The organism is Rhodopirellula sp. SH410, assembly GCF_055811895.1.
Genome location: NZ_CM147949.1, coordinates 7,105,927 through 7,567,299 on the forward strand (window position 1 = coordinate 7,105,927; position 461,373 = coordinate 7,567,299).

352 protein-coding genes and 1 pseudogene (2 of these 353 cut by a window edge) are annotated in these 461,373 nt (G+C 57.7%); 194 read left to right on the top strand and 159 right to left on the bottom strand.

The features are described 5' to 3' along the window. The 5 genes from SH410x_RS25960 to tnpA all read right to left on the bottom strand — a co-directional run. On the bottom strand, positions 1-77 hold the 5' end (the start) of the coding sequence (locus SH410x_RS25960; protein ID WP_473672146.1) for a recombinase family protein. The gene continues 1,990 nt to the left of window position 1, outside the view; 77 of the gene's 2,067 nt are visible here — the first part of the coding sequence; the start codon lies at positions 75-77; the stop codon falls past the left edge of the window. 336 nt (positions 78-413) lie between these two features. Further along, complete coding sequence (locus SH410x_RS25965; RefSeq protein ID WP_473677402.1) at positions 414-677, bottom strand: DUF5372 family protein; 264 nt, start codon at positions 675-677, stop codon at positions 414-416. 1,255 nt (positions 678-1,932) lie between these two features. After that, positions 1,933-3,546: an IS1182 family transposase gene (locus SH410x_RS25970; protein WP_473672148.1), complete on the bottom strand. Its 1,614-nt coding sequence runs from the start codon at positions 3,544-3,546 to the stop codon at positions 1,933-1,935. A gap of 205 nt (positions 3,547-3,751) precedes the next feature. After that, the gene (tnpB, locus tag SH410x_RS25975; RefSeq protein WP_473672150.1) at positions 3,752-4,099 is read right to left on the bottom strand and encodes an IS66 family insertion sequence element accessory protein TnpB; all 348 of its coding nucleotides are present in this window, start codon (positions 4,097-4,099) and stop codon (positions 3,752-3,754) included. Then, complete coding sequence (tnpA, locus tag SH410x_RS25980; RefSeq protein ID WP_473672152.1) at positions 4,096-4,452, bottom strand: IS66 family insertion sequence element accessory protein TnpA; 357 nt, start codon at positions 4,450-4,452, stop codon at positions 4,096-4,098. The genes tnpB and tnpA overlap by 4 nt, the downstream gene beginning before the upstream one ends. Before the next feature lie 296 nt (positions 4,453-4,748). On the opposite strand from tnpA, the gene SH410x_RS25985 reads away from it, so the two are divergent. From SH410x_RS25985 to SH410x_RS25995, 3 genes are read left to right on the top strand one after another with little or no spacing between them, the layout of a single operon-like run. Next, the gene (locus SH410x_RS25985) at positions 4,749-4,994 is read left to right on the top strand and encodes an HTH domain-containing protein (protein WP_473672154.1); all 246 of its coding nucleotides are present in this window, start codon (positions 4,749-4,751) and stop codon (positions 4,992-4,994) included. Next, on the top strand, positions 4,991-8,077 hold the full coding sequence (locus SH410x_RS25990) for an HsdM family class I SAM-dependent methyltransferase (protein ID WP_473672156.1): 3,087 nt from the start codon (positions 4,991-4,993) through the stop codon (positions 8,075-8,077). The genes SH410x_RS25985 and SH410x_RS25990 overlap by 4 nt, the downstream gene beginning before the upstream one ends. Then, complete coding sequence (locus SH410x_RS25995; protein WP_473672158.1) at positions 8,077-8,745, top strand: hypothetical protein; 669 nt, start codon at positions 8,077-8,079, stop codon at positions 8,743-8,745. Before SH410x_RS25990 ends, SH410x_RS25995 begins: the two co-directional genes overlap by 1 nt. Positions 8,746-9,080: 335 nt before the next feature. On the opposite strand, the gene SH410x_RS26000 is transcribed toward SH410x_RS25995, so the two are convergent. The 13 genes from SH410x_RS26000 to SH410x_RS26060 all read right to left on the bottom strand — a co-directional run bounded on the left by SH410x_RS26000 (position 9,081) and on the right by SH410x_RS26060 (position 19,009). Next, positions 9,081-9,749: a ThiF family adenylyltransferase gene (locus SH410x_RS26000; RefSeq protein WP_473672160.1), complete on the bottom strand. Its 669-nt coding sequence runs from the start codon at positions 9,747-9,749 to the stop codon at positions 9,081-9,083. Beyond that, on the bottom strand, positions 9,746-10,384 hold the full coding sequence (locus SH410x_RS26005) for a Mov34/MPN/PAD-1 family protein (RefSeq protein ID WP_473672162.1): 639 nt from the start codon (positions 10,382-10,384) through the stop codon (positions 9,746-9,748). Before SH410x_RS26005 ends, SH410x_RS26000 begins: the two co-directional genes overlap by 4 nt. Further along, positions 10,308-11,327 (bottom strand): hypothetical protein, encoded by a 1,020-nt coding sequence (locus SH410x_RS26010; RefSeq protein WP_473672164.1) that lies wholly within the window; start codon positions 11,325-11,327, stop codon positions 10,308-10,310. Before SH410x_RS26010 ends, SH410x_RS26005 begins: the two co-directional genes overlap by 77 nt. Before the next feature lie 47 nt (positions 11,328-11,374). Continuing rightward, positions 11,375-11,596, bottom strand: coding sequence for a MoaD/ThiS family protein (locus tag SH410x_RS26015; RefSeq protein ID WP_473672166.1), 222 nt, complete (start codon positions 11,594-11,596; stop codon positions 11,375-11,377). A 137-nt stretch (positions 11,597-11,733) separates the two neighbouring features. Then, positions 11,734-11,952 carry a hypothetical protein gene (locus SH410x_RS26020; RefSeq protein ID WP_146405639.1) on the bottom strand — a complete coding sequence of 73 codons (219 nt, stop codon included), beginning with the start codon at positions 11,950-11,952 and terminating at the stop codon, positions 11,734-11,736. A gap of 101 nt (positions 11,953-12,053) precedes the next feature. Continuing rightward, positions 12,054-12,266: a hypothetical protein gene (locus SH410x_RS26025; RefSeq protein ID WP_473677403.1), complete on the bottom strand. Its 213-nt coding sequence runs from the start codon at positions 12,264-12,266 to the stop codon at positions 12,054-12,056. A gap of 41 nt (positions 12,267-12,307) precedes the next feature. Continuing rightward, on the bottom strand, positions 12,308-13,252 hold the full coding sequence (locus tag SH410x_RS26030) for a hypothetical protein (protein ID WP_473672168.1): 945 nt from the start codon (positions 13,250-13,252) through the stop codon (positions 12,308-12,310). Positions 13,253-13,301: 49 nt separating this feature from the next. Beyond that, positions 13,302-14,795, bottom strand: coding sequence for an AAA family ATPase (locus SH410x_RS26035; protein WP_473672170.1), 1,494 nt, complete (start codon positions 14,793-14,795; stop codon positions 13,302-13,304). Positions 14,796-14,821: 26 nt separating this feature from the next. Continuing rightward, entirely contained in the window at positions 14,822-15,391 is a 570-nt protein-coding gene (locus SH410x_RS26040; RefSeq protein ID WP_473672172.1) for an ATP-dependent endonuclease, read from the bottom strand. A gap of 80 nt (positions 15,392-15,471) precedes the next feature. After that, positions 15,472-15,666: a DUF2997 domain-containing protein gene (locus tag SH410x_RS26045; protein ID WP_473672174.1), complete on the bottom strand. Its 195-nt coding sequence runs from the start codon at positions 15,664-15,666 to the stop codon at positions 15,472-15,474. Next, on the bottom strand, positions 15,663-16,031 hold the full coding sequence (locus tag SH410x_RS26050; protein ID WP_473672176.1) for a DUF1257 domain-containing protein: 369 nt from the start codon (positions 16,029-16,031) through the stop codon (positions 15,663-15,665). The genes SH410x_RS26045 and SH410x_RS26050 overlap by 4 nt, the downstream gene beginning before the upstream one ends. Before the next feature lie 30 nt (positions 16,032-16,061). Continuing rightward, complete coding sequence (locus SH410x_RS26055) at positions 16,062-16,475, bottom strand: hypothetical protein (protein WP_473672178.1); 414 nt, start codon at positions 16,473-16,475, stop codon at positions 16,062-16,064. A 581-nt stretch (positions 16,476-17,056) separates the two neighbouring features. Continuing rightward, positions 17,057-19,009, bottom strand: a complete 1,953-nt coding sequence (locus SH410x_RS26060; RefSeq protein ID WP_473672179.1) for a recombinase family protein — start codon at positions 19,007-19,009, stop codon at positions 17,057-17,059. Positions 19,010-19,209: 200 nt separating this feature from the next. Here SH410x_RS26060 and SH410x_RS26065 point away from each other — a divergent pair, with 200 nt between their 5' ends. From SH410x_RS26065 to SH410x_RS26125, 13 genes are all read left to right on the top strand, one after another. Beyond that, positions 19,210-19,584, top strand: a complete 375-nt coding sequence (locus SH410x_RS26065) for an SUKH-4 family immunity protein (RefSeq protein ID WP_473672181.1) — start codon at positions 19,210-19,212, stop codon at positions 19,582-19,584. Positions 19,585-19,828: 244 nt separating this feature from the next. Beyond that, the gene (locus tag SH410x_RS26070; protein WP_473672183.1) at positions 19,829-20,512 is read left to right on the top strand and encodes a hypothetical protein; all 684 of its coding nucleotides are present in this window, start codon (positions 19,829-19,831) and stop codon (positions 20,510-20,512) included. Positions 20,513-20,681: 169 nt separating this feature from the next. Next, positions 20,682-21,023: a hypothetical protein gene (locus SH410x_RS26075; protein WP_473672185.1), complete on the top strand. Its 342-nt coding sequence runs from the start codon at positions 20,682-20,684 to the stop codon at positions 21,021-21,023. 268 nt (positions 21,024-21,291) lie between these two features. Then, a complete protein-coding gene (locus SH410x_RS26080; RefSeq protein WP_473672187.1) occupies positions 21,292-21,633 on the top strand; it encodes a DUF7674 family protein in 342 nt (113 codons plus the stop codon). Positions 21,634-21,784: 151 nt separating this feature from the next. Next, entirely contained in the window at positions 21,785-22,123 is a 339-nt protein-coding gene (locus SH410x_RS26085) for a hypothetical protein (protein ID WP_473672189.1), read from the top strand. Positions 22,124-22,355: 232 nt separating this feature from the next. After that, on the top strand, positions 22,356-22,694 hold the full coding sequence (locus SH410x_RS26090) for a hypothetical protein (RefSeq protein ID WP_473672189.1): 339 nt from the start codon (positions 22,356-22,358) through the stop codon (positions 22,692-22,694). Between the two features lie 857 nt (positions 22,695-23,551). Next, positions 23,552-23,866: a hypothetical protein gene (locus SH410x_RS26095; protein WP_473672191.1), complete on the top strand. Its 315-nt coding sequence runs from the start codon at positions 23,552-23,554 to the stop codon at positions 23,864-23,866. A 162-nt stretch (positions 23,867-24,028) separates the two neighbouring features. Then, a complete protein-coding gene (locus SH410x_RS26100) occupies positions 24,029-24,343 on the top strand; it encodes a hypothetical protein (protein ID WP_473672193.1) in 315 nt (104 codons plus the stop codon). 205 nt (positions 24,344-24,548) lie between these two features. Beyond that, on the top strand, positions 24,549-24,758 hold the full coding sequence (locus SH410x_RS26105; RefSeq protein WP_473672194.1) for a hypothetical protein: 210 nt from the start codon (positions 24,549-24,551) through the stop codon (positions 24,756-24,758). Between the two features lie 149 nt (positions 24,759-24,907). Beyond that, positions 24,908-25,549: an SMI1/KNR4 family protein gene (locus SH410x_RS26110; protein ID WP_473672196.1), complete on the top strand. Its 642-nt coding sequence runs from the start codon at positions 24,908-24,910 to the stop codon at positions 25,547-25,549. A 162-nt stretch (positions 25,550-25,711) separates the two neighbouring features. Then, complete coding sequence (locus SH410x_RS26115) at positions 25,712-26,110, top strand: hypothetical protein (RefSeq protein ID WP_473672197.1); 399 nt, start codon at positions 25,712-25,714, stop codon at positions 26,108-26,110. A 175-nt stretch (positions 26,111-26,285) separates the two neighbouring features. Continuing rightward, positions 26,286-26,501: a type II toxin-antitoxin system HicB family antitoxin gene (locus SH410x_RS26120; RefSeq protein WP_473672199.1), complete on the top strand. Its 216-nt coding sequence runs from the start codon at positions 26,286-26,288 to the stop codon at positions 26,499-26,501. Beyond that, entirely contained in the window at positions 26,498-26,683 is a 186-nt protein-coding gene (locus tag SH410x_RS26125; protein WP_473672201.1) for a type II toxin-antitoxin system HicA family toxin, read from the top strand. Before SH410x_RS26120 ends, SH410x_RS26125 begins: the two co-directional genes overlap by 4 nt. Positions 26,684-26,827: 144 nt before the next feature. Here the strand turns inward: SH410x_RS26125 and SH410x_RS26130 are convergent, their stop codons facing one another. Together SH410x_RS26130 and SH410x_RS26135 are read right to left on the bottom strand one after the other, a co-directional pair. After that, a complete protein-coding gene (locus tag SH410x_RS26130) occupies positions 26,828-27,112 on the bottom strand; it encodes a type II toxin-antitoxin system RelE/ParE family toxin (RefSeq protein WP_473672203.1) in 285 nt (94 codons plus the stop codon). Between the two features lie 4 nt (positions 27,113-27,116). Further along, positions 27,117-27,365, bottom strand: a complete 249-nt coding sequence (locus SH410x_RS26135) for a ribbon-helix-helix domain-containing protein (RefSeq protein ID WP_473672204.1) — start codon at positions 27,363-27,365, stop codon at positions 27,117-27,119. A 299-nt stretch (positions 27,366-27,664) separates the two neighbouring features. Here SH410x_RS26135 and SH410x_RS26140 point away from each other — a divergent pair, with 299 nt between their 5' ends. Together SH410x_RS26140 and SH410x_RS26145 are read left to right on the top strand one after the other, a co-directional pair. Continuing rightward, positions 27,665-27,931, top strand: coding sequence for a hypothetical protein (locus SH410x_RS26140; RefSeq protein WP_473672206.1), 267 nt, complete (start codon positions 27,665-27,667; stop codon positions 27,929-27,931). 1,182 nt (positions 27,932-29,113) lie between these two features. Further along, positions 29,114-29,347 (top strand): addiction module protein, encoded by a 234-nt coding sequence (locus tag SH410x_RS26145; protein ID WP_473672207.1) that lies wholly within the window; start codon positions 29,114-29,116, stop codon positions 29,345-29,347. 168 nt (positions 29,348-29,515) lie between these two features. Here SH410x_RS26145 and SH410x_RS26150 read toward each other — a convergent pair whose 3' ends face one another. Continuing rightward, positions 29,516-29,764, bottom strand: a complete 249-nt coding sequence (locus tag SH410x_RS26150) for a tyrosine-type recombinase/integrase (RefSeq protein WP_473672209.1) — start codon at positions 29,762-29,764, stop codon at positions 29,516-29,518. Positions 29,765-30,306: 542 nt separating this feature from the next. Here SH410x_RS26150 and pckA point away from each other — a divergent pair. Then, the gene (pckA, locus tag SH410x_RS26155; RefSeq protein ID WP_473672211.1) at positions 30,307-31,890 is read left to right on the top strand and encodes a phosphoenolpyruvate carboxykinase (ATP); all 1,584 of its coding nucleotides are present in this window, start codon (positions 30,307-30,309) and stop codon (positions 31,888-31,890) included. A 313-nt stretch (positions 31,891-32,203) separates the two neighbouring features. On the opposite strand, the gene SH410x_RS26160 is transcribed toward pckA, so the two are convergent. Together SH410x_RS26160 and SH410x_RS26165 are read right to left on the bottom strand one after the other, a co-directional pair. Then, entirely contained in the window at positions 32,204-33,238 is a 1,035-nt protein-coding gene (locus tag SH410x_RS26160) for an NAD-dependent epimerase/dehydratase family protein (RefSeq protein WP_473672213.1), read from the bottom strand. Further along, positions 33,123-33,773, bottom strand: a complete 651-nt coding sequence (locus tag SH410x_RS26165; protein ID WP_473672215.1) for a chemotaxis protein CheB — start codon at positions 33,771-33,773, stop codon at positions 33,123-33,125. Before SH410x_RS26165 ends, SH410x_RS26160 begins: the two co-directional genes overlap by 116 nt. A 199-nt stretch (positions 33,774-33,972) precedes the next feature. Between SH410x_RS26165 and SH410x_RS26170 the strand changes: the two genes are divergently transcribed. The 4 genes from SH410x_RS26170 to SH410x_RS26185 all read left to right on the top strand — a co-directional run bounded on the left by SH410x_RS26170 (position 33,973) and on the right by SH410x_RS26185 (position 37,650). Then, entirely contained in the window at positions 33,973-35,604 is a 1,632-nt protein-coding gene (locus SH410x_RS26170; protein WP_473672216.1) for an AMP-binding protein, read from the top strand. 583 nt (positions 35,605-36,187) lie between these two features. Further along, the gene (locus tag SH410x_RS26175; RefSeq protein WP_473672218.1) at positions 36,188-36,613 is read left to right on the top strand and encodes an Hsp20/alpha crystallin family protein; all 426 of its coding nucleotides are present in this window, start codon (positions 36,188-36,190) and stop codon (positions 36,611-36,613) included. A gap of 76 nt (positions 36,614-36,689) precedes the next feature. Next, positions 36,690-37,082 (top strand): Hsp20/alpha crystallin family protein, encoded by a 393-nt coding sequence (locus SH410x_RS26180; protein WP_473672220.1) that lies wholly within the window; start codon positions 36,690-36,692, stop codon positions 37,080-37,082. 97 nt (positions 37,083-37,179) lie between these two features. After that, positions 37,180-37,650 carry an Hsp20/alpha crystallin family protein gene (locus SH410x_RS26185; RefSeq protein ID WP_473672222.1) on the top strand — a complete coding sequence of 157 codons (471 nt, stop codon included), beginning with the start codon at positions 37,180-37,182 and terminating at the stop codon, positions 37,648-37,650. A gap of 146 nt (positions 37,651-37,796) precedes the next feature. On the opposite strand, the gene SH410x_RS26190 is transcribed toward SH410x_RS26185, so the two are convergent. Next, the gene (locus tag SH410x_RS26190) at positions 37,797-38,723 is read right to left on the bottom strand and encodes a PAC2 family protein (protein WP_473672224.1); all 927 of its coding nucleotides are present in this window, start codon (positions 38,721-38,723) and stop codon (positions 37,797-37,799) included. Positions 38,724-39,089: 366 nt separating this feature from the next. After that, on the bottom strand, positions 39,090-39,959 hold the full coding sequence (locus SH410x_RS26195; RefSeq protein ID WP_473672225.1) for an oxidoreductase: 870 nt from the start codon (positions 39,957-39,959) through the stop codon (positions 39,090-39,092). 428 nt (positions 39,960-40,387) lie between these two features. Between SH410x_RS26195 and SH410x_RS26200 the strand changes: the two genes are divergently transcribed. From SH410x_RS26200 to SH410x_RS26215, 4 genes are all read left to right on the top strand, one after another. Next, positions 40,388-40,552: a hypothetical protein gene (locus SH410x_RS26200; protein WP_473672226.1), complete on the top strand. Its 165-nt coding sequence runs from the start codon at positions 40,388-40,390 to the stop codon at positions 40,550-40,552. 36 nt (positions 40,553-40,588) lie between these two features. Further along, positions 40,589-41,188 (top strand): sigma-70 family RNA polymerase sigma factor, encoded by a 600-nt coding sequence (locus SH410x_RS26205; RefSeq protein WP_473672228.1) that lies wholly within the window; start codon positions 40,589-40,591, stop codon positions 41,186-41,188. A gap of 15 nt (positions 41,189-41,203) precedes the next feature. Next, on the top strand, positions 41,204-41,461 hold the full coding sequence (locus SH410x_RS26210; protein ID WP_473672230.1) for an anti-sigma factor family protein: 258 nt from the start codon (positions 41,204-41,206) through the stop codon (positions 41,459-41,461). A gap of 186 nt (positions 41,462-41,647) precedes the next feature. Continuing rightward, complete coding sequence (locus SH410x_RS26215) at positions 41,648-42,355, top strand: Crp/Fnr family transcriptional regulator (protein ID WP_473672232.1); 708 nt, start codon at positions 41,648-41,650, stop codon at positions 42,353-42,355. Positions 42,356-42,477: 122 nt separating this feature from the next. On the opposite strand, the gene SH410x_RS26220 is transcribed toward SH410x_RS26215, so the two are convergent. After that, a complete protein-coding gene (locus SH410x_RS26220) occupies positions 42,478-43,230 on the bottom strand; it encodes a glycosyltransferase family 2 protein (protein WP_473672234.1) in 753 nt (250 codons plus the stop codon). A gap of 139 nt (positions 43,231-43,369) precedes the next feature. Continuing rightward, positions 43,370-45,073, bottom strand: a complete 1,704-nt coding sequence (locus tag SH410x_RS26225; RefSeq protein WP_473672236.1) for a hypothetical protein — start codon at positions 45,071-45,073, stop codon at positions 43,370-43,372. A gap of 193 nt (positions 45,074-45,266) precedes the next feature. Between SH410x_RS26225 and SH410x_RS26230 the strand changes: the two genes are divergently transcribed. The 10 genes and pseudogenes from SH410x_RS26230 to SH410x_RS26275 all read left to right on the top strand — a co-directional run bounded on the left by SH410x_RS26230 (position 45,267) and on the right by SH410x_RS26275 (position 53,785). Continuing rightward, a complete protein-coding gene (locus SH410x_RS26230) occupies positions 45,267-45,557 on the top strand; it encodes a vWA domain-containing protein (RefSeq protein WP_473672238.1) in 291 nt (96 codons plus the stop codon). 717 nt (positions 45,558-46,274) lie between these two features. Continuing rightward, on the top strand, positions 46,275-46,553 hold the full coding sequence (locus SH410x_RS26235) for a hypothetical protein (protein ID WP_473672240.1): 279 nt from the start codon (positions 46,275-46,277) through the stop codon (positions 46,551-46,553). 473 nt (positions 46,554-47,026) lie between these two features. Further along, positions 47,027-47,689 carry an ECF-type sigma factor gene (locus SH410x_RS26240; RefSeq protein ID WP_473672242.1) on the top strand — a complete coding sequence of 221 codons (663 nt, stop codon included), beginning with the start codon at positions 47,027-47,029 and terminating at the stop codon, positions 47,687-47,689. Further along, entirely contained in the window at positions 47,640-49,409 is a 1,770-nt protein-coding gene (locus SH410x_RS26245) for a serine/threonine-protein kinase (RefSeq protein WP_473672244.1), read from the top strand. Before SH410x_RS26240 ends, SH410x_RS26245 begins: the two co-directional genes overlap by 50 nt. Then, the gene (locus SH410x_RS26250; RefSeq protein ID WP_473672246.1) at positions 49,387-49,572 is read left to right on the top strand and encodes a transposase; all 186 of its coding nucleotides are present in this window, start codon (positions 49,387-49,389) and stop codon (positions 49,570-49,572) included. Before SH410x_RS26245 ends, SH410x_RS26250 begins: the two co-directional genes overlap by 23 nt. A 541-nt stretch (positions 49,573-50,113) precedes the next feature. Then, positions 50,114-50,350, top strand: a pseudogene (locus tag SH410x_RS26255) (DUF3641 domain-containing protein). Next, positions 50,350-51,192, top strand: a complete 843-nt coding sequence (locus tag SH410x_RS26260) for a phosphate ABC transporter substrate-binding protein (RefSeq protein WP_473672248.1) — start codon at positions 50,350-50,352, stop codon at positions 51,190-51,192. The pseudogene SH410x_RS26255 and the gene SH410x_RS26260 overlap by 1 nt, the downstream one beginning before the upstream one ends. Next, the gene (gene pstC / locus SH410x_RS26265; RefSeq protein WP_473672250.1) at positions 51,173-52,039 is read left to right on the top strand and encodes a phosphate ABC transporter permease subunit PstC; all 867 of its coding nucleotides are present in this window, start codon (positions 51,173-51,175) and stop codon (positions 52,037-52,039) included. Before SH410x_RS26260 ends, pstC begins: the two co-directional genes overlap by 20 nt. After that, positions 52,032-52,910 carry a phosphate ABC transporter permease PstA gene (pstA, locus tag SH410x_RS26270; RefSeq protein ID WP_473672252.1) on the top strand — a complete coding sequence of 293 codons (879 nt, stop codon included), beginning with the start codon at positions 52,032-52,034 and terminating at the stop codon, positions 52,908-52,910. The genes pstC and pstA overlap by 8 nt, the downstream gene beginning before the upstream one ends. After that, positions 52,907-53,785, top strand: a complete 879-nt coding sequence (locus SH410x_RS26275) for a phosphate ABC transporter ATP-binding protein (protein ID WP_473672254.1) — start codon at positions 52,907-52,909, stop codon at positions 53,783-53,785. The genes pstA and SH410x_RS26275 overlap by 4 nt, the downstream gene beginning before the upstream one ends. Before the next feature lie 116 nt (positions 53,786-53,901). Here the strand turns inward: SH410x_RS26275 and SH410x_RS26280 are convergent, their stop codons facing one another. From SH410x_RS26280 to SH410x_RS26290, 3 genes are all read right to left on the bottom strand, one after another. Beyond that, positions 53,902-54,207, bottom strand: coding sequence for a VF530 family protein (locus tag SH410x_RS26280; protein ID WP_473672256.1), 306 nt, complete (start codon positions 54,205-54,207; stop codon positions 53,902-53,904). Positions 54,208-54,405: 198 nt separating this feature from the next. Continuing rightward, entirely contained in the window at positions 54,406-55,890 is a 1,485-nt protein-coding gene (locus SH410x_RS26285) for a FecR domain-containing protein (RefSeq protein ID WP_473672258.1), read from the bottom strand. Further along, positions 55,887-56,444: a sigma-70 family RNA polymerase sigma factor gene (locus tag SH410x_RS26290; RefSeq protein ID WP_473672260.1), complete on the bottom strand. Its 558-nt coding sequence runs from the start codon at positions 56,442-56,444 to the stop codon at positions 55,887-55,889. The genes SH410x_RS26285 and SH410x_RS26290 overlap by 4 nt, the downstream gene beginning before the upstream one ends. A gap of 185 nt (positions 56,445-56,629) precedes the next feature. On the opposite strand from SH410x_RS26290, the gene SH410x_RS26295 reads away from it, so the two are divergent. The 3 genes from SH410x_RS26295 to SH410x_RS26305 all read left to right on the top strand — a co-directional run bounded on the left by SH410x_RS26295 (position 56,630) and on the right by SH410x_RS26305 (position 63,765). Further along, positions 56,630-59,236: a hypothetical protein gene (locus tag SH410x_RS26295; protein ID WP_473672262.1), complete on the top strand. Its 2,607-nt coding sequence runs from the start codon at positions 56,630-56,632 to the stop codon at positions 59,234-59,236. 70 nt (positions 59,237-59,306) lie between these two features. After that, positions 59,307-62,366, top strand: coding sequence for a DUF4838 domain-containing protein (locus SH410x_RS26300; RefSeq protein WP_473672264.1), 3,060 nt, complete (start codon positions 59,307-59,309; stop codon positions 62,364-62,366). A gap of 430 nt (positions 62,367-62,796) precedes the next feature. After that, complete coding sequence (locus SH410x_RS26305) at positions 62,797-63,765, top strand: hypothetical protein (RefSeq protein ID WP_473672265.1); 969 nt, start codon at positions 62,797-62,799, stop codon at positions 63,763-63,765. A gap of 141 nt (positions 63,766-63,906) precedes the next feature. On the opposite strand, the gene SH410x_RS26310 is transcribed toward SH410x_RS26305, so the two are convergent. Then, complete coding sequence (locus tag SH410x_RS26310) at positions 63,907-64,782, bottom strand: AraC family transcriptional regulator (RefSeq protein WP_473672266.1); 876 nt, start codon at positions 64,780-64,782, stop codon at positions 63,907-63,909. A gap of 103 nt (positions 64,783-64,885) precedes the next feature. On the opposite strand from SH410x_RS26310, the gene SH410x_RS26315 reads away from it, so the two are divergent. Continuing rightward, entirely contained in the window at positions 64,886-66,133 is a 1,248-nt protein-coding gene (locus SH410x_RS26315; RefSeq protein WP_473672268.1) for a tagaturonate epimerase family protein, read from the top strand. 72 nt (positions 66,134-66,205) lie between these two features. Next, on the top strand, positions 66,206-67,804 hold the full coding sequence (locus tag SH410x_RS26320) for an alpha-L-fucosidase (RefSeq protein WP_473672270.1): 1,599 nt from the start codon (positions 66,206-66,208) through the stop codon (positions 67,802-67,804). Between the two features lie 139 nt (positions 67,805-67,943). Here SH410x_RS26320 and SH410x_RS26325 read toward each other — a convergent pair whose 3' ends face one another. The 4 genes from SH410x_RS26325 to SH410x_RS26340 form a co-directional block, all read right to left on the bottom strand. Continuing rightward, a complete protein-coding gene (locus tag SH410x_RS26325; protein ID WP_473672271.1) occupies positions 67,944-69,353 on the bottom strand; it encodes a DUF1501 domain-containing protein in 1,410 nt (469 codons plus the stop codon). Beyond that, positions 69,343-73,365, bottom strand: a complete 4,023-nt coding sequence (locus SH410x_RS26330; RefSeq protein WP_473672273.1) for a DUF1553 domain-containing protein — start codon at positions 73,363-73,365, stop codon at positions 69,343-69,345. Before SH410x_RS26330 ends, SH410x_RS26325 begins: the two co-directional genes overlap by 11 nt. Positions 73,366-73,431: 66 nt before the next feature. Beyond that, complete coding sequence (locus tag SH410x_RS26335; protein WP_473672275.1) at positions 73,432-74,961, bottom strand: sulfatase family protein; 1,530 nt, start codon at positions 74,959-74,961, stop codon at positions 73,432-73,434. A gap of 185 nt (positions 74,962-75,146) precedes the next feature. Further along, positions 75,147-76,124: a 3-keto-disaccharide hydrolase gene (locus SH410x_RS26340; RefSeq protein ID WP_473672277.1), complete on the bottom strand. Its 978-nt coding sequence runs from the start codon at positions 76,122-76,124 to the stop codon at positions 75,147-75,149. A gap of 455 nt (positions 76,125-76,579) precedes the next feature. Between SH410x_RS26340 and SH410x_RS26345 the strand changes: the two genes are divergently transcribed. From SH410x_RS26345 to cydB, 9 genes are all read left to right on the top strand, one after another. Beyond that, positions 76,580-76,918: an ArsR/SmtB family transcription factor gene (locus tag SH410x_RS26345; RefSeq protein ID WP_473672279.1), complete on the top strand. Its 339-nt coding sequence runs from the start codon at positions 76,580-76,582 to the stop codon at positions 76,916-76,918. 179 nt (positions 76,919-77,097) lie between these two features. Further along, positions 77,098-78,747 carry an FAD-dependent oxidoreductase gene (locus SH410x_RS26350; protein ID WP_473672281.1) on the top strand — a complete coding sequence of 550 codons (1,650 nt, stop codon included), beginning with the start codon at positions 77,098-77,100 and terminating at the stop codon, positions 78,745-78,747. Positions 78,748-78,810: 63 nt separating this feature from the next. Beyond that, the gene (locus tag SH410x_RS26355; RefSeq protein WP_473672283.1) at positions 78,811-79,341 is read left to right on the top strand and encodes a rhodanese-like domain-containing protein; all 531 of its coding nucleotides are present in this window, start codon (positions 78,811-78,813) and stop codon (positions 79,339-79,341) included. Further along, entirely contained in the window at positions 79,341-80,516 is a 1,176-nt protein-coding gene (locus SH410x_RS26360; protein ID WP_473672285.1) for an FAD-dependent oxidoreductase, read from the top strand. The genes SH410x_RS26355 and SH410x_RS26360 overlap by 1 nt, the downstream gene beginning before the upstream one ends. Next, entirely contained in the window at positions 80,509-81,702 is a 1,194-nt protein-coding gene (locus SH410x_RS26365) for an efflux RND transporter periplasmic adaptor subunit (protein ID WP_473672287.1), read from the top strand. The genes SH410x_RS26360 and SH410x_RS26365 overlap by 8 nt, the downstream gene beginning before the upstream one ends. Beyond that, positions 81,699-82,910 (top strand): ABC transporter permease, encoded by a 1,212-nt coding sequence (locus SH410x_RS26370; protein WP_473672289.1) that lies wholly within the window; start codon positions 81,699-81,701, stop codon positions 82,908-82,910. The genes SH410x_RS26365 and SH410x_RS26370 overlap by 4 nt, the downstream gene beginning before the upstream one ends. Beyond that, the gene (locus tag SH410x_RS26375) at positions 82,907-83,629 is read left to right on the top strand and encodes an ABC transporter ATP-binding protein (protein WP_473672291.1); all 723 of its coding nucleotides are present in this window, start codon (positions 82,907-82,909) and stop codon (positions 83,627-83,629) included. Before SH410x_RS26370 ends, SH410x_RS26375 begins: the two co-directional genes overlap by 4 nt. Before the next feature lie 147 nt (positions 83,630-83,776). Continuing rightward, on the top strand, positions 83,777-85,252 hold the full coding sequence (locus tag SH410x_RS26380; RefSeq protein WP_473677404.1) for a cytochrome ubiquinol oxidase subunit I: 1,476 nt from the start codon (positions 83,777-83,779) through the stop codon (positions 85,250-85,252). Further along, a complete protein-coding gene (gene cydB / locus SH410x_RS26385) occupies positions 85,249-86,277 on the top strand; it encodes a cytochrome d ubiquinol oxidase subunit II (RefSeq protein ID WP_473672293.1) in 1,029 nt (342 codons plus the stop codon). Before SH410x_RS26380 ends, cydB begins: the two co-directional genes overlap by 4 nt. Positions 86,278-86,374: 97 nt before the next feature. Here the strand turns inward: cydB and SH410x_RS26390 are convergent, their stop codons facing one another. Both SH410x_RS26390 and SH410x_RS26395 read right to left on the bottom strand, forming a co-directional pair. Next, a complete protein-coding gene (locus SH410x_RS26390; RefSeq protein WP_473677405.1) occupies positions 86,375-87,760 on the bottom strand; it encodes a DUF1501 domain-containing protein in 1,386 nt (461 codons plus the stop codon). 63 nt (positions 87,761-87,823) lie between these two features. Then, complete coding sequence (locus tag SH410x_RS26395; protein WP_473672294.1) at positions 87,824-90,835, bottom strand: PSD1 and planctomycete cytochrome C domain-containing protein; 3,012 nt, start codon at positions 90,833-90,835, stop codon at positions 87,824-87,826. A gap of 160 nt (positions 90,836-90,995) precedes the next feature. On the opposite strand from SH410x_RS26395, the gene SH410x_RS26400 reads away from it, so the two are divergent. Next, positions 90,996-92,156, top strand: coding sequence for an AraC family transcriptional regulator (locus SH410x_RS26400; protein WP_473672296.1), 1,161 nt, complete (start codon positions 90,996-90,998; stop codon positions 92,154-92,156). A 78-nt stretch (positions 92,157-92,234) separates the two neighbouring features. Here the strand turns inward: SH410x_RS26400 and SH410x_RS26405 are convergent, their stop codons facing one another. Beyond that, a complete protein-coding gene (locus SH410x_RS26405; protein WP_473672298.1) occupies positions 92,235-93,227 on the bottom strand; it encodes an NAD-dependent epimerase/dehydratase family protein in 993 nt (330 codons plus the stop codon). Positions 93,228-93,892: 665 nt separating this feature from the next. Between SH410x_RS26405 and SH410x_RS26410 the strand changes: the two genes are divergently transcribed. The 3 genes from SH410x_RS26410 to SH410x_RS26420 all read left to right on the top strand — a co-directional run bounded on the left by SH410x_RS26410 (position 93,893) and on the right by SH410x_RS26420 (position 98,612). Then, the gene (locus tag SH410x_RS26410; RefSeq protein WP_473672300.1) at positions 93,893-94,489 is read left to right on the top strand and encodes a molybdenum cofactor guanylyltransferase; all 597 of its coding nucleotides are present in this window, start codon (positions 93,893-93,895) and stop codon (positions 94,487-94,489) included. After that, on the top strand, positions 94,486-95,748 hold the full coding sequence (locus SH410x_RS26415) for a molybdopterin molybdotransferase MoeA (RefSeq protein WP_473672301.1): 1,263 nt from the start codon (positions 94,486-94,488) through the stop codon (positions 95,746-95,748). The genes SH410x_RS26410 and SH410x_RS26415 overlap by 4 nt, the downstream gene beginning before the upstream one ends. A 338-nt stretch (positions 95,749-96,086) precedes the next feature. Then, positions 96,087-98,612 carry a YidC/Oxa1 family insertase periplasmic-domain containing protein gene (locus tag SH410x_RS26420; RefSeq protein ID WP_473672302.1) on the top strand — a complete coding sequence of 842 codons (2,526 nt, stop codon included), beginning with the start codon at positions 96,087-96,089 and terminating at the stop codon, positions 98,610-98,612. Between the two features lie 292 nt (positions 98,613-98,904). Here the strand turns inward: SH410x_RS26420 and SH410x_RS26425 are convergent, their stop codons facing one another. The 5 genes from SH410x_RS26425 to SH410x_RS26445 form a co-directional block, all read right to left on the bottom strand. After that, a complete protein-coding gene (locus SH410x_RS26425) occupies positions 98,905-100,431 on the bottom strand; it encodes an Nramp family divalent metal transporter (protein WP_473672304.1) in 1,527 nt (508 codons plus the stop codon). Further along, on the bottom strand, positions 100,424-100,843 hold the full coding sequence (locus SH410x_RS26430) for a hypothetical protein (RefSeq protein ID WP_473672306.1): 420 nt from the start codon (positions 100,841-100,843) through the stop codon (positions 100,424-100,426). The genes SH410x_RS26425 and SH410x_RS26430 overlap by 8 nt, the downstream gene beginning before the upstream one ends. Next, positions 100,840-101,325, bottom strand: coding sequence for a hypothetical protein (locus tag SH410x_RS26435; RefSeq protein ID WP_473672308.1), 486 nt, complete (start codon positions 101,323-101,325; stop codon positions 100,840-100,842). The genes SH410x_RS26430 and SH410x_RS26435 overlap by 4 nt, the downstream gene beginning before the upstream one ends. A 78-nt stretch (positions 101,326-101,403) precedes the next feature. Beyond that, positions 101,404-101,775, bottom strand: a complete 372-nt coding sequence (gene hemP, locus SH410x_RS26440; protein ID WP_473672309.1) for a hemin uptake protein HemP — start codon at positions 101,773-101,775, stop codon at positions 101,404-101,406. Positions 101,776-101,937: 162 nt separating this feature from the next. Then, the gene (locus SH410x_RS26445; protein ID WP_473672311.1) at positions 101,938-103,062 is read right to left on the bottom strand and encodes a sulfotransferase family protein; all 1,125 of its coding nucleotides are present in this window, start codon (positions 103,060-103,062) and stop codon (positions 101,938-101,940) included. 375 nt (positions 103,063-103,437) lie between these two features. On the opposite strand from SH410x_RS26445, the gene SH410x_RS26450 reads away from it, so the two are divergent. The 4 genes from SH410x_RS26450 to SH410x_RS26465 all read left to right on the top strand — a co-directional run bounded on the left by SH410x_RS26450 (position 103,438) and on the right by SH410x_RS26465 (position 111,380). Further along, positions 103,438-103,758 carry a MazG nucleotide pyrophosphohydrolase domain-containing protein gene (locus SH410x_RS26450; RefSeq protein ID WP_473672313.1) on the top strand — a complete coding sequence of 107 codons (321 nt, stop codon included), beginning with the start codon at positions 103,438-103,440 and terminating at the stop codon, positions 103,756-103,758. Next, on the top strand, positions 103,755-106,127 hold the full coding sequence (locus tag SH410x_RS26455) for a hypothetical protein (RefSeq protein WP_473672314.1): 2,373 nt from the start codon (positions 103,755-103,757) through the stop codon (positions 106,125-106,127). Before SH410x_RS26450 ends, SH410x_RS26455 begins: the two co-directional genes overlap by 4 nt. 90 nt (positions 106,128-106,217) lie before the next feature. Beyond that, positions 106,218-107,156, top strand: coding sequence for an ABC transporter ATP-binding protein (locus SH410x_RS26460; RefSeq protein ID WP_473672316.1), 939 nt, complete (start codon positions 106,218-106,220; stop codon positions 107,154-107,156). 234 nt (positions 107,157-107,390) lie between these two features. Then, a complete protein-coding gene (locus SH410x_RS26465; protein WP_473672318.1) occupies positions 107,391-111,380 on the top strand; it encodes a PVC-type heme-binding CxxCH protein in 3,990 nt (1,329 codons plus the stop codon). Positions 111,381-111,450: 70 nt separating this feature from the next. On the opposite strand, the gene SH410x_RS26470 is transcribed toward SH410x_RS26465, so the two are convergent. Continuing rightward, the gene (locus tag SH410x_RS26470) at positions 111,451-111,915 is read right to left on the bottom strand and encodes a transposase (RefSeq protein ID WP_473672320.1); all 465 of its coding nucleotides are present in this window, start codon (positions 111,913-111,915) and stop codon (positions 111,451-111,453) included. Positions 111,916-112,147: 232 nt separating this feature from the next. Next, a complete protein-coding gene (locus SH410x_RS26475; RefSeq protein ID WP_473672322.1) occupies positions 112,148-112,597 on the bottom strand; it encodes a transposase in 450 nt (149 codons plus the stop codon). A 153-nt stretch (positions 112,598-112,750) separates the two neighbouring features. Here SH410x_RS26475 and SH410x_RS26480 point away from each other — a divergent pair, with 153 nt between their 5' ends. Beyond that, a complete protein-coding gene (locus SH410x_RS26480; RefSeq protein WP_473668332.1) occupies positions 112,751-114,367 on the top strand; it encodes a transposase in 1,617 nt (538 codons plus the stop codon). Between the two features lie 63 nt (positions 114,368-114,430). Here SH410x_RS26480 and SH410x_RS26485 read toward each other — a convergent pair whose 3' ends face one another. After that, the gene (locus SH410x_RS26485) at positions 114,431-115,066 is read right to left on the bottom strand and encodes a hypothetical protein (protein ID WP_473672324.1); all 636 of its coding nucleotides are present in this window, start codon (positions 115,064-115,066) and stop codon (positions 114,431-114,433) included. Positions 115,067-115,330: 264 nt separating this feature from the next. Between SH410x_RS26485 and SH410x_RS26490 the strand changes: the two genes are divergently transcribed. After that, on the top strand, positions 115,331-116,158 hold the full coding sequence (locus tag SH410x_RS26490; protein WP_473672326.1) for a 3-keto-disaccharide hydrolase: 828 nt from the start codon (positions 115,331-115,333) through the stop codon (positions 116,156-116,158). Between the two features lie 5 nt (positions 116,159-116,163). On the opposite strand, the gene SH410x_RS26495 is transcribed toward SH410x_RS26490, so the two are convergent. Then, positions 116,164-117,513 (bottom strand): 3-keto-disaccharide hydrolase, encoded by a 1,350-nt coding sequence (locus SH410x_RS26495; protein ID WP_473672327.1) that lies wholly within the window; start codon positions 117,511-117,513, stop codon positions 116,164-116,166. Positions 117,514-117,690: 177 nt separating this feature from the next. On the opposite strand from SH410x_RS26495, the gene SH410x_RS26500 reads away from it, so the two are divergent. Together SH410x_RS26500 and SH410x_RS26505 are read left to right on the top strand one after the other, a co-directional pair. After that, positions 117,691-118,101 (top strand): hypothetical protein, encoded by a 411-nt coding sequence (locus SH410x_RS26500; protein ID WP_473672329.1) that lies wholly within the window; start codon positions 117,691-117,693, stop codon positions 118,099-118,101. Positions 118,102-118,281: 180 nt separating this feature from the next. After that, the gene (locus SH410x_RS26505) at positions 118,282-118,965 is read left to right on the top strand and encodes an SGNH/GDSL hydrolase family protein (RefSeq protein WP_473672331.1); all 684 of its coding nucleotides are present in this window, start codon (positions 118,282-118,284) and stop codon (positions 118,963-118,965) included. Between the two features lie 259 nt (positions 118,966-119,224). Here SH410x_RS26505 and SH410x_RS26510 read toward each other — a convergent pair whose 3' ends face one another. The 3 genes from SH410x_RS26510 to acnA all read right to left on the bottom strand — a co-directional run bounded on the left by SH410x_RS26510 (position 119,225) and on the right by acnA (position 124,717). Beyond that, positions 119,225-120,265, bottom strand: coding sequence for a hypothetical protein (locus SH410x_RS26510; protein ID WP_473672333.1), 1,041 nt, complete (start codon positions 120,263-120,265; stop codon positions 119,225-119,227). Between the two features lie 74 nt (positions 120,266-120,339). Beyond that, entirely contained in the window at positions 120,340-121,764 is a 1,425-nt protein-coding gene (locus tag SH410x_RS26515; protein ID WP_473672335.1) for a DUF2254 domain-containing protein, read from the bottom strand. Between the two features lie 247 nt (positions 121,765-122,011). Then, the gene (gene acnA / locus SH410x_RS26520) at positions 122,012-124,717 is read right to left on the bottom strand and encodes an aconitate hydratase AcnA (protein ID WP_473672337.1); all 2,706 of its coding nucleotides are present in this window, start codon (positions 124,715-124,717) and stop codon (positions 122,012-122,014) included. Between the two features lie 122 nt (positions 124,718-124,839). Between acnA and SH410x_RS26525 the strand changes: the two genes are divergently transcribed. Then, positions 124,840-126,402: an aldehyde dehydrogenase (NADP(+)) gene (locus tag SH410x_RS26525; protein ID WP_473672339.1), complete on the top strand. Its 1,563-nt coding sequence runs from the start codon at positions 124,840-124,842 to the stop codon at positions 126,400-126,402. Between the two features lie 23 nt (positions 126,403-126,425). Here the strand turns inward: SH410x_RS26525 and SH410x_RS26530 are convergent, their stop codons facing one another. Next, the gene (locus tag SH410x_RS26530; protein ID WP_473672341.1) at positions 126,426-127,778 is read right to left on the bottom strand and encodes a S1C family serine protease; all 1,353 of its coding nucleotides are present in this window, start codon (positions 127,776-127,778) and stop codon (positions 126,426-126,428) included. A 217-nt stretch (positions 127,779-127,995) separates the two neighbouring features. Between SH410x_RS26530 and SH410x_RS26535 the strand changes: the two genes are divergently transcribed. Then, on the top strand, positions 127,996-128,457 hold the full coding sequence (locus tag SH410x_RS26535; protein WP_473672343.1) for a cytidine deaminase: 462 nt from the start codon (positions 127,996-127,998) through the stop codon (positions 128,455-128,457). On the opposite strand, the gene SH410x_RS26540 is transcribed toward SH410x_RS26535, so the two are convergent. Next, complete coding sequence (locus SH410x_RS26540) at positions 128,454-129,923, bottom strand: hypothetical protein (protein WP_473672345.1); 1,470 nt, start codon at positions 129,921-129,923, stop codon at positions 128,454-128,456. The two genes, SH410x_RS26535 and SH410x_RS26540, sit on opposite strands and share 4 nt — an antisense overlap. Before the next feature lie 314 nt (positions 129,924-130,237). Between SH410x_RS26540 and SH410x_RS26545 the strand changes: the two genes are divergently transcribed. Then, positions 130,238-131,122, top strand: a complete 885-nt coding sequence (locus SH410x_RS26545; protein WP_473672347.1) for a YybH family protein — start codon at positions 130,238-130,240, stop codon at positions 131,120-131,122. 74 nt (positions 131,123-131,196) lie between these two features. Beyond that, a complete protein-coding gene (locus SH410x_RS26550; RefSeq protein WP_473672349.1) occupies positions 131,197-133,107 on the top strand; it encodes a mu-protocadherin- cell-suface protein in 1,911 nt (636 codons plus the stop codon). A gap of 36 nt (positions 133,108-133,143) precedes the next feature. Here SH410x_RS26550 and SH410x_RS26555 read toward each other — a convergent pair whose 3' ends face one another. Then, entirely contained in the window at positions 133,144-134,100 is a 957-nt protein-coding gene (locus SH410x_RS26555) for a hypothetical protein (protein WP_473672350.1), read from the bottom strand. A 217-nt stretch (positions 134,101-134,317) separates the two neighbouring features. Here SH410x_RS26555 and SH410x_RS26560 point away from each other — a divergent pair, with 217 nt between their 5' ends. Continuing rightward, positions 134,318-137,338, top strand: a complete 3,021-nt coding sequence (locus tag SH410x_RS26560; RefSeq protein ID WP_473672352.1) for an AsmA family protein — start codon at positions 134,318-134,320, stop codon at positions 137,336-137,338. Positions 137,339-137,409: 71 nt separating this feature from the next. On the opposite strand, the gene SH410x_RS26565 is transcribed toward SH410x_RS26560, so the two are convergent. Further along, complete coding sequence (locus SH410x_RS26565) at positions 137,410-140,670, bottom strand: hybrid sensor histidine kinase/response regulator (RefSeq protein ID WP_473672354.1); 3,261 nt, start codon at positions 140,668-140,670, stop codon at positions 137,410-137,412. A 14-nt stretch (positions 140,671-140,684) separates the two neighbouring features. After that, on the bottom strand, positions 140,685-143,711 hold the full coding sequence (locus SH410x_RS26570) for a RecQ family ATP-dependent DNA helicase (protein ID WP_473677406.1): 3,027 nt from the start codon (positions 143,709-143,711) through the stop codon (positions 140,685-140,687). A gap of 261 nt (positions 143,712-143,972) precedes the next feature. On the opposite strand from SH410x_RS26570, the gene SH410x_RS26575 reads away from it, so the two are divergent. Genes SH410x_RS26575 through SH410x_RS26585 form a run of 3 tightly spaced genes read left to right on the top strand, consistent with a single transcriptional unit; the run spans position 143,973 to position 149,331 of the window. Beyond that, positions 143,973-146,540 (top strand): DUF1592 domain-containing protein, encoded by a 2,568-nt coding sequence (locus tag SH410x_RS26575; protein WP_473672356.1) that lies wholly within the window; start codon positions 143,973-143,975, stop codon positions 146,538-146,540. A 5-nt stretch (positions 146,541-146,545) separates the two neighbouring features. Continuing rightward, entirely contained in the window at positions 146,546-147,883 is a 1,338-nt protein-coding gene (locus tag SH410x_RS26580) for a DUF1552 domain-containing protein (RefSeq protein ID WP_473672358.1), read from the top strand. 2 nt (positions 147,884-147,885) lie between these two features. Next, complete coding sequence (locus SH410x_RS26585) at positions 147,886-149,331, top strand: ankyrin repeat domain-containing protein (protein ID WP_473672359.1); 1,446 nt, start codon at positions 147,886-147,888, stop codon at positions 149,329-149,331. Positions 149,332-149,585: 254 nt separating this feature from the next. Here SH410x_RS26585 and SH410x_RS26590 read toward each other — a convergent pair whose 3' ends face one another. Continuing rightward, the gene (locus SH410x_RS26590) at positions 149,586-151,064 is read right to left on the bottom strand and encodes a trypsin-like peptidase domain-containing protein (RefSeq protein ID WP_473672361.1); all 1,479 of its coding nucleotides are present in this window, start codon (positions 151,062-151,064) and stop codon (positions 149,586-149,588) included. Positions 151,065-151,484: 420 nt separating this feature from the next. Between SH410x_RS26590 and SH410x_RS26595 the strand changes: the two genes are divergently transcribed. The 4 genes from SH410x_RS26595 (at position 151,485) to SH410x_RS26610 (ending at position 158,770) form a co-directional block, all read left to right on the top strand. Then, the gene (locus tag SH410x_RS26595; protein ID WP_473672363.1) at positions 151,485-152,027 is read left to right on the top strand and encodes a hypothetical protein; all 543 of its coding nucleotides are present in this window, start codon (positions 151,485-151,487) and stop codon (positions 152,025-152,027) included. A 20-nt stretch (positions 152,028-152,047) separates the two neighbouring features. Further along, positions 152,048-153,646, top strand: coding sequence for a citramalate synthase (gene cimA / locus SH410x_RS26600; RefSeq protein ID WP_473672365.1), 1,599 nt, complete (start codon positions 152,048-152,050; stop codon positions 153,644-153,646). A 120-nt stretch (positions 153,647-153,766) separates the two neighbouring features. Further along, entirely contained in the window at positions 153,767-156,856 is a 3,090-nt protein-coding gene (locus SH410x_RS26605; RefSeq protein ID WP_473672367.1) for a valine--tRNA ligase, read from the top strand. 459 nt (positions 156,857-157,315) lie between these two features. After that, the gene (locus SH410x_RS26610; RefSeq protein ID WP_473669018.1) at positions 157,316-158,770 is read left to right on the top strand and encodes an IS701 family transposase; all 1,455 of its coding nucleotides are present in this window, start codon (positions 157,316-157,318) and stop codon (positions 158,768-158,770) included. Between the two features lie 201 nt (positions 158,771-158,971). Here SH410x_RS26610 and SH410x_RS26615 read toward each other — a convergent pair whose 3' ends face one another. The 9 genes from SH410x_RS26615 to SH410x_RS26655 all read right to left on the bottom strand — a co-directional run bounded on the left by SH410x_RS26615 (position 158,972) and on the right by SH410x_RS26655 (position 170,105). Next, positions 158,972-159,982: an SGNH/GDSL hydrolase family protein gene (locus SH410x_RS26615; RefSeq protein ID WP_473672369.1), complete on the bottom strand. Its 1,011-nt coding sequence runs from the start codon at positions 159,980-159,982 to the stop codon at positions 158,972-158,974. A gap of 38 nt (positions 159,983-160,020) precedes the next feature. Then, the gene (fliJ, locus tag SH410x_RS26620; RefSeq protein WP_473672371.1) at positions 160,021-160,485 is read right to left on the bottom strand and encodes a flagellar export protein FliJ; all 465 of its coding nucleotides are present in this window, start codon (positions 160,483-160,485) and stop codon (positions 160,021-160,023) included. 190 nt (positions 160,486-160,675) lie between these two features. Then, a complete protein-coding gene (locus SH410x_RS26625) occupies positions 160,676-162,022 on the bottom strand; it encodes a FliI/YscN family ATPase (protein ID WP_473672373.1) in 1,347 nt (448 codons plus the stop codon). Then, positions 162,019-162,768 (bottom strand): FliH/SctL family protein, encoded by a 750-nt coding sequence (locus SH410x_RS26630; RefSeq protein ID WP_473672375.1) that lies wholly within the window; start codon positions 162,766-162,768, stop codon positions 162,019-162,021. The genes SH410x_RS26625 and SH410x_RS26630 overlap by 4 nt, the downstream gene beginning before the upstream one ends. A gap of 38 nt (positions 162,769-162,806) precedes the next feature. After that, on the bottom strand, positions 162,807-163,922 hold the full coding sequence (locus SH410x_RS26635; RefSeq protein WP_473672377.1) for a FliG C-terminal domain-containing protein: 1,116 nt from the start codon (positions 163,920-163,922) through the stop codon (positions 162,807-162,809). Positions 163,923-164,122: 200 nt separating this feature from the next. Beyond that, positions 164,123-165,421, bottom strand: a complete 1,299-nt coding sequence (locus tag SH410x_RS26640) for a DUF1552 domain-containing protein (RefSeq protein ID WP_473672378.1) — start codon at positions 165,419-165,421, stop codon at positions 164,123-164,125. Positions 165,422-165,437: 16 nt separating this feature from the next. Beyond that, complete coding sequence (locus tag SH410x_RS26645) at positions 165,438-167,918, bottom strand: DUF1592 domain-containing protein (protein WP_473672380.1); 2,481 nt, start codon at positions 167,916-167,918, stop codon at positions 165,438-165,440. A gap of 20 nt (positions 167,919-167,938) precedes the next feature. Continuing rightward, positions 167,939-169,555, bottom strand: coding sequence for an anti-sigma factor (locus SH410x_RS26650; protein ID WP_473672381.1), 1,617 nt, complete (start codon positions 169,553-169,555; stop codon positions 167,939-167,941). Positions 169,556-169,559: 4 nt separating this feature from the next. Beyond that, positions 169,560-170,105, bottom strand: coding sequence for a sigma-70 family RNA polymerase sigma factor (locus tag SH410x_RS26655; protein ID WP_473672383.1), 546 nt, complete (start codon positions 170,103-170,105; stop codon positions 169,560-169,562). Between the two features lie 240 nt (positions 170,106-170,345). On the opposite strand from SH410x_RS26655, the gene SH410x_RS26660 reads away from it, so the two are divergent. The 5 genes from SH410x_RS26660 (at position 170,346) to SH410x_RS26680 (ending at position 177,821) form a co-directional block, all read left to right on the top strand. Then, on the top strand, positions 170,346-171,998 hold the full coding sequence (locus SH410x_RS26660) for a sulfatase-like hydrolase/transferase (protein ID WP_473672385.1): 1,653 nt from the start codon (positions 170,346-170,348) through the stop codon (positions 171,996-171,998). A gap of 58 nt (positions 171,999-172,056) precedes the next feature. Next, the gene (locus tag SH410x_RS26665) at positions 172,057-173,427 is read left to right on the top strand and encodes a Gfo/Idh/MocA family protein (protein WP_473672387.1); all 1,371 of its coding nucleotides are present in this window, start codon (positions 172,057-172,059) and stop codon (positions 173,425-173,427) included. 72 nt (positions 173,428-173,499) lie between these two features. Further along, on the top strand, positions 173,500-174,504 hold the full coding sequence (locus tag SH410x_RS26670; RefSeq protein ID WP_473672389.1) for a 3-keto-disaccharide hydrolase: 1,005 nt from the start codon (positions 173,500-173,502) through the stop codon (positions 174,502-174,504). A 235-nt stretch (positions 174,505-174,739) separates the two neighbouring features. Beyond that, a complete protein-coding gene (locus SH410x_RS26675; RefSeq protein ID WP_473672390.1) occupies positions 174,740-176,203 on the top strand; it encodes a sulfatase family protein in 1,464 nt (487 codons plus the stop codon). 253 nt (positions 176,204-176,456) lie between these two features. Beyond that, positions 176,457-177,821, top strand: coding sequence for a sulfatase family protein (locus tag SH410x_RS26680; RefSeq protein ID WP_473672392.1), 1,365 nt, complete (start codon positions 176,457-176,459; stop codon positions 177,819-177,821). A 151-nt stretch (positions 177,822-177,972) separates the two neighbouring features. On the opposite strand, the gene SH410x_RS26685 is transcribed toward SH410x_RS26680, so the two are convergent. Further along, complete coding sequence (locus SH410x_RS26685) at positions 177,973-181,413, bottom strand: aminotransferase class I/II-fold pyridoxal phosphate-dependent enzyme (RefSeq protein WP_473677407.1); 3,441 nt, start codon at positions 181,411-181,413, stop codon at positions 177,973-177,975. A 323-nt stretch (positions 181,414-181,736) separates the two neighbouring features. Next, positions 181,737-182,507, bottom strand: a complete 771-nt coding sequence (locus SH410x_RS26690; protein WP_473672394.1) for a hypothetical protein — start codon at positions 182,505-182,507, stop codon at positions 181,737-181,739. Between the two features lie 141 nt (positions 182,508-182,648). On the opposite strand from SH410x_RS26690, the gene SH410x_RS26695 reads away from it, so the two are divergent. After that, positions 182,649-182,915: a Trm112 family protein gene (locus SH410x_RS26695; protein WP_473672396.1), complete on the top strand. Its 267-nt coding sequence runs from the start codon at positions 182,649-182,651 to the stop codon at positions 182,913-182,915. A 67-nt stretch (positions 182,916-182,982) separates the two neighbouring features. On the opposite strand, the gene SH410x_RS26700 is transcribed toward SH410x_RS26695, so the two are convergent. After that, a complete protein-coding gene (locus SH410x_RS26700; RefSeq protein ID WP_473672398.1) occupies positions 182,983-183,378 on the bottom strand; it encodes a hypothetical protein in 396 nt (131 codons plus the stop codon). A 148-nt stretch (positions 183,379-183,526) separates the two neighbouring features. Between SH410x_RS26700 and SH410x_RS26705 the strand changes: the two genes are divergently transcribed. Genes SH410x_RS26705 through SH410x_RS26715 form a run of 3 tightly spaced genes read left to right on the top strand, consistent with a single transcriptional unit; the run spans position 183,527 to position 186,703 of the window. Next, a complete protein-coding gene (locus SH410x_RS26705) occupies positions 183,527-186,175 on the top strand; it encodes a ComEC/Rec2 family competence protein (RefSeq protein ID WP_473672400.1) in 2,649 nt (882 codons plus the stop codon). Between the two features lie 23 nt (positions 186,176-186,198). Further along, complete coding sequence (locus SH410x_RS26710) at positions 186,199-186,450, top strand: hypothetical protein (protein ID WP_473672401.1); 252 nt, start codon at positions 186,199-186,201, stop codon at positions 186,448-186,450. Positions 186,451-186,481: 31 nt separating this feature from the next. Continuing rightward, complete coding sequence (locus tag SH410x_RS26715; RefSeq protein ID WP_473672402.1) at positions 186,482-186,703, top strand: hypothetical protein; 222 nt, start codon at positions 186,482-186,484, stop codon at positions 186,701-186,703. A 144-nt stretch (positions 186,704-186,847) separates the two neighbouring features. Here SH410x_RS26715 and SH410x_RS26720 read toward each other — a convergent pair whose 3' ends face one another. After that, on the bottom strand, positions 186,848-187,429 hold the full coding sequence (locus SH410x_RS26720; RefSeq protein WP_473672404.1) for a hypothetical protein: 582 nt from the start codon (positions 187,427-187,429) through the stop codon (positions 186,848-186,850). Positions 187,430-187,554: 125 nt separating this feature from the next. On the opposite strand from SH410x_RS26720, the gene SH410x_RS26725 reads away from it, so the two are divergent. After that, positions 187,555-189,126, top strand: a complete 1,572-nt coding sequence (locus SH410x_RS26725; RefSeq protein ID WP_473672406.1) for an AAA family ATPase — start codon at positions 187,555-187,557, stop codon at positions 189,124-189,126. 177 nt (positions 189,127-189,303) lie between these two features. On the opposite strand, the gene SH410x_RS26730 is transcribed toward SH410x_RS26725, so the two are convergent. Then, positions 189,304-189,669: a hypothetical protein gene (locus SH410x_RS26730; RefSeq protein ID WP_473672408.1), complete on the bottom strand. Its 366-nt coding sequence runs from the start codon at positions 189,667-189,669 to the stop codon at positions 189,304-189,306. 124 nt (positions 189,670-189,793) lie between these two features. Between SH410x_RS26730 and SH410x_RS26735 the strand changes: the two genes are divergently transcribed. The 10 genes from SH410x_RS26735 to SH410x_RS26780 all read left to right on the top strand — a co-directional run bounded on the left by SH410x_RS26735 (position 189,794) and on the right by SH410x_RS26780 (position 201,828). Further along, positions 189,794-190,027, top strand: a complete 234-nt coding sequence (locus tag SH410x_RS26735; protein WP_473672410.1) for a hypothetical protein — start codon at positions 189,794-189,796, stop codon at positions 190,025-190,027. Beyond that, on the top strand, positions 190,017-190,751 hold the full coding sequence (locus tag SH410x_RS26740; RefSeq protein ID WP_473672412.1) for a hypothetical protein: 735 nt from the start codon (positions 190,017-190,019) through the stop codon (positions 190,749-190,751). The genes SH410x_RS26735 and SH410x_RS26740 overlap by 11 nt, the downstream gene beginning before the upstream one ends. Beyond that, positions 190,729-191,436: a hypothetical protein gene (locus SH410x_RS26745; protein ID WP_473672414.1), complete on the top strand. Its 708-nt coding sequence runs from the start codon at positions 190,729-190,731 to the stop codon at positions 191,434-191,436. The genes SH410x_RS26740 and SH410x_RS26745 overlap by 23 nt, the downstream gene beginning before the upstream one ends. Before the next feature lie 114 nt (positions 191,437-191,550). Then, entirely contained in the window at positions 191,551-191,811 is a 261-nt protein-coding gene (locus tag SH410x_RS26750; protein ID WP_473672416.1) for a helix-turn-helix domain-containing protein, read from the top strand. A gap of 9 nt (positions 191,812-191,820) precedes the next feature. Further along, a complete protein-coding gene (locus tag SH410x_RS26755; RefSeq protein ID WP_473672418.1) occupies positions 191,821-193,326 on the top strand; it encodes a type I restriction-modification system subunit M in 1,506 nt (501 codons plus the stop codon). A gap of 219 nt (positions 193,327-193,545) precedes the next feature. Beyond that, the gene (locus tag SH410x_RS26760; protein ID WP_473672420.1) at positions 193,546-195,090 is read left to right on the top strand and encodes a type I restriction-modification system subunit M; all 1,545 of its coding nucleotides are present in this window, start codon (positions 193,546-193,548) and stop codon (positions 195,088-195,090) included. Beyond that, positions 195,083-196,306: a restriction endonuclease subunit S gene (locus SH410x_RS26765; RefSeq protein ID WP_473672422.1), complete on the top strand. Its 1,224-nt coding sequence runs from the start codon at positions 195,083-195,085 to the stop codon at positions 196,304-196,306. The genes SH410x_RS26760 and SH410x_RS26765 overlap by 8 nt, the downstream gene beginning before the upstream one ends. Next, positions 196,303-199,278 (top strand): type I restriction endonuclease subunit R, encoded by a 2,976-nt coding sequence (locus tag SH410x_RS26770; RefSeq protein ID WP_473672424.1) that lies wholly within the window; start codon positions 196,303-196,305, stop codon positions 199,276-199,278. The genes SH410x_RS26765 and SH410x_RS26770 overlap by 4 nt, the downstream gene beginning before the upstream one ends. A 9-nt stretch (positions 199,279-199,287) precedes the next feature. After that, on the top strand, positions 199,288-201,018 hold the full coding sequence (locus SH410x_RS26775; RefSeq protein ID WP_473672426.1) for an ATP-dependent nuclease: 1,731 nt from the start codon (positions 199,288-199,290) through the stop codon (positions 201,016-201,018). A 282-nt stretch (positions 201,019-201,300) separates the two neighbouring features. Continuing rightward, on the top strand, positions 201,301-201,828 hold the full coding sequence (locus tag SH410x_RS26780) for a hypothetical protein (protein WP_473672428.1): 528 nt from the start codon (positions 201,301-201,303) through the stop codon (positions 201,826-201,828). A gap of 170 nt (positions 201,829-201,998) precedes the next feature. Here SH410x_RS26780 and SH410x_RS26785 read toward each other — a convergent pair whose 3' ends face one another. Both SH410x_RS26785 and SH410x_RS26790 read right to left on the bottom strand, forming a co-directional pair. Then, on the bottom strand, positions 201,999-204,737 hold the full coding sequence (locus SH410x_RS26785) for a protein-disulfide reductase DsbD family protein (RefSeq protein ID WP_473672430.1): 2,739 nt from the start codon (positions 204,735-204,737) through the stop codon (positions 201,999-202,001). Positions 204,738-204,857: 120 nt separating this feature from the next. After that, positions 204,858-206,060 (bottom strand): phosphotransferase, encoded by a 1,203-nt coding sequence (locus tag SH410x_RS26790; RefSeq protein WP_473677408.1) that lies wholly within the window; start codon positions 206,058-206,060, stop codon positions 204,858-204,860. A gap of 550 nt (positions 206,061-206,610) precedes the next feature. Between SH410x_RS26790 and SH410x_RS26795 the strand changes: the two genes are divergently transcribed. The 3 genes from SH410x_RS26795 (at position 206,611) to SH410x_RS26805 (ending at position 210,849) form a co-directional block, all read left to right on the top strand. Beyond that, a complete protein-coding gene (locus tag SH410x_RS26795) occupies positions 206,611-206,811 on the top strand; it encodes a cold-shock protein (protein WP_146391139.1) in 201 nt (66 codons plus the stop codon). 340 nt (positions 206,812-207,151) lie between these two features. Continuing rightward, positions 207,152-210,574, top strand: coding sequence for a PVC-type heme-binding CxxCH protein (locus SH410x_RS26800; protein WP_473672432.1), 3,423 nt, complete (start codon positions 207,152-207,154; stop codon positions 210,572-210,574). 119 nt (positions 210,575-210,693) lie between these two features. Next, positions 210,694-210,849, top strand: coding sequence for a hypothetical protein (locus tag SH410x_RS26805; protein WP_473672434.1), 156 nt, complete (start codon positions 210,694-210,696; stop codon positions 210,847-210,849). Positions 210,850-211,050: 201 nt separating this feature from the next. Here SH410x_RS26805 and groL read toward each other — a convergent pair whose 3' ends face one another. After that, on the bottom strand, positions 211,051-212,670 hold the full coding sequence (groL, locus tag SH410x_RS26810; RefSeq protein WP_473672436.1) for a chaperonin GroEL: 1,620 nt from the start codon (positions 212,668-212,670) through the stop codon (positions 211,051-211,053). A 113-nt stretch (positions 212,671-212,783) separates the two neighbouring features. Next, complete coding sequence (locus tag SH410x_RS26815; RefSeq protein ID WP_146408105.1) at positions 212,784-213,101, bottom strand: co-chaperone GroES; 318 nt, start codon at positions 213,099-213,101, stop codon at positions 212,784-212,786. Positions 213,102-213,871: 770 nt separating this feature from the next. Here SH410x_RS26815 and SH410x_RS26820 point away from each other — a divergent pair. Genes SH410x_RS26820 through SH410x_RS26865 form a run of 10 tightly spaced genes read left to right on the top strand, consistent with a single transcriptional unit; the run spans position 213,872 to position 221,593 of the window. Next, a complete protein-coding gene (locus SH410x_RS26820) occupies positions 213,872-214,429 on the top strand; it encodes a Na+/H+ antiporter subunit E (protein ID WP_473672438.1) in 558 nt (185 codons plus the stop codon). Next, positions 214,419-214,742 (top strand): MrpF/PhaF family protein, encoded by a 324-nt coding sequence (locus SH410x_RS26825; RefSeq protein WP_473672440.1) that lies wholly within the window; start codon positions 214,419-214,421, stop codon positions 214,740-214,742. The genes SH410x_RS26820 and SH410x_RS26825 overlap by 11 nt, the downstream gene beginning before the upstream one ends. Next, a complete protein-coding gene (gene mnhG / locus SH410x_RS26830; RefSeq protein ID WP_473672442.1) occupies positions 214,739-215,086 on the top strand; it encodes a monovalent cation/H(+) antiporter subunit G in 348 nt (115 codons plus the stop codon). The genes SH410x_RS26825 and mnhG overlap by 4 nt, the downstream gene beginning before the upstream one ends. After that, positions 215,083-215,649 (top strand): DUF4040 domain-containing protein, encoded by a 567-nt coding sequence (locus tag SH410x_RS26835; RefSeq protein ID WP_473672444.1) that lies wholly within the window; start codon positions 215,083-215,085, stop codon positions 215,647-215,649. The genes mnhG and SH410x_RS26835 overlap by 4 nt, the downstream gene beginning before the upstream one ends. Next, on the top strand, positions 215,646-216,092 hold the full coding sequence (locus tag SH410x_RS26840; RefSeq protein WP_473672446.1) for a Na(+)/H(+) antiporter subunit B: 447 nt from the start codon (positions 215,646-215,648) through the stop codon (positions 216,090-216,092). Before SH410x_RS26835 ends, SH410x_RS26840 begins: the two co-directional genes overlap by 4 nt. Continuing rightward, positions 216,082-216,555, top strand: coding sequence for a sodium:proton antiporter (locus SH410x_RS26845; RefSeq protein ID WP_473672448.1), 474 nt, complete (start codon positions 216,082-216,084; stop codon positions 216,553-216,555). The genes SH410x_RS26840 and SH410x_RS26845 overlap by 11 nt, the downstream gene beginning before the upstream one ends. Before the next feature lie 25 nt (positions 216,556-216,580). Continuing rightward, entirely contained in the window at positions 216,581-218,071 is a 1,491-nt protein-coding gene (locus SH410x_RS26850) for a monovalent cation/H+ antiporter subunit D family protein (protein ID WP_473672450.1), read from the top strand. Next, positions 218,072-219,625: a proton-conducting transporter transmembrane domain-containing protein gene (locus SH410x_RS26855; RefSeq protein WP_473672452.1), complete on the top strand. Its 1,554-nt coding sequence runs from the start codon at positions 218,072-218,074 to the stop codon at positions 219,623-219,625. Then, complete coding sequence (locus tag SH410x_RS26860) at positions 219,622-219,900, top strand: hypothetical protein (RefSeq protein WP_473672453.1); 279 nt, start codon at positions 219,622-219,624, stop codon at positions 219,898-219,900. Before SH410x_RS26855 ends, SH410x_RS26860 begins: the two co-directional genes overlap by 4 nt. Continuing rightward, a complete protein-coding gene (locus SH410x_RS26865; protein ID WP_473672455.1) occupies positions 219,884-221,593 on the top strand; it encodes a Na(+)/H(+) antiporter subunit D in 1,710 nt (569 codons plus the stop codon). The genes SH410x_RS26860 and SH410x_RS26865 overlap by 17 nt, the downstream gene beginning before the upstream one ends. A 194-nt stretch (positions 221,594-221,787) precedes the next feature. Here SH410x_RS26865 and SH410x_RS26870 read toward each other — a convergent pair whose 3' ends face one another. The 9 genes from SH410x_RS26870 to SH410x_RS26910 form a co-directional block, all read right to left on the bottom strand. Further along, entirely contained in the window at positions 221,788-222,483 is a 696-nt protein-coding gene (locus SH410x_RS26870; RefSeq protein ID WP_473672457.1) for a GntR family transcriptional regulator, read from the bottom strand. Positions 222,484-222,959: 476 nt separating this feature from the next. Next, a complete protein-coding gene (locus tag SH410x_RS26875) occupies positions 222,960-225,917 on the bottom strand; it encodes an exo-alpha-sialidase (RefSeq protein ID WP_473672459.1) in 2,958 nt (985 codons plus the stop codon). Positions 225,918-226,169: 252 nt separating this feature from the next. After that, complete coding sequence (locus tag SH410x_RS26880; protein ID WP_473672461.1) at positions 226,170-227,366, bottom strand: sialidase family protein; 1,197 nt, start codon at positions 227,364-227,366, stop codon at positions 226,170-226,172. A 250-nt stretch (positions 227,367-227,616) separates the two neighbouring features. Beyond that, complete coding sequence (locus SH410x_RS26885; protein ID WP_473672463.1) at positions 227,617-228,993, bottom strand: sulfatase family protein; 1,377 nt, start codon at positions 228,991-228,993, stop codon at positions 227,617-227,619. Between the two features lie 148 nt (positions 228,994-229,141). Further along, positions 229,142-230,569 (bottom strand): sulfatase, encoded by a 1,428-nt coding sequence (locus tag SH410x_RS26890; RefSeq protein ID WP_473672465.1) that lies wholly within the window; start codon positions 230,567-230,569, stop codon positions 229,142-229,144. A gap of 67 nt (positions 230,570-230,636) precedes the next feature. Next, positions 230,637-232,166 carry a sulfatase gene (locus tag SH410x_RS26895; protein WP_473672467.1) on the bottom strand — a complete coding sequence of 510 codons (1,530 nt, stop codon included), beginning with the start codon at positions 232,164-232,166 and terminating at the stop codon, positions 230,637-230,639. Positions 232,167-232,181: 15 nt separating this feature from the next. Further along, positions 232,182-233,711, bottom strand: coding sequence for a sulfatase family protein (locus SH410x_RS26900; protein WP_473677409.1), 1,530 nt, complete (start codon positions 233,709-233,711; stop codon positions 232,182-232,184). 373 nt (positions 233,712-234,084) lie between these two features. After that, on the bottom strand, positions 234,085-235,581 hold the full coding sequence (locus SH410x_RS26905) for a mannitol dehydrogenase family protein (RefSeq protein ID WP_473672469.1): 1,497 nt from the start codon (positions 235,579-235,581) through the stop codon (positions 234,085-234,087). Between the two features lie 63 nt (positions 235,582-235,644). Next, positions 235,645-237,363 (bottom strand): purine-cytosine permease family protein, encoded by a 1,719-nt coding sequence (locus SH410x_RS26910; protein ID WP_473672471.1) that lies wholly within the window; start codon positions 237,361-237,363, stop codon positions 235,645-235,647. A 391-nt stretch (positions 237,364-237,754) separates the two neighbouring features. Between SH410x_RS26910 and SH410x_RS26915 the strand changes: the two genes are divergently transcribed. Next, on the top strand, positions 237,755-238,495 hold the full coding sequence (locus SH410x_RS26915; RefSeq protein WP_473672473.1) for a peroxiredoxin-like family protein: 741 nt from the start codon (positions 237,755-237,757) through the stop codon (positions 238,493-238,495). Between the two features lie 60 nt (positions 238,496-238,555). Here the strand turns inward: SH410x_RS26915 and SH410x_RS26920 are convergent, their stop codons facing one another. The 6 genes from SH410x_RS26920 to SH410x_RS26945 all read right to left on the bottom strand — a co-directional run bounded on the left by SH410x_RS26920 (position 238,556) and on the right by SH410x_RS26945 (position 245,656). Then, positions 238,556-239,242, bottom strand: coding sequence for a hypothetical protein (locus tag SH410x_RS26920; protein ID WP_473672475.1), 687 nt, complete (start codon positions 239,240-239,242; stop codon positions 238,556-238,558). A 335-nt stretch (positions 239,243-239,577) separates the two neighbouring features. Further along, the gene (gene arsS / locus SH410x_RS26925) at positions 239,578-240,648 is read right to left on the bottom strand and encodes an arsenosugar biosynthesis radical SAM (seleno)protein ArsS (protein WP_473672477.1); all 1,071 of its coding nucleotides are present in this window, start codon (positions 240,646-240,648) and stop codon (positions 239,578-239,580) included. A gap of 228 nt (positions 240,649-240,876) precedes the next feature. Then, complete coding sequence (locus SH410x_RS26930; protein WP_473672479.1) at positions 240,877-242,052, bottom strand: methyltransferase domain-containing protein; 1,176 nt, start codon at positions 242,050-242,052, stop codon at positions 240,877-240,879. A gap of 102 nt (positions 242,053-242,154) precedes the next feature. Beyond that, a complete protein-coding gene (locus SH410x_RS26935; RefSeq protein WP_473672481.1) occupies positions 242,155-243,720 on the bottom strand; it encodes a mercuric reductase in 1,566 nt (521 codons plus the stop codon). 60 nt (positions 243,721-243,780) lie between these two features. Continuing rightward, entirely contained in the window at positions 243,781-244,563 is a 783-nt protein-coding gene (locus tag SH410x_RS26940) for a TVP38/TMEM64 family protein (RefSeq protein ID WP_473672483.1), read from the bottom strand. A gap of 148 nt (positions 244,564-244,711) precedes the next feature. Further along, on the bottom strand, positions 244,712-245,656 hold the full coding sequence (locus tag SH410x_RS26945) for a DUF547 domain-containing protein (RefSeq protein ID WP_473672485.1): 945 nt from the start codon (positions 245,654-245,656) through the stop codon (positions 244,712-244,714). 283 nt (positions 245,657-245,939) lie between these two features. Here SH410x_RS26945 and SH410x_RS26950 point away from each other — a divergent pair, with 283 nt between their 5' ends. Further along, positions 245,940-246,782, top strand: a complete 843-nt coding sequence (locus tag SH410x_RS26950) for a DUF547 domain-containing protein (protein ID WP_473672487.1) — start codon at positions 245,940-245,942, stop codon at positions 246,780-246,782. Between the two features lie 44 nt (positions 246,783-246,826). On the opposite strand, the gene SH410x_RS26955 is transcribed toward SH410x_RS26950, so the two are convergent. Next, positions 246,827-247,561, bottom strand: coding sequence for a PAS domain-containing protein (locus SH410x_RS26955; protein WP_473672489.1), 735 nt, complete (start codon positions 247,559-247,561; stop codon positions 246,827-246,829). A 135-nt stretch (positions 247,562-247,696) separates the two neighbouring features. Here SH410x_RS26955 and SH410x_RS26960 point away from each other — a divergent pair, with 135 nt between their 5' ends. Both SH410x_RS26960 and SH410x_RS26965 read left to right on the top strand, forming a co-directional pair. Then, positions 247,697-250,879: a DUF1553 domain-containing protein gene (locus SH410x_RS26960; RefSeq protein WP_473672491.1), complete on the top strand. Its 3,183-nt coding sequence runs from the start codon at positions 247,697-247,699 to the stop codon at positions 250,877-250,879. A gap of 159 nt (positions 250,880-251,038) precedes the next feature. Then, positions 251,039-252,427, top strand: coding sequence for a DUF1501 domain-containing protein (locus SH410x_RS26965; RefSeq protein WP_473672493.1), 1,389 nt, complete (start codon positions 251,039-251,041; stop codon positions 252,425-252,427). Positions 252,428-252,552: 125 nt separating this feature from the next. On the opposite strand, the gene SH410x_RS26970 is transcribed toward SH410x_RS26965, so the two are convergent. Next, positions 252,553-253,305, bottom strand: a complete 753-nt coding sequence (locus tag SH410x_RS26970) for an LON peptidase substrate-binding domain-containing protein (RefSeq protein ID WP_473672494.1) — start codon at positions 253,303-253,305, stop codon at positions 252,553-252,555. A 201-nt stretch (positions 253,306-253,506) separates the two neighbouring features. Here SH410x_RS26970 and SH410x_RS26975 point away from each other — a divergent pair, with 201 nt between their 5' ends. Next, positions 253,507-254,091 (top strand): dCTP deaminase, encoded by a 585-nt coding sequence (locus SH410x_RS26975; protein WP_473672496.1) that lies wholly within the window; start codon positions 253,507-253,509, stop codon positions 254,089-254,091. Between the two features lie 2 nt (positions 254,092-254,093). Here SH410x_RS26975 and sdhB read toward each other — a convergent pair whose 3' ends face one another. The 4 genes from sdhB to SH410x_RS26995 form a co-directional block, all read right to left on the bottom strand. Next, positions 254,094-254,948 (bottom strand): succinate dehydrogenase iron-sulfur subunit, encoded by an 855-nt coding sequence (sdhB, locus tag SH410x_RS26980; RefSeq protein WP_473672498.1) that lies wholly within the window; start codon positions 254,946-254,948, stop codon positions 254,094-254,096. 76 nt (positions 254,949-255,024) lie between these two features. After that, positions 255,025-257,016 carry a succinate dehydrogenase flavoprotein subunit gene (gene sdhA, locus SH410x_RS26985; RefSeq protein ID WP_473672500.1) on the bottom strand — a complete coding sequence of 664 codons (1,992 nt, stop codon included), beginning with the start codon at positions 257,014-257,016 and terminating at the stop codon, positions 255,025-255,027. Between the two features lie 63 nt (positions 257,017-257,079). Then, complete coding sequence (locus tag SH410x_RS26990) at positions 257,080-257,964, bottom strand: succinate dehydrogenase cytochrome b558 subunit (RefSeq protein WP_473672502.1); 885 nt, start codon at positions 257,962-257,964, stop codon at positions 257,080-257,082. A gap of 217 nt (positions 257,965-258,181) precedes the next feature. Next, positions 258,182-258,943 (bottom strand): response regulator transcription factor, encoded by a 762-nt coding sequence (locus SH410x_RS26995; RefSeq protein WP_473672504.1) that lies wholly within the window; start codon positions 258,941-258,943, stop codon positions 258,182-258,184. Between the two features lie 379 nt (positions 258,944-259,322). On the opposite strand from SH410x_RS26995, the gene SH410x_RS27000 reads away from it, so the two are divergent. Then, positions 259,323-260,639, top strand: a complete 1,317-nt coding sequence (locus SH410x_RS27000) for a citrate synthase (RefSeq protein ID WP_473672505.1) — start codon at positions 259,323-259,325, stop codon at positions 260,637-260,639. Between the two features lie 189 nt (positions 260,640-260,828). Here the strand turns inward: SH410x_RS27000 and SH410x_RS27005 are convergent, their stop codons facing one another. From SH410x_RS27005 to fliP, 4 genes are read right to left on the bottom strand one after another with little or no spacing between them, the layout of a single operon-like run. Continuing rightward, positions 260,829-261,911: an EscU/YscU/HrcU family type III secretion system export apparatus switch protein gene (locus SH410x_RS27005; protein ID WP_473672507.1), complete on the bottom strand. Its 1,083-nt coding sequence runs from the start codon at positions 261,909-261,911 to the stop codon at positions 260,829-260,831. A 3-nt stretch (positions 261,912-261,914) separates the two neighbouring features. After that, a complete protein-coding gene (locus tag SH410x_RS27010; RefSeq protein WP_473672509.1) occupies positions 261,915-262,706 on the bottom strand; it encodes a flagellar biosynthetic protein FliR in 792 nt (263 codons plus the stop codon). A gap of 2 nt (positions 262,707-262,708) precedes the next feature. Then, complete coding sequence (locus SH410x_RS27015) at positions 262,709-262,975, bottom strand: flagellar biosynthetic protein FliQ (RefSeq protein WP_473672511.1); 267 nt, start codon at positions 262,973-262,975, stop codon at positions 262,709-262,711. A 44-nt stretch (positions 262,976-263,019) separates the two neighbouring features. Next, positions 263,020-264,006: a flagellar type III secretion system pore protein FliP gene (gene fliP, locus SH410x_RS27020; RefSeq protein ID WP_473672513.1), complete on the bottom strand. Its 987-nt coding sequence runs from the start codon at positions 264,004-264,006 to the stop codon at positions 263,020-263,022. Positions 264,007-264,194: 188 nt separating this feature from the next. On the opposite strand from fliP, the gene SH410x_RS27025 reads away from it, so the two are divergent. The 4 genes from SH410x_RS27025 to SH410x_RS27040 all read left to right on the top strand — a co-directional run bounded on the left by SH410x_RS27025 (position 264,195) and on the right by SH410x_RS27040 (position 271,495). Next, entirely contained in the window at positions 264,195-265,484 is a 1,290-nt protein-coding gene (locus SH410x_RS27025) for an MFS transporter (protein WP_473672515.1), read from the top strand. A gap of 322 nt (positions 265,485-265,806) precedes the next feature. Beyond that, entirely contained in the window at positions 265,807-269,373 is a 3,567-nt protein-coding gene (gene ileS, locus SH410x_RS27030; RefSeq protein WP_473672517.1) for an isoleucine--tRNA ligase, read from the top strand. Next, positions 269,373-269,972 (top strand): phosphoribosylglycinamide formyltransferase, encoded by a 600-nt coding sequence (purN, locus tag SH410x_RS27035; protein WP_473672519.1) that lies wholly within the window; start codon positions 269,373-269,375, stop codon positions 269,970-269,972. Before ileS ends, purN begins: the two co-directional genes overlap by 1 nt. Positions 269,973-270,268: 296 nt before the next feature. Next, the gene (locus SH410x_RS27040) at positions 270,269-271,495 is read left to right on the top strand and encodes a hypothetical protein (protein WP_473672521.1); all 1,227 of its coding nucleotides are present in this window, start codon (positions 270,269-270,271) and stop codon (positions 271,493-271,495) included. 127 nt (positions 271,496-271,622) lie between these two features. On the opposite strand, the gene SH410x_RS27045 is transcribed toward SH410x_RS27040, so the two are convergent. The 8 genes from SH410x_RS27045 to SH410x_RS27080 form a co-directional block, all read right to left on the bottom strand. Beyond that, on the bottom strand, positions 271,623-273,455 hold the full coding sequence (locus SH410x_RS27045; protein ID WP_473672523.1) for a hypothetical protein: 1,833 nt from the start codon (positions 273,453-273,455) through the stop codon (positions 271,623-271,625). Next, complete coding sequence (locus tag SH410x_RS27050) at positions 273,452-277,195, bottom strand: DUF5682 family protein (protein ID WP_473672525.1); 3,744 nt, start codon at positions 277,193-277,195, stop codon at positions 273,452-273,454. The genes SH410x_RS27045 and SH410x_RS27050 overlap by 4 nt, the downstream gene beginning before the upstream one ends. After that, positions 277,195-278,373: an ATP-binding protein gene (locus SH410x_RS27055; protein ID WP_473672527.1), complete on the bottom strand. Its 1,179-nt coding sequence runs from the start codon at positions 278,371-278,373 to the stop codon at positions 277,195-277,197. Before SH410x_RS27055 ends, SH410x_RS27050 begins: the two co-directional genes overlap by 1 nt. Before the next feature lie 95 nt (positions 278,374-278,468). After that, the gene (locus SH410x_RS27060) at positions 278,469-283,646 is read right to left on the bottom strand and encodes a DNA-binding protein (RefSeq protein ID WP_473672529.1); all 5,178 of its coding nucleotides are present in this window, start codon (positions 283,644-283,646) and stop codon (positions 278,469-278,471) included. Then, positions 283,643-284,536, bottom strand: a complete 894-nt coding sequence (locus SH410x_RS27065; protein WP_473672530.1) for a DUF4132 domain-containing protein — start codon at positions 284,534-284,536, stop codon at positions 283,643-283,645. The genes SH410x_RS27060 and SH410x_RS27065 overlap by 4 nt, the downstream gene beginning before the upstream one ends. 184 nt (positions 284,537-284,720) lie before the next feature. Further along, complete coding sequence (locus tag SH410x_RS27070; protein WP_473672532.1) at positions 284,721-286,316, bottom strand: tetratricopeptide repeat protein; 1,596 nt, start codon at positions 286,314-286,316, stop codon at positions 284,721-284,723. Further along, positions 286,313-288,115 (bottom strand): exosortase U, encoded by a 1,803-nt coding sequence (gene xrtU, locus SH410x_RS27075; protein WP_473672534.1) that lies wholly within the window; start codon positions 288,113-288,115, stop codon positions 286,313-286,315. The genes SH410x_RS27070 and xrtU overlap by 4 nt, the downstream gene beginning before the upstream one ends. 43 nt (positions 288,116-288,158) lie before the next feature. Then, on the bottom strand, positions 288,159-290,684 hold the full coding sequence (locus tag SH410x_RS27080; protein ID WP_473672536.1) for a polysaccharide biosynthesis tyrosine autokinase: 2,526 nt from the start codon (positions 290,682-290,684) through the stop codon (positions 288,159-288,161). A 319-nt stretch (positions 290,685-291,003) separates the two neighbouring features. Between SH410x_RS27080 and pyrH the strand changes: the two genes are divergently transcribed. From pyrH to SH410x_RS27115, 7 genes are all read left to right on the top strand, one after another. Beyond that, on the top strand, positions 291,004-291,756 hold the full coding sequence (gene pyrH, locus SH410x_RS27085; RefSeq protein WP_473672537.1) for a UMP kinase: 753 nt from the start codon (positions 291,004-291,006) through the stop codon (positions 291,754-291,756). Positions 291,757-291,789: 33 nt separating this feature from the next. Next, complete coding sequence (gene frr, locus SH410x_RS27090) at positions 291,790-292,350, top strand: ribosome recycling factor (RefSeq protein ID WP_473672538.1); 561 nt, start codon at positions 291,790-291,792, stop codon at positions 292,348-292,350. A 5-nt stretch (positions 292,351-292,355) separates the two neighbouring features. Beyond that, the gene (locus tag SH410x_RS27095; protein WP_473672540.1) at positions 292,356-293,813 is read left to right on the top strand and encodes a zinc ribbon domain-containing protein; all 1,458 of its coding nucleotides are present in this window, start codon (positions 292,356-292,358) and stop codon (positions 293,811-293,813) included. A gap of 356 nt (positions 293,814-294,169) precedes the next feature. Then, positions 294,170-294,793 (top strand): superoxide dismutase, encoded by a 624-nt coding sequence (locus SH410x_RS27100; RefSeq protein WP_473672542.1) that lies wholly within the window; start codon positions 294,170-294,172, stop codon positions 294,791-294,793. 140 nt (positions 294,794-294,933) lie between these two features. Next, positions 294,934-295,995, top strand: a complete 1,062-nt coding sequence (locus tag SH410x_RS27105) for a peptidase M42 (RefSeq protein WP_473672544.1) — start codon at positions 294,934-294,936, stop codon at positions 295,993-295,995. A gap of 114 nt (positions 295,996-296,109) precedes the next feature. After that, positions 296,110-297,522: a sulfatase family protein gene (locus SH410x_RS27110; protein WP_473672546.1), complete on the top strand. Its 1,413-nt coding sequence runs from the start codon at positions 296,110-296,112 to the stop codon at positions 297,520-297,522. Positions 297,523-297,692: 170 nt separating this feature from the next. Then, the gene (locus tag SH410x_RS27115) at positions 297,693-298,316 is read left to right on the top strand and encodes an HdeD family acid-resistance protein (RefSeq protein ID WP_473672548.1); all 624 of its coding nucleotides are present in this window, start codon (positions 297,693-297,695) and stop codon (positions 298,314-298,316) included. Between the two features lie 388 nt (positions 298,317-298,704). On the opposite strand, the gene SH410x_RS27120 is transcribed toward SH410x_RS27115, so the two are convergent. The 4 genes from SH410x_RS27120 to SH410x_RS27135 all read right to left on the bottom strand — a co-directional run bounded on the left by SH410x_RS27120 (position 298,705) and on the right by SH410x_RS27135 (position 304,553). Beyond that, positions 298,705-299,466, bottom strand: coding sequence for a hypothetical protein (locus SH410x_RS27120; RefSeq protein WP_473672550.1), 762 nt, complete (start codon positions 299,464-299,466; stop codon positions 298,705-298,707). Between the two features lie 408 nt (positions 299,467-299,874). Then, positions 299,875-301,083: a ribosome small subunit-dependent GTPase A gene (gene rsgA / locus SH410x_RS27125; protein ID WP_473672552.1), complete on the bottom strand. Its 1,209-nt coding sequence runs from the start codon at positions 301,081-301,083 to the stop codon at positions 299,875-299,877. Positions 301,084-301,087: 4 nt separating this feature from the next. Beyond that, positions 301,088-303,112, bottom strand: coding sequence for an ATP-dependent zinc metalloprotease FtsH (gene ftsH, locus SH410x_RS27130; RefSeq protein WP_473672554.1), 2,025 nt, complete (start codon positions 303,110-303,112; stop codon positions 301,088-301,090). Positions 303,113-303,236: 124 nt separating this feature from the next. Beyond that, positions 303,237-304,553, bottom strand: coding sequence for an outer membrane protein assembly factor BamB family protein (locus tag SH410x_RS27135; protein ID WP_473672555.1), 1,317 nt, complete (start codon positions 304,551-304,553; stop codon positions 303,237-303,239). 408 nt (positions 304,554-304,961) lie between these two features. Between SH410x_RS27135 and SH410x_RS27140 the strand changes: the two genes are divergently transcribed. Continuing rightward, positions 304,962-306,197, top strand: a complete 1,236-nt coding sequence (locus SH410x_RS27140) for a M24 family metallopeptidase (protein ID WP_473672557.1) — start codon at positions 304,962-304,964, stop codon at positions 306,195-306,197. Positions 306,198-306,314: 117 nt separating this feature from the next. Here the strand turns inward: SH410x_RS27140 and SH410x_RS27145 are convergent, their stop codons facing one another. Both SH410x_RS27145 and ispH read right to left on the bottom strand, forming a co-directional pair. Further along, on the bottom strand, positions 306,315-307,826 hold the full coding sequence (locus tag SH410x_RS27145) for a leucyl aminopeptidase (protein ID WP_473672559.1): 1,512 nt from the start codon (positions 307,824-307,826) through the stop codon (positions 306,315-306,317). A gap of 56 nt (positions 307,827-307,882) precedes the next feature. Next, a complete protein-coding gene (gene ispH, locus SH410x_RS27150; RefSeq protein WP_473672560.1) occupies positions 307,883-308,833 on the bottom strand; it encodes a 4-hydroxy-3-methylbut-2-enyl diphosphate reductase in 951 nt (316 codons plus the stop codon). 380 nt (positions 308,834-309,213) lie between these two features. Here ispH and hpnC point away from each other — a divergent pair, with 380 nt between their 5' ends. The 9 genes from hpnC to SH410x_RS27195 all read left to right on the top strand — a co-directional run bounded on the left by hpnC (position 309,214) and on the right by SH410x_RS27195 (position 322,146). Then, a complete protein-coding gene (hpnC, locus tag SH410x_RS27155; RefSeq protein ID WP_473672562.1) occupies positions 309,214-310,176 on the top strand; it encodes a squalene synthase HpnC in 963 nt (320 codons plus the stop codon). Further along, complete coding sequence (locus tag SH410x_RS27160; RefSeq protein ID WP_473672564.1) at positions 310,176-311,183, top strand: phytoene/squalene synthase family protein; 1,008 nt, start codon at positions 310,176-310,178, stop codon at positions 311,181-311,183. Before hpnC ends, SH410x_RS27160 begins: the two co-directional genes overlap by 1 nt. Next, positions 311,180-312,706: a hydroxysqualene dehydroxylase HpnE gene (gene hpnE / locus SH410x_RS27165; protein WP_473672566.1), complete on the top strand. Its 1,527-nt coding sequence runs from the start codon at positions 311,180-311,182 to the stop codon at positions 312,704-312,706. The genes SH410x_RS27160 and hpnE overlap by 4 nt, the downstream gene beginning before the upstream one ends. A 345-nt stretch (positions 312,707-313,051) precedes the next feature. Beyond that, entirely contained in the window at positions 313,052-316,186 is a 3,135-nt protein-coding gene (locus SH410x_RS27170; RefSeq protein ID WP_473672568.1) for a PSD1 and planctomycete cytochrome C domain-containing protein, read from the top strand. Continuing rightward, positions 316,179-317,603 (top strand): DUF1501 domain-containing protein, encoded by a 1,425-nt coding sequence (locus SH410x_RS27175; RefSeq protein ID WP_473672570.1) that lies wholly within the window; start codon positions 316,179-316,181, stop codon positions 317,601-317,603. The genes SH410x_RS27170 and SH410x_RS27175 overlap by 8 nt, the downstream gene beginning before the upstream one ends. 59 nt (positions 317,604-317,662) lie before the next feature. Beyond that, positions 317,663-318,658 carry a hypothetical protein gene (locus SH410x_RS27180; protein WP_473672572.1) on the top strand — a complete coding sequence of 332 codons (996 nt, stop codon included), beginning with the start codon at positions 317,663-317,665 and terminating at the stop codon, positions 318,656-318,658. 5 nt (positions 318,659-318,663) lie between these two features. Then, positions 318,664-319,920, top strand: a complete 1,257-nt coding sequence (locus tag SH410x_RS27185) for a purple acid phosphatase family protein (RefSeq protein WP_473672574.1) — start codon at positions 318,664-318,666, stop codon at positions 319,918-319,920. A gap of 514 nt (positions 319,921-320,434) precedes the next feature. After that, entirely contained in the window at positions 320,435-321,730 is a 1,296-nt protein-coding gene (locus SH410x_RS27190; RefSeq protein ID WP_473672576.1) for a diaminopimelate decarboxylase, read from the top strand. Between the two features lie 53 nt (positions 321,731-321,783). Next, positions 321,784-322,146 carry a 2Fe-2S iron-sulfur cluster-binding protein gene (locus SH410x_RS27195; protein ID WP_473672578.1) on the top strand — a complete coding sequence of 121 codons (363 nt, stop codon included), beginning with the start codon at positions 321,784-321,786 and terminating at the stop codon, positions 322,144-322,146. Between the two features lie 217 nt (positions 322,147-322,363). On the opposite strand, the gene SH410x_RS27200 is transcribed toward SH410x_RS27195, so the two are convergent. The 4 genes from SH410x_RS27200 to SH410x_RS27215 all read right to left on the bottom strand — a co-directional run bounded on the left by SH410x_RS27200 (position 322,364) and on the right by SH410x_RS27215 (position 327,732). Continuing rightward, on the bottom strand, positions 322,364-323,170 hold the full coding sequence (locus SH410x_RS27200; protein ID WP_473672580.1) for a dienelactone hydrolase family protein: 807 nt from the start codon (positions 323,168-323,170) through the stop codon (positions 322,364-322,366). 201 nt (positions 323,171-323,371) lie between these two features. After that, positions 323,372-325,396 (bottom strand): MutS family DNA mismatch repair protein, encoded by a 2,025-nt coding sequence (locus SH410x_RS27205; protein ID WP_473672581.1) that lies wholly within the window; start codon positions 325,394-325,396, stop codon positions 323,372-323,374. A gap of 5 nt (positions 325,397-325,401) precedes the next feature. Beyond that, positions 325,402-326,883, bottom strand: a complete 1,482-nt coding sequence (locus SH410x_RS27210) for a hypothetical protein (protein ID WP_473672583.1) — start codon at positions 326,881-326,883, stop codon at positions 325,402-325,404. 138 nt (positions 326,884-327,021) lie between these two features. Then, entirely contained in the window at positions 327,022-327,732 is a 711-nt protein-coding gene (locus SH410x_RS27215) for a DUF502 domain-containing protein (protein WP_473672584.1), read from the bottom strand. A gap of 174 nt (positions 327,733-327,906) precedes the next feature. On the opposite strand from SH410x_RS27215, the gene SH410x_RS27220 reads away from it, so the two are divergent. Beyond that, a complete protein-coding gene (locus SH410x_RS27220; RefSeq protein WP_473672586.1) occupies positions 327,907-328,896 on the top strand; it encodes a phosphatase PAP2 family protein in 990 nt (329 codons plus the stop codon). After that, positions 328,896-331,775, top strand: a complete 2,880-nt coding sequence (locus SH410x_RS27225) for a mechanosensitive ion channel domain-containing protein (protein ID WP_473677410.1) — start codon at positions 328,896-328,898, stop codon at positions 331,773-331,775. Before SH410x_RS27220 ends, SH410x_RS27225 begins: the two co-directional genes overlap by 1 nt. Before the next feature lie 338 nt (positions 331,776-332,113). Here the strand turns inward: SH410x_RS27225 and SH410x_RS27230 are convergent, their stop codons facing one another. The 12 genes from SH410x_RS27230 to SH410x_RS27285 all read right to left on the bottom strand — a co-directional run bounded on the left by SH410x_RS27230 (position 332,114) and on the right by SH410x_RS27285 (position 348,428). Beyond that, positions 332,114-332,641 carry a hypothetical protein gene (locus SH410x_RS27230; protein ID WP_473672587.1) on the bottom strand — a complete coding sequence of 176 codons (528 nt, stop codon included), beginning with the start codon at positions 332,639-332,641 and terminating at the stop codon, positions 332,114-332,116. Next, positions 332,634-333,194, bottom strand: coding sequence for a response regulator (locus SH410x_RS27235; protein WP_473672589.1), 561 nt, complete (start codon positions 333,192-333,194; stop codon positions 332,634-332,636). Before SH410x_RS27235 ends, SH410x_RS27230 begins: the two co-directional genes overlap by 8 nt. A 112-nt stretch (positions 333,195-333,306) precedes the next feature. Further along, on the bottom strand, positions 333,307-334,545 hold the full coding sequence (locus SH410x_RS27240) for a sensor histidine kinase (RefSeq protein WP_473672591.1): 1,239 nt from the start codon (positions 334,543-334,545) through the stop codon (positions 333,307-333,309). A 10-nt stretch (positions 334,546-334,555) separates the two neighbouring features. Next, positions 334,556-335,275, bottom strand: a complete 720-nt coding sequence (locus SH410x_RS27245) for a hypothetical protein (protein WP_473672593.1) — start codon at positions 335,273-335,275, stop codon at positions 334,556-334,558. Positions 335,276-335,388: 113 nt separating this feature from the next. Then, positions 335,389-340,359: a DUF7133 domain-containing protein gene (locus SH410x_RS27250; RefSeq protein WP_473672594.1), complete on the bottom strand. Its 4,971-nt coding sequence runs from the start codon at positions 340,357-340,359 to the stop codon at positions 335,389-335,391. Between the two features lie 305 nt (positions 340,360-340,664). Beyond that, positions 340,665-341,552 (bottom strand): RAD55 family ATPase, encoded by an 888-nt coding sequence (locus SH410x_RS27255; protein ID WP_473672596.1) that lies wholly within the window; start codon positions 341,550-341,552, stop codon positions 340,665-340,667. Between the two features lie 16 nt (positions 341,553-341,568). Further along, complete coding sequence (locus SH410x_RS27260) at positions 341,569-342,162, bottom strand: peroxiredoxin (RefSeq protein WP_473672598.1); 594 nt, start codon at positions 342,160-342,162, stop codon at positions 341,569-341,571. A 354-nt stretch (positions 342,163-342,516) separates the two neighbouring features. After that, positions 342,517-342,831, bottom strand: coding sequence for a Dabb family protein (locus SH410x_RS27265; protein WP_473672600.1), 315 nt, complete (start codon positions 342,829-342,831; stop codon positions 342,517-342,519). 260 nt (positions 342,832-343,091) lie between these two features. Further along, on the bottom strand, positions 343,092-344,141 hold the full coding sequence (locus tag SH410x_RS27270) for a ferrochelatase (RefSeq protein ID WP_473672602.1): 1,050 nt from the start codon (positions 344,139-344,141) through the stop codon (positions 343,092-343,094). Continuing rightward, positions 344,141-344,656, bottom strand: a complete 516-nt coding sequence (locus tag SH410x_RS27275; RefSeq protein ID WP_473677411.1) for an acetolactate synthase — start codon at positions 344,654-344,656, stop codon at positions 344,141-344,143. The genes SH410x_RS27270 and SH410x_RS27275 overlap by 1 nt, the downstream gene beginning before the upstream one ends. Before the next feature lie 359 nt (positions 344,657-345,015). Then, the gene (locus SH410x_RS27280; protein ID WP_473672604.1) at positions 345,016-346,950 is read right to left on the bottom strand and encodes a sulfatase-like hydrolase/transferase; all 1,935 of its coding nucleotides are present in this window, start codon (positions 346,948-346,950) and stop codon (positions 345,016-345,018) included. Positions 346,951-347,024: 74 nt separating this feature from the next. Further along, a complete protein-coding gene (locus tag SH410x_RS27285) occupies positions 347,025-348,428 on the bottom strand; it encodes a dipeptidase (RefSeq protein ID WP_473672606.1) in 1,404 nt (467 codons plus the stop codon). A 171-nt stretch (positions 348,429-348,599) separates the two neighbouring features. Here SH410x_RS27285 and SH410x_RS27290 point away from each other — a divergent pair, with 171 nt between their 5' ends. Genes SH410x_RS27290 through SH410x_RS27300 form a run of 3 tightly spaced genes read left to right on the top strand, consistent with a single transcriptional unit; the run spans position 348,600 to position 350,086 of the window. Continuing rightward, positions 348,600-348,962 (top strand): ATP-dependent Clp protease adaptor ClpS, encoded by a 363-nt coding sequence (locus SH410x_RS27290; protein WP_473672608.1) that lies wholly within the window; start codon positions 348,600-348,602, stop codon positions 348,960-348,962. 4 nt (positions 348,963-348,966) lie between these two features. Beyond that, a complete protein-coding gene (locus SH410x_RS27295; RefSeq protein ID WP_473672609.1) occupies positions 348,967-349,272 on the top strand; it encodes a hypothetical protein in 306 nt (101 codons plus the stop codon). 4 nt (positions 349,273-349,276) lie between these two features. After that, positions 349,277-350,086, top strand: a complete 810-nt coding sequence (locus tag SH410x_RS27300; protein WP_473672611.1) for a TatD family hydrolase — start codon at positions 349,277-349,279, stop codon at positions 350,084-350,086. 11 nt (positions 350,087-350,097) lie between these two features. On the opposite strand, the gene SH410x_RS27305 is transcribed toward SH410x_RS27300, so the two are convergent. From SH410x_RS27305 to rpsM, 5 genes are all read right to left on the bottom strand, one after another. After that, positions 350,098-353,541 carry a hybrid sensor histidine kinase/response regulator gene (locus SH410x_RS27305; protein WP_473672612.1) on the bottom strand — a complete coding sequence of 1,148 codons (3,444 nt, stop codon included), beginning with the start codon at positions 353,539-353,541 and terminating at the stop codon, positions 350,098-350,100. Positions 353,542-353,871: 330 nt separating this feature from the next. Beyond that, on the bottom strand, positions 353,872-354,495 hold the full coding sequence (locus tag SH410x_RS27310) for a bL17 family ribosomal protein (protein ID WP_473672614.1): 624 nt from the start codon (positions 354,493-354,495) through the stop codon (positions 353,872-353,874). A 103-nt stretch (positions 354,496-354,598) separates the two neighbouring features. Next, a complete protein-coding gene (locus SH410x_RS27315; RefSeq protein ID WP_473672616.1) occupies positions 354,599-355,594 on the bottom strand; it encodes a DNA-directed RNA polymerase subunit alpha in 996 nt (331 codons plus the stop codon). 120 nt (positions 355,595-355,714) lie between these two features. Further along, positions 355,715-356,098, bottom strand: a complete 384-nt coding sequence (gene rpsK / locus SH410x_RS27320) for a 30S ribosomal protein S11 (protein WP_473672617.1) — start codon at positions 356,096-356,098, stop codon at positions 355,715-355,717. A gap of 59 nt (positions 356,099-356,157) precedes the next feature. After that, positions 356,158-356,529, bottom strand: a complete 372-nt coding sequence (gene rpsM / locus SH410x_RS27325; protein WP_146408762.1) for a 30S ribosomal protein S13 — start codon at positions 356,527-356,529, stop codon at positions 356,158-356,160. A 361-nt stretch (positions 356,530-356,890) separates the two neighbouring features. Between rpsM and rpmF the strand changes: the two genes are divergently transcribed. The 5 genes from rpmF to fabF all read left to right on the top strand — a co-directional run bounded on the left by rpmF (position 356,891) and on the right by fabF (position 360,667). Then, positions 356,891-357,073, top strand: coding sequence for a 50S ribosomal protein L32 (gene rpmF, locus SH410x_RS27330; protein WP_473672619.1), 183 nt, complete (start codon positions 356,891-356,893; stop codon positions 357,071-357,073). Position 357,074: 1 nt separating this feature from the next. After that, a complete protein-coding gene (fabD, locus tag SH410x_RS27335; protein WP_473672621.1) occupies positions 357,075-358,004 on the top strand; it encodes an ACP S-malonyltransferase in 930 nt (309 codons plus the stop codon). Between the two features lie 42 nt (positions 358,005-358,046). Further along, positions 358,047-358,805: a 3-oxoacyl-[acyl-carrier-protein] reductase gene (gene fabG / locus SH410x_RS27340; protein WP_473672623.1), complete on the top strand. Its 759-nt coding sequence runs from the start codon at positions 358,047-358,049 to the stop codon at positions 358,803-358,805. A 220-nt stretch (positions 358,806-359,025) separates the two neighbouring features. Further along, positions 359,026-359,271 (top strand): acyl carrier protein, encoded by a 246-nt coding sequence (locus tag SH410x_RS27345; RefSeq protein ID WP_146391619.1) that lies wholly within the window; start codon positions 359,026-359,028, stop codon positions 359,269-359,271. A gap of 115 nt (positions 359,272-359,386) precedes the next feature. Beyond that, positions 359,387-360,667, top strand: a complete 1,281-nt coding sequence (fabF, locus tag SH410x_RS27350; protein ID WP_473672625.1) for a beta-ketoacyl-ACP synthase II — start codon at positions 359,387-359,389, stop codon at positions 360,665-360,667. A 205-nt stretch (positions 360,668-360,872) separates the two neighbouring features. On the opposite strand, the gene argH is transcribed toward fabF, so the two are convergent. Then, on the bottom strand, positions 360,873-362,249 hold the full coding sequence (gene argH, locus SH410x_RS27355) for an argininosuccinate lyase (protein WP_473672627.1): 1,377 nt from the start codon (positions 362,247-362,249) through the stop codon (positions 360,873-360,875). Between the two features lie 166 nt (positions 362,250-362,415). Here argH and SH410x_RS27360 point away from each other — a divergent pair, with 166 nt between their 5' ends. Then, positions 362,416-365,253: a hypothetical protein gene (locus SH410x_RS27360; RefSeq protein WP_473672629.1), complete on the top strand. Its 2,838-nt coding sequence runs from the start codon at positions 362,416-362,418 to the stop codon at positions 365,251-365,253. A gap of 96 nt (positions 365,254-365,349) precedes the next feature. Here the strand turns inward: SH410x_RS27360 and tadA are convergent, their stop codons facing one another. Continuing rightward, complete coding sequence (gene tadA, locus SH410x_RS27365; protein WP_473677412.1) at positions 365,350-365,832, bottom strand: tRNA adenosine(34) deaminase TadA; 483 nt, start codon at positions 365,830-365,832, stop codon at positions 365,350-365,352. Positions 365,833-365,861: 29 nt separating this feature from the next. Continuing rightward, positions 365,862-366,665 carry a LamG domain-containing protein gene (locus SH410x_RS27370; protein ID WP_473672631.1) on the bottom strand — a complete coding sequence of 268 codons (804 nt, stop codon included), beginning with the start codon at positions 366,663-366,665 and terminating at the stop codon, positions 365,862-365,864. Between the two features lie 98 nt (positions 366,666-366,763). Between SH410x_RS27370 and SH410x_RS27375 the strand changes: the two genes are divergently transcribed. Beyond that, positions 366,764-367,240: a VanZ family protein gene (locus SH410x_RS27375; protein WP_473672633.1), complete on the top strand. Its 477-nt coding sequence runs from the start codon at positions 366,764-366,766 to the stop codon at positions 367,238-367,240. Here the strand turns inward: SH410x_RS27375 and SH410x_RS27380 are convergent. After that, positions 367,230-367,715 carry a hypothetical protein gene (locus SH410x_RS27380; protein WP_473672635.1) on the bottom strand — a complete coding sequence of 162 codons (486 nt, stop codon included), beginning with the start codon at positions 367,713-367,715 and terminating at the stop codon, positions 367,230-367,232. The genes SH410x_RS27375 and SH410x_RS27380 overlap by 11 nt on opposite strands. Before the next feature lie 149 nt (positions 367,716-367,864). On the opposite strand from SH410x_RS27380, the gene SH410x_RS27385 reads away from it, so the two are divergent. Then, on the top strand, positions 367,865-368,635 hold the full coding sequence (locus SH410x_RS27385) for a rhomboid family intramembrane serine protease (protein ID WP_473672637.1): 771 nt from the start codon (positions 367,865-367,867) through the stop codon (positions 368,633-368,635). A 121-nt stretch (positions 368,636-368,756) separates the two neighbouring features. Beyond that, positions 368,757-369,602 carry a histidinol-phosphatase gene (gene hisN, locus SH410x_RS27390; RefSeq protein ID WP_473672639.1) on the top strand — a complete coding sequence of 282 codons (846 nt, stop codon included), beginning with the start codon at positions 368,757-368,759 and terminating at the stop codon, positions 369,600-369,602. Positions 369,603-369,787: 185 nt separating this feature from the next. Here the strand turns inward: hisN and SH410x_RS27395 are convergent, their stop codons facing one another. The 5 genes from SH410x_RS27395 to SH410x_RS27415 form a co-directional block, all read right to left on the bottom strand. Then, on the bottom strand, positions 369,788-371,482 hold the full coding sequence (locus tag SH410x_RS27395) for a hypothetical protein (RefSeq protein WP_473672641.1): 1,695 nt from the start codon (positions 371,480-371,482) through the stop codon (positions 369,788-369,790). Next, positions 371,479-372,672 (bottom strand): hypothetical protein, encoded by a 1,194-nt coding sequence (locus SH410x_RS27400; RefSeq protein ID WP_473672643.1) that lies wholly within the window; start codon positions 372,670-372,672, stop codon positions 371,479-371,481. The genes SH410x_RS27395 and SH410x_RS27400 overlap by 4 nt, the downstream gene beginning before the upstream one ends. Next, on the bottom strand, positions 372,669-374,444 hold the full coding sequence (locus SH410x_RS27405; protein ID WP_473672644.1) for an Hsp70 family protein: 1,776 nt from the start codon (positions 374,442-374,444) through the stop codon (positions 372,669-372,671). Before SH410x_RS27405 ends, SH410x_RS27400 begins: the two co-directional genes overlap by 4 nt. A 106-nt stretch (positions 374,445-374,550) precedes the next feature. Continuing rightward, the gene (locus SH410x_RS27410) at positions 374,551-375,987 is read right to left on the bottom strand and encodes a UDP-glucose 6-dehydrogenase (RefSeq protein ID WP_473672646.1); all 1,437 of its coding nucleotides are present in this window, start codon (positions 375,985-375,987) and stop codon (positions 374,551-374,553) included. Between the two features lie 120 nt (positions 375,988-376,107). Next, positions 376,108-380,187 carry an FtsK/SpoIIIE domain-containing protein gene (locus SH410x_RS27415; protein ID WP_473672648.1) on the bottom strand — a complete coding sequence of 1,360 codons (4,080 nt, stop codon included), beginning with the start codon at positions 380,185-380,187 and terminating at the stop codon, positions 376,108-376,110. Positions 380,188-380,308: 121 nt separating this feature from the next. Between SH410x_RS27415 and SH410x_RS27420 the strand changes: the two genes are divergently transcribed. From SH410x_RS27420 to SH410x_RS27435, 4 genes are all read left to right on the top strand, one after another. Further along, positions 380,309-381,076: a DUF6677 family protein gene (locus tag SH410x_RS27420; protein WP_473672650.1), complete on the top strand. Its 768-nt coding sequence runs from the start codon at positions 380,309-380,311 to the stop codon at positions 381,074-381,076. Positions 381,077-381,206: 130 nt separating this feature from the next. After that, positions 381,207-382,076: a hypothetical protein gene (locus SH410x_RS27425; protein ID WP_473672652.1), complete on the top strand. Its 870-nt coding sequence runs from the start codon at positions 381,207-381,209 to the stop codon at positions 382,074-382,076. 540 nt (positions 382,077-382,616) lie between these two features. After that, positions 382,617-382,937 carry a P-II family nitrogen regulator gene (locus SH410x_RS27430; protein WP_473672654.1) on the top strand — a complete coding sequence of 107 codons (321 nt, stop codon included), beginning with the start codon at positions 382,617-382,619 and terminating at the stop codon, positions 382,935-382,937. A gap of 164 nt (positions 382,938-383,101) precedes the next feature. After that, a complete protein-coding gene (locus SH410x_RS27435; RefSeq protein ID WP_473672657.1) occupies positions 383,102-383,590 on the top strand; it encodes a DUF1269 domain-containing protein in 489 nt (162 codons plus the stop codon). Between the two features lie 239 nt (positions 383,591-383,829). On the opposite strand, the gene SH410x_RS27440 is transcribed toward SH410x_RS27435, so the two are convergent. Next, complete coding sequence (locus SH410x_RS27440; protein WP_473672659.1) at positions 383,830-385,389, bottom strand: arylsulfatase; 1,560 nt, start codon at positions 385,387-385,389, stop codon at positions 383,830-383,832. Between the two features lie 210 nt (positions 385,390-385,599). Then, positions 385,600-387,006, bottom strand: a complete 1,407-nt coding sequence (locus SH410x_RS27445) for a tetratricopeptide repeat protein (protein ID WP_473672661.1) — start codon at positions 387,004-387,006, stop codon at positions 385,600-385,602. Positions 387,007-387,172: 166 nt separating this feature from the next. On the opposite strand from SH410x_RS27445, the gene SH410x_RS27450 reads away from it, so the two are divergent. The 10 genes from SH410x_RS27450 (at position 387,173) to SH410x_RS27495 (ending at position 397,633) form a co-directional block, all read left to right on the top strand. Next, entirely contained in the window at positions 387,173-388,318 is a 1,146-nt protein-coding gene (locus SH410x_RS27450) for a multiheme c-type cytochrome (RefSeq protein ID WP_473672662.1), read from the top strand. A gap of 200 nt (positions 388,319-388,518) precedes the next feature. Continuing rightward, on the top strand, positions 388,519-388,812 hold the full coding sequence (locus tag SH410x_RS27455) for a hypothetical protein (protein WP_473672664.1): 294 nt from the start codon (positions 388,519-388,521) through the stop codon (positions 388,810-388,812). Between the two features lie 21 nt (positions 388,813-388,833). Then, on the top strand, positions 388,834-389,844 hold the full coding sequence (locus tag SH410x_RS27460) for a hypothetical protein (RefSeq protein ID WP_473672665.1): 1,011 nt from the start codon (positions 388,834-388,836) through the stop codon (positions 389,842-389,844). Positions 389,845-390,108: 264 nt separating this feature from the next. Further along, on the top strand, positions 390,109-391,473 hold the full coding sequence (locus tag SH410x_RS27465) for a Na(+)-translocating NADH-quinone reductase subunit A (RefSeq protein WP_473672667.1): 1,365 nt from the start codon (positions 390,109-390,111) through the stop codon (positions 391,471-391,473). A gap of 2 nt (positions 391,474-391,475) precedes the next feature. Then, complete coding sequence (locus SH410x_RS27470) at positions 391,476-392,732, top strand: NADH:ubiquinone reductase (Na(+)-transporting) subunit B (RefSeq protein WP_473672668.1); 1,257 nt, start codon at positions 391,476-391,478, stop codon at positions 392,730-392,732. Then, positions 392,722-393,588 carry a Na(+)-translocating NADH-quinone reductase subunit C gene (locus tag SH410x_RS27475; protein ID WP_473672670.1) on the top strand — a complete coding sequence of 289 codons (867 nt, stop codon included), beginning with the start codon at positions 392,722-392,724 and terminating at the stop codon, positions 393,586-393,588. Before SH410x_RS27470 ends, SH410x_RS27475 begins: the two co-directional genes overlap by 11 nt. 3 nt (positions 393,589-393,591) lie before the next feature. After that, a complete protein-coding gene (locus SH410x_RS27480) occupies positions 393,592-394,215 on the top strand; it encodes an NADH:ubiquinone reductase (Na(+)-transporting) subunit D (RefSeq protein ID WP_473672672.1) in 624 nt (207 codons plus the stop codon). A gap of 13 nt (positions 394,216-394,228) precedes the next feature. Next, positions 394,229-394,867 (top strand): NADH:ubiquinone reductase (Na(+)-transporting) subunit E, encoded by a 639-nt coding sequence (gene nqrE, locus SH410x_RS27485; RefSeq protein ID WP_473677413.1) that lies wholly within the window; start codon positions 394,229-394,231, stop codon positions 394,865-394,867. A 66-nt stretch (positions 394,868-394,933) separates the two neighbouring features. Further along, entirely contained in the window at positions 394,934-396,193 is a 1,260-nt protein-coding gene (nqrF, locus tag SH410x_RS27490) for an NADH:ubiquinone reductase (Na(+)-transporting) subunit F (protein ID WP_473672673.1), read from the top strand. Positions 396,194-396,208: 15 nt separating this feature from the next. Then, positions 396,209-397,633 (top strand): FAD:protein FMN transferase, encoded by a 1,425-nt coding sequence (locus SH410x_RS27495; protein WP_473672675.1) that lies wholly within the window; start codon positions 396,209-396,211, stop codon positions 397,631-397,633. A 116-nt stretch (positions 397,634-397,749) separates the two neighbouring features. Here the strand turns inward: SH410x_RS27495 and SH410x_RS27500 are convergent, their stop codons facing one another. The 4 genes from SH410x_RS27500 to SH410x_RS27515 all read right to left on the bottom strand — a co-directional run bounded on the left by SH410x_RS27500 (position 397,750) and on the right by SH410x_RS27515 (position 412,592). After that, a complete protein-coding gene (locus SH410x_RS27500) occupies positions 397,750-398,202 on the bottom strand; it encodes a DUF420 domain-containing protein (protein WP_473672677.1) in 453 nt (150 codons plus the stop codon). Between the two features lie 244 nt (positions 398,203-398,446). After that, the gene (locus SH410x_RS27505) at positions 398,447-399,616 is read right to left on the bottom strand and encodes an aminotransferase class V-fold PLP-dependent enzyme (protein WP_473672679.1); all 1,170 of its coding nucleotides are present in this window, start codon (positions 399,614-399,616) and stop codon (positions 398,447-398,449) included. Beyond that, the gene (locus SH410x_RS27510) at positions 399,613-408,039 is read right to left on the bottom strand and encodes a hypothetical protein (protein ID WP_473672681.1); all 8,427 of its coding nucleotides are present in this window, start codon (positions 408,037-408,039) and stop codon (positions 399,613-399,615) included. Before SH410x_RS27510 ends, SH410x_RS27505 begins: the two co-directional genes overlap by 4 nt. Positions 408,040-408,152: 113 nt before the next feature. Beyond that, on the bottom strand, positions 408,153-412,592 hold the full coding sequence (locus SH410x_RS27515) for a hypothetical protein (protein WP_473672683.1): 4,440 nt from the start codon (positions 412,590-412,592) through the stop codon (positions 408,153-408,155). Between the two features lie 491 nt (positions 412,593-413,083). On the opposite strand from SH410x_RS27515, the gene SH410x_RS27520 reads away from it, so the two are divergent. From SH410x_RS27520 to SH410x_RS27545, 6 genes are all read left to right on the top strand, one after another. Beyond that, complete coding sequence (locus SH410x_RS27520) at positions 413,084-414,457, top strand: Gfo/Idh/MocA family protein (protein ID WP_473672684.1); 1,374 nt, start codon at positions 413,084-413,086, stop codon at positions 414,455-414,457. Positions 414,458-414,732: 275 nt separating this feature from the next. Next, positions 414,733-415,506 (top strand): hydroxypyruvate isomerase family protein, encoded by a 774-nt coding sequence (locus SH410x_RS27525; RefSeq protein ID WP_473672686.1) that lies wholly within the window; start codon positions 414,733-414,735, stop codon positions 415,504-415,506. Positions 415,507-415,658: 152 nt separating this feature from the next. Beyond that, complete coding sequence (locus tag SH410x_RS27530; protein WP_473672687.1) at positions 415,659-417,104, top strand: sulfatase family protein; 1,446 nt, start codon at positions 415,659-415,661, stop codon at positions 417,102-417,104. A gap of 196 nt (positions 417,105-417,300) precedes the next feature. Next, positions 417,301-417,696, top strand: coding sequence for a CsbD family protein (locus tag SH410x_RS27535; RefSeq protein WP_473672689.1), 396 nt, complete (start codon positions 417,301-417,303; stop codon positions 417,694-417,696). A gap of 57 nt (positions 417,697-417,753) precedes the next feature. Next, positions 417,754-417,993: a hypothetical protein gene (locus SH410x_RS27540; RefSeq protein ID WP_473672691.1), complete on the top strand. Its 240-nt coding sequence runs from the start codon at positions 417,754-417,756 to the stop codon at positions 417,991-417,993. A 100-nt stretch (positions 417,994-418,093) separates the two neighbouring features. Continuing rightward, entirely contained in the window at positions 418,094-419,056 is a 963-nt protein-coding gene (locus SH410x_RS27545) for a deoxyhypusine synthase family protein (RefSeq protein ID WP_473672693.1), read from the top strand. 103 nt (positions 419,057-419,159) lie between these two features. Here the strand turns inward: SH410x_RS27545 and SH410x_RS27550 are convergent, their stop codons facing one another. Beyond that, on the bottom strand, positions 419,160-419,777 hold the full coding sequence (locus SH410x_RS27550) for a class I SAM-dependent methyltransferase (protein ID WP_473672695.1): 618 nt from the start codon (positions 419,775-419,777) through the stop codon (positions 419,160-419,162). A 287-nt stretch (positions 419,778-420,064) separates the two neighbouring features. On the opposite strand from SH410x_RS27550, the gene SH410x_RS27555 reads away from it, so the two are divergent. The 9 genes from SH410x_RS27555 to SH410x_RS27595 all read left to right on the top strand — a co-directional run bounded on the left by SH410x_RS27555 (position 420,065) and on the right by SH410x_RS27595 (position 429,850). Beyond that, on the top strand, positions 420,065-420,496 hold the full coding sequence (locus SH410x_RS27555) for a CsbD family protein (protein WP_473672697.1): 432 nt from the start codon (positions 420,065-420,067) through the stop codon (positions 420,494-420,496). Between the two features lie 2 nt (positions 420,497-420,498). After that, positions 420,499-420,921, top strand: a complete 423-nt coding sequence (locus SH410x_RS27560; protein WP_473672699.1) for a hypothetical protein — start codon at positions 420,499-420,501, stop codon at positions 420,919-420,921. Continuing rightward, on the top strand, positions 420,918-421,115 hold the full coding sequence (locus SH410x_RS27565; protein WP_473672700.1) for a hypothetical protein: 198 nt from the start codon (positions 420,918-420,920) through the stop codon (positions 421,113-421,115). Before SH410x_RS27560 ends, SH410x_RS27565 begins: the two co-directional genes overlap by 4 nt. Then, positions 421,115-421,633 (top strand): phage holin family protein, encoded by a 519-nt coding sequence (locus SH410x_RS27570; protein WP_473672702.1) that lies wholly within the window; start codon positions 421,115-421,117, stop codon positions 421,631-421,633. The genes SH410x_RS27565 and SH410x_RS27570 overlap by 1 nt, the downstream gene beginning before the upstream one ends. A 6-nt stretch (positions 421,634-421,639) precedes the next feature. Further along, the gene (locus tag SH410x_RS27575) at positions 421,640-421,885 is read left to right on the top strand and encodes a hypothetical protein (RefSeq protein ID WP_473672704.1); all 246 of its coding nucleotides are present in this window, start codon (positions 421,640-421,642) and stop codon (positions 421,883-421,885) included. Between the two features lie 278 nt (positions 421,886-422,163). After that, the gene (locus SH410x_RS27580; RefSeq protein WP_473677414.1) at positions 422,164-423,621 is read left to right on the top strand and encodes a sigma 54-interacting transcriptional regulator; all 1,458 of its coding nucleotides are present in this window, start codon (positions 422,164-422,166) and stop codon (positions 423,619-423,621) included. 14 nt (positions 423,622-423,635) lie between these two features. After that, complete coding sequence (locus tag SH410x_RS27585) at positions 423,636-423,986, top strand: hypothetical protein (protein ID WP_473672706.1); 351 nt, start codon at positions 423,636-423,638, stop codon at positions 423,984-423,986. 1,506 nt (positions 423,987-425,492) lie between these two features. Then, positions 425,493-427,532 carry a redoxin domain-containing protein gene (locus SH410x_RS27590; protein ID WP_473672708.1) on the top strand — a complete coding sequence of 680 codons (2,040 nt, stop codon included), beginning with the start codon at positions 425,493-425,495 and terminating at the stop codon, positions 427,530-427,532. Beyond that, positions 427,529-429,850, top strand: a complete 2,322-nt coding sequence (locus SH410x_RS27595) for an efflux RND transporter permease subunit (RefSeq protein WP_473672709.1) — start codon at positions 427,529-427,531, stop codon at positions 429,848-429,850. The genes SH410x_RS27590 and SH410x_RS27595 overlap by 4 nt, the downstream gene beginning before the upstream one ends. A gap of 75 nt (positions 429,851-429,925) precedes the next feature. Here SH410x_RS27595 and SH410x_RS27600 read toward each other — a convergent pair whose 3' ends face one another. The 3 genes from SH410x_RS27600 to SH410x_RS27610 form a co-directional block, all read right to left on the bottom strand. Continuing rightward, entirely contained in the window at positions 429,926-430,270 is a 345-nt protein-coding gene (locus SH410x_RS27600; protein ID WP_473672710.1) for a hypothetical protein, read from the bottom strand. A 302-nt stretch (positions 430,271-430,572) separates the two neighbouring features. Continuing rightward, a complete protein-coding gene (locus tag SH410x_RS27605; RefSeq protein ID WP_473672712.1) occupies positions 430,573-431,241 on the bottom strand; it encodes an SCO family protein in 669 nt (222 codons plus the stop codon). Positions 431,242-431,286: 45 nt separating this feature from the next. Then, positions 431,287-432,150 (bottom strand): ABC transporter permease, encoded by an 864-nt coding sequence (locus SH410x_RS27610; protein ID WP_473672714.1) that lies wholly within the window; start codon positions 432,148-432,150, stop codon positions 431,287-431,289. A gap of 682 nt (positions 432,151-432,832) precedes the next feature. On the opposite strand from SH410x_RS27610, the gene SH410x_RS27615 reads away from it, so the two are divergent. The 4 genes from SH410x_RS27615 (at position 432,833) to SH410x_RS27630 (ending at position 439,569) form a co-directional block, all read left to right on the top strand. After that, a complete protein-coding gene (locus tag SH410x_RS27615; RefSeq protein ID WP_473672716.1) occupies positions 432,833-433,267 on the top strand; it encodes a hypothetical protein in 435 nt (144 codons plus the stop codon). Between the two features lie 341 nt (positions 433,268-433,608). Next, complete coding sequence (gene bufB / locus SH410x_RS27620) at positions 433,609-434,559, top strand: MNIO family bufferin maturase (RefSeq protein ID WP_473672718.1); 951 nt, start codon at positions 433,609-433,611, stop codon at positions 434,557-434,559. 1 nt (position 434,560) lies between these two features. Further along, positions 434,561-435,487: an HvfC/BufC family peptide modification chaperone gene (locus SH410x_RS27625; protein ID WP_473672720.1), complete on the top strand. Its 927-nt coding sequence runs from the start codon at positions 434,561-434,563 to the stop codon at positions 435,485-435,487. A gap of 266 nt (positions 435,488-435,753) precedes the next feature. Further along, positions 435,754-439,569 (top strand): PVC-type heme-binding CxxCH protein, encoded by a 3,816-nt coding sequence (locus SH410x_RS27630; protein WP_473672722.1) that lies wholly within the window; start codon positions 435,754-435,756, stop codon positions 439,567-439,569. Positions 439,570-439,898: 329 nt separating this feature from the next. Here SH410x_RS27630 and SH410x_RS27635 read toward each other — a convergent pair whose 3' ends face one another. From SH410x_RS27635 to SH410x_RS27645, 3 genes are all read right to left on the bottom strand, one after another. After that, positions 439,899-440,699, bottom strand: a complete 801-nt coding sequence (locus SH410x_RS27635; protein WP_473672723.1) for a class I SAM-dependent methyltransferase — start codon at positions 440,697-440,699, stop codon at positions 439,899-439,901. Then, the gene (locus tag SH410x_RS27640) at positions 440,696-441,733 is read right to left on the bottom strand and encodes a glycosyltransferase family 2 protein (RefSeq protein WP_473672725.1); all 1,038 of its coding nucleotides are present in this window, start codon (positions 441,731-441,733) and stop codon (positions 440,696-440,698) included. Before SH410x_RS27640 ends, SH410x_RS27635 begins: the two co-directional genes overlap by 4 nt. 87 nt (positions 441,734-441,820) lie before the next feature. Further along, a complete protein-coding gene (locus SH410x_RS27645; protein WP_473672727.1) occupies positions 441,821-442,429 on the bottom strand; it encodes a class I SAM-dependent methyltransferase in 609 nt (202 codons plus the stop codon). A 105-nt stretch (positions 442,430-442,534) separates the two neighbouring features. On the opposite strand from SH410x_RS27645, the gene SH410x_RS27650 reads away from it, so the two are divergent. From SH410x_RS27650 to SH410x_RS27665, 4 genes are all read left to right on the top strand, one after another. Further along, a complete protein-coding gene (locus tag SH410x_RS27650) occupies positions 442,535-443,800 on the top strand; it encodes an ABC transporter ATP-binding protein (protein ID WP_473672729.1) in 1,266 nt (421 codons plus the stop codon). After that, entirely contained in the window at positions 443,800-445,182 is a 1,383-nt protein-coding gene (locus SH410x_RS27655; RefSeq protein ID WP_473672730.1) for a class I SAM-dependent methyltransferase, read from the top strand. The genes SH410x_RS27650 and SH410x_RS27655 overlap by 1 nt, the downstream gene beginning before the upstream one ends. 80 nt (positions 445,183-445,262) lie before the next feature. Next, the gene (locus tag SH410x_RS27660) at positions 445,263-447,059 is read left to right on the top strand and encodes a hypothetical protein (RefSeq protein WP_473672731.1); all 1,797 of its coding nucleotides are present in this window, start codon (positions 445,263-445,265) and stop codon (positions 447,057-447,059) included. A 43-nt stretch (positions 447,060-447,102) separates the two neighbouring features. After that, positions 447,103-447,756: a P-loop NTPase family protein gene (locus tag SH410x_RS27665; RefSeq protein ID WP_473672733.1), complete on the top strand. Its 654-nt coding sequence runs from the start codon at positions 447,103-447,105 to the stop codon at positions 447,754-447,756. Between the two features lie 33 nt (positions 447,757-447,789). Here SH410x_RS27665 and SH410x_RS27670 read toward each other — a convergent pair whose 3' ends face one another. Beyond that, on the bottom strand, positions 447,790-449,109 hold the full coding sequence (locus SH410x_RS27670) for a hypothetical protein (RefSeq protein WP_473672735.1): 1,320 nt from the start codon (positions 449,107-449,109) through the stop codon (positions 447,790-447,792). Between the two features lie 117 nt (positions 449,110-449,226). Here SH410x_RS27670 and SH410x_RS27675 point away from each other — a divergent pair, with 117 nt between their 5' ends. The 5 genes from SH410x_RS27675 (at position 449,227) to SH410x_RS27695 (ending at position 453,719) form a co-directional block, all read left to right on the top strand. Then, positions 449,227-449,871: a hypothetical protein gene (locus tag SH410x_RS27675; RefSeq protein WP_473672737.1), complete on the top strand. Its 645-nt coding sequence runs from the start codon at positions 449,227-449,229 to the stop codon at positions 449,869-449,871. A gap of 69 nt (positions 449,872-449,940) precedes the next feature. Continuing rightward, positions 449,941-450,717: a hypothetical protein gene (locus SH410x_RS27680; RefSeq protein WP_473672738.1), complete on the top strand. Its 777-nt coding sequence runs from the start codon at positions 449,941-449,943 to the stop codon at positions 450,715-450,717. A 113-nt stretch (positions 450,718-450,830) separates the two neighbouring features. Further along, the gene (locus tag SH410x_RS27685; RefSeq protein ID WP_473672739.1) at positions 450,831-451,307 is read left to right on the top strand and encodes a DUF6960 family protein; all 477 of its coding nucleotides are present in this window, start codon (positions 450,831-450,833) and stop codon (positions 451,305-451,307) included. A gap of 583 nt (positions 451,308-451,890) precedes the next feature. Continuing rightward, a complete protein-coding gene (locus tag SH410x_RS27690) occupies positions 451,891-452,550 on the top strand; it encodes a SixA phosphatase family protein (RefSeq protein ID WP_473672741.1) in 660 nt (219 codons plus the stop codon). Continuing rightward, positions 452,547-453,719: a metallophosphoesterase gene (locus SH410x_RS27695; RefSeq protein WP_473672743.1), complete on the top strand. Its 1,173-nt coding sequence runs from the start codon at positions 452,547-452,549 to the stop codon at positions 453,717-453,719. Before SH410x_RS27690 ends, SH410x_RS27695 begins: the two co-directional genes overlap by 4 nt. A 47-nt stretch (positions 453,720-453,766) precedes the next feature. On the opposite strand, the gene SH410x_RS27700 is transcribed toward SH410x_RS27695, so the two are convergent. Then, the gene (locus SH410x_RS27700; RefSeq protein ID WP_473672744.1) at positions 453,767-454,750 is read right to left on the bottom strand and encodes a pyruvate kinase; all 984 of its coding nucleotides are present in this window, start codon (positions 454,748-454,750) and stop codon (positions 453,767-453,769) included. 83 nt (positions 454,751-454,833) lie between these two features. Beyond that, a complete protein-coding gene (locus SH410x_RS27705; RefSeq protein ID WP_473672746.1) occupies positions 454,834-456,504 on the bottom strand; it encodes a DUF4153 domain-containing protein in 1,671 nt (556 codons plus the stop codon). Positions 456,505-456,970: 466 nt separating this feature from the next. Here SH410x_RS27705 and yajC point away from each other — a divergent pair, with 466 nt between their 5' ends. The 3 genes in view from yajC to SH410x_RS27720 are tightly spaced (at most 42 nt apart) and all read left to right on the top strand, a layout consistent with a single transcriptional unit that may run on beyond the window. Then, positions 456,971-457,537 carry a preprotein translocase subunit YajC gene (gene yajC, locus SH410x_RS27710; protein WP_473672748.1) on the top strand — a complete coding sequence of 189 codons (567 nt, stop codon included), beginning with the start codon at positions 456,971-456,973 and terminating at the stop codon, positions 457,535-457,537. Between the two features lie 42 nt (positions 457,538-457,579). Then, on the top strand, positions 457,580-460,990 hold the full coding sequence (gene secD, locus SH410x_RS27715; protein WP_473672750.1) for a protein translocase subunit SecD: 3,411 nt from the start codon (positions 457,580-457,582) through the stop codon (positions 460,988-460,990). After that, a protein-coding gene (locus tag SH410x_RS27720; RefSeq protein WP_473672752.1) for an oxidoreductase crosses the window boundary here: on the top strand, positions 460,987-461,373 show its start. The gene runs 1,044 nt beyond the window's last position; 387 of the gene's 1,431 nt are visible here — the first part of the coding sequence; the start codon lies at positions 460,987-460,989; the stop codon falls past the right edge of the window. Before secD ends, SH410x_RS27720 begins: the two co-directional genes overlap by 4 nt.

Genomic DNA, 461,373 nt, shown 5'->3' on the forward strand with positions numbered 1-461,373 from the left:
TGCCGCAGGTACACGTAGGCAGTCTTCTGAAGGTGACTTTCGGTGATCTTGGTCGAACGTTGGTCCGTGGTGTTCATGACAATCATCCTTGACTGAGCGGCTATGAAGAGTGGAACGATCGCTTGAAGTCGCGTCGTCGTCGGGCGTTGACTCGGGCTGTGCCCGATCGTTCATGTGAGTTTCGATCAAGTTTGCAATCAGCATTGCGAGTTGATTCTTACAATCACGCGATAGAGTTGGTCGCGGTGAATGAGCTTGGACTGGTGACTGCTGTTGGGTCGCCGCCATGGCTTTGACTCCTAGTCAAGCGATGGCCCTCCTTTGTCGCCGGACGAATTGGCTTGCCATCTCGAAGAAGAAATTGGATTCGGCTAGAGCGCACACCCAGCCGTATCCAATAGACCGTAACGGGGCTAATTTTCAGAGGCTGATTCGCCAAGTGTCTTGAGGAGTGCAGCCATCTCAATCAACCGCTCCAACCGGAGGATTGTCGGAGGAACTTCACCATCCTCGTAGCAATCCATGGCGCGAATCGAAGTCCACTGTCGAGGAACCGAAAAAGTTCCCGATTCCGATCCCTTGAGGATCACGCACTCCACGCCGGAGACGGTTCGAGTTTTGAGAATGGGAAACTGTTGTCCAAGCAATGGATGGAAAGGATGGGTAATTTCGGCGATACCCGAAGGCTGACTGCACGAGTGTGCTTTTAGCTGGTTGTGTCGCTATTCCGATTGGTCGCTGTTGACCGTCCGGCTTGGGGATATAGATCCTCTTCGATGGTCTCGCCCTATAGGCTCCGCGGTGAATACGACCGTGGAGGTCCGCAATCCGATCCTCCAGGCCGATTTCGTAGTCCTGCCATGTGACCTCATCGACGCCCACAGCGGATTTCTTCTTCAGAGCGAAGAAGGCTTCCATTAGGGTTTGTTCGTCGACATGGTGTAACAAGGACGTGAATCGAAACTCGGGGTGTGCCCGAGCCTTGATACGCACGCCCGTCAGTCCGAGGGACCTTCGATTTATCCGCTTCAGAGGGCGGTCGAGGTCAGACTGCTGGGCGTTCCTTTTGGCTAAGTCCCTTTCCTCGACGGAGTCCGCTACTGGTTCAGCTCCAGCATTGTTCCCCCGCGTCGACGGTACTACGGACTTATCTGCCATCCCATCCGCGTTCATACCAGAATTTCCCTCGGAGAGGTTCGCTGGCCGCCCTGGTCGTGTGTCATCGCGACATGACCCCAGGGGCAAATGGGACTTCCCGGTTCTCGCGTTTGGAATTTTCCACGCATGCACAGGTTCTTCGACTCCGCCATGCCCAAGCTATCCTCACCTTGACGGTATAGTTGGTGTTGCCTTCCCGACGCACATGACACGGTCGGCACATGGAAGACCTGATTTCGGAGCTCAATTAGCTGGCCTACGCTTCCCCCTGCACGGACGCTCAGTGCGATGTTGTTGCCTTCATCGCTCCTCCGCCGGAGGCCGAAGTAGTTGGTTAGACCTTCCTCGTAAGAAACTTTCATTCTCTATTCCAAACCGGTTTTATCCCGGCACTCCATGGCTCTAGTATCCAATAATCTTGCAAAGATGCGTCCCTGACGAACGAATGTTCGCCAGGGACCGGCAACACCATTGGCGTACCATCGACCGGGATATCCCTTGCCTAGTTGCACCTCTGCAGAGCTCGGCTCCGTTTCTCCCGGCAGCTCCAGTCTAACATTCACTATCACATCCGACAAATCAATCATTGGATACTGGAGCCATGCCTCCAAAACCTCCAGCGCACGCTTCCAGCTTGTCGATTTAGTGAATGTGGATTGAGACTAAAAAATTTCTGAGTTGATGTGCAGTTCTTCGATGCGTCTTGCCCCTGTAACTGTGTGGCCTGAGCCCGCTGGCAACGGGTGACAGGGCCACCTATTTACCCCGAACTCTCTAGTGTATCGCTGCCGTACTGCGTTCCGCGTCACCTGCGCGAAGCGCGGCCATGATCGACATTAATTTCTTCAGGTTGTGTGCCGAACACGCCCACAGCCATTCCACCCCCACCCCCTCGATACCCCGCAGCAAGAAGTGACGCAGGTCCATTGCCGCTTTGATCACCGCGAAAGGACGCTCGGCGACCGACTTGCGTTTCTTGTATCGCTCCTCAACATCGGGTTTTCGCATTCGCGAACGCTGACGACGGCGGGCCGCATCGTGAACATCATGAATGATCCGCCGCCCCCCGCGAGCCTCAGGATTCTTGCGGCAACTTGGTGCCAGTGGGCAGCCCCGGCAATCGCCGCACATGTAGACCGATTGCAAAACCACATGGCCACCGCTGAGACGTTTGTTTTGGGTTCCATTCTTCCGCAGTAGTTTGCCGGCCGGACAGTAGTAACAGTCGGCCGCCTCGTCATACACAAACGCCGATTTGTCAAACTTCTTGGTCGTCGGATTATTGGGTAGGTCAACAACAAGCTCCGGGGCAACGGGCCGTGTCGGGTCATCACGATCCGCTGGGTTCGATTCGCACTTCACATCGGCCAGCGGAGCGAGGATCTCGATGCCGGCCGCTTCAGCACCGCTGAGGTTTTCGCCCGTCGAATAAGCCGTGTCGCCCATCACTGTGTCGACTTCGCAATCAAAAACCGAAATAATTTCCTGTACCATCGGCAGCAACTGATCGTGTTCGACGTTGCCGATCGCGACATCGGCTCCGACAATGAAGCCGCTTTCGGTTTCAGTCACCGCCATCGGCGTGTAGTTAGGTGCGTAACCGCCTTCCTTGTTAAGCAATGTGCGAGCGTCGGGATCGGTTTTGGGAATCTGAGCCGGGTTGGTCTTGGGGTCTTTGCCGCACTTCTTTCGTTGGGCGTCCATCGTGTTGAGCTTGCCGAGAATCTCGTCGAGCTTCTCGCGGCGCACTTTTAAGTCGGCGATCTCCGCGGGAAGTTGGTCGTCGGCAATGTCTTGGCCGATCAGATCTTCGACGCTGTCGGCCGTTTCGATTTTCGCCATTGCGTCGGCAAGTTGCTCGTCCAGAGCCGCAATTACTTTGCCGACCCGCTCGGCGGTCCAAGTCCGATAACGGTTCGCGTTGGCGAGCACGCGGGTGCCGTCGATGCACAGTTCGCCGAGCTTGGCGACTTTCATGTCGATGGCGATGCGAATCATCTGGCGGTAGATGTCTTTGAGCTGGTCGGTGTGATTGCGACGAAACACGCTGATCGTGGCATGGTCGATCGTACGTCCGGAAACCAGCCACATGAAGTCGATCGAGTGACGGATTTGATACTCGATGTTTCGGCTGCTGCGGACACGTCGAATCATGGCGAAGAGCAATACCGACGCCATGATGCGTGGGTGAATGGGTGGTTGTCCGAAGCTACCGTGGTACTTCGCTTCCCAGGAGGTCCAGTCGAGGGAGCCGAGAATTTCATCGAGCAAGCGAACGGGATGATCCTCAGGAATTCTCGACTCCAGGGACTCGGTAAACAGCACCAGCTGGTCGCGTGGTGCCGGCGCATCCTGCCAGTAGGCGTTTTTGGGTGTGCGCTGACTCATCACAGCTTCCTCGGTGGGCGCCCGGGTAAATCTCAAAACCAAAGCATAGCGTGATCGGGCAGCACAACTACCGCCCATTATGCGGATACACTAAATCGACAAGCTGCTTCCGCCGGATGAGCCAAAAAGAGCAAGTTTTCTCAGGCCGGATCAGGACCCTTTGAAAACTTGCTCTTCGCGTGTAACCGTTGGTAGCGGTGTCGTTCTAAGCGGCCTTGTATCGTTTTCGTCGCTTGGCATTCTCGATCGAGATGCCGCCGAGCAACATGGCCAGTTCGGCTGCGTCGATCTGAACGGTCGCCTTGCCTTGATCGGTGATCCGTTCAAAGGTTCCTGATTCGAGTCGCTTGTACCACAGTGCCAAGCCGTCGCGGTCCCAGTAGAGTGCTTTGAGCTTGTCTTTGTTTCGGTTGATGAACAAGAACAGGCTGCCGTCGTTGGGCTCGCGCTGGAGCGAATCGCGGACCAGGCCGGCCAGTCCGCAAAAGCTCTTTCGCATGTCGGTGGGCTGGGAGAAGAGGAAAATGTCCGTGTTGGTTGGCAATGCGATCACGAGGCGTGCTCCTGGTGAGAACGCGAGTGCGGATCGCTTGTCTGAATTTTCTCGATGACGGCCAGCAGCACGTCGGTTCGCTGGGGCGGAATTTCGATGACAGCACCGTCGGTCAATCGAACTCGCAAGGGCACGTCGTCGTGGATTGACTCGGCCGCGAGAATTTCGACGGGCAAGAAGGCCTGTCGCTGTTGGTCGCCCGTTTGCGAGAGTTCTCGCCGCCATTTGTAAAACGATGCGGTCGAGATTTCTTGTGTTTCGCAGAATCGAGCGATGCTCAGTCCCGAGAGTGGTTGCCGCGAGATCAGTTCTCGCCAAGTCTGCCGCAGGGCAGGGTCCGGTAGTCGCGCCATGGTGGTCTCCGTATGGGCGGGTCAAAACCCGCCAAACTAAACCGCCCGTCAAGATGGAACCCACGTGCGCTTACCCGCCGCCGACAGACGACCATTGTAGCGACACCGATCTACTTTGCCGCCTCCCCCCAAGAATCACGCAATCACGCAATCACGAATCACGCAATCGCGGGAGTCGCATTGCGACAGGCAAACAATTTGATCCAGTACCACTTAAAGAACCTTTCGCTTGGATCGAAGTATCTGCCCTTGCCATGTCTATCACGATGAGGTAGACATGGTATCGGGGAAAACACATGCGATACGATCAACTTTCTGAAATCCAAAGCCGACACAGTCGCCTCATTGAACTGGTTCGCGAAGGCGAGCACTCGACGCCCTACATCTCTTCTAGCCTGGGCGTTTCGGAGCAAACCATCTACCGCGATATCGACTACCTCAGGAAATCTGGCGTGGCGATAAAAGCGGTACGAGTCGAGCGCAATTGGGCGTACCGGATCGAGGAAGACGGCACAGCCAGCGACAAAGGAAAGGAGTCATGAGCGCATCCAATCAGAGTTGGCAAGTCGATTTTGGTGTCGACAAAAGATTGCCGCCAAACTTTTTCGTAAGCACGGATCAAGTCACTGCAACGACGCCTCAGTCGCATCTGTTGCGGCGCGCATTTGATTTGTTGGAAGTCGATGGTGTCCTGTACGCGCAAAATAGCCCGCTGGTCTACTTCAGAGTGTTGGACCGAGACCAGCCCGAAAAGTTGGCGCAACTTCACCGGCAATTTTGGAATCATGGAGGAGCCGCTGTTCTCGTCGTTGTGACGCCGACGGTCGCGCATATCTATTCAGGAATGGTCCGCCCAGAGTTCGACGACGAGGGCGGTGATGCAAGCCTTGTTGCTACGCTCTCGCGAGTTTCTGCGGAATTAAAGCAGTTTGTTACGTCGGTTGAGTCAGGAGCCTTCTTTCACCAACATCGCAAGTCGTTTGACCCATCGCAGCGGGTTGATCGAGATTTGCTGGGGAGTCTCAAGAACGCCCGTGAGCGGCTTGGCGAGATATCAAAGAAACGAGTGTCTTCAGATGCCCTCGATGCCTTGCTTTGCAGACTGGTATTCACCAGTTACCTCTTTGATCGAGGCGTCATTGGTCAAGATTATCTTGCAGCACTGGGACTCAGTGAATCCGCGAATTTGAGAGACGTGCTGAGTCTGCAGCCGGGAAGCCGAGCGAAAGATGCGTTGTATCAACTGTTTGACCAACTCCGTTTGGATTTCAATGGCGATTTGTTCAACGATGATTTGATTGCTGAAAAAGGACTCATTGGAGTCGAGCATGTTCGAGTCATTCGTGACTTTTTTAACGGGACCGATCCAAAGACAGGTCAACAATCGTTCTGGCCGTACGATTTCGGTATCATTCCTATCGAAACGATTAGTGCGATCTACGAAAGATTTTTGAAGCCGGACGACAAAGCGAAAGGGGCTTTTTATACACCTCGTTTTTTGGCCGAGGTGGTCATTGACGCTGCACTGATGGGCCAAACAGAGATTCTTGGAAGAACCTTTCTTGATCCCGCGTGTGGGTCAGGAATTTTTCTTGTTGGGCTATTCAACCGCTTGGCGGAGGAATGGACACAGGCCAATCCTCGGGCGAGGAACGATCGACGTTCGCGTGAATTGATGCGACTGCTTCAGGATAGCTTGTTCGGTGTTGACACAAGTCGGACGGCATGTCGCATTGCCGCGTTTAGCTTGTACCTGGCGTACCTCGATCAATTGACGCCTCCCGACATTCGCGAGTTACAAGCGAAAGGGCACGCTCTTCCACGATTGGTTGGCCAATCAGGTTCACCGTCGGAATCAGCCAACATTTGGAATGTCGATTTCTTCCAAACCGAGATCGACCTTCCAACCAATGTCGGTTGCATGATCGGGAATCCGCCATGGGGCAGCTTAGCTCAGTCGGAAACACAAGCGGGGCAATGGTGTCGGACCAACGGCAAGGAGATTCCCGACAACCAAATCGCCGCCGCCTTCGTCTGGAAAGCGGCGGAGCACGTTTCCGACGATGGCGTAGTGTGCTTTGTTTTACCGCATGGAACACTGTTCAATCATGGATCCAAAGCAATTCAGTTTCAGCGTGATTGGGTGACCCAGCACCGCGTCGATCGTGTGATCAATTTGGCGGATCTCCGTCTCTTGCTCTTTGAGGACGCGATCCACCCGGCGTTGATCGTAAGCTACGCAAAACATCCGCCGTCAGCCAGCCATTCGATTGACTATTGGTGTCCCAAGGCAGATTGGACGGTAACGCAAGCGGAGGTGCTGACGGTTTCTACATTGGATCGTGGAAAGGTGAGGCAAGCTGATTTAGTTCGCAATCTCAATTCCAAAGATGCCCCTCAAATATGGAAACATCGGTTTTGGGGAACAGAGCGAGACGTCAGACTAATCGACCGACTGGCAACGATGACAAGATTGCGTGATACAGTAAGGCAAATTCGCGAGCGAGACAGCAATAAGCGTTGGATGATTGCTGAGGGTTTTCAACCGATTGGAAAAAATGATGATGTCAATTTGGCTGTGACGCTGCAACTGCCGTCAAATAGATTTATTCGTGCAACACATCGAAACATTGATTTGGTTGTTGTGGAAAATGACTGTGAAGAAAGAGAAACTCCAGACGTTCAAGTTCGAGGCCGTTCAAATAAAAACACGTTTGCGTTTAACGCACCACATGTGCTCGTCTCCAAGGGTTTTGGAAAAGTCGCGTTTGCTGACTTTGACGTTTCGTTTCAACACGCACTGCGAGGGATATCTGGTCCTAAAGAGGATTCGTCTCTGCTAGCTTTTCTCGCTGGCTACTTGTCGAGTTCCGTCGCTCGATATTTCCTTTTTCACACCTCCTCGAATTGGGGTATCTACCGACCCGAAGTCCACGTTGAGGAATTGCTTAGCGTGCCGTTTGTGTTGCCTGAGCAGCATCCCAACCCTGAGCGAGCGAAGGAAATCGTAGAGACGGTTGCCAAAAGGATGAAGGCAGCCAAGGCCGTGATCAAGCAAAATATGCTCGCGCGGAAATCGGAAATTGATACGGCGACTGCGGAGATCGAATTGCTCGTTCGCGAATACTTCGATGTACTGCCAAAAGAGGCAGTTTTGATCGACGACACAATGAACACTATTGTGCCGAGCATCCAGCCAAGCTATCGAAAGATGCCGGTCCCAACTGTTTCCTCGGCAAAACAGAACACCCTGACCAAATACCGCGTGACTGTCTGTAACCAACTGAACGAGTGGGGGAAGCGTAGTGGCCGCATCGTTTCAGGAAGAATGCTTTCATCTGTCAGTGCTGGTATTGCCGTAGCAAAGTTCTGTCTTGCGAGTTCAGACTTGGGCGCGGATAGCGACGACGGCTCTCAACTGGTCACGGTCCTCAACGATTTACGAGGACTATTAGCCATCAAGAGCTCTAGCCTCGAACTCAGTCGTGGGTTGCTGGTCTTTGACAAGGGTTGTTTGTTCGTAGTAAAGCCGCTTGGAAATCGCTACTGGACTGAAACCGCAGCATTGAATGATGCCGATGAAATTGCCGCTACCATCTTGATGGACGAACTACCGGGCCAGTGATGGAAAAATTCGGATCAACCTCTCATTGGCAAGGCTTTGTTGTAACACAAGTGCCCGATATTCTTTCGATGGTTCTTTCGACGTGGGAGAAATTCCCAAGTCCGTTTTCGGATGAGCTTGAAGATCCCGTTACGAACCGATTTTGCGTAGCACTGAAACGCGCACGCGACCGCTGTGACTTGCCATTCCGCATTGACGTGCAGCTTGTCGAGCTTGATCTCGATGCAGGCGAAGAGCAAGGTCGCATGGACATTGTTTTTTCACCGCCTGCCCCGCGAGAGGATATTTACTTCTGTCTGGAGTGCAAGCGTGTCAACGTGGTCACAGCGAAAGGTCGGCGTGCGTGCTATTCTGAATATGTCGTTCATGGAATGCTGCGATTCGTTCAGGGCCAGTACGCGCAGAAGGTTCAGAACGGAGCGATGGTGGCTTACGTGCTCGACGGCGATTGTCAAAGGGCAATTGCCGGAATCGAAGGTAATCTTACGATCAACGCGACCGCTTTGCGGATGGCAGGGTCGCCTGTATTTGCGACTTCAATCCTGTTTCCATCTGACCATCGCGTTAAAGAAACTTTGCACAACCGAACATTTGGCACAGAGCAGTTCAAAATACATCATCTGTTCCTCGCGGTAAGTCCGACGTTCAAGTTTCGCGACGTGAGCTAGATTTTTGGAAGTCGAGTTCTTGCGAGCCAATTGAGTCAGTGGACCAGATATTCGAGCCATCGAGAATTAGCTCGACTGATAGCTAAAAAAAAGAACGCCGTGACCGCCCCGAAGGGCGGCCACGATGTTCCGGTTGTTAGCGGCGTTGTTTCAATTTCTGCGGCTGCGTCCGATAATGTAGCCTTTACGGCTGCCGGTGCGTTTGCCGAATTTGTAAAACCACCATGGCAATGCGACAATGATGATGGATCAGGCTAGCCTCACCATTTGAACTCTTGGGGAAAAACGTGTTGGAGCTGGATGCCTTGATGAATGCACATGCCCTGAACGTTTTCTTACGGAGTGTCTCCGACGGTCCAATCGCCGGAAAGCAGATTGACGCAGGTGTCGGCGTCCGTCGGTATGTTTCGGAGCCAGCGTGTGAACTGGTGAACCATCAATCCCGCCGCGATGCTTGCCGCGTAGATCGTGCTGCGTGACGTGCAGGTTCCTTGCTGAGCTTCCGAGGCGGCGAACAAGGTTGTCGCGTAGTGCTGTGATGACGGTGCGTCATCGGCAGTCAGCGCGCGAATCACCTCGCCCAGCATTCGGCCATCCGCCCAGAAGGCTGCTCGGCCTTCCACTGATTTCCAAATCGCTGACCGCGCCGTGATCGAATCGACACAACAGAAAACTGCGTTGCCGATGGTTTGCCTGGGACGGAAGCGATCCTCGATTCGAGTGACCTCGATCGTTGAATCGAGTTCACTGATCGCTTCGCCGCATGCAAACGGTTTACTCCAGCCGATTTCGTGCTTTCGATAGCCCTGCGTCGTTGTGTTCGACAAGTCGACTTGATCGAAGTCGATCAACTGGATCCGGTGCGTGCCGATGGCGGCTAGTTGCAATGCTACTTGGCGACCGATCGCGCCGACGCCGATCACCGTCGCGGTGACCTGAGCGAGGCGGTCCATCGGGACCAAGTCGCTCTGGCGGCCGAACCTGTTGGATGGTGTAGTGGTCATCGGCCAACCTCAAGCAAGCGATCGCTCCACAGATCGGCTGCCGTGGGTGGTTGCTGCCACCAGTCGGTATCGTCGTAGCGATCGGTGAGCGAACGTCGCGATGCGAATGGGTCGTCGATCGTGACGTTGTCGCAGTATTCTTCGAACCATTGATCGTGGTCGGTTCCCGGGAACTCGCAATCGAGAATCGTTCGGCAGCGCAGTCGCCGATCCGTTCCAGGGCCCACATTGAAGCGGGCTCGGGTATAGGTGTTCCCCTCCTCCGCCAGAATGTGCATGACGCACCAATCGACGCCGCCGAAACAGCGACTGAACGTTTCCTCATCGGTTTGACTCGGTGAGGGTGAGGCGCCGGGGTGCGTGTGGACCCAGACTCGCGCGAATTGCTCTGGTTGGCGCCCGGCATCGACTTGGCTGTCAAAGAAGTCGGCAACGCTGGCGTCGTCGAACTCGACGGAGGTGACCGAGCAGGTTTGTCGGACCAACTGAATGTCTTCGATCAGCAACAGGTCATCGGCATTGGAAATTCCAAAACCGCCGATTTCGGTGGGCCCGATGTCACGCAGGTACACTAGCTTTGCCAACGCAAACGGGCTGAACCGCAGGACACGGTTGCTCCGGTTCGTCTTTTGCATTTTCTGCATTTTCGTTGTTGAGGCAATCATCACAGGTTCCTTCAGAGAGGCAGGAGGGACAGAAACTTTCGCCGCAGTCGTCGCACGACTTCAGGCACATTTTGCACGCATCGTCGCCGCAGCTTTCGCAGGACGAGGCGCATTCTTCGCAGTACCGTTCGCAGCATGAATCGCAGCACGTGCTGCATTCCATGCACAGTTCGGTTTCGCAGTTGGAACAAGCGAGTGCTTGGTCGGAATCGACGGTGTCGCCGCAGGATCGGCAGTTGACTCCATTCCAATCATCCAGTTGAACGTAGGCAGAACCCGAGTTGTAAGTCCGCAGAATCTGATCGACGATGCAGAAGAAGTCATACAAACGACCTTCATCCAGGGCGCGACGAATCGCGTCGGATCCCTCACCCTCGCAAAGCGAATCGCTTTGGACGTGGGGATGCGTCACACCCTCGCCGCTGGCCGGCTCGTTAGGCTCGAGCGCGATCACATCGAACGGAGACGATTCTTTGATATACTTCCAATTCAAGCGAATTTCGAAGCTTCCCAGCAGGACGCCTTCAAGGACAATGCTCGACGTCGTCACTGTTAGTTGCTGTTTCGAACGGTCGATCGTCACCGCTTCGAACTCCCCACGCAACGCTTGAATCTCTTGAAAGATCAACGTTGCGGTGGGTTCGATGTGAGATCGAGATTGCCGTTTTAGGTTGTCGATGGAATGAGTCGCCCGCATTCGAAGGATGTCGAGCGCGCCATGAAGTCGATCACGAGCGTCTCTTGCCGCGGTGGGCCAGTTTCGCTGGGTCGCCATTTCGAGTCGTCGCTGCCAACGTTTGCATTGCTCGATCGAGTCGTCGAAATGCGACATCGATGTTACGTCACGTATGTCGAGCAGAGACTGCAGTATTTCAACGGCCGCTCGATAGTCTTGTTTGATTTCGTTTTTCATTGCATTCCTCGGTGGAAACACTCAGTTGGGGCGAATGAAAACAGAAATCAGGCAGCACCTTCGATTTTCTGTGGTGTGAACGAGACCCGGTCGCCGTCTCGCAGCAGTTGATCGGCCGCCGCGGGTTGGCGATTGACGCGGATGAGATAGCTGTCGGCGTGAAATGCGCCGACATGCCGCTCGAACATTTGCTGAACGGTCGTGCTGTCGGGGGCTTCGACGTGATGGGCGTATCCACCGGCGTCATTGGAAATGAGAAGAACTTTCATGCTTGGTGCTCTTGGGTTTGGAGTGTCGAGTAAACGTTTTGCGTTTGGGAAAGCGAAGCCGCCGCTGTCCACGAATGCGGCAGCGGCGGCATTTCGCTATGAAGAGTGGGGGCTGATAGCGATGAGGCTTCATCGCATCAGCCGATTGCGGCTTCCAAAGTGAAGCTATTTTCATCGGGCTCATCTTGAAGGAACTCGAAATCGTCCCAGTCGATGACTCGACCGCCGTGCACGGGATCGGTCGGGTCGTCAATCAGGTCACTGGGGTTAGCGATCATGAAGCCGAGTCGTTTGACTGCGGAGATGGTTTCGCCAGTGGCATGGGCCACGGCACGATTAAGATCGTTCTGGTTCATCGGAAAAGTTCCTTACCGAAGGGGGGAAACGAAAAAAGCCCCGCTCACTTGACTTGCGTCAGACGAACGGGGCTTTGGTAAAGGGAGATGTGAAAGAACGGTTATTCCGGCGAGCGGACTAACCAGTTCCGGTGCAGCCAAGCCACTTCTGCCGCCAGGGCTTCGCTGCGTTTGTCGAATGGTCCGAGTGTCGGCCCCGTGACTGGTGAGAGATCGGCGGTCCATTGACCGCCGGATGTTGGCTCAACATGCGAGCCACGCTGGATGGAGATGCAACCTACCGAGCGAAGGTCAACGCGGTCGTCGAAGACCATTCGAGTAACGCCGTTGGAGGTCACGACCAGTTCGATGGCACTCACCGCGGGCCCCGAATGATGTTTCGGCGTGGGCGATCCGTCATGAGTTCATCGAGACTCGTTTCGACATCCGTCAGCGATCGTGCCATTCGATCACGCAACGACGCGCGATCACGCAAGTCTCGTGGGTCGACACCGCTGACGACTTGTCGTGCATTTTCAACCAGTTGATCGAGGTCTTCATTGCTGCCAATGCTGAGATGCTGGAAACGCTCGAAAAACTCGTTCAAATTGGAAATCGCGGAATCGCGAAAGACTTTCGGTTTGCCGTCCACCGAACCCGACAATCGCTCGGCTAGATGGCCGACCAACTGTGACAGTTCCTCGGCAAAGGTTTGCTCGGCCAGTTCAACCGCTTCCGCGAACTTTGCCTGCACGCGTTGGCATTCCTGCTCGTACAGCTCAGGATTCACCGTTCGCAGATACGCCGGCGGTGTGACGGATGGGAAATCCCAAGCAATCGCGAACAGATCCGAAACGGAAACGGGATAGTCAGCCGAATCGAACAAGTTTCCAAGTTGTGTGCGGGCCTGATCGACGAGCTCGGTGAAACAGCGGTCAAGGTCGTCAACGGCTTCGCCCAGATCCGCTTGGATGATGATCATGCGATCGTCGAACTCCGAAACGTCACCGCGGCGCAACAACCGGACTCCCGGCTCGATGTACGGCAACGTCATGCCCTTCCACAACGCACCCGCCTTCGTTTTGATCGCCGAGACGGCACGGAACGACGGATGCGATGTGTCGAAGAGACGCTTCGCTGCTGAGAGTGTGCGGCTATCTGCGTCGAATGCGCCGGCAGCTTGTTGTTTTTGGTCGCGACTGAGACTCTTGCGAGTGCCCGGCCAGCGGATGTGCAATCGCACGGCAGTCGTTTCGGCTTGCAGCCGCGTTCCGTGCGATGACTGATTCTGGGTCACAGGATCTTCGAGCATGGTGCTCATGGATTCTCCTTGGTTAGAGTAGGTTTTTCAGTGAGCGCGTCCCATCGCTTCAATTCTGAGACGGACTGGAACGTGACACCCGCCGTCGTGATTGAGGCTTGGCCTCGTGCTGGTAGATCCCAGACTTCTCCGCATCCAAGCAACGACCGCTCGCCCATTGACGCAAACGGTCCACCGATTCGGTGGCCGTGACTGCGACAGGAACAACGTTCAGCCCGGCTTGCGAGAGTGGAATGTCAAGCAGTGCAGACAACCGACAACAAGCACGGATTTCCGCGCCGGTCCATTTTTCGTCGACCGGACGCTTTTGCTCCGTTTCAAGCCCGAACATGGCGGTGTATTGGCTCCAGATGCGGTCTTTCTGGTCACGCTGCGGCAGATCCAGGAACACGATTCCGTCAAACCGTTCGGCGCGAGATAGCTCCGGGGGCATCCGCGTGATATCGTTGCAGGTCGCGATCAGGTAGACGTTCGAAGTGTGATCATTCATCCAGCTGAGCAACGTCCCCAGCATGCGAGACGACACACCCGAATCATTTTGCCCCGAACCCGCCGCCCCGCTCAGAGCCTTTTCGATCTCGTCGATGAACAGAATGCAGGGAGCCATGGCGTCCGCGATTTGCAGCGCACGCCGAACGTTTTGCTCTGTCTGCCCCACAAGACTGCCCATCAATGCCCCGACGTCGAGTATCAACGTGGGACGTCCGGTCTCTTTGCCAAGTGCTTTGGCGAATGCCGACTTGCCTGTGCCGGGAACCCCCAGCAGAAGCACGCCGCGAGGCCGCTTCAAAGGATTGTCACGCCCGTGTTGCAGCAATGACCGTTTGCAGAACGCCTTCAAACTGTCCAGCCCTCCAAGCGATGTGAAGTCGTCGCTGCTCTTGTAGAGTTGCAGCAGGCCCGACTTTTTGAGCATGCTTGCCTTCAGTTCCCAGACCGATTCCGGCAGGATCACCGAGTCGCGAACCAGACTCAATCCAAAGGCGTTCTCGGCCTCCAATCGCGTCAGTCCCATGGCCGCATCGAGCACGGTTTCAAGTCGTTCGGCGCCGGGGAGTTCACCCTCTTCGGTGGCGATGCCTTCGGCAATTTCCTTGAGTTGTTCCCGGGTCGGCAACGGATGGTCGATGACGATGAATAGCTTTTCAAGCTCGACCGGGATTTGCACGAGCGGCGACAGGATTACGAAGATCGTTCGAGTTGACTTGCCGTCAACGATCTGACGCGCCAACGCCTGCATGATTTCAGCGGAACTGAGGAAGCGATGGAAGTTCGTCAATACGACGATCGACGGCGAGTCATCGCCAGCGAATGAACGCATCGAGCGAATTGCGGACAAAGGATCATTTGACCCATCATCATCACCGAGCGGACTTCCGCTCATTCGCAAACCCTGATCGATGTCCCAGTTCACGAGTCGCCACTCGTGCTCACGACAAAGCTGGCTGATTTCGAGCAATGCATCGTCATGCTCGTGACTTTCGATCCAGATGCCGGTGAAACAGGCTTTCACCAATTCCGCCAAACGATCGGATAGTTTCATAGATTCTCCTTGTTTTAGAGTGAAATTCAGGATGCCAGCAGGTCATTGATCGCCAGCATCCAAGACGTGATTTCTCTGTCTGGGTCACGCTCGGCCAGCAAGCTGGGCGTCATGTGTTCAACGGCAACTGTGTTGAGCCAACGTTTCGCCATTCGGCTTTGCGAACGTTTGGCCTGCAGTAGCCATGCGGTCTCGCCAGGACGCTGGCGGTAGAGTTCGCGGGCAGTCAGTTCCGCAACGCGATCGAAGTCGTCAAATTGCACGGTGATCTGTCCTGCCGCAAATATCGCTCGAGGATGCAGGTAGTTTTCGAGACACCGTTTCCGGGTGATGACCGCCTTGCATCCTTCACGATCATTGACCGACTCTGCAGCTTGCCTGCGGAGATCGGTCTCGGGAGGCAACTCGTGATCGTAAAGATGGAACTCGGGACGACCGAGCGGGGCAAAACGATTAATCCATGCTCGAACGTGACCGCCCCCGAATGGAACGAAGATGAGTTCACCCCGCTGTTCCATCTCCGCCAAATTCGGTAGCTGATCATCGGTGGCATGAAGCATCAAGCTGATGCGACGCAAAAATTCGATGTCATTCATGCCCTCGACGACCAACAGCAGACCAACGCGATCTGCTGGTTGGATTCTTGCATCGTTTAAGCTTTCGCTAGATATGTCGATTATCTCTCCTTTTGTGTTTCCGTGTTGGCGCTGGACTGAGTCGAATAGAATTCGGTTGTGAGTCTTTCGGACTGTCGTTTGCCCAGCGCGGTTTCGAGGAATTGAGTGGCTTCGCGGCATTCACCGCCAGAAAAGCCAATCGTTTCGATCTTGGTCGCACCGGTCGGAGAGATGACAATGTTGAACGTTTTCAACTGGCACCTCCAACTTGGACGGTGAGCTTGATCGATCCGTCAGCCAGTGATTGTTCAGTCACGGAGTGCCCCTGCTTGCGAGCTTCCAAAACCGATTTTTCAACCGCATACCGCTGGATCAGCTTGTCCAGTTGAGCCTGTTCACCCCAATGACCTCCGTAGTTGTCGTAGTGAACAGTGCCGCTGTCGGTATCGCAGACGACGGGGTATCGCCAGCGTGGAAGCTGGACACAGTGTCCGGTCGCTTCCGCGGAAAATAGTTTGATGGTCTGATGAATGGGATCATCAAGACCAAGCTTGCGACACGAAGTTCGCAGTGCGTTTGGATCACGAATCTCGGTCGTGATCGTGACGATGTGTGACAATGTGGTCTCCTGTTGGTAGTGCTAAGTGGATCAGGTAGGTTCGTCATCCGGTGACGATGCAACGCGGATGCGTGGCGAGTTTGATGATGCTTTCGGCCTTTGGGAAAGCAATCGCGGCTTGTCCGCGACCAAATCTTCCAACATCACATCGATGATCGCCTGGTCGTCGGCGGAAGATTGCGGTTGGCGAAGTACGAGCCACGCAATCACGAGAGGCAACAGGCAGGCGAGCCAAAGTCCAATATTGACAACGGCTGCCGCAGTGAGCGAATCGAAGCGGCGCTCCGATGCGACTGAGCGGCGATCCACTTCGAGTAGGTCTCGCTGCTGTCCGATAGCGGTGCGTTCAGCTTGTACCTCACGCTGCATGGCAGTCACCTCTCGGTGAAGCTGGTTGGCCTGTTGGGTTTGCTCGGCTTGCCGGAGTTCGTGTCGCTCCGACATGTCAACGAGACGAGTGTCATTACTTTCTTGGCACCCGGCTATCGAAAGCGTCACGATCATCATCGTGAATGGGAGCAAAATCTGATTCAGGTTCATCCGACCTCCATCGTTGAACGAGACTTTTAAGGATTTGCTGCAGTGCCATTCGCAGCCGACGCTCTTTGGCGAACGCGATAGCGAGCAGTAGTACGGCAACAGACATGAGCGTGAGAATGATGTGTGCCAGCGGGCACCTCCTTTGAGTTGAGTGGGTGGATTGAGTGGGCACGGAGGGCTAAGACAACCCTTGATGTAACGTGCCCCATTTTTTGCTCGGATTTAGATTTGTTCCGAGCGTTAGGGCGTATTTCTGCTTGCATCGCGTGGGCAACCGCATTTAACGTTTGTCGGTGACGGTTCGTCGAGAGCACGTTCTTCGGAGAGTGCCAACACGATCCGTTTCGCGAGGATCCGAATCAGTCTTTCCATGACGGACGGTTTGCTGGGATTGATTGTCATAGGTTCCTTCTAGGCATGAAAAAACCTCCGGATGTCGAAGCACTCGGAGGCTCTTGAAAATGAGAGTCGTCGAGCTTGCGAGACTACGTGCTAGGAAACTTGCACAGGAATTCTGGTAAGGGATTGAATCGATACCGGTCGTTGAGAATCCGTTTGTAACAATCTGCTGCGTCCTGCTCCTGGCAAACTGGTACCCAAGGATCGGTCAAACCAAGTCGGTTCATCTCACGGTCCAAGCTTGCCGCACGTTGCGCCGCCGCGTGCGTGATCGAAAGTCGCGTTGCCACTTCCCGTTCGGTCATTCCAGTCGCCCGCAATTGACAAACCCGTTCACGAAAGACCACGCGTTGCGGCGATCGCGTCAGATCGACCATTGCTGGAATACTTGTTGTCCCCAAACCATCTGGTAGCTCTACTCCACGAAGGGCAGCTAAGTTTAAAGTGAAGACACAACGTGGAGAGATCAGCCCGCCGTCGATGAGTCGGTACGGCAAGACGAAAAAATCCGTCACGATTTCACGCATGATGTGGCCAAATTCGAGATCTTCAACTGCCAACCCCAGAAAGGTTTCATTCGCGATTTTACGAATTTCATCGGCCTTCGGAATCACGATCGCCTTCGGTGCGTTTTTATTCGCGTCGGCAATTGCATCCGACATGGATTGCAATTCTTGCTCGGTCGCGGTCAGCCGAGCCAGAATCGTCGGGCTCGCTAGGCCACCCGCAATCACGTTGGCAAAGTTATCAAGCTCGAGTTTTAATCGAGCGGATTCCTCGTGAAGCTTCTTTAGGCCGCTGTCCTGTTGCACCCGCCATTGCTCGGCTTCCGCGTGAATCTGTGCGTTCAACTCGGTATCAAAGTCTGGCAGGGACTCGATTTCGTGAAGGACTCTCGCGGCAACTGCCTGCGCCAGTTCACTCTGGTCCACCGTCATGGCATTCCAGCAGTCGTAGCTTCGAACGCCGTCGCACATCATGCGTTCCTTTCGACCATGCCCACCCAGAACAAACTTTCGTCCACAAATACCGCAGCGAACATGCTGGCTCGGCCAGCGAGCGTCGTTGCGGGTTCCCTGCTGCCGCCCACGGCTACCATTCGCTTTGGCGATTCCTTTGGCGAACCTTTCGTTTCGCCGTTTGAGCATCCGATTAACGCGGTCGAAGCGTTCGGGTTCAATGAATGCGAGACGGGGACATTCGCGTTGCATTAGCAATGTCGGGGCCGCGGCGACAGATTTGCGCCGACCAGTGCTATTCACTCGAACGGCGGTCCGACGATTATGCTCACGGATGCCTTTGAGGATCGGGTTTCTAACTGTCTGACCAACCAAGGTTCCATCCCATTGGGTTTTCCTCGCAGACATTCCCAACGGAAATTCAATCGTGTTAAACCAAGTCGCAATTTCGGCGAATGACTCGCCACGTTCGAGTCGGTCGAAGCACTCGTCGTAGACTTCCTCGGCGCCAGGAGCCTTGTGACAATCCGCCTCGCTCGCGCCTGCATGCGGCTTGACGTAACCGGCGGGCAATTGCCGCACCATGTCTCCGTTGGCAAACCGATTCCGATGCGACCGCTTGATTCGGTTTGACGTATCTCGATTGTAACTTTCATGCCGCATCGTAGCGAAAAACGCATTTTGCCGCCAACTTTCGGATTCTAGCGTGTCGACGCGATCGTTAATCGCGATGATCCTGGTCGCCGAATCCTCAGCCTCTTCACACAAAATCATAACGTGAACCCGTCGCGCAATCCGACCAAGGTCCTCCGCAATGATGAAATCGTACTCACCGGACGCGATCTTCTCGGAAAGCTCAACAAACTCTACTCGGTCAAGGATCTCTCCGCTTCCCTGAGTCGCCATCGTCTCGAGGTCGTAGTCACCTTCGAGGTAGTCGGGAAGCCGCTCACTGTACAGGGCTGCCTGGTCATCCAAGCTCATCTCGTTCTGCTTGTCAGTGCTGATCCGGCACACTGCCACACCACGGTAACGCCGCCCATTCTTTGGCGGCGGCACTTCAATTCTTCCAAAAGTCATAACGTCACTCCAGTCCGGAACGACGACCCGCTAGCGTTGGCACAGTGTGACAAAAACAGTGACTAAGGCTGACCGAGCATGACGAACGCTGAACGCACCTGAATACCAGTAAGTCCTTGCACCAAAGGGGGTTATTGCCGTAAACTGGCATTCCGTAAGAACTTACGAAAGGCCGAAAACGGTTTCGTAAAAACCTTCCGTTGTGTGACCCTAGCGTGCTGATCCCTGACGACTACGCACCGTTGAACCTGACCTTTCACGAGGCCCAATTTGTCGATGGTGCATTCGTTGTCGGCAGTGATGGTGGTGGACGACTTGAACTCGCCAAGACACAAATCCACTCCCGCGATCCTCAAGGTCAACTGCCAACCAGATTCGTCAACTCGTCGATCTCGCAGCTTCAATCGTGCATTAATGCGCATCTCGCGTATGCTGCATCTGTCACGTGCGATGATGACGGCGCGGCTGCTGGTGCATTTGCTCACGCCATCCGCAAAATTGACGCTAAATGCCTTGCCAACCCAGAGAACTGGTGGGCTGTCGTGGTTGAGCAAACTCGTGATGGCCTGCTTTAACGGCGATTCACCGGGTCACACAACATGGTTTTTACGCAAGGTCGCGGCTGTCGTCGTTCGAGAGTTTTTCGGTCGGCAAAAGTCAATCGCTTTGGTTGTGTTCCCTCTACTACAAGCCCGCGATCGCCTTCGCTGTTTGGCGACGGGCGTTGGCGTTGGTAGAATCTCTCGTAGTTCAATGTCGTTCTCTTCGGTGGAGAACGGCGACGTAAAAACCTTCCGTTGGGCGACTCAAGCAACGCAGATGGCAACCTTCAACGATTCTCGCGAGCTTGCCGACTTCCTTCTTCGTGATGCCACCAAACGACTCGCGGACGCTGCACCCAAAGTAAACTACTATTCGTTGTGGTCAGTCGGCGGTGCTTCTGCACTACTTGGCTTCGACTCTTACGCCCAGTCCTGCGAATCTGTACTGCGTTCCCTACCTGATCGCAACTTCTCTGATGGCATAATCTCGAACTTCCCCCTGCCCAAGAAACCCGCTCCGGCACTACGGCAAATCGCCCCGCTAGAACGCTTGGCATCAGACCATCCGCCGCTGACGAACGAATCAATCGCCGAGTACATTCGCAAGAACGGTGACTCTCAGCAACACTTGCGGCTTGCCAGCGATGGCCTATATTCTGATGCTTTCGCCGCTTGTAAATCGGAACTGGACACCGAAGAAACTGCCACCGCACAAGCAGTGCTGGGCGATATTGATGCGGCACTCGTTTCCGCCGAATCGGTTGTCACACCAGACTTCCGTGCTGACAACGTTCGATTCATTTGCACGATTGAACTGTTCCGCCGCGAACGATGGGACAACGCCAATACACTGTTCAACCTGATCTTCCCTAAACAGATTGGCCCTGACGCCGCTGCTCAAATGGCTCTTGGCGCAAACCATCGCTTACCGTGGTTGGGGTATCCGTTTCCTGACTGGTAGCATCGCTCGTCGATCAGAGTCGCCCAACATGGTTTTTACGCTGAGGCCCTTCGGGCACACCTTGGCTCTTTGGCAACGGGCCTTAGCCTTGGTACAATTTTCGTAGTTCAGGCATCGCTCGCTTCGTTTAGGGCGGTGTCGTAAAAACCTTCCGCTGGGCGGCTCAAGAATGGTCGAATCCGAAGAGCACGAAAGTCCCGACGGGTTGCTGATCCTCGCGGTGGAGGCGTTGCCGGATGGGGACACGTCAATTGGGTTTCGCGGATTTTCATGGCATACGCACGCCGACATTCTCGCGTCAATCTCGGGCCTCCCGGAGTCGGACGCGGTTCGCTCGTTCGTGGATGAAATACTTGCCGATCGGGCAACTATTGTTCTGTTAACGATTGACGGTCGAATCCACGACGCATGGATAACGGACGATCCGGCAGGGGATCGCAAGTACCAACAACCAAACGAACAGCTTGCTTTCCGATTATGGTCGGGGCGTCATCTGGCTGACGCGAATTGACGCCGCAGAGCCGCCCAACATGGTTTTGCCACAAGGCCGCGGCTTCGTCGGTGGAGAATCGTTCGGCTGGTTACGGTCAATCGCTTCGGTAACGCACTCTGGTCGATCACGCCGCGGACGCCTCGTTTGGCGATTCACCTTTACCAGCGTATTATTAGCTGTTCGAAATTCAACGTCGTTCGCTTCGGTCACCACCGGCGTCGGCGAAACCTCCCGTTGGGCGTCAAATCCATTCGCAATGAGACCACGAGACCTACTGCACAAACTTGTGTCTCTTGCTCCGGCATTCACGGAGCAATGGGAATCTGACCGCAACTACTTCCGCGCGGACAATGGATCGTATTCACTTCACGGCGTCTGCTTGGGGTTTAGCGAATTCTTTCGCGATCACTATACAACGCTCGACACCGACACCGTCATCGAGCTGTTTGATTACATTGAATGGAACCTTGTCGAACCCGGATCGGTTGCGTCTTTGGTCGACAATGCACTCTGTACCTGTTTCCTCGAAAACATTTCTTCGGAACCTTGTGGGCAATTCGCGATTGGTTTCATGGGCCGCAAATCGCGAGCATTCTTCGATCGCTGTCATGTTGGCCCGCCGTATTGACGCCCAACATGGTTTTTACGCTAGGCCTTCGGCACACCGCTGTCGTTTGTTCAAGCCTCCTTCCGGTGGTAGAATCTCTCGTTGTTCAAACTTGAATGGCATCGCAACGGCGGTGTCGTAAAAACCTTCCGTTGGCCGCTCGAGATCACCCATGACATGGACGCCGTTTGACTCAGGATCGTCGATCGGCACTGAAGGTTCCGAGTCTGGCGCGATCGTTGCCGACTACGAACACGATCTTGGTGCGCGTATCACGATCGAACGCGATACCAGCATTGCGCCCTTTGCCATCACTTGCGGCGTTTACGGTTGGTTCTTCCACACGCGGTACTTCTCATCGCGCACGGAAGCTGACACTGAATGTGCCGCCATGCAATCGGCGATGGTCGCGATACTGGATTCGATCCCGCTGACGAATGACCCTGACTGCGACGCCAAATCTGCTGCGGTGTCCGCCGCAATCTCAGACTTCGTGGACACATATCCGTAGCGCATCGGCGGCCAACATGGTTTTTACGCAAAGTCGCGGCTGTCGTCATTGGAGAGTCTTTTGGTGGGCAACGATCAATCGCTTCGGTCGCGTTCCCTCTGGTGCAAGCCCGCGAACGCCTACGATCTTTGGCAACGTGCGTTCTGTTGGTACAATGTTTGGTGTGCGACGTTTTCCGCTTCGATCAGAACCGGCGTCGTAAAAACCTTCCGTTGGCCGCTCGAGATCACCCATGACATGGACGCCGTTTGACTCAGGATCGTCGATCGGCACTGAAGGTTCCGAGTCTGGCGCGATCGTTGCCGACTACGAACACGATCTTGGTGCGCGTATCACGATCGAACGCGATACCAGCATTGCGCCCTTTGCCATCACTTGCGGCGTTTACGGTTGGTTCTTCCACACGCGGTACTTCTCATCGCGCACGGAAGCTGACACTGAATGTGCCGCCATGCAATCGGCGATGGTCGCGATACTGGATTCGATCCCGCTGACGAATGACCCTGACTGCGACGCCAAATCTGCTGCGGTGTCCGCCGCAATCTCAGACTTCGTGGACACATATCCGTAGCGCATCGGCGGCCAACATGGTTTTTACGCAAAGTCGCGGCTGTCGTCATTGGAGAGTCTTTTGGTGGGCAACGATCAATCGCTTCGGTCGCGTTCCCTCTGGTGCAAGCCCGCGAACGCCTACGATCTTTGGCAACGTGCGTTCTGTTGGTACAATGTTTGGTGTGCGACGTTTTCCGCTTCGATCAGAACCGGCGTCGTAAAAACCTTCCGTTGTGTGACGCAGTTTAATGTTCTCCGAGGCCGATTTCCAAACCGCTGCCCAAGGCATTTGCCCCGGCCCTGACCTTGAGTGGTTCGCGGTTGACGAACGCGGCAACGTCGGTGCGTTCTGTAATGCCGGTTTTGCTGCCGTGCCTTCTGCCGTCTTCGCATCGTTCAGGCTCTACGCGCGCACACTTGACGAGGTTGACTCACTGCCAACGACCGGCGACGTTATTTGGTATCGCTCGGCCCCGCCAATCCACGACACGTGGGACGTCTGGTCCCAACGCGGACTGTTCGGCTTTGACTGGAACCATTGCGTCGGCCAACCCGATCCTTCGTTGCCATATCGACTTATGACACGTCCTTCGGTGCCCATTACGCTTTCGTCTTTCTCTGATGATGTAGCAAACTATCTCTCTTCAAACCGTCTTCTGGTCGCTGACTTTTTTGCTGCGTCTGAAATCTTGGTTTGAGCTTTTCCCCGCTTCAAGCGTCACACAACATGGTTTTTACGCTAGGCCTCGGCACACCTTCGCTCTTTGGCAACCGGCGTTGGCTTTGGTAGAATCCTTCGTAGTTCAGACTCGCTCGCTTCGTTAAGGGCGGTGTCGTAAAAACCTTCCGTTGTGCGGTCCAGATCGAATGGACGATGTGACGATACACCCCATTATTCAATCGCCGCATCTTTACGACGTTGTTGGCTTTAACTACCAACGCCCGGAAAACGTCGAACCATACGTTGACGTAACCCTGCGCCTCGGTGACACCGAACGCCGGCTCCGGTTTTCCAACCCGTCCGAAATCGAACTTGAGGCCGGATTCCCAATGTGCTCTGGCCTGCAGATCACCGACGTCAGCGACCGTCAACTTTCTGGCATACGCGTCCGTGTTGATTGCTTTGAACCGATAACGGGCGCAATGCGGTTTTGGGCACGTGATGTGGTTGACCTCGACGTGGAGGCCTAGGGCCGCATAACATGGTTTTTACGCTAGGCCTTCGGCACACCTTGGCTCTTTGGCAACGGGCCTTGGCATTGGTACAATTTCAACTAATTCAGACGTCGTTCGCTTCGTTCAGGGCGGTGTCGTAAAAACCTTCCGTTGTGCGGCCCAGATCGAATGGACGATGTGACAGTTCACCCCATTATCGAATCGCCGCATCTCTACGATGTCGTTGGGTTCAACTACCAACGTCCGGAAAACGTCGAACCATACGTTGACGTAACCCTGCGCCTCGGTGACACCGAACGCCGGCTCCGGTTTTCCAACCCGTCCGAAATCGAACTTGAGGCCGGATTCCCAATGTGCTCTGGCCTGCAGATCACCGACGTCAGCGACCGTCAACTTTCTGGCATACGCGTCCGTGTTGATTGCTTTGAACCGATAACGGGCGCAATGCGGTTTTGGGCACGTGATGTGGTTGACCTCGACGTGGAGGCCTAGGGCCGCACAACATGGTTTTTACGCTAGGCCTTCGGCACACCTTGGCTCTTTGGCAACGGGCCATGGCCTTGGTACAATCCCTCATAGTTCATGCATCGCTCGCTTCGTTTAGGGCGGTGTCGTAAAAACCTTCCGTTGGGCGTCCCAAGATTTTCGTAACTGCCGCGAACACCCTGCTGTCAAACCTCTCCTATTGGAACGCTCAATGAAAAACGCAATCTACGAATACAAGCTCCACTACCTCGCCCTCGAAGCTGGGCGAGGCAATGACGAACAACTTCTTGAAGCGCTAAACAACTTTGGAAAGGACGGCTGGCGACTAAACCGCCTGTACGGTGAAGTCAGTTTGCGTTCAATTACGTCGTGGAAAGGCGGACTAAACCTATTGCTCGAGCGTGAGACTTCTCCGCAGTAGCGGGACGCCCAACATGGCTTTTACGCTAGGCACTTCGTGATCACCTTCGCTCTTTGGCTACGTGCGTTCGCATTAGTACAATCTCTCGTAACTCAAAGTCATTCGCTTCGTTCACGGCGGTGACGTAAAAACCTTTCGTTGTCGGACAAATGCAGAAGACACTCGATCGCGTAGCGAAACACCTCGCCGATGCAGGCATAGCCCTAAACGTCGAGCTCAATCCACCCGCCACAACCCGTGACGTCGATGCGGCCCAATCGCGGATTGGGCTTGCTCTCCCACCCGCGTACGTTGATTTCGTCACGCGATTTGCGAACGGCTTATCTCTCTCATGGACAACCGATGACGGCCCTTTCGGTTCGTTTGAGCTTGAACCCGTTGCCAACTCTGTTGGTGGCGCTTTGGAGATGCGTGACTGGCGATTCTACGATGATGATGCGGCCCGCAATTACGGCTTCCCATACACGGACGATCCTGACTTGGCACTTGTCACCAACAAGCTGATGCACAACTGGATTCCGCTCCATGCCGAAGGCAACGGCGACAACTTTTCACTCAATCTGAATCCCGAGGGCTTCGGCAACATCGTATTCGACCATCACAGTTGGCTCGACGGCGGCACCGGTGCCAACGGCTTCCTAATGGCAAACGATATCGCGAGCTTCTTCGAGGCGTGGTCAACGGTTTGCTTCGCGCAACCGAAGAGTCTTTGGTGGAAATCCGTACTAACCGATGACGGCGTTGATTGGGCGTCTGACCAATTTGACGACCGTTTCCGATTGACGCCGTAATTGTCCGACAACATGGTTTTTACGCTGAGGCCTCCGGCACACCTTGGCTCTTTGGCAACGGGCCATAGCATTGGTACAATCTTTCGTAGTTCAGGCATCGCTCGCTTCGTTTAGGGCGGTGTCGTAAAAACCTCCCGTTGTGCGACCTACCGAGATGAACTGATGGCAGACCTCGATGGCGATGCGATCATCACGAAGTATTGCGGCTTTCTCGGGGATCGCGTCCGCTACGACGCCGATCTGTCCACGACGGTGCTTGCCGACCTGCGTTGCGCCGTCGTTGTCGTCAACGCCTTCTGGTCTGGCCCATCCATGCAAACCCTGATTCGGGTCGCCAAACTACTCGACGACGTTGACTCTCACGGCTGCGCTCAACTGATCGTTTGCGACACTGACCACATTCCTGACCTTGCAGCTGAACCGTGGCTTCTCGATACTCACGGCGGCATGGGCGAAATCGCGTGGGTTCTCAACGGTCGTATCGTTGCTCGCCGTGACCCGGGTCGCAATCCCGATTTGCGAGTGACGACTTGGAGCCTTATACCTAAATGCCCTGCCTGAATGGCGAATCACCGGTCGTGCAACATGGTTTTTACGCTATGCCTTCGGCACACCTTCCATGTTTGGCAACGCGGGCTGGCATTGGTAGAATCTTTGGTAGTTCATACATCGTTCGCTTCGTTCAGGGCGCCGTCGGCCAAACCTTCCGTTGTGCGGCCTACTCTAAGGAATACCCATGCTTACCCCCAACTATAACGCTGTGATCCGCCAAGATGGCGAATGGTGGATCGGCTGGATTGAGGAGGTTCCCGGCGTTAACTCGCAAGGTGCAACCCGCGACGAACTGCTCAACAACCTCCGCGAGGCGCTTGCGGAGGCCATTGAAATGAACCGCGAGGATGCCCGCAATGCTGCTGGCGCAGCCTACGAAGAAGTGGCTATCCAGCCGTGAAACGCCGTGACCTCATCCGGCATCTGATCGACTGTAGCTGCGTTTTGGTGCGTGAGGGTGGCAACCATTCTTGGTGGGGCAATCCAGCTATTGGTGCGCGGTCTGCGGTGCCGCGTCATCGCGAGGTTTCTGATTACTTGGCGCGTAAAATCTGCCGTGATCTTGGAATCCCAGAACCGTAGGCCGCACAACATGGTTTTTACGCTAGGCCTTCGGCACACCTTCGCCCTTTGGCAACGCTCGCTGGCTTTGGTAGAATCACTCGTAATTCAGACGTCGCTCGCTTCGTTCATGGCGGCGTCGTAAAAACCTTCCGTCGTGTGCCACTAGAGAAACGGGAACTCAAGATCCCCGGAAACGACACGAACGATTTCCAGCGTACTGTCTTGCTCGCGAAAGTAGATGATGTAGCGTCCGACGTAGGTTGATCGAATACCCTCGCCAAGATCGCTTCGGTCGTCGCCGATATCTGGGTGCTTTGCAGCCAATCGACACTTCTCGCGAAGTTTCGCTACCCATTGTCTTGCGGCATCGGGCTTGTCTTTTGCGATAAAACGAGCAATCTCTTTCAGGTCCTCTTTGGAAGCCGCAGAATACCGAAGCCTTGGCATCAACCTATCCTTGATTCTCTGATGACTCGATGCGGGCAATCTCAGCTTCGATTTCGTCGAAGACGGATTTCTCATCAAACGAATCGCCACGATCCAATTGGTCGGTGCTTGTCGCGATCTTCGCGCGCAATTCTTCTCGCCCCTTCAGTAATCGGATGCCATCGACGACTGCTGCTTCTTCAGACTGGTACTTGCCTTGGGCTACAAGGCTTTTTACAAAATCGTTCGCATCAACGGGAAGATTCAAATTCATAGCCTGTCTCCACTGCTACCGGGGCACACAACATGGTTTTGCCGCTAAGCCGCGGGTTCCACATTGGAAAATTCCTTATTCATTATAGCTCCAACGCTTCGGTCACGTCTATTGGCAATTCAAGCCCGCGGCCCCCTGTTTCGGTTGTTCAAGCATCACTCGATTGGTAAAATCGCTCGACTTGCCACGTTTTCTCGCTTCGGTCACGAACGGCATCGGCAAAACCTCCCGTTGGCCGACGCCTAGTGACCAAAAGCATCGAACCAATTCGTCGTCGCGCCTTGCGTTTTGCTGAGACGATGGACTTTGACGATCCCATTGTTTTGGACGTGCGAGATGCTGACGAAACAGTCGTGCTTGAACGAGGCTCAGGGGACATGTCGCAATATCGAACTGTGCGGATTGAACTGCAGTTATCCGCTGGTCGTCGTCAGAGCATGATCGAACTTGCAGGCCCTGATGATACCAACGAACTCAAACGTGCCCTGGAATTTCCGTACATTTATGATGTCACGTGCAGCGCAACGGACATAATCCTTGTGGACATTCCGTCATTTGTTGGTTGAATCAAGCGTTACGCATCATGCTGGGGCGTCGGCCAACATGGTGTTTACGCAAATCCGCGGCTGTCGTCATTGGAGAATCGTTTGGTGGTCTGTCGTCAATCGCTTCGGCGACGAGCCCTCTGGTGCAAGCCCGCGATCGCCTTCGCTGTTTGGCAACGTACGTTGGTGTTGGTAGAATCTTTCGTAGTTCAATGTCGTTCTCATCGGTGGGGAACGGCGACGTAAAAACCTTCCGTTAGGTGCCAGAGATCAAAACACTATTGAGGCCGCTCATTTCTCTGCTGCTCATCTGCGCTGGCGTGGGGTTGGCTCACAATGCTTGGGGCAGCGCCTCCAAACTCACCCTCTGGGCAACACGGAATCCGGCCACAATTGCCTTGACGACTTTCGCCAACGAACGCTTTCCTGAGAACCTATTCCGATTTGAACAAGACTGCTTGGCCCATCTTCCCCTTGCACCGTATTTCTTCGTGGTCGGGATGATAGCTGGTATCGCAATACCAACGCGGTACACCTCCTTGGGTGCTTTACTCACGCTGTCGTACGCGATCTGGTTAAGCATGCAACTTTTCCAAATGGCATCTCAATTTGATCTTAATTGGACCGACTTTCTTCCGAATCTAGTATGGAGCCTCTCCCTAACGCCCATTTACTTGCTGGCGACACTTATCGGTCGGTCTATCCGTCTACGCGTTCCGCCGAACTGGCGGATTCGCGACCTGCTAGTCTTGACGGTGATTTTTGCTGCCTTGATGACGTTCATTGTCACGCGAATCTACCTTACGATTCCTGTCGGAATCTTAGTGCTTACTTGTTTCGTCACGTGGGTTCTTTGGACCTCACTTCCAGCCAACCACGAAATGAAGCCATCACCGCAGTCCACTGGCACCTAACATGGTTTTTACGCTAGGCCTGCGGCACACCTTCGCTCTTTGGCAACGAGCGCTGGCCTTGGGAACGCGGGATCAATAACTGGCGCAGTGGATCTTGTTAAAGATCCATCCAGAACAGGATCTTTAACAAGATCCACTACAGTAAACCCGCCACTTATTGTTCATGGCATCCTTGGTACAATTCTTGGCAATTCAGGCATCGCTCGCTTCGTTTAGGGCGGTGTCGTAAAAACCTTCCGTTGGCGGTCATAAGTATGGATCAGCGACTCCGAGACGCTACAATGGAGGCATGAACACACAATCACAACAACTGCTCGATACGGCGCTTGGTATGCCTGAGTCTGACCGTGCGACTTTGGCTGTGTCACTCCTAAGGAGTCTTGGCCCTGCAGATGATCCGCAGGCTGACGCCGCTTGGGCGGCTGAAATCCAACGCCGCGTTGAGTCCATCGACAATGGCACAGCTGAATTGCGGCCCTGGGATGACGTGATTCTGGAAATGCGGCAACGCCGAAATGGGTGATCTTCCGTTTTGGTTTCACCCCGACGCCAACGCTGAAGTGCTCGCCGCTCATGATCGGTATTTCGAGGTGCGTCACCTTCTTCTGCTGAGCCGTCATCGACTCACCGCAGCGATCCAAGTACTGCTGGCCGTCGCGTTTCAAAACGCGACTGACGGTCCAGTCGCTCATCAGGAATCGCTCAGACCTTGTTGTGGCGTGTGTTGTTGTGGCCCATTGAAATGTTCTTCCACGATTCGCCGAGCCTGCTCATCGCCATGACGAGTCAAGTGCAGATAGATCTCGGTGGCCTGCAGATTCTTGTGGCCGAGATAAACCTGCAAGACCTTCAAGTTAACACCGTGCTCCAGCATCACGGTGGCATAAGAATGGCGCAACGTGTGAGGGACGAGCCCATTGGGATTCCACCGGAGACTCAAGACGACTTTCTCGAACCCACGCTGGATCGTGCGGGAACTGACGTGTTGATGGGTGGTGGCATGATCTCGGGCATTGGTTTAACCACGAATGACACGAATGACACGAATGATCCAGTGCTGACGGTATGTGCGATTCGTGTCATTCGTGTGATTCGTGGTTCAAACCTCACGCTGACTCCTTCGTCAGCTTGCATATCTCTTGGGCTGAAGCGTTCCTGAAAAGATGCGAAGAGCGTTGGGCGGCGAGTGCCGAAGATCGCATGACAGCGATCGTCCCGCTCTGCGCAATGTCGCACAGGGGATGTGCGCATTTGCGCGGGGGTAGGGACGCAGGCCTGTCACGCAACTTGAATCCGAGTCGTTGAGAACAAGGCGAGTCAGACGCAAGAACGTTCGTTCGGCCGGAAGAGGACACTAAGGGGCCTGCAGACGTCCAAATTTCATGCGACGTGGTGCTGGGCCCGCACCCTGAACCGATCCCGGCACGCGGCTTGCGTCGCGTTGCGAACATCTACTGTATTTTCGCCCCTCGGAATTGGCTCATGACCACGATCGATCTTTCACAATACGAATTGCACGTCGAAAATATCCAACACAACCCGGCCCCCGCGACGATCTATCAGGATGCGTTGCGACGTGAGCCGGACTCGGCTCTTTCCGATTCGGGAGCACTGATTGCCTACTCTGGTTCCAAGACGGGACGATCGCCCAAAGACAAACGCATCGTTCGTAGTGCGGAATCGGAAAAAGAGGTTTGGTGGGGTCCGGTAAATACGGAGATTGATCGTGAGACGTTTGAAACCAACCGCGAACGAGCGGTCGACTATCTCAACACACGCGAGATCCTGTACTGCATCGATGCCTTTGCCGGTTGGGATAAAAAGTTTCGCTTGAAGGTGCGTGTGATTTGTGCGCGGGCTTATCACGCGCTCTTCATGCACACGATGTTGATTCGTCCGACCGCCGCCGAGCTCGCGGATTTCGGCGAGCCAGACGTGGTCATCTTCAACGCCGGCCAATTCCCCGCCAATCGCCACACCCATGGAATGACATCCAAAACGAGTGTCGCGGTCGACCTGGAGGCCAAACAAATGGTGATTCTGGGCACCGAATACGCCGGTGAAATGAAAAAGGGCGTCTTCACCATGGCGAACTACCTGGGGCCAAAGAATGGCGTGCTGTCGATGCACTGCTCGGCAACGGCCGACAAAGTCACCGGCGCTTCGGACGTCATGTTTGGACTATCGGGTACTGGCAAAACGACCCTGTCTGCGGACCCCAAACGCGCGTTGATCGGTGACGACGAGCACTGCTGGTCTGACGACGGCATCTACAACATCGAAGGTGGATGTTATGCAAAAGCGATCGACTTGACGCCTGAATCCGAACCCGACATTTTCCAAGCACTTCGGTTCGGTGCAGTGCTCGAAAACGTGATCTACGACGAATCACAACATCATGTTGACTTTCACGATACCACCATCACGCAGAATACTCGCGGCGCTTATCCGATCGAATACATTGGCAACGCCAAGATCCCCTGTATCGCCGGCCATCCGACTGACGTCATTTTTTTGACGTGCGACGCATTCGGCGTGTTGCCGCCGGTCAGTAAACTGACCCCCGAGCAGGCAATGTTCCACTTCATCAGCGGTTACACGGCAAAAGTAGCTGGTACAGAAGTGGGTGTGACGGAGCCTCAAGCCACCTTCTCTCCATGCTTCGGAGGGCCCTTCCTGGTGTGGCATCCTGCCAAGTACGCCGAACTCCTTGCCGAGAAGATCCAGAAACACAATGCAAACGTGTGGCTGGTGAATACCGGCTGGAGTGGCGGTCCGTACGGTGTCGGCTCTCGGATCAAGCTCGCGTATACCCGGGCAATCATTGATTCGATCCATGCCGGCGAACTGGTCGACGCGCCGACCGAAACGGAACCCGTGTTTGGACTGAATATGGTGACGCAATGCCCGAACGTTCCGTCGGAAATTCTCGTGCCGAGTCGTTGTTGGTCTGATCCGCAGGCTTATCAACAGACCAACCAAAAGTTAGCGACTCTGTTCCGTGAAAATTTCTCCCAGTTTGAAAGTGGTGTCGGAACAGCGATCAAAACGGCTTGCCCGGCCTAGGTCCATACGTCGTCCCGCGGCAGATGCAAGATGCGGTCTGGTTCATTAATTCATGCGGGCGTAGCAGCTCGACACATGAGGCCGGCTGACGGCACCATGCCGACCAATGGCTTTCGTTCCGTTTGTCGAGCGCAGCTTGGATGGTGTCGGATTTCAGCAACGTGACAACATGCCGCTGCATCACACCGCCAACCCAAATTGGTGGTGGGGGTGGCCATGCTTGCTCGCTTGGTGAAGGAGTGAGTTGCTGCGGACGAGGTAACGAGTCCTTCAGCACGGGACTTGTTACCTCGTCCGCCATTTGAAAAGCGTCTCAGTGGACCAGTTCCGGTTCGCCGACCGGTTTGAGCCAACCTTGTTGGTAGTACCAATGCACCGTTTGCGCCACTCGCTGCCTTAGTGAACACCCAGGCAAGAACCCCGTATCGCGTTGCAGAGCGCGGCCGTCGCAGGCCCACGAACCGGCAGTGGCTTCACGAGCTTTGTCGATGCCTAAAATATGAGGCCGCCCGAGAATCTGGCTGGCAACTTCATTGATCGCGGCAATCGCCCACACCGCTGGCTTTGGGTTGCGGATGACATGAACGTGGTCCCGGCCGACCGCTTCACCGATCATCTGGCCCAGTTCCGCATAGGTGGGCGTTTCGTCAGACGTCGCGAAATAGATTCCCGTGACCGAATCACCGGCTTGGACTCGTTTTCCGTTGGCCGCCGCGAGAACCAATGCCTCGGCCAAGTCATCACCGTGGATTACGGAGAACAATTCGTCGGACATGCCGGGCACGAAGTGCAAATTCCAACGTGCGATGCTGTCAAACATGGTCAACCCGTCGCGATCGGCTTCGCCCAGCACGATTGGTGGGCGAATGATGGTCATGGGAACCCGGTCGGCGAACCTCATCGCCTCGTATTCGCCCGCCAGTTTGCTATGCCCGTAATTAGAAACCGGCGTCGGCTCGTCGGACTCAATTCGCAGTCGATTGTTAGCCGTCGGTCCGGCAGCGGCGAGCGAAGAAACCAATATCAAGGTGGGCGGGTTCGCACGCTCGGCACAACCGCGAGCGATATGACGCACCCCGTCGACGTTGGCGCATTCAAGATCGCGGCTACGCAAGTATTTCGTCGCCCCTGCCAAATGGTAGACGACATCGACCGAGTCCACCGCCCGCTTGATCGACTCAGGATCCGTCACATCGCCGACGACAAATTCGGGGTCGAAGCGTTCCAAGTGGCTACGATCGGATGTCGGACGCACAAGGCAAGTGATTCGAGTGCCGTTTTCGCGCAGCTGCCGAACTAAGTGTCCGCCGATGAATCCGCTTGCGCCCGTGACCAGGGCATGTGTCATGTTGAAGGTTCCCGCGAGTGACTGGACGAACGTCGAAGTGGGGCAGCAGTAGCAAAATACGTGCCGTAGAGAACCTGTGGCGATGAGATCGCCCGCACGAGTTAGCAAGCACGAAAATCGGGCAGAAACGCCCCAGGGTACTGCGTTCCAGCAAGATCCCTACCGGTCCCTCACGGACCTGTGCATGGGTCGCCGCGACGACGGGCATCTTGGTCTGGCGCGAGAGCAGTTCGGGCAGTCGGTTGGTATGAATGGGATGTTGATACGTGACCACGACGAATGCCATGCCGGTGTCCGACGGCAGGTGACTCGGGAATTCATCAAGTGCCTCGAACCCTCCCGCCGAGGCACCGACCGGAAAAACAATCGGTCGGTGGTTTGCCCTTGGCCAAAATTGCCGTCCTCGGAAAAGTCGTCGCGTGTATGGAAGGGACCCCAAACCCTTTCCGATCGCAACTCCCAGGGGGCGATGTTTCGCAGTCCCATGATATTGAACACCGACGGAATGCCGTTTGCTTCCAACCGCTAGCACCACACAAAGTCAAACCCTCGTAGTGCTTTTCAAAACGAACAACTAGGCAACGAAGTGATGCACTTGAAATGCGTAGTAACGACGCATGTGAGAGGAATTCCAGCTCAACAAAGCATGCGAGAGACTGCCGAGGTGATGACTCGAAGGGGCATTCGTTCGCTGGCGGTGCGTCGCAACAGTCAACCGGGTAATAGGATAGGCCATGTTCCCTCTGCAAAACTTCATTCGCACCTGCCGATCGCGACTGTTTCGACGTCAGGCGGCTGATTCGACGGGAATGGACTTGTCAGGGGGACGTCTATTAACCGCGGCGTTAGTCACGCGGCGGTTGCTGATGCGATCGGGTGTGGTCAACGACAAGGCTGCGATGATCGGCGTGCTCTTACCTCCGTCGGTAGGCGCAGTGCTAGCGAATGTCGGTATCGGTTTGTCGAACAAGGCCGTGGTGAACCTGAACTACACGTCTAGCAGCGAGTGCGTCGAAACGTGCCTCCGTGCGTGCGAGATTTCGCACGTCTTGACCAGTCGATCATTTCTAAGGCGGCGACCCTTTGAGCTTTCGGTGGAATTGATTTGCATCGAAGAGTTGTCTTTGCAGGCAACTTGGTGGGACAAATTGGTATGCGGGCTTGCCGCCTATGGGCTGCCGAGTTGTTTACTCGATCGATTGCTAGGTCTTCAACGCACGAAAAAAGATGACTTGCTGACGGTGTTATTTACCTCGGGCACCACCGCTGATCCCAAGGGCGTGATGCTATCGCACGGCAATCTCGCGGCGAGCATCGCTGCGATTCGTCAGCTCTATCGCGTTCGCGAGGACGACGTCGTGTTGGGGATTTTGCCGTTGTTTCACGCTTTCGGCTATTCCGCGGCGTTGTGGTTGCCCTTCGGATTGAACATGACCGTGGTGTACCACTTCGATCCGTTCGCAACGAAAGCGATTGGTGAGATGGCTAAGAAGTATCGCGTGACCGTTCTATTTGCGACGCCGACTTTCCTGAAACTGTATATGCGAAGATGTCGACCGGACCATTTTACGGCGTTAGACCTGGCGATCATCGGCGCCGAACGTCTCGAAGCCAGTCTGGCGAAATCATTTTACGAAAAGTTCGGCGTCACGCCCGTGGAAGGTTATGGAACGACCGAGTTGTCGCCGTGGGCGTCGGTGAACGTTCCGGCCCATCGTACGCTCTCACCTCGACAAGGCCACGACAAGCCAGGATCCGTCGGGCGGCCCGCGCCGGGTGTGCAAATCCGGGTCGTTGATCCCGAATCTCGCGCCGAGGTGGGCATGGGTGAGCAGGGGTTACTGCTCGTACGCGGTGCGAACGTGATGTTGGGCTATTTGAATTCACCTGACAAGACTGCTGAAGTGATTCGTGATGGTTGGTATGACACCGGCGACTTTGCGAAACTCGACGCCGATGGATTCATCACGATCACCGGACGCAGAAAACGCTTTTCTAAGATCGGGGGCGAAATGGTGCCTCATGCAGCCCTGGAAGACGCGATCGAAACTTTGCTGGCCGCGGATTCAACGGGTGAGCGACGGCATGTTGCCGTGACCGCGATTTCCGATGCACACAAGGGGGAGCGATTGGTTGTGATCCACCTACCTTGGGTGGACACTTCGACAACAGACATCGTTCGAAAACTTTCTGATGCCTGTGGCTTCCCGGCGATCTGGATTCCGAAGCCAGTGGACTTCATCGAAGTCGACGAGATTCCGATGACCCGGTTGGGAAAGCTCGATCTTGGTGCATTGAGCCGTATTGCCTCGCAACGCAAAGCTGACGCCATTCCAGCGCACAATCGTGCCCCCGAAAAAACCTAACATCGAGGCCAGGTTGTATGCGACCGGGCCCTGTTTTTCAGCCGCCTATATTTGGGGGGCATTTGTCTCGCTCATATTGCGGAATTCACCAAGAGCTTCCCACTACGAGAGGGCATGCCGAAAGTCAGGACAACTTCCGCGCCCCTCCTTCTCTCATCCCACCGAAAGATACCGATGCATCAAAGCCAAATCTTCTTCAATCAAGAGTGTCCTGCATGTGATCGAAGAATGCGCGTTCACATCAAATTGCTCGGTAAAGAAATTGTTTGTGGACATTGCAGGTCTGTCATAGTGGCAGGTGACAACACAGCATGCAGTAAAAACCTGGTTCCTACTACAAAGGCACACGGTCGATCACAGAGCTCAACGCGACGCCGAAAAGCGTTTTATAGAGCATTTTCGCCGAGCGATGAGGCAGGTCGCAATCGTTGACATCTGCCGCGGAAGCAACCATGTGATGAATGGCATTTGGTACGAAAATTGCGAATTGTTTGCACGAGTGTGACGCACCGCCAAATGTGTCACGTCTCCGCTGAAAGTCGTGGTGACTTTCGCTCCGAAACCACTTCCATAGGAGAATCAAATGGCGTTTCAATTCACTTGGCCGCGTGAACTCAACCGGCTACAAAGCGAAATGGATGAACTGTTTGGTCGTGGCAACGGCTCGCTTGCCCGCCCACTCGCGTATCCGGCGATCAACCTGCTCGAAGACGATGACAACTTGTACATCGAGTCGGAAATTCCTGGCATGGAATTGGACGAGTTCGAGTTGTTTGTCAACGAAGAGAGTCAGTTGACGCTGCAAGGTGAACGCAAGCCTCCAAACGGTGGCACGACGACTCGGCATCGGCAGGAGCGCGCCTTCGGTCGGTTTTCGCGAATGGTCGCATTGCCCGCACTCGTCGATGGCGATGCAACAACGGCGGAATACGTCAATGGCGTGCTAAAGATCACGTTGCCAAAGAAACCCGAGGCGAAGCCGCGGCGAATCCAGGTCGCTGCGGGCTAGCAAAAACTGCAATGGGATTGGAATCAAATCGATTCACTCCGTTTCACCAACATTCACAAGATCAAGGAGCAAAATCATGGTAGAAACCACCCTTACCCAACCTGCTGCCGCGCAAGGCTCGTCGGAACCAACTCGCCAAACACCGTTGTTCCAGCCTCGGTTTGACATCACCGAGAACGAGAACGAACTGACACTCTATGGCGACTTGCCTGGTGTCAAGCAAGACGACTTAGACATTCGTTACGAGAACGATCAGCTCATCATCGCTGGCCGAGTGGCGGCGCGCAATGAGAACATGCAAGTGCTACGTCAGGAGTACGTTGTCGGTGATTTTCGACGTGTGTTCACGATCGGCGAATCGATTGACGCCGACGCGATCAATGCCGAAGTTCATAACGGTGTTTTGGTCGTGCATTTGCCCAAGGCCGAAGCTGCCAAGCCTAAGCGAATCGCCGTCAAGGTGGTTTAGTTCAAGTCGTCCTGTCGCTGCGAGACAGGTAGGTTGAGCCGGCGGCGGTAACCCGCCGGCTCACTCACTGAATCCTTCAAACTTAGGAATCCAAACGATGTTCAAGAACCTAATCCCCAGGAAACAACAAGGTGACTCCGAACTGATGGAGGTCGACCCCAAGAGCGAACTTGTGCAGTTCCGCGCCAACTTCGACCGCATGCTCGGCAAAATGTGGAGTGGCGATTGGGACGATGCTTGGAATAGCGGCTGGAGCTGCGATGTGCTGGATGCAGAAAACGAAATGATTGTCCGCGCTGAAGCGCCCGGTTTTGAGCCGGACGAGATCGATGTGCGGCTTTCAGCCGGTCGTCTGGTTATGCAGGCCGAACACAAGACCGAGCAAGAGACGACCGGGAACCATAATGGTCACTTCAGCAGCTATGGCAAGTTCTACCGAGCGATGAGTGTGCCGGCGGGAATTGAAGCGGACAAGATCGAAGCCAGCTATAAGAACGGGGTCCTCGAAGTCCATTTGCCAAAAGGCGAAGAGGCTAAGTCAAAACGGATTGCCGTGCGAGCGAAGTAGCGGCAGACCGCACGAATCAGTTCATTCGGATCACACCCCGCTCGGACTGAATGAATACCAACCCGATGCGTATGCGAGGACCTCTCACTCATGCGTTCCTTGCCTACGCTTCGGGTTCGCTGCCCCATTTCGCTGCCCCTGGTCAGCTACGGTGTCTTGAACAAATCCAGAAACCGGTCTTCATATTTATCGAATACGCCCAATCGGTCGAGTTCACTCTTCAGCTCAAAAGCTCGACTCCGATCTCCGCTGGCGATCTCGAACAACGATTCGATGCGTTCTTCGTTTTCGGGTGAAAGCTGCGTCGTCAGCTGCCAGTCTTCTCCCGTCGCTTCTTCAGCCTCGTCCGGCTCCGGTTCCAGACGCCGTCGCATCTCGGCCACGATCTGGCTCAACCGATGTTCGGTCTGTTCCGAGTGCTGCGCGAGTTCTGCCAAATCCAAGTCAATTTTTGCCATCTGCAAAAAGGCGCGCAGCACCGCCAAGGACGCTTTCGGGTACAGCAACTGAACGAAGATATGTGGCATCTCGCCGAGCAAACAAACGCCCGGCATGCCCTTTTCCGCAGCCGCGGCCAATAGCACCCCATTGAGCCCGCCGACACGACCATCGTCGAGAATTTGCACATCGAAAGGGCCCATCGCATCGAGCAGTGTTTGCTGCGTCGCGGCAGCAAACACGCGGGCCTCCGTCCCCGGTTGCATCTCGGTTGCCATCGCCGCGAACGTGAACATTCGCTCGACGCCCTGGTCGCGAGCGAAGTCGATCAATTGTTCACAGAACGCCAGTTTGCCGAGTTGAGGCTGCGATTCACCGATGAATACGATTACATCGCGACCGCCCGGCGGTGCCTTCCACGCGAATAGCCGACTGCGTGGTCGATGTGGCTTTTGAATCAAACCGGCTTTCACGATTGCCTCATCGGCGTCAAACAGTTCGCCCGCCGTCAGTTCGGCGAATTGGCTCATGCCCAGTTTCGACATCAAATAATAACCAGCACTCAAGGCGACGTGCCCCATGCCGGGCCACACGGCGATTAACCATGGGCGATCAAGTTGTAGTGAGTCTGTCATTATGAATCCTCCGCACGATCAGCTGTGCAAACCTTGCGCCCACGCATGGCAATCGCGAATCGTAAAGGTCCGCGGATTGGATTCTCAGCCCTATCGTTCTCATCACGTTTACGGAGAATCCAACCACTACTACGTCTAACGCCATCGCCCAGTTTAGGAACGAGCGGAAAACTCCTGTCTGAAATTGGGGTCGAACGCTCCGCTGGAAGCAGTGCTGGAAGAGCGGGTCGGCGGGCTCGAGGACGAGAAGGATGTTTCGTTGTCGAAGGAAGCATCCATCGAGTTCGGATCCGCCTCGCTGATTGCGAGCATGATCCGATCTGAACCTAAGCATCAGGCCGTCATTTCAATCCATGGACGACTCGTCTAATGACTCGACGTTTCCTGCGGCACATCGACGCTACGGGAAATCGATTCCCACTGCTGAAACTCCTTACGAAGGTCGTCCAATTTCGAGATTGCTCCGTCGTAGGCATCATTCCCCAACAACAACCGATGTGGTGGATGTGCGCACTCGACGGCCTTGACGATCGCTTCGGCCGCACGATCGGGGTCACCCGGTTGATGCCCCGAACTGTTTCGAATGTGCTGCTGCGTCTTTCTCGCAGTGGCCGCGTAATCATCGATCGGATTTTGAGTCTCGTTGGCCGAGCGACCAGCCCAATCAGTGCGAAATCCGCTCGGTTCGACCAGCATGACTTTGATCCCCAGCGGTTCGACTTCTTGCCACAACGCTTCGGAGAAGCCTTCTACGGCAAACTTTGTAGCGTTGTAATAGCCGATCGACGGAAACGACCTTAAACCACCGATCGACGAAACATTCACGATCGTCCCGCTGCGGCGTTTTCGCATCCCGGGCAATGCAATGTGTGTCATACGACACAGGCCAAAGAAGTTGACGTCAAACATCTTGCGAATCTGTTGTTCTTCGCTCTCTTCGATCGCCCCGAAGTAGCCGATCCCAGCGTTGTTCATCAGCACGTCAATGCATCCAAAATGATGCTCGGCCTCACGAATCGCCGATTCCGCTTGCGTTCGGTCGGTCACATCGAGTCGCTGCACGAAGGCGTTGCCCAGCCGAGCGAGATCCTGGACATCGTCTGGGTTTCGAGCAGTCACAACGACTCGGTAACCATGCTGCAAAAGGTATTTTGCGATGGAGTGTCCGAATCCAGTCGAACAGCCTGTCACAAACCAAACGGGCTTGTCAAACGTTTCAGTGATTGGCGTGGTCATGGTCAATTTCCCTGTGAGTTGGTGGCTGGTCATCGGTTTGTTGGAATCGTTAAGACCCATCCGGCGACTGCCACAGCAAGAGCAACTTCGATGCCAGAGACACGAACAATCGGGAATATGTTCAATCGCCTTTGCATCGCTGGTGAGTCTGAGCGAAAACATGGATCATCCGACGGAAGCGTGCGTCGGAGGTTTTGGAGTACTGTCTCAAGTATCCAATGATCTATTTGTGGGATTGGATTGACAGCGTTGGACTGCTTGCCGGGAAATGAGACTGGGCCTGCCAGGAAAAACGGAGCGAAGCTCTGCAGAGGTGCGGGCTTGGCAAGGGATATCCCGGTCAAGGGTACGCAAATGGTGTCGCCAGTCCCTGCCAAAGATTCGTTCGGCAGGAACGCTTCTTTGAAAACAGATGGGATACTGGCGCGATGCCTTTAAAAAACATTCCACTGTATTGCCGCGCACCCTTCGGTCGGATGAGCCGAAACCATAAGCATGCGTCACACCGCATGCGTCACACCGTCGACTCGCCGGGCGAGTTGATTGAAATCTCCGGTGTCCCCTTCCATTGGGCAAACTGGGATTTCTGCTAGACTTGTCCGGAGATGCTTACGTGAGCCTGAGACCGCATGGAAGACCCCGAATTGACTGAAGCCAACCTGAATCGCGATCCGGCGGCCTGGGTTAACGAGTATGGTGACGCCCTTTTTCGCTATGCCCTTTCGAGACTACGGAATCCGGAATCTGCCGAGGAAGTGGTGCAGCAGACATTTTTAGCCGGATTGCAGCACCAGCATCAGTTTTCGGGTGCTGGCTCGCAGCAAGGCTGGCTGATGGGGATTCTGAAGCGGAAGATCATCGACTTTGTCCGACAACGCGATCGGGCAGCTCAGTCAGAGGGGCACGCGGACGCCTCGGAGACTCGCGATCTCTTGGGTTCGTTTTTCGACCGTACCGGAAAGTGGAAACCCAACGTACGCGAAACGCTGCTTGAGCCACTCGATTCAGTTGACCGGCAGGAGTTTTGGCCCGTATTTGGAGCGTGTTTGAAATCGCTGCCGGAGCGACAGTCCAGCGCGTTCATGCTTCGAGAGATGGAAGGTCTTGAAACGGAAGAAATTTGTAAGGAATTGGATATTAGTGCGTCTAATTTATGGGTGTTGCTGCATCGCGCACGCCTTCGTCTCGCCAACTGCATTAAATTGCGTTGGCTTCAAGAAAAGGCATAACCGGAATACGCCGTCATGTTGTCGTGCAAAGAAGTTTCCAAACTCGTTTCTGAATCGCTCGATCATCCCTTGCCCCTCAGCAAGCGGATTTCGGTTTGGATGCATCTGCGAATGTGTCGGCTTTGCGCGGCGTTTCGCCGTGATCAGATTGTTCTCCGAGAGCGACTTGCCCATCAGGCAGAGCGTGCATCCAGTGAAGAGATGTCCGAATCGGTCAAGTTATCCGCCGCCGCGAAGCAAAGAATTGTGAAAGCAATGAACTCACAGGGCTAACACACGGGTGTTCCCATCGCCTCCCGCCCGATCGGCGAACCGCCACCGTGAAACGCCGAGCGTTCTCGATCCACTTTTCCTGTGTAAGGAAACGCTCGCTCGGACGTCTACCGAGGATCTTTGTGAGGATCGGGGCACAGCGTGTGACTCGGATGAGCGAATCAACTCGGTGGAGAGGGAAGCAGTGTGCCTCAGCAAATCTGGCATCTAAAGAATAACGAGCTGTTCCTAAAGCTGAAGCCGGACCAGCTAGAACAGCTCGCATCACGCTGCCGTTCCCGATCCTGTGCCGCGCACAGCCCGATTTATCTGCCAAGTCAGTCGGCTGATAGTGTGTTCCTACTTGCCAGCGGTCTTGTCAAGGTCTGCAACCTGACGAGCGATGGCAAGCAATCGATCTTGGCGTTTGTGGAACCGGGAGAGCTCTTTGGTGAGTTGGCCCTTTTCGAATCCGAACAGCGGGATGAATACGTCGAAGCGATCGAAAAATCGACGGTCGTGATCATTCCCGCGTGCGTGATCCAGGAGTTGATGGCGGCGAATCACGACGTTTCCATTGCACTCAACAAAATAATTGGACTGCGGCGACATCGCGTCGAGCGGCGATTGAAGAATCTGCTGTTCCTTTCCAATCGGGCCCGACTGGTCCATTTGCTGCTCGACCTCGCCGAACAGTTTGGTATTCGTGAATCCGAAGGGATCCGTCTGCGAATCAAACTGGCCCATCAAGAGATCGCAAACCTGATGGGAAGTACCCGCGAAACCGTGACCATCCTGCTCGGCCAGCTCAAGTCCGAAGGACTGGTCGATCTTGGTCGACGACGCATCACCTTGGTTCACGCCGAGCAATTAGCGATATCGGTGCACCGCAAAACGCCAAGCCTTATCGACTAGTTCCAGACACGCGTGGCGAGTTCCGGGCACGGTGACGTCTACGCCGCTTGGAAGTGCCCCCTGGATGCATGCGAAAACCGTGGCGAACGGCCAGACGGACCGAAACCATTTCCCAGCCCTGCTCAACAGGAGCAATGGAGGTGGCTCGAACGCGGGGCCAGACCATATTTTGCGATCGTCAAGAGAATTTTGTAGCCTGCTTTGAAAGATCCGCTGACCGTGCCACTGATTTTACTGGTGCCAACGCGTACTCGATAAGGCACGGGAATTTCAAGGAAACGCAGCCCCAGCCTTGACGCCTTAATTTGCATTTCGATCGTCCACCCAAAGTTCTCGTCTTGCATCTGCAGATCGCAAAGTCGACGGTAGTCGATCGCTCGAAAGGGTCCAAGATCAGTGTAGCGAACGCCAAAGAACAATCGCATTAGAAAACACGCGAGCATATTCCCGAAGACACTTTGGGGAGGCATTGCGCCGGCCTCACGCTCGCCGAGCAAGCGTGAGCCGAGAACGAAATCGGCCTCGCCGGATACCAGCGGCCTGACCAAGTCGGGCAATCGATCCGAGTGATCGCTGTAGTCGGCGTCGACAAAGGCGACCACTTTAGGTGCCGCTTTCCCTTCACTGACTAACTCACGAAGTTTTGCCAACCCCCGCAGGCACGCCGCCCCATATCCGCGTTGCAGTTCCGTTACCACGATCGCGCCGGCCTGCTCCGCAACGAGGGCCGAGCGATCGGTGGAGCCGTTGTCAACGACGATCACTCCAGCAACGCAGGGCAGATCACGCAGGACGAGTCCGATGGATTCTTCTTCATTGAGTGCCGGGATGACGACCCAGACGGATTCTCGAAGATAGCCGTCGATGTCGGTCATCGTCTCAACTTGGGTAAATGAGTGGCTTCTGTTTCATGATAGATAGCTTCATCCTCGCATGATGGCAGCTTGGCTTCTGTGAGGTTGCTCACACTCGCGAAGCGAATGACGAACGTCAGAAAATCGAATGGCAAGTAGGTCATCCATCGCAACTCACTCTCCCTTGCCACCGTCGCATGAGGAAGCCAACGACAAGCACGGCGAACCACGGGGCGAACTCGATCCAGGTAACGATGAAGTCATAGAATGCCGCGCCCGTGTAGGGCGTTCCCAGCACGGCTGTCGTCGGGAAATGATAGTCTAGCCAGAATCGCAAATAGTAGATGAGCACCAGACCGCTGACGGCAAGCCACACACGGCTTCTCGCAAACGGCAACAGCGGCAACGCCCACGTCCAGTACCACGGGTTCAGCGTGGGGCAGAGCAGCCAAAACCACGCAATGGTCAGGAATGCGGCTTCACAGAAACTGGCCGGATCCGTCGCATCAGCCCGCCAAGCAAGGGTGATTGCGACGATCAAGAAAATCGCCGCAGTGATCGCGCGGGCGATCATGAAAGGGGCTTCGGCAGGCGCGATGCTCAATCGCATGCTGACCGAATCCACCACCGTTTCGCGAAACGATTCGGGCATCACGGTGAACCACGCGGTTTCATGTGGCCCCCGCTGCGCCGTCGGCTTTAGGTTTTCGACAACGATCAGAAATAGAAAATCATTCATTTCCCAACGTCGGAGAAACGTCACGACACCGAGACTGGGATCATGAATCTGTTCTTGATTCTCGGCCCTCCGTTCGCCGGGAATGATCGCCGAAATGAGAGCCAACGTCGTGACAACAAACACCACCGCAGGAGCAAGGGTAAAACGCCAACCCAGTCTTTTCACAAGCGAAAAAAGGACGAGGGGAGTCAGGATGATGGGATACAGTTTCGCACCGACCGCCAACGCGAGCACAACACCAGCCAGCACGGCGTAGCCCAACCGTCCAGCCGGGGTCGTGCAGTGATCGGATTCAGCATCCGCTGGGAACCTCAGACATCGGACAACCATGTACACGCTGAGTGTTGTCAAAAACACGGCGATGGCGTCCAAATGCCCACTGTTGGCAACCTCTTTCATGAGCAGCGGACACCATGCATAGATCACGCACAGTCCGACGGGTTTCGCACATTGACGAAGCAGAGCGATCACGACAAACATTGTCGCGACATCGAACCCGATGAACCAAGCCTTCATGATGAACAATCGCGTCAGCAGTGAAGACGAGGACGGCGTGGTGAAGTTGGCCGCGGCAAACACCGCTTGACTGGTGGGCGGGTAGATCGTCGGCAGTTCAGGGAAATGCACCCGGTGCAAAATTTCCGCGAGTGCCGGATCGCCGTCGCGCATCTTGGCCAGTCGTTGCAGATCGTCATCTTCGTTCAAGGTGAGCCCCGCGAAACTGACTTGCTCGGGACTGTATCGAAACGGACTGACTCCGGTGGTGCTGACAGCGCCATCCCAAAGGTAGCGATAGATATCGACTTCCTGGATGGGCAGCGAGAACAGCATCACGACCCGGAATAGGACCGCCGATCCGATCACCAGTCTCAGTAGCCTCGCACTTTGGTTGGCCCGCCAGGCAATCCGAATCGCACCCAGGTAGCATGCAAACCCGACGACGAACAGGCAAAGCACTGCAACGATCGGCCGATCCGTCGACACACTGTCAAAGCCGAACCGCCAACTCGATTGGGCGACGACTCCGTAGACACTGATCGACAATCCAGCGAGGAACGCGAGCCATCCAATGCCCGTGTTCTCATTGGGATCCCTCTCGCCCGGTTGTGTCGATTCGCCCGCCACATGCGTGCCCTGCGTTAGTACGTTGAGAAATGTTTGCAGGGTAGCAAGACACGTTCAAATTGTCTGTAAGCGATCTCACAGGAGCGGCTGGGTGGAGCGGTGAGAAATGGGTGAAACCCATGAAACATGGATCATCATTTTCCCAGTCTGACTCTGAAATTTCCACCACCCGGATCGCGCGCACGATGAGCTGGTGACCGCCATCTCGACTCTTCCCGACGAAGCGCATTTCAACATCATTGTTTTCAATGGTGAAGTCGTGCGGTGGCAGCGCAGCCTCGTGGCGGCGACTGCGGACAAGAAGATATCGGCGGTGCGATTTGTCATCAACGCGGTCGCGAGCGGGGAGACCGCGTCGTTCGATGCTGTGGAGGATGCGTTTTCGTTGGACTCGAACTTGGAAACGGTTTATTTCCTTTCCGATGGCGTGCCGACGGTCGGTCGCATCGTGTTCAGCCCGGCTACCTCGCGACCAAGCGACTGAAGGACAGTGAGCTCGTCTTGGGGATCACTCTCAACGGCCAATCGCGCGCCTACCACGAAAATTGGTCTGCATTCCATCCCGCGTCAAGCTTTTTTCAACGAGTGAATCGAGTCTGCTTGTTGCGCCTCTGCCATCCTCATTTGATCGCAAGAATGGATCAGAGCGAGTGTTTTCGCGTCACCATTTTTGGTTTCATTTGTTGCCGATCGCCAAGAACGTGAGCAGGCTCACAGAATGGAGCCAATCCATTTGCATAGTTTTGGCCCCTCTGTGCGTCGGCTCACACTGCAAACGGACTTTCAAAGCCGATAGGAACCAGACAGGAAGTCTCGTTCCAAGCTAACCATCGCTCAATTTCCGTAAGGATGTCCCCCCAATGTCTCGTAAATTACTCGCCAGTGCATCAGTAGTCGGCTTTGCTGCGTTTGGATGTCTGCTGCTTGCCGGATGCCGCCAGGCTGGAGGCTGTCAGAACGGTAGCTGCTCCGCTCCTTCGGCCGGATACAGTTCACCCGGCTATCCTGCGTCGCCTTCGTATTCGCAACCAAGCTATCAGGGATCGGGTTCGACGAACTCAGTGCCCTCGTCTTCCTATTCCGCCCCAACGCAAAGCGATACCACGCCGCCCCAGAGTTACTCAGCTCCGGGCGGGTCTGGAACACGCACTGCGCCATCGGGCGGATCGGGCACACGCTAATTCATTCAGAAAGGAACAACATGAAACGATTGAAAAGCCGTCGGCGTGTCTGGCCAATCGGTGTGGTGGCATTTGTGGCCATTTTGGTAGGTGGTTTTGCCGTGCAATCGCTGCTTCTGCCCCGAACGGCGGACGCGACGGCAGAACCCTCCCTGACGACTGCGAATACAAACCCAATCGACAGCCATCAAGAACCAGTCGGCTGGGTGTTCGGTCGCGTGGTCGGATTTGAAGGAGCGGACAAACCCATGCTTCCGCGACGCTCGTTTCCGACAATGAATGGACGAAACTCTCTGTGACGTCGCCCAGATGTTCTGCGTTTCGGAGACCACACCGCCAGCACGAACAACGATCCCATCGGGCCGATGGTTGCATTGACCGAGGCGAATTCGACGCGCCAGTCAATCGCATCGGTGTCAAACACCTAACGCACCAAGCAGACTCTGAAACCAGCATCGGTTTGTCCAGCCGACGGAGATTCGTGGTCTGCATTTGCGCAGCACGTGTCTCCGCCGACGTCGTGTTGTGGGGGCGTTTTATGTTAAGACGGCAGGAACATCATCCACGCATTGAGTTTCTGCTGAGTTTCTGCCAGGCAGGTGAGTTTCTGCCAGGCAGGCATCGGACCTTGAAGAAAAAGGTCCTCTTGGGCGGACCGTTTTCAACTCCATCAGACTGAGCAGCATCCGAGTTGGACGCCCATGTAGGATGTGGTACCATTGAGTTCGCGAAATCTGTCCACCATCCAAGTTGCATCTGCCGGCCTTCCCGCATGTCGAAAAGCGAGAATGTCAGCCATTGGATTGATTTAGCGAAGGCCGGTGATTCGGCTGCCGCGAATCGCATTTGGCAGCACTACTTCGATCGTCTCGTGCGTTCAGTTCGAGCCCGGATGAATGGGCAAAATCGAGCCGTTTCGGACGAGGAAGATATCGTGCTGAGTGTTTTCGACAGCTTCTACACGGCGGCCAAAAATGGGCGGTTTCCGGACTTAGCCGATCGTGACGATCTTTGGCGGCTGTTAATTCGAATGGCGGCACGGAAAGTGGTCGACAAGCGAAGACACGATCTGCGGCAGAGACGTGGCGGTAACGTACGACTCCATTCTTTGGACCACGCTGGCGACGATGCCGCGGTTGGCGATGGCAGGGTCATGGAAGCCATCGGCGACGAACCGTCTCCGGAAATGGTGCTGATGATGCAGGAATCTGTGGAACAGCTTTTTTCTCATTTAGGTGTCGGGCAGCTCAGAGATTTAGCGGGTGCCAAGTTAGAAGGGTATACAAACGCGGAACTCGCACAGCGTTTTGGCTGCTCTGAACGGACGATAGAACGTCGTCTGAACTTGATTCGAGAAAAATTTCAGCAGGAATTGGTCGACCGCAATGAGCATCCGCCAGAGAAAACTACCGATCGCAGCCCTGGAACGCATTGATGATCTTTGTGCCGATTTTGAACGCAGGTGGCAATCCAACGAGCCACCGACGATCGAATCGGTCCTTTCCGGAGAGGTCTCTCCCATAGAGCGAGACGCGTTGCTGGCGGAACTCATCGCTCTAGAAGTTGACTATCGACGACGTCGCGGTGAAACGCCGACGAAGCTGGAATACCTCGATCGATTTCCGGAAAGTCCCAGAGCGATCAACGACGCGTTGAACGAAGGCGACAAACGGACGGGCGTGTTTGAACCGCCGACCGTAGGCCGTCTGGCTGAGCTCTTCCCGGCACTGGAAATCATCGAGCTGATTGGCGCAGGCGGTATGGGCGCCGTTTACAAGGCACGCCAACCTGGGCTCGACCGTGTTGTCGCACTGAAGATCCTGCCGGAAGAATTTGGTCATGACGTCAAATTTGCACTGCGTTTCACGCGGGAAGCGCGGACGCTGGCAAAACTAAGTCACCCCAATATCGTGTCCGTCTTTGAATTCGGACATATCGAAGACACCCATTACTTCCTCATGGAATTCGTTGACGGTTCCACCATTCGAGACGTTCTCAAGGCAGGTCAACTATCGCCCCAACACGCGTTGGCCATTGTGCCGCACCTCTGCGATGCACTTCAGTACGCACACGACAAGGGCATTGTCCATCGCGACATCAAACCGGAAAACATCCTGATTGCCGTGGACGGCACGGTGAAGATCGCTGATTTTGGTCTCTCGCGAATACTAGTAAACGAGAGCCAACAGGAGATACTCACTGGCACCCATCAGGTCATGGGCACGCCGCGATACATGGCTCCCGAACAACTGGAAGGTTCGCACGGCATTGATCACCGCGCGGACATCTATTCGCTAGGTGTGGTCTTTTACGAAATGCTGACCGGCGAGCTCCCGATCGGCCGATTCGCAGCGCCTTCGAAGAAAGTCGAAATCGATGTACGGCTCGATGAGGTGGTACTGCGTACGCTTGAGAAAGAACCACAGCGCCGCTACCAGCATGCAAGCCAGATCAAGGATGACATGCAATCAATTACTTCGACCAATGATCCGGCGCTGGCGCCTACGGTTTTCAGCGATACGAAACCTCAGGACGAAAAAGACCCCGCAACAGCGAGTCTGGCACAGCAGGAACTGGCCGGACGGATGTTGCTGACACGTCGCCAGTTGATGGATCGCGTCGAGCAATCACTGCGACCGCTCTTCCGATGGCAGTTGCTGCAAATACTCTTTGGCGTTGCACTGATCCTGCTAGGAGTACAGTGCTGGGCTCGAAATACCCAGGTTCCGCATCGCGTTGTCAGCGGAGTCATCTTGCACGTGTACGGCGTAATCGTAATATCTCAAGGGTTGCTCGTCTGCACTAGAATCAAAAGGATCGACTACTCGAAATCCGTTGTCGACATCCGCAGCAAACTCGACAGCCTGCGATCCGGCTACCTGCGTGCTGGCGTCATCATCGGGTTTGTGTGGTGGCTGATGTGGATTCCCGTTTGCGTTGCCGCGGGCTTCGACGCGGTGGTGGTGTACCCGAACTCGCGGTATGTGTCTCTGGGTGTCGGGGTGCTCGGATTTGTTGTCTCGGTGGGGCTCTACGGACGCGTTCTGAGATCAGGCAACTCCTCCAGCGAATCGTGGAGAAGAGAACTCTCTGGCAACAGCATCGCCGCCGCTTATCTCGCACTCGACGAAATTGAATACGCACAAATCCGCTGACGCACCGGCGAAAGAACGGAAAAATACGGCTGGTGATCGCGAAAAGCTCGATCAGCTCTACCACGGCGTAGGAAGTGATGCCTACGACCCGATCGTCTTGCTCAAAATGGTGCTCTATCAGTACCTCAAAGGAAGACATTCTCCGCAGAGAAAACAAATGTGACGAGAGAAAACAAATGTGACGGGGGTCGTTTCCAGGGACTGAGGTAGTATTTCGGTTTTAGCGAGGTTGTTGGCAAACCAACGCGGCGCGCTCCGGCGGGACGGGAGCGAGTTAAACGGTTTTGCTCGTTGCTCGAGCCACGAGCTTCATCAGGGTGCAACTGTCGCGTTTGGTCGTCACGCGAGGTTTTGGATTGCCAGACAACGGATGTCACTGCAAAGTGAAAGATTGTTCCAATCCGCTGTAAGGATTTGAGCTCACTGGCGTCTTCTCTTGCAGACAGCCCCCTCGCTTCGTTGTGTGCTTGCTCAGGCTCACATCCAAAAGGACGTACGGATACGATGAAATCCTCCACCCTTGACGAATCACTACCGGCGGAAGCCTCCGCCTACGCAAAGGTGGACTTTCGTCACGGACTGATTCAGGATTTGGCTCTCGATCTGGATGCACTTGCGGTAGAATTGTCAGTTCACCCCGCACACGACCCGGCTGGCTTTATGGAACTGCGTTACACCGAGGAACGATTACGCCGCGAACAGCCATGTGTCGCTCGCTGGTCTCGGTCGATTGGCACGGAAAATTTTTCGATTGCGAGTTCATTTAGATGCTGCACATGGGGTTGGCTGTGAACGTCCCGCAGCACCTTTCCGACTTTGATCCCGCGAGCCTTGGCGACCGAATGATTCAGACCGATCGACATTGCTTCGGCTGCACCGCTGGATGCGGTTCGGGATGTCAGGTAGCCGTGGTGAAGACAGCGTCGAAGGAGGCACCATGATGCAACATCCACACCGAACGAGGTCCGTCTTCCTGTGGACCCTGGGGCTGCTACCCATCGCGTTCCTCGGTTGCTCTTCGAACGATGCCGATCGGAACGACAGACAGATTGTCCTGTCGGGATCGAGTACGATTGCGCCATTGGTGGGTGAGATTGCTAAGCAATTTGAAGCCCTGCATCCTGGAGTACGTGTCGATGTGCAAAGCGGCGGTTCTTCGCGTGGCGTTGCCGATGCGCGGCGTGGCTTGGCTGACGTGGGCATGATTTCGCGTGATCTCAAAACCGGCGAACAGGACCTCACGGCGACGACGATCGCTCGAGACGGCATCTGTGTCATCATCCATCGGGACAATCCGGTTATCTCGCTTTCCGACGAGCAGATTATTGCGATCTATACCGACCGAATTAACAACTGGAACGAGGTTGGTGGCCCAGATGCGCCGATCACCGTGGTCAATAAATCCGAAGGTCGATCGACGCTGGAACTATTCGTTAGCCACTTCCATTTGAACAACACGCAAATCAAAGCCGACACGGTAATCGGAGACAACGAACAGGGGATCAAGACGGTTACCGGAAACCCGCACGCGATCGGCTACGTTTCGATTGGAACCGCCCAATACGGTGCCGCTCACGATGTCGCGATCAAACTGCTGCCCCTGGCGGGCATTGACGCATCCATCGAAAACGTTCGATCGGGCGTCTACCCCTTATCGCGCCCCTTGAATTTGGTCGTGCAGGGCCAGCCATCGGAAATCACGGCAAAGTTCATCGCGTTCGCTCGCTCAGACGATGTGCAGCCCCTTGTTTTGGAGCAGTACTTTGTCCCGCTGGCGGAGTGATTCGATTCTCGTTTGGCTGCTCCGCGGCTGCGGTTTGCTGACGGGAGCGATCACGCTACTGATTGTGGGCTTTCTGTTTAGGGAAGCACTTCCCGCACTTCAGGAGGTCGGTGTTGGGCGATTCGCTTCCGACCCCTCCTGGCATCCTGCTGCTGGACCGGCAGAGGGGCAGTTCAATCTTGTGCCCATGGTCGTGGCGACCTCTCTGGCAAGTTTGGGAGCCCTTCTATTGGCGGGACCACTCGGCATCGGCTCAGCGGTGTTCGCACACTTCTATGCACCTCACCGATTGAGGCGTCTCTACGGAAAAATGATTGAATTGCTCGCCGGGATTCCTTCGGTGGTGTACGGGCTGTGGGGCCTCGTGGTGCTGGTTCCGCTGATTGCCCGCTGGCAACCGCCGGGCACCAGCCTGCTATCGGCGATCATTGTTTTGACGATCATGATCATTCCGACCATCGCGTTGCTCGCCGGTGCGGCATTCGACAATCTGCCGAGCGAGTACATGAGCGCGTCCGCGGCTCTCGGGCTGTCTCGCGGGCGAACCATTTTCAGTGTCGTATTGCCGGCGTGTCGATCGGGACTCTTCACGGCGATGTTGTTGGGAACCGGTCGAGCCATCGGCGAGACCATGGCGGTGCTGATGGTCGCGGGCAATGTCGTTCAAACCCCGTCCAGTATCTTTCAACCTGTGCGTACGATCACGGCGAACATTGCGTTGGAGATGGCGTACGCGATGGATGGTCATCGCTCCGCACTGTTTGTGGGTGGACTACTCTTGATGGCAATGGTGATGGTGCTGGTCGGCGTCGCGGAATGGGCTAGCCAGGGACGCATCCATGGGTAACGCAACGACAACGAACTCCAAGCGAAGGTCCTACGCGCTGTTCGATTCACTAGCGACGGGCCTCGCGTGGTCCATCGCCATGATCGTGAGCAGCATTTTTGTTTGGATTTTGGCAGACATCGTCATTGCAGGACTGCCCTCCGTTTCCTGGAGTTTTTTAACCGAGGCTCCTCGCAACGCGGGACGTGATGGCGGAATCTTTCCCATCATTATCTCAACGCTACTCATTCTGGCCGTGGCGATGGTCGTGTCGGTGCCTCTCGGAGTCGGAACGGCGATCCTACTCAGCGAACTGACGCAGGCAGAAAGTTTGTTTGCAACGCTCGTGCGACGCAGCCTGGATGTACTCGCAGGCGTGCCCTCGATCGTCTTCGGGCTGTTTGGGAACGCCTTCTTCTGCATCTACCTCGGATTGGGATTCTCCATTTTGTCGGGGGGGCTCACGCTCTCGTGCATGGTCTTGCCAATCCTGATCCGGGCGACCGAAGAGGGATTTCGATCCGTTCCCAATGAGTATCGCACGGGGGCTGCGGCATTGGGGTTGTCTCGCACCGCCACCCTCGTCCAACTGCTTTTGCCCGCCGCCGTGCCAGGGATTGTTGTCGGTTTGGTACTCGGCATCGGGCGTGCTCTGGCCGAGACTGCGGCGTTGATTTTCACCAGCGGATACGTCGACCGCACCCCCAGTTCGCTGTTCGATTCCGGGCGTGCGTTATCCGTTCATATTTTTGACCTGTCGATGAATGTTGCGGGCGGGGATCGACATGCGTATGCCTCGGCTCTCGTTCTCATTACGATGTTGTTAGTCATCAACGCGAGTGCCGGATGGACTGCCAATCGATGGTTGCGAAAAAGGATCGTAGTGACATGAAATCCGAAAACAGAAAATCGCCCGACCGCAATGGCTGCGAACAAACGCCCTGCATTCAGAGCAACGGGTTCACCCTGAGCCCGCTGGCCACCGGGCCTCCATGCTGCATCCCCGAACCGCTCATTCAAGTTGACGACCTTGCCATTCACTACGGAAGTGCTCGGGTCCTCGACGGAATTTCACTGACGATCAACCGAGGATGTGTGACAGCGTTGATCGGGCCATCGGGATGCGGCAAGACGAGTTTCTTGAGCAGTTTGAATCGCATGACGGACCTGATTCCTGGCTGCCGAGTGGACGGAAACATTTCGATTGGCGGGCTCGATGTTCGAGCGACAAAGGACGTGATCTCGCTCCGCCGTCGCGTCGGAATGATCTTTCAGAAACCGAATCCGTTCCCGCTTTCGATACGCAAGAACATCGAAATGCCTCTGAAGGAGCACGGCATCCGACACCGAGTTGAACGAGCAGAAATCATCGAGAATGTTCTCGAAGATGTTGGCCTGTGGGCTGAGGTCAAGGATCGACTTGATTCGTCCGCATTGTTACTTTCGGGTGGCCAGCAACAACGGCTCTGCATCGCGCGGGCTCTGGCCTTGCGCCCCGAAGTTCTTCTGATGGATGAGCCTTGCAGCGCTCTGGATCCGTTGGCCAGTAGTGTGGTGGAAGAGTTGCTGCTTAGGTTCCGATCGAGCTACACAGTGGTCATCGTGACCCACAATTTACAGCAAGCCCGGCGGGTCGCTGACTACGCCGCGTTCTTTTGGGCAACCGACGGCACGGGCACGTTGGTTGAACACGGGACGGGAACGAGCATCTTTGACACACCACGACAACCGTTGACCGTGGCGTACGTCAACGGCAAGGCGGGCTGAGACGAGGTGATCAAGCAGAGCGAGGCAAACAACGGGCATGTCCGCGGACGTCGGATTTCAAGGCACCGCAGCAACAGACCACGTTGAACGGGCCGACGGGCCCGGGGTTGGTCTCGCTACTCAGGGCGTGCTCGGTCCCAAACACTGCCCGTTTCGCTTGAAATCTCTTTGCCGTCCGTCTTGTTCTTGGCATGCCGCTCATCGTAACTGATCGAGTTCACATACAGCCGTTCTACTTTTGCTCGAGCCCAGTCCGTTTTTCGCAGGAATTTCAAACTGCTGTTGATACTCGGCTCGTAGGTAAAGCACTGGATGCTGATGCGGTCCCCTAGCTCCTCCCAACCATACTCAGCAACCAAGTACTCGAGGATCGCTTTCAACGTGATGCCGTGCAGCGGGTTTTTGGGCTGTGGTTGATTCATAGATCTTGGCGGATGGATGGGTCTCAGAGAAACAAATTGTCCGGGCGGAACGGATGTAGCCACCGTCGCCCGACGGTGGAATCCGCGTTCTGGCGAACGTAGCGAATCGGGTTATTCATTCGCGGTCGCTAAGCGAGTGCGAGACCACCAACCCCGTCGAGGCCAAGCCAATGACCGTCGTCGACAGTGATTCCCCCATCACCACCGGCCGCTTTCGGACTCACCTCGAATCAGCAGCGTGGGCGGTGCAGCGGTGGCATTGTAACGGCCGGCAAAACCATGGACGAGCCCGTCTGCCTGTAACTCTTTCGTATCACGGACAACGATCAAGGTAACGGTGTTGTTCGTATCCGAATTGAGGAAATCGACCAGATTCTGTCCTTCGACGGTAACTTGCCCGTACTGCTGTCCGCGCGCCACAACGAAGCGGCCGAGCATCTGAACCTGGTTCGCGTCCAGTTCCGTGACGCCGGACCGATTGGCGGGGGCGGTTGCCCAATCGACGTGCTCTGCGGACCAGTCGTCGCGGGCCTCATGGGTCAATCCGTAGACCGTAAACGTGCAATCGGGAACCCGGCTGGCGAAGCCAAGACCGCTGGGCTGCAGGGTCAAAACAAATCTCGCGGCAGCAATCTGCTCGTCTGAGACACTGCTCAGGTCGAAGGAGAAATAGCCGATGCGGCCGTAGCGTTCGAAACCCGCATAGGGGTTTTTGACCAGAACCAATTCATCATGTTGATGCCCCGCCACCGGACCTTGACTGACCGTGACATCGCGTCCGTGGCCCATGGCTGTCGTAACCCGTTGAAACTGAAATTCGCGGGGCGCCTCGCGAGCGGTTGTCGCGGATTCCCAATCCGCTGGGGACAGCGTCGTGTCCTCAAACGCATCTTCGGTCGCTATCAGCCGCTGGTTTTTGAACAGACGTCGAGACACGTCGGTTTCGTTGTGCCGCACTTCGACCTCGCCGTCGACGACTTCGATGGAGGAAACGTTCCGAGGAGCATCGACGATGACGGTGAACGCGGTTCCGTGGTCGACGGCTTCTGCCGTCGGTGTGGCGATCGTAAATCCATGCGCCGACTCGGGAACTTCGACGATGGCAATCCCAGCGAGCAATGTTCCTCGCATTGCGGTTTCAAGTTGCAGTTCAGCAGGAGACTCCAAAATCACCTCGGCTCCGGACTTGAACCGGATCGTGACCAACCCACGATTAATCTTCAAACGCCCCTCCGTCAATTGCGATCCGACTGCGGTGGGTAGTGTGGATTCGGCCCACTCAGCGTCCGAGGAAGCCACAATCTCAGCGATGATCGGCACATTCTCCTCGCCAAGCGGCTTCGCCCACCACACGAACAGGAACGGATAAATGGCAGCAACAACAGCCAACATCGCGATCAACCGCTTTGTCGAGCAGCTCGCTCGATGACGATTGGCAGGCAGTGCATCCCCCTCAGCTGCTGCCGTTTCAATAACGCGTCGCCCCGCAGGTCGGGATGTCGCAATCGGAACCCCGTCAAGCTGCAGGCGTGCATCGAGATACCTCAACTGTAGGTAGAGATCTTGTGCATCGGAGTCATCGGTAATCGCTTGCTCAAGCTGCTCAAACTCTGCCGCGGAAATCTGGTCATCGAGTAGCAGCTCAACCCAGTATGCAATCTGTTGTCTGTCATTATCGTTCATTGAATGGGTTCGGATTGCGGCCGTACGTCTCCAGGGATATCGAGGATGCAGTCACGCAAAGCCAATCGAATTCGGCTCAGTACGCGATAGGTAGCCGTAACGGATCGGCTCACGCTCTCAGCGATTTCGTCGACGGACTTGCAATCGTTGTAACGCAGCGACACGATCTGCCGGTGCTCCCAGCGCAGCTTGGCGACGCAATCCCCTAGCCGCTCCACCCTCGCATCGATCTGTTCCTCTCGGAGCTCAAACGCCACGGCAAGATTTTCAATACAAGCGTCAGAAAACATCAGGTGTTGACTCTCTCGTCCTTTTCGTCTGCGAAAGTCCAAGATCCGATTGAAAGCGACTTGCCGCGCCCATGCGCCGAAATTCGTCCCAACCTCAAATTGATCGAATGACCGCCACATGCCCAACTTTGTGTCCTGCAGAATGTCATCCGCGTCAGCGGCGCGGGGCACGAACACCATCACGTAGGCGGTCAACCGACGCTCATACTCAGCGAGCAACCTGATAAAGGTCTCACTTCGCTCGTCGTCGTTGAATTCTTTCACCAAGCCATTCCTCTTCGCTGAGACTTCCGATCGATGCAACAGTATGAGTGCCCGACGCCGACATTTTGGACGGCAGGCCCATCGAATTTTGAGAAAGCATTTTGGTAACGTGTCCAAGATGGCTCGGAGCGGCACTTAAGACAGCGTAGTACCACCTTACCATTCATGCACTCGCGACTTTCCCTATGTCGAAACACACTGTAACACGTCAAATCACGCGATTCCGGTTACCTGATTTTCGCTGGGGGGTTTTCCTGGCCGTCAGCCTAACGAGCATGAATCTGCTTCCGAGCACCGCCACGGCGAGGGACCCCGCAACGGGTGGCGAGGCGGCGACCGCAAGCGAAGAGGTTCCACGTACCGACATTCATATCAGCGGCGTCTATCCACACCTGACGACCTACGGTGTCTATAGCCAGGGGGGTGCTCACAATCTCCCGCATCATCAGGAATGCGGTATCGGTGCGATCGTACCGTGGGCGGGGAAACTGTTCATGGTCAACTATGCGCCTCACCGACCATCGGGTAGCGAGCATAAACTCTACTCGGTTAGCGAGGATCTGGAACAGCCCTTGAAGATCCATCCCGAAAGCGTCGGCGGAACGCCAGCGGGACGAATGATCCACCAAGAGTCCCGCCAGCTCCTCATCGGGCACTATCTGATCGGCCAGAACGGCGAGGTTCGTGTGATCTCGCCAGCGGATATGCCCATGCGAGTCACCGCGATCACTCGCCATCTGACCGATCCAGAAAACATGGTTTACTACATCGATATGGAAGGCGCGATCTGGGAAGCCAACGTTCACACGCTCGCGGTGACAAAACGATTCAAAAAGCCTGTCCCGGGCTGGCACAGCAAAGGCGGATACGTATCGCAAGGACGCCTTGTCATCTCAAACAACGGAGAGTTAGCCGCGGGGAACTATGACCACCTGTTGATCGGCGGCAAGGCAAAAAATGCGGAAGAGCGAGGTGTGCTGGCTGAGTTCGATGGCAAAGACTGGAGCATTGTCGAGCGACGTCAGTACACCGAAGTCACGGGTCCGGCAGGAATTTCAGGCGGCAGCGATGGCGAGGATCCCATCTGGGCCGTCGGTTGGGATCGCCGCAGTCTGCGTCTGAAAGTATTGGATGACGGCAAGTGGCACACGTACTTGTTGCCCAAAGCAGCGTACTGCAACGATGCCAGCCACGGCTGGTACACGGAATGGCCCCGCATTCGAGAGATCACCGATGGCCGATGGATGATGGACATGCATGGAATGTTCTTCGACTTTCCCAAAACATTTTCATCCACGAATTCGGCAGGCATCCAGCCGATCGGGAGCCACTTGCGTTATGTCCCCGACTTCTGTGGCTGGAATGGGAAATTGGTGCTGGCGACCGATGAGACCAGCATCCAAGGCAACCACCTCGCCGGCCAGCCCCAGAGCAATTTGTGGTTGGGAGACTACAACGACTTGAAGGGCTGGGGGCCTGCCAACGCCTATGGCGGTCCCTGGATCGATGACTCCGTCAAAGCAAACACGCCCTGCGATCCGTTTCTCGTCGCGGGATTCGACCAGAGACTCATTCACTTCGTCGCCGATGCCAATGACGTCGATGACGTCGATGACGTCGATGGCGTCAATGGCGTCAATGGCGTCAATGCTGTCGCCAATGTCGATGCAGGTGCGCCCGCCAAGGGCACCGTAAAATTCACGCTCGAAATCGACACCAAGGGCGATGGTTCCTGGACAGATGCGGGGGCTGTCGACGTTCCGCTAGGCGGCGCGGTGGCTCATCATCTGCCCGCGGACTTGGATGCCGTCTGGATTCGTTTCAAGGTCGATCAGGACTGCATCGCGACGGCGTTCTTGCACCAAACAACCGCACGGTTCATCGATGGCGGTGCGGACGAGAACAGAGCCCTATTCGCTGGTCTGGCGGACGTCGGACAACAGGAAGTGCATGGCGGAGTCGTTTACCCTGCAAAGCGAAACCGCAACCTGCGAGTGATCACCGACAACGATCGGTATTTCGATTTCACCAAGACGCAGTTTGAGTTCCAGCCGGATGCACCGGATGCTGAGCTGCACAAACTGCTGCAGGTTCAGCCGGAGTTCACCGTGGACAGTGCATCGGTGGTAGTGCGGTACAACGGCGAGACGTTGCGATTGCCCAAGGGGAACGCTGCATTTGACAAGCCATCCGCATCCGGCTGGCCAAGGGCGCTGCGGGAAGTCGAGTCAGAACGAAATCTGGCAAATATTCACGGCACGTTCTACGAAATCCCTTTGATCACCAATAACGAGCCACCGCGTTGGAACCGTATGCGTCCCATCGCGAGCCACTCCAAACAGATTATGGATTTCTGTTCGTGGAATGGACTGTTGGTCATGACCGGCGTGCGACGTCGTCCCGCCGAAGATGGGCACGTTTTTGTGAGCGAAAACAAGGACGCCGCACTCTGGCTGGGCGCCATCGATGACCTCTGGAAACTCGGTAAACCCATCGGTCATGGCGGACCTTGGCTCAACAGCCCGGTGCAAGCGGCACGCCCATCGGACCCGTATTTGATGACCGGCTACGACAAGAAATCAGCCGTGATGTCGCATGCGTCACAGGAGCCGGTCACTTTCACACTCCAGGTCGACATTGATGGGACCGGTTTCTGGGTCGACTATCAGTCCTTTGACGTTGAGCCGAACGAGTCAGCGACACACGTCTTCCCCACCGGATTTTCAGCATGCTGGATGCGCGCGAAATGCGATCACGACACGACGGCGACGCTCCAACTCACCTACCAATAACGACGTTCTGAGACTCGACTCCGTAGACTCTATCAACCTGTCCAAGAACGAAATATCAAAGCCTGACACCATGATGACTCTCCTGCCTTCCGCTCCGATCGCCTGTCGGCTCGGCGTCTTCGTTTCGCTGCTGCTATTGCCGACGACCATGGCGAAAGCGGATGAGATTATTGTCGCGAGGCTGCCGGTCGAATCGGACACGTGCTACCGGCTGGAATTCAAGGCGCAGGACGTCAACGATCAGGCGAATTGGCTACTGCGGACGATTGATGAGCGTGGCGAAATCCCGCATGCGGGCTGCTACGAAGCCGAATGGCAGGAGATTGTTCCCAACAAGTCTTCGTACACGCACGCGTTTCGCACGCCGCCGGACGCCAAGACGCTCGAGTTCGCCGTCCGGTGCGATGGCCAGCAACCCCAGGTCAGCGACGCGAAGCTCCATCGGATTGCTCCGGACGGGTTGCTGGTGAACGGTGATTTCAGCGAAGGCGCCGGCAACTATTCGGGCTGGTCCGAGCACAACAACACCGCCTTCGAGCAGGTCGATGGCAAGACGGTGTTGATCGTCCAGCACAACGGGTATGTGCTGACCGACCGGCTACCCATCCAAGGCGGCGCGACCTACCAATTCGCTCGTGGCTCAACCACCCCGGCCTATGTGCTGGCATACAACTCCGACATGCACCTGGTTGCCCCCATCCGTCAAAAGGGGCTCCGAGAATTCAGCACACCGGCGACGGCCCGCTACCTACGACTGCTCTATCAGACCAGCTTCGATCACATTCCGGCGTACCGCACCAAAACGATTCACTCGGTCGGACTGCATCGTGTTGACGACGAGACGCCCGAAGCGGCGGGGCAAACAGCCAATACCACGTCCAGTACCATGGCCGAGCGGCAGCGATTTCCAGGTGAGATCATTCTGAGCGGGCGGTGTGACCCCCGAGAAGAATACGCCGCCCGAGAACTACAGCACTGGATCGCACAGATCACCGGCCAGCAAATTGCGGTGCTGGCGCAGCCCTCCACCAGCGACAACACAAAAATTCTTCTGGGTGCCGAATGGGCGACAGCCTACACCGACGACTTGGAGTATTTAGCTGATTCGGACGGCTACGCGATTCGCCGTGATGGTGACAACATTTATGTGTTCGGAACCCATCCACGCGGCACAATGTTTGGAGCCTACGCACTGTTGGAAAAAAACACCGACATCATCTGGCCGCGTCCGCATCCAGACTTCGTCGCGATTTTCTCCAAACAAGCCGACATCCACTTCAACAATACCGATGTCCGGTCTCGCCCCGCCTTCGAAGTCCGGCAGCAGAATTTCTATGGCAGTGATCCGAATCCCGCGTTGAGCCAGGAATGGATCGGGCGCAACGGCGGAAACTCACCGATCACGTTGGGCAAAGGCTTCCCCTGGCTACAGTGGCGAGCGGGAGCGACCATCGGCGCCGGCGGTGGATACATCTGGTCATTCTTGGGACTGGAACAGGAAGACGAAACGCTGTATCCGCTCGTCGGGGGCAACCGCTTGCGCAACATGTGGCGTCAGCCCTGTTACACCCATCCCGGCGTCCCCCGAATCATGGCCGACGCCGCTCGTGAGATGCTCGCAAGCGTGCCCGGCATGTCCATCGAACACCTCATTTCTCGCGTTGGGGACAACTGGGAAGTGTGCAACTGCGACCAATGCATGCAGCCCATTGAATTAGCCGACGGCACTCAACTGGCCGCCACGTCGACCAACAGCATTCAAGATCAACTGTTTTTCTCGACTCGCAACTACATGATGCTGAACAAGATGGCGGAGAACCTAGTCAAAGATCACCCGACCGTGAAACTTCACACGCACGCCTACATTTTCGCATCCGAGCCGCCGAAAGTGAAGCTACATCCGGCGATCGTGCCCCACTTTGCGGCGTATCCAACGAAAGACGAACGCTATCCGATCCTTGAACAGAAAAGCGAACGAGGATCCGTCTGGAAGCGGCGCATGCAGCAATGGAGCGACGAACAGGATGTGAAGTTCGGCTACTTTGGGTATTACTACGCCAGTGGATTCAATGCGATGGCCGATACCGCTGGCCCCGATTACCAGGCGCTCGCCGAAATGGGCGGAATCCATACCCACAACGAAGGCTATCCCAGCGACACCGACGCCCCCAACGCCTGGGATGTCGACGGCGTCGAAAAGTGGGTCATCGCCAAACTGCAGTGGGACCCCACTCAAGATCCGGCGGCCCTGCGACAGGAATACATCCAACGCACCTACCGGGATGCGGCACCGCCGATGCGAGCGTTCTACCAGTTGATCAATGATTCCTGGCACGATCCAGCGAACCCAACCCCGGTCAACTGCCACACCGCATCGAAGGAACTGTTTCAGAAATTCATCGTCGATCCGGGCGTCGAAAAACAGGCCCGAGGTTTGCTCGAAGATGCAGTCGCCATCGCGTCCGATTCGAAATCTCGTGCGATGATCCAACGCACGCTCGCGATGTTCGATCGGTTCGCCGAAGAACAGAATCGACTGCCCATTCCGTTCGTTCCCGAATCGACTCAACAATGGAATCAGTACGAGTCGCCTCACTGGTACAAGGCGCACGAAGCCAGTGAGTTCACTCCCATCGCAAACTGGCAACCTATCCCGGAAGCCCAATCACTCGTTCATCAAACGACCGTCGCCATGATGCGAGACGAGAACAACCTGTACTTCAAATTCGACGCCTTCAACGACGATCTGAAGGCGACCGAACCACCAGTGAGAAACAATCAATTCCCCACCGATGACCGCGTGGAAATGGTCCTGCGTTCGGGCTCAGACACATACTACTTTGCACTGGGGGCAAACGGAGGCACGTACCTACTCAAAAATTGGAATACCAATCGCGACTGGTCCAACGAGACCCAAGCACACTATCTCCGTGACAACGGCCGGTGGTCTGTTCTGCTCGCCGTGCCACTGAGCGATCTCGGTGTGGATTCCAATGCCGCGGATCTCGACGGCAAGTTCTGCCGCGTCGTCAACCCGAATACCTCGCAGCGTGAGGAGAGCACCTTCGGTGGCCGAAGCATCTTCAACGATCACATTTTACTGCGCCGCCCAATGACCATCGGTGAGTAAATGCCCGCAGCGGTTTTTTAGGATCATCCGCCGGAAGCGTGCACCGGAGATTCTGGAGGCATGTCTCCAGTATCCAATGATTTGTTTGTAGGATTGGCTTGACCGCGTTAGACTGGACCTGCCGGGAAATTAGCCTGGGCCTGCCAGGAAATTAGACTGGGCCTGCCGGGAAATTAGACTGGGCCTGCCGGGAAAAACGGAGCGAAGCTCTGCAGAGGTGCGGGCTTGGCAAGGGATATCCCGGTCGATGATACGCCAATGGTGTTGCCAGCCCCTGCCGAATATTCGTTCGGCAGGGACGCTTCTTTGAAAACAGATTGGATACTGGAGTGATGCCTTCAAAAAACCTTCCACTGTACTCCCGCGCACCCTTCCGTCGGATGAGCCGTTTTTCACGCCTCCCTTCCAATATCTTCCCGAGAATTCCCCTATGACGTCGATCAATCTTTTCGCCGGAATGTCATTGCTACTCGCAATGGCAACCGCTGACGCCCAAGGCGTGTTGGACATCACGTTCGACAACCACGACACGGCCGAACTCTTTGAGCAAACGGCAGATGGAGTGGCATGGGGTACCCTTGGCAATCAAAGCTGTCTGATCGTCAATAGCGAGGTCGCAACCCAGACACTCAAGCCCGTCCCGGTGCAACCGCTGAAGAAATACATACTGACCATCCGTGCGGCTGTCGACGACACCGACACCATCGAAACGAACGACCGTATCGCTGAAATTGCGTCCAAGACCCGGGGTCGCAGCTTTGCCGAATGTGAGTTGGATTTTTTCGATAGCTCCGGAACGGAAACGACCTTTCTGCGCAACGGAACCAATCCGATCCCAACTTCGGGCATCAATATCGTGTCCCGAAACTTCCATGACTACGTTCTCGTGTTCTACTCACCACCCAAAGCGAATACGCTGCGACTAAGCCTGTCGCCACGAATGCGAAAACTGTTTGTCAGAAGCATTCGGCTCGAGCCGGAAACCGCTGAAGGAACCATCAACTGCAACCCGGACTTCCGCTACGGTCCATTCAATGCAAGTGGGTGGTACCCCGATTCCGAAGGGCGCATTTTCCAGACTCCCGACCAGCGTACGGTCATGAAGTGTGGCAGCCAGTCCCGAAGTTCATTTTTTGCCGTCGATGACGCATCCAGATATTCGTTCCGATGCCAAGGCATCGGTTACGAATCCCAATCCGGGAAAGTGATTGTGAAGTTCTACGACGAGGTCGGTCGTGAACTGGGATATACCCATTTGTTCTGGGATCGGGACATGGAGAACGGAGCGACCAAGGAGGGCATCCAACCGATCCCCGGCTCGAAAATCGCCATGCTCCAGCCCTCCCGAGTCATCCTGACCAAAGTCATGGTCACCCAAGACGCGCCGCCGACCCCCTGAGGGCAGCAGCCCGACCGCCTCAATTAGGCTGTTGATGTGGTCGAAGTTCGAGCGGCAATCGTGAACCGAATGCTGTCAGGGACCGGGGAACGCGATCCACCAGGCCGCTCGCGCGGCTCGGTTCATGAAATCAACGCGTCCCTAGCCGCCCTTCCGCTCAGTCCCTGCGGCAAGGGTACTCGGAGGCACTCCGTACACTCGTTTGAAAGCGCGTGAGAACTGAAAGGCGTCGGCGTAATGAAGCCGTTTCGCGACCGCTCGAACCTTCAGCCCGTGCTCCAGTAACAACTCGGCTGCATAATTCATTCGCAGTCGAAGTAGAAAACGATAGGCGCCCGATCCGGCAAACCGAGTGAACAATCGCGATAGATAAACCGGCGAGACGCCGCTTGCTGCGGCGACCTCCTCCACCGTTTTAAACTCCAGGAAGCGTTCCTCCATGAGCTGCCGGATCAATTCAAACGTATGAAACGCCTCGGTGAAGTTGCCACCACTCGATGAAACGATTCGCTGCCGTATCTTCTGCAACAAGACCCGCGCGAGCGATTCGCAAATTTCGGCGGACTGACCTCCAACATCTCTGGCCTCGCGATCGATCAAATTCCAGAGTTCGACGAGTTCGTACGGACGACCGACCGTGACCGGTCGGCGCGCGAGCAGTCCCAATCCCTCCAGCGTTGCCCCCGCTTCGGCACCCGCGATGTCGATGTAGTACTTGCGCATATTGCCCGGAGCGCGGTTACGAATGCGATGCGCGATACCAGGACCGTAGGCGAACAGAGCGCCCGTGGACAACTCGAACTCCTTGCCACCCATCGTCAACAGGCCGTTGCCCTCGCTGACCCATTCAATCGCGAAATAGGGAAAGTCAGACCGCTCGACGACGTAATCGTGTTCCATCCGTTCGACCCCGCCGCACACGACCGTCATCGGCTGGTCGCTCGACGGATCGAGATCGAGGTAGAATCGCCGCGCATCGAACGTCTGACGAGAAACGAAATCGGGATCGTCGGTCATCGCACCAGGTTAAGAATTGGTATGGCGAGGTCGATATCGGCTATGGAAACAACAGCATCCGATGCAACAATCGTACCACAATCTCAACCAAAAGGTAATATCTGTGAAACTTGAAAAACTATCCTTCGGTGTCGGCGACCGTTTCGCCCACCAAGCCGCTGCGCAATTACGCGCATTCCAGCAGGCCGCAGAGCTGGGAATCGACGTGACTCCTGTTTGGAATAAATCCAATCGCGAGCACGGGTTCGTGGGGTCGACTCCCCCGAGCGTGAAAGCGGCTGCCGAGGCAGCGGTCGAGAAACTCGGTTGGACCGGAGGCTGGCACGTCGATGCCGACCACATCCAGCTCGCCACGGTGGGCCCATTCTTGGACTGCAGTGACTTTTTCACGATCGATGTCGCCGACTTCATCGGCACGTCGGTTTCCGACCAAGAGATTACCGAATTCGTCGACGCACATGGCGAATTGATTGGCGACCTCCACCTGCCTGGCATGGAGTCGAGCTATTCTGTCGATCGTGATTTCGTGGCCCGCGTCGCTCGCCAATATCTCGCTGCATGCAAAGCAGCAGGTGAAATCTATCGGCATATTGCCAACGAGAAAGGCGAGGATAACTTCATCGCCGAAGTCTCGATGGATGAAACAGACGCCCCCCAAACGCCACCTGAGCTGTTGGTAATTCTCGCGGCGTTGGCAGACCAAAAGATTCGTCTGCAAACGATCGCCCCCAAGTTCACCGGCCGATTCAACAAAGGCGTTGACTACGTTGGTGATGTCGCTCAGTTCCGCCAAGAATTCAATGAAGATCTCTCCGTGATTGCGGAAGCGGTTGATCGTTATGGATTGCCATCAAACCTCAAACTCAGCGTCCACAGCGGCAGTGACAAGTTCAGTATCTACCCTGCAATCCGCGAAGCGATTCAAACCCGAGGCGTCGGCGTCCATGTGAAGACGGCCGGAACGACTTGGCTCGAGGAGTTGATTGGACTCTCCGAGGCAGGTGGTGACGGGCTGGAACTCGCGAAAGAGATTTATGGCTATTCGCTCGAGCACATCGACGAACTGTGCACGCCGTACGCCAGCGTGATCAACATCGACAAGGCGGGGCTCCCGTCGGCCGCCGATGTCGCCGCAATGAACGGCGAGACGCTCGCAGCCACTCTTCGCCACGTGCCAAGTGACCCTCGTTTCAACGCCAACGTGCGACAGTTGCTCCACGTCGCGTTCAAGGTCGCCGCCAATGCAGGACCACGGTACCTCGATCTGCTTGTCGCCAACGAAGCTATTGTCGGTGAGCAAGTCACACGTAACCTGGTCGATCGTCATATGAAACCACTGTTTCTCGGTTAAATCACCCCGATGAAAGAAGTGGATCGGTCCCTATTCTGATTTGGCAATACTATCATCACACAGCCTTCTCCCATGAAATACTTGGCACGAATCGCACTTCTATTGGCGGTTACCGGAACAAGTTGGATGCCATCATCGCGAGCAATCGGCGACGATCCCACGGCACCCCATCCCAACGTCGCGTCAGCCCTGAAGCGAATCGACCGAGTCATCGCTGACGGACCGTTTGCGCCGACCTGGGAATCATTGGAGAAGTATGAAATTCCGCAGTGGTACAAAGATGCCAAGTTTGGAATCTTTGTTCACTGGGGAGCCTACAGCGTGCCTGCGTTTGGCAGTGAATGGTACCCACGTCAGATGTACATCGACCAAGACCGCCGCGGAGACAACTTCCTCCAGCATCACATCGACACGTACGGCCCACAATCGGAATTCGGTTACAAAGATTTCATTCCGATGTTCAAGGCGGAGAAATTTGATCCTGACGCATGGGCCGATCTTTTTTCTCGCTCAGGAGCGAAGTATGTCGTACCTGTTGCGGAACACCACGATGGCTTCCCGATGTACGCCAGCGACTTTACCGAGTGGGATGCATCCGAAATGGGCCCGCATCGCGACATCGTCGCTGAACTAGGCCAATCGATCCGTGAGCATGGGATGAAACTTGGCCTCAGCAGCCACCGCGCGTTCAACTGGAAGTACTTTGTTCGTCGCCCCGATTTCGATAACGCAGATCCAAAGTTTGCTCGCCTATACGGTCGCCCAATGCCTTTTCTGTTCGAAAAGGATGCTGCTGACTACAAGGCGAGATTCGAACCCCAGGACAAACAGTTCAAAGAAGACTGGCTGGCGCGGACATGCGAAATTGTCGACAAGTATCACCCCGACCTAATCTGGTTCGATTTCGGCATCACGAACAGCCAAGAAACCGATTACTCCGAGAACCACTATTCGCCCTACCTGCAACGTTTTGCTGCGTACTACTACAACGTCAGTTCCAAACAGTCACCGGCGATCGGAATCATCAACTACAAGTGGCATGCATTTCCCGAAAAAGCCGCTGTCCTCGATCTTGAGCGTTCGAAGATGGACTCGATTCGCGAGCCCTTTTGGCAAACGGACACTGCGATCAGCAGCAGTTCATGGGGATACACCGAAAACCAAAAATACAAGTCTGCCGGCCGACTCGTCGATGACCTTATTGATATCGTTTCCAAAAACGGTTGCTTGCTGCTCAATGTAGGACCTCGCGCCGATGGAACCATTCCTGAAAAGGATCGTGAGATCCTGCTAAGCATCGGGGATTGGTTGCGTCTCAATGGCGAGGCCATCTACGGCACGACCCACTGGAAAGTCTATGGCGAAGGGCCGACCACCACCACGACCGGCCACCTGGCGGAGAACAAAGACAAGCCCTTCACCGCAAACGATATCCGGTTCACGACCCAAGGCAAAACGCTCTACGCGATCCTGCTGGACTGGCCCAAGTCCAATCGTGTGACGATCAAAACCTTGGCCGCGGGCGAGGGAGCTGACCCACGCACCATCGAGTCAATCGAACTGCTTGGAAGCGACGAAGAAATTCACTGGACCCGTGACGACCAGGGCCTGCATATCACACTCCCTGGCACGAAACCCTGTGAGTTCGCATACGCACTGAAGATTCAGTAGCGGGTAAGCCGCCTGTACCCCTTGCTTCTACGCGACCGCGAACAAATCACTTGAGTAGCGACGTTCGCCAGAACGCAGATCTCACCGTCTGGCGACGGTCGCGACATTGGATTGGACGCGTTCGATTGTCTCGCTGCCGCTAGGCAAGGATTTCTCTCAGTACGTTCCCATGGACATCAGTCAACCGAAAGTCACGACCGCCCGAGCGGAACGTGAGTCGTTCGTGATCGATGCCGAGTTGGTAGAGCACGGTCGCCCAGAGGTCAAAGAATGTGCTGGGCTTCTCGATCGCACGGTACCCGAATTCATCGGTCGCGCCATAGACCGTCCCACCCTTAATCCCTCCGCCGGCCAACCAGTAGCTGAATCCAAACGGGTTGTGGTCTCGACCGTTGGATCCCTGTGAGAAGGGAGTGCGTCCGAATTCGCCGGTGAACACGATCACGGTCTCGTCGAGCAGCCCACGCGAGTCCAGATCTTTGATCAGCGCGGCAATCGGCTGGTCCACTTGAGTGGCCATGACGCGATGCCCTCTTTCCAAGTCTCCGTGTTGATCCCAAGGGTTGGCGGCGCCTCCGGCACCGATGTTGCTGGTGATACAGGACAACTCCACGAAACGGACGCCTCGTTCGACCAACCGGCGAGCCAAGAGTGCCTGCCGGGCGTACGCCGCTTTGTTTTTGTCGGCGTCATCGACCCCATAGAGCCGTCGTGTCGCCTCCGTTTCACCGGAGATATCACATAGCTGAGGAACGGCGGCCTGCATGCGGAACGCTGTTTCGTAGTTTTTAATCGACGCATCAACATGGGCATCATCAATCGCTTGGGAGAACTGCTTGTCAATGTCTGCGACAAAGTCCAAACGCCGTCGCTGCGAACTTGGATTCTGACTTGATTGGACATTGGCGACAGCTTCCTTGGCATCCGCAGTTAAGAGCGAGGCTCCGTGCTGGGCGGGGAGGAAACCGCTGCTGAACAGTCCGACGCCACCATGCGGGGCAACCGCGCCGCCACTTTGCAGAACAATGTAGCTGGGCAGGTTCTCGTTGGCAGATCCGAGTCCATAGCTCGCCCATGCCCCCGCGCTGGGATGCCCCAGAAACGGGAAGCCGGTATGAGCCATGAAGTTTCCTTGCGCGTGTTCATTGACCGACGACGTCGCCGAGCGTACGACCGCCAGGTGATCGGCACAGGTCGCGATCTCCGGAAAGAGATCACTGATCGGCAAACCGCTCTCACCATGCTGAGCGAACTTAAACGGGCTGCCAAAGATCTGCCCGTTGTTATTGAACTGGGTACGCTCGAGTTGCATGGGCATCGGCTGACCATGCAACTGGGTCAACCGTGGCTTGGGGTCGAAGGAGTCCACGTGGGAAAACCCGCCGGACATGTAGCACAGGATGACATTCTTGGCTTTGCCGCCTGAAACATCCCAAGACGCTGCGTTGGATTGGCGGGCGTGCAGCGCCGAGAGCGCCGCCAGCCCAAATCCGCTGCTACATTGACTGAGCCATTGTCGACGCGAACGAGGCTGATGATTACCGAACATAGATGAATTCCTTCATATTGAACAAGGAATGTGCCAGATCGACCCAGTGTTGATTGGGTGCGACGTTCTCCGACGATGCGTTCAGCTTCGACCGGAGCATTTCAATTTGCGTTTGCAGTTGGTCTCGCCGCTCGCGTTCGCTCACGGTCATCATGGCCTCGATTTCCTGTTTCGAGATCCACAGGGGCATCCCCGAGGCGAGTGCGGCCACCTCTTCTTCGGTGAGGGCCCGGTTGAAGAGCCGAGCATGATGGATGCGACCCTGCAGCATTCGGTTCCCACTGGGCTGTTTGCCGTGTCGCATTCCAAACACGACCTCAAATGCATCGGCATGAAATGACTGAGTGCTCGTTTCATACGGTTTCCCGTACGGGCGGCCGTCGCGATAGCAGGTGATCGTTCCCGACCCATCGTAAGTGATCGCCAAATGCACGGGTCGATCAACCGCCTCGGTTTCGGGCTCGGAATCGAAGGGTTTTGTACGACGACCGTTGTCGCTCCCCGCCATCCATTGATCGTTCTTGCGTTCGTTAAAGACAACCGAATCGAACACGATTCCTGATAGATCTTGAACCGTCATCACTCCACCACCGGCTTGTTGCAACGTTGATAGCTGGACGGTCACCTCGAGAGTCTTCTCCAACAGATTCGCGGCGACGGGGGGAGTGGTTGCAAATCCAGCACCATCGAGCACCAACGCACCTTGCTTGAGCGACGCGGTGCCATGGAGCTGCAAGTCCAATTCACCAACGGAATCTTCTGCCGAGTCGTCGAAGGACCACTCCGCGATCGGATTCAGATCGGCGGGCACCTCCTTGTCTGGCGGCTGGTCGACTCGCTGCATTGCCAACTCGTTGATTGAATGGAGTTCGGCCGTGTGTTCTTCCATGGCAGTTTGCTGGCGCCGTCGGGCTTCGCGTTCCCGCTGGTAATTCTGTGACGCCGCCTCCAAGTACGCGATCGCTGACTGAAGCTCCGATTGGCTCGGTTGCCGCCCGAGAGCCTCGTGCCACATCCACGCGACTCGCTGGCGATCGCCCTCGAGGGTGTCCTGGTGCAAGGCACGATCAGCAAACTCCGTCGCCGAACGGATCACAAAGCGACTGTTCATCATCAACAAAGATTGTGCGGGGACATTGGTAACATCCCGGCGCCCCGTGCTCGAGAAAGGAACGGGAGCATCAAACGTTGCCAGGAAGGGATCCATGGCATTGCGAATCACCTTCACGTAGACGCTGCGGCGTGCCGAAGCACCCGGCGAGGCGAGTCCGTACATCGTTGGATCGAGCTGCCCCGACGCCGAGAGAACGGCATCCCGGATGGCCTCCGCTTCCAATCGCGTGATGGACCAATGAGAGTAGAGCCGATTCTGAGGATCCATCTCTTTTGCCTTCTCAGACGCCTGGTGATCCTGACGCCACGTGTCACTGGTCACGATACGGCGAATCATCGTCTTGATCGACCAGGCATCAGAAGTCTGAAATTCATCCGCGAGATAGTCGAGTAGCTCTGGATGTGTGGGCAACTGTCCGAGCCGCCCAAAGTTATCGTTCGTCCCGACAATCCCTCGACCAAACAGATGGTGCCAAATTCGATTTGTGATCACGCGAGCGGTCAGCGGGTTGTCTTCGCTCAAGACATCGTCCGCCAGCTCGCTGCGTCCACTGAGCGTTGTTTGGTAGGGCGTGTCGTCAAACGCTTCGAGAAACCGTCGCGGGACGGCGTCATCGGGCCGCTTGTGATCGCCACGAATGTATAGCGCCTGGTCCGCCCCGGCCCATTCGGCGAGTGCGGGCGCCCGCCGAGGAACAGGCACCTCCTGCTCAAGTTGGCGATATCGATCGATCAACGCCTGTGCTCGCGTGAACTCACTAACGGAGTTGGCGAGCCGTCGCTCACTCAGGCATTGATTCAATAACAATGCCTGGGCATCGGAGAGCTCGTCTTGCCGCCACGCCATCACCGCATTCTCGATGGCTTGCCGAAACACCTCGGCAAACTGTGAGAAAGACTCCGGGGGATCCGATCCGGCCTCTTGCACAATGGGTTGCATCCAGGCCTGGTCGTCACCTCCCTGGTGAAACGCCGTGCCCTTGGGGACCACGATCGCATCACGGATTCCGAACCAGGAGCGATCCTGGTTCTGCACCAAAACAGCCGAGTCATTGGCAGTCGCTAACTCGATATGAACGTCGTCGCCTTTCCAATAGCTCAAGTCATATTTGATCCAACGCCAACGGGACTGTTCTCCGTTCAACCTCGTGAACGGATACACCGTGCCGCTGCGGGGATAGTCTTGCACGACGTAACGTGTAATCGCAGAACCGCCGCCGTTGACCCTTAGCCACAAGTCATACTCGCCATCGAGGTGGAACGAGGGCGACGTCGTGACAGCGGCATGTTTGTCACTGAGTAAATGCGAATAAACACCCGACGGATAAATACCGCGAACAACCGCGTCACCGGAGTTGTTGATTGCAAAGGCGCCAGCCGGACTGACTCGATCGGCCGTGCCGTTGCCGTAGGCAAACCAATCCTTGCGATCGCTCGGCTCGGACAAGTCCCAGTGCGGCAACCGATCGGCCGTGTGATCGGCAGCCCCAGACTCGGCGGAGTCGCTGGTCGCGGCGTTCTTCGCAGAACCACTCCAGATCGCCTGAAAGTCATCGGCCTGGCGCAGCGACTGAAGTAGCGCTGCGATGGGGCCGGATTCGTTGTCGGCTGTTGCTAACAATGCATCAGGGGTCGCCAGGGCATCGATCCAGTCTTGGGCAATCGCGTCTCGAATCTTTGATTTCAGGGATGACAGGGATTCGCGGTTCCTGTTCAAGCGTTCCGGGGAGTCGATCGCGGCTCGTCCCGGTCGGGTCGAACCGACAATTCCAAAGAGAGCGTAGTAGTCGGCTTGGCTAATCGCATCGAACTTGTGATCGTGACAACGCGCGCACGAAACGGTGAGCCCCAAGAATGCCTTGCTGAAGACATTGATTGCGTCGTCGGTAAATCGCACCTTCTCTTCCAACGCATCGGTAGGACCGAAGCCATGAAAGACCATCCGCCAGTGAGCCGTCGCGACCTGGGATTCATTGATCCCCAGCTCCTGATTGATACGCGGTGTTTCCAGTAAGTCGCCTGCAATGTGTTCGCGAACGAGACGATCGTAAGGCACGTCGGCGTTGAGCGATCGAATGAGGTAATCGCGGTAGTGGTGTGCTCCGACAATGGCTGGGTCCCCTTCGCTGCCGTGCGATTCGGCATAGCGAATCCAATCCATCCAGTGCCGCGCCCATCGCTCACCAAAATGCTCCGACTGCAACAATCGGTCGACGTACTGCTCGTAAGCGTCCTGGGAGGGGTCGCTGACAAACCGACTCACTTCGTCAGGCGTGGGGGGCAAGCCGATGATCGCAAACGAGAGACGCCGCGCCAATGCGATCCGGTCAGCCTGTTGTGCCGGTGCCAGACCGGCCGCCTCCTGTTCGGCATGAATGAACCGATCGATGGGATGATTTGAGCTGCCGGGAACACGGGCCTTGGGCAGCTCGGGCCGAACGAGCGGCTGAAAGCTCCACCACTGTACTCGTTTTTCACGGATCGCGTCCCACGAGGTCGATGCGAGCAGTTCCTCGGGCGGTGGTGGCTCGTCCCTTGGGTCGGCCGCGCCCAGGGACAACCATTTTGCAAAGTCGGCGATCACCTCATCGTCAAGCTTCGCGCCCCCTTCAGGCATTTCGATGCCTTCGACTTCATGCCGGAGGACTTTCAACAGGAGGCTGTCGGATGGATTGCCGGCAATCAGAGGTCCCGATTCACCACCTTTGCGGAGGGCATCGCGATAATCCAATGCAAGCTCGCCCTCGGAGGTCTCGGCCGTGTTGTGGCACTCATAGCACTGCTCGACCAAGACCGGTCGAATTCTTTGTTCAAAGAACTCGATCTGGTCTGGCGGTGGTTCAGCGGCATGTGTCGTCGCGACCCATACGAGCGTCGCCAGAATCGATAGGACTTTCAACTTTTGCGAGATCCTTGCATCAAAGAAATGAATCCTCGCAATTGTAACCGATCGACGACGAGCGTTTCACTTTTGCTGCGGCTTCTTCGTGAACGGGATCACCGGACGTTTCAGGGAGCTGGTTGGTTCTCGGAATACCCAGGGTTCCCACATCGTCTTGACGCGTTGCCATTCTTCAAGGGTTCGCGTTGGATACCAGCCGGGGACGCCGTATTTCTGAAAATCATATTGGTCCGCGTTCTCTTGGACCCACTGGCCAACGGCGGGCAGGGGATTGGTCGCTGGAAAAACGCCCACAGCGCGAAAGTCATCCGAAACTCCCTCGTCTTCAATGACCTCGGTTCGCCACCGATTCAATTCGGCGAGCAACTCCGCTTTCACACCTGCGTACTCCGCATCGTCGGCAACGTTATGGATTTCGTGCGGGTCGCGGCGGAGGTCGAATAATTCAACCTCTGGTTTCTGGGGTGCCATGAACGCGGCTTGCTCGGGAGTCAGCTTCCCCTGCAAATTCAAAACGTTCATCTCCGCCAGTGGTGGGTAAGCGCTCTCTTTGTAGAAACTGAACTGGCAGTAGGCCCGCTCCGGCATCAGGTTCAGGATCAACTTGTGGTCCTTCGAGCGGATCGATCGCATGGCATCGTGCGTCGTATCCATTTTATCACGGGCGGCGAAGGTGTATTTTCGCTGCTTAACGTCATCGCTGAACAAACTCTTACCATGCAGCGGAACGGGCGGCGTGATGCCCGCGGCCTCCAGAATCGTTGCATCGATGTCAATCGACATGACCATGTCACCATTCACCTGTCCCGGTTTGACTTTCCCAGGCCATCGCAAGAGCATTGGAATCCGCGTGCCTTCGTCGTAGAGGAATTGCTTCCCGCGAATGTGACAGCGGCCATGGTCCCCGATGAAGAACACGATCGTGTTCTGAGAAAGACCTTCGTCGTCGAGCCGTTTCAACAGGGCGCCCACTTCGCGATCGACGAGCTGCATCTGTTCCAGGCCATTGGCCCAGTCGCGGCGAATGAATGGCGTGTCGGCATAGTACGGCGGCAACTCCACATCGTCGATGTCGATGGGCCGCTGTGGGTCTCGTTTCCAAGCTCGGTGCGTCCCGCCAAAGGTGATGCGGGCAAAGAAGGGCTGATCGGGCTTGCGATCCTTCCAATCATCGCCCATGAACAGTTCTTCCTTCGTGTCGGGCAAGAAGTTGCAATCGGTTTTCCAACTCATCAGGCAAGTGAAGTACCCCGCGTCGGCGAACAGGTGCGGGATCGGACGAATCCCGTAAGGCAGAGGCTTTTTGTCTTCGGTACGGTGCTGATGTGCCCCAATGTAGTTCTGATGAAAACCCGTCATCATCGCGGAACGCGACGTCGAACAAACCGGCGACGTCGTGAATGCCCGCTCGTAACGGATCCCTTCAGCAGCAAGCTGATCGACATGCGGAGTATGGATCCCCTGGGTGCCATAGCAAGATAGGTCGGGCGACCAGTCTTCAATCGTGATCCACAGGATATTCGGACGTTCGTCGGCGAACGCGGGAGCATGCGTGAAGCATACCCATAGAAGGAGACAGGTGATTCGAAACATTAATTTCCCCTCGCAGAAAGTTGCAGTGTTAGGTTGGAGACAGGGACGCTGGACGCCAGATTATTTTTCAGAAACTCGCGAAGCCGCTCTCCCCAAAAGGTGGCGTCCGATAGCCTTGATCGGCAACCAATTGGGGGAGCATGCGTTTGCAGAAACCGGCCAAGCAAACGCAACGAGTCACATCCTCATTGACCGGCGGGACCATTTGCGGTGAGGACCTTCAGGTTGTCAAAGTCAACGGTTGCTCCGTTAACGGTGAAGCCGAACTTTGTCTTGGTGGGATGGGCGAATCCAGGCGAACGCAGACTCGTTGCCCGTTTGCCATCGAGGAAGGCTGTCATGGTATCACCTTCCATTCGGACTCGCAGCGTATGCCACTCTCCTGGTTGAAGGTTGACGGGCACGTCGGACTGAGTGCGCGACAGGATCTCCTGAAGCCTCTTCGAGTCCTCGGGCGATCGGTCGCTGTCTTGTCGCATCTTGCGGACTTCGAGATTCATGCCGCCGGTCTTGTCATCACTGATGCTCAACCGTTTGGGCGAAATGGAAACGCGACAAATGTGTCCCGCGTGTACTGACTTTTCGCCCTTGTCGTCGATCACGAAATTGAATCGGGTGCCTCCACTGAACCGAAAATCAAACTGAATATCAACATCGTCGAAATCAATTGCCGTGCGAATCACTGCCCCGTGATCGCTTTTCGTCTGTTTGCCGACCAAGACCCCGTCGACGACCGCCCAGGCGTCCTCATGGCCTCGGGACGTCGCATAGTCCTTCCCAATCTCCGAGCGACCTTCGTAGTGATCCTCAAACGCTAGCCCCCAAGGGAGACCGCGGGTTGATGCCTCGTTTGAGACCGGCTGCTGGTCTGAATTCTTGTTTGATTTTGAGGCTCCGGATGGGGGAGGCTGCTTTGTGGCTGGAGCATCCGACTCGGTGGTAACGAATTCGAACGCTGGCAACACCGCTGCGGACTGGTCGCATGCTGCTCGATGGCCGATGGGGCCGGAGATTCCACCGAGCACACCGTCGGCTTTCGTCTCATCGCCCCGGAACTCACCCACGCGAATATCATCGCCGTCGGCCAGGGGAATGTTGGGCTGCGCGGCTTCTAAATGCCCCGCCAGCAGACAGGTCAGGAACAGGAACGTCCAGAATCTCATCCGCGTCTCTCCTCAGTTACGGAACGAACGGAAAGTAAGTGGCCCAACGCTCCGCGGTCGGAATGGTCGACCGCGGAGCGTTCGACCCCAATTTCAGACAGTGATTTCCCGCTCGTTCCTAAGTAATGCGTCGCAGACCGCCATGCGTGAATTTGCCGCCCCGTCGCGATCATGAAGGGTAATCGCGGCAGCGGCAAGAAATTGGAGTTTTTTCTGACAAAAACCTGCAAGTCACCTGCTGCGGGAGGGCGTTTCCGGTCGCGGTCAGTGCCGGAACCCCCGGTCGCTGCGGTTTGAATGGTAACCCGATGCGTCAGCGAGCAATTCAATCGAATCCCTCCGTTCACCCGTCGGGTTCGAAAATCAACAGTCCACCCACCGCATCGCCGGAACAATGACCTTGACACCTCGCGACCTTACGACACAATATAATTCACTCAACCATGGAGATCGCGATGGCGAAGAAACCCAGCACAACCGAGCCGACGACGGTGAAAGCGTCCAAACCTGCGGGCACGGTGCATGATTTTGCAGCCGCCGCAGAGTGCCTGAAAGTACTCGCTCATCCTGTGCGTTTACGAATCGTTCAGCTGCTTTTGCACGGTCGTTTCACCGTGGGCGAGTTGGCCGAAGACTGTGAAATCCCCGACAACGTCGGTTCGGAACACCTGCGTCTGTTACAGCGTTGCGGGTTCTTGGAGAGCCAACGTGAGGGCCGGCGCGTCTACTACACCGTCGCCGAACCGCACCTCGAACAACTGATGGCGTGCATCGAAGGCAGGTTCCTGCCCTAGTCGCACTGGAACGTGCCCAAAACCACGGTCCAGCCATCTCCGCACGCCCATCGATCGGCCTCTTGCGACGTGTCGGCGCCCCGAGACATTAAACTGATTTCAGCAAAACAAATTCTGTTCACGAACCGGCTCTGCACTAGCACACTCCCCCCCAACATTGAATTAGGAACACATCGAAAATGAAGATCGTTATCATCGGAGGAGTCGCTGGCGGCGCGTCGACCGCAGCGCGGGCGAGACGGTTGAGCGAAGACGCAGAGATTGTTGTTCTTGAGCGTGGGCACGATCCCTCGTTCGCAAACTGCGGGCTGCCGTACTACGTCGGCGGGGAAATCGAGTCGCGGGGCAAGTTACTGGTCGCCCCCATCGAAATGCTGCGCCAGCGTCATCGGCTGGACGTTCGCGTTCGCAGTGAGGTCACACGCATTGATGTTGAAAACCAAACGGTTGACGTCAAGAATCTCGATTCCGGTCAATGCTACACCGAACCCTACGACAGGTTAGTCATCGCGACGGGGGCTTCCCCGTTTCGTCCGCCCATCCCTGGCATCGACTCATCGCGAGTTCTGGAGCTGCGTGATCTTCCGGATGCCGACCGGATGCACGACGCGGCGACCTCGGGTGCCCAGCACGCAGTGATCGTCGGCGCGGGATTTATCGGCATCGAAGTCGCTGAGAATCTCGCCCAGCGACAGATCAAAGTCACCATGGTCGAACGCGATACCCAGATCCTGCCACCATGGGACAGCGAGATGATTCGGCCGATCGAGTCGCACCTTCGCGATTCAGGCGTCGACCTTCGCTTGGGCAATTCAACGACAGCATTTGAAGAAACCTCGAACGGTTTGGCGATTCAGCTGGAATCCGGTGAGACGCTCGACGCTGACTTTGCTGTCGTCTGCATCGGCGTCCGTCCCGAAAGCAAACTCGCCGCCGATGCTGGCATCGAGTGCGGCGCTCGCGGCGGCATTGTCGTCAACGATTCGATGCAAACAAGTGCCCCGAATGTGTACGCGGTCGGCGATGTGACACAGGTGAATTGCTTTGTGTCAAAGACGCCGGTTCAAATTCCGCTGGCCGGGCCTGCCAATCGGCAAGGCAGAATCGCTGCCGATCATATCTTCGGACGCACCTCAACGTATCGCGGCACCCAAGGCACCGCGGTCGTGGGCGTGTTCGGGAAGACCGCGGCGATGACGGGACTGAGCGAGAAATTGCTGGTTCGGAATGGCACCCCTTTCGAAAAGGTTTACATCCATCCTTTGGATCACGCTGGCTACTATCCCGGTGCGAGCCAGATGACGCTGAAGCTGCTTTTCGATCCAACGACGGGCATCATTCTGGGCGCGCAGTGCGTTGGAACCAACGGGATCGACAAGCGGATCGACGTCCTGGCCGTCGCGATTCAGGCAGGCATGACGGTATACGACCTGGAAGAAGTCGAATTGTGTTACGCACCGCAGTACGGACACGCCAAAGACCCGATCAACATGGCTGGTTTTGTCGCGTCAGGTGTGATCCGCGGCGATCAACCGATCCTGCACTTGGCGTCACTGGCCGCTGACGACGCCGCGTTCCTGTTGGACGTTCGCTCGGAATCCGAATTCGCGGCCGGGCATATTCCCGGTGCGATCAATATTCCGCTGGAGCAACTTCGCGAGCGAACGGACGAATTGCCCAAGGACCGTCCAATCGCAGCGTACTGCATGGTCGGTCAGCGCGGTTACATGGCGACCCGATTGCTGAACCAGCGAGGGTTTGACGCAGCTAACCTTAGTGGCGGATATCGGCTGTGGTCGAGTGTTCCCCAACCCGCCGACAACCAATAGATCGAAACGGAAAACTCATTAATGAAATCAACTCAACAACCATTCATTGAAAGGATGATCGGCATGACCTTTAGAACATGGATGGGACTGATTGCGTTCGCGATACTCAGTACCATCACAACACAAACGCATGCTCAGTTCGGTGGCTTTTTTGGTGGCCCGACATTGGAGACCATCGGAACCAACGAACTCCACACACTATTAGAACGACAACGCAAGCTGGAAACCCAAGCCGAGAAGGCGAATGCAAAGGCTCCCGCAGCCGATTTTGTGGTTGTCGACGTGCGTACGGACAAAGAGGTCAACGTCTCGGTCATTCCCGGTGCGATCACGAAGGCTCAGTTTGAAAAAGACGCGGCCAAGTATCAGGGTAAGACCGTGATTGCCTACTGCACCGTCGGCGGTCGCAGCGCCGCGTACGCCAAACAACTCGCCGGCAAGGGCATGAAGGTCAAAAACTACAAAGGCAGTATCCTCAAATGGGTCGACGCCGGCTTGCCGGTGGTCACGCTCAAAGGCGAACCGACGAACCGCGTTCACACCTACAGTGACCGCTACCGTATTCCAGCCAAATACGAACAGGTGACCGACTAGTGCTGACCAAGAACGTTGTTCTGCTAGGCATCGGTCACACGAATGCCCACATCGTCCATCAATGGGCACGCAATCCCATTGAAGGTTGCGCTCTGACATGCATTAGCAAGTTTCCCACGGCGACCTATTCGGGAATGTTACCGGGCACGCTGGGGTGCCAATTCCGCGACGACGAGATGCGAATCGACTTGGAGCGGTTGTGCGATCGGGCGGGAGCGAAATTGATTTTGGCGGACACCCTGGGGTTGGACTTGCCAACCGGAACACTGTCCTTCGCCGATAACGAAAGCATCGCGTTTGATGCCTTGTCGATCGGTGTCGGCTCGATGCCCGCCGGGTGGGACGCACATGCTGGGGCGGCCTCGATGGTCCCGATTAAGCCGATGCAAACGTTTCTGGGCCGCCTACAGCAGCGCGTCGACAGCCGATTGGATCTGGCGAAAGGCCCCACCGCGATTCGTGCCGCCATTGTCGGTGGCGGCGTGGCAAGTGTCGAGATTGCGCTGTGTTTGCAACAGCATTTCCGAAAGCGAAATCGGAAGCGTGAGTTCTCGATCGCGATTTACACCAGCAGCGACCGAGTCGCCGAGGGGATGAAACCACGCAGCATTCGCAAAATCGAACAGCTCCTAGAATCCCGAAGCATTCGCATCACGCCCGGACACCGCGTTACCGAAGTCGGCGACGACTTCATCGCGACCGAGGACGGCAGTCGATACGGAGCCGACATCGTTATCTGGGCTACTGGCGCGGCGGCACCGCCGGTACTCGGCAACCTGAATCTACAGACGGATGAGCGTGGCTTCATCGCGACCACACCGACATTGCAATCGTTGTCCGATCCTCGCATTTTCGCCGTGGGTGACTCAGGGACGGTCGTCGAATCGCCTTCCCCGAAAGCTGGAGTGTATGCGGTTCGCCAGTGCCCGATCCTGTGGCATAACCTTCGCGTGCTACTGCAGGGCGGCTCGATGAAAACATTCGAGCCACAATCGGATTTTCTAAAGCTGCTCAACACTGGAGATGGAAAAGCCCTGCTCGAATATGGGCCAGTGACACTGCACGCCCGTTGGTGCTGGCGTCTCAAAACCTGGATCGACAAACGGTTCATCTCCGAGTTTCAATCTGACAGCCGAATCCCCCCACCAATTCACAAGAGTTCAATCAATGGCTGACAAGGAACGAGCAGGAAGTCACTCTTCGAATCAGTTGGCGATCACTCTACTCAAAGTGGTTTTCGTCGCGACTGTGATCGGAGTCGGCGTTTATTGGTTCTGGTTCAAACCGCTAGCCGTGCATGGCCACGAGGTAAACCGTGGCACAGTCGTGGTGGAAGTCATGGGCACGGGAACGCTGGAAGCTCGCGTGGAAACGACGATTAGTGCAAAGATCGCCGGCCGTGTTGTCGCTTTGCTTGTCGATCAAGGCGAGCGGGTGTCACGGGGCGATTTGCTGGTGCAACTCGATGATGCGGAACTTCAACAGCAAGTCGCGATCGCCACTGCCAACGTCGATGCATCATCGGCAGCCATCGAGCGACTCAAGACCGACAAAGAGCGCGCCATCGCCGTATACGATCAGGCCCGCAAGAATCATGACCGAGTGCAGTCGTTGGTGAGCAAGGATGCGGCCAGTCGGGGCGATGCCGATAAGGCGACCGAATCCCTGGCTGTCGCAGAGTCCGGCCTGTCGCGAGCCGAAGCTGCCATTGCCGAGGGACAGAAGGAGCTCGTTGCCTCGCAAAAAACCGCTCAATACCACTCCGCTCGCCTGCAAGACACCGAGATTCACGCCCCCTTCGATGGACTGGTGGTTAAACGCAGCCGCGAACCAGGCGACGTGGTCGTTCCCGGCAGCTCCATCATGACGCTGATTTCGACCGACGAGCTGTGGATCAGTGCATGGGTCGACGAGACCGAAATGGCAAAGCTGGAACCGAATCAACCGGCTCGTGTCGTCTTTCGTAGCGAGCCGACACATCCCTACACGGGCAAAGTGGCGCGTTTGGGGAAGGAAGCTGATCGCGAAACACGCGAGTTCATTGTCGATGTTCAGGTGTTGGAATTGCCGACGAATTGGGCCGTCGGACAGCGGGCAGAAACCTTTATCAACGTCGCGAACCGAGACGACGCATTGGTTCTGCCCCCACAATTGCTAAGCAACCGGAATGGGCGTACGGGTGTTTTCGTGGACCAAGATCAAAGGGCCATTTGGCGTGACGTCAAAATCGGTGTCCGCAGCCGTGATGCCGTGGAGATCCTTGATGGACTCAGCCAAGGCGATGTCGTCATTACCCCGATCAAGCCCAAACCTGGACTGACCCAGGGTCGCCGCATTCATATCAGCGAGCCCGAAGCATGAACCTGGCCACCAAAGACATTCGACACAACCTCGGGCGTTTCGCCCTCACCACGGTCGGCATCGGTATGTTGTTGATGGTCGTGATGGGAATGGGGGGGATCTATCGCGGTGTCGTCGAAGACGCAACGCTGCTGATCGACCGTGTCGGAACGGACCTTTGGATCGTCCAGCGAAATACACGCGGCCCGTTCGCCGAACTCTCCCGCGTGCCCTCCAATTTGGTGTACCGCGCCGCCGCGGTTCCGGGGGTCGCTTACTCCCGCGAGTTCGTTTACCACACGATCCAACGAGAACGCGATGGGAAGCCATTACGGATTGCGGTTTTAGGATTGAGCTGGCCGACAGACAAAGGCGAGTGGATTCCCCTCACGTCCGGTCGCCCCTTGGGGCAAGCTCACTACGAGATGATCGCCAACGAAACGCTGGGACTGCCCCTCGGCCAGCAAATCAAACTCGGCAAGGAAACCTATACCATTGTCGGCACGACCAACAATATGATCAGCTCCAGCGGCGATGGCCTGGCGTTCGTGACGATTGCGGACTCGCTGGCGATCCAGTTCGACACGCCTGGCGAAGCGGTTCGGTTAGAACGTGCCGCACGCGAGGCTCGCGGGGAACGATTCGAACAAGTGATTCAGAATCCGTTGATGTTGGCCAATTCCCAAAGACCGTCGTTGCAGTTGCCTGGGATTGCCCGGCCGCAGATCAGTGCGGTGATGGTCACGCTCCTGCCCGGTGCGAACGTTCAGCAAGTCGCAGAGATTATTTCCGGTTGGGGCGACGTATCGGTTTTTACCGCCGATGGCGAGCGAGAACTATTGCTCAAGGGCAGCGTCGAAAAAGTGCGTCGACAAATCGGACTATTCCGCGTGCTGCTGACCGTGATCGCAGCCATCATCATGGCGTTGATCCTCTACACGTTGACGCTTGATAAAATCCATTCGATTGCATTGTTGAAACTGATCGGTGCGCCCAACACCGTGATCCTGGGGCTGATCTTGCAGCAAGCATTGCTGTTAGGCGTGGTGGGTTTTGCAATTGCCTATCTCGTCGGCCAGCAACTGTTTCCGCTGTTCCCTCGTCGCGTGATTTTGGCCGACTCCGACCTGATGCAATTGGCAGGGATCGTGTTGGTCATTTCGGTTCTATCGAGCCTGCTGGGGATCTGGAAAGCAATGAAAGTCTCCCCCAACGAGGCCTTGGCATGAGTGAAACGCTGGCAATTGAAGCGATTGAGCTGACCAAAATCTACGGAAGTGGAAACACGGAAGTGGTCGCGATGCGGGACGCCTCGATGGAGGTTGCCAAGAGTGAAGTCGTTGCATTGCTCGGCCCCAGTGGCAGCGGAAAGTCGACGTTCCTGACCGCTGTTGGGCTCATCAATCCGCCGACCTCCGGCCGTATCACGATCGGCGGCAAACTGGTCCTGGACGGCCAGACGCCCCACACTAATTTGCGTTCGTTCCGGCGTCGCCATCTCGGGTTCATCTTCCAGAAGTCCAACCTTATCCCGTTCCTCTCTGCGATCGAGAACATTCAAATAGCGATGCAGCTCAACGGTGAATCGAAGCGTGCGTCACGCCTCCGCGCTATGGAACTGCTCGATTATCTTGGAGTCGCCGATCGAGCCAACAGTTTTCCTGCGATGCTGTCGGGCGGCCAACAACAGCGGGTTGCTGTCGCCCGCGCGCTGGCCAATCGGCCCAGCGTGATTCTGGCCGATGAACCCACCGCCGCGCTCGATGGACATCGCGGTCGGCAAGTGATGGAACTGTTCGCCAAGGTCGCTCACGAGCAAGGCACTGGCGTGATCGTCGTCACGCACGACCATCGCGCACTCGATGTCTTCGACACAATCTATGAAATGGAAGATGGAAAAATGGAAAAGTCAACTCTCCCTCAACCGCAAACGGTATCCCACGAGTGACGTCCGCGATTCAGACCGATCGTGCAATCACCGCACGATTCTCGGCCGCAGGTATTGTCAAAGATCCAGTACCGAAAATTGAATGCTCATCAACGGACATAGCCATGTCCACTACGCTAACGGACGTGTCGCCACGTCCACTACAAAATAATGGACGTTGAAATACTCAGTCGGCTGCAGTTTGCGGGCACGATTATGTTCCACTATCTGTTCCCGCCGCTCTCGATTGGTCTGGGGCTGCAGTTGTTCTTGTGCGAACTGGCCTACTTCCGCACCCGGAAACCGGAGTGGGAGGCTGCGGCCCGATTCTGGACACGCGTGTTTGCGGTCAATTTTGCCATGGGCGTGGCCACGGGCATCGTGATGGAATTCGAGTTCGGAACGAATTGGGCAGCGTATTCTCGATTCGTTGGCGATGTCTTTGGCTCTGCTCTGGCTGCGGAAGGGATCTTTGCGTTCTTCCTAGAAAGCGGGTTTCTTGCCGTGCTCGTTTTCGGGTGGGACCGTGTCGGGCCGAAGATGCACTTGTTTAGCACATTGATGGTATCGCTCGGTTCGATGTTCAGCGCGGTGTGGATCGTCGTCGCCAACAGTTGGCAACAAACGCCCGCTGGCTACCACATCGTGTGGCAAGACGTGCAGGGTGAGATGATGCCAAGGGCCGAAGTGACAGACTTTTGGGCGATGGTCTTCAATCCCTCGTCTGTCGACCGACTGACGCATACCTTGATCGGTGCGTTCGTGCTCGGCGCGTTCTTTGTGGCTTCGGTTTGCTCATACTATTTACTGAAGAATAGGCATCAAGAGGTTGCCCGCCGGTGTTTGTCGATCGCTCTTCCATCGGCGCTACTGTTCACGATCCTGGCAGCCGCCACGGGACATGACTCGGCACAGAAGTTAGTCGAGACACAACCCGCGAAACTGGCCGCCATGGAAGCACACTTCGAGTCGAGCGATCAGCCCACGGGCCTGAACCTGTTCGGTTGGCCAGATGCGGAAAACAAGACCGTTCATTTCAGCGTCAAAATACCCTACTTGCTCAGCCTGATGGTCTACAACGATCCGACAAAACCCGTTCCGGGAATGGATCAAATCCCCGCTGACGAGCAACCGCCGGTGTGGTTGCCGTTCCAAACTTTTCACCTGATGGTCGGATTGGGCACTTTGATGATCGGTATTGCGGGGCTGGCGTGTTGGTTCTGGTATCGAGATTCGCTCGAACAGAAACGCTGGCTACTTTGGGCGATCGTCATCATGCCATTTGCCGCGATGACGGCCAATCAAGCAGGCTGGGTCACTGCCGAAGTGGGCCGGCAACCCTGGATCGTTTATCCATCGGTCCAGAACGGAGTGGAAATGATGGGGTTAAAAACGGCTGATGGGCTGAGCGAATCCGTCACGGCGCAGCAAGTACTCAGCTCAATCATTCTGTTCAGCATCATCTACTCGTTGCTGTTCGCGGTGTGGGTGTTCGTCCTGAACAACAAAATCCAACATGGGCCGGAGAGCACTGAGGAGCTGATGGAGCACAAACGCCAACTGCAGGCAGGGTCGATGTCAGAGAAATTTGGGCAAAGCAGTGGGTCCGCCGGTGGCGACATGATGGAGGAGGAAGTCCGATGAGCTACGAACTACTCACGATGATTTGGTTTGTCCTATTGGGCGTGCTGCTGGTTGGCTACACGATCCTCGATGGATTCGACTTGGGTGTCGGAATCCTGCACCCTTTCATCGCGAAAGATGATCGCGAACGTCGACTCGTGATGAATTCGATCGGTCCGCTATGGGATGGGAACGAAGTCTGGCTGGTCACGTTTGGCGGCGCGTTGTTCGCTGCTTTCCCGGTGGCCTACGCGACCGTATTCAGCAGTTTCTACACCGCGTTCTTCCTACTGCTGACCTGCTTGATCGGTCGAGCAGTCAGCTTGGAATTCCGGTCCAAGGTTCACTCACCATCCTGGCGAAAGCTCTGGGACCTGTGCTTCTTCCTGTCCTCGCTCACCGCCGCATTCTTACTGGGCGTAGCCGCTGGGAACGTGATGGCGGGAATGGAACTCGGCCCGAAGTATTACTACGAAGGGAATCTACTGAGCCAGATCTACTGGTATCCATTGCTGGTTGGCTGCCTGACTGTTTCCCTATTCGCCTTGCACGGCGCCATCTACCTGTATTTGAAAACGGAATATGAACTGCAAGCACGGGTACGTCGCGCGATCACGCCTCTGTTCTATGCGTTTGTCGGACTATACGTCCTGGTCACCGTTGCCACGTTATGGCATGTTCCGCATGCAACCGAAAATATTGTAGCCTATCCAATCCTTTGGAGCGTGCCGATACTCAATGCGTTGGCGATTCTCAATATTCCGAGAGCGATGCACCTCGGCAAACCTGGCTATGCGTTCTTCACCTCGTCGATGGTGATCATGGCGTTCGCTTCGCTGTTCAGCGTCGCGATCTTTCCCAACTTCATGCTATCGACGATCGACCCAGCATACAGTGTCACGTTGGAGAACGCCCGAAGCAGCGCCGGCACGCTGAAGACGATGCTCATCATCGCTGTGATCGGGATGCCCTGCGTGCTCAGCTACACGGTCATCATCTACTGGATTTTCCGAGGCAAGGTCACGTTGGACAAGAACAGCTATTGAGTGAACGCGACCGACCTTCCGCCTCGTGATTTCCTACGCCGGCGCAGTCCTCAACCACTTCCTGATCGCTCGTCACTCCAAACCGTTTTTGAAACGATTATGCAATCACGTCGTGGATCACGTGCCCTTTGACATCCGTTAATCGCATGTCACGCCCGCCGAAACGAAAGGTACTGCGGGTATGGTCAACGCCCATCAGGTGCAGCATTGTGGCATGCAGGTCGTGCATCTCGACGCGGTTCTCGACCGCTTTATAGCCCCATTCGTCGGTTGCCCCAAACACCGTTCCCGGCTTTGCCCCGCCGCCCGCCATCCAGACCGTGAATCCAAATTGATTGTGATCACGACCATCCTTGCCCTGAGCAAAGGGGGTGCGTCCGAACTCACCCGCCCAAACCACGAGCGTGTCTTTGAGCAGGTCACGCTGTTTCAAGTCTTTCAAAAGACCCGCGATCGGTTGGTCGACCGCGCGAGCGTTGTTCTCGTGGCCTTGCTTCAGTTTCGAGTGTTGATCCCAACGGTCGCCGCCGGTGTCGGGACAGGTCAACTCAATGAAACGCACGCCGCTTTCGACCATCCGCCGAGCAATCAGACACTGAGCCGCATAGGTGCGTGTCTGCGCATAGTCAGAATCGAGACCGTACATCTTCTTGATGTGGGCGGGTTCTTGGCTGAGCGACATCACCTCTGGAACCGCCATCTGCATCGAATACGCAAGTTCGTAGTTACGAATTGCTGACTCGATGCTGTCATGTTTGCCAAAACGGGATTCGGCAAAACCATCCAACTCGCGAACCAAGTCTAGTTTGGATCGTTGTTGCTGATCGGTTGGCTCGGTTCGCTGGATGTTCGCAACACCGGTGCCCGATGGCAGAAAAGTGGACCCCTGGTAGCTTGCAGGAAGGAATCCGCTGCCAAAGCAATCCAGCCCCCCCGGCGGCACCAAACCACCGTTGAGAACGACGAACCCCGGTAGATTGTTACATTCGCTGCCTAGCCCGTAGTTAACCCAAGCACCCATGCTGGGTCGTCCTTGAAGCCCGCTGCCCGTGTGCAGGAAGTAGTTCGCAAAAGTGTGCTCTGGGAACTCCGACGTCAGCGACCGAATCACCGCGAGGTCATCTGCACAGGACGCAACGTGCGGGAACAGGCTGCTCACGGGCAGCCCCGACTCACCGTATTGCTGGAACTTCCAAGGGCTGGCCAATACCTTGCCATTGTTGTTGAACTGAGTGGGCTCAACCTTAAACAAGCTCCCGGGATCTTTCCCGTCAAACCTCTCCAGCAACGGCTTGGGGTCGAAGGTGTCGACCTGGGAGGGGCCGCCGTCCATGTACAGAAAGATGACGTTCTTCGCAGTGACCTTATGGTGGGGGCCATGCAGTGCTTTGCCGAGATCAGCTGTCCCCGACGAATACGCTCGGTCCAGACCGAGTGCGGAAAGCGCCAACGCACCAAACCCACTCGCCGAACGCGCGAGCATTTCGCGACGGGACACTGGCTGGGGCCGATAACGTTGACAGGGAAATGAATGGTTCATTCGGGGTTACCTCAAAAAGATGAACTCTTTGGTGTTGATCAATGCGTGGGCATACGCGGCCCAGCGATCAAGGCCAGTGTCACCGTCCACAAACTCGAACGCAAAATCCAACTCGGACGGGGTGGGGTTTCGAGAAAACGCTGCCAGGTACATCCACTCGATGCGCTCGGCGGCGCTATCGCCATGCTGCAATGCGAGCGCAGCCCAATCGCGTGCCTGTTCGACGACGAAGGGGTCATTCATCAATATCAATGCCTGCGCGGGGACATTAGATACGTTCCGGCGCCCCATCGTGCTGAACGGGACAGGCGTGTCGAACGTTAGCATAAAGGGCGATAGAAAGTTTCGGCGAATCGAGATATAGATGGAACGTCGGCCGTTACCATCGGCCGGACCACTCTCTGTTGGACGACCACGCCCCGTCATGAAACTGGTCAGGTGAACGGGTACCGACGGACCAAATAACTGGTCGTCAAGGTTCCCTGCGACAGCCAACAACGAATCGCGGATCACTTCCCCCTCCATTCGCTTTGGCGGCCGGTGATGCCACAGTCGATTATTCGGATCGACTGCCGCCGCGGTCGCATCGACCTGGCTGGACATCTGATAAGTGCGGGAGAGAACGATGTGCCGAATCATTCGCTTGATACTGCGACCCTCGGCAACAAATTGAGTGGCGAGATGGTCGAGTAGCTCTGGATGGGTAGGACGCTGGCCGAGCACTCCAAAGTCGTCGGTCGTCGGCACAATGCCTCGTCCCATCAGATAATGCCAAATGCGGTTGACGATGACACGGGCCGTCAGCGGGTTGGCCGGATCATTGATTTGCGAGGCGAGCTCCAACCTCCCGCTACCACGTTGGATCTCCATGGGAGCATCACCGGAAATTGCGGTTAGAAAGTGACGCGGCTCCCGGTTCCCTGGCTGTGACGAATTCCCGCGAATGTAAATCGATGCATCTTCGCCCGTGCCATCGAACATCGCCATTGCGGTACGAGAGCGTTTAACCATTCGCGAGGCAATCTCGTCGCGTGACCTAGCCCAATTCACTGCCAACTCGTGTAACTGGCCGCCGATCTTGTGTTTCACTGCAGCGTCAAACTTGTCCCATTCAGCGGTGGACACGTCGGCATAGGCCTCGATCGCTTGCGTGGTCTGGTCCTTGGTCCCCTGGAAAACGAAAGCGATCTCCAAGCGAGCATTTTTGGCGGGCGTGAACTCCAAGTGAATGCGGTGGCCTTGGTACCGAGACAGGTTCATTTCAACAAAAGGGACCCCCTGCTTGATTTCTTGCACCGTTTCGCGATGCAGCGGCCCGGCGATATGCCGATGCGAATCGACACAAGCGACAACATGCCCTTGGCCCCGCACCGAACATGCGACATACCCATCGGTTACCTCAAAGGTTGGAGTCCTCAAGGTGCGACCGCTTCGCGGCAAACGCGACAGTTGACTGCGGTCACGAAAGCCTTTCTGAGCAATCGACTCCAATCCGTCCCAAGCCGGGTCATTGGCCACATAGTCATGCGATGCCCACACGACCCTCGGAGTCTCACCGCTGGTCTCGAGCAATGGGTCGCCAGCATGATGGGGTTGATCGCCAAAGATAAAACCGTCCTGCATGAATTGCTCAGGCGTCAGTTTCCCCAGATCAAAAACCAAGCCGTCACGGACCGCTTGGGGTAGCGGTGGGGCGCTCGGCCGGCGGACTGAATGTTTGGCCAACAACGCTTGGACTTGCTGCCGATAGTCAGCGTCTGCATGGGCGAGTTGCTTCGCAACTTCGCGATTTTGCAGGATGGAATCGAAACGAACCTGCCGATAGTCGCTGCTTTGCAGAAAGCCCGTCAAAGAGTAATAGTCGGCCGTGGAAATGGCATCGAATTTATGATCGTGGCACCGAGCGCAAGACACCGTGACCCCCAGAAACGCCTTCGACATCACGTCGATCATGTTATCAAAACGATCCGACTCATCCTTCAAAATATCGACCGGCGAGTGCACCCATTCTCCGAGGAACCAGAACCCGGTCCCCAAGATGGATTCGTCGAACCCCAGTTCGGGATTGAGACGCGGGTTTTCCAGTAAGTCGCCGGCGATGTGTTCTCGAACCAACTGGTCGTAGGGCACGTCGGCATTGAACGCGCGAATGACATAGTCGCGATACTGATATGCGTTGACGGCGTCATCGTCAAATTCATGGCCACGCGACTCTGCGTAGCGAACGAGGTCGAGCCAATGACGGCCCCAACGTTCGCCAAAGTGCGGTGAGTCCAGCAACGTGTCGACCAAGCGTTCGATCGCATCGGGCAGGACGTCTTCGCGAAAGCGAAGTGTTTCCTCGGTTGTCGGCGGCAGGCCAATGATGTCCAGGTACAGCCGTCTCATCAGGGCCATGCGATCCGCGTCGGCCGATGGAGCTAACTCATTCTCTTCCAGCTTGGCGAGAATGAATCGATCCAAGCCGACCCTGGGCCAACTTTCCTGCTTAACGTCCGGCTCAGCGGGATCTTGGATCGGCTGCCAAACCCAATGCTCCTCCGTCCGCTGGTCCAATGCAAACGACGGGCGATCGACACGCGACTGTGGTGCATCTTCTTCCGGCCAGGGGGCCCCCATGCGGACCCACTTGGCGAACGTTTCAACGTCCGCTTCAGGCAACATTCCCTGGGGCGGCATTTCATAGGATTCCCACCGCACGGCTTCCATGAACAAACTGCCCTCTGGATCTCCTGGCACAATCGCCTCACCGCTGTCCCCGCCGTCGATCAACGCCGCTCGACTGTCGACCGACAATCCCGCTTGCAGGTCCTCCGAACTGGCACTGTGACATCGATAGCAGTGTTCGCTAAGCAATGGCCGCACCTCCTTCTCGAAGAACTCCAAGGCGTCTGCGGAGAATCCAGGCGTCTCTGCGCGGGTGACCCCAGGCATCCATCCCGAGGTTGCGATGAGCAAGCCTAGAAAGATCGCACGATGAAACGGCAGAGATTTGAACAAGACAGGGAAACGAAGCACGGCTCAAGTCCTCAGGGACGATTTGCGACGTCAGCAATACGGGTGGGCGTCAGGCGGAATATGATATTATGCACTGTCGCAGCCCATTGTCGAGGATCATCTGCGTCGCCCAACTGACGATTTGCGTCACCTCCGCCAGCCACCTTTCCCCTGCGACTCGATGAAAAAGACAGAACGCCGACGAGTGGCCCTGGTCGTGGAGTCATCCCGCTCCTATGGACGAAGCGTGCTGCGTGGCATCGCCCAATATTCCCAGACACGCGGAAATTGGTCTTTGCTGCACGAAGAAATGACGATTGACGCGTCGCTGCCCGACTGGCTCGCTGCCGCAGGATTAAGCGGGGTGATCGCTCGCGTGGACACCCACACTCTATCGCCGCTTCGGCAATTGGGCGTGCCGATCGTCGATGTTCGCTGTCGAAACTCGCACGCCGGAATCCCTCAGGTCGAGACCGATGACTGCGCCGTCGCTGAACTGGCGTTCAATCACCTGTGCGAACGCGGCTTTCGAAAATTTGCGTTCTGCGGATTTCGCGATGCCCATTTTTCCGATATTCGACTGCGACACTTTCGCGAATCCTGTGCGACGGCAGGCTACCCACTATCGGTCTACGAAACCGACTGCGAAACGAAAGCGATTACGAGTATCGAACGGGCGGGCGTGATCGATGGCAGGTCACTCTCTCGATGGCTCGCGTCACTTGAGCCCGCCACGGGACTGTTTGTGTGCAACGATATTCGAGGCCAACAAGTCCTCAATGCATGCCGTAATTCTGGCATCCTCGTCCCCGACGAAATTGGAGTCGTGGGTGTCGACGATGATGATGCGATCTGCCCACTTTGCGATCCGACGCTTTCAAGCGTCCGCCCGAATGCTGAGCGTGTGGGCTACCGGGCCGCTGAGGTGCTCGACGAGCTAATGCGAGGACGCCGTGAACACGTTGCCGTCGAGTTGATACAGCCGATCGCAGTGACGCAAAGAATGTCAACCCAAGTATCCGCGGTAGAAGATCGTGAGTTAGCCCGCGTGTGCCGATTCATTCGTGAACACGCGAGCGAGGGAATCGACGTCAAAGACGTCGTCGAATTCTCCACGCTTTCACGCCGAGCATTGGAGCGGCGGTTTCGGCAAGAGCTCGATCGAACCCCCCACCAAGAATTGATGTCCGTTCAGATCGCAAGGGTGAAGCAATTGCTCGACGAGACCTCGTTCAAGCTGGAGGAAATTGCGAGCATGACGGGATACAGCCATCCCGAACGCCTGGGTGTCGTTTTCAAGCGAGAAACGGGCATGACGCCAGGCGAATATCGACGCCGATAAAGAGGGCAGACCGCGTGAGCGTGCCGAATCGAAAGCTCCGACCGCGGAGCGTTCAGCGACCTCTTTCCCGCTCATTCCCTAGAGACGCTCAAGGTGCTTTCGATAAAATTCGATCGACTCCAGGACCGCTTGCCGCAGCGGAGTCGTTCGTGCCTTTGGAAATGCATTCAAGAACGGTTGTGAGTCGACCTCACAAATGAAGGGGACGGTTTCAGCGCCGACGGTGATCTGGAATGCATCGCGAATCCCTAGCTCAATCGCAGCAGCTCTCATCTCGTCGACAAACTGCTGTGTTGCCAAACAGTGCCCCGGAAGCGTGAATACCGCGTTGCCAGAAAACGGTTCCCAAACCGCGTTACCGAATGCTGCGCCCACGTCTGGGACATACTGATAATCCTGCTTGCTGCTAAACGGAATCTCATAAGACGTCCCGCTCGCGATATGCTTCATTGCCGTTGTCGGAGTGGCGGTGAGCCCTGCATCGCGTCCAGGCCCGAATAACGCTCCGGGACGCAACGAGATCGTGTCGATGCCAGTTTCGGTATGGAGCAATCGAGTCAAATGTTCGCCAGCTTGCTTCCACGTGCCGTACACATTGACCGGCTGCGGCGGCGAATCCATCGCAACGATGCCAGGCGGATAGAGACTGCGAGGCCCGTAGACTGCCATGGAACTGGCGAAGATGAATCGCTTCAATTTGGGAGCGACGGCCTTGATCGCTTCGATTAAATTCTGCGTTCCTGCTAGATTCACCTGCAGACCAAGATCGCGATTTTTATTGCAGTCGGGCGTTTGCAACCCTGCCAGATGCACCACTCGCGTGATGCCTTGCTCACTCAAGATCGTCTGCACCCGATCCTGGTCGCGCACATCGACTTGCACGAAGGTCATCCGAGCGGAATCAATCTGGCCAAACACATCCCGTGACCGGTCAGGATCATTGTGACGTCCACCGACAACCAAATGGCAGCGTGACTTCGTCAGCAACCATCTTGCGGTGGCCGCACCGATGCAGCCGTGCCCGCCCGTTATCAGGACGCGTTCCTCTCCCGCCTTGTCATCGCATCCCAAGGGTCAACACTCGCTCGGTTCGTTGTGTAAAACATCCGGCTCGACCATCAAGCGGTCGCAGCGCCAGCGGCCGCGATTCGGCGAATGTCGCCATCGACCTGTCTCCCGCGAGCGTCATCATGCTGGATGATTTCCCCCTGAGGTCCTTAGCCGGCAGACCTTCTTCCCAACCAAGTCTCACCGGACGAACGGTGTGCGTCAACCGCGGACGCAATCATTCCTAAGATCACTTATCGAGCACGGATGAAGCATTTCAATGACACCGCTTTCGCCTGGTAATTTCTTGGATGGCCAAGCGGTGGGAACGAAGCACCGTTGCCAACGGCTGACGGACAGCCTCGTCTCGTTCCTGTACAATGAGACGAGGAGAAAATGAGACGAGGGAAAAACGAGACGAGCCGAAAAACGCGGCGCCGCGATGCGATCACCACGCTCCCTGCCGGGTTCGCGACGAACCGCGTTCGCTTTCGTTATTCATTGCGTACCGTTTCTTCGTTTGGTGGCGTCCCCTTCGCTCGTGCGTCGGCTAACGGCCGAAACGCCTTCGCCGTCAACGCATTCAAGTCTCCCGGACAGCCCGACGAAGTGAACCAGATGATTTCCCGGAACTTGGTCCCTTGTGATTTTCGCTGCCGCACCTCGATCCACCAGCAACCCCAGTATTCATGCCCCGCACCTCGTTACTCGGCACCGTACTCGCTGGTGGACGTTCGACTCGGATGGGGCGATGCAAAGCCGGGTTGCCGCATGCCTCCGGCAGCACATTCCTCGATCACGCGACCAGTCAGCTTCTGAGTTGCTGCGCCCATGTCGCCTGCTCCGTTGCTGTCGATGGCGAGACGGTGATGCCCACGTTACCCCAAGGCGTCCACACGCTCTTCGACGCAGTTGCTGATCGCGGGCCCGCCGAGGGAGTCTGCCGCGCCATGGACCTGGCCAAAACACTACGTTGCACCGGAGTCTTAGTCATCCCCGTTGACTTGCCCGGGCTCCATGCCAAGCATCTCCAGCAGCTGATCACGGTATCAGACGCAGCCCCCGACCGCGTCGTCGTGGCGATCTCCGATGACGCTGCGGCGACCAAAAGGGTACAACCGCTCGTGGCAATTTATCCGGTTTCGTTGCAGTTCGACCTCAAAACGCTCGCGGGCTCGAAACATCGCAGCCTGTATCGTTTCCTCGAAAGCATCGACTGCCTCACCGTCGAGCTTCCGGCTGCTGTTTTGCACAACGTCAATTCTCCTCACGATTTACTCCCATGACTCCCTACCAATTCGACCGGCTCGATGATGCCATCGCCGCGCTCGCTGCCCCGCTCGTGCCCGTTGAGATCGATTCACAGTGTCGCGATTTTCTCGGACGCGTCCTGGCGGAACCGATCCTCGCGGACCGCGACCATCCCGCCGCCGATGTGTCGGCCATGGACGGATACGCAGTGGCACACCGAGAGCTGGGCACGGCCAGGGATCTCGACAGCAATGACGAGATACCGGTCACGGCGGAGAGCATCCCCGGATCACCGCCACCTCAATTTTCGACTCACGGTGTGATCCGTATATTCACAGGCGGCATCGTCCCGGTTGGTTGTGACCGTGTGATTCAGCGTGAGCATACGATTGAGAACGCCCCCTCATCCTCCCTGCCGCTCGGTTCGATTCAGTGGCTCGCCGAGGCCGCGAAAAACCCAACGGGCGCGAACATTCGCCGCCAAGGAGAGAACTTAAACGCTGGCTCGCAAGCCTTGCCGGCGGGCGTGGTGATCGGTGCACCACAGAGGGCGGCCATGGTGAGTTTCGGCGTCTCATCGACTGCGGTGTACCGGATGGTCCGTGTCGCCATCATCACGACGGGTGATGAACTCAGCGGTGGCGCGGACGAGGAGAGCCAACCGCTCCCTGCCTGGAAGATTCGCAATAGCAACTCGCCCGCTCTCGCCGCTTTGCTGGCGAGTCGTCCGTATGTCGCCTCCCCCACGCTGCTGCACGCCGTCGACGATCCCGATCAACTGCAACAAACACTCGCCGCCGCGATCAGCGATCACGACATCGTGCTTTTGACGGGCGGTGTTTCGATGGGGGACCACGACTACGTGCCGCAGGTCGTCTCGCAGATCGGCGCCGAAACGATATTCCATAAACTACCGCTGCGGCCCGGCAAACCCATTCTCGGTGCGATTCACACCGGATCCTCGCAATCCACCGCGAAACCGATCATTGGCTTGCCCGGCAATCCGGTCAGCGCGACGATGGGCGCGGTCCGATTTGCTCTGCCGCTGATCGACAAACTCGCCGGCCGGACGCGTTGGCAGTCCACGCCCGCCAGTGTCGTGCTGGAGGACGTCGGGCAAAAAACGCTACCGCTGATCTGGCTCCGCGCCGTCCGCATGACGCAACCGGGGCGGGCCGAACTGGCGATCGGAAAAGGGTCGGGAGACCTTGTTTCGTTGGCCGCGAGTGATGGATTCATTGAAATGCCGCCCCACGCGAACCACCCCGGCCCCTGGCCCTTCTTTGCTTGGTGAGGCGACCGCAAGCCAGAAAGATCGTTCCATCCATGGTTGCGGAGTGCCGCCGGAGGGTGGAATCCACGCCCTGACGACCGTAGCGGCTCGGTTCATTCACTGCCGCTCGGTTCATTCATTCGCAGTCGCTGACGGCCCCAAAACAGGATTTTGGCGAGGGATGCTCTGAAAAAGGGCACAGTGGGGACCTGTTGACGGCCTGATTGGCGGCATTCTGGCGTTCTTGGCTCGGTTTGGCTTTTCAAAAATCGCCCCAGCGGCAAGAATGCCGGTTTCGCCAGCAACCATTTTGGGCTGTTGGACGTTTGCCCCGCCTATCTCTATCGGCCAATAATTTCGTGGATCGCCGCTTTTCCTCCTTCCTACTCGCTTCGACCGCCTTCTTCCTCGTCTATATGTCGTTGCGGACAATGTTCGTACCGCCGGTCCAACCGGTTGTCCAGGACGATACGCCCGCCGAGGTCGCCGAGTCCGAAGTCAACGCCACCATCGAGCCATCCAATCCCGATGGTCCGACGGATGCGGCCGATGAGCCCGCCGGTGCGGACGTCGACGAGATTCCCCAACGCCCCGAGATGCCGGAGTGGCGGACCCTCGGGTCGATGGCTCCCACGAGCGGACATGTCATGCTCGTCACGCTCAATAGTCGCGGCGGTGGAATCGAGCGAATCGAGCTGACTGAGCGAAAGGAAAATGGGCGTCTCAAGTATCGCCGAGTTGACGTCCGCAGCGGATACCTCGGTTACCTAGCAGCCGACCCCATCGCCACGATCGAGGGCGTCGGTGTCAACGTCGTCGGTCCGGGAACGCCGGCAGCGATCGCGATTGCCAAGACCGCTGGCGTGCCCAACGGATTGCGACCGGGCGACCGCATCATCGCGATCAATGGGGACACGATCAGCAATACGGTCATGCTCGGCAACTGGCTCAACGGCACCGAACCCGGTGACGAAGTCGTGCTCGATGTGATCCGGGATAACGACAAAACGATCCAGTTCACGGCGAAACTCACCGAGCACCCACTCGATCTGGTCCGCTTGGCAGATAAGGGTGGCGAGAATCAAGTCAAAGGCAACCTGACACGCCTGTCGTCACTGCTCACGGTGGGCAAGGTCGGCCGCCACGAGATCGCGCCGGGCGAGCGAGCACTCCCCTCACTGCGTGATCCGGGCGATCTGATCTGGAATATCAAACAAGACGCCAGTCCCCGAAACGCCCAACAAGACGGCGGCGCGGCGGATGCCGACCTCGAAACGGTATCGTTTGAGCTACAACTCAGCGAACAAGAAATGCGGGCAGCGGGCGGCCATGCCGTGGGACTGCAGCGATCTTATTCGCTGCGTCCGGGCAGCTTTGTACTCGACATGGACGTACAAATTGACAACCGCTACGACGAACCGCAGCAGCTCGCCTACCGGCTCGAAGGCGTCAATGGAATCACGCTCGAAGGATGGTGGTACAGCAATAAAATCAGCCCGAACTGGGGTGGCTCAGCCGCTCGCGACCTCGTGTACAACACGACCGCCGGAGGCCATGAACTCGTTTCGGGCTACGGCCTGCTCAAACGCGCTCGCAAGGAAACGGTCCCCAATGACCAAACCTTGTTCTCTCCCAATTCGGAAGCCGCTGCGAAAGACATGCAATACATCGGCGTCGATGCCCAGTATTTCACGGTCGCCTACCTCCCCCCCTCCGAAGAAGCCAGCCTCACGAATTTCCGCCGCGCGATTGGGACCCTTGCCTCTGATCCCGAGGAAATCCCCAAGAACCAAGAGCGGGCGGTTAACACGACCTTCTATCTCGACAGTACGGTTGCCGACGTGCCCCCCGGTTCGAGCTTGAAACAAAGCCTGCGTTTGTTCGCGGGGCCGAAACAACCTGAACTCTTCGATCAATACGGCTTGCAGGCCTGCATTTACTACGGTTGGTTCTCGTGGCCGGCCAAGGTGCTCGGCAATCTACTGCATGTGCTCTCGGGGGTCGGCAACTATGCCGTGGCCATCTTCTTACTAACGATTATCGTTCGTGGGGCAATGTTCCCGCTGTCCCGTAAAGCCGCCGTGAACGCCCAGCGGATGCAGGAACTCGCGCCCGAACTGAAGAAGATCACCGAACAGTACAAAGACGACATGGAAGGCCGCGTCAAAGCCCAGCGTGAGTTGCAGCAGCGGGTTGGTTTCAATCCACTTTCAGGTTGCTTACCGATGTTCTTGCAGTTGCCCATTTTCATGGGGCTGTACCGATCACTGTCGGTCGATATCGAACTGCGCCAGGCCGCCTTCGCCTCCTGGACAACCTGGGCGTCCAATCTCGCCGCCCCCGACATGCTGTACTACTGGGGCGACTGGATGTGGGATTACCTGGCCGGTCGCGGCACGGGTTGGCTGGGACCCTACTTCAACATCCTGCCCGTTATCGTGATGGTGCTGTTCTTGGCCCAGCAGAAAATGTTCATGCCGCCTGCGACGGATGAACAAACCGCGATGACGCAAAAGATGATGAGCTACATGACGCTCATCATGGGCCTGTTCTTCTTCCGTGTGCCCGCTGGATTATGTATCTACTTCATCACCAGCAGCCTATGGGGAATCGGCGAGCGGATCCTGGTCAAGAAAACCTTGCCGAAAACGCCGCACTTTGACAAGGCTGTCCTGGAAGGCAAAGTAAACCACCGCGGGGGAGACAGCACCACGGACTCCTCAACCAAACGCTTACCCGGCCCCAATCGCCCCGGTGGCCCGTCCGCCGGCGAGAAGTCCGAACCAACCTGGGCTGATCGCCTGCGTCAGCGGATGAACCCCGAAGTGCCGGCTGCACCCTTACCACGTGATCGTAAACGGCCGAAGTCAAACAAGAAACGCTGATAAGATCCTGTCCGTCCGTTCGCAGCGACGCTCGCCAGAGCATCGCTGCATTTTGCTGAGCGCCTGCGGCACCCCCTCGTGAGTGGCCTCGGCAACCTCTACATGCTTCGGCAGCACGCCCGCATGGGAGCCCGTCAGACCGGCAACACATCGCCAGGGACGTCAGTGCCCGGCGATCGAGGCACCCGCGATATCTTCGAGTAACGCGATATCATCACGTGTAACGCTGCTAAACCGCGTGCCCAGCGGGCCGCCGTATCCGCAGTGGAAGTTCGCCAGCGAGCGAACTCCGTCAGAATTGTGACACCACTGTCCATACCCCCGTCACCAGCATGGCGGCAGCGGAGAGCCATAGCATTGCGTCCCACAGGCGTCCCGGACGCAGCGCTTCGCTGACAAATTGATAGCGGAAATACAATGCTGCTCCGGCCAGCATCGGCAACATCACGCCCTGAGCGACACCGCTGATCAAGACCAACTGCGCCGGGGCGGGGAAGGCGACGTAGATAATCCAGCACAGGATTGGAAAGAATCCGCCCAGCCAGCGAACCCACTTCGCACGGGTCACTTCGTCAGCGTCGATCAAACCAACAATTCGCATGGCGTCAGAAAAGACTCGCGCATGCGCTGCCAACGCCACAAAAAATGTGCTGTACAGAACGGCGAACGCGCCAGCGAGAAAGATCATCGCGGCAGCGTTTCCGAACACCGGCTGATACATCACCGACAGCGTGCGAACCAACGTATCCTTTTCGGGGTTCAGCCCGATGCGATGCAACACGCCCACACCGAGCAGATAAAACGCGACGGTCGCGAATGTATACAAGACCATCGCGCCCCACGAATCCAGATGCATCACCCGCATCCATCCGGCGGCGCGAGCATTCCAGGACGGTGTCCCATCGTCGGGGCCTGTGAAACGGGCGTAGCCTTTTTCCAAACACCAATACGGATAAACCACCAGTTCCCCCGCCCCAACCCCGATGATGCCGAACGCGGCCAACGCCGTGGCGACCGGGCGGGCCGTTGAGGAGGCATCCCCCAATGAAACATCGGGTAGCTGAGGCCACAATCCCGCTGCGACCTCCATCCAAGGGATGCCCCAGAACGGATCGCTCTGCAGCCACACGGTATTGAGGACGGTTAGAATCGTGAACAAAATCACCAGCGCCGTCGAAAGCGACTGGATCAACCCGTACCTGCCCACGGTCAACATCACGCTCGTAACGATCGCCATCACAGCGGCCCACAACACAGCGTCGTACGACTTCGCCGGTGGCGTGATTGACGCGGGCACGACGGACGCCTCGAGTGCCGCGTCGGCTTCCTCGGCCAAGGTTGTTCGGGTGGCTGCATCGAATACCCTCCGCTGCTCCCGATCGGCGTGATCATTGTAGACGCGCCCCGACGATGTCAGCGGGACGCTGATCGCCAACGCTTGGCCGACCCCACCGACGATGCCGCCGAGCTGGCTGATACTGGCGACCCACATCACGATCCAGAACCACACCAACCAATTGCCCCGCCCCGCGACACGCGGTCCGGGGACCAAGTCCAATGCGGCAAGCGTCGTCTTGCCGCTGATCAGCGTGTACCGGCCCAGTTCGATCTGAGTGAAGACCTTGATCACGCAGCCCAGCAGGATCAGCCATAGCAGTGACATCCCCGCCTCGGCACCGGCTTTCGTCGTCGCGATCAACTCGCCGCTACCAACAATCGATCCCGCAACGATCAATCCTGGCCCGACACAGCGGAGCATGTGGACCAGTCGCTTCGGCGGATCGACTGTGGTCGTGGTCGAACAGGGGGCTTCACTCATCGCGAGATCCGAGGCATTGGCTGTATCGAGTCAATCGGCGAATGCAAATGAATGCTGGTATGCCGAGTATGGGAAGAAAAAGCGCTCCCGCAATGACACCAATCCAGCGTGCCTTTTTGTAATGCTGTGGGAATTCTTCGGGTGCAACATACCCGATGCGGGTCATGGCTGCGAATAACCACGCCATAAACAAACACCAGAGGACCGGAACGACAGCATCGACCACGCGAAACCATCCGTGGTAGAGCTGGTCAACGAACGCCGCAATCGAGACCATGACGAGGTAGACCAACATGCCCGCACCCATCCAACGATAGTATTTCTGGACGCGAGCGAGATACCATGCCGCATCCCGGGGCTCGACTTCCGCGGCGAGCGACTCAGTCGGCGGCGCGTAGGGGCTCGGTGTCACGCAGGGACGGCTTGATCCGCATGCAGTGTGAGGGCGATCACCTCGCCATCGTTCGAGAGAATCCGCGACCGCGCGTCACGGGCGGCAGTCGACAACCGACGAACTTTTCGCGGTGCTGCGACCGGGGCGCGCACGCCGCTGGTCGGCACAAGCGTCGCCCGCATCACGCTCCACTGATCGAGCGTCAATTCCATCTCACTTTGAACGAACCATCCGACAGCCGGGCTGAAGGATTCTTGGCGCAGAACGATCGGGCGATCCCGGATCGCTTGGATCTGTTCACAGAACGGCCGTGAGATCTGCCGCACGGGATCCGCGTGACACGCCTCGCGTGTGCTGTCCGAGGTATCTTCGGGATGGTGCAAGCGGACGGGACCCACGCGGAGTGTGTCCCGCGTCTCGAGGACGCGATGCACAATCACTAACCGCTGCTGTTCCGTTGCACCGGCGACGACCGACAGAATGTTTTCGTTGTGAGTCACGTTGAACTGGAAGCCTTGTTTACGGGGGGCGTCAACAAATCGATTGGGGCAATTGTAACGCTTGCATCGGGGCAGCGATTACTTGGTGAGAATCAGCTTGCCTTGGCGGGTTTTTCGCAAGCGGTAGAGCTGGCCGTCGTTTTCGATCCAAATTTCGTCACCGCAGCGGGCGAGACTTTCGAACCGAACGACCTTCAGGGTGTGAGCTGCATCACAGCCACAAGCGAGCGAATTCTCACCCGGCAGCGAGCCCATCACCCGCGTTTCAATCAAGGCGGATTCGATCTCGGGGGACTCGATCGCAGGGGCAACGGCGCCACCCACATCAGCTGGGGCGTTCGTCGCCTTGGCTGCGTCGGTCGATTGGGAAGTCGGCGGCGTCGAATCCATCGGAATGTCGCTGATCTTAATCGTGAAATCGGTGGGAGGCCCACGAACAACTGCTCGCAAGGCGTGAGGCTGGTTCCCAATCTAAGTGGTGGGCGGCAGGCAAACAAGCCTTATTGCGAATCATTAGCAATAAAAAGAGCGAGCAACCGAATCTCTCCCAGACGCCCGGTGCTCGCGTTTTTCGGCGGAATTGAGCTACGAGCCTCGCAGTCTCACGCCTACTCAGTAGCCGTAGCGAGCGAAATACTCGCCCCATCGCTCCTGCAGTCGCTTTTCATCCGCTGCCGACAACTGGTGTTTATTGGGCTGATAGGAGCGATGTTCGTTGTCCGTCCACGTCTGAATTTCGTCGCGAACCGTTTCGAAATCCGCCAGCCGCAGCGAATCGTAGATATTCTCGAGAGTTGCGACGGGATCGGCGATGAGGTCCTCATACCGGATCTCGATCAAGTGATGCTCGTCGATTTTGTGGCGTTGTTCATCGAACGCGGCATACATCCGTGCAAAACAGTCCAGCACATATTCTTCGATGCCGTCGTCGGAGGTATCCGCTGGCGGGGCCTGAAATGCCTGGACTTCGTCGAGGCTGCGCCACAGCCTGCAGGTGCTTGGAAACAGATCACGGGGATCGCGGGTGATGTGAATGAACCGGGCATTGGGGAATGCGTCGGCGAGATATCCAATCCGACCGGTGTGCGTCGGGCTTTTAATCACCAGGGGCCGCGTCGTGGCAACACTGACCCGGTACAAAAATGACTTGAGCGCCCCCAGCCAACGCTGGCGTGCTTCCTCGTCGACACCTTGAAAATCCAGGTAATCCATATCAACGGGGCCGCGGCGTGGAAAGGCAATCCGGCGGTAGGGTGACGGCAGCCCCAAGTTGACCAACGCGAATTCATCCTCCTGGGGGTGGTCCCAGCCCGTGGCCATGTTGTCCATCGGTCGCTTGCCTGGCAGCAGCCAAGCCGCAAAGGTACGGAAAAACCACTGCGTCAAGAGAAAATGCGACGGTGCAAAGCACTGATAGGTCGACGGGCTGCTCCAGCGTTCATCGCGGACCATCAATTCATGCAGCAATGTCGTACCACTGCGCCAGTGCCCAATGATGAACACCGGGGGGCCGTGCATTTCAGCATCGCGGAGCCGGCGGCGAAAAACCAGGTTTTGCAGGCCCATCAGCAACGTATTGAAGGGGGTCGCGATACTCACCGAGATCGCGAGACCGATGCGTGAAGGGCTGATCGAAAACTCGCCCTGACGCAGCAGACGCCACCACGTCAAGGGCCGCATGCCATGCCAAAATCGCGGACTGTAGAACGGATAGCGATTCACGGATGATTGGGACATGGAGTGAGAGGTGCCTGCGAAAAGAGTTGTGTTGCTGGATCGTTCCGTCGATCCAAGCGGGCGTTGATCAGGATCGGGCGACGAATGGAACGCTGCGGGCGAGTGGGGAAGGATCAGTGGGGCCCGGCAACGATTCGTACTGACGAACAAAACGAGTCGTGCGTCCGTCTGGCGACTGGCTGGGAATTTGAAGCAGCCTCCCCCCGCAAGTGACGACCTTAGATTAGGCTCTATGGGAAAAAGGTTAAAGCGTCCGCTTTGTGACGGCCAACCCTGGTCGCACTCACGGCACGGATTTTATAGATTTTCCGGCAGTCACGGGTTCCCGCTGATCCCAAAACGCCTGTTTTTATCGACTTTGTATTAATTATCATTATGGGCACCCCCCCGAACGATCTCTCGATCGCGGATTTACAGCAACACATCCGCCGCATGTATTTCGACAAAGACGTCGCGCGAGGCGTCGACGGCACATTCATGTGGCTAATGGAAGAGGTCGGCGAGCTGGCCTCTGCCCTGCGCGGCGACGACCGCGAGAATCTCCAAGAGGAGTTTGCCGATGTGATTGCATGGCTATTCACGATCGCCAACGTCGCCGATGTCGATCTCGCGGCGGCACTGTCGGCGAAATATGGCCAGGGTTGCCCGGGGTGCAGGCACTTCGTCTGTCAGTGCAGTTTGGATGAAAAGCCATGAAGGACGGTGCATTCCTATTGGGGGCCCAGGCCCAGCGGTTGATTTTGACCGCTGTGGGCCTAGTCATTGCCTCCGGACTATTTTCGCTCACGACCGCAGCGGCGCAAGAGCCCGTTGCGGTCGCGGCTACGGAGTCCCCTTTGATCGGAATCAATGGGCACTATCGGGCCGGGCACTGGACCGCCGTACGACTACCACCGGATCTGAACTCCTCCGTTCAGCTGGAGACAACCGACGGCGACGGGGTGGCCGTGGTGTACGAGCAGGATTTTCTCTCAGCATCGTCCGGGAGCAGTGGAGATCCAGTCTTCGCCTATGGCATTCCGGGGACGGAGGCGGCGCCGCTGATCATTCGCCATGATGGGCAGCCGGCCCATGCGGCCGCGGACGACTCACCGCGTGGGGACTCCGACCTCAGTGTGGTTGTGAAGACTCGCTTCCCCGAGGTCGGTGTGCCTGCCGAGGAACCCTCCATGATTCCCGTCGGGATGCCATGGGTGGTGGTTTTGGGCGACCCGCTGGGGATCGACACGATTGGTGTCAACGAACTGCTCAATCGCGATGCGTCCGTTGCTGTCACGCGCATCGACCGTGCCGATGCGGTCCCCGATCACGTGCTGGGATTTTCCGGCGTCGACCTGATCGTCGTCACAGGGGGCGCCACCGAGCTGCTGCGTCAATTGTCGCCCGCTCAGGGTGAGGCCATTGGAAGTTGGGTACGTGGTGGTGGCCGATTGTTCGTGACCCTGGGTGCCAGTGCGCAAACGCTGCTGCCCGCGGCGCCTTGGCTGTCCGAATTATTGCCCGCTGAAATTGCCAACTCCTCGGCGGTGACAATGGATCCCTCTGGATTCGAAACGTTCACCAACAGCCAGACCCGCTTGAGTGAGTTTGAAGCTTGGCGATTCCCCAAGGTCATTGGCGCCGGCGGGACGACGCTGTCGCGTGTCGGTGAGGTGCTGATTGCCGGCCGAACGTCGCGGCGGATTGGATTGCCGCTGGCGATCCGCTACACCGCGGGGATGGGAAAAATCACCCTGGTCGCTGCGGACCTTGATGCGGCACCGTTTGTGGATTGGCCTGAGCGTCTCGCGCTGGTGACGAAACTGACGGGGGATCTGTTGAGTGAGAAACGCAGCGAGGTGGGCAGCAGCTTCCGAATCAGCGGCTACTCGGACTTGTCTGGCCAAGTGCGGCGGAGTTTGGACCATTTCCCGATCAAACGCAGTATTAGTTTTTCGATCGTTGCACTGATTATCGCGGCGTTGATCGCCTTGGTCGCACCGTTGGATTACCTGCTCGTGCGGCGTGTGTTTGGCAACCCACTGCTGGGATGGGTGACGTTTCCCATCATTGCGGTGCTCTTGTCGGTTGCGTTAGTCATGGCGGCGGCGCCCCGTCGCAGTGCACCGGAGACGTCGGCCGCATCCACCGCAGCGGGAGAGGACTCTCTGCTACGATCTCGCGGAATTGAGATTCTCGATGTGGATAGCTCCACCCGCACGACGCGATTGTTCCGATGGTCGTACCTGTATTCACATCCCGCCCAAGTCGTCGGTGTTGCAGCGGAACCCAGTGAGGTGCTTGCCGCGATCACCGACGCGACGACCTATCAGGTCCTGCATCCGTTCGGTGCTCCCGGCCGTGAGATGGGAGGCATCCAGATCGATGCCTGGAGCATACCGATTCATGTTCCGATCACGGAGATCGATTCCAATGCAGCCGCCAAAGTGGGGCAGCAGGAACAAAGTCTCACCAGTCGCATCGACTCACTCGAAATGGCACCGCGAAGCAGCAAGTCGCTAGCGTTACAGATGCAGCTGAGCACGAACATCGAGGCATCTCCGGTGCAGCGACGACGTGGTTCCGAGCTTCTCCAGGGAGAACTTTCCAATCCGTTTGACGTTGATCTACTCGACGCCATGTTGATCTATCAGAACTGGGTTTACCTGTTGCCAACTCGTTTCCCAGCCGCGGTAACCGTTCCCGACGTCGACCGCCTGCGTCAGAAAAACTTCCGTTGGCAGTTGTCACGGCAGCGGGCATTGAAGAGTTCGTCACAGACCGAGGCGTGGGATGTGACCCAGATTGACCAACCCGTCCGACTGGCTGAGATGCTGATGTTTCACGATGTCGTCGGCGGGACTCGCTACACAGGGTTGCAAAACGAAATTCTAGGGCAGCTCGACTGGACCGATTTGCTCAACGAAGATCGCTGCATCCTGATCGCGCGGTGCCGCGAACCCTGGACCACCCTGAGCGTTGAAACCGACACAGGCACGATCGTACCCGCGGGAGAGACGGACAGCTGGGTTCGCGTCGTCCTGCCGGTAGTGGAAGAGCCTCACCAGCAAACGCAAGATCAATAGCTCCGACGTTGTCCGCAGCGTAGGAGCCTTCGCGAGATCCCATCCCCTCATCTTTTCAATTCATCATCTCTCTGCCCGGCTAGAATCGTCGTGATCAAAACTGTTGACTTGACCAAGAAATACGGCGACGCGTTCGCCATCCGCGCCATCGACTTGGACCTCGAAGCGGGCGATCTGTTTGGCTTCATCGGCCCGAACGGGGCTGGCAAGACCACGACGATGCGAATCATCGCGACACTGCTCGAACCGAGTTGGGGCGAAGCCTATGTGTGTGGCCACAGCGTCCACACGCAGCCCAAAGAGATTCGCCGCTTGGTCGGGTACATGCCCGACTTCTTCGGCGTTTACGACGACATGACCGTCGTCGAGTATCTCGAATTCTTTGCCGCCGCCTACCGGATCAACGGCCTCGATCGCCGTAAACGCGTCAACGAAATGCTCGACATTGTCGATCTCGATTTCAAACGAGATGCGTTTGCCAACACGCTCTCCCGCGGGCAAACCCAGCGGCTCGGTCTCGCGCGAACGCTGCTACATGACCCGCAAGTCCTCTTGCTGGACGAGCCCTTGTCCGGCCTTGACCCTCGCGCCCGGATCGAGATGCGGAACCTGTTGCGACGACTCGGTGAGATGGGCAAAACCGTGATCGTCAGCAGCCATATTTTGCCCGAGCTGGCGGACGTTTGTAACAAAGTTGGGATCATCGACCGCGGCGAGTTGAAACAGAACGCCAAGGTAACCGAAGTCATCCGGATGGTCCGTGAACATACCGTGTTGATTATCCAGCCGAGTCAACGCGACCAAATGCAGCGGATCGGTGAACTATTCGAAAATCATCCGCTCGTGCGGTCCACCCAGCCTGGCGATGACGCCGTGCGGGTGATCTTGAACAGCCACACTGATGACTATAGCGAGCTACCCAAACTACTGATCGAGAACGGTATCGGCCTACGTCGGTTCTCCGAAGAGGAACTCGATCTCGAATCCGCCTTCATGGCCCTGACCCAGGGCACGAGCACGCGCATGTGAGCCTCCCTTGAGCGACCACCCTCGGGCATGCCCCCCGAATCGAACGGCATCAGAATACCTGACAAACCTGCTCACCTCGCTCATTGGATGGGGTTGGATTGGGCAACAATGGATGAGATGTTCTGGGAGCCTGAATCTGCCCAAAGTGTTCTCAGTCGTGATGGGAAGCTTTCTCAGACGCTTCCGCCGTCGCCAAGCCCAAGGGCCCAGCCCCTCCTACCTTAAATGACTCGCATGTCTACGATTCGCCCTTGCTTGCGCTATGCGATTAGCGACCGTGCCGCCTCGTTTTCAATTCCCGTCGCAGCTGCATTGGCGTTCATCGCCTGTGCCCAGGCCGCGGTTATGTTCGGTGACCTGAGGGCCGCTGAACCGCCTGCGACGACGCCTAGCAGCGCCGAAGTTGGCAACCCCAACACGAGCCCTGACGATTCAATCCGGCTGGATGGAACCGCATTTCGCGAGAACGAATCGAACGCATCGCCGCCAAGCCGAACCAACGGGATTCCTTCGGCATCACCAGCGGAGGCCTTGCAGAAATTTAAGACACACGCGGGACTGGAAGTTCAGTTGGTCGCCAGTGAGCCGCAGATCGCTGACCCCGTGGCGATCGACTTCGGCCCCGATGGGACTCTCTGGGTTGTGCAAATGTCTGACTATGGACATGGGATCGAAGAGGAGTTTGCCCCCACGGGAGAAGTGCGGGTCCTGAAGGATGGTGACGGCGATGGATTCTACGAATCTTCGACCGTGTTTCTAGACGGGCTTCGATACCCAACGGATGTAAAAGTTTGGCAAGACGGCGCGCTGATCTGCGATGCGCCCAACATCCTCTTTGCACGCGACCGAGATGGAGACGGACGAGCGGAAACCAGCGAAGTGCTGTTCAGAGGATTTGCAACACACAATGGCCAGGCACGTGTCAACAGCCTGCGTTGGGGACTCGATAATTGGCTGTATGGCTCAGGCGGGTTGTTTGGTGGATCGATTTCAAACCAACAAGGTATCGTCGTGGATGTTTCCGGAAGAGACTTCCGAATCAAGCCCGATGCAGGAGTGATCGAACCGGTGACGGGGCGTAGCCAACAAGGCAGAACCCGCGATGATTTTGGCAACTGGTTTGGCTGTGACAACAGCAACCTGATCCGTCACTACCCGGTTGTCGATCGTTACCTGCAACGCAACCCATTCGTAGCGCCCCCGGCGACCTCGCTGAGTGTCCCTGCCGGAGAAAACGCGAACAAGCTATTTCCCGCGAGCGACTTGGTTCTGTTTCGACTGTCCGGGGCACCGGGGCGTGCGACGGCGGCCTGCGGGATCGGGATTTATCGCGACAACTATCTCGGGCTGGACTACAGCAACAATTCATTCACCTGCGAGCCGGTGAATCAATTGGTCTATCGACAGATCCTCCAGCAACAGGGGGCAACGTTTCGAGGGCATCGTGCAGCCGACGAACAAGACACCGAATTCTTAACCTCAAGTGACCGCTGGTTCCGGCCCGTTCAAGCCAGAACCGGTCCCGACGGTGGACTCTGGGTGGTGGACATGTATCGCTACGTGATCGAACACCCCAAATGGATCCCGGATGAAACCTTGGCCGATCTCGATGTGTTTGCCGGCCAGGGCATGGGACGAATTTATCGAGTTGTTCCCGCCACCCAATCCGCCCCAAGACAACCTTTATTGAGCCACCTGAACAATCAAGAATTAGCCAAAGCCATCGACTCAGACAATGGCGTCGTCCGCGATCTGGTTCACCAAATGCTACTGTGGCGTGATGCCAAGGATGCGAGCGAAGAACTACGGCACATTGCTCAGGCGAGCAAGAATCCTGCTGTCCGCGTCCAAGCCCTGGCCGCTCTTGACGGGCTCGATCGGTTATCAAGCGACGCAATCCTGTTCGCATTATCCGATTCCAACGCTGATGTCCGGCGGCATGCGACCCGAATGAGCGAGAGCGTTCTGACCCATCCCAAAGTTTCGACGGCCGTGCTTGAACTTGCCAACGACAATTCATTTGCCGTCCGAATGCAAGTCGCCAATTCGCTTGCCCTCATGCCATCCGTTGATGTGACCAGCCCATTGGCGAAACTCGCGACGGAATCAGACCCATATCTCCAATCCGCGGCACTCAGTTCTTTGACGCCCAACAACGTCGGCCGGATCGCTGAGCAAATACTGGCAGACGAAAACTCGCGTCGGCAGATCGGCCCTCAAGTGGTTGCGACGCTGGCGGGGATCGGAGATGGACCCGCAATTCAATCCGCCCTCAAGCAGATACTCAACCTCGAAGGAGAGTGGCAATGGTGGCAATTGGAGAGTTTTGCACAGTTACTCGACGGACTCGACCGTCGCGCCGCGATCGGTGAATTGGCGATTGTCCATCCCGCTGGCAACCCGTTGGGCAGCGACCCAGGATCCGCGAAGATCCAGATCGAAATTAAAGTGCCTCAGAAACAAGCGACTCGATCGATGTTTTCTGCTGCGCGAGAGCGGATTCTTGACCCAGGCATCTCAGACAGCCAGGCCGAGATCGCCTTAAAGCTGCTCGGGCGCAAGTTCGGTCCGGTTTCCCAAGGGTTGCTCGGAGCCGACGGCGCTCAGGATGAAATGGAACAGCCGCTCGAAACCTCCTCCGAAATCGCCCGATTGATTGACCTGCAGTTTTCGAACGATCGTCAGATCGCTGCGGTTCATGCCATCGGCCGACGTGGCAGCTCCGATGGCGGCAAGCTATTGCTCTCCTGCATGGGTTCCGCCACTCCCGACGTTCGCAGGGCACTCATTCGCACACTGCTCGGGCACCCCGATTGGGACGCGTCCACCCTATCAGGGCTGCAGTCCGGTGTTCTCTATGCGAGTGATTTTTCGGCGGATGATCGGCAACGCTTCATCGAACGCCAGTCTCCCGACACCCGCTCCTTGACCATGAAGTGGTTGGGGGATGGAACCGGAGGTGATCGAGAACGACTCGTTGCGCAATGGCTCGATGTTGCCGAACTTCCAGCGGATCCTCAGCGAGGAAAAGCTCTTTTTGAAAAGCACTGCAGCGTTTGCCACAAACTGGACGGCGTGGGACACGAAGTTGGCCCGGACCTATCCGCACTGACTTCTTTGTCCACCGACTTCCTACTGACGGCGATCTTGAACCCGAACCAGGACGTTGATGCTCGGTACCAGAATTACACAGCCCTCATGGACGATGGACACGTCGTGTCAGGTCAAATTGTCAGCGAAACGGCCTCCAGCGTCACGCTTTTAGAACAGGAAGCGAAGCAGCGGGTTCTACTGAGGAACCAATTGCAGGAATTGCATGCGACCGGAAAATCGGCGATGCCTGAAGGACTCGAGCAGAACATTCGCAAACAAGAAATGGCGAACATCCTGGCCTACGTTCAGGGCGCCGACTCGGAAGCCTATCAGCTGGCTCGCAAACTGATCGACGATCGGTTGGCACACGAACAGCGTGAAGCACTCATCGCAAAATGGCCCCAGTATTCGGCCCAGATGATTACGGCGTTAACATCCGACATGCCTGAAAACATGGAGGAACAATACCGCCGGATCCCGTGGATATGGCGAGTGGCGATTGCTGCGGGAAAGCGAAATCAGTCTGCCGAACTCCTGAACATTTTGGACGTCAGTCTGCCTCAACGAAATCAACCATTGGCTGACTGGCAGGCCGTGGTCCTGGGCGGTGGATTGATCAACGGAATCAGCCAAACAGGTGACTGGCCACTTGATCGTGTACTCCGTCTGGTCTCTGGCAACGGCCCGCTCGTTGCGCGTTGGAATCAAGCGATCTTGCAAGCCTCCGAGATGTCTGATGATGTCCAAGTTCGCTCAGGGACACGGTATGATGCGCTGCGCATGATCGCGATCGCTCCCTGGGCGACGCATGGCGAACAGTTGGCGGGCTATTTGGCGAATGCCGATGCTGAATTGCAACAGGGGGCCGTCAGTGGTCTGTCCGATATGCCGGCCGCCGAAGCGGGTCAAGCGATTCTCGCTGCCCTCCCAAACCTGAACCCGCCGAATCGAGCTCTGGCAATCGATGCCCTCCTACGAACCGTTCCTCGCATCGAGCGTCTGCTCGCCGCTATCGAAGCGGGTGACGTCAACGAGGACTGGCTGGGGGACGGCCGCATCAAACAATTGCGTCAACATGAAAATTCGGCGGTGCGTCAACAAGCAGCCGAAGCATTTCCAGATGGAGAGTAGCCGCCTTAGCAACGCGGGATCAATAACTGGCGTAGTGGATCTTGTTAAAGATCCATCCATAACAGGATCTTTAACAGACGCGACCGACATTAGGTAGCTTTGCTGCGAGCGACTTTTCTTGGTGGTGCATTGCCACCGCTCGAAGCAGATTCCAACCGGCCAGCTTCAGTAGGATCGAAAGCTTCACCGCATTGTGGCCGCGAACGCGGAGCCGACCCAAGCCCATCATTCGCTTGAGGCAACCGTTGGTCCCTTCGATACCCGACCGCCAACGGTAGCGATCGCGGAACTCGTCGCTCTGTTCGTGGCGACGACGCGCGTCGGCCCGAACCGCACTGCCGGTAAATTGAATGCGGCCGGTCGGCTGCGCGGTGTCCCGATTGCGTTGGACGCGGCAGTGTGCAAGCAGCGGACAGTGCTGGCACTTCTCGGGATCCATCTGTGCGAAAGTGTAGTCGCCTTTGGCGTTGTAGTTGGTCGACTCGGGAGCGTGACCAGCCGGGCAAGACTCCAGTTCACCGGCGCAGTTGGCCATCTCGCTAAGCAACGCGTGATCAATAACTGGCGTAGTGGATCTTGTTAAAGATCCATTCAGAACAGGATCTTTAACAGACGCAACCGACATTAGGTAGCTTTGCTGCGGGCGACTTTTTTGGGTGGTGCAAAAGTTTTTAGCCGAGGCCTCTCTCGAGGCCCTGGTTTGACTGTCGAGGAGTCGCAGGCTCTACATGAACCGTCGTCCTAGTCGCCTATTGCCCCTGTTCCTCCTAGTTGATGGCCAATTGGAGCGAATTCTTTCGCTGGCGGCGCATTGCCACCGCTCGAAGCAGATTCCAACCGGCCAGCTTCAGTAGGATCGAAAGCTTCACCGCATTGTGGCCGCGAACGCGGAGCCGACCCAAGCCCATCATTCGCTTGAGGCAACCGTTGGTCCCTTCGATACCCGACCGCCAACGGTACCTATCGCGGAACTCGTCGCTCTGCTCGTGGCGACGACGCGCGTCGGCTCGAACCGCACTGCCGGTAAATTGAATGCGGCCGGTCGGCTGCTCGGTGTCCCGATTACGTTGAACGCGGCAGTGTGCAAGCAGCGGACAGTGCTGGCACTTCTCGGGATCCATCTGTGCGAAAGTGTAGTCGCCTTTGGCGTTGTAGTTGGTCGACTCGGGAGCGTGACCAGCCGGGCAAGACTCCAGTTCACCGGCGCAGTTGGCCATCTCGCTAAGCAACGCGTGATCAATAACTGGCGTAGTGGATCTTGTTAAGACGCGCCCGACAAAAGTCTCATGCTACCGGCTTCTTTCGTGGGCGAGATGCGTTACCTTTTGCTGTCTGGATTTAGCTTTTTTCTTCGAGTGGTCGGTTAGTCAGTGAAAACCATCGAACTACCTACGCAGCAAAGACTTTTCGACCCGTTCGAGGGCGTCATCGGCCCCATGGGGCGAAAGATGATTGACAACGGATGGCAGGGCCTCCTTCGCGACGTGCTCTTGGAGCAGATGCCCATCGGCCTCGTCGGTGAGCATCTCAGTGACGATCAAGGACGACCAACCTTTGAGTTGCACGCGATCATCGCGCTCCTCTGGATCCGTGACTTTCAAGGTTGGACTGTCCCCCAGGCCCACGAAGCACTGCTGTTCCGAACCGACATCCAGTACGCACTGAACTTGGAGCCAAGCACCGAAGTCACTCAGCGAACCATTGAACGCTACATCGCTCGAATGCAAAGCAACGAGAAGATCAGTGAGGAGATCTTCGCAGGCGTTACCGACACCCTGCTGCAAAGCATGGAAGTCAAAGTCAAAAAACAGCGTCTCGATTCCACCCATGTGCTCAGCGACATGGCCACCCTGGGACGCGCCCAAATGATCGGCGTGGCCCTGCGGCGGTTCTTCAAGAAAGTCGAAAAGCACGACGCTCAGTCTGGTTCGGCTAGGCTGATCGACCGATTTGACGACGAGCTTTTGGCCCGCTACCGCAAGCAATCCGACAGCCGAATCTTTGGCGACGCACGCACTACCGAACAGCGGAAAATTGCGTTGCAGCAAGCCGCCGAAGACCTCTGCTTAATCCTCAATGAATTAACCGAAACCAAACCGATCTGCGACTGGGACTCCTTCAAACAACTGCAAACGATCTTTAACCAGCAGTGCGAACTTCGGGAAGAATTCGTCGAAGTTCGCAAGAAAACCGGCGGCCATGTGATCGTCAATCCGTCGGATCCCGACGCGACCTACAGCGGTCACAAAGGAGCCGGATACCAGGTTCAAATCGCCGAGACGTTCAACGAAGACGGCGAGCCGAACTTGATTACTTCGGCCAAAGTCGAAACCGCTGCGGACAACGACGCCGATGCGGTCTCGCCGGTGTTGGAGGACTTGAAAAAGCGGGATGTCATGCCAGACGAACTGCTGGCTGATACCGCTTACGGTGGCGACGCCAACGTCGAGTCGGCTAAGCAAGAAGGCGTCGAATTGGTCGCTCCGGTGCCAGGCTCGAAGAAGTACGATGCTGATGAAATCGGCTACGACCAATTCAAGCTCAACTGCGCCGGTGAACTGGAGTCTTGCCCGGCTGGTCACGCTCCCGAGTCGACCAACTACAACGCCAAAGGCGACTACACTTTCGCACAGATGGATCCCGAGAAGTGCCAGCACTGCCCGCTGCTTGCACACTGCCGCGTTCAACGCAATCGGGACACCGAGCAGCCGACCGGCCGCATTCAATTTACCGGCAGTGCGGTTCGAGCCGACGCGCGTCGTCGCCACGAGCAGAGCGACGAGTTCCGCGATAGGTACCGTTGGCGGTCGGGTATCGAAGGGACCAACGGTTGCCTCAAGCGAATGATGGGCTTGGGTCGGCTCCGCGTTCGCGGCCACAATGCGGTGAAGCTTTCGATCCTACTGAAGCTGGCCGGTTGGAATCTGCTTCGAGCGGTGGCAATGCGCCGCCAGCGAAAGAATTCGCTCCAATTGGCCATTAACTAGGAAAAACAGGGGCAATAGGCGACTAGGACGACGGTTCATGTAGAGCCTGCGACTCCTCGACAGTCAAACCAGGGCCTCCAGAGAGGCCCCAGCTAAAAAATTTTGCACCACCAAAAAAAGTCGCCCGCAGCAAAGCCACCTAATGTCGGTTCCGTCTGTTAAAGATCCATCCAGAACAGGATCTTTAACAAGATCCACTACGGTAAACCCGTCACTTATTGTTCCTGGTATTCTAAGCACATGGGTGGAATCGAGACGCTGTTTTTTGACTTTGACTTCCATGCTTTGCAGCAGGGTGTCGGTAACGCCTGCGAAGATCTCCTCACTGATCTTCTCGTTGCTTTGCATTCGAGCGATGTAGCGTTCAATGGTTCGCTGAGTGACTTCGGTGCTTGGCTCCAGGTTCAGTGCGTACTGGATGTCGGTTCGGAACAGCAGTGCTTCGTGGGCCTGGGGGACAGTCCAACCTTGAAAGTCACGGATCCAGAGGAGCGCGATGATCGCGTGCAACTCAAAGGTTGGTCGTCCTTGATCGTCACTGAGATGCTCACCGACGAGGCCGATGGGCATCTGCTCCAAGAGCACGTCGCGAAGGAGGCCCTGCCATCCGTTGTCGATCATCTTTCGCCCCATGGGGCCGATGACGCCCTCGAACGGGTCGAAAAGTCTTTGCTGCGTAGGTAGTTCGATGGTTTTCACTGACTAACCGACCGCTCGAAGAAAAAAGCTAAATCCACACAGCAAAAGGCAACGCATCTCGCCCACGAAAGATGCTGGTAGCATGAGACTTTTGTCGGGCGCGTCTGTTAAAGATCCATCCAGAACAGGATCTTTAACAAGATCCACTACGGTAAACCCGTCACTTATTGTTCCTGATGTCCTTAGGGGAACTTGTTTGTCGCTTGTGCCGCTGCGACAATGGAACATTCCCCATTCGATATCGTCTTATTGTTGAAATCACGAATGTCACCCGCGTTGTACCCGATGCCTTTCTCACGTGTTGCCTGTTTCCTTTTGCTTGCGACAGTATCCCTGTCTGTGCATGGCCAAGACTCCCAGGCGATTGTCGATCCGTCGCCCGCAACGACAAACGCTGGCCTCGGCGACCCAACCAGCCTGAGCGACGAGGAACGTTCCAAGGCGTTTGTGTCCTTGTTCGATGGAGAGACATTCAACGGATGGACTCAGACGGGCAACTGGGAGATCGAGGAGGGTGCGTTCCATCGCGCTGCTGACGGCGGCCCGTTGACATACGATCAGCAAACAGTTCCCAACGATTTTGAGCTGCGTTTTGATTGGAAAGTATCACCCGGCTGCAACAGTGGCATCTATTACCGACCGGGGCAGGTTGAGTATCAGGTCCTCGATAATATTGGCAGCCCCTATGGTGAGAACCCGCGTCAGGCGGCAGCATCGCTATTCTTTTGTATGGCCCCCTCCAAGGATGCGACCCAGCCAGTGGGGCAATGGAATTCCGCCCGGGTGATCTGCAAGGGGTCCGTGATCCAGCACTGGCTCAACGGTGAGAAGGTACTCGATTTTGATTACACGGACCCGAAGTGGGCTGCGATGGTGGAGCTGCTCACGATCCGCGGCGGCGACCTCACGGGGCGTGGTGGCAAGCTCTGGCTACAGGATCATGGCCATCCCGTTTGGTTTCGCAATCTTCGCTGGCGAGCGATCCCAGCCGACGAGGAACTGAAGCCATCGGCCAGCTTCGAGCCCATGCCGATCCCTGGACCGGCCCTTGCCAAAGAACGGGCGCGCGTGCAACGCATGCTGGGGCAATGAGCCTTTTATTGACGAACCGGTTCTAAAACTTCGATGCTACGAAAGTCGATTTCAAGGTTTTGATTGCCGTGCAGTTGCAAGGCGATCGTGCCGGCATCAGCCAGATCGTCGACGACAAAATCAGCGGCGAGACAATCGTTCAAATGTGTCACGATGCGTTTGCCGTGTACCGAGACGACCATCGTTTGCCAGGGTGCGGTCGTAGGTTCGGCCGCCGCAGGCTTGTCCGTCGTGGATTCAGCGGGTGCTTGAGCCTTGAGACCTGCGCCGGAGACACCTTGGCGGGCCAGGTTCCATCGCGCGGCGACGACGTCGCGGCGATCCGGCGGAAATCGCGTATCGAGATAGTGCAGTGGCTTGGCAATCCACCCCTTGCCGCCGGTTTGATACAGACCGCCCACCGCATCGGAGTTATCGATCTCGCACTGGACGCCGGCCACGAAGGGGTTGGCAGCAGTGATTTTGCTGCGGACAAAGAAGCCACTGTTGCCTTCGGTGAACCGATAAACGATTCGGAACGTGGCGTTGGCGAATGGCCGCGTGCAGTACAGCAGCCCGTTCGGTTCGTGTGCCTCGATGCTGGCGCGGCCCTGCAGGACGCCATCGACGACGGTCCAGGTGCCACCACCGACGGATTTCCAACCCGGGATGATCTCACCCTCGGGCGCGGGCTCGCTGGCGATCTCGGCGTTGAAAAGGGGCACCCAATGATGCTTGCCGATCTCGCGGACGGTCAGATTGCGAAATCGCACCATCTGCCCTTTCTCACCATGGTGCTGTAGTCCGATCCGACCGCCCAGATCAACGGGGTCGAAGTAGTCGGTCGTCGGCACCTCATTGACGAAGAACTGGAGGTGGTTGCCCACGCAGCGGATCCGGTAGCGGTTCCAGCGATTTCGATCAAAAGCGGCCTGCGCGTCAGGTTGCTTCCAAAGTGGATTGAGCCATTGTCGCCGGCCCTCGTCGTACAACCCGCCCGACCACCGGCGCTCCGTTGGGTCGGCTTCGGCCTGGTAGCCGTAGACGCGGTTCGGTTCGACCTGGCCACGAGCCATGAACCCGCTATTGGATTTGCCTTCGGGGAGTTTGATTTCGCCTTCGAACTCGTAATCGTTAAAAACTTGGTCGGTGACCAAGAAGTATTTTCGCTCACCCGTCAGGTGAAGTTCGCCATCGACCACTTGCGTCTCCCCCCATTCATAGGGATTACTCCAGCCCGTGATTGATTTCCCATCAAAAAGTGGCTTGCGTGCCGGTGCGGTCGCTGATTTTGTCTTGATCTGTGCGGCTGCTGGTGGCGGATCATCCGCCTGAGCGATCGGTATCGCGAGGCAAATGAGCGTGGCGGCCGGCATAGCGAACGAGCAAACGACAAGAAATTGCTTGAAATTCCGAAGAAAACCGTATCGAATGGGTTTCCGAGACCGAGAATTCATATTTCAACAGGCGAGAGAATAGGGCGAGGTGGTGACGACCGAGAGACTAGTATAATCTCCGAGTCTATCTGTTCCGAACCTCCCTTCTGCGTGGCAATGCCAAATAATCATAAGCAATCCCGAAATCGCGGCACCGAGCCCACGGGCGGCAACTCCACTGGCCCGAGTCACCGGTATCTTGCGGGGCTGGCGGCTGCAGCCTGCCTGTTAGCCGCTGCGGTCGCCAGGTTCAGCGGCGGACTCGAGCAACTCTCGGGATCGGCTTCAGCGAGTGGTTTCATGATCGCATCGATGACTCGCATCGGGCTGGTTTTCGGTGCGATTTGGTTCGCCTGGGACTCCCTGAAACGCCCCGCTCGATGGTTCCCCCCCGGGCTTGCGGTCCTGGGAGTGGTCGCCATCGTCGCTGTCGCCGCCCAACCTAAATTGATCATTGCCGCACTGCCACTGTTTGGCTTCGTCGCGGTGCTAACGTCGGTCCTGAGATTTTTCCGCCGTGAATCGTGAACGGCAGGTGCAGCCGTTCCTCACCACTCATCCGATTATCCTGTTCAAAAATCCCTTGCCGCGGCGCCGATCGATTGCCTGGTGGCGGCGGCATCACCCCAGCACGCTGGCCCTGAGACGAGCGAAAACCGCTTGGGAACCACTCCATTCAACCACTCCACGCCCAGACTGATGACTGCTATGAAGCCACTGTTTTTCGCTTTGCTGACCGCTGCGTTGTTCTCCCGTTCGCTACCCGCCGAGGATCCGGTTCGGGAGCGAATTGAATGGATCGACATCTGGGTCACCGATGCCGACAAAGACGACCTGCCTCGGGTTCTGTTCGTCGGCGATTCGATCACGCGAGGATACTTTGGGGCCGTTGAGAAGCACCTCAGTGGCAAGGCTTACTGTGCTCGATTGACAACGTCCAAATGCATATCCGACCCAACGTTTATTGACGATCTTGATTCATTGCTGAAACAATACAAATTCGCTGTCATTCATTTCAACAACGGTCTCCACGGTTGGGGATACAGCGAAGATCAGTACAGGGATGGTTTGCGTCAGACGGTCGCTGCCCTCAAGGAACATGCCCGCGACACCGAGCTCATTTGGGCAACATCCACTCCCATTCGCAACAAGGGCGACCTGCAGCAAACCAGTGAACGGACCGAGCGCGTCACGGCAAGAAACGATATCGCGGCCGAGATCATGAAATCGGCGGGTGTTCCGACGGACGACTTATTCGGACTCGTCCAACATCATCCCGATTGGCACTCGAGCGATGGAGTTCACTTCAATGGAACAGGGAATGCAGCCATGGCGACACAAGTAGCCGAAAGCGTGGCGGAGCGATTACCTTTCGCGACCGCGAATGAATAGACCGAATCGCTACGTTCGCCGGGACGTGGAGCCCACGCTTTGGCGAGCGTAGCGACCTTGAATTCGACGCGTTGGATTGTCTCGCTGTCGCTTCCAACGGCGACCCGTCATTGAACGTGGGTCAGATGTCGCTGCAATCACCGCCAGCACTTCACGGGCACTCATGCTTGCGATCGCCGAACGCGTGCCGCGATATCCAGGGTGCACGCGGGGGGGCGGTGCCCCACGCGGTAAAACGAAAAAGCTGCCGCGTGGGCGCTTAGAGCGACAACTTCATAATCGGTGCCAAGATCTGTTTCAGCCTGGCATCCTGGGTGGATCTTCCAGCCGTCATCGCCGTTGCTTGCAGCTGTCGCAGCGCCGCACGGGCAGCTGGGATTCTCTCGCTCGCCTGGACGTGGGAATAGGTCCACTGATTGGCTTCGAGGCGGAACTGAACCCAGCGCGAGTCAGCATGGTCACCCGAGCTCGCAGTCTCGGGCTGCGGCGTGGTCGTGTAATCGTCCATCTGAATCCGCCGGAGCAGCCCCGCGGTCACGGCGGGGTCGACCTTGGGCTTCTTCGCGAGTTCGCGTTCGGCCTTAGCACGCGCGCTCGACTTTTCTCGATCAACTTCCCGCTCAATGTCGTCGAGTTGGCCACTGTAGACCTTCGACGCATCGACTGGCATCGGGGCATCCGAGAGATAGCTCCCACCGGGGCGATAGTCGCCATGGTCGTATATCGAGCCAGCACTGTAGGGGAGCGTATCGGACAACGTCTGCCCAGCTCGCTCGCTCACCCGGTTGGACAGAGTCGGCAGGGGCTTGAGCGGATTGGCCGCGGCAGCCTCGGCCTCGCCTCGCGCACGAGCAGCCGCCATCTTCTCCGCCATGATGTCTCGGGTCGATGGCGTGCCATCGTCGCTGCTAGGAGCGGCAGCTAAGTCGGCAACAGGGGCGACGGGCTCAGCAGCCGGTGCCCCGCTGCCAGCATCGCTCTTTTTGTGCGACCAACCGAATTGCTCGAGCGATTTAATGATTTGCTGGGATTGCTCAGCGAGCTGCTGCAGCGATTCCTGAGCGGGCGACCCCGCCCCGTCACTCTGAGCCTGGCTGAGTGCGTCCGTAGCCAGTTTCCGAGTCAGGCTCGCGTCACTCCAAACGACTCCGGCCAACGCCCAGTCACTGATCCCACTGGGGCTCGAGTCACTGGCCTGAGCTGGCCCCGATGATGCATCCTGGCCGACTGCCAGGGGCAAGGGGACGGCCACCACAGCGGCAAGGCAGGTACTCAGTAACAGGCTACGCTTTGGACTCATCGAAACTCTCCGCAAGGTGGTGGACTAGAGAGGCTCAGTTTAATGCAAGCGGAGTACCAATGCGACAATCTTTGTCACCGAATCCACTGGCCCGTTTTCCGGGCTCGCTCGCGCCGGTCGGCATCGGCCCAAAGTCGCAGCACCTCGCGATATCTGCGGGAAATCAAACCGAGAGTCCGCCTGTCGCTCTGGGACTGCTCGCAGGCGCGGCGGAGCGCACAGGCATGCCGGGCGAGCAATCGACGATCCTGCGGGCGGGTTACCTGCAGAGTCAGGTTGCCAAGCATCTCCATCATCGTGACAGACGCATTGCGATCCGCGGCCACGTACGGGCGCAGCTGGTCAAACACGAGCGAGGCGAATGCGGCGAAGGTGACTGGCGCGGCCACCATCCGCAGCCTCCCCTCGTCGTCGTAGCGAGCCGATGCGGGCAGCTCCCGATCGGCGAGCGCCTCGAGTGCCGATTGCAGCCACTGCAGGCAGCTGATTGCGGTAAACGGATCATTCACACCCGGCGACAACGCCCGCATCGCGACCTCCACCAACTGATTGACCAGAAATCGCAGGTCTTGTGATGCCGAACGCTGGGCACCGCTGATGAACAGGGACGCCAATTCTCGCCCGAGATCTTCATCGATTCGATCACGAGGTGACGCTAGCATGAGCACGGTTGACGCTGTGACAAAGTCGCCGGGGCTGGGCTGCACATGCAAGACCAAGTCGTGCTTCTGGGCGATCTTGATCAGCGCGTCGCCATCGATGTACTGCAAATAACCGGTTCCCCTCGAGCATACCTGAGCGGCGGACTCATCGAACATCGGCGGCAGCAGCGAAACGCGATCATCATCGCACTCGGTATCGCGGGAGGCACCGACTCGTGCAGGATACTGGCCCTCGATCGCGTGATCGAGTTGCCGCCCCACGTTCGCAATGATATTGGAAACGTGAATCGTCTCGGGGATGTGATGAATGTAAAAAATCAACACGCCGACACTCGCGATCGCCATCAACACGCCCACGATCACTGAGAGATGAGGCACAAATGCGGACGCCAAGTCCATGGAACGGTCCGCCCCTGGTGGTAGCGATTCAGCATTGCGAACCGTGCGCAGCACCATCAGACAGTACAAAAACGTCGCGATGAACACTCCCAGCGTGAACTGGTTGGCCTTGTCGGCCATGAAGTTATTGAGCAACCGCGGCCCAACCTGCGTCGTGGCAGAAGAAATCGAGAGGATGGTCATCGAAAACGTCACGCCCGCCACGGTAATCATCGACCCGGCTACCGTTGACAACACCGCACGGGCTCCCGCGGGCTGATTCGCGTTGAGCCAATCGATTTTGCTCATCCAATCCGACCCGATACGGCCATCGATGGTCGTGGTGACCAAGGCCAACAAGATCGAGCCGATCGCCATCAACGAGGGAACAAACCAATAACTATTGCGCACCTTCTCGGATAGCGGGACGAGCCAGGCACGCATTGAAAGTTCGTTCATGAAGGCAACGCTAGTCGTTGGAACCAAGCGGAAACGTTAGTCGCCTTACGCTCCGCGAAAGCTGCGGAGAGACCACGCGATCACCAACCGAAAGACGAACCCAATGAAAGACGAACCCAATGAACGCGTCGAATCAACATCGCCACCGAATGAACGTCGCCCTCGAATCTCCATCGCCACCGTCGCCAGAGGGTGGAGTCCCCGTTCTGGCGAGCGCGGTGACACGCTGGATTCACGTCGCTATCGGTTAGCCACGCAGGTTTCGCAGAACGGTCGGCAGGATGCCACCGTTGCGGTAGTACTGCAACTCCACAGGCGTGTCGATACGGACGCGGCAAGCGAATTCCATCTTCTCGCCGTCCGGTTTCGTGGCGATCACGTTGATCAAGGAACGCGGCTGGAGATCGTTGGAGAGGTCTACGATATCGAAGGTTTCCTCACCGGTAATCCCCAGGGATTCCCAGGTCGAGTCATCGGCGAACTCCAGCGGCAGCACACCCATACCGACCAAGTTGCTACGGTGGATCCGTTCGAAACTCGCGGCGATGACGACCTTGACGCCCAGCATCATGGTGCCTTTGGCGGCCCAGTCGCGACTGCTGCCAGTACCGTACTCAGTCCCCGCCAACACAACCAATGGCACGTTGTCGGCTTGATACTTCATCGACGCGTCATAAATGCTCATCACTTCGTTGGTCGGCAGGTAACGCGTCACGCCGCCTTCGGTGCCGGGGGCGAGTTGATTGCGAATGCGGATATTGGCAAACGTACCACGCACCATCACGCGGTCGTTACCACGGCGTGAACCGAACGAGTTGAACTCACGGACGGGTACGCCGTTCTCCTGCAGGTAGCGTCCGGCGGGCCCATCAGTGGCAATCGCACCGGCAGGAGAAATATGGTCGGTTGTGACCGAATCATTCAGCAACGCCAGCACACGGCCGCCCGTGATCGGGCCGATATCGGGGACAGCGTCGCCGGTGACTCGATCGAGGAATGGTGGATGGTGGATATAGGTGCTCTCTTCACGCCATGGGTAGAGTGCACCGCCAGCAATTTCGATCGCGTTCCACAGCTCGTTGCCCTTGACGGCGGCATCGTATTCCTTGGTGAACATCTCCGGCTTGATACATTCGGCGATGGTTTCGCGAATCTCGTCGGCCGTCGGCCAGATATCGCTCAGGAACACGTCCTTGCCCTCGCTGTCTTGGCCGAGCGGTTCGGTGACCAGGTCAATGTCTGTGGTCCCCGCCAGTGCGTAGGCGACCACTAACGGTGGACTGGCCAAATAGTTGGCTCGCGTCAACGGATTGACGCGGCCTTCAAAGTTGCGGTTACCGCTGAGTACCGCCGACGCAACCAAGTCACCTTCTTTGATCGCTTTGGCTACCGCTTCAGGCAACGGGCCCGAGTTACCGATGCAAGTCGTGCAACCGTAACCAACCGTGTTGAATCCGAGTTGATCGAGCGATTCGGTCAGTCCCGCGCGATTGAGGTAATCCGTCACCACACGCGAACCGGGTGCCAGCGATGTTTTGACATGCGAGGCAACTTTCAGCCCTCGCTCAACCGCCCGCTTGGCGACCAAGCCAGCACCGATCATGACGGACGGGTTGGAAGTATTTGTGCAGGACGTGATCGCGGCGATCACGACAGCGCCGTGGGTGATCTCGCTGCTGTGCCCGTTGTCGGACACCTTGGCAACCTGTTTCAGCGCTGCCGATGACAATCCAAATCCAGATTTGCCGACGGGGGCAGTCAGCGATTTTTCGAACTCGCGTTTCATCTCCGAAAGCGCAATGCGATCTTGCGGGCGTTTCGGCCCCGCCATGCTCGGCACGACGGTCGACAGGTCGAGCGAGAGTGTTTTGGTGTAGTTGAGCTTGGGACCATCATCGTAGTGGAACAGGCCTTGCTCTTTGCAGTACCGCTCGACGAGTTCGACGTGCTGCTTGGTACGCCCGGTCTGCCGCAGATACTGCAGCGTGACATCGTCGACAGGGAAGAATCCCATCGTCGCTCCGTACTCGGGTGCCATGTTTGCGATCGTAGCCCGGTCGGCGACACTCATCGCATTCATGCCCGCCCCGAAGAACTCGACAAACTTGCCGACGACGCCTTCATTGCGGAGAATTTCAACGACCCGCAACACCATGTCGGTCGCGGTCGCTCCGGCGGGGATCTCGTTGGTCAACTCAAATCCGATGACTTCTGGCATCAGCATGTAGAGTGGCTGGCCGAGCATATTCGCTTCGGCCTCGATGCCGCCCACACCCCAGCCCAAGACGCCGAGACCATTGATCATCGTCGTGTGTGAATCGGTACCCACCAAGGTGTCCGGCACTGCGACGGGCCCGTGTTCGTCCTTCGAAATCGCGACCACACGGGCGAGATATTCCAGGTTGACCTGGTGAACGATGCCGACATTGGGTGGCACGACGGTGAAGTTATCGAATGCATTTTGGCCCCAACGCAAGAACTCGTAGCGTTCCTTGTTCCGCTCGAATTCCATTTCAACATTGCGGATCAATGCGCCTTCGCTGCCGAAAAAATCGACTTGAACAGAGTGGTCAATGACCAAGTCGACAGGGATCAGTGGGTTAATTTTGTTCGGATCGCCACCGATTCGTTGCATCGCCGAGCGCATCGCAGCGAGGTCCACGACGGCGGGCACGCCAGTAAAATCCTGTAAAACGACGCGGTAGGGCTTGAAGGGCACTTCGTGCGGCGCCACCGCTGTGGCCTGCCAACCCGCCAGATTCTTGACGTCATCTTGCGAGATTTGAAAATCATCACAATTTCGCAGAACGGCTTCTAACAGCACACGTATTGAAAACGGCAACCGGTCGATCTGCCCCAAGCCCTGTTTCTGCAATGTATCGAGTCGATACAGGGCAGCCTTGCCCGAGCCGGTTTCGAACTGTTCGCGTGCACCGAATAAATCCGCAGTCACTGGATGGTTTCCTTCGTAGAATGTCAAAAGCTAGCGTCTTGGCCTGAGTTTAGCAGCGATTGGCCGCAATGTCTTCTAGCCATACTCCTCACAGTCCGTTTTCCCCAAGGAACGAACGCACGATGATCGAAAAACCCCACGATAGGGACTTCTTCCACGCCTTTAACGCGGCGACGGGCGAGCCGGTTTCACCCGGTTTCTCCGAAGCGAGCGGCATGGAAATCGACGCCACTGCTGACGCTGCTGCACAGGCTTCGCAGTGGCTCGCCGAGTGCCCACCGGAGCGCCGTGGAGCACTGCTCGACCGCGTCGCCGAGCGGATGAGCGAGCGTGAACAGGAAATTGTCGAACGATGTGTGCTCGAAACGGGCTACCTGCCCGAACGGGTGATCGGTGAGTTCCAGCGAGCCCATGCGCAGCTGCAACTCTTCGCGGAATTGACGCGGCAGACTTGGTGGGATCAGCGGCAGATCGATCCCGCCGACCCCAACCGTTCGCCCGCTCCGGGTGTCGTCCGGCCACGCCCGGAGATGCGACGGAGGCTCGTTCCGGTCGGTCCGGTCGCGGTATTCGGCGCGTGCAATTTCCCATTGGCGATCTCAGTCCTCGGCAACGATTTCGTCGCCGCCATTGCCGTGGGCTGCCCGGTCATCGTCAAGTCACACCCGTCGCACCCCGGCACCTGCGACCTGCTCGGCCAAGTCGTTACCGATGCGGTGCAGGAACTCGGCTTCCCCGCAGGCACGTTTGCCCTCCTGCATGGTCGGCGTCCGGAAACGTCGCGGCGACTCGTGGAGCATCCGGCGATCGCAGCAGTCGGATTCACCGGCAGCCCCGGCGGCGGACGCGCCCTCGCCGAAGTCGCCTTGAAACGCCCGCAACCGATTCCGATCTTTGCCGAACTGGGCAGCACCAATCCAGTCTTCTTGGCCGCCGACGCGATTGAGAATCACTGTGAGTCGATTGCCTCCGGGTTCGCTCAATCGCTGCGATTCGGCAACGGTCACATGTGCACCAAGCCAGGCGTGTTGGTTATGCTCGATCGGCAGAGCGAACCGTTCATCGAGCACGTCGTCAGCGTGATGTCGCAGCAATCACCACTGCCGCTGCTGAACGGTTCGATTGCTGAGGCATTCGACCAAAGCATCGCCACGTACCGTTCCACGCCCGGGGTGCGAACACTCTTCGACGGCGGACGGGGCGGCGTGGGTGACGGCCCTTGGCATCGGGGACCACACTGGTTCGCGACCGACGCCACGACCGCAATCGGAAACCAGAAGTTGCACCGCGAGGGACTGCTCCACTGTGAAACGTTCGGCCCTGCATCGTTGTTGGTTTGCTGCCACGACGAAGAAGAGATGCTCGCCGTCGCCCGGCAATTCAACGGTTCACTGACAACGACCCTGCACGCTGACCCAGGCGATGTCGATTTCACTGCCCGATGGCTGCCCATCGCCGAACAGTTCGCGGGTCGAATCGTTCACAACGGGTGGCCGACCGGCATGGAAATCGGGCCTGCGACCCAGCACGGAGGCCCCTACCCAGCGAGCCTGGACGGCAACAGCACCTCGGTCGGATACGCGAGCCTGCGGCGATTCGTCCGCCCGGTCTGCTACCAAAACTGGCCCGCCGACCAACTCACCGCCACCGGCGACTGGACCCATGCGTCGGGCCCGATTGAGTAGAGTCCGTGGCGGGCGCACAGTCCCTACTCCGCCGGCGTTTCAGAGTCGACGGCGGTGGGGTCTTCCAGGGGCGCCAGCACAATCTGCTTGGTCAGCTCTTTGCCGTCTCGCTGAATCTTGATGTCCTGGGTTGACCCAACCGGCTGCTGCTCGACGGCTTGCTGCAACGCATTCATCCGCCGCACCCGTTGGCCGGCGAACTCCAGGATCACGTCCATGCTCTTGAGTCCCGCCGCGTCAGCGGCTGAATCTTTGATGACCTGGTAGACGAGCACGCCGAGATAGGTTGGCAGGTCGACTTTCTTCGCGAGTTTCGGGTTCAGTTCGGCCAACCGCACCCCCATCGCGGCCCGGCGCACCCGCTGGAACTCCGCCAACTCGCGGGCGATCCAATGAGCCTGATTGATGGGGATGGCAAAGCCGATGCCCTGGTAGCCGCCGTTGCGGGTGGCGATTGCCGTGCTGATCGCGATCACCTCGCCGTCGAGGTCGACCAGCGGACCGCCCGAGTTGCCCGGATTGATCGCCGCATCGGTTTGAAACAGTCGCCCGCGACGGATTTTGCTGATACTGCGATGCTTGGCACTGATGATCCCTGCACACACCGTCGCTTCGAGCTTGAAGGGACTGCCAATGGCGAGTACCCAATCACCGATTTCGATGGGGTCAGAATCGCCCATGGTCGCCATCGCCAACTCGTGTTCGCTGGACAACTGCAGTACGGCGATATCACTGTCGGGGTCACCGTAGACATTTTCGGCGACCAATTCGCTCTCGTCGGGAAACTGCACCACCACTCGCTTGGCATCGGCAATGACGTGATTATTGGTCATCACCCAATAGGTCTTCGCAGCGGTATCGGACGTCGACGATTCACTGGCGGGCATCAGGTCAACGACGACGCCGGAGCCCAATCCGGTCAGGTGGTAGCCTTCGTCGGCGGTTTCAGGGGGCGGGGCGGGGCCGAAGGTTTCGTCATCGGGTGGCGTGTTTTCGCCATCCCCGGGAGCCGCGCCCTGGGTGCTGGATTGCGGAGCGTTTTGGCCATAGGAATAAACGGTCACCACCGCTGGTGTGGCCTCGCGAGCGGCATAACGAAACGCCTCGGACAAGGCTCGCGCATCACTCTTGAAGATCTTTTCCTGCGCGGTTTCCTTCTCCTCAGCCTTGCTTGCGACTTGGGGCGTCGGCGTGGTCTCGGCAGGTCGGGGGGACGGGCTACCTTGACCAGGTGTCTCAGCGGCGTCTGCCGATGCGCTCGGCAAAGTAACAATCTCTTGCGCCGTCGTGGCCACGGGCCAGGCGAGTGAGAGAACGAGAACAAAAGTGAGTGCCGAGGGAACTCGGCAAGCGATCGTTGGGCGGATTAGCAGCATGGACTCGATTTCTCGGAGCGTCAAATATGGAACTCAGGCTGTACGGATTCTAAGGGATCAACCGCCTTTCCGGATAGGTTCGCAGCCGGAAAAGATGGCTCGCCGGACGTTATTGAAAGCCGCTCGCCTCTCCAGGAGGATTGCCAGGTGGTTGAAAATGGTTACTCTAGGGGTGCCATGAAGGCGGAATCGACTCCTCTCGTTCAGACTGCTATCTATGTCCAGCATCTCCGCACGCCCCTCTCATTTAATGGCAGCTCTCGAGCACGACGCCCCGACTGACGACGAAGTTGTGCGGATGGTGCAGGCGGCGATTTCAGCACGCAATCATGCCTACGCGCCCCATAGTCATTTCTATGTGGGGGCCGCCGTGCTGCTGCACGATGGCCGGATCATTGAAGGGTGCAATGTCGAGAACGCCAGCTTTTCGTTGACGCAGTGTGCCGAACGCGTCGCCGTGACCACCTCGGTGGCCGAGGGCTACCGAAACTTTCGCGCCATCGCCATCGCCAGCGTCGGGGGCGCGATGCCCTGCGGTGCCTGCCGGCAGGTTCTCGCTGAATTTGGGATGGACGTGTTTGTCTACACCGTCGATGTCATCGACGGTGAACAAAAGATGCGGCGTCTCTCCGAGTTGCTACCCGATGCGTTTTCCAACACCGACCTGACCTCGCATTAGAACTGAATCTGGTACTTGTCGGTCATGGCTCGACGGATCTCAGCGGTCAGCTTGTCGATTTGGGAGAGCACGTTTTTGTAGTCGGCGTAGGCGTTGCCGCGGGTTTGGGCGTCCGTGACGGCTTGATAGTCCGACGTCGAATTGGGGTTGTAGTAACCACTGCTGGAAAAGCCTGCACCGCCGCCGTAGAAGCCGCCGCGATAACCGCCCACATTGTAGGAAGTGCTGCTCTGCAACGACTCGTTCGCCTTGATCTTTCCGGCTTGGATGTTGCCCTGACGGACGGTCAAGGCGTTGCCCCGCAGTAGGCTGGCGACATCGCTGCCGAACTGCACCATTACCGGATCGACATTGAGGGTCCCCATCTCATCCAACTGCCGAGCTTGCTGGTCGTTCCATTTCGCCATCCCGCCAGTCGTCTGGGATTTGTGTTTGCGAATTTGCTCAATGCGTTTGGTGACTTCGTCAAAGTAGTGTTTGGTCGTGTAGGCGATCCGGTCGGTTTCACTGCCGGGTGAATCGGTGAGGGTGACGAGTTTTTGCGAAATGTCATCGGCCGCACCGAGCAGGCTAAAGATGTTCAACAGGCCGGTCAGCGATGCTTCGGAAATGGGTCCTTGGAAGGACAACCGATTGCCTTCGACTTTCGGTTTCCATGTCAAGACTTCCGGGGCGGCGGTTCCGCTGCGTTCGAGGATCTCCGCCAACAGCTCACTGGCGATGGGCTTCAAGCTGGACGGTGACTTCGCGAAATCGATCGTCAGGATGCACTGCGACAGGCTCTCCCGGCCAATAATCACGCTGATCCCCCGCACACTGGCGAGGATCCCGGCAACGGTCTTGGGCTGCTGTGCTTGCAGCGACTCAAAGTTTTTGAGTTTTGCTTCGAGCGGTACGGCGGAGACGATATTGCTCAGTTCCGCGGCGAACATCATCGACAGATACGATTCGGGCTGGGACGAAATTTTCGCGAGGTAGCTGGAGTCACTGACCGCGCCGCCAGGTGTGATCCAACGGCCCAGCAACGAGCGATCGGCAGGTCGCAAGAATCCGAGGCGATTGCCCTTGAGCGGCACCAAGTAGGTTTGCCGCGGCGACCAGACCGTATCGTGGCCCACGATCGTGTCGACATAGCCCGACACGGTCGATGCTAATTTTTCGGCATCGACAGGCGACTTGATCATCGCGTAGCCGGCTTCCCAACGGGGATGCAAACTAACGAAGTCCAAATCCGAGATCAGCCACAATTCCTCAATGTTTTCGGTCACTCGCGTCGACAGTTCGGCGTCCTTGGTCAGCTGATTCAGGGAGGGAACATTGACGTACAGGACCGCGTTGGCGGGTGCCGGCGAGCGTTCGAGCAGAGTAGCAAGTTTCTGTTCCTGACCTTGGGCAAGGCTGGGCAGGCTGGTGAGGGCTGAGACCACCACCGATAGCGAGAGAACGCAGGACTGAATAGATGTCATGAGGAGAGCCAACTTCAAAAGGCGGATGATTTCAGAGTGAGAGTTCCGATAACTCAGCAGGTTCAACCACACGGTCGTGAGGACGGTGGCGGACGTCAAAACGACTAATCTAATCGAAATAACAACCGACAGCGCCACCTGTATTTCAGGATTTCCTCGATCGTGACGATTTCCTCGGCCGTGAAGGAACGCGGCGGCTGACACCGCCGAGATCAAGATCGCTGGAATGTCGACGATGTTTTTGATTCGTGCCCAGAGTTGGTTAGGATATATTCGTTCGAGAATTAGTTTACGTTTCGATAAAAGGCTTTGTGATGCGATTTCGAATGGTACGGTACTGGATCGTCGCGGCAATGTTGTTGGGAATGTGCACACCGACGCCCGCCGCTGCGGAGGACACCGAGGTACGCGATGCGATCATGGAGTATGTGGCAGCATTCAATGCCAAGGACGCCAGCACGCTCGCCAAGATGTGGACCGAAGACGCGTCGCACATCGATCACGAACTGATGGAAACAACCACCGGCCGCGACCAGATCATGGCTGATATCGAGGCGGCCTTTGCCCAGCCTGACGATATCAAGCTATCCGGAAATATTGATTCCATTCGCATGATCACCGCGGGGGTGGCCAAAATCACCGGCGAGGTCGGCGTGACGATCAGCGACCAAGAACCCTCATCGAATCGCTACTCGGCGATCCTCGTCGAGAACGGTGGCGTGTGGCAAATCGATTCCATGGAAGAAATGCCCGTACCGAAACCGTTGTCGAGCGCCGCGGCCCTGTCGCCACTGAATTGGTTGATCGGCGATTGGCAGGACGCAACGGCTGAAGATCCGGTTCACACGCATGTGCACGAGGCCATCGGTGGTGCCTTCCTGATTCGCGCCTGCACGAGCGAGTCGTCTCAATCCACCCAAATCATTGGCTGGGATGCCCGTGCGGGAGAAATTCATTCATGGACGTTCAACAGTGATGGGTCGCACGGCGAAGGAACCTGGACTCAGAACGGCGACGACTGGCTGCTTCGCACCATGCAGATTCTCGCTGATGGCCGAGTGGCTTCGGGCACGTATGTGATCCACCGCGAAAATGATGATGAGTTTACGATCAAATTGATGGGCCGAGAGATTGATGGTGAACCCCAACTGCCGAGCGACCCGGTAACCGTTCGACGCCTGCCGGTAGCAAGCAATTGATCATAAACCAGTCTGAGCGAGGGCCCGCCCCACCCAAAGCCAACGCATTCAACACCGCCCCCAAGGATCAATCGATGCGACAATTCAAGTTAATTTTAATCGTGGCGATCGCGATTGCATGGTCTCCGATCAACGCCACCGATGCCGTCGCGAAAGGGTTCAAAGGCGGTGGTGGTGGCGCACGTAGCGGCGGAGGAGGAGGTGGCGCCCGGCATGCTAGCATGCCAAATCTGGGGAGCGGCGGAGGATCCCGGCCGTCGCCGGCCCAACGCCCCAGTGCCAGTCGCCCTAGTGCCAGTCGTCCCAGTGCCAGTCGTCCCAGTGCCAGTCGTCCTAGTGCCAGTCGTCCCAGCACCAGTCGTCCCGGTATCAGCCAACCGAGTCCCGGTCGGCCCAACATCGGCCGCCCCGGCAGCCCGCAGCCTGATCGCCCGAGCCTAGGCGGCTCGATATCAGGCGGGCTCAAACCCTCGACACGCCCGCAGCAGCGCCCCTCAACGCTGCCTAGTAAGAGGCCCAGCCTCCCCTCCACACTGCCAGGCAATAAGCCAAACCTGCCAGGTAATAGGCCCGACCGACCAGGTAATAGGCCCAACCTGCCAGGCAACAGGCCCAACCTGCCGGGCAACAAACCCAATCTGCCGACGACACTGCCTAGTAACCGGCCGAATCGTCCCAGCCTACCGAATTTGGGCGGTGGGGGCGGTCCGAACCGCTTCCCGGGCAATCAGGATCGCCCCTCGGCGGGCGACTTGGGTGACTTTCTCGGTATCGGTGGCGGTGTTCGCCCGGGCACAATGCCCGGCCAACTTCCCAACAAACCCGACCTCGCCAATCGACCGAACCGGCCGGGCAATACCCGACCTGGGGACCGCCTGCCTGGCAATGACCGGCCTGGCAATGACCGGCCCGGCAATGACCGGCCCGGAATCAACCGACCCGGAAATGATCGGCCTGGAAATAATCGGCCGGGAGACGGCCGGCCCATCGTCAATCGCCCGAACAATCGTCCGATCAACATTGGCAACTTGAATGTCGGCAATACGGTCATCAACAATCGCCCGTCGTGGAGCACGATCAATCGCAATTCAGTCAACCAAATCGAGAACCGGTGGGGTAATCAGATCGGCGGCCTGCACGGTTGGGCGTCGGCACATCCTGCCCGCGTCAACCACTGGCATTCATGGGGCAACGACGTGCGGTTCCGCTGGAACGGCTACCACCATCACAACAATTGGTTCGCTGGGAATTGGTGGTACAGCCATCCGAGCGGGCTGTGCCGGTGGCACTACTATCACAGTTTCAATCGCCACCCGTGGAACTATTGGTGGCAGCGACCTCCGACCTGGGCCGCCGCGACGGGGTGGTTTACTTGGTCCGCACCGCCAAGCGTATGGTCGCAGCCGATCTACTACGACTATGGATCGGGTGGCAACGTGGTCTATGAAAATAACTACGTGTACATCAACGGCGAACAAGTCGCGACGGCCGATGATTTCGCCGACAGCGCCGCGGCACTCGCCACCGTCACTCCGCCGACATCGGATGTCACGGCCGACGGCGGCGATGAAGCGGCCGTGGATGATGCCGCCGAGAACGACGAATGGATGCCATTGGGCACCTTTGCACTATCAACCAACGAAGACGACGTCGAGCCGACACGCATCGTGCAACTCGCGGTCGATAAATCCGGGATCATTTCGGGAACCCTCTATAATCGCGAAACCGATCAGGCGGATGCGATCCAAGGACGCGTTGATAAGAACACGCAGCGTGTGGCAATGCGACTGGGGTCGACCGACGAAATCGTCGCCGAAACGGGGCTCTACAACCTGACGCAGAATGAAGCGCCACTGTTGGTTCATTTCGGTAAAGACCGTACCGAAAATTATGTGCTGGTCCGTCTGGAAGAAGCGGAGGGTGCTGGCGAAGCTGGCGCGAGCGACGAAGCTGACGGCGACGTCTATGACGACAACAGCAACTAGGCCGCCAGCGGTGCCACGGCCCTGGCTCGTCAAACGCTACCGGCGTGGCGTTTGCCACTGCACAGGCCGATCGGCAGTCGACATCGACGGCTGGTTGGCCGCAGGCGAAGCATCGACGTAACCGCCACCCGACGTGGGAGCGGAGGTGCTCGGTGGGTTCACCGGGGGCGCCGATGGATTCACCGGGGGCGCTGGTGGGCTGGGGTTGAGCGGTGCCCATCCGCCTGCATCGGCATTCGGCGCGGGTGCAAGTGCGGTCGCGGGATACGGTCCCGGCTGAGGTGACGCGTTCGGCTGCTGCGAATAGATCGGTTGCGGCACGTAGTTCTGCGTGCTGGGTCCCTGCATATTGGGAGCTTGCATGTTGGGAGCTCCCGCGGGGCTCGCGTAACCCATCGGTGCGGAGTATCCCGGTGGCGGGGGAGCTCCGGTCAGATCGCTGACGGGCATGCCGCCACTGCGAACGCTGCTAAGTGGATCGCGTGACAGATCCATGTTTGGATTGATGGTGGCGGTAGGGTTCGTGCTGGTTTCTTGCCACGAGCTTGCTGCCGGGTTGTTGTTTTGGGCAGCGGCAATCCCGCCGGCAGCAGCGACCCCGCCGGCAGCCACGACATTGTTGCCGTTCGCCGAGTCGTTGTACGACATCGGTGCGATACTGGGCGGCGCGTAGTTAGCCGGCATGGCATTGGTACCACCGAGCGCTTGACCATTGGGATTGCCATAGGAACCCGTCGACGGCGGAGGCACACGGGCAGAGGCGCCAAAGGGCCCGAGCGAGGGCATGGTCGGACCCGTCATGGGAGCTTGGCCAGGCATTCCGCTAATAGGAGCCATTCCAGTCCCTCCAGCGGGTGCGCCGGCTTGTCGACATCCCAGCGTGATCAGCAGCATCGAGACGCATCCAACGACGAGGACGCACGTCGCTGCGAACGGTTGACGGGCAGCGGCGGGCATCAGCAGGTGATTCGGGTTATAGGAATTGAACATCATGGGGATGTTTCCGATCGATCAATCGAGTGGGCTCGAGCGGCACGAAACATCTTCGCATTCGCTTGGATCACTCGGCTTTAACAAAACTTGACATTTTGTCGAAAGAGCAGAATGGGTAGTGAACAGGCGTTATTTCTTTTCCGCTATCTGCCGAGGACTGCCGGAAGCTATGGTAAAAGCAGCCGATGAAGAAGAAGCAGGTAGGCACGTATTTTCGATGAATTTGCCGTTTCTCAACGAGGTACCGCACATGATGCGTCCCGCGATGATCGTTTTTCTCTTGGGTTCGTGCGCACTTCTGGCCGGCCGCTGCCCAGCCCAAGGTCCGCTTGGTGCGGCGCCTCAACCTCAACCACGGTACTGGTCGACGCAGTGGTCCTTTGACGATATCGATGTGGGCAAGCTCGCGTCGCGACTATCGCATATCGGTATTAATTTAGGTGTACCGCTCGACGGAAAAGTATCGGTACGCTTCGAGGTCGGTGTGCCCTGGACATCGCTCGGCAACGCCGCCGCGTATCGTTTCGACGGCACCCTGACGAGCCCCTCGCTGCGTGTCGAGAACCTTCGCTTTGACGACCTCGGCGCCAACGTGACCTATCGCGATGGCAAGGTCACACTCAGCAAGCTGCACGCGAATCTGATCACGGCCGAGGCCGATGCGCCCGGCGTGATTGACGGCGCGGCAACGGCGGCCCTCGTACCACGCGGTGACATCACCGCGAACATCAAAATCGACAACATGCCACTCGGCCCGATCACCGACCTCGTGATGAAAGTAGGTGCCGGCACCACCAACACGCTGGTTCAGGCAGGTCGGGTTTCGGGCAGCCTGCAATTTACCGTACCGCTCGATTCGATCTCACAGCTAGAAACCTACCAGCTCACCGGCGACGTCACCGGCGAAGCGTTGAAACTCCGCGGTCTGCCGCCCGCGTCCTTGAATATCCGCGGTATTTCGATTCAATCGCGTACGCTGACGCTCGGGCGTCTTGAGCTCACCGCCAACGAGTCGGCCTCCGAATCGATCCAGCTGCAGGGAAACGCCACGATTCCCTTGGACGGCAGCGGTCCATTCCAATTCAACGTTGCCGGTGACGATGTCCCGACCCAGGCCGTCGTCGCTCTCCTGCAATCGCCGGGTGCCGACGCATCGCCGGGTGCCGACGCATTGCCGGGTGCCGACGCATCGCCCACCGCTGGATTTTCCTGGGTGCAGGGCAAGCTGGATTTCCAGGGCAGCGGCAGTGGGCAATTCGCCAAATCGCTTGAGAAGAGTCAGTGGGACATTCGAGCCGTGGTGGCTTCGCCGGGGTTGCGAATCGCGGGCCTCGACTTAGGTGTCTTGGAACATGACGTCGAGCTGACACCGGAACGGTTGTGGGTTCGACCGAAACGTCCGGTCGCCGAGCTGCCTGATGCAGTTAGAATCCGCGAACTCGTCTGTGACTACCAGCTCCAGCCCAACGCGGTGAAGATTGACGCGTTGGATGCGCAAATATTCGGTGGTCGGCTGCAGGGGTCGGCCACGATCCCCTCCCACGGACAGGACACACTGTTGGCCGAACTGCACTTCTCGCAGCTCCGTCCGATGATCCGCTTGCCGATACCAACGGCGACACCGCCTGAGTTCACCGCATCGCTCTCAGGCGATATCCAATGGCAGGTTCCGGCCGCGTTACTGAGCCAACCTGCAGCACACCAGGGGACGGCAAATCTGAAAGTCGACGACATGCGATTGGCCGACGAGCCCCTGGGCCGGCTCAACCTGACGCTGTCTGCTCAACAGGGCGAACTCTCGCTGCATGGTGATGGTGAAATCCTGGACGGCACCGTGCGCGTCGACATGGCGGCAGCCACGACGGCGGAGGATCGTTGGACCGATGTGATCGGACGCTTGCACCGATCCGACATCCAAATCAGCGCCCTCTCCATCCGCTCACTTCTCTCGCTGGCGGGAGCGAATCGAGCCGACGTCAGTGGCAAGCTCTCCGGTGCAATCAGTGGCGTCCCCATCTCGAATCCCGGCAGGGAGGGTGCTCAAACCTTGGTGGAACTCAGCATCGCTGACCTGCGATATCGAAAGACGCTGATCTCGAGAAAGACGTCGGCACGCGGTGGTTTCGATGGTCGCGTGTTGACGATCGAGTCGCTCGTGGGAGATTATGCGGGCGGCACGGCGCGGGCTAGCGGGCGGGTGGAACTCGATGGACTCCAGACGCGGTCGAGTCTGACCGCTCGCATCGATCGAATGGATCTGCGCCGTGGGCTATTTTTCGCGCCGCTGGTCAGCGACCAAGTCGATGGCAAAGGTTCCGGCACGATACGCTTGAGTGGAACCAACAACGCGGTACGAGTCCGCGGCAATGTCGTCGGCCGGCAACTCGTGCTCGCGGGCGTGCCACTGGGAACGGCGCATAGTGACCTCCATCTCGATGCCGATGTCGTGACACGACGTTGGAGTCTACGGTTGCCGACTATCGGGGCGAGTGTCGGTGGCGGATCATTGGAAGGAGACCTGGTGGTCTCCTCTTCCAATCGGGGGACACGTGGCGTTGATTTGTCGAGTCACTGGAAAACGCGACGAGTCGACTTCTTTCGCTTGAGCGACCAACTCGGCCAAGCCACTGATCTCGCCACGGGCGAGATCACGGGTGAACTGACGCTCGGCGGCAAGGCGGTGCGTGGTATCGACGACGTGGCGGGGCGTTTCCGGTTCCGGTTGGGCGAGACTCGCGGGAGTGCGGTTCCCGGGCTCGCCGGTGTCGGGCAATGGCTCGGGCCGGTGTCGTTGGTTACCGAGAAGTTTGACGTCGGTGAGGCTTACGGTGTGATCGGCAACGGTGTCTTGACGATGGACGAATTTTGGCTGGGATCCGATTCCGCGTTGATCCGCGCCGAGGGACGCATTTTCCTGCGGAGCAAGCGTATGGACATGGAGGCGTTGATCGCAACGGGTGACTATCACGATATCGCGCTGGACTTGCAGCGGGTTGCCCAGCAGTACCTGCTACGCTCAATGCTGCCCAGTTCAGTGATTCTTGATATCTCCGATCTGCTTCGGGACCGCACCCTGGTGATCCGAATCCTCGGCCGGATCGACCATCCGATCGTGCGGTTGCAGACCGTCGAAACGTTTCGCGAGGAAGCCGCCCGTTTCCTCATTCGGCAGAGCGGACGGTTGGTCCTCACCGGCGTGGGCGTGGGTGTGGCTGGTGGCATCAACGGCGGGTTCTAGGGCGATCGCCTGGACAGACACACATTCCTTTTGAGCCTGCGTCTCGGGGGAGGGCGTTTTTGCCCAGGGGCTCATGGCTCAGGCATTTCGCGGTCGTCGCCCGGCGACGGTCTGATTTCCTGCTCATCCACCCGGTCTGCAAATGCCAGCAACTCGGCGGCTGCGAGTTCTGCTGCGGGCTCGAGCAGAGCAAGTTGCTCGCCAACGGCGGCAAGATCATTTTCACGCGCAGCCTGTTCGACAATCTTCATCGGCTCGAGAATTGATGTGACCGCGAACAGACTCGCCGCTCCTCTGAGTGCATGAGCGGAGCGTCCTGCAGCTTTAACGTCCCCGTCGGCGACGGCGATGCGGATTTCATCCGTCCGTGTCTCGCATTCCGAGGCCAGCACTCTGGCCAATTCCGACAACACCGAATCAGCGCAGCCGCCCATCTGTTTGCGTGCGGCCTCAATGTCAATTGTCCAATCAGTCGATGCACTTTCCGCATCGGTTTTGGCGGGTGGAGTGTCCCGCACGGGATGGATTACCGTGTCACCGAATTCTGCCGAATCCCTGATCCGTGCCAAGCTAGCCATCAGTGCCTTCGGATCGATCGGTTTACTGATGTAGCCATCCATGCCCGCTTCAAGGCACCTCTCACGGTCGCCCTTCATCGCTGCCGCGGTCATAGCGATGATGGGAATGTGCCCACCGCGGGACAGTTCCTGTTCGCGGATCATTTTGGCTGCCTCGGTACCGTCCATCACCGGCATCTGCCAGTCCATCAGGATCACATCAAAATCACCGTTCTGCCAGGCATCAATGGCGAGCTGTCCGTTTTCCGCAATCTCAACGCGGTGCCCCATCCGCTCGAGCAATCCGGAGGCAACACGCTGATTAATGAAATTATCTTCCACCAGGAGAATGTGAAGGGAATCGATCGTCGGTGCGATCGCCGACGGACCGGCAACGGAGTCTTCACGCGGAGCGCCGCTAAGCACTTGCAAGATCGTCTCAAGCAATTCGGATTGCACGACGGGCTTGATTAAGTATCGCGAGATACCGAGTTCGCGGCAACGCCGAGTATCCCCGCTGTCCGCTGCGGAAGAGACCATCACGACTCTGGTTTCCGCCAAGCCCGGGTCCTCATGCATCTGTTCGGCCACACCGAATCCATCCAAGCCCGGCATCATGCAATCGAGCAACATCATCGGGTACGGCGTGCCCATGTCTTTGGCTCGTCGCAGTTCAGCGAGTGCTTGGTAGCCGTCATTGACGCAGACGGGCTTGAGTTTCCATGCCTTCAACAGCTCTCGAAAAATCCGTAGGTTGATCGAATGATCGTCAACCACGAGTACCGGTGTTCCCACCCATTGGCTCAACTGGCGTGGCGGCGTGGGAGGCGGCGTATCGCTCGTGCCTAAATGCACGCGGAAATGAAACGTCGTGCCCACGTCCACCTCGCTCTCGACCCAAATTTTTCCACCCATCAGGCCGACGAGCTGATTCGAAATGGCCAGCCCCAACCCCGTGCCACCATACTTTCGCGTCGTGGACGCATCGACCTGTGAAAATGAATCGAACACTTTTGGGAGTTTCTCCTGCGGTATTCCGATGCCGGTATCGCGGACGGAGAAATGCAGTTTCACCTCTTGGTCGGTGTGCTCTTCCATCTCGACGGCAATGACGACCTCTCCCTGATCGGTAAACTTCATCGCGTTACCGCATAGGTTGATGATGATCTGCCGGAGTCGCCCGGGATCGCCGAGCAGGCGGTAGGGGATCGCGGGGTCGATCCGGCACGCCATTTCGAGGCCTTGATCGGCCGCCCGCAAACTGAGCGATCTCACCGTCGTTTCAATGCAGTCACGCAGGTCGAACGGGATGATCTCCAGTTCCATCTTGCCCGCTTCGATTTTTGAAAAATCGAGTATGTCGTTGATCAATCGCAACAACGAATCGGCTGACCCGCGAACCATTCCGAGATACTCACGCTGCTCCGGTGCCAAGGAAGTATCGGCGAGCAGTTCGCTCATACCGATGATCCCATTCATCGGCGTGCGAATCTCATGACTCATGTTGGCCAGAAACGCGCTCTTGGCCGCGTTGGCTTCGCGTGCTTCGTCCCGGGCGGCCACTAACTCCGACTGGGACTGTTGCAACCGTTCGCTCATCAAATTGAAGTGTTTGGCGAGTTTGGTGATTTCGTCGTGGCCTCGATCCACAACGCGAGTCGCCAGATTACCACCCGCCAACGCCATCGTCGCACGCGTCAAATGGCTGATCCGATGGGAGAGTGACCATGCGATGAGACCGCCGATCGTGGTGGCCATTAACGTCGCAATCAGCGAGAACCATAAGAGGCGTGATCGCAGTTCCGTGACCGGCACAAACGCCAGCGACTCTTGGGTCTCGTTGACGAGCAACCACCCCAACCCCTGGAAGTCGCCGTGGCCTTGGCTCCTGGCGATCGCGATGAGGTAGTTCTCACCGGTAATAGGATGAGGGAAATAAATCGTTGCGTAGGGTGACGCTGCGTTCAACTGCTCCTGGCTGAGATACTGCACACCTTCATTCATCGGAGACATTGATTGGTTGCTGACATGGATGATGTCGCCCTCCCGATCGAGCAATAGCAACCGCTCCCCTTTTCCGGACCGATCGGCGCGTCGGTCGATCACACTGAAGACTTCCCGAATATCCAAGATGACCTTCATGACTCCGAGCAACTCGCCTTCACGATCATCGACCCGTAGCGCAATGTCGATTGAATAGATGCCTGCGCTTTCGTCAAACATGACATCACTGATCGCAACACCATTGGCGACGGCGTCGGTCCACCAGGACTCGTCGTTTTGTCGATAGTCGGACGTGCGCCCGGTCTGCGCGGCGTTGGCACCATAACGATTGGTGAAGAAGACTTCACCGAAGACGGCGTAGTCGCCGCTCTCATTCAACTTATTCACCAATAAGCGAAGATCCTTCGCTAAGGGATTATTGGTCAACGACTCCATCAAGGGGATGGTCTCGTCGGCGGGTGTCTGCCGCCATTGCCGCTCGCGCTCGTCAATGATCGCTTCGGCATCGTCGAAATCGTTGAACTCACGATTGGATTCGGCGAGTGTCCGTTGCACGAGTTCACTGCGATTATACGCGTCGCTCTGGGCCACTCGCGTCTGGACGATGCGATCGACTTCATCCATCACCGCGCTGGCGCGAGTCAGCGACGTTTTTTCGATCGCCGCCCGCAAGCTTTGTTGCCCGACGCTGGCCGCATAATTTCCGACCGTCCAAATCAATACCGCGGGCAAGATCGTTGCCAATAGCAGTTTGTAGATTATTCGCACCATCGAAACCTTGTTTGTTAGCCTATCGCACGACGCAATTTCTCAATGCGTTCGGGCGAGCCCCCCCAGTTCGCGTCCACGTGGTGACCGGCCCGTGCCGCAGCAACGAGATGCGCCAACAATCCCTCCGCACGGACTCCTCGAATTTCGCTGATCTGATCAATCGTATAACCATCACGACACAGTCGCCATGTCCAGTACTCAGCTCGCCACGATTCTTGATCGGCCGGAATGGTTTCGTCGGCGTGAAGAATCTCGTCGTCCGCGGACCGCGATTTGAGAACGGGCGTATGCGGGTCGGGGCCTTGGGGTGAGGGTAGCTGGGGTGAGGGTAGCTGGGTTTCGCTCCGCTTGGGACTGACGACTTCGTGCTGCGATAGTGTTGTCGCGATCAGGTCCAGCAGATCGTGTCCATAGGTATCGATGAACTCATTGCTGATCCCTGGCACGCCCTCCAACTCCGTCGCGTTGGCGGGATGCGTTTCGGCGAGTCGCTCGATTGTCGAACCGGTGAGGATCTGATGAGGTGCCAAGCCGAGAGCCGCGGCCCGTTTGCGGCGAAAGCGTTTGATCCGATCGGTGAGCTCGCGTCTCAAATCGTCGCTGGGGTCGGCGATGGCAGCCGGACGGCTCTGCCGGTCATCGCCGTCCAGATCCCTTTCCGACGGGCCGAGCGATTGCGTGACAGGCTCTTCTTGCGCCACATGGGGTCGTGGGTCGGCAGCGACTGGCTCCGGCGGGCGGAGCCGTCGATCGACCATTTCGTCGTCCCCTTCAACATCTCCCGACTGAATTTTGGCAGACACCTTGGCGAGTTTTTTGGCAATGCGATGCTTCAGTTGCAAGGCTGCCGGCAGGGGATCGGTGCAATTCATCACCCGTCGGCCCGCGTCGGTCATGTGGACGGTGGGGCGGCGCTCGCTGACTTCCTTTTGTTCGAGTAAACCCGCCGCGAGTAGCGAGTCCATCACGTCGGCCACGTCCGTCTGGGTCAGTCCAATTAACATCCCGTAGGTGCTCAGCCGGTCCAGCCGCATCTGCGTCACACGCTTATTTTTGGAGCCGACCAACATTTGAGCAATCAGGTTTTTGCCCAATCGCCCGTGCGTGCGGACAACGCCTGATAACAGGACGCGAATCCCCGTCAGCAATTGACGCTCATCGATATCGGGGTGGGCGATGGCCGTGGATATCGCGGCGTCGGACATCGCTTGGGCTGTCGACACGCTGCCGCTCCAATCGCCATCACGAACCAGTTTGCCGCCAACCGGATCGCAGCGGTCACAGTGGGTACAATCGGCGGCGTTGGGGTCGCCAAAATAATCCAAGATGACTCGTTGGCGGCACGAGGCGGCGCGGGCAAACGCAATCACGGCTTCGAGCTTCTCGTACTCGGCTGCTTTGCGCCGATCGAGTTCGTCGAAGTCAATACTCAGTTCGTTAAATGGCAAGTCGCGGCGGGTGATGTGGACCGCACGACCTCGGAAGGGTGGCACGTAGTCGAACGCACGCAGCTTCGTCAGTTCGCGTAACTGGGTCGTCAACTTCGTACGATCCATCTCGGCGAGCTTCGCCAACGTGTCCGGCCGGACGTAGACATCTTCGCCGCGCCGCCTCCCGATGACCTTTTCGACCGCCGCCATGACACGGCGTTTGATTTTTGCCTCTGGAGGCAGGAAGTCGAGCATCGTGGGTGCGTCGCTGTCGATCCGCACGACGGCTTGATTGGCCCCTGCATCGAGACGTTTGAGCACACCGGCTCGTGCCAGCAACGTTTCGGAGGTACTGATCGCTTCGGTACCATCACGGACGTCGATCGCCGCGCGGAGTTGGTCGAGCGTCAGTTCGATCGGGTCTTCCTCGCGAGAGAGTAGGAATTCATAGACCTTCTTAACCGTTGCCCGTGAGGGGTAACGATTCTCGATAAAGAACTCTTGAATCTGTCGATCAAAGTACGCGAACAATAGGAGGCAATCACTCATCTGGCCATCGCGGCCTGCTCGCCCCGCTTCTTGATAGTAGGCTTCGAGCGAACCGGGCATGTTGAAGTGCACGACAAACCGAATATCGGACTTGTCGATCCCCATCCCAAATGCGTTGGTCGCTACGATCGCCGAAAGATCACCTTTCATGAAGGCCTCCTGAACACGGCGGCGTTCATCGGGATGCAGCCCGGCGTGGTACACGCCGACCTTACGTCCTGTTTTTTCGGGTAACCACTCCGCAATCTCTTCGCAGCGTTTGCGAGTGGCTGCGTAAATGATCCCGGTGCCATCGCGGCTACGCAAATACTTCTCGAGCGTCGCGCGTTTGGCCGCATCGTTGTTGCACGACTCGACCGCGAACTTCAAGTTCGTGCGTGCAAATCCAGTGACGAAGATACTCGGCTCTTTGAGCTTGAGTAGCTCACTGATGTCATCGCGAACGGTCGGGGTTGCCGTCGCAGTGAGTGCAATCGTTTGGACGCCACCGAGGTAGCGATCGCGGAAGCCGCCCAACCGGGAGTAGTCGGGGCGAAAGTCGTGGCCCCACTCGCTCACGCAGTGCGCCTCGTCCACGGCCAGTAAGGTAATATCCGCTTTCGCCACCGCTTCGAGGAAGCGACCGTTGCGGAGCCTTTCGGGGGCGACATAGATCATGTCGAGTTCACCCCGAGCCATCGACTCCATCACCGATTCCTGCTGTCCGTGCGACAACGAGCTATTGATCAGCTTTGCTCGAATGCCACGCGAGACGAGCGTGTCGACCTGGTCTTTCATCAATGCGATCAGCGGTGACACCACGATCGTAGTGCCTTCGCGTGCCAGGGCGGGAAGTTGATAACACAGGCTCTTGCCGCCCCCGGTCGGCATCACGCACAAACAATCCGCCCCGGACGCCAGCGCATCGATCACGCCGCGCTGACCAGGACGAAAGGATTGCAAGCCAAATCGCGGCAGCAGTGTCTCGGGGTCATCCGTCGTCAAACGAACCTTCCGCCGCGGTGCGGCGGTGGCTGCCGTTGACGAAGTGGAGGCGGGCGAAGAACTCGCGGGCGGTATCATCCGGAACGCCTGAATGCGAAAGGAAAAGAGAAACGGGGTCACCGCCAGTATCAAACCCAACGTGTGAACGAGCCAATCCAGCGGCTCAATAAAAAATTGTAGCAAATCGAAGCACTCCGGCGTAGCGTTTGCCTGCCGCTGCCCACCTTCCCGCTGGCCACAACCCGAAAATCACCTACCCCGCGGGGGGGCATTTGGGATATACTGAGTGGTCCCGCTGCAGCCTCGCAATGTTGCGGTATCTCACCTTCTGACTCGACCATGTTCCGCATACCGCCACTCCCACTTCGCTCGATCGCCCTGACATCACTCGTCCTGGCGATCTTCCACGGCCCCGCCGCGGCTGACGAGCGGCCGCCTGCAGGCGGTGAAGTCCATCGCATCGAAGCGTTCGTGGACCGCTACTGCATGGACTGCCACAACGCTGCCGATGCGGTTTCGGACCTCGATCTGGAGACGACCTTGCTCTCGCAAGTCGATTGGTCGGGGCAACGCGATGCTGAATACCCCGGTTCCACGGTCCCGCTGGCGGCGTGGGAGGCCGTGCTGCGACGCATCACCTCGCGGCAGATGCCGCCGCTCGACGCCGAGCGGCCCGCCGATCAGGAGTATCGTGAAATCGTCGCAGACCTCGGCCACGCCCTCGATCGGGTCGCCGCCGACGCCCCGGTCATTACCCCGGTCGACTCACTGCGACGTCTGACCCGTACCGAATACCAAAACAGTGTCCGCGACCTGCTGGGCATCGATCTCGATATTACCTCCTGGTTGCCCAAGGATGAATCGAGTGGTGGGTTCGACAACATCACCGTGGGTGATTTGTCACCCTCGTTGATGAGCCGCTACCTGACGGCCGCCGAGCAGATCAGTCGGATCGCGGTGGGCGGCTCCACACGCTCGCCGGTAGGTTTGAATGTGCGATTGCCCGCTGACCTGACACAAGAAAGCCATCTCGCTGGACTGCCGTTGGGAACCCGCGGGGGGACCAACATCAAGCACACGTTTGCGGAATCGGGTGTTTATGAGCTCGCCGTTCGCTTGACGCGAGATCGCGATGAAATGATCGAAGGTCTCACACGTCCCCATGATCTCGACGTGCTCATTGATCGCAAGCGAATGCATCGCTGGACCATCCATCCTCCCGGCCGTGGTGGCGACGACACACTGATTGATGCAAATTTGAAGGTGCGGATTCCGATCACCGCGGGGCCGCACGACATCGCCGTCACCTTCGTCAGTCAAGGCGAGTCCCTGCTCGAGATCAAACGCCAACCCTTTGAAGCGGCGTACAATCGGCACCGCCATCCGCGACAGCAACCCGCCCTGCTGGAAGTATCGATCGTCGGCCCGTTTGCCGAGCAACGGCGTGCCGAGCAACGGCGTGCCGACGACGATGTCACGTCGCAACACGTCGGGATCACTGCCGAGGACACCCCGAGCCGCAGACGCATCTTCACGACATGGCCCAAGTCGTCCTCACGGGACGACTTGTCCTCACGGGACGAGTCGTTGCCACGGGACGAGTCGTTGTCACGGGACGAGCAACGGGCCGCCGCGGAACAAATTCTGGGGCGGCTGGCCCGCGTCGCCTTTCGCCGCGACGTGACCACGGCGGACCTGGCCACCCCGCTCGCGTTCTTCGAGGAGGTCATTGGCGATGGTTCCAGCGATGCTTGGCAACCTGCGTTTGAACTTGGTATCGAGCGGGCGATCGCAGCGATCCTTGTGAATCCGAATTTCTTGTTTCATGTCGAGCAGATCCCTCGCTCGAGTGCGAACCGGCCGATGACCCGGATCAGCGAATTTGAGCTGGCCTCGCGGCTGGCCGCCTTCCTATGGAGCAGCCTGCCCGACGAAGGACTGCTCGATTTAGCCTCCTCGGGCGAACTCAGCAATCCAGACGTGCTGCGAGCTCAAGTGACGCGTATGCTGGCCGACGATCGTTCACACAGCCTCGTCGATCACTTCGCAGCCCAGTGGCTGTACCTTCGCAACCTCGACGCGATCACTCCCGACCTCCGGTTGTTCCCCGATTATGACGAAAACCTGCGGCGGGCGATGCGGCGTGAAACGGAATTGCTATTCGAGCATGTACTCCGAACCGACGGAAGTGTGATGGACCTGATCGACAGTGACTTCACATTCCTCAACGAGCGACTGGCACGACACTACGGCATCCTCGGTGTACTGGGGGACGAGTTTCGCCTCGTTGCCTTACCCGCCGACTCGCACCGTGGCGGATTGCTGCGGCACGGCAGTATTTTGAGCGTGACATCCTACGCCACGCGAACGTCCCCCACCGTCCGCGGCAATTGGGTACTGAAAAACATCATCGGGAACCCGCCACCTCCACCGCCCCCAGACATCCCGGCCCTCAAGGAAAAGTCCGCACTCATAGCGACCACGCTGCGCGAGCGACTCGCTGTCCACCGCGACAACGAAGCCTGTGCGTCCTGCCATGACCTAATCGATCCCATTGGTTTTGCCCTGGATCGATACGATGCCCTGGGACGCTACCGGGACCACGACGGTGAGACCCTTGTCGACGCATCGGGCACGTTGCCCGATGGCACCCAAGTCGATGGCGTGGCGGATCTGGAAGCAAGTCTGCTTTCGCACCCGGAAATGTTCGTTGGCTGCTTGAGCGAAAAATTGATGACGTTCGCATTGGGTCGAGTCGTCGACTTCCACGATGCCCCCGCGATTCGAAAAATCGTCCGAGGTGCTGAAGAGAATGACTATCGCATCTCGTCGATTGTCCAGGGCATCGTCGCCAGCCAACCCTTCCAATATCGCAGCGTCCGCTCACCAGCCCAGGTTGAGGATTAAGAGCCATGTTCATCACAAAAAAATCGCTACCTCGTCGCACACTGCTCCGCGGCGTCGGCACGGCCCTCTCGCTGCCACTGCTCGATGCCATGATCCCGTCCTTAACGGCGGCCGAGGCGACACCTGCGGCGGATGCGAACCTGCGCCGGATCGGATACATCTACACACCGATGGGATTCAATCCCGCTGAGTGGACGCCCACCGGTGAATCGCTCGACCATTTGCCGTCGAGCCTTTCGCCGCTGCAATCGATGCAGGACCAGGTCTGCGTGATTACGGGGATGGATTTACAAAACGCTTACCCTGGGTCCCACGCGACATCCAACGCTGCGTTCCTTAGCGCCGCCCAAGCCAAGCTCACCGAGAGCAGCGACTATTACCTCGGCACGACCGCCGATCAAATCGCTGCCAAGCATTTCGGGAACCGGACTCAATTGCCGTCGCTCGAACTCGCCATGGATTTGTTGTCCACCGTCGGGCAATGCGATAACGGCTACGCGTGCGTCTACCAAAACAATCTATCTTGGTCATCGCCGACCACACCGTTGCCATCGGAAGCTCACCCACGCATTGTATTCGAGCAACTCTTTGGCGATGGCGGGACGCCTGAGCAGCGGGCGGCCGCACTGCGTCGGCGTGCGAGCTTGCTCGACAGCGTCACGCTGGAAATCAAACGTTTGCAACAACGCCTCGGCGGCGACGATCGCAACAAGATCGAACAGTATGTGGAGAGCATCCGCGAAGTGGAACGGCGAATTCAGCACGCGATGCAGACGACGCAGGACAACCCGTTGCCGGATCTCGATCGGCCCGTCGGAGTGCCCGCCGCGTACGCCGACCACGCGCGGTTGATGTTCGATCTGCAATTGCTCGCCTTCCAAGGTGACATCACCCGGATTGTCACCTTCCAACTGGCGCGTGAGGCGAGCACGCGAACATATCCCGAAATTGGTGTCCCCGAACCGCACCACCCCGTCACCCACCACGGTGGCAACCCAGCGAAACTCGCCAAGATCGCGAAGATCAATCAGTTCCATGTCTCGCTGTTTGCGGAGTTTCTGCAAAAGATGGACGCCATCCCGGAAGGCAATGGGACGCTACTGGATCACTCGCTGTATCTATACGGCAGCGGCATGGGCGATTCCGACGCCCACGATCACAAGAACCTGCCGATCCTTGTCGCGGGAGGAGCAGCGGGCAACATGCGTGGCGGTCGCCATCTCCGCTACGAGAATCCCGAACCCCTGTCCAACCTGCACTTAACGTTGCTCAATAAAATCGGTGTGCCACTGGAGAAATTCGCGGACAGCACCGGACACGTCAACGCTCTTTTTGATGTCTGAATATGAATCGTTTGATGCTCCTGGTTGCCCTGTTCGCCACGTCGCTGGCGACTGGAACGGAATGCCCTGCGACGCCACCGCTGCGATTTGTTGATGCGATCGAGCGGCAGGACTGGGATCGCGCCGACAGTCTATTGGCATCGCCCCACGCAGAGATTCAACCTATCGAGCAAACGCAACCCGACGGCATGACGCCGTTGCACTGGACGGTCTTCCACCAACAACTCGAATGGACCGAGCGGCTATTGCAGGCCGGTGCGGACGCCAACGCGAAAACGATCTACGACATCACCCCGCTGGCGATCGCCTGCCAGAATTCCGCCGTTGAGATTGCCGCCCGGTTGCTTGACCAGGGCGCCGATGCCAACGCACGACTGCCGGGGAAACTGACGCCCCTGATGCTGGCGGCTCGAACGGGTAACGCGGATCTCTGCGGCTTACTGATCGAGCACGGTGCCACAGTCGATGCCGCTCAGCGAAGCGGTCAAACAGCATTGATGTTTGCCGCCGCTGACGGGCACGCCAAAGTGATTAAGACGTTGTTGAATGCGGGTGCCGATCTGCATCGTGCGCTGGCTTCGGGATTCACCCCGCTGTGTTTTGCCGCTCGCCAAGGACACATCGCGGCGGTAACGACATTGCTGGATCACGGTAACTCGATCAGCGAAACGATGCAGCCCAAACGGACGACGGGACGCAACCCACGCGATGGGATGAGCCCGTTGATGCTCGCCGTCGAGAGCGCCCACTATGAACTCGCCCTGGAACTGATCCGCCGGGGGGCCGATCCGAATGAGCAAAGCAGTGGATTCGCACCGCTGCACGCCCTCAGCTGGGTGCGTCGTCCTTCCAAGGGCGATAATCCCCAGGGTGATCCGCCGCCGCACGGCAGTGGTGATCTTTCGGCACTCCAGTTCGCCCGTGAGATCGTCGCTGCAGGGGCGGATGTGAACTTAAAACTCCGCCGCGGCCGAGCCGGCAAGGGGCTGCTCAATCCACACGGAGCAACCCCCTTCCTGATGGCCAGCCAAACGGTGGACATCCCTTACATGAAACTGCTGCTGGAACTCGGTGCCGATCCCGCGATCACGAACGCGGACGGATGCACTTCCCTGATGGCGGCGGCCGGTGTCGGCAACAACTTTGTCGGCGAACACGAAGGCACGCCTGAGGAAGTCGACCAGGCGGTCCGGTTGCTTGTCGAACTGGGACTCGATGTTAACGCCGTCGCTAAGAATGACGAAACGGCGATGCATGGTGCTGCCTATCGATGTTTCCCCGACACGGTTCGTTTACTTGCCCTACTCGGTGCCCAAACAGAAAGCTGGAACCACAAGAACAAATACGGCTGGACCCCGCTGGATATCGCTCACGGCCACCGCCCCGGCTCATTCAAGCCCGACCCCGCCACCATCGCCGCGATCGAAGAGCTGCTGCCGAGCAAATAAATGCCGACCAACGGCTTCGGCCGGCGTGAAAATGCAGCAGCGGAAGTTGCCCGTTTTCGAGTGCCATGCCTCCGCGACTGACCCGTGCGCGTATCGCCTAGCCCGGTCGGCGCATGAAAAATCGGTGATGGACTCGTCCCGGCTGGGTCGACGGATGCTCTGACTCACGGTGCACGGGCGGGCGTGCGTAGGAGTCAGGGCATCCGTCCCAGGAGGAGTCCACCACCGATGAGTGAAGCCGTGCCGGTCAATGGCTAGCGGCGCGTCACTGACGACTGAGCCGCCAATTGCATGTGCCCATAGAGCGTTTGGTCTCGACGAACGATGTAGAACTTCGCGTTGGGGCCTTGGCGGATTTCGGGTTGCTGCAGGATCTCTGCGAGGTCTCCCAAGCTGGACGTCTGCCACGAATGAATCCCCAACAGCACGTCGCCACTGCGAAGACCTTGTTGATCTGCAGCCGAACCGGTGCGGACATCCGTAATCATCAGCCCGCCGCGGTAACTGGTTTGCAACTGGGCATTCATTCGCCGCGTGAATGCGTCGCCCGCTGGACGAACGGTGACACCGATCACCTGCCATGCCAAGTCCATGACCGGATCGCCGGATGCCGAGGTCGCTGGCAATGTGGCAACGAAGGTTTCGTAGGTCTCATCGCCACGTTGAAATTCCATGCGGAGTTTCTGGCCCGGAGAGGCGTCGAGCACTGCCATGGCATATTGCAGATCGGTATTGATGGTGTCCTCATCGATCTTGACAATGCGGTCACCAGGCTGGAGACCACCCCGTTGGGCTGATCCGCCTTTGCTCAAGTCCACAATCCGCATTCCTCCGTCCTGTTCGATCGTGCCATGCAAACCGATGACAAAGCGCCGCTCGTTGTGACGGCTGATCATCTCCGTGACCGTGTCGAGCACTTGGTCGATCGGAATGGCAAAGGCAATCTGCTGAGCGCCCACTCGGACGGCAACATTCAGACCAATGATCTCGCCATCGATGTTCAACAGGGGACCACCTGAGTTGCCAGGATTGATCCCCGCACTGGTTTGAATCAGGTCGCGATAGCTCTGGGTTTCATTGACCGGGATATCACGGTGTAACGCACTGATGATACCAACGGTGCTGGTGTGCACGTATCCGAATGCGTTTCCGATCGCGATCACCGGTTCGCCGACCATCAAATCGTTGCTATGTCCACGCGGGATCGTTGGGAACGGTCCCGAACCACGCAGCTTCACAACCGCCAAGTCGTTCGCGGGATCCGAGACGATCAGGTCCGCCTTGGTCGTCGAACCGTCCTGAAGAGTCACGTTGATCTCGAAGACGTCTTCGACGACGTGAAAGTTCGTCACCACGTACCCGCGGGCGTCGATCACGACACCCGTTCCCATTCCGTTGACCTGGCGGGTGACATCGGGAGATGCTCCGCCGATCGAGGAAACCGTTTGATGAACGGTTTTCTGACCGTGCAGGTTCACGACAGACGGAGATGCCCGGCGAATCGCGGTCACCGTGGGCGTCTCTCGATTGGAATGACGACTGCTTGCCGACGAAACGGTTTGCAGATCCGCTGCTGCGACCGATCGGGCACTCACCACTCCGGTGGCCGCGCCAATCACTGCAACACCGCAGAAGACAATCGCACGCACGCATCGCAACCGCGAACACGCTGGAGCGGTGCCCACGACCGAACTGGCCAGGCAGGAATGGGTATTGTGTCGATAGAAATTCATGCAATCCCCGCATCCGAACCGAGCCGACCGAAACAACCCGTAGCCATGTGCCAGCCGGAGTGACCGGCACAAGGCTTAGCATCGGACATTCGCTTCGGATCGCTTGATCACGCATGATCCGCCCCGCAAGGTTTACCAGGTCCCACACATAGGTTTACCTGGGGAACCTGGGCCGACTAGCGAAACAGTGCCAATTGTGTGGCCCAATAGCGGCCTTGCGATCTCCGTGATCGCAATCCGCGACCGAAAAACCGGTAAAGTCCCCCAGAAATCGACTTTGCCCTCCAGGAAATCGGCTCTGCCCTACAGAAAACACTGTTGAGCGGTTACAACATGCGATTCCACGCTGGTGCATTGTCGGCCACTACTCGCACGATGCCCCGCACATAGCAATCGTTCTGAGTACCCCAGTTCAACGTGATGGCGAGAATCGGAATCGTTTTCGGGCTGGTGCTCTTTGGATTGACCATCGCCGCCCTAAGCACGACCACCCAAAAGAGTTACACCCAGTTTGTTCCGATGATGTTCGGCATTCCCCTGCTCGTCTGTGGCGTGGTGGCACTGAACCCCCACCGCCGGGGAGACTCGGTGCTGGCGGCGTTGATCTTGACCCTGGTGGGGATGGTGATCGCGACAGTTCGGACGATTGTGCTTGCGATTTCCTGGTTGACGGGCGGCGACATTGATCTGCTGTCGTTTAAAATCGTCGCATCCATGGCGGTGGTTTGCAGTGTATTTGTGGTCATTGCTGAGCTTTGGCGTCGGCGTCGGAAGGCCGAAGAAGAGCGTGTTGAACAGGCGCGTCGTCAATCCGCCACGCGGCTCAACAACCCCTTAGCTGTCAATCCGCCGGTCGCTGACGCAGTCACCCCGGCCCACGGCGCCAGCGAAAATCCGTACCAGACGCCCGCCATTCTGAGCGTGCCGACTCCCACTCCACCGACCGACGATCCCGCGAAATGACTTCTTCCCCTGCCCAAAACGTGTCGTCATCCCAACTCTCGGCGTCGACTCGCACTCCGATTGCCATCTATGACACGACGCTGCGCGACGGATCGCAGGGCGAGGGTGTGAGTTTTTCTCTGCAGGACAAACTGAACATTGCCCAGCGACTCGCCGAGATCGACATCGATTTCATCGAAGGAGGCTACCCGCTCTCCAATGAGAAGGACGTGGCGTTCTTTGAGCAAGCGAGACATCTCGATCTCGGCAACACGCAGCTGTGTGCGTTTGGGATGACCCGGCGACGTCGGATGAAAGCCGCCGACGACCCAGGCATGCGAGCGCTCGTCGCTGCCGAAACGCCCTGCTGCACGATGGTCGGTAAAACGTGGGACTATCATGCCACCGAAGTACTCGGTGCGACACTCGATGAGAACCTGGCGATGATCGGCGAGAGTGTCGAATACTTGGCCGCGCACCGCGACGTCCTCTACGACGCCGAGCATTTCTTTGACGGCTACAAAGCCAATCCGCAGTACGCGATCGAGACACTCCGCGCGGCCGCCTCGGCAGGCGCGATCTGGTTGATACTGTGCGATACCAACGGGGGCACCCTGCCCGAAGAGATCACTGCGATCGCAAAAGTCGCTCGCGACGCCCTCGCTGACTGCGACGTCCAGTTCGGGATTCACTGCCACAATGACTGTGAACTTGCCGTCGCGAACTCGCTTGCCGCCGTCGACGCGGGCGCGTTGCAGGTGCAGGGCACCATCAACGGCATCGGCGAACGCTGTGGAAACGCTGACCTGATCGCCATCATCGCCAACCTGGGATTGAAGAAGCCAAACTACGAAGTCCTCGGTGGTCGGCCGCTGACCTCACTGACCGAATTGAGCCGGTTTGTCTACGAGACAGCCAACCTGCAATGGCGTGGTGGCCAACCGTTCGTGGGCCAGAGTGCCTTTGCCCATAAAGGTGGCATGCACGTCCACGCGATCAACAAGGCGGCCAAGACCTACGAACACATCGATCCTGAACTCGTCGGCAATGAACGACGGATCCTCGTCAGTGAACTGTCCGGACGCAGCAACATCGAAGCCGTCGCGGGCAAACACAATCTGGGCGACGACAAAGAATTGATGAACAAGATTCTGGCCGAAGTCGTGCGACTGGAGAATCAAGGCTATCAATTTGAGTCCGCGACGGCGTCGTTTGACCTGCTGATCAAACGGGTCAGCGGCAAGTTCCAGCCCCATTTTGAAACAATCAAATACCGCATCATTGCCGGCGATCGCGATGTGGAACATCACGTGGCGTTTGCCGAAGCGGTCATCAAACTGAAGGTCGGCGACACGCTCTGGTTCGACGCCGCCGAAGGATACGGGCCCGTCAATGCACTCGACGCAGGACTGCGGAAGGCGCTCACGGGCGCCTATCCGCAGCTCAGCGAGATCAGTCTGATCGATTACAAAGTCCGCGTGGTTGACTCCGCGTCGGGTACCGCGGCCTCGATCCGTGTGAACATTGAAAGTACCGACGGCAAAGAGACGTGGGGCACGATCGGCGTGAGCGATAACATCATCGAAGCCAGTTGGCAGGCCCTCGTCGACAGCGTCGAATACAAATTACATCAAGAATAAAAGAAGGGTTCAGAGGGAAAAGGGTTCAGGAAAAACTGATTCGACTGACCCCTGACCCCTGACCCCTCTCTGCTGAACCCTTCTTTTCCCTGAACCCTCTTTTTCTGAACCCTCAGACTTATGATTCCAATTCGATTTGATCACGCTGATGCCGCCGCTGGAATCTTGCAACAGTGGGAGTCCGCAGGGTGTTCGCACGCCGACGCGAGCAGCGACAAGCCGCCGTTTTCCATCGTGATTCCACCGCCCAACGTGACCGGTGCACTGCACTTGGGCCACGGCCTCAATAACACTCTGCAAGACATCCTCGTGCGCCGCAAACGCATGCAGGGCTATGAGACGCTATGGATGCCCGGCACCGATCACGCTGGAATCGCGACCCAAGCGGTGGTGGAGCGACGACTGAAGGAAAACGACAACCAAACACGCCACGATCTCGGCCGCGAGGCGTTGGTTGAGCGGATCTGGCAGTGGAAAGACCAGTACGAAACTCGCATTCTCGACCAGCTCAAGCGGATGGGATGCAGCTGCGATTGGCAGCGTTTGCGTTTCACACTCGACCCCGTCTGCGCCGCCGCGGTGCGGGCAACGTTCTTCGATTTGTTCGAGAAACAGCGGATCTATCGCGGCAAACGACTGGTGAACTGGGACACCTTTTTGCAGACCGCTGTGTCCGATGATGAGGTCTACAATGAAACCAAAAAGGGCCACTTCTATCATCTGCGATATCCGGTGATCGATCCGCAGCCTGGCGAGCCCGAGTCGCTTGAGATCGCAACGACGCGCCCTGAGACGATGCTCGGCGACACCGCAGTAGCCGTCCATCCAGATCCCGTCGCAGCATTTGACCAAGTCGCTGCGGCGATGCAGGAAAAACTAGCCGAGGCGAGTGACAAGGAAAAACCTGCCATTGAGAAACAAATCGTTGCCCTGGAGAAACGCCGCACCAAGATGCTGCCGCAACTCATCCTGCTGCGTGACATGGCGGCTGCGGGGCGGATGCTGCGATTGCCGCTACTCGACCGCGAGATCCCCATCGTCGCTGACCAGTGGGCCAAGCCCGAACTGGGCACCGGCTGCGTGAAAATCACGCCCGCACACGATCCAAATGACTACGAAGTCGGCCTGCGTTGCGATCTGCCCATGATCAACGTGCTCAATCCCGATGGCACGATCAATGCCGAGGGTGGGAAGTATCAGGGGCTGACCATCCCGGCGGCGCGGAAGGCCGTTGTCGCCGATCTCGACGCACTCGGCCTGCTCGGCGAAATCGAAGATCGTGAGATTGAGTTGCCGATCAGTGATCGCAGCAAAACGCCGATCGAGCCGTACCTGGCCGACCAGTGGTTCGTCGCCATGAATGAACTCGCTCAATCGGCGATGGATGCGGTAACGGATCAACGCGTGCAAATTTTCCCCGAACGCTATCGCCGCGGCTACCTCGACTGGCTCAGCGAAAAAAGGGACTGGCCTGTCAGCCGCCAACTTTGGTGGGGACACCGAATTCCGATCTGGTGGACCGGTGGATTGTCACAGTCCGAAGCCAACGAACTCAGCGATCAACTCGAGAACCTTGCGCTGCAACATCCCGATCAAATCAGCCACCGTATCGACGCCGATAGCGAAGAGACCGTGGCAGTGTTTGTGTGCGTGCGCGACGAAGACGTGACCGTCGAAGCGGACGTGCAGGCGCTGGGATTCGTGCAAGATCCGGACGTGCTCGATACCTGGTTCTCGTCGGCGCTGTGGCCGCACAGCACATTGGGTTGGCCCGCAAAGACCGCGGAACTGGCCAAGTTCTATCCCACATCCACCCTGATCACCTCGCGTGACATCATCACACTATGGGTGGCGAGGATGGTGCTGATGGGGCTCAATAACGTCGGCGAAGTTCCGTTTAGCGAAGTCTTCATCCACCCCAAAATCCTGGATAGTTTTGGCAAGACCATGTCCAAAACAGCAGGCAATGGTATCGATCCCAATGATGTGACGGACAAATTCGGCCCGGACGCATTGCGGTTCGGTCTGGCGCGGATCGCCGGTGACACCCAAGACGTACGGATGCCGGTGCAGTACGAATGCCCGTCTTGTGAAAAACTGATTGACCAAACTCGCAAGACGCAGATGCTGCCCCGAATCGATTGCCCCGCCTGTGGCAAACCGTTCTCCACCCAGTGGGCCGAGACCGAAGAAGATAAAGCATTGCCGAAGGGCGCGGTTGTCAGTGAGCGATTCGAAACGGCACGAAACTTTGTCAACAAACTCTGGAATGCCTCCCGCTTCACACTGATGAACCTCGAAGGCTTCGAACCGCAGAGTATCGATATCCCATCGCTACCGATCGAAGACCGCTGGCTGCTCAGTCGACTGGCCAGCGTGACGCAACAAGTCAGCGAAGGGATCGACCGATATCAATACAGCGAGGTCGCTCGCATCCTGTACGATTTTGCATGGGATGAATTCTGCAGCTTTTACGTCGAGATCGCCAAACCACGACTGAGTGATCCAGAACAAAAGGCTGTGACGCAGAACGTAATCGCCCATGGACTCGATCAGCTCCTACGCCTACTGCATCCGATCATGCCCTTCGTTACCGAATCGGTATGGGGTTACCTCGGCGCCGTCGCGCCACGCCGCGGCGTTCCCGAACCGATCGAGGTCGGCCAGTTCGTGATGACGAGCGAATGGCCAACGGCTCATGCGGATCATCACGACGTGCAAATTGAACGGCAGTTCAGCGAATTCCAAAAGATCATCGGTGCCATTCGTCAAATCCGTGCCTCGCAAAACATTAAGCCGAGCGAAACGGTGCCCGTGGCGATTCGCTGCGACGAGTCATCGCGTGAGTTACTCGAACCGATGAAAGCATATTTTGCGGGCTTGGCATCCGCTGATATTGTCGCGATCGGTAGCGACGTCCAACCCTTTGAAACCGACGCCCACCTGGGCCTGCCCGAAGTCGACGTCGATGTGCATGTGGACTTGGAAAAGTTCATCGATGTCGATGCGGAACTCGGACGGTTGGAAAAGCTGCTCAGCCAGATCACGGGCCAAATCTCGGGGAAAGAGAACAAACTCAATAACGAGAGCTTCGTCAGCAGAGCACCCGAGGCCATTGTCGCGAAGGAACGTGAATCACTCACCGGTCTCCGCGAACAATACGCCAGCGTCCAAAGCGACATCAAGCGATTGCGAGTCAAGAAGGGCTAGCGGCGAACAAGCGGCTCGCCTGAATCCTTGATTTCATTCAGACCACACTCAATTCACGCGATTGGGTGCTCGTCACACCGCGTACCCGGCATGGGCTCCTACGTCCAGTGAGCAAAAAAGAACCCTCGGCAAGCACGAGCTCACCGAGCGTTGACCGCACCACTGGCTCGCTATCGACCGCATGATCCCTTCCCAAGCCAGCGTCCCCGCTGAGCTTGAGTCCGTCATTTCCGGCACGTGAACGGCAAGCGATTCTAGGATGAATAGCAAAATCATTGGACGCAGGAGCACATGCCTTAAAAATCCTCCACATGGGATAGGTCTGGGCAATCGGTAGCGTGCCGCTAAGTTCCAGTTTTGCACTTTTTGCTAACTGATATTGGCACGAAAAAGGCGGCCCGTTCCAATGAGATTTGAACCTTCAAACTTTCAAATCCTTTGGCACGGAAGCCGCCCACCATGGAACTTACCAGTTCGTTCGAGACTCTGCTACGCACGTTCTCCCCAGCTTTCACCGCTCCCAGCTTCCAAACGTTTCGCCTGTTGATGACCGGCTGGATTCTGTCAGCCCGACATCGCTATGTCACCGATCTGATTATTTCCAGCGACTCCGTTGGCAACGGGCATTTCTCTGATTACCACCGCTTCTTCTCGCAAGCGGCTTGGGACATCGATCATCTCTGGAAACTGTTGGCCCAGTTGATCCTGAACAACTTGATCGGTGCCGATGCCACGATCGTGCTTTCGGGGGATGACACCCTCTGTCGTAAACGCGGCCTGGGGATCTTTGGTGCTGGAATGCACCACGATGCGTTGAGTTCGTCGAAGTCCAAGAAAATTTGTCACTGGGGGCACGATTGGGTGGACCTGTGCATCGTGATTGCTCATCCATGGTGGGCACCGACGAAAGTCTTTTCTCTGCCGATTTGCATGAGGCTCTATCGCAATCGCCAGGGGCTCGCCAAAGGGAAAGGCAAACGCAAGAAGAATCCCACCGCCGCGCAGGTGCGTGCCGCATCCAAGCAGGCCAAGCAAGCCGCAGCAGCTAAGAAGAAGGCAGCTGAGAACGCCAAGAAGAAAAACAAACCCGATCCAAAAGCCCATAAAACACGGCCTGAACTGATGGCTGAGATGGTGGCCATGGTTGCTGCATGGTTCCCAGATCGCCAGTTCATTCTCGTCGTCGACAGTCTTTACAGCGGCAAGAGCGTGCTGTCGAAGTTGCCTGAGAACTTTGAGTTGATTGGCCCAGTTCATGCCAAGGCGGCGCTCTACTCACCGGCCCCTCAAGAAACAACCGTCCGTCGTGGGCCTCGCCGTAAGAAAGGTGAGCGGTTGAAAGATGCCGCTGCTTGGGAGCAGGACAGTTCACGTTGGCAAACGCTCCACTACGATCAATACGGGCTGCACGGATCGCTGCGGGTGAAAACTCGCACGGGACTGTACTACAAAGCCGGCAACGACCGACTGCTTCGCCTGGTGCTCTCGCAAGACACCGTGGGTCAGCGGCCGACACGAATCTTTTACTGCACCGACGTGTCGATGAAGCCCCAGGAAATTCTTTCGATCTTCTCGCAACGTTGGTCGATTGAAGTGACGCACTTCGATTGCAAGCAACATCTCGGACTAGAAGATCCGGCGAACCGCACTCCCAAAGCGGTCGAACGAACCGCTCCGATGGCGATGTTCCTGTACAGCCTGTCGATCCTGTGGTTCGCGACCGAAGGCCACGAGGAACTCCAGTTTCCGAATCGACCTTGGTACCACTGGAAGTCTGAACCGAGCTTCGCGGACATGCTCACGACGCTACGCCGCAAATCCTGGGAAGAGAAATTATCGGGGGTGTCGCTCGCTGCGACACCCGACGATAATTCCAGACGTCTGCTCACGTTCCTGGCGACGCTCGCCGGATAGCATGCGGAAAGTGCAAAACTGGAACTAAGGACACCAGGAACAATAAGTGACGGGTTTACCGTAGTGGATCTTGTTAAAGATCCTGTTCTGGATGGATCTTTAACAAGATCCACTACGCCAGTTATTGATCCCGTGCCGCTAAATTCCGTGAAGAACCTTCATGTTGACGCGGCAAGGAATCCCCACGATCAAATCGCCTCATCACTCCTGCTCGATGGATTTCAGTGTGAGCGTCGGCGAAGTCGGTGATCGCCCGGAGGTGTCTGACTGAGGCGCGTCCTTCAGCCCCCATGTCTCAACGATCCGTTTGAGGAACACGCGGCGGATGGCGTCGTAGCCACGATCATTGGGGTCTTCGATATTATCGTAGAACCAATAGTGCGGATCGGCAGCATCGTAGTGACTGCGCCAAAATTGGCGGCAGTGCGAACCGTGACCCAAAAACGTTTCGTAAAGATCGACAACATGCACGTGATCACGATGCGCGGCGACTTCGCGAATCACAGCGTTGTATTCCGCATGGATCGCGAGACCATCGGGCCAGTCCGGTAGAAAGATGCTCGGTGCATCCCCCACGCCATCGGTGGGGTCGTAGATGTCGCCAATGTAGATCACACACCCGCCAGGAAACCTTGACTGCAGCTCGTCGAATATCGTTTCCAGGCGATCGCGGAAGTTCTCGATCCACGGTTCGGCTTGCTCGATCGTCGCGCCATACATAGCACCCTCGGTAGGTGGGCGACGGCCGTAGGAATGGATTAAGTCGTTACCGCCGGTCGTCATCACGACGAGACCAAACACGTCGTCTGGATAAGAGGGAACCTGGGTTTGTAGCGTTTGCAGATGATCGATCGAAGTCGAACCAGAGACTGCAAAATTCTCTGCTGAGAGGCTGGGCAGCACCACTGACAAACACTTGCCACGCATGTCGGCGAATTCGTCATCGGGATTGTTTTGCAATCTCGCGAAATACGTGTGGCTTTGAGTCTTTGCTCCCAAGCCTCGCGTGACACTATCGCCCAGGCCGAGCAGCACAACTTGGCGATCGCTCCAGGGGCGTTCGAACGCCGCCGCGGGTACGACGGGTCCGGCAGGCCCTTCGCCTACGGGCCGGCGCAGAAAGTACTCGATGTATGCTGGGACCAATGCCAGAATGAGCACACCGAGTAGCAACAGCCAACGTCGACTCCGGACCGGCGATTTAGGACTCACGGTGTTTTGCATCCACGTTTGAGTTTTCCCTTAGTATATCACCGCCGTGCATGAATCATCCGCGAAATGGTCAGTTCATCAGCGGTGGCTTGCTCGCGTTGCAATGCCAGTTGATGGTGTGCGGCCGCTTGTTTCTCGCGAAGTCGCTCGAGTCGCTTGACCTCGCCTTCGGCTTCAACGAGTCGGTCGCGTCGTTGTTCGAGCTCGACCTCGAGCTCGGCACGGGTTGATCGTAGTGAGTTTTGATCATCGGCGAGCTGCCGGTCGTAGCGTGCTTCGTGACGGAGTCGCGAGACAGAAATTTGAGTCGCGGCCTCCGTGCCGAACCGACTCGCTGCGGCGACGCGTGCCTGATCTCGCAGCTGTTGTAGGCCGGCGATCTGTTGGTTAACACGGCCGATCGCCCCATGGGTTTCACCGAGTTCGCAACTCGCCTGGTCTCGTTGCCGACGGTGGAGTGCCAGTAGCGAATCAAAGCGAAAGTGGAAGTGGAAGGGTGGCATGGAAAATCAGTTGGATGGAAAAGGTTGTTGGCCGTAGGATGGGACCATTGTCCCGTCAGAGCACCTCATCGACCGTTAATACGGATACCTCTCAGACGGGACAATGGTCCCGTCCTACGTTGAAAAAATGCTTTGCCGTTTTCCTGCCGTCACTCCGCGACTTCCGGGGCGGAATCGCGGCGGAATCAATTTAGGCGTTTTGCGTGGCCAGTCTCACGATCGCTTGCTGAGCTTCACTCAGCGGTGTCTGCTCGTCACTGGATTGACGCAGCAATTCGCCAATGGGGTCTCGCAGGTCGATCGCGGCGTCGATCCGAGGATCGGTACCGGCGCGGTAGGCTCCGATCGAGATGAGGTCCTCGCTATTCTCGTACTGCACCATGTGCTCGCGAATTTTCAATACCGCTGCATTGACTTCGGGACTGACCAAGTGGTTCTGTAACCGGCTCACGCTCTGCGGGATATCGATCGGCGGGAAGTGGCCGCGTTGTGCGAGCCTCCGATTGAGCACGATATGTCCATCGAGCAAACCACGAATCGCGTCGGCAATGGGTTCATTTTGATCGTCGCCTTCGACGAGGACGGTATAGAACGCTGTGATAGAACCTTTGTCGGTGCGACCGGCCCGCTCCACCAGTTGGGGCAATAGATTAAAAACGCTCGGCGGGTAGCCGCGTGTGGTCGGCGGTTCACCCGCTGCCAGACCGAGTTCTCGCTGTGCCATGGCAAATCGCGTGACACTGTCGACCAGCAACAACACGTTGTGGCCCTCGTCACGAAACTGTTCGGCAATGCTGGTGGCGGTCCACGCCGCGGAGAGTCGCTGCGCGGCCGGCTTGTCACTGGTGGCAACCACCACGACGCTCTTTTTCATCCCCTCGAGACCGAGTGTTCGCTGGATAAACTCGCCCACCTCACGGCCCCGCTCACCCACCATCGCAATGACGATGCGGTCAGCGTTGGTACCACGCGTGAGCATCCCAAGCAGTGTGCTTTTGCCGACACCAGAACCCGAAAAGATCCCGAGTCGCTGACCGACACCGCAGGTCAGCATGGCATCGATTGCCCGCACACCGGTCTGCAAGGGTTCGTCAATCGGCGGTCGATTGAGAGAATCGGGGGCGGTCTGACCGACATCGACGCGCATCAAATCGGCCGCGAGCGGGCGCCCGTCGATCGGGCGGCCAAACGCATCGATGACGCGTCCACAGAGTGCCGGTCCAACGCGGAGTGGCATGGCGTGTGAGAGCAGTTGCACGCGATCACCCGCCGTCAGACGCGTGAACGTTTCCATCGGCGCGAGGATCGGTCGGGTATGGTCGAATCCAATCACACGGGCCAGCGAGGGGGGAGCGTCCGCGGGCTGAAGTTCGCAGATCGCACCGAGAGGTGCAACCATTCCCTGCACCGTGACCGCATCACCGGTCACCGAAGCGACGCGGCCATGGATCTGGAACGCGACCATGTTCCTCAGTGATGCCGAGGTGGCACCCACATCGGGAAGCCGTGGTGGCGACAGCGTGGGAACGTTCATCATCGCAATTGCTCACGTAATCGTCGGAGTTGAGCATCGAGGCCTGCGTGAATTTCGCCTCCATCTTGCCGGATCACCACGTCGCCAACTGCGAGCGTCGCATCGGCGATGACCTCCGAGTCTTCAGGCAGATCGGAATGGGCTAACAGAGCGTGAAGGGCTGGACCGAGCTGCGCGAGTGTATCGGGATGGACAGCGAGTGTGAGGCGATTCGCCGAGCGTGTGCTGTGCAAGGCTTCCCGCGCCCATCTCGCGATTAAATGCTCCATTTCCGCCTCCGCAGGAACGCCGAGTTGGGGCCATGTGAGCTTCGCACGGGTGAGCTGTTCGGCTGCGGCGATCGCGGTGCTCGTCAAGGTATCAGCATATTGCTGCATCCACTCGTCATACTGCTGCGTCATTTGCACGACGGCTGCGTGCAACGATTCAACATGTGCCTTTGCTTTCAGCTCCGCTTGGCTATCAACGCGTGCCTCAATCTCGCCCTGAGCAGCTTCGTGACCGGCCGCGTATCCAGCCGCATGGGCACTGTCTTTTATCTGTTCGGCTTGCTGGCGCGCCTCCTCCAGCATCGCTTCGACTTGGAGTTGGCAGCGCCGCAACTGCTCGCGTCCCTGTTCCGCCAAATCCGAAAGATTGAACTCCGTCACCCGCGCACGGCCAGCAGTTTGGTTGGCTTCGCCACCGCCTGAAACCGTTTTAATGATCCTCGGCGCATGCGGCTTCGATGATTTGACGATTCCAGCCATGGAGTGTTATTTAAAAAGGTAACGAGGTGGGTGTTTGATCACATTGCCACGGCGACGTGATCGTGACTCGACGCGGTCGCAGTACGCCCAGACACGTCGGCGTTCGCAGCACCGGATTCGTACGGGGCCTGTCCTGCAAGGCGTGCCGCCGCGGCCACGGCTGCTTTGGCCTGATCAATTTCACGAATCTCCATGCGGCCCACGGACATCAAGTGCTGGCGGACCTGATTCGCTTGCGAGCGTGGCAGGCATGCGATGGCCGCGTCAGCGACATTGCTCGGCAACCCGCAGAGGGCCAAGATCGCCGTTCGCGTGTCAACGCGTCCGAGTGATTCACATAGCTTCGCAGGCGGCAAGTGCATGAGTTCTCGATGCGTTTGTTCGGTCGAGACCGTGTCTTCGCGGGATGCCTTTGTCTCGGCGTGCTCACGTGGGGCACGGCGCAGTCGCTCGCCAGTTGACTCATACCGACCTGCATCCGACGGCACGGACGGACTGGTTGCCGCCGGCATTTCAGCGAGAATGGCCTGCAGTCGTGGCGACACTGCGGCGGCCGATGCTGCCATCGGGTTCGATGGAGCCATCGCATCGTAGAAATCATCGGCGCGTCCGCCCAAATTGCGAGACGAGTGATGTGGGTGCTCCGCCGCCAAGCGATCCACACGACTGCGGAAACTGCGGGCGAGTTCACTGAGCATCTCTTCAGACACGTCCGGCAGACGGCCGATCCGAGCAAGCAAGTCTTGGCGTTGATCAGCACCGAGTCGCGGCAAGAGGGCGGCCGCTCGCGCGGGAGGGATTTCAGCGAGCACCACGGCTTTTGTCTGGGGGTGTTCATCATGGAGGAGACCGAGCAAGCCATCGTCACTGAGCTCACTGAGAAAATCGAGGCACGAGGAACCCACTTCCAACTGCTCCGCAGCACTCTGGCGCAGGGAAACCGAAAATGATTCAAGAGCCCGGCGATGTTCCATCGGATCGACGTCGACAAGCGCCGCGATCTCATGCCGGACCCGCTGCCGAGTCTCCAGCGGCATTTCCGCGAGCAGCTTGGCTGCCGTCGTGTCGGGCAAATCCCCCAGCACGATCGCAATCCGCCTCAGCGACGCGGCGCGTCGTGAGTCCTGTTCGGCATGGGAAGCGATCGACGGCAAGGCAGACAATTCCCGCGAAGAGTTTGATAGCGAGGAGAAAAACCGAATATTCTCCGATTCTTTTCCACTTCTACTAAAGTTACCCCCTCGGCGCGAAGGCTGAAAAGGAGCGTCATTTGCGGGATTGGTGGCCGCAACTCGTCAAAACATGACTCTCTCACGCCAACACGCGTGGGTTCACCGTACAGGGAGGTGCCATGTCACGACGACATCTCCAGCCCCCGCATCGTCCCCGTGGCGCTGGCGAATGTTTCGACTTCGAGGTCGAGACGTTGCAGCATCGAGGTGTATAGGTTGGGCAGCGGATAATTGTTACTGCGGTCGAAGGCCAAGTGCTGCCCGTGCTGAAAACCACCACCAGCAATGACAACGGGCATGTTCTTGGTATCGTGGGCGGACGCGTTTCCGAGATTCGAGGTTAGCAGTACCATCGTATGATCAAGGAGCGTGCCGTCGGCTTCGTCGGTCTCATGAAGACGCCGGACCAGGTCCCCCCATGATCTTGTTTGAGCTTCCTCGATGATCGCCAACTGCGAAATTTTTTCTTCATCACGCCCATGATGGCTGAGTTGGTGATACCCCTGTTCGACGCCATCGAGCGGTATCCGCTGACCGCCGCCACCGGTGTGCATGGTGATGAAGCGAGTGCTATCGGTTTGCAGCGCCAGGAAGATGACATCGTGCATCGCCGTTTGCATGGCGATCGTGTCAGAGGTGTCGCGGACGAGTTCCGGTGCTTGGGCATCGATCTTGGGTTTCGGCCGCTCCGCCCAACTCTGGTTGACGAGCAGACGCTGCTCGAGATCGCGAACACTGGTGAAATACGCATCCAACTTGTCTCGATCGCTGGGACCGAGTCGACGTTGCATCGCTTTAGCTTCGTCACCGACGAGGTCCATGATGCTACGCCCTTCGCGAATTCTCTGTTTTTGCGCCATGCGAGACGCGGGACTGTCGTCGGTGAACAACTGAGCGAATAGACGCTGCGGTGAATTCTCCGGCGGGATCATGGATCCATTTGCCGTGTAAGACGTGCTGGTTGTCCCATCGGCACTGAGCACGAGTGACGGATGGCGAGTCGCACCGCCGAGCTCGCGAGCCATCGCCTGGTCCAACGAAATCGTGTTGCGAAAGTTTGACCCGCTGTAAGGGGCCGCCGACAAGATACACGGCTCGGCTTTGTGTCCGCCGCCGACACCAGGGTGCGAGACGCCCGAGATCACAGTGAACTGAGCCCGCAGATCCTCGATGGGTTTCAGGTACCGCGTGGTCTCGTAGTCGCGGCCTGATTTCTCCGGAAACAGAAATGGAGCATGGAAGCCTAAGGCATTGCTGATGCCGACGAATCGACGTGGTGACGAAGTGGCCGACTTGGGTTCACGGCCGAATGCCGGCACCATCGAACTCAGCCAAGGAAGTGACATGGAAACCCCAGCACTTCCTCGCAGCAGGGTACGGCGAGCCAACGAGTGGTTGTTTACGGAACGTTTGAATTTCATCGAAATGCCTGGATGGCTATTTATTTTGAAACAGGGGGCTTTGAACCAACCCATGTAGGATCGAACGCACCCCATAATCGGATGATTCGGCTGCGTGAACGATGGCGTCGATTTGCTCACGATCCGCAAACGTGGGCGCTGCGCCGGTTGCGTAGGTCGCCAAATGCGCCGCCAAACTTTTGGCCAGTTGCTCGGGGCTTGCACTAAGAATCTTCTTCAATCCATCGATGTTATTGAACGCCTCGCCACTGGCAAATTCATGACTCGGATCAACCGGCAAACCAGCGCCCCGTTTTTTACCTGGGCCCGCTGAGGCAGAGCGGTAGAACTCCCTCCATCCGCCAATGACATCGTAGCTTTCCAAAGCGAAACCGGGTGGATCAATCTTGACGTGGCAGCCCGCGCAGCTGTCGAGACTCTTGTGTTTGTCCAGTTGATCTCGGATTGAGGTTGCGCCTCGGATGTCAGGTTCGATCGCTCCCACATTGGCTGGCGGCGGCGGAATATGCTGCCCCATGATTCTCTCGAGCATCCACACACCGCGAATGATCGGTGACGTCGTGGTGCCATTGGCGGTGACCTTCAACACACTGGCATGCGTGATAACGCCACCGCGATGGTCCTCAGGGGCGAGCGGTACACGTTGCAGCCCCACGCCGCCGGGCCAATCGATGTCGTAATGCCTCGCCAACCGGCTATTGAGGAACGTGAAGTCAGAATCCACAATATTGCGAGCCGACAGATTGCGGTCGATGAGCTCTCTGACAAAAGCATGCGTTTCGTCAACCAGCGTGTGATGCAGCACATCGTCGTACTCTGGATACAGTCTGCCGTCCGGCGTCGTGCTATTGAGCTCGTACAACATCAACCATTGGTCTGCAAACTCCTCGACGAACGTCTCCGATCGCGGGTCATCGAGTAACCGATTTGTCTGGCGGCGGAGCACGGCCGGATCGCTGAGTTGTCCCGCAACCGCCAACTGCCTCAGTTCTTCATCGGGGCCGACGCCCCACAGGAAGTGACTTAGTCGATTTGCGATCGCCTCCTCGTCGAGCCTACCGGGTGACTCTTCAAAGTACAGGAACCGTGGCGAACAAAGGATCGTTCGGTAGCCAGCACGCAAGCCATCGAGCGTGGTCGCGCCGGATCGCAATCGCTCAAGTGCAAACTCGATATAGGGACTCACCTCGTCTTGCGTGACGACACGTCGAAACGCACGCTGCGCAAACGATTGAATTAAATTCCGCAAATCCTGTTCAGGATTCTCTGAGACGAGCTCGCCCCCCCGAGGCGAGTTGGGTTGTGTCGCCGTGGCGTCTGCCGCGACTCGCCGCAATTGCAAGTCTCCAATCAAGGCTTGCTTCACGCCGGCGGGGTCGGCGTCGATGCGTTCCATCTCAATCCACTTGATGGCAACGCCGGGAATCCCCATCGGTTCAATGCTCCCCGCTGGATCGTCGATCATTGGCACGGGCACCTTACGGAGCCCGCTGTCGTTGGGGAGCACTTGCAACATGTGCCCTTCGCGAATCCAGGCGACAAACTCGTGCTCGGATTCTTCACTAGTCGCTTCGAAACTCCCCACCCAATACATGGTGGATGCCTTGGCGCTACAGAACCCGGACTGAACGCTGCACCAGATGCGACCATCGGCGGGCGGATGAACGGCCTTCACCTTCATTCGAATTCGGTAGCGACCGGAGGTGAGGACAGTACTTCCCGACATCCGCCCATAGAAGTTTTGCCTCGTCGACCAAGAAACAATGTCCTCGTGTTCGGGCCGACCTTCCGGTTCACGATTCGTGCGTTTTTCCTTGCGGCGCAATTGCTTCCAACCCAGCCGCACGATCGATGGGGGCGTGTCAGTCAGGAGTCGATTGAAAGACGCGTCCAAAGCAACATCGGCCGCTTGCAAGTAGGCCGCCATCGTGTGGTCGGAAATCTGCTGGCTGCTCGAGACGGTGTCAAAACCATTGGTCAGCGAGTCCTCGGGGAGGTAATCCCGAAGAGGGATATCGATCGCTAGCAAATCGCATACATTTCGTTCGTACTGCGCTCGAGTCAACCGCCTCGCCAGCACTCGCCCTGCGCTCGCAATTCGAGCACCGTCCGACTCCTTCAAGACGTCATGGACGCTCGAGAGGAATGGCGCTCGCTCTTCGTCGTCGAGTGTCTCATCCGGCGGCATCTCGGATTCGCGAACGCGATCAAAAACTCGCTGCCAAAGATGAAAATTGTCTGGGTCATCGAGTTCGAGCGAGAGCGACTCCAGGTCCAAGTCGCCTTCCTTTGAACTGGCGTCGTGACATCCAGTGCAGTTCATGCTCAAGAACTCCTCGATCTCTGCCGGTTGATCGGCTGCGAGCGAGGGCGAAACGAATCCGAAAAGAATCAACCCACAAACAATGCGAGTGAGTCGGTCGAAGGAGCAGTGGCGACGGGAGTTGAAAAAGTGGAGATCCATTTTACAGAAACGAAAGGTGTGTTGATGATTCATTTTTGGGCTCACGCGATCGTTCATTCGAGATACTGTGACGTGACGCTGGACCATGTCTTTCCGATACGGAAGTTGTCCAGCTGCAGGGGAACGCTGTTTTGCGAATACAACCTCAGTTCACTCAACACGCTGTCGTCGCGAATCGGCCGGGTCGTAACACTCCAGGCCGAGGGTTCGACAGAATCGACCGATTCGTGGTCGCCATAGATGCGAACGAGGACTTGATCTTCCTTGTTTTTACGAGCCTGGATCTTGCACACAAACAGGTAGACCACGTCATCACGAAGTGGACTCGTCGCGTTGACGGCGCGACCCTTGTGAACAACTCGCGGGTTGCCGCGTGCACTCGTCGGACCAATCGCAATCTTCTCCGCTTCTGTCTTTGGGTCACGCAGCGTGACATACGCCCAACCGTTCGATTTCGCCGCGTCGGCAGCGGCGTGTTTTCGGATGAGGAAACTTAGGTAGTAGGTTGCGTTGCGGTCCATGCGAATCGGGGTTTCTAATGTGCGGTGCAGGCCCGTGCCGCCTTCGAGGATTAGGCTCCCATCACTTGGACTGGCACTCCCCACGGGCCAGGACAACGATTCGCCGATCCTGACCGTTGCATTCTGCCGTGTCTCGAAACGCGTCGGTTGGACCCAGGAGTCCAACCAGCCGGTGCCTCCCTGCTGACCGACCAATGCCGAGCGGTCATAGGCGAACGATTCGGCCGCCAATGTCGCATCGTCTGCGGTCGCTTTGAGACGCGGCTCACGAATGAAACGCGATGGGTCCATTGGAATGGTCTTGATGGCATGCTGCCCGTCAAATCGCCTCGCCTGGCCAGCGTCGAGTTCAAGGGCAGTGCTCGAATCACCCAGTGGACTTCGGTCGATGGTATTGCAGGTCACGTGTCCATCGAAGACATGGACTTCCTCGACATTGCTCTGAGGATCGACACTGACGGCATACTCGGTCCCATCGTCCTGGATTTTTGAGAACGGGGTCTCGAGCGTGAACTGATCCAGATCACCGTCGCCGCTGAACACGGCTTTGCCATAACGCAGCATCGCGTGATCGAAGCTGGCCAGGTCCAGCTGTGCAGGCCCCTCCAAAATCAGGTCCACATCACAGTCAAAGTGCACCACCGCAACGCCGGCGATAAGACGCAACGACTCCGACGCCAAACGCTGACCCTCGTATCGCGATTCGTCACGAGGATCCCAGCGGCAACCTGACGAAGAACTCAGTGTGGCAACTTCGGGGGCTTCATGGCTACTGACCAGATTCGCCGTAATCACTCCTGAAGTTTGAATGTCGGGGCTCGGCAACAGAAGCCTTCCCATTAGCACGCCAATCGCCAAACTTCCACAGATTGCCACCGACCAACCAACCATCGACCACCGGCCGCTACGCGTGGAAGTGCGGGCCAGCGTCACAGGGCGGACGTCACCATCATCGGCCACTTCGGGGACAAGTCCCTGTTGACGGTGCAGCATGGCGATCATGTCAATGGACTCAACGTAGTACGCTCGCCCTTGAGGATCATTCTCGAGCATCGATTCCAACTCGATCGCTTGAGCATCATCCAGTTCGCCGTCGCGCACCAACCCAATCAATTCCATCAAGCGTTCGTGGCCTTCTGAAAATTTCATCGATTCAACTCTCGGCTTGTAAAGAACGGCGGATACACCACAGCAACGAATCGTGGACGCGGTTGAGTGACTTGTAGATCGAATCCGCACTGCGTCCCAACTGCTGCGCAGTCTGCTTCGTCGAGTTCTCGGCAAAGTAACGCAGCCGAATCAGCTCTCGGTCCTTTTCCCGGAGCCCCGCCAAACAGGATTGCAACGCAGCGAGTCGGGTGTCACTTTGCGACGACACGTCGGCCGCGGCGTCAGCGATCTCGTGCATCAACGCATCATTGAAACAGACCCGCTTCGATGCGTTGGTTCGTCGGTAGGTCAAGACTCGGTAGCGGGCAATCGAGATTCCCCAAGCGACAAAATCCGTGCCCAATTCAAACTGATCGAACTTGCGCCACATGACCGAACACGTCTCTTGCAACAGGTCCTCGGCATCTGCCAAATGCGGTACCAGAGAAAGGATGAAACCTAAGAACCGCCGCTCGGATTGCAGGAAGAGACGCATGAACACCTCTTCACTATCAACATCGCGTTTCGGGTCATTGGGGGTCACGGACACTGATGTCGGTTCCTATGTGGCGTTGCGGGCAACGGGTCAAAGCAAGGGGGTGGTTGCTAGGTAATCGCACACACCGTCTCATTTTGGATGATTATTCGCCGGAGTTTCCGGATTTCCTTTGATTTAAGTTTATTTTGCAAAAAAAGCATCCAAATTTGCCCTTGGCCTGCGATTCCCTTTCACCTCCCTGCGACTCACCCTGGCAACCTTTCGTAGGAGAACTTCTGTAAAGTGATATTGATGACACGAATTTTTGCATGGACTCTCTGCTTCGTTGGCTTGGCGTGCCCCCGTTTGGCTCATGCCAATGAATCCAGCCAATCTGCTCCTAATCTGATCTTCATTCTTACCGACGATCAGCGTTACGACACGCTGGGTTGCACCGGTAACGAGTTCATTCAGACGCCCAACCTGGATCAACTTGCCGCCGAGGGAACTTTGTTTGCCAACGCTTCGGTGACCAGTGCGATCTGTACGCCAAGCCGAGCGTGCTACTTCCTCGGTCAATACGAGCGCAAGCACGGTGTCAATTTCAACTCGGGCACGTCGATGAAGCCCGAGGCATGGGCCAATAGCTACCCTGTGTTGCTACGGGATGCTGGTTACTACACGGGCTACGTCGGCAAGAACCATGTGCCCATCGGCAACGAGGGCTATGACTCGAACTTGATGGACCAAAGCTTTGACTTCTGGTACGCCGGGCACGGGCACCTAACGTTCTATCCCAAACAGCGTCACAAGATTTTCAAGCATGCGATGGCTGAGACGCAAATCGAGATCGTTGGGGAGGGGGCCACCAGCTTTCTGAATTCGAGTACCGACTATATCGAAGGTGCCGAAGCGTTTCTGGAGCGACGGCCTGATGGAAAGCCGTTCTGCCTATCGATCGCATTGAATCTTCCGCATGGAGCGGGAACGCGTTCGATGAAGTTGCGACCGGACGACCCGGAGCTTTACCGGACAACTTACCGAGCTCAGTTGGATCAACTGTCGATTCCCAAGACGTATGTCGCGCACGATGCAATCGTCGATCCAAAGTTGCCAGCCGATCTCCTCTTTGCTGAATATCGGCAAACAAACTACAGCTACGTTGATACGCCCGCGTTGCTCGGCGAGCAGCTCGTCCGCAAGGCTCAAACGATCACCGGTATCGACCGTATGGTCGGCCAGATCCGCGACTCGCTCGCCGAACAAGGCTTGGCAGACAACACCGTCATCGTCTTCAGCAGCGATCACGGCATCATGGCGGGCGAGTTTGGCCTCGGCGGCAAGGCACTCAATTACGAACCATGTCTCCGCATTCCCATGATCGTGATGGACCCACGGGTCGGGATAGCGAACCAGGGACGCCGCACGATGGCGTTGGTTGAGTCAGTGGACATTGCCCCCACCTTGCTCGATCTCGCGGGCGTCGATGCACCGGCAACGATGCAGGGCAAGAGTTTGCGAGGAATCATTGATGGCACGGCACAAAAAATTCGCGACAGCAGTTTCGCGGAAAATCTATGGTCGACCTATTTCGGCAATCCACGCATTGAAAGTGTACGGACGAGTGACTGGAAATACATTCGATATTTCAAGAACGATCGCAGCCAGTTCGCCAGCGTCACGGACAAGACACTCTACGACGTCACACCGAGCCAAGTGGCCAGCTACGCGGCTTGGTTAACCAGCTCGATCCAGGGGGAGACGCCGGTCTATGAAGAACTGTTCTATCTAGCGTCAGACCCGAGCGAAAGCGTCAACCTTGCTGAGCGAGTGATCTATCGCGAGAAGTTGCAGGAACTGCGTGACGAGTGCCAGCGTTTGGTCACCTTTGCCAAAGGCGATGTGAACGAACCGCCCGCGACATTGGTCGTCGATGGAATCCGTGAAGGGAAGAAAAAGAAGTGAACTGCTCCTCTGCGATTGATCACGCGATCGCCTCCTAAGATCCTGAAGGAATCTCCAGATGACTCCGACTCACATCCCCCGCCGAACGTTCTTGCGAAGCACCGCGGCAATCACAGCCGCGGCGGTCACTCCGTATCATTTCACCGCGTCCCGAGCGGCAACACCATCGCCCAATCGTCGTCTTCAATACGCGCTGATCGGCGTGGGCGGAAACGGCACACGCACATGTCCAGTACCGGCCGAACTGGTCGACGTGGTTGCTCTCTGTGATGTCGATGCCAACCATCTGCGAGATGGCAACGAGCTACTGACCGGTGGCAAGGCGGAGACATATCGTGACTACCGTGAGGTGCTGCAACGCGATGACATCGACGTCGTGCAGATTTCGACTCCCGATCATTGGCACGCCAAAATTCTCATTGAAGCCATGTTGGCAGGCAAAGATGCCTACTGCGAAAAGCCGCTCACGCTGACCATCGACGAAGGCAAGCTGGTCCGCAAAATCCAGCAAGAAACCGGCCGGGTAGTTCAAGTCGGTACGCAGCAGCGCAGCAGCTTTGACAAGTTCAACATGGCGCTGGCAATCATTGCCGACGGTCGACTCGGTAAACTCAAACGAATCGTTGTCGGCATCGACTCAGGCGGATGGAGTCCGGAGATCCCGGTTGCGGACGTTCCCGAAGGCCTCGATTGGGAGGCATGGCTGGGGCCGGGACCCGAGATGCCGTTTCGGTACCTGCAAAACCAGAAGAAAGCTGCCGACAAAGGTTACACGAACGGCCACACCCAGTTTCGCTGGTGGTACGAACACTCCGGCGGAAAGCTGACCGATTGGGGTGCCCACCACGTCGACATCGCCATGTTGGGGATCGCCGCGGCAGGCCAGAGCAATGACCCGGTATCCGTGGGCGGAACCGCCAAACACAACACGGAATTCCGAGACGGCATGCCGGTGCAAACCGATCGCTACAACACGGCGATGCAGTTTGACTTGCACGTTGCCTTCGCCGGCAGCGATGTGGACATGAACATCCGGCACGACGTCGACAATGGAATTCTCTTTGAAGGCGAGCGAGGCCGGATTTTTGTCAACCGCGGCAAACTCGTTGGCAAGCCAGTCGAAGAGTTGGCAGCAAATCCGCTTCCCGAAGATGCCATTGCCAAGATCTACGGTGGCGGTCCGATGGTAGGCAACGACCGCGCCGCTCATTGGGTGAACTTCCTCCACGCGATCGATCACCGAATCTTGCCACGCTCCGACGTGCACTCTCACATGAAGATGCTCAACGTTTGCCATCTTGCAGGAATCTGCTGTCGCCTCGGTCGCACGATCCACTGGGACCAGTCCACTGAATCCATTGTCGGTGATGAACTCGCCGCCAGCATGATGCAGCGTCCCTACCGCAACGGGTTTGAGATCGACATGTGACGTCTAGGACCAACTGCGAGCCGACACTCCATCGAGACCATTGCCCCCATCGCCTCTTCGCGAACACGAACCATGAATCCCCAACGACGATCCACCACGATCATCCTTGCGCTACTCGCGGTGATCACGAGCAACGCCACCATCGTGGCGGAAGTTAAAAAGCCGACCGTCAAGCGGCCAGCCGTGAAGAATGCGAAAAAACCAGAGGCGACGACGCTCACGTGGACAGATGCGAAGACGGCGGCAGCCGAATTCCCTGGCTATGCCTTCATGGGCGAATATGTTCAAGACGAGACCGCGATCCAAGTCGTCCCGGCCGAAGGCAAATACTACCTTTCGATTTACAACGGTGGACTGCCCAGCGACGGCTGGGATCAAGGCGAGATCATGCATGAATGGCTCGATGCGGAAGCGATTGAAAACCGCTTGGCGGGTTTTACCAAGGTCGACCGCTCATCCAAGCTTGATTTCACGCCGCCACCAAGCGATGCAGTCGTGCTGTTCGATGGAACGTCGATGGAACACTGGAAGTTTGGGAAAATGAAAGATCGAGTCTTGGAAGCCGGCGCAGCCACGAAACGTTCATTCCAGGATTTCACACTGCACTTCGAGTGCCTGACGCCACTGAAACCATCGCTGCCACTGAGTCACCCCGGTCGAGGAAACAGCGGTGTCTTTGCGATAGGGGCCTACGAGGTACAGGTGATGGACACGTTCGGCTTGGATCCCAGCCCCGCTGCCTGGCAAGAGACCGCCATCATTAAGAAGCCCGACACATGGTGCGGCAGTATCTATGGGATCCGGGCCCCTTCGATCAATGTGTGCTTGCCACCGCTGGCGTGGCAAACCTTCGATGTCGAATTTACGGCGGCGAGATTTGAAGGTAAGAAGAAAATCAGTGACGCCGAAATGACCGTTCGTCAAAACGGTATCCTCGTACAAGATCACGTCAAACTGCCCGAGGGAACCGGGGGCGGCCCCGCGGGTCCACGCCCAGAGGTTCCTCAAGGCCCCATCTATGTGCAGAGTCACGGCAACCCAGTCCAGTACCGAAATGTCTGGGTCGTCGAACGATAAGCAACGATCAATGGATCAGGGGCATCCATCGCCAAGGTGGCATTGACGAGCCTCTGAGCGTCCAGTTCCACGGCCCCGCAGGGAGCGACCATTACGCCGGTCGAAATGGTTGCTCGTTCCAATTCCAGGCTCTCGAACCCCCGTTCTACCCGAATCATGCTCTACTGGACGGTCGCCTGAGCGAAAATCGACTTTGTCATCCTGCGAATCCTCGAAACAGCACACACACGGCCCGATGAGATTTTTACTCCTTGTAGTTCTTGTAGTTCTCGCCGCCTTCAGCCCGGCCGCAAACGTCGCGTTCGCCGAGCAGCCCAACATCATCTTGATGATGGCCGACGACCTCGGCTATGGCGACACAGGTTTCAATGGCAATCCCATCATCCAAACACCGCACCTCGATTCGCTGGCCGAGCAGGGCGTGAAGCTGACCCATTTTTACTCGGGCAATTCGGTCTGCTCACCAACCCGTGGTACCTGCTTGACCGGTCGCCATCACGACCGATACGGCATCTACACCGCGAACGCCGGTCATTTGCCTAAACAGGAAATCACGCTGGCTGGCGTACTGAAGTCAAAAGGGTATACGACCGGGCACTTTGGCAAGTGGCACCTTGGCACGCTTAGCAAAACGGAGTCCTCCAAGGGCAAGGGGCGCAAGCCTGAACTCAACTACGCCCCGCCTTGGGAGCGTGATTACGACGCATCCTTTGTGACCGAGTCCGCCGTTTCCACGTGGAATCCTGGATTGGGAAAGCGAGCGGTTCATAATCCGTTTTATGAAAATGGGGTGCCCGTTGATGGCCATGACAAGAGTCTCCAAGGCGGCGCCGCCCGCGTGGTGGTCGATCGCGCCGCTCCCTTCATGCAGAACGCCATCGACGCCGGGCAACCTTTCTTTGCAGTCGTTTGGTTCCATGCGCCTCATGAAGACGTGCAAGCTGGTCCGGAGTACCTGAAGACGTACGCAGGACACGGCGAAGCGGCCCACTTCTATGGCTGCATCACTGAAATGGATGAACAGGTCGGGCGGATTACCCGCATGTTGAACGACGCCAACGTCGCCGACAACACCCTGATCTTCTTCTGTTCGGACAACGGTCCCGAAGGCAAACAAGCAGGCGGTCGACGAGCCGGAACGACCGATGGGCTGCGCGGTCGTAAACGGGCGTTGTATGACGGTGGCGTGCGAGTGCCTGCGTTGGCCGTATGGCCGGGTAAGATCCCTGCGGCGACTCAATCCGAGACGCCCCTGTCAACGCTCGACTACTTTCCCACGATCCAGAACATTGTCGGGTACGAAATGCCCGACGATCGCCCCCTCGACGGGCAAGACGCGATGCCGGTTCTGACGGGAGACGCCAAGACGCGAACGACTGACATTCGCTTCCGCTATGCCGCTGGCGAATCGTCCATCATCCGCGGCCAATACAAGTTTTTGCTGCCCGCGCGTGAGCTATATGACCTGAGCCAAGATCGGGCTGAGGGAAACAATATTGCGGCGCAGAAACCTGAACTCGCCAACACGCTCGAGCGTGACTTGATCGCTTTCTTTGACGATGTCCAACGCAGCCAGGCGGGCGGCGACTACGACGACCCCGCCTACCACCCCTCTTCGGCTTGGAAACCGTTGCGGACATCGATGAAACCCAACACGCCGAAGCGATCCAAGCAGTCGGCGAAACCATCAAAGAAATGAATGCCCCCGGACAGCACGTGTACGGCGATTCGACCGCGATCAAAATCAGATCGCAATCGGAACGGTTCGACGATTTCGATCCGAGGGGCGAAGGCATCCGCGTCGGTCCTTGGACCAGCACTCGCTTGAACAAAGAGTTCCGTTTCTGTGGCGACGATCCGTCGTGACTTCCGAGAACCAACCGCCGTTGAAGGAGAGCGTTTTGATAAAAATCGTGTTTGCTGTTGGTGTTGTCTTGCTGACCCCGTTTGCGATGTTAGCCGAGCAACCGGAGAAGCCCAATATCATTCTGATCATGGCTGACGATGTCAGCTGGGAGTGTTTCGGTTGCTATGGTGCCGAAGACTATGAAACGCCGAATATCGACAAACTGGCGGCCGAAGGCATCCAGTTCAATCACTGTTATTCGACTCCGATTTGCACGCCTTCGCGGGTGAAGATCATGACGGGGCAGTACAGTTTTCGAAACTGCACCCACTTCGGCTTTCTCAACCCGCAGGACAAGACCTTCGGTCATTTGATGCAGGCGGCCGGTTACAAGACTGCGATTGCAGGGAAGTGGCAGCTCAACGGTCTGTACCACCAAGCCGACGGATGCGACGACAATACGCGCCCCCACCAAGCCGGCTTCGATGAATACTGCTTATGGCAGGTGACCAAGATGAAAAACAGTCCGGGTGGCGGCGAGCGTTTCTGGAGCCCGCCACTGGAACGTAACGGCAGCTTCCTGAGCACGAAAGATAATGCTGGCCAGTACGGGCCAGATATCATGTCGGACTTCGTCTGCGACTTTATCGGGCGCAACCGCGACCGGCCCTTCTTCGTTTACTACCCGAGCGTGTTGGTGCATGACCCGTTCGTACCGACCCCCGACACGATCGGTGACGCACCCCGGGGCCAGGCAGCGAACAAGGCCCCTAAAAGCAAAGCCGCGCAGAAGGCCAACTTTGTGGCGATGGTCAGTTACCTGGACAAGATTGTCGGCAAGATCGTTCAGGCGGTCGACGAAGCTGGCCAGCTCGACAATACGATGATCCTGTTCACAGCGGATAACGGCACGAACCGAAGCATCACTTCCCGCTGGAACGGGCAGAATATTCAGGGCGGAAAGGCAGGCACGAAAGATATGGGCACGCATGTTCCGCTGGTCGCCTATTGGAAGGGCCACACGCCGGACGGGGCCGCGCTCGACGACCTCGTCGATTTCACCGACTTCTATTCGACGTTCGCTCAGGCCGCGGGCGTGACACTGGACGCGGAAGATCCGATCGACGGACGCAGTTTCCTGCCCCAATTAATGGGACGCCAGGGCCATCCACGCGACTGGGTGCTCTGCCACTATCAACCGTACTGGGGCACTTTCGAGGGATCGCAATACGCGCGCAACGCGATGTTCAAGCTGTATCGGAACGGCGCGTTCTATCGCGTTCCCAAAGATCTTCAGGAACAGCACGACCTTGCTGAAAATCAGGCAGGCGAGCGTGGTGAGGTCGTCCGGCAACAGCTGGAAATGGTGCTTCGCTCGGCACCGCCTGCCCCCGAAATAAAGGGCGGCAGGAATGCGAAGAACCGTCCCATCTACCCCGCCTGGAAAAACATCCTAGACGTCCATGAATGAATTTCAGATAGCTCATCCGGCCGAAGCTTGCACCCGAGGTCTTGCAAGATCGCGGTAGGCACGACGATGACCCGCTGCCGATCAGTCTGGATCGGCTCCGCGCTGCCACGAAAAGGCCGAGGAACCTTTGGGGATCTCCGATCCGTGACGCCTAACCGGTTTCGGCCAAGGCCGCCGGTGGGGCTTCTTGCAGTTCGTGAAGGTGATGCTGCGTGCGGTCGACGGTGAACCGGATCTGTTCTTCGGTGTGTTCGCTGGTGATGAAGAACCGCAACCGGGCAGCGGACTCGTCGACAGCCGGGTACAAAATCGGTTGGACGTTGATCGCGTCTTTCTTCAGTCGGTTGCTCAACCGCAGGGCGACGAGCGAGTTGCCCGTGATGACGGGCACCACTGGGGTACCGCCACTGTCACCGGTATCGAGACCGGCGGTTTGGCAGAGCGACAGGAACAAACGGCTGTTGTGTCGCAGTCGTTCGACCCGCTCGGGCTCACGCTCGAGTACATCGAGTGATGCGATCGCCGCGGCGACTTGGCTCGGTGGCATCCCGACACTGAATACAAATCCAGGAGCGGTGTAGCGGAGCAGCTCGACGAGTGCGTTCGATCCCGCGATGAATCCGCCGCACGAGGACACGGACTTGCTCAGCGTCCCCATCCAAATGTCGACTTGGCGAGGGTCGATCCCAAAGTGTTCGGCGATACCATGGCCCGTCTTGCCCATCGTGCCGAAACTGTGAGCTTCGTCGACCATCAACATGCAGCGATGCCGTTTTTTGACGTCGACAAACTTGGGTAGATCCGAAAAATCGCCATCCATGCTGTAGACGCTCTCAATCACGATCAAAGTACGGCGGTACTGCGAACGCAGCGCCGTCAGCATCCGATCGAGTGCTTCGTAGTCATTATGGGGGAACGGCCGTCGTTTTGCGCCCGAGAGCAACGCCCCTTGGACGATGCTGTTATGCGATAGGGCATCGTGCAGAATAAGGTCTTCAGGGCCAACGAGATGCCCGATCGTCGTTTCATTGGTGGCATGGCCACCGACCATCGTGATGGAGGCATCGACACCGACCCAGTCAGCGATTTTGCGTTCGAGTTCACCGTGGATGGGTTTCTCGCCGCTGACCAAGCGGCTTGCCGAGACGCTCGTGCCATAGCGGGCAATCGCATCGGTCGCTGCTGCGGAAACTTCCGGATGGCCGCTCAAGCCGAGATAGTTATAGCTGGCGAAGCTGATGTAGGATTCGCCGTCGATGACGGTGGTGTCACTGACGATGCCGTCATGGACGGTAAAGAACGGGTTGGGGCAGCCCGTCAACTGCATCTGCCGCATGGTAGCTTTGAGCCGGCGATACTCGGTGAACTGAGTCACGTCATCTTCGGGGTCCACGGCAATGTTGCGGATCGCGCGGGTGGCGTTGCCGTCGGTCGACGTGTCACCGACCGCCGCGCGAAGGTCGGCCCCGTCGACCTGGTCATCGGTCAACCCCAGCGTCGTGTTGGGGTCTCGCAAGAATGATTCAGCGCGGCCGCGTGCACCGGAGGGCAGATAACGTTCGACGGCGGCGGCAATCTGGCCGATCGTTTCGATCTCGTCGAGCACCTGTTCGGGGAACCGACCCCCAAAAGTACGTTCGAGATTGCGAGCGATCTCGAGCCGTTCGAGGCTGTCCAGCCCCAGGTCCAAGACGATGTTGGTATCGGTGGACATCGCGCCGGCCCGTTCACCGGCGATCCGGCGAACGTGTATTTCGATGGCATCGATAATGATCGGGTCGGCCTGCGCGTTCAGCCCGCTGCTGCCCGTGGCCGCTTTCATCATCGTTTCGCCGCGTGCCGCCGATGATTGCAGCGAAGACTCTTCCCCGCGAACCCACTGCGCGACCACCTTCAAATCGTTGTCACGCACGGCGTGCAAACACGCGTGGCGTTGAATTTTTCCGCTACTCGTCTTGGGCACGCTGCTGTTTCGAACGAGATACACAGCGTCGGGAGGTAGGTCGTGTTCCTCGGTAACGGCGCGGCGGATGGCTTGCAGGTGCTCGTCCCAATCCAGATCACGGCGGCGGATGGTTTCAGCCACGATGACGAGTTGTTCGCGATCGCTGTCCGTCATGGCAAAGGCGGCCACCGAACCGGCTTGGACGACCTCGCTGGCCCGTTCAACCGTGGCCTCGATATCTTGCGGATAGCGATTAACGCCCCGCACGATGATCATGTCTTTGAGCCGCCCGGAAATGTAGAGCTGCCCCTCGTGCAGAAAGCCGAGGTCACCCGTTCGCAGGAACGGGCCTTGGTCGTCATCCGTCATTGCTGCGAAAGTTTTGGCAGACTCTTCACGTCGCTGCCAATAACCACGTCCCACCGAGGGGCTCTGAACCCAGATTTCACCAATCGAACCGGACGGCAAAATACTGCCAGAATCCGGATCGACAATCTCAATCCGTTCGCCCGGAAGAATGCGTCCACAACCGACAAGCTGCCGCGCTGAGTCGCTCTGCGAAGCGGGGCGAGCGATCTTCTTGTCGAGCGCCGGCCCGTCGAAATACTGGAGTACCGGGCGGGTTTGATCGGCCCCGTTGTCTTTGGGCCCGCCGGTAACAATCAGCGTCGTTTCGGCCATGCCATAGCATGGCAGATGTGAGGTTGCACGGAACCCAATCTTTCCAAACCGCTGAGTGAACGCGTCAAGGGTGGAGGCGCGAATCGGCTCGGCACCATTGAAGGCAATTTCCCAAGACGAAAGATCAAGGTCCGCGATTTCGGCATCGGCAATTTTGTCAACGCAGAGCTGATAGGCGAAATTCGGCCCCCCGCTGACAGTGACATTGTATTTGGAAACGACTTGCAACCAGCGCGCCGGCCGCTGCAGAAACGCCATCGGGCTCATCAACACATTAGGACAGCCCATGAACATCGGCATCACGACACCGCCGATCAACCCCATGTCGTGATACGTCGGCAGCCATGACGCGCCGATGATGGACGTCGATGGCTGAAAAGCGTGTAAAATCAACTCGCTGTTGGCGATCAAATTGGCGTGAGTCAACATCACACCCTTGGGCGAACCTGTCGAACCCGAGGTGTACTGCAATACACCCAAGGCATCGTTGCGGAGCCGCGGGCAGCGCCAATAGGAACCATCGCGGTGCTCCGGCAAGTCCGTACCGAGCAACTGCACGCCGACCAAGTCCTCGTGCAATTCAGGCCCCGAGAGCTGCTCGATCACGGCCCCCGTCGAAAGTGCCCAACGCGCATCCGCATCCAACACGATCGAGCGAATCCGCGACGCCTTGCGATTCCGCCGCGGCGGGAACGCGGGGACCGCGATGGCGCCGGTGGCGAACACCGCAAAAAGTGCGACCACGAAATCAAGACTCGGGGGATATAGCAACAGCACCCGGTCGCCCGGGCGGATGCCGCAGCGGCCTTGCAGATACCCTGCCAACCCACGCACCTGATCCCACAACTCCGCGTACGTCAGCGACTCTTCACTGCCGTCACCGTCGGTGAACGAAAATGCGGTATTGTCCGAACGAGCCTGCTCCCAGTGCCGCAGAATCGATACGAAATGGTCACGAGGCGGCATGTCGCCGGTAAAGTAATTTTGAAGGTCCACCAATTTCAACCTAGTGCAGGTACGAGTTTTCGACGAGTTCCTATCCGAAACGGGACAGACCGATGACCGGAGCGGCGAAATCCCCTGCTCGGACTGCCTCCCAGTCTATCTTCTCTAACCGGCATTGTTCATGGGTACCTGAATAAAAGCAGACTTTCTCTCGTGCCAGGGCGAGTTTCATCGACGCTTCATCCACTTTTGCAACACAATCTTGAGCCGAGCAATCTCGGCACTCCGCAGCACCGCGAGCCCGGCCACCAACACGTCTGGGCTCACTCAATCGAATCCTTCCACTAACGCCAAATGCTCGACGGGATCAATCCAGCGATCCCACTCGTATTCGTTATCCCCACCGGCTGGTTCAATGGCGGTGATTGCGGCACTAACTCGGTCGCCCGCAGCCCGGTTTGCGACGCCGAACGGTTTCCTTGGGCAGCCAAACTACTATTCGACGGGCTAACGCCGCCGTTGAGGGGCTGGTACTGGGTATTGCTAGCGAGAGGCCGCAACTTGGCTGCCACATCCGGAGATAGGTTGCTGGCGAGACTGGTCGCCGACGAGGGTGCGACCCGGCCGACCGGTTCGAAATCGACCTTTTGCTCGCGGGTGATCCGCGTCAGACGCTGCGGGACTTGGATCGTCTGTGTGACGGGCTCCCACTGCACCTGTGTGGTGGTCTCCGACACGACTTCGTCGCGAGCCTGCCATCGAGTTTCGGGCACATGGTGATAGGCCACGGTCGGTTGCCGAAACGGGTTCCAACGACCTTCGACATGCGGTCGCCATCGAGATTCCGTGACGGGTGTATAGGTTCGGCGCGTCGCCGGCCGCGTTTCAACGACTGTTTTAGGATGGTAGACGGTGTGCTGCTGCTCCGTCATTTTGGTCTCAACGACCGGTCGCTCGATCGTACGGATTACTTGGCGGTAGACGATTCCAGTGTCCGGATTCGTGTAATAACCGGGAGTATCCTCGGCGAACGAAGCGAAGGGAGAGGCAACCGCGACCGCCGTAGCGGCTACTTGGGTGAACATTTGTTTGCGAAAACTGGCGATGTAACGCATCACAATCCCTGTTCTGGCGTGGGAACGACACGCCGAGCCGAGTCCGCTTGGCGAGTGTTCGAGAAGAGAAGACAATGAGAGTGTTCATCGGACATTCTCCCGCCACACATCACCATCTAACCCATTCAGGCCGAGAAACGGATGATTATCACACCGAATATTCTGCAAATGCTGCGTTGCCCCGCCGACGGAGGAGCACTCGTACTAGCCGATCGGCAGCTGATCGATCAGGTCAACGCTGCGATCGAAAATGGCACCGCCCGCGACCAACTCGATGCCCGCGTCGACCAACCCATCGATGGGGGCATGGTCAATGCTGCCGGCGATCGGCTGTATCCGATCCGCGACGACATCACGACACTCATCGCCGATGATGCCATTCGGACTGGAGAAATGATCGTGGCATAGGCGTCCCGCCGATGTTCCCACCGGAGTCCGGCAAGACAACTGCACATCCACCGCGATTTTCCGTCGTCTATGACAGGCAATCAGAATCGTCCGATTCGCTGCCATCGTTTTCTTCGCTCGTTGCCTTTTCGTCGAGTCCGAGCTGGACGAACTGCTCGTCGCTGAGTTGGACATAGCCCAGGCTGTGGAGGACTTCGAGCACTTCGCTACAGGTGGGGAACATCCGTCCGGAGCATTGCTTGTATTCATCCATGGCCTTCATGAACTCGACTTCACCGGCGGAGTAGTCCCGTTCGCAGGTCGTGGGATCGATGTGCCGGCGGCGTTGCTGCGTTCGGCGAGTTTTAACAGGTGCCTCGCTGGTGCCTTGACCGCGACGATCGTTGCGACGGCGGTCCATGGTGAGCGTAGCGGCGATCGGGGAATTTGGTGCAACTGCGGCGTCAACGGTTGAAACAGACATGTGGGGTCCTCGTGCGATAGGATGGTGCTGAGAAAAACGATCTAGCGGATCGAAACTCCTAGGTCATCAATAAGTAGCATGGCGATGGTGCACATGAGGCAAGCCTGGTGGACTTTGACGGCATTTCAATAGACACGGAGCGGCGACCTTGCGGGCTGTAACGATTCTCGCGATCCTGTTTGCCGTTTTGCGTCGATTCCGCGTGATCGATGTCATGGAAAGGGTCAGGTCTCTGGCGTGGCAACAACCGCTGACACTGCTCGCGGCGTTTGCCTGGCTCGGTGTGCTGCTGGACCGATTCGCACACGTTCCGCCCTCGGTGTGGTTAGTCGTGTTGGTCTGCTCGGCAATCGGCTTGGCGATCGGCACGCGATCGCCACGACTGGGCTTGAGCGACCGGAGAATCCCGCTCATCGGCCTGTTGATCTTGAGTCTGTTTGCCCTGCGGCATGAGCGTGTCACGGCGCAGTATGCCGAGGCGACGGTACTCGGCGTCCTACAGGATCAGCCCGAGCCGATGATCTTGACGGGGGTCGTCGATCGTCCCGCCCGCATGCAACGCGACCCGCTCGATGCTGCGGCGGGTTGGGGCGATGACGCATCAAATCGGGGGAACGCGGCAAGCAAATTTCAAACGATCCTACAGGTCACGATCCAAACACTCCGCATTGGCTACCAACCTGAGCCCTTCTCCGGCCGGGCATTGGTACGAGTCGACGGTGACTGCGTCTCCCTGTTGCCAGGGGACCCCGTCAGATTGATGGGGCAGATTTCACTTTTTGCTCCGCCGACGAACCCTGGCGAGCGGGATGTGCGAGAGTGGGCGGCGCGCAATAACCTGCAATGCACTTTGCAGGTCGACAGTCTCGAAGGGGTCTCGCTGCTGGACGACTCGGGTGCGGGATCGAGTCCCACGATGTGGCAGCGTGGCGGACGAATCGTGGCCAAGCTCGCCGGGTCGGCCCGCGCATCGATCCTGCAGCAAATTGCGCCAGACCAACAGGGGCTCGCGCTCGCCCTCGTCCTCGGCCAACGTGACTTGCTTGATCGCACGACAGCCGAATCGCTACTCGTGACAGGCACCGCGCACCTGCTCTCGGTCAGCGGCCTGCACCTGGGCATCCTGTTGGTGCTGGCGCGGATCATCGCTGGGCTGCTGCGTCTGCCCATGCCGATGCAGTGGATATTTCTCGTGGCGGTGACGGTGTTCTATGTTGCGATCACAGGCGGCCGTCCGCCGGTACTGCGCGCCGCCATTCTGTTGGCGACGGTGGTTTTGTCGACCGCGATGGCTCGCCCGCATCATCCGATCAACTCCCTTTCACTCGCTGCCATTCTATTGGCGTGGTGGATGCCGTCCGCGGTCTTCAGCGTTGGCATGCAGCTATCCTTTCTCGCCGTCGCGACCTTGCTAACCTGCGGTCGACCGCGCAGCCGCGGACAAACCCTGGCCAGTCAAAGCGTTGAACTGGAGAATCAGTTCGATGAACTCGCCCGCCAATCGCTCGGCCGCACGCAGCGCTGGCTGCGATGGTGCGGCAGCGGCTTGGCCACGGCGATATGGTATAGCGGCTGTGTGTCGGTGATCACCCTACCGATCGTCTGGGAGCAATTCCATGTCGTCTCGCCCATCAGCGTGCTCGTCAACGTGGTGCTATCGCCGTTGATGGTGGTCGCGCTGTCAGCGGGCGTGTCGACCGTCCTGGCAGGCTGGGTGCTCGCGCCCTTAGCCATCATCCCCGGCTGGGTATGCTCGCAAATGCTGAACGTCATGCGGTGGGTCATCGACCGGGCAGCAGACGTGCCGGGCGGGCATGCCTGGTTGCCCAGTCCCTCGGTGTTTTGGATAGCCGCGTTTTACATGGTGCTGCTATTGATCGTAGCGGTTCGTCCCAGCGGCCGCCGGCGGAGGCCAATTGCCGTCTGGTCCATCGTCTGGTTAACCGCAGCCTGGTGGACGGCGACGACACCCAGTCCGCTACCCGTTGGGACGTACGAGGCGACGTTTGTCGATGTGGGCCACGGCACCGCCACCATCCTGCGCCCTCGTCGCGATGAAATCTGGCTGTACGACTGTGGTTGGATGGGAAATTTCCATCAGAGCAGCCGCAAAGCCGACGATGTGTTGTGGTCGATGGGCGCGACGAAGCTACGGGGGATCGTACTCTCGCACGCGGATGCCGATCACTTCAATGCGCTACCGGGTCTGGCAAAACGCTTCTCAATTGGCTGCATCATCACCCCGCCGGGCATGCTCTCGGGCGAGGGAGCGATGCTGGAACGAACACGCGCTGTGATCCAAGAAAATGGCATTCCGGTATTCGAAGTCGATCGTGAAGGCTCGCTCGCCAGCCAATTGCACCTCGCTCAAACGCCCTCGTGGCTGATCGACGTCAGCGTATTGCATCCACCCTCGATTCCGCTCGAAGCGAGTGATAACGCGAATTCGTTAGTGCTGCAGATCGATCACGGCGGACGAAACCTGCTGTTGCCGGGTGACTTGGAACCGCCGGGGACGGCCGTTTTGATTTCGATGCCGCGACCGCGGCCCGGCGGCGTCATGATGGCACCTCACCACGGCAGTTTGCGAATGGATGCCGAAGCCGTGCTGCAGTGGGCACGGCCCCGCGAGACAATCGTCAGCGGCGGCAAACGGGCTGCCAAGCCCGCTGTCACGGAGATGCTTTCGGCCGCAGGCGGCAGCGTCTACGTCACCGCTGTCGAAGGCGCTATCCGCGTCCGAATCGATGCCGAGGGACAGGTAGAGATTCGCTCGTGGCTGGGCGATCCATGGTGATCCTTAGTTGCGTGAGCAGAACTATGCAGTATCTGCTTGAGTTCACCGAAGCGGATCTGGACCGGCCGTTGACCGAACCGGAGAAAGTCGCGGCAACGGTTCGGGAGATGTTTGACGGGCAGACGCTGGTTCGGACGAAGGATGTGGCGGACCGTTTGGCGCGGAACTACGGAACGGTGAAAACGCATTTGCATCGGGCAGGGAAACTCGGACTGCTGCTCCATGTTCCCCGTCGGGGTTGGCTATTGCCAGAGAACGACCACGCCAACGGATAGGCTCCAAAAGTTTTGAATGAATTCAAAAAGCATGTCGAACGCGAACACCGCGTCTTCCCCAAACAATGCCATCAAGCGTTTGGCCGCCGACGCCCAGGTCGACGCGAGCGGAGTTGGCGATGACGGCAGTATCGATCTCCCCGAGCACGTAGCCGACACCTGGGCGGCCGTGCTGATCGACGTGCATGAAAAGACAAAGATCGACTCTGGCAGAGATGCGGAGAAGGAGTCGGTGCAAGACGATGTCAAATAGCACACCGAACCAGCCAACCCGCATCTACAACGACGGACCATGTTTCCCGCGAACGACGTTGGCGGTGGAGGCGGAAGGGGAACAATCGAGCAGCGACGCGAATGACCAGTTCAGGCGAGGAAAGATAGAAAACGACTGGCAATGTTAATCCGTGTTGGGCCAGTAGAAGTCATATCGCCCTAAATAGAACTTGGTGTACAGGTATTGCAGGTCGGCTTCCCAATCATCAATTGCAGCTTGGGGACGATTCGTTCGACGTTTGCTGTTTCGGACGAACGCCGCAATTGAATCAGCCATCTTTCTCAGACGCGTTGATGTCTCTGAGCCACCCCATTCGGACATGTATTCCAAAGAGTTGATTGGGGGAAGGCGATGTGTGTAAACGGTATCTAGAAGTGACAATCGATCGTCGGTTTCGAGACCAGATGCACCAACGCGATAACCAAGATAGCCGAGGAGTCCTGTACTCGGTGCGTCAATAAACACAGAAGCATCAGATGAGCTTGGTTCCGCTTCGGTCGAGGGCCATGGAAAGCCTTGAGCGATCAATTCTGATATTCGTTGCAGCAGACTGGTGCGGAGCGCAATTGCACGCTGCGTTTTCCTGTGGAAAAGTTCAAGTGTTACGTGGATCAACACTGTGCAATCCGCCCAGTGCGTCTCGGCAATGGATTCAAGATCAATAATTGAAGAACTGAAGTACGGTCGGTCGGAATGGTCGAACATGTGTATTGAGATTTCTTGGTATTGGAAGCGAAACGCAATTCTAATATGAGCGACCTCGCTCGGCCACTCATGCAGAATCTGCAAGCACCCTGCTAGCGCGGAAAAGAGAGAACGCAAACGTGGCAATGGATGGATCCAATCAGCCGCCCCGCATCTACAACGACGGACCCTGCTTCCCGCGAACGAGGTTGGCGGTGGAAGCAGAGAAGGTGTATCGCGATTGGTTTGCGAAGACCGCGATGAGCGTTCCGGCTTGGACGCGGCCCAACCGGACGTTGTTTCGCGAACTGATGTTGGCCAGGGGACGCTTGCGTACGAAAGCCGTTGTCGGTGCGGACCATGGCGTTTGTGTATTTCGGCCGGACCATCCAATCGAAGCGTCGAAAGCTCGCGGGCAGGCGCAGGCGGTTTGGATCGCTATTGAGGGTTGGCGGCATTTCAGTCGCGAAGGTTTCGACACGCAAACGATCCGAACCGTTGCGATGCCCGGTTGGAACGCTCGCGTGCAACGTTGGTGCAAAGGGTTGCTGCGTCCCGACCAGATCATCGTTCCGCCAAGGCCGCACGAAGACATTGACGCCAATACACAAGACCGCCTCGACGAGATCCGCCAATCATGGGAACTGACCTACGACTCGCTTCCTCGGGCTGCAGACATCCGGCCGCGGAGCCTACGCCGATTGCTCGACCGTTTTCCACTGCTCAAACCGCCAATCATTCATGGGCTACTTCGTGCCGGCGAAACGATGAACGTCATCGCGCCACCGAAGGTCGGCAAGTCCTGGTTGGCCAGCGAGATGGCATTGGCCGTGGCTACCGGACGTCCGTGGCTCGGTCAGTACGAAACCGAACCGGGCGATGTGCTCATCATCGACAACGAACTCCACCCGACGACTTCGGCGAACCGGATCCCGAAAGTGATGGACGCTCGCGGCATCACGCCCGACGACGTCGCCGACCATTTGTTCGTCTCCAACCTTCGTGGCAACCTCAAAGACATCCGTTCGCTCGGGCAGTACTTCGATCACGTCTATGAAAACCGTTTCAAGATGATTGTCATCGACGCGTTCTACCGGATGCTACCTGCTGACTCCGACGAAAACGACAACGCTGCGATGGCGAGCGTTTACAACACGATTGATCGCTACGCCGAAATGCTCGGTTCGGCTTTCGTGTTGATCCACCACACCAGCAAGGGCAACCAGTCCTTCAAATCAATCACCGACGTTGGAGCGGGCGCTGGTAGCCAAGCTCGGGCGTCCGATTCGCACCTGGTGCTTCGGCCGCATGAACAAGACGGAGCGATCGTGCTCGGCGCTGCTGTCCGTTCCCGGCCGCCCGTCGATCCGGTCTGCTTGCGATGGAACTTCCCTGTGTGGGATGTGGAAATGGAACTCGACCCAACCAACCTGCGAAACGAATCCAGACGCCGAAAGACCAAGCCAGACAAACCGGCCGACGTGCCGGAGTGGACCGCTGAGCGGTTCGCGGATGCGTTTGTGGGTGTTGAACCGAAACCGACCGTGGTGATCACGACTGAGGCGAAAAAGGCAGGGCTGTCCGAACGTCGGGCGAGTACCTTGCTCAAGCAGGCCGAGGCCACCGGTCTGGCCCACCGTTGGCGGTTCGCACCCAACAAACCCATCCAATATTCAACCCAACTGCAACCCGAAACCCCGCCCGAACCAACCGGCTAAACGCTTCCGCCCGTGCGCGCACACACCCCCTAGTACCCCCTGGGTGCGTGCACGAGCCACGCCCCAGGGGCCAGGGTTTTGTATGCGTGCAAACGCGGGAGGACGAACGAGCGAACGAGAACGCAAACAATCAAACCAAACGCGACACAGGCGAACGTGTGCGGCCGTGCGGCCAAGCTACGAGGCCTCACCGTTGCCAAATGAACGCTCGATAGCGTCTAGCCGTTTCTCGATTCGTTGGAGCGTATCGGCGAGGGCAGCGATTTCGGGCAGTACCAATTCACGGATGGCGCGACGGGTATTGATGCGGTTCGCCAGAATTTCACACATTTCACGTCGGAGTTCCACGTTCCAGGATTCCCACTCGGTTGGCGAATATATGTCTTCCCGAAAAACGCCATCGGGACAAATGTGGATTCCATCCTCTTTGATTTTCTTTGCCGACGGTTTCCGTTCGGGACCGCAAGCCACGACCGAGCCATCGTTAAAGCCACACGTCGTTGAATAGACCGTCCGCCGACGCAGCTTACGTTTCCGAGCCATATCAAACCTCCAGAAATGTTCTAGGTACTCCGAGCGAAATCGGTTCTCCCGTCACGCCAGCGGGAACAGCCACGCTTATAGGCAGAGTTTGATTGTTGTACATGTCCGAACGGTGGGCCAATTCATGGACGAAGACGATCTCGAAAACTTTGCCGTTCCGATCACGCATGTGCGTGATTCGCTTGGGTTTTATTACCAGCACGTTGCCGAAACCGAACGACCGGTCGTGATCCAGCGATACCGCGACCGATCCGTCGTCATGGTCCCCCTTTGGGAATGGCGATGGCTTAAACAACTCGAAGCCAAGGTTCGCGCTGGCGAGCCCATCATCACGGAGAAAGAAACCGATGGATATTGACCGCCTTATCGCCGATGCCAAAGACCTCTGTTACCGCGTCGCGCCCGCTGAGCTATCCGGTTCGCCGCTCTGGGTTGTCCCGCAAACCAACCTACCACCGATGCTTGGTGCCAACACGGTTTGCTACGGCTACACGTCGCCAAGCCTCGATATGCACCTGCACCATACGTTCGCCGACTGGGAGGGTATTCGTGGGCCAGTGATTGTGTTGGGCAATCTCAACATCGAGCGAGACTTCCCGCAGCGAACGTACAACAAGCTGCTTGGGACCACGCTGCATGAACTGGCCCACATTCTTGAACGCCCCTCGCTGTTCCAACCGCGTCCGTACAACCAGCAGTACATCCGCGCCGAAGGCATCCGAATCGCCGACGCCGTTTATCGCGACGAGGATGGCGACGGTTCGACGCCACCCTGGACGACGCATGAATCCCGGTTCATGCGGATCGCGTACCACCTGCGCCATCGTGCGGCCGGTCTCGGCTACGACATCCGAGCGGACGAAGTCTACAGCCCCGAGCGGTTCGGCATGACTCCGGCCGCCAAGTACGCGCAAGCGATCAAGCCCGAAGCGGACGCGTTGTGCGCCGCGTCGTTCCGGCAGATCTGCTCGCAACCCGTCTCGCCCGGTTTCAAGGCCATCTACGAAGCCGACAAACGTTCTTGGATCAACGCCCACCCCGAAAGGCAAAGGAGCCACGATGAATTTGACATCACTACTTGAAACGATCACCAACCGCCAACGCCAGCGACGGATCACCAAGTGGTCCGACTACCGGCGATTGGTCGCCAGTATCTGCGACGGCAAAGAACCGGACGCCGACAAGATCGCCACCGTGCTGGCCGACAACGAACGGACGCTCGACGAACTACGCCACGACGCCGAACTACTGGCCCGCCGTCGAAGCCTGCGTGACGAGTACGACGCGATCGCGCCGCTTGACAGCGAAGCGACCAAACTCGCCAAGCAAATCGATGGTGCCGAGAACGCCTTCGCCGCAACAGCCGCCAAGCACGAAGAAGAAATGTCGCCGCTCTACATTCGGCGAAACGATATCAACGCGATCCGCAAACGAGCCACGCAGGCCCGCATGGAACTACGCAACACCTGCGAGGACCGCGAACTCGTCGCCGAATACGATTCGGTCGTCGAAGAACTCAGCGCGGCCGACCACACGCGAGCGTCCCTCGCCGAGGAAATGGACAAACGCGAAAGCTGGATGCGGCAAGACAAAGAGAAAGCCGAGGCGACGCCGTTCAAGAACGAAGCAAACCGCTACACCGAGCAAGCCGAAACGCACGAAGCCATCCTGGCCGACCTGCGAGATAAGTTCGAGCCCGCCGATAACACGGTCAACGCGTTGCAAAAACGCTTGTCCGATATCGAAGACCGATTGCTTGAACCGTGAACCCCGAAGCAGATTCAGTCATAAGCATGGCCGACCGTCGAAAGGCGGCCGGCCATACTTTTTGTCACACCACTAATTGACAGCAACTGTTAGTAACGCACACAATGCTAGCTCGTGACCCAACGTGTCACAGGGGCAAACTACGCTCACCAAAACAATGGCAACGCCATGCAAGCCCAACACGATGAAGTGCTGACGATCGACGAACTGGCGATCTATTTAAAGGTCTCCAAATCGACGCTCTACAAACTCGTGCAAGAAGGAAAGGTGCCTGGCCAGAAGGTCGGCAAGCACTGGAGATTCAAGCGCGATGTGATTGATCGCTGGTTGGAACCAACCGGACAGACGAATCCGAACAAACCGAAACCTAAATGATCGACATCTGTGACTGACAACGACCTCGAACTCAAAACGCTGTGCAATCACCTTTGGGAGTCCGCGAACATCCTTCGCGGGCCGGTCGATGCTGCCGATTTCAAGACATACATCTTCCCGCTGCTTTTCTTCAAACGTATTTCCGATGTGTACGACGAGGAAATGCAGAACGCCCTCGATGAGTCCGACGGCGACCAGCAATACGCTCTATTTCCGGAGAACCACCGCTTCCAAGTTCCCGAGGGATGCCACTGGGACGACGTTCGCCAGAAGACATCCAACGTCGGCAAAGCACTTCAGCGGGCGATGCGTGAAATCGAGAAAGCCAATCCCGGTTCGCTTTACGGCATCTTTGGCGACGCCCAATGGACCAACAAAGATCGCCTCTCCGATGAACTGCTCTGTAACCTCATGGAGCACTTCTCGCTGTTACCACTCGGCAACGATGCCGCCAGGGCGGACATGCTCGGTGGTGCCTACGAATACCTAATCAAGAAATTCGCCGACGCGACCAACAAGAAAGCAGGTGAGTTTTATACTCCGCGAGCCGTTGTCAATCTGATGGTTCGTATTCTTGGTCCGAAAGAAGGCGATACAATTTACGATCCTGCCTGTGGGACGGGCGGGATGCTCATCGAGGCGATCCAGCAAGTAAAAGAGGACGGTGGCAACGTCCGTACGCTGTGGGGAAAGATATTTGGGCAAGAAAAAAATCTGACCACTTCGTCGATCGCGCGGATGAACTGCTTCTTGCACGGGGTCGAAGATTTTAAAATTGTTCGCGGCGACACGCTGCGTTTTCCAGCGTTCCACTCTGGCGACGCACTTTCCAAATTCGACTGCGTGATTGCTAATCCGCCATTTTCGCTTCAGAAGTGGGGCGAGGACGTCTGGGAAAGCGATTCCTACGGGCGAAACTTCGCGGGCTTGCCTCCAGCTAAGAGCGGCGACTTTGCGTGGGTGCAGCACATGGTGCAGTCGATGTCACCGCGTAAAGGACGCATGGCTGTCGTTCTTCCACATGGCGCGCTCTTTCGAATGGGGAAGGAAGCCACCATCAGGAAGAAGATACTGAGCATGGACATTCTTGAAGCCGTAATCGGTCTCGGGGCAAATTTGTTTTATGGCACTGGGCTAGCCGCCTGCATCATGGTCTTTCGCAAAACGAAGCCTCGGAATCGGAAGAAACACATTTTGATTATTGATGCATCGAAGGAATTTAGAAAAGGACAAACGCAAAACGAATTGATGCCCGAACACGTCGATCGCATCTACGAGTGGTATCGCAAAGGTACGAACGTCGAAGGTGTCGCACGCCTGGTTGCGACTGACGAAATCAAAGAGAACGATTGGAATTTAAATATTCCGCGCTATATCGAAACAATGATTCAAGAGGAAACGATCACAGTCGCCGAAGCGATCGCCAATTTAAAAACGAGCCTTGATGCTGCGTATGCGGCCGAAGACAAGCTGAAAGTACTTTTGGTGCAGAACAAATTACTGGAGTCGCAGTGATGGGATGGACACTCACGGGATGCGTGTTTGACCGAAATGGCAGTCCAACTGACGTCATGTCTTTCGGAAACAATGCAGCTTGGAAATGCGAAAAATGCGATCATCCAATTCTGTTTGTGTATCGAGGTGTCGGTGGAAACCAAAGAAACCCGGTGACCTGCCGATGCGGAGCTACCTACTTCCTGAAACCTGAATTTGGTGCGGTGCCTGAACCACCGCGTGGACAACGTCTACAGCCTGCACCTGCGATGGACATCGTTTGATATGACTCACCTCACCCAATCGCAACTCGAATCTTACCTCTGGGGCGCGGCGACGTTGCTTCGGGGGTTCATTGATGCGGGCGACTACAAACAGTACATCTTCCCATTGCTGTTTTTTAAACGCATGTGCGATGTTTACGACGAAGAGCATGAGACGGCGATGGCCGAGTCCGATGGCGACGAGGACTACGCGTCATTTGCGGAGAACCATCGTTTTGTGATCCCCAACGATGCCCACTGGAACGTTGTTCGTGAGACAGGCAAGAACGTCGGCAAGGCGATTCAAGACGCGACGAGGAAGATCGAGTCGGCCAACACGGAAAAGTTGTATGGCATTTTTGGCGACGCCCAGTGGACGAACAAGGATCGTTTACCCGATCGAACGCTAAAGGAGATGATTGAGCATTTCAGTTCGCGGACGCTCTCGCTCACAAACTGCCCTGAGGACGAACTTGGTGTCGGCTACGAGTTCCTGATTAAGAAGTTCGCGGACGACTCCGGTCATACGGCTGCGGAGTTTTACACGAACCGCACTGTTGTACATTTGATGACCGAGTTGCTTCAGCCGAAGCCGGGCGAGACGATTTACGACCCGACGTGTGGCAGTGGCGGCATGTTGCTATCCAGCATTGCACACCTTCAGCGTCAGAAAAAGGAATGGCGCAACGTCGGTTTGTTCGGTCAGGAGCGAAATATGATGACCTCGGCCATTGCCAGGATGAACTGCTTCTTACACGGCGTCGAAGATTTTAAAATTCTTCGCGGAGACACGCTGTCTGATCCCAAGTTCGTTGAAGGTGACAAGCTACAGCAATTCGACGTCGTGCTGGCAAATCCGCCTTACTCGATCAAGCAATGGGATCGCGATGCATTTGCTTCTGATCCCTGGGGTCGCAACATCTACGGTACTCCGCCGCAAGCCTGTGCTGACTTTGCGTTCTGGCAGCACATTGTATTGAGCATGAAATCGAAATCTGGACGGTGCGCAATTTTGTTTCCTCATGGGGTTCTTTTTCGTGACCAGGAACAGGACATGAGAAGGAAACTCGTCGAAACGGATCTAATCGACTGCGTAATCGGATTGGGTCCCAACCTCTTTTACAATTCGCCAATGGAAGCGTGTGTAGTCATCTGCAGAACCAAGAAACCGAAAGAACGAAGAGGGAAAATCCTGTTCGTAAATGCCGTTAATGAGGTCACGCGAGAGCGTGCACAGAGTTTTTTGACATTGGGACACCTACAAAGAATTACCGATACCTACCAAGCTTTTTGCAATGTCGAGCATCTTGCAAAGGTCGCATCATTGGGCGAAGTAAAAAATAACAATTGGGATTTGCGACTGCACTATTACGTCACGCCGGAGGAAGGAAAGCAATCAGCATCAAATGGTAGCAATGACAACGCAGATACGCACATAACCAACTGGATTGCATCTTCAAAGACGGTTCGAGTTTCGATGGGCGAGCTAATGGGCAAGCTCAAGGAGTGCGGTCTTGGTTAGCAAAAGAGCAATCGGAAACGGCAAGTGGACACCTGTAATGTTTGGTGACGTGGTCACGAATCTTACGGAATCTGTCGATCGCGACACTTCGACGTTAGACAGATACATCGGTGGCGAACACATGAAATCGGAAGACTTTCGACTGCGTCGTTGGGGAGAGATTTCCGATGACTACTTGGGTCCAGCTTTTCATCGGCGATTCAGGAAAGGACAAGTTCTCTACGGTTCTCGACGAACGTATCTGAAAAAGGTTGCCATTGCCGACTTTGAAGGTATCTGTGCAAACACAACATTCGTGCTTGAGGTGAGCGATCCGACAAGACTCTCACCGGATTTACTGCCGTTCCTTATGCTCACAGACGATTTCACGGACCATTCGGTTCGTGAGTCGAAGGGCTCAGTTAATCCGTACATCAACTGGAAAGACATTGCGAAGTATGAATTTGAGCTTCCTGCAATATCAGAGCAGCAAAGAATCGCAGCGGTCCTAAACAGCGTTGACGCAGTGTGTGAATCTTTTCGCAAGGCGATCACTGATTCGGAGCGTGTCTACAACATTGCCGTTTCCAACTTCTTCAGATTTGGGTGGGGCGAAAGTCGCTCAACTCGAGATGTGCGATATCTCGGCAAGGTGCCAAAGCACTGGTCTACCGAAACACTGGAGAGTCTTCGTAATGAATCAGCGCCAATCCGATATGGCATCGTTCAGCCGAAAGATTTTTTTGAAGGGGGTGTTCCAACCCTTACTATCACTGACCTTGGCGGTGACCAAGTTCAAAATGTGCATCTTACAGATCCAAAAATTGAAGAGCCGTATGCGAATTGCCGAGTCGAGCCAGCTGACATTCTTTTATCGATCAAGGCTACCGTAGGCGCAGTCGATATTGTCGCTGAGCATTTTCTTGGAAATATCACGCGAGATTTAGCGCGCATCCGATGTGGCGAGAAATTGCTTCCAAGATTTTTGCTTCATCTAATGCGATCAAATCGGTATCAGGCGTATATGAATCGGTTTGTTGTGGGTTCAACTCGGAAAGAGATTTCCATCCACTACTTGCGACAATTCCTCGTTCCTTACACAACGATTCCAGAGCAAGAATCAATTTCGAACGTGCTTGACGCAATTGAAGCCACTATCGCGGAGCAGAGGACTCACCTTAAACAATGCGTGGAGCTTCAGAAGTCGTTAGCTAATGAGTTGCTTTTTAGGACATGATCGTGCCATTTAACGAAGCTAACACTGTCGAGCAGATGATCCTTGATGCCTGCCAGGGCCTTGGCTGGCACTTCGTGGCGGGACCGCTATTGGCTCGACAGTCTGCAGAAGTTTTCGTTGAATCGAAACTTCGCGATGCGCTCATCCGACTCAACCCGGAAATCGCCGCTCAGCCCGATCGCGCCGACGAAGTGATCTACAAACTGCGAGCGATCCCACTGGCTGTCCAAAACGACGGCTTAGCTCGCTCGAACGAAGCACTCACTCAGTGGATGCGGAACGACAAGACGATGCCGTTTGGTGCTCGCGGCGAACACACTACGGTGCGATTGGTCGACTTCGACGATCCGGCCAACAACGAACTGATCGTTTGCAACCAGTGGACGTACAAGGTTGGCAAACTGGAAAAGCGTTTTGATATTGTCCTGCTGATCAACGGCTTGCCAGTCGTGGTCGGCGAGGCCAAGACGCCTGTGCGACCTGCAGTGACCTGGGTCGATGGTGCCAGCCAAATTCACGACGACTATGAACAAAGCGTTCCGGCGATGTTCGTGCCGAACATTTTTAGCTTCGCCAGCGACGGACGTGCTTATCGTTACGGTTCAATCCGCATGCCGCTGACCATCTGGGGACCATGGCGAGTGGACTCGCAACCGGATCAAGCAAGTGGCGTTCACGAAAAGCCTGAAGACTTTGCCAAGAGTGGCTTGCCCAAGACCGATGCCGCGCTTGAAAAGGGATCACTGGCCGACGTTCGCAAGACGGTTGAAAGCATGCTGCGACCGGAAGTTGTACTGGACATCTTGCAAAACTTTACGGTCTTCGCAACGGACAAGAAACACCGACGCATCAAGATTATCTGTCGCTACCAGCAATACGAAGGAACGAATCTGATCGTCCAGCGTGTGATCGATGGACGGATCAAAAAGGGACTCGTTTGGCATTTCCAGGGCAGCGGTAAATCGCTGCTGATGGTCTTCACCGCTCAAAAGCTTCGGATGCATCCGAAGCTAGGCAACCCAACGGTGTTGATCGTCGTTGACCGGATCGACTTGGACACGCAAATCACCGCGACGTTCAACGCGGCTGATGTGCCGAATATGATCAAGGCCGAAAGCCGCAGCGAGTTGCAGCAACTGCTGGCCAAGGACGTTCGCAAAATCATCATCACGACGATCCACAAGTTTGGCGAGGCTGACGGCGAACTGAACGCTCGCGACAACATTATCGCTCTGGTAGACGAAGCCCACCGCACGCAAGAAGGCGACCTCGGACGCAAGATGCGGGAAGCCCTGCCCAATACGTTTCTGTTCGGTTTGACGGGCACGCCAATCAATCGAGCGGACAAGAATACGTTCTACGCCTTCGGTGCCGACGAAGACAAATCGGGCTACCTGACTCGGTACTCGTTTCAAGAGTCGATTCGCGACGGCGCGACGCTTCCGCTGCACTTCGAGGCTCCCGATGTCAAACTGCGAATCGACCAGGCCGCCATCGACGAAGCTTACGCCAAGATCACCGGCGAGCTAAGCGAACAAGACCGCGACGACCTGGGCAAGCGAGCGGCAAAGATGGCGGTGCTGGTTAAATCTCCGGAAAGGGTCGACGGCATCTGCGAGCACATCGTCAACCACTTTCAAGCGAAGGTCGACCCGAACGGTTTCAAAGGAATGGTGGTCACGTTCGATCGCCAGTGCTGCGACCTCTACAAGAAAGCAATTGACCGGATCACCGAAGACCCCGATATGTCGGCCGTCGTGATGTCGGTCAATTCCGGCGAGACGGACTACGACAACTATCGCCTAGATCGTGACGCTGAAGAAAAGCTGCTCGACCGATTTCGCGATCCGGCCGATCCGCTGAAACTGCTCATCGTGACGTCAAAGTTGCTAACGGGATTCGACGCGCCGATCTTGCAGACCCAGTACCTCGACAAGCCGATGAAGGATCACAACCTGCTGCAAACGATCTGCCGCACGAACCGTGTCGCCGATGGCAAGTCGCACGGTTTGATTGTCGACTACATCGGCATCTTTGACGACGTCGCCAAGGCTCTCGCCTTCGATGAGAAAGCGGTTCAGTCGGTCATCACGAACCTCGACGAACTGAAAGCCGAATTGCCCGAGAAGGTAAAGGTGTGCTTGGCGTTCTTCCCAAACGTTGATCGCACACTCGACGGCTACGAAGGATTGCTGCTGGCCCAGGACTGTTTGCCCGACAACGAAACCCGAGACAAGTTCGCTGCGGAGTTCTCGGTGCTAGCCCGCCTTTGGGAAGCCCTCTCACCCGATGCCTGCCTGTCGCCTCACGAAACCGACTATCGTTGGCTGGGCCAAGTTTATGAATCGGTGAAACCGGCCAGCGGAAACGGTCGCCTGCTTTGGCACGCTCTCGGTGCCAAGACGATTGAGCTAATCCACGATAATACGCATTTGGAAAGCGTCACCGACGACCTCGACGCTTTGGTCATGGACGCCGACTTAATCGAAGCCGTCGAAGAGGCGAAAGGCCGAGCACGAAAGATCGCGTTGCAATTGGTCGCCCGCCTCCGCAAGCACGCAGGCGATCCGAAGTTCGTCGAACTAGGCGAGCGTCTTGAAAAGCTAAAAGAACGGCACGACCAAGGCCTCGACGATAGCCGCAAGTTCCTCAAAGAGATTTTGCGTCTGGCCCAAGACGTCGTCCAAGCCGAAAAGGCAACGCCACCCGAAGTCGTCCAAGACCAAGGCAAAGCAGCACTCACGGAATTGTTCGAGGAGATTCGCAACGACGAGACGCCGATCGTCGTCGAGAAGATCGTCGCCGACATCGACGACATCGTGCGAATCGTCCGCTTCGACGGTTGGCAAGACACCAGTGCTGGCCAACGCGAAGTCAAGAAAGCACTCCGAAGCACACTTCTGAAATACAAACTCCACGGCGACCAAGAGTTGTTCGACCGTGCCTATGGCTACATCGAGCAGTACTACTAGAACGACGCCATGAACGAATCTCAGCTGAGCCCCAACCTCGAAGCAGGCAACAAGAGTCCCCATGCGTTTGTGAAATCAATTTCGTTTAACGATGGCACGACTATCGATTTGAATCCCGACGATGTCGTTGTGATCGTCGGCCCTAACAACATGGGCAAGAGCGCGACACTCAGGGAGATTGAGTCAAAAGTCCAATCGCCGCGATCTGAATCCGTGATTTTGACAGGTATTGAAGTCGAGAGAGCCGGCGAGGTCGATCGGCTTGAGTCATGGTTGTCTGGGACGTGCAGGAAGCAACAGGATAAAAACAACCCCGCCAATCCAACTTACACACGGCTCGGCCAATCCGTTAACCACAGCCAAGCAACGAGTTATTGGAATGATCCAGTCAATGGTCTCCGTAACTTAACACCATTCTTTTTCTACCGATTAACAACCGAAGCACGCTTAGGTGCAGCCAAACCAGCTCCGAACATTCGATTGACGACGGACGCACTTTCGCATCCGATCCACTACATGCAGGCTGACGACACAGTTGAAAGGCGAATAAGTGAAATTTTCCGCCAAGCCTTCGGGCAAGATCTCATTGTTCACAGAAACGCAGGCAGCGAGGTCCCGTTGCACTGTGGAACTCGACCGGAATTGCTGGCAGGCGAGGATCGTGTTTCGGTCAGCTATCTTGAACGGCTTGAAAAACTACCGACCTTGGATTCGCAAGGTGATGGAATGCGAGCGTTTGTCGGCATCCTACTTCATGCCTTTCTAGTTGATCACTCGTGTGTTTTGATTGATGAGCCTGAGGCGTTTCTACACCCTCCGCAGGCAAGATTGCTTGCTCGATTTTTGGTTGAACAAGAGTTGTCAATGAGACAAATATTTCTTGCGACGCATAGCGGCGACATCCTGCGAGGAATACTTGACGCGGGTAGTCAGCGAGTTCGGGTGATTCGCCTACAACGGGAAGGAGGACTAAACGTAGTCTCGCAATTGAATCAATCAGAGATCCGGTCGCTTTGGAATGATCCATTGCTACGATACTCGAATGTACTCGATGGAATATTTCACCTGCATGTTGTTGTATGCGAGAGCGATGGAGACTGTCGATTCTATTCCGCCGTCCGCGATGCCATGGTTGAGAGCGGAGTTCTGCAAAATGCCGATGTGATGTTTGCGAACTCAGGGGGCAAAGATCGCCTGCCAACGTTGGTAAGCGCTCTTCGACGTTTGAACGTAAAGGTTTCTGTGATCGCTGACTTTGACGCAATAGACTCTGAATTGATTGGAAGGATTTTTGGATCACTTGGAGGCGATTGGGGTGCAGCCGAATCGAATTGGCGGATAGCTAAAGCAGCTATTGAGCAAAAGCGTCCGGAAATGCAGGCGTCAGAATTGAAGCAGAGGGTGGCGAGTGTGCTTGATAAAATTGAGGAGCAGTATTTCCCAAGATCTGCCGTCAAAGAAATTCAAGGGCTGCTGCGAAAATCGACGGCGTGGTCGACCGCAAAAGATCAGGGAATGAGCTTTGTTCCATCCGGCGATGCAACGCGAGCGTGCCAAGAGTTATTAAGCCAATTGAAGAGCCAAGGATTGCACATAGTTCCTATCGGTGAACTCGAAGGATGGTGCCGTAGTGTTGGTGGTCACGGACCAAACTGGGTCATCTCGGTGATCGAAAAAAGCCTGAGCGACGACCCGGAACTTGAAGACGCTCGTCAATTTGTTCGAGCAATTTTTTCGTAATTAGAGCAATTGCTTTTTGCACGTTAGCCGCGCCCGCAAATCAACCCATCTATCAACCCAACCAGCCAACACGCCCGCGACGTCGCCTTTGTGCGGCCTTGTCGCGGGCATTTCTTTTAACCGTTGGCCAATGTTTCCCCGCGTTTTTCGGCACACGAAAAAGTTCTTGGAATAACTCCGGAACAGCGCTGGATGTGTTTTCGAGACAGAGGTAACTGTGTGGTCCCGTTGACCACGGTGGCCAACGCGGAACCTCGAAACCCCAACTACGGGAACACAAACATGGCTACGAAGAAAACCACCACCGCTACCAAGACCGCTGCCGCCAAGAAGACTTCGGCAAAGAAACCAGCCACCAAAAAGCAGCCCGCCAAAACGACGAAAGCGACCACGGCGAAGAAGCCCTCCGCCACGAAAACGAACGCCAAGAAAAAGCTCAGCCAGATCGACGCGGCCTTGGCGGTTTTGAAGAAAAGCCGCAAACCGCTTTCATGCCAAGAAATGGTCGAAGCGATGGCCGATTGGCGAGCCAAGCGGCGAACGCTCGAAGAACAATTGCAAGCGTCCGAGCCCAGCCAAACCGTGTCGACGCAGCGCGAGGCCGCCCGCGTCGCGGCCGAACTGCACGGCTTGCGGGAAACGTTCGCCCTGGCCGATCCGGCGACGTTGAGGGCCGCCCTGGCGACCGTGATCGAGGATATCACGCTCTACTGGACCGACGGCGGACCACGCAAATGGAAGTTCCAACGCGGCAAGATCCGCCTCGGTGGCAGCTTGCGCCTACTAGCTAGTTCCAAGAAGAAAAACTGACGTGGCTACGCTCGCCAGAGCGTGGAATCCCACCGTCTGGCGACGGTCGCTACGGGAGAATTCGTCACTTGTTGTTCACGCGTTCCTTAATGAACCGTTCGGTAGAACGATCACACCCTCTAACCGCCCCCGCACCACACCGGCATCCTAAGATGCCGCTGTGTACTCGATCACCGGGTGACGAGCGTCTTGGGCTCGGCCGGCTTGTGGCTCACCACTGGACCGGCTTGACTCGGGCCGGCTTGCCGGAGTGCCGTGAGGACATTTTGCTGCGTGACGAGGTCACGCAGTAAGATGGGTCGACTCGGATCGCTGCCGGGATAGATCGCTAGCAGTGGAATCGACTTGCTCTGCAGCTCGTCGAGCTTGGCTTTGATCTCGGGACTGCGGTCGGTCCAATCCGCGTACATTGTCACGACACCGAGTTCTTCAACCAAGTCAGCGGTGGGCTTCGTATCGATCGCGACGCCGAGATTCACCAGGCAGCTGAGGCACCACTTAGCTGAGAAATCGACCAACACCGTTTTACCTTCGGCATGCAACTCCTGCAGACGCGCCTCGTCGTAAGGCTCCCAGGCGATCAGTTCCTGTTTCTCCTGCTGGTCCGGCGGGCTGGGGCCAAGGTAAGTGAAGGCGAGCACTGAGATAGCAACGGCCACACCGATTCCAGAGGTCCATGCGATCACACGGCGCTGTGCGGTTTGCCAAGACGGTGTTTTGCCGATGATCCAACAGCCGAACCACACCCCCATCAAGGCTGCGAAAACCCACATTTTGTCGGCATCATCGAAGGTGTAAAAGAAGAACGCGACGGTGGCCAGAAACAAAAACGCCAGGAATTCCTTGAACGTTTCCATCCAGGGTCCCGGCTTGGGTAGCCACGACATCAACTTGGGCCAGATCCCCATGATCACATAGGGAACAGACATCCCCAGTCCCACGACCAGGATCACGATCGTCGATTGCAGCGGCGGTAGCTTGCCACCGATCAGAGCGAAAATGCCACCCAGGAACGGGCCACTGCAGGGCGTCGACAACACCGTCGCGAACATGCCTTTGAAGAAGGCACCGGTATAGCCCTCCCGCTGCTGAAGCTCTTGAGCCCCTTTACTCGAGGCCATTCCGGGAGCAGGCAGCTCCCACACACCGAAATAACTCAGTGCCATCGCGAACATCAACACGATCAATGCGATGCGGACTTCCGGGTGCGTGAACATCTCACCCCAGGCCATCGAAAACACGACCATGAGCACGGCGAGCAATACAAAGATCGCCATGATGCCAGCGGCGTATGAGAAATTCAACAGAAACGCTCTCCGGCGATCCGAACCAGCCTGCTGGACAAAACTCATCACCTTCAAACCAACAACCGGCAAGACGCAGGGCATGAAGTTCAAAATGAACCCACCCAGCAAAGCGAACCCCAACAGCACCGGAAGCGTCATCGATGCACCGGAGGAATCCTCCATAACGATCGGTGCGACTGCGGCTCCGTCGCTCTCGTTATCGATCTCGCTGTCGCCTGTAGAGACCGTTGCATTCGTCGCGTCAGAGACCACCGCAGCGGGCTTGATTTCATCCACCCATTCCGTGTTGCCCGCAAGCTTTTTGACATCGCCAAATTTAGCTGACGTGAGCGTCATCGCGGTGGCCTGCACCCCGTCGGCGTTCTCCGGTGCATCGCCGGGGGTAACGTCAACGACCGCTTCGAAACGCAGCGCCTTGGGCACCAAGCAACTCGTCGCCGTGCAGGCTTGATATCCAACTGCTCCGCGAATTGTTTTTTTGCCAGGTTTCGCGTCCGCGGGAACTTCGATCAACATCGTCCAGGTCACATCACCGGGATGGTATTCATTGACGAGTCCAGGAACGAGTTCCTCTTTGATAATCTCCGCATCCGTTTTCGGCGCCGCGATTTGCAACCCCGCTTTATCCTCGACGGCAAAGTTTGTCGACATCGGCTCGTCACCGACAATACCGGGATACGTGTGATACTCGCCCTCTGGGACGGCTGTGAAAACGAGCTTGCCCTGTTCGCCGGGATGCAGCGTGGGCGGGGTCACGTACATTCGCCAGCGGATCGCGTAGTCGTCGTCCTGAAACAATGGAATTGCCGACGCATCGACTTGCTCAGCGACCACCGACACCTCCGTGCCATCGACAACATCGGCAGTCGAAGAGGCGTGAGTGTCCATGCCTACCAGCGCGGCTTCCGCCATCGCGGGCGATGCTGGCCCGGCGTATTTCGCAGTCAGTGTTTCGTCGAGCGGTTGGCAGGCACCACCGGACAAGCATGTCAGGGCACTGATTTCGACCTCGACGTTCGGCAAGGACTCCGGCGTCTGGTCAGCCTTCTGAATCTTCGCCAAGGCGAAGAACTTGACTTCGTCTTCATGCTCCTCGACAGTGATGCCGCCGAACGCTTGAGAAATGCTCTTCTTCGGTTTCGAATCACTCTGCCAATCACCGACGATCTGCAAGACGTCGTCCTTGGCAAGTTTCAATTTCGTCGGCAGCGGACCGCCTTTGGGCTGCGTCAACGAATAGATATGCCAAGGTGATTCCAAAGCAACGTCGACCTGGACGACAACCATCTGTGGATGATCGGCGAGTGAGAACAGTGACGCCTCCACCGCTGCGGGGTTCTGTTGCCCCAGCCCAATCGGATCCTCTCCATATCGCCCTAAAGACAACGAGGGGAATAGCCCGGTGGTGTCCCCGCCATCGTCGGCGCGCACCGAAGAAGTGAACGGTCCCGTTGGCACTAGCAACGTGATCAGTAACAGGATCGCGATGGCCGGCAGCGTCTTGCCGAGCGAGCCAACGGTGTCGAGCCAGCGGCGTCTACCGACCGCATCGAGTGGGCCCAAACAGCGTTTCGGGGCGAAAGTCGTTGGAATTCGTTTCACGTTCGACCGGGTTATTTGCGGAGTCATCATCTGCATAAGGCTTGGTGAAAGACAGATTCGATGGAAAAGGTAAATTAGATCCGAAGTTGCCTTCGCGAAGTGATGGCAATTTTAACAGATTCAGCAATTCGAAGCGATTAAATGAGAAATCCGGCCCTGGACTTGCTGGGCACTCGCTGCGAACTGTCTACGTTCCGCAATAAGCCACACCAGCCAATTCGCTAGACCACCCACCTGATTGACATCGATTAGCGTTTGGGCGAGGTCCCATTCGCTCTGGGAAAATGGCCGAATCCGACGGTACCCCGCCACGGCAGCATCCAGCCGAGAGCAGGCGATGGGCCCCGTTGCCTTGGCGATCGAGGGTGCAGTTGCGTCAAAATCTCCCGCCCAGCGAGCCAGATCGGCTGCGGGAGAATCCAGGTCGAGCGCGTCATAATCGAGAATCCCTTGCACAACCTCGCTGTCATTGAACAACACATGCTCCCGATGGACGTCACGGAGCACCCAGCATGTTGGCAAACGCCCACGATCACGACCATGCTGATGCAGTCGCTCGACCAACTGCGGGCTGACATCTGACCACTGCCGAGCGAGCGCCGCTGCACTTTGAATCAGCAGCCTGGCCAGCTCGCGACAATGGAACGCCGACGCGGGCTCGTGCGGTTGTTCACGCGTCAACTGGCACGCCAATCGACTGGCGAGCTCGTCCTGTGCAGGGAGTTCGAGGGCGATGCGGTGGATCTGCGACGTGATTTCCTGCAGTCGCGTGCTGCGGTCGGTGATGCAGCGTGGGATCTCCCGATCCTTCGGAACAGGCCTTGAGGTGGACCAACGGTCTGGATTCAACGCTGCGTGAATGCCTGCGATCGCTTCTCCCCCCCTCGCGACTGCCGTCTCGGACGCATCCGACGGCAAGGGCGCACCGGGGATCCACCGAGCCACTTCCCAAAAATGCCCATGCTCACTCACAAGCGTGGAATCGGCATCGCCGCGAGTCAGTGGCGGTGCGAGCAGACTGCAGTGCTGTGCGGCCGCCCGCACGATTGCGGCAATTCGCATGATTTGCGGGCTCGATGCCGAGGATGGCCACGCCTTCAGTGCCCACGAGGGCGGCTGGCTCTCGGCTTTCGAGACCGCCTCGACGCTGCCAGCGTATTGCACGCGAAAGACGGCCCCGCCGCTGAATCCCGACCCGATCGGCGTCGTGCGAAAGCTCTCGCTGAGCGCAAGCCTATCCCTTGTCAGGCTCGCGTCGGCCGAACTTTGTAGCGTGGCCGACCAGTGCGTCAGTACCGAATGTCGTTGCTCGGGCGTGAACATAGGCAAGGGAAAGGGTCGATGCGTGAGTGATTCAAACTTCAGGGGCCAGTGTTTCCAGGCCTCAAACGCTGCTGAAACGGAGGTAAGTCCTGGATTGGAAGTTCTTTAGGTTAAACCGCGTGAGCATCCTCCCACGCGATTACCGCTCCTCTCGCGGCCCGCTGGCCGCGAGTTTCCAAGATATTTTGCGAGCTCACCGGTGCGCGAGTGCTCCACGCCGACCGCCGCTCCCCCTCCACATCGCATAAACCGCTCTCTGCGACCTCCCCAAATCTGCCGGGGGAGGCAAAAAACCGAGAAAACGACATTTGTGTGAGGCACGATACAGCAGTCTGGCCCACAAAAGCAAATTTTTACCAAACTTCTTTCGGATCCGTTTTTACCGTAAATTGCCGAGTGAATCGATCATTTCAACTTAAGGGGGAACCTCCCACAGCCCAGGGAGTATCGCCAAAACGGGTATAACGCGATATACTCTCGACCAGTATTCGAGTACCGAGGACGCACTGTCGTTGGGCTCGCCTACAAGACACATTTTAGGAATGAACAGATGGCAGAGGGTACGATCAAACGAGTCACCGACAAGGGATTTGGATTCATCGACACTGGAAGTAGCAAAGACTTGTTTTTTCACTCGTCCAGTCTTCAAGGGGTTAATTTCGACGACCTCCGCGAAGGCCAACGAGTGACCTACACCGAAGGCCGGGGCCCCAAGGGTCCTTGCGCTGAGAACGTCTCACTCGCTGAGTAGTGGATTCTCAGCGGCCGTGATTCGGAGCAGTCGCCCCAGGTGATTGATGTGATGAAACGTACTGCCGTTGAAGAAGATACCGAAGTGACCTAGTGAAGAACAATTAACGCGGCCCCACGGGCTCCTCCTTAGAGGAGTCCACGCTTGGGCGGCCGCGTGTGGATGGGGAGCGAGTCGTCTCCTGTGAATTCGAACGAATTCATAACCGACGAACCGCTCCTGACCACAAACCCGATCCATTCTCTCTTGGATCGAGACAACACCAAACATGCCTACCGACAAGTATCTATACTGTCGCTCTCTTTGCAGTTTGAATCCCCCCGATGCAGTTGCCCACATGATGAGTAATAAAATCTCGGCGCCCTTTTCAGCGACCCGCAGCCCGAGCAGTAGCGCCGCCGCACTCCTGCTGATCGCAGCACTCGCAGGCTCCCTGCCCATCATGATCGCTGCGCCTCGCTTCGCCCTCGCGGACGAGCGCCCCCAGCCAAACCAGCCCCAAGCCGAGCACCCCACCCTGCAATACGATCGCTGGAGCGGTTCGATCAATGTGCCCGACCCCGTCGCGATCAGCGTGGATGACCGCGGCCGAGTTTTTGTCACCCAGACCCGCCGCCGGAAGATCCAGGACCTGGACATTCGAGAAAACCGCGACTGGGTAGCCGACGACATCGGACTGCAAAGCATCGACGACAAAAAATCGTTCTACCACTCCCAACTGGCCATCGGAGGCGACCAAGCCACCCAGTCCAAACATGTGACGGACGTCAACGGCGACGGCCAACACGACTGGCGCGACCTCACCGTGATTGGTGAAGTAATCTACCGACTCAGCGACGACGACGGCGACGGGAAAGCTGACGAGATCGTGCTCTTTGACGAAGACTTCAAGACAGAGGTCACCGGCATCGCTGCAGGCGTGATGGCATGGGACGGCGACGTCTACGCAACCGTCGCGCCCGACCTATGGCGATTGACGGACTCCGACGATGATGGCGTGGCCGACGAACGCACCATTATCGCGACCGGCTTTGGGCTGCACATTGCCTATGCGGGCCATGACATGCACGGGCTGACGGTCGGCCCCGACGGCAAAATCTACTGGTCCATCGGCGACAAGGGCATCAACGTCACCAGCCCAGAGGGACGCCATTACTTCTATCCCAACCAGGGCGGCGTGATGCGATGCAACCCCGACGGCAGCGATTTCGAAGTGTTCGCCCACGGCTTGCGAAACGTGCAGGAAATCGCGTTCGATCAATACGGTAACCTGTTCGGCGTCGACAACGATGCCGACCAAAAAGATGAGCACGAACGATTCGTTGCGATCGTCGATGGAATGGACGCAGGCTGGCGGTCGCACTACCAATTCCGCGGCGGAAAGTACAACCCATGGACTGACGAGAACCTGTGGAGACTGCCTGGCGAGCAGCACCCCGCCTACATCATCCCCCCGATCAAACACTATGTCGACGGCCCCGCCGGATTCAAGTTCAACCCAGGCACCGCACTCAGCCCCGAATACGAGAACTATTTCTTCCTGACGTCGGCACCCAACGGGAGCCAATACGCGTTTCAAGTCGCGGCCACGGGCGACTCCTTCCAAATGTCAAACGACCATCTCATCGGCAAGGGACCGGCGATCGTGGGCCTCGCGTTCGGCCCCGACGGAGCACTCTACGGCGCGGACTGGGACGGCGGCTACCCGCTCGACCAAAAAGGGGCTGTCATTCGAATCGATGTCGAAGACGCCAAACGCCATCCACTACGGCAACACGTCGCAGAGACCCTAGCCGAAGGCTTCCGCACCAGGTCGATCGCAGAACTGACGGAACAACTCTCGTACCCCGACATGCGAATTCGCCAAGCGGCACAGTTTGAATTGGTAAGGCGTGGCAACGCAGAGGCATTCCAAAACACATTGCAAGCAGGCGACTCGGACACACTCTCCAAACTCCATGCAGTCTGGGGCCTGGGCCAGCTATCCCGCGCGGGCAACCATGAAGTGAACAAGAGCATCCTGGCAGCGTTCCACGACGCCTCACCGAACGTACGCGGGCAAGCCGCAAAAACGTGGGGTGAAACAACTGCGCCGGACGGCCGCCCATTGATCCCGCTCCTGACCGACGATGATTTACATGTTCGCGTGAATGCCGCCCTGGCTCTCGCCAGACACCCCGACGCAGTGGCCTACAACGACCTACGGGACGCGGCAGGCGAACTTTCCGCGGACCAACACTACCTGCGACACGCGATCGTCACCGCACTGGCCGCCTGCGCATCAACCAGCGACTTGGCTGACAACCACAATAGCGATAACGAAATGCTACGGCTCTGCAGCGTCCTGGCTCTCCGTCGCCAGTCCAATCCTGCGGTCGCTGAGTACTTGCACGATCCATCCGACTGGGTCGCGACCGCAGCAGCGAGAGCCATCCACGACGACCTCTCCATCGCAAGCGCGATGCCCGCACTCGCCGCCGCACTCACAACCGACACCCAACGCAGCGCAGCGTTCTTGCGCCGCAGCATCAACGCCAACTACCGACTCGGAACAGCCGAGTGCTTTGATCGAGTCCTCGAATTTGCGTCCCTGGACAACGCGGACGCCAAAATGAGAGTCGATGCCTGCGACGCGATTGCAAACTGGCTGCAACCGCCCGCTCTCGATCGCGTAGAAGGTCGCCGGCGAGACCTGCCGCAGGACCAGCGAGAAATCAACGTCCCCACAGCCGAAACAGTGCTTGCAAAACTCGCCAGCGCTGGCAATCCAAGGGTGCAATCAGCCAGCATCGCGGCGGCCAGCAAGCTGAAGATCAAACTATCAGCCGCCGCGCTGCAAGGCATCTTTCACACCCAGTCGCTAGACACCTCGCTACGCACCGAATCGCTGCGTTCGCTGGTAACCTCCGCGAACGATGACGCGGCAGCGATCTGCCTCGAGGCAATCGCTTCCCCCAACCAACAACTCCAGCTCGAAGGCCTGAAACTGCTGACCACACACTTTCCGAAACAAGCATTTCCAGCGATCAAACAAGCCTTTGCGCAAACCAAATTCCTCCGCGTGCAACAGGCCTGCATCCGCGCCGCCGGACGACTCGACCAAGCCGACGGTGACGATTGGCTGGCAAGCGTGGCCGACAAAGCAATCAACGGCAACCTAAACCCACAACTCGCCTTGGATGTGGTCGAATCGATCGACCACGCGATGCAGGGCCACGGCGACGACAAAGCCCTACAGAGCCTGATACTCCAACGCGCCGAGCAACTTCAGGAGCTCGCCACCACCCGATCAAAAGACAACCCCGAGAACGCCAAGTACGCATTTTCGCGAGACGGCGGCGATGCCGAAAGCGGGAAGCGAATCTTCAACACAAATGTCGCCGCCCAGTGCGTCCGATGCCATCGAATTGGAAAGGAAGGTAGCGACATCGGCCCCGAACTGACGAAAATTGCGACCCAGCGGGACGCTGACCATCTCCTGCGCGCTATCACGTCACCAAGCGCTGACATCGACCCCAAATACAAGACAACGGCCTTTGTACTCGACTCCGGCATGGTCCTCAGCGGTGTGATCCAGTCCGAAAGCGACGACGAAATCGTCATCGCCGACGCCACTGGCAAACTCGTTAAAATCGACCCCGACGAGATTGAAGACCAAGTGGAACAAAAGGTATCACTAATGCCCCAGATGCAAGAAGTGCTCTCAGCCGCCCAGGTCCGCGACCTGGTGGCCTACCTGCGTACACTCAAGGGAGGCAAGTGAACACAGCGGATGGTTTTTTACCCAACCTAAAGAAAGCTTTATCATAGGATCAGCGACCCTTTAGGCTCCGGTGCGATAGTGGTGTCAGACATTCGACATCCACCCTCTGGAGAAATGCCATGAGCAGCTTCGTGACCTTCGTCTTATATGCCGCAGCGACCACCGCCGCCGTCCTGATCGCAACCTACTTCACCGGCACGACGACCACCTGCGACCCAGGCTCCGACCGCTCCAACCAGCCATTCCCCGCCCGCCGGATTCGGGGATCGGTTTAACACCGCCCGCACGCCGAGCGACCCGCTCATATTGAGCGGGCCGTTCATACAACGCTCCATGCCGTCGCTTGAAATTACCCAGAGCGTGCCCTGATCCGGTGATCCAAGAGCAGCCACTTGCGGCGCGAAGATTCCAATAAAAAAACCCTCCCGCAAAAGCGAGAGGGTTTTGTGGCTTGCTCATCCGACAGAAGCGGATGCTCAATACATGTCGTTGCCGCCGGAGTGACCCGACTTGCCGTCAGCCTTTGGCTTTTCAGCGATCAACGCGTCGCTGGTCAGCAACAGAGTCGCGACGCTGGCTGCGTTGCTCAGGGCGGTGCGAGTGACCTTGGTTGGGTCGATGACGCCAGCCTTGACGAGGTCTTCGTAGACGTCCGTCAGGGCGTTGTAGCCTTCATTCCCCTTCATGGCGAGAACCTTCTCGCACACGATGCCACCGTCTTGGCCAGCATTTTCGCTGATCATGTGCAGCGGTGCACGGCATGAACGCAGCACGATGTTGTAGCCAACACGCTGATCTTCGTTCATGTCGTCAGCAGGCTTGACCTTGCCGGACGCACGCAGCAAAGCCACGCCGCCACCAGGAAGAATGCCTTCTTCGACGGCTGCACGGGTTGCGTGCAGGGCGTCTTCGACACGTGCCTTCTTCTCTTTCATTTCGCTTTCAGTCGCCGCACCAACGTTGACCTTGGCGACACCACCGGCGAGCTTCGCCAGCCGTTCTTCCAGTTTCTCGCGATCGTAATCGCTGCTGCAGTTTTCGATCTCGCGGCGAATTTGCGCGATCCGGGCTTGAATGTCCGTCGACTTGCCAGCACCTTCGATGATCGTGGTGTTGTCCTTGTCGATGATGATCTTCTTGGCACGACCGAGTTGCGGCAGGTCGACACTGTCGAGCTTGACACCAAGTGCTTCGAAGATGGCGCTCCCGCCAGTCAGAATCGCGATGTCTTCCATCATCGCCTTGCGGCGATCGCCGTAACCGGGAGCCTTAACAGCAGCGACGGTGAAGGTGCCGCGCAGGCGGTTAATCACGAGCGTCGCCAGGGCTTCGCCGTCAACGTCTTCGGCGATGATCAGCAGCGGCTTGCCTTGCTGAACAACCTTTTCGAGCATCGGCACCATGTCTTTGATGTTGCTGATCTTCTTTTCGTAGACGAGCACGTAAGCGTCTTCGAGGACGACTTCCATGCTGGCCGAGTCAGTAACGAAGTACGGCGAGAGATAGCCGCGATCGAACTGCATGCCTTCGACCCATTCTTGCTCGGTCTGCAGACTCTTGCCTTCGTCGACGGTGATCACGCCATCCTTGCCAACCTTGCTCATCGCGTCGGCGAGCAGATTACCAATTTCGCGGTCATTGTTACTGGCGATGGTAGCGACGTTGGCCATCGCTTCTTTGTCCTTGACCTTGACGGCCATGGAGTGCAACTGAGCGGTGATGTCGGCGACGGCAGCTTCGATACCGGCCTTCAACTGGATGGGGTTGATGCCAGCAACAACAGCCTTGAGGCCTTCATTGAAGACTGCTTCGGCCAACACGGTTGCGGTCGTCGTGCCGTCACCAGCAACGTCGCTGGTCTTGCTGGCAACTTCGCGAACCATCCGGGCGCCCATGTTCTCATAGACGTCTTCCAGATCGATTTCCTTAGCGACGGTGACGCCGTCCTTGGTAACCGTGGGGCTGCCGAAGCTCTTCTGCAGGATCACGTTGCGGCCCTTAGGGCCGAGCGTGACCTTGACGGCACGAGCGAGTTTGCCGACACCGCGACGAATCGCTTCGCGGGCTTCTTGATCGAATGCAATGATTTTAGGCATGGTGAACTAAATAGTGGTAAGGTTTTGTTAGTGGAAATTCGGGGGAATCGGACCGCAGCGTGCCGCAAACGCGACCGACAACGTTGACACCCCCCTGCGTGCAAGCCGGGCGACTAGCCGATCACGGCGAGCACGTCGTCTTCACGCATCAGCAGGTATTCGACATCGTCGATTTCGATGGTCTCACCCGCATAACTACTGAACAGAACGCGTTCGCCCGTCTTCAGTTGGCTAGGGGCACGGCTACCGTCGTCGAGCTGCTTGCCGGTACCGATGGCGATCACAGTGCCGCGAGCGGGCTTTTCCTGGGCAGAGTCCGGCAGCACGATACCGCCCGCCGTGGTGCTTTCGCGCTCTTCACGCTGGATGACGATGCGCTCGCCGAGGGGTTGCAAGCGATTTTTCGAAGCCTTTTTCGTGGCAGTTGCCATGTCCGTGACACCTTTCTGTATCGTGGGCGGTAGTGTGAAAATGAGTGATGGCCGTGGAGGCAATCCACCGAATATTCTCGGCAGGGGGTCGCCGCGTACAGGAACCCCTCAGGGCTCCGCTGCCGCGGTGTATCACCAGGGCTGGCCATTGTGGCAGCGACGCAGTGTTGTCAGGGCGTCTTGAGCAATCCGCGTGCCGATACAGCACGCGACACCCTAAGCCCTTTGGATACCGAGTGTTACGATGACCGGCCGGAGTCGCCAGTAGCTCCCTCCGTCCAGATTGGCAGTCTGGCCGATACGCTAGGATTGACCGCCAGATTTCCGCCGCGCACACAAAAGGACTCCCCCGTGACTGTGCTGCGGGAAAGCTGGCCCTTGGGATTCGAAAAGGCAATGAAAGCGATCGCCAGCCCCCTGTCGGCTTTCCCGACTGGGGACCATCACTGGCGGACGTTACTGCCATCCTAGCGGCGTTCCGGTTTGGTGAGCCGAATCGCGTGAGCGGCCCGGTCGCTCGCGTCACCCGATGCCCTGCGGCATTCGGCTCACCATCGCCGACCGAACTTCGACTCCATCAACAGCCGGCTAGGGCAGTCGACCGGGGATCCGGGGGCGAGCAGGGGCAAGAGATCCTCCAGAAGCCTGTCCCAGACGCTTGGCTGGTTGCCGTGAAGGGGGCGTGCGGTTTAAGGTATGCGGGCAATCGGAACCCCGGGCGCGGCTTGCCCTCTCGCCGCATGCGTTTCTATGGATTGAATGCTTCGCACGTGAAATATGGCCTCGCTCTCTTCGCTGCTCTGCTGGCCAATTGGCTACTTTGGTCGGGGCACTTCGACAATCCGTTCATGATCGGATTGGGCGTCAGTTCGTGCGTGCTATGCCTGTGGCTGACGATGCGAATGCAAATCGTCGACGAAGAGGGAGCCCCAGCCCACCTCGGCGTCATGCCGATCGCACTGTACAGCCTGTGGCTGGTCAAGGAAATCGCCAAGGCAAACTTGGTCACCGCCAAAATCATCCTAGCGCCTAAAATGCCGCTGCGGCGAAATCTGATTCGCGTGCCTGCCAACCAGGCGAGCGAACTGGGACGCGTGATTTTTGCCAATTCCATCACACTCACCCCCGGCACGGTCGCGGTGCGACTGCAAGACAACGAGATTCTTGTGCATGGCCTCGCTCTGCTCGAAACCAAGGAGCAAATCTCCGGTGGCATGGGCGAACGGGTCTGCCGGCTCGAATGCGGTCACCCCTGCGAATGCGTTGGCGACGATCGCGACACAGCGTCCCAGGCACCCCTAAGCAGTGAGGGCCGTGATGACTCCTGACCTACTCCCCTCGGCACTTACCAGTGGCATGCTGATGGTTACGTCCGTTGGCGTGCTCATCACGATGTCACTGGCGCTCGTCCGTGCGATGCTTGGCCCAACCGTATTTGATCGCGTTCTGGCGCTGAATATGTTCGGCACCAAAACAGTGCTACTGATCAGCGTGGTCAGCTTCATGACCGGACGCAGTGACTTCCTCGATCTCGCGCTGCTGTATAGCCTGATCAATTTTGTCGGCATGGTCGCGCTGCTGCGGTTCACGCAGTACAACAGCTTCAGCGACAACGTTCCGCCGCCGGAGGAGTCGCCATGATCATGCTTGAAATCGCCAGCTATTTCTTCTTGATCGCCGGTGCGGCGTTTTCGATCGTCGGTGGCATCGGATTGGTGCGATTGCCGGAGTTCTACTCCCGCATGCACGGCGGTGGAATCACAGACACCATGGGGGCGGGGCTGGTGCTCATCGGCCTCATCTTGCTCGCGGGCCCCACACTGGTCGCGTTCAAGTTATTTGTCATCCTGTTTTTTTTGACGATCACGAGTCCGAGCTCTTGCCATGCGCTGGCCAAGTCAGCGCTATCGAAAGGCTTGCAGCCGGAACTGGATCTCGAGACTGATGTCAAGTTATCCAAATTCGGGAAAGGAGGGCGGCAATGAATTTGATCGTATTCGCCTTGCTCGCGCTGCTTGCGATTACCGCTGTCGTGATTGCGCGTCTGCGTGAACTGTGGGCGGCAATTATGTTCACCGGGATCTATAGTTTCCTCAGCGCCAGCTGGATGCTCATCTTGGATGCACCGGATGTCGCATTTACAGAAGCGGCCGTCGGCGCAGGGATCTCGACCGTGCTGATGCTCAGCACCATGGCGCTAACGGGCCAGGGCGCAGACATCCCTCGCAACTCGTCCTGGCTTCCCTTGCTAACCGTCGTCGTGACGGGCGCCATCTTGGTCTACGGAACGCTGGACATGCCACACCTCGGCGCCGTCGACGCGCCCGTCCAGCTGTACCCATCGCCTACCTACGTCGAACGTTCCATCGAGGACATGCATGGGCTGCCCAACGTGGTGACGGCACTGCTGGCGAGCTACCGAGGCTATGACACGCTCGGCGAGACCACGGTGGTTCTGACCGCCGGCATTGCCGTATTGCTGATCCTGCGGCGTGACGAGAACGACGAGTCCGCAGCGGAAACTCCGCCACAAGAGGAAACGACGTGACGCATTTTCCAATCATTCGAATCATCACGAAACTACTGATCCCCTACATCCTACTGTTCGGGCTGTACGTTCAATTCCACGGCGACTACGGTCCCGGTGGCGGCTTTCAAGCAGGTGTAATTTTTGCCTCCGCATTGATCCTCTATGGATTGGTCTTTGGGCTCAGTGCGATCAAACGCGTGGCACCTCCGATCGTAATCGAAAAGGCCATGGCGTTCGGCGTGTTGATCTATGCAGGCACTGGCGTCTTGACGATGTCGTTGGGCGGTGAGTTCCTTGACTACAGCGTGCTCGAACATAACCTGCTGCCGCAGTGGCACTTACCGAGCGGTCAGCATTTAGGGATTTTCCTGGTCGAACTTGGCGTGGGGATCACCGTGACTTCGGTAATGACCATGATCTTCTACACGTTCGCAGGGCGGAGACAGATCCATGACACTTGAATCGATCGCAGGACTGTACAACTACTGGATCGTGATCTTCCTGATGATGACGGGGTTCTATATCGTACTCGCACGAAAGAACCTGATCAAATCGGTAATCGGGCTGAACATCTTTCAAACGTCAGTGTTTTTGCTCTACATCACGATGGGCAAAGTCAAGGGCGGGACCGCTCCAATCATTCCACCGGAGATTGCCCACCAGCAGTCACTTCATGCGGGACACGCGGATGCCGGACAGACATTGGCGAATCATGCCGATGGGCATGGCGAAGCGATTGCGGAGGCCGCCACTGCGGCAGGCTCGATCGTGTACTCCAATCCACTGCCAAGCGTCTTGATGTTGACGGCGATCGTCGTTGGCATCGCGACCACTGCCCTTGCACTGGCTCTGGTCGTGCGAATCCGTGAGGACTACGGGACAGTCGACGAAGAACGCATTCTCGAACTGGATCGTGGCGAATGAGAAAAACGCTTGCGAGGCAACCCCAGTGATCGACGCGATTGACTCCCAACTGGCGATCCTCTTGATCGTGCTGCCACTGATGGCTGCACCGATCTGCGTGCTGCTCGGAAATGGGCGAGCGGCGTATTGCATTGCGCTCATCGTTTCGATTCTGACGTTCGCCTGCAGCGCCATCATGCTCGGCGAAACTCTCGATCATGGCGTGATCCATTACGACCTGGGCAATTGGCATCCACCCTACGGGATCGAATACCGGGTAGACGTGTTTTCCGGTTTCGTCCTCACCTTCGTATCGGGCATTGGCGCCGTCGTGCTGATGTATGCGCCACTGAGCGTTCGCGACGAGATCCCCGCGTCAAAACACTACCTGTTCTACGCCACTTATCTGCTGTGCTTGACGGGATTGCTGGGCATGTGCGTGACGGGCGATCTCTTCAATGTGTTCGTGTTCCTGGAGATCTCGTCACTATCGTCCTATGCACTGATCAGCTTGGGACGGACACGGCGGGCGCCGCTGGCCGCGTTCCAGTATTTGATCCTGGGCAGCATCGGGGCGACGTTCATTTTGATTGGCATTGGATTGCTCTATCAGATGACAGGCGCTCTCAACATGGCCGAAATTGCTGCCCGCCTGCCACACGAACATGGACCGCGAACAGTCCTTGTCGCGTTCTCATTCCTGACAGTCGGTCTGTGTATCAAGATGGCCGTTCTGCCCCTGCACACGTGGCTGCCCAATGCGTACACGTACGCCCCCTCGGTGGTGACGTGCTTCATCGCGGCGACGTCGACAAAGGTTTCCGTCTATGTTTTCGTGCGTTTGATCTATGGCATCATCACTCCAGGATTTGCCTTTGTCTTTCTACCGCTCGATACCGAGCTGATGCTCTTTTCACTGGTGGGAATCTTCATTGCTTCGACGGCGGCCATTTTCCAGGACAACGTCAAACGCTTGCTCGCCTACTCCAGCATTGCCCAGATCGGCTACATGCTGCTGGGCGTTTCGCTGGCAACGCCGACGGGCCTGTCCGGTGGGATTGTTCACATGTTCAACCACGCGATGATCAAGGGCGGGCTGTTCATGGTCGTGGGCTGCTTTGTGTTGCGATTGGGTAGCGTGCGACTGTCGGACTGGAAGGGTGCCGGACGCACGATGCCCTGGACAGCGACGGCTTGGGTGATTGGCGGGCTGGGCTTGATCGGAGTCCCATTAACGGCAGGGTTTATCAGCAAGTGGTTATTGCTGACCAGTATTTTCGAGGCAGGCCGGTGGCCGGTCGCGGTACTGATGCTGATCAGTTCCCTGCTAGCGGTTGTTTACGTATGGCGGGTGGTGGAGACACTATTTTTTGCTGAACCGAGCGAGGCAGCAGCGATGGCGACGGAGGCACCGCTACGGATGCTGATCCCCACGTACCTGTTAATTGGTGGAACATTGGTGTTTGGCGTTTGGACGCCCTACTCGGCGGGCATTGCCCGGGCCGCGGCCGTCGCTTTGCTGGGAGAGAGCCCTTAAATGTCCCCCGACCAGCTCATTTGGATTTCATTAGCACTGCCCCTCATCGCAGTCGCGTTGATCGTAATGTTTGGCAAGACGCCTAACATTCGCGACGGCTGCTCGGGATGCGTGGCGGCACTGCTGTTCGTCGCGGTGGCGTGCTTGTCGCGGTCCGTCTTCGCGGGAGCGAGACCTCAGTGGTCCATCGGCGAGATGCTGCCGGGGTTTGAGATCGCCTTCCGTGTCGAACCGCTCGGCATGCTGTTCGCGCTGGTTGCCGCTGGCCTATGGATCCTGACGACTGCGTATGCGGTCGGCTACATGCGCGGGCATCACGAGCAGCATCAATCAAGATTTTTCGCTTGCTTCGCCATCGCTATTTTCGCGGCAATCGCGGCCGCCTTCTCAGCCAACTTATTTACGCTGTTCGTCGCATACGAATTGATGACCATTTCGACCTACCCGCTGGTCACGCACCATGGCACGCAAGAGGCTTGCCGCGGTGGCCGAGTTTACCTGGGGATCCTGCTGTCGACATCGATTGGCTTGTTCATGCTCGCCATCGTTTGGACTTGGTCGTTGGCGGGAACACTGGATTTTCGACTTGGCGGGATCTTGTCCGAAGCCGTTGCGGCAGGTCGCATCTCGCAAACGGGACTCGGGGTTCTCATCGGTCTGTTTGCTTTTGGGATTGGCAAAGCAGCATTGATGCCGTTTCACCGTTGGCTGCCAGCGGCGATGGTGGCGCCGACCCCCGTCAGCGCTTTGCTGCATGCGGTCGCGGTGGTCAAGGTGGGTGTGTTTTCAATCATGAAAGTTTGCATCTACATCTTCGGACTGGAACTGCTGCGTCAAAGCGGTGTCAGTCTATACCTGGCCTATGTCGCTGGATTCACGCTGGTCGTCGCATCGTTGGTGGCGATGACGAAAGACAACTTGAAGGCACGCCTCGCGTATTCGACCATCGGCCAACTCGCCTACATCACACTCGGCGCAATGCTGGCGACACCGAGCAGTGTGATCGGTGGCGGGATGCACATTGCCATGCACGCCGTTGGCAAAATCACATTATTCTTCTGCGCCGGAGCGATTTACGTTGCGGCTCATAAGAAAAACATCAGCGACATGGGTGGCCTGGGTCGCAAGATGCCACTCACGTTTGCCGCGTTTTTAATCGCCTCGGTCAGCATCATCGGCGTGCCGCCAGGTGGCGGGGCGTGGAGCAAGTGGTTCTTGGCCATTGGCACGGTCGAAACCCACCAGTACATACTGACGGCAGCGCTGATGATCAGCTCGCTGCTGAATATCGCCTACCTCGTGCCGATTCCAATACGCGCGTTCATGAAACCCAAAACGGGTTTGCCAGATGGCGACACAACGACCGCCGGCAACTGGCTTTCCGAAATGCAGGAGGCGCCACTGCTATGCGTGGTGCCGCTGTGCATTACGGCAATTGGCAGCGTGGCTTTGTTCTTTGCCGCGGATTCGATCTATGAAGTTTTATTGCCGATTACCGAGAGTGGGGCGGCAGTGATGGAAACGAAACCGCCAACGGGGATCCCATCACAATGAAGACAACCGACCCCAGCTGGTTCGAAGAACCGCGAAACATTCGTAAAATGATCATCGCGCTGGTAGTGGCCTGTGCATGCCTGGCCCTGGCCGATTTGTTTTACTCGAATCCACACCCTCATTTCCCGATCGAAACGACGTTCGCGTTTCAGGCATGGTTTGGATTTGTGTCGTTTGTGGTGATCGTGTTTCTAGGTCGCCTGCTGAGAGTATTTGTGTCACGACCAGAGGACTACTACGAGCGCAGGGAGCACGACGATGACGATATTAGCTGATCTGCCGCCTGGATTGGTAATGATCGTCGGGGCGCTGTTCCTACCGCTGCTATCGCGGCGAATGCAGGCGTGGGCGGTGCTCGTGTTGTCGGCCGTCAGCTTGCTGATTTTTGTACTGACGCCGGCGGATAGCTATGGAAATATCTCGCTATTTGGGGCGGAGCTGAACGTCGTCCGGATCGATTCCATCTCGCGTCCGTTCGGGATCATCTTTCACTTGGCCGCCATCATCTCGGCGATCTACGCACTCCACGTGCGGGACACCCGGCAACACGTAGCGGGCGTGCTCTACGCGGGCGCCGCGATTGCGGCAGCCTGTGCGGGCGATTTACTGACGCTGTTCGTATTCTGGGAGCTGACCGCGATTTCAAGCGTGTTCCTGATCTGGGCGAGCGACAACGAACGCTCCTACCACGCGGGCATGCGCTACCTCATCATCCAGGTCACCTCGGGCGTGCTGCTGCTGTCCGGGGCGATCGTGCAGTATGTCAACACAGGATCACTTACGTTCGCATCGTTTGTCGGGCCGGATGAGAGCCTGACTCTGGCGGGCAAGCTGATTTTGGTCGCCTTTGGAATCAAGTGTGCCTTCCCGCTGCTGCACAATTGGCTACAGGACTCCTATCCCAAAGCGACCGTGACAGGCACCGTATTCCTGAGTGCATTCACGACCAAGCTAGCCGTGTATTCACTGATTCGTGGCTTCGCCGGCTTCGAACCACTGATCTGGGTCGGCTGCACAATGACGCTGTTCCCGATCGTGTTCGCTGTGATTGAAAATGATTTGCGACGCGTGCTCGCCTACAGCCTGAACAACCAACTCGGGTTCATGGTCGTGGGAATCGGGATCGGCACCGAACTGGCAATCAACGGCACGGTGGCTCACGCATTTTGCCATATCATCTACAAGTCACTGTTGTTCATGTCCATGGGCGCGGTGCTGTATCGGGTCGGTACGATCAAGGCGACCGAACTCGGTGGGCTGCACAAATCGATGCCATGGACGACGGGGTTTTGCCTGATCGGTGCGGGCGCTATTTCTGGGTTCCCGCTGTTGAGCGGGTTCGTTAGCAAGTCGATGATTATCTCGGCAGCTGCCGAACAGCACATGCTGGGTGTGTGGATCGTATTGCTGATCGCCTCAGCGGGGGTGATGGAACACTCGGGAATCAAAATTCCGTTCTTCGCATTCTTTTCCCACGACAGTGGCAAACGGGTGAAAGAAGCACCACGAAACATGCTCGTGGCGATGGGGATCGCATCAGCGGGATGCATCATTCTCGGGACCGCGTACCCTTTACTGTACGCGCTGCTGCCGCACACGCTCGACTACCAGCCCTACACGACGACGCACGTGATCACACAGCTGCAACTACTGATGCTTGCCGGATTGGCGTTCGTGTTTTTGATCAAGATGGGTTGGTACCCCGCCGAGAAGCGAGCAACCGTTTTGGACACGGATTGGTTTTACCGTGTCGCAATCCCCAAGCTTGTTGCGAAGCTACGAACAGGCATCGCCGCCGCTGATGGTGCCGTGCGGACCGCATTCATGAGCGGTCTCAATCGCGTGCTCGAGATCATGCGTGCCGCGTTTTGCGAGACCGGGCGGTTCGGCCGCACATGGTCCACCAACGCGATGGCATTTTGGGCATCCGTGCTGCTGGCGGCCTCCCTCGTGGTCTATTACTTGTAGCATCACCCGCCAACGCAACTTCCAACCGGCAACAAAAATCGCTCGTGAAACCGCTTCGGCTGACTAGCCGTTGGGGCGGTTGATTTCATGGGCCGCGATCCGTGAACTCGCACGGGGCGCTGCCCACGAGCCTAAACACAAAGGCTTGATCGGATGCGTTTGGCCAGTTCACGTCGCTGCAAACCAACGACGTGTCAGCAATCTTGGCTGGACGCTTCATCCAGCCTCGCCAATGAAATCCGCTGCCCCTTACGGACATGATCGACCGCAGCCTGCTGTGCGAGATCAGCGTCTCCTGCACGGATTGAATCAAATATCTTTTGATGATCCGCGCACGTCAATTTCATCGAATCCGCGTCGTAAAGATATCGACAGACACCGAAAACCCGAGTCAGGACATGCGAATGGGATGCCGTGCGAATGAGCGATTGGTTTCCAGTCGATTCAAAAACGCGAATATGAAAAGTGTAGTCCGCCTTATCGAACTCACCCGCCAAACGCTTCCCCGCATGCTGGGCAGTTGATTCAGCTTGCTGCGATGCCAGTTGCAGCATCAGGTTGAGCTCTTCCTCGATGGATGACACCTGCTCGGGTGTTGCTCTTTGGGCGGCCAACGCCGCCGCACTGGGCTCGATAATCTCACGAACTTCATAAAGTTCACGCAATTCATCGTGATCGATTCGGCGAACGATCGCCCCCAATTGCGGAACCAACTCGACAAGTCCTTCGTTCGCCAACTGACCTGCGGCCTCTCGCACCGGTGTCGCGCTGACACCGATTTCCTTCCCAATCGGACCGTAAAGCAAGCGTGTCCCAGGCTCAAAAGCGCCCGAAATTAGCTTATTCCGAAGATGCTGGTAGGCGCGAGTAGCATGGGTCTCATGATTCATACGTTTGTTCTTTAGCGAATTACCCTGGATGACAACTGGCGTTCTCATCGCTGGATCCCGAGAACGATCGCCCGCTAATAATAATAGCACAGAGTCAACCGCTGACGCGACACAGCAACGAGCCGACGATGGCTGAACCGTTCGCGTCGACGAAGAATGCCGCGATGCACATCCGGGCAAAATCATCCGGCACCACGCGCTTAACCGGGAGCCCAGCGGGCCGCGTTTCGCGAACTCGATGCTCACGCGGCTAAACGAAACGACGTGACCGGACGTGCCTACCACCGACCGCATGCTCCTGGCAAACGCAGAGCTAGCGGTGTGTCGAGTTCATGAACCGAGTCGCGTGAGCGACCGGGTGGCCCGGTGCCTGACGGCATCCGGCTCACCATTGCCGGTCGACCTTCGACTCAATCAACAGCCTGTGGGGCACATGCGGTGAATCACGTGATGTCGGCGTCCCTTTCCAGCAGTACTTACAGCTGACTCGGATCAACCACGACATGTTTAATCCGCTTGCGATTCCACGTGTATGTCAAGTGGATTTTCCCGTCGCTGCCTTGAATCATCGCTGGATAACTGAACTCTGCGCCGTCCTCTTTTTCAATCACCGCAACTTGCTCCCAAGTCAATCCGTCATCGGAAATCGCAAGATTCAGTTCCCCTCGCCCCGACTTGATGGCGTTGTATACCAACAGGCTACGCCCATCGGCCAGGGTCACTGCATCGATGCCCGAATTCGGATTGGGCAAATCCGTGGCAACGAGTTTCGACCACGTTTTTCCTTGATCCGTCGATTCGCTCGTCGCGACCACCCCTTCTTGAGTTCGGCAAAGCACCTGCAGTCGACCATCGGCATGCTCCAAGAAAGTCGGCTGGATTGCGTTAAAAGTACTCGCGTCATTGATTGGTCCGGTGCGTTTCCAGCGATCGCTCATCTCGCCATCCAACAACTGATTCTCTTCGAAGTGGATGCGCCATCCATCATGCTCTGTTGACGACCCGCACAACAGCGTCTTTCCGTCGGACAACAAGATTGGCTTACAGCGGATTGGGCCCGCAATCTCTTCTGGCAGACGCTGACGATCGACAAATGTTCGTCCGCGATCGTAGCTAACCATTACCTCACCCCACCACTGGCGAGGATTGGGTCCGACCTTGAAGAACAATAGAGTCGGCGCATCACCGGGTGGTTGATAAAGGACGGGATTCCAACATGGATACCGGAGACCATCGTGTTGAACTCCGTCGGCAACGCGATTGGGCGACGACCAATTCAATCCGTCATGGTAGCTCGTCCAGATCCCGACATCGTCATTACCTTCTTTAGTCCCACCAAACCAAGCGGCGACTAACCCGCGACTGGTTTCACAGACGGTCGATGCGTGACACTGAGGAAACGAGGATTTCTCGTAAATAAACTCGTCGCTGACCCAACCGGGGAACTTTTCTTCCGCCTTCGCCTTGGATGATTCTGCGGTCATCTCAGCGGCAGTGAACTGGACACAATCGTCGTGAGCGATATGGTAGATCCGCCCATTTTCGCTACCGACTAACAGATCCGGTTTGCCGTCACGGTCGAAATCGCAAACAGCAGGACTGGAAGTGTGGCCCGCCACATTTCGTCGGGCCAAGTTACCAACTTTCTTAAGGACGACCTTACCATCGCGGTCTTCGCAATTACGATACCACGTCGCATTTTCGGAATTGACCAACAGGTCCAATCGCGAATCGCCGTCCCAATCCACCACCGATAGTTTCACCCGTCCCGAACGACCGCAGGTGCCGGCATTCAATCGCAGTGGTTCATTGTTCTCGTCAACAAAAATCCGTTCGGCGGGCCCGCCTGATCGTCGCAATGTCAAGTATCCCGCCTGATCGAGCATTACCAGATCAAGCTCTTGGTCGTGATCAAAATCAACCGCCACCGGCGTCGTTCGCCATTGCGTTAACGCGGAACTCGATTTGGTTTGCCACCAATACCACTGTGGGGGTGATTCACTCAATCCGGTGTCGAACTCTTGCTCCACCAGCGTTCCTGATTCGTTGATCAGCAGCCCTAAACGGGAGAGAATGGAGTTATAAATGATGTCACCATCACCATCACCATCCCAATCCGCGACCGACAACGTCGTGTAGCCCCACTTGGCCTCACACGGCCCTTGGATCGAACCACTTTCACCCGCCATCACGCGAAACGGCTCGGTGGAACCGTCAGCCTTGCGGACGTTCAACAGTTGTGGCTCCGCCCATTTGGGAAGCCCTGTCGCCGAGTCTCCAAGATTCTCGAAAACAGCGATCGATCCAGCCGTGTTGCCGCACACAATATCTTCATCGCCATCGTTGTCCCAGTCGTAAATGTAAGGCGTCGACAGTGCCCCAAACTTCAACGTATCAGCTTGCTGACGAAAGTACTGTGGAGCTTTGAAAACGGGGGCGCGTTGACGAAGCTGTCCCGTGTTTTCAACCAATGCAACACGACCGTCTTCATCTCCGACGATCAAGTCGATATCTCCGTCGGCATCCCAGTCGATGGCTGTCGGCGTGATCATTTGCAGATTCATCTGCAATGGATCGCCAAGCTGGTCGGTGAGCTTTTCACCCGCCGCGTACTCAGGCACCGTACGCGAGCCAATGTTTTCAAAATAGGTAAAACCATCTAGAAATTCGCCACAGAGCAGGTCCAAGTCACCGTCACCGTCGAAGTCCGCAAAGTTGGGGCACGGCCAACCGTACACGTCAATCGCACCACCTGCCGCATGCAGTCGTTGCTGTGTCTTCGAAAACTTGGGGTCCTCGTCGCTGCCTTCGTTTGTGATTAAGTAGACGTAGCCATGCAGTGGCCCATTTCGCCACTTCCCCGAATTATCATAGGCATGGTCCCAGCCCAAATCCATCCAATTGCCAAGGCCAATGACGATGTCTTGGTCACCATCACCGTCATAGTCGACATACCGCCACATATTGCCACGCGTACGCTCTAACGCTTCAAGGTCAGGTTTCACGCTTGCATAAATTCGTTTCGGTTTGCCAAAATCAAACTTTCCTGTTTTGGAGTCACGACGGTACTCTTTGGCAGGCTGCATGATGACCGGCTCCCCATCGACATGGCTGACCATCATGTACTGGTAAGCGTTGCCAAGCTTCACCGCGGGCTTGAAAACCGGCATCTTCATTTCCGGATCTTGGCTCGTATTCTCAAAAAAGAAAACACCGTTGGATGGCTTATCGGGACAGCCGACCAACAAGTCTAAGTCGCCATCGTTATCGTAGTCCATTGGCATGGGCCAAGCCCACAGTCCGACGCCGAGATCGACTTCAAGACCAGGGTGGTTGTAGGAAAGCGGTTTGAGTTTCCAGTCGGGCTCTTCGCCCCGGGCGCACGCGCCCGTGTAGATACTGCATAACACGACGATCGTTAAGGCTCGGATCATGGAATTTCTCTTATGTTTCCGTTGGTCGAATCGCTGGTGATGGGAGAGCCATAGTCTATAGACAAAAGCCAAAATGTCAAGGTAGGATGAATGAAAGCGAGTGGGCTCTTGCACCCTGACAGCTTCGCAGAAGCGTTCCCCGGAGGACTGCCTTGAGACCAAAAGGGGACTGTCGGCGATGGGCGACCGCGCAAGCAGTGAACGCGACTGCGCCCAGCAAACTTCGAGCCCCCAAGGGGGACATAACAATAATCAGATGCCCCGGAAGTCGCTGATCCGATGGAACGTCATGAAGTTCGCATTGTGATAGTTGTCAGCATCGCCTGATTCACCCGGGAATGCCGTCCGTGAGACCGCAACGATGTCGTCACCATCAAACAAGAAGTCGGCGTATTGAAATCCGATCAGCTCTGAATCGTCAGCTGCAACAATGGTTTTAAGAACTTTCCAATTTCGAAGGTCCTCCGACGACACCAGCGCCAGGCGATTTCGATAACGGGCCGGATGAGGTTGCTGGTCGTTCTTAGGAACCCAGTTGACCAGGGACCAATAACGATTCCCGACGGGATCCCGACGGACGCTGAACTTTTTCGCGCCCCCGGGCATGAATACGATCTCAGGTTTGGCGTTTTCGGGATGAGGGGCCTGCGAGCTTTCGTACGCCAGAATTGCAGCACGCTCGGCGCCCAGGAAGGTATGGACGCGAAGCATATTGACCAGTTTCCCGTCAGGGTCGACGACCGCGTTGCCTTCGAGCCAACCGCGGAATTCGTTGCTTGGTAACCAGGCTGGGTCGTGGACAGACGGCTCGCTGTGGAACCAGTTGTCAGCGTTGAGCAAGTCAGCGTCTTCGGCAACGGACAGCAAGAAAGGCTTCAAGCCTGAGAAGCCGCGTCCTTCGCTTTGTTCAAATGCGCGCACCAAACGACCTTCGTGCAAGATCACTGGTGTCGGAGCGGTGTGATAAGCTCCTTCACGGGTCAACCGTCCGGATTTGCGGTCGATAGGGTCGGTCCAGGTCACGCCCCCATCAGTACTGCGACGAATGACGATGTCGCGAGGGTAGGTACCGAGCAAGTACAGAGAGCCTCGGTGAACGAACAGGTTGCACCAGTGCGCATTTTTGACAGTCGAGATTTGTTTCCACGTCTCTCCGCGATCATTTGACCGATATACCTGGACCACGCCAAACTGCCCCTTCTCTTTGGCTGCCTCACCAAACTGATCATGGCAGGCAACATAATCCCCGTTGGGAAGAATCGCGATACTCGGCGATCCGATGAAGATGCCCGTTGATGCAGGGCGATGCGCAATCACCGTACCGGGAACCGGGGAATCGACCGTCTTCGCAGCGGGGGTGTCGGCCACAACGACACTCGAAACCCCCAGCAGAAGCCAAGTTGCGACGACAAAAACGAAGCGACTCCCATCGTACATTATTGATTTCATCTGTGTTGCCATGCTCATGTCCCGGATTCGATTTGTTCATAGATGAAGGTCGAGCGTCCCGCGGTCGCCCCTCTCCGCTCGCGGAGCGATCGGACACTTAGTCTCCGCTCATCCCTAACCATCGCGTGAAGAAAAACGGATGTGGGTACGCTCGCCCGAGCATGGGATCCCATCGTCTGGCGACGGTAGCAACGGGAGGATTCGTCACTTGTTGTTCACGCGCTCCTAAACCATAAGGCCGCTCGACGCTCTATCGTGGTGAGCGAGACTGCCAAGCGGTCGCGCCCCCTCGTTGGATATGTCGGCTGATTTTGGCTTGCAAGTTTCGAACGATTTGCTTCTTTTCGCTAGCCAAGTCATTTTGCTCGCCGGGATCGCGTTCCAGATCGTATAGCTGCAGTGGCGAATAAGGATCATTCTGCATGAGCTTCCATTTGCCATCGATGATCGCATGATATGCTTTGCCGCCATATGCAGGGCCACCTTCGCGGCGCACAAAGTAAAGCTCCCGCTCGGTCGTGCTTTCTCTGCCAGCAATTGCATCACGCATGTCAATTGCATCAAAACTGTCAGGGGTTTCGAGACCGGCATAAGCCATGAACGTGGCCGCGAGATCGAAGGTCAGCATTGGGCTGTCGCTTTTTGATCCTGCGTCGATTTCCTGCGGATAACGAATGAAACAAGGAACCCGCAAACCACCATCGTAGTGACTCTGTTTGCCATCGCGCCAGGGATCGTTATTCTGAGCATGTGCCAGCGATCCTCCGTTGTCCGAGGTGAAGGCGACCACGGTATTCTGGCGAAGGCCAAGTTCGTCAAGATGTCGCAATAGTTTGCCGATTTCATCGTCGAGATGTTCTACAAACGCAACATTCTTAACGCGTGCGTCACTCAGATTCGGTAGCCGTTGGCGGACCTGGGCCTCCCATCGCTCCGGTGGTTGGATTGGGAAGTGTGGCGCATTATAGGGGAGGTATAAAAAGAAGGGTTGCCCAGGCGTTTTCGACCGTTCGGAAAGATAGTCGATCGACCATTGAGTGAACAATTCCGTTGCATGGCCAGGCGGATCGATCGTTTCTTGATCGAGCCGCATGTAGTTGAAACCTCGTCGGCGATGGGTGTAGTAGTCATCCATCATGTCGCCGAGAAACCCGTGAAAGTGATCGAAGCCACGCTCGAGCGGCGTATTGGGAGCGTCCAGCCCAAGGTGCCATTTTCCAACGATCGCAGTGTGATAGCCTGCGCCGGAGAGTCGGTTCGCCAGGGTTGGCGAATCGGGATCCAAGTACCCCCAGGAATTTTCGGGGGTGGTGCGAATGACGCCGGGCACGCCAGCTCGGTCGGCGTATTTACCCGTCAGAATCGCCGCCCGCGTGGGAGAGCAAACCGTGCAGTTCGCTCGCATGCGTGTCATCATCACCCCTTCAGAGGCCAGCCGATCCAAATTCGGTGTCTGCACTTCCGCACTTCCATGGCACGACAAATCGCCATGCCCCAGATCATCGGCCAAAATCAAAATAAGGTTTGGCCGGGTGGCTGATGCGGCCTCCGTCTTCGCGACCAAAACGCTGAATGTCAGCAAGACGCTGGCGATGAACACCACGTTCGAACAGGATTCTTTTTTCATGGCAATCTAGTTTGGAGTCGATGGATGAGAGCGAGTGCGTGGTCAGGAATCCGAGGGTACTTGCCGTAAAAAAAGTACCGGCCGATTGCGTCTTGTCGCTCCAAGAATTGGAACGGCTTCAATCTGTAAATCCCCTCTCCTGCCGCACCTATTTTTTGGGTGTAGCAAGACGAGCGTTCATCTGAGCAAGGGTCGTTCGAAGTTGCGTCGCTAAGTCCTCCGCCAACTGAGGCAAGTCGCCACTCAGGTCATGCTGCTCGGAGATGTCAGTACTCAGGTCATACAGTTCAACGTGTTCGTCTTCGTAGAACTGCAGCAATTTGTAGTTCCCGCGACGCAGAGCGGATTGCGGCCGCGTTTTACTAACCGCGAAATCATCGACCCCAATCTCGTCCAAGGCCGCCGCATATCCCGTTTCAGGATGGTAAAACGGAAACGACCAAACTAACGGTCGAGGAAGTTCGGCGTCAGGACTGGAGAACGAAGCTGCGAAGCTGGCTCCATCGACATCATCGGCTCGCCCACCGGCGAGCTCAACAAAAGTGGGCAACAGGTCGTAGCCGATAACCGGTAACTTGCACTCCGATCCAGGCACGATCTCGCCGGGCCAGCGAGCGATCAAGGGAACTCGAATTCCACCTTCATAGAGATTCCATTTCGAGCCGCGCAGCGGAGCATTCGAGCAAAACTCGGGATGGCCGCCGTTGTCGGACATGAACACCACTAATGTGTTGTCAGCCTTTCCCGAAGATACGATTGCGTCGAGCAGCGTGCCCACATGATGGTCCATGGTCTCAACGAACGCAGCGTATTCGAGCCGTTGTTTTCGGTTGGTGGCGTCGCTTGGTATTCGACTGTCGTACTGATCGACTAACCATCGACAACGATTCCTAACCGGTGTATGGACATGATAGAGCGAAGCCATTGCAAAGAACGGACGTGCATGCGGTTCTCGCAAGAAGTCGGCAGCGGCATCAATGAGCGAATCAGTCGGGTACTGCCCATCGGGCAAATGGGGCGGGCTCTTTTTCTTACCCCACGCGTAGGGATGGTCGCCAAAATCTTCGACGGCAACCTCAAATCCTTGCTTCAGCGGCCCGTATTGAGGATCCCAGGCGAGATAGCGCCCGTTGAAATGTTTGCTGACATGCCATTTCCCGAAAAACGCAGTGAGATATTTCTCGTCTTGCAACCGCTCAGCAATGGTGCGTTCGGCCAGTGGCAAGTTGACCGTGATCGGTGGCGTCTGCAGCGGAACACTCGCGTCGATTCGCTGGTTTCCGGGCTTGGACTTGGTGACGAACTCGAAACCAAGACGCGGCACCGTTTTGCCCGTCAGGATACTCGCCCGGGCGGCAGAGCAGATTGGCGCCGGTGAATACGCATCGCTGAATTTCATCCCTTGGGCTGCGAGCGCGTCGATATTGGGCGTGCGGTGATAAGGGTGCCCATAGCAGCCCAGGTCCGACCATCCCAAATCATCCACCAAGATGAAAACGATATTGGGTGTCGCCGCGATCGACTGCTGCGAAAACGCTGCAAGCAAGAGCAACACAAACATGGCGGGGCATTTCATTTCGCTACTTCCAATTCGAGAGGTCCAGTTCGGTCATTTCCGCCCCCCAAAGGCCCGTAAGAGATGCTCATTGACTCGCCTCACGAAATGACTCGATGCGACTGAGGCGATCGAGTTTCTCCTCAAGGGCACGCTCGACAACTGCGAGATCGTCGCGGCCCGACAAATTCACCGTTTCCATCGGATCATTTTCGTGGTCGTACAATTCCGTCGCTAGAACATTGCCCGAAGCGAGGGCTTGCCACCGTGTATATCGGTACCGCGGAGTACGAACGGAGTATCCCATTTCGGTAAAGGGGCGCCCCTTCTGAGCGTAGGGTGGACGTGGGTTTTGAGTTAGCACTGCATCATGGATGGTCGCCTGAGTGTCGTTGAGAATGGGGCGTAGACTCACTCCCTCCAGATCGCCCGGGGCCGTCAGGCCACAGAGATCTGCCAGCGTCGGGTAGATATCGAGCAACTCAACCAAGGCGTCCGTCCGTTTCGACTGGCTCGCACTACCGGGAACTGAGATCATCAACGGGACGCGAGCGTCCAGCTCGAAATTAGATGTTTTGCACCACAGATCATGTTCGCCCAAGTGAAACCCATGATCGGACCAAAACACGACAATCGTGGATTCGCGTAGCCCCAAGCGATCGAGTTCGTCCAAGACCTTGCCGATCTGCGCGTCGACATAACTGATTGCTGCGTAATAACCGTGGCGAAGCCGGCGCACTTGATCGTCGGTCAAAGCATCCGGGAAGCTGCGCAATAGCTCTCTGCCGTCATGCATTGCCAATGCAGGCACATCCTCGGGCGGCAGCGGGTTGGCGGGCATACCGACTTGGTTGAAATCATATTGATCCCAGTATTTGGCCGGTGCATTGAAGGGCAGATGCGGCTTCCAAAAACCAACACCGAGGAAAAACGGCTCGTCACGGAGTTCACGTAGTCGCTGGACGGCAAGGTCTGCAATCTGGCCATCCCAATAGGCGTCGTCAGGTACATCGCGTCGTTCGGCGCGGGCGACGCCTGCTCGATCAGCAGCAAGCGATCCCTCCACTTCTGCGGGATTCTTGTTGTGGTTCCCGTAGTGCAACTGTTGATCCACACTCCACGACATTCGATCGCCTTGAAATGCATCTTGTCGGAAGTTATGGAATATTTTACCAATGCCGTGAGCTTGATAGCTGTTGTTCTTGAACAACTGCGGCAGCGTGACGATATTCGGATCCCGCTGCCGAAAATGTGTTTCCAAGTCTGCGATCCCCAGCGTGTCCAGCCGCATGCCCGTGAGCACCGAGGCCCGAGAAGGGTTGCACACCGATTGCTGGCAGTACGCACGATCGAAGACGAGACTCCGCTGAGCCAATCCGTCCAAATGCGGTGACTGAACAATCGGCGACCCATAGCAGCCAAGCTCCACTCGCATATCGTCGACGGCAATGAACAAGACGTTCATTCGCGGGGACGCAGCGTCCTCGCCCGCCTCAGCCCTGCTCGATCCAGCAAGTGTGGCAATGCCCACCGCTACGGCGAGCAGGAGCGTCGAGAGATCGTCAAAGGGACAGCAACGCAATTCTCGGCCTGAGATAAAAAAGTGTGAACGCAGCATAGAGAACAGACGTGGTTAGGGTGCGGGATGGTTTAACACGGGATCATCAATCTCTTCCATCCTCGCAAGCAGCTTGCGTTGGAGTTGCTCGATGACCTGCTGGATCTTGGGATCGGAGTCATTGATGAGATTGATCGATTCATTTGGATCCGACTTGAGATCAAAAAACTCATCGCGACCCGTGTTATGAAAGTCACGAACTAGCTTGTAACGCGGTGTGCGATAGCATCGCATCGTGGCGACGGCGTAGTGAATCATGCTGTACTGGCCAAAGTAATCTTGATCCCATTCGCCGATTGGCTGGCCAGCCAACATGCTCGTCAAATCGCGACCACGCAGAACGAGCCCGTCAGGGGGCGGCACGTTTGCCATCGACAAGAGTGTCGGATAGAGGTCTAGGCTGGTCACGGTATTGTCGGTCACGGCGCCCCCCTGGGTGACCCCGGGCCAACGGATGATCGCGGGCACCTTCAGTGACAGGTCATATAGGTTTGGCCGATACTTGTTCGAGATGACTCGCGTGCCATGATGCATTTCCCCGGGGGGTTTGGTTCGTGTTGCCCAAATACCATTCCCCTTATGGACAATCCCATTGTGGCCCATGTTGTACCCGTGGTCCGAGGTGAAAATCACGATGGTGTCATTCGCGATATCCAACTCATCCAATTTATCGAGCAGGCGACCGAGATTGCGATCAACCCCACTCGTGCTGGCCAGATATTCCCGCATGTCACGCTTGACCCGCTTGATATCCAAGTCCGGATAATCGGGGTTCGGGATCGTGGGATCCATTTCCTCGTAAGGCTCCCAGTCCTCAGGTGCCACAGGCAACCAACGCCCGTGTGGTGCGCGCGTGTGAAAACACAACAAAAAGGGATCAAGCTGTTGTTGCGATTCTTCGATGAACTTGATCGCATGGTCGGTGAGAATATCTGTCGTCAACCCTTTGAAATGCTGCTCTTTCCCATCCTTCTCCATCACGGGATCGCTGGGAGACGTGCCCCCAGAGTACAGCCCCATGAAGTAGTCAAAACCATGATTCGTGGGATGAAACCTTTCGTTACCAGAAAAGGTCCAGTCCCCAAGATGCCATTTACCAATCAAACCCGTGTGATAGCCCGCAGACTGTAGGACTTCAGCGAACGTCGTCGCGGCAACGGGATCAAGAGCCACCTGGTGTTGCGAATCAAAGAGAACGTGCCCCGGCATGGGGATAAAATCGTCAATCCCCCATTCGCTCGCGTACCGCCCCGTCGCCAGGGAGGCTCGCGATGGGCTGCACACCGGCGTGGTGCAAAAGAAGTTCGTGAACGTCATCCCTTCACGAGCCAGGCGATCCATGTTCGGCGTCACTGCGTGCGGAACGCCACCATACTGACCACCGCTGACGGCCGCCCCCATCGCCCAGGGAGCCTGGTCGTCGGTGAGCACGAACACAATATTAGGCGGCTTAGCGAGACAGGTGCCGGCAGAGAAACACAGTGCGATTGCGAAAAACAACATCAAGAACGGCGTCCGAGAAAGGACGGGACGACTCAAAATCATCTTCACGTTTTTTACACTCAGGGGATGCACAAACAGTTCCAATCAGGGGTTTTGGTGGCGAGCAGCATGAACTGAATAGGGAACGAGCGAATAACAAGTGGCCGAACGCTCCGCGGTCGGAATCGTCGACCGCGGAGCGTTCGGCCACAATATCAGACAGTCATTTTCCGTTCGTTCCGATATCGTTCGTTTCTCATCCGAATCAGCGAGTAAAACGAGCCGAGCCATTCGACCGGGCGAGTATTCCCTCAACCCCGATCCTCCAGCGACTCCCGATCAACATATAGAAGAAAACCACCACGACAAGTACCGAACGACAAGGACTGAACACGTCGTTCCAAGCCCCATGCGTCGCCATCAGACGAACGCGTCGTTAGCCTTGACTCTCGATGATCGTTCGCATGGGCAGTGAGATATCGGCATCTCCGTACACTTGGTCTATCATCTGCACATACACTTCCGCGAACCGTTCATTTGCGGCGAGGTCACCAAACACCGGCTTCAGCTTCAAGAATGATAGTTTGTCCTCACTCGTTTTGCTTGCTGCTTCGCGCAATACATCCTTCATGTCATCAACAATTTCGAGTTGTTTGCCGTGTTGATCCACGCCTTTGTCGCTATACAAACACCACGTGGCGATCACCAGCGCCGCATACTCAATGCTCCCATTGCGACGAAGATTTTCCGTAATTGTTGGAATCAGGAACACTGGGAGTTTCGTGGAACTCTGCAAGCAGATTCGCTCCACATTGTCTTTGATATTCGGATTCCCGAAACGTTCGATCAAGGTGTCCTTGTACGCAGTCAAGTCGATGCCTGCGACGGCATCCAACGTGGGCGTCACCTCCCGATCCATGAATCCTCGCAGATACGTCGCAAAGAGTTTATCAGACACGCACCCATCAATGGTTTGATGTCCGAACATGGCACCTAGAATCCCCAGCACGGAATGCCCTGCGTTGAGCAGCCGGAGCTTCATGGTTTCGTATGGTGTGACATCAGGAACAAACTGGGCGCCGACCTCTTCCCACTGAGGTCTGCCATTGGAAAACTTGTCCTCGATCACCCATTGGCAAAAGGGCTCACAGGTGACCGGCCATTCATCATGCAAACCGAACCCGTCTTCGAGATACTTGATGTCCGCTGCCGCAGTCACTGGTGTGATTCGATCGACCATCGCGTTCGGGAAGGCGACCTCGCTCTCGATCCACTTCGCCAGTTCGGGATCCTGCCGCTGCGCGAAGCCAAGGACCATCTTCCGGGTCAGATTTCCGTTGTGTTGAATATTGTCGCATGACTGAACTGTAAACGCGGGGAGGCCACGGTCTCGCCTTTTCCGGAGTGCCGCAGTCAAGTATCCGAACACCAACCTCGGCCGCAACGGATTCTCCACGTCGTGCAGCGCGTCGGGATTCGAGAAATCGAACTCACCCGTGTCAGGGGCCACGTTATAGCCTCCCTCGGTGATCGTGAGCGAAACGATCCTTGTCTCGGGGCTCGCCATCGCGTTGATCACCGCCTCCAGATCGTCGCAACCCAACAGAAAATCAACTAGCGAGCCGATCACCCTGTTCTTGATTGTTCCGTCCGGATGTTTTGCGATGAGCGTGTAGAGGAAGTCTTGCTTTTTCAGCACGGCCGCCATCTTGCGATCCGCTTCTCGCAAGCCCACGCCGCAGATACCCCACTCCGGAACATCTTTGGTCTTCATCAGTTCATCGGTGTAGAAAGCTTCATGCGAACGAAAAAAGCCGCCCACCCCGACGTGCACAATCCCCGCCTTCATGCGACTTCGTTCGTAGTCCGGACAAGCGATCTCGCCAGAAACTCGCGTCAGGTTTTGCTCGTTGAGATGAAGTGTTGATTTCATAGAATTTCTCGATGGTTTTGCCGTAGTGCAGGGGGCGACAGGTGACCCGCTCAGGATGCATCGTCAATGTAAATTCAATGCCTTTTTGCGGTGGAGAACCCAATACGCGGAGGCGAAATAGGTGATCGTGAACACGAAGGCCCAGGTGTAGAAGATCGCAGCATTGCTCTCATAAACGATCATACTGGGGCTCCTGAACATCGTCATAAGAGCCAGCACGAGCGTGATCGCGAGACTTGTCCAGGCGACGCCTTGCAAAACCTTTGTCAGTATCGACTGGTCTTGGACCGGATGCCCTTCCGCGAGCCCCTGCTGAGTCTGAAATTTCTTGACCGCTGCGTTGAACTCCCGCTCTTGCTCCTCTTCGGCTGGATACTTCTCGGCGGCACCATACATTTTAGCAAGAATGGTGTAGAGCACGATGGTGAAGCCCCACGTCGGCAGAAACAGATAGAAGAACGACATCACGTTCAATGCATTGAGCCCGAACCCAAATATCAGGCCCACGACCCAGGATGCGACGGCCGGCGTGCTGTGGGCCAATTTCCGATACTTCGCCCAGTACCGGGTGAACCCGATGCGTGGAAAGATCACATGCTCGGCAAACACAATCGCGCCTACCGGAACGACCAGCAGCCCTGCATAGGTGAGCAACGGCAGCATCTGACCAAACACAAATGGGAAGCACGCGATGACGACGGTGAAACAGCCCACCGTGAACGTGACCTTCTGCCGAGAATAATTATGAAAAATCGCCTGGGCTGCTAACCCTGCTCGATAGAGATTTGCATTTGCCGTCGTCCAGCCTGCGATGATGACGATCACATATCCGGACAGCCCCAAGGCGCGATAGGCAACGTCGCCCGGATCAAGCTCAACGATCGAGGATTTCAGCAGCACTGCCGTCCCCGCACCCATAATCCCTGCCGAAATCCACGCGATATAATGCCCGAACAACATTCCCGCACTGCTACACAGCCCATAGATGGATCGTTTCGCATACCGCAGCAATGCCATGTCGATCAAACCAAAGTGCGTGATCGTATTGGCTGCCCACGCAAAGCCAATCACTTCCAGCAGACCGATCCCAGGCTCTCCTTGGCTGTTCATTCCTGTCCAGATGGAGTGATCTCCGATCGTGATGAAGTCTTCGAAGCCCGTTAGCGATGTCCGGCCAAGGACCGCGTCGGCCAGTGCCGGAAACATCACCAAGGCACCGCTGGTAAACATGACCACCAGCCACGGGCCGCAGATACTCGAGAATTCGGCGACTGCGCTGAAGCCATACATCGCGACCAGCACCACGATCATGCCCACGGCCAGGACAACCAGCACGAACAATCCATTGGTGGGATACCATTGCAACTGTGCCGGTATCCCAAACAACAATCGCACCGCTGAACAGGAGACGGTGATCATCGCTGCCGAGATGACGGTGAAGATCAGCACGTTCGCCCAGTTGTAGAGACTGGTCATCGAGTCGCCAGCGATCTTGTGCAAATACGTGTAGAGGCTCAGTCGAGTCTGAACTGCGATCGGCGCCGTGATCAACGTCCAACTGAGAATCGCCAGCACATTGCCGATCAGCAGCCCCACGAGGATGTCTTTCGTCGTCGCCCCCAGTGCCACGAAGGTCGCGCCAATGACGAACTCCGTCGCGGCCACATGCTCGCCCGCGTAGAGGCCGAGAAAGTGAGTCCAGCCATGCAGCTTATGATCCGGAATCGGAAGCTGCTCCGACTTCATGTTCGCAATCGCCTGCGGGTTCGTGTCTGTGCCCATGATCGATCTTCGCCTTGTAATCTCTCGGTGATCCCGATGTTTCTCGATTGGCAAAGGCCACTGTCCTGAGGGTCCAAGTGCCGCCATTGCCTGGTTCGTTGTACCACACATCTCAGCTGCTGTGACATTGAGTACAATGGGCACTCCGCATGAGGGAGGCGGAGACATCCCCAAAATGTCCATTTTATTGGTTGGTGTCTCTTCGGACACACAGACGATCCAATTCGAGTGGCCGGTTGCAGAGGCTCAAGCGACGTTGAGAAACGTCCGAGTCCCCCCCCTTTCGGTTCGTTGAACCTGACACCATTTCGAGAACGCCACGACGCCGCGTTGCGGCGACTCAGCAACCTGCCATCAACCGACACCGACACCCTCTACCCCGGAATCCAACGTGAACCGTCCTATCCATCTCGCCCTGATCAGCATTTTCACCTCGATCGCATTGAACACCTCCGCCATGTCGCAAGAGCCAAATGCTTCACCGACTCTGTCCCAACAGCTCGCCGAAAAGGCTGCTCAGAGCGCCAAACGCGCTCCAGCAGAGCGGCTGGCGGCGTACCAAAAAAGCATTGACCTGGTGCGTGCCACCGGCATCGAAAAATCGGCCAAGCAACTCGGGGACATGGCCGTTGATGGGCAACTGAAAGACTGGAAAGGCAGCACGGTGACCCTGAGCGAACTCTGGGGCGAAGGCCCAGTTGTGTTGATGTGGTATCGTGGTGGATGGTGCCCCTACTGCAGCATCCAGCTTCGGGCGATGCAGCAGCATCTCGACGAAATTGAGAACGCGGGGGCAAGGCTGGTCGTGCTGACCCCCGAGCTACCCGAGAAAGCCAAGGAAACTGCCGAGGCGAACGACCTGAACATCGTCGCCCTGCATGACGCCAATCTCAAACTGGCGAAGAAGTATGGGATCGTTTTCGACTTGCCCGCGCCCATCGCGCCGATGTATCGCGATAGCGGCAGGCTAAAAGAGTTCAACGGGAACGATGACTTGCAACTGCCACTATCGGTAACCTATGTGATCGATCAGTCCGGCAAAATCACCTACGCTTTCCTCGATGCTGACTACAAAAATCGAGCGGAACCATCCGACGTGATCGCGGCCGTCAAGGCCATCGCAAATGAGTAGCGGAAACCCCGATCTGCCCCATTTGCGATTCGCCCTGCCTAATCAGCATCGTGAATCCGGCTATTTTTGCACGCCGTATTTCGCAGGATTTTGATTGAACATCTTTAGCTGGTCTTCACCGGGGAACTGGTACCGCAACCCCTTGTAGATGCTCGTGAATTGCGGTGTACCGTCGACGTCTTGGTTCATCTCGACTCGGCATACGGAGCATTTACCGCCCAGTGCGAGATCGGCGTTCGCGTACTTTGCCTGGTTGGCTTCGAACATGCCTTTTGCTTTTTCGTTGGAGAACAGAAAGAGACGGCCATCCTGGAGAGCCGCGTACTGCACGCTGCCGGGAACCCGCTTGTTCATCTCAACCAAAGCCACCACGCAATCGCCGCCGAGCACGGGCGTGTACTGAGCAGGATTTTGCAAGAACATCTGCTTTTGTTCTTCGCTTGGGAACAGGTAGGTTTTGCCGTCTTGTTTCGCAGAGAACTGAGAAGTGCCCCGGATCCACTTGCCCATTTTGACGACGCACACTGGACAGTAGCCATGCAGCCCCACATCCTTCCCCGGTGACGTCACGCCAGCCGCGTTTTTCGTTCCGCTTCCCGATGGCACGCTGCTGCGAGGTGGAGCGGTCCGCGTTCCTGACTGAGCGGATGCCGGCGCCGCCAGATGCGACGCAAACGCCAATGCGATCGTCGCAATCATGAAACCGCGAAGTTTAGCCGAAACGGCGAGAGAGAGTGTTTGACTCATGGTTCTTGCTTTTCAATTGGAAGGATAGGACTGGGATTTTTTCCCAATGGAGAGATAGGGATGACGTATCACCTCCCGCTTCCTTACAAAGAAACTTGCCTTAAATTTCCCAGACCAACCATCGCAGGACAGCGGTCACGTCTGGTCGGAGGCAAACGAGCGCAAGCTCGCACACGAGACTGCGCGTCGAGCCCATGTTCAAACAATCATCAGCCCACAAAGAGCGTGGCGGCCAAGCAGGGCGAAACACCGAAATCACTAAATCGGATGTGTAAAAACGCCAATCTCGGGCCGCGTGGAACCCGAACAAACGCTCGTATTCTCGCTTGCAAGAATTAGCATGTTGCCTCCGGCATGCTCTTGATAACGGCCCCCTGACAACTTGATCCGCATCCGGCCGTGCAGCCAAAACAATGGCGTCCCGTCATGATTTTCCGCCTGGATAGCAACTCGAAGTCGAAGGCTTCAATATGTTGTGGCATCTCGCTATCCAGCTCGATGTTGAGCATCTGATTGAAATCGCAGTCGAATAGCCGGCCTTGCCAATCGACGGACAACATCGTCCGACACATCACGCCCTCGACGGTCAGAGGATTGAAATGGTCGATCAACGTTTGCATGTACTCGTCTAATTTGCCTTCTCGCAACAGGTCATCTAGAAAACGGCTGATGGGCAAATTCGTGATCGTGTGCAATTCAGAGAACTCGATGTCATAGCGAGACTTCAGCTCGCGACGGTACGTCGCTTCGAGCTCTTCTTGCTGTGGTGGCAACGAGAGACCGATCGGGTTGTAGACAAGCGACAGTTTGCGGCCGGATCCTGGCAGGCCGTAGCCGAGTGCGTTCAGACGTTTCAACGCGTCGATGGATCGCCGGAATACGCCGTCACCACGCTGACTGTCGCAATTTTCTTCCAGATAGCACGGCAAGGAAGCAACAACTTCGACGTTATGCTCGGCCAGGAATTCAGGTAGGTCCTTAAAACCATTGGCCATCAGGATCGTCAAGTTGCAGCGATCGATTACGCGGCGTCCCAGCCGACTGGCTTGCTCGACCAGCCAGCGGAAATGGGGATTCATTTCCGGCGCACCGCCCGTGATGTCGAACGTCGGGATATCGGTTCGGCCTAGCACGTCGATGACAGCTTCAGCGATTTCCCGCGACATACTCTCACGTCGATCGGGGCCGGCATCAACATGACAATGCGTGCAAGTCTGATTGCACACTTTACCGACGTTGATTTGCAATACCTCGATGCCCGTGGCTTGCAAGGGAACGCCCCCGCTGTCTCGCAGCTTCTGGTCAAAGTAAGGCTGTTGTCTTGGATCTAACTCACGTTCCAAGATATTTCGCTGCACGGCGGCATTGGCCAGTTCCGCATTTTGTCGAAGTAAGCTGAGTTGCATGGGGATTCCTTTGTGTAGCCACGCTTGCCAAAGCGTAGAGAGTTGTGTAGCCACGCTTGTTAAAGCGTGGAGAGTCTGGTGGGGCCACCGGTTTATCAAAGGTGACGACGGTGTTAGGAACGAGAGAGAATTACTGTCTAAGGAACGAGCGGAAAACAAGTGGCCGAACGCTCCGCGGTCGGAATGGTCGACCGTAGAGCGTTCGGTGATTGAATTCCCACTCGCTCGCTAGCAGCACGCGGCGTCGCCACAACCATCGGCCGGGTGTTCTGTTGTTGCGTGATACTCTAGGCCTTTCGTTTCGCGTGGATCACGCTTTGCATGTCGCCGGCAATTGAATGGCTGAGCCTCTTCGAGCGGAACATCTTCATGGGGTTCGATCGCGTCGAACAGTCCTGAATAGGGAGCCGCTTGAAGCAGATGAAATGTTTTATCGCAGACGGCCATCCGCTCACCACGGCGATAGGTATGTCCATCATCGTCTTGAACTTTCTGGAACGGCCCTCGATACACGACCGCTTGATTGCGTTCCAGGCACGGGCCTTGCTTCCCCTTGTAGGCGACAATGGTAACAGACCGAAACTCGATCCCTTCGACGGTTCGCCATGGTTTGCTCTCTCGCTTGACCAGCTCGATACCATGAAAACCAGCTTCCTCGAACGCCTTCAAAAATTCGTCTTCGCGGAACGCACCGGTAATGCAACCCGACCAAAGGCTGGGGTCTTGCTGCAATCGTTCGGGCACCGATTCGTCACTGACGATATCGCTGATCGCAGCTCGCCCGCCGCGTCTCAAGACGCGAAAGATTTCGGCAAACAGTTGTCGGCGATCCTGCTGCCTGACAAGATTCAACACACAATTCGAAAGAACACAATCGACAGAATCATCAGCAACGAGCGGTTGGTCGTCACGCAAGCGTTCTTCGACTTGGCGAAGTGCGAGATACCCGGCAGCGTCGTTGACGGGGTGCTTTGATAAATCGCCAGCGAGTTGATCTAAGTCGAGCTTCAGGTCTTGAATCAGTCCGTATCGAAAATCGACATTCGAATAGCCGAGACGCTCAGCCACCGTCGGCGCGTGTTTGCGGGCCAAATGGAGCATTTCACGATTGCAGTCAACCCCGATCACATGGCCTTCAGGGCCGACGACTTGGGCGGCGATGAAACACAGCTTGCCTCCGCCGCTACCTAGATCCAGCACCGTCTCGCCCGCGCGAACGAAGGGCGTGGGGTCGCCGCAGCCGTAGTCCTTCTCAATGATCTCTGCGGGAATGACGTCAAGCAATTCGGCGGAATACTGCACCGGGCAACACAGTGCGGGTTCGACAGCGCCGGCAGCCGCCGCGTAACGCTGATAGACCGAGGCTTCGGTTGGCTGAGTCTCGGGGATTGTCATTGGTCTCATGAAACCGATTTCCATTGGGTGACGAGTGACGACCGCGCCTGTTCCAAATCGGCGGTGTCTGTCCGAGAGGACGCGCGGCGTTGCAGTTCCTTACAAAAAAACTCAGCTTCCAACATTCAGTCGCCTCAGTATCCCGAGCACCCGTTTGCTAAACGGCGTCAGCCTTGTGCGGTTGAACTGATCGCCTAGCTTGCGAATGGCATCGGCTTGCGTTGGATAGGGGTGAATCGTACCAGCAATTTTACCCAGCCCCAAACCGCCCGTCATGGCGACGGTGATTTCGGAGATCATGTCGCCCGCGTTCTCCGCGACAATTGTCGCGCCGATGATCGTATCGGTGCCTTTCTTGGTGTGGACCTTCACGAACCCTTCGTCCTGCCCCTCCAAGATCGCGCGGTCCACGTCGCTGAGATGCTGCACGTAGGTGTCGATCTCAATGCCCGCCTGCTTCGCATCTTCCTCATACATGCCGACATGTGCAATCTCGGGTGAGGTGTAGGTCGCCCAAGGGATGACCAAGTCACTCATCTTTTTCTTGCCGAACGGACCGACAGCAAATAGAGCGTTCTGTATCACGATACGGGCCATGAAGTCGGCGGCGTGCGTGAACTGGTACTTTGAACAGATGTCGCCGGCAGCGTAAATACGCGGGTTGGTCGTTTGCATGTAATCGTTGACCTTCACACCTTTCTTGTCGAAGTCGACGTGGACAGCGTCCAGGTTCAAATGCTCGACATTCGGCGCCCGACCCACGGCGACCAATAATTGATCGATGGGCTCGTCATAGCTCTTGCCGTGCGAATCAACGGTCAGCCGAATACCGGCATCGTTCTTGATCTCCAGGTTTTGCCCGCAACAGAGCAACTTGACACCTGCCTTGGTGATCGACTTGTGAACGATGTCGGCGGCGTCACGATCCTCTTTCGTCAGGATGCCGTGTTCAGATTCGACCAAGAATACTTCCGAGCCGAGCGAGGCGAATGACTGTGCCATCTCGCATCCAATCGGTCCTGCACCAATGATCCCCAAACGTTTAGGGATCTCCGTTAAAGAGAACACGGACTCGTTGGTCAAATAGTCGACCCCGTTGAGTCCCTTGATCGGTGGTGCCGCTGCTCTTGCCCCGGTCGCGATCACTGCTCGTTTGAACTTCAACGCGGTTCCGTCAACCTCGATCGTTTCGGAGTCGATGAATTTCGATTGCCCAAAGTAAACATCAACACCAAGGTTGCTGAAACGAGCGGCCGAATCATTGTCGCTGATCTGTGCCCGCAGTTTTCGCATCCGTTGCATCACACCTGCAAAATCAACCTGCATGCCAGCGGGGATATGAACCGAGAAATCGCTCGCATTTTTGATCGTCGCGGCGACGCGAGCGGAGCTGATGATACTTTTGGACGGGACACACCCGACGTTCAGGCAATCGCCGCCCATCAGGTCGCGTTCAATCAGAGCGACGCGAGCACCGAGTCCCGCGGCACCGGCGGCGGTTACCAACCCAGCCGTGCCGGCGCCAATGACGACCAGGTGATAGGGCTTGCTAGGCTTCGGATTCTGCCAATTCGGCGGATGAACGTTCGCCTCGAGAGACTCGTTGTGTTCGTCGCGAGGCTGTAACTGGATGAGATCCGAGGTGGATGAGCTGTGATCTGAGTTGGCAAGATCCATGATTTTCTTCCTTGTTGGTGCCGTTGAGTTTTGAACTGTCGAGTAAAGGAATGAAAGCAATTATGAGTTCGCGTCATCGCTGGGAGCGTCGACGGTCGCAGGGTTCGTCCGCTTCAGGTACTTCATCGCAAACCGAACAATCAAAGGAAAGACACCGAGGAGCACGAATGCGATCACAATTTGAGTCAATTGAACGGGACTAAAAACGGCGCCGATGCCCTTATCGGCCAGCGTTTGCAAGTCCGGGACGCTGGAACCGGCGTAGACGTAGACGAGAGTCCCCGCAAACATGCCTAACTGGCTGACCCACCAAAACGTTGCCGTTCGGATGGGAGTCAGCCCCATCACGGCGTTGATGACAAAGAAAGGCACGGCCGGGATGAGCCGCATGGTGAAGAGAAAGAAGGCACCTTCTCTTTCCAGTGCCTCATTGAAACTTGCCAACCGCTGGCCGAAGCGAGCCTGAATCGAATCTCGAAACAAAAACCGACTCAGCAAAAACGCAACCGTTGCCCCCGCAGTCGAAGCAAAGCTCACCAGCACAATGCCGCGAAGGAGCCCGAAGTACCACCCGTATACGAGTGTCAAAACGGCGGCGCCGGGGAGCGAAAGCCCAGTCGCGACGACGTAAACGAGAAACGCGGCTCCATAGACCATCACCGGGTGATCGGCTTGGAAGGCGCGTAGCTGCGTCTCCCGTGTGGCGAGGTTCTCAATACTGAGCAGGTCTCCGAACTGCGTGTACGCAATCACCGCGATCGTGGCAACTGCGGCGAACACGATCGCCTTCTTGGCGATCCCCGAACTCTTCACCTCGGTCGGAAGTTGATTGTCAGTGGCCATGGTTCTCACAATGCCTCAGTTTTTCGTAGTGCAGGCAGCCTGCCTGGAGTACGGTTGATGGATTTATACAGCGTCTCAGAAGTTGACGCCGTCCTGCCTGGGTCCTTACAGACTCTTCGCACCTTTTCATTGCACGGCCAATCGTCTGCTATCGAGGCCGCTGGTTCTGCACATCGTTGAGATCCCAATCATAGGGCAACCATTCGATCTGCGGCATCACGCCGTCTGCGTATGCTCGCTGAAGCGGCAATGAGTAGCGAGCGGCGAATTCCAGCGGGCTGCCAGCGACTTGCGTGAAGTCGTCGCCGTACCAACTATAGAGTTGGGTGAGAGAAACCGTCCTAGCGTCGGGTTCGAATTGGAACCAGGTATCATGGTCATGAATGTACTCCGACTGCGCCTGGAGTTGCTGTTCCAGCTGATTCGCAGTGAACGCTTCATTTCGTAGCGGTGGGCAACTCAAAGCTGCGCAAACAAGTGCAAAATGGATTCGTGGCTCGACGAACTTCGGCCGAATCTGCTCATGTTCGATCTGGTTCAGACTCCATACATTTCCACCGATGTTCCAGCGAACCGCGTCCCATCTTTCGTCTTCGGGTATGTCCTGGATCGAACGGATCGGCTGGTGATCGAGGATCAGCTTCAATGTGCTGGCATTGTAGGCGTTGATGAGCAACGCGAGTTTCTCATCCCGCCCCATCTCGTCCAAGGGTGCGGCCGCGACGGCGTTTAGATAGCCGTCTAATTCTGCCTCATTCACTTGCAGCCCGGCGTAATCCACCCAGCCACCAGCGTCCACGTGTTGCTGCAACAACGTGTTCAACGCAGAGTGATCGAAACTCGGCCCAGAATGATTCGTCGCATATGCCTCTTTCAGTTCGACGCGTGGCGGCCCGAAAAATCGGACGATCAAGTTTTCAAACGGCAAGAATGCGGCGAGCGCGATCAGCACAAAAATCGCAGTGCCCAGTAACGCCCAACGACGGAAGGCATGCCAATGACGGGCCCGAGGGCTCGTCGAATTGCTCGAGCTACCCGGAGGATTTCCTGTTTCATTTTCCATCTTTAGACCACTGGCGTTGGCGAGATTCATGCTGGGACGATACGGATCGCCAGCGAGCACCAAGGAGACGGGCCCAGCGCCGGATCCTTACAGATTTTCCTGCTGCCATTGAGAAATCAAATATCGAGGGGGCGCCTCGCTTGTGGGAAGGACCGACGGGCTGCGGTACCGGCAGGTACCCTGCGTAATCGGGCGGGTCATCCATTCCAATCGCCATTGAACATCACACGAAGAATCCAGGAGCCCCCGACCCGCTCGATGAGGGCTCTTTCGATTCAAACCATTTCCCCCCCAGTGAACGGAGTCTCTCCCAATGAAATATCCAAGCCTTTCAATTGCGATCATCGCGAGTGCATTGTTTTTGCCCACGACCCAGTGCGATGCCGGACAGAAGATCAAGGTGGGCGCAAACGTCCCCACCAACGAACTCATTTCGATGGACCAGATCGACCATGCAGGCTGGGACGCGTTGCTCAATCGCTACGTCGACGCCAATGGAAATGTTGCCTACAGCCAATGGAGCCAATCGGCCGCCGATGTGCAGGCGCTGGATTCGTACTTAGCCACACTCTCTGCAGCGAATCCACGCCGGCCCGCGGACAAATCTGCAACGCTGGCATTTTGGATCAATGCTTACAACGCGGTGACCCTTCGCGGCATTCTTCGCGAGTATCCAACGACCAGTATCCGCAACCATACGGCGAAACTATTTGGATACAACATCTGGAAAGATCTGTTGCTCACCGTGGGCGGCACGCCCTACTCGCTCGATCAGATGGAGCATGAGGTACTACGCAAGCTGGGCGAACCACGAATTCACTTCGCGATTGTCTGTGCTTCACGCAGCTGCCCTCGTCTGCTGGCCGAGGCCTACACCGCCGATAAGCTTGATCGCCAATTGACACTGAATGCGAAGAACTTCTTTGCCAATCCAGGCAACTTCCGTTACGACGCTGCGCGACGGACGTTTCAACTCTCAGCGATTCTCGATTGGTTTGGCGAGGATTTTGGCACCGACCAAGCCACCCAGCTTCGCACGATCGCACACGACTTGCCGTCACGCGAAGCCTACGATGCGGCGACCGCAAACGCGGTTTCGGTTTCGTATCTCGACTATGACTGGGGACTGAACGATCAGGCGTCGGCACCAAGGTAGCGGAGGACTGCGCAGGACTGTCTACCGAGCGGTCGATCTCTGTGTCACCGCGATCGATATTTCGTGGGCGATAAATTCATGATCCGCCGAAACGTGCGACTGAAGTGAGCGTGATCATAGAAACCGCAATTCTGTGCAATCTCAGACACGGTCTGATCGGTTTCGTGCAACATCCTCGCGGCATGCTCAATGCGTACGCGAACTAAATACTGTCGCGGCGATGCACCGAAGGCATGGCGGAACCGACGCTCGAAGTGACTGACCGAAAGCCCCGCCATATCGGCAAGTTGTTCGGTGGAGAGATTGTCGGCAAATCGCGTGTGCAAATACTCCATCACGCTGGCGAAAGCATCGACGGTTCCTGAGGGAGTCTGAATGCGTTCGATCTGACGTGAGAAGCCCGCGACGCCGATCACTCGACCGCGACGATCTCGCAAAGGAATCTTGCTGGTCATCACCAACCGAGGTGAACCAGCATCCTCGGGAGCACTCTCCACGCGATTAATGATCGCTTCCCCCGAATCCATCACCGCGACATCGTCGGCGCGGTACTCATCGGCGCGTGGCTTGGGGAAAAACTCCGAGTCGGTTTTCCCAATCGCGTCCGCTTCCGTCGCGACACCGCAATACTCACAGCCGCGGCGATTGAGCGCCATGAACCGGCCCCGGCGGTCTTTCACGAAAAATGAATACGCGGGCAGGTGGTCAAATAACGCCAGCACTTGATCGGTTGAGCCCAGTCGATCGAAGAAAGCCTCACGCATGCTGGTAGTTTCCATGGCTTGATTTTACACGAATTTGGTTCTAGCGTGCAAGACTGGGCGGAGCGGATGGGCGACAATCTGAGTGTGGCTAGATGCCGCGTTACTTGGAAAGAGTCCCCCCGTCGCTCGCCTCAAAAGATCCGGCACAAAATGTCACGCATCGCATGGTTACTGTTATTTTCGGGATGTTCGACTGTCCTCGCTGCATCTTCCACCGTCGCCAAAGACATTGACTTCAATCGAGACATACGACCGATCCTGTCGGACAAGTGCTACTTCTGCCACGGTCCGGACAGCGGCACCCGGGAAGCGGGACTGCGATTGGATGCTCGAGACGAAGCGATCGATGTGATCGAATCGGGCGAGTTGATCGACCGGATCAACAGCCCTGACGAGGAGATGTTGATGCCACCGCCAGCATCCAAAATAGCACTCAGCGAAGCGGAGAAACGAACAATTCAAACGTGGATTGAGCAAGGGGCAGCCTACGAAGGTCACTGGGCGTTCGAGTTGTTGCCCGACAGTGTCGCCGTGCCCCCGGTCAGCGAACCGGACTGGTGTCGCGAAACGGTCGACCACTTTGTGTTGGCGAAACTGGAGGAAGAGGGGCTCATGCCGAGCAAAGAGGCTCAATCGCTGCGCTGGCTACGGCGGGTCACGTTGGACTTGACTGGACTCCCCCCCACACCTGCCCAGATCCACGACCTTGAAGTGAAACGGGAACAGTCCGACGAAGCGGCGTATGAGCAAACCGTGCAGTCGCTGCTGGATTCGCCCGCCTTCGGCGAGCACATGGCCGTCGCCTGGCTCGACGCCGCCCGGTATGCAGATTCCTACGGGTACCAATCGGACAAACTCAATACTCAGTGGCCCTATCGCGATTGGGTGGTCGCAGCGTTCAATGAGAATCTGCCTTACGACGATTTCTTGACCTGGCAAATCGCAGGCGACCTATTGGACAATCCCACTCGCGAGCAGATCGTTGCGACTGCGTTCAATCGTATTCACCGGCTGAATAATGAAGGTGGCGCCGTGTACGAGGAGTGGCGTGTGGAGAACGTCGCTGACCGCGTTCACACGTTCGGCACCGCCGTACTGGGGTTGACGATGGAGTGCTGCCGGTGCCACGACCACAAGTACGATCCCATTTCAGCGAAGGACTACTATTCTCTCTCTGCGTTCTTCAATTCCATTGATGAAAGCGGCGTGTATGACCGTACTGAGAAAGTACCTTGCCCGTCGGTACTATTGCCCACCCCGGAACAGCAGTCTGACTTGGAGCTCGCCAGTCGCAGATTGGCCGAGGCAGAAGCCGCATACCAGGAAACGCTCCACGAAGCTCGTCAACGATGGGCATCCTGGACGCCGGAGCCTTCCAAATCGCTAGCGATTCCTGACCTTCGACTCGCCTTGGCATTCGATCGCGACTATGCGAATACGCTCAAAAATATTTATCATCCCTCAGAGTCAGACCGTTCCTGGACCCGTATGCCTGAATTGGTGGCCGTCGAAAACAGCTCGCTGCCACGACTCGATTCCGAGGATGCCGCCGACATCGATGCGTCAAAGGCAATGCCTCCCCGACGCGCGATCCAACTCGATGGCGAGCGTGGCGTGACGACGCACGGGATACCTCCCCTGGATCGCTGGTTGCCGATGTCAGTGATCGTATCCCTGCGAGAGACCAAACGATCTCCGCTACGCAGCCTGATCGCGCATCACACGCGTGGGACGGATTGTGGATACAACGGATGGGACTTAACAATCGAATCCGGGCACCTTGAATCACGCCTGGCCCGGGTTTGGCCGGGCAACGCAATCGGCGTTCGCACGGCGGAGCCGATTCCGCAGGATGTGTGGCATCAAGTCACCGCAACCTACGATGGTTCATCGACAGCAGCCGGATTGAAGTTGTATCTAAACGGCAGCCCATTGAAAACGATCGTCTTACGTGACGAGCTGAAGAAGAGCTGCAACGTGGTGGTGGATCACGGTGGTGAGTTTGTCATCGGGCAGCGGTTCCGATCCCGTGGTTTTGACGGTGGGTTGGTTGATGATGTTCGCGTTTACGATCGTGCACTGACCGAAGTCGAACTGCAGGCCCTGGCAGGTGTCTCCCTCGAACCGGCATCGAGCAAACCGAGTTTCGCATACTTTGCATCCGCCATTGATCAACCAGCCCGCACTGCACTGCAATCCTTGACGCAGGCGCGTCGAGCCTTTGTCATGGCCGAAGAAGTCATGAACGAGATTCCGATCATGAGAGAAACCGAAACCCCCCGTCCGGCATACCTGTTGGCACGCGGCGAGTACGGTGCCCCCAAGAATGACGAGACGCTGGTGAAGCGAGAAACGCTATCCAGTTTGCCACTGGCGTTCCCCGATGATGCTCCCAACAATCGACTCGGATTAGCCCAATGGGTGACCGACCCCACGCATCCATTGACCGCACGGGTCGCGGTGAACCGTTTGTGGGGAAACTTTTTCGCGTCACCCTTGGTCCGCACACCCGAGAACTTTGGATCCCAGGGAGACTTGCCCACCCATCCCGAGTTACTCGATTGGCTCGCTCGCGATTTCATCTCCAGCGGATGGGATGTCAAACGTTTGTGCAAGCAGATCGTGCTTTCGGCAACCTATCGTCAGGATTCATCCGCCGGCCCTGAGAAGCTGGAAGCCGATCCGACGAACCAATGGCTGGCCCGGGGACCATCTCACCGACTGGCAGCCGAGCAAATACGTGACGTCGCATTGGCCGCCTCTGGGTTGATCGACGATGCGATTGGCGGCCCCCCAGTGTCGCCCTATCAACCGGGCGAAGACCTCTGGAAGGAATCCAATGGCATGTCGCCGCCGTACAAACAATCCGTCGGCAAGGCACTGTATCGTCGCTCTCTGTACTCCGTGTGGAAGCGAACGGCGCCGCTGCCGAACATGATGGCGTTTGACTCGACCACCCGCGAAGTCTGCACTGTCAAGCGTTCACGAACCAACACTCCCCTGCAAGCTCTGGTACTGCTCAATGATGTCCAGTTCATCGAAACGTGCCGAGTCCTCGCTGAACAGACCATCGACAGTGAGCCCAACTCGCCGATCGAAATGGCATTCCTTCGATTGGTCGGTCGTCGACCCGATCCATGGGAAAATGCAACTCTGCAGCAACTGATGAACGACGAGCGAGAATACTATTCCGGGCATCCCGAAGAGGCCGCGAAACTGTTGTCCCTCGGCGAAGCAGAACTGCAGTCTGACGCCGACCCTGGCGAATTGGCGGCGTTGACCAACGTTTGCCAGGCCATCCTGAACCTAGATGCGACCATTTGGAAACGATAAGCATCGGAGCTGTGTAGCGGATCTTGTGATAGGTCCCGTCCAACACAGGATCTTTCGCAAGATCCACTACGCCAGACACTTAACACTTATTCCTGAGGGAAGCTCACGATGAACCACCAACCAAGTTCGAATCCCTGCGCACTGAACCGAAGAGTTTTCATGCGAAATGGCGGCACCGGTCTCGGTGCTGCGGCGCTCAGTAGCCTGCTGAACAGCGATCTCGCAGCGGCAGGCCCGTCGGCATTGCCAACCGGGACTCATTTTCCGCCGAAGGCCAAGCGAGTCATTTATCTGTTTCAATCCGGTGGTCCGGCCCAGCAAGATCTGTTTGACCACAAACCATTGCTGCAAGAGATGAATGGGAAAGAGCTTCCCGCGGAAGTTCGCGGCGAGCAGCGACTGACGGGCATGTCAGTCAATCAATCATCCCTGCCGATCGCGGGATCGCACTTCCAATTTTCTCAGCACGGCCAATCCGGTGCCTGGCTCAGTGACCTGCTGCCCTATCACCGTGACATTGTCGACGACGTGTGCTTCATCAAATCGATGCACACCGACGCGATTAATCACGACCCAGCCATCACGATGTTTCAGACCGGGTCTCAAATTGCCGGGCGCCCGTCACTGGGGTCATGGATGTCGTATGGATTGGGCAGCGAGAACAAGGACTTGCCCGCGTTCATTGTGCTGGTTTCTGCGGGGCAGGGTGGGCAGCCGCTCTACGGGCGACTATGGGGCAACGGCTTCTTGGACTCGAAATATCAAGGCGTCCAGTTTCGTGGCGGCAGCGATCCCGTGTTGTACTTGTCCAATCCAGAGGGAATCCCGGCATCACGCCGCCGCGCCCAACTGGATGCGATCAACGCGTTGAACGAACACCAGTTCGCTCAAGAACTGGACCCTGAAATTCAATCGCGGATTGCTCAATACGAGATGGCATTCCGGATGCAAAGCAGCGTTCCCGACGCCGCCGATTTCTCCGACGAGCCCGAGTCAACGTTCGAACTCTATGGCGAGGACGCCAAGAAACCCGGCACCTATGCCGCCAACTGTTTGCTGGCCCGGCGATTGGCGCAGCGTGATGTACGTTTCATTCAGTTGTACCACCAAGGTTGGGACCAACACTCCAACCTGCCAACGCAAATCCGAGGACAAGCCCAAGAAACCGACCAGGCATCCGCGGCGCTCGTCAAAGACCTCAAACGTCTTGGACTACTCGATGATACGCTGGTGATTTGGGGCGGCGAATTCGGTCGCACCTCCTACACGCAAGGCGTCTTAACCAACGACAACTACGGCCGCGACCACCACCCCCGGTGCTTCACGACTTGGATGGCCGGCGGCGGTATCAAGCCAGGGATCAGCTACGGTGCGACGGACGAGTTCGGGTACAACATCACTGAGAACCCAGTCCATGTCCACGACTTCAATGCCACCATCCTGCACCAAATGGGAATCGACCACGAACGGTTGACCTACAAATATCAAGGCCGCCGATTTCGGTTGACCGACGTCCACGGTGAAGTGGTCGAGGACATCCTAGCCTGAGGCTGGTGGGTCGGGGCCTGACCGGCCGGGGCAATGGCAGTCCCCCGCCTTTGGGCTTGGCTCAGGCATGGGGCCGTCGGACGCCATTTTTGCCGGAAGTGAAAACGCCTTGGCACGGCGACACCTCAGTTCTCGCTAAACGGCGGTGGAAAGCTTTCGCGCTCCGGGCGACGAGAAGACTCTTCTTGAAAATCGATCTCCTGCTCACTCATACTGACCGATTGCAGGTCGATGTCGCCGCGATCCAGCAGTTCGATCAGATGTTCGGCGCGACCATCGACGTCGCTCATCTCGAGCAACTTGAGCTTGTCGGCGGGTAGAAAAGGCATCATGTAGGCGATGATGTCCGTAATCGGCCCCACACCCAATTGCCCCGCCATCAATTCGTGCAGCGTCTGATGCGAACCCGCACTCGATGGCACGATTTTCCCAAACGCCGTCAACAGCCGTCGTTTCAATTCACTTCGCCGAGCCGTTGCTGCAGGCACATAAAAATCGTCAATCACATCCACCTGCGCCGTCCGAAACGATTGCGTCGTTTCCAACTCGCGACGAATCTTGGCCCGCCGTACGCCGACCAGCAAGATATTATGCCGATCACCATCAAGCTCCGAGTGCGAAATAATCTTACCGACGCAGACGACCGGCGAGACGGCCTGCGCCGACTCCGCCGGTCCCGTGTGCGGGTCGACCAAGGTCGCCATCGTGATCAGGTGGTCGGTCGCCAACGATTCCCGTAGCAACTCGACATAACGCGGCTCGAAAATGTGCAGCGGCTGCATGGCGTGTGGGAACATCACCAAACCGGGCAGCGGAAAAAGACGCACGTCGCCGTCAAAATCGTCCGGCAGTTCCGTCGCATCAGAAAATGGATTCACAACGCGTCCCCTTGGCAGCCACACCCCGTCGGCCAGGGCTTTTTACACAAAATTCCGCGATCAAACACGGGCCATCGCCTTCGCAATACTCGAATATAACGAATTCTGCTCCTGGTGCCCCATACGAGCACGTGCAAACGAGGTAAATTACAGGGTAGTCGCCGGCCGCAGCCCACCACTCGCTACCAATAAACCCCACGCATGATCTTATCCAGCCAAGAAATCGTTGCTCGGATGGGCAAGGAACTGTCGATCGAACCATTCGATCCTGATCGGCTGAGCGCCAACAGCTACAATCTGTCGCTCTATCACGAACTCCTCGTGTATGAGGAGGTGGTCCTTGATGCTGCCAGCCCAAATCGGTTTCGAAGAATCGAAATCCCAGCGGATGGATTGATCCTGCATCCCGGCATGCTCTATCTCGGTCGCACGATCGAACAAACGAAAACGCAGAACCTGGTCCCGATGCTACACTCCCGCTCGTCGTTGGGACGACTCGGGTTGATCCTCAATCCAGGCGGTTCACTGGGGCAGGTGGGCTACTGTGGAACCTGGACGCTCGAACTGCACTGCATTCAACCCGTGCGGATTTACCCTGGGATGCAAGTCTGCCAGATCTCGTATCACGAGCTATCCGGCCAGTTCGAACAGTGCGAGCATGACAAATACCAAAACAGCACCGACATCCAGCCCAGCCTATTGCACCGCGAACTGGGCTACGACGACCGCGACACCCAACTCGAGCTGGAACTCAACTTTGACGAGGCGATTAAAGCCGCTCGGTGAGCCTACCGCTCAAACCATTTCTTAATCGCGTGCAGCGTTGTCGCTCGCCCGGTGCGGGCGATGGAAGTGGTGAGGGGGATTTCCTTCGGGCATACCGCGACACAGTTCTGGGCGTTGCCACAGGTCGCCACACCGCCTGGCCCCGAGAGGGCCTCGAGCCGATCGGCAGCGAGCGTTTTGCCGGTCGGGTGATTATTGAACAGCATCGCCTGCGACATGCCAGCGGCGCCGATAAACGCCTCGTCAAACGCCGCATTTTGGCGTTGCTTAAATGCCTCGTTACTCTCGCCGTCAGCTTGCGTCGGTTCGATTTTTTGGTACTGCGGGCACGCTTCGAGGCAGCAACCACAGCTCATGCACTGACTCAACGGATAGTTACGCTCTTGTTCCTGCTGCGAAATCCGTTCCCCCGGGCCCAGATTGTAGTAGCTATCGACAGGCACCCAGCCCTTGATTCGGTTGAGCCCGCGGAACAATCTTGCGCGATCGACCATCAGGTCGCGAACGACCGGAAACTTAGTCATCGGCTGGAGGACGATTTCATCAGGGTTCTCGACCAACAAGCGATCGACCAGCGCACTGCAACTTTGCCGCACGCGACCGTTGATGACCATCGTGCAGGCACCGCAAACCTCTTCGAGACAACCGCAATCCCAAGCGACGGGCGTGACCTTATTGCCATCGACCGTCTTTGCCTGGGCGGCAATTCGTTGCAACACGCTGATGACGTTCATCTCACGCTCATATTTAATCTTGTGCAACTCCCAGTAGGACTTTGCACCCGGTTCATCCTGGCGAAGGACGCGGACGTTGATGAACTGGGGACGATTCTTACTCGAAGGTTCCGAAGCGGTCATCGTTGACAAGACTCGTTAGGCGGCAAAAGGTGAAATGATGAGAGCAGAAAAAAATTTGGGATCAGTGCGAACCGGCTTAGCGAGTCGATTTATCTTCAGCGGCCAAGGCGGCGGCTCGCTCGTTCCAGACCTCCTCAATTGCTTCGGCACCGACGAGCCCGTAGAGCCGTGGACGCGGTGGGATCAGAGAGGTGTCCACATCTTCATACGTCAATTCGGGCTGGTTGGTTTCGCTGTTCCACGTCGCGATCGTGCTCTTGAGATACTTCTCGTTGTTGGCTTGGAACGCATCACACCAGGCCTCGGCTTGCCGACGTCGCTCGATCGGATCATCCGCCGTCAGAGGCGGCTTGATGAAGTCGGGCTTGAAGTGAGCACCGCGGCACTCGTCCCGATTCAACGCGCCCATCAGCAACGCCTTGGCGATGGGGAACATGTCCTGCAAGGCTTTCGCGAAAACCACATTCTGATTCGTCCAGGCACCCGTGTCGGCGAGGTTCACCTTCATCACCCGCTCGTGAAGCTCGTTCACCTTCACGAGCGCGTCAGCCAACTGATCGTTCTTACGGACCACCGTCGCAACCCGGGTCATCAGATCGCCAAGCTCTTGGTGAATCAGGTACGGGTTCTCATCGCTGCCCTTATTACCGTGCAGCAAGTGGTCGTGCCGATCCTGCTGCGTCTTAACGGCGCTGGCGAGCAATGACTCCGGCACATCAGCGGCGCCGGAGGCTTGCGACGCTGCGTAGTTGATGATTGACGTGCCGGTAAACAAGCCCGTGAAGATACATGAGAGCAGGGAGTTCGCGCCGAGCCGATTGGCACCGTGGTAGTGGTAGTCGCACTCGCCCATCGCGTACAAACCCTCAACGCTGGTCATGTGGTTACGCGGTGCCCCGGCTTCGAGCCCTCCGTCGGCACTCTTGACGTAATCTGCCCACAACCCACCCATGCTGTAGTGCACGGCAGGGAAGATTTTCATCGGCTCGTCCCGCGGATCGACGCCTTGGAACTTCTCGTAAATCTCGAGAATCCCGCCTAATTTGCGGTCGAGCTCATGGCGGGGAATGTGCGTCAAGTCGAGGTACACGCACATGCGGTCGGATTCAACACTGAGCCCTTCGTTGACGCAGATATCGAAGATCTCACGCGTGGCGATATCTCGCGGAACGAGGTTCCCGTATTCGGGATAACGTTCTTCGAGGAAGTAATAGCGTTCGGGCTCCGGGATCTGTTTCGGTTCGCGAGGATCCTGCGCCTTGCGAGGCACCCACACGCGGCCCCCTTCTCCCCGAGCAGATTCGCTCATCAAACGCAGTTTGTCGGCACCGGGAATCGCGGTCGGGTGCACCTGAATGAATTCAGCATTACCGTACTTCGCACCCGCTTGGAAGCAGCGACTCGCCGCACTGCCGGTGCAGAACACGCTCATCGTGCTGCGCCCGTAGATCAATCCGCAACCGCCCGTCGCGACCACGACCGCGTCGGCGGGGAAGGCCCGAATTTCCATCGTCGTCATGTTTTGGGCGACAGCACCGCGGCAACGCCCTGTCTCGTCCTGAATCAACCCCAGGAAATCCCAAAATTCATACTTGTTAACCGAACCTTCCGCTTCACGACGACGCACCTGCTCGTCGAGCGCGTAGAGCAATTGCTGGCCGGTGGTGGCGCCAGCGAATGCCGTTCGTTTGAATAGCGTGCCACCAAAACGGCGACGGTCAATGAACCCCTCTTCGGTGCGATTAAACGGCACCCCGAGGCGATCCATCAGCTCGATGACCTTCGGTGCCCACATCGCCATCTCTTTGACGGGCGGCTGATGGTTCAGAAAGTCGCCGCCATAGACGGTATCGTCGAGGTGATTCCACTCGGCATCGCCGAGCTGGCGGGTTTGGTCATTGCAACTATTGATCCCACCTTGTGCACACACACTGTGCGAACGCTTGACCGGCGTGAGGCTGATCAGATCGACCGTTGCGCCAAGCTCGCAAAGTTTCATCGTCGATGCGAGACCGGCGAGACCGCCACCGATGACGACCACGCGGGCGGGTTGATTAGACGCTGCCATGTTAAAAAGCCTTCGTGTCCGAATGAAATCAGTAGGACGAGTGAATGGAGAGAGGGAGCTGAGTTACTGCGAATCGGTTTCGACAATGATGGTTTCTTCGATAATCACTGCGTTGACATCGCCTTCGCCAAGCGGCACCGCGAGGTCATCACCAGAACGTTTATGAGGATCGTCGTAGGCTAACCCAGTCGCGACCGCTGCATCGTACATTTCCTGCTCTTTGTCTCGCGCCGCGGCAATGTCCGCTGGCCCGGGAGCCACCGCTGCCCACCATGCCGCCAAAGCGACCATCGCCAACAGCACACCGAACACCGTGCAGACCTTCGAAGCACGCCGCATGGCGGGCTCCGAAATCCACAGTCCCCACGTGATCCCCGCCGTCCACAAGCCATTGGCTAAGTGATAGACGGTTGCCATCACGCCGACCAGGTAAAACGCGGGCCAGAATCCCCACACCCACTCGTCCATCGCAGTGGCAAGTGAGGAAGCGGCGTTGTAGGGATAAAACTGGGCAAACCCCAGCGGTCTCATCACGGCCAACCAGGGGCTGAAATGAAACCAGCCTTGCAAGTGCAAAATGTGGAACATCAAAAAGACGAACGCAATCAAGCCCGTCCACCGCTGCCACGTGTATCGCTTGTTGGCGGTGTAGGGGTACTGCCTCGTGTTGAATTTCCCGCTTCGGATAATCCACACACCGATGATCGCGTGAAAGAGCAACGGCAGAAAAATCCCGCCCCACTCCACGATCGGTAACGCTGGGCCGAGCGAATGAATCAAGTACACCGCTCGCTGGAATGGCGCCGTTCCACCAAGCAGACTGGCGTTGGTGACCAAGTGGACGCACATGTACAGCCCCAGCGGCACAATGCCTAAGAGCGAGTGCAGTCGCCGAATCCCGAATTCGTGGCGAATGAAGAACGATTGGGAGCGGGTGAGTTCAGCCACGAGTGTCGGATGGGTGCGAGGTAGAATATTTTGCGCAAGATCAGCTCAGCGAGTCCAAGATAGAGGTTTCGGCGGGCAGGGAGAAGAAGGGTTCCCAAAAACGGAGGGGGCTGGAACGAAGAAAAGGGTCCACCGAGGCCGATCGTTTCGGGCCCAGAGTTCCGAAAAAAGAGGCTCCCTGCACTGCCTGAACGCTGCCACCCTTTTTCTTTTTTTCCTATTTTTCTTCTTCCGGATTAATGACAAAACGATATCCCGCGTCGCGGAGCGTGAGCAAATGCACGGGTTCGGCAGGCGCAGGCTCGATAACCTTTCGCAACCTCGCGATGAACTGGTCAACGGCGCGAGTCTGAACGTTCCCGGACACCTCCCAGACGTGGATTAATAGTTCCGAGCGGCTGATCACACGCTCCGGATTCTCAACGAAGTAACGCAGCAGCCGGAGCTCCTTCGGCGTCATCCGAACCGATTTCCCTGCGACTCGGACTTGATGAGTGCGAAAATCGACCTCGACATTCCCGAACTCGATCGAGTCCACGCTTTTTGCCGCGACCGCCCGCTGAGCGTCGTTGGTCCTCGGGCCACTCGTCGCGACCGGTACAGAGTGCCGGGAAGTTTGCAATAAATTCTTGACCCGGCTCAGCAACTCGTCGAGCTCGAATGGCTTGCTCATGTACTGATTCGCACCCACATCGAAACCGCGTGTGCGATCTTCCGGCAGCGTCCGGGCTGACAGCATCAGCACGGGCAGGCCCAATCCAGCATCGCGAATTTTTTGGCAAACCGTGTACCCACTCATCCCCGGCAGCATCAGATCAAGAATGACCAAATCGATGCTCTGCGGGCCCATATCAATCAACTGGAGCGCCGCAGGCCCGTCTTCGACCAGCGATACGCGATACCCCTCGGCCTCGAGGTTGTATTTGATGCCGATGCCGAGATGTTGCTCGTCCTCGACGACCATGATGTGTGCGCGCAACCGTTTTTTCCTCTGCTTTAAATAGAAGGCAACCGCGTGAGCGGGTCGCCAATGGAGTGAGCCGAGACGCGTGAGCGACCGGACTGGCGTCGGTGCCCCTACGGCACTCGGCCCACCAGTACGTTCACCAGCGTCGATCCAATCGACCGCCCGCCAGCGGGTTGCCGCGGATCATAGCATGTCAGTGACCAAATCGAATCAGGCGGCTTGTATCGGCTGCATGTGACCATCGAGAACACAACGGCGCCGAAAAACGGGCCGCTGATTGTCGCGCACCTGACGCGGGGCTACACTACTGGCTCGCTGGCCGATGACGGTTGACGTCCCTCCGTGCTGGCACCCTGATCGCCCACCCTGACTCCCTCGAATCGCAGCCATTATGAAGTCTTCAAACGGTTTTGAGATAGAAAAAATTGACACGGTTCAAGTCCAGATGGGCGAACAAAGCTGTGAACTCCCCTTGATCGAAGGGTCCGAAGGCGAACGGGCGCTCGATATCAGTCGTCTGCGAGCCGAAACGGGTGTGATCACGCTCGACGAAGGTTTCGTCAACACGGGCAGCACGCGTAGTTCGATCACATTCCTCGACGGCGAAAAGGGTGTCCTGCGGTACCGCGGCTACCCGATCGAAAAACTCGCTGCCAGCTGCGATTTCATCGAAACAGCTTTCTTGCTGATTTACGGTGAACTCCCCAACGCCAAAGAACTCGAGACGTTTCGAGCTGGCATTCGCGAGCACACGATGCTCCACCAAGACATGAAATCGTTCTACAACGGCTTCCCTCGCGACGCACACCCGATGGCCATCCTCGCCAGCGTCGTTGGCGCCCTCTCAACGTTCTACCAAGACTCACTCGACCTCAATGATGAGCGACAGATCGAAATCTCGATCTATCGACTGCTCGCGAAACTGCCCACGATCGCTGCATACAGCTACAAGAAGTCCGTCGGCCAACCGTTCATGTACCCCAAGAACAGTCTCAGCTATACCGAGAACTTCTTGCACATGATGTTCGCCACCCCGACGGAAGAATACAAACTCGACCCCGATTTTGCCGAGGCCCTCAACCTCCTACTGATCGTGCATGCCGACCACGAACAGAACTGCAGCACCTCGACCGTACGGATGGTGGGCAGCAGCAATGCGAACCTGTTCGCATCCATCTCCGCAGGCATCAGCGCCCTGTGGGGCCCGCTGCACGGCGGTGCCAACGAAGCCTGCGTGAATATGCTTGAACAGATCGCTCGCGATGGTGGCAACGTTAAAAAATACGTTGACATGGCCAAAGACAAAGACAACCCGTTCCGCCTGATGGGCTTCGGCCACCGCGTCTACAAAAACTTTGACCCGCGAGCGACCATCATCCGCGCCTGCTGCGACAAATTGCTAGACAAACTGAACCTTGACGACCCCTTGTTCGAAGTCGCCCAGCAACTCCAAGATGTCGCACTCAAAGACGAGTACTTCATCGAACGCAAGCTCTACCCCAACGTTGACTTCTATTCCGGCGTGATCTACCGAGCCCTCGGCATCCCGGTCCAGATGTTCACAGTACTATTCGCAATCGGGCGTCTACCAGGCTGGATCGCTCACTGGCGTGAAATGCACGCCAGCCCCGGGTTCCGCATCAACCGCCCACGCCAAATCTACACCGGCCACACCGAACGCGAAGTCACCCCTTTGCAATCCCGCTAAGGGACACAGCGAACCCGGTAGCCCCGCTCTCTAAGACGCGTTCTCCAGAACGCGCTGTACTGGCCGGGCCCCTACAATCAGTGGGCCTGAATAGGCTGCCGATTCAGTCGACGCCTGACCGGCAATGGTGAGCCGAATGCCGTCAGGGCTCGGGTATCCCGAGCCGCCCAAACGCTCACGCGACTCGGCTCATGAAGTCAACACGCCGCGAGGGGACGTCGTCCCTCCTCTGATCCCAGCGGCCTCGCTCAGCACCTCCGCCACGGCGCGGTACTCGGCGGCGGGAATTGCCTGGTCGATGTCGATGTTTTTGTAGAGGAACCGGGCGAGTGGCCCTCGCTCGACGACGAAGATCCCCTTTTGGATTGCAACGCGGCGAATTTTCCCCCCGAGCATTCCATCGCCCTTCGCCACCACAATCGGCGTGGCCATCGTGTCAGGATCATACCGAATCGCGATCGCGAGATCGTTAGGATCCGTGATAACGGCATCGGCCGTCCGCACCTCTCGCGTGACTTGATCGATGGCGAACTGTCGCGAGACCTCCCGGCGACGATCGGTCACTCTCGGGTCACCCTGCGTTTCTTTCATTTCGTCGCGTAGTTCTTGGTCGGTCATCATCAAGTCCTGCTCGAATTGCCATTTCTGGAACGCCCATTCGAGTAGTGCCAGAACGAACAGTGCCGATCCAATCCACAAACACACGCCCAATAGCGTATGGAACATGGCCGAAGCGATCTGCGGTACGGACATCGCTGCCATTCCCACCACGCGGTTCTGATGCGCCCGCAGCGCGTAGTACGCCACCGCGACAATCACGCCGACTTTAACAACGCCGAACAGCAAACGCATGATGCCGCGAACCGAGAGAATGCGCTGTGCACCGGAGAGTGGACTGATGTTACTGAGCTTGGGCATCAGCTTTTCGGGTGACAGGATCAGACCGACCTGACTGACATTGACCGCAATCGCACCGACAAACATGAGCAACAACAGCGGTGCGATTGCGAGCGTGGCCTGCCCGCATGACCGCATCAACTCGTGCGTCGCGTCCTGGGATGAATACGCCTGCAGATGTGCATCCGAGAGGGCCGATTGAATTCCACTCGCTAGGATCGACGCCGTTTTTGCACCGAAGTAGTACATCGCGCCGATCGCCGCCAGCAACAGCGACGCCGACGTCAAGTCCTGGCTCTTGGCAACCCGGCCCTGCTCGCGAGCCTGCTTGCGTTTCCGATCCGTCGCGAAGTGTTTTTTATCTCCATCAGACATAAATTACTGCCCCTCAGCGAAGACCATGGACAATCGTGCGACGTTGGCAGCTAAGTCGTCTTGAAAGATCCAGGCGACTGAGCCGATCGTGAGCGATGTCACCACCAGCAGCGCCAGCGCGTTGACACTCAGTCCCACCGCGAGCACGTTGATCTGGGGCATCGTACGGCTGATCAGTCCGGTCACCAAATTGCTCAGCAGCAACGCGGCAACGACGGGCGCCGAAACACGCACGCCCGAAGCGAGCGCCCCGCTCATGCAGTCCGTGATTGCCTGCATCATCGATTCGTGGAACACCACGTTGCCCGGCGGCATGGAATCGAAACTCTCAACGAGCAGGCTCAGCATGACGCGGTGACCGCCACTGAGCAGCATCACGGCCGTGACCAACATGCCAACCATCCGAGCGAGCGCCGGCATGCTGCTCTTGGTCGCCTCATCCATCGCCTCGCCTAATTGCATCCCACCCGTGCTCGTGATCGCTTCACCGGCGAGCTGGATCCCCGTAATCACAATTTGCACCGTGGCCCCGATCAACATCCCCACCACCCCTTCACGCACGATTGCAATCGTGAGATCAACCAGGTGCTCGAAATCAGGCAGATCTTGCATGCTGGGACGATCGGCGATGGTGGGCAACAACAGCGCAGTCATCATCAACGCCAACATCGCCTTGACCCGCCGCGGTACGCCGACGCCAATCGCAGGCATGGCCGCCAACATCATGCTCAATCGAGTAAACACGAGCACGCCGACGACCATGTGCTCGATTAACCAATCGACCAGCGCCGCCATGTTCAGAGCCCGCCCGCCGTTTCAAAGACACTGCGGGTAAACTCGATCATGCGCGTCATCAGCCAAGGCATGCAAGCGACCAATACCGCCGCCATCGCGAGCAGCTTGGGCACAAAGGAAACGGTCTGATCTTGTATCTGCGTGAGTGCTTGAACAAGCCCAATCGCCAGCCCCGCGGCCATCCCCACTAACAACAGCGGCGCCGCCAAAACGACAGCCATTAGCAGCGCTTCGCGAATCAAATCAACAGCGGAGGAAGGTTCAAGCATTAGTAGGACGAATCCAGGAAAATGGAGGGTTCAGTGGCGGGTGGCTAAAAAGTTCCGAAGCTGTTCATCAACATTTCGACAACCAATCGCCAGCCATCGACGAGGACAAACAACAGCAATTTGAACGGGAGCGAGATCACGGCCGGTGGCAACATCAACATGCCCATCGAGATCGTGACACTGGCGACGACCAGATCGACAATCAAAAACGGCAAGTAGATTTGAAAGCCCATCAAGAATGCCGTTTTGAGCTCACTCAGGATGAACGCCGGCAGCAGCACACGCATTGGCACGTCTGAAAAAGTGCTCGGCAACGGGGCGTCGGCGTCCATATAGCTATAAAACAGATGGACATCATCGTGATTACCCGCCGTATCGATTTGCCGGGACATGAATTCGCGAACGGGAATGGAACCAGCGTCATAGGCTTCGACCAATGACATGTCGATCTCGGGATCGGTGTACGGTGCGATGGCATCGTCATAGACACGCGTCCACACCGGTGTCATCACGAACAGCGTCATGAACAGGGCAACGCTCGTCATCACTTGACTCGGCGGCAAAGACTGCAGGCCGATCGCTTGCTTCAGCAACCCGAGCACGATGATGATTCGCACATAGCACGTTGTCATCAACAGGACGGCGGGGGCGAGCGACAGCACGGTGAGCAGCAACATCGCCTGCAGACTGCCGGACAGACCCTCGGGGCTGGTCCAGTTCTCGGGGCCACCATTGAGGAAATCCAGCGGCTGAGCACTCGACTGCGAGCCTTCAACTTCGGCACTCGGCGCCCGGGGAGCATCGGCCTGGGGAGCATCGGCCTGGGGAGCGATTGCCTGCTGGACTCTCACCCCTTCAATTCGGTCACCCGCGCCGACCCGAATCGGGGCCGGCGTGTCAGCACGCATCGCTAAATAGGTTGATTCGGTCGCCAAATCGTCCGCCCGCAGCGGGATCGCCGCCATGCTGATCGCGAGCACCATCAAGGCGACGCCAGCAAAACGGATGCGATAGACGGAAAGAAGGAACACGTAGCGGATACCGTCGAGAGAGGACGCCGGGGATGCGAAGCTCTCGAACTTTAGGAAAAATCACCCTTTTGGCGAAAGATGTTTTCTTTCTACGCTCTCTCTCGATAAGGGTTGCGTACTTTCCGCTAGCGACCAGAGGTGTGGCTGGGATCTACCTACCCGTGGGCGCATCGGCGATGGTGTCGATCATGAACTTTGTCTCCCATGGATTATCGCGTCGCCTGCCGTTTTTCTACGGCTACGTGATGCTGCCGATAGCGATGCTGATGCAGGTCGGCACCAGCCCTGGCCAGACCTTCGCAGTGAGTGCGTTCACGCCCGCACTGCTAAAATCACTCGAGCTATCGGAAAGTCGGCTGGCACTTGCCTACATGCTCGGAACGTTCCTGGCCGCCGTGCCGCTATCCTTCGTGGGCCCATTCTCAGATCGATTTGGACTGCGTCTGACATCGGTGATCGTCGTCGCGTCACTTTCGGGGGCATGCTATTTCGCGTCGACCGTGACTGGATTCGCCACTCTATTGGCAGCGTTTTTCTTGCTCCGGTTTTTAGGACAAGGGTCACTGACCCTGCTGAGCCAGAACACAACAGCAATGTGGTTCCGCTCCCGGATTGGCCGCGTCTCCGCGATTATCAGCATCGGTACCGCGGCAGCGTTCGCCTGGGTTCCCCAAATGCTGCGTCAAGCGATCGAGGAAAACGGTTGGCGGTCGACCTATCAAGCCTTGGCGATTTTGGTTTCACTCCTATTGCTGCCATTGATTGCACTGTTTTTCCGCAATAAACCGGAAGATCTCGGGCAATTACTCGATGGCATGACCTCCGACGAACGCCACCATTCGCACCTAGCGCCCACTGCGATCAGCGATGATCCCTCGATGACACTGGCCCAGTCAGCCCGGACGGCGACGTTCTATATCTTGGCGGCATTGAACGCCATGTTGGCCATGATTGGCACCGGGATCGTGTTTTATCTATTCACACTTTGTGAAGACCGTGGATTTTCGAGCTCAACCGCCGCGACATTGTTTAAATCGTTTGGATTGAGCATGCTGGCGATGCAGTTCGCGGGCAGCGTGGCGACGGATTACTGGCGACTGGATCGGCTGCTGGGACTCGGCGCAGTCCTGCTCTGCCTGGGCTTGGTCCTGATCGGGTTCGCACGAACCACTCTCATGATGCATGGATTCGCGATCTGTTTTGGTGGCGGCCAAGGCATGCTGATGGCCGTCAGCGGGGTGGTATGGGTTCGCTACTATGGACGCGAGCATCTCGGCAGCATCCGCGGGACGGTGTGGTGCGCGACCGTTGCCGGCAGTGGCCTCGGCCCCCTGGTGATGGGGACGGTCAAGGATGCGACCGCCAGCTACGACATCGCTATCCTGATCTTCCTGCTGCTGATGGCCCCGCTGGCCATCGCGGCCTGGTTTGTCCGCCCGCCGATCGCGCCCCCGATCACAGCCGCCAGCGGTAGCTGAGAAGCCCGTTCGACGGCGGGGCCTGCCGACGATTGCGCAACCCATCTCGCCCAGGACAATGCCCCGGGCATCCCTACGACGGCCCCTTCCGGGCCCCGGCACGCTGAATCAACCATCACCATCAATCGAATCGATGCCCCTCGTGGCGGGGAAGGATCGCTGAAAAATGGGACCGCCGGCGAGCCCTCGCAGCAAAATGCCGCCGCCGCTCCGCCGCTCGAAAGAACCGGGGCTGGGGAAAAAGTCGTTGAGAACCTAAAGTGTGGGTTTGGAGTCCGTTTGGCTCTGTTTTTGTCCTGAGTTTCCCTAGGTTTGGTTTTCGATGTCCGCGAAACCCGCTTCTGCTGCCGCGTCGACTGTCTCTTCCTCGGCTCCCGCCAAGGCATTCCGTGCCGCCGCGGCCAGCCCCTCGTTTCCGGCCCTCGAAGAAGAGGTGCTAGCGTTTTGGGATGAACAGCAGATTTACGAAAAATCGCTAGCCCGGCGGGCTGACGCGCCGACGTTCGTGTTCTTCGAAGGACCTCCGACGGCCAACGGGATGCCGCATCCAGGTCACTGCTTGACCCGCGCGATCAAGGACGTTTTCCCCCGCTACAAAACGATGCGAGGGTACCGCTGCGAGCGCAAAGCCGGCTGGGATACCCATGGATTGCCCGTCGAAGTGGAAGTCGGCAAAGAACTCGGGATCCACTCCAAAGAGGATATCGAGACCTACGGTGTCGAGCCGTTCATCCAAAAATGCCAGCAAAGTGTGTGGCGGTACATGCGGGAGTGGGAAACGCTCACCCGCCGACTGGGGTTCTGGGTCGATCTCGGCGAGGCCTACGTCACCTACCACCAGTCGTACGTCGAGAGCGTGTGGTGGAGCCTGAAAAACCTGTTCGATCGCGGCCTGCTTTATCAAGGTCACAAAATTGTATGGTGGTGGGCGCAGGGCGGGACCGCATTGTCGGCGGGCGAAGTCGGCCAGGGATACCGCGAAGTCGCCGACCCAAGTGTGTACGTCCTGTTCCCGCTGGTCGCCGCATCCGCCTCGGCGCCCAAACGTTCGCTCGTCGTGTGGACGACGACGCCGTGGACGCTGCCCAGCAACATGTATGCAGCGGTGAAAGCGAATCTGGACTACGCGGTCGTCGAAGATCGTGAAACGGGGGAGCAATTCGTGCTCGCGGCCGCCCTCGTCGAAACACTCGCGACCAAGATCAAACGTGAACTGAAACTCGTCGAGACCGTCTCCGGTGCATCGCTAGTCGGCCAGCGCTACGAACCGCCCTTCACCGACTATCGCGAGCGGCTGAGCGATCCACAGGGAACGCTCAAAACCGGTGACCGCGAACATTTGTACTGGCGCGTCGTCGCAGCGGACTTCGTCACCACGGATTCCGGCAGTGGACTGGTGCACTTGGCACCCGCATTCGGTGAAGTGGATTACGAGGTGTTCAGCGAACAACGTGGGCGGTTTGCCGAAGGCGAAGGCCCCGACCTGCTTTGCGCCGTGGCGCCGGACGGCAAGTTCACCGATGAATTCCCTGAGATGCAAGGTGAATGGGTCAAGTCGACCGACAAAGCGCTCACACGCCAGCTTCGCGATCGTGGCAAACTGCTGCACCAAGAGCAGTACCTGCACGACTATCCGTTCTGCTGGCGCGCCGACGAGGATCCGTTGATCCAATACCCGCGCGAGAGCTGGTTCATCCGCACAACCCAGTTCCGTGAGTTGATGCTGAAAAACAATTCAAAAATCGGATGGCAGCCCGAGCATATTCGCGACGGACGGTTCGGTAATTTCCTCGACAGCAACGTTGACTGGGCGCTCTCCCGCGAACGCTATTGGGGCACGCCGCTACCGATCTGGGTTTGCCAGGCAACCGGTAAAATGGAAGCGGTCTGCAGCTACGACGAACTGCTCGCCAAACCCGACGTGCAGGGTACGGAAGTCTGGGCGGCGGCGAAGCAAGCCAATCCGGAATTGGCGGATGACCTACGCGTCCACAAGCCGTACATCGATGCGGTGACTTATGCGTCGCCATTTGAAAAAGATGCGCGAATGAAACGCGTTACCGAGGTGATCGATTGCTGGTACGACAGCGGTGCGATGCCGTTCGCCCAATGGGGTTGGCCGCACCAGAACGCAGATCGCTTTGCCGAGCAGTTCCCCGCCGATTTCATCAGCGAAGCGATCGACCAAACCCGCGGTTGGTTCTACAGCCAATTGGCGATCAGCACCATGCTCTTTGGCGAAGGCGCGTCGATCGACGTTAGCGATTCGCCATCAAAGAGTGCCGGCGACACGCTGGCCAGCCGCCGCACCGAGCAGACCTACCCACACCCCTATCGCAACTGTATCGTGCTCGGACTGATGCTCTCGCAGTGGTTCGAAGCCACGAACGAAAGTGGCACCAAGATCGTTGCGCTGACACAAGAAGAAACGGCGGAACATCCCGGCCTGTCCTTCACGAAGAAGACCGGCAAGATGTCCAAGCAACTGCGGAACTACCGCAGTCCCTCGGAGATCTTTGATCGCTACGGGGCCGATGCAATGCGTTGGTACTTCTTTGCCAACCAAGCGCCGTGGAATTCGATCATCTATTCCGATAGTGCGATCCGCGACTCGATCCCCGAGTTCCTGCTGCGGCTTTGGAACACGTTCAGTTTCTTCACGATCTATGCGGAAATCGATGGTTTTGATCCCACCACAGCCACGGGTGCCGACGATCAGCTGACACCGGAAAGTCTGGCTTCGGCACCGACCTATCGACCGGTATCTCAGCGTTGTGAAATCGATCGCTGGATCCTCTCGGAACTGAACGTGGCAATCGGCACAATCACCGATCGCATGGATCGACTGGACAACTACAACGCCTGCGGTGCGATCACGTCGCTGCTCGATGGGCTGAGCAATTGGTACGTCCGCCGTAGCCGCGATCGATACTGGGCCAAGGATCCTCAGTCGGTCGACAAGCACGATGCGTACTGGACGCTGTACGAGGTGCTCGTCCAGCTCACCAAATTAATCGCTCCGTTCGTGCCGTTCTTGGCGGATCGCCTGTGGCAAGAACTCACCCGCCCGTTCGGGAATCGGGTCCTCGCCAGCGTTCATTTGTGCGACTATCCCGAAGCCGACACCGCGCGGATCGACGCGGAGTTGTCGACATCAATGAAAGTCCTGCGTGAAATCGCCTCGTTGGGCCGGGCGGCTCGCGCCGATGCGAAACTCAAGGTTCGCCTGCCGCTCGCAGCAGTCGAGGTGGTGCTGAGCGAAGACAGCCAAATCGCATGGCTGCAGTCACACGATTCGCTCGTGCGGGAAGAACTCAACGTCAAATCGGTTGCCTACACGACCGACGGCGGCGATTACGTGCAGTACAGCGTGGTCCCGAATTTCAAACGACTCGGCCCCAAGGTCGGTCGGCAGATCCCCGTTGTCAAGAAACTCCTCGGGGAAGCCGATGGCAACGAGCTGCTGAGCCAATTGCAAACGACGGGCACGGTTTCGCTATCACTCCCCGACGGCAGTACACTGGAGCTCGACAACGAAGATATCGAAGTCCGACTCCAAGCACGCCAGGGCTGGGCCGCCGCCCAGGGGACGTCCTGTGTTGTCGTGCTCAACACCGAGGTTACCGAAGAACTTCGCCGCGAAGGCATCGCCAAAGACTTGATTCGTGCGATTCAAAGCCAACGCAAAGAAATCGGCTGCGACTATACCGATCGCATTGAAGTCGGCATCGTGACGCAGGACCCCGACACGCTGCAGGCGATCGAAAATCATCGCGAGATGATCTGCCACGAAACACTGGCTCAGCAATTGGTGACCGAGACCTTGCCGGACGTCGATCCAGCCGAAATCGAAAACGGCGAACTGTATGTAGCCAGGGTAAAAGATTGATGTCCACTTCCAACGGTTCTGAAAAACTTCCTGTCGCGGTATTTCTCAGCGGCAGTGGTCGCACACTCGCCAACCTGATCAAGCATCGGGACCAGCATGACTTGCCAATCGACATTCGCTTGGTGATCAGCAGCCGCGGCGACGTTCGTGGCGTCGAGATCGCAAGGGATGCCGGGATTGAAACGCTCGTCATTCGCCAGCGTGATTACCCCGATGCCAACGGCTATAGCACCGCGATGTTCGCACCGCTCGGTGAACGCAAGATTGAATATGTCGTGATGGCGGGATTTCTCAAGCACGTTCTGATCCCCGACGCATTCGAAAACCGAGTGCTGAACATTCACCCATCGTTGCTGCCTGCCTTCGGAGGCCAGGGTATGTACGGACATCGCGTGCATGCCGCAGCCATCGAGCGGGGCGTGAAAGTCACGGGGTGCACGGTGCATTTCGTCGACAACGAATACGACCACGGCCCGATCCTGCACCAACGAGCCTGCCCCGTGCTCGCAGACGATACTCCCGACACGCTAGCCGCCCGCGTGTTCGAACAAGAATGCTTGGCGCTGCCCGAAGCGATCAGAATGATCGGGCAACGCTAGGGGCCGTTGTCGCGTTGACGCTATCGGCGGCACAGGACTCGAGCCCCTCCGCGATCGAGGATACCTGACTGGATGTCAGCCCCAGGCAGATGACTGCTATTTTTGCTTTTTTTTCAAAACACAGCTAGTTTTTCGAACCCAGATCGTTGCCGGTCAAGCCTGTGTTGTTGACCCCGATCAAAAAGCGGAATGAGCGAACTCATGGATGCCACTGCGGCACGAGATTCAAAATCCGTCGGGCTCGTTTGTATTCACTCACTCGGCGATGCCGGGTAACTCATGGCGGGGCACACCAAATGACACACCGACTGAAACCACTATTCAAAATCTCACTCGCCCTGGTCGCGGTGGTGCTCATCGCCGGCGCAGTTCTGAGTTGGCGCTCATTCGCGGCCGTCGAAGCGGTGTTGAAGCCGATCCGTGAGCGAGGCGAACCGGTGTCGATCGCGGATCTAAAACCCGCTCCCGTCGCTGACGACGAGAACGCTGCGACGTATCTGACGCCAATTTCCCAAGAGATCGAGCAGGTTGTCAATGAAGCGTACCCGATTGCGTATGCGGAGGACTTTTCATGGCGAACTGGATTGACGCAGGAACAAATCGCAAAGCTGCGGACGATCCTGGATGCGCATCCCCACCTTGCCGATCAAATCTCCCAGGCATCAAGCTGCGACCAACTCGCGTGGCCATTGGACTATGACTTGACGCCAAACGATCTCACGGAGCAACTGCTGACGACTCAACAGGTGCGTTCCATCGCACGGTTCCAAGTGTGCCGCGCTCGCTATCTCGCCGCGATCGATAAGCCGGAAGAGGCCGCTGCCGTCTGCCTAGAAGAACTACACTTGATCCACCTGCAGGCTGACACACCGCTGCTGATCTCATGGCTACTCAACGTCGCCTGTCGTGGTGAAATCTTGAACCAACTCAACGGGATTCTGCAAACCGAAACGCTGAAACCTGAGACACACGCAGCGATCGAACAAGAACTGGCGCTGACCGGCCTGACAGACCATTTTACACAGGCGCTCAAAACCGAACGCGCCTTCGGCATCGATAGTCTTCGAGGATTCTCAATCCTCGCTTCTCCGTTGACACCCCAGTTAAAAAACTACATCGAATACATGAGCGAGCAAATGGATATCGCAGCCGCGATGCCATTCGAGTCGTCGCCGCGATCCAGCGTGACCGCCACCGGGATGACGGAGCTCCTGGTGCCTGCCATCGATAACGCTCGCGATGCGGGGATCCGCGCACTCGCAATAGAACGTTGTTTGCGAATCCTCAATGCGATCGAGTCGCGCCCCGAATCGGAATCATCGGTTGACCTCAGCAATGTAAAGTTGCCGGCCGAAGTGATGATCGATCCGTACAGCGGGCAGTCGCTGATCACCAAGTCAACCGAGGACGGTTGGGTCGTTTACAGCGTCGGCAAAAACGGCATCGACGATGGGGGCGAGCTCGAACTTGATAGTGTCACCAACGAGTCCCTCGACATTGGCATCGGACCGCCCGCAGCCTGACCGATGCGCAAAAGGGGCGAGAAGCCACGGATCGTGGGGAACATCGATTTCGCCCAGGGTTCCGCACGGACGAATTTCCACCGGGCGTGTCCCGGCAGGAGCAACGACTCACCAGCGGCAAGGCCTCTCATCCCAGCATGCGCAACCACTTCTCACGCTCGTAGTATCCACGCGATGCACGCAGGTATTGCTCCGCCGCGGCCAACATGTGCGGACGATTGAATCGATCTGCGTGTTGCATGTCACCGCGACGCTGGCTCACCGCGGGTGCTTCGGCACATGCCATCGCCAAACCGTCGAGCATGCTGGCGGCCGTGATTTGACCTCGCGAAACCAAGCGGGCGTGATCTCGGCGATGGGTCGCCGACGCGATGGCCCCCACTGCTCCTCGGCCACCAATCACCAAGGACGCGCAGCGACGATCCAGTCCCGGAAATAGCTCAGCCGACGATACCGGGCCCGCAACTTTTGAAATCGAATCCACACCCGCAGTGCCATCGAACTCGGTAGCAAATCTCTCGGCGTCTCGAAAATAATGACGTTTGAGTTTATCGAGTCCCAAGTGACAGCATCCCGCCCAGGAATCCGGCAATGCTAGATCGTCCGACGAGGGGCACAGACTCAATCCATCGATCCAGCCAGCCCGGTCCAGCCGTAGGCGACCGACCAGTTCCAACGCCAGTCCCGGACATCTCGCCAGCATCTGCAAGTTCACGCGAAACGGTAGAGCGGCATGATCGATCGAGATCCCCAGGGTCACTCGAGAGTCGCCTCCGTCGAGTTCCATGGCAACACCGTGACCACGGGCACCGAGGACCTTGCCACGCACGCAAACCAAGTCCCATCCACCTCGCTGCGGCCATTCGGGTTCACGGGCGAGCTCGAAGACGGCGGAAACCTGATCTCGCAGTGGTGCCGACCAACGCCCCGACGACAGACGGCTCACGAGCGATTCACGAGCGTTCGGTACCCCGATCGCCCATCGTGTCGTGCTACCTTTCCCCAGCCGGCCGTCAGGTGAGCAGGTCAGATTGTGCACGTCGATGCGTGAACGGCTGAGTGTTTGGGCAGAGGCATTCGTCCCTCCCAGATCGATGCCGCCACGGTACGCTTGGCCGATCAGGCCCACCTCACCCGGACGCGTCTCGACAATTTGATAGATTTTTTCATCATCGCCCATCAGGTGCGTCACCACACCCGCGTACCCGCTCAGCGTCAAGATCGGCTCGGCGAGCACGCCATCCAATTGCCTCAACGATGTCGGTAAAAACCGGCGACGTAGGAACCCCAGCTTTGCAGGCGGGAGTGTCTCCGCACGCAACAACTCATTGGCTGCGTCAATCGCCGTGACAGCATCACTGCGTAGACGTTCGCAATCGGTGTGATCGTCCGCTCGCCGAAGTCGCTGGATCCCTTCTGCCACGCGAATCAATGCCGCCGAAAGATGGATTAAACCTTCAGCCCGGGCTTGATGAGCGGCGCGGAGTAGTGACGACTGTACGATCACGCCACTGGCACGCGCCCCGCTGACCATCACGCCATCGATCGCATGCAGACTCTCGACGGCCGCCTGCCGCATCGCGGCGGTGACTTCCGTTTCTTCGTGTGGCAAGGCCGCCGCCCCCACATCGTTATCGCTATTGCTGTCTCTGGCTGGCGAGCTGCCTGCGTCACGGGTGAATGACAACAGCGTCACACACGCGAGCACGTGAAAGCACTTCGGTGAAAGCAGGCAAGAACAGGCCACCTCCTGCAGTTGCGTGATTTGGTTATCGCGATCCACCTGCAAACGAACCGTTTCTTCGCCTGCCGAAATGCTCCAGATGAGTTCGGTGCAATCCCAATCCCAATCACGCGCCGCATTGGGCTCTCGATCCAAGCGTTTTCTCACGCGACTCGGGGCCGCGTCGATGATCGCAGGCAGTAACTCGGCAGCGATGGTAGGGCGAACGGTTGTCATGAGCCGGCCTGTGCCCCGCGAATCTGCTCCCCAATCCAACGTGCCAAATTCTCAGGGCTGACCGCCGCGACCGGCATGCCTGCCCCAACCATCATCGCAGCGAACCCTTGATGGTATCTCGCCACACCACGATCATCGAGTGCGGCCAGTCCAAGACACGTCACCCCCGAATCGACCAAGGCGCGAACCTCAGCAATCATGCTTCCCACGGAAACGCCTTCTTCAAAATCGGATACCAAAACCACAATACTGCGGGAGGGAACCGTGACGCTCGCCCGCGCCGCCCGCAGCCCCAGTCCAATGTTGGTTCCCCCGCCGACTTGCACCTCCAATAGCAGCGACAGCGGATCGGCAACCTTTTCACTGAAATCGAGTACCTCTGTACTGAACGCTAAAAACTTCACCGACAGGGCTGGCAAGGCATCGAGCACCGCCGCGACGAGGGCACTGTAGATCACCGACGCGGACATTGACCCCGAGACATCGACGACAAAGGTAACGTGCCAATCCATCTGACGTTTGGCGGGCGAATGAAACATCAACCGCTCAGCGACAATGGTGGCCCGTCCGTCTGGCCGACGATGACAGTTCGCCAAATTGTCACGAATGGTGCGTGCCAAATTGAGTTTGCGTGCCCTCCGCCGAGTTGGCCGGGGCGATGACAGCCCATTGAGCGCCGGCTGCAAACGCACCGCCAACTGTTCCGCCAGCTCCTCGGTGATTCGTCGTGCCAGTCGCCGCAGGGTCGCGACTTTCGATTCGGGCATCGCACCGGCGAGCGACAAAATTTGTTCGAGCAACTCAATCGAAGGGGTCACCGCATCGGGATCGAGCAGCTCCACAGCAGCCGAGCGTCCCGCACCTGCGGCCACACCCAGCACCTCTTGGCACAAATCACTTCCGAACAACTCCTCTAGATCCTCCGCCCACTGGGCCGTCGAAGGCTGCGGCGCCTCGCTTCCGCCGCCCGCACCGGGCGGTCGGTCCGCTAACCCTGCCCGTGCTCCCTCACCTCGGCCGCGGCCATATAGCTGGTCCAGCGACGTGGCACACCGGGAAGCCATCGGCGAATGGGATTCCGGTGGCAAGCCGAAAATCAACCGCCATCGATCTGCCATCGTGAAGTCGGTCTCGGATCGCTGAGTCGATGCGGAAATGGCACCATTGCCAATCGACTCCGGTCCCACAAGAGGCTCCTCCCCAGCGGACTTCAACGAGGAAGCCAGCCACGCGTTGGTCGCGGGGTAGAGCGATTCAACGGCACGCCGTCCCGCCAAATCAGCTTGTCGCAACAACACCAGTTCGTCCGCTATCGCTGCCGAATCTCGCTGCGGGTCGAACGACAATGTCGAACCACTGGCGTTCAAACTCGTCCCACGCTCGTCCAGTTCCGATAGACAAACGACCAGCAACCGCTGCCGATCAGCAGGCGAAAACTCAGCAAACGCGCCACGCAACGAAGGCAAACGTGACAAGAAAACGGTATCGGTCATACGATCGATGCCATCACCGAGACCACTCAACCACATCGCGTCACTTTGCATCCGCGGCAAGAGCACTTGTGTCGCTCCGGCGAGCGATTCCTTCAGCCTCGATCGCCCCTCTCGATCGGTAGCAGAATCGAGCCAACCTCGTACCAGACCGGCAAATTTGACACCACTTTGTTCCGCCAAGAGACACAGCGCTCCCGCCCCCGCGCCACGCATTCGGTCGCTACCGCTACGCAGCGTTTGACGGCACCAATGCGTCAGTCGTACGCGCCCCGACTGCGAGGGTGGCCCGGCGATGTCAGTCATCACGGCGGCTTGCAAATCACCGGTTATCCAGTCGAGCAGATCGACGAGCGCCGTGACATCACTCGGATCCTGCGAGCCGCTCAACCCAGCTAAACGCTCCAACGCCGTTTGTAAACAGGAATGGATGGTATCGAGCGAGTCCGGCCAAACGAATGCTTCGACCCATGGCGGATACGCTGAGTCAGAGGCGGTTGGCAAACCCGGGAGATGTCCCGCGCGAATCCGCGTGATGATCGTCACCGCGGTGACGAGCTCGGATAATCCTGCCGAAGCTCGAAAGGAGTCGCCAATTTGCGTGAGCGTCCGCTTGGTCAGTCCCACCAAACCGCACTCGGTGGCGATTCGCAGTCGACTGAGAATCGTCGCGGGGAGATCATCGTCCTCAGCGAGATCTTGACCGGGAACTCGCCCCGCCGTTCGCACCATGGCCTCAACGACTTGCCGCAGCGTGACGCCGTAGCGTGAAACCGATTCAATAGTCGCTGCGGTCCCCTGCTGCCATTGAACTCGCCAACGTTCGATCAGGTTCTCGCGATGACCGCGTTCGATTTCATCGACGCGTTCAGCGTAGGGAATGCCCGCTGCATTGAGTTGCCGTAACACGACCGCTCGGGCGCGATCACGGGGCCGACGCAGCACATCGAGGTGAAGTTCCTTGGCGTCTTCATCGACACGCTTGCGAGCACCGCTCGAGGCACGACGAGCGGGCCGCGCCCCGCCACTGAACGAATCACGGCCGGGCAGACTCAACGCCTCGAGTTGCCGGTCGATATCAACAGCGAGTCCGCAGCGAGGTGCCGCGGGGGTGACCGTTCCCATTTGATCACCGATCAACACCTCGCCCGCGGCTCTGGCGACGGCACGGCCGCGCCCCATTAAATCGCCCTGCACTAAACACGACTCGATCGCTTCGACGAGCTCGCCCCGACCCGCAACACCCAACCCTCTCAGCCTCGCCAGATCACGCATCATCCGAAGCGTCTCGGTTGCGTCGGGCATCCCGGCCACGTGTCCAGCCCGCCGAAGTCGCCGACAGACCGCGGTGACAAGTTCTGCGGCCGCAGCGTCAGCATCCTGCCGCGACTCCGCTTCCCACATCCGCTGATGCCATACGGGATCGCGCACGCCGGCGGGGTAACCGCTACGCTCGTCAAGTTGTGCAAAGGAATAGGGCACGAGCGATATCCCCACACCGTCGGTCGCTTCGGTGATCGCTTCGGCCAGCATGGCGGCATCCTGATCCCGTTGTGACGCAACCACTTCGGGGAGCAGCGCGGCTGCATGAAACGAACCGATCACGGCGGCACTGTGCTCCGGTACCGCCCGAATTGCTTCGCGCATGGCCGCTTCGCGAATGAGATCTCGAGCGGAGATCTGCGGCGTGCTGTGACGGATCGCATAACCAAAGAGCAAAGCCGCGGCGCGGATCGATTCCTGTTCTGAATCAAATCCCGGTGACTCCACCAACCGTTGCCACAATCCCCCCGTGTCGGTCTCACCGGTACGACGCAACAGTCGATCGAGCAAAGTCGCCCTCGTTTCCGACTCCGACTCCGACGGATCACCGGACTCGGACGACTCCAAAATGGACACGTGACTCTTGGCCGCGACCGACAAATCGCAAGGCACGACGGGAACGCCTCGCTGCCGTGCCCAACGAATCGCAACCCACTCAGGCGAAAAATCCGCCATCGGATAAAAGAATAAACCGTGCTGCTCATGCACCGCTGAGATGGCGACTGGTGCGATCGTTTGGGGATCAGCCAGATGCTCGATCCAGTCCGCAAGATCGGCGGGCAGTTCGACGAGCAGGCACTGCGGAGCAAACGCATCGAGCATCTCCGGTACCGCTCGCGAGAGCGCTGCCGAATGGTGCCGCACTCCGATCAAAAGCGGAGTGCGTGACTGCGTCAAAACGGATATCGACGGATCAAGCGAATCCATCACTCCTCCAAAATCCCGCGCAGATCAACCAGCCGTTTCCACAGTGGCGAGCCATCCTCCGCCCGTCGCCGCACCGGGCCATCCCAATAGGCAAGCAACCGCTCGCGGTCCTTCGCTTCGTCCTTCATGACCACGCCGAGCAAGTGACCCGGCATACGTGAAACCGGATCAAAGCCGCTCGGAAAAAACACGCTCTCACGAGTGATCGCGGTGGCGACCGCAACCGCTTCGGCGGTACTCATCACGGTACTCGGACGCGTCACCTGCCATCCCTCATCACTGCGCCCACTCCGCAGATCGCGGAAGATGGTTACCAATAGTTCCACGAGTGAGCGATCCACGGAGACCTGCGAACCAGTCTCTGCGAGGAGCGCCGCGGCGCGGACCGATACTAACTCCCGCTCGCGGACTTCGTCGGCAATCGGCGCGATGGTTTCAAAATTGAATCGACGTTTCAATGCCGCCGACATTTCCGACACCCCGCGGTCACGCAAGTTTGCCGTCGCGATGAGCGAGAACCCCGGAGCGGCAAAGATGCTGTTGCCTTGCCCATCATCGGATTGATCCATCTCGGGAATCATCATGCGTCGTTCACTCAGGATCGAAATCAACGCGTCTTGAACCTCCGGCAAACAGCGCGTGACTTCTTCGAATCGCACGACCTTGCCGTCCCGCATGGCCGTCATGACAGGCGACGGCACGAGTGCCTCGCGGACAGGCCCCCGATCGAGCAGCATGGCATAGTTCCAGCCATATCGAATTTGATCTTCCGTCGTCCCCGCCGTCCCCTGCACCGCGAGCGCCCCCGTACCGCTGATCGCAACGGCCAACAACTCCCCGAGCATGGACTTGGCGGTGCCCGGTTCACCAACAAGCATCAAACCACGTTCACCGGCGAGCGTCACAACACAGCGTTGGACGACATCTCGTGGGCCGACAAACTTCTCGCTGATCACACGCGAGTTCACTTTGCCACTCCCAACCTTGACACCATCGCTGCCACAGATGAAATCCACGACCGCCTGCGGGGACAACCCCCAGCCCTCCGGCCGCGGAGCAGTATCGGATTGCGAAAGGGCCGCGAGCTCGTCGGCATAACGAACTTCAGCAGGTGGCAGTTGCACGCGTTTGGAAACGCTGCTGGGAGACGTTTTCGGTTTGACTCTTTTCTTGGCCATGAAATAGGCTGGCTTTTGGATTGAAAGGATGGGTGTTCGCGGAGCAGACGAGTCGTTTGGCGACTCGATCCAGCGTCTCGGAGAGCCCCGGCGACTTAGGACATCGTCTCTTCGTATTTGGGTGCATCGCCACTGACAACCCGCTGCCAAGCCAAGCGAAACTGATCGCCAACGCAGCGCCGACAAACGATCAAACTGGCGTAGCCACCACGCAGTCGGTCAGTGTTCTGATAGCCAAACATGGTAAGCTTCCACGTTTCAATGGGGAGGTTAGGGAGCTTCAGTGGCTCCCATCCACCGGGCAAGAACACGTCCCGCCCGGCACGACTGCGTTTGGCATTGACGACGTGTCCACCATCGACCAGCTCTTTCGTCGCTGCCTTCAAACGCGCCGTCGTCCAGTCGTTCCACAGTTTGACATTTGCATTGGTGCAGTCATGCAGCGACAGCAACTGCAAATACAAAACGGCTGCGTCTTCGCTGAGTTTGAGCTGCTTGGCGACCTCCGCGACCGTCTCCGCCGCTGAAATCCGTGGGTCATGCTCCCAGGCTCCATCAGCAATCGCCACATCGCCCACACCATCGCGATTGGCATCCCGCAGGGTGGTCATCTCGTCACAACGCATGGTGCGAACACAATCAGCGAATTGCAGATGCTCGGTACCGTCGGTTTCCCAGTCGAATGTCAACGCTGCCGCTGCATGCAACGCGGCGTCATCTTTCTCGGTGAGTAGTTTGGCGGGCCGGAACCATAAATCAGCAGCGGGCGGCATGACCGCGCCGACGACCAATCCACTGTCGAAAGCATAGAAGCCGTCCGCCGTCTGTTCACACTTGGCAACCCTGGCCGAGAATATTTCAATCGTGCCGTCCACGTCCGTTGTCTGATCAGCTCGATACGGCTCGGTGCGGCTACATCCCATCGGCAGGACGACGTTCGGATCGCTGAAATAGTCCCGCACCGCGTCAATCAATGCCGGCAGTTTTCGTCTCGCTTGACTACCGTGTGGCAAACGGTAGTTCAGATACGCAATCGCGTCAGGCAGACTGGGCAGCACCGTATCGATGCTAAACGCCAGTGGCGGTGTCAGGGTACCACTGAGCAATTTCCGATGATATTTCGTCTCATACCCAAAATGCAACTGCCGCGGGAGCAACACCGGAGAAGCAGACGGATCAGCCAGTAACTCGCTCAACAATTTCGTATCGAAAGACTGATAGCCTGCCCGCAGCGATTGCATTTGCCCGATCAAATCGGCGGGCAGGTTAACGGTCGCTTGGCGAGTTTGTTGCCATGCATCGACCGTGAACCGAAACGCTAGATCAAGACTTTTACCCAACGCGCCCAAGCTATTGCGACGGCATCCGGTCGCCAAGATGGATAGCGAAGTCGGATCGGCATCGGCCGCCGTCACCGCTGCCTTGATCTCACCGACCTTCCACCCGTAGTGAGATCGCAATTCCTTGGTCAGTTTTTCTTGGCCGTAGGCGACGGTACGGTAATTCCCCATCCAACCGAGGGCGACTTCGATGGGAGAGACACCCAACGATTCAGCCGCGGCTTGCAGTTTTTCTGCAGGGATCAGTGGCAGCGTCTCGACGTGGCCGACGGCATCGATGAATCGCCGCACCGCGTCACCACCCCACAGCTTCCCGAGCGGCAGGGTGTGCTCGATCGAAAAGCTTTTGGGTGGCTTGGGGGTGCCCTTTTCAGCGTACGACAAGATCACAATCTTCTCGGTATTGTAGTTCCCCACTTTGAAGGCCACGTGCCGCGTTTTGCCTTCGACCAACGCGATCGGTCGGTCGTCGCTCGGTGCTTTCCCGGCCTTAGCAAGCTTCTTTTCGGTCGCTTCATCCGGGGCCGCTGCGACGTGCACCACGAAACGACCGGGCAGGTCGAGTATCCCACAATCAGCAACGAAACGCAGTGCGTCGACCCACCCACCCCGGAGTCGCTCGGGCAGGGAAATCCCATCGTCAGCGCCACGGTGCGCGTGCTGCCAAAAGACCTTCCACGCCACCGCGGCGGCGTCATCGAGCAAACCGAAATACCAACTATCACCCGCTGGTAGTTTTTGGATGTCACCACCGCGAAAGAAATCCACCACCATCGTCAGTTGCCGGGGGTCGATCGAGTCGTGGTGATAACCGCGATAGGGTTGCGGCACGACCGACGGTGCAAACGGGATGGAGAGCTCCGCCAGCCCCTCGCGAACCACTTCGTCGGACACCTCCGGTGCTGTCTTTTTCGCATCAGCCTTAGTCGTCGGGGCCCCCTCTTCAGGCTGCCCCAAGACTCGCCGGGACAGTTTACCTAGCGAGATCTGTTCGACCGCTGCGGTGCGGGCAATGCGAGCCACCCCTCGCACCAACCGTGGCGGTGCCTTGGGCAATAATTCGCGTGCTGCAGTGATGGAGGCGGTGCGGTTGGGGTCGGGATGCTTTGGATCCTCCTTGATCTTGAGTGCCTCATGCTCGATACCACCGGCCACCAATAGCTTCTTCGCCTGCGCCGCACTGATCTTCCGCAGTTTTGCAGAGCTAGCCGAGCAACGAATTTGGTAGTAATGCAAGAACAATGGCGGCAGCGCCATCGGCTGTCCCTCCCGGTAACGCGTCAGGTTACCCTTGAGCGATCCGATCCTCATGCCGGTATCGAGATCGATGAGTTCATCTCGATTGGAAACCACCCAATGCGAGGTGCTCGCTGGCTTATCGACAATGGCAACTGCAAAGTGCATCCCATCGTCGACCGCGGGGAGTTTGGCAAGCACGGCGCTCCGCCCATCGATCCCGCGGCTTTCATACTGCTTGTCACGTCGCCGCAACACACGCAGACCCAGCATCCCGCCAGCGACACCGAGCGGCGTTTTTTCGAATGAACTGGGAGCGGGCATGAGATGTGACACCGACCAGCTCACCCTTCCGCCAGCGGGCAGGTTTTCCTCGAACCATGGCGGCACGCTATCTCGAATCGATTTGCCCGTGACGGGGTCGATCTCCTGCAAGCCCAAGCGTTGGGCCGCATCAGCTGCGGGCTCTTCCTCATCGTCGTCGAACTCGTTCCACGCTCGGTATGAATCTTTCTGATTCCAAAATCGTTCGCCATCGGAAAACCAATGCCGAGATTCCGGCAGCTGCTCATCGCCGGCATGCAGCACGCGGGTGCCGTAAAACACACCCCCATCACACGGCATGATCATCTCGACATTCAGACCATAAAAAGATTGACTGGTCGGCTGGGTCTGGCCGCCGTCGCTCAACCACGCGATTTTGTATTCGTATCCCGAACTGGTATCGAGTAGTCCGATCACGACGTCATCACCCACTCGCACAATTTTTTCGATGTGCTGGTCTTTCCGCAACGGAAATTCACCGAGTGTTTGATGCCCCTCGGGGCCGAACGACTCCACTTTATCGTTCTGCAGCACCGTGAGATACGGAAAACCGGCGACGGCTCTGGATCGATACTCGGAGATCTTCGGCAATTTCTGCTGGTCACCAAACGCATCGAGGGCAGGCCAGCCGTATTCATCGAGGAGGCCGGCGGCCAGAGTTCGGTGCAACGCTGCGATCAGATCCACAGCCAATAGCCGCTTACCCAACTCAGGGAACTGGTCACCAGTCGTCCGACCAGCACACTTCACCAACACGTTGAGACTCTCTTCGACGTCGCACAGACCACCTGTCTCGAGATGTTTGACGTGATCGTCGAGGAACCGCCACCACAGCTCGCCGACGGCATCATGGTTTGCCGCCGCTTCTTCAAAACTACGCTGGGGTGCAACGGTCCGGCCGTATGAGTGCCGACTCGGAGTGCTGCCCGTAAAGGTGACCAACGACTCCAACTGTGAATAGACCTTCGGCCCAAAACGCTCATCGGCAATCACATGAGTGAGCTGCGAGTTGCGGCGGTCATGGTCGACATCAGTACGCAACCAACCACTGAAGTCCAGCTCACGATGATCGGCAGTGAAGGCGATCGGCAAGTCCAGCTCTAGCATCATTTCAATCACATCGACATCCAGAATACCGCCGTAGTAGCCACGGCGGGCAAACGGAATCGGCACAGCGGCGGCCCGAATCACATCTGCCGTCTGCGCGATTAAGTCAAAGATTCGTGGGTTTGGCGACGATTCCACCGATGCCAGCCGGCCAATCCAGCCGGCGTGCCCGCCGGGAATCTCGACTTCCTCGGGCAGCTCCGACGCTGGTCGTGCCAGCAGCGGCAACACGCTCCACTGGTCGAGCAGATCCAACCATGCCCACACAGGACTGTCACCACGATAGGACGCTTGCGGGTCGGTATGGGCGAGCAACCACATTCCAAACGTGTCATCATTGGCAACGAGTCGGGCAACATTTTTCTTGACCGACTTCCAAAATTGCATCGATGCTCGCGACATCGCCGGTGATGAGATCACCGCGAGCAAGAAAGCGTCGACCTCCACGTTGGCATCTTTGCCAGCAGCTTTCGCAAATTTGGATAGATCCGTCGCCGCCGTCGCCATCGGTGGCATCCCTCCCATCGTTCGCCGCACCATCAAATCAAATAATGTTTCGAACGCTTCGGCCGGTTCGAACTGATTGGCGAGATCCCGCGTGTATTCCGTTAACGCTTTGCCCGATAGACAACCACTCAGCGTGAACTCGAGCACGGCGTCGCGGCGCCGGTGTGGATCGACGTCGAGTGAGTGCACCCGCTCGGCCTCGAGCGCCTTACCGATCGCGCGTCCCGCATAGGTGGTGTTGCCCAAATCCTTATAGATCCGCGCGGCTTCCTCCCAGAACGGAGGCAGAAAATGTCGCACCGATCGGTTCAGCTCACCCGCCATTTCCACGAACGCATCCATCGCGTGCCCAGGCTTGGACTTGGCTTTACGGCCAGCCGCTTTAATCCGCTTGACGAGCGCCAGAGCATCCTTGGCATTCTCGGGATGGTTGATCAACGCCCAACTGGCAAAACCAAGTGCCTGGCGGCTTTGCCGGGCGATCGGTTTGCTCTCGCCGTCGGGCTGCAAACCTAAAAACTCCATCGCTAAATCTTCAGCGGGCCCCAATCGGTCGGCGCTCAGCCGCACCACGACGCGGTCACCCAGAGCCGCTCCGGTGTATCGCCGCGCCACAACTTTCTCAGTCGCGTGTTCGTCCACTTTCGCCGTCGCCGCTACCATTCCGCCCGCAGCCAATTGGGCATCCCAGCGAACTTGCTGAGCTGTTTTCTTTTTGGTTTTCGGCGACTTTGCCGCCTTCGGTTTCACGCTGCTCATGTCGTTTCCTCCGCTGATTCTTCCACTGTTCGTTTGGCATAAATCGCCGCGGCCATCCGCACCCCCTCGCTAAACGTAACCGCACCGAGATCGCCGATCTTGACGGCGCGTTCACTCGCATCAACGAACACCAATTGCCCCGTATATGTTTCCGCTTCGGGGTACTCGTCGCCGACGTAGAACCGCGCCTCGGTCATGGTGTCGTTCTCCCAGATCCGGCACGTCGCGTAGCCACCGCGAACGGGATAGCCCAGACGGCGGCAGAGTGCCAATGCGAAATTGAGCTGCTCGAACATGCCACCGGAGTAGTCGCTGATCGACTTGAGATTCCGTTGCTCTTCGGTCGGTTGATTGACAGGCCGATAGAGCTGGTCGGTTGTTTGCGAAATCGACAGGTCACCGGCGAGTTCACGCAGTTCGGCCAAGTCCGCGATCAAGATGGGATGCGGGACCATCAACGCGGGTGACTTATGCCACTGCGTCTCCCCGTCGAAATCGATCACGCCGCAGCCTCGCTTGGCATCGACATCGCGCAACAACCCAGTCTGCTCGAAATCGGCCTTGCCCCGAGCGTCGACGGGGGCAACGACAAGGTTCTCGAGACTCGCACGCCAGTCCGGATCCGCCCAAACCTCTTGCAGCACCTCACGTGGAATCGACAACGACCGCAGCATCCAACGTTCAGCGCTGTGCAGGCATTCACTGCGATGATCGGCGAGCCACTCCGCGAGGGCCCGCAACGACTCAGCCGCCTCGGACTCCTTCAACCACTTCGGCACCGACGCCAGCGTTTTGCCTTTGGGATTGCGGCACACCAGTTTGCCGTCACGCAACCCAATCTGGTAATCCCGTTCGCCCGACAACCAAGCGACATCCGACTGCTCCACCATGACCCCACTCTCCCACCCGTGACCAAGTAGCTTGCTAAACCGATCCCCCCATTCTGACAGATTGGCGCCTCACCATGTGGTTCGCATGGAAAGAAAGGATCACGCAAGGACGCGGAGTCGCCAAAACATTGCGGCTCCCAATCGTTGCGTCTTGGCGGCTTGACGCGGGCTCATCGTCGCAACCTTACTCGGACGCCTCGGGGGCGTCGTCCTGAGTGGGTGCTTCCACGTCTACGGGCGGTTCTGGCTGCTTCGCCTGCTCAGGCTCCTGCAACTTTTCAACCGATTTCGGCTTCGCTGCTTTCAATCGATCCGCTGCGGCTTGGTGGTCGGCTGCCAAGTCCGGTTCATCGAGATGTTCGTAGCAGGTTGCGAGTGCTTCATGGGCGTTGGCTGCCAATGCGTCAACAGCGAGGGAACGCTCGAGATCAGGAATGGCATCGAGGTAACGATTCATACGGAACAGAATCTGGCCGCGGGTTTCATAGAAGTAGGGGCTCGGTTTATCCACCGACGCAATCGCCTGTTCGCTGAGCTTCAGGGCTTCCTCAAGATGCTCCTCGTCCTGTTGAGTCAACGCCACTGCAAGATTATTCAAGATCGCACTGCTGTTGGGCAGGTGCTGTGCCGCTAGCGACAAGTGTCGCTGGGCGGATTCGACTTCATCGTTCATCATCGCCGTGGTGCCGCGAATGAAGTGCGCGATACCGGGCGAGGTGCCCTCGACCAATGCATTGCGAACGGCGACAAGATCGGCGTCCGAACTATCGAGGGTCGCTAACACCTGATCGGCGACCAGGGTCAATACCTGGGGATTATTCGGCGCATACTGTAGAGCAACCTGCAGTAATTTGAGGACGCGCAGCCGCTCCGCCGCCGTGCTGTTAGGTTGCGTCTTGATCTCCGAGACCCAGGCCGCGATGGTGTCGCCCATGGCCTGCCGAAGAGCTCGCTGTTCCTCGGGCGTTTTCATTCTCGCGATTGAATCGGCAAGGACCTGAACGGCGTCGGCATGTCGATCTAAGAAGATTTGATTTCGCACCACGGCAATCGCCAGAGCCGGGTTGGCGGGCTCCTCACTATGCAATTTCTGCATCCTTTCCAAGGTCGCTGTGGCCAACCGATTGGCGAGCTCGGTATCGCCCGTCCGTCGCGCCAAGACCGCGGCCTGCCAACCATACATGGGCCGGACCTTGGCCAATTGCTGGAGGAGAGGGATCGCCTCGGCATATCGCCCACTGGCGGACAAAAAATCCATAAATGCCAACTTGACCACCATGTCATCGGGGCGTTCCTGGGAAAGCAATGTCAAGAGGCGACCGAAATCCGCCCTCTGTTCCACGCTCAGATCGGCCCACGATTTTCCCGAATACAATTCCTTGGCCAACCATAGGGCGGCCCGATCGCTCCGCCGCTGCGACACTAATTGTCGCATCACGGCGATGGCCTCGTCCTTCTTCTCCAGTTGATATTGAGCGAGCCCTAAGCGGTAGAGGTTATCGCTGGAGTCGTCGCCCGAGTTGATCTGCCGCAGGGTCAAAAGTTCGGCAGTGGCAAAATCTTCCCTTTGAAACGCATCTTGCATTTGCCCCATCACCAAATTCCGTCGCCATGAACCACCATCGCTGTAGGCCAAAAACCCAAGCAACGCCAGAACACCGACCAAGAAGATTGCTGGCAGCCCTGCAGAGACCTGTCGCCATGGAATCGACACGCACCATTCAAAGAGAAACTGGCCGCACCACTTCATCCATTGTAGCGGATTGAGATACTGAATCATTTGGTCGCTCCCATCTTGATTTGGTCGGCAATTCGCTGCCGTAGGAGGGCGAAGTCTTTGGTGATTTGCGCTGTCGTGGAAGCATCAAGATGTTCCGGCGATTCCACCCACAACTGCACCATCATGATCGGCTCCTGCGAATCGCCTTGATCGCTCCGAAAGGCATCTGTGAACCGTGAACCCAAGCGACCGGGTCGCTCAGGGGGCAGCGGCATCTCCCCGCTTTCGGAAACCGATGCATACCACAGGTAGCCTTGCTCATCACTAGAGTTCGAGAACAGTGCGTAGGCAACGGGCACCTCTGCAAGGGTGCCCCCCGCTTCTGCTGACGAGTCCACTGGAGGAGACACGTCACGTCGAAAACGATCCAAGAGAGCCCAATCCAAGCCCTGGTAACAAATGCATAACTCATGGAAGTCAGCATACGATTGACTGATCGTGAACTGGCCGACGATCGACTCATCGCGGCGGCTATAACGCCAGCTATCGGAGTTCCACCCTAAGACTGGATTCTCATTGTCGCGTGACGTCTGGCGATTTGTTAATTCGAAGTCATCGGAAACGTCACGGAAGAGCTCGTCGGCAGGATCGAAAATGACACCTTCGACAAACACGCCCGCGCCGCCGGCTTCGAACGCCATCGGCTTGACTGAAATCGCTCGTGCGGTCGTGAAACAGAGGAGCAGTACCGACGCGCACGCGATCGCAATGAGGGCGGGCTTGGCCTGGAACCGATTCATCGAGTCACGCAGTTTAATTCGGTAGGTAGGTTCGACAGCCACCGTCACAGCAGCCCCGGACTGGTAGTACCGCTCTACCATGTCCTCTGTCGAGCCATCGTCGACGATCCAGTTCCAAAACTGAATGACCGGATTGTGGTCCGAGGCCCCCGACGACTTGCTCGTCGGATGCAGGAACGACACGATCCAACGATCAAACGAAACCAAAAACAGCGCGGACAACCCGAGCGTTGTGTAACCGAGCAAATCATGCGACCAGCCGGTTGCCCAATCCAGCCCCCACCAGCTATCGGCGATCGCCACCATGGTCACCCGCAACACGTTGCCGGCAACAGCCAAGACCAGGGCAATGGCAAGATAAAAGGGCGCCAACCAGAGCCGTCGTTGGTAAACGACGATCAACAATGTACTTAGAAATGCCAGCGTGAAGACCGACTGAATCCCACTGCACGCTTCGGCGACGAACAACTCATGACCGGGAAGTTGAATGACGTTGTGATCGACGGCATGTGGAACACCGACGACATCAAGCATCAGACTCGAGAGCACCGTCGTAATTTGCTGCAACTCAATGACCAGGAGCTGATCGTAGCCCAGGGGCAATCGAACGAGCAGCATCAGAGGCAGGGCCAGCGCCAGCAGCGAGCCGCCGCGACGTCCCCGCATGCTCGCCAAGCAACCGCTCGCGAAGAAGAAAAACGCAATCGCGATAAACCAAGGCGAACGCAAGAACACGGCCCCCGCGTAGGCAATTCCCCCCAGCACTAACGCACTCAAGCTGATCAGGTTCGCCGGGGGATACAAGCGACGGTCGCTGCGAGTCCATGCCAGCCACACGACGATTCCGATCGCGAACGGAAAATATTGGTACTGCTCCATTCGCCACATTCGCATGAAGTAGATCAAGAGCATAGGCATGCATGCCACCAGCAACCCGCTCCAAAACCACGTCCAGACGGACTGCGCCCTGGGAATCGAATCAGCCGGATCGGCCTGCTTTGGCTTCACCCGTTCGGCAGCAACCGCAGGCCTGCCTGCTCGTACGTCATCCAAACTCATGTCAATTCCCTAACCAATGCGTCGATAGTTGTGCGATATCTCATCAATTGTGCGATTCTTCGTTGTTGTCATGGGCCGCGTGTCCGTTGATCGACGATGAGGAGGCAAGGTTTGCGACTCGCTCCGCCGATGCATTGGCGGATTGCCCAACGCCGCCCCGTCCCGAGACGACCACGGGCGTCCGCAGCGTTCCACCACGCGGCCCATTCTCTGCGGTTTTTCGATAGTATCGGTTGGTATGACGTGCATACCGGTAGTAACCGTAGCCCTTGTATCCATCACTCGCACTCGATTCGTCCGAGTTGTTGATCACAACACCCAGCACCCGTGCGCCCACATTTCGCAAGATGGTCGCGGCTTCCTTGACATTCGGCTTGCTCTTGCGTCGAATCTTCAATGCCACCACCACACCGTCGGCCATGCTTGCCAGGATACTGGGGTCGGTCACCACAAGCAGCGGTGGCGTGTCCAAGACGATGTAATCGAACTCGTGACGGAGCAGTTCGAGCAGTTCGCTCATTTCCGGCAATGAAAGCGCCTCGGCCGGGTTGGCAGGGATCGGGCCCGACGGCATCAGTTTCAATGTCGCCAGGGGCGTGTCTTGAAGCGCATCGGCATGATCGCAGGTACCATTGAGGACATCGGTCAGCCCTTGTTTTTCCGTGCAACCAAAATTATCGGTGATCTGCGGACGGCGAAGGTCACAGTCAATCAGAAGGGTGCGTTTGCCACTCTGGGCAATGCTACACGCCAAGTTCCCGGCGATCGTCGACTTGCCATCACCCGGCAAGGGGCTGGAAACCTGCAGGATTTTGCCGCCTCGAATGCCAGCCAACTCGAAGAAGATCGATGTCCGACACGAGCGAATCGCTTCGGCGGGCACCGAAGAGGGCGTATGGACCACGGCCAAGTGCGGATCGAGTTCTTCAAACGGATTGGGGTTGTCGAGTTTGCTCTTGCGGACTTTGCCTTTGAAGAACGGCACGTGCGTCAAGATCGGTGCTCCCACGGCACTGATGACCTCATCGGGTTCGCGGAAGGTGTTGGCGTTCTTCTCCAGCAAGAGCGCCAAGCCGAAGCCAAGAGCCATTCCTAAAAAAGCACCGACGCCGAGCATCTTCGACATATTGGGGCCGATTCGGTAGGCATTGCTCGGCTCCCTCAACTCCGTCACCCGCAGCCCGCCCTCTTCTTCGGTCAATTCGATGCGTGCCATCTGTTCTTCGAGTTGATTGCTCAACTCACGATTGCGATCGATCTCACGCAGCAGTGCCGAATTCTCTTGCTCAAACTTGGCAAGTTTGATCGCTTCGTTCTTCTCCGTTGTCACCTGAGCGTCGATCTCCGCGATCTGTTCTTTCAGAAGCTCTGTTTCAGCCTTGGCTGCAATCAAAATCACATCCACGGCTTCCTGCGCCCGCACGCCTGGATCAACGCCCTCCACCCGGTTTTCTTCCATCAGCTGCAAGATCCGCTGGGTTTGCTCAGTGACCAAGCGTGTCAGTTCACTTTTCATCATCGTCAGCTCTGTATCGAGCGCTTTGACGGTCGGGTGCTGTTCGCCGAACTCTGCGGCGTATCGGTTCCGCTCAATCATCAGCGGCACAAGCTTTTGGTCCAGTTCGAGCTGTTTGAGTTCGGTATCGCTCTCACGCATGTCCTGGTTGAAATGCGTTGCTTGCGGGATCGCAAATGTTCTTCCCACCAATTGGCCAATGATCGACAGACGTACCAGCGGATCCTTAGCTTCTTGGGAGATCGTTTGGATGGCCGTCAATTCAATCGATCGTTTCCGCAATTCTTCAAACAGTTCGCTGCGGCGACCGGTGAGGTACAACTGCCGCTCGCGGTGTGGGTTCACCGCCACCCCCTGTTCGTTCCAAACCAACGGCGCGTCAGTGCGAAAGTCGCGGTACTTCTGTTCGAGATTCGCCATCTTCGGCTGCAATTGGTCCGTTGCGACCGTGATCAATCGCATCAATTCGCTGCGCGAGGTTTTGTGCTTCTCGGCGAACATTTTCTGCAAGGCGCTGCTGTAGGACCTCACCGCCGCTTCGCATAAATCCGGGTCGCTTCCCTGGAAGCTCAGCGTTGCCACCAGCGAGGATGCTGACCGCAGGTCTTGCAAATCGGTTTGAAACTTCAGCGACCCCGCCGACATCCCGAAAAACTCACCCTCACGATCGTGGAATTGGTCTCGGAAAATCTCAAAATTCGGGTTTTCAAAAGCGCTGCGCATCACCGTGTCACTAAAGAGTTGGGAGCGCAGAATATCCGCCGAAGGCACTCCGCCGACGATGTCACCGGTCATGGTGTTGATCACGGCGGGACGATTCGCTTCAAACATCAGCCGAGTCGCTGACTGAAACGTCTCCGGGGTCTTCAGATACATCAACAATCCCCCCACCAAGCCGAGCATCGTGGGGATGAGCACCGCCCAGCGATACCGCCAGACCGCGGCCAGCATATCGGTCGACTCATGCTTCCCCCCCTGCCAGGCCGGAACCTGGGCCGGATAGGCCCCCATCACGGTCGGGCGATCTGATTCAGAGTCTGGGGTAACTTGCATGGGTCGCAACAGTGAATTGAAGTCTCTGGAAAAATGAACGAGAACCGATTACGAAAACAAGTCGGGTTCCTCCTCCACTTCCCAAGTGTAGGAATTAAAACGCGCCTGGGCGGGAAAAAGCATTGGTAAAATGCTGAATCGGCTGCTGCTGCCGACATAAACCCCCCAAACCGAACGCTAGGTGTGTCGTCGGTCGCTTCGGCGTCTATGCCTTAGCGTTCTGCCACTGAGTCGCTGCCCCATGTTCTAAATGCGCCTCCCAAGCGTTATTGTGGGAACAAATTATTGCTTCACCTATTACCTTGAACGAACTCAACACGTGTCTGAACCCGCTGACCTTAGATATCGCCGCGTGATTTTGAAACTCAGTGGCGAGAGTTTGGCTGAATCCGGAAAACGCGGGATCAGCGGCACGGAAATGGCCAAGATCGCGGGCCAAATCAAGCTCGCTCACGCATCGGGTTGTCAGATTGCCGTCGTCAACGGCGGTGGCAATATCCTCCGTGGGGCCCAGTTTTCGGGTGCCAACGCGACCGTTGGCGAGGCCACCGCACACTACATGGGTATGCTGGCAACGGTCATCAATTCATTGGCGCTGCAGGACGCATTCGAAGCCATTGGGCTGCCGACGCGAGTGATGAGTGCACTGCCGGTCGATAAAGTCGCCGAAAAATTCATCCGCCGACGAGCGATTCGGCATCTTGAAAAAGGCCGTGTGGTCATCCTCTCAGGTGGCATCGGATGCCCCTTCGTGACTACCGACACCGCCGCCGCGCAGCGCGCCCTGGAACTCGACGCCGATGTCATCCTCAAAGCCACCCGCGTGGACGGCGTCTACAGTGACGATCCCGAAATCAATCCCCACGCCGTGCTCTACGACCAACTCAGCTACCAAGATGTGCTCAGCAAAAAATTGCGCGTCATGGACGGCACCGCAATCGCACTGTGCAGCGAACATCGCAAACCCATTTTAGTGTTTAATTTCAAACGCGAAGGTAACATCGTGCGTGCTGTTCGCGGCGAAACCGTGGGCACCTGGATCGGCCAACCTAGCGACTCTCAAACTCAATAGCCTTGAATTCCACCTCTGCAGGAGACGATTGATATGACCAGTGACGAAATCATGATGGATACGGAAGAGCGGATGGAAAAAGCCGTTTCTGTGCTTTCGCATAACCTGGCCGGTATTCGTACCGGTCGAGCTAACCCCGGCTTGGTGGAATCAATCAAAGTCGAGGTCTACGGTTCGTTTACCCCGCTCAAACAACTCGCGTCCATCGGTACCCCCGAACCGCAACAGATCTTGATCCGCCCCTACGACGCCACCACGATCAAGGAGATCGAAAAGGCGATCGTCGCGGGCGACATGGGCCTGAACCCACAAAATGATGGCCGCGTGATCCGGATCAATGTGCCACCTTTGTCGACCGAAGTTCGCAAGAAAATGGTGGGTCGCATCAAGGAACTCGGCGAAGAAGCCAAAATTTCGATCCGCAACATCCGGCGCGACGCCAACAAGGCCGCTGATCAAGCCGAAAAAGACAAAGAGATGACGGAAGACGATCGCGATCGCTGCAAGGATCAAGTCCAAGAGTTGACGAAGAAGTACGAAGCCACGGTCAATGATTCCTCCAAAGCTCGCGAAGCCGAAGTGTTGGAGGCATAACCAACGTGCCGCAAACGGTGCAGTGCCCGCAGTGCAAAACTGCCGTCGATGTTCGCAAAGCTGCCGGGGGCGGTCGTATCGATTGCCCCTCTTGCGGGCAGTCCTTCATCGTGCCCGGTTTCGACGATCCCGCCAGTACCTCAACGACTGGCGGGTCGGGTGCATCCACGTCGTCGCCCCTGGATGATGATGACGACTGGCTGAACCTGGGCGATCTGCCTCCCCTGCCACCGGCGACCCCAAATCTCACCGGATTTTCCGGCGACGTCGGCGATCTCGACGCCCCCGACCCACTGGCGGACTTCCCCGCCGCCTCGGATACCTGGGACGAAGACCGCAAACCGGTCGCCGCAGGTGACGATCTTGCGAGCGCGTTTGACGAGCGGCCCGCGGGTACGAATTCCGACGGGCACAAGATCGAGTACCAAACGAACTATCGTGTCCGTTGCCCTGCCTGCGGCACCCAAAATGACGTCACCGCGAAACAGGCCGGCAAGCAAGTCCGCTGCCGCGACTGCTTCACCATGGTGCGTGTCCCCAAACCACCACGGGTGGCACGTAAAGTTCAAATCGACATGACCGAGGCCCCCGCGTTCCAGTTCACACCGCTGAAGGATGCGGCCGATCGGCCCGCGGATCCATTTCGAAAATCGGCCAACGAATACCTCGAGGCTGCTTCCAAAACGGAAACAACTGAGCCGGCGCCCGATTTGGATGTCCCCCGCGTCCGCGATTGGGCCACCGCCGTATTTGGTATTTTCACGCAGATCGGTGTGCTGGCCCACTGGTTGATCCTCTCGGTGATCGCTTCGGTCGTCGCGTTCATCGCACTGAGCATTGACTCCGAGATGCTCGTCGTCGGCCTGTTCGCCGCGGGTGCGTTTTTCGGCGCCATCGTACTGGCGTGTGGATTCACGATCATGCAGTCAATCGCTAACGAGGAAGAGACGGTCGATGAATGGCCGATCACGCTCGAGCCGATGGAATGGATCACGCCCTCTGTGTTCTGTTTCGCTGCTGCGGGTCTGGCCTATGGACCAGGCTTTTTCATTGGCTACATGACCTTCGGCACCTCGCTCACGACCGTTTGCATGGCGATGATTTCATCGTTCTTGATTTTCCCGTTTGTGCTGCTGTCGATGCTGGACATGCAGACGATCTTCATGCCCTTTTCGCCGGACGTCGGTCGTAGCGTGACTCGATGTGAGGAGGCATGGGGCGGATTTTACTTTTCGTCTGGCGTTGTTTTCTTCTTCACGTTTCTGATCTTCACCTTCGCCAGCCTATTCCCCACACCGATCGCGGCGGTAATCAGTATTTTTGTGGGCGTCGCGGCCGAGTTCATTTACTTCGCAATGCTCGGTCGACTCGCTCACGCGATCGGCAACAGCGTCAACGCGAAAGCGAGAACGAACAACATCGAAGAAGAACGGCAACGCGAACGCGAAAACAAGTCCAAGTAAACAAGTCGAAGTAAACAAGTCGAAGTACATTGCCGCTTGGCCCCAGGACTGCCCCCCCAGGACCGCAGACGATCGGGTATTCGTTTCCGGCTCTGAGCGCCGATCGATGCGGACGTCTCCAACGTCGCGAGCACGCCGGACGCGCGTTGTGGGCAAGGCGAAGGTCACCGATACGCGCTCACTGGGTGACCTGCTATGGTGGACAGACAATCCAGTAGACACGCACGAGATTCGCCGGTTGATCGATTTGAGACCGACTGAGCGGCGAGTTGTCGTCGCGATTGGGTACGCGAATTGCATCGCAACTCGGTCGCATGGAACCTATCCCGATTCTTCCTCCACCAACCGGAAATACCATGGCTTACACGCTTCCCGAATTGCCTTACGCCTACGACGCACTCGAGCCCAACATTGACGCTCGGACCATGGAAATTCACCATACCAAGCATCACAACGCTTACATCACGAAGGTCAACGCTGCCCTGGAAGGCACGGACCTGGCGGCCAAGCCGATCGAAGAGGTGATCTCCGATCTGTCAGCGGTTCCTGCTGACCAACGCGGCGCCGTCCGCAACAACGGTGGCGGACACGCCAACCACTCATTGTTCTGGACGGTGATGGGCCCCGGCAAGGGCGGCAGTCCTGCGGGCGAACTCGCCGCCGCCATCGACGCTGACTGCGGTTCGTTCGATAAGTTCAAAGAGGACTTCGCGAACGCCGCCGCCACACGCTTCGGCAGCGGTTGGGCTTGGCTGTACGTTGAAAATGGCAAACTGAAGGTTGGCAGCACTGCCAACCAAGACAGCCCCCTGATGGGCGAAGCGGTCGCGGGCATTTCGGGCACGCCGATCCTCGGACTGGATGTTTGGGAGCACGCGTACTACCTGCACTACCAGAACCGCCGCCCCGACTACATCACCGCCTTCTTCAACGTGGTTGATTGGGACGCCGTTGCCCAGCGATTCGCGGCCGCCAAGTAGTTGATCAGCCGCTACCGTTTGGTTTTTAAAAGTCGCCGAGCGACGGCAACATCGTCGCGGGATGGGACAATCCTCCCACCCGAGACCGGACCGCTCGCTCGGGACCATGGCCCCAAGCTACTTCCCGAACCCGCTCCAACATGACCGACTTTTTGCATCTGCTACGGGCGCTCGTGCGTGAGCCTTCGGTCGTCGGCATGGAGGACGCTTTCTTTCGGGTCCTACGACGCGAACTCGAGGAATTCCCGGTTCGCGTGACGCGATACCATGGATTACTCGTTGCCCAAGGCAGTGATCCGAAGAGCATGTATCTGTCGGCCCACGTCGACCGCCACGGTTTGATGTGCACGGGCCCCAACGAGTTTCAATACGCCGCATTCATTGCCGGCAATCGCGGCGAACTCAATGGCGACTCGATCTCCGAGCAGTTCATGGAAACGATCGCAGGACGCTTCCATGGCCAGCGTGTCCAAGCGCACACGCCCTATGCGGGTTCATATCTCGGCCAAGGCAAGATCATTGAGTCCTATATCTGCCCGCGCCGCAAGAACCTCATCTTCGAACTGGATGGCTTGGATTTCCTCCAACCCGGCACGCCGGTGTCCTTCCTGGACCGTCTGAAAGAGTCCAACGGCTACATCTCGGCGCAGCTCGACAACGTCGTCTCGGTGGCGATGATGATTGAATTGATTCGTCTAGGGTTTCAAGGCACCGTGCTGTTCACCGCCGGCGAAGAAGCCGGCCGGAGCTGGCGTTTCGCAGCCGAGTGGTTCCAACGCCACAACGTGAAAACCAATCGGCTGGTCGTGCTCGACACCAGCCCCTTTCCAAGCGTCGATGATCTCGATGCCCAAGACGTTGTGCTGCGGCATCGCGACTCCAACGCCGAATTCGATGCCCAGCTAACGGCGGAGCTACAGCAGAAGTGCGAGCAACTCGGCGTGAGCTATCGCTACAAAGACCTCTACATCGAAGAGCTCAACCGCACCCGCGAAAAGCCGATGTCGCTCGGCCGCACCGAACTGGGACGGCTGATCCAAGCATCCGCCGGCGAGATTAGTGGCACCACGCTGCAGCTCCCTACCTCGTCCTACCACACCCAGCTCGAAACGGGCAAATTGTCGAGCGTCCACGCCATGATCCGCTTGCTCAGTTCGTTGAACAAGCCGATCACGGCCCCAGCCTCGCCGGTGCTCGCATGAGCTCCCCGGCAGGGGCCGGAGCCTAGGCTTGCTCCTGGCAACACGCCGACATGAGCGCGCCCCCGTCAACTACGATGGAGATTCGTCCAATCGAATCCGAGCAGGCAAATGGCAATGAAATCCCGAAACTTGATCAAGCGTTTGGCGGCAATCGCTGCTTTGTTTTTTTCACTACCGTCGGTTCTCCAGGCTGCAGACCGACCGAATATCATCGTTATCGTCGCGGATGACCTGGGTTTCAGCGACGTTGGATTCAATGGCTGCCAAGAGATCCCGACCCCCAACCTAGACGCGCTGGCCGGCCGCGGCGTCGTTTTCGGCCAGGGCTATGCATCGCATCCCTACTGCAGCCCCAGCCGAGCCGGATTGCTGACGGGACGGTATCAGCAGCGATTTGGGCACGAGTGCAACCCTAACTCGACGAGCAATCATGAGAATGATGGATTGCCGCTGAGCGAAACCCTCATTTCCGATTCCTTCCGGGCGAGCGGATATCGCACCGCTGCGATTGGCAAATGGCACCTCGGCGATGACGCCCAGTTCTGGCCGATCGAACGAGGGTTCGATGAGTGGTTTGGTTTCTCGGGTGGCGGCATGAGCTACTGGGGTGATGTCGGGAAACGATCTCCACACAGTGGTGTGCTGCGAAACGGCATTCCCGTGCCGAAATCAGAATTGACGTATCTGACCGACGATTTTTCGACCGAAGCGGTCAAGTTCATCCGGCGCAACGAATCCAATCCCTTTTTTCTTTACCTGGCCTACAACGCGCCCCATGCTCCCGACCAGGTGACACGCGAGCATTTAAAGAAGACACAGCACATCGAGTATGGCGGCCGCGCCGTCTACGGCGCGATGGTCGCAGCGATGGACGAAGGCATCGGGCGCGTGACGGACACGCTCCAGAGCTTAGGCCTCGAGAAAAACACTTTCATTTTTTTCTACAGTGACAATGGCGGGCGAACCTCGCATGCCGTCAACTTTCCCTTTCGTGGCCACAAGGGAATGCTATTCGAAGGCGGCATCCGCGTTCCCTTCTGCGCGGTTTGGCCCAGCCAAATCGCTGGCGGACAACACTACAACAATCCGGTGACCGCACTCGACATCTTTCCAACCGCCTTGGCTGCTGCGAAGATCGAACCGGCGGACCCGAAGGCCCTCGATGGTGTCGACCTGCTCCCCTACTTGAAGGGCGAAAACCCAACGCCCCCTCATGCAAGACTCTTCTGGCGTTACGCAACGGGCGACAAGGAGTACGGGTACGCCGTTCGCGACAATGACGACAAGCTGGTCTATAGCGCCTTCAAGGGCCGCCATCTGCTGTTTGACTTGGCGTCCGACCCCTGGGAACGCAACGATCTCGCGGAGCAAGACCCAGCCACCGTGGAGCGTTTGGCCGCGTTATATGCTCAATGGCAAAGTGATATGGTCGATCCGCGATGGCTCGACCCACACGGTGTGAATGTCCTCAAAGAGGAACAGGCACGGCAGGATGCTGTCGACTCGGCCTCACGCGGTGAGCAATGATGAGATCCCCATCATGATGCGGAAATGTGTTCCGACTTCCGTAAGCTGTTCGCGCCCCCCAACCACCGTCGCCTCACGTGGATCTCACAGGGTCCACTCCTCTTGAAATCTCCAGTACATTGCACGACCTACGTGCTTAACTTCCTCACTTCGAACTGAATGCCAGAACCATGAGCGACCCCACCCATCCAACTTCGCCCGCGACAACGGTTGACGAGCTACCCTCCGTTGGTGAGATCATCAGCGGACTGAGTAAAATGTGGTGGCTACCGTTGCTTCGTGGCATTATTTTGATTGTGCTGGGCGTCTACGCGTTGTGGCAACCCGAGATCACAATTGCGGCACTCGCTCAAGTCATGGGATTCTTCTTGATCTTTGACGGAGTGATCGCGGTCGCCGCAGGGGTTGTGGGCGAAGTGCCATCGCGTGGTTGGACCATTCTGCGAGGTATTGTCGCTACCGTGGTAGGGATTCTGGTGTTCGCCCATCCGGTCCTTGTAGCAGGGGTGACGACCGTCGTGGTCATCTACATGATCGCGTTCTCAGCCATCTTTAGCGGCGTGCTCGATATCATTGCGGCCATTCGAGACCACCGCGAAATCGAAGGCGCCGGCTGGTATGTGCTCAGCGGCATCTTATCAATCATCTTCGGCGGACTGCTGCTGATGGCCCCCTTTCTGTTCGGCTTGACGATGGTTCGCATTATCGGTGTCTTTGCCGCGATCGCTGGCGTTGTGATGATCACATTGGCGTTTCGCATCAAGGGCATCGGAAAGCACCTGCAGTCGAACTGAGCACCCACGCGGCATCTCTTCGTTTCACCGCGTCGTCATCGTCCAGGCTTCCACCGACTGATCTCGCGGCCCGATGGGCCTTCGCCTCAACGACGCTTGGCTCGATGACGCGCACGCGGCTGCTCACTACCGACTGAATCTAAAAAAGCAGCCTCCGTCGCCAGACGGTGGCTCGAGCAGGAACTCAGGCCCCCGATCCAAGACCTACCCGCCCGGGGGCCATTGCTTAGCGTCCGCGAATGAATAGACCGAGCGGCCACGTTTGCCAGAACGTGGATCCCATGGCCGGCCGAGCGTGGCTACGTTGAATTCGACGCGTTCGATTGCCTCGCTATCGTTGAACGCCCTAAAAGCCCGGCCTGCTTTCGCCCGCGTTGGCCTCCGATGGTCAGAACTCTGCAAACGGCAAAATGTCCACATTCCGAGCCGGACCGGCATCCGCGGGCTGTTGGAGGCCGCCTCCGAACCGCCATTTTTCCGGACGCCAACCCGTGATGCGTTCAATCATATCGCACCACGCTACCGCGGCGTCTTCGACAGACGCATCGGCGACGACGTCGATGAAGTAATCGTCCTGGATTCCCAGTTCGCTCTTCACGGCCTCACCAAGCTCAGGATCGACGTCCATCGCAATGGGCTCGAGCCCCCAGTCGGTATCGGGCAGTACCTGATCGCAAAGCCGATCGATTGCGAACTGCCACGTTTCCATGACGACACACTCGGGATCAGGCGTATCAAACACCGAGCCTTGCGAACCCGATGCCTCCGCGGATGCCTCAGCAACTCGCGTGCGAGCCATCGTGTCGCCGACTCGGGCAGGCTTGGAATCGGATTGCAATTCGATCTCCGACTCCACGTTGGCCGCAATCTGCTGAAAGACCGCGGCGATGGTCGCGTCGAGCACAGCGGTACGCTCCGGAGCGACTACGTCCCAATCCAGTAAATAGGCACTCACGCGATCGACCAACACGATGACTTGGGCAGCAGTCAACGGTTCCAACAACGGAATGCCGATCAGATGGTGGAACGACTGCGCACCCGAATCGGGAACAAAATTACGGAGATCATCCGTCAGCGACCACACCGCCTGGGCAAACAAGCGGGCCTCAGCACCGTACAGAACGCGAGTTCCTAAAGTGGTGTTATACATATTCTTGATTTCCAGCTCTAAAAACACGATTCATCTGACGTCGACGAGCCTCACTCACAACTTCACATTGGAGATCGCCCCGACTAAGGACACCAGGAACAATAAGTGACGGGTTTACCGTAGTGGATCTTGTTAAAGACCCTGTTCTGGATGGATCTTTAACAAGATCCAATACGCCAGTTATTGATCCCACGTTGCTAAGTATCGCGTGAACGACAAGTGACGAATTCTCCCGTAGCGAAGCACCTGTGCAGAAGTTTTCGCATGGAATTAATATACCATGATGATGATTGCCACTCTGCTCGCCAATCTGATTGCGAACAGCACCGCCCAAGACCGCTCGCGATCAACTCGGAGAACCGAGCGACACGACGGCAGCGCCGACTTCGGTGAACATCGAAGAGATTCTCAACCCGGCAACAGGTCGTCTTCGAGTAGGTGGCAGTATGCGTCGTAGCGGCGGGCATCAATGCGCCCGTCGGCAACAGCGTCTTTGACCATGCAGTCGTCTTCGTGCAGGTGCAAACAATCCGGGTAACGACAGCCACTGACGTACGGGCGCAGGTCGGGCATCAATCCCGCGACCTCACTCGCTTCGATATCCCACAACTGAAACTGCCGGATGCCCGGTGTGTCAAAGACAGCACCTCCACCGGTGAGCGGTATCAATTTCGAGGCGGTCGTCGTGTGTCGCCCTTTCTGGTTTTCGATACTGACGGTCGATACCGCGAGCGCCAATCCAGGTTCGATGGAATTGAGCAGGCTGCTCTTGCCGACACCACTTTGTCCGGCCAATGCGGTTTGTCGGTTTTTCAAAAAAGCGTGCAAGTAATCGATGTTCTGACCGGTCGTCGCCGAGGTGGGCAGGATGCGATAGCCCAGGGACGCATACACGCCGATGAGCGACTGCAACCGCAGCGGGTCAACAAGATCGATTTTATTGATCACGATGACCGGCTCAATCTCGTGCTGCGACGCGGTTAACAACATCCGATCGATCAAGGTGGGCTTGACCCCTGGTTCGGCAGCGCTCGCGATGATCAGTAACGCGTCGACGTTCGCAGCGATCACATGCTGTTTGTTACGACTGGTACGACTGATGATGCCATGACGAGGCTCGACGCGCTCGATCATGCCATCGGCCGTGATGACTTCATCGGCCCGGCGCCCGGCTTGCCCGTCGTCACCCTGGCGTGCTTCGATGCGGAACCAAACTCGGTCACCGGCAACAACGACGCCTCGTTGATCGGTCGCGAGCGATTTGAGGACTTGCCGAACCCCACATGCATAGAGCCTGCCGTCGTCGGCCTGCACCTTGCTCTGCCGCCCATGAACACTGAGCACCCGACCGTGGGTCAGGTTCGCTTCATCGACACGGACATTGACCTGGACCCCGTCGCTACCGCGAGGTGCGTTGTCAGCACCCGCGATTGTCTTCCGGCGGGTCAGTTCGCCTTTCCCACTGAGGCGTTCACCATGGGCGGCGTCGTCGAGACGCGATGAAACGTCCTGATGGAACTCACGCGTCAGATCGCTGGTACGGACACGACCTTGATGCTTCTTGCGGAACTCGGCCCGCAATTTACCTTTCGACTTGCCGTCTTTTTTCTTGGCCAACGTGTCATTCTTCGTGAGGAACGGTGGCACCCGAACTGCGTTCGGCGGCACCTTCGGGTGCCATGATCTGCTCAACCTTGCCCTCACGATCGCCTTTTCGCCGGTGAATCGAAGGGCCGATCAGTTCCGTCAACTCGACTTCGCTGAGTTCCTCGCGTTCGAGCAGCCCGCGGGCGATCGCTTCCAGTTCACCATGGTGTTCGCGGAGCAACTCTTCAGCCTTTTGATCCGCCTCGAGCAATAGCCGCGCGACTTCCTCGTCGATCAGTTCTTGAGTGTGTTCGCTGAACTGACGCTGTTGGTGAATCTCACGCCCCAGGAACGGATCATCGTCGCTGGTCTTGTAGCTGACGGGCCCGATTTTGGGGCTCATGCCCCAGTGGGTGACCATACGCCGGGCGATACTGGTTGCCCGCTCCAGGTCATTTTCAGCACCGACACAGGTTTCGCTGTAGATAATCTTCTCTGCTGCACGGCCGCCCAGGAGCACGATCAATTGATGCAGCAGCTCCTTCTTGCTCATGCTGAGCCGATCTTCATTGGGCACATACTGTGTCACACCGAGAGCCCGGCCGCGGGGAATGATGGTGACCTTGTGAACAACGTGCGAACCTTCGAGGTGCCATGCGGTGAGCGTGTGCCCGGCTTCGTGATAGGCGGTTTTTTCCTTCTCGTCTTCTTGCAGAACCTCTTCGCGTTTGGCTCCCATCAAAATTTTGTCGCGAGCGCAATCGAAATCCGACATCTCGACAACTTTCTTGTCTTGCCGGGCGGCCCACAGAGCAGCTTCGTTGACCATGTTGCGAATATCAGCACCGGTCAAGCCAACAGTTCCCGCGGCGAGTCGGCGCAGATCAACATCTTCGGCGAGCGGCACGTCACGCACGTGGACTTTGAAGATTTCCTCGCGGCCCTTCATCGTTGGCCGGCCGACGGTAATGTGCCGGTCAAAGCGGCCCGGACGCAACAGAGCGGGATCGAGGACGTCGGGGCGGTTTGTCGCCGCGATCACGATGACAGCGTGATTGCTGCTGAAACCGTCCATTTCCCCAAGGATCTGATTCAGAGTTTGCTCGCGTTCGTCATTGCCGCCGCCCAATCCGGCACCGCGCTGACGTCCGACGGCATCGATTTCGTCAATAAAAATGATCGACGGTGAATGCTCTTTTGCGGTTTTGAAAAGGTCTCGCACCCGGCTGGCACCGACACCGACAAACATTTGGATGAATTCACTACCGTTGACGCTGTAAAACGGCACTTCAGCTTCGCCCGCGACCGCTCGTGCGAGCAGTGTTTTGCCTGTCCCGGGAGGGCCATTGAGTAGCACACCCTTGGGAACTTGACCGCCCAGGCGAGAGAACTTGTCGGGGGTTTTGAGGTATTCAACAATTTCCTGCAGGTCGGTTTTGACGCCCTGCAGACCAGCGACGTCGTTAAAGGTAATCACCTTATCGGTGGCCTCAAATCGCTTGGCCGGGCTCTTGCTGAACCCCGAGAGGAACCCGCCCCCGCCCATCATCTCATTGCGACTGCGGCGAATCATAGTGAAAATCAGAAACAGGATCCCCAGCGGCAGGATCAGCATCAGGAGGACCTGCATGATCGCAGCGGTCGAATCCGGTTTCTTAAACTCATAACTCTCGACATCTGCGTCCTTCGCCTCGAGCTCCTTCGCCAATCCAATGGCGTATTCCGAGCCCGCCGGACGAGTGAACACAAATTTCTTGTCGTACTTCTCTGGCTTGGTATCCTCGTCGATATTCTTACCTTCCGGGAACGGTTTCTCCGGAGCCAGCTTGAACTCGCCGGTGACCTCTAAGTCACCAATTTGAACGGATTGCACGTTCTTCTTAGCAAGTTGGTCCTGGAAAAACTTCGCTGTGATGCTGTCGCGTTCCTCCCCGCGGTTGAGGAACAGGAGCGCTGCCAGCGCAGCGATCACCAACGCAATCATGACCGGATTGCCGCTGCGGCGGCCGCCGTCTTGCTCTGTCGGTTCTTTCGAGGGGGACGGTGAGTCCTTGGCCATATCGTTTTCCTATCGTGTCGCTAGGCAGAGACTGGTTGGCGACCCAGCCACCCTGCGATTTAGTTAGTAAGAGAGGTGTTGTGGGAGTGTACCGCGAATTCGGACTGGCGACTAACCGAGTAAGTCAGTTGCCGAGCAGGTAAAAATAGTTCTTTGTTCTCAGGCCCAATCGCCCGTCGACCGGCACGAGGCTGGCCACCGTGTATTCCTCGTCGTCGGCGACCTCGTTGGTGCTCGCCACTTTGGCATCGGCGTTGAGCGGTTGGATCACCTGCGTGATCGCGTCTTCGCTCGTCACGTACAGTCGGTCACCGGCAACGAGCGGTGAACTGCTGTAGCTCCGCCGCGTCCGTGGCAGGTCGACCGTCCACTGGGTCTCGCCGGTTTCCACAGCCAACGCGTAGACCGTACCCTTGTCATGCTTGACGTCGGACACCAGATAGACAATGCCGTCCCGCAACGCGGGTGTGGGCACATCGCTACCGACATCGTCGCGGAACCACACGACTGCGTCCTGCCCCTCGCCGGCGACCACTTTCTGCATGTCGACACCCGTTAAGGTGCCGCCACGAGAGTAGGGGCAGACGATCAGGTTACCTTCGGCGACAGGCGAGGCGATGGAGCGGAAAAACTTCTCGCCGCCAGGATTGAATCCGCCGAGTCGCCCCAACTCCGCCCCATCGGCGGCCCGGTGGATCGTCAGATGGTCCGCCCCCAACGTGGCGATCGCTGCTTCACCGTTGATCTCGACGGCGAGCGGTGTGGAGTAGCTCTGAGCGGCTTCTTCGGGAGCATCGGTGAGTCGATCTGTTTTCCACTTCAGCTCGCCGGTGGCAATGTCAAAGGCCGCCAAATAGCTCGGACCGGTCTGCATCACAGGGACAACCACCATCGAGCCGACTTTGACGGGTGACGAACCCAAATCCCACCACAGGGAATCTTCGCCGAATTTTTCCTGGATGTTGACTTGCCAAACAACCTTGCCGTCCGTGTCGACACAGGCCAAGTCGCCGCTTCGGAAATAGGCCACAACGTGTTTACCATCGGTGATCGCCGAAGGGTTGCTGCCGCTGCCCTTGCGGTGTTTATTACCCCGATCCTCGCCGAGTTGCACCTGCCAGAGAATCGTGGGCTCGGCAAGTTCCGGATTGATATCGATTGCAATCAGCGTATTTTTTCCATCGACGCCGCTGGTCAGGTACGCGGTTTGGCCGGCAATGACGGGAGTGCTGCCGCCATCCCCCGGCACTTCGATACGCTTTGCTGCCGCCTCATCCCACGTTGTCGGCAGATCGGCCTGGTCGGCGACACCCTGCTGCGAGGATCCTCGCCACTGCGGCCACGATGCCGTCGCAGCATCCTCGGCAACACCGGGCTGGGCGGCGATCCATGTGCTCAGAAATAAACCCGCAGCCACGGCTGGAACCGATACCTTGAACATTCTCGTTCCTTTGGAATGGGAGACGTATTGCAAAAGTCGAATGGCCCATTGTGAAGCAAACAGCGGGCCATCGCTAGTAGCAGCTACGATCGTGAACGGACCTGACAAACACCACGGCTTGGTGCGTGAGAGGGCCGACTGAGCATCTGTCGTTCCATCGCCCTCTTGGATCCCAGGCCAGGGAAATAAAAAGCTGAAATGGATCCCTGAATATAGGCAAATGGCTTCCCAATCACCGGGTGTTTTGCCATTTCCAATTCTTCTTTTTCACTTTTCATTTCTCGATGGAATCCTACGCCCGGCGATGTGCCCTATCGCGAGTCAAAATTCGGACTCCGCTTTTTTTGCCGGCTCAGCCGCCGGTCGGGGCCACTCGGCACGATTGGCTCGGCGCGGTAAACTACCCGCATGATTCACCAAACAATGATTCACGCTGCAAGGGCCGCGTCGCCTCCCACACTTCCATCCTCCCCCTCATCATCGGCGACGCTGCTCGCCGGTTTGGCCGACCGCAATCCGACGCTATTCCGTCGGATCGGGTTGCCGCTGGGGGATCCCTCGGCGAGCATCGGCTTGCCCTCGGGAAACAGAATCCGCATCGTCCGCGACCTAGAAATGGACCGCGTTCAAGCAGTCGGGGCTGATTCGGGTGACGATAGTGTCGCCATTGAACTCGGATCGGTCTTCTGCCCCGCCGATTTCGCTCCCGCCGACGGCAAACTGAGCGCTGATCGCGAAACGGCGACGGCGCAGGCGGTCACCGAGTGCTTGCTCAAGGAGGGCATTACCCGCGTCCGCTGCGACCGCACCCTGCCGATGATCTATGCCTATCACGTCGCCGCAGCCGGGATCGAAGTCGATTACGACGACGAGCTCGGCGTGGTCGATCGACGCGTCAAAACGAAATCGGAAATTGCGTCCCTGCACCAAGCTCAACACGTGACCGAACAGGTCATGCTGCAGATTTGCCGCCGGATCGCGACAGCGTCGGTCGATGACGACGGGCATTTGATCGACGAAGCCTACCTGTTGACCAGCGAGCGGATCCGTGCGTTTGCATCGCGACTGTTCATGGACCGCGGGTTCACGATGAGCCATGGTGCCATCGTCGCATCGGCCCCCCATTCGGCCGATTGCCACCACGCGGGCACCGGCCCCTTGTCCACGGGCGTGCCGATCATCGTCGACCTGTTCCCACGTGATGAATCGACTCGCTACAACGGTGATTGCACGCGAACCGTCGTGCATGGCACCGTCAGTGACGAAGTCGCTCGCATGCACGCCGCCGTGGTCGCATCCAAAGCGGCCGGCGAGGCGGAACTGGTTCCCGGCGGAACCGGAGACGCCGTCCATCGCGCCGTGATCCGCTCACTCGAAGCGGCGGGCTACGAATCGCATCGCGGCGAACTGACCGACGAGCCATCGATCCAACATGGCACCGGACACGGCATCGGGCTGGATGTGCACGAGCCGATTCTGCTCGATGACGGCGGCGGGGAATTGCTCGCTGGAGAAGTTTTCACCGTCGAACCGGGACTCTACGGGCGGCGAACAGGCGGCGTGCGTCTCGAGGACATGCTTGTTGTCACAGAGAATGGCCCCGAGAATCTCAATGAGCTGCCATTCTCACTGGACTGGACCTAGCAGCGAGTTGATTTCAGGAGCCGAGTCGCGCGGGCGACCGGGTGGCTCACGCCACCCGATGCCTGACGGCATTCGGCTCAGCAGCGCCGGCCGAACCTCGACTCGATCGACAACCTGCTAGTTCTCGACGGAGTCACCGATCCAGCGGACGAGCGTCCGTACCATCACGCCGGTAGCCCCAGCATCCCGGCTGGGCTTGGCAGATTCGGCGAACGCGGGCCCGGCAATATCGATGTGCAGCCACGGCGTGCCCTGAACGAACTGCTCGAGGAACTTCGCAGCAGTGATCGCACCTCCCCAGCGGCCTTCGCCGACATTCTTGATGTCCGCGATTTTGCTTTTGACTTTCTCATCGTAGAGCGGAAACATGGGCAATTGCCAAACAGGCTCGTCCTCGTGACCGGCCGCGGTTTTGACTCGCTCACAGAGGTCTTGGCTGTTCGTCATCAGACCGGCGACTTCATTGCCCAGCGCGACCATACAGGCCCCCGTCAGGGTGGCCAAGTCAACGATGGCGGAAGGTGCCTGCTCGACGGCCACATCGAGTGTATCGGCGAGCACCACGCGGCCTTCGGCGTCGGTGTTGCGAATCTCGATCGTTTTTCCGGACCGAGTTTCGATCACGTCGCCCAGTTTGTAGGCGTCGCCGCTGATCATGTTTTCAGCCAACCCACACAAACCGATCACATTGCGGCGAATGCCGAGCTGTGCGATCGCGCGCATCACGCCGACCACGGTCGCGGCGCCCGCCATGTCGCACTTCATGTCGATCATCCCATCGCTGGGTTTGATCGACAGGCCACCGGAATCAAACGTGACGCCCTTGCCAACGATCGCCAGCGGTGCTTCGCTACCGCCGCCATTGTGCCTCAGGATCACCAAGCGAGGGGGGCTCGTCGAGGCACGTCCGACGGCTAGAATCGCGCGGCAACCTTCGTCCGCGAGCCGCTGCTCGTCCCAGATCTCGCACTCCAAGCCCTCCGTGGCGGCCATCACCGCGGCTCGGTCAGCAAACTCGGTGGGATTCATGATCGTCGGTGGCTCGTTGACCAAGCGACGCGTGAGATTGATCGAGGACCCCAGTTTTTCGCCTGCAGCGGCGGCCTCCGCGGCAACCCCTACGAAGCTGATTGCCGCCGGGACAAACGTGGCCGGCTGGCTTTGATAGAGATGCTGCCCCTCACAGGCGCTCACCGCGCCCGCGACGAGGGCGTCATGATGATCGCTCACGATCGTCTCGCCAATCAAAAACGTGATCTGCGACCGAGGCTTATCCGCGAGCCGCCGGATGACGGTGGCACTGGCGTCAAAGGCGCTGCCCCGGGTCACGCCCGCAGCCTTGCCGATCCCCGCCACGACGAGCAGTGGGAATCGCTCGGCCGAGGTGGCCACACACAGAATCTCGCCGCACTTCCCCTCGATTTCGCCTGTCCCAATCAAACGATCGATGGTTTCGCATAGGCGATCACCCAAGACCGCACGGACACTCGTGTCGATACTCGCGGTAGTTGAGTCACCGCTGCTACCGGATTCGTGCTGCGTAGCAAAAATTGCCAACACGCCAGGATCAGCAGACAATTCGCTCAATGCGGTAATCGTCGGGTTGGGTAGCGGAAGCGGAGCGACCATCAATAAGTTCTTTCAAAAGGTAAGGAAAACAGCGTAGGACAGACAGGAAGCCCGCCCTATGCTTTCGTGGATGATTCTTTCGCGTAGGCGCGGAGCGGTTTGGGCAGTGGGAACTTCACATCCTCCTTGCGAATCTCGCGATGTTCGAGCGTCGCGTCGTAGGTCGACGCCAGCCAATCGATGGTGGCCTGCACGACCGCCTCGGGCGCACTCGCTCCAGCGGTGATCAAGACCGTGTCGGTGGGCTGAAACTGATCCTCAGCGAGATCCTGCGGCCCGTCGATCAGATACGCCCGCTGGCCCTTTTCGGCCGCGAGCTCTCGCAACCGTTGGCTGTTGCTGCTGTTTTGGCTGCCCAGAACCACGACCACATCGGCTTCGTCGCTAAGCAGTCGCACTGCCTGCTGACGATTTTGGGTGGCGTAACAAATGTCGTCCTTGGGTGGGCTGTGGATTTCAGGAAATCGCTCGCGCAGCCTGCCAATCACCCGATTGGCATCATCAACGCTCAAGGTCGTTTGCGTCAGGTAGGCAAGCTCGGTACCGGCGGGAAACTCGAGCGCGTCGACATCGGCTTCATCCTCGACCAATACGATCGCTTCGGGGGCCTCCCCCATCGTGCCGAGGACTTCGTCATGGCCCTCATGCCCAATCAAAACAATCGTGTACCCCGCCTTGGCGTATTTAATCGCCTCCAAATGCACCTTCGTCACCAACGGACAAGTTGCATCGATGGCAAACAATTCGCGACTGCGGGCGGCCGCGCGAATTTCGGGCGATACGCCGTGCGCGGAGAACAACAGCACGCTGCCGCGGGGAACCTCCTCGATCGAACTGACAAAGACAGCTCCCTTGCCCTCAAATGCGCTCACCACGTGCTGATTGTGGACGATTTCATGATAGACGTAGACCGGTGGGCCAAACTTCTTCAGTGTCAAATCAAGGGAATCAATCGCCATGTGCACACCCGCACAAAATCCACGCGGCGCGGCTAAGAGAATCTTCATGGTGGGTATCAAACAACAGGACAAATGGGAACATAGCAAGCCGCCGAGCGAAAAAACTCCTCGCAGAGGAATGTCATTCGCCGCCGACCCGGTAGAATAACCGCTGACCCGCCACCTCGTCCAACGCCCCCCCAAACGCTCAGTGCTCTGAGCCGTCAAAAAGATGAGCAACGGATTGCCCAGCGCGACCGACAAGGACCGCGGACACACGAAGGATTGAAATTTGAGAAATGCAACTTAAACACGGCAAAACGACTCAGCCGTTTGAAGACCATTTGAATTTCCAATTCCCGAAAACCCGGATTCCGCACGTATCCGACCGATACGTGGATCGATCTGCTACCAAGCAGCCATTACCTCCCACTCTACTCGCCCACCCCGTGAGCCCGACCGTTCCCCCTGCCACGCCCTCATCGAATTCCGAGCTAGCCGCCTCGCGAAGGCTGTGCCGCGACATCGCGTGCTCACACTACGAGAATTTTGTAGTTGCCAGCGTGCTGTTGCCGCGTCACATGCGCCAGCCGTTTTACGACGTGTATGCGTTCTGCCGCGCGGCCGACGATGCCGCCGACGAATCGATTTCCCCCGCCGCGGCACTGCAGTCACTGGCGTGCTTCCGCCGTTCGATTGCGAATATCTTCAGTTGCGGCGAGGTTTCCGGAGCATTCATAGCCCTGGCCGATACCGTGCGGCGATTCAACCTGCCTCGAAAAGCATTTGACGATCTCCTCGATGCATTCGTCCAAGACCAATCCGTGCATCGATACATCGATGAGCCCTCCCTCTTGGACTACTGCTGCCGCTCGGCCAACCCCGTCGGACGCATCCTCCTCGCCATGGGTGGCTGCGATTCCGATGAGCAGGTGCGGCTCAGCGATGACGTATGCACCGGCCTGCAGCTCACAAACTTCTGGCAAGACGTCACCCGCGACTATGCGATCGGACGAATCTATCTGCCCGCATCGGTCATGCAGCGACACGGTTTTGATGAATCACTGATCGCCGAGACGATCAAACACTCGCGTCCCACGCCCCCCTGCATTCGCGCCGCGATTGCCGAGCAGTGCGATCAGGCCCGAGCTAGCTTGCACCGCGGTCGCTCGCTGGTCGCGATCGTGCCTCGCTGGCTGGCAGCCGACGTGGAGCTATTCGTACGCGGTGGGCTGGCGACACTCGATGCGATCACGAAGACTGAATATGATGTCCTGCGACATCGACCGAAAGTAAGTAAACGCAAACAGGCTTGGCTGGTCGCAAGCACCTTCGCCCGTGGCATCGCAACGCGGCGCCGCGGCAATGCACGTCCAACGATCGCACCAGTCGCCGGCGGGAGCCACCATTGATGACGTCCAGCGACAGCACTCGAGTTGCCGCCAGCTATGCGGCGGTGCGGCGGATCTCCCGTCGCAGCGGCAGCAGCTTTTATCGTTCGTTTTGGCTGCTGCCGCGGCAGCAACGCGATGCGATGTCGGCATTGTATGCCTTCGCTCGCATCACCGATGACCTGGGTGACTCCAACGAACCCGCCCTGCTACGACGCCGTGCCCTGAATTGGTGGCGTCAGACGACTGCGATGAATTTGATTGGTGATGTGCCCTCGGCAATCCGGTTGGCGGAGGAGAACGATGAATTCTCTCCGGCGATGGCTGCCCTGTTGGAGACCCGTGCGGGCGAGATCATGCCCGCGCTGCGGCACGCGTCGGATCTTTTTTTGATCCCCTCGAGATACCTGTTAGAGATCATCGATGGCGTGCTCGCCGACCAGCAGAAGAGCCGCTTCGATACCTTCGAGCAACTCGAACACTACTGCTACCTTGTTGCCTCGGCTGTGGGCATTGCCTGCCTGCATATTTGGGGGTTTCGTTCACCGCTGCCGATGCAAGCCGCCATCGATTGCGGGCTGGCGTTTCAACTCACCAACATTTTGCGAGATGTCTCTGAAGACGCTGCACGAGGCCGCATTTATCTGCCGCGACAACACTTTGAACAGCACGGTCTCGATGAAGATGACCTATTGCACCCACGGCGTGACGCCCGATTACGCTGCCTGATTCTCGACGAGACGCGGCGTGCGTCCGAACTATTCGATTCGGGTTGGCGGGTTTGGGATTCGCTCGAAGAGCCTGGACGTCCGATGTTCAGCATGATGTGGCGGACGTACCGGGCCCTGTTGCAGCGGATTGCGGAAGATCCCGACGCGATCCTACAACGCCGTGTTTCACTTGGGTTGAAGACCCGATTGGGAATCGTTTCCAACCACTTCATCGGACCTCTCTATCGCCGGTTGCCCGTGCCACCAGCGGAAGTTGGACGTGACCCCCGCTCGTCCCCCATCGAGACGTTTTCGTGACGGACGCGACTGCAATTACCGACGCGACTCGTATCGTCATCGTCGGTGGCGGTATCGCCGGATTGTCGACCGCGATGGCGCTCTCGAACCGGGCTCGTTCGGATCAACGCTCCCACGACTATGAGATCACGCTGGTCGAGTCGCGTTCAATCCCCGGCGGACGGGCCGGATCGTTTGCCGATCCAATCTCCGGTGAAACGTTGGATTACTGCCAACATGTCGCGATGGGGTGCTGCACAAACCTGCTCAGCCTACTGCGAGAAACCGAATTAATTGAACACTTCACCTGCTTCGACGAACTCCAATTCTATCATCCCGACAGCGGGATCTCCCGGTTTCGTGCAAGTCGTTGGCTGCCGGCACCGTTACACCTGCACCCCGCATTGGCAGGCCTGAAATATCTCTCCGCCAATCAACAGCATCAGATTCGTGCCGGATTGTGGAAACTGATGCGAACCACCCCTGCGTCGGCAGCGAAAACGGATGCCGCTACCTGGCTGGCTCAAAACGGCCAGGACGCCGAAACACGCACGCGATTCTGGGATGTGATTTTAGTGAGTGCACTGGGCGACACCCCCGAACGCGTCTCCATGGGAGCAGCCCGCAAAGTGTTACTGGACGGTTTTGCGGCCGCTCGCGGTGCCAGCGATGTGTGGGTTCCTAATCGCACCCTATCCGAAATTTTTGGCACGGGGATGACGCAGCGATTGCACGACCGCGGTGTCCGCGTGCGAACGGAATCCATCGTCCGAGAAATTCGCAGCCCCGACCATGACAGAGGGGCCGGGCGTGGGGGGGACGCCGGGCGTGCCCGTGTGGTGCTCGGTAACGGGGAGACGATTCCTGCCGATCACGTGGTCATGGCAACGAACTGGCGGTCGGCGTCGCGGCTGCTGCACTCACTCAGCCGTGAGAAGTTGTCACCCGAGGTCGAGTCATGGCATCTTGAATTGACCGCAACGCTGGCGTCGATCGAGCCGTCCCCGATCACCGGGTTGCACCTATGGTTTGACCGTGAACTCACAGTGCACCGGCATGTTGTGATGGTCGGCACGACCGCCCAGTGGTTGTTTCGGAATCCAGTGAGAGAAGCGACAGCCCCAGCCTCCGGTCATTACTACCAGGTCGTGATCAGTGGCCGACACGCACTGAGTGATGCTCCCAAAGAAGCGTTGATCGAGCAGGTTACCCGCGAACTGCGTGCGGCCTTCCCCGTTGCGCAAGACGCACGACTGCTGCACAGCCGCATCGTGACCGATCCTGCCGCCGTCTATCGACTCAGCCCCGAGCTGGATTCACGCCGCCCCGGGGCGACCACGCCGCTGCCCTGGCTACATCTCGCAGGTGACTACGTGCAAACGGGCTGGCCGGCGACGATGGAGGGGGCGGTGATCAGCGGCCGGATGGCGGCCGAATCGGTCTTGCGGGAACCCGACAACTGCCCGTCTCCCGATCTGCCACGGCTGGTGTCCCCCGGACTTCTGCCAGGCCGATTGGCCCGACAATGGATTCGTGCGAGTTGATCAGCCCCTTCATGTTGCCTGCGGGCGGTTGGCGCACCGGGTTCCTGGCCCCATCGTAGTAAGCGGTCTTCGGCTCGATCACGGAGCAGCTTGCCGCTCTTTTCCCAAAAGGGCATTCAAGAATTGATCCTATCGTGAACGGATTGAGGGCTCTGGCCGTGTTATCATTAGAAGCTCATTTCGCGAGTGCTGTGCCGATTGGCGCTGTGATTTCCAGAGGAATCGGAAAGCGATTGAGAGACCACGAACGAACGCGATTCCAATCTTCCTCCCGCTACCGGTTTGATGCTTAATTTTTCCTCTCAACGTCGACAAACTTCGCCTGCGAAATGCCGTGCAGTCGCGATGTGCTTTCAGCTTTTGACGTTTCTAGCCAGTGGCAGCATCGTGCTGGCAGACGACACGATTGATTTCAATCGCGACGTCCGCCCGATCCTGTCCGACAATTGTTTTGCGTGCCATGGTTTTGACGAAGGATCGCGAGAGGCTGGACTGCGGCTGGATGTCCGGGAGGGCGCGACGGAGGATTTAGGTGGCTACGCGGCGATCGTCCCCGGAGAGGCGGACGCGAGTGAGTTGATTGCCCGGGCGATCGAAACCGATCCTGATATGCGAATGCCGCCGGAGGACTCCCACAAACCCGCCCTGACCGCGGCGCAAGTGGAAACGCTCCGCCGCTGGATCGATCAAGGAGCCACGTGGGGAAAGCACTGGTCGTTTGAGCCGCCCGTGCAAGCGAATGTCCCCGACGATGCACCACGCGCGATCGACTACTTCGTACGCCAGCAGTTGAACCGAATCATGGATTCGGGAGTCGCCCCCGAGGGGCTGCAGCTCGCCATCGCACCGCCCGCGGCCGTGCACACGCTCGCCCGACGGCTGTCGTTTGACTTGACCGGTCTGCCGCCTTCTACCGAACAGATCACTGAACTGGGAGACGCCCCCAGTGAAGCAGATTGGAATCACTTAATCGATCAATTGCTGAAATCGCCACACTTTGGCGAACGCATGGCGATGTGGTGGCTCGATGGCGCCCGCTACGCGGATACCGATGGGTTCCAGCAAGATTCAATCCGCCAAAATTGGCCCTGGCGTGACTGGGTAATCGACGCGTTCAATGACAACATGCGATTCGATCAATTCACAATTCAGCAATTTGCTGGCGACCTACTGCCCGACGCAACGGACGAAACTCGGTTGGCCACCTGCTTTCACCGCAATCATATGCACAACGGAGAAGGTGGCCGGGACCCCGCAGAATCGCGAGTGGATTATGTGTTGGACCGAACGAACACGGCTGGCACGCTGTGGCTCGGGCTCACGCTTGGATGCACGCAGTGCCACGATCATAAATTCGATCCGATCTCGCAGCATGATTACTACAGCATGACGGCCTACTTCGACAGCATCGACGAAGATGGTCAGGCGGGAAACCATGCGGGGCCATTCCTGGAATACCAATCCGACAAAGCGGCCTCCGCAGTCACTCAAGCCGAGCAATTGGTGAACCAAACCGCTCAGTCAGTGGCGGACGTCGCAGCGGCCGCAGAAGACACATTCCAGCAGAATTTGCTGGCTCAGATCACTCGTGCCTCGGATGGATTCGTTTCCTGGCATCATGTTGATCCGTTGATGGTATCGTCGGTTGAGGGCACGCCGCTCGAGATAGAGTCGCAGCAGATCATTCGCTCGGGCAGCGAACCGGCTGCGCAAGACGATTTTCACATCACGGTGAGTGACCCTCAACTCGGCCGTGTGACGGGCGTGCGACTGGAAGTCTTCGCTGACGACGCCCATTCGGGCAAGAAATACTCGCACGCCGACAGCGGCGAATTCGTTCTCACCAACGTCAAACTTCAGGTCCGCAGCGTCGGCACCACGGAAGTCGTGGACGTGCCCTTGGCAGGCGCGATTGCCAGTGTTGATGGAGTGGGCGAAGACCCGAAATATGGCAAGGTCTCGGGCACACTCGATGACGATCCACGCACCGGATGGACGACGCGAACCCGAGACGTCGCCCCGGTACAAACCGCCGTTTTCGAACTTGCCGAGCCGCTCACGCTCGCCGCCGACCAGCAACTCGATATCGTTTTGATGCAGCGTTCCTTGGCTCCACAAGAATTAATTGGACGGTTTCGCTTGAGCCTGACCGACCAACGAGGTAGCGCCGTGCGGTCGCTCGACGAAATGCCGATGCGGCGATTGGCCGACGCTGTGGCGAAACAGAACGCCGCCGCCAAACGCGATGCTGAAACGGACAAGCCCTCGGGTACCGATGATATCGATCCCGGTTTGATCGATGCACTGCGAAAAGATTGGCTAGAGGACGATCTGCCGTACCAGAATGCGGTCGAGCGAGATCGCTTGGCGAAGGCACAGTTGAAACAAGCCAAATCGGCGTCTGGGAAGCTGAAGGTTACCGTGCTGAAACAACGTGAGCAGCCGAGGAAAACACACATCCTGCTTCGCGGCGTGTGGGACGCTCATGGCGAAGAGGTTTCGCCGGCGATTCTGCCCGCGGTGCTGCCGAGACCGGCTGATCAGGTTTCCAGTCGACTGGAGTTGGCCGAGTGGATCGTCGATCGCGAGAACCCACTGACCGCGCGAGTGATCGTCAATCAGATCTGGCAATTATTGTTCGGTGCGGGGTTAGTGCGGACGCCAGGCGACTTTGGTCTGCAAGGCGAGTCACCGACCCACCCGCAGTTGCTGGACTATTTGGCCGTCGAATTCATGGAGAGTGGATGGGATGTCAAACAACTGATCCGGCTAATTGTTGACAGTGAAACCTATCGACAAGACAGTCGCGTCCGTGACGCGTTGCTGCAGGCCGACCCGGATAACCGCTGGCTCGCCCGCGGTGCGCGGTTTCGTTTGCCCAGCTGGATGATTCGCGACTCGCTACTGAAGTCTGCTGGCTTGCTGAATGATGCCGTTGGCGGGCCGCCTGTTTTCCCCAACCAACCGCCTGGTGTTTGGAAGGATCAATTCATGGGCCGGTTCTCCTACCAAGCGAGTATTGGTCCGGCGCAGTACCGACGTACTGTCTATGCGTTCTGGCGACGGACGAGCGCCCCCACGTTTCTGTTTGACAATGCGATGCGGCGGACCTGTGAAGTCGACGTGCGACGCACCAATACACCTCTGCACGCATTGACGCTGATGAACGACCTGACGTCGCTCGAAGCCGCTCGCGCGATCGGCGATGAGGCGTTGCAGGTGCAGTCAGTCCAGGGGCGTTTGACAGCCCTGATGAACAGCATCCTCTGTCGAGCACCCAGTGAGAGCGAATCCGTCGTGCTAGAGCGTCAATACCACGATGCCCGCCAGTACTATCAAAAACATCCCGGCCAAGCGATGGCGTTGACGAGCGTTGGCCAGCAGCCCGCCCCCAACCCTGATGACGTGCCCGAATTGGCGGCGACGATGTTGGTCGCCAGCATGATTTTCAATCTAGATGAGAGCATGACTCATGAATGAAACTACACGTCGTTACTTTCTCGGCCAAGGTGCCGGCATCGGTGTGGGCGCGATCGCCCTGAATTGGCTCGACCAGCAATCCGCCTCTGCGACAGCGATTTCGCCACCGGAGTTGCCGCATTTTGCCGCCCGTGCCAAGCGAATCATTTTCCTGACCCAGTCCGGGGGTCCGTCCCAACTGGAACTGTTCGACGATAAACCTGGGTTGCTGGACATGGCCGGCACCAAATTGCCTGAGAGCGTGCGGGGTGGCCAGCGACTGACGGGGATGACCCGCGGTAAACCACAATTGATCATGCCCGCACATTCCAAGTTTCAACGGCACGGTGAGTCCGGTGCAACGATCAGCAATTGGCTGCCTCATACCGCCAAGGTTGCCGATGATCTGTGCTTCGTCAAATCGATGGTGACCGATCAGATCAACCACGCGCCCGCCATGACCAAGTTTTTGACGGGGCATCATCTGGCCGGTCGCCCCAGCATGGGGAGTTGGTTCAGCTATGGACTGGGCAGCGAAAATAAAGATCTGCCTGACTATATTGTCCTGCTCTCAAAGATGAGCCGGGGCAGTGACCAGCCGTTGTACGACCATTACTGGGGCAGTGGCTTCCTGCCCTCGGTCTACCAGGGTGTGAAACTAAGGAGTGCCAAGGAACCCGTGCTCTACCTGAACGATCCCGCTGGGATGCCGCGCCACTTGCGTCGCTCGATGCTCGATGGCCTTCGCGAGATGAACGAGATGCGTCACGCGGAGGTGAACGACCCCGAAGTCGAGACGCGAATCAAGCAGTACGAGATGGCGTTTCGGATGCAAACGAGCGTGCCAGAATTAACCGACGTCAGTGACGAGCCCGAGTCGACGTTTGAACTCTACGGCCCCGATTCACGCCGCGGTGGCAGCTATGCAGCCAACTGTATTCTGGCCCGTCGATTGGCCGAGCGAGGCGTTCGGTTCATTCAATTGTTTCATCCCGACTGGGACCATCACAGTCGCCTGAAGAGCTGGTGCACGGCACGCTGCCGAGACACCGATCAAGCCAGTGCCGCCCTGATTACCGACTTGAAACAACGTGGGATGCTGGAGGATACGCTCGTGATCTGGGGTGGTGAGTTTGGTCGCAGTGTTGCCGGGCAAGGCCAATGGGACAGCCCCGAGGGAGGACGCGATCACCACCCTCGCTGCTTCACACTCTGGATGGCAGGCGGCGGCGTGCGACCGGGGACAACCTTCGGTAGCACAGATGACTTCAGCTACAACATTGCCGAGAATCCCGTCCATGTTCGCGACCTCCATGCCACCGTCATGCACCTGATGGGGATCAATCACGAGCGATTTACGTATCCATCACAGGGCCTCGACTTTCGTTTAACGGGCGTCGAACCTGCACGAGTTGTGAACGAATTGGTTGTCGGATGACGCAGGGTAGGTCTCGTCAAACTTCTGCATCGGGGTGGCTCGACAACTGCCTGCGAATCGTGATCGCGATCCAGTGTTTTGGACTGGGTGGGCGATATCTGCTCTCACAGAATGAGCGGGAGAGCGATGTCTTTGAGTGGCTATTATTCGATCAGAGCTGGCCCGAACCGCTTGCTCAAACGATTGATAATGCGGGGGCATGGCTCACCCTGGCGGCGGGCTGCCTGCTGTGCGTTATAGGTTGGCTTAAAAACCACGCGAAAAACATGGGGCCGAACGCTCCGCGTTCGAAACGGTCCACTGCGGAACGGTCGACTGCGGAACGGTCGACCACAAAATCAGACGGTCATTTCCCGCTCCTTCCTAAGCACGAAGTGTCTCCCAACACGCTTCGGCGTGCCCTGTTGGATTGGCTCGACCAGGCTGCCGCATTCTGGATTGCTTGCTGGGTGCTGGTGATCGCGGTGACCCATATGATGCGTGCAACGCTGTGGGCTGAACTCACGCTGGCGGAGGACGCAGTTCGATACATGGCTCCGGTGGCGCTGATTATACTGGTACGCAGTCAGAGGGCTTCTCATGCAGCCGGCAATGAACGCTGCCGGCCGACACAGGTCGCCGTTCTACTGCTGATGATCGCGGCAACGGCGACATTCGCTGCCCATGGTTACAAGGCCATCGAGCGATACCCTCCGTTTACGGACTTGATTCTGCTGTCCAATTTTCAGTGGACGCAGTTCAATTTGAGTCAAGCAACAGCTGAAGAGACCCTTGTGGTGATTGGCGTGATTGATCTGATCGCCGCAGTGCTATTGATCGCTACCCGGTGGCGTTGGGTAGCACTTTACATGGCGGTATGGGGCCTCGTCGCCGCAGCGAGTCGAGTGACCGCATACGGCATGAACGCCTGGCCAGAAACATTGCTCCGCGTTGCCAACGGAGGCGTACCGTTGGCGATTTTGGGGTACTGGTGGATCACTCGCCGATCCCACCACGCCTCACGATTGGCGACTTCTCAATCCGACACTCCTCTCAATGGAATCGATACCGAATGAAATTCATGTCCACGACCAGACCGACAACGACAACAACCATCTCCACCGTGATTCGTGTGATTTCAATCACGGCGTTTCTATTGCTTTCATGCTTTTCACTTGCGCAGGCGGACGCTCCATTGGAGGGAACCCAGCCCGCACAATGGCGAGTGGTGTGGGCGGACGATCCTGCGACGTCCGCAACGATCCTGTGGAGTACCGCTGAGCGGGGGCAGTATCATTCCGTTCAATATCACATCAAGGGCGACGATCAAGAGCCCGCAGAGCAGCTCGCCCAGACGGGGCGGTATACCGGTGGCGAAACCGAGCTTTACCACCACCAAGTGAAGCTGACGGACCTCGAGCCAGCGACGGCCTACGAAATCGAGTTAATTAGCGACAAGAACCATTCACCCACTTTCTACTTCGTAACCGCACCCGCGGAAGATCGCGAGTTCAGCATTTTCCATGGCGGTGATTCACGATCGGATCGTGACGCGCGGCGACGTGTCAACACGATGCTGGGCGAGATGTTTGCGAAATCATACGCCAACGAGGATCCTGCCGATGACATCTTGGCGTTGGCTCACGGAGGCGACTACATCGTCAACGGTACCAAGATGGACCTCTGGTCGACATGGTTGTCCGACTACGAGTTAACCACCGCACCGGACGGTCGTCTCTTGCCGATCATCCCTGCTCGCGGGAACCACGACCACGGCAAACCGTTTAATGAGGTCTTTGGATTTCCTGAGGGTGACTTAAATTACTACGCCATTAACCTCGGCCCAGAAGTCCGCTTCATCACGCTCAATTCAGAAATCAGCACCGCTGGCGATCAAGCGACATGGCTCGCCAAAGAACTCGCGTATTCACGCCCCAAGAATCGATGGGCCCTCGTCCAGTACCATCGCCCCGTCTATCCAGCCGTCAAGGGACCGGGAGCGGGGCTGCAGAGCTGGGTGCCCCTTTTCGAGCGTTTCAACGTGGATCTCGCCTGCGAGGCCGATGGGCACAACATTAAACGCACCGTGCCCATTCGTGGAGATGCGATTGACGAAAGCGGTGTCGTGTACATCGGCGAAGGCGGATTTGGCGTCCCCCAAAGAGCCCCCAAAGACGATCGCTGGTTCATCCAATCACCCGGCATGGCGGACAAAGGACATCACGTGTTCGTGCTCACCTTCGGAAAAGAGAAGCTCGAAGGCAAATGCGTCCTGTTGGGCGGCGACGTACGAGACGAGTTCTCACGCAATGCTCGCACCGCAGCAGCGACGCCGTAGTCGTCGAGCCCGATCTCGTGCTCGCCCCATTTCGCGTCCGGACGCCCACGGCTAAATGCGGTCATCGCTTTGCGATTAAAACGCCGGTTCCCTGCGGAATTGGACGGGGATACTATTTTTCTGTCGCCCCGTCGTTTCGGGGCTGTCCTGCCGTATCCGAGTCGAGCGAGAGACCATTTTCGGTCGCACATGGGCATTCAGCTACGTCTGATGGCGAAGGGGTAAATAATGTATCGCGAATTCTCTCAATATTCCCTGAGCACTTCGACGATCATATTGATTCGATCCTCACCCCGCAGACTTTTGGTGATTACCTTTCCATTCCGTGCGACCTGAAGCGTCGCGGGATCTCCACCGGCTTCCATCCGCCCCATCGGTTTGTTCGCTGCGCCCATGCGGTTAGGTTTTCCAAATCGGCGGTGGCGACTATCCTGATTGACTCGCGCCGATTGATTGTTTTCGAGAAACCCACGGTGCTGACGTCAGAAATACTTCTTTTCCGGCTTGGACCCTCATGGCTAACAATTTGCCCACCCAAACGCTGCCCTTCGACCGCTCATTCATCGAGCGCGTCATCGCTGACCACCCCACGCCGTTCGTGCTGTATTACGAGGACGGCATCCGTCGCCGGGCCCGGGAATTGTCCGCAGCGTTCGCTTGGAACGAAGGATTCCAGCAGTATTTCGCGGTCAAAGCGACTCCGAACCCGCATATCGTGGCGTTGATGGCCGAAGAGGGCAGCGGTGCGGACTGCAGCAGCGTGGCGGAGCTGATCACGTGCGAGCGACTGGGCATCACCGGCCACGACGTGATGTTCACCTCCAACAACACGACCGTCGAAGAATTCGCTGTCGCGGCGCGACTCGGGGCGATCATCAACCTCGACACGCCGCATCACATCGATCAACTCACCCAGCTCGACAGCCTGCCCGAGATGGTCTCGTTTCGCTTCAACCCAGGCCCCGAGCGGCAGGGCAATGTGATCATCGGCGATCCCAAGGAAGCCAAATTTGGCTGCACTCGCGAGCAGATTTTTGAGGGGTATGCACGCTGTGCGGAACTCGGGATCACCCGGTTTGGCCTGCACGCAATGGTGGTGTCGAACGAGCTGAATGTCGACGCACTGCTGCAGACCGCCGAAATGCTGTTTGAGCTGGCGATCCAAATTCGCGATTCGACGGGCGTGGCGGTGGAGTGCATCAATCTCGGTGGCGGCATCGGTGTGGCCTATCGCCCTGAGCAGCAGGGCATTGAGATGCAAGAATTTGGCCGGGGCGTGCAAGCCCTGTACGAATCCAAACTGGTTCCCTCGGGCCTCGCTCCGATCCGCTTGATGATGGAAAACGGCCGTGCCATGACAGGGCCCTTCGGGTTCCTGATCACGCGCGTGATCAACCAAAAAACCTCCTACAAAAACTACGTCGGCGTGGACGCCTGCATGAGCAACTTGATGCGTCCCGGCATGTACGGTGCCTACCATCAAATCAGCGTGCTCGGCAAAGAAAACGCGCCCGCGGAACAGACCGTCGACGTGGTCGGCTCGCTGTGTGAAAACAATGACAAATTCGCGATTGATCGGGAACTGCCGCAGACCGAGGTCGGCGACATCCTCGTCATCCATGATGCCGGTGCCCACGGTCATTCGATGGGCTTCCAGTACAATGGGCGACTGCGATCAGCCGAGATTTTGTATAACGACGCAGGCGAAGTCCGCGAGATTCGTCGTGCCGAAACGTTCGACGACTACTTCTCCACAGTCGATTTCGACACGGTTAAAATTGCGTGCAAACAATCCACGACAAACGCCTGAGCCCTCTCCCAGAGCAGTTCACTTTTCACTCTTCTAACTTCACCGTTGATCCCATGCCAAAACTCACCGTAGAAAACGTCGGAACCTTTGATGTCGCCGAGGGCAAACGCCTCGTATCTGCTCTCGTCCAAGAGGCGGGGACAGATCAATTGCACGCCTGCGGGGGCGGCGGACGGTGCACGACCTGCCGCGTGGAATTCATCGAAGGGGAACCGGAGAAAATCACCGAAGTCGAAAAGGAACTTCTGAAAGTACGTGAGATCACCGAGCCCGGCGTGCGTCTGAGCTGTCAGATCGCGTGCGACCAGGACATGAGCGTGCGGTTGATCAGCCGACTCGAAGGCAGCGGTCGCAAAGACCAGGGCGGCGCCGTCGCCGACGAGATTGAACCAACGCCCGTGTGGACGACAAAATAAGCGAGCGTGGCATACGCGTCCGATGCGAGCAACCTTGCAGGTTCGGCATCGGATATTTGCAGCGGCAGGGACGACCTCGACCGAGCCTGGCGGATGGGCGGACACTGTAAAAGGTCACACCCCATCCGCAGATTCGATGCCAGTGCCCCTCGCCGCCGGGGGTTCACTCCAAACAGATGCCATCGAGCTGTCGCCGCCCGGCAAGTGTTTCTGATCGCTACTGAGCGTTTGCCTTGAACACGTTTTGCCCAAACAGCTCGGCAAGGAACGATCTCATCGCTGCCCAGGAGCGATGGTCAGCGGCAGCGTTGTACGCGGCACCGCGGGAGTTATCATTGCCCGCCATGGGCTGGGTGAAGGAATGCACGGCATGGGAGTAGATGTCCATCTGCCAGTCCACATCCGCGGCATTCAGTTCGTCCAAGCACGCTTTGATGTCCGCTTCAGGTACAAACGGGTCATCGGCCCCGTGGCAAATGAGGATTTTGGCGGTGATCTTTTTGCCGTCGGCGGGATGGGGAGAATCTAAGCCACCGTGGAAACTGACCACACCATCGATATCCGCTCCGCTGCGTGCTAATTCGATGACGCCGGTACCACCGAAACAGTAGCCGATCGCGGCAAGCTTGTCGGGGTCAACACCGGTCTGTTTGCGTAACTGTTCCAAGCCCAGATTGAGGCGCCGGCGATACAGGTCACGGTCCTCCTTGTAGACCGTCGCGGTCTGACCAGCTTCCTGGACGGTACCCGGTCGAGCGTTCTTGCCGTAGATATCCAGCGCGAAGGCGACATAGCCTAGTTCAGCGAGCTGTCGACAGCGCCCTTTCTCATAGGCGGTCAGCCCCATCCATTGATGCACGACGAGCACCCCAGGAGCCGCGTCGTCGACCAAGGCCGGGTCCCACGCGACGAACCCCTCGAGAGTCACATCGCCGTCATGGTACTCAACGGTTTTAGTTTGGACTTCAGCAATCGCTTGCTGGCAAGTGAACAGGGATGCCACTACGAGAAGGAGAGTGCGCATGGAATGGATCTCACGGTTTGAGGGAACGGGAGGAACGAAGAATGGGAGCCAAGAATCTACCAAAGAGTGTAGCGACAAAACGAGCCGTTTTGGCGATTGATTGAATCGAAGCTCGACCGGCAATCGCAAGCCGAATGCCGCAGGGCATTGGGTAACACGAGCTACCCGGCCGCTGACGCGGCTCATGAAATCGACACGCCGCTAGCTGCGGCCTTCTTCGCCGAGTCCCACCATTTCGAGCAGACGCAGGGCATTGGTGGTCGGCGAGACGCCTTCGCGCATGGTGTAGTCGAACGTCATCCGCTCATCACCATCGGCATCGGGAGTGATCGTTTCGCGGAAGTGGACTGTATGGGCGATGCGGGCCAGTTCCGGTTCGTCGGCCAGTTCGAGGTCATGGGTCGTGATCGCCCCGATCGCGCCGCTATTGACCAACATGCCTAGGACACGCGTCACGGCAATCTGTCGCTCGCGACTGTTCGTGCCCTGCAGGATTTCGTCGAGCAGAAACAGGAGTCGCCGAGGAGGAGCCGATTGGGACGGCGTCACGGCTTGCGCATTGGCATGGAGTTCCCGAGCATGCTCGACCACCGCGGCGAGGCGGTTGAGCTCAGCCATGTAGAACGACACCCCTTGGCTCAGGTCGTCACTGACGCGAATACTCGTGGCCATCTCGATCGGCGGCACCCGCATCGTCCGGCAACAGACCGGACCGCCCGCCATCGCCAGCGAGACGTTCAACCCGACGCTTCGCAGCATCGTGCTCTTGCCCGACATGTTACTGCCCGTCACCAGGAGAAGTGTCCCGGCAGGACCGATCGTGACATCATTGCGGACACGAACTTCGTCACGCAACAACGGGTGGCCGAGCTGTTCGCAGCTCAGCAGGACTTCGCGATCGCCCATCACCTGGGGCGTGCCATCGGCTTCCGCTGTGATCCACTGGGGAGACGCCCAACTGGGATACTCGTCGGCCAGGGCAGCGAGAGAGAGCAGTGACTCCAGTTCACCCAAGGCCACAAACCAACTTTGGACCTGCGAGCTGTATCGTTCCTTCCAGTCCTCCAGTCGCCGCAGCACACGGACGTCCCACAAGGCAAACGCCTGGAGTGGCAAGTAGATTAAAAATGTGGCAGCGGAGTGTTTCAGCGACCCCGCTTTGGCAACCACTGCGAGCTGGGTCATCGCGTGGCTGGCGGATCCTCGCTTCTCCTCCGAACCGAGCAGTGTCTCTCGAATGCTCTCGATGGTATCGCCCTGCGTGGCACGCTCAGGTGCATCGTTTGGCAACAGATCCGCGGAACGGAACAGCTCGGCATAGTCCTCGACGCTGCGGCGAGATTGAATCGCGATCGAAAAAATCTGGGCAACGGGTCCGAGTAGCAATGACCCGATCGAAAGATTCACCACCGCAATCGCGATCAACGCCACGAACGAGAACCGCGTGAGATCTCGGTTTTCGGTGAACGTCGCATAGATCAGTGCGATGATGGCGGCAGTCGCGAGTGCGGCGGTCAAGTTCCCCCACGGGATCAACCACCGTCGCGATGGCAGCCACATCGGACTGTGGGCCCATTCGACAAACGAATCGGGGTCGCCCGTCGATGTCCCAACCTCACGGGCGAGCGTATAAAACTGCAACCGCTCCTGACGGGCCGGCGCCAGAGCCTGTACGGCATGATGCCGCTGGCGGGAGATGCCTGGATCCGTGGGACGCGTTAACCAGTTGGCTAATGTTCGCTGACCAGGCGTAGTCGCGGCCATCGATACGAGCTGGAATAGCGAGGCATCGCCGAGCAAATCCAGGTCATCGGCCAGCGCACCTTGACGCCTATCGAGCTGAAACTCGCTAGCGACTTTCCCGATCGGGTCGGTAGCGAGTGCCTGCCAATCACGGTCCAACCGGCGAACTAAGCGGCGCAGCGTGCGGGACTGGCTCTGGCGTATCTCCATTTCATTGCGCACGGTCTCGTTGCGCACAACCGCAACGAGGAACGCGATCAAAGCAGCGACGGCAACCATGATCCAAAAAGGATGCCCCGTTGCGATGGCGAAGCCAAACCCGACGACTAAAAAGAAAAACAGTCCCACTCGCACGCTGCCCAGTCGCGCGTCGCGAGAGGTATAGCTTTCGAGATCGCGGTCGATATCAGCGAGTTGGTCGGCATAGCGTGCGCGAGCTTCGCGGCAACCGCCGGATTCGCCATGGGGAAGGGAATTCGACATCCGGTTCAGGCTGCGTCCATGTTTGCGGTGGTGCTGAGAATTTGCGATCGCCGCCGGCCGTCAATGACCTTCAGCGCGATGCGATCTTGTAGGTTGGGCCGAAAAATGGTCAGCAGGAGGAGCGGCAGGAACCACCCCATGTACATCCCGCCTCCGTAGCCGTGCCAGAACTGGGCCGCGATCATCAAGCCGGCCGAGCAACTGATTAGAATACCGAGATTTTTTTGGGCCGGCCAGATCGCGAAAAAGAAGCTTAAGATCACGTACGCGACGATCACTGGCAGTCGCCACACTGGATTCCAACCGAGCTCCCAGATTCCACGCGGGTCCTGGGTGGGAAAGAACAACCCAAACATACGCCGCAGATGTTCAAAGAATGGCTCCGTCCCGCCTAAGACCAATAGCGCCATCAAAACACATAGCATCGACAAGACGCCGACGGCGAATCGTCGGGCGCCGCGCTGCCAGTAGAAACTGAACCACAGCGGCAGCAGAAAGAGGGGGTAGTAAACCAGTCCAGCGGCTGCACCGACGAATAATCCTGAGAAGAACGGTTTGCGGTACAGGAGTATCGCCCAGAGCAGCAATGCGGACGGCACGAAGTGATCCACGCGGCCGGTCATCTGAGACGTGTAGGGCATCAGCAGGTACAGCGTTGCACATCCGGCACCGGCGCGGAGGTTGCCGAAATGGCGGTTTCCGATCAACAGGATGCCAATCAGGATCGCCGACTGACTGATGATGGCGATGATTTTCGCGATCGCCGCACGCTGTTGCTGCGGCGGCGAAAGCTCATCGAGCGTGGGCGGTTCGGCACCCGCAATCGCTTCACTGACCGGCCGCACCGGGATCGTCGGCAGCATGTTCATCAACGCATAACCCGGCCCCAATTCCGGCCCCTGCTCACGCTGGATTTCGGGCGTGCTCGCGACGACGTTCGCCATCATGAAGATAAACAGGGAGATGCCGAGGAAATTCAAGCCACCGGTGGTGAGATTCGGGTCCAAGAGCGGACGCCGGACCATCAGCGGATCGAGCAGCATGCGGATCAATAATGCCATTTCAATCACAAACAGCCACACGAACCCACCGCGTCGCAGCGAAACGGCGGAGTCATAGGCGGCGGCCTGAGCCTCCGTCCGCGGTGCCTCTTCGAGAATGTCGGCGAGTTTCGTTTCACTCGCGGATTCCAAGGCATTCCCGGTCCACGGTCGCGTTTGCCCGTCCGCGTCCTGCGTTGCGGACTCCTCCATCGCCGGCCGTTCGACAAGCGATTGGACAAGTTCGCGGTCCAAACGGGTTTGCCGACGATAGCCTTCGTTGACCATCAACAGTCCCGGAGCGAGCAAGATCAGCAAGGCAATGTCGAGATTGCGAATGCTCCAAAATCGCCGGAACACGAAGAACAGCCCGATCGTCAAGAATGACGACATGTAGACCCACGTGGTGGGGTCGGGACGGCGGTAGTAAACGAGGAATTCGCTCATCGCAATTGAACCCGACGGGCCTACCCAGGGCAGAGCCAGTCCGGTGGAGAAAACGCCCAGCGGAGAGAGTGCAGAATTGCTCTAGGATAAACGTAGCGACCGGCCGACGATATCCCTCGTGATCGACGACGCGGCGCCCTACTTCTTGTGCACCGACTCGCCACGCAGAATTTTCTGTGAATCGATCCCCAGTTTTTCAAAAGCTCCCAGCACGTCGGGGAACGGCGTCTCAATCTTCTGCACTCGATCCGGTGAGACATTGATAACAGCACCGCTCCATGGGTCCGGAGACCCGGGCAGGTATACCGTGACCTGTTCGTCGTGCAGTCGCCCAACGACATGCTCCCGCCCAACGACATGCTCCCGCTCGAGGTGCTCCGACTCGGATGGATCCGAACGCTCGACAGCGGATCGCTCAACTTCAAACGCTAAACGAGTATAGCCCTCCAGTTGCACGCAGACCGGCTTGAGTGTGTTTCGAGCGATATCGCCGCCAATATTGCCACTGAGCTGCTCTTTAAAAATGGCATATCTCGGGAACATCATCAGCAGGTATTTTTCGACCCACCCTGTGAATCGACGCGCGATCGAGCGGCTCGCCAACATCCCCGCGACAAAACACATCAGTACGATCGCTAGCACGACGATGGCAACCACCAATGCGTACCCGGTGGCACCGTGAATCCCCAGCTGATCTCGCAGAATGGGTTGGGCTTCCATCGCAATCGCGACGACGACCTGAGCGACTTGCCCCAGCAAAACGCACAGAACGACTAACGGAAGGAGGAAAAAGATTCCCCCGATGGCGGTCGCACGGAGAAATGACAAATGACGATTAACATGGTTCATGGCGGTCATCAACAAAACAGAGGGTCGACAATCAAACGACGGTATACCCCAAAGGGGTCGCCCGCGGCGAGTTCAATCACGATGCAGCTGCATTTTTCAGCTCTGACCTATCGAGCCCAGGCTCCGATTGGTTAGGCATTGGGATCGACGTTCGTCGTCCAGGTCCCCAAAAACATGCTCGATCAAAAGGACAATCCCTTGGATCGCTCCGACACCCACCCTTCCTGCTCGGAATCCGTTAGCGCGGTGCCTGCCAGCCCGCGTCTGGATTACCAGCACCCCATTGCCTCGGCGAGTCGCCCAGGGATCAATCCGGCAACGACGGAGGCAACGACACTCTATCGGCCCGTGACACTGGTTTACATGGCCGCGATCATGGCCATGATGGTTCCCGTGCTGACTCTGGTCGATGCGGGCGTGGCAGCATTCTTTGAATCCTCGCCGCTGCCTCGTGACCTGGATTCGGCACTCGAACTCTCCTTGGTTTTTTCGCATGGCACGGGCGTATTCCTCGTGCTGATGACGATCATGTTGCTCGCCCCGCGAATGCGTTGGCAGGTGCCGCGGTTGGCCACGCTCGCCCTAGGTGGCGGTGCGGTAGCAACGATTACGAAGTGGTTCGTGCTCCGCCCACGCCCCAACAGCTTGGATCTCGCGTATTTCGGCAACGACTCCGCGTGGCTATGGGCGTTCGACTGGGACCTCAGTGAAATCGCTGCGTTCGACGCTAGCACCCGAGCCTTCCCCAGTGCCAACGTGGTCACCGCCACCGCGCTGACGATCGGATTGTGGATCATGTTGCCGCGTGGGCGTGTGCTCTTTGCAACGATCTGGATCGGTGTGTTGCTGGAGCGACTCCACACCGGAGCTCACTTTCTCAGCGACGCCTGCGGCGGCATCGCCATCGGTCTGCTGTGGTCGTGCGTCTGCTATCACCCAAAACTGATGGGGACGCTGTTCGATCGCATGGCGCCCGAACCTCGTCGCCGACGGAGAACCAGTGATTCCACTTCATTGGACACAGATGCCGCTGGTCGCAAACTCGCATTGGCCACCGACCCCGATTCAGCGCAGCACCCCACGCCCGAGGAGCATAACTTCCGCGAGCGAGATCCCACCGAACGTGAGCAAGATCAAACTCCATTGAAAGAACGGGCCGCGTGATGAACCTGATCTTGCTACCGCTCGATGCCCGCTGGAAGTTGCTCGTCGCCCTGCTCCTGGGCCTGTTCACGACAGACCTGTGCTCGGGGCAAACCTCCAACTATTTTTCATCGCACGATTCCGACTCGTCACGTCGTGTTTCTCCGCGTCGCGATACGTCCGCCACGCACTGGGACCACTCGGAGACTGACCGATCCGCTAGCTGGAACAATCAGCAGACCCCACTGAGCTCCGCCCAACAGTCGGCAGCGAGATTCCGCGAGATCGCCGGTTCCAGCCTAGCCCCCGTGTCTGAAATAGCGGCAGGCAATGCGGATTTTGTGGAGCAGTGGATCGATCTTGCCCAGCGACACGCCGACCTCTCCGAGCGTCTCGACCAAGCCACCGCCAAGCGGAATACAACCTCTGCCGATCTCGAAGACATCACGTCCAAGATCGAGCACTACGGTTTGACGCCCACAATCGGGTTGCTACTGCGCAGCAAACAAGACCAGCTCGACCAGTGGCAAGTCCGCGATTCAGCCAACTCGTTTGCGAGCGATGACCTGGCCCGATCGCGTGCCTTGCAGTTGGCCGTCGAGATGGTGGACTATGACGGCTCGAGCGTGGTCGCGCAGAGCGAGCAACTCTTGGCAGCGACTGCGGCGGCGCAGCGCCCCGTATCCATGGGGACCAAACCCCAACTCCAATCCCTGCTTCGCGAACGGCATCAGTGGCTGACGGCGTTGCGACAAGGGTACGAAGACTACCAGCAAAAGCTGAGCGAACTCGATGCGGCTACGAGGGCGTCGACGAAACTGACGAGTGATTATCGAAGACTCGTCGATCGGCATATCACGTGGATTCGCAGTGGTACCCCCATCGGCATCAGTGACCTGAAGCAACTTCGCAGTGGCCTCGCCGCTCTGTTCGACTCCCGCCGCAGCGGCGAGTTCGGGTATTCCCTGCAACGCAAGTGGGTTTCCGATTCCGTTGCGGGAATCGGGTTGCTGTTCTCGATCCTGGTGATTCTGATCGTTCGCTGGCGGGCGAAGTCTTGGCTGATTGGAATCGGCGATCGGAAGCGGTTGCGACAGGCAACGGCCGACACACGCACGCTCGCTGCGGGTGTCCTCACGGTGATCATTGCCCTGACGCTACCCGCCGTGCTCTACGCTATCGCTCGCTGGCTCGGTAGCGGGTACGTCTCCGAATCGACACTCAATGCGTCGAGTGGTTTTTATGCGGCAGCCCTGGTCGCATTGATCGTGGAGATACCACGCCAATTGCTCCGAAATTGGGGATACGTTGATAAACATGTGGCGGTGGAACTACCGCGTCGCGAGCGGGCCTCGAACTATTTGAAATTGATTGGGTTCGCACTGGTACTCGCTGCCTATCTGGTTAGCCTGACGGCAGAAATTGACCATGGGATCTGGCGTGGCTCGGTGGCCCGCGTCGGCTTCATCGCGGCCCTGTTTTTGGTGGCCTGGACACTCCATCTTTCACTGCGACCGGTCGGTGGTTTCCTCGAACCGCTGATTGCCAAGTTTGGCGGGCACGTCATTCACCGCGTCCGCTTCGCGATCTACTTCGTGGGTGTGGGGTTCCCCTTGGCGATGATCACGCTGACGGCGCTCGGCTATGGTTTCACCGCCATCGCAATCATTCAGCGCGCGATCATCACGGTCGCAACCCTTTTGATCGCTGTGACGCTCTGGCCGGGCATCAAGATTCTTTCGGCGCGAGCCTGGGCTTTACTCACCGGTACGGCACCACCACCGCGCAGCCGCGATGAGTACGCCGACCCCAGCGATCCAGTGGATCCATCGGTGACGGGTGTCTTGGCCGAGCACTATTTAGAGCTGAAGCATCAACTCGCCTTCCTCTGTCAGTGTGCGCTGGTATTCGCCACCATCTCGGGCGTCGCGTGGCTATGGATCGATATCTTCCCGAGTATGCATTTGGGGAATCCGGTTGTCTGGAACGTCGACGACACCGTCACTCAATCTGCGGTAAATGAAGCGGGGCAAACGATCTTGAGCTCGGAGATCGAAACAACACCGATCACGATGCTGCACCTCGGATTCGCAGCCGTGACGCTGTTCGTTGCCTTTCAACTGGCCAAGCTCCTGCCGGCTTTGTTCGATGCGTTGGTGCTGCAGAGAGTCTCCTTCGACGAGGGCATGGAACATTTTTCGCTGGTGCTCGGACGGTTCCTGTTGTTTGCCCTGGGCTGCTTGATTGCCTGCAATGCGATTGGCATTCGCTGGCAAACCATCCAGTGGTTGGCCGTTGGTTTGACGATCGGCTTGGGGTTTGGACTGCAAGACATGGTCCGCAATCTGTTTGGTGGATTGATCGTGCTGTTCGAAAAACCAGCCCAACTGGGCGATTTCATCTCCGTCGGCAGTGTTCGTGGACGCGTCGCCGCGCAGCGGTTGCGGACGACGGTATTGTCGGACGACGATGGACGCGAGGTGATCATCCCCAACCAAAATTTTGTAGGCGAGAATGTCGTGAACTGGCGTGGTGCGGGTCGACTGAGCGTGATCCCGGTCGAGGTCGCCGTTAGCCGCGACGAACGTCCCGCCGATATCTGCCGGCTGCTAACCGAACTGGCGATTGAACAAGACAACGTGCTGTTGACGCCGGCGCCGCAGGCCACGTTGGTGTGTGTGGGAAAACGTTCACAACGGATCGAACTGCGGGCCTGGATCGAAGACGGACGAGACGCCGAGGCCTATCGCGATTCACTGCTCAGGCTGGTGCGCCGCTTTCTCGCCGAGAAAAACTGGCTCGCCAAAACACAACCCACTCAGCCGCTGATGCGAGATCGCCATGACGGTTCAGAGACCGACGCCCCTCGCCGCCGCAGCCGAAGTGGCCGGGCGGCTTGATAGCCGGGCGGCTTGATAGCCAGGCGGCGGGAGAGCTAGGGACCGGCATCAATCGACCGTTGAAGCTCAAACTCAGAAACACTAATCCCAACCAAAACGAGCCGGCGGTACAACGAGTGCGATTGCGCATTTGCTGGGGTGGGCGGTCTGGAACCCCATCCGGGATCCACCTTCATATTTGGTTTTGGTTACCGGAGGTGCGCTGCGTTGCAGCGACCGCCGGCGATTGTCTAAAAACCGCTTCGCGGTGAGAGAGACTGGGGGTGGCGCCGAAAAACCGGTGCATGTGGCCGGTCGAACCGGCCCTACTCACTCTGTTTTCGTTGATGTCCCCCTCGCTACGATGTCGGTGGTCGCGAGATTAGCTCCCAGGAGTCGGGCTTTTGAAGCAGACCGACGATTTCGGACCAACCAGCGTGCAACGCTGCCGCAACATCATCGGGGAACTCGCCCGCGATCGTTTCAAGATAATCCAATGACGCGCCGTTCTCCACCTTGAATTCGCCATCGTGCAGCAGGTAGGTGACGGGCGGGTTGATCATCCACTCGACGAAATGTTCAGCCAGTCGGGGCGTGATGTCTTCGGGCGCGTTGGGGTACTGGCCATCAGCGATCAGCAGAAAATGACTGACCTTCATGCCTCGCGGATAGAGTCGGTCGCAGCCTCTCTGCAGTACGCCGGCAAAGCGATGTCGCAAGAACGAAAGCTGATCATCGGGTCCCAAGTCACCATACTCGTCGAGGTTACCGTCGTCGGAGCGCAACAGCGGAATCACTTGCCCCGCAGCACCGATCGCGGCAACACGCCAACGCAGTGGGACGGTCTCGATTAGGACGACCAATAGAGCGGGTTCACGTTCACGCATCAGAACCAGAACCCTTCAGACATCGCAGATGGTTGCGAAGTTTTTCAGTTTGCGATTGAAAGCTCGCCACCGAGTCGGCGTCCCAGTCAGCCCGATCGTCGCTACTGACCAAACGCATGGCCGCATCGAAATAATCATCGAGTCCGCTGAGCAATTCCGCTTCTGCGATCGTTTCATTGTACTTCTGTGCCGCGTCACGCAGGACATCGATCAAGTCATCGGGGTCCCATGGTTTGCTGATATAGCGATACAGCTCGCCACTGTTGATCGCGTCGACGACCGCACGCGTGTCGGCATAGCCGGTGAAAATGATCCGCACCGCGTCGGGATGTTCCGCCCGCACTTTGCCCATCAGTTCGGTGCCAGTCATGCTCGGCATCCGTTGATCGGTCATGATCACGTGCACGTCCTGCTCGGCCATGACCTCCATCGCCTCGACACCACTTTGAGCGGTGAAAACCTGGAAATCTCGTCGGAGCAGCCCCGTCAGTGAGAACAACACGTCCGGCTCGTCGTCAACAATCAGAACGCTGGGCTTCGTCTTGGTAGGCATACTGCAGACTCAGAGGGAAATGGCCAGTGGCGGATCGTCTGGGTTTCAAAACGTTTAGTTCAACGGTAGCGAGTGTCACCAGACGGTGGGATCCACGCTCAGGCGAACGCAGCTACGCTGGCGAGTCATTCTTGCTCGCCCCCGCCGAGGCCAGTGGCAAGTCAATGGTGACCGTCGTGCCGCAGTTTAGTTGACTGTCAATGCTCATGATACCGCCATGGTCGCGTACAATTCCATAGCTGACCGACATTCCCAGTCCGGTGCCGGTGCCGACGGGTTTGGTCGTAAAAAACGGTTCAAAAACTCGTCCGAGTGTCTCCTGATCCATTCCGCTGCCGAAATCCTTGACTTCGATTCGCACCGCATCGGACACGCTCAGCAAGCGGACCTCGATCGACGATCCCGCGGGACTCGCCTGCACCGCATTGAGAAGCACGTTGTAGATCACATGATTGATCTTGTCTCCGCGCCCCCATATCGAGGGGACTGTTTCCATCTCGGTATGGACAACGATTTGCTTGGCATCGAATTCGTGATGGAGCACTTCCAAGGTCGTGGTGATCGCTTGACCTAATTTGACATCGTCTTGAGTGGCCTGGTCCAAACGAGCGAAATCTCGCAGGTTTTTGATGATATCGCGGACCCGCGTCAGACCGTCCGTCGAGGACTGCAGGAGCTTGGGTAGATGCTCTCGCAACCAGGCAAAATCGCAATCGCTCTCGATCTGAGCCAGCTCTTCGATGAGCTCCGGCGGTGCATCACGTATATACTCGCGGGCCTGTTCGTACTTATCGACCAGCGCGACGATCTCGCCAAGATCGCGGCGGAGGACGGCTAGGTTATTGGTCACGAACGCAATGGGGTTGTTAATTTCGTGGGCCATCCCGGCCGCCAATTGACCGACACTGGCGAGTTTCTCGCTCTGGACGAGCGCGGCCTGCGTTTCTCGCAACTGTCGATTCTGCTCAACGAGTTCGCGTTCCAAGCGAATGATCCGCTCGCCCTCGCGAATCCGCACCCGCAACTCTTCCCGGTCGTAGGGTTTGACCAGAAAATCGTCCGCCCCCGCTTCCATCGCGGTGATGAGATCCTCTTTTTCGGTCTTCGCCGTCAGCAGGATCAGGTAGCAATAGCCCGGTCGCTGCGAACTGCGTATGCGGCGGGTCAATTCCAACCCATCGACCTTGGGCATCATCCAATCCGAAAGGACGATCGAAAACGAGTCGGACTGAAATAGCTGCCACGCCTCCTCGCCATCAACGCATTCAACGACGTCGTAGTCCCACTGCCGCAGATAGCCAACGAGCAGGCGACGCATGACCTTGCTGTCTTCGGCAACAAGAATTCTCATGGCAGCTCCTTCATGCCGTCAACGGCAGCGGCGTTTGGCAAAGCTGAGTGCAGTAATCCGCTAAGTCTTCTTTCGAAACGCCGTCGTCGCTGCGGTCCATGATGATCCACGGGCGTGCCTTGCGAATCACACCTTTCTCCAAGAACTCCCCGAAAATGCGCAGATCCAACCGAGTACTGCTGCAGCGATTTTTCGTGAACGGTGCATCGTTAGGTGCGAGCAGCACGATCAATTGCCCCCCATCGCGCGTGTGCGATGCACTCAGCGAAACTTGAGGTGGCAACGCACTGGCCATCTCAGCCACTCGCTCGTCCGGTTCACCTAAGGCGGTAAGTGCCAGGGACGGGGCGGTGTCTAACAGCGATGTTTGGATTGAGAACGTTGGCTCCCAAATGATTCGCGTTGCCGTGGCCTGCACCACGCGCACCGACAGACGCAGTGAAAACTGGCCCGCGGCCTGCGGGAAATGAACCTTCCATGCGTCGCCACAAACGTACTGTTCGCCCGCCGCCGGCAGGGTATCCTCGCCGACGTTAGCGACACTCAACAGCAGTTTCCCTGAGCAATCACCCAACTGAATACCTGCCCCATCTCCGTTTGCGGAGCAGGTCCAGTCACCACCCTGTTCATTGCATCCCGCTGCGCCGCGCCCCTCAATCATCCAGTGGCCGTGGAGGCCGATTTCGTTTTCGCTGGGTTGGGCGAGGTTGCGATCGTGAATTTGCCACATGGTGAGGGAATCTCAAGGAAGTCGAACGTGTACATGACTGTATTGACGGGAGAATGCCTCCCGCCACTTGGCGGCTGCAAGCCAACATCGGCTCTTACCGCCGGCTTGCCTGGCTACTCCGGTGGATTCTCACCCGCCGCGAGAACATAGGCAACGAGATCAAGGATCTCTTCTTTTTGGAAGTAGTTCAACAGGCCATTGGGCATCGCTGATCTTTCGTTCTTCTTATCTACTTCAATTTCGTCCTTGATCACCACCGTCGGTTGATCCGGATTGAGTGGATCCGATTTGATGTGAATTTCGGTCTCATTTTCGTCGACCACAAAACCGGAAACGACGTCACCGGAGTCCGTTAGGATCGTACGCATCGCGTACTTGTCCTCGATGTCCTTGGACGGCTCGAGCATCGCGCCGAGGAGGTGGGCGGCGTTTCGTTTCTTGTTGTCAAGACTGGCGAGATCTGGACCAAAGTCACCACCTTCGCTACCGATCTTGTGGCACTGGATGCAGCCGATACGCTTGAACACGATTGCTCCCGACTCGAGCGAGCGGCCTGGTGCCGCGAGATCCGATTCGCTGAAGTCAGCGCTCGTCCACTCTTGGACGAACTTAGGAACCCAGCCATCGGTGGATGCTTGCGCGACGGCGACACTGCCGTCTTCGAGCGGGTATTCGGCGAGCAAGTCCACCACACTCCAGAAGGATGCGTCGGGGCCGCGGTCGATGTCCCGCATCTTGGCAACGCGTTTGGCATCAATCGGTTTGGCACGGTTGGACCACGAGTTCCGTACGTAGGTTAACACGGCTGCCGTTTCTTCATCGTTGAGCAGTTGGCGAAAACCGGTCATCGGCGGTAGCGGCGGCGAACTGTATCGCTTGCCTTTAATCTCAATCGTTCCATGCAGTCCATCGAGGACCATCCGAATCAGACGGTCCTCATTGCCCGTTGTCCACAAACTACCATCGATCGGTGGATAGAGATTCGGCAGCCCTTGGCCGTTGGGCTGATGACAGGTGGCGCAGTGGCTCTCGCGAGCGTAAACCTCGGCGCCGAGCTTCATCACATGGGGGTCTGCCTGGACCGGAATACTAGCACGCAGTTGCCGCAACCGGCCGTCGGCGTCGGAGGCATCGTCGCCCAAGGCGTGCACGAGACTGGCCGCTAATCCCAGCCAATTCCCGAACTCGGCACTCTGCCTTTGCACGGGCGTTGCGTCGGCCGCACGTGCGAGCAGAGTATCGAGGATGCTGGCGGCATCGGCCATGGAGAGCTGTTCGGCTACCGTTTTGCTGGGCAGGGACGCGAGCGCATTCAGTGCTGCGTGGATCGGCTGATCGCCGACCACAAGCTTGCCGAAGTCCCTGATCTTGTCATCGAGATGGCCGGGCCAACGGGCGATGACGTGAATGGATTGTTGAGTCAGGTTATTGCTTCCCGATGCACGCAGAACGGTCGCATCGAGGGTCTGTTTGTCCAGCCCAGGCCCCTTCCAGGCGACCTTCAATCCATCACCGCCACCATTATCGAAATAGGTGACCACAATCCCATGCAGTCCCTCGGTGAGGGACACGCTGCGACTCCTCTCTGAAAAACCATGCAAGCCGTCGTGATCGATGATCTCCTGGTCGTCGATGTACAACCTCGATCCGTCGTCCGAGGAGAGATAGAACGTGTACTCACCACTGGTGGGCACGAGCAGCGATGCGGATTGCCGTGTTGCAAATCCGTCCTTCGCCCCCTCCGGCACGAAAGTTTCGAACTGCTCGATGCTCCCCGTCAGCTGAGGACGCAGATTATCGAGAGTGGCATTGGCGACATTGGGGGGGTTCGGCTGATAATACTCAAACGCGACCGCGGGGCCCTCTTGTACGGCGACATCTTCAGCCAAATCCTGGGCTGCTAATTCGAGCATGAGTTCCCGCACATGCGGATAGAGCTCGGCCAAGGCCTGCTCGTCCTGGAGATTGGCAACGCTTGTCAAGATCGCTTGCCGGTGACTCGGTGTGCCCAGTGCATGTTTCCAAATGGCATCGATATCACCGGAGTTCAACCAAGCCGTGTAGGCCGCCGCGCGAACCTCTGTCGATTGAGTTTCATCGACGAGTTGTTGCAGTAATTGTTGATCGGCCTTCGTGCCGTTGGGGGTGACCGGCAATAGTTTGGCCAAGTCGCTGAGGCTATCTTGGCCGTGCTGTTCAGCATTCCGCAGACTCACAACGAGCTGCTCGAACAACGGGCGTGAATGGCGTTGGGCGAGTGTCTCGAGTGCTTCACGCCGATACTTCGCCGGGATGCGTGGGCGTGCCAGAAGAGCCTCGTAGACCGCAGCCGATCGGTTCATCTCGAGCAGCAGTTCGGGCTTCGCATTGGCGAGCGCGTACGCTTCGGCCGCGGGCGAAAGTGCTTTTTTGTTGCGGATCGCATCCTCAATCATGGGGTCGAGGTCAATCTGCGTGCGGGCAAAGTTGAGCACATCGTCCAGCTCAGGATCGGTGGGCTGCGCCGCGATCTCAAAGAGGACTTCCGCTGGCAAAAGGCCGTCGAAATCGATCGCCGCTTTGGCGGCCTCGGCCCGTACGAGCGCCGAGTCATCCTTGGCAGCGGCTAACAGAATCGGCTCCCAGCCTGGCAGATGGTTCGTGAGTTCCCGCCCGCCCTGTTTGTGTTTGGCCCAGTGTCCGAGTGTGCGAATCGCCGCCGCCCGCACGCGAGGTTCCTCTGCCTGAACCGTTTTTTGAATGAGCGAAATATTGGGCACACGATGCTCTTCACACACCCACAAACATTCCAGCAGAGCTTGGGCCTCGTCACGGTCGATGTCCGCGTTTTGAGGATTCAATTCCGCAGTGAACGCATCGAGTTCTCGCATCACATCGTCCGTCTCGCGACTGCTCAGTTCAATGCGGGTCCGGTAGCGGACGCCGTTCTCCCGGCTGAAGAAATTCTGCAACACATCAGCGATCGGTTTGCCGCGCATCTTCACGACCGGCAGTGGTGGGCGCCCCTTGGCGGAGATGCGGTAGATGCGGCCATGGTCATGGTCGCGGTTGGGGTCACGCATATTGTGCTGCATGTGACCGATCAGGGTGTTCTGCCAATCGGCGACGTAGATCGCGCCGTCTCCCCCCACTTCAATATCGCTCGGACGGAAGTTCGGGTCCGTCGATTGCAGCAAGTCCGCGACCCGCTCGGCAGTGATCTCAGCGCCGTTGGTCTGCACTTCGTATTGCAGCACGCCCAAGAACCCGATTGTGTTGCAGATCAGGAAGTTGTTTTGATTGGCGTCGGGAAAGTGACTACTCGACAGGATGCCGGTTGCGGCAACCGGACGCCATTCTTTCTTGAACCATTGCCGACCACCGGGGCGTTGGCCTTTTCCGATGCTGACGTAGCCACCGGTACCGCTCGTGCCGTCGTTGGCAAACTGAAATCCCCAGCGATCAAAGACATCGCCGTGCGGGTTGGGGCCGATAGGGTAGTGGAATTCAATTTCGAAGGTGCGCGGATTGAAGCGATGGACACCGCTGGAACCCGAGCGATGGGTTCTCGTCGGCGTCTCAAAGGCCGCGACATTGAAAATGCCCCGCGACCAGTACAGCCAACCGTCAGGGCCGAGCAGCATCGCGTTGGCGCTATGGTGCGTGTCCGCGCTCGAGAGGCCCTGCAGCATCCGAATCTTGACGTCGGCGCGGTTGTCGCCATCGGTGTCTTTGAGGAACCACAGTTCGGGCAATGCCGCTACCAATACCCCGCCGTTCCAAAACTCAAAGCTGGTGACGCTGTTGAGCCCATCGGCAAAAACGATCAACTCGTCAGCGTGGCCATCGTGATCTTCGTCAGGCAGGATCACGATCGCGTCACGTCGCGGTTCGGTCGGGTTCCAGTGTGGGTAGGAGGGCCACACCGATGCCCACAAACGACCATCGGTATCCACCGCCATCTGCACCGGATTGATCAGTCGCGGGAATTCCTCTTCGGAAGCGAACAGGTTGACCTGCATGCCGTCCTGCACGGTCATTTCCGAAATCGCTTCTTCGCCACCGAGATAGGTGAACGCGCCGCCGGGCAGGGGACCTTCCTTATTGGGCCGGACCTTCAACTCGGCCGGTAGGTTGTCGTCGCTGATCTGCGAATCACTGCCATTGGCGATCGCCCATATGGCACGGTCGCGGTTGGCTGTCTTGACATCAAAGATCTCCATCTCTCGCATCATGACATCGGCATTGGATTGTCCAAACCACGCCAGTTTCGATCGACCGCCAAAAACGTTGTATTCGTCGACAACGCGGTACCGACTGAACCAGTGCAAGTTCTTGTCGAGCACGGCCTCACGAAGCTTCGTGATTTCGGCATCCGCGGGCAATGACTGCTCAACGAACCCAGCAAAGGGAGTGTCCGGCGAGGTGAGGATCGCTCGTGCGAGGGCGCGGTTGCCGCGATCGAGCAGGTGGACACCATTCATCGTCAAGGGTTCTTCCGCCTCGGCATAGAGCTTCCTTGACAGACGAAACAAGTCGACAAAGGGAACTTGCTTGGACTCGCAGACGTCACGCATCGCATCGGTGTACAGCAGCAAATCCTGGTTGTGCGATACGCCATCGGGCAAATGCGGACTATGCAGGTTCTCGTGGGCCAGCGGCGAAAACACGATCAACTTCGGCGCCGTCTCGCCGTTGTATTTCTGCATTCGCATGTTGTCGATCATCGTGGCCAAGTCTTCGGAAAAACGTGCCAGCCCCGCCTCGCCTTGGAAGGCTTCGCCATAGCCGAAGAAACACAGCACCACATCGGCGCCGCATTTGGTCAACCACTCATCGGTATCTCCAAAATTGTCTGCTCGCTGGCGCAGGGTGATTTCATCAGCAGAAAATCCGAGATTGCGAAACGTCAGTTCGTGCTGCGGCAGCAGCGCATGCAGATATGTCTCCAGCCACGCATCGTGCTGCATCCTGTCAGGGAGTGTGTTGCCGATGTACGCCACATGGTCACCACGGTCGAAAAGCGGCTGTTGCGCAAACGACGGCGTGAGGACGCCGGCAAGGGCGACCGCGAGAAGTGAACAGCGAATCACTGGAAACATCATGAACGGACTCTTCTGCGTAGGAACTGGAGGTGCCGCGAGTTCCGTGATCATAAACGATCCAGGGTCGGACTGGTGGACAGGTGCGGAAAACTCGCAAAAGCCACCGTTCCAATCGCCGCAAAACTCATTCGCGGGGCTGGCGAAAAGAACATGAAAACCGAATTCAGCGCCGCCCCGGCAATGGCGGGCGGAATGCCGTGAGGCATCGGGGAACGCAACGCATCCACCGACGCGACTCAGCTCACCCGGGAGCGAACCCTGCGGCAGCCCGCCAACGAATTCGACGGGGAATTGCCGCAGCTTCGCTACGTCGTCAACAATCGCAGGCCCGATTCTTCGATCACATAGGGCATGATTGATTCGTCGCAGGCACTGCCGCGATGCTTGGCCACGTACAGCGCCCGGCTCATCTTATTGCCCTCACGAACTTTTCCCATCAGGATAATCGTGTTGGCGTTGGAGAGCACGTCACCGCTCTGGATTGGCCGCGAGATTAAGTCATCGAGCATCACCTCGTGGCTCGTCGCCATTAACAAACAGCCCAACTCGTCGCGGTCATACGCCGTCTGGGCCACTCGTTCGGCGTTCTCGCGGTAATGCACCCGGAACAGATCGCGGGCCAGCCACTCGCATTCTTTGCGAATGATTTGCCCGTATACATATTCGATCAATTCAAATTGAATGGATTCCGCCGCCCGGTCCACCGGCTCGATACCATCGATGACGACGCGGCGGACGCCATGGATGAAATTGCCGTAAAAGAATGCGATTGATTTATCCAACCGCTTGGCTTGTTCATATTTCCACTCTCGCCAGGCATCGGGCCCCATGTCATCCGCCGTGACGCGACGTCCCACATCGTGAAACAAGTGCATGCAGTCACGTCGGGCGCGATCGCGGTCCCAAACTTGATCGGGGGCCATTGCCTCACTGACACTCGCCAGTGAGAGCTCCCAGTCAAATAGTCGTCGGGCGTATTCAGCGTGACTCTGCGAATCACCGCGGGCGGTGAGATCGAACAGGATTCCCCGTTCGCCCTCTTGGGCTTTGCCCTGATTCGCGAAACTAATGCCGAGTTGGGTTTTGCCGATACCGGTCGCGCCAAGCACCACGGTCAACGCGCCCGGCAGCAACCCGCCACCCAACATATCGTCGAGCGCGGGGATCCCTGTTTGCAATCGTTTTTTCGTCACGAGCCCTATTTCCTAGCTATTTGTATTCAGCTTCAAAGAATTCTTTGCTGTCTTCGACGTTCGCTTTGATCGTCCGCGATCCTTCTTGCCAGTTCGCAGGGCAGACTTCGCCGTTGGTTTCGAAGAACTGCAATGCCTTGACCATTCGCAGTGCCTCATCGACGCTGCGGCCCAGTGGCAAGTCGTTAACGACCTGGTGGCGTACCACGCCGTTGGTGTCGATCAAGAACAGCCCACGCAGCGCCACTCCACCATCCAACAACACGTCGTAGTCACGCGAGATTTGCTTGGTGAAGTCGGCAACCAATGGATAGGCTGTTTTGCCAATCCCACCTTCGTTGCGGGGTGTGTTCGTCCACGCCAAGTGCGAGAAATGACTGTCAGTCGAAACGCCGATGATGTTCACGCCCAGGTCCTCAAACTCCTTCGCGCGATCGCTGAATGCGATAATTTCAGTCGGGCATACAAACGTAAAGTCCAAAGGCCAGAAGAACAGCAGCACGTATTTCCCCTTGTAATCACTCAGGGAGAAATCGCTCTTGAACTGGCCATCGGGCATGACGGCAGTGGCTTTGAAATCGGGGGCTTGTTGGGTAACCAAAACGCTCATTGGTATTTCTCTTTGCTAAATAGAAGGAGGGAAAGGAAGTTTGCTGGGCAACGAGACGAGTGGTTTCGTCACTCAGCCGTTTTGAGGTTAGCGACAGCGAGACAATAAAACGCGTCGAATTCAAGGTAACTACGCTCGCCAGAGTGTGGAATCCACGTTCTGGCGAACGCAGCTACTCGGCCTATTCATTCGCGGTCGCTTCGTTCTTTTGGTGTCAGCAACGTTTTCGTCAAAATGACCGAGACGATCAGGCTGTTGCCTGATCGCGTCGACACGCGTCGATGGCCATACGCTACCGGATGCCTTGCGGCATTGGGTCCCACACCAATCTCATCGGATTGAAAGTGCGGGTGGTTAGGCGTCGCGCAGATTGCTATCGAAAACTTGGACGACATCCCAGTTCGGCTTCTGCTCTTCGATGAACTCGAGGTGCCGCGGGGCCACTTGGTACGCATCATGCGAGGCCTGATTGTCGAACACGACGTGCAGGGCAACGTCGTAATCGGCATTGACCGGTCGGTCGTAACGTGGCTCACGCACTCCAACCGAAAAATCCAAGGCTCCCTGATGCCCCGTGAGGTACTTCTGGCATGCGCCTACGAGTGAATCAACGGAGGCTTCATCGCGGTTTTTCAGTTTGAAGAAAACTTGGTGTGCCAGTCGTGACATGCTAATGGCTCGTGGGGAAGAAGTGGACAAAAAGGGCAAGTTGGCGACTGATCATACAAGCTAGACCTGACAGCGAAAGCCGAGACAACGCCAAACGGTTGGCGAGAGCCATCCTTGTATCTTCCGGCGGATCGCCGAAGGGCTTTCGCATGGGCCACCAAGGGTGAGCCGAGTGCCGTAAGAAGCCCGGCAAGGCCGCTTGCAAGGCCGCTTCCTCGCCTTAGCTTATTCCCGCCACAGCCTTCAGACGCCGACGATTTTCAATCTGGCCGGCCCGCAGGACCACCGGCAGGGCGGCGGGGCGTGTACGTGCAGCAGTCCGCCGGACAGACATCGTGCCACGGCCCGAGATCGCCCAGAGCCGGTTTGGCGTCAACCCGACCGAGTCGTTCCTCGACGAGCGAGCGGATCATCGTGACAAAAGTGGGTGATGTTCCCGCCGTCGCAGCGCGGGCCATTTGAATGCCACGATCGGCACACAGAGCAGCGGCTTCCTCGTCTAAATCGAACAAGACTTCCATGTGATCGCTGACGAACCCAATCGGCAAAACCACCAGTGCCGAAATTGCCTGCTCATCATCGAGCCTGGCGATCTCATCGAGCACGTCGGGCTCGAGCCAGGGCTGAGTCGGCGGTCCACTGCGGCTTTGATATACCAATTCCCAATCGCTCGCACCGGACGCCTGAGCGACCAATCGGCATGCCTCCCGCAACTGCATTTCGTAGTCACAGTTCTCCGCCATACTCAGCGGGATGCTGTGGGCGGTAAACAGCAGTTTCGCTTCGCTCGGCACACACCCAATCGAGTCGGCCGCCGCATTCACGCTATCGGCCATCGCGGTGATGAAATCGGGGTGATTGAACCCCATGCGAACCTTTTCGATCAATGGCGCCCCCTCGCCAACCTGATCGCGGGCAGCGGCGATGTTCTCGCGATATTGGCGGCAACCACTGTAGGAGCTGAACACACTGGTGAAAAAGGCCAGGGCACGCTGGCATCCGTCCGCTTTCATCTGTGCGAGCGTATCGGCAAAATACGGCTCCCAGTTCCGATTGCCCCAATAGACGGGCAAGTCAATGCCAGCGGATTCGAACTCCGTTTTGATCGCCGCTAACAATTCACGATTTTGATGATTGATCGGGCTGACGCCGCCGAAGTGCGCATAGTGTTCAGCGACTTCGAGCATGCGTTCGCGGGGCACGTTCTTGCCACGCAGCACATTCTCTAAGAATGGCATCACGTCATCGGGGCCTTCCGGTCCGCCGAACGAAACCAGCAGAAAAGCATCATACGGTGGTGGGTTTGACATTAAACAGGCCCACCATCACCGGTCACGTCGTCACCATCGAGATCGGCCTCGGTGATGATGCGGAACCCCTTGTCATTGAGCGTCTTCATGGCTGCGTCGATACCTTCAACCATGATTGCCACCGCCGGTTTTCCATGCGGGCGAACGATTAATGGGTAGGCCTGGATGATGTTCAGCTCGGCTTGCAGTAACGCCGTGCAGACACGCAGCAGCGGCTGCGGTCCCTCGGGTAACTCCACGCCGATCAGATCGGTCTCGATAATCGCCAGCCCCGAGCGTTCGAGAATTTCTCGACCGCGATCGGGATCGCTGATTAAAAATCGCACAAACGCACACTCGGCCGCATCATTGATCGAGAGCGCGACAATGCGAATCCCGGTCCCCTCAAAGCGGCGAATGACTTCGAGTAGCTGACCGACGCGATTTTCTAGGAAAATCGTGAATTGCCGAATCGCGGGGAATTCACGACCCCTTAGTGTCTCGTAAGGGGTGCTCACGTCGGAACCAAAGCTCATGCAACCGTTCTCTGTCAGGTGGGCGGGAATAAAAAAATAGTCCGACGAGGGCCAGACGCTCTCCAGTAAACGCAAGCCGATCATCTTCAACACCAGGCTCCACAACGTAGCCGGTTGCAGATGCGTCTCGCTCAATCAGCAGCCCATGACCGGGTCAGCTTCCTTTTCGGATAGGTTCGGTGAACGAAAGTGTAACGAGAGCAACCATTTCGGGCAAACTGGCGTAGCGAACACGCGGTTGATCGAATGCGCCGGGCCGCGCAAACCGCCCGGTGGCGGGCGCTACCCGATACCGTAAGGCAGGTCGGCTCATTTTGCCGAAAACCTTATCAACAGGTGCAAACAAACGCCTGCCATTCTCACTCGCGTAACGTTTGCAGCAACCGATCAACATAATCGCCACCGCGTTTGGGAGCGTTGTCGTACTTGCCGCCGATGGACTCAGTGGACCGGCCCGATGCTTTTTGCACGACATCACGATTGACATCGATCACGTTGAGCGCCGCGATACCCACGTAGTAGCCACCCTTGGGCAGATCCGCCAACCGCATCAGTTCCTGGGCAGCAGCACGTTGCAGCTGCTCGTCGTCCACTTGGATCAATCCGTCGGCGGCAGCCAAACGGACGCTGGGATTGCGATCGTCGAGCAGATCGGCAAGTGCTTGCGTCGCGGCAGTCGCCGACGCCTCAGACAAGGTGTCACGGTGCGCCTCGAGCCCAAGCGCCAAGCCGCGTGTGCCCCAGTATCGCACACCGCTATCGGTGCTCTCGCACAGCCCTGCCATGTCAGTAATCACGCCGTCGTCGCACATTCGCCATGCGTCGCTCGCGGCCCAAGCCGCAGACAACAATCCATCCACATCGAACCGACCTGAAAGCGCGTAGGTGCGGGGGGCAATGTTCTTCGTGCGGCGATGCATCTCGGCTTCGGTCAGCAAGCCTAAATCGCGAGTCGACCCCATCCACTGGCGCGTGGCCTCGCGGAGCTCAGCGAGCTTCTCCTGGTGCTCCGGCGAACCGGCAAGGTTGTTGACTTCGTCTGGATCGGACTGCAAGTCAAACAAATCTTCGACGGGCTTAACTCTCCAGGCTTGCGACTGCACATCGTTCAGCTTCCCCGCATCAAACATTTCCTTCCAAATTCGCGTCGTTGGCGTCTGGAACATGTAATCGACGTGCTTCAAGTAAGGCCGATCCGGATAGAAGTGTCGCAGATAGACAAATCGTCCATCGGTGCAACTGCGGACCATTTCAATGCGTTCGTCCATCCGCCCACGGAAGCCGAACAGGTGTTTCTTGGAAGCGCCGTCATGCTTGCCCATGAACGGCACGCCCTGCATGTTGGCAGGTACCTTGGCGGCCGCCAGGCTAATCGCCGTTGGCGCCAGATCGACAAAACTAACCAGCCGATCGGTAACGCCCCCCGGCGCGTAATCCGCCGGGGCGAGGTCACGATACGCGTCGGGCACATGGACGACCAACGGCACTTGCAACCCGGAATTGAACGGCCATCGCTTGCTGCGTGGCATGCCGCCACCGTGATCGCCGTAATAGAAGACGATTGTCGAATCGGCCAGCCCCGCTTTCTCCAGCTCATCGAGGGCACGGCCAACCATCGCATCCATTTCCGTCAAGCGATCGTAGTACTGGGCCCAGTCCCGACGAACCTCCGGTGTATCGGGATGGTACGACGGCACGGGAGCCTTAGCGGGGTCATGCACCAGGGTGTGCGGTTGATTGCGAATCTTGCTCTCGTGCGAGATCGTGTAGTTGAAAACGCTAAAAAATGGCGTTGATTTGTCGGGGCGATTCTTCCAGTGCGCCTTGCCACCGCTCTCGTGCCATCCCGCAGCGATATCAGGCTGGGTGAAGTTGTAGTCCGTCTTGGAGTTATTGGTGCAGTAGTATCCGGCTTCACGCAGTACCTGCGGGTAGAGCTTCATGCCTTTGGGCAGCGTCACGCTGCTCCGCATGTTTTCGCCACCGAGACTTGTCGCGTACATCCCCGAGATGATGGTCGTTCGGGCTGCGGCACAAACGGGCGCATTGGACCAGCACATGCGGTATCGCAGCGACCGCGTGGCCAGCTCATCGATGTGAGGTGTGTCGGCGTAGATATCACCATAGCAACCGAGTTGGGGACCATTGTCCTCGCTCGTTAGCCACAAAATATTCGGCGGCGGGAGTTCTTTGCCGCGGTTCGTAGCCTCCTCAGCAACCAGGGATGCCGATGCAACCAACGCGACACAACCACATGCGAGAATGCTGGCGATACGGTGGACGGAACAATTCATGCGAAAGGCCTCAGGAAGATAGGGCTTGAAATTTCTGGGGGATGACGATGGGTGTGGGTATCGGGTAGACAGACTCAGATCTTGCCAATCGCTTGCCAGAGTGCTGCGGATGCGTGAATGCCGCGATGGAAATCCGAGACTGAGAATTTCTCATTCGGGCTGTGAGCAGCATCGTCATTCTGCCCCCACCCGAGCAACAAGACGTCGCACCCGAGCACCTCTTGGAATCGGGCCAGAATCGGAATCGAACCACCTTCGCGAATCATGACGGGTGGCACACCAAACGCGGATTCCACCGCACCGGCGGCCGCCGTTGCAAACGGGCTCGTCGCATCGGCCAGCATTGCGGCGGCACCATGATCGGGCTTGAGTTCGATCCGGACGCCCGTCGGGCAGTGCCGAGTTAAATGCTCGTCGATCAACCGTGTGATGCGTTCGGGCTGTTGCCCTGGAACCAAGCGGCAACTGAATTTGGCCGACGCTTTGGCCGGCAGCACGGTCTTGACACCTTCACCCTGGTGCCCCGACGTCAGTCCGTTGATGTCGAGAGAGGGGCGTCCCCAGCGCCGTTCGTCCGTCGTATATCCTGGTTCGCCGGCCAACGCATTGGCGCCGACGCTGCGAGCAAACTCCACGTCATCGCTACCGAGCTGTTTCCATGATTCGCGTTCGATATCGGGGATGGGCAGGACATCATCGTAGAACCCTTCGATTGCAATCGTGCCGTCATCATCGAGCATGCTCGAGAGCAGGTGACACAATGCCATTGCCGGGTTCATCACCGCGCCGCCAAAGGACCCGCTATGCAAATCGTGGCTGGGACCATCGACGAACAATTCATAGGTGGCGATCCCGCGTAACCCGCACGTGATCGCGGGGCGGTCGGGTGCGTATTGACTGCTGTCGCTGACGACGACCACATCGCATGCCAGCTTCTCAGCGAGCTGCGGCAGATGTGTTTCCAAATTGCCGCTGCCGACTTCCTCTTCGCCTTCGATCAAGAATTTAATCTGAATGGGCAGTGAGTGACCGCTGGCCAGCCACTGTGTCACCGCCAGCACATGGGTGAGGACTTGGCCCTTATCGTCGGTGGCACCGCGGGCAAACATTTTGCCATCACGAATGACCGGCTCGAAGGGAGGACTGTCCCACAGTTCGAGCGGCTCGGGGGGCTGGACATCATAGTGTCCATAAACCAAGGCAACCGGCGTTTTTTTTCCGTCGCTGGCCGCCGGTAAAGGTGTTTCGGCGTAAATCAGCGGGAATCCGTCCGTCGCGATCGATTCCGTTACCAGCCCCGCATCGGCGAATTTTTCCTTGACCCATTCCGCCGCCGCGTGAACATTTTTCTTTGCGGACGAATCGCTACTGACACTCGCGATACGCAGCCAATCCATCAATTCTCGTTCAAAGCGATCGGCGTTCTCGGTCAGATAATCGAGGAAGTCGGCGGGTAACAGCGGGGTCGGAGTGGTCATGGGGAGGTTCTTCGGAAGGTGTGGCGAGACCGTGCGGGTTGGGCAATTCGTGAGTGCCGGGATTGCGCAAGCTTTGGAAAAATCGGTGCATCAGGCCTAACAGGTGAAATCGTTTCACCACTACAATAACCTTTTTGCGGTACAATCGTGATTAAGGAGAACGAAGAAATCATGTCTGACAAAGAAAACAGGTTTGAAGAAGTCGTCACTGTTGCTGTCGCCGAACCAAAAACGAAAAAAAATTCTCGCAGCAAGCCGAAACGCCAGCCGCCGTATCATGTGATCCTGTGGGACGACACGGATCACACGTTTGACTACGTGATCAAGATGATGGGCCAGTTGTTTCGAATGCCGCGAGAAAAGGGCTATCAACTGGCCAAAGAAGTCGATGCGAGTGGCCGCGCGATCTGCATGACGACGACGCTCGAACTCGCCGAACTGAAGCGAGACCAGATTCATGCATTCGGTCGCGACGATGCATCGGCGCGATGTAAAGGAAGCATGTCCGCGACGATCGAACCCGCCGAAGGTTAAAAAAATGAAATCTCATACGGCTCAGACCGTTCTCGAGGACGGCTACCTGGGGATGCGTGCCAAACTCCTCGAAATCGCTGCGGTGTTGGACCGCATTGACCGAGCGGGGGTGTCCAAGCCAGCGTTAACGGGCGATTCGGCAGCCCGCCGTGAGCAGATTGATGAGGCGATCCAAATCCTCCTGCTCGATTCGCCCACACGTGCCGAGTTGATCCAGCAATTGTTCTCGCGCCCGTTTGATCCTCAGTGGCGATCGAAATTTGGGCTCCAGACCGAGCACGCGTCCCCATCCGACATACGAGAAAGCTGAAGCGATGGATTTCATCGACCCACACATTCACATGGTCAGCCGCACGACGGACGACTACGAGTCACTCGCCCGGATGGGCTGCGTGGCGCTAAGCGAGCCCGCCTTTTGGGCTGGGTTCGATCGTGGTAGCGCAGACGGATTTCGTGACTACTTTGAGCAACTCACAACCGTCGAGCCACGCCGGGCGGCACAGTTTGGGATCGAGCATTACTGCTGGCTGTGCATCAACGCGAAAGAAGCCGAGAACGTATCGCTATCGCGCGAAGTGATCGCCATGATCCCCGAGTTCCTCGATCGGCCCGGAGTGCTGGGCATCGGCGAAATCGGACTCAACAAAAACACGAAGAACGAAGCGACGATTTTCCTCGAGCATCTTGATCTGGCGGTCGAGCATGACCAACTGATCCTGATCCACACACCGCACCTGGAGGACAAGTACCAGGGCACGCGGATGATCCTGGACATGCTGTGCGATGACTCGCGAATCAATCCCGATCGCGTGCTGGTCGACCACGTCGAAGAGCATACGATCGGCGAGGTACTCGATCGAGGTTTCTGGGCGGGGATGACGCTCTACCCGGTTACGAAATGCACCCCCGACCGGGCTGCCGACATGATCGAGCGATTTGGGGGCGAGCGCTTACTGGCCAATTCGGCAGGCGATTGGGGCATCAGCAAACCTACCGCGATTCCAGATTTGATTTTCCAAATGCGGCGACGCGGCTACGACGAAGCCTTGATCCGGCGCGTGGTGCACGACAACCCCGCCGAGTTCTTTGCCAAAAGCGGGAAATTTACGGAGCCAGTCCGCTAAGACGCAAGCGGTCAAAAAACGGGCGGCACACCGGCGGGAGATGCAGGCTCTTGGTCCTTGGTCGGTGGCGATTGAACGCGAGCAATCCAGGCGGCGGCAATTTCCTGGACGCGCCGCAACTCCCTGAACTCAGCCCCCGTCGCCTCCCCTGCGACTCGATCGCCGGACGTCAGATCTCGATGCAGTCGCTCGAACCATTGGGGCTCGCCGCTGTGCCGCTCCAACTCTGAGGCGAGGCGATTGTGACCGGGCGGGGCCACGTATCGCAGACACGATTTCAGCGTATGGGCGGCCGTTTTAAATGCCTTGACGTTACCATTCGCTGCCGCACGATCCAGACGATCGATCAGGTCAGGGATCTCTTCGGCGATGCCTTCACAGACCGATGCCATCGTCGAGGCATCGTCGCCGCAGTACTCCGCCAATCTCGCCCACCAGCCGTCAACGCCTTCACTCCCAGAATCAGCTGCGGGCGCCCCGGCGACCGTGCCTGACTCCTGCACCCGCCCCTGCACGGCATGCTCCACCTCCGCCACCAGCGGTTCCAGGTGGATGGGTTTCGTGACATATCCGACCATGCCAGCATCACGACACATTTCGCGGTGTCGGTCGGTAACGTGAGCTGTCAATGCGATCATGGGTGGCAGCGGGCGGTGCAGTTGCTCGGCGAGCGACGCCAGTTTGGCGGCCACCTCGGTCCCATCCATGCCAGGCATCTGCAAATCCATCAGGATGCAGTCGAATGATTCGCGCCGAAAATGCGCCAACGCAGCGCCCCCTCCGTCTGCGGTCGTCACGCGATGACCGACCGAAACAAGCTGATCATGGATGACCAAGCGATTCGTGGGGCTGTCATCGACGAGCAACAGATGATACCGATCAGGCCTGGTATCGCGATCTGCCTCGACAACGGACGCAATCGTCGCGTCAATGTCGGGTGCAGGCACGGCAGCAACGGCGCCCCCCCGACCTGACTGACGCAGCGCTTCGCCGCGGAGCCATCGCCTGAGCTCATCGGGATGAACCGGCTCAATGATGATCGTGTCGTCCGTCCTGGCCCGGCGAGGAGTTGGCTCACCGGTGTGAGTGAGCCACAAAACACGATCAGTCGCCTTACGCGCCCGCGTCCTCCACGCCGCATCGGCGGTTCGATTGACAAGAATCCAATAGATCGGCTGGGCGTCGCGACGCGAAACCGCGTGATCTCCAATGGACGACTCGGACACTCGAGCAGCGAGCTGATCCGGCCGGCAAACCGTCCACCCATCGAAATTGAGCGTCTCAGCGAGCGCCGCCTCGATTGGTTCGTTATCCACTGAAATGACGACAATCCCTCGATTCGAGCGGGCAGGCTCGGCCGACAATGAATCCGCCCCGCTTTCGGACGGGCCGGCGAGCTTCAACTGCAACCGGACTCGAAAAATACTGCCCACCCCGGCGCTGCTATTCAGCTCGATTCCGCCACCCATGCGTTCGGCCAAGCCGCGGGCAATAGCGAGCCCCAGCCCCGTACCTCCATAACGCTTGTTCGTCCCCCGGTCAGCCTGTTCGAAGGCATCGAAAATTCGCGATTGATTCTCGGGGGCGATGCCGATCCCTGTGTCCTGGATCACCAACTCAAAAGCGTACCTCCTGCCTCGCTGGCTACTGCTGGCTGGTTCATGCTCCGTCGCAATTGGCTCGGCCGTCGCCAAACGCAGGCTCACCAAGCCAGAAGGCGTGAACTTGATCGCATTACCAACGAGGTTAACGATGATCTGGCGAATTCGCTTGGCGTCACCAACGACATGGCGGGGCAACTCCGGGTCAATCGACAGATTCAATCGAACCGGTTTATCGGCCACACGAACGGCCAGGCATCCGAACGCATCCCCAACGGTTTCATGCAGATCGATCAGGTGTGGGTCAATCGCGACCCGCCCAGCTTCAATCGCTGAAAAATCGAGAATGTCTTCGATCGCATCATGCAACAACTCGGTATTCTGCGATATCAGGTTGACATACCTGCGGACGAGTGCCGAGAGAGATTGCGCGGCGAGCAATTCTGCGAGGCCTCGGATCCCGCCCAGCGGCGTGCGGAGTTCGTGCGAGATCCCCGCCATGAACTGGGTCTTCGTGCGGTTGGCTTGCTCAGCAACCGCTTTGGCCTCACGCATTGCGTCGAAAGCCTGTTGCTGCAGCGTCACGTCGCGAATAATGACGGCGCGACCATCACGTTCGCCCAATGGAATGGCGTGAATCGAGACTTCGCTATCAAAGGCGACCCCATCGCCGCGACGCAAGCGAAGTTGATGCCGCTCGGCAAAGGGCAGTGTTCCCCATGTCGCGGTCTCCTCGCGGAAAGTCGCGGTGGTAAACTGGGGCTGCTCGTTGATGGCCACAGGCATAATCAGGTCACCGAGCGGGCGACCAACCAAGCGGCCGCCACCGGCCTGGAGGAGCTGCATCGCGGCCGGGTTGGCTTCCATGATCACATTGCGATCATCGACCAACAACACCGCATCGGCGGCGGCTTCAAACAACGCACGCTTGCGTGCCTCGCTATTCTGCAACGCCATCGCGCCCCGATGTTTTTCGGTGACATCCCAAAAAATAGCCTGAATGCCGACGCATTGACCGCTCTGGTCATACTCAGGGGCTTTGAATACCTGGACAAACCCCGGACGGCCGTCCGCCCCGGGATGCTCCGCGACACGGTCCACATAACGGCCCGTCTCCATCACACTCAAATCATCTGCCCGGTATCGCTCTGCCAGTTCCGGAGCATATAGATCGGCATCGGTGCTACCGATCACATCGATCGGCAGCAGCCCCAGTTCGGCACAGAACGGATCGTTCGCGTAGGTGAATACGCCCGCGGCGTTCTTGCGAGCCACCTGCAGATGCATCCGATCCATGATCGACTGAAACGTTGTCTCGCTTTGATCGAGCCGATGCTGGGTCGCCTGCCGCCGAGCAACTTCCTCACGGAGGGCATGGTTGACGCGAGCAACCTCTTGCGAACGCCGCCGCACCCCTTGCTGCAAAATCTGCTGGTGTTTCAGCCGCAGCCTCAACCGGCCACGCAGGACGACATGGAAATAACCCGCGGTCATCAGCGCGAGAAATGTCCAGAGCCGGACGGGATCAAAGTAGAGAGAGTCTCGCTGATGAACCTTCTCGATAATGGTCTCCGCTAGCCAATGCGTGCTAGGCAGCAGAACGATGATCGCCGGCCCATAAAACGCGTGCCAGAGCCCCGCCAAAGCGACCGCAGCAGCCTGAATCACCGTCGTTCTCGTGATCACGCGGCGATGCAGGAATCGCCACGCCAGCGGCAGCAGCACGAGATGAAGAACGCATAGCCCCCAGCGCGTAGGAGCCGCCATATCGGCAAACATCAGCAAGATAATTGCCAGTGTCCACCAAAACGATCGCCAGGGATGCCCTAAGTTTGTTTCGGGGAAGCTTGTCATGAGTTTCGATCGTCGCGATTGGAAATCAAAGACGGCTGCGGCAGAACTCAAAAAATTCAGACGCGAAAGCCACTGAGTCTAACAAACGCACGCGAAACCATCGAACGATTTACAGCCGGGATTCTGGCGGGGCCCCTGCACAGACCACCTGCTTCAACACGCGCCGGCCGCGCCGAACTGTCGTGAACCGGCTACCGACGCACCGATGCCGTGCAGGACCAGCGCCAGCGGCGCCGAGACCCCAGCGGTCAATACAAAAAAAACGCCCTGACGAATCAGGGCGTTTGATGCATATTGGATTCTAGCGAACCTAGCAGGCTCGCCTTCGCCTTAGTTCGCTGCGGCTTCTTCGCTAACAGCGGCTTCGGCGGGAGCTTCATCCTCAGGCGCGGCTTCGAAAGCCGGCTTGGAGGACATGCGTTTCACCTTGTCGTTTGATCCGCCGACCAGTTCGAAAACGGCGCGTGTGCCGCCGTCGCCCAGTCTTGGCGTCGCCAGACGCATGATCCGCGTGTAGCCACCGGGACGATCAACAAATCGCTCAGCAATGGTATCGAACAGGATCGCAACGGCTTCGCGGTCACCGACCAACTGCAAGACACGTCGTTGAGCATTCACGTAGGGAGCCCGAGCATTCGCCCACTGCTGCCACTGTTCGCTCTTACGCCATTTCTTGTATTCGTCGCTCCCACGCTCAGCCTTGGTCGCGAACTGCTCCGCGTTTTCCTTGGCGATGAGGGCCTTTTTGGCCAACGTGATGCACTTCTCAACGTTCGGGCGAACTTCTTTCGCCTTCTGCAGAGTTGTGATGATTCGCCCCTTCACCTTGGGTGCATTGTCATCGAGGCTGGCATCACGCTCAGTCAAAAACAAGGCGGCGGTGAGATTTTTGAACAACGCTTTACGGTGCGATGGGGAGCGACCGAGAACACGGCCTTTGCGACGGTGACGCATAACGGATGTCTACTGAGCTAAATGTGTGAACTGGATCAGTGAAGGGAGTCGGCTCGCCCGTGCGAGCAGGTCCATTGGTTGAGTTTGAATCAACCGAAATAGATTAAAAGAGCGGCTGGTTGGGCACTCGCATGCCTAGGTGCAGACCGTACTGCGAAAGTTTCTCGCGAACTTCGTTGAGTGTGGTGTCGCCGAAATTGCGAACCTCCAACAACCCGTCTTCGTTGCGTTGCACCAGATCGCGAACGGTCATGATGTTTTCGCTCTCGAGGCAATTATTGGCTCGCACCGACAGTCGCAGGTCAGCCAACGTCATGTTCAGCTTCGTCTCCAACTGAGCTTCCGGTGAACCAGCGCCGCCGCGTGCCGCAGAGAAAATACTGGGGCCAAGTTCGCGATACTGCACAAACGGGTTGAGGTGTTTCCGGAAAATCTTGGCCGCTTCGGTCAACGCCATCTCTGGGTTGATCGTACCATCGGTCCAAATTTCCAGATTGAGCCGATCATAGTTCGTCTTCTGGCCCACTCGGGTCGCTTCGACCTCGTACCGCACTCGCGTGATGGGACTGAAGACTGCGTCGATTGGAATGATGCCGATCTCATGATCGACACTGCTGTGCTCGGTGCTGGGAACATAGCCACGACCGCTCTCGACAACCATTTCCATCATGAAAGGCTTGTCGTCGGTCAGCGTCGCGATCACATGGTCCTTGTTGATCACTTCGACGTCGGCATCGGTCTCGATGTCGCCGCCGGTGATCACGCCCGCCGAGTTGCTTTCGACAGTAATCACGCGAGTCGCGTCACTGCTGTTGCGAACGATGAGCGACTTGATATTCAGAACAATGTCGGTAACGTCTTCGAGCACACCTGGAATCGAGGTGAACTCATGCTGAGCACCGCGAATTTTGATCTGCGTTACGGCGCTACCAACGAGGCTACTCAGCAGCACGCGTCGCATACTGTTACCAATACTCGCACCGAATCCTCGTTCGAACGGTTCGGCAGAGAACTTGCCATAGGTCTGAGTCAGCGTGTTTCGATCGACTTCGAGCGTACTGGGCAATTCCATGCCACGCCATCGGATATGCATCGACATCTGAGAGGTGCTTTCGGCGTATTGAGGTTGCGAATAAGGAGCGTGGCCACCCCTCACGGAGAGACCAGAGCGACTGAGCGGTTTAGGAGACTGAATAAAGCGGCACGAGCCGCGAACTCGCTAGACGCGTCGCTTTTTACGTGGGCGACATCCGTTATGTGGAATCGGAGTCACTTCTTCGATCAACTTGACGTTCAATCCAGCTGCCTGCAGCGAAGTGATCGCGCTTTCACGCCCCGAACCAGGTCCCTTGACCCGGACTTCGACGTCTCGCATCCCGAACTTGGTCGCCTTCTCCGCAGCCTGTTGTGCAGCACATTGCCCCGCGAACGGGGTGCTCTTGCGACTGCCCTTGAAGCCACTCGTTCCCGCACTGGCCCAGCACAATGTGTCGCCCTTGGAGTCGGTAATGGTTACCGTCGTGTTATTGAACGTCGCGTGAATGTGGGCAACGCCATTGCTGACGTTGCGGCGAACGCGTTTCTTCTTGTTGGTCTTTGCCACCGGTGGGTCTCAAACAAACATAAGTGAAAGTGAAATAGGAGAGGGAATCGCGAGCAAAACTATCGCAAGTCCTTGACGCCCTTCTTACCGGCGACCGTCTTACGAGGGCCTTTACGGGTACGGGCGTTGGTTTTGGTGCGCTGGCCACGGACGGGCAGCCCCACTCGGTGCCGGATGCCGCGATAGGATTTCACCTCACGCAGACGGCTGATATTTTGGGTAACTTGGCGACGAAGTGGTCCTTCGACCAAGTAGTCTCGCTCGAGCAATGCTGCGATCTGACCGACTTCTTCGTCGCTAATTTCACTCGCCGGAGTGACTGGGTCGATGCCGAGTTTTTGGCAGACCTCACGAGCACGGAACAAGCCGAGCCCATAGAGGTATGTCAGGGAATACTGGATCTGTTTGTCGTTGGGGATGTCAACGCCCATCAAGCGGGGCATGGCAAAAACTCCGGAAGCAACTGCGTGATATTAATTTGATTTTTCGTACGGAGACCGCACGTAATGGAAACCCACTGAGGGCATCGCGGAGCCGATCCGCTTGGCTTGCACGCAGACGGAAAAGCGCATTTGCACGCCTCGCCCGCCATTGCGAATCGCGAACTATAGCAGCCGATTGCCGTTTTGCTCAAGTGGAAGGATCGCCAGGAAATTGATTTTTTTTTGGGAAGAGAGCAAATACGCTGCCAGATGTTGACGAAACTGGCTGTATATGTTTATCCTTCGCGGCTTGCGCGATTAACCCGCTGGCAATTTATACTCCTACCCGTCTCCCACTCGGACCCCTGCCATGGCCGTCCCCAAACGAAAACACTCCAATAGCCGTACCGGCAAACGCCGTAGCCACGACGCATTGAAAAAACGATCGATCGGATACTGCCCTCAGTGCAGCTCGGCCGTCCCGACCCATCATATCTGCCCCAAGTGCGGTTATTACCAAGGTCGTACAGTCGTTCAGCACGAAGAGTCCTGAATTGTCCCTCGATGTTTCCAACCCGGGAATTTTATTTCCCGGCCAAGGAGCCCAGACGCCCGGCATGGGCGTGTGGCTGTGTGAGAACCACCCGCTCGCCAACGATCTATTTGAACAGGCTAGCGGTGTTCTCGGCTATGATTTGAAACAACTCTGCGCCGACGGCCCGGCGGAAAAACTCAACGAAACCGTCTACAGCCAGCCCGCTCTGTTCGTTGCCGGAATGGCAGCGGCACAGGTATTTGCACAGCTACACAGTGACGTCGCTGGTGCGATCAAGGCCACCGCAGGGCTGAGCCTGGGAGAGTACACGGCGGTTTGCTTCGCCGGTGGACTGAGTTTCGAGGATGGCCTGAAATTGGTCCAACAGCGTGGAGAGGCCATGCAAGCCTGCGCCGACGCAGTCGAGTCGGGCATGTCGAGCGTTCTGGGACTGAAACTCGATCAACTCGACGCGGTATGCGAAGAATGCCGCCAGGACGGTGAGATCCTCCAGCCCGCCAACCTACTATGCCCGGGCAATATCGCGGTTTCCGGCCACCTGTCGGCGCTCGGCCGATTGGAACCACTGGCTTTGGCCGCGGGCGCCATGAAGGTGATCCCGCTCAGCGTCGCCGGCGCGTTTCACACACCGCTGATGCAAGACGCGGTCGCCAAGCTCACCGCGGCACTGGCGAGCGTGGAAATTCGCCCGACACGAATTCCTGTGTACAGCAACGTCGACGCGGCACCGCACAGCGATCCCGCGGAGATCCGCGAACTACTTGCCAAGCAAGTCGTCAATCCAGTGTTGTGGGAAGCGTCGATTTCACGCATGCTTGCAGACGGGATCGACGGCTTTCTCGAAGCCGGTACGGGCCGTGTTTTACGCGGTACGATCAAACGCATCGCCCGCAAAACGCCCACCGATGGCTTCGGCGACCAACCCTGATTTCTGAACTCTGAACCCTGAAACCTGAACCCTTTTCCTCTCATGAATCTATCTCTGTCGGTTGACCTTAAAGACCAAGTCGCCATCGTCACGGGCGCCAGCCAGGGCCTGGGCCGAGCCGTTGCAGTGGCCTTAGCCCAAAACGGCGCCTTCGTGGTGTGCGTCGCTCGCAACGCGGCGAAGCTAGCCGACACCATTGCTGAGATTGAAGCTGCAGGCGGCAAGGGCGAAGCGCTCCCCTGCGACGTTACCGACCGCGTCGCGGCAGCCGCAGCGATCGAGCAAACCAACAAAACCCACGGACGCCTCGATATCCTCGTCAACAACGCTGGAATCACCCGTGATAAACTGATGCGCGGCATGTCCGACGAGGAATGGGACACCGTGATCGCGACCAACCTGACGAGCTGCTTCGTCTGCTGCCGCGCTGCGGCGGGCGTGATGCGCCGGAAAAAATACGGACGCATCATCAACATGGCCAGCATCTCGGGACTGATCGGGAATCCCGGCCAAGCGAACTACTCGGCCAGCAAGGCGGGCATGATCGGCATGACACGCACGATGAGCAAAGAACTCATCGCTCGCGGCGTGACCGTTAACGCCATCGCGCCTGGATTCATCGCCAGCGAGATGACAGCGGAACTCGGCGACGTGGTGATGGAAGAAGTCAAAAAACGCATTCCTGCCAAACGCGTCGGTACGCCCGAAGACGTGGCCGCCGCGGTGCTGTTTCTCGCCTGCAAAGACGCCAGCTACATCTCGGGCCAAACCATCGTCGTCGATGGCGGCATGATCGGCTAAAGCGTCGGGTTCGCAAATCAAAAACCAACGGGATATTGACGGGTTTTAACCGTTTCCCCTATCTTCACGGCCCCGTGAGAAAAAAATCGCGGCGGTGCTCGTTTTATGGGCTGCTCAGGACTGGGCAACCCGGCCTCGACGGCAGGCGATCAAGCCATTTTCATTCTGGCGTTTCCAATCACCTTTCCCCCCCATCCCATCCAAATTTGGAGTTACGCCCGTGGCGTCTATTGAAGAACGCGTTATCGACATTGTGTCCGAACAACTCGGTGTCGACAAAGATAAAATCACACGCGAAACATCGTTCGTCAACGATCTCGGTGCCGATTCACTCGACACTGTCGAATTGGTGATGGAGCTCGAAGAAGAATTTGACATCAGCATCCCCGACGATTCGGCTGAAAAAATCCAAAAGGTCGGCGAAGCAGTCGATTTCATCGAGAAGGAAAAAGGCGAGGACGCCTGAGGCGTTTACCGCCCTCAGCCCTCTTTTCATTCTTACCAAACATCAACCACCCGTGACGCCTCAGTCACTTTGGGTGGTTGGTTGACAAATTAGCGATCGACAACTCGGCTCTCTCATGACGGTTTCAACGGAACCCTTTCGATTTGTTCCCAATAATGGGATTCCGCGCCGTGTCGTGATTACCGGGGTGGGGGTGGTCACATCACTGGCCCAGGACGTGGATTCCTTCTGGAAACGGCTCACCGCCGGCGACAGCGGTATCCACGCTCTATCGATCATGGACACCAGCCGCTACAAGGTTCACTTCGGCGGCGATATCCCCAATTTTGATACGTCCGAGTACGTCGCGGCGAAAGAGGTTAAACGACTCGATCGTTTCACCCAGTTTGCCGTGCACGCGGGCGCTCAGGCTGTCGCCGATAGCGGCATTGACTTCACGAAGCTGGACCCCTCGCGTAGCGGAGTCATTCTGGGCTCGGGTATCGGTGGCCTGAATGAGATTGAAGACCAAATCGAACGGATGCTCAACAAGGGCCCCGATCGAGTTAGCCCCTTCACCGTTCCGAAGATGATGCTCAACGCTGCGGGCGGTAACATCTCGATCCGGTACGGCCTGAAAGGCCCCAACTACGCTGTCGCCACGGCTTGCGCGAGCGCAACCAATGCGATGGGCGACGCTCTCCGCAGTATCCGTAGCGGCGAAACAGACACCATGATCACAGGCGGCTGCGAGGCTGCAATCACTCGCATGGGCCTGGCCGCGTTCCAGAACATGAAAGCACTCTCGACTCGCAACGACGAGCCCGAGCGTGCCAGCCGCCCCTTTGATGCCGATCGCGACGGTTTCGTGCTCGCGGAAGGTGCCGGACTGCTGATCTTTGAAGAATACGAACAGGCGAAAGCACGCGGCGCGAAGATCTATGCCGAGGTCCTCGGCTATGGAACGACCAGCGACGCTGGCCATATCACCGCGCCCGACCCCGAAGGCTCCGGTGCTTCCGAGGCGATGAGATTGGCAATCCTTGATTCCGGTCGCAATGTTGACCAGATCGATTACATCAACGCGCACGGAACGAGCACGCCGCTGGGCGATAAAGCCGAAACCCGCGCGATCAAGGCCGTTTTGGGCGATCATGCCGGCAAGGTCGCCATCAGCAGCACGAAGGGCGCCCTGGGACACTCGCTCGGCGCCAGTGGTGGCATCGAAGCTGTGATTTTGTGCAAAACAATCGAAACGAAGACGATTGCACCCACGATTAACCTGGAATCACCCGATCCTGCCTGCGACCTGGACTACGTGCCGTTGCATGCCCGCGACCAAAAGGTCGATATCGCGATGAGCAACAGCTTCGGCTTCGGCGGCCACAACGCCTGCGTCGTCGTGGGACGGGTTTAAGCTCTGCGCATCCATTCGTTGATAGGAACTGGTTGCACATAGCGTCCCCGGACGGACGTCCGGGGCTATCGCATGCCACCGCTTCGCGGTTCCTCTTAGTGACGAAGTCACGCCATGTAACAGCCCCGGACTCGCGTCCGGGGCTATCGCGTGTCACCGCGTTGCGGTTGCTGAGCAGCGTCTCACCAACCCAGCACCTTCGAAACTACCCGAGCCGATGCTTCCAGACGGCGATTTGCTCGCGGACTCGGTGGGGTGCCGTCGAGCCTTCGCTGCAGAACGCGGCAACCGCGTTTTGAGTTCCCAGCACCTCATAAACGCTCTCATCGATGTCGCTGCTGAGTTCTTTTAGCGTTTCGATTGGTAGTTCGGCCAACGGCACGCCTCGCTTCATCGCCTCGCCAACGACCGCGCCGACGAGGTGGTGGGCGGTTCGCTGAGGCATGCCTTTGCGGATCATCCATTCCATCAACGTGGTTGCGTCGAGGTAACCTTTCTCGATCCGAGCTGCGATTGATTCGCGTTTCAACGTCGCGCCAGCCACGATGGGGACCGCTAATTCCAGCATCGCACGCGTCGTATCAAAGGAATCAAACAGGGGCGGTTTGTCCTCTTGCAAGTCACGGTTGTAGGCTAGCGGCAGATTCTTCACTAACAGCATCAAGGTCTGCAAACTGCCCATCACACGGGCCGACTTGCCGCGGGTCAGTTCGAGCGTATCCGGGTTCACCTTTTGCGGCATGATGCTGCTGCCGGTGCAGAACTCTTGGCCGATGGCGATGAAATCGAACTCGACCGTGCTCCACAAAATCCATTCTTCGGCCCAGCCACTCAGGTGGGAGGCGATCATCGACAGCACGAAGGATGACTCGAGAACAAAGTCACGATCGCTACTCGTGTCCAGGCTGTTGGCCGTGATGCCTTCGAAATCCAACGCTTCGGCGGTTTGTTGGCGGTCAATCGGCAGCGTCGTGCCAGCGACGGCGGCGATGCCGAGCGGACATTGGTTGACCCGGCGGCGGCAGTCCGCCAATCGTGCCCGATCTCGCTCGAATTTCTCCATGTAGGCCAGCCAGTAGTGCGGCGCGAGCACCGGCTGGGCACGCTGCAGGTGCGTGTAGGCGGGCAGAATAATGTCAAAGTCATCGTCACAGCGGCTCAGAAACGCCCGCTGGAGATCGAGCAGCAGAGCATCGACTGCGTCGAGCGATTCGCGAATCCACATCCGGACGTCGGTGCTGACCTGGTCGTTGCGACTGCGAGCGGTGTGCAGCTTTCGACCGACGTCACCGGTCGCGTCGATTAACGCCTGCTCGACGTGCATGTGGATGTCTTCGAGTTCGAATCGCAGCGGCAATTCTTTGCGATCGAGCCGCCCGCGAATGTTTTCCAATTCGTCGCGAATCTGCGAGAATTCAGCGTCACTGATCAATCCGACAGTGCGAAGCATGTCGGCATGCGCGATCGAGCCGCGAATGTCCTGTTGGTAGAGCCGCGAATCAAAAGTAATGCTTTCAGCATACGCTTCGAGTCGTTGATCGGTTTGGGCGGCGAAAACACCGCTGCGGGAAGGACTAGCCACGGTTGACTTTCAAACGGATGTGAGCGAAATAGGGGGAGTGCGGGCCGTACGCGGCCGTCCCCGATCTTTCAGGCATTCTCAGTAGGATGCCTCAAACGCAGCCGGCTGAAAACCGGTCGCTGCAGCGGAAATCGCTGATTCTCTCACCCAACTTAGCTGAATCCAGATGTCGAACCGTTTCTCGATGACCGTCGCAGCCTTGGTCTGCTGGATAGGTTTGCTGCAAAATCACGCGGCCGCCCAGCCGCCTGCACGCGACCTACCGCTGCCTGAGCAGCGATTGGTCGTTGCCGCCGCAGGGGTTCCGTATGGTGTCGCCGCGATCGAAATCCCGCTGCGCAACCCGATTCTCGGTGCGGGGCCGCCGCCGCTGCGTTTAACGGGAGCCTCTGCAAGAGCGTTTTTCGCCGTCACCGAAAACGTGCAAGTGCATACCAGCGAGTTGCCTTCGGAGCGTCCTCTGCCCCGAATCGGCCAAGGGCGTTTACTCGGCCGGGTGAGCAATCTGATTCGCGAAGTCGCCGGTGGCGATGCGATTCAAAACGAGACGGTTGCGCGCCGGATCACGTTCCTGTTCTCAGGCAACGAGCCGTTTACCGTGCAAGTCGCTGACCGGGCCGGCATCGTGGGCTCGTTCGAAATTCGCCCGGCCTCCGACCCCAAGATGCGACAGCAACTGCTAGCGGAATGGTGGTCCGACTACACCGACCAAAGCAAACGAGAGATCGAAGCGCTCGATACGCCACCGTGGGTGCAAACCTACCTGGTCGGCATGCTCTCGGGACGACTTGGATTGCCCCTGCCCGGCTGGTACGGCAACATCAACGAAGAGGCCCAGCGAGATCCGCTCTTAATGACACTGGAGTGGATCAGTGGCGCGGCCAGCGTTTCCAACCGTGTCTTTGCGTCGGCTGCCGCGGGCCGCGACCTCGATTCCCCCGATCTGCCGATGACGGCCGACGTTGCCGCCGTGCCGCTACCAGCACCGATCGCCTGGCAACAAACACCTCCCCTGAACGATCTACCGTTCGATGCGGCTGATCCTGAGATCGAACCGATCGCCAACCGTGTTCCGCCAGAGTGCTTTTACATCCGCTACGGCAAATTTGAGAACTACCTTTGGTATCAAGATCTGACGGACGAGTACGGTGGCGATATCTCGCGGATGATCACGCTGAGCGGATTGTCCGACGACGGTGCCGCTCGCCTGACGCAGCAACTCGGTCTGCAGACGACCACGATGGGACGCATGCTCGGCCCCACCATCATTGCCGACCAAGCCGTCATCGGTCGCGATCTCTACATGCAAGATGGCGCCGCGATGGGGGTGCTCTTTCAACCGACGAACGCCTACCTGTTGCGATCGAGCATCAACAATGATCGGAAATCATTGGCGGACACGTCCGATGCGATCACATTGCAAGACGTGGAGCTGCAGTACGGGCGAGGCACATTACTGCGTTCAAGCGACAATGTCGTTCGCTCTTACATGGTTGAAAGCAAAGGGTTCATCTGCGTTACGAATAGCAAAGTGATCGCGGAGCGATTTCTCGAAGTCGGACAGACCGGTCAATCGCTCGGCAAGACCGAGGCGTTCCGCATCGCTCGCACCCTTCATCCGCTCAGCATCGACGACACGGTCTTCGCATACTTCTCACCTGAGATGCTGCAAGGACTGCTCGCGCCGCAGTACCTGATTGAATTGCGGCGAAGAATGCAGTCGGAAGCCGACATCGCATTGGTGCACTTGGCACGCTTGGCGGCCGCCAATCAAGCAACGCCGACATCGCCGCCGGCCCGAGAGATCGAACCGCTCGTTGACGCCGGTTTCTTGCCGGTTGGATTCGGTGAACGGCCGGACGGGAGCGGCGTGTTCACACTCGGCGATCGAGTGCTCGACTCACGACGAGGGGCTCGCGGTACCTTCCTACCGATCCCGGACACCCCGATCGAAACAGTGACTGCGACCGAGGCAGCATGGTACAACGAGATCGCAGCGGCCTACACGCAGCAGTTTCGCAGCCTCGATCCGATCTTTTTAGGTGTGAAACGTGAGTTAATCACGGCTCCCCAAACTGGCGAGGGATCGGCCGGTGACGCAGATCCGCAGCGCCGAGAACGATTGAGAGTGCATGTCGAAGTCGCGCCGTGGCAGCCCGAAAACTACGGGGCTTGGGCCCAAAAGCTGGGGCCACCCACGCCCGTTTCAATTCGCTTTGCCCCTGACGACATCGTCGCCGTTCAGGCACATGTGGCCACCGACGTGCTCGGCCCACCCACGCATATTTTCGCTGGCATCAAAGACTCCAATCCGCCCCAACCGGATGCGTTCAATGGAATTCTCGGTAGCTATCAGGCACTGCAAAGCCTTCCCGGCTACCTCGGTGCGTGGCCACTTCCCGGCATGCTCGATCGCCTGCCCCTTGGGATCGGCCGAGGCCAACCGGTTGGTCACAACATGACCCGCTTGCTCGGCGGTGTTTATCGCTACACCGGAGGCGAATTCAGTATTCTGTCGTTTGACCCTGCGTTGCTGACGAGCACCATTCCCCAACTCGCCGCCATGGAGGTCAATGACTCCGCTCAGGTACGGGCTCACGTCGGCAACCTCCACGGCAGCCGACTGGAGGGCTGGGTCAACGAATTTCTCTACCGTCGGGCAGCAACGAGCAGCGCTGCGGAAGCTGATTTTCTTCGTTCGCTCAGCAGGCAACTCGGCGTTGCACCGGATCAAGCCCTCGAGCAGGCTCGTTTAATTCTCGGTGGTGACGTGCAATGCGTCCTGGGAGGCGAGTTCCAAGTGAACTCGAACGATGCTGCAGCACCTCATTGGCAGAGCACCGCATGGGGCCCAGGCAACGACGCCCCACCAGCGTATCCGCCGGCTAGCTACGAAGCGCCGGTCATGCGTTGGTTTCGCGGCGCCGATGCGACACTCACGCAGTATCCCAACCGGATCGTCGCTGACCTCATGATCGAGGTCGATCGCGTGCAAACGAAGTAGGAGGAGCCCCATTGCCTCGTCCGCGGACCGACGGCCCGTCCGCGGACCGACGGCCCGTTCGTGGACGGGTTGCTCGCTCGGGACAATGGTCCCGAGCTACTTCTTGCCCAGTGCACGCTTGGCCGCGAAGAACTCGGTAAGCATGCCGCCGCAGCGTTCCGCCATCACACCTGCGGTGACTTGGCACTGGTGATTCAAACGCGGATCGCCGAGCACCTGATACAAACTGGTTACCGCGCCGGCTTTGGCATCGGTGGCACCGAAGACCACGCGTGGTACGCGGGCCTGTAGGATTGCCCCGGCACACATCAAGCAGGGTTCGAGCGTGACGTACAACGTCGCCTCTTCGAGCCGCCAATCCTCGATGGCTGCCGCCGCTTGGGTGATCGCAATCATTTCCGCGTGAGCGGTGGGGTCATGCAACGATTCGCGTTGATTCGCCGCCCCCCCGATCATCCGCCCCCCGCGGACGATCACGGCGCCAACGGGCACCTCGTCGTCAATCGCGGCGGCCTGGGCGAGTTCGATCGCTCGCCCCATCCAGTGCACGTCAAAATCGATGAGATCCTGGTCAAGCATCCCGCTGGGATGACCGTTCCCGCTGCCGTTCACTGAGCGTCCTCCGCCTGGGGGACGCTGTCGCTCTTGGCAGGCGACTGACCCGTTGCGGCGGGCGTGATCGTCGCTTTCTGGATTGGCTGGGCTGCCCGACCGATCCGGCGCAGCGAAATGCCCTTCAGTTCACTGTGGGTGATGTAGTTGGCGATCCCCATCGGTAGACACGGATCCATCTCGATGCGAATACTCAGTTCATCATCACCGCGGGCGACGTTGGCGTACTCGTCCTCATCGATCCAGCAGCGGACGGCTTTGTCATCGACGCGGATACGGATCGTGTACCACTGGTTGGTTTCAAATTCCTTGTACTTGGTCGTTTCATTGGTGGACGCGTCGTTGCCATCAATGCTGCTGATCCCGACCAAACCACCGCCCCAACCGCCGAGGACGAATGAACAATGCTCCTTACCGACCGGGAAGGTCACGGCGGCAAAAAAGTCGAACCCCTCGACCCGGCGTGCCTGCAGACGCAGTTCATAATTCTCTTTCGGGAACTTGCCGGTCCAGCGAATCCCCGTCAGGGGGTCACCCGCAAACATTTCGACCAGCTCATCGTCCTTGCCCGCTTTGCTGAAATAGACGGCACCTTCCCCCCCGAAGACGATCTTTTCCCAGGACCCACGCAGCGGCGTGTATTCTCGCTTCGTATCGTCCTCACGGACGTTTTCCACGCCAGCTTCAGACGAACGGAGCCGCCCCTCTTGGCAGATACCGACATTCGCAGAGACTGCGCAGGCTACCGCAACGGTCGCGATTGCGGTCGGTATGGCAACTGATTCAAAGAGTCGTATCACGGAATTGGGCCTGTTCATGGGATAGGGTTGATAGCAGCGCGGCAAATGCACGATAGAGACAATCGTGGCGAGTCACATTCTTCAACAGAGCATGATTGATGCGATCGGTTTCAGGAATTCGACTGTTTGGTTTTCGGCTGGGCTTTTTAGTCCTAGCGGTCTATTGGTGTGCGATGTTCACGGGCACCCACATGCCAACGATGCCCAGCGGAATGTCTCGGGTCAGCGATAAGCTGGTACATTTTACGGCATTTTTCTTTCTGGCCACACTCCTCTGCTACTGCACGAATTCGAAGCATGCGTGGCCACGAGCTGGCTGGATCATCTTGACCTGTTTGGGGTACGCCGTCGTCGACGAATCGACTCAAGCACTGGTCCGTGGCCGCACCCCCGATGTGAGGGATTTTGTTGCCGACGCGCTGGGCACGCTGCTGGCCGTGGGGCTCTATTTTGGTATTCGCGCCTGGTGGCGACGGCGAGGAGGGGCAGCACACCGCAATCGATCGATCGATGCCCAATCGTGTGCAGGCGAATCCACGGGTCACCCTTCGTCGGCATTGCAACCTAAGCAATGAGAGACTTGCGGGCCCTACCTGCCCGGGCCGCGGCCGCGTGGTAGGCGGCCGCCAGGGGATCGTCACTGAGTTTCTCCAGCCGGGCCAGCGTCGGATCCGCGGCAGCGGCAGCGGCCCCCATTCGCCCAATCATCGTGGCGGCCCAGTACATCTGATCGGCCAACTTCGCTGCGTCTAGATCAGTCGTCGAGCCCTGCGCTGCCACCACTTGTCGTTGGAGTAGCTGGTCGAGCCAGGCGGCGACCGACGCGGTTTCGCCTGGCTGAGGTTGCACCACTGACTCGAGTACCTCACTGGCCCATAATCGAACTTCCGAATCATCGTGGCCAAGCAGTTCGAGACACCGCTGCGTCACGCCCGCGACGCTTTCTTGCAACGCCAAGTCCTGGAGAGCCTCGGAAAGCTCGCTGGCGCTACGCTCTAGATCGAGTCGGGTTGCCCAATCATGTGGGGATGACGTTTCAGAAGTCGGCATGAGTCAGGGGGTGCTGTCGAGAAGGGTGCCAGGGGGAATCGTTCGGCTCGGCGTGAGCGGTTAGATTAGAGCAACTCATCGCGATGATGATCAGTGGACGCGGGCCGTCAGACAGCGTCACGACTTTGTATTCGCTAGAACCACCGCACATGATCCCCCTTCGCGACGACATCCCCAGCCGATCGATACCGTGGGTGAACTATATCGTGATCGCATTGTGCGCGATCGCATTTTTCGCCCAAGAAACGTCGTCGGACCAGAGTGAGGGGATTGTGGCCAAGTTCGCCATGGTGCCGCTCCGGCTGAGCGACCCCTCAGCCGTTCCGGTCATCGACGAGCAACGGACCGTGCGGACGCCAAGCGGTGTCGAAATCGTTCATATCCAACATGAAATCGGCCCTTCCCCCCTGCCGCCTTGGTTGACCCTGATCACCTGCATGTTCCTGCACGGAGGATGGATGCATTTCCTGGGCAACATGTGGTTTCTGTATATTTTCGGCGACAACGTCGAGGATCGTTTCGGGCACATTGGGTTTACCGCATTGTACTTAGGCACCGGTGTGATGGCCGGCTTGTCGCATTACATCACCCAGCCGCATAGCCCCATCCCGACGCTCGGCGCGAGCGGCGCGATCGCGGGCGTCATGGGTGCCTACGCGTTCCTGTATCCGCACGCACGCGTATTGACACTCTTGCCACTGATTGTGATTTTCACGACCATCGTGGTGCCCGCACCGATCTTTTTAGGATTTTGGTTCTTGGTGCAACTTTACAGCGGCATGGGATCGCTGGTCGGTGAACCCATCGCGGGCGTGGCGTGGTGGGCCCATGCAGGCGGCTTCGTCGCGGGCATCATCGCAGCCTTCGCCGTCAGTCGGCTGCCGATGGGAAATCCCCCCGTGAAGGAACGACGGTTCTAGCCAGGAAATGCAGCCCCCCCATCGCCAGACGGTAGTTCCACCGACAGAAAACGCCATAAACTCAACCGCGCTCTGGCAAGCGTAGCGACTCATTCACACTCCTCCTATTTGAAAGACCGCCATGCGATCTCACCAAACACTGCTCACCGATTGGCAGCCGCACCACGACGAACGCCTTTCCGCCATGATCGAAGTGGGCTTGGCGGCCGGCAATCGCACCCTTGAGCACTTCCAAAACCGTTCGCTGACGGTCGATCGCAAGGGCGATGACTCGCCGGTCACGATCGCCGATCGCGAAGCCGAAACACTCACCCGCGAACTGCTCGCTGAAAAATTCCCCGACGACACCATCGCTGGGGAAGAGTTCGCCGAACAAACCGGCAGCAGCGAGTATCGCTGGACCGTCGACCCGATCGATGGCACGAAATCGTTCATCTGTGGAGTACCTCTGTACTCGACTCTCCTGGCGCTCGAACACGCCGGCAAACCGCTCGGCGGGATGATTCTCATCCCCGCGCTCGGCCAAGCTGCGGTCGCAGCAATCGGCCATGGATGCTTTTACTCAAACGATCTGTCCGGGCCCGACCTGACGAAACCCAACCATGCCACGTGGTCTCCCGCTCACGTGTCCACCTGTGATCAGCTCGCCGATGCCGTCTTCGTCACCACCGAGATCGGTTCATTCGCCCAACGCGATAGTGCTGCGGCGTACACGCGACTCGAACAAGCCTGTTTTCTTAGCCGCACATGGGGCGATGGCTATGGCTATTTGATGGTGGCGACGGGACGCGCTGACCTGATGGTCGATCCGATCTGCAACGCCTGGGACGTCGCTGCGATCCTGCCGATCCTAATCGAAGCAGGTGGGCGGTTTTCCGCCTGGAACGGCCAAGAGTCCGTCCGTGTCGGAGACGGCGTTGGCAGCAACGGCAAACTGCACGACCAAGTACTCCATTTATTGAGCTAGCACTTGAACGCGGCTAAGCGACCGCGGATGAATCGACCGAGTCGCCGCATTCGCCAGAACGTGGAGCCCACGCTCCGGCGAGCGTAGCTCGCCTTGAATTCAACGCGTCCGATGGTCTCGCTGCCGCTAAAAATTCTGGTTGCCGGGAATGGACCTTGCGAATGATCCTCATGCAACGGGATCCGCTACCGCAGCAGCGTCTGCAAGATCGCATAGATGCATAACCCGGTGTCTTGGTGTGCAAAGTGGGCAACCACGTTCCCAATTTCGGCGACACCTCGCGCCCGGGTGACAACGCCGATGCGAGCCAAAAGCATCGGGACCGCTTCGCCGGCTGATCCGGCATAGCGAAACAATCGACTTCGCCACCACTGCGAATACGCCTGCGTCGTCCACTCGTGCTGTGCTTTCTGCATCCTCGGTCGCAAGTGCCTCGGATACAGCCAGCGACGGAAACTCCAGTAGAGGGCCACCAGCACGATGGCAGTCGCCCCGAAAACCACTACAACGCCCGCACTGCCATCACCGCCCATCGTGACGAACACGCCGATGACGAGCGGCACGAACGCCACAAGGGTGCCGATGACCATCCACGCCACCAATGGCCAAAACTGATACCTCGATTCGGCGCGACCGAACGGCGCATAGACCTTCTGGGCAGGCACCGCCAAATCGGTAACCAGTCGTTGGGTCTGGACGGCCAGCCGCTCTTCGGGAACCTCACCGGGTTCGTGGAGATAGATTTGCATCTGTTCGACGAGAGCATAGGTCAGCATCGCCCACCCGGCGTCGGCTTGCGCCGTCGCCATCGGGAACGCCCGCTGCAGCCCCGTCGAGTCCCGGGCGATCTCATGGAGTGCCTTCAAAAGTGTGGCGGTGGATGCCGCGTCCTCTCGGCGACACGACAACCGAATCACGCCCAGAAGTTTTCGTCGTACCGGATCGCTCGACGGGTGAACTGCGTCGGCTCGCAAGAGTGCCTGAATTCGCGTGAGAAATTCGAGCTCCGCTTCCGCGTTGAGCTGTAACCCCACCGACTCAACCTCGATCTCCCCCATCACTCGATCGCTCCACGCCGGCGGTGCCGTCCAGATCGCTGAACGCAGTAACCGCAGATAGAACGTGGTACGAACGGAAGGCTCGATTTGCCTTACATCACGTTCGCATGCAGCGAGCAATGCTGCAAACTTGTCAAAGGGCAACTGTTCGATCAATCGCAACCACAGCGTTTCGGTGAGCATGTAGAACAGCGGTGAACGCAGCTTTCCAGCGATAGACCTCACGACTTTTTCCATCATCGCGTCGGGGACTTCCGATCGCAGATACTCGCTCGCCAGATTCATCAGCCCGGGATCGGACGGATACGCTGCCAGTCCCTCGAGGAGCTGGGCGAGGTATTTCGAGCTCGGTCGCCCCGCTGCGGCATCGGATAGAATCGCAGCCAAAAAATAGTCGGGTGGAGTCCGTCTCGGTTGCGTTTGCAGCTGCCGCAAGGCCGCGGCCGGATCGACCACCGCACGTTGTCGCAGCGATAGACTCGGCGGCTGTTTTGGGTGAGGCGATCGATCGGCTGATGAGCCGGCATGCCCTGTGCCGGCCGCCTGCTCTGTATTGGAGGTTGCTGCTTCCGAGCGGGCGTCGGTGCTGTCCTTCCAAGTGTCCGCGGCATTGGCGAGCTGCTGCTGTTGTTTGCCGTAACGCAGCCTTTTTTCCAGACGCTCATAGGCGTCCCGGACCCGGCCAAACTCAGCCGCGTGGGTTTCAGGTTTGTAAATCCGGATCGCTTTGCCATAGGCCCGCTTCAAATCGCGGCGATCATAGCCTTCGGTGAGCCCAAAAAAAGCCACCGGATCGCTCGCCAGCAGCGACAGGTCATTCATGGATGCCTGCCTGAACTCGGCAGCGGCGAAACCATGTTTGGTTGAGAGAGCGGAGCCGAGCGGATACCGCTCGAACGCTCTTCTTCGATCAGGCCGGGATAGCGAGATCGTTGGTCTCGCATCATTTCACGCTGTATCTCTCGACTCCTTTCAATGATTCGATCCCGATGTGGATGGCTCTCGAATTCATCCGAAGGGTGGTTTGGCTCGAATCGATCCAAAAACGATTGGGCATCTGGCAACGGTGACTTCGCATCATGAATGGATTGATGTTCCACCGCGAGAGGATTCAACAACTCGCTAATCCTCGCCTCCAGTTCCCGGGCTGACTTTGCTCCCTGATTCGGGTCGCCGAGACCGGGGAGGTGCGGTGCATTGTTGGTCGAGTTACCAGACGGAGCACGGGGGCGAGCGTCGCGGGAATCGACGGAGGAGAGACGCACGACGGACGACAAGACAATCAACGCGATGAAGACCCACTTCCCGCTACCGCCCAGGGTCAATCGCCCCGAATGGTTACGTGCCGGATGTCTCACCGCCCATGCGTTTTGATTGACGGGGTCCAATAGCATGTCAAACCAATCTCGCTCGAGGGCATACACCTCTGGATGATCGGCCGTGTATTTTTGTACCATCGCACAGGCCGGACGGACGCGTCGCTCGTCACAGATTGCTTCGATGTATTGCTCGCGGAGTGCCGCGCCCTCGGCGGCCGGCCGCACGACACTCTGTTGTAATGAGTACGCGAACTTGGTGTCTCTGGTCTCTTCATTGGCGCGCAACAGCGCCCCCCGCGTCTCAGCGGCCGCCTGCAATCGAGCGGCGATGGCCGCGTATTCCGGTAATCGATCACTGTGCAGTGTGCGCAGATACTGGCGTAGTTTAGCCTCGGGTAGTCTATAAAACTCGGTCTGCAGTTTATCCAAGCACTGTCGGGCCCGATCTCGCAATCGCGATTCAGCATCAGGGGCAAGAGACACCGTCGCCGTGGGAGTCGTCGCTTGTGCGGTCGCAACGCGTGTCTCGCCGCCCCAGAGTTCTCTTCGTCGCCGGATGATCTGTGGCGAATCCCACATCGGGTTCAAGTCGAGCATCTCCTGCACGTACGCTTTCGCGACGGTCGACACCGCGTCGTTGTCGCGCCCGCATTGCTCCTCGCGGCCGCCATCGCCATCCTGGCGCTGAATCATTGGTCTGCTCCATCGGGATGGATGCCGAGGGAGGACAAACAGATCATCAACATCTCGCGGGCGGAGGTAAACTCGGCCCGATCCGCTCGATTCATGGCTGCCTCGTAGGCATCCAACGCGGCATCAAGTTGTTCCCGTTGGCTCGGGTGGAGTTCCCCGAGCATGCGTTCGGCGTACCTCGCGAGTTGTTGGTTCGCCAAGTCGTCACGCGGGTAAAACTTCATCTCGCCGATCCGCCGCCGCGCCGACTCGATCGACTTCGGCGATAAACCTTTGACATGATTGGTCAAGATCGCACGAAACTTCTTGCCCCCCGGTGCATAGGCTTCGACCTCGAGCACTCCGCTGACGTCATAGGTAAAGCGAATAAAAAAGGGACTCCCGGCCGGCCCAGGCGGCAACGGGCTGACTTCGAGTTCACCGAGCAACACGTTCTCGCTGACCTTCCTCGCATCGCCCTGATACACCTTCACAGTCACCGATGTTTGGTTCGCCGACATCGTGCTGTAGATCTCTTCTTTGGAGACCGGGATCGTGCTATTGCGATGCAACACCGGCGAAAAATAGCCGCTATGTACTTGGCCACCAAGTTCCTTGGCGACTTCCACGCCCAATGTAAAGGGGCATACATCGGTCATGATCATGTCGTCGACCGCAGCATCGTCGCCCATCAACGCCGCCTGAATCGCCGCCCCGAGAGCGACGACTTCGTCGGGATTGTGACGCATCACGGGAGGCTTTCCGAAATAGTCTTCGACAAAACAACGCAGCGCATCCATCCGCGTCGCGCCGCCGACGAGAATGACTTCATCGATTTCGTCCGGTCGCATCTCGGCATCCCGGAGCGCCCGGGCAATGGGGCCCGCGATCCGCTGCATCAGCGGGTCACACAGGCGAGCGAAAGTCTTGCGATCGATCCGGAACGTTTTCGGCTTCGCCGCAAAACGCCCGTCGGCATCAGGCACCCGGATCGATGCTTGCCCCTCGCTCGCGAGCGTCCGTTTGGCCGTTTCACATTCGCTCCGCAACCGCGCCACACGCAGCGGGTCGTTTAGCTCGGCAATCTCCAGTCTCACGTTTTCGGAATTGAGCACTTCGGAAACGATCCGGTCGGTAAAATCCTCACCGCCGAGCAAACTCTCACCGGCGCTGGCGCGAATCTCCAGCGTCCCTTCGAACACCTCCATCACGGTCACGTCGAATGTACCGCCCCCGAGATCGATGACGACAATATTCTTTTCATCGTCACGGTCATGAAACCCATACACGAGGGCCGCCGCAGTCGGCTCGTTGATCATCCGCCGCACATTCAACCCGGCCATCTCACCGGCTAATCGAGTCGCTTGCCGAGCGTGATCGTTGAAGTAGGCTGGCACGGTGATCACCGCATCGGTCACGTCGATGCCCAACGCCGCTGATGCGTCTTCACGTAGCGAACGCAACACGAGGCTGCTCAGTTCGTGTGGCGTGAATTCTTTCTCGCCGAGTCGGAGTCGGCGGTCTTGACCCATGTAGCGTTTGAAACACCACGCACACGAATCGGGATCCGTCACCCGCAACTCTTTTGCGGTTTGCCCGACCACGACCTCCCCATTGCTCAGCACCCCAATCACCGATGGCGTCAACACGCCTCCGTGCGCCGTCGGCAGCAGCGTCGGCTTGCCGTCGCGAAAGATGCTCGCCAACGAATGGGTGGTACCGAGATCGATGCCGATGCACGGCGCAACGTCGCAGGAAGAACTGGAGTTGCGGGAGTCGGGTTTTTCGGACATGTAGGTTTCGCGGGCAGGCGAACGGAAATCGCCCTATTCTACCGTCGCGATCACATTGGTGCTGATGCCTGCGGCGTGAAGGGCCGGTACAAATATCGATCCTCGGCTAACTCGAAAAACCGATCCCATGGTAATCGAACCCGTGGTCCGAGAGCGTCAGGTCTTTGAGAAGATTGCGCCCGTCGAATAGGAACGCGGGTTTTTTCATCTGATCATGAATTTTCTGAAAGTCTGCCTTCCTAAATTCATCCCATTCGGTCAGCACCGCAATGGCGTGAGCGTCGCGGGAGGCGGTATCGACATCCGTCACAATCTCGACATTTTCAGCCAGTAATTTCGCAGAGGTGGCACTGAGTTCAGCGTCGCCGTTGCGAAACGCATCGGTCAGTTCCCGGCGAATATGCTCGGGGCTGACACGGGGGTCGTAGATGCTGAGCTTCGCGCGTTCACGCAACAGATCACGGCACACGTAGATGGCCGCCGACTCGCGAGTGTCATTGGTATCTTTCTTAAACGCAAAGCCCCAGATCGCGATTTTCTTGTCCGACACGGTATTGAAGAGCGTGCGGACAATGCGAGTGACGAAACGACTCTTTTGATAGTCGTTCATCTTCACGACCTGCTCCCAATACTCAGCCACCTCAGGCAAGCGGAAGTATCCGCAGAGGTAGACGAGATTGAGGATATCTTTCTGGAAACACGAGCCACCGAAACCGACGGATGACTTCAGAAACTTCGGCCCGATCCGAGAATCCATCCCAATCGCAGTGGCGACTTCATCGACATCCGCTTCCGTGGCTTCACAGAGCGCGGAGATGGAATTGATGGACGAGACACGCTGCGCCAAAAACGCGTTGGCGGTGAGTTTGGAGAGCTCACTGCTCCACAAATTTGTCGTCAGCAACCGTTCTTTGGGAACCCAATTGGCGTAGACTTCGACGAGCGAGTCGATCGCGGATTGACTTTCGCCTCCGATCAGCACGCGATCGGGCAAAACCAGATCTTCCATGGCGGTGCCTTCGGCGAGGAATTCGGGGTTGCTCAAGACGTCAAACGTGGCCCCCGTCGAGACGCCTGCCAGGATCGTTTTGATGGCTTGGGCAGTGCGGACGGGCAAGGTTGATTTCTCAACGACAATTTTATGTCCCCGGGCGACCTCGGCAATTTTCCGGGCGCACTTTTCGATGAATTCCAGGTTCGCCGCCCGACCGGCACCCACCCCGAAATGCTTGGTCGGTGTGTTGACGGAAATGAAAATCACCTGGGCTTCGGCGATGGCTTCGTCAACGTCCGTTGAGAAGTGCAGGTTCCGACCGCGACATTCGCTAACCACCTCGTGCAGGCCCGGCTCATAAATCGGCAGCTCGTCACTATTCCACTGGGCGATTCTCGCCGCATTGATGTCGACGACGCGAACCTCGATATGTGGGCACTGCTTGGCAATCATGGCCATCGTCGGCCCCCCCACGTACCCCGCCCCGATGCAGCAAATCTTGCGGATGGGTGAGACCGTGGAACTGGATTGTTGAGCTGTGGATGACATGGGGCGGCTCAGGGTGGCGCAATGAATTTGAAAACGTGATAGGAGTGAATGTAGTGCCTTAGCGGGGGCGCGTCGAACCGGGGAGCCGCGCAGAGTGGGAGAGGGGGCGAGTGGGGGCGGTCAGGGGGCTTGAAGGGCGTTGATTTCTTCACGCGTGGGTGGGTCGCAAATGCGGAACTTGGTCGTACGGCCGTCGGCATCGTCGTACAAAATCATGGTCGCCGGCGATAGTTCGGCTGCCGCCGGCGAATCGATTAACAGCGAGGAATCAGCGGCGTTGATGGGACCGATCAGTCGCAGTTCCAGGTCATTCTGACTTTGCCGCGGCAACCAACGCGTGAAAACTTCGGCAGACGGCAGGGTCACGATCACAAACACGCCGACCGCCGGGCCATCTCGAAGCAGGGCCTGAAACGCTTTGCTACCGCTCTGCTTGTACGACGCGTCAAGCGAAAAATCCAACGATTCACTTTGCCGAAGATCTCGCAGTCGATCGAGGGCGTCGACAACGACGAGCATCGTGGTCCCATCGTCCTGGACCACCTCCGGTTCACTGGATGGTGTCCGAGTGTCGGGCTCGTCTGTCGAGAGCGCATCACGTCCCTCGTCGCCACCGCTGGTGTCGTCTAATGAAAACGTGCCGGCAAAGCGAGCGTGGTCGACCGGCGCGACCGGGGCAGCGTCGACGTCGCGACCGGCCTCTTTGGCAAGCCGTGTCTCGACCAGTTTAGCGAGCGCGATCATGTTTGCCTCGCTCTCTCGGTTGCGCACGATCTTGGCCGGGATAGCGGTCGTGCCAAGCCAATCAGCGATCGATTGCCCGTCATCGGCGCGTGAACCATCGAACAAAACCACGGACAATTCGGGCGTGTGAGCGATCGCGGAGGCGATGAACGTGCTGAGGATGCTGACACGCATTTTCGGGGGTGCGACGACCACCGCGCTGCGACCGGTGTCGGACTGGAACCGGAGTGTGGTGGGCGGACCGAGTTCGACCGCTTCGCCAAGCAGCCCTGCAACCTTGTCGGCAGGACCGAGCGCCGCCATACCGGCCCGAGCAAGCTGGGCAGTGAACCGACTGGGGCGATTGCCTTCGAACACGATCGATGGCCCGAGCGATCGGCAAAAGGCGAAGTCGCGGGTGGCGATCTGCTCCAGCATCGAGGCATGCTCCTGAGGTCCTAACCAGGCGACCTGGAACGGATGATTGCCCTCGAGCAAACCGCTGGCGTCGTTGTAAATCGCTTCGCCCGGACGCGACAATAACCTTGCCGCGGTATTATCATCGGCCAAAATCATGGCCGCATCGGACTCGCTGCACTGCATCGCCACACGCACCGCCATTTGTCCGAGCGTCGCGCGGGGCAGGCTGTTGGCTCCCGCAAGTGATTGGCTGCTCAAGATCACGTGAATGCCAAACGAACGGCCTTGGCGAACCAATCGATCCAATAACGCCGTGCAGTCGGCCGCCAAGGGATCGTCGCGCGTGAACAATTCTTGGAATTCGTCGATCACCAGCATGATCCGTGGCATGCTTGCATCAGGTTGCCGGGCGCGGAACTCGGCGAGCTCCTGGACCCCTGCGTCTCGAAACGCCTCCCCTCGCGAAGCCAGTTCCGCATCGAGGCGTTGCAGCACGCTGCGACCGAACTCACGTTCACTCTCGATCCCGATCACGCGAGCGTGCGGCAGTCCCATATCGGCATAGATCTTGAACTCGACCCCTTTCTTGAAATCGAGCAGATAGAACTGAAGCTGATCCGGCGTGTACTGAGCGGCCCCGGCAGTGATGATACTGTGGAGCAAGGTGCTTTTTCCCGAACCGGTTTTACCAGCAATCAAAACGTGCTGGCGAACACCTTCGCCGAGCAACAGACGGCGGTTGCGTCCGGCACCTTGGCTGCCGATCGTGATCGCGACCCCCGCATCGGTCGAACCGGTCTCGCCGCTCGTCGGAACATGCCCTCCTGGCAGGAGCGATTCCAAATCCACGACCACCCGGGCTGCCTCGAGCGAACTTTTGCCAATCCGGCGAATCAACGGTTCCCGTACTTCTGCAGGCGGCGGCGGAGCGGGCCAGAAGTCGAGGTCATCGATCCCTTCGGATTTGCAGTACCAATGACCCTCGCGGTACTCGAGTCGTAGGAGTTTATCGCTTTCGATCGGCGGCATGTCCGCAGGCCACGTTTTGCCTTGCTCGATCACCAAGATCACAAACACGCCACACCGCGCCCCACTCTGGATCAGCGATTTCAGGTGCATGTAGGACTCACGCGACAGACCGTCGGGAAAACCGACCGCCGCGATCGCGTGATAGGGTTCCGCGAGGGAACCAGCGACTTCGTTGTAGTCTTCGATACGTTCGAATCGATCTCGCAAACTCGCTTGTAGGACGTTTTCGACATGATGTGTCAGCTCGGCGAGACGCTGGGTGATCTTGTCGCTGGTGGTCCACACGCGATGATGAATCAAAGACGGATCATGATCGGCGAGCGCCATGAAGCTAGCGAAATGTTGCCCCCGGCTATTGGCGTCGATCAACGTAACCTTCGCCCGCCCGGGGGCGGCGGTGCTGAGCAATCGCCAAAGCACCTGGTGGGCGATCGCAATCCCCTCATCGAGTTGCTGGGTCGGCATCTCGATCAACACGCCTGAATGACAACGGCGATGGATGACCAGCGGCATCGTTTCAGGAATTTCGATCTTCGATAAGATATCAGCTTCACTCGGAGCATCGCCTTGATGCGTGTAATCGAGTGCCTTATCGAACTTGATCTTGAGTCGCTGGCCCAAACGAAGTTGCCCCAGCGGCAGAAAATCGATCGAGCGGTGAGTGTCTGCTGGAGACGTCACGACCTGTTCCCACGACGGGAAGCGGCACTGCACCAAGTCGGTTGCCGCGTGAATGCGATCCATTCCACGCCGCAGGCCTGATTCCAAACGCTCTGCCAAGGACGCGAGCGTGTGCTGGTGCTGCTGCTGGGTGCGCGCGAGTGTCTGGTCGGCGGCTTCGTTGCTCTGGTGCAATGTCTGTGAAATCGTCGTGGCGATCGAGTCAGCACGCTCACGCATGGTTCGCTGCAGGGTTGCAAAACCGCTGCGGAACTGCGCGTCGATACGTTCGACCTGAGCTTGAAGTTTGGTTTGCTCGACGCGCTGTGCGACGTCGAGCTTCTGCTGCATGTCGGCGATCTGATCTCGTTTCCAGCGATCCGCTTCGGCGAGATGTATCTTGCGTCGATCTCGCAGCTCTTGGGCCGCTTCTTGGGCGTGTCGTTTTGAAATCCCACGCGCATGCTCAGCCGCGGCCTCGGCGGCGTGACGCATCCGCTCGGCGAGTGGATGCAACTGCCGTGTCATCTTGCGGAGCGGAAACAGGAGGGCGGCGTAAACCAGGAACCCCAGTGTGCCGGCCACAGCGACCAAACCCAACAGCCACCAAATTAGCGGTTGTGGCTTGACCGCCAGCATGATGACGCCACCGATGGCGATGAACATTGCCACCGCACCGGGGAGATAAAACGAATCGACCACCTTGGATGCAAATCCACTCTGTAAATCCACCGTTACCGCTTTGATGCGCCGGTTTTGGCGACCGATCAGGTCGACGGCATCACCGATCGATACGGGTTCGGATTCGTCGAACTCGGCGTAGGGATTTTGCGAGAACGTGATATCGAGTAATCGATCGAGCCTGCGGACGGCCAGGGCGCGTGACCATTCCAAGTCTTTGTCGCCGGCGGCGAGGGCCTCATCGAGACGTTGAGCATCGGCCGCCAGCTGTTTTTTGGGCTGAATTTTGCGTTGCTTGTATTGATGCTCAATCGCGATCAGGCGTTTTTCGTATTTGCCTTGAATCACGGCGGTTTGATCGGCGGACGCCTTGCGATACTTCACGCGCGTCCGCAGCAACTGATCTCGGGTTTGGATCGAAGCGGTTTCGTAGGTTGTGATCGCCTTTTCCTGCTCGTCGTCCCATTGCCGCAGTGTGCTTTGCCGATCCTGCATGCAGCTCTGCTTGACTGCGGCGAGCTGCTCGGCGAGCTGCTGCTCGAGGTCTTGATGGTGAGCGGATTGATCAGTCAGCAGCCGGCTGTGGACGCTCCGCGAATCGGCCACCCGACCGACAAAGCCATCGATCAATCGCCGCTGCCGGGCGGGATCAAATAGGAACACGGGGGCGACGGATGAATCTTTCATAACACTCGATTCTAACTGACCGCCAATCTGAGAGGGGGGCTTGGCTATCGCAGCGGCCGATTATTTCGCACAATGGTCACTCCTTCCTTCGCCGCGTTTTCCCGAACCGCTTCATCGACTCATGGCTTCACGCTCTCGGACCACCGCCCCCGCTTCGAACGACGCGGCCCGTCGCGATACGACAACATCTGCGCATCGCGAGGAATCGGGCAAGCCTAGCGACGACAGCTCGGCAGAAAAACCCGACCCCACGGGGAAAACCGGCCCCGCCGGAAAAACCGGCACGACCGAAAAGCCCGGCAATGCCAAGCCGTCGAGTCAAATTGAATTGTCGCCCAAGGTGCTCAACGGCGAGACGTTGATCGAGGTCGATGGCATCAAGATCGACCTCCGTAACCGATATCTCGCTGCGTTCCTGGCCTGGCTGGTCCCGGGTGCCGGACATTTTTACCAAGGCCGGCGAGGCAAAGCGACGCTGTTCGCACTGTGCGTGCTGTCCCTGTGGTTCATCGGCTTGGCCTTGGGTGGGTCCAATGTCGTTTACGCGTCGTGGCAGCCTGGCGATCGCCGCTGGCACTATTTCTTACAAGCGGGCGTGGGTGTGGTGGCGTTGCCCGCGTTGGTGCAAGGCGACCGGATGCGGAAGAACACCGATCCCCGCGGCCGTACAGTCGATAGCTACCAGCCGCTGTGGAATGGGTTCATGGCTCCCCCCAACCGTCCGGTCCTCGAAGGTGAGGCGGATGAAGTGGCGGCGTGGTACGCCATCCGCGGCAGCGGGTACGAACTGGGGACATGGTTCACCATGATCGCCGGAATGTTGAATATTCTGATCATCTACGACGCCTTTGGGGGGCCGCTGGCGGTTCCGATTAGCGGGAAACGCTAGCGAAAAGAACAAAATATAGATATTCCGTCGCGGGAAAAATTTGTGAAAGCGCATTTGATCAAGTAGAATTGACCGTTCCCTACCTGGTTTCTCGCTTTTCCTAGCCCCTCTTCTTTCTCGGATCACCGCGATGCGACGTTCTGCTTTACTTTCCGCTTGGTTCTCCCCACGGTTCACGATCCTGCCTGCCACCATCGCGTTAGCGGCCGTGGTGATCGCGGGTGGAACTTCTCGCTCAGCGATTGCGGGTGGCGGGGACGTTGCCGAACATGCGGCGCTGTTTGCCGCCATGGAGGCCGGTCAAATTGAGGCGGAATTCATTCCCCTCAGCGCCGCCCGCGCCAACTTGATTGTCAAGAACCTGACCGAGAAACCGCTCCGCATTCAAATGCCCGCCACTTTCGCGGGTGTTCCCGTCAACGCTCAGATGATGGGCGGTATGGGTGGCGGCATGGGCGGCGGAATGGGTGGTGGTATGGGCGGCGGCATGGGTGGCGGCATGGGCGGCGGCGGCGGTATGGGTGGCATGGGTGGCGGCATGGGCGGTGGTATGGGTGGCGGCATGGGCGGCGGAATGGGCGGTGGCATGTTCACCGTCAAACCCGGACGCGTGCACAAGATGGGCCTCAACACGGTCTGTCTCGAGCATGGCAAGCTCGACCCGACCCCGCGGATGAAGTACGCCATCGTGCCGCTCGAACAAGTCACCAAAGACCCAGCAGTGGGCATGGTTTGCTACGCGGTCGGCAGTGGCCAAGTCGCTCAAAACACGGCCCAAGCAGCCGCTTGGAACTTGATGGATGGACTGAGCTGGGCTGAGTTGGCCAAGAAAAACCGCGTTGAGAACACCTACACCGGCAACATCCCGTACTTCTCGCAACTCGAATTGCGGGCCGCGATGGCGGTTGTCGCCGAAGCTCAGCGAACGACAGCGGACGAGTCCTCATCGAGCGAATCTGACTCGAACGAATCAATGTCGAGCGATCGCGCCTCATCCTAAGCATCGGACATAGGGCCAGCCTGGGCTGTTAAAACTTCGGGGCTGACGTCGGTTTCTGTTTACGCAGGTTTTGTTCCATGAACTTGCTGCTGACCTTAGCCCGGAGGGCGGCATATGAATTGCCTGTGGCGTCAGCCACCGGACTGAAACTGAACTTACGCTGCTAGCCCGGAGGGCGACACAATGACACATGCAGGCCAGTTGTGTCGCCCTCTGGGCTAGCTGACGATGAGGCCTCTGACACCGGTGGCTTACGCCACCGGCAGGTGATGTTCCGCCCTCTGGGCTGAAAAAGCGGAACAAAACCTTTGCCCGTTTCGCTGCCGTCAACCCCAAAGTTTTAACAGCCCAGGGCCAGCCCCCTTGTCAATTAACTTGATTTGCCCATGTTATGGCGGTTAGGAACGAGCGGGAAATGACTGTCTGAAATTGCGGTCGACCGTTCCGACCGCGGAGCGTTCGGCCACTTATTTCCCACTCGTTCCTAACGAACAAGGCCAGACTCCTTGTTGGACAGCCTTCGATGTGCCATTGGTTTCCATGATCCTGATTGAAGCAATTATCCAGCCCATCCGGCTGTCTACGGTCCGGGCGGCGCTGGAACAGGCTGGCTTTGATGAAACGATGGCCGGCGATGCGACCGGTTACGGCCGTCAACGAGGCCAAGTCGCCACGTTTCGCGGCAACGAATATCGCATCGACCTACTCCGCAAAGTCATCTTGAGCTTGGTCGTGCATGAGGATGACGCCGACGAAGTCATCTCAATCATCCGCGCTGCCGCGAAAACAGGAACGCAAGGTGAGATCGGCGACGGGAAGATCTTTACGATCCCCGTCACCGATGCAATCACCATCGGCTAAACCCCTGCGATAGGTGCTCTCGCGGCAACGCCCCATCTTCCGCGGGTGAATGATTTCGAGTTCAATCAACGAGCGTGAATCCACACCGAGCGTGTTGGATTTTGCGTCGCCGTCCATCGGCGTCATCTCTCGCAAACTATCTTTTCTCGAAAGGAAAATGTGCCATGGCATCCTCCATCGTAGCCCTGAAGTTCCACACACCCGAAGGCGCCGAGCAAGGACTGGCGATCGCTGTTGAGTTGCAAAAACAGCACCTGCTTGAAATCCAAGACGTGGCGACGGTGACCTGGCCGGTGGGCAAGAAAAAACCCAAGACAGTGCATGGACAAGGTGCCTGTGGCGGCGCGTGGTACGGCGCGTTCTGGGGCATGCTGATCGGCTGGATCTTCTTCATGCCCTTCCTCGGCGCCGCCTGGGGAGCTGCCATGGGCGCGATCAGCAGCACGTTCTCCGACTACGGGATCGGCAACGATTTTATCGAGAGCGTGCGTGGCAAGGTCACCGAAGGCACCTCGGCACTCTTCTTGCTCGCCGGCCAAGTGACGACGGATCGAGTTGTCGAAGCCTTCAAAGACGCCCCGGAATTCGAGATCATCTCGACAAACCTATCGCACGAGCAAGAAGAGAAGCTCAAAGACGCCTTCGCCCACTGAGAGCGGCCAGGTGGCGAGCGTGACCCGCCTTATGGCATTCGGCTCACGCTCGCCGGTCGAACTTCGACTCAATCAACAGCCCGCCCGCCGATCCGGCGGCAGCCCGGGATTGCCCAGGCGGCCAGCCTTCGTGACGGCGAGACAATAAAACGCGTCGAATCAAAAGTAGCTACCGTCGCCAGGCGGTGGAAACCATGCCCTGGCGAATGTAGCTACTCGGGTGATTCACTCGCGGCCACCTAGTGGCTGGTGCCTTGCGACAGCTTTTCCATGACCTCGTCGAGGTTGAAAGCGGCTGGCTTCTGGCGGGGCGGAAACTCCTGGAAGGTCTCGAGGAAATTCCCGGCATACTCCTGGGCTGGGACGAGCAGGAAGGCATGATCGATCAACCAGTCATAGTAGGTGTTCGAGGTGACGTCTGCTGTCTCGTAGGGATCCGCGTGGAGATCAAAGATCTTGGGCATGCGAAGCGTGACGAACGGCTCGGCCCAGACTTTCAGGGTGCCTCGGGCTCGCTGCTCCAGGAATACCAATTTCCAGTTCTCGAACCGTAGACCGACGAGCTGGGCGTCATCGTTGAAGTAGAAGAACGACTCGCGGGGAGACTCCTTCTCTTTGCCCGTGAGATAGGGAAGAAGGTTATAGCCGTCCAAGTGCACCTTGAACGTTTTTCCGTCCACATCGTGCCCCTTCAGGAGCTTCTCCTTCACGTCGGGCTCTCCCGCAGCAGCCATCAGAGTTGGCAACCAGTCCATTCCGCTAACGATTTCATTGGAGACCGTTGCGGCCTCGATTTTACCGGGCCAACGGACCATGGCGGGGACGCGGAAGGCACCTTCCCAATTCGAGTTCTTCTCGTTGCGGAACGCGCTCAATGCGGCATCTGGCCAGGTATTCTTGTGAGGGCCGTTGTCGGTGGTGTAGATCACAATGGTGTCTTCGGTGATCCCGAGCTCGTCGAGCTTGTCCAACAGAGTGCCGACCTGGCCATCGTGCTCAATCATCCCGTCGGCATACTCGGTGCGTGCGGTGAGCCCGGGCTTGTCACGGTGCGATTCCATGACGTGAGTCCGGAAGTGCATCCGGGTGGCATTCCACCAGCAGAAAAAAGGCTTGTCCGCTTTGGTCTGACGCTCCATGAAATCGATCGCCGCCTCGCTGGTTTCCTGATCGACGGTCTCCATCCGTTTCTTCGTGAGCGGCCCGGTGTCCTCGATCCTTCCATCGGCAAAGCTATGGATCACGCCGCGGGGGCCGAACTTTTTGGCGAATTCTGGATCCCTCGGATAGTTACGGTTTTCAGGCTCCTCTTCCGCATTGAGGTGGTAGAGATTCCCAAAAAACTCGTCGAAACCGTGCATGGTCGGGAGAAACTCATCCTTGTCCCCAAGGTGGTTCTTGCCGAACTGGCCGGTCGCATAACCGTGTGGTTTGAGAAGCTGGGCAATGGTGACGTCGCCCGCCTGCAGACCGAGGTCGGCGCCGGGAAGGCCGACCTTGGAGAGCCCGGTCCGGTAGGTACACTGGCCGGTGATGAAGGTCGATCGGCCCGCCGTGCAGCTTTGCTCGGCATAGTAATCGGTAAACAGCATCCCCTCTCTGGCGACACGGTCGATATTTGGAGTGCGATATCCGACCACACCATGGGTGTATGCGGACACATTGGTCCGCCCGATATCATCGCCGAAAATAACGAGGATATTGGGCTTCTTCGTTTCGGCGGCATCTGCAGATACCGTCACCGCAAACAGAGCGGCACAGAGTGCCAGTAAGGGACGGGGCCAAGAGCGCAGTTTCATGACTAGCTGTCTGGATTAGAAGGAGGAGTCGAGTGGACTCGAGCGGCGGTAATCGCGGGCTGCCCTGCTGCTGCATCGACAAGTCCCACATGGCTGACGATCGAACGATCGATTCTCGAGTATACTCCAGATAACCGGCCGAGCGAGCGGCTGGCGGGCCGAATTAAACGATTCGGCGCCGCGGGCAAAGACACCAGGATCGAGAGCCTGCTATTGGGATCCGCCGGGCGCTGCTGGCCCCTCTTTGCCCGGTGCCATGCCGCCTAAAACGATTGACTCGTGATCAATGCCACAGAGCACAAACTCGTTAGCTACCGGCAGGGGATGATTCATCAGTTCGATTCGCTGCCGATTGATTTCGGCGAGTTGTAACTGCTGGTTGTCTGCGGCAATGCTGGAACGGCCATAGGCGATTCGAACCGCTTGCCAAGCCAGCGATTCAAGAGGACGACGCAAGTCATCGAGGAGCTTCGCCAGCTCGGCCAGATCACTCGGGTCCCGCTGATCAGACTGAGCCCATTGTTGGCCGATCTCGCGAGTTCGCGCGAGCCACCTAGCTCGCTGCAAGACCATTTCGGCTTGATCCGTTGTCACGTTCTCGCCGGCCGCCGCCAAACGATGAAGCGACGCCGCCATTTCGAAATACGGCTGGTCGTCCGTCGAGTCCTGCAAGACCGATTCACTGAAGCACTTCACGGCGCGGCGATCATCCTTTTCGTGAGCCGCCCATACCCCTCGTGCAAACCATGCATCTGCATTCACGGAGTCCGTTGCAGCGTTACCTTCGACCCACTGTTTCAGCAATTCGTGATCTTCCTGTTCCGCATATGCACGCCCCAGCAACGCCGACTCGGCAGGCGTTGGGGACGAAACAGATTCGAGCTCGGTGATCGCGGAATCCCATTCATCCTTACCGACAGCCGCACGCGCCCTCCCCAGCGTCCCGATCGGGTCCAGTTGTTCCCGCGCGGCATCGGCAGCAAAGGGTGCCGACAGACTCAACAGCGTGCGGAGCTCCACTTCATCGACGTTGCCCTGTGCGCACAGGGCCTTCAGAGGCACTGCAGCTTCGAGTCGCCTGCCCTCACGCACGAGAAGCTGTGCCAACTGACGATGAGCCATTGTGGCGTCCGGGACGGTATCCAGCACCGCTCGGTAACGAGTTTCCGCTGCGCCCCAATCTCCCATTTGAACCAGCCACTCGGCGGTCTGCCCCAGCGCGGGCAGCTGCGTTTCGGGCACGGCGTCCGCCAGTTCATCTAGCATCATTACCGCTTCTGGGTAGCGATGCTCTCCGCCCAGCACCAACGCCATCGTGAAGACGACCTGCGGATCATCAGGGGCCATCGCAAACGCTTTTCGGATGGAATTCCCGGCAGCTTTGACATGCCCGCTCTGAAGAGATTGTGACGCCGTATCCAGCAACGACGGTAGGTCGGCTTCCAGCTCGACCGGAGCGATCGGCTCGACCGGAGCGGGCGGAGCGGGCGGAGCGGGCGGCTCGACAACAACAGGCTCAGCGGGCACCGGAAGCGATTGATCGGGCGTGCATCCGCCCCCGATTACGATCACGCAACATCCGATCGCTCGGATGAATTCCCTAATACTATATCGCAATATCAATTCTTCGTTCCCAACGCTAGCGTTTGAAAAGTTTCGACCTTGAGCATACTCGACTTCCTAAGATATCGCTGATCACGGTTACGGGGCACTCAATCGTGCTAGAATTCGAGTCGTCTGGAAGTCGAAGCCGCGATCCGGCATGCATTCTCGGGAGATAACGTTGCGTCGCTCAATTTTCGTCGTCATTGCGGTGTTCGCAATCGCACTCGTCGCATTCGTCTTGTTTCAGAGACCGACGCGTTCCACTTCGAACCCAACCGATGTCGCCATCACAGCGACCGCCACCCCGACCCCGACTCCACCCCCGGCCGATTCATCTCTGACATTTGTCGGCCGCCAAGTTTGCAGCGAGTGTCATGACGAGAACTTTCATCTGCACAGCAAGTCGGGCCATGCGTCGACGTTCGCTGACACTCGAGACTCCGATATCGCTAAGAAGTTTGTCGGAAAAACGCTCGACGCCGGTGAACCGTACGGGCTGTTGGAGTACTCGATGAATGAGAAAGGCCTGCAGGTCACACGTGCCGACGATGACAGCAATCAATCTTTCCCGCTGGAGTTTGCGTTGGGTTCGGGGCACAACGCGGTCACATTCCTGTCGCTCGCTTCGGATGCAGCCGACAACACCATTGGTATCGAACACCGCGTATCGTGGTTTGCAACGGACGATCATTTTGGACTGACACCGGGACAAATTGGCACCTCACCCACAACGCTGGCGAAGTTCTTTGGCAACGCCGTCCGTGACGAACACATGCGTGCGTGTGTCGATTGCCATACGACTTCGGGAGAAATCGTTGATCAAAAAATTGTCGACCTGATCCCCAACGTGAATTGTGAAAAATGCCACGGCCCCGGCAGCGAGCATGTCCGCCAGGCCAGGCAATCGCATAACCCGCCCCCGTTTTCAGTCGGAAAAGATGACTGGAACGCCGAATCCGAATTGCAACTGTGCGGCGAATGCCATCGATTGCCGATTGACTTTCCACCGAAGCAATTGCGAGAGTACCCGCCGTTGATGGCGAGATTCCAGCCCGTGGGAATGCTTCGCAGTAAATGCTATTTACAGTCACGCGGTAAGTTTAAGTGCACGACCTGCCATAACCCTCACGAAGCGTCGACGGCAAAGTCGATGGACGCGTACGTAGATGATTGCGTTCAATGCCACAGGGCAGACACCACCGATCACGTCGTCTGTCCGGTATCGCCCCAAACAGGCTGCATCGAGTGCCACATGCCACCGATTCGGTTCGAGCAGGGCCTGACATTCCACGATCACTACATCCGGGTACAGCCGGAGGACTGACGCGGCGGCGGACGCGGCGGCGGACGCGGCGGCGGACGAAAAACTCGCCGACTCGATGCAGGCGCGGTTCGACGCGGTCCAAGTCATCACGGCCTGATGATCAGACGTCTTCGAGACCCGCTTTCGAAGCTCGCCCACCGACATCGCTAACCCGGTGACGTATCGCCGGTGCATCTCGCGTTTTACAATTTCGACACCCCTTGCGATTTCGAAATCTCGCGTTCGAACCCTGGCCCCTCCGCAGCAATCAAGGCGGTCGTGCCAACCTACCTGATGGCCTCCATGCAATTGTCGCCAACCTGCTCTCTGAATTCCCCTGGTCCGTTCGCGATCGCGAGGGGAAGCGTTACTCCATCGGCAACCGGCCGCTGGTCCATTGGCGTCCCCAACAGCCGACCGGTCGCGATGGCGATCCCATCCGCATCTTTTCCTCTGACCAGGTGCGAGCGGCCTACGCCGCCCCCCGTTCGTCACCGCTGCGGCCCCGGCCTTAGCGACGCAACAGGAGCAAACAGATGTGGCTGATCGCCATCGATGAGGCTGGGTATGGGCCGAAATTGGGGCCGCTCGTTGTCGCCGCAACGGCTTGGCAGCGAGCCGATGACGAGCCGGGGGACGGTCGCTCGGTGGATCGGATCGAGCCTGATCCGTTCGCCTCGATTTCGGCCCCGGCGCGAGTCGGTGATGGCAGGGTCCGCGTGGATGACTCGAAGCAAATCTTCAAAGGCGGGTCGCTGACGATGTTGCAGCGGATCGTTTCGGTTGCCCTGCACGCATGCGGCCGGACCGATGCGACACTCATCGAACGACTACCCACGCTGCTGCCGCGCGACTTCGAAACGATCCAACGAGTCCGCTGGCTGGAAACGATCGGCAGCGATTCAGCCGGACCGCTCCCATTTTCAACCACCGACCAGACCCGTGCGGCGGTGCAGCAGTGGGAGCAGTCTCCGTGGAAGCTCCGCGATTGCCAGGCTCGAATGCTGGATGCGGCGACTTTCAATCGGTACTGCGCCGGCGATCCCACCAGTCCACAGGTCGCCCCGAGTGGCAACAAGAGCGATCTGCTTGGCGAGACCAGCATCACACTCGCTGCCGATCTGCTCAACACCGTACGGGATCCATCGTCACAAGAATGCGTCCAGGTTTTCTTCGACCGCCACGGTGGCCGCCGCTACTATGCGGGCGTGATCCAGCAGTTCTTTGGTGGTGAGAGCGTGCAGATCGTCAGCGAGAGCTCGACACAGAGCGTGTATGACACGACGCGGCAGGGCGTCCCCGTCCGGCTGCACTTCACGGTCAAGGGAGACCGCTTCACCCCCGTGGCACTCAGTTCGCTGCATGCGAAATACCTGCGTGAAGTCGCCATGGCTGCCCTGAATGGATACTTCCGGGAAGCATCGAAAGCACCCGAATTCCGCCCCACCGCGGGATACCCGGTCGATGCCGATCGATTCATCGAAATGGTGCGGCCCGTCATGAACGAGCGGGGCATCGCCGATGGGGAGCTGATTCGCTGTCGCTGAGCGCGGCATCGGCTCCCAACCTGCGATCTGGAGTGGGACATGCCTCCAGCCGATGCCACCAAAAGAAATATCACCGCCCTCACGCGACCCTACGGACGTTCCATCCACCCGCGTTGACGCTCTCTCAAAATTCGCGGCAAGCAGACTGGCTTCTGCCGTTGTCAAACTGGGATGGTCGTGCCATAGTGTTTCGTAAAAGTTCACATGAGGTGAGCTTTTCTCTCAACCCCACTTTGTTACTTTTTTCACAAAGTATCCGTCTTCATGCCTGCTTCCCCACGCCGCACGGTCATCAAACAGGGTCTCGATCTGCCCATTCTCGGTTGTCCCGAGCAACGTGTTGAGGTCGGTCCGCTGGTCCGCAGCGTGGCGCTGCTGGGCAACGATTATGTGGGTATGAAGCCGACAATGTTGGTTGCTCCCGGCGACCGAGTCGCCTTGGGCCAACCGCTCTTTGAAGACAAAAAGACGCCCGGCGTGATCTACACGTCACCGGCCTCAGGCACGGTGGGCGAGGTGATCCGGGGTGCCAAGCGAAAGTTTGAAGCCGTCACCGTCAACCTTGACGGCGACGATGTGGTGACGTTCGAGAGTGCTCGCGAGAAAGACCCGGTTTCGCTCGGTGGCGATGCGGTGCGATCGGTGTTGGTCGAGAGCGGGTTGTGGCCAGCCCTGCGAACACGCCCCTTTGGCAAAGTGCCCGAGATCGGATCCAAGCCCCGCTCGATTTTCGTGACAGCGATCGACACCAACCCACTGGCGGGTGATCCGGCCGTGGTATTGGGCGAACGAAAGAATCAGTTCGTGCTTGGTTTACAAGCATTGACTCAGCTTGGTGAGGGCCCCGTCTACGTCTGCACGGCCGAGGGTGCCTCGGTCGCAGGCGAAGAGGTCAAGGGCGTGACGATGGCCGAGTTTGCCGGACCGCACCCAGCGGGTTTGGCGGGGACTCACATCCACTATCTCGATCCAGTGGGTCCGAACAAAACGGTTTGGTACATCGGCTATCAAGACGTGATTGCGATCGGCTCGCTGTTCCAGACCGGACAGCTCGATGTGCGGCGTGTCATTTCACTGGCCGGCCCGAAGGTCAAGCAACCTCGCTTGATCGAGACACGACTCGGTGCCTGTATCGACGACCTCGTTGTCGATGCGTTAGCGGATGACTGCAAGGTGCGGCTGATCTCTGGTTCGGTGCTATGTGGCCATAACGCCGCAGCGCCACACAACTATCTCGGTCGCTATCACCAACAGATCTCGGTGATTGAAGAGGGCGACCATCGCGAATTCTTAGGATGGCAGAAGCCCGGTTTCGATAAATATTCCGTGACACGGGTGTTCGCTTCGTCGCTCAATCCATCCCAAAAGTTTGCATTCACGACGTCGACAGGCGGCAGCGAGCGAGCGATGGTGCCGTTGGGGACTTATGAAAAAGTCATGCCGCTGGACATCCTTCCCACCCAACTCCTGCGGTCTCTGATCGTCCGCGATACCGATGCGGCCCAGTCGCTCGGAGCACTTGAACTTGAAGAAGAAGATGTGGCCCTGTGCACGTTCGTGTGCCCGGGTAAATACGAATACGGATCGCTGTTGCGACAGAACTTGACCACGATTGAACGTGAAGGCTAAACATGAAACCACTGCGTGACGCTTTTGATCGCGTTCACCCCTACTTTGCGAAGGGGGGGATCTTAGAAAAAGCCTACCCTGTCTACGAATCGATAGATACGTTTTTGTTCACGCCTGGTGAAACCACCCGGGGTCGGACGCACGTTCGCGATGGCATCGATTTGAAGCGTATGATGATCACGGTCGTCATGGCTTTGATTCCGGTGACTTTGTTTGGGATGTGGAATGCGGGCTATCAAGCCAACTCGGCAATCGTGCAGATGACCGAGGCGGATGTGCCGATCGAATACGATTGGCATCACACGGTGCATACTGCCCTGGGCCTAGGGCATGATCCCGGCAGTTTCGTGGATAACTTTGTTTACGGGGCGATCTTTTTCATCCCGATTTACATCGTCACGATGTTTGTCGGCGGTCACATCGAGATGGTGTTCTCGGTACTGCGTGGCCATGAGATCAACGAAGGGTTCTTAGTGACCGGGCTGTTGTTCCCACTAACATTGCCGCCCAATATTCCCTTGTGGCAGGTGGCCCTGGGGATTTCCTTCGGGGTGATTGTCGCCAAAGAGGTGTTTGGCGGTACCGGACGAAACTTCCTCAATGTTGCATTGGCGTCACGAGCCTTCCTGTACTTCTCCTACGCGGCGAGCATTAGCGGCGACAAGGTATGGACAGCAGTCGATGGCTTCAGCGGTGCGACGGCACTTGGCCAGATGGCCAACGCCGAGGGCAGCGCGATCGAGTCTCTCGGTCACGTCAAGTACGTTTGGGGTGATGCGGGCGCGATCAGCTGGATGGATTCGTTCCTGGGCACGATCCAGGGCAGTTTTGGTGAAACCAGCACGCTGCTATGCATCGTCGGTGCGTTGATACTGGTCGCTGCAGGGATTGGATCGTGGCGGATCATGCTCAGCGTGATCCTCGGTGTCATCGGCACCAGCCTGCTGCTCAATGCCGTCGGCAGTGAAAACAATCCGATGTTCGAAGTTCCGTTCTACTGGCACCTTGTCATCGGTGGACTGGCGTTTGGCCTCGTCTTCATGGCGACCGACCCGGTTAGCGCCTCGATGACTAATACGGGTAAGTGGTTCTACGGGATTTTAATTGGATTCATGACCGTTCTGATCCGTGTCATCAACCCTGCGTTCCCGGAAGGCATCATGCTGGCGATTTTGTTCGGCAACGTGTTTGCTCCCTTGATTGATTATTTCGTCGTCCAAGCCAACGTCCGCCGGAGGGTCGCTCGCTATGCTAGCTAAAGATTCTACTCCAGGAACTATCCTGATTGCGACGATTCTCTGCGTCGTCTGCTCACTTGCGGTGAGTGCTGCTGCGGTGGCACTGAAGCCGTACCAGGTAGAGAACGTCAAGCTTGACCAAAAGAAAAACATTCTCGATGCGGCGGGCATCCCTCGCAACGAGTTCGGCAAGTCCGCTTCGGAACTGTCCAACAAAGAGATCGACAATCTCTATCAGTGGGTTCAGGAAGAGATGGTCAACCTCGATACGGGTGATTACGACACCCAATTCGACAAGGGGACCTTCAACCTCGAAGAACAGGCTACCAACGAATCGATGAGTGAGCCGATCGTGGGCGAACTTTACGACAATGGCGAAGATCGTCGTCCGAAAACGATGAAGGTGTTCCTTGTTCGCCACGAGGGCGAAGGTCCGATTCAGCAAGTCGTGCTGCCGATCTACGGCAAGGGACTGTGGGGGACTTTGTGGGGATACCTGGCACTCAAGAGTGACCTCAAAACCGTTCAGGGGCTCACGTTCTACCAACACAAAGAAACACCGGGACTCGGCGGCGAAGTCGACAATCCAGCGTGGAAGGCTCAGTGGGACGGTCTGCTGCTCTATGACGAGCAAGGCGACCCAGCGGCGTATGTCGCCAAAGGGCCGGCATCCGAAGACGATCCGTCGGCGGTCGATGGCCTCTCAGGTGCAACGATCACGAGTCGTGGCGTGACCGCGTTGGTGCAGTACTGGGCCAGCGAAGAAGGCTATGGTCCGTATCTGAAGAAGCTCAAGACGCAGATTGAGAAGGAAGGTGCCGCGGGTGCGGAGTCATCCTCCTCTGCTGACAATTCAACTCCGAAGGCAGGAGCATAACCGATGGCTAACAAACCGCTCGACGTCCTGATCGACCCCGTGGTCGACAATAACCCGATCACGTTGCAGGTGCTGGGAATCTGCTCCGCACTGGCCGTGACGACCAAGATGGAAACGTCCGTGGTGATGGCGCTCGCCGTGATCGCGGTGACCGCGTGCAGTAACCTCGCCGTCAGTGCGATCCGGTCATACATCCCCAGCAGCATCCGGATCATCGTGCAGATGTGCGTGATTGCGTCGCTGGTGATTGTGGTTGATCAATTCCTCAAAGCGTTCTTGTTCGATATCAGCAAGCAGCTTTCCGTGTTCGTCGGTCTGATCATCACCAACTGCATTGTGATGGGACGGGCCGAAGGGTTTGCGATGAAGAACACTCCCGGCATCAGTTTTCTCGACGGTATCGGCAACGGCCTGGGATACGGATTGGTGCTTCTGGTTGTTGCCTTCTTCCGCGAACTGTTCGGCAGTGGCTCGTTGTTTGGCGTGACTCTGCTCGAACTCGACCGCAACGGTGGCTGGTACAACCCCAATGGATTGATGCTGCTACCGCCGAGCGCCTTTTTCATCATCGGGATCATGATCTGGGTGATCCGTCTGAATAAACCCGCACAAATTGAAGAGTCCTGAGGCTATCATGGATCTGTTGGAAACTCACTTAAGTATTTTTCTGAAGGCGGTCTTCGTCGAGAACTTAGCCCTGTCGTTCTTTCTCGGCATGTGCACGTTCCTCGCCGTTAGCAAGAGCGTCAAGACCGCAATCGGTCTGGGCATGGCCGTGATCGCGATCGAAACGATCACGGTGCCGGCTAACCAAGCAATCTATTCGTTGTTGTTGAAGAAGGGTGCTTTGACATGGGCGAATAATTTCGTCCCCACGTCGACCATCGACTTTTCGACGATCGACCTTAGCTTCCTCTCGTTCATCAGCTTCATCGGCGTGATCGCGGCCTTGGTTCAAGTCCTCGAAATGTTCTTGGACAAGTTCCTTCCCGCGCTCTACAACGAGCTGGGCATCTTCTTGCCATTGATCACGGTGAACTGTGCCATCCTCGGTGCATCGCTGTTCATGCAGGAACGCAACTACTCGTTCCCGGAATCGGTCACCTACGGCTTTGGCTGCGGTGTGGGCTGGGCACTGGCGATCATGGCCCTTGCGGGGATCCGCGAGAAGCTCAAGTACAGCGACGTGCCACCACCGCTCCGCGGGCTGGGCATCACATTCATCACCGCCGGTCTGATGGCGCTAGCGTTCATGTCGTTCAGCGGCATTAAGCTTTAAAGTCGCTTACGACCAACCTCATTGATTTCATCCCTCACGCACTTCACCGTACACGAGTCCACTGTGATGTTCATAACTCCCCTCCTGGGCGCTGCCCCACCGGCAGCCATCATTGCCATCGGCGTCGCGATGTTCACCATCATCGTGCTCGCGCTGGTGATGCTGATTCTGGCGGCTAAGAAGCAGCTTGTCTCTTCCGGCCAGGTCAAAATCATGATCAACGACCAGAAAGAGATTTCGGTGCCGGCCGGTGGAAAGCTGCTCGGCGCTCTCGCCGATGCGGGCATCTTTGTTTCGAGTGCCTGCGGTGGAGGCGGAACGTGTGCTCAGTGCAAGGTGAAGGTACAGGAGGGAGGAGGCGATTTGCTGCCGACTGAAACCGGTCACATCAACAAGAAAGAAGCTGCCGAAGGCGAGCGACTGAGCTGCCAAGTCGCTGTCAAGCAGGACATGAAGGTCGAAGTGCCCGCCGAAGCCTTCGAGACCAAAAAGTGGGAGTGCACCGTCCGTAGCAATCACAACGTCGCCACCTTCATCAAAGAGTTCGTTCTCGAATTGCCTGCCGGTGAAGAAGTTAACTTCAAAGCCGGTGGTTACATTCAAATCGAAGCGCCGCCGCACACGATTCACTACAAAGACTTCGACATCGAAGAGCGGTTCCACCCCGACTGGGATCAATACAAGATCTGGCGATACACATCGAAGGTCGAAGAGCCCGTGGTCCGCGCCTATTCGATGGCGAACTACCCGGGCGAGAAGGGCATCATCATGCTCAACGTTCGTGTCGCCTCTCCACCCCCACGGGCCCCCGAAGGCACTCCTCCGGGCCAGATGAGCAGTTACATCTTCTCGCTCAAACCTGGTGACAAGGCCACGATCAGCGGTCCCTATGGAGAGTTCTTCATCAAGGATAGCAAGGCGGAGATGGTCTACATCGGCGGTGGTGCCGGGATGGCTCCGCTGCGAAGCCATATCTTCGAGTTGTTCAAGCGAGAAAAAACCGATCGCAAGGTCAGCTACTGGTACGGCGGCCGGAGCATGCGTGAGCTGTTCTACGTCGATCACTTCCGTGAGATCGAAAAGGAGTTCCCGAACTTCAAGTTCAACATCGCATTGTCCGAGCCCGCTCCCGAAGATAATTGGAACGGATACACCGGGTTCATTCACCAAGTGCTGCTGGAAAACTATCTTAAAAACCACCCCGCTCCCGAAGACATCGAGTACTACATCTGTGGTCCTCCGATGATGAATGCGGCCGTGTTCAAAATGCTCGACGACCTCGGTGTTGAGCCTGAGAACATCGCCTACGACGATTTCGGTGGCTAGTTCGAGCTGATATTCATGATCCATTCCGATCGCATGACGCGACGAGGTTTTCGCCCCGTCGCGTTTTTTGTTGTCACCGCGACGCTGTTCCTGACAAGCCTGCACTCGGGTTCCGTTGCGGGTCGAGCGCAAGGGCAATCACCCCGTGGCGGTCTGCTGCATTTCGGCGGTGCGACGATGGGGACCACGTACAGCGTCAAGGTCTCACAGCCGCCGAGTTCGGCGGATTGGAGTTCCGAAGCATCGCTCGCCGTGGACGCAGAACTCCGCCGCGTCAACGATCAGATGTCGACCTACCTCCCATCGAGTGAGTTGAGTCGTTTCAATGACTCCACGTCGACGGACTGGTTCGAAGTGAGTCGTGAGACTGCCGAGGTGGTGCACTTTTCCCTGGATGTGGGACAGCGGTCAGGGGGCGCGTTTGATGTCACGGTCGGCCCGCTGGTCGATCGTTGGAGTTTCGGCCCCGGTAAACGCAACAAGGATGTGCCGAGCGATGAAGAGCTCAGGGCAATGGGTAAACGGATTGGGCAGTCTCATCTGTCGGTCCGGCTCGATCCGCCCGCACTGAAGAAAGACATCCCCGACTTGCGAGTGGATTTGTCAGCGATTGCCAAGGGGCATGGCGTCGACCGCGTTGTCGACGTGTTAACTCGGCTCGGCGCGGACAACGTCTTTGTTGAAATCGGTGGTGAGGTCCGTGTCACCGGGCACAAGCAGACTGCGGACGGCCGCCAATCATGGAAGGTAGGGATCCAGAAACCCGACGCGATGAACAACGAGATTGTCGTAGCCTATGCCATGGAAGATGTCGCGATGGCGACCTCGGGTGACTATCGAAATTTTTTCGAGGTCGACGGTGAGCGATTCTCGCATACGATAGATCCGGTCACCCATCGTCCGGTTCGTCACAATTTGGCGTCCGTGACCGTGATCGCACCGACGTGCATGGCGGCCGATGCCTGGGCGACCGCACTCGACGTTGTGGGCCCTGACCGGGCAGGCGAGCTCGCCGCTAAAAATGACTTAGATACTCTGTTGATCACACGCGTCGCCCACCCCACCGCTCGCGGCGCACCGGCTGCGAACGAGGGCACTACTATTGAAGCACAGGAACATCAAATGAATTTCATGGGAACGGGAGCTTTGGCGGTAATTGCCGAGCAGATGCAAAGCAGCAGCGTGCTCGGACAGGCCGAAGCGGCCGACGGTGCAGGATTTCTAGACCGGATGGGGCCAGTCGTCCTGTTAACGGTCATCGGATTCGCAGCGGTTTTGGTCGCGATGGCGATCGGGGTCATTTTTGGTCGGCGAAGCATCAGCGGCTCATGTGGCGGACTGAACGCGCGGACGGATGAGGACGGCGTCTCACGCTGCTCGCTATGCAGCTCCCCATCGGAAGGCTGCGAGAAGCTACGCGAGAAGATCGAAAACAGCTAATCGTCGCCGCCTCTCGCGCCGCGAAAGTTGCGGGGGACGTTGCGGGGGACGTTGCGTACGCGGAACAAAAGACAACGTTCAGAAAAAACGCTCGACCCGATCCGCAGCAGCGTCAATCAGGCGTACAACTGATACAGCATCAGGTACACGAGCACACCCGTGACGGAGACATACATCCAGATCGGAAACGCGTAACGCACCCACTTCTTATGCGCCACGATCCGGCCATTCTTGGCCAAGTAGATCGCACGGATAGCCAGGAACGGCACCGTGATCGCCAGCAGAATGTGTGGAATGAGGATCGCGAAATAGGTGATTCGTGCGCCCTGCGGAGCATCCTTCGGAAACGGTCGATTCCACTGGCCCGTCGCTTCGAACAGCGCGAGCTTGTGAAAAAGATAAAACGCCAGAAACGCGATACTGACAAAAAACGCATTGAGCATGAGCTTTTTATGCTTCTTCGCTCGTCCGTGCTTGATGTTCCATAATCCCATCGCCAACAGCACGGTAGCGACGACATTGAGGGCCGCATTGAGGTGCGGTAAATAGAGAGCGAGTGCGTTCCACATGAGCAATTCTGCAGTGACAGAGCGGGTCGGAGGACTGTACCGATGCCAATAGAGTACCGATTAATCGCTGCGGCGCAAGCCGTCTGCTGGTTTCTTAGCGTCAAAGGCACGGCGTTTGGATGTTGTCGTTTTCGCAGTGCCGTCCCTCCGCGACTGTGAAAGGCGTGCGACCTCGAGACAAGCCCGTGGAATGTTCGTCGCCAGCCCGCTTCGCGAATCGCTTTGGGAGGCGTTCCCGTCAAAGTCAAATCTCGACCATTTCTGAGAGCGCATCGATGAGTCGGTCCAGGTCCTCGAACGAAGTGTCGTGTCCACAACTGATTCGCAAGGTTCCCGAGTCGCGTGTGCCTAAGCAATCGTGCAGTTGGGCGGCGCAGTGGTAACCCGAGCGGACTTCGATTCCGAACTCGGCATCGAGGATCGCAGCGGCTTCGGCACAGGAGAGCAGCGAGCCAAACGTGAGGCTGGCGATTGGCAACTCGCCGCGTCCACCCACCACACGGACACCCTCAACCGCCTGCAGGCGATCGTGCAGGTAGGAGGTCACCGCGTGCAGGTGGGCGAGGTCGGTCGGCGGGCGATCGAGGGCCGCGTCCCATCCCGCGAGGGCAGCAATATTCATGCTGCCCGGTTCGAGTCGCCCCGGCATCGCATCAGGCATCTGATCGGCGAGCCCATCGTGCCCGCTGCCGCCCTGCATGGTGGACTCGATGCAATGATGGAGACGGGGGTGTAGATACAGCATTGCAATCCCCAGTGGTCCGCCACTGCCCTTGTGCGCGGGTGCCGCCAAAACATGCACCCCCATCGAAGTGACATCCACCGGCAGATAGCCGAATGTTTGCGCGGCATCGCACAGCAAGATAATTTGAGTGGACGGTGACCGCGACTCATTGATCTGCGAGATCCGGCGCCCGAGGTCAGCGACCCGATACCGTATGCCCGTCACGTTGGACGCGTCGGTTAACGCCACCATCCGAGTGGAATCGTCAATGGCATCCGCCATCGCATCGACATCCAGGAACCCCGCATCGTCGCACGCTACGATCTTGAGCTGAGCCCCCACTCGATCGGTGGCGTTCAACAGCGGTCGCAGCACCGAGTTGTGTTCTGCGGCCGAAGTCATGACTTGGTGGTGTGCGCCGACGTGCACCGGAATCAGTCCATGAATCGCTGCATTGAGCGCTGCAGTGCAACCGCTGTGGAAGCTCACACACTCGGGTGCCTCGGCACCAATCCCGTCCGCGAGCCGACCGCGTACGCGGTCACGAATCGCGCCGCCATGGCGGGCCGCTGCGTAGTTACCGCGGGACGCGTTGGCGCCGCAATCACGCATGTACTCGGCCATGGCCTCGATGACTCCCGGTGCCTTCGGCCAGCTCGTCGAGGCGTGATCGAGATAAAGACGCGTCACGAATGGGATCCCTTTCGCCTAGAAACTCTCCACTGCGGCAAGAGCCACCGTTTCGCGTGGCTGGCACCCAGGATGAGTGCGACCACCAATAGCCCGAGTGCCATCGGCAGCGGCACCAGTACCAAGCCGATGATACTTAACACCAACAGCCACAGCGATGGGTGGAGCCCCACGGCACCCCACGATGTCGCCGGCTTCGCTTCTCCGGCGGTCGTTGGCGAAGAGCTCCGGCGTGGAATCAACGCAGCGAGGACCAGGAGGCTGGCCACCGCAAAGAAAAGCCCGCTGCGCATCACCAGTTGCCGCGTCTGCTCACTGACCGATGGATGCTCCGCTGCCAGCAGTTGGATCGGCAGTCGACGTCCACTCCACGCAAACGTCCACCGATCGGCATAACCGGGTGGTTTGGTAATCGCGAGATAATCCGACCACGTGATCGACGCGTTCTCACCGGCGAGGGCATTGCCGGGAAAGTAGCGGGTCTCTTGCGCCACGATGAACGCATCCATCTCTTTCCAACTGAGCAGATCGCCTGCAGGAATCCCCGCGCTTCGACTTGACTGGGAATGAGCGGAAAGCTCGGTATCGGTTGGATCATCGTCACCGAGCTGCCGACCAGCCGAGTGGCATAGCATTTGATAGCGTGCGATCCAGGGCTTCAGCCACACGGCAACCTCATCGTCGCGTCGATCGGCTAACGAGTCCGAGGAAGCACGAATGGCTTTGACCACGTTCGAGGCTAACCATGCGACGCGGGTTTGAGGCGTCAGAGGCGACGCAATGAGCGATGCCGCCCGCGCGTCGTTATGAAAGGGGGTTGCCGCTCGCCGAGCACCATCCTGTCCACCGATAATTTCGTCAATGGATCGAGCGGTCAGAGCATCGGAGGGAGGTAGCTGACACCAATTCACGCTGGCTCGCGGAGCATCCAGACGTAACCCCGTGAGGGAGGGCAGCAGCACATCCGGCACCTCACGGCGGAGTGCTGTCACGACTTCGACCGTCTGGCTAAGTCGACTCAGAGGGAGAGAGATCTCCCAGACCACCGCTTCGTCTTCGTCTTCGCGAGAATTTTGGTCCGCGGGAAAGACAGGCACTCCCTGCAGGTCGGCTTGCCGAGTCGCCGCCCACACGCCTTGGAGTTCCACGCCCGGGTCAATCGCAAGCCGCAGCGAAGGTTGGTCACCGGGAAGAACATCGAAACGGCTGACCATCAATAAAGATTCATTGGCGGGACCAGCAATGACACAGTGATCGGTATGCAGCAACCGGGCAACACGATCCGTCCGCGGTAGCGTTTCCAAATCGATCGACCACCGGGGACTGGTGACCGCGTATACGGACAGCTCCGTATCGGGTACTGCCTCCAGAGCAGTGGTTGGGGGACGGGAGGTGGATGAACCCGCTGGCAAGGGCTGCAGTCGCCAGCGGGGCTTTTCGATCGGCCCTGCAAAATTGCTGCGCCAGCGCACCTGTTCATTGGTCAGCCGCGTTGGGACCACCACATCAATGCGGTGCTGCCGAGCATCCATGATCCTCAGTTCGGGGACACTCACCCGCGTAATCTCGCTGACGGCCAAGCGGCTGATCAGGCGGAACGTCCGCGTGTAGACAGGATCGGAATCTGCGGAGGACTCGCTCGGGGCATCACCAAGCTCGGAACTGCCGCCAGGCCGCCGCTGAGTTGCGTTGGTACCGCCCTCAACGCTGTCGTGCCGAAGCTGTAAACGCAGTACCTGCACCGCGGGGTCCAGGGTCGGCTGCCGCGAGGACACACAGAGCGGATCGATCCGAAGTGATTCGCACCACCGTGTGGGCAGGGCAATGTCTAGGTAATCCGGGCAATAGGAACTGGTGATCTGACAATCGGTTTGTGCGGTCCAACGTCCCTCTTCCCATCGGAGCGTGACGCGTGAATCGACGTCGAATGGTTGTTCGTTGGTGTGCGCGTGAAAACGACCGGACGCAAATGCATTGAGACTGGAACCGGTCGATTGAAAACGATCGACTAGAATTTCACCATCTGCCAGCAGGGAGGCGGCGTCCGCGCCCCCCGTGTCCATGCGTTTCCCGGAAACCGGATGTACCCAGTTCACGATGGTGTCGACATTGCGAGTGATCTGCAGTTCATTGCTTTGTTGGAGACCGCGTGCCCAATCCTGCGCGGCGGTCACGGCGGAGTCGCCGCTCTGGTTGGCTTCGGACGACGGCGCAGCGGCCAGCTTGCTGATACTCATCAGCCCCAGCTTACCTGGCTCCTCGCCGTCAACATGCGGCACGATCGCATCGACGACAATATTGAACGAGCGATGGTCAGTGGTTAAATAGAGAGTCGTCGTTCCAGCCTGCCGGGTTACCGTCCAAGGCGGAGGAGCGAGGGCAACTGCCGAGACCGCCGCGTCGTCGGCATCATCGGCACCAGTCCCTTTCTCCTCGACCAGGGGCGCCGCCGGCAGGGGCGCAGCCGGCAGGTCCGACGACGGCGTGTGGGGCGAAATTGCTGGGCTGCCATCCGCCTCGAAACGCCAATCGAGCAACCGTGCTCGATCGGGAAGCTGCACCATGTAGCGTGTGGCACCGACGGTTGGTGCGGTCGTCGAGGGCATGACATCAGATGTCTGCGGAGAGCGACGTGGCCCCTCGTCGGAAGTGGTGACATGCACCAAGAACCGTACCCGCTGAACGTTCGGTTGGATTGAAATCTCATGCCGCGTGGCCACTTCCCAGCTTGGGGCATTGGCCTGTTTCAGCCTCAACTCTTGAACATTCCCTATGGCGGCACGGTCAATCTCGCTGAGATATCCCGTCCATTTCGCGTAAAATTGATCCACCGAAAGTGGTTCGACCTCACCCATCGTTGACCAATCCGGTAACACGTCGTCCGCGAAGGTCCAGGCAATCCAAGGCAACGACGCCGAGGCCCCGTCCGCTTGGTCAGAAGCTGGAGTTGCGGCGTTGGTATTGCCAGCATCCGCCGACGCGATCGGGCCTTGGGTGGTGCGTGCTGCCGTCGCTGAAGTCTCGTTGGAGGACTGTTGAGGCACCTTGTCGTGAGCCGGCGTGGGACGCACTACGACGCGGGGCATGCGTATCCGCCACGCCCCTTCGCGCGGAGTCGGCAATGTCCACGCCAAACGAATGGAACGTGTCGGTGTGGCCAACGACATCAACCGCATGGTTTGCACGTCCGCGGGGTCTCCATCATCACGAGACAAACATGCCCATTGCGTACCGAGCAATGCACATGGCTGTGACTCCTGAGGCGTCGATGCCGACTCATTGGACCGTGTCGCTGCAGGGTCGTCCTCTGGATTTTCGGAGACGGCCTGAGGCGCCGTTGTCGCGAGCGAGAGAACGACTTCGGGGGGTAACGGCCGAAGAGATTCGAGCTCACACTCAATCACGGTTTTCCCTCGCTCCGAGTGGACCCAGAATCGCTGCTGCCACTGCGTTTCGTCGTACCACGGCAAGGTCGATTCATCGATTGCCGGGGCGTGCTGCGCGACATCGCTGCGCGCATCGGCGGGGGTGACTTCGGAGCCTCCGATGTTGGTAATCGTTGAGGCGCGGAGCTGAAAACGCAGATTGAGTTGGCGTTCCGAGCCGAACGGGATCACGTTCGATTCTCGTTCGTTGCGACCACTCACAACAACTGGTGCTGTGGGATTCGCCGGCGACTGGAGCGGGTCACTTTTTGCGTTGGATGGAAAATCAACAAACCAGCTCGTCGTCGGGGCCAGCAACATCACATTCTCTACCGCGTCATGGGTCGAGACGACGAGGTCGGCGGCGGGGAGCGGGGGCAGATCACAGGAAACCGTCACCCAAGGCGATTGCCAACTCAGTTGACAGCGCAGCGCAATCACGAGGGTCACGCGTTCCGCATCACGTCCGAGCGTAGGTATCTCAACCCAAGCCCGCCCATTTTTCTCGCCGCCCCAGCGGACCGTCATGGGATCGTCGGTCGAACTGATTTGCACGACGCTGCTGATCTGCTCAAACTGATACGGCAGTTGGATCCGCCGGACACTCGGTGGCAGCGTCAAGTCCAGTCTCACCTGGAGTGCCGCGGTTCCCCGCTGCGAGAGCATCTCGTCTGTTATCGTCGCGATGTCGATCTTTCCATCGCGTGCTTGCCCCCGGTTCAACGGCTCGTTCTCAAAGGTGTTCCTGCTAAGGAAGTCATCGGTATCCCCCATCGGTCTCCCGCTCTCGAGCGGTGACGTCAATTGCAAGCGATACGAGACCCGATCGATCATGGGGTTCTGCCATGACGAATGGTCGCGACTGAAATAGAGATCATTGTAGAATGACTCGGGGATATAGATCTTGTTCCCCAAAATCCTCCCATCGTTCTGAAGCGGCACCAGGATGTCGATGGTGGGCGTCGACGCCTGCTCCTCTGAATTGCCGTCCTGCGCCCCCGACTCGGTGCGGGTGCCGACCGAAGTTATCGTCGTATCCTGTCCAGCCAGTCGGTTATCACTGAGGCACGAACCGGCCAGAGTGAAAGCGAGAGCGATCAACAAACTGGCATTCGCCGCACCCATGGGTCGGGAATGCGAAGCATCCTTGCGTGAGGGCATGTCACTGACCGAGGCAACATCGAGTTTGCTTTCGCTATCACGTCGCCAGAGAGTCGTGGTGAGCTGTATCGCTGCGAGCGTCAAGGGAAGCGCAACGAACGTCATCAGCGGGATCGCCGCAGCCGGCCAAAGAACGACAGCGACCACGGTCAAGACAATCCCCACTCCGAGCACTCTCAAGCCGCCCCGGCCCACCAAGCAAGCCAGACCGAGTAGGATCAATGCGGCGATCCATCCGAGTCCCGCCATGAACCCGCTCGGCAATAGAAGCGGCTTCGCAGACGGGTACCACGGCCGCGCGAAGTCGGGGATCTGAAAGATACGGGTACCGTTGGCGGCCAGGAGCTCATGGCGTGTATCGACAACCAATTGGTTCAAGGTGATCTCCGGAAATTGATACCATCGGTACCAATTACTCCGCGGTGCCTGCGAAACCCAGTTCGCTTCCACTCGCCTCCAATGCGATGAGGCGTTTGGAAATCGCGAGGCCCGATCTCCTGACGTGGAGGCATCCGCAGCCGCGCCCGTGGTCGTCGTGCTCCTCGGCGACGAGGTCGCGTCTGCCGGAATCGTCGATGGAGGTGTCGCGGGGGCTGGAATCACGATACCGCGTCCCAGCACAACGCGTGGCGTGACGAGAACATCGTCACAGCGGAGGTCGACCAAGTGTAACGAGGGTGGGAACGATAGCAGGATCTCGGAATCCGAGCGGACCAGGCACGTCATACGCAACGTGTCGGTGCCACACACCGATGACTCGGCAATCAAACGCTGGCTCACCACCAACCCGGTAGGCGATCGGTGGGAACGCGGCAAGACCTCGATCCATGGCTGATCGTTGGGCGCATAACGATACCGCGCCGTCGTGGCCTTTCGCGTGGGACCCTGCGCGTCACTGTCGTACGACGCTCCATTTCTCCCCCTGGGGCCATTGTAACTGGAGTCCACCAGCGGAATGCCCTTGAGCGGTTCGGGATGGTCTTTGAGTTGCAATGAGGAATCAATCCAGATCTCCGCGGATTGAGATGCCGCATCAGGCACATTGGGTAGTCCAATCGCCACGGCCGATCCGACAGTCGCCGTTTTGAGACGACGACGCCCCACCAACAACGACTGATTGGTGAACTGGGGCGGCAATGCGATTTGCACCTCCCAATCGCCTGCGCTCTCGATGTAGTGGCGTGTCACGGCATGCTGTGCCAACGGCGTTTCAGACTGGCCAGGTTGCAATTGGACGAACCACTGCATCGGCTCCCAAGGAGGGGGTACCCCGTCCGCAGTCGACGGTTCGATCCCGTGATCGTCCAACCGTTGGGCAGCATCGGTACCACGACGGTGAGCCGATACGGTCTCTTCCTCCCGCAGTGGTCTCGCTGCAAAACGCAGTCTCACTGAGCGGATTTCACCGGCAGTCCCTTCGGTCTTCAATTCCAATGTTTGCCATAATGAGCTGGTTTCCTTGGAGGAGGGTAAACCGGTTGCCTCGCGAAGACGCTGCGTTGCCAATGCAGTATCCGTCCCCGAGGGCGCAGCGCGGAGCAGCGTCCGCAGGGATACCGACAGATTGACATCGGGCTTTTCCAAGGTCACCTCTGGGGTGGCTTCGATGGCCCCTCCAAACACGATGGCGTCTCCTGGCAGTGGCGCGAAGAAACGCCGCTGGGCCGCCGAGAGCTCGGGAAATGCGATTCGAGAAGGTTCAATGGCTGCTTTCGCGGACCAACTCAGCCCCGCCGGCGGCACAATGGTGGCGAGCAATTGCCCTGGACAATTGACAGCGCGCATCAACCATAGAGCTTCCGTACGTTGATTCGCCTCGCCATCGATCATCGCCGCGCGGTTTTCGGACAGGACGGTTTCCTCGAGAGGGTTTGGCACCATCCCCCGATCTGGCTTCCCATTGCCGGTCGCCTCGTTCACCGCAGTGGCGGGCAGTTCAGACGCTTCGTCAATCGCCGCTGGGCTGGGGGCAAGTGCCGAGTCGGCGTCTGCCTGGCCTGCAATATTCGTCCTCCGAGCCCTCCCGCTGACATAAACGACCATGCGGTTGTCAATGACTTCGTCGCCACCGGGCCAGATGATCAAACGTCGACCGTGTCCGGCCGCAGTCCCCGTCGGCACACTTCGCCGCCCCTCACCCACACCAATGAACTCAAACTGAAAACCGTCCTGCAGTTCAAACGTGACAGGGCCAAGGGACCCGCGCGGCATCTCCACCGTAATTTTACCGCGTGCTTGAATCGAACTCTCATCCATCTCAAAACGCATTTGATGGTCGGCAAAAACCAAGGCATCGTTCTGCAAAATAGATACCGACCAGGGGGTGTCGGAGGTCGGCGCCGGCCCCGACGCCATCCACGTTGCTGAAGGAGTGGCCTCGACGTCTTGACCGAAATCGTCGTCGCTCGATCGCTGACTCAGTGATTCAACCGGTTTCGTGTATTCCGAGGGCAAGCGTCGCAAGTTCCATTCTGGTGGCAATTGTGCATCGCTGAGCACGCTCCAACTGGGGACATCCAACTGCATATGCCACGTTTGAGGTGGCAGCACAAACAGGTCGGCCGGCAGCAGAGGACGCGGCAACGGCACACGATCTCCGCGTCGATACGAAACCCCCTCCATGACCCAGGTCGTTGAGGTCATGTCGATTTCGCCCGGACTCGGTACATCACTCTGTCCCTCCGAGGTCCAGCCAGGAACCCAACGCACCGAATCTCCGGTCCACACAAATGGAACCGGTATATCATCGCGTCGCACCGCCGTCACTTCGCCATCCGCCCACGCGAGTTCCGAAAAATCATTCGAACTGCTTGCGTCCAAGGTCATCCGGCAGGTCCAACGCAGTTGATCGCCCATCCACCGCGACTGGAAGTGACATCCACGCACCACACTCATCGAACGCGCCCCCAGCTCCCCGTCGCTCGTGGGTTGCTGACGCAGCACCAAAGGCTGCCCCGGACTGGGCTCAATCGCATACCACACGGTTGGCTCAACATCATCGGATGGATCGGACTCGAGTTGTTCGAGGGCGGCCGGATCGAGACCGAGTTCATCCCATGGCGGAGTGTGCGCGAGTTTCGTTAACGACCCTCCGTCTGCTTTGAGTTCGGTACTCGCGGCCACACCCAGGAAGAAACGTGTGATTGTGGCATCCGGTAGTTGCAAGGTCCATTGTCGCCCCTCCGGAGTATGCTGGCAGCGAGCCGACCAATCAAAATCGATCTTGGCTCCTGGTGGCCCCCATGCAAAACAGTTTCCCGCCGCATCGCTCACGATCCTCTGTTGAGCCCCCGCGCTCGCTGCAACATCGACGGTGAGTCGGTCGCTCAATGGTTGCACCAGGTTCAGATTCAATTCCCCAAGTCGGTATCGCTGCCACAAAGAGGGCGATGGCCCCCGATCATCGGCTTGAATCCCCTCGGGCGATTCAGGCAACGCCAACTGACTGGCAAGACTGACGAGATGATCCGATTCAGCGCGGGCGACGATCATCAGACGCGAAACCGGCATCTCACTGGGCGGTTGTAATTGTAGAGCGTCATCCCGCAGTGCGATTCCTAAATCGTTGATCGATATGGGACGAAAGCTCTCTGGAACAAGGTCTGCTAACTGCGAACCGTAAAGCCCGATCCACCGTGGTGCGTACCCGCGCCACTGCGGCCCCGCGAGCGGACTCGGGGGATGCGAGACTTCGGCGGCACTGGGCTGGACGCCCTCGGACGAAAGCGGGTCTGCAGAACCATCAACCGCTTCCACCGGTGCGTCCAAGGGTTCCTCGGATGTCTCCGCTGGAACTTCCGCTGGAACTTCCGCTGGAGTATCCGCTGGAGCTTCCACAGCGTTCGTCGTTGGTGAGGGCGTGGTGTCCTGGGCCCACACCAGCGGATGCATGAACACGGACAACAGGCCAACTAGGATCCGGTTTGGGCAGGCTCGTAGGGAACGCCGAATCACCGTACTGCCTCCGACGATCCGGAGTCCGAACGTGAGTCGGTAGCGTGATAGGCGTCCGCAGAGATGGCCGAATCGTTCTTGCTCGACTCCTCTGATTCAGGTTCCTGCGAAATCGGGGCGGCGGGATGGGTGATTGGCAACAGCGATGCATCGTCATCCATTGCCGCCGGTGAATTACCCGCGTCATACTCCTGAGTTTCCTGCTGGTCTTCGGATGCCTCCGGGGGCGTGCGGGTGGCAGCCTGCGGGGACGCAACGGCCTGCGTCGATACGACACGCTCACGTTTTGAGTTGCTGGCCGGACTGACAACACTGTCTCGATTACTCGATCGCGGCAGCGCTCGCTGGCCATCACGCGGTACCGCGATCGCAGAAATGGCATAAAACACGGCCACGAGTGTGAGGGAAATGATCACTAATTGAGCCGTCAAAACAATCCCGTCGGGTGCGATCACGAGCAGTCCTGCCAACGCGATCGCGAGTACGAACGCCATCAGCGACTGGTGCAACCCTGGAAACCACTGCGCCGCAGCGGCGAGCAATAACACCAATCCTCCGACGGCGAGCCAGAGCACGGTGCGCGACACCGTGACGGCCGCGAAGGACAACACGTTGCCGGCGAAGAACAGGTATCGATTCCCTGGGACCGCGAATGTCGCATTGGAAAGGGATTCTCGCATCGCCGCTTGCAAAACCAAATCAGAGACACCATCGGATTCGCTACGACCGACCGCACCGTCACTCGAACTGCCGTCGGGCGAACTCGCCGTCGAACCGCCCGCTGCGCCGGGGGTCGTGTCGTCACCGAATTGCCAGTCCAAATCCAATGCCCACCGGATCAAAGAGGAATCACTGAGAGTCGGCACCCGCGACAGATTCAAACCATCACGCATCCACCGCATCGCGCGACCGGATTGGTTGGATGCCCAGAACAAATGGGAATCGGTGGGGACGACCAATTGCCAGTACTGCAACCCCGAGCCGACGGGCAATCGTATCAACGGTTCGGTTTGTGACGACCATGGATTATTCTGTTCTTCCACCCAAATTCGCACGTCGAGCAGATGCGCCAATCGAGACGTTTCGGGTAAATCAATTCGCAATCCCAACGCGTCACGCGTGCTCGCGGTGGGCCGGCCATCCAACTGCACTTCCACGCGGATCGTTTGTAAACTGGCAGGTAACCCAAGCCGGACTCGCCGTCCGCCCCGTACCGTCGCCATCAGATGCTCATGCCGAAACTGCTTGCCCACCAGGCTGCGTAAAAACGCACGCGGAATTTCAGTCAGTTTCTCTTCGCCAAGTCGGCTGCGCAGCACAATCGGAATGGGAAAGTCGGGGACGATCTTGAACGTCCAATCGGTTGTGTCGGACGCTGAACCGACCTCTGGTGATTTGACGTCGGACAGTTCGAAACCGCCCGTTTCCGCAAAATCGCCAAGCGACCCGTCCAAATCGGGCAGGACGCGCCAAAACACTCCTGCAGAATCGACAACGCCGAGCGGCATCGTAATCTTCAGAGGCGTTGGCAACTCGATCCGATCGGCGACCGGAACGGGCACGGCGAACAGCTCATTGATTTCACCTCGATCGACGCTAAGTGAACTGCCCGCGGCTGAGTCGCCCGTGGGGTCTGTCGGAAGAATGGGTTGTTCCAACACCAATTCAATCCGCTGCGTTCCAGCCGCCAACTCGGGCGAAATGATTTCGTAGATCTCGTTCTCGGCGAACCCCGATCCCGATGTTGAATCCACCAGGGGCCCGCGCACGCTTGCGGGACTGCCGTCGACCATCGCCGTCCAACGCCGGGGCACTTCCGTGCGCCGGGTCGCTGCGATCGCTGCGGCATCCACACTGGCCTCATTCGATGCCGAATTGCGATCCAATTCGCTCGCTGTTTCCGTAGCCGTGGTCGCACTCGCCGATGCGAGTGATGACGCGTCATCGGTCTCCGGTGCGTCGAGAACATGACTACCGAGCGTGGGAATCGCGAACTTCAAACGGCCTTCCAAATCCAGCGGGCTGGTGATCGTCCACTGCGAACGGATCACCCAACGATCCGCTGACTGCGCCGTAGAAATTGCGCCGCTCCACTGCAATTCAAGAGGCCGGGTGGCGAAACTGCCCTTCAGAGACCACGGCGACTCGGGGATCAGAAAACGAAAGGTTGATTCGTTCTGTCCGGGAATTCGCTGGAGAGCGGGACTGCCGGCCAAATCAACCAACCAAGCCTCGCGATGGTCATCGACGAGCGACAATCGCACGTCGCGCAGCACGCTCGCCGAATCCGTTGACACCAAGCGGGGCAATGTCAACGACTCAAAAGGATTCGTGGTCGCCGTGGCCAACAACTCCGCCGTGATCTGATAACTGGTCGGCCAGTTTCCATCGGACGTATCAACCTGCCATTCAACGTTTCCGTCATTGGCGGTGATTTCCAATTCGGTGTCGGGGATCTCCGTTTGAATCCCGATCAATTGCCAGGCCCCCAGTTCCAGCCGCAGACCTTTGGGATCGATGCCAACACCCCCTGTCCGAACGTCAATCTGGACTTGCGCCGCACGACGTGTGACGGACAGCTCCGCGTCGGCCGCTAATCGAATCTGCTGTTGTTTGCGAGACAACCAAATCGGTAACTCAAATCGTGTTTGCGTGAAGCGAAAGGGGTAAACCAAGCCGCCATTGCCAGTGTTGGTTTGGGCCGCGACGACAGCGTCAATGCCCATCCGGGGACGCCAGCGCAAACGATGATCTGCTGCGGTACGAATCGTCACTTGACCTCGATGCCCAATCGCATCGGTGACTTGCGGGATTCGCAACACCCACGGATCCGTTGCCGTCGCGTCGGGCGGGAATTGACGTATTTGCAATCGCAGGCGGACCGACGACGGAGCCTGCATTTGGTCCGTCCCAACCCACCGCACCACGATCCGCGTGGCATCCTCCTCCGCGTTCGAGCCCGGCGCGGGTGCCTCGGCACTCTCACCACCCGATGACGGTTCGGTACTCCCCGCTCGCGAGATGACGACTTCCCACCATGCCGAATCGGAGGTGCCGTTGGTAACACCGGAGGCATCACGCGACTCACTGGTCGCTGACACAATCTCCGGTGGTGAAACGAGCACCGCGGCGGCTGGCAGGCGTATCTCGCAGCCGTGCAGAGGCCCACGCAAGTTTTTCGTTACTAAACGAACATCCATGGTGGGAGGTTCCGTGGGCGACTCCCATTGCAACTGAGTCTCCGATTCGACTTCCAAGAGATCACCGGTATCACCCTCACTTTCGGCGGCCCCAGTAGCGCGCAGGGCGATCATGCCACCGTCACACTCAACCGCATAACGATCAGAACCTTCGAGTCGCCGGGCGACCTCACGCCCTGAACCGACCACGTCCAAGAGGGTGACATCTCCGCTGTCGCTCGAATCGTCGAGCTCCAGTTGGATCAACGTTGACACCGACGGCAGACTCAGCGGCAACCAAGATTGACCAGGCGGCGTCATCCAAACGCGCGCGGACAGTTGGAGATGCACCTTCACCACCATCGAAGTACGCGGCGAGAGAAACTTCTGTAAGAGAGAATCGATCGGCAACACCAATTGATACCCGCCATCGCGGCGGGTGAACCCTTCACCCTCGGCACCCATCGCTTGACGTAGCACGCCGGGGAACGTTGTGGGTAGCGGCAATGAGTCCGCCGGCACGCCGCTCATCATGCCCGTACTGCTGGACGGCACCGTCTTGCTGCTGAAGACGCCCGCATTGCTTTGCCCGAGATTCTGCCGCGGAGTCAAACGAACATACGCGCCAGAGACCGACTCGCCATCCCTCGCAGTCACACTGCCCGCTTCCTTCGCCGAGCCGGCGTCGCGATCTGGGGTCGCATCGGAGGCGAATCGGACATCGGCGGCGTGGAGGAGATGCGCCCCCGCAAACCCAATGTCGACAATCACCGAGCGGCCCACGGTTTCACGGACCGCCGCACCATCTAATCGCACCGAAAGCTCCGCGTCCCATTGGGCCCGTGTCTGCCCCATCGCCCCCGTGATCGACAATCTCTCGAGCGTTGCGACTTGGTCACCCGAGCGGCCCCCACGATCGAGCTTCCTGAGCCGATCGATCTCCTCAAACGACATCCTCGGCATCACCACCGGTGTGTTCGATTCATCTTGAAACAGAAAAGCGTCGGGGCGAATGCCCTCGAGCTGCTCAGGCCACGGTGCACTGTCCTGCAGAAAACCCGGTGGTGGTAGTGTCCCCGGGCCCTGCCCATAGCCCACCGCGGGGCTCAACAACGCCAGGAACGACACCAGCAAAACCACCTTCCCAGAAGCGGAGGCGGATACGTTTTGCCCAGCAGCTACGCAGCGATCGACCGTGTGCAGGAATCGCACCAGCCGCTGAGGAAAAAACATCAATGCGAAAGACAAGAAAATCACTGCGAAACCAGTGAGAGCAATTCATTGCACACCAACCCTCAAACAGGGGGGCATGCGTTGGATAAAGACAAGGTAAACCCGAAACCCTCTGACGAAGCCACTTTGTGTCCGTGCCCAATGGAAACGAGTCTCCAGTGGAAACAGGGGTGTCGGCGCAGAACCGGCGAGTTCCACCCAGTCTACGCAAATTAGTTGACCGGCAAAGCTAAATCTGTCGAATTGTTGTTTCTAGGTTCGGTCGCCTGCAAGGCGACAACAGGATAATTGAAATAACCCCGACTTTCGGACTCTCATTGGACGTTCACCGCAGCATTCGTGTTCTGAGTGGAATCTGTCATTTCTGTGATCGATTGCCTCTTTGCAAGCCAATTCGGTGAAATCCCGCACCAATCATGGTGTTTGAGCGAATAACTTGTGTCTATAATTAGGGCGATAGCAAAACTTCCGGCCGTTCGGCAGTTTTCTGCCCACCTCCACCGTATGAAAGCACCATGGAAAACTCAACGCCGCTCACCCAAGCGTCCCCAATCATTCTCCCAGCACCCCAGGTAGGCTCCGCTGCTACACGTCGCGGATTCCTACAAAATTCGACGCTTTTGGCTGGCACCGCCCTCGGCGCGGGCGCCGGGATCAGCGCGATGGCCCTGCCGGCTGCCCATGCTGCCGGTGACGATGTCATCCGCGTTGTTTTGATCGGGTGCGGCGGTCGCGGGACCGGTGCTGTCGATCAAATCATGAATACCAAAGGCAACGTCAAACTCGTCGCCGTTCACGATGCCTTCGAAGGCAAGGCGCGCGACGCGGTCAAGCGACTCGCCCAACGGCACGGAGATAAAGTCGATGTGCCCGAGGACCAATTCTTCAGTGACCTCGACGGCTACAAAAAGGCCATCGATGTCGACTGCGACCTTGTCGTGATTGCCACACCGCCGGGCTTCAAACCTCAGCAGTTCGAGTATGCCGTCAACAAGGGTCGGCATATCTTCATGGAAAAACCAGTCGCCACCGATGCGCCCGGCGTCCGTCGCGTGCTCAAGAGCGTGGAGGAGTCGAAGAAGAAGAATCTGATGGTCGCCATCGGTCTGCAACGCCGACACGAACCGTCCTACAAAGAGACCATCAGCCGCATTCATGACGGTGCCATCGGCGACGTCATTTCACAACAAGTGTATTGGGACGGCAACGGAATCTGGTATCGCAACAAACAGGACGACCAGAACGAGATGGAGTTCCAAACGAACAACTGGTACCACTTCAACTGGGTCAGCGGCGATCAGATTTGTGAACAACACATCCACAACCTGGATGTCGGCTGCTGGGTAAAAGACGCCTACCCCGTCAGTTGCAATGGTATGGGCGGGCACCAACAACGTGAAAACGGTGATGGCTCGAAATCCCAAATTTTCGATCACACGTTCTGCGAGTACACCTTCGCAGACGGCTCCAAAATGTTCTCACAGGGCCGCCACCTCGCCGGTGGTTGGAGCCACGTGGGCGAATTCGCACAAGGCACCAAGGGTACCGCCAATCCAGGTGGCGAGATCTTCGGCGCGAACGCGTGGAAGTACGATGGCAAACGCGTCAACGGTCACCAACAAGAACAGCACGATCTCATCGAAGCGCTGATGCGTGGTGAAATCTACAACGAAGGCGAATACGGCGCCCACTCGACGTTCACCGCTATTCTCGGCCGCGAAGCCTGCTACTCGGGCAAGGTCATCAAATGGGACGAACTGCTCGAGAAAGGCCGCGATCTGGCCCCCGGCATCGACGGGTTCACCCTGCAGTCAACCCCACCGGTTGTCAAGGGCGAAGATGGCAAGTACCCCATCCCCGTCCCGGGCAAATACAGCCCGTTTGCATGAGCCTGTTCGGCTGAACAGGCGATTTCATGAACGGTATCCATCGGCGGCATCTTGCCGCCGATTTCATGAACCGAATGCCCTCAGGCATCCGGTCACGCGCCGCCCCCCTCCCTCAACGGCCTGCCTCTGCCAAAACGGCTAGCAGGCTGTTGATTTAGGCGAATTCCGACCGGCAATGGGCAGCCGAAGCCATCGGGTAACGCGAGCCGCTCATGCGGCTCGACTCAAGAAATCAACAACGCCGCTAGACACTCTCCACTGAAATTGGAATTCTCTTGACCTCCAACCCAAAATTGTCGGTTTGCATTGACGCTGTTTTCGAAGGTATCGAAGCGACCGAAGCGATCGCCCGCGTCGCCGACGCGGGCATCAATGCCTTTGAGTTTTGGTGCTGGTGGGAGAAAGACCTCGACCGAATCATTGCCGCACGCGATCAACATTCCATGACGATCGCCGCCTGCTGCACACGGTTCGTCTCACTCGTCGACCCGAAATTGCGCAGCGATTATCTGCAGGGACTGACCGAGTCGATCGCCGCAGCCCAGCAGCTTGGTTGCCGCACACTGATTTCCCAGGTCGGCGATTTCCTGCCCGGTGTGCCTCGCGAGCAACAGCACCAGTCGCTCGTCGACGGACTGACCGAGGCGGCGCCGCTGCTCGAACAAGCGGGCATCACACTCGTCATCGAACCGCTCAATGAACTCGTCGATCACGTCGGCTACTACCTCGTGCGCAGTGATGAGGCATTCGAGATTATTGATGCCGTTGGCAGCGAAAACGTCAAGGTTGTCTTTGATATCTATCACCAACAGATCAGCGAAGGACGCGTGATTGATCGGTTGACCCAACGCATTGACGCGATCGGCCATTTCCATGCGGCGGGAAACCCTGGCCGGCATGAACTCACCTGCGGTGAGCTCAACTACCCCGAAATCTTGGCCGCGATCGCAGCAACGAAGTACGACGGCTACGTGGGACTGGAGTACTGGCCCCAGAGCGACCCCGACGCTGGCCTGCGTCAAGCCACTGCCATGGTCGCAGCCCGATAGCGGCGCCGGCCGGCAGATCTGAAAGCCGCCAATGAATGATGGCTCGATTCCCTAAACGGGCGTCATCGAGTCGTTCCTTTTGCCGACACAGACGCATCAGCGGTGCGGAAGTGTCGGCCAACCTGACGTCTGAGCCACCCCAGGAATAACGCATGCCGAAGCCTTCACGCCATCATCTCGTCTTGATGTTCGCCATGTGTTTCGGTTCACCGCTGGCCGTGTGTGCCGACACGGCGACGAAACCCAATTTCATCGTCGTTTACTGTGACAATCTGGGGTATGGTGACATTGAGCCTTTTGGGTCGACGCGTCATCGGACCCCCAACCTGAACCGCATGGCGCGAGAAGGCCGAAAGCTCACGCACTTCTGCGTCACCGCCGGCGTCTGTACGCCGTCGCGGGCGAGCATCATGACGGGCTGTTACGCTCAGCGCGTCGGCATGCATCTCAACGAACGCGATGGCGCGGTCCTCCGCCCCGTTTCGCCCTACGGATTGCACCCCGACGAGGCGACAATTGCCGATGTCCTCAAACAGCAGGGATACGCGACGGCCATCGTCGGGAAATGGCATCTCGGTGACCAGCTGGAGTTCCTGCCGACTCGGCAAGGTTTTGACAGGTTCTTCGGGGTTCCCTACTCCGACGACATGACCGAACGAGTCTGGGAGCGGGATGGCTCGCAGTGGCCGCCCTTGCCGCTGATGGACAACGAAACCGTGATCGAAGCTCCTTGCGATCGAAATGGCCTGACGAGGCGATACACCGAGTGGGCGATGCAGTGGATTGCCAGCCACCAGGAGGAACCGTTCTTTCTCTATTTCCCCCAGGCCATGCCCGGCAGCACCAAGACGCCATTTTCCAGTCCGGCGTTTCGAGGAAAGAGTCAGAATGGAGCGTGGGGCGACGCGGTTGAGGAACTCGATTGGTCAATCGGCGTGATGCTCGATCAACTCGTGCAGTTAGGCATTGCGGAGAACACATTCGTCATCTGGACGTCCGACAATGGCGCGCCAATCAACGGCGACCCCAGCGACCTGAGCCGCGGTTCCAACCGACCGCTGCATGGCCGCGGCTACACGACCAGTGAGGGCGCCTTTCGTGTGCCCACGATCGTCTGGCAGCCAGGCAAGGTCCCCGCCGGAACCGTCTGCGAAGAACTGGCGACGACGATGGACCTATTGCCCACGTTCGCCAAACTCGCTGGCGGTCAGCCACCGTCGAATCACAAAATCGACGGCCACGACATCGCTCCGCTGCTGTTCGGTGAAGCGGATGCGAAGACTCCCTATCAAGCCTTCTACTACTACGATCAAGATCAACTGCAAGCCGTCCGGTCCGGTCCCTGGAAGCTGTTCCTGCCCGTAACCTCCTGGGCCGCTCATCCACATTTCAGTGACAAGCAACAGCCAACCGCATTGCTATTCAACGTTGTCAACGACATTGCCTGCGAGCACAACGTTGCCGTTGAAAATCCCGAAATCGTTGACCGCCTCTCCCTCCTGGCTGAGCAAGCAAAGCGGGATCTCGGCGACCAAGGCCAGCGTGGGCACGGCCAGCGACCGATCGGCAGGGCAACCAACGCCTCCGCTCGACGATGATCATCGTCGCACAAATGTCCCTGCCGATCGCGAGTCAGTAATCTCGACCAACCCACCTGGTGGAAAGCACGCCGCGCACCATCATCGTTTTTCTTGGTACACGTTTTGCTTATCTGGCACGTGTTGATGACTCGCCCGTGATCCATACAGAGCATTGAGTTCTGTCGGGCGGCAACACCATTCAGAAAGGAAAACAATGTCTACCCAACAACAGATGAAAGGCCAGTGGAATTCGATCCGCGGGTCCGTGAAGGAAAAATACGGCCAGATCACTGATGATGAGCTGAGCCAAGTCGAAGGCAATCAGGAGCAACTGATCGGTTTGATCCAACAGAAGGTCGGCGCAGCCCGGTCGGAGGTCGAGGATTTCCTGAGCAAGATCTACGAAGATGCTGGCGCGAGCTTTTCGTGGACGGGCGAGAAGTTGAACCAGGGCTACCGAGAGTCGACCAGAGCGGTCGCAAACCATCCAGCGGAATCGGTCGTCGCGGCGCTCGGAATCGGCCTCCTGGTCGGCGCAGCGATCGGCTACTCGCTGGCCGCAGACCGGTACCGCGAGCCGACCTGGCGTGAACGCTGGAACGGCCGGTAGCCGCTGGCGAGTTCGACGATTGACACCACCTCCCCATTTTCACCAGGAAAACTAACCATGGCCTCGCAAGCACAATCCCCTCAATCTCGTTCGACCGTCGCTGAGATGCGCAGCCGCCTTGACGGTGCGACTCACACGACGGCTGAAAATCTCCAAGCCTACGGCAGCCACTACGTCGCAGAACCCGCCAAGGACGTCTTCAGCCTGCTCCGTGACTACGCCAAGGACCGCCCCGACGTGGCCGCCGTCTGGCTGTTCGGTGCGGGTGTGCTGGTGGGTTGGAAACTGCGCCGCTGAGCGTCCCATCGGCACGAATCAGCGCGATTGTATTTCGGGGAAATCTCGCTACAAACAAGCGGTCTTGAACGCCCATGTCCTTGTCCGCCCTGAGATTCCGATGAGAGTTACTGATTTCCTCGAAACGCATTTCCGCCACTTCAACGCTCGTGAACTGCGTGACGCCGCCCGCTCCTATGGCGAGTTCGTCTCGAGCGGCGGCAAGATGATGGTCACGCTCGCTGGGGCCATGAGCACCGGCGAGCTCGGTTTGTCGCTGGCTGAGATGATCCGTCAAGGCAAAGTGCATGCGATTACCTGCACCGCAGCGAACCTGGAGGAAGACCTCTTCAACCTCGTCGCCCATGACGAGTACCGTACGATCGCCAATTGGCGAGCGCTGTCGGTCGAAGACGAAGTCGAACTGCGCGATGCCGGATTCAACCGCGTCACCGACACTTGTATCCCCGAGACCGTGATGCGACATCTCGAGCATCGCCTGACGAAGCTATGGATCGAGCAGGCGGCCAGCGACGAGACTTGGATGCCCTGCGATTTCATGTTCGCATTGCTCGATGACCCCACCTTCACCGAGCATTTTCAGGTACCTCGCGAAAATAGCTGGATGGCGGCAGCCAAGGATGCGGGCATCCCCGTCTACACACCGGGCATCGAAGACTCCACGCTCGGCAACATCTATGCCGCGCGGGTGCACGACGGCACAGTCCCCAACCACACCGCGTTCGCGCCTGGAACCGAGCAGATGCAGCGGCTGATCGAGTGGTACGAGGCCAACAGCGCCGACAATCCGATTGGCATCTTTCAAATCGGCGGTGGCATCGCCGGCGACTTTCCGATCTGCGTCGTTCCGCTACTGAAACAAGACCTGGAAAAAGATATTCGCCTGTGGGGCTACTTCTGCCAAATCAGCGACGCGGTCACGAGCTACGGTGGTTACAGCGGCGCGGTCCCCAACGAAAAAATCACTTGGTACAAACTTGATCCGGAATCGCCCAAATTCATGATCCAGAGCGACGCGTCGATTTGTGCGCCACTCATCTTCGCACATGTGCTCGGTTGGTGATCGAACTGGCAGCCCGTCCACCTCGCTTCTTCGGGAGCGGGAAGTGACGGTTTGATATTTGGGGCCGAACGCTCCGCGATCGGCCACCATTTTTCGCGATTGCCTAGCGGGTCTGCCGCAACAGACGCATGCCTTCGCGGCCATGGTAACTCAACAGCAGTGCGCCGTCGGCGGCACAGGCTGCGAAGATGTGCTCAAAAAACTCTTCTTCCCCGGGCCAGGGGAACACGAAGACGAGATCAAAGTCATCGAGTTCCCACCCGATCTCGTCGTACACGTCGCCTTCTTCGGTATCGACGTTTTTGACTTGGCCGGCAATTTCCGCGAGCCCCTCGACACCACGCGGCACGAAACTACCCTGGTAAAATCGTGCCGAGCTACCGACGGCGTGAGCGACTTGTTCGGCTTGCTGGACGAGTCTCGATTCGATTTCGATCCCCACCGCCTGCATCCCTCGCAGGGCAGCCAACATCGTGGCGACACCGAACCCAGCTCCCCATTCGCAGAACCGATTTCCCGTCAACAAATGGTTGCTGTGAATCCAACTCAGCGTCTGGTCGAGCAGATGAAAATCGCAGGTAACGAAGTTTTCGATCACATCGAGATCGGCCAGCATGAATGCCTCGACGGCCTCATTAGCGGTATCAATAAGATCTTCCGCATGATCGGCATAAGGCAACTGCTTCACCGAACGGTCGATGGAGATGGGTTGGAGCGACATCGAGGATTTCATGACAGAAGAAGTGAGTCTGGGTGAGCGATCTGGATCATCCCAGGCAGCTGCGTCGATCGCAAGTGACCGGTTCCACGTCACCGCCGTCAGCCGCGTGGTCATTCTTTCGCCATTTTGGTCGTTTTCACACCAATCGATCACCAAATTCTCGACCCGAAATCCTGTAAATCTGCGTTTGGCACAGCGAATGCGTTGTAGAGTTCCCATACTCCGCATGAAGATTCCGATTGATCAGGAAGCGGAGCCTCAACCACATAACTTAACAGGACGTCACAATGGCAAACCGCGAGCAACTCCAAGGCCACTGGAATGAAGTCAAAGGCCGCCTCAAGGAACACTGGGGGCAACTGACCGACGATGATCTGCGCCAAGTCGAAGGCAACGCCGACCAACTCGTTGGGATGGTGCAGCAGAAGACGGGTGCGGCACGAAGTGAGGTCGAGAAATTCATTGACGGAATGTTTAATGGATCGGTGGGCGATCAAGCCGCTGAAAAGTTGCACCAGTACGCGGGCGCCGCTCAAGAATTCGCCGACGACGCCAGCCAATATGCTCGCGAGCAAGCCCGCCGGCTCGCCGCGCAGTCAAGTGACTACTCGGCTCAGCTGGCGAGCACCGTCCGAAGTCGACCCGCTGAATCGTTGGCGATCGCGTTCGGACTCGGCATCGCCGCGGGAGCATTATTCTTTATGGGACGGAAACGGTAGTCATGCCCGCATCGACCACAACCGCGACACGCCAACAGTCTGCGGCGATCCGGAATCGGATGCGCGAGATTCGCAGCGAGCTGCCCTACGATGTTGATGATGCGCGAGCGCGGGTGAAGCAGTTGTCTGACTGGAAGTATCATGTGTCCAGGCGGCCCATCGCCATCGCAGCTGCCGCTGCGGTCGTGGGCTACCTGCTCGTGCCTTCACGCCAGACATCGACATCCACCGTCGTCGTCCACCAAGACCGCGCCGGATCAGTCGACACACCCGCGGAGAAGGGCATGTTCGCCGGTATCGCCGGCACCGTGGCGACCCTGCTCGTTCGACAAGCGGTTCGCATGGCAACGAATCAAGTCATGGGAGCATTCGCGGCACGCCAAACCTTTACGCCATCCCCCTCTGAATATGAGGTCCACTCATGATCGCCCCTATGATGGAACGAGCCACCGACGCAGCTCCCCGCCAACATGCGGCGGCCATTCGCCAAGAGCAACGGCAGCCAGCCCGGCGAATCTCGCGCATCATTGAAAAACAACCCGCGTTGGTCGTCGCGGCCGGTGTGGTCGTGGGACTCGGAATCGGCTGGCTCGTCAAACGAAAGAAATGGTCTCACTGATGTCCTCTTCCGCCAACTCAGAGCCATCCCTCTCAAGTTTCCAGCGTGTCATCCGCGACGTGCTCGATCTATTCGAGCTACAGATGCAGTTGATCTCCGTCGACAGCCAAGCTGCCAAACGCAAACTCGTCCAAGCCGTCGCTTGTGGCTCGATCGCGCTCGCGCTGGCCGGTTCGGCATTGACGGTCGCGATGCTCGCGGCGGGTATCCTGCTCGGCGAATTCACTGAGCTGACGACAGGCGCCGCGATGCTGGTTGTCAGTGCCGTGTTCTTCGTCATTGTCGCCGTACTCGGATGGCTCGCCCTGCGGGCGATTCTCGCAGCCTCCGCCGCGATGAGCGAGACAAAGTCAGAGTTCGGCGAGAACCTCCGGTGGCTCAAGGCGACACTCATCGCTCCGGAGACCTCGGCCCGTAACCAGCTTCGCCGCGAATCGTTCTATGATCGCACCTCCGTATCCTATAGCGATACTGTCTGTGATGAAGATTCTGCATCCCATCCTCTCTACCGAAGGTAATCCATCATGTCTGACGTTCCTCATACTTCTGCTCCCGGTCAAAAAACAATGGCCGATCATGCCCGCGAGACAGCGGGTCGCGCCGCCTCCGGTGCGGGCGAAGTCGCCCATGACGCTGCCCGGCATTTCGTTCGTGAACCCGCCGCGGATCTATTTACCCTCGCCAAACAGTACGCGAGAGATAAACCGGACGTCGCAGCCTGCTGGGCGTTTGCCCTGGGCGTCGTCGTTGGCTGGAAACTCAAGCCCTAATCGTTGTCGGATACTGAGTGATCCGAGACGTGCCCACCGCCGAGCCGGGCGAAGTTGCCCAGTCGCTGACGCCGCACGGCTCTGAACGGTGTCGCTGAACGCTTTCAAACGATCAGCCCGCTAAACCGGGGACTGCCCAATCGACAGCGATTAATGCGGTCGCATACACTCACAAGGGATTCATTTTCATGTCTGCCGGAGTTGCCAATCCGCCCCACGAAAAAAACAAGTCGGTAACGCGACTCCGGTCACAGCCACTGTCCTCTGAGTACAAGACGATGCCGAGTTTGCTAGTCATTGACGACGATCGTTTGGTTTGCGCCTTGACGCGGAAATCACTTGCGTCGATTGCCGATGTCGAGACCGCAGCGACCGCTGCCGAAGGCCTCGACAAATTGCGCGCCGGTGATTTCGACGCCGTCCTATTGGACATTCAACTCCCCGACCAAAACGGTCTGGCGGTCTATTGCGAAATCCGTGAACACGATCGCCGCATCCCCGTGATCTTCATGACCATTGAAGCGGCCAGCAACACGGCCATCGAAGCCATGCAGCTCGGTGCGTTCGACTATATCGCCAAACCGCTCGCGGTCGATCCGCTGCGTGACCTGGTCGAGAAAGCGATCGAACAGCGGCAGATCAGCAGCGTTCCCGTAGCGATCTCAGCTAACGACGACACCTCCGACACCAGCGCCGAGCTCTTCATCGGCCGCTCAACGGCGATGCTCGATGTCTTCAAGGCGATCGGGAAAGTTGCCAAGCAAGACGTGCCGATTTTGGTCCGTGGCGAGAGTGGTACGGGGAAAGAACTCGTCGCTCGGGCGCTCTACCAATACAGCCGGCGGAGCGATGAGACCTTCCTGGCGGTCAACTGCGCCGCACTACCCGATAACCTGCTCGAAAGTGAACTGTTCGGACACGAAAAAGGGGCCTTCACGGGCGCTGAAACTCGGCGAATCGGAAAGTTCGAACAGTGCAACGGTGGCACACTCTTCCTCGACGAAATCGGTGACATGGCTCCCTCCGTGCAGGCGAAAGTACTGCGTGTGCTGCAAGATCAACGGTTCGAGCGAGTCGGGGGCAACAAGGAACTCAAGACCGACGTGCGAATCATCGCAGCAACAAACCGGCCGCTCGAAAGGATGGTCGAGGATGGTGAGTACCGCGAAGATCTGCTGTATCGACTCAACGGGGTCACGATCGAACTGCCACCGCTCCGCGATCGGCTCAGCGATGTGCCCTCATTGATCCAATTTTTCCTCAGCCGTGCCAAACGAGAGTTTAACAAACCTGACCTCGAAGGATTGTCACCCGATGCAGTTGACCTCTTAACGGCCTACGGCTGGCCGGGAAACGTCCGGCAACTGCGCGCCGTGATCCGCCGCTGTGTGCTCGATACCGTGATGCCGGTGATCACGCCGGACGGTTTACCTCGTGAAGTGACCAGCGGAACGGCCCGCAACTCAGACGCGACGGCTGTCCAGAGAGAAGCTCCTGGTGCCGGTTTGCCAACTCTGGTACGAGATTTGTTAAGCAAAGGATCAACCAATCTCTATGCCGAGGCGACCCAGTACATGGAACGCTACGTGATCGCCGAAGTCCTACGTGAAACCAATGGCAACCAAAGCCAGGCTGCAGAGATTCTGGGGATCACTCGCGGCAAACTGCGAGATCGCATTACATCGTTCCGAATCGTTTTAAAAAACGATGTTGAAGTGGAGGCTGGTGCAGGATGAAATCGGAAACAAACATGTCGACCTTAACTGACCAGCAGAAGCAGAGCTTCGCCGCGGCACTGGAGCGTGTCGGAAACGACGAAGAGATGCTCGTCATCCTGGCCTCGATGGCCGCCGAGGACGCACCACCCTTGCTGTCCAAACTCGCTGATGAAGTCGGTTGTGGCGATCTCGATGCGGCCGCCCAATCCGGCCACGCCCTCAAAGGTCTGCTCAGCGCCTTCGAAACTGGCCAGCCCATCGAAGGGCTACAACCCTTGATCGACGCGGCTCGAGAACATGACGAAGCGGAAGCTCAACGACTGCTCGCATCACTCCAACCCAAACTAGGCAGCTTCATCGACCAGGTGAAAGAATTACAGTAATGGGTTGGCTGAGCCGCGAAGCGATAACAGCATCCAGACGCGAACGCTCGGAACGACGAGAAGCCCGAACCCTCGATTAACGAGGGACGTCGACCCCAACGCGTACTCAGGGACGCTACTCAGGGACACAGCACTTTTCACTCGCAATGGCCGATCTGCGACCAATACGGACGGTACGGAAGCTGCGAAGACCAGTAAATCTGCGGGCCTTCTTTAATGCCCTCCTCCATCAAGTGCTATGACTCTCAGCGTCCGTGTCCAGCTATCAGCACGACGCGGCCGGACGACCGACGACCACGACCGACCCGGATCCTGATGGAGCCGGACCTCTGGCCAGCCCACAGTTTGAAACCGCCTACGACTTGGCGGGGCAACCAGTTAGCAACGTAGAATCAATAACTGGCGCAGTGGATCTTGTTAAAGATCCATCCAGAACAGGATCTTTAACAAGATCCACTACGGTAAACCCGTCACTTATTGTTCCTGGTATCCTTAGGCGATGCGATTGGTGGTATAATGCATGGCATAGGATTGTATTAATCGTGACCAAACAGAAATCGAAAATAGACCCGTCGTGTCGGGATTGTGGAAGTCCACTTAAGGACCTCCTTGTTTACTGTATGTACGGTAGCGTCGCCGAATACTCTAAGAGTTATGTGAAAGTCGCCGCAATTTCGGAAAGCTTTATTCATATTGGAGTCCACACAAGTGATTCGTCATGCAAAGGTAATGTAGACAGGCTTCTCGCAAATTCCAAAGGTGACACCCAGGAGGATCTTTCGTTTTGCTCGTTCGATTGCTTGCGACGTTTCTTCAATGACTGCATTGACGAGGTAGAACAGAAGCATCTGCTCGATGTAAACAGCGAGGAAAGGGAAATGGGTCGATAGTGTTGGTGCACCGGTTTCGCGGTGGAAGAAAAGGGGACGATGAGAGTAAGGTGTCCGGTACGAATGGCACGGGCATAAGCAAAAAAATCAACATGGAAGCGGCCAAATGAGTCAGGCCCAATACTGTTCGGCACTTGATTAAGAGTAAGGCACCCGGTACCGATTAGTGAATGCACCATACTCTGCACAGGGGAAAAATGACACTTCAATAGGCCACCGCAAGGTGGCCTTTCTTATTGACGGGCAGGAACCCCACCATGTCTGCGGCACGAAACCGCCCAGGCGTTGGTTCTTCCGGCGAGGAAAGTTACCCAGGAACACAGCACTTTTCACTCGCGATTGCTAAGCTTCGGCAAACACGGGCCGCACGAAAGATGCGAAGTCCAGGGAAGCCTCGCGATTTCTTTGATTTCCCTCCTCCTTAAAGTGCGATGTCCGCCAGCGTCCTTTCCGCCAGCGTCCTTTCCGCCAGCGTCCTTTCCCCCAGCGTCCTGTCCCCCAGCGTCCAACCAGGTTGCGATCTCAGCGCAGCGATTGACCCTCGGCAACAAAGCCGGGACAATGTCCACCATCTGCTGCTCGATTCTGCTCACGTAAATGGACTGCTGACCACGCTATGAATATCCCCCCACGCCTCTCTCATATCGCTGGCGTCTTCGTGTTGCTGTGCTTGTTTGGCGCATCAGGAGCGTATGCGGCGGGGCCGATTTCGCTGTTGCAATGGACGCTTCGTGATGCCGAGGGGCAATCGATCAGACTGCCACCGAGCGACTATACCGTGGTTTGCTTTCTCGGCACCGAATGTCCGTTGGCGCGTCTCTATGGCCCGCGTCTGCAACGATTGTCGGAAGCGTTCGGGGGCAGCGGCGTGGCGTTTTTGGGTGTGAACAGCAATACACAAGACTCGCCCATTGAGATCGCTGCCTATGCGAAAGAGCTAGGCGTTACGTTTCCGATTGCCAAGGATGCCGACCAATCGGTCCTCGACGCGTTTCACGCCAAACGGACTCCTGAGGTGTTTGTTATCGACGCAGGTGGTTCGATTCGCTACCAGGGCCGCATTGATGACCAGTACGAACCTGGGATGTCCCGGACGAAGCCGACTCAGCATGATTTGCGCGCCGCGATCGAGTCCCTACTCGCTGGCAAACCGATCGCGCAACCGCAGACGCCTGGTGTTGGTTGCCTGATCACGCGGATCCCACAGCAGGCTGCAACAGATGCAGACCAAGCGACCGTGACGTTCAACGCCGACGTGGCACCGATCTTGAATCAGCACTGTGTCGAGTGCCACCGCGAGAGTGAAATCGCCCCGTTTGCACTGACGGACTATGACGAGGTGGTGGGCTGGGGCCAAATGATGCTGGAAGTCATTGACCAGAAACGCATGCCGCCCTGGCACGCTGATCCGAGTATCGGTCACTTTGTCGGTGAACGGCGGATGCCAGCAGAGGCCCGGGATACGATCGAGAAATGGATTGACCAGGGGATGGCAGAAGGAGATCCGGATGACCTGCCGCCGACACCGCACTGGAATGCCGGCTGGCATCTGCCGAGCGATCCTGATCTTGAAATTGCGATGCGGGACCGGCCCTTTCACGTTCCCTCCGATGACGTGGTCGACTACCAATATTACGTCGTCGACCCCGGGTGGAACGAAGATCGTTGGATCCGAGCGGCCCAGGTCGTGCCGGGTGACGCCCGCGTGGTGCATCACGCGATCGTGTTCGTCCGTTCGCCCGACGGCAGTGACTCCCGCGGCATCGGTTGGTTAGGGGCGTACGTGCCCGGCCAGCGAACGGCGATGCTGCCGCCCGGCCACGCCCGCCGAATTCCGGCGGGGTCGAAACTGGTGTTCCAAATGCACTACACACCCAACGGTAGCGCCGCCGACGATATCTCGCGAGTCGGCGTCTGGTTCGCCGATCCCAGCGAAGTGACGCATGAAGTATTCACGCGGGTGGCAATCAATCATGATTTTGAGATCCCACCACGCACGGAAAATTTTGAGGTCGGCATCTCGCTGGAAGGGTTTGCCCCGGAGAGCCGCCTGCTCGGCGCGACACCCCACATGCATCTGCGAGGAAAATCGTTCCGATTAACGGCTCGTCATGAGAACATGGCTCGTCATGAGAACAGCGAGCAGGAAGATTTACTGTACGTTCCGCACTACGATTTCAATTGGCAACACTATTATCAGTTTGCCGAGCCTAGACAGCTCGATGGGATCGATTCATTGGCTATGACCGTGACGTTTGACAATTCGGCGGCCAACCCCGCCAATCCAGCACCTGAGGAGTATGTCACCTGGGGCGATCAAACCTGGGAAGAGATGGCCATCGCGTTTTTTGATGTTGCCCGCCCCTTGAACGCAAACCGGACCGCTGCGGACCCGCAGGGAAAGTCGGACGCGACCGCCGGAAAAGGCAAGACATCGGCAGCCGCTGCCGATTCAGAGCAATGGGTTGCCCGGCGCACCATCGATCGCCGCACGCAGGCGTTCCTGACTCAGATGGACCAGAACGGCGATGGCCTGGTGCAGCGGGAGGAGACCCCCGTGACCTTTCAGAAGTTCGGATTCAAGAAAATGGATCGTAACCGGGACGGCGTTTTGGACCACGACGAAGTCGCTGCTGCGGCAGCGGAACGGGAATGACTGAACCCGATGCGGGGCACGCCGCAGATTCATTAGGCATCACCACGCGGCTGTTTTTTTGGTGGGCGGACCGCCCCATCGCGCAGGCATTCGTGCTGGTGCTGATGTCGGTGATCGCAATGATTGGCTACATCCAACCAGCACTCATCTTGGATTGGGTTGCGACGCCCGTCACCGAGGCTGGTAACCCACCTCAACAACACCAGCGAGGGCGGCCAAATCAACAGGGTGCCGTGGGCGCGGCCGCGAGGGTCGAACCGTTTCAGGTCGCCGGCGGCGAGTGTGTGTTAGTGGCGCGTAGCGATGAGTTTTTTAGCGAGGCTGGCTTAACGGCGATGCGCCGCGTGGCCGATGAATTAGCTGCGCTGCCACAGGTTCGCAGTGTCTTGTGGCTCGACGACATTCCGGATTTCAATGTCTTTGGGCTGTCGGGAACATTGCTGCCGAGTTCGCATGCATCGGCGCGGCAACTGCAGTCCGCCCGCGACCAAGTGTTGAACAATCCGCTGGCGGTGGGCCAGTTGATTTCCCCGGACGGCAAAACGCTGCTACTGCATCTTGAGCTGGATTGGTTTTTCGTAACCGATGACGATTCAGCGACCACGGACATACGCGAGCAAGCCGAGCGTGCGGCGAAACAGATCCCGGGGTCTGACATCGACTTTCAGCTGACCGGCCCGGTGCCGCTGCACTTAATGACTGTCGAGAATCATGTCGCCAACTCACGCCAGTATCAGTTGTATGGCTATGCCATCATGATGCTGTCGGCGCTGTTTTTGTTCCGCGGGCTCGCCGCCGTTGTGCTGGTTGCGGTGGCTCCAGCGATGGGCGTGTTTTGGACGATGGGAATGCTGCACTTTTTCAATTTGCAGGACAATCCCTTCAACGACATCATCGTGCCGATCCTCATCAGCTTGGTCGGATTGACCGATGCGGTGCATCTGATGGTTGAGATTCGCAGCCAACGGGCGGCGGGACGGACGGTTCGTGATGCGACACGCCAGGGGATTGCCCGCGTCGGATTAGCTTGCGTGCTGACGAGTCTGACCACGGCCATCGGTTTTGCTTCGCTAACGTTCGCCCATCACGAGATTGTCCAAGACTTTGGGTGGTGCTGCGTGCTGGGCGTGGCAATGACACTTACCAGCGTGCTGACAGTGATTCCGCTGGGTTGTCGCTCGCCGCTCGGCCGTCAACTGCATGTCGGCTTGGGAAAAAGCCTGATCGACGGGCAGTTAAAACGCATCGATCCGCTGGTGGGATGGGTGCTGCGACATGACCGGGGTGTGGCTTGGTCGGCGATCGCTGCCACCTCCGTCTTGGCGCTCATTTCGCTGAACCTGCAACCCGACGAGAAACGATACAGCGGGCTGAGCGAATCGGCCGAGGCGGCCCAGGCACTCCGGCATCTGGACCAATCATTGGGCGGTCTCGAATTCGGTTTCGTTTCAGTGAACTGGAACCAGCACGCAGACGAGGGTGCTCTGCTGCAGGTGTTGCAGGAAGTGGATGACGCTTTGCGTCAGGAGCCATTGATCGGTCACCCGCTGGGGCTGCATCAATTACTGGCGGCACTGCCCGGTGATGGCGACGCGGCGGAACGGATGACGTTGCTGGAATTGATGCCGCCCGAACTCAAACGCGCCTTCTATCAGCCCGAGGGGCAATCCGCTTGGGTGCAGTTCCGCGTTCAAGACTTGGGCATCGCGGCCTATGGCGATGTCTTTCCACGCATCGAATCGCGACTGAACGATGTCATGCAACAACACCCGAATTTCTCGCTTTCCCTAGAGGGTGATGCACCGTGGCGGTGGCGAAACGTTTATCGGATCGTCACCGATTTGGCGACCAGTTTGGGGACGGCGAGCATCGTCATTTGGCTGGTGCTGACACTGGTATATCGCTCCATCCGAATCGGTTTGATTTCGATCGTGCCCAATCTATTTCCGCTGGCGGCGACCGGCGCCATACTCATGCTCAGTGGCCAACACTTGGAACTGGTGACGGTGTGCGTGTTCACCATTTGCATTGGTATCGCAGTCGACGACACGATTCACTTCCTAACCCGGTACCAAGAGGAACAGCAACTCGGTGGCGATCACAACACCGTGATCCGCCGCGCCTTCACTGGGGTCGGCTCAGCGTTATTGATGACGACGATCGTGTTGGTGGCCGGAATGATGACGGCGGTCGTGGCCGACGCCCGTGACGCGAGATTGTTCGGCATTATGGGGTGCCTGACCCTCACGACGGCCCTCTTCGCCGATGTCGTGCTGTTGCCAGCGTTACTGAGCCGGTTTGCGAAACCGAGTCGCTGACACAAAAAACTCAGCAAAAAGATGGAGGCACGCAATAGAGTCCACCCACATTTCGGTCCCTCTCTTCACCAACGGTCACCCCAGTGTACGGGGAGGCATCGCTTCGGGAGCGTCACCGCGAGGGATGCTGTCGTCGAAACGTGCCGCCCGTTCGTAAAGCCGATGGACTTCGGCAACGATGCCATCGATCGCGGCACCGCGGTGGATCGCAGGCTCGGGACATTGCGTGCGAATACGATCTTTCAGCACGGTGGACAGCGGCGGACCGTGTTGTGAGTGCCGCTTCCACCCATTCGTTGCCAAATTCGTTGTCAGACGTTCCGCCTGCTCGTCGTTAAACTCGCCATCATCCTGCAGCGCGTCACAGCACAAATCGGTCAAATGGCTCAGTATCGCTTCGATTTCGGGAGTGGTTTGCATGATGTTGTGCTCAGCGATGAGTAAAAGAGAAAGACACCCCGCTCTCGTGCAGGTTTTATGCCAAGTCCGAAGGAAATACACGTAGCTTGGGGCCCACGCAGCTTGGGACCATTGTCCCGAGCCGAGGAATCCGCATTGGATGGGGGCGAGTCCCATCTGACAACTTAGGAACGAGCGGAAAACAAGTGGCCGAACGCTCCGCGGTCGGAATGGTCGACCTCGGAGCGTTCGGCCACAATATCAGACAGCAATTTTCCGCTCGTTCCTTAGCAACCAACCCGCTGTTTCACAGCATGAGCCGTTCACTCCGCGATCAATTCTTCAATGCGTTGCTGCAGTTTCGCGAACTGCTTCTCTTCGGGCCAGTTGTAAAAACCCTCGATTTTCCCGTCCGGATCGACCAAGACGAACCGTTCGGTATGGAACTGCTTGTTGACCGGTTGGCGGAAGATCTCCGATCCGATGCGGCGAATGTACGTCAGGTCACCGGTTAAAAAGAGCCACTGGTCAGGGTCCGCACCGAACCGGGCCGCGTAGTCTCGCATGACTTCGGGAGTGTCCGTTTCGGGATCGACGGAGATGGCCACGAATTTCACGCCGCGATCTTTGAACTTCTTCTGCAGTTCCTGAATCTTTTGGTTCTGTTGGACGCAGATGCTCGGACAGGTACTGAAGAAGAAACTGACGACGTAGGGTGCGCCCTTGAGGTCATCACTCGAAACCTTTTCGCCGCTGCGTTCGGTGAGTTCGAACCGGCTCAGCCATTCCTCATCTTCGGGCGGTTTCGAGGGGGTGTCGTTCTCAACCTCAGCGGCGGTCAACGACAAATTGTCTGCGACGGCGTTCTCGTTGGTGTAGACGACCTCGCCGGGCGGGGGACCGGCGTGGTGTGGCGTCCGCATCTCGCGAATGATGATGCCCAGGACAAAACCAGCGGCCAGGATCAGGGCGACGTTGAGGGTGGTTTTCATGACAGATTGGGGGGAATGTCGGAGGGATTGGGGGTGGGGGTGGAATCAGACCATTGTGTCCGCCCGGCGGCTGCCACGCATTAACATCCAGGCGATCACGACGGTGACTGCGGTTGCTACGAGCGTAACGGTCCAACAGGTCAGTGAACTGGGGGCAAATCCAGCGGAAGAGAGGTCGAGACTGGGATTAATCAGCCGGCGCAGCTCGAGCATCGAATAGCTCAGCGGGTTGGCCTGCATGACCCCAGCGAGTGCCCAGCCGCCCCAGCCGGCGCCGTCGGCCGGTCCGAAGATGCTCCACTGCGGGATCGGGAAGAACGTGCCCGCCAATAACCACATCGGCATCAGGCCGAGCATCATGATCGCGTGGAATCCCTGGGTGCTCTCCATCGGCCAAGCAACAATCATGCCAAGTGCACACATCGCGATCGCGATGATCGCCAGCAACACCATCAATAGCGGCAGCGACGAATTGACCGTGGGTAGCGACGACGCATGGGTCACCCCCGCCACGATGTACACCAGTGTGAGAAAAAGGAGCGCCTGCACCCACGCGATCGCCCCCCCGCCCAGCACTTTGCCGATCAATACCGGGAAACGCCCCACGGGTGACACGAGCACGGACTGCATGAATCCTTCACGGCGATCCTCGATGACGGAGATCGTGGCAAAGATCGCCGTAAAAAGCACGATCAACGCGACCGTGCCGGGCAAGAAAAACTGCATGAAATTTTCGCCACCCGCCGAGGCGAACGACCCGCTCAATCCCGTGCCAAAGAGCAGCCAGAACAAAAGTGGCTGCAGGACAGCGGCGGTGACGCGGTTGCGCTGTCGAAAAAATCGAGTCCACTCGCGCCGCGCCAGCATCCAGGCAGCGTTGAGGCGAGCGGGCAGTGTGAGTTCATTCATGATGGCAAAATCAGCCTCAGCGAGGCGGCTGTACGTAGCTTGGGAGCGCTGCACGTAGCTTGGGACATTGTCCCGAGCGAGCGAATCGGCCCCAGACTGGACCATTCCCCCATCGGAAGACCATGCGGATCACCCGCAGCAGCAATCGACTCTAATCAATCGGGGGCAATTTCGGTAGGGCCGCCTGGCGGGCTAGGAGGCGAGTTGGCTGTCATGCCAGCCAGGCATTTCGCTCCCCTGCCAGCTTGCCTAGCAGGAAGCAACGCTTTGCAATGTGATCGCCGCCAGCCAACCACGGAACGCACCGGAGTGTTGATGGCGGTCGAATGCCGGGATCGCTTTGGCAACGGCCAATCGCGTTTCCTGGACGACCTCCAACGCAATCGTCGGCAGGATCGCCCAGTCGCAGAACTAGGCTCGCTCGGGTTTCAGGATTGATGGTTAACAAAGTCACAGCCTCCAGTGGTGACAAGCTCAATCTTACCAGGGGCGAGAATCTTGCACCGGAAATCAGGAAACGGTGTAAAATAGGCTGATTCCAGGGCGGACAGAGTCGTTTCTCTCCCTCGAAATAATCCGTCAGCATAAAATGCTGGAATCCGTGGCGGACATTTCGACGCCTTGGACATTCAAGCTATTTGAGTCCGACAGTTCCGTTTCTTGACCAACAAGAGAGTTTTAGATGAGTAAAGAAAATCTTTCGCGTCGAAATTTCGCAGCCCTGACCACCGCTGCACTCGGTGGCGTCGCGGCCGCTGCGAGCACATCGCAAGCAGCTGACAAGAGCGAGCACAAACTGAGCGTCGACCCCGCTTTGATGCTGAAAGAGCCGCACGTTTGCAAGGGCCTGAGCACCTGCAAAGGACACGACCCGAAAGAGGCCAACTCGTGTGCCGGCCAAGGTGCATGTGCGACCGCTGCGAGTCACGCGTGCCACACCGCCAACGAGTGCGCCGGACAAGGCGGTTGCGGTGGCTACCCCGGCCAGAACACGTGCAAGGGCAAAGGAAAATGTGCCGTGCCGCTGAATAAGAACGCCTGGTCGCTGGCTCGCAAGCAGTTCACCGAACTGATGGCCGACATGGGCAAGAAGGTCGGTGACGCACCCAAGGGTTAAGACTGGGCAGTCATCGCATCGCGATTTGAATCCCCCGGCCTCTTCCGCAGCATCGGTGGGTCGACATGATCCGCCAGCAAGTATCCCCTCGAACACCGAACAGCGTTCGTTCGAGGGGGGTGGATTGCTCGGCGAATTCTTCCCCATCGATTCTGCTGAAGACCCCAATTGCGAAGCATCTGCTGCCCCGGACGGACGTCCGGGGCAATCGCATTTCAGCTGTCTGCGGTGACTTCACCGGCCCGCGGTGACTTCACCGGCCCGCGTTTGCGGTGCAGAAACAAACACGACGTGAAACCCGAAATCTTTTTGGTAGCCCAGACTCAACCATGGAATCGAACATGAATCCTCGTCTCGGCCACGATCACCTCGGTCTCGGGGTGGGGCTGCGATCGGTCCACTTCCCGCACATCCTGGAACACAATCCTGACGTGGATTGGTTTGAGGTGATCTCGGAGAACTACATCGACTCACAAGGCCGCGCCAGGTACGTCCTCGAGCAGATTGCCGAACGATACAAAGTCGTGATGCACGGTGTTTCACTCAGCATCGGCAGCACCGATCCGCTGGACATGGATTACCTGCGAAAACTGCGTGCCCTCGGTAACACCATCGGCGCCCAATGGATTTCCGATCACCTCTGTTGGACGGGAGTGCAGAGTCGCAATTCGCATGACTTGCTGCCGGTACCGTTTAATGAGGCGACGTTGGAGCATGTTGTCGAGCGAATTCGAATCGTCCAGGACGTACTCGAAAGGCCGCTCGTGCTAGAAAACCCCAGCAGCTACGTCACCTTCGCCGACTCGACCATGACGGAGTGGGAGTTCATCAGCCGGATGGCGGAGGAAGCCGACTGTGGGTTGCTACTGGATGTCAACAACGTTTATGTCTCCAGCCGCAATCATGATTTCGATCCACTGGAATACCTGCGGTCGGTGCCGCATGATCGCGTGGTGCAATTCCACTTGGCGGGCCATACCGATTGTGGAACCCACCTGATCGACACCCATGACGGGCACGTGGTCGACGCAGTGTGGGAACTCTACCGGTATGCTCATCAGTTGACCGGTGGCGTTTCAACCCTGTTGGAATGGGACGCGAATATCCCTGACTTCCCCGTCGTGCATGCGGAAGTCCTCAAGGCACGCGACTACATGCGTGCTGGCGAGAGGATGCAAAACACAGCCCACCGGACGCCTGCCGTCGATCGCTCCAGCGGTGAATCGCCCCGCCACGATCGTCCGCAAGTGGTCCCGCACCCGGCCTCGACGGTCGCCGTGGAAGTTGAGTGATATGAATCCTTCCTCCAAACCAGCGAACCTTCGTCAGCTTCAGACTTGGATGCTGTCGGTGATTTCCAACAGTGAGGGGGTTGCCGACGGCATCCTCTCGGAATCGGCGCAAGCCGAGATCGCCCTGCAGCCAAACCAGTTGGCGCAATTGATTACGCGGTCGAACCAGCAAACCAGCGAGGAGCGGTTGGGCATCTATGCGAACGCCTATTTCGCCCGCTTGCTGGAGTGTTTGCGGGAGGAGTTCCCGGCCCTTGCGGGATTGCTGGGCGAGGAAACCTTCGACAGCTTCACGCTCACTTATCTAGAAGACTATCCGCCCAACAGCTACACCCTGAACCAGCTTGGGGAGCGACTCCCGCAGTTCCTCCGCGAGTCGCGTCCGCCCCGCGAGTCGCGTCCGCCCCGCGAAACCGACGCTGGGCACTCCGACGCTGGGCAACCTGACTGGGCTGATCTCATGATTGACCTGGCAACGCTGGAGCGAACCTACAGCGAAGTATTTGATGCGGCCGGGACGGAAACAGGCGAGCGGCTCGACGCGGCGGCCTTGGCCAAGCTAGATCTCGATCAATTTGGTGACGTTCGGCTCATTCCCGCTGAAACATTGCGTCTCCTGCGACTTGATTTCCCTGTCCACGAGTACGTCACGGGAACGCGTCATAACGAAGCCCTGTCGGTACCCGACGCCCAGCCCACGCGGTTGGTCATATCGAGGTCCGACTATGTTGTGCGACGGCGTGTCGTCGATGAAACCGAATACATCATGCTCGAAGCGGTGATTGCGGGAGCAACGATCGGAGAAGCGATTGAGCAGGTGTCGCAAGTCGGCGACACCTCGATCGAAAGCCTCGTCAAGCAACTTCACGACTGGTTCGCCAACTGGATTTCGAGTGGACTGTTCCGCCGTTTTGAAGTGTCTGGATGATTCCCACCGGGCTCGCCCCGCACTGGGCGACCGCGAGACACTGAAACGCGTCGAATCAAAGAAATCTTAGCTGGGTTCGGATTCCGCAACGCTCCATTGGCTACCGCCGATCTGTCTCCACCTGTCCTGGCGCAGGCCCTCGACCAGGTCGCCACCGCGGGTGAGCCCGATCCGGTGGTACCACGGCCTATTGCCTAGTGACTACAATAATGGCATTGGCGAATGTCCTGACAATCAACACCCACTCCACCCCGGTCCTGCCCCCCATGCAAACTCTGATCGCCATTCGGCCAGTTCTCGCCTGCGGCGTGTTGCTGAGCCTCTGCCTCAGCGGCCCAATTTCTGCCGCCGATCCCGCCCGTCCCGAAACAGCCAAAGCCGCGGCATCCGACCCACAGGTTTTCCCGATCGAAGAGGGCCAGCGGATTGCGGCGGTGGGCAACTGCCTGGCCGAGCGGATGAATTTGTTCGGCAATTTCGAGACTCGTTTGCAGCTCCGGCAGGCCGATCAAGACATTCGCTTTCGCAACTTCGGCTGGCCCGCCGATGAGGTCGGGGTTCGACAGCGTCCCAATAGCTATACCGCCATCGACGACCCACTGAAGGTTTTCTCGCCCAATCTGTTCATGTGTTTTTACGGATTCAACGAGTCCTTCGCCGGCGACGACCCCAAGTCCGTTGATGCCTTCATCGCAAACTATCGCAAGTGGATCGCCGAGCTGAAAAAGTCGTATTCCGGCGATGGAGACTCAACGAAATTTGTGCTGGTCAGCCCCACGGCATTCGAATCCGAATGGACAGCCGACCCGCTGCACAACCGCCTGCACCCGGATGCGGACAAACGCAATGCAAGCCTGGCGATCTACCGAGATGCGATCAAAAAGTTGGCGGCCGAGGACGGGCACCGGTTCGTCGATCTGCTCGATGGGACGCTGGCCGAGTTCAACAAAGAGGCTGGGCTGCAGTTCACAATCAACGGCGCCCACCTCAACGAGGCGGGCGACGAATTGATGGGCAAGCTGCTCGACAAATCCCTGTTTGGCACCGACGCGCTCTCCCGCGAAGACGCTGATCGTTACGAGCGAGTACGGACCTGGGTCAACGACAAGTCATGGCTGCATCTGCAAGACTACCGCATGCTCAATGGATGGTATGTGTATGGGGGTCGCCGCACCTGGGACACAGAGACATTCCCCACCGAGTACCGGAAAATCCGAGCCATGGTGGACGTCCGGGACCAATACATTTGGGACCTCGCCGCAGGGCGTGAGGTTGCCGACGAACCGGATGACTCCGACACCGGCAGCGTCGTGGTGCCCGAGACCATGTTCGGGTCGCGTGATGAGAATTTCCGTAAATGGCGTGAACCTGAGGAGCTTGTCTATCCCACACCGGAAGAGTCGATCGACATGATGAAAGTCCCCGAGGACTTTCGCGTCGAACTGTTTGCTTCCGAAATCGATTTCCCCGAACTGGCGAACCCCAACCAAATCGCCTTTGATGCCAAGGGTCGATTGTGGGTTTCGTGCATGCCCAACTATCCGCAGTGGCAACCGGGAGCCAAGCGTCCGAGCGACCGGCTGTTGATTCTGGAAGACACCGATGGTGATGGTCGCGCCGATAAAACGACCACGTTCTATGACAAGCTCATCTGCCCGACCGGATTTGAATTCGTGAACGGGGGCGTGCTCGTAGTCGACGAACCTCGCATCCTGTTTCTCAAAGACACGGACGGTGATGACCACGCCGACGAAGTCATCCAGCTCATCGACGGGATCGCTACGGGCGACACGCACCATGCGATGGGTGCGTGGGAACTGTCACCCGGTGGACTGCTATACATGCTCGAAGGAATTGCCGTTTCGACAACCGTCGAAACACCTTGGGGCCCCTTCCGTAATCGAGATCGCGGTGGCGTTTACGTCTTCGACCCGATCTCGATGAAGTTCCGGCACTTCGTCACTCCCGGCTACGGCAATCCGTGGTGCATGGTGTTTGACGAGTGGGGCCAGGGCATCGTCGGTGACGGTACGAACGCGAAACAGCACTGGGCCACGCCCCTGTCCGGCAAGGAAGTCATCACTCGAAAAACACTGGAACCGGTCTTCGATAACGAAGGGATGCGACCGGCCGTTGGCAACGAGTTTCTCTTCTCGCGGCACCTGCCCGACTCCGTGCAGGGAGAATTCATCTACGCCTGCGTGATCAACATGCACGGCATGCCGCGTTTCACGCTGCACGACCAAGAGGGCACGGCGGGTTTTGATGGCCAACGAATCGACGATCTACTCTCGTCAACCGATATGATTTTCCGTCCTGTCGACCCCAAGATCGGTCCCGATGGAGCGATCTGGTTCGGTGACTGGTGCAACGCGTTGATCGGACACATGCAGTATTCGCAGCGTGATCCCAATCGTGATCACTCGCATGGACGGGTGTACCGAATGGTGTACGAGAAGAAGCCTCTGTTAGAAATTGCTGATGTTGATGAAGCCTCAGCAGCGGAATTACTCAAACAGCTCGAAGTCCCCGAACTTCGCACCCGCTACCGAGTGCGGCGTGAACTGCGAGAGCGTCCAAAGGCGGAAAAAGTCGCGGCGTTGAAGGCATGGCTCACCGACGACAGTGACGCCCAACAACTGTGCGAAGCGTTGTGGGTACAAGAGAGCTACCGCGATCTCGATCCCGAATTGGTCAAGCGAATCATGCAGAACGAGGACTTCCATGCCCGCGCCGCGGCCGTGCATTCGGTCTCCAACGAGATGGATCGGTTCCCCGGTGCATTCGAGTTAATCTCAAATGCGGTCAACGACCCGCATCCCCGTGTGCGTCTCGAAGCCGTGCGGGCACTGAGCTTCTTCCCCACCGAAGAAGCCCTGGTGGCCGCTCTGTCGGTCACGCAACATCCGATGGACTACTGGATCGAGTACACGCTCGAACACACCTTGCACGCCTTCGAACCGATCTGGTCAGGGCACGACAAGGACGCCGATTTCATTGCGTCGGCCGCCGGCGAATCCAGGCGATATTTCCAGCTTTACCGCGCCAAGAGTGGCCCCGGTGGGGCTGCTGTTGAGCCATTGCAAATCGCCGAGGACGTCGACGCCAAGAAGAAAACTCGAGACGCTGCGATCCGGAAACTGGCAGGTCTTCGCGGCGGCAACGCCAGTCGCGGTGAGGGCGTGTTCAAGCAGGTCTGCTCGGCATGCCACAAAATCGGTGATCTCGGGAAAGAGTTTGGTCCCGACCTCGCGGACGTCGGTAGCCGCTATGACGGTGAAAAGATCATCCGATCGATCCTGATGCCCAACGATGAAATCGCCAAGGGTTTTGAAACCGTGATGCTGCTCGATTACGACGGCATGACCCACACCGGTTTCATTCTGAAAGAGGACGACAAGTCGATCTCGTTGGGCATTGCCGATGGAAAAGAGGAGACCGTACAGAAAGAAGAAATCGAAATCCGCAAAGACATGAAAGCCAGTTCGATGCCCGAGGGCTTGGCCAAAACGATTGCACCGATTGAGTTCCTCGACTTGGTGGCCTATCTGCAAGCCCAGAAAGACGCCAAAACCGTCACACGAAAGGGCAGTGGCAAGCATTCACGGTGGGTGCGAACGGAGTATCGCAATCCACCACCGCTGCGCAAGCACGCCGGTGCGACCGAGATCTCGCAAGACGCGTGGTTGTCCCTCGGGCCCAACTTCTCAAACTCGGGTTGGAACAATCAATCCAATTTGTTTCTCGCGCCACTGCAACGCAGCGACATGGATTTCGCGTTCCATTCCGATCACGATACCGATTCGCCCTACGTGACGATTCGCTTGGCCAAGGACCAAGAGATCAGCCACCTGTTTCTACGCAATCGTATCCAAAGCACCTTTCACAATCGGGCCGACGGATTGACCGTGTGGATCAGCGACGATGACGAGGAGTACACGAAGGTGTGGACATCGAAAAAGCCGCAGGGCGAATGGATGATCGATTTCCCCGCCGGCACGCACGCCCGCTATCTCCGCATCGGCCTAGCCGGCGCGGGCACGTTCCACTTGGATCAAGCGGTCGTTTTCGGTTCGCCGTAGACGCCGGGCTTGACCGCGTTGTCATCCACATCCCCCCATCGTTTTTCAATCCTCAACAGGCTGTTGATTTCGCCGAAGTTCGACCGGCAATCGTCCTCCGAATGCCGCAGGGCATCGGGTCACGCGAGCCACCGGGCCGCTCACGCGAGCCACCGCGTCGCTCACGCGACTCACCGGGCCGCTCATGCGACTCGGCTCATGAAATCAACACGCCAGGAAGGGATCGCGGCGACCATCCGCCGGTGCGGGCTTCGCTCCACAGCCGGCGAATCATCGGTAACGTCTTGGGCGATTGAAGAAAACGGGGGTAACCGGCCGAAACGACGCCTCTATTCCAGCTGGTGTGTCGCGTCCCAGTAGTCACGTGTTTCAGCGGAACTGGTCGCCGGTCCCGCTTGGCAGGTGAGCGTCATCCGGTCGATAATGCGATCGGGAGTGCGTCCGAGAAACCGCTTCACGCGATCTTTCACACCCAGCCGCGGCGTTTGATGGAGCATTCCAGGATGGTTCAGCAACTGCTCTTCAACCACCTGCAGCCCCAGAGTGGAGAGCGTGTCACGCAGCCCCTTGGGATTAAAAAACGTCACCGACGTCGCTTCATACGGACTGTCGCCCTCGGTCGGACAGAACAGCAGGGGGACGTCGGGATCATTGAGCATCACGCCCGTTTCGATGATGATCTGGCCCTGATCGGTGAGCAGATCCCGCAGCAGCTTCAACGCCCAGAAGGGATAACGAAGATGATAAAGCACTCCGGCAAAAATGATGACATCAAATTTCCCGTACGTCTCGGCAGCCAAATCAAATAGATTCCGTTCGTGCATCTGCACTGTTGAATTCAATTCAGGAATCAACAATTCGACAGCCGCTTTGGACAAGCAGTTGTCGATGGCGACGACTTCGGCAGCCCCTTTCTGTTCGGCCTTGAACGAATACAAGCCATCTCGACAGCCGATGTCGAGAACGCGTTTGCCGCGTAGGTCCGCCCGATCCAACGCCGTCAAAACCCCCTGCTGAGTCGGCACATACTCGGCGATCCCCGGAGTCACGACGTTTTCGCTCAGTGAGATAAAGTGATAGAAATGATATTGAGCAATTTTTTCTTGCAGCTCAACTTCGTGCGGCGTCATGATGTCGGAGCCTTGAAATCTGGTTCGAGAGTCGGATAGGCATAGTCAAAATAGTTTTTGCGACGCACCCATCGCAACAGCGTGGGTGAAGATCGGACACAGGCTTGATGAAACTCAAAACCACCACGATAGGCTTGAGAAAATCGAGCTTGCAACTCATCCAGTTCCTGTGGCGGCAACAGGATTCGCTTCCAGCGTCGCGCCCAGCGGCGGACAATAGAAATCATCGGTGGCCTGTCGAGACCAGGGTCCACACCGTCGCGAATTTGAGTGTAGGAATCGCAGACGCCCTGATAAAACGCACGCTGGGCAAAGTAGCCGAGCGTCATGCGTTCGGAACCGATGTGATGGAAGACCAATGCCGCCGGATTGTAAACCGCTCGCAACCCAGCCGCAGCAATTTTGCGGCTCAGGCCGGTCTCGCCGTCACCTTGGAAGTGCTGCAATGATTTGGGAACGCAGTCGGGATGAAACCCACCGTGCTGGCGTAGTGCCTGACGGCGAATGGCGTAATTAAGCCCCCATACTAAATCAGTATCAATCGCGACCGTCTTCGACGCGTTCAGCTCGAGCAGGCTCAACTGCGCCATCTGGCGACCGCCGCAGGGCGTCGGTCGCCAGAGCTGCGTCAACCAATCAGGAGGCTCGCACTCAAAGGCCGGGCGACTCGGACCGGTTGCCAGCACAACCGCTCCGTCATCGAACACGCTCGACAGTTCCTCCAACCAGGCGGGAGCCGCCGTGATATCGTCGTCGATAAACACCAGCAGATCGCCATGGGACTCGTCCATGCCACGATGGCGTCCTGACAGCAAACCGGGGACATCGTCATAAACAATCTTCAGATGCAAACAGTCGTATTGCTTGGCGAGGCGATCATAACTCTCGCAATCAACGCGACGCTCTTGCTCGGACAATCCGTTTTGAACGACGATCACTTCCTCAGGGCGGTCGTCGAGTGACGCCAGCGACTGCAATGTCGGATCGACACATGCCAGCGTTTTGACGGTCGGGATGATCACGGAGCGTTTCATGGGATGCCGATTCTGGAGTAGCCGAGGGCACTCGCATGCAGGAGAGTTGATTTGTCGAGCGACATTCCGCATCTCGGAGAGACGCTGCTACTTACCGATCGTTGACCAGAAGAGGTTTGGCAGGCGGCCGACATTGGTGGAGATCGGCAGGATCGATTCCTCCACCACGCGTTGGACTCCCGGTGCCCAGCCCACATCGTGCATGACCACCGTTGCACTGTCACGAAGGTGGGGCGACCAGCTGTCCCAATCCAATTTCACGCCGTCATATTCATGGTCACCATCGATGAATAGCAAATCGATTTTCTGGTCAAAGCCCTGAGCTGCTTCGTTGCTCATCTGACGCAGGGAACGAATATTCGACTGGTAGGACTGCGTATTGCGAGAGAATTCAGCGAACGTGTCCCGGTGCCCTTCGGGCATCGCATCATTTTGCCAGGTATCGACACAGTACAACCGGCAGGCCCGCGCAGCGGTTTGGGCAGCCCGAGCCATGAACGAACTGGACGCGCCGAGATAGGATCCAATTTCGACAATGACCTGCGGTTTGGTCTCCCGAACGAGTCGATAGAGAGCGATCTTCTCTGGACCGGTCATGTCGGTCGCGATCTTATCGGCCCCGCGCAATCCATGACTCCAAATAAAGGAGTCATATTTCAAGGCGTGCCAGACGCCGATCAAGCTATTCTTCAGCAAACTCGGTCTCCTTCTGAAAATGAAAGTCCTGACGACTTTTGCAACGGTAGGGAGTATACTTCGCTTCGCACTCGCTCACAGCCGCACGATTTCTCCGCCATCTCTATGTCCATCGCCATTCGTCTGGAAAGCCTTGGAAAACTCTACCGACTGGGTAGTATTGGCACGGGAACGCTATCGAGCGATTTGAATCGCACGTGGGCAAAGCTGCGTGGCCGCCCCGATCCATTGTCGAAGATCGACGATTCACCTGAGCAATCCGAGCAAAATCGCAAGGCGGTGTGGGCGCTGCGAGACTTCTCGCTCGACGTCACTCAGGGCACGATTCTGGGGATCGTCGGTCGCAATGGTGCTGGAAAATCCACCCTGCTGAAGATGCTCTCGCGGATCACCGCTCCCACGACAGGCAAGATTTGCGTGCAGGGCCGCATCGCCAGCCTGCTGGAGGTCGGCACCGGATTTCATCCTGAGTTGACGGGACTCGAGAATATCTATCTCAATGGTGCGATCCTCGGCATGTCTCGGCACGAGATCACTTCGAGACTCGACGAAATCATCGAGTTTTCGGGATGTGAGAAGTTCATCCAAACTCCGGTGAAGCGATATAGCAGTGGCATGACCGTGCGACTGGGGTTTGCCGTGGCGGCGTACCTCGAATGTGAGATTCTCGTCGTCGATGAAGTCCTCGCGGTGGGAGACATGGAGTTTCAACGCAAGTGCATTGGTCGAATGCGTGACGTGGCACAGTCTGGGCGAACGGTATTGTTTGTCAGTCACAACATGGGATCGATCGAAACACTGTGCAGCGACGCGATTCGAATCGATCATGGCCGACTGACCGATCAAGGCTCACCCACCGAGGTCGTGCATCGATATCTGGACTCCGAAGCCGACGAGACCCAGCAAAAACTCTCAACGAACACGTCGCGAAACATCAAGTCGGTGCGACTGCTCAATGCGGACGGCGAGTGCCGCGACCGGTTCCTCGTTGATGACACCATTATCTTTGAGGCCGATTTGGCATCCGATCTGCCGCTCGACGACCCGCGTTTTGGCTTTGTGATTTCCAAACGTGGTGTCGGGCGAATCGCGACGCTGCACACCGATATCCAGTACAACTCGCGGTGGTCCATCTCGGGATCCACTCGCGTTCGGGCGACATGGCATGAGATCCCCCTTAATGTTGGGCAGTACACGGTCGACGCATCACTATGGCGGCACGATCATGAACTCGAGACGCTCTTGGGTTGCGGCCAGTTCGAAATTGAGATGCGTGACGTATACGGTACGGGATCACTGCCTGACGCCCAGTACCAAGGTCACTTGGTTCCCGACGCTTCATGGAAAATCGAAAACAGGGAAGCATCTTGATGACAACACCTGACTCTGCCGAACAGCTCGATTTCAGTTCCGTTGACTGGTCTCCTCATTCCTTTGAAGATCCGGGTGGACGCTTGTTCTGGAAAGACGGACGTGTCTTTCGCGCACTGCGTGGCGACTCGGCAAAAGCGTTCTGCCTGTTAGAGGATGCAGGACTGCTGGAGGAAATGCCGCAGTGGAGCATCGTCAAAACGTGGCGTTCGGACTTGCAGATCGAAGGCTACGATTTAGTTGTCGAACACGAAGCACTACCGCCGAGTCCCCTGGTCAGTGAGTGGTCGCCCCAAATGCTGCGGGACGCGGCGTTGCTGTTCTGCGAAATCAGCGAGCGGTTAGCCACCCACGGACTACAGCTTCAAGACAGCCATGGCTGGAACATGATGTTCGACGGCGCGAAGCTTCGTTACATCGATTTTTCGTCGATCATTCCATTGTCCGCTGGCGAAAAATGGAAACCGCTCAACGAATTCCTCAATTGCTTCTTGCATCCGCTGCAATTGATTCACGCACAGGCTGCGGACTACGCCTTCTTTTTGCTCGGCCGGGATAACTGGGTTCCCTTGGAAGCAACCATTCCACGGCTGAACTCGCTGCAATTCGAGTGGATGCGGAAACGCAAGCAACGTGAGTATGCCAAGCTATTCGCGATCAACGAAAAGGGTGGCCCCGACGCAGCGATTCAGCTCGCGGCCATTCTGCGTCGTAAAATCGAGAAGTGCCCAATCCCACGACCACAAACACGATGGTCCAACTACGCGGGCTCGTTTCCGAAATCGGGTGCCGCCCCCCAACCGGACTGGAATGACAAGCAACAGAGCGTCGCGAAAATCCTGAAATCCCTGCCCAGCGGCACGCTGCTGGACATCGGCTGCAACACGGGCTGGTACAGCGTCATGGCGGCGCAGCTGGGCCTGAACGTCGTCAGCATGGATACCGACCGAACCTGCATCGACGATCTCTACCGCCATGCCAAGGAGCAGGGCCTTGCGATCACGCCCGTTGTCGGTTCATTCTTCAGCCCCACGATTGCCCACGGCCCGCGATTTTACGACTCGTTGGAAAAACGTTTCCAAGCCGATCATACGCTGATGCTGGCCCTGGCCCATCACCTGTTCTTCAAGCAGGGCTATGAGGTTTCGTCCATTGTGGAAATCGCAGCGGCAGTGACGCGCAGGACGCTCGTGCTCGAGTACGTCCCGAGCGACGACTACTGGATCGAGCAGTGGAACGTCCCCCACCGCCAAGCAGACTACGCACTGGATGTGTGGATCGGCGAATTGAATCGTTTTTTCACCAATATCGAGAGCTTTCCAAGCGAGCGTTCGCATGCATCGTCCGAAGTGCAGCGAACCATTTTGGTCGCAACGCGGTAGCACGTAGGGGCCTCAAGGTGAGTCCCTGGACCGAAAAAACTTGTGATTCACACTGGACTACGCTAGCCTATTGCTTGAAAATGATGTCATTCGCAAGCGATTTTCCCGTCTTTTCATCACGCCGCCCCCATTCTGCTGGCCAAGAGTCCATGTTTGCCTCCCGTCGACGCATGCTCCGCTATGCTCTGCCATTATCGCTGTTCGTCGCGACCCTGTTGACGTCGATCGCTCCCGCATCCACTGCGAGTGCGTACTCCGTCGACGATCCTGTGGTGCTCAAGATGGTCGAGGGCGGGATGGCTGGGATGCTGGCGAACGTGAAGGGCAAGCCATTTTACGATCTCGACAAGACGTATTCGGGCGGACACGGTGAGCTTTGTTTGGCGGGTTATGCCGTCATGAAGGTACATCATGACAAAAACAATCCGGTCGTGCGCCGCGGTGTCGACGCCGCCCTGTCGTTCCTGGGCATGCTCAGCAACACCCAACAGGCGAATTTCCTGGGCTCGGAGAACAAGACGCTGTACACGGTCTCCGCGGCGGTATTGGTGCTCGCCGAGGTGGACCGAAAAAAATATCGCCCGCAACTGAAACTGTACGAAAAATACCTGCGTCAGGACCGCGAGTCGCATGGCGGCTATTCCTACCCGGGCGACCGCAAAGGCGATGTGTCACAGACGCAGTATGCGGTGCTGGCGCTCTGGACACTCGATCGGGCAGGCATCGCGGTGGATTACAAAGGCATCCAAGCGACGATCGGTTGGTTACTGCGAGTTCAAGACCCCAGTGGTGGGTGGCCATACCTCGGGGAAGACCCCGGCAGCATGACACGCATCAAACAGGGCGGGCTGACCCCTTCGATGGCCGTTGCCGGCGGCAGTGCACTGATGATCGCCGCCGATATCATCGACGTCTGGGGCGAAGCGATGGCCGAAGGCAAGACCGGCATCGTGGGACTGCCTAAGTCCGTTAAATTGTTCCAAGAGGATTTGGTCGAAGATGAAACCTCATCGGATAAACCAGGCTACGACCCCGCCCCGATCCGCAAAGCCATCGATGACTGCCAGCGATACCTCAGCAGCAGCGGTAACTCGCCCGATCCCGGCAAAGTTCAATCAGCATGGCCGTACTACCAACTCTACACCCTGGAACGGTATGAGAGCTTCCGGGAAGTCATCATGGGTGATCAATACCGCGAAATGGCAGGTTGGTACGACATTGGAGTCAACTATCTGAAGTCAAAAGAAGACAAAGGAAGAGGTTGGCCGGGACAGTCTTACACGACGAGTTCTGTGTCGAGCTCGTTCGCGATGCTGTTCTTGATCCGGGGGACCAAGAAGGCGATCGAGCAGGAGGCAGAGGGTGCGTTAGCAGGTGGCCAGGGGCTGCCTGAGGACACCACGAAAATCCAGGTCGAAGGGTCTCAGATCAAGGGCGAAGCGGTCGCAGAATCGGTTACCGATCTCCTCGACATGCTCGACGGCGACGACCCCAGTGCGCTCGAGGGCAAATCGTTGCCCGAAGACATGAAACTCTCCGACGACCCCAAGACCCGCAAGGCGCAGATTGGACGACTCGAGCGGCTCGTGCGAGGTTCGTCGTCCTATCAAGCTCGCAGGGTTGCCGCACGAGTACTCGGCCAGAGCGATGAGATTCGCGTGGTGCCCTCGTTAATCTTTGCGCTCGATGATCCCGACACACGTGTCCGCACCTATGCTCGCGATGGCCTGCGTTTCATCAGCCGCAAGTTCGAAGGATATGACATGAAAATCGAACCGGGGAAACGGCAGGACTATGGCGAACTACGCAGGGCCCAGCGGGAGTGGCGGAACTGGTACTTGACGATGGACCCTGGCTATATTTTCCTCACGCAGTAGCCAGTCCAACCCATTTGCCAGCCGATACGTTCGGCCGGGAGCATTGGCGTTTCGCCCGGTCGGCAGCAGTCCCCCACCGGATGAACGAGTCGCGGGCCAGGCATCGTTGGATCTCAGCGAGGACGTTGCCACGCGACTGCGTGAGCACATTCTCGTGCCGCTGCGTGAGGTTCGCTGCGGTGCGATCGTCGGCAACCATGGGACGGGGAAATCGACGCTGCTGCGAGAACTCGCAGGACGACTCGAACTTGAAATGCCCGGCGGGGTCTGGGTGCAGCTGACCCAGAGCGATCACCTTCGCGAAATCCTGAGCAATGTCCGCACACTGACTCGGTGCCTGCGGTCGGTCGCCCCCGGCGGTGTGATCGTGATCGACGGCGCCGAACAGATCCCCGCCATTATTCGGCGTTGGATTGCCTGGCGTTGCCGGCGTCATCAACACTATGCCCTCGTGACCAGCCACCACGACATCGCTGGTTTTCAAACACTCTATCGCACCGCACTGTCGCCAGCCCTCATCGACGGACTGGTGCGTGAGCTACTACCTGAGACCGATCAGATTCCGCCTGCACTGCGTTCTCATTTGCAACGCCATCTGCAATCCGTCAATCTCGAGGAAGTCAGTAACCTGCGAGATTTGTGGGACGATCTCTACGAAGTCGCCGAGTCGTTTGAGCGTGATCATCATCCCGCGTAGCCTTTGGGACCCTCGCCGCTCGCGCGAGCAGGTCTACGCGTTGATAATTCCGCTGATGTCAATCTGGTACATCTGCCGACCGCCCGAATGAGGGGAATCGATGACGACGGATCGGCCATCGTTGCTAGTTCGCGGATGCGTGTCGCAACGCCATTCACCCTTATACGCCGGCGGTACCGGGAACTTGCCCAGCGACACGCGGCGGTTGGTGGGGACGTGATACAGGTACGGGTTTTGCTCCCGGTTTTTCCCCTGCGGATACGTGTCGTTGAGGATCCACTCGTTCTGCGTATGCGGCACGTAGGTGTTATGACCGTTGGTTGTCATCACGCCTTCACCGACGATCTGGGCGTCCTGGGTGAGATCTTTCAGAAGATAAAACTTCTCCGGCTGGCCGGCTGGCCTCGTCCACGCGCAGACATTCTGGGGATCACGCCAGATGAAGTGCGACGTGCGTCCGGAGGGGTCGAGGATGTATTTTTCGGTGCCGTCCATGTTGGCGGTAAACATTCTCGTCGAGAATCCGCCGACGGGCTGGGCGTCATCACCGGAGCCTTGATTGTCTCGCCAGCGGTGCAAGACAATGAATCTTGCACCGTCGGGGCTGACGAGGAGGTGATTGAAATAGTTCCACTTGTCCGCCAACGACTGGCCCTTGTAGTCAATTTTAGCGGCATCAGCGAGCGAGAAGATCAACTCCGTTTCGCCGGTTTCGATGTCCATTCTCCAAACGCCTGATTCCTCCGGAGCAAGCTGGTTCGAGCATGGATCGGGCAAGCCGACGTAGCCATATCCCGGTCGCATGCGTTGAATGCGTGCAAAATCCGCCGTGATCGCGTACTTGCCATCGGGACTCAGAGCATAGATCGGCCGCGGCAACGTGCGTTGCTTTTTCGTTTTCACATCGAGCAAACGACAGACGTACTGATCGCCTTGGCGGTCGTTCCATAGGACTTCCGTATCGGAGCCCGGGCGCCACTGCAGCATGCACGCCTGTTGCCAGCCCCAGGCATGACTGGTGCCCAGCGGGATCCACGTGTCATGGTCGTGCGTGTCGACCATGCCCACACCAATCGCATCGTCGGGCGTGGGAGTGCGGCCGCCAAAGTTGACTTCATTGGAGAGCACGAAGCGATTACTCGGGTCAAACTCGAGCTTGTCGTAGTAGCCAAACCAGTGGTCTCGGGGCCCCTGAGTCAACTGGCGAATGGGCGGCAATTCCGCGGACGAGTCGGCAAAGCCCGTCGCGCCAAATGCGGCCAGCGACGCCGTGGCGGCGAGCCCGCCGAGTACTTGCCGGCGGTTCGGTTGGGGTGCGGATGAATTTGCCGCACCGGACGTGGGGGATGTCATGGCGTCACCTGGAAAATCATGGTGTATTGAACGGTGTTTGATACCTGAGCGGCTAGGTAGAATACCACATGGTGGCCCCGCTCGCCTTCCAACTCCCCTCCTTCCAAAGCATCCCCCATGGCCGTTCGTCTCAGTGTTCTCGTGCTCCGTCCTCCCGGCGGTGGATCGACGTGGCATGCCCACAGCGACGATCTGCTCGGTCACCTGCTTGGTCGCCCAGGGCTCGACGTGACTTTGCTCGAGCGACTGCCCCGGGCCGCAGAAGATTCTACTGAGGCGCTCGCGCTGGAATCCATCGGCGGGCATGTCGCGTGCTTGGCATGGCAGGATCCCGACGAGGTGATGACCGATCTGGATCGCGCCGGTCGGCCCATGATACGTCGCCCGCATGCTGGCGATCCCGACTGCGAGGCGAGATCCGAGCCACCATTCGTATCGTCTTCCCCCCAGACCTCGACGCAGCATGGGCGAATGTACTTCTTCGACATGCGTCGCCTCGGTGGCGCCCAGGCCGTCCTCGGTGCGTTGCAAGGGTTGCTGCAGACGCTGCAAGTATCGACCTTTCAAATCGGATCCCCCTCGAAACCGGCCACCGCTCGGAAACCGGCCACCGCTCGGAAACCGGCCGCAGTGGCCGTGGACCGCACGCCCCGCCCCGTTTCGGATCGGCCCCAGCCCACACGCACCGACAGAGGTGCTGCCCCGTCCCAATCGGACGCACTCGACCGACTCGTCGATGAACTCGACGCTTTCGACAACTAGAATTAATTTTGCATTTTTGATTTTTGATTTTTGACTTTACCTTTTTCAATATTTCGTAGCGCGTCCCCCGTGAACCAACCCAACGACACCAACGCCCCCGCCAGCTCGCCACTGCCAACAGACGGCGAATCGATTGCTGATGACGCAAACGATGTCGTTCACAACCGTGACGACAACGGCCCCGTGGATGAGGGCCCCGTGGATGAGGGACCCGGATGTTTGCCGGCGATCGTCGCGGGCACGCTCCTCCTCGGCATCGCGGCGGCAGTCATCTGCGGCGTGACGACGTGGATCCTATTTCAAAAACGCTCTGAAATTGCCGTCCGCACGCTCCAGGGTTTTGTCCCCATGATTGAGCAGAGTCTGCTCGATCCCGACGACAAGGCAAAAGTGATCGAGCAGTTCGAGGGGCTGATCAAAGAGATCAGCGCACCGGATTACCCACCCACCCGCGCCGCGGCGATCATGCAGCGCGTCGTTCGGCTGCCGATCACGCACTGGGGTGAGCTCGATGCCATCGAAGTCAATGTCAAAGAAAATTTCGAGGCCCCCGAACGGGAACAAGCACTCACGGAACTGTCCCGTGTCCGCAGTGCGATTCAGACCAATCAGGCAACCGTATTTGATATCATCGACGTGGTCGAACCCGTCGTGGTCGTCAACGACACGACAGGCAGCCGTACACTGAAATCCAAATTGACGCCCGAGGATGTTCGCGAGGTCATTCTGCGAGCGAAAATCTTAGCAGACCGGGCCAGGATCGAGGACAAACGGTTCCCCCGCATCGAGATGTCCACGATCCTGCGTCAGGAAATCAAGATGGCCAAATCCGACGGCGGATTTTAGGCACTTTGTCATCACTGAGGATGCGGGTTGGGGGCAGGGGATCGTGTTAAAAATCTCCCAGCCGCCGGACACTTAACAAGGCCCACTCCCCCCCAAGACGAATAGAGGCCGCTGTGAACCTATACCCACAATACGGATTGATGCCTCGCTGGCCCGAAAACGGCGAGGGCTTCATCCACCCGGATGACGTGCCCGTGGTCAGTCGGCTGATCCCGAGCGAACGGGTGCTGCGGCGTGATTCGTTCGACTCTCGGTACTACCACTACCGGTACGGCACGTTTGCTTTTCGCTTGCTGCCGTGCATGTGGCTGCCGATCGTGGGCGAGGGCCTCGATATCGGTGACGATGTCGAAGCGATCGGCGTGGGGATGGAGCGAGACTTGTTCGTGGGCGTCATCACCGGCATGTATTACGTTCGCCGCAAAGGCCGCATCATGTATCGACTGCGGCGTGGCGAGCAAACGCAAAAGCGGCTCTACCTGCATGAGCACCTGCGTCTGTTGTCGGAGAAACAACGCATTCGGCCGGGTGAGATCGAGCATCCCACACCGACCTGGAATGGAGCCGGCGAGCGGATCACGGACTGGTAGGCAAGCGCGCGACGATCAAACACGCCGAGCCTCAGGGAGCGACCGAGGACGGAACCTCACTTCCGTTTTCATCGAATGCGCATGTCCTTAGATCGACTTTTCCCAGACAGTGGGATCCACGATCCGAACGAACCCTGCCCGGCGAACTGTTAACCTGCACGCACCAGAGAATATGCAACACATGCACACACTGGGCAACATGCGGCATCTGTACGCAGTCTCGTTTTTTTTCACAGGTTTCCTGTAGCTACCAGCCGATAACAACTAATGGCAGCATCGGATGTGCCGCATGGAATTTTAATGGCAACGGCGTCGACTATCGGCGCAGTCGCACTCAGGCCAGGGAAACGGCCTCTTTCCGTTCCCTTGGTGTCACGATACATTTCGTATCCGAACGAGATAGTGGCACCTCAATCTCATTGCCTGAGGTCGCTGACTATGACTATTGAAGCACTGCACACCGCATTTGGAATCGCGTTTACCTTCGTGTGGCTGATTGTCGGCCAGATCATCGTGGACGGGAATTGATTTCCACGCTGGCTGCCACACCCCACCGCCCCGATTGAACCGAGCAGGATGACGTGTGACGAAATCCCCTCCCACACCGTCCCATCCCGATTCGACCCCATCACCTGAAAACGGGTTCCAGCTCGTTTTGATGCGGCATGCCAAGAGCGATTGGTCGGGTGAAGACCTATCGGATCATGATCGCCCGCTGAACAAGCGAGGATTGCGGGACGCACCGAAGATGGCGCGTTGGATCGGGGAGTCGGGGCTGCTACCCAGCCTCATCCTCTGTTCTTCCGCAACGCGGACGCAGCAGACGGCAGCCCTGATGCAGTCGTACTGGGAGAACACGAAGCTTGAAAAGGCGACTCTGCACATCATCCCAGAACTCTATCTCGCGACCGCCGAAACAATTTTAGAGATCATCGGTACGGATTCCGAAAAAGGGCCCGCCCCCCGCGAGTCATCTCGCTCTGGTACTGACCGGGCAACGCCCCGAGAGGGCCAAACCTCTCTTTGGAGCCCCCGCACCGTATTGGTGCTGGCACACAACCCCGGCATCAGTTACGCCGCGTCAGCCCTGCTAGGACAGGCGATCGGGCTGAGCACAGCCGCCGTGGTGGCCCTGCGATGCGACGTCCCGGACTGGTCGACGCCCCTGACGGCAGATAACACGCAGTGCGTGGCTGAGATGAAGCCCAAGTCACTCGATCACGATCACCGGCTCAAGTCATGAACTTGGTTTGGGTTTGTTTGGCGCTGATCGCACATTTTGGCTTGCGGCTTTCGGCTTACAACCGCCTGAATTCGCTGGGGTGGCCTCGGCGCCGGATCAAACGTATTGAAAAGCTCATGTTTCTAGAAACATGGCTAACCCCTGGGGTGATCGGGCTGGTTTGGGCAAGATCGTTTGGCTCGATGGTCACGGGCAATTTCGTCTGGGACGAGTTGCCATGGGCAGTGCGTGCCTACGGTGTACTATGCTTGATCCTGGGTGGCATTATGTTCACGTTATGGCTAGCGTGGCGGCCTCTCCTTGGCTTCCAGCACGCGCGGGTCACGCGATCGAGTCGTGTCGAGCGAGCTTCGCGACAGGACATCGAGCAGTTTGCCAGAACCCGAAAGTGTCGCTGGTCAGCACGCATCCCCGGCAACCAGTTTCTGGATGTGGCGATCGAGAGCATCGACGTTCCATTCGCCCGTCTGCCGCGAGAACTGGATGGATACCGGATCGCCCAATTATCCGACATCCATTTAACGGGGCATCTGAATCCGGCCTACATGGCCAGGGTGATCGATCGAGCGTTGGAGTTCCGCCCCGAAATGTTTGCCTTGACGGGCGACATCGTGGACGCCCCAGAATGCGTGTCGTGGTTGCCGGCGATGTTTGGCCCCGCGGTGGCGCCCGATGGCAGCTTTTTCATTTTGGGCAACCATGACACGCGAATCTCCGATCCGTCCACAGTGCGACAGCAGATGGCGGCGGCGGGTTGGACCGACCTGGGCGGTCGCTGCCAACGGCACCCTCTACGTGGTGTCGACGTTGCCTTGTCGGGCAATGAATGGCCATGGTTTGAGCGTCCCTCACCCGAGGAGATGATCGCCATGGAGGAGGAGGCGGACGCTCCGCTGAAAATCTGTTTGAGCCATAGCCCCGATCAGTATGACTGGGCGCGGCGGCATCAGATCGACTTGCTGATGTGTGGGCATACCCATGGCGGGCAGGGCCAGTTGCCGCTGGCCGGTCCGATCCTCAGCCCGAGCTGGCACGGGTCTCGCTGGGCGTCGGGTGATTTTTATCGCGCACCGACCACGATGCACGTCTCACGCGGTCTTGGCGGCGTGCATTTGCTGCGTCTCAACTGCCGGCCGGAATTGTCGCTACTGACGCTCAGGTGCTGCTGAACGATTTTTCCGCTGGCATGGAAATGGGGTGGACAGCCGCAGGCAAATTACCGATCGCTCGCGCCCGACGTCAGGCTCTGCGCGACCGCGGCGGTGAGTTGAGCGAAGGTCTCGGCGGTGTAGCTCTTCTCCGCTGCGACACGCCGCAACGCGTCGTTCATTTCAAACGCGATGCCGGGGGGCAGCGCCACCGACGCGAAGGCATCCTTGGCAGGAATACCGAAGAGATTGAATTTATCAGCATCGACATCCAGCACGCGGTTTTCGTGCAAGTTCGGCGGCAACAACGTGATCGTCGTGTCAACCATTTTCATCTGCGACGGCTTGGGTGCCACATGGGGTGACGGGTCGAGCAGCCAGACGAGTGTTCCCACATTGCCATTTTCGGGGAAGACCCAAATGTAGTGTCGCACGACCATCTCGCGGTGCTCGCCGGCACGCAGGACGATTGCCGGAGCGTCGATGAGCATACTATTGCTCGTTCTCGCAACCTGCTGCACGCGAGCCAGGGACGCGACGTTGCTTTCGAGCACACCGCGACCGATCAACGAGAGCCCGCTGCCCAGCTCACGCTCGGCATCCGGCGTGACAACGGTATTCTTGCCGTCGATTTGCATTGAAAAACCAACGGCGACCTTGTCGAGTTCGTATTTGCCCTCGGCATTTTGAACAGTATTCGCCAGCATCATGAGATTGAACAACTCCGCGTAGTGGCGGACGGTTTCCGATATCGTGGTCGCATCGCCGCTGGTGAGCTTGACTTGGACGAAGGAGATCAGGTTGGACCAACCGACTGGCCGGCCATCCTTCAAGCGGGTTCCTGCCGGGATCAGCGCCACCGGCTTGCGTTGAAAATCAAATCGCGCCACGTCGGCCGCTGCCACCTGCTCGGCATGAACGATTGGCGCGTGCGAGAGCAAACAAATCGCAGCGAAAAAGAGGGCGATTGCCCAGAATCGCGGAACGATCCACGACACTAATTTCCCCTGTGATCTGAGCAGGCATATCGGATCGGCAGCAGTCCATCGCATGAGGTCGAGCAGAAATAGGCGGAGAGATAAAAAGAGGGCGACACACGCTGTTGTACCAAACAGAGGACGACCGACTCCATGCCTTAATACCACTGCATTGCGTAGTCTTGAAATCTCTTGATCGCCAGCTCTCCTGCGGCGGGATCACTTAGATAGTGGGCCCACCGAGACTGCCCGGCGGCAAGCTTTCGATACAGCAGGGTGTTGCAGTACTGGTAGCGATGCCAACTCCACGGCGTGTCTCGTGCGTAGGCCTCGATCTGACGCTGACGCTCGGCCAACATCGCACACACGCCGTCGCGAACCATCTCGTCCGGGTGATCGACCAGATCCAAGAGCGGAAAAATGCCTTCATCATCGATTGGTTTGACCGCAATCATGACCGATGGTGCGAGGTGGCCGCCCGCGACCTCGCTCACGTTATATCGGTGGGCAACGTAATCTACGGGGAACAAACAATAGAGGACCACGGCCAGTGAAAACGCGATCAATTGAGACTCGATCAACCACCGCAACGAGTGACGCTGCAGGATTTTGACGATCACGAGCGCAAAGCCCACCAATACCAAAGTGATACCGAAAAACCCGATGGTCCGCATCCGAGTCATCCCGTTGTAGCCGACATAGATCGACAAGCGGTTGTAAACCGCGATGGCGAGCAACAGGTTCATCGCCGACCAAATCCAAGCAAACATCCGCAGCCGCCCAATGCGTGGGTCACGAAACATGGCATCGTGAAAAACCATCGACAGCGTGAACGTGGCCAGCGCGAGTGCGACCGTCAACCACGCTGCGCCTTGGTGCGCGTAACCGGCGTAGTAAAAACCTATTGGGAACTCACGTCGCCACAGCGTCGTGAACTCAAACACGAGATAGGCGGCAAATAATCCGATCAGCGCGATTAGCATATTACGAAAAGGAGCATACAGCGGGCTTGCGTCAACAGCGTTCGCCCCGTCTGCCGGCGTCACGATCTGATCCGGCTCTCGATCCCCGATCAGACGTCTGACCAGGTTACCGGCTCCCGGCGTGAGAGGACGCAGCAACCCCGCCCCGACGAAGAACGCCAGCACACAGAACGGCAGTTCCCAGAAGGAGACGTCGGAGAAGAAGTCACCAATCCGCGCAAACGCATCGCGGATCGAGCCGGAAACTCGCTCGACCAAATCCGGGTTCGCCAAAATAAAGATGCCGCCGAACAAGCCCACCGCGAGCACTGGGAAGAGCACCGACAACCACACCGATCGCGACGGCGTGAGTCGGCTGGAAATGGAGACGCTCTGCAATTGGGGCAACCGTTCAGCACCCAGAAAAGGTGAGAAGACGATCGTCGTGATCGTTCGCAGGAGCGTCGGCAGCCACCCTGCGAGCGCCAGCACAAACGCCACGAAAGCGAACGCCGCAACGAACGATAGCGAAATCGATCCCTCCCAACCTAAGCGAATGATCGCCAGCACAAGCAGCGATCCAGCAACGGCGGCGGCGATTCCAAGAGGCGTTCGCGTCTGCCCGTCAACCTGCCTGGCGCGCAGCACATGGACGACCGCGACGCCGACGAGAGCCACTGCAAAGAAGGCTGATACCGCGAAGAAACCGCGACCGCGAAAGATCAACAGGTCAGCGGCCACCGTCCACACCACGACCACTGCGACCTCGGCAGCGATCGCCCACACTCGGTCGGCGCCACCAGCGGCCGCAACGGACTGAGGAACCGTCGGTGCGTCTGCTTCAGAAACATTTGCGTCATGAGACATTGCAGGTGGCCACTGAGAGGTGAAAAGATGGCAAACAAGAGGCTACTTATCCTACACCGGATGGACGATTCGATTCCACAAAGAGGTCTCCCGGCCAGTTCCTGCCGCCTCGGGGCCGTCGTCTCGAGGGCGCCGACCGGTCTCTAAAATCCGTCCCGAGCAAGACGCTGGCCCGCCCCTGGCGGGAACAAAGCGAATAACTGCACGTCCTTTCCGCAGAGCCTGCATTCTTCCGTGTTCGCACCCATTGCCTGACCAAAATGAAAAAAATCAACCGCCCGCTCGCCCTAAAAGCAACTTTCGGCGATGTATTTCGACCTGGGGGGCGACGGCTGGGCTTGTGGCGATTTTTGGGCTTCCATATCATGCCGCATTGACTTTCCCGCCTGTTGTTGTGGTTTTGGCCCCAACCGCGACCCTTTCCTGCGTCTCTCCGGTGCCCGGATCCCCTGCTTTGTTACCACCCTTGGAAACCTCTTACATCGAAAAAGCCAACGAATTCCTGATCGGCGCGCCCGTGGGGATGGTGTCGGAGTGGAATGCGATGTTGCCATCGTGGGACACCCTGATCGCTCAGGCAGTGCTACTCGCCCAAGACGGTGTGGCGGGCGGAGCGAAGCCGATAGGTCCGCAAAATATCTGGGAAGCTTTTTTTTCCTCGCCACTTCCGCTGATCGCTGGACTGGCGATGATTTGGTACGTGACGTGGTTCCTACCGGAAAAACGCAAGCGTCAGAACGAAGCCAGTCTACTGGCGTCGCTGACCAAAAATGATCGCGTGGTCACGATCGGTGGACTGCACGGGACCGTTGTCTCAGCAGCAGCAGATAGTGATGTGATCACACTGAAAATTGACGAAGCGGGATCGACCCGTGTCAAAGTCAACCGCACGGCCATCTCGGCCATTACCGAACACGCCAAAGGCAAACCGCTCGGAAAAGACGGCCAGCCCGGCGCCGAAAATAAGCCCGGTAAAGACTCCCGCGGCGAATCCCCGTCTAAAAACGCGTCCGCCGAGGAGTCGTCGGACTAGCCGTTTTTCTTGTTCTCAATAACCGTCTTTCGAAAAATCACGATGGATCTTCTTTCCTCTCGCCTCGACTGTGTCGTCTCCTCCGCAATTACTTGCGTGTGGGACACTTCGGCCAGTCTCACGGCAATGTTCGCACAAACGGATTCCGCTGTGGCGGGCGAATTCTCCCAGGGCATGAACACCCAAAGGTGGGTGGCACTGCTCGTCGCGGCCGCTGTTCTGATCCTACCCTTTGTGTTGGGCGGTCGCCTGGCCAAATCCCTCAAGATGCCGGGTTACGGGACGCGGTTTGGCTTCATCCTGGTCGCCATTATCGGCAGCGGCGTGACCCTGTGGAACCGGATGCCGGGTCTCGGTGTCGACCTCCAAGGCGGCACGATCCTCGTCTACGAGATCGACCCTAAAAAACAGGCCGAACTGAAAGAGAACAACTCGCCCATCACCAGCCAAGACCTCGTTGAACCGCTCACACAGCGGATCAACCCGTCGGGCACACAGGAAATCGTGATTCGCCCCTATGGTGAGTCACAGATCGAAATCATCGTCCCAGCTGTGGACGATCGCGAAGTCGCGCGAATCAAAAAACTGATCGAAGAAGCCGGGGTCTTGCGGTTCGCGATTCTGGCCAATGACCTCGACCACGCTGCGATCATCACCCAGGCCGTTGAACAATCCGAATCGGCGGACCCGGTCGCTGCCACGTCCGTCCAAGTCGGCGATATCGATGATGGCCTGTACGGACGCTGGGTCAAACTGGGGCGGGAATCCAAGACGATTGACGGCGTGCGGGCGATGCGAATGTCCACGCGGGGAATGACCATTCGCAACCCTAACAATGGCGCAATCCTCCAAATCCCAGGCAATTTGCCCGGCACGGACGGGGAAACCGAAGAAGTCCGAGTTGCAAAGTGGCTCCAGACGCAGCCATTCTCGGAGATCGAGGTGCTGATGATCATCAACCCGCTGCTGGACATCCAGGGCGGCGACCTCTCCTATTCGGCGAGCACCTTTGATGAGCACGGTGGCCCCGCCGTCGCGTTCAATTTGACCGATCTTGGCTCCGGTCGATTCCGCGCCCTGACACAGAACAACTCACCCGAAGGGACGCACAAGCGACAGCTCGGCATCATTCTCGATGACACGCTGTTGTCGGCTCCGAATATTCTGCAGGCGATCTCCAAAGAAGGCCGCATTACCGGCAACTTCACCCGCGAAGAGGTCGATGGCCTCGTCCAGATCCTGAAAGCGGGTCAGTTGCCTACCACGGTGACGAAGCAACCCATCGCGGAAAACCAAATTGACGCCACACTCGGTGCTGACACGATCGAGAAGGGCGTGTTTGCCATCGAATTGTCATTCGGCTTGGTGCTGATTTTCATCCTGTTCTATTACCGGTTCGCAGGTGTCGTGGCCTGTATCGCCCTGATCATGAACCTGATGCTGATCCTGGCCACGATGGTCTTCATCAATCAACCGATGACGCTGCCAGGACTGGCTGGCTTGGTGCTCACCGTCGGGATGTCCGTGGACGCGAATGTGCTGATTTTTGAACGCATTCGCGAAGAGTTGAAAAAGGGTGCGAAAGACCGGATGGCGATCCGCAACGGTTTCGCACGTGCGACGACTACGATTGTCGATGCGAACCTGACAACATTGATTACGGCATTCGTGCTGTATGCGATCGGCACGGACCAGATCCGCGGATTCGCCGTCACGCTGATCCTCGGCATCGTGTTCTCCATGTTCACAGCGATCTACGTTTCGCGAACCCTCTTTGACCTGGCCGAACGACGTGGCTGGCTTTCGCTTTCGATGGCCGACACGGTCAACTCGATGCGTGCCGCGATATCGGGTGGCGGTGAAATCAATTTCATGGGCATCGGCCGGGTGATGCTGCTGGTTTCCGTTGTGTTCGTGATCGCGGGCTTCCTCGCTCTCTATGAGCGAGGCCGCGGGATCCTGGACATCGACTTTGCCGGCGGATCCTCGGTGCAGTTCCGCGTGGACGCCCCCACTGAAACCGACGAAGTGCGACAGATCATGACCGAAGCGTTCGCCGACAATGGCGAAGAGCAAGTTCAGTTCACCGTCAACGGTGTCAGCATGGACGGCGTCCCCGAGAACACCGTCTTCAAAGTCGACTCGTCCGTCGATGATGTCGACCTGCTGAAGCGAGCGATCGTCGAAGGTTTCGCTAAACACCAAACGGTTGGCTTGTCGACCTACAAAATCGACATCACCCCAGCGGACATCGGGTCGGAAACGCAAACCGAAGCGACTCAACCGGCCGCGGAAACAACAGGCGCCGCCGCGACACCAAGCGTCAGCGACCAATCGCGATACGAACGCTCTGACAATGGCGTCATGTTGACGGCATTCCAAGCCAGCGACGAATCCGCCAGCGACGAATCCGCCAGCGACGAATCCGCCAGCGACGAATCCGCCAGCGAACCAACGGCCACCGATGAGCCGAGTGCAGACAAGTCCACACCTGATACCGATGCTGCCACAGCCGACCCCGCCGCCACCGCGACGGAACCAGAGATGCGTGATGTCAAAGTGCCCGGCTACGCCTACAGCACCTCGGATATCTCACTTGGAATTGAAGGCAGCGAAAAAGAGGCCGGGATCAACGAAGATGGTTTGATGGCCGCCCTCCAACAGGCAGCCACAACCGCGAAGGTGCCGCTGAACGAACGCGGCGTGCGACTGCATCCGATCGGTGAGAACACCGAAGAATGGTCCAACGGATCAGCATTGCCCTACGCCAACTGGCGAGTTCAACTGCCGCTCTCGGGCGACAAGGCCATTGCCGTCATGAAACAACTCGAAGAGACCCTCGGCAGCGATCCCGTCTGGATCAGCAGCAGCAGCGTGGGTGCCCGCGTCGCGGGTGACATGGTCGGTCGCGCCCTGGGAGCACTCTTTGCCTCACTGTTGTGCATCATCGGCTATATCTGGTTCCGATTCCAACGCGTCGTCTACGGCGTCGCCGCGGTCGTGGCCCTGCTGCACGACGTTATCATCACACTCGGTGCGATCGCCGTCAGCTTCTGGCTCGCCAATGTATTCGGGTTCCTGCTGATCGATCCGTTCAAAATCTCGCTGACCGTCGTCGCCGCACTGCTCACGATTGTAGGTTACTCGCTCAACGATACGATCGTCGTGTTTGACCGGATTCGTGAAACCAAGGGCAAGGCACCACGACTGACCAAGGAAATGATCAACTCCAGCATCAATGACACCCTCAGCCGTACATTGCTGACCTCATTGACCACGCTGATCGTCGTCCTGTTGCTCTACACGATGGGTGGCGAGGGCATCCACGCATTCGCGTTCGCCCTTGTCGTCGGCGTGCTGGTCGGTACGTACAGCTCAATCTTCGTCGCTAGCCCCGTGCTATTATTCTTGGTCAACCGCCAGGACAGGAAAGAGGCGATTGCGAAGTCATGACGTACCCACGCGTCGCCAGCCTCAAGAGTAGCGAGGCTTTTCAACGCCATCTATCAGAGTCCGGAATTGAAATGCCCTTCACCGACAATGTCGGCGAGGGGCCCGATTCACCGCTCGGCCAGCCTTTACAGGCCCACGGGCAAGCAATCGGAAATCGATTCTGCATTCTGCCGATGGAAGGCTGGGACGGGACCACCGACGGCAAACCGACGGAACTGACGCGGCGGCGATGGCGGAACTTTGGGCTCAGCGGAGCCAAGCTAATCTGGGGTGGCGAAGCGGTTGCGGTGCGACGTGACGGACGCGCCAACCCGAATCAACTGATGATCAACGAGGCGAACCTCCGCGACATCGCCGACCTGAGAGAGCACCTCGTTGACGCT

What these genes read in the sequence shown, in the direction of transcription:
- SH410x_RS27295 (WP_473672609.1), top strand. Translation starts at nt 348,967, where the DNA reads ATGAAATCTCATACGGCTCAGACCGTTCTCGAGGACGGCTACCTGGGG.
- SH410x_RS26160 (WP_473672213.1), bottom strand. Translation starts at nt 33,238, where the DNA reads ATGACACATGCCCTGGTCACGGGCGCAAGCGGATTCATCGGCGGACAC.
- SH410x_RS26700 (WP_473672398.1), bottom strand. Translation starts at nt 183,378, where the DNA reads ATGTCTGTTTCAACCGTTGACGCCGCAGTTGCACCAAATTCCCCGATC.
- tadA (WP_473677412.1), bottom strand. Translation starts at nt 365,832, where the DNA reads ATGCTTGACCAGGATCTCATCGATTTTGACGTGCACTGGATGGGGCGA.
- SH410x_RS26900 (WP_473677409.1), bottom strand. Translation starts at nt 233,711, where the DNA reads ATGATTTTGAGTCGTCCCGTCCTTTCTCGGACGCCGTTCTTGATGTTG.
- SH410x_RS26940 (WP_473672483.1), bottom strand. Translation starts at nt 244,563, where the DNA reads ATGGCCACTGACAATCAACTTCCGACCGAGGTGAAGAGTTCGGGGATC.
- SH410x_RS27225 (WP_473677410.1), top strand. Translation starts at nt 328,896, where the DNA reads ATGAACCTGATCTTGCTACCGCTCGATGCCCGCTGGAAGTTGCTCGTC.
- SH410x_RS26775 (WP_473672426.1), top strand. Translation starts at nt 199,288, where the DNA reads ATGAACGAATCTCAGCTGAGCCCCAACCTCGAAGCAGGCAACAAGAGT.
- SH410x_RS26340 (WP_473672277.1), bottom strand. Translation starts at nt 76,124, where the DNA reads ATGAGATTCTGGACGTTCCTGTTCCTGACCTGTCTGCTGGCGGGGCAT.
- SH410x_RS26495 (WP_473672327.1), bottom strand. Translation starts at nt 117,513, where the DNA reads ATGCCGGCCGCCACGCTCATTTGCCTCGCGATACCGATCGCTCAGGCG.
- SH410x_RS27010 (WP_473672509.1), bottom strand. Translation starts at nt 262,706, where the DNA reads ATGGCGGCGCTGGTCGATTGGTTAATCGAGCACATGGTCGTCGGCGTG.
- SH410x_RS27470 (WP_473672668.1), top strand. Translation starts at nt 391,476, where the DNA reads ATGAAACCACTGCGTGACGCTTTTGATCGCGTTCACCCCTACTTTGCG.
- SH410x_RS27495 (WP_473672675.1), top strand. Translation starts at nt 396,209, where the DNA reads ATGATCCATTCCGATCGCATGACGCGACGAGGTTTTCGCCCCGTCGCG.
- SH410x_RS26000 (WP_473672160.1), bottom strand. Translation starts at nt 9,749, where the DNA reads ATGACCACTACACCATCCAACAGGTTCGGCCGCCAGAGCGACTTGGTC.
- SH410x_RS26560 (WP_473672352.1), top strand. Translation starts at nt 134,318, where the DNA reads ATGAATTTGCCGTTTCTCAACGAGGTACCGCACATGATGCGTCCCGCG.
- SH410x_RS26415 (WP_473672301.1), top strand. Translation starts at nt 94,486, where the DNA reads ATGACTCCCTACCAATTCGACCGGCTCGATGATGCCATCGCCGCGCTC.
- SH410x_RS26835 (WP_473672444.1), top strand. Translation starts at nt 215,083, where the DNA reads ATGAATTTGATCGTATTCGCCTTGCTCGCGCTGCTTGCGATTACCGCT.
- SH410x_RS26965 (WP_473672493.1), top strand. Translation starts at nt 251,039, where the DNA reads ATGCGAAATGGCGGCACCGGTCTCGGTGCTGCGGCGCTCAGTAGCCTG.
- SH410x_RS26950 (WP_473672487.1), top strand. Translation starts at nt 245,940, where the DNA reads ATGAAATATCCAAGCCTTTCAATTGCGATCATCGCGAGTGCATTGTTT.
- SH410x_RS27420 (WP_473672650.1), top strand. Translation starts at nt 380,309, where the DNA reads ATGGCTTCACGCTCTCGGACCACCGCCCCCGCTTCGAACGACGCGGCC.
- SH410x_RS26720 (WP_473672404.1), bottom strand. Translation starts at nt 187,429, where the DNA reads ATGTTCGACCATTCCGACCGACCGTACTTCAGTTCTTCAATTATTGAT.
- SH410x_RS26135 (WP_473672204.1), bottom strand. Translation starts at nt 27,365, where the DNA reads ATGAATTTGAATCTTCCCGTTGATGCGAACGATTTTGTAAAAAGCCTT.
- SH410x_RS27650 (WP_473672729.1), top strand. Translation starts at nt 442,535, where the DNA reads ATGTCCATCGCCATTCGTCTGGAAAGCCTTGGAAAACTCTACCGACTG.
- SH410x_RS27210 (WP_473672583.1), bottom strand. Translation starts at nt 326,883, where the DNA reads ATGAGCGAATTCCTCGTTTACTACCGCCGTCCCGACCCCACCACGTGG.
- SH410x_RS26550 (WP_473672349.1), top strand. Translation starts at nt 131,197, where the DNA reads ATGCGACAATTCAAGTTAATTTTAATCGTGGCGATCGCGATTGCATGG.
- SH410x_RS26500 (WP_473672329.1), top strand. Translation starts at nt 117,691, where the DNA reads ATGCCAAATAATCATAAGCAATCCCGAAATCGCGGCACCGAGCCCACG.
- SH410x_RS26010 (WP_473672164.1), bottom strand. Translation starts at nt 11,327, where the DNA reads ATGAAAAACGAAATCAAACAAGACTATCGAGCGGCCGTTGAAATACTG.
- SH410x_RS27160 (WP_473672564.1), top strand. Translation starts at nt 310,176, where the DNA reads ATGACGTCCAGCGACAGCACTCGAGTTGCCGCCAGCTATGCGGCGGTG.
- SH410x_RS27050 (WP_473672525.1), bottom strand. Translation starts at nt 277,195, where the DNA reads ATGGATTCGCTTGATCCGTCGATATCCGTTTTGACGCAGTCACGCACT.
- SH410x_RS26945 (WP_473672485.1), bottom strand. Translation starts at nt 245,656, where the DNA reads ATGAATCTCGCCAACGCCAGTGGTCTAAAGATGGAAAATGAAACAGGA.
- SH410x_RS26200 (WP_473672226.1), top strand. Translation starts at nt 40,388, where the DNA reads ATGCCTTTAAAAAACATTCCACTGTATTGCCGCGCACCCTTCGGTCGG.
- rpmF (WP_473672619.1), top strand. Translation starts at nt 356,891, where the DNA reads ATGGCCGTCCCCAAACGAAAACACTCCAATAGCCGTACCGGCAAACGC.
- SH410x_RS26960 (WP_473672491.1), top strand. Translation starts at nt 247,697, where the DNA reads ATGTCACGCATCGCATGGTTACTGTTATTTTCGGGATGTTCGACTGTC.
- SH410x_RS27670 (WP_473672735.1), bottom strand. Translation starts at nt 449,109, where the DNA reads ATGACATCCCCCACGTCCGGTGCGGCAAATTCATCCGCACCCCAACCG.
- SH410x_RS26375 (WP_473672291.1), top strand. Translation starts at nt 82,907, where the DNA reads ATGAGTGAAACGCTGGCAATTGAAGCGATTGAGCTGACCAAAATCTAC.
- SH410x_RS27135 (WP_473672555.1), bottom strand. Translation starts at nt 304,553, where the DNA reads ATGTTCAAGGTATCGGTTCCAGCCGTGGCTGCGGGTTTATTTCTGAGC.
- sdhA (WP_473672500.1), bottom strand. Translation starts at nt 257,016, where the DNA reads ATGGCAGCGTCTAATCAACCCGCCCGCGTGGTCGTCATCGGTGGCGGT.
- SH410x_RS27265 (WP_473672600.1), bottom strand. Translation starts at nt 342,831, where the DNA reads ATGTCACGACTGGCACACCAAGTTTTCTTCAAACTGAAAAACCGCGAT.
- SH410x_RS26805 (WP_473672434.1), top strand. Translation starts at nt 210,694, where the DNA reads ATGAGCAGCTTCGTGACCTTCGTCTTATATGCCGCAGCGACCACCGCC.
- SH410x_RS26370 (WP_473672289.1), top strand. Translation starts at nt 81,699, where the DNA reads ATGAACCTGGCCACCAAAGACATTCGACACAACCTCGGGCGTTTCGCC.
- SH410x_RS26590 (WP_473672361.1), bottom strand. Translation starts at nt 151,064, where the DNA reads ATGAATTTCTATCGACACAATACCCATTCCTGCCTGGCCAGTTCGGTC.
- SH410x_RS26120 (WP_473672199.1), top strand. Translation starts at nt 26,286, where the DNA reads ATGCTTACCCCCAACTATAACGCTGTGATCCGCCAAGATGGCGAATGG.
- SH410x_RS26845 (WP_473672448.1), top strand. Translation starts at nt 216,082, where the DNA reads ATGACACTTGAATCGATCGCAGGACTGTACAACTACTGGATCGTGATC.
- SH410x_RS27230 (WP_473672587.1), bottom strand. Translation starts at nt 332,641, where the DNA reads ATGCGTGAACGTGAACCCGCTCTATTGGTCGTCCTAATCGAGACCGTC.
- SH410x_RS26665 (WP_473672387.1), top strand. Translation starts at nt 172,057, where the DNA reads ATGACTCCGACTCACATCCCCCGCCGAACGTTCTTGCGAAGCACCGCG.
- xrtU (WP_473672534.1), bottom strand. Translation starts at nt 288,115, where the DNA reads ATGAGTTTGGATGACGTACGAGCAGGCAGGCCTGCGGTTGCTGCCGAA.
- SH410x_RS26865 (WP_473672455.1), top strand. Translation starts at nt 219,884, where the DNA reads ATGACGATATTAGCTGATCTGCCGCCTGGATTGGTAATGATCGTCGGG.
- SH410x_RS27640 (WP_473672725.1), bottom strand. Translation starts at nt 441,733, where the DNA reads ATGAAACGCTCCGTGATCATCCCGACCGTCAAAACGCTGGCATGTGTC.
- SH410x_RS26880 (WP_473672461.1), bottom strand. Translation starts at nt 227,366, where the DNA reads ATGAAATCAATAATGTACGATGGGAGTCGCTTCGTTTTTGTCGTCGCA.
- SH410x_RS27560 (WP_473672699.1), top strand. Translation starts at nt 420,499, where the DNA reads ATGCCCGCATCGACCACAACCGCGACACGCCAACAGTCTGCGGCGATC.
- SH410x_RS27140 (WP_473672557.1), top strand. Translation starts at nt 304,962, where the DNA reads ATGATTCACCAAACAATGATTCACGCTGCAAGGGCCGCGTCGCCTCCC.
- SH410x_RS26660 (WP_473672385.1), top strand. Translation starts at nt 170,346, where the DNA reads ATGACACGAATTTTTGCATGGACTCTCTGCTTCGTTGGCTTGGCGTGC.
- SH410x_RS27400 (WP_473672643.1), bottom strand. Translation starts at nt 372,672, where the DNA reads ATGATTCAGCGCCAGGATGGCGATGGCGGCCGCGAGGAGCAATGCGGG.
- SH410x_RS27060 (WP_473672529.1), bottom strand. Translation starts at nt 283,646, where the DNA reads ATGAGCAGCGTGAAACCGAAGGCGGCAAAGTCGCCGAAAACCAAAAAG.
- SH410x_RS26105 (WP_473672194.1), top strand. Translation starts at nt 24,549, where the DNA reads ATGAAAAACGCAATCTACGAATACAAGCTCCACTACCTCGCCCTCGAA.
- SH410x_RS26075 (WP_473672185.1), top strand. Translation starts at nt 20,682, where the DNA reads ATGGTCGAATCCGAAGAGCACGAAAGTCCCGACGGGTTGCTGATCCTC.
- SH410x_RS26905 (WP_473672469.1), bottom strand. Translation starts at nt 235,581, where the DNA reads ATGAAATCAACACTTCATCTCAACGAGCAAAACCTGACGCGAGTTTCT.
- SH410x_RS26205 (WP_473672228.1), top strand. Translation starts at nt 40,589, where the DNA reads ATGGAAGACCCCGAATTGACTGAAGCCAACCTGAATCGCGATCCGGCG.
- SH410x_RS27550 (WP_473672695.1), bottom strand. Translation starts at nt 419,777, where the DNA reads ATGTCGCTCCAACCCATCTCCATCGACCGTTCGGTGAAGCAGTTGCCT.
- SH410x_RS27185 (WP_473672574.1), top strand. Translation starts at nt 318,664, where the DNA reads ATGTCCACGACCAGACCGACAACGACAACAACCATCTCCACCGTGATT.
- hisN (WP_473672639.1), top strand. Translation starts at nt 368,757, where the DNA reads ATGCGATCTCACCAAACACTGCTCACCGATTGGCAGCCGCACCACGAC.
- frr (WP_473672538.1), top strand. Translation starts at nt 291,790, where the DNA reads ATGACCAGTGACGAAATCATGATGGATACGGAAGAGCGGATGGAAAAA.
- SH410x_RS26140 (WP_473672206.1), top strand. Translation starts at nt 27,665, where the DNA reads ATGGACTTTGACGATCCCATTGTTTTGGACGTGCGAGATGCTGACGAA.
- SH410x_RS27305 (WP_473672612.1), bottom strand. Translation starts at nt 353,541, where the DNA reads ATGACAAGCTTCCCCGAAACAAACTTAGGGCATCCCTGGCGATCGTTT.
- SH410x_RS26800 (WP_473672432.1), top strand. Translation starts at nt 207,152, where the DNA reads ATGAGTAATAAAATCTCGGCGCCCTTTTCAGCGACCCGCAGCCCGAGC.
- SH410x_RS26335 (WP_473672275.1), bottom strand. Translation starts at nt 74,961, where the DNA reads ATGTTTCGAATCACCTGTCTCCTTCTATGGGTATGCTTCACGCATGCT.
- SH410x_RS26020 (WP_146405639.1), bottom strand. Translation starts at nt 11,952, where the DNA reads ATGAACCAGAACGATCTTAATCGTGCCGTGGCCCATGCCACTGGCGAA.
- SH410x_RS27015 (WP_473672511.1), bottom strand. Translation starts at nt 262,975, where the DNA reads ATGCTTGAACCTTCCTCCGCTGTTGATTTGATTCGCGAAGCGCTGCTA.
- SH410x_RS27410 (WP_473672646.1), bottom strand. Translation starts at nt 375,987, where the DNA reads ATGTCATCCACAGCTCAACAATCCAGTTCCACGGTCTCACCCATCCGC.
- SH410x_RS27145 (WP_473672559.1), bottom strand. Translation starts at nt 307,826, where the DNA reads ATGGTCGCTCCGCTTCCGCTACCCAACCCGACGATTACCGCATTGAGC.
- SH410x_RS26465 (WP_473672318.1), top strand. Translation starts at nt 107,391, where the DNA reads ATGTCTACGATTCGCCCTTGCTTGCGCTATGCGATTAGCGACCGTGCC.
- SH410x_RS27675 (WP_473672737.1), top strand. Translation starts at nt 449,227, where the DNA reads ATGGCCGTTCGTCTCAGTGTTCTCGTGCTCCGTCCTCCCGGCGGTGGA.
- SH410x_RS26690 (WP_473672394.1), bottom strand. Translation starts at nt 182,507, where the DNA reads ATGCGTTACATCGCCAGTTTTCGCAAACAAATGTTCACCCAAGTAGCC.
- SH410x_RS26875 (WP_473672459.1), bottom strand. Translation starts at nt 225,917, where the DNA reads ATGATCCGAGCCTTAACGATCGTCGTGTTATGCAGTATCTACACGGGC.
- SH410x_RS27240 (WP_473672591.1), bottom strand. Translation starts at nt 334,545, where the DNA reads ATGAGAATTCTTGTTGCCGAAGACAGCAAGGTCATGCGTCGCCTGCTC.
- SH410x_RS26195 (WP_473672225.1), bottom strand. Translation starts at nt 39,959, where the DNA reads ATGACCACGCCAATCACTGAAACGTTTGACAAGCCCGTTTGGTTTGTG.
- SH410x_RS26555 (WP_473672350.1), bottom strand. Translation starts at nt 134,100, where the DNA reads ATGATGTTCAATTCCTATAACCCGAATCACCTGCTGATGCCCGCCGCT.
- SH410x_RS26890 (WP_473672465.1), bottom strand. Translation starts at nt 230,569, where the DNA reads ATGAAATGCCCCGCCATGTTTGTGTTGCTCTTGCTTGCAGCGTTTTCG.
- SH410x_RS27590 (WP_473672708.1), top strand. Translation starts at nt 425,493, where the DNA reads ATGAATATCCCCCCACGCCTCTCTCATATCGCTGGCGTCTTCGTGTTG.
- SH410x_RS26745 (WP_473672414.1), top strand. Translation starts at nt 190,729, where the DNA reads ATGAATTTGACATCACTACTTGAAACGATCACCAACCGCCAACGCCAG.
- SH410x_RS26825 (WP_473672440.1), top strand. Translation starts at nt 214,419, where the DNA reads ATGACTCCTGACCTACTCCCCTCGGCACTTACCAGTGGCATGCTGATG.
- SH410x_RS26610 (WP_473669018.1), top strand. Translation starts at nt 157,316, where the DNA reads ATGGAACTTACCAGTTCGTTCGAGACTCTGCTACGCACGTTCTCCCCA.
- SH410x_RS26285 (WP_473672258.1), bottom strand. Translation starts at nt 55,890, where the DNA reads ATGAACGATAATGACAGACAACAGATTGCATACTGGGTTGAGCTGCTA.
- rpsM (WP_146408762.1), bottom strand. Translation starts at nt 356,529, where the DNA reads ATGGGCGTTGACATCCCCAACGACAAACAGATCCAGTATTCCCTGACA.
- SH410x_RS26410 (WP_473672300.1), top strand. Translation starts at nt 93,893, where the DNA reads ATGCCCCGCACCTCGTTACTCGGCACCGTACTCGCTGGTGGACGTTCG.
- SH410x_RS27480 (WP_473672672.1), top strand. Translation starts at nt 393,592, where the DNA reads ATGGCTAACAAACCGCTCGACGTCCTGATCGACCCCGTGGTCGACAAT.
- SH410x_RS27570 (WP_473672702.1), top strand. Translation starts at nt 421,115, where the DNA reads ATGTCCTCTTCCGCCAACTCAGAGCCATCCCTCTCAAGTTTCCAGCGT.
- SH410x_RS26240 (WP_473672242.1), top strand. Translation starts at nt 47,027, where the DNA reads ATGTCGAAAAGCGAGAATGTCAGCCATTGGATTGATTTAGCGAAGGCC.
- SH410x_RS26185 (WP_473672222.1), top strand. Translation starts at nt 37,180, where the DNA reads ATGTTCAAGAACCTAATCCCCAGGAAACAACAAGGTGACTCCGAACTG.
- SH410x_RS27290 (WP_473672608.1), top strand. Translation starts at nt 348,600, where the DNA reads ATGTCTGACAAAGAAAACAGGTTTGAAGAAGTCGTCACTGTTGCTGTC.
- SH410x_RS27100 (WP_473672542.1), top strand. Translation starts at nt 294,170, where the DNA reads ATGGCTTACACGCTTCCCGAATTGCCTTACGCCTACGACGCACTCGAG.
- SH410x_RS26445 (WP_473672311.1), bottom strand. Translation starts at nt 103,062, where the DNA reads ATGTCCCAATCATCCGTGAATCGCTATCCGTTCTACAGTCCGCGATTT.
- pckA (WP_473672211.1), top strand. Translation starts at nt 30,307, where the DNA reads ATGACCACGATCGATCTTTCACAATACGAATTGCACGTCGAAAATATC.
- SH410x_RS26795 (WP_146391139.1), top strand. Translation starts at nt 206,611, where the DNA reads ATGGCAGAGGGTACGATCAAACGAGTCACCGACAAGGGATTTGGATTC.
- SH410x_RS27380 (WP_473672635.1), bottom strand. Translation starts at nt 367,715, where the DNA reads ATGCCGACTTCTGAAACGTCATCCCCACATGATTGGGCAACCCGACTC.
- SH410x_RS26390 (WP_473677405.1), bottom strand. Translation starts at nt 87,760, where the DNA reads ATGCTCGCGCGTTCGGCGAGTGGGTTTGGTGCGTTGGCGCTTTCCGCA.
- SH410x_RS26790 (WP_473677408.1), bottom strand. Translation starts at nt 206,060, where the DNA reads ATGTTCACGCCCGAGCAACGACATTCGGTACTGACGCACTGGTCGGCC.
- SH410x_RS27630 (WP_473672722.1), top strand. Translation starts at nt 435,754, where the DNA reads ATGCAAACTCTGATCGCCATTCGGCCAGTTCTCGCCTGCGGCGTGTTG.
- SH410x_RS27170 (WP_473672568.1), top strand. Translation starts at nt 313,052, where the DNA reads ATGTGCTTTCAGCTTTTGACGTTTCTAGCCAGTGGCAGCATCGTGCTG.
- SH410x_RS26260 (WP_473672248.1), top strand. Translation starts at nt 50,350, where the DNA reads ATGCAACATCCACACCGAACGAGGTCCGTCTTCCTGTGGACCCTGGGG.
- SH410x_RS27310 (WP_473672614.1), bottom strand. Translation starts at nt 354,495, where the DNA reads ATGCGTCACCGTCGCAAAGGCCGTGTTCTCGGTCGCTCCCCATCGCAC.
- SH410x_RS26545 (WP_473672347.1), top strand. Translation starts at nt 130,238, where the DNA reads ATGCGATTTCGAATGGTACGGTACTGGATCGTCGCGGCAATGTTGTTG.
- SH410x_RS26245 (WP_473672244.1), top strand. Translation starts at nt 47,640, where the DNA reads ATGAGCATCCGCCAGAGAAAACTACCGATCGCAGCCCTGGAACGCATT.
- SH410x_RS26145 (WP_473672207.1), top strand. Translation starts at nt 29,114, where the DNA reads ATGAACACACAATCACAACAACTGCTCGATACGGCGCTTGGTATGCCT.
- SH410x_RS26725 (WP_473672406.1), top strand. Translation starts at nt 187,555, where the DNA reads ATGGATGGATCCAATCAGCCGCCCCGCATCTACAACGACGGACCCTGC.
- SH410x_RS26280 (WP_473672256.1), bottom strand. Translation starts at nt 54,207, where the DNA reads ATGAATCAACCACAGCCCAAAAACCCGCTGCACGGCATCACGTTGAAA.
- SH410x_RS26110 (WP_473672196.1), top strand. Translation starts at nt 24,908, where the DNA reads ATGCAGAAGACACTCGATCGCGTAGCGAAACACCTCGCCGATGCAGGC.
- SH410x_RS27555 (WP_473672697.1), top strand. Translation starts at nt 420,065, where the DNA reads ATGGCAAACCGCGAGCAACTCCAAGGCCACTGGAATGAAGTCAAAGGC.
- tnpA (WP_473672152.1), bottom strand. Translation starts at nt 4,452, where the DNA reads ATGGCGCGACTACCGGACCCTGCCCTGCGGCAGACTTGGCGAGAACTG.
- SH410x_RS26325 (WP_473672271.1), bottom strand. Translation starts at nt 69,353, where the DNA reads ATGTTCGGTAATCATCAGCCTCGTTCGCGTCGACAATGGCTCAGTCAA.
- SH410x_RS26730 (WP_473672408.1), bottom strand. Translation starts at nt 189,669, where the DNA reads ATGGCTCGGAAACGTAAGCTGCGTCGGCGGACGGTCTATTCAACGACG.
- SH410x_RS26570 (WP_473677406.1), bottom strand. Translation starts at nt 143,711, where the DNA reads ATGATACCGCCCGCGAGTTCTTCGCCCGCCTCCACTTCGTCAACGGCA.
- purN (WP_473672519.1), top strand. Translation starts at nt 269,373, where the DNA reads ATGTCCACTTCCAACGGTTCTGAAAAACTTCCTGTCGCGGTATTTCTC.
- SH410x_RS27175 (WP_473672570.1), top strand. Translation starts at nt 316,179, where the DNA reads ATGAATGAAACTACACGTCGTTACTTTCTCGGCCAAGGTGCCGGCATC.
- groL (WP_473672436.1), bottom strand. Translation starts at nt 212,670, where the DNA reads ATGCCTAAAATCATTGCATTCGATCAAGAAGCCCGCGAAGCGATTCGT.
- SH410x_RS26400 (WP_473672296.1), top strand. Translation starts at nt 90,996, where the DNA reads ATGAAAAAGACAGAACGCCGACGAGTGGCCCTGGTCGTGGAGTCATCC.
- SH410x_RS26975 (WP_473672496.1), top strand. Translation starts at nt 253,507, where the DNA reads ATGATCTTATCCAGCCAAGAAATCGTTGCTCGGATGGGCAAGGAACTG.
- SH410x_RS26935 (WP_473672481.1), bottom strand. Translation starts at nt 243,720, where the DNA reads ATGGATCTTGCCAACTCAGATCACAGCTCATCCACCTCGGATCTCATC.
- SH410x_RS26115 (WP_473672197.1), top strand. Translation starts at nt 25,712, where the DNA reads ATGGCAGACCTCGATGGCGATGCGATCATCACGAAGTATTGCGGCTTT.
- fabG (WP_473672623.1), top strand. Translation starts at nt 358,047, where the DNA reads ATGAATCTATCTCTGTCGGTTGACCTTAAAGACCAAGTCGCCATCGTC.
- SH410x_RS27315 (WP_473672616.1), bottom strand. Translation starts at nt 355,594, where the DNA reads ATGTCGATGCATATCCGATGGCGTGGCATGGAATTGCCCAGTACGCTC.
- SH410x_RS26630 (WP_473672375.1), bottom strand. Translation starts at nt 162,768, where the DNA reads ATGGCTGGAATCGTCAAATCATCGAAGCCGCATGCGCCGAGGATCATT.
- SH410x_RS27440 (WP_473672659.1), bottom strand. Translation starts at nt 385,389, where the DNA reads ATGAAACTGCGCTCTTGGCCCCGTCCCTTACTGGCACTCTGTGCCGCT.
- SH410x_RS26455 (WP_473672314.1), top strand. Translation starts at nt 103,755, where the DNA reads ATGAAGGACGGTGCATTCCTATTGGGGGCCCAGGCCCAGCGGTTGATT.
- SH410x_RS26525 (WP_473672339.1), top strand. Translation starts at nt 124,840, where the DNA reads ATGATCGAAAAACCCCACGATAGGGACTTCTTCCACGCCTTTAACGCG.
- SH410x_RS26035 (WP_473672170.1), bottom strand. Translation starts at nt 14,795, where the DNA reads ATGAAACTATCCGATCGTTTGGCGGAATTGGTGAAAGCCTGTTTCACC.
- SH410x_RS26365 (WP_473672287.1), top strand. Translation starts at nt 80,509, where the DNA reads ATGGCTGACAAGGAACGAGCAGGAAGTCACTCTTCGAATCAGTTGGCG.
- cydB (WP_473672293.1), top strand. Translation starts at nt 85,249, where the DNA reads ATGAGCTACGAACTACTCACGATGATTTGGTTTGTCCTATTGGGCGTG.
- ispH (WP_473672560.1), bottom strand. Translation starts at nt 308,833, where the DNA reads ATGAAGATTCTCTTAGCCGCGCCGCGTGGATTTTGTGCGGGTGTGCAC.
- SH410x_RS27120 (WP_473672550.1), bottom strand. Translation starts at nt 299,466, where the DNA reads ATGTATAACACCACTTTAGGAACTCGCGTTCTGTACGGTGCTGAGGCC.
- SH410x_RS26310 (WP_473672266.1), bottom strand. Translation starts at nt 64,782, where the DNA reads ATGACCGACGATCCCGATTTCGTTTCTCGTCAGACGTTCGATGCGCGG.
- SH410x_RS27055 (WP_473672527.1), bottom strand. Translation starts at nt 278,373, where the DNA reads ATGGCCAAGAAAAGAGTCAAACCGAAAACGTCTCCCAGCAGCGTTTCC.
- SH410x_RS27425 (WP_473672652.1), top strand. Translation starts at nt 381,207, where the DNA reads ATGCGACGTTCTGCTTTACTTTCCGCTTGGTTCTCCCCACGGTTCACG.
- nqrF (WP_473672673.1), top strand. Translation starts at nt 394,934, where the DNA reads ATGTTCATAACTCCCCTCCTGGGCGCTGCCCCACCGGCAGCCATCATT.
- SH410x_RS26055 (WP_473672178.1), bottom strand. Translation starts at nt 16,475, where the DNA reads ATGTCGGAGCGACACGAACTCCGGCAAGCCGAGCAAACCCAACAGGCC.
- SH410x_RS26605 (WP_473672367.1), top strand. Translation starts at nt 153,767, where the DNA reads ATGATTCCAATTCGATTTGATCACGCTGATGCCGCCGCTGGAATCTTG.
- SH410x_RS26585 (WP_473672359.1), top strand. Translation starts at nt 147,886, where the DNA reads ATGAATCGTTTGATGCTCCTGGTTGCCCTGTTCGCCACGTCGCTGGCG.
- SH410x_RS27600 (WP_473672710.1), bottom strand. Translation starts at nt 430,270, where the DNA reads ATGCAAACCACTCCCGAAATCGAAGCGATACTGAGCCATTTGACCGAT.
- SH410x_RS27395 (WP_473672641.1), bottom strand. Translation starts at nt 371,482, where the DNA reads ATGAATGACCTGTCGCTGCTGGCGAGCGATCCGGTGGCTTTTTTTGGG.
- SH410x_RS27385 (WP_473672637.1), top strand. Translation starts at nt 367,865, where the DNA reads ATGATCCCCCTTCGCGACGACATCCCCAGCCGATCGATACCGTGGGTG.
- SH410x_RS26780 (WP_473672428.1), top strand. Translation starts at nt 201,301, where the DNA reads ATGGCTACGAAGAAAACCACCACCGCTACCAAGACCGCTGCCGCCAAG.
- SH410x_RS26220 (WP_473672234.1), bottom strand. Translation starts at nt 43,230, where the DNA reads ATGACCGACATCGACGGCTATCTTCGAGAATCCGTCTGGGTCGTCATC.
- SH410x_RS26670 (WP_473672389.1), top strand. Translation starts at nt 173,500, where the DNA reads ATGAATCCCCAACGACGATCCACCACGATCATCCTTGCGCTACTCGCG.
- SH410x_RS26740 (WP_473672412.1), top strand. Translation starts at nt 190,017, where the DNA reads ATGGATATTGACCGCCTTATCGCCGATGCCAAAGACCTCTGTTACCGC.
- bufB (WP_473672718.1), top strand. Translation starts at nt 433,609, where the DNA reads ATGAATCCTCGTCTCGGCCACGATCACCTCGGTCTCGGGGTGGGGCTG.
- SH410x_RS26575 (WP_473672356.1), top strand. Translation starts at nt 143,973, where the DNA reads ATGTTCCGCATACCGCCACTCCCACTTCGCTCGATCGCCCTGACATCA.
- SH410x_RS26645 (WP_473672380.1), bottom strand. Translation starts at nt 167,918, where the DNA reads ATGAATCATCAACACACCTTTCGTTTCTGTAAAATGGATCTCCACTTT.
- SH410x_RS25990 (WP_473672156.1), top strand. Translation starts at nt 4,991, where the DNA reads ATGAGCGCATCCAATCAGAGTTGGCAAGTCGATTTTGGTGTCGACAAA.
- SH410x_RS26860 (WP_473672453.1), top strand. Translation starts at nt 219,622, where the DNA reads ATGAAGACAACCGACCCCAGCTGGTTCGAAGAACCGCGAAACATTCGT.
- SH410x_RS27215 (WP_473672584.1), bottom strand. Translation starts at nt 327,732, where the DNA reads ATGAACCATGTTAATCGTCATTTGTCATTTCTCCGTGCGACCGCCATC.
- SH410x_RS26710 (WP_473672401.1), top strand. Translation starts at nt 186,199, where the DNA reads ATGCAGTATCTGCTTGAGTTCACCGAAGCGGATCTGGACCGGCCGTTG.
- SH410x_RS26565 (WP_473672354.1), bottom strand. Translation starts at nt 140,670, where the DNA reads ATGGTGCGAATAATCTACAAACTGCTATTGGCAACGATCTTGCCCGCG.
- SH410x_RS27360 (WP_473672629.1), top strand. Translation starts at nt 362,416, where the DNA reads ATGTCGAACCGTTTCTCGATGACCGTCGCAGCCTTGGTCTGCTGGATA.
- SH410x_RS26955 (WP_473672489.1), bottom strand. Translation starts at nt 247,561, where the DNA reads ATGGAAACTACCAGCATGCGTGAGGCTTTCTTCGATCGACTGGGCTCA.
- SH410x_RS26815 (WP_146408105.1), bottom strand. Translation starts at nt 213,101, where the DNA reads ATGGCAACTGCCACGAAAAAGGCTTCGAAAAATCGCTTGCAACCCCTC.
- fabF (WP_473672625.1), top strand. Translation starts at nt 359,387, where the DNA reads ATGACGGTTTCAACGGAACCCTTTCGATTTGTTCCCAATAATGGGATT.
- SH410x_RS26540 (WP_473672345.1), bottom strand. Translation starts at nt 129,923, where the DNA reads ATGACATCTATTCAGTCCTGCGTTCTCTCGCTATCGGTGGTGGTCTCA.
- SH410x_RS27695 (WP_473672743.1), top strand. Translation starts at nt 452,547, where the DNA reads ATGAACTTGGTTTGGGTTTGTTTGGCGCTGATCGCACATTTTGGCTTG.
- SH410x_RS26070 (WP_473672183.1), top strand. Translation starts at nt 19,829, where the DNA reads ATGGCAACCTTCAACGATTCTCGCGAGCTTGCCGACTTCCTTCTTCGT.
- SH410x_RS26515 (WP_473672335.1), bottom strand. Translation starts at nt 121,764, where the DNA reads ATGAACGAACTTTCAATGCGTGCCTGGCTCGTCCCGCTATCCGAGAAG.
- SH410x_RS26090 (WP_473672189.1), top strand. Translation starts at nt 22,356, where the DNA reads ATGACATGGACGCCGTTTGACTCAGGATCGTCGATCGGCACTGAAGGT.
- SH410x_RS26180 (WP_473672220.1), top strand. Translation starts at nt 36,690, where the DNA reads ATGGTAGAAACCACCCTTACCCAACCTGCTGCCGCGCAAGGCTCGTCG.
- SH410x_RS27235 (WP_473672589.1), bottom strand. Translation starts at nt 333,194, where the DNA reads ATGCCTACCAAGACGAAGCCCAGCGTTCTGATTGTTGACGACGAGCCG.
- SH410x_RS26580 (WP_473672358.1), top strand. Translation starts at nt 146,546, where the DNA reads ATGTTCATCACAAAAAAATCGCTACCTCGTCGCACACTGCTCCGCGGC.
- SH410x_RS26295 (WP_473672262.1), top strand. Translation starts at nt 56,630, where the DNA reads ATGTCGAAACACACTGTAACACGTCAAATCACGCGATTCCGGTTACCT.
- SH410x_RS26030 (WP_473672168.1), bottom strand. Translation starts at nt 13,252, where the DNA reads ATGAGCACCATGCTCGAAGATCCTGTGACCCAGAATCAGTCATCGCAC.
- SH410x_RS26640 (WP_473672378.1), bottom strand. Translation starts at nt 165,421, where the DNA reads ATGAAATTCAAACGTTCCGTAAACAACCACTCGTTGGCTCGCCGTACC.
- arsS (WP_473672477.1), bottom strand. Translation starts at nt 240,648, where the DNA reads ATGCAACTCAGCTTACTTCGACAAAATGCGGAACTGGCCAATGCCGCC.
- SH410x_RS27610 (WP_473672714.1), bottom strand. Translation starts at nt 432,150, where the DNA reads ATGAATGAACTCACACTGCCCGCTCGCCTCAACGCTGCCTGGATGCTG.
- SH410x_RS27430 (WP_473672654.1), top strand. Translation starts at nt 382,617, where the DNA reads ATGATCCTGATTGAAGCAATTATCCAGCCCATCCGGCTGTCTACGGTC.
- SH410x_RS26735 (WP_473672410.1), top strand. Translation starts at nt 189,794, where the DNA reads ATGGACGAAGACGATCTCGAAAACTTTGCCGTTCCGATCACGCATGTG.
- SH410x_RS27660 (WP_473672731.1), top strand. Translation starts at nt 445,263, where the DNA reads ATGATGTCATTCGCAAGCGATTTTCCCGTCTTTTCATCACGCCGCCCC.
- SH410x_RS26675 (WP_473672390.1), top strand. Translation starts at nt 174,740, where the DNA reads ATGAGATTTTTACTCCTTGTAGTTCTTGTAGTTCTCGCCGCCTTCAGC.
- secD (WP_473672750.1), top strand. Translation starts at nt 457,580, where the DNA reads ATGGATCTTCTTTCCTCTCGCCTCGACTGTGTCGTCTCCTCCGCAATT.
- mnhG (WP_473672442.1), top strand. Translation starts at nt 214,739, where the DNA reads ATGATCATGCTTGAAATCGCCAGCTATTTCTTCTTGATCGCCGGTGCG.
- SH410x_RS26505 (WP_473672331.1), top strand. Translation starts at nt 118,282, where the DNA reads ATGAAGCCACTGTTTTTCGCTTTGCTGACCGCTGCGTTGTTCTCCCGT.
- SH410x_RS27000 (WP_473672505.1), top strand. Translation starts at nt 259,323, where the DNA reads ATGAAGTCTTCAAACGGTTTTGAGATAGAAAAAATTGACACGGTTCAA.
- SH410x_RS26355 (WP_473672283.1), top strand. Translation starts at nt 78,811, where the DNA reads ATGACCTTTAGAACATGGATGGGACTGATTGCGTTCGCGATACTCAGT.
- SH410x_RS26685 (WP_473677407.1), bottom strand. Translation starts at nt 181,413, where the DNA reads ATGCCGCCTCGTGACCATTTCGTATCGATTCTGCGGCACTGGGAGCAG.
- SH410x_RS27005 (WP_473672507.1), bottom strand. Translation starts at nt 261,911, where the DNA reads ATGTCTGATGGAGATAAAAAACACTTCGCGACGGATCGGAAACGCAAG.
- SH410x_RS27190 (WP_473672576.1), top strand. Translation starts at nt 320,435, where the DNA reads ATGGCTAACAATTTGCCCACCCAAACGCTGCCCTTCGACCGCTCATTC.
- SH410x_RS27520 (WP_473672684.1), top strand. Translation starts at nt 413,084, where the DNA reads ATGGAAAACTCAACGCCGCTCACCCAAGCGTCCCCAATCATTCTCCCA.
- SH410x_RS27655 (WP_473672730.1), top strand. Translation starts at nt 443,800, where the DNA reads ATGACAACACCTGACTCTGCCGAACAGCTCGATTTCAGTTCCGTTGAC.
- SH410x_RS27460 (WP_473672665.1), top strand. Translation starts at nt 388,834, where the DNA reads ATGTGGCTGATCGCCATCGATGAGGCTGGGTATGGGCCGAAATTGGGG.
- SH410x_RS27065 (WP_473672530.1), bottom strand. Translation starts at nt 284,536, where the DNA reads ATGGTGGAGCAGTCGGATGTCGCTTGGTTGTCGGGCGAACGGGATTAC.
- SH410x_RS26855 (WP_473672452.1), top strand. Translation starts at nt 218,072, where the DNA reads ATGTCCCCCGACCAGCTCATTTGGATTTCATTAGCACTGCCCCTCATC.
- SH410x_RS26895 (WP_473672467.1), bottom strand. Translation starts at nt 232,166, where the DNA reads ATGCTGCGTTCACACTTTTTTATCTCAGGCCGAGAATTGCGTTGCTGT.
- SH410x_RS27615 (WP_473672716.1), top strand. Translation starts at nt 432,833, where the DNA reads ATGAGTAAAGAAAATCTTTCGCGTCGAAATTTCGCAGCCCTGACCACC.
- SH410x_RS26625 (WP_473672373.1), bottom strand. Translation starts at nt 162,022, where the DNA reads ATGATGAACGTTCCCACGCTGTCGCCACCACGGCTTCCCGATGTGGGT.
- SH410x_RS26015 (WP_473672166.1), bottom strand. Translation starts at nt 11,596, where the DNA reads ATGAAAGTTCTTCTCATTTCCAATGACGCCGGTGGATACGCCCATCAC.
- SH410x_RS26475 (WP_473672322.1), bottom strand. Translation starts at nt 112,597, where the DNA reads ATGGCCAACTGCGCCGGTGAACTGGAGTCTTGCCCGGCTGGTCACGCT.
- SH410x_RS27565 (WP_473672700.1), top strand. Translation starts at nt 420,918, where the DNA reads ATGATCGCCCCTATGATGGAACGAGCCACCGACGCAGCTCCCCGCCAA.
- SH410x_RS26425 (WP_473672304.1), bottom strand. Translation starts at nt 100,431, where the DNA reads ATGAGTGAAGCCCCCTGTTCGACCACGACCACAGTCGATCCGCCGAAG.
- SH410x_RS26770 (WP_473672424.1), top strand. Translation starts at nt 196,303, where the DNA reads ATGATCGTGCCATTTAACGAAGCTAACACTGTCGAGCAGATGATCCTT.
- SH410x_RS27275 (WP_473677411.1), bottom strand. Translation starts at nt 344,656, where the DNA reads ATGAGCTTTGGTTCCGACGTGAGCACCCCTTACGAGACACTAAGGGGT.
- SH410x_RS27205 (WP_473672581.1), bottom strand. Translation starts at nt 325,396, where the DNA reads ATGTCGAATTCCCTTCCCCATGGCGAATCCGGCGGTTGCCGCGAAGCT.
- SH410x_RS27245 (WP_473672593.1), bottom strand. Translation starts at nt 335,275, where the DNA reads ATGTGGCAAATTCACGATCGCAACCTCGCCCAACCCAGCGAAAACGAA.
- SH410x_RS27635 (WP_473672723.1), bottom strand. Translation starts at nt 440,699, where the DNA reads ATGACGCCGCACGAAGTTGAGCTGCAAGAAAAAATTGCTCAATATCAT.
- SH410x_RS27700 (WP_473672744.1), bottom strand. Translation starts at nt 454,750, where the DNA reads ATGCGATGGACTGCTGCCGATCCGATATGCCTGCTCAGATCACAGGGG.
- SH410x_RS27415 (WP_473672648.1), bottom strand. Translation starts at nt 380,187, where the DNA reads ATGAAAGATTCATCCGTCGCCCCCGTGTTCCTATTTGATCCCGCCCGG.
- SH410x_RS27300 (WP_473672611.1), top strand. Translation starts at nt 349,277, where the DNA reads ATGGATTTCATCGACCCACACATTCACATGGTCAGCCGCACGACGGAC.
- SH410x_RS26085 (WP_473672189.1), top strand. Translation starts at nt 21,785, where the DNA reads ATGACATGGACGCCGTTTGACTCAGGATCGTCGATCGGCACTGAAGGT.
- ftsH (WP_473672554.1), bottom strand. Translation starts at nt 303,112, where the DNA reads ATGGCCAAGGACTCACCGTCCCCCTCGAAAGAACCGACAGAGCAAGAC.
- SH410x_RS27260 (WP_473672598.1), bottom strand. Translation starts at nt 342,162, where the DNA reads ATGAGCGTTTTGGTTACCCAACAAGCCCCCGATTTCAAAGCCACTGCC.
- SH410x_RS26320 (WP_473672270.1), top strand. Translation starts at nt 66,206, where the DNA reads ATGAAATACTTGGCACGAATCGCACTTCTATTGGCGGTTACCGGAACA.
- SH410x_RS26595 (WP_473672363.1), top strand. Translation starts at nt 151,485, where the DNA reads ATGGCGAGAATCGGAATCGTTTTCGGGCTGGTGCTCTTTGGATTGACC.
- SH410x_RS25985 (WP_473672154.1), top strand. Translation starts at nt 4,749, where the DNA reads ATGCGATACGATCAACTTTCTGAAATCCAAAGCCGACACAGTCGCCTC.
- SH410x_RS26345 (WP_473672279.1), top strand. Translation starts at nt 76,580, where the DNA reads ATGGCGAAGAAACCCAGCACAACCGAGCCGACGACGGTGAAAGCGTCC.
- SH410x_RS27535 (WP_473672689.1), top strand. Translation starts at nt 417,301, where the DNA reads ATGTCTACCCAACAACAGATGAAAGGCCAGTGGAATTCGATCCGCGGG.
- SH410x_RS26235 (WP_473672240.1), top strand. Translation starts at nt 46,275, where the DNA reads ATGAAACGATTGAAAAGCCGTCGGCGTGTCTGGCCAATCGGTGTGGTG.
- SH410x_RS27110 (WP_473672546.1), top strand. Translation starts at nt 296,110, where the DNA reads ATGAAATCCCGAAACTTGATCAAGCGTTTGGCGGCAATCGCTGCTTTG.
- SH410x_RS27705 (WP_473672746.1), bottom strand. Translation starts at nt 456,504, where the DNA reads ATGTCTCATGACGCAAATGTTTCTGAAGCAGACGCACCGACGGTTCCT.
- SH410x_RS27270 (WP_473672602.1), bottom strand. Translation starts at nt 344,141, where the DNA reads ATGTCAAACCCACCACCGTATGATGCTTTTCTGCTGGTTTCGTTCGGC.
- SH410x_RS26535 (WP_473672343.1), top strand. Translation starts at nt 127,996, where the DNA reads ATGTCCAGCATCTCCGCACGCCCCTCTCATTTAATGGCAGCTCTCGAG.
- SH410x_RS27280 (WP_473672604.1), bottom strand. Translation starts at nt 346,950, where the DNA reads ATGAATTGTTCCGTCCACCGTATCGCCAGCATTCTCGCATGTGGTTGT.
- SH410x_RS27545 (WP_473672693.1), top strand. Translation starts at nt 418,094, where the DNA reads ATGAGAGTTACTGATTTCCTCGAAACGCATTTCCGCCACTTCAACGCT.
- SH410x_RS27285 (WP_473672606.1), bottom strand. Translation starts at nt 348,428, where the DNA reads ATGACCACTCCGACCCCGCTGTTACCCGCCGACTTCCTCGATTATCTG.
- SH410x_RS27580 (WP_473677414.1), top strand. Translation starts at nt 422,164, where the DNA reads ATGCCGAGTTTGCTAGTCATTGACGACGATCGTTTGGTTTGCGCCTTG.
- SH410x_RS26305 (WP_473672265.1), top strand. Translation starts at nt 62,797, where the DNA reads ATGACGTCGATCAATCTTTTCGCCGGAATGTCATTGCTACTCGCAATG.
- SH410x_RS26910 (WP_473672471.1), bottom strand. Translation starts at nt 237,363, where the DNA reads ATGGGCACAGACACGAACCCGCAGGCGATTGCGAACATGAAGTCGGAG.
- SH410x_RS26060 (WP_473672179.1), bottom strand. Translation starts at nt 19,009, where the DNA reads ATGACTTTTGGAAGAATTGAAGTGCCGCCGCCAAAGAATGGGCGGCGT.
- SH410x_RS27625 (WP_473672720.1), top strand. Translation starts at nt 434,561, where the DNA reads ATGAATCCTTCCTCCAAACCAGCGAACCTTCGTCAGCTTCAGACTTGG.
- SH410x_RS26680 (WP_473672392.1), top strand. Translation starts at nt 176,457, where the DNA reads ATGTTAGCCGAGCAACCGGAGAAGCCCAATATCATTCTGATCATGGCT.
- SH410x_RS26930 (WP_473672479.1), bottom strand. Translation starts at nt 242,052, where the DNA reads ATGAGACCAATGACAATCCCCGAGACTCAGCCAACCGAAGCCTCGGTC.
- SH410x_RS26025 (WP_473677403.1), bottom strand. Translation starts at nt 12,266, where the DNA reads ATGGTCTTCGACGACCGCGTTGACCTTCGCTCGGTAGGTTGCATCTCC.
- SH410x_RS26040 (WP_473672172.1), bottom strand. Translation starts at nt 15,391, where the DNA reads ATGAATGACATCGAATTTTTGCGTCGCATCAGCTTGATGCTTCATGCC.
- SH410x_RS27025 (WP_473672515.1), top strand. Translation starts at nt 264,195, where the DNA reads ATGAACTTTGTCTCCCATGGATTATCGCGTCGCCTGCCGTTTTTCTAC.
- SH410x_RS27195 (WP_473672578.1), top strand. Translation starts at nt 321,784, where the DNA reads ATGCCAAAACTCACCGTAGAAAACGTCGGAACCTTTGATGTCGCCGAG.
- ileS (WP_473672517.1), top strand. Translation starts at nt 265,807, where the DNA reads ATGTCCGCGAAACCCGCTTCTGCTGCCGCGTCGACTGTCTCTTCCTCG.
- SH410x_RS27250 (WP_473672594.1), bottom strand. Translation starts at nt 340,359, where the DNA reads ATGATGTTTCCAGTGATTCGCTGTTCACTTCTCGCGGTCGCCCTTGCC.
- SH410x_RS27575 (WP_473672704.1), top strand. Translation starts at nt 421,640, where the DNA reads ATGTCTGACGTTCCTCATACTTCTGCTCCCGGTCAAAAAACAATGGCC.
- SH410x_RS27585 (WP_473672706.1), top strand. Translation starts at nt 423,636, where the DNA reads ATGTCGACCTTAACTGACCAGCAGAAGCAGAGCTTCGCCGCGGCACTG.
- SH410x_RS26170 (WP_473672216.1), top strand. Translation starts at nt 33,973, where the DNA reads ATGTTCCCTCTGCAAAACTTCATTCGCACCTGCCGATCGCGACTGTTT.
- SH410x_RS27595 (WP_473672709.1), top strand. Translation starts at nt 427,529, where the DNA reads ATGACTGAACCCGATGCGGGGCACGCCGCAGATTCATTAGGCATCACC.
- SH410x_RS27105 (WP_473672544.1), top strand. Translation starts at nt 294,934, where the DNA reads ATGACCGACTTTTTGCATCTGCTACGGGCGCTCGTGCGTGAGCCTTCG.
- fliJ (WP_473672371.1), bottom strand. Translation starts at nt 160,485, where the DNA reads ATGCCACCCTTCCACTTCCACTTTCGCTTTGATTCGCTACTGGCACTC.
- pstA (WP_473672252.1), top strand. Translation starts at nt 52,032, where the DNA reads ATGGGTAACGCAACGACAACGAACTCCAAGCGAAGGTCCTACGCGCTG.
- SH410x_RS26920 (WP_473672475.1), bottom strand. Translation starts at nt 239,242, where the DNA reads ATGAGTCAAACACTCTCTCTCGCCGTTTCGGCTAAACTTCGCGGTTTC.
- SH410x_RS27375 (WP_473672633.1), top strand. Translation starts at nt 366,764, where the DNA reads ATGCGATCGGTTTCAGGAATTCGACTGTTTGGTTTTCGGCTGGGCTTT.
- SH410x_RS26650 (WP_473672381.1), bottom strand. Translation starts at nt 169,555, where the DNA reads ATGAAATTTTCAGAAGGCCACGAACGCTTGATGGAATTGATTGGGTTG.
- SH410x_RS25995 (WP_473672158.1), top strand. Translation starts at nt 8,077, where the DNA reads ATGGAAAAATTCGGATCAACCTCTCATTGGCAAGGCTTTGTTGTAACA.
- SH410x_RS27605 (WP_473672712.1), bottom strand. Translation starts at nt 431,241, where the DNA reads ATGAAAACCACCCTCAACGTCGCCCTGATCCTGGCCGCTGGTTTTGTC.
- SH410x_RS26300 (WP_473672264.1), top strand. Translation starts at nt 59,307, where the DNA reads ATGATGACTCTCCTGCCTTCCGCTCCGATCGCCTGTCGGCTCGGCGTC.
- SH410x_RS26470 (WP_473672320.1), bottom strand. Translation starts at nt 111,915, where the DNA reads ATGGCCAACTGCGCCGGTGAACTGGAGTCTTGCCCGGCTGGTCACGCT.
- SH410x_RS26695 (WP_473672396.1), top strand. Translation starts at nt 182,649, where the DNA reads ATGATTATCACACCGAATATTCTGCAAATGCTGCGTTGCCCCGCCGAC.
- SH410x_RS26175 (WP_473672218.1), top strand. Translation starts at nt 36,188, where the DNA reads ATGGCGTTTCAATTCACTTGGCCGCGTGAACTCAACCGGCTACAAAGC.
- SH410x_RS26210 (WP_473672230.1), top strand. Translation starts at nt 41,204, where the DNA reads ATGTTGTCGTGCAAAGAAGTTTCCAAACTCGTTTCTGAATCGCTCGAT.
- SH410x_RS27475 (WP_473672670.1), top strand. Translation starts at nt 392,722, where the DNA reads ATGCTAGCTAAAGATTCTACTCCAGGAACTATCCTGATTGCGACGATT.
- sdhB (WP_473672498.1), bottom strand. Translation starts at nt 254,948, where the DNA reads ATGACCGCTTCGGAACCTTCGAGTAAGAATCGTCCCCAGTTCATCAAC.
- SH410x_RS26715 (WP_473672402.1), top strand. Translation starts at nt 186,482, where the DNA reads ATGTCGAACGCGAACACCGCGTCTTCCCCAAACAATGCCATCAAGCGT.
- SH410x_RS27405 (WP_473672644.1), bottom strand. Translation starts at nt 374,444, where the DNA reads ATGTCCGAAAAACCCGACTCCCGCAACTCCAGTTCTTCCTGCGACGTT.
- SH410x_RS27220 (WP_473672586.1), top strand. Translation starts at nt 327,907, where the DNA reads ATGCTCGATCAAAAGGACAATCCCTTGGATCGCTCCGACACCCACCCT.
- SH410x_RS26450 (WP_473672313.1), top strand. Translation starts at nt 103,438, where the DNA reads ATGGGCACCCCCCCGAACGATCTCTCGATCGCGGATTTACAGCAACAC.
- SH410x_RS27465 (WP_473672667.1), top strand. Translation starts at nt 390,109, where the DNA reads ATGCCTGCTTCCCCACGCCGCACGGTCATCAAACAGGGTCTCGATCTG.
- SH410x_RS26870 (WP_473672457.1), bottom strand. Translation starts at nt 222,483, where the DNA reads ATGAATCATGAGACCCATGCTACTCGCGCCTACCAGCATCTTCGGAAT.
- SH410x_RS27115 (WP_473672548.1), top strand. Translation starts at nt 297,693, where the DNA reads ATGAGCGACCCCACCCATCCAACTTCGCCCGCGACAACGGTTGACGAG.
- SH410x_RS27040 (WP_473672521.1), top strand. Translation starts at nt 270,269, where the DNA reads ATGACACACCGACTGAAACCACTATTCAAAATCTCACTCGCCCTGGTC.
- SH410x_RS26350 (WP_473672281.1), top strand. Translation starts at nt 77,098, where the DNA reads ATGAAGATCGTTATCATCGGAGGAGTCGCTGGCGGCGCGTCGACCGCA.
- SH410x_RS26190 (WP_473672224.1), bottom strand. Translation starts at nt 38,723, where the DNA reads ATGACAGACTCACTACAACTTGATCGCCCATGGTTAATCGCCGTGTGG.
- SH410x_RS26510 (WP_473672333.1), bottom strand. Translation starts at nt 120,265, where the DNA reads ATGAGTCCAAAGCGTAGCCTGTTACTGAGTACCTGCCTTGCCGCTGTG.
- SH410x_RS26275 (WP_473672254.1), top strand. Translation starts at nt 52,907, where the DNA reads ATGAAATCCGAAAACAGAAAATCGCCCGACCGCAATGGCTGCGAACAA.
- SH410x_RS27435 (WP_473672657.1), top strand. Translation starts at nt 383,102, where the DNA reads ATGGCATCCTCCATCGTAGCCCTGAAGTTCCACACACCCGAAGGCGCC.
- SH410x_RS27200 (WP_473672580.1), bottom strand. Translation starts at nt 323,170, where the DNA reads ATGCGCACTCTCCTTCTCGTAGTGGCATCCCTGTTCACTTGCCAGCAA.
- SH410x_RS27045 (WP_473672523.1), bottom strand. Translation starts at nt 273,455, where the DNA reads ATGACAACCGTTCGCCCTACCATCGCTGCCGAGTTACTGCCTGCGATC.
- SH410x_RS26885 (WP_473672463.1), bottom strand. Translation starts at nt 228,993, where the DNA reads ATGAAAAAAGAATCCTGTTCGAACGTGGTGTTCATCGCCAGCGTCTTG.
- SH410x_RS27500 (WP_473672677.1), bottom strand. Translation starts at nt 398,202, where the DNA reads ATGTGGAACGCACTCGCTCTCTATTTACCGCACCTCAATGCGGCCCTC.
- SH410x_RS26130 (WP_473672203.1), bottom strand. Translation starts at nt 27,112, where the DNA reads ATGCCAAGGCTTCGGTATTCTGCGGCTTCCAAAGAGGACCTGAAAGAG.
- SH410x_RS27080 (WP_473672536.1), bottom strand. Translation starts at nt 290,684, where the DNA reads ATGCAAGTTACCCCAGACTCTGAATCAGATCGCCCGACCGTGATGGGG.
- SH410x_RS25970 (WP_473672148.1), bottom strand. Translation starts at nt 3,546, where the DNA reads ATGAGTCAGCGCACACCCAAAAACGCCTACTGGCAGGATGCGCCGGCA.
- SH410x_RS26490 (WP_473672326.1), top strand. Translation starts at nt 115,331, where the DNA reads ATGTCACCCGCGTTGTACCCGATGCCTTTCTCACGTGTTGCCTGTTTC.
- SH410x_RS27070 (WP_473672532.1), bottom strand. Translation starts at nt 286,316, where the DNA reads ATGATTCAGTATCTCAATCCGCTACAATGGATGAAGTGGTGCGGCCAG.
- SH410x_RS27530 (WP_473672687.1), top strand. Translation starts at nt 415,659, where the DNA reads ATGCCGAAGCCTTCACGCCATCATCTCGTCTTGATGTTCGCCATGTGT.
- SH410x_RS26005 (WP_473672162.1), bottom strand. Translation starts at nt 10,384, where the DNA reads ATGCAAAAGACGAACCGGAGCAACCGTGTCCTGCGGTTCAGCCCGTTT.
- SH410x_RS26530 (WP_473672341.1), bottom strand. Translation starts at nt 127,778, where the DNA reads ATGCTGCTAATCCGCCCAACGATCGCTTGCCGAGTTCCCTCGGCACTC.
- SH410x_RS27540 (WP_473672691.1), top strand. Translation starts at nt 417,754, where the DNA reads ATGGCCTCGCAAGCACAATCCCCTCAATCTCGTTCGACCGTCGCTGAG.